This window comes from Polaribacter sp. Hel1_33_96 (assembly GCF_002846595.1).
Lineage (GTDB): Bacteria > Bacteroidota > Bacteroidia > Flavobacteriales > Flavobacteriaceae > Polaribacter.
On record NZ_PJMV01000001.1, the window covers coordinates 1,376,543 to 1,837,915 of the forward strand.

The window sequence follows — 461,373 nt, forward strand, 5'->3', positions numbered from 1 at the left end:
TCCAACAATATAAACATACATATATTCTAATCCTTTAGATTGATGAATCGTCATTAAGGACACACTTGGTTTGTCATCATCTTTTTTGGCATCAAAATCAGTAGCCAAAGCAACATCCTCTAAAAATGTGGTTAAAGAAGTGTCTTCTCCTTCTTCGATTTTATCAGTTATAAAATCTTTAATTCCATTTAATAATTCCTGTACATTCTCAACTTTACTAACAGCTTCTGGAGTTCCATCTTTTTCTAAATCTTTGATTAATTGCGTTTGTTTTACAACGATCTCAGCAATTTCAAAAGCATTTTTAGTTTGCGCTTCAATTTGCAATCGCAACATCATATTCATAAAATTCTGAAGTTTATTTTTAGTTCCAGAATTTATTTTTAAATCTATTTTATCAATATATTTAATAATGTCAAAAATAGATTTTTTATAATGATTTGCCGCTATCGTTAACTTATCTATGGTCGTTGCACCAATTCCACGAGCAGGATAATTAATAATTCTTTTTAACGCTTCTTCATCATTTGGATTGATTAGAATCCTTAAATAAGACAAAATATCTTTGATTTCCTTTCTCTGATAGAATGAAATTCCCCCATATATTTTATAATCAATTCCTTTTTTACGCAACGCATCTTCAATCGCTCTAGATTGAGAATTTGTTCTATACAAAACGCAAAAACTATCCGAACTTAATTGATGATTCATTTGGTTTTCCCAAATAGATTGTGCCACAAACCTACCTTCTTCTCCATCGGAAATTGTACGCATTACATTTATAGAGTCTCCATCATCATTACTCGTCCAAACTTCTTTATCTAACTTTGTTTTATTTCTTGCAATTACAGAATTTGCCGCATTCACTATATTTTTTGTGGATCTATAATTCTGTTCAAGCTTAAAGGTTTTTACATCAGGATAATCTTTTTGAAAATTTAAAATATTCTGAATATTTGCACCTCTAAAGCTATAGATACTTTGAGAATCATCACCAACAACACAAATATTTCCAAATTTATCAGCCAAAGCTCTAACAATAATATATTGGGAATGATTTGTATCTTGATACTCATCTACCATAATATATCTAAAACGATCTTGATATTTAGCTAAAGTCTCAGGAAAACGAGCCAACAATTCATTGGTTCTCAGCAATAAATCATCAAAATCCATAGCACCTGCTTTAAAACACCTGTCTACATAAGCTCGATAAATATCCCCTACTTTTGGTCGGCTTGCATGCAAATCTGCTTCTTGTAAATCAGCATTATTAAAATACGCCCTAACCGTTATAAGACTATTTTTAAAAGATGAAATTCGGCCTAAAATCTGTTTTGGTTTATACCGTTCTTTATCTAAATTCATTTCTTTAATAATTGATGAAATTAAACGAACTGAATCTTGTGTATCGTAAATAGTGAAATTTGATGGAAAGCCTAATTTATCTGCTTCTGATCGTAAAATTCTTGCAAAAACAGAATGGAAAGTTCCCATCCAAAGATTTTTAGCTTCACTAGACCCAACTACTCCAGCTATTCTTGCCTTCATTTCTTTTGCCGCTTTATTCGTAAATGTGAGCGATAAAATATTAAATGCGTCTACACCCTGCTGCATTAAATGCGCAATTCTGTATGTTAATACCCGTGTTTTACCAGAACCAGCACCTGCAATAATAATCATTGGTCCGTCTTTTTGCAAGACAGCTTGTTTTTGTGCTTCGTTTAAAGAATCTAAATAAGTATTCAATTGTTTGTTTTGAAAGTTTTTGAAAACGTGAATTTAGCCAAACTAATCGTTTTTTTAAAAGAAGATGGTTACTTTTTATTCACAAGTTATTAATTAAAAAGAAAGAACAATATCTGCTCATTTAATGTCAAAAAAAATTATAAATCTTAAGACATATCACCATTACTTTTTTAGTAGTAGAAAATAAAATTTATTTGAAATCTTTAAAGCAACCTATAAAAATTTTGATGAACATATAAAATATTGGCAGAGTTCATATCGCTAATCAACTCATTAAAATAAAGAAATAATTAGTAAAGCTCACAGAATCTGTTTTATTTATAGAAACATTGCGCTATTTTGATTTTAGACTATGTTTAGAAGCTCTATATTTGTGCTTGTATAAATATGCATGGTATTATGGAAGATAAAATATTAGAAAGTATTGGATATATTTTACCCGCCACAGTTACAGGTCTAGTAGCCTACTATATGTTTAAAGGGTTTATAAAACATCAAGATACTTCAAAAAAGTTAGCGCTTTTATCTGAAAGGAAAAAAGATACGCTACCCATAAGGTTGCAAGCTTACGAGCGCATGCTATTATTTTGTGAGCGAATTAATCCTATAAAAATGTTAGTTAGAATAAAACCGCTCTCTGAAAACAAACAAGATTATTTACAATTACTTATAGCGAATGTAGAACAAGAATTTGAACATAACTTGGTACAGCAAATCTACATTTCGGACGATTCTTGGACTGCAATTTTAGCGACTAAAAATGGGATTATAAATAAATTAAAAGAAGTTGCAGAAACATCAAACACTGCCCATGATTTAAGAGAAAATGTTATTATCTATTATGCTAAAAAATTACCGCCAACAGAGACTGCTATTTCTCTTATAAAAAATGAAGTACTGAGACTGTTATAATAAAAAATCTTCTTAATGAAAAGAAGATTTTTTATTCGGTAAAATATACTGAGAAACTTCGAAATCTAGAATTGCAATCTAACTCCTACTTTAAAGTTTCTACCTCTTGTAGAATACCCTAAAATATCATCATAATCTTCGTTTAATAAGTTGGTAACAGCACCAAATAAAGTTACTGTTTCATCTAGTAATTTATAATTTATAGCAAAATCTAATACTTGGTAACAAGATAAAGTAACATCGTCACCAGCTGTGCCAAAAGACCCATATCTATCAAAAATTGTTCTCTCACCAACGTTTCTATACGTTAAGTTCAAAAATGTATTTTTTAAAGTAGTAATATCCAAACCTACAACAATTTTACTTGCCGGAATGTAATCGTTAAAATCTTCAAATTCATCTTTTTTAATATGAGTATATGAAGCATTAATCCTTATATCATCTGTTGGAATTATTGACGTATTTATTTCAAAACCGTTAGCTTCAGAAGAACCATTTGCATATTTAAAAGTAGAACTACTATAAATTATTGCATCTTCCTCTTTTCTATTAAAATATACTGCGTCTAATTTTAACCAATCTTGGTAACTAGTATCAAAACCAAACTCAAAAGTTTTATTAGATTCTGGATTTAAATCCAGGTTTCCAGAAAAACCATCGTATAATTGATATAAACTCGGTGCAATAAACGCTGTACTAAATGACGTTAATAATTTAACAGAAATATTTTCATCTTTTAAAAGTGAATATGCAAGATTTCCATCATACACAAAATGATTTCCATATACATTATGAATGTTTAATCTACCACCAACATTTACACTTAAACCGTAATCAGATATATACACTAAACTTGCATAAGGATCTAAAGTATTAAAGTTAGCAATTCCTTTTTTAATTTCAGCAAAAGGGGTTACCGTATTATTACTATGTGTTTGATAATTCAAACCTGTAATCAATTGAATATTAGCTTTTTTAAACTCAAATTTATTTACTAGATCTAAATTTACACTTCTACCAACAAACTCATAACTGTCTAAAGTTCCTGCCCAAGAATTGTATTGTTTTAAGTCTCTCTCTAAAATATTTGTAGAGGCTAAAAAATAAGCTTGTCCGTTTCTATAATTCAATGTTGGTTTAATTCCAACTCTAAATTGTTCTTGATTTCCTGTGTTTAAATCACCATCTGCAAATGCTCCATCATCAAAATCGAACTCAAATTCATCATAATTTAAAAACGTTTCTACAGAAATTTTATCATTAATTTGATAACCTAACTTAACTAAAGCGTTTTTGCTATAAAATTTGTCGTTTTCAAACTCAGTATCCGTTTTACTTTTTGCAGAAGACATTCCATCTAAACCAGTTAAACTAAAAGAACCTAAAAAATTAAGTTTTCCTAATGTGCCATTTAGCGTAACATTCTGATTTTTATCAGAAAAACCACTTCCTGTTACATTTGAGGTATTATTTGTACCCATACTTGTTTCAAAAGAACCAGAAATTTTATCTTCAGAAGCTGTTTTTAAGATGATATTAATTACTGCAGTTGCAGCACCAGAACCATATAAGGTTGAGGAAGCTCCTTTTAAAATTTCAATAGTTTCAATTTGACTTACTGCCAATAAACGTAAATCAAATTCTTGGTTTATTGCCGATTGATCTGTTACGGGAACACCATCAATTAAAACTAAAACTTGTCTACTTCTTCCTCCTCTAATATTAATACTTCTTGGTTCTGCTGCATTGACATTTACACCTCTTACATCTATACCAGCAATATTATTTAATATTTCAATAACATTTTTACCTGCATTTTGTTGCAATTCTTTTTGAGTAATTTTGTGAATTACTTTACCAGTATTTTCCTTTTTTAAGTTGAATTTTGTTGCCGTTACAACAACCTCATCCAAAGTTTCTACATTTCCTTTTTTTGTTTCTTTTTGCTGCGCAGACAAGTTTGTGCTGACAAAACTAAATGCCATAACACCAACAATTAATAATTGTTTTTTCATTTTTAATTAATTTGATTTACAATAAATCAGGTAAATTTTGTGTACAAATATAGATTAGTACATAAACTTCTATCCCGAAAGTTTTTAACTCGTGAAAATGGCAGGTCTCCTGACTTGTTTTCATGTTATTCGACCTTCCCAACAATAATTGTCAGTGGTATAAGAATTAACAACATCCTCAATTGAGGCACTGAATCATATTCAGCATAAACTTACAGTTGCGGGAACAGTTCTAGATTTTAACTAGATTCCCTTTTAATTTGATATAAAATGAATTTTATATCAAAACCAAAATCGAGGCAAATATATATGCAATCTTATAAATAATCTAATAAAAACACTGGGAAATTTAATATCTTTAAGGTCTAATAATTTTGATAGTTATGAGAATTGAAAATGAATTAAAATTAGGTTTTAAAGACGTAATGATTCGCCCAAAAAGATCAACTTTAAAATCACGTTCACAAGTAACTTTAGAAAGAGAGTTTACTTTTCTACATAGTGATATAGTTTGGAAAGGAATACCAATAATGGCAGCAAATATGGATACTGTCGGTACTTTTGAAATGGCAAAAACATTAGGTAGACAAAATATTTTTACAGCAATTCATAAACATTATTCTCTTGACGAATGGAAAGATTTTGCATCTAGAGCTGATGAAATAATAATTAAAAATATTGCGATTAGTACGGGTACAGGAAAAGAGGATTCAGAAAAAGTGAAACAAATTTTAACTGAGTTTCCAAAAATAAATTTCATTTGTGTTGATGTTGCTAACGGCTATTCTGAAAATTTTGTAAATTTTGTAAAGAAAATGCGCGAAAATCACCCGAATAAAGTTATTATTGCTGGGAACGTGGTTACTGGTGAAATGGTTGAAGAATTATTATTAGCAGGAGCAGATATTATTAAAGTTGGAATTGGTCCTGGTTCTGTTTGTACAACAAGAATAAAAACGGGAGTTGGTTATCCACAATTATCTGCAATTATAGAATGTGCAGATGCTGCTCATGGAATGGGAGGTCAAATTATTTCTGATGGTGGTTGTAAAATTCCCGGCGATATTGCTAAAGCTTTTGGTGGCAGTGCAGATTTTGTAATGCTTGGAGGAATGCTTGCTGGTCACACACAAAGTGGTGGAAATTTAATTGAAAAAAATGGAGAAAAGTTTAAAATTTTTTATGGAATGAGTTCTGAAACAGCCATGAACAAACATGTTGGTGGTGTTGCAAATTATAGAGCTTCTGAAGGTAAAACTGTTGAAGTTCCTTTTAGAGGTGATGTGGAAGACACTATTACAGATATTTTAGGAGGAATTAGATCTACTTGCACCTATGTTGGCGCAAGAAGATTAAAAGAACTCACGAAAAGAACTACTTTTATTAGAGTACAAGAACAAGAAAATCAAGTGTATTCTAAATGAAAAATATAAATTTTATACCTGTTTTAATATACATTCTTATTTCAATTTCTTGTAAAAATGAAGTTATAAAAGTTGATATAAAACATCGGTTCGAAAATAATATTAAATACGCTAATGGATTTGATATTATTACAAAAAATGGAATCAAAAAATTGATTATTAAATCTCCATATCAAAATTCTAAAGATGTTTTTGAATATCAAATTAAGAATAAAACAGTACCCAAAAACATCAATAAAAATAATCTTATAATAGAAGTTCCCTTAACTAAAATTGTAGTGACTTCTACTACGCACATTCCAATGGTTGAATTATTGAATGAAGAAGCAACTGTTATCGGTTTTCCATATTCTAAATATGTCTCTTCAGAAAAAACAAGACAATTAATTGATTCCGGAAATATTACTGAAATAGGAAAAGAAAATTCTTTAAACACAGAAATTTTATTGGATTTAGAGCCAGAGATAGTAGTTGGGTATAGTGTTTCATCTGCGGACAAATCTTTAACAACCATTAAAAAAGCTGGTATTAACGTAATTTATAACGGAGATTGGCTCGAAGAAACACCCTTGGGTAGAGCAGAATGGATTAAATTTTTTGGAGTTTTATTCAATAAAGAAAAACAAGCCGATAGTATTTTTAAGATTATTGAAACTAATTATTTAGAAGCTAAAAAAATTGCATTAACAGCAATAAAAAAGCCAACTATTTTATCCGGAGCGATTATGAGTAAAGATATCTGGAATTTACCTGCTGGGAATAGTTTTGTAGCACAATTTTTAAAAGATGCAAACCTTGATTATCTATGGAAAAATTCTAAAGGAAAAGGAAGTTTATCTTTAAGTTTTGAGAGTGTTTTTGATAAAGGTGTAAATGCTGATTTTTGGATTGCTCCAGGCTATTTTTCAACTAAAGAACAACTTCTAAATAGTAATCAAATCTATACTAAGTTTAAAGCTTTCGAGAATGGAAACATCTATACTCCTTCTACAAAAAAAGGAACAACTGGAGGAGTTATTTATTATGAACTAGCGCCTACAAGACCAGATTTGGTTTTAAAAGATATTATAAAAATCACAAACACAGATTTGTTGCCGGATTACAAAATGACATTTTTTCAGAAAATGAAATAACTACTATTTTTTATTAAGTATTTTTCTTTAGATATTTTTTTATTTTTTAAAATAAAAAAACCCCAGATAAATCTAGGGTTATACTTAAAAATTTGGAAGATAAGTAGGGATCATCAGCCATTGTAAATTTAGTAAAAAACTACAGAAAATAATCTGCTAAAATGGGTGGTTTTAGGGTGGTTTTTAAACATATTAAGTAATAAACTTGATTTTATTATAAATTCAAAGCTTCTTTTCTACTTTTAATTTTTAACTTATCATAAATATTTTTTACGTGGAACTTTACAGTATTTACAGAAATATGCACAATATCGGCTATTTCTTTATTTGATTTCTCTGATAAAATTAAATTAAAAATTTGTCTTTCTCTTAAACTTAATTTTTTCATATTAACCTCTACCAAAAACTCTTTATTTTTAGAGTTTTTATTCTTTAAAAGTTTAGAGTAATTTATAATTTCAGTTGTCATTTGTATATTTTCTTTCCTTAACATTTTCATCCTATATAAAACCGCAAAAGAAAGAATTATCATTTCTAAGAATGCTCCAATTTTTATTGTTCTAGCCTCTACATTAATTACAGATACACCTAAAAATTTTAAAATATAAAAATCAATTCCACAAAATAATATAATTACATATGCAAATGCAAAAATTTTAGTGTATCTGTTTTTTTTAAATAATAAAACAGCAGGCAGCCAATTAGCTACGAGTATTATAAATACTAAAATATTTAAAAACAATAGATAGTAATAATTTATTTGATTTATGCATAAGAGTCCTAAAATAATTATCAAAATATAACTAAACCTTTTAAGTTTCGGATAATATTCATTTGAAAACAAGTAACTATTTGCAAATTTAGAAGAAAAATAAGCTATCGAAAAACCATTCAAAACCAATAAAAAATTATTGATTTTTTCACTAATATTATAAAAATTCAACATTCCATCCATAGTGAAAATAGCAAAACTAATACTTGTTAAAAATAAAGCATAATATAAGAAGGCGTCATCTTTAAAAACCTGATAGTAGAATAAATTGTATATAATTATTAGAAAAGTAAAACCATAATAAAAACCATTTAAAAGAAATTGATTACTTTCTTTTAAAAGCATTTCGCTTTCACTTTTTAGTTCTACCGGAATATAGGCGTGAAGTTTAGGTGTTACTCTTATATAAAAATCATTATCTCTTGAAAAACGATAACTTAAATACCTTTGATTTTGAAGTTTTTCATATTTAACAGCATTTTGAAAAGCCTTTGCACTATTAATTCTTTCGTATAAAATTCTAAAAATATATTTTGAATCTGTTTTTATTGCAGGAATTTTAAACCAATAACTATCATTTGAGTGCTTGTCTAAAATTTGATCTTCTAAAAGTATAAACTGAGCTTTTTCTATATTATTAATAGAAAAATTATGATTAGAATCTTTTAAAAAATAAATTTTTGTTTGTGAAAAAACAGATAATTGTAATAAAAATAATAATAGAAAAAAATTAAACTTCATGTTTCGTTTTTACCCAACAGTTCAATTTCAAATATAATCATAAAAAGCTTTCTGTTAAAATATTATCCAATATTCGGAATTCGAAAAAGCAATGACATTAATTACCTGACCAACAGTATTTATTGCATTATAAATAGGAATAATGAGATCTAAACTAATTAATTAGTAAACAATTTCTGTAAATTTTAAAACAATTCATTACAAATTATTTATCCTGTTTTTCTAATGTATTTTCGCGAATGTATAAATATAGCGGGAGCGTAAAGGCTATCGCAGTTATGAAAGTTAACGGAATTAAAATCCACCAATATTTTATTTTTAATTTAATCGATTCTGGAATCATAAAAACAAAAAAAGTGAGCACAACAACTGTTAAATCAGCACCAAAAGATTTCCCTGCGAAATTAGATTGTGCATCCTTAAAAAAATTGATTAAAGAAGGGCTTTCTGCAGTTTGAAAATATTGAATATTATAATACCAGGTATATGTAATACCCAAAATCGCTAATCCTAAAAATAAATGTTTACGTCTCATAATTAAATATTTTTAATAAAATGATTCTTATCCTTATTTGAAGTACATTAAAATAATTTTGTTTGATTTTCATCATCTCTCTTCTTTTCTTCTGCTTTCTTTTTTGCTATAGATTTTTGCAAAGCAATTTTTGCTTTTTCTGCAGCCGAAAGCTCCTCTGAAATTGGTTTTTCAGTCAGGGTTTTGGGAACCTCAATAGGTAACTTATCTTCAATAACGACCTCATTAATCACTTCTATTTCTTCAGGAATTTCTTTTTGTTTTTCTTCAAAAGGTAGTGATTCTAGTAAACTGACTTGTTTTATTTTCTCTGTAGTTAATTGATTTCCTTGCGCCTTTATTCCTTTGACAGCAATAAATTCTTCAAAATTAACTTCTTGATTTTCTAAACTGCGCTTAGAGTATTGAATTTCAGCAATTGGTCTATAATCTGTAGCCACGATTTCTAATTGTGATTTGGGATGTTCAGAAATAAAAACCTCCTCCTTTTCTGTTGTTTCCATCAAGAAACGTTTTACATAATAACGTTCTTTTTCTCCATCAAAATAAATAGCCGAAATCGGTTTATTAGATTTCCATTTTTCTAACACAATAATATCATCTTCAAAATGCATGGCTAAATTCGGTTTTACAGCTTTTGCTTTTCCACTTTGAGTAATAATTAGCAGCTTATCTTCAGCTCTGAAATCGCCCAGCAATTCGCCTCTTTCATCAACATTTAATCGTTGTACACTATCATCAAACCAAATTTTACGGGGTTTTAGAGTAGAAACGCCTTCCGATTTAAAATCAACAGATTTTATAGAGTATTTTGTAATTAAATTGCCTTTTACGGCTCTTCCTTTTACATGTAGATCTGCAAAATCTATATCCCATTTTAGTTTTTTTACGCTTCCTACAGACCGCAAATTTATAGTAACAACTTCCGCTTCTCCATTTAGATTTGCAGTAAAATAGTGCACAAGGGATCCTTTATTTCCGTTCGTTAAATCGTATTCTTTATCTCTTGTAACCGCCGTTACATTAAAACGTTTCATATACGATGGACCTCTAGCACCATCCCGATACATAAAATTATAAACTGTTCTTTTATCTTTCTTTTTGAAGACTGCAACATAAATAATGTCTTTACCTACAAAAGTCTTTGAATCAACTTTTGTAACTGTCATTTTACCATCTTTTCTAAAAACAATTATATCATCTATATCAGAACAATCTGTCACAAATTCATCTCTTTTTAGTGATGTACCAATAAAGCCCTCTATTCTATTTACATAAAGTTTTGCATTATTCATTGCTACTTTTGAAGCAACAATATCATCAAAAATTCTAATCTCTGTTTTGCGTTCTTTCCCTTTTCCGTATGTCTCTTTTAAACGTTTAAAATAGTTGACCGCATATTCTATTAAGTTTGCTAAATATTCTTTAACAACTCCAATCTTATCTTCTAAACCCTCTATAAATTGTTTAGCTTTGTCAATATCAAATTTTGATATTTTCTTAATTCGAATTTCAGTTAAACGGGCAATATCTTCTTCTGTAATTGCTCGTTTTAAATTTTTTATATAGGGTTGTAAACCTAAATCAATAGCTTTAATTACACCTTCCCATGTTTCTTCCTCTTCTATATCTCGATAGATTCTATTTTCTATAAAAATTCTTTCTAAAGATGAAAAATGCCATTGTTCTTCTAATTCATTTAGTTGAATTTCTAATTCCTTTTTTAACAAATTAACAGTTAAATCTGTTGAATGTTTTAACATTTCTGAAACTCCAACAAAGACTGGCTTGTTATTTTCAATGGTGCAGGCTAATGGTGAAATTGAAGTTTCACAGTTTGTGAACGCATACAAGGCATCAATACTTTTATCTGGCGAAACATTTGGAGGCAAATGAACCAAAATCTCTACTTTTGCAGCAGTATTATCTTCAATCTTTTTTATCTTGATTTTACCTTTATCATTCGCTTTTAAAATACTATCTATTAAAGACACGGTTGTTGTAGAAAACGGAATTTCATTAATCACCAAAGTTTTCTTATCCAACTGCGAAATTTTAGCACGAACACGCACTTTTCCTCCCCTTTTTCCATCATTATAATTCGTAAAATCTGCAATTCCGCCAGTTAAAAAATCAGGCAAAATTTTAAAACTTCTTCCTTTTAAATATTTGATAGAGGCATCTATCAGTTCAATAAAATTATGTGGTAATATTTTTGTTGATAAACCAACTGCAATTCCCTCTGCACCTTGTGCTAATAGCAAAGGAAACTTTACAGGTAAATCAATTGGCTCTTTCCTACGACCATCATAAGACATTTTCCAATCCGTAGTTTTCGGATTAAAAACAACGTCAAGAGCGAACTTCGATAAACGAGCCTCAATGTAACGAGAAGCCGCCGCGCGGTCTCCTGTTAAAATATTCCCCCAATTCCCTTGCATATCAATCAGTAATTCTTTCTGACCAATTTGCACCATTGCATCTGCAATAGAAGCGTCTCCATGAGGATGGTACTGCATTGTATGACCAACAATATTCGCTACCTTATTATAACGACCATCGTCTAAATCTTTCATAGAATGCATAATTCTACGCTGCACAGGCTTTAAACCGTCTTCTAAAGATGGTACCGCTCTCTCTAAAATCACATACGAAGCATAGTCTAAAAACCACTCCTTGTACATTCCTGTAACTTTGGTAATAGTTTCAACAGAATCGTTATCATTATCAAGAATTTCTTCTTGATTTTCCAGATTTGTTAATTCTTCTTCGTGTTCGTTTTCGTTTATTTCTTCACTCATATTCTAAACTTCCTCTTCAATAGTATCCAACTCAACTTTTAAGTTTTCGATGATAAACTTCTGTCTATCCGGAGTATTTTTACCCATATAGAATTGTAACATACTTTCTATAGACATTTCTTTGTCTAACATTACAGGATCTAAACGAATGTCATCACCAATAAAATGAACAAACTCATTTGGAGAAATCTCACCTAAACCTTTAAATCTTGTAATCTCTGGCTTTCCTCTTAATTTACTAATGGCTTCACGTTTTTCCTCATCAGAATAACAATAGAATGTTTGTTTTTTATTTCTGACTCTAAATAATGGAGTTTCTAAAATATATAAATGCCCTTCTTTGATTAATTCGGGGAAAAATTGTAGAAAAAAAGTGATCAATAACAACCGAATATGCATTCCATCTACATCCGCATCTGTAGCAATTACTATATTATTATAACGCAAATCTTCTAAACCATCTTCTATATTTAATGCCGCTTGCAATAAATTAAACTCCTCGTTTTCATATACAATCTTTTTGCTTAATCCATAGGAATTCAAAGGCTTTCCTTTTAAACTAAAAACCGCTTGCGTGTTTACATTTCTGGATTTTGTAATAGAACCAGAAGCTGAATCTCCCTCAGTGATAAATAATGTTGATTCTAGATAAGCTTCCTTTTTAGTATCTCCTAAATGGATTCTGCAATCTCTTAATTTTTTATTATGTAAACTCGCTTTTTTAGCTCTGTCTTTGGCTAATTTACGTATTCCTGAAAGTTCTTTTCTTTCTTTTTCAGCTTGAACAATCTTTCTTTGAAGCTTTTCTGAAACATCATTATTTCTATGAAGAAAATTATCAAGTTTTGTTTTTACAAAATCATTGATATAGGTTCTAACAGTTGGTAAATCTCCTCCCATTTCTGTTGAACCTAACTTTGTTTTTGTCTGACTTTCAAAAATAGGCTCCATTACTTTTATTGCTATCGCAGATATGATAGATTTGCGAATATCTGAAGCTTCAAAGTTCTTCCCAAAAAATTCCCGAATTGTTTTTACAATAGATTCCCTAAATGCTGCTTGATGTGTTCCTCCTTGAGTTGTATGTTGCCCATTTACAAACGAATGATATTCCTCTGAATATTGAGTCTTACTGTGCGTTATAGCAATTTCAATATCTTGACCTTTTAAATGAATTATAGGATACAACATATCATCTTTATTGTTGTTATCTTCTAATAAATCTTTTAATCCATTTTCTGAAAAGAATTTTTCTCCATTAAAAATAATCGTCAAACCAGGATTTAAATACACATAATTCTTAAGCATTTTTGCTACATACTCATTTCTGAATTTATATTTCTTAAAAATTTCTTCATCTGGCACAAATGAAACTTTTGTTCCTTTTCTTCGAGAAGTTTCTTCTAAAAAATCTTGGTTATTTAAATTTCCTTGACTGAATTCTGCTGAAGCTGATTTTCCATCACGTGAAGATTCAACTCTGAAAAAAGAGGAAAGTGCATTTACCGCTTTCGTACCAACCCCATTTAGACCTACAGATTTTTTAAATGCTTTTGAATCGTATTTCCCTCCAGTATTCATTTTAGAGACTACGTCTACTACTTTTCCTAAAGGAATTCCACGACCATAATCTCTAACCGTTACTTTTGTTCCCTGAATAGAAATTTCGATAGTTTTCCCAGCTCCCATTACATATTCATCAATAGAATTATCTAAAACTTCTTTTACGAGTATGTAAATTCCATCATCTGGAGAAGAACCGTCTCCTAATTTACCAATGTACATTCCTGGACGCATTCTAATATGCTCTTTCCAATCTAAAGACCTGATATTATCTTCTGTATATTTTGTTTCTTGACTCATGAAATGTCTTGCTGTTGTTAAGCTTGAAGCCTTGCTAAAATAGCATTAAACTAACAAAAATAAAACAGCGCTGATAATTAGTTATCAACAGGATTTCAACCAAATAAATCAATAAGTTCAAGGTAAAAATCACAAATAAAAACAATATGTTATATTTTTAAACAAATCATTTTTTATTACACAATTTAAGTACTTTTGGTATCAGAAATTAAATAAAAACACATTGGAAAGAACACAACTTTTAAACATAGCGAATAAATACGGTAGTCCCTTATATGTTTATGATACAGATAAAATTGAATCGCAATACAACAGATTAACTGATGCCTTTAGCAGTGTTAAAAACTTAAAATTAAATTATGCAGTAAAAGCATTAAGTAATATTAATATTTTAAAGTTTTTTAAAAATATTGGTGCGGGTTTAGACACTGTTTCTATTCAAGAAGTGCAGTTAGGTTTAACAACGGGAATTGATCCAAAGAAAATAATATTTACACCAAATGGGGTTTCTTTAAATGAGATTGAAGAAGTTGCTAAATTAGGTGTTCAAATTAATATTGATAATCTTTCTATTTTAGAATTATTCGGACAAAAACATCCTGAAATTCCGGTTTGTATACGCATCAACCCACATATTATGGCAGGTGGAAATTCCAAAATTTCTGTAGGACATATTGATTCAAAATTCGGAATCTCAATACATCAAGTACCTCACATTAAGCGTGTTGTAGAAAATACAGGTATGAATATCAACGGAATTCATATGCATACAGGTTCGGATATTTTAGATATCGATACTTTTTTGCGTGCTACAGAAATTTTGTTTGATGTTACAAAACAGTTTGATAACATAGATTTTATTGATTTCGGAAGTGGATTTAAAGTTCCTTATAAAGAAGGAGATATTTCTACAGATATTGAGCAATTAGGATTACAATTATCGGAAAGATTTAATGAATTTTGTGTGGAATATGGAAAAGAAATTACACTAATGTTTGAACCTGGAAAATTTTTAGTTTCTGACGCAGGTGTTTTTCTAGCAAAAGTAAATGTTGTAAAACAAACAACTTCTACCGTTTTTGCACATGTAGATTCTGGTTTTAATCATTTAGTTAGACCAATGATGTATGACTCTTATCATCATATTACAAATATATCTAATCCCAAAGGAAGAGATCGTTACTATTCTGTTGTCGGTTATATTTGTGAAACAGATACTTTTGGATCGAACAGAAGAATAGCAGAAATTTCTGAAGAAGATGTGTTATGTTTCCATAATGCTGGTGCTTATTGTTTCTCAATGGCCTCAAACTACAACTCCCGTTATTTACCTGCGGAAGTCATGTTATATAAAGGAAAAGACTATTTAATTAGAAAAAGACAAACCATTCAAGATATTTTAAACAATCAAGAAATTGTTGAATTTTCTAAAATTGAAAAGAACACGAGAACTGAAATTCCTGTTTAAAAATAAAAAAGTAAATTTAGCCACGAAATCACAAATATTAATTTTGTCTTTTCGTGGCTTTTTTATTTAAAATAGATATTATGAAATTACAACTTTCTACTTCAGAAAATATTTCTAAAATTATGCAAATCATAGATGATGCAAAAGAACTTTTAGCATCTTTAAAAATTGATCAATGGCAAAATGGTTACCCAAATGCAGCACAAGTTGAACAAGATATTTTGAATGGAGAAAGTTATATTGTTTTAAATGATGAAAATAAAGTAATAGCAACTTCTATGTTTACTATAAATCCTGAACCAACTTACAAGGTTATTGATGGGAAATGGATAATTAATGAATCTAAAGTTTATGGTGTAATTCATAGAATGGCAATTAAAAAAGAATTTAGAAAATTAGGATTAGCAACTTTTCTTTTTGATGAATTTCACCAACAATTAAAAGAAAAAAATATAGAAAGTTTAAAAATTGACACACATGAAGATAATCTTGGAATGCAATCTTTAATAAAAAAATTAGGCTATCAATATTGTGGTATTATCTATACCAATTATGATGCTAAAAGATTGGCTTATGAAAAAATTATAGATTGATAAAACAATTTAAAAAGTATATTAGCAACCTCATAAAATCATTTTTATGAGGTTATTTTTTTAGTCGATTTTATAAAAATAAAAATGCAACTACTCTCATACTTACAAAAACAAACGCAACTATCAGAAAAATCTTTAAAGAATACTATTTCATTATTAAATGAAGATGCTACAATTCCTTTTATATCTAGATATAGAAAGGAAATGACTGATAATTTAGATGAAGTTCAAATTGGTGAAATCGTAAAATTTAAAGAAATTTATGAAGCATTAGAAAAGCGAAAAAAAACCATCTTAAAAGCATTAGAAGATCAAAATGTTTTAACAATTGAATTAACTCAAAAAGTAAACAGTTCTAGACATTTAACTTCTTTAGAAGATTTATATTTACCTTTTAAAAAGAAACGTAAAACCAAAGCAGAAACTGCACGTTTACAAGGTTTAGAACCTTTGGCTAAAATGATAATGAGTCAGCGTGTAAATAATTTAGAAGTTACTGCTTCAAAATATACTTCCAACGAAGTTGAAACGATTGAAGATGCTTTAGAAGGCGCTCGCTTTATAATTGCAGAATGGATTAACGAACGTAAAGATATTAGAGACAATATTAGACATCAAATCCAGCGTTTTTCGATCATTTTATCTAAAGCAATTAAAGTAAAAATTGATATTGAAAAAGCACAAAAATTTAAAGATTATTTTGATTGGAGTGAATCTTTAAGTAGAATTCCATCCCACAGATTATTGGCTATTTTACGCGCAGAAAGTGAAGGTTTTATTCGTGTGAAAATTGAAATTGACAAAGAGAGAATACTTCAGAAAATGGAAAATCGAATAATTCGCTCTCAAAACGAGTGTTCAGATCAAATAAAATTAGCTATTCAAGATGCCTATAAACGTTTATTATTTCCATCTTTATCAAATGAAGCTTTGTCCGTTGCAAAAGAAAAATCAGATGATGCGGCAATTTCTGTTTTTGCAAAAAACTTAAAACAATTATTATTAGGCGCCCCTTTGGGAGAGAAAAGAGTTTTGGCAATTGATCCTGGATTTAAATCAGGTTGTAAAGTTGTTTGCTTAAGTAAACAAGGAGATTTATTACATAATGAAACTATTTTTCCTCACCCTCCTCAAAATCAAAAAATTGAAGCGATTAAAAAAATTAGTTCTTTAACGGATGCTTATAAAATTGAAGCGATTGCTATTGGAAACGGAACAGCTTCAAGAGAAACTGAACAAATTGTTAAAAAAATTCAGTTTAAAAATGAAGTTGAAATTTTTGTTGTAAGTGAGGCTGGAGCGTCTATTTATTCCGCTTCCAAAATTGCAAGAGATGAATTCCCTAATTACGATGTTACAGTGCGTGGTTCCGTTTCTATTGGTAGAAGATTAGCTGATCCTTTGGCTGAATTGGTAAAGATTGATGCAAAATCAATTGGAGTTGGCCAATATCAGCATGATGTAGATCAACCAAAACTAAAAAAATCTTTAGACGCTGTTGTTGTGAGTTGTGTAAATACAGTGGGTGTAAATATAAATACAGCTAGTGAATCTTTGTTGAGTTATGTTTCTGGAATTGGGCCAAAAATTGCAGAAAACATTGTAAATTATAGAAATAAAAATGGTTCTTTTACTTCTAGAACTGCTATAAAAAAAGTGCCTCGTTTAGGCGGAAAAGCGTTTGAACAAGCTGCTGGTTTTTTACGAATTAAGAATGCAAAGAATCCGTTAGATAATTCTGGTGTGCATCCAGAAAGTTATGCTTTAGTTGATAAAATGGCAAAAGACAACAAAAAGAAAGTTGCCGATTTTATTGGAAATAAGGAAGTTCTACAACAGATTAATTTGAAAAAATATATTTCTGAAACTGTTGGTTTACCTACATTAGAAGATATTATTAAAGAATTAGAAAAACCTGGAGTTGATCCAAGAGCAAAAGCGTTTTCTTTTGATCAAAATATTAAAACAATTTCAGATTTAAGAACAGGACAATTATTACCAGGAATTGTAAACAACATTACCAATTTTGGTTGTTTTGTAGACATCGGAATCAAAGAAAGTGGTTTAATTCACGTTTCTAATTTATCTGATACTTTTGTGAAAGATGTGAACGCAATTGTGGCTTTAAATCAGCAAATTTTAGTAAAAGTGTTAGAAGTTGATGTTGATCGGAAGAGAATTCAATTGGCTTTGGTGAAGTAGGTTTTTAATTAATAACTTTACTATAAAATCCTAAATATTTTCTTACTTTTCAACCATCAAAACTATTCAATGAAAGTCTGTATTGCTGAAAAACCAAGTGTTGCAAGAGAAATTGCCTCTATTCTAGGAGCCAACACAAAACGCGATGGTTTCTTCGAAGGAAATGGCTATGCAGTAACCTATACGTTTGGGCATTTATGTACACTTTTAGAACCTAAAGATTACAAACCACATTGGAAAAGTTGGGATTTAAACAATTTACCAATGCTCCCAGAACGTTTTGACACTAAAGTGACAAGCAATGATGGAATTAAAAAACAGTTCAATATTGTAAAATCTCTATTCGATAAAGCCGCTGTTGTTATCAATTGTGGGGATGCAGGAACAGAAGGAGAACTCATTCAAAGATGGGTCATTAATCAATGTAATTATAAAGGAAAAGTACAACGATTATGGATTTCTTCTCTTACTGAGGAAGCTATTAAAGAAGGATTTAAGAATTTAAAACCTTCAGAAAACTATGATAATCTCTATTATGCAGGATTTTCCAGAGCAATTGGAGATTGGTTATTAGGTTTAAACGCAACACGTTTATATACGGTAAAATATGGTGGATACAAACAAGTTTTGTCCGTTGGAAGAGTACAAACTCCTACCCTAGCAATGTTGGTAAATCGTTTTGTAGAGATTCAGAATTTTAAACCACAACCTTATTGGGAGTTACAAACTACATATAGAAATACACTTTTTAATTATGAAGATGGACGTTTTTTAAAACAAGAAGACGGACAAATTTTAGCTAATAAAGTTAAAGAATCTGATTTTGAAATTGTTTCTGTTAACAAAAAGAAAGGAAAAGAATATGCTCCTAAACTTTTTGACTTAACAGGTTTACAGGTTTATTGTAATAATAAATTTGGTTTTTCTGCGGATGAAACCTTAAAAATGGTGCAAAAGTTATACGAAATGAAAGTAGTTACGTATCCAAGAGTAGATACTACTTTTTTACCTAATGATGTATATCCAAAAGTACATGGAATTTTATCGAAACTGACTAATTATAGTTCATTAACACAACCACTTTTAGGTAAGAAAATAAAAAAAACCAAACGTATTTTTGATGATAAAAAAGTAACTGATCACCATGCAATTATACCTACAGGAATACAAACGAATTTGCAATATAATCAGCAGCAAGTGTATGATATTATTACCAAACGTTTTATTGCTGTTTTTTATCCAGATTCTGATGTATCTAATACTTCGGTGCTCGGAAAAGCTGCAGAAGTTCCATTTAAAACTACTGGAAAAGAAATTATTAATAAAGGTTGGAGAGTAGTTTTTGAAACTGAAGAGAGTAAAATTAAAAAAGAATTAAATGAGCAAATGACTTTGCCTTCTTTTGTAAAAGGTGAAAAAGGACCTCATGAACCTTCGTTTTTAGAAAAAGAAACAAAACCACCAAGAAACTTTACAGAAGCCAGTTTATTAAGAGCTATGGAAACTGCTGGAAAGCAAGTGGATGATGATGAAATGCGTGAGTTAATGAAAGAAAACGGTATTGGAAGACCCTCTACCAGAGCAAGTATTATTGAGACTTTATTCCGTAGAAAATATATTGAGCGTAAGAAAAAGTTAGTTTTACCAACTCAAACAGGAATCGATTTAATTAATATTATTGACAACGAATTATTAAAATCTGCGGAATTAACTGGACGCTGGGAGAAACGTTTAAAAGAAATTGAAAGAGGTGAATTTAACGCAGGAACATTCATCAATAATATGAAAAAAATGGTGGATGAATTAGTTTATGAAGTTCGTTCGAATACCATTAAAAAAAGAATTTCTTCCGCTAGTTCTGATACAGAACTCAGTCCCATAAAGAAAAAATCAGTAAAAAAAGGAACTACATCAAAAAAACAAATTGTAGGAAAAACCTGTCCAAAATGTAAAAAAGGAAATATAATAAAAGGTTCTTCTGCTTATGGATGTTCTGAATACAAGAATAGTTGTGATTTAAAGATTCCATTTGAAATTTTCGGAAAGAAAGTTTCTGAAAATCAACTCATAAGATTGATTGACAAAAAATGTACAACCAATTTAAAAGGTTTTAAAAGAAATTCAGAAGCTGTTGAAGGCTTAATTAGATTTGATGAGAATTTTAGATTGAAATTAGAACGAAAACATAATATTATTAAGGTTGAAACGAATAAATCTATTTATTCAAACACGCAGCAATCAGAAAAAATTTCATGTCCAAAATGTAATAACGGAAAAATTTTAAAAGGAAAATCTGCGTATGGTTGTTCAGATTATAAAAAGGGTTGCAATTTTGTTTTTACGTTTGAAAACATCAAAAGAATTGCCAATGGAAGAACATTGTCAAAAGAATTGGTATTAGATATAATTTCTAAATAAATTATTTTATCATTGTTTTCAGATATAACTGCTCTACTTTTTCTCTTGCCCAAGGAGTTGTTCTTAAAAACTTTAGACTCGATTTATAAGTAGGGTTATTTTTAAAAGCATTAATATTTAAAATATCTCCTAATTCTTTCCAACCATATTCTAGAAACAATTGTTCTAACATGGTTGCTAACTTTATTCCGTGTAAAGGATTATTGGGTTGTTCTTTGCTCATTTATTTTCTCGAATTCGCTATTTCTACTATTTCATCAGAACTAAATATAGATTGATGTGATTTGCTATCAGCAAGTTTCTGCATACAAGTTGCAATTTTTTCAGGAGAAATCATTTTATACTTTTTTAAACTCCCTAAAAACAAAGGATTTAATAAACTCATTATTCCTTTGCCAATTCTTTCTCCTACTCTTACTTCATCACGATTACCTCCAATTAAAGAAGGTCTTAAAATGAAAGTATTTTTGATGTTTTGTCCTAAAACATCACGTTCCATTTCGCCCTTTGTTCTATTATAAAAAACAGAACTTGATGCATTTGCTCCCATTGAGGAGATTACTACAAATGTTTTTATATCCTTTTTTTTTGCCATTTTTGCTGCGCTTAGAGGAATTCCATAATCAATAGTTTTGTATGATTCTTTATCTTTTGTTTTAGCAGCTGTTGTTCCGATACAACAAAATAACACATCTGCTGCAAAGTTTTCTTCAAACTTATTTAATTGAAATAAGTCTATAATATATTCCTCGATTTTATCTGACTGAATATCTATAGGGTTTCTAGAGAAAATTTTAATTTTTGTATACGTTTTATCTGCAATTAGGTTTTTTAAAAGTATACCTCCCGTTAGACCAGTTGCTCCTAAAATTATAGCTGTTTTACTCATTATTCATCTAAATTTGGTAATACAAATTCATCTAAAATAGATTTTTTTGCGATCATCTCTTCTATTTCTTTGGTTGTTCTCGGTGCTTCACTAGATAAATTTACTGGTCCATTTTTAGTTACTAAAATATCATCTTCAATTCTAATTCCTATTCCCCAATATTTTTTATCACAATTACTTCCATTCGGAATATAAATTCCAGGTTCCATAGTTACCACCATATTCTCTTCAAAATCTCCATAATTTCCTGGATCATGAACATCCAAACCGATATGATGTGAAGTTCCGTGCGGAAAATAAGGGTGCTTTTCATCCGCAGATTTTATGATTCCTAGTTTAAATAAACCGTTATTTATTATTTTTATTGCTGCTTGATTTGGAGCTTGCATACTTGTACCGATTGTGTATAAAGCAATACCTGCTTCTTGCGCTTCATAAACTAAGTCGTAAATCTGTTTTTGTGCTTTTGTAAATTTCCCATTAGCCGGAATTGTACGAGTAACGTCTGCTGTAAAACCTCTATACTCAGCACCTAAATCCATTAATACCAAGTCATTACCAACTTTGGTTCTGTTGTTTTCTATATAATGCAAAATACAACCATTATTACCTGCACCAACAATTGAAGGATACCCCTCATACTCTGCTCCGTATTTTTTATACACAAACTCATGAATTCCTTGTAACTCAGTTTCAGACATATGAGGCTTCATTGCTTTCATTACCTCTATTTGACCAATGGCAGAAATTCTTACTGCCTTGGTTAATAATATTAATTCTTCAGCTGTTTTTACTTCGCGCATTGTGGCTAAGTTTGATGATAAAAATTTTATATCAATATTTGTTTTTGACTCTAAAGCAAAAGTAATTTTTTGTTTAATTTCTTTTTTTAATGCATCTGTTTTAGCAATTTTATATTCTTTAATTAATTGGTCTTCTTTAATTTCAGCATAACGATCTTCCACTTGATTTATAAATTGAATTACATTCGCACTACTTTTTATTGGGGTTTCTGCAATATTATTATACACATATTCTTTTACTCCAGATAAATATATTTTTGGATCATAACCTGCTTTAATTTTAAACTCTTTTACCAAATCAAAAATATCTGCAGTATCGCTTAAATTTCTATAATCATCGTTAAATTTTTCAATAAAAACTTTATCAAACTTTTTAAAATCGATTGTTGTCTTCATAAAATCTTCAGCATTCATTGCCTTTTTAAAACCAAGTTCCATTTTGGCTCCTTCAATTCCTAACCTTTTTCCGTTCCATTGTTCTGCTCTTTTATCTCTTTTTTGAACGTATAAAATCTCATTATAAAAACTTCCATTTTCATCCATTTGATTTTCGGAAAAAAGTATTAAAACAGCATTTGGTTCTCTGTACCCTGTTAAATAATAAAAATTTGGATCTTGATGAAAAACATAATCCACATCATTAGCTCTATTTCTAATTGGATTTGCAAATAAAACTGTTACTGAGTTTAAAGGCATTTTAGAACGTAAAACTTCACGTCTATCTTTATGGAAATCTTTTGATAAAAAATCTTTTGGCAACTGCGAAAATCCGTTTAAAGAAAATGCTAAAACCAGGACAATTTGAAGTTTAAAAAAATTCATAAAAAACAATGTATAAGTTGCAGAATCAAATGTAACATTATTTATTTTTGATTTAAAAATATTAACAGAATATTAGTGATTGTTTATTGCGGATTTTTAAATAATTTAGCACGAAATTTAAGAATTCTTTAAACGACAACTAAATTTGGTCTTTTTTTAAATTTTTTCTTTAATTAAAATTTCTAAATATTATATAATGAAAAATATAGCATTACATACAATTCATAAAAGTCTAGGAGCAAAAATGGTCCCTTTTGCAGGTTATAATATGCCCGTGCAATATGAAGGAGTAACCGCAGAACATCATACAGTTAGAGATTCTGTGGGTGTTTTTGATGTCAGCCATATGGGTGAATTTTTAGTTAGCGGAAAAAATGCGCTAGCTTTACTGCAGAAAGTTACTTCTAATGATGTTTCTAAACTAGAAATTGGCGATGCTCAATACAGTTGTTTCCCAAATGAAGATAATGGAATTGTAGATGATTTAATTTGTTATAAAATTAAGGAGAATCAATATTTATTAGTTGTAAATGCCTCTAATATCCAAAAAGATTGGAATTGGATTTCTTCATATAATGATGAGTTTGGAGCAGAATTAAAAGATTTGTCTGAAGATTATTCTTTATTAGCAATTCAAGGACCAAAAGCAGTTGAAGCAATGCAATCTTTATCTTCTTTAGATTTAGCTGATATTCATTTTTATAAATTTAAAATAGGAGATTTTGCAGGAGTTGAGAACGTAATTATTTCTGCTACTGGTTATACTGGTTCAGGAGGATTTGAAATTTATTGTAAAAACAATGAAGCAACTCAAATTTGGAACAAAGTTTTTGAAGCTGGGGCAGAATTTGGAATTAAGCCAATTGGTTTGGCTGCAAGAGATACATTGCGCTTAGAAATGGGATATTGCTTGTATGGAAATGATATTGATGATACAACTTCGCCAATTGAAGCTGGTTTAGGTTGGATCACAAAATTTACCAAAGAATTTGTAAACCATGAGGCATTAGCAAAACAAAAAGAGTTAAAACCTGAAAAACGTTTGGTTGCTTTTGAGCTGGATGAAAGAGGTATACCAAGACATGGTTATGATATTGTTGACGGAAATGGAAATGTAATCGGAAACGTTACATCCGGAACTATGAGCCCATGTTTAGGAAAAGGTATTGGATTAGGATATGTGCCTAGAATATTATCCAAAGCTGGAACACAAATTCAGATACAAGTGCGTAAAAAAGCAATACCCGCAACTGTGGTGAAATTACCTTTCTATAAAGAATAAATTTTAAAAAATATTTTCTCAAGAATTCTTTTTCAAAAAAATCGGAAAATTACATATCGAGGAACTTAAAAGAAAGGTTATTAAATGTAAAAACCCCAATGAAATTCATTGGGGTTTTTTATTTATTTATTTTAAAAATCTAGACGTTAAAACGAAAATGCATTACATCCCCATCTTTAACAATGTATTCCTTACCTTCTACTCTCATTTTTCCAGCTTCTTTTACTTTTGATTCAGAACCGAAAGTAATGTAATCTTTGTAAGCAATAGTTTCTGCTCTAATAAAACCTTTTTCAAAATCTGTATGAATTACGCCTGCAGCCTGCGGCGCTGTGGAGCCAATAGGTATTGTCCAAGCTCTTACTTCTTTAACCCCTGCTGTAAAGTAAGTCTGTAAGTTTAATAATTTATACGCAGAACGAACTAACCTAGCAACACCAGCTTCTTCTAAACCAATATCTGCTAAAAACATTTGTCGTTCTTCGTAATCGTCTAACTCTGCAATATCTGCTTCTGTTCCCACTGCTAAAACAATTACTTCAGCATTTTCATCTTTTACAGCTTCTCTTACTCTTTCTACATATTCATTTCCTGAAACTGCTGAATCTTCATCCACATTACAAACATACAATACTGGTTTTGCAGTAATAAATTGTAAAGATTGAACGAACTCCATTTCTTTTTCCGAAAAATCTAATGCCCTCACTGAAATTCCTTTTAATAAAGTTTCTTCAATTTTTAGAAGTACTATTAATTCAGCTTGTGCCTCTTTGTTGCCGGTTTTTGCAGTTCTTTTAACTCGCTCTAAACGTTTTTCAACAGTTTCTAGATCTTTTAACTGTAACTCAATATCAATGGTTTCTTTATCTCTAACTGGGTCTATAGATTCATCTACATGAATAATATTGTCATTATCAAAACAACGAACTACATGTAAAATAGCATCCGTTTCTCTAATATTTGCCAAAAACTGATTTCCTAAACCTTCACCTTTACTCGCTCCTTTTACCAAACCAGCAATATCTACAATCTCTACAGTTGCAGGCATCACACGTTCTGGATTCACCAATTCTTCTAATTTTTCAATTCTTTTATCTGGTACATTTACAACTCCAAGATTTGGTTCAATAGTACAAAACGGAAAGTTAGCACTTTGCGCTTTTGCGTTTGATAAACAATTAAATAAGGTTGATTTCCCTACGTTTGGTAATCCTACAATTCCGGCTTTCATTTCTATAAATTTTGCGATTGCAAATATAGTAGAACTTTCATGAAAATTGAATTAAATCAATAAAGAAAGCGTATAACCATCAATTTTATTTATTTTTAGAAAATATTTTAGTATCAAAAGTTTTAAATGAACAAAATTACAGATCAATTTATTTGGAAAGCCCTAAAGGAAGGAGATCTTAGAGCATTTTCAACACTTTTTGAAATCTATTATCCGCAACTATACAGTTATGGTTTAAAAATATCTAAAAATATTTCCATAACAGAGGATTCTTTACAAGATTTTTTCTTGTATATCTACGACCATAGAGAAAATCTGAGTGATTTAGACAAAATTGCACCATATCTCTTTACTGCTTATAAACGTTTTTTAATTAATGTGATAAAAAAAGAGAAAAAAATAACCAAAACAGACTTTTCTCAAGAAGATGTATTAGATATTCAGTTTAATGCAGAAGAACTCATTACAAATAAAGAAACGGGTAATTTTAGAACAAAAAACATTCCTACTCTTTTAAATAAATTACCAAAAAGACAAAAAGAAGCCATTTATTTAAAATATTATAGTGGTTTAAAAGCTACAGAAATAGCTGAAATTATGGATATAAATTACCAAAGTGTGGTAAATATATTACATAAAGCTATTAAAAATTTAAAAGAAGAAGTTTCGATACTAAATTTATTCAAATAAAATTTATGGAAAATATAGAGTATATAAAAGTTAAAATACTCTTATTATATTAGATTGAAAGATTAAGAAGAATGATTAAGAAAAAGTATTCTACAATTTATGATTTTTTAGATGATATCTCATTTACAAATTGGGTGCATCAAAATAATGGCACTGATATTGGTTATTGGGATTTTTGGATTGAAAATAATCCCGACAAAAAAGAATTGGTAGAAAACGCTAAAGCCCTAGTTTTAGGTGTTTCCTTTGATCAAAAATTTGTCAGTAAAGAAAAAATAACTTTAGAATGGCAAAAGTTAGAATCTAAAATTCAAGCAAAAAAACTTGTTCATAAAAGAGGATTAAAATATTTAAAACCATTTAGCATAGCAGCTTCTATTGTTTTATTGATTTCTTTTGGAGTTTACTTTTTAAATTTTAATAATAAAATTATCCATAAAACAAATTATGGAGAGATCTTAAATTTAAAGCTACAAGATGGTAGCACTGTTACTCTAAACTCAAATTCCAGTCTGTCTTATTATAAAACTGATAGTAGAAAAGTTTGGTTAACAGGTGAGGCTTTTTTTCAAGTTGAAAAAAAAATAGCTTCAAATGCAAAATTTTGGGTGGTAACAAAAGATTTGTCTGTTGAGGTTTTTGGAACTTCTTTCAATGTAAGCACAAAAAAGAAAAAAACAGATGTTTTTTTAGAGGAAGGGAAAATTTGGTTAAAATTAAATAATGGAGTGAATAAAAAAATGATTCCAGGAAATTATATTTCTTATTCATCAGAAAGAAATGAAGTATTAGAAGATAAAAATATTTTTAATCCTGTTATAAAAACTTCTTGGAAAGATGGTTCGTTACTCTTTGAAAACCTATCTTTGGAAAAAGCGATGGAAAAAATAGAAGAAACTTATGGTTATTCTGCAGTTTTTAAAGATGATATCAGTAAAAACACTTTAATAACAGGTGCAGTTCCTATTACAAATATCGACATTTGTATAAAGGCTATTGAAAAGTCAGTTAATGTACTTATAATTAAAAAAGAAAATAATTTAATTATAAGCAAAAAATAGGTGTAATTTTAAATTATTGAATGGTTCAAAAATTAGTAATAAAACTTATATTAATTGTTTTTGTAACTTTTTATTTTCAAAACACAACTGCTCAAGAGTTTAAAAACAATACAATTCCTTTAACAACATTACTAGATAAAATGAGTAATGATTACAAAGTATTCTTTACTTATAGTGCTAATCTTCTTAAAAATAAATTTATTCAAGAAAAAGGATTTAAAGACCTAAGTTTAAAAGAATCTATTTTTTTATTACAAAAAATTACACCCTTTCTTTTTGATGATTTAGGAAATAGTTATTATGTAATTTATCCTAAAAAAGAAAACGATAAAAAGAAATTTCTCGCGAAAAATAAAAATATTTTGTCTAGAGATATTTTTATTGATAGTACTTTTAAGAGCAATAAGATAATTGTTCGAGGAATCGTTTTAAGTTCAGACAATACTCCACTTGGTGGAGCAACTTTGCAAGAAAAAGAATCTTTAGAGGGGACCACGACAAATAGAGATGGAACTTTTGAATTTGAAACTCAAAAAGAAAACAACATTACAATAAGTTTTTTAGGACATAATTCTAAAACTATTAGCCTAAAACCAAATATATTTCAGTCAATTACTTTATTATCTGGACAAGAATTAGAAGAAGTACAAATAGTCGGTTCTAGAAATAAGAATAGGGTGGCTAATGACACACCGGTTGCCATTGATTTTATAGATATACAAGAAACTTCAAGCAAAAGTATACAGGTAGAAGTAAATCAATTTTTACAATATGTAATACCTTCGTTTAATGCCACAAAACAATCTGGTGCTGACGGTGCAGACCATATAGATCCTGCAACTATACGAGGTTTGGGCCCAGACCAAACTTTAGTATTAATTAATGGTAAAAGAAGACACCAAGCATCTTTAATCAATTTATACGGAACTCGAGGAAGAGGGAATTCTGGAACCGATTTAAATGCAATTCCCATCTCTGCGATAAAAAGAATAGAATTATTACGCGATGGTGCATCAGCCCAATATGGCTCTGACGCCATTGCAGGCGTTCTAAATATTGTTTTAAAAGATTCGGATAACGAATTAAACGTCACTTCGACTTTAGGTTTTCATAACGCAAATAGTAATACTGTCTTCCCGAATAGTGCTGATGGATTTACCTATAAATTAGGTTTAAACTATGGAACAAAGATAAATAAGGGAGGTTTTATAAATTTTACTGTTGAAGCCTTGTCCGCGGATAATACAATAAGACCAGGAACTGCAGCAAGAGAAAAATTTGGACAAGCAGCAGTAAAAAATGTCAGTATTTTTTTAAACTCTGAAATTCCTATTTATGAGAACACCAAGCTGTACTTTAATGGAGGTTTTAATTATAAAAACACGGAAGCCTTTGCTTTTACTCGAAAATCTGATAGCGAAAGGAATGTTCTTAATATTTACCCAAATGGATTTAATCCACTGATTACTTCGAATATTTTAGATAATTCATTCTCCATTGGAATGCTTACAAATTTCAAAGAATGGAATGTTGATGTTAATAATACTTTTGGAAGAAATAACTTTCACTACTTCATTAAAAACACATTGAATGCTACGCTTGAAGATAATTCTCCAACAGAATTTGATGCTGGTGGTCATCAATTAATACAAAATACCACAAGTATTGATTTTTCAAAATACTTTACAGCGACCTCTTATGGGTTTAATATCGCTCTAGGACTGGAATATCGATTAGACAAATACAAAATATTTTCTGGTGAAGAAGCCTCATATGGTTCCTACGATATTAATGGAGATTTAGTCAACTCAAAAACTCCGGTTTCAGATTATAAAAATTATAATGGAGCAATAAGACCGGGTGGGTCTCAGGGATTTCCTGGATATTCCCCAGAAAATGAGGTAGATCGAAATAGATCAAATCTTAGTATTTATATTGATACAGAAATAGATTTTTCAGAGAAATTCATGATCGGTTCCGCTTTACGTTACGAATATTATAGTGATTTTGGAAGTACATTAAATTACAAACTTGCATCTAGGTATAAAATTAACAGAAAATTTAATCTAAGAAGTTCTTTTAGTACAGGTTTTAGAGCCCCGTCTTTAGCTCAAAGTTATTACAATTTAACATTCACAAATTTTATTGGAAATACTCCTTCAGAATCATTTTTAATAGCAAATAATAGCCCTATTGCTCGGAGATTTAATATTGACAAATTAAGAGAAGAAAAGGCTAGAAATTTTAGTTTCGGTTTTACTGCAAAATTAAGTTCAAATTTTAATGCAACCTTAGACGCCTACTCTGTTTTTATTAAAGATAGAATTATTTTAAGTGGTAATTTTAATGCATCAAATTTAGGCCTAGGATTAGATAATGTTCAATTTTTTGCTAATGGAGTAGATACGAAAACAACTGGTATTGATTTGGTTTTAAACTGGAACAAAAGTATTGGTAATAAAACTTTTTCTATTGATTTTTCTGGAAACATAAATTATATGAGTATTTCAGATATCAAAAATAAAATATTAGACCAAGAAACTTTTTTCGGAAAAAGAGATCAACAATTTTTATTAGCATCAGCACCAAAAAGCAAATTTAATCTTGGTTTAAACTATCAATATAAAAAAATTAAAACTTCGTTAAATTTTACCAGATTTAGTAAAATTACTTTAATTGATTGGCAACTTAGCCAAGATATATCTAATTTTAATAATTCTGAGTTAGAACGATTAGAAGCAGCAACAGACATTTATCGACCAAAAATAACAACAGATTTGCATTTAAGTTATCAAATAAATACTCTAATTAATCTACAATTTGGTGCCAATAATTTGTTCAATATTTACCCTACAATACAAAATAGTTATACTGACAGTGGAGGATTATGGGATGCTACACAAATGGGAACAAACGGTTCATTTTACTATACAAAGTTGAATTTAAAACTGTAAATCTTGCGCTAATAATTATTTTTATATTTTTCTTAAAAAAAATCATTTTTTTTAGAGTATATTTTTTCTTTTTCTTTCTTATACAAACAGAGAGCTTTTTATTTAAACAATATATCAGCTCAATAAACACATTTATTAACTAATAATTTATTTATGAAACAAAAGTATTTATTAAAATTTTGTACGATTGCTTTTATGTTTATGCTTCCTTTAGGATTAATGGCTCAAACTATAAAAGGTAAAGTAACAGATTCATCTGGCGAAGGTTTGCCATATATGAATGTTGTTGAAAAAGGAAACACTTCTAATGGAGTTATTTCTGACGATAATGGAGAGTTCTCTATTAATGTAAAGAGTTTACCTACAACTTTAGTAGTTTCTTCTATGGGTTTTGAGACTAAAAATGTTAAAGTAATTCAGCCTTCTTATTTAACAATTGTTGTTAATGAAGATAATGCTTTAGATGAGGTTGTTGTAACAGGTTCTAGAACACCAGCAAGATCTAATACTAAAAGTCCATTACCAATTGATGTTGTATCTGCTAAAGATTTAATTTCAACAGGACAGACTTCTTTTGACAAGGCTTTACAATACAAGATTCCATCATTTAATACAGTTCAAACACCAGTAAATGATGCGACTTCTTTATTAGATCCATATGAAATTAGAAATATGGGACCAAGTAGAACATTAATCTTAATTAATGGGAAACGTAAGAACTTAAGTGCTTTATTATACACTCAAACTTCACCAGGACGTGGAGAAACAGGTGCTGATATTTCAGGTATACCTACAGACGCAATTAAATCTATTGAGATTTTAAGAGATGGAGCTTCTGCTCAGTATGGTTCTGATGCCATTGCTGGAGTTATGAATATTATCTTAAAAGACAGCCCTAATGGTGGTTCTGCTAATTTAAGAACTGGTATGACTTCTGAAGGAGATGGTGAAATGTTTGGTGTTTCTGTTAACAATGGCTCTACTATTGGAAACGGCGATGGCTTTGTTAATTATACAGTAGACTTTTCTAAAACAAGCTTAGCTAACAGACCTGGTAAAGTAAATGCAAGAGGAGAAGCTGCTGACTTTGGAGCTAGTTTAGGATTTGTTGAAGAGTTTTTATCGAGAAAACCAGATGCTGGAAATATCAATGGATCTCCAGAAACTGCTGCTGCTAAATTTTTATTGAATGGTGCTTATAACTTAAGTGAAGAATCTAAAGTGTATTTCAATGCTGCTTTTATCAATAAAAAAGTAAATTCTTTTGCAAACTACAGAACTCCATATTGGAGAACAGTAGATAGCTTTCCTTATTTAGCTGATTTTTTCCCTGGCGATCACCCAACAAATGCTGGAGGGTATGATGGGTATGTTCCTACATTTGAAGGAGACTTGAATGATTACAATGCTACAGTAGGATTTAAATCTGTAATTAATGATTGGAATGTAGATGCAAGTTTTACTACTGGTGGAAATGCTCAAACATATAAAGTAAATCAATCTCACAACAGAAACTTTGTATACGTTCCAACATACAATGAAACAACTGGAGAATTTGATGCGACTTCTATTTACAGAGAAAATTCAAAACAGTCTTTTGATCCAGGTGGAACTCGTTTTTCTCATAACGTAGGAAATATTGATGTTTCTAAAATTTTATCAGATAATTTAAGTTTTGCATTTGGTTCAGAGTTTAGATACGAAACTTTTGAGGTTATAGAAGGTGAATTAGGTTCTTATGATGGTGGTGGTGCAGATTCATTTTCTGGAAATAGCCCAGAGAACTCAGGAGTTTTTACACGTTATAACTTTGGTGGATATGCTTCTTTAAATTGGAACCCTTCAGAAAATTTAACTTTAGATGGTACAATTAGAAGTGAAAACTATTCTGACTTTGGAAATACATTTGTTTGGAAATTAAGTTCTGCTTATACTATAAATGACAAGTATACCTTAAGAGGATCTTTATCAACAGGATTTAGAGCTCCAACGTTGCACCAAATTTACACACAAAAAGCACAGTATAGCTTTGTTCCGGGACAAGGAATTCAAGTTGGTGGTTTAGTAAATAATGTTTCTTCTCAAGCAGGTTTATTAGGTATTCCTAAATTAAAAGAAGAAACTTCTACTAACTTTACATTTGGTCTTGGAGGAAAAGTAAATAGAAATTTAAGCTTTACTGTAGATTATTATAGTATCAACGTTGAGGATAGAATTGTTTTAAGTACTGAAATCGGTGCTACTCCTGCAGGAAATACGCCTTTGGATCAAGTATTATCTGCTAATAACCTATCTGATGTAAGTTTCTTTGTAAACGCCTTAGATACTAAAACTTCAGGATTAGATGTAGTTTTAAGCTATGGTAACTTAGACGTTGGTGAAGGAAAATTAGGCTTTAACTTATCTGGAAACTATACAATTCAAAATGAGAGAGATGGGGATGTTAAAAATCCAACATTAGTTTCTAATGCTGGCCAATCTGTAGTTAATGCAACTCAAGAAGCTTTATTCTTTACCTCTAGACCAAAAACAAAGTGGATTTTAGGATCGACTTACGATATTGGTAAATGGGGATGGTCTTTAAACAATACTTACTTTGGAAAAACTACTTTCAAACAACAAGGTATGAGTACTGATTTAAGAACAGAATTTACTCCAAAAATTGTTACAGATTTAGGAATTAACTATAATGCAACTGATAAATTAACCATTGCTTTAAATGTTAATAACTTATTGAATGTATTACCTGAATGGTCGTTTAAAGCAGAAAATGCTGCAGGACAAGCTTTAATTGATAATACTACACTTAACGGTGCTGGTGTTACTCCAATACAAGAGCAATCTAACTTAATTACTTTTAACCAACGTTATTCTCAAATGACATATGATGGTTACCACTTTAGTCAATTAGGTACGATGTTTAATTTATCATTAAACTACCAATTCTAATACTTAAAACAATTTATACCAGTTTTATTATTTGAATGAATAAAACACCCAACTGTTATCAGTTGGGTGTTTTTTATTGAAATTAATTTATAATATATTCTTCAAATAAAAATATTCAAAAATAGCTTAAAAAAAAATCCTGAAAATATTCAGAATTTTTTTTTAAGCTATTTAGTCAAGAAATTACTTCTGATGCATGAATCGTTGCTTCTCCAGCAATTCTTCTTCAGTCTCCACATTTTCGTCATCTGGCACACAACAATCTACAGGACAAACTGCAGCACATTGAGGCTCTTCATGAAAACCTTTACATTCTGTGCACTTATCTGCCACGATGTAATAAATTTCATCTGAGATTGGTTCCTGATCTTCATCCGCATTCACAGAATTACCATTTGGCAAAACTGCATTTCCTTTTAAATCTGTTCCATCTGAATACTTCCAATCATCTGCTCCTTCATAAATTGCCGTGTTAGGACATTCTGGTTCACAAGCTCCACAATTTATACATTCATCTGTTATTATAATTGCCATAATTTTCTCTTCTGTTTTTGTACCTTTGCAATTGCAAAAATAAAGCCAAAATTACAGACAACCAAAATAAATGATTAGTATTCAAAACAGAATTACTGCACTTGTAAAACTAGGAGACTTTTTAGGTCAGTTTTCTATCGAAAAAATAGAAAAAAGAGATAATATTGAACATAATGAACTCTTCTTTGAAGGCTTTTTACACCAGATTAAAATAGCTCAAGAAAGCAATTCTTGGTTTACAAAAAATAACATTTTATTCGCTTTAAATAGTATAAGTAAGTCACTAACTTACAACAGCTTAGATTTATTTGTAAAAAGTGTTAATTTAAACATTATTTCATCTAAAAAAGTAGCGGTTATCATGGCTGGAAATATTCCGTTAGTGGGCTTTCATGATTTTTTATCAGTCTTAATTTCAGGTCATTCTGTCTTGGTAAAGCAATCATCTAATGACAAACATTTATTACCCTTTTTAGCAAAATATTTAGAGCATATTGAAGAGAACTTTAAAGGGAAAATTACTTTTACAGAAGAAAAGTTAACTGATTTTGATGCAGTAATCGCTACAGGAAGTGATAATACAGCTCGTTATTTTGAATTTTATTTTAAGAATAAACCAAATATTATCAGAAAAAGCAGAAATTCGGTGGCAATTATCACTGGTAAAGAAACGGAGCAAGATTTTATAAAATTATCTGATGATGTTTTTCAATATTTTGGTTTAGGCTGCAGAAGCGTTTCAAAATTATATGTACCAAAAGACTACAATTTCGATATGTTCTTTGCGGGAATGTATTCAAAGAAGGATATGATTCATAATGCGAAATATGCTAATAATTATGATTATAATAAAGCAGTATATCTGATGAGTCTTTATGATTTGCTAGAAAACGGTTTTCTCATGATTAAAGAAGATAAAAGCTACTCCTCTCCTATTGCAACCATTTTCTATGAATATTACGAGAATGAAATAGATTTAAAAATAAAATTACATCAAGACAGGGAAAAAATTCAATGTATTGTTGCTAAAGACTTTATTGAAAATGAAGTTGGTTTTGGACAAACACAATCTCCAAAGTTAACAGATTATGCAGATGGAGTGAATACTTTAGAATTTTTAACAAAAATATGACAACAGGGTTTTTAATTGTTGTTCAAACCAAATTAAAACAATAGCAAAATGAAAAAACATAATTTTAGCGCAGGCCCTTGTATTTTACCTGATGAAGTCCTTAAAAAAGCATCAGAGGCCATTCTGAATTTTAATGATGATAATTTATCATTAATAGAAATTTCTCACAGAAGTAAATCTTTTGTAGCTGTTATGGAAAAAGCACGTTCTTTAGCCTTAGAATTGTTAGGGCTAGAGAATAAAGGATACAAGGCTTTATTTCTCCATGGCGGTGCTAGTTTAGAGTTTTTAATGGTTGCTTACAATTTATTAAATAAAAAAGCTGCCTATTTAAACACAGGCACCTGGTCTGACAAGGCAATAAAAGAAGCAAAAGCTTTTGGCGAAATGTCAGAAGTTGGATCCTCTAAGGATAAAGGTTATAATTACATCCCAAAAGGATATTCAATTCCTCAAGATGCAGATTATTTTCATTGCACAAGTAATAATACTGTTGCAGGAACTCAAATTAAAGAATTTCCTGAAACCAATGTTAGTTTGGTTTGTGATATGAGTTCAGATATTTTTTCTCGTCAATTAGAGTTTGAGAAATTTGATTTAATCTATGCTGGTGCTCAAAAAAACATGGGTCCTGCTGGAACAACCTTGGTAATCATTAAGGAAGATATTTTAGGCAAAGTTGAAAGATACATTCCTTCTATGCTGAATTATCAAATACATATTGATAAAGACAGTATGTTTAATACGCCATCTGTTTTTTCTGTTTATGTCTCTATGCTTACTTTGGAGTGGTTAAAAGATTTAGGCGGAATTCCATTTATTGAAGAAGTAAACAATAAGAAAGCAGCATTATTATACGATGAAATTGATAGAAATCCATTTTTTAAGGGAATTGTAGCCAAAGAAGATAGAAGTACTATGAATGCTACTTTTATTTTAACGGATGATGGTTTAACTGAAACTTTTAATACAATGTGGAAAGATGCAGGAATTAGTGGAATAAATGGTCATAGAAGTGTCGGTGGTTATAGAGCTAGTATGTATAATGCTTTGCCCCTATATAGTGTGCAAGTATTAGTGGATGTAATGCAGGCTTTCGAAAAAACTCAAAAATAGAATATAAATTGTCATTCCGATTGAAATAAAGGAATCTTAATAATGAGATTTCCACGTTGTTTTAATCCAAGTAGTGACCTACAACATTATAAATGAAAATATTAGCAAATGATGGAATTTCTAAAAGCGGAATTGACGCTTTAGAAAAAGGAGGTTTTGAAGTAATTACTGTTAAAGTAGCTCAGAATCAGTTAGAAAATTATATTAATAAACATAATATTGACGCAATTTTAGTTCGCAGTGCTACACAGGTTAGACAAGAACTAATTGAAGCTTGTCCGAGTTTAAAATTAATTGGACGCGGAGGAGTTGGTCTCGATAATATTGATGTTGATTATGCCGAAGATAATGGCTTACATGTTATAAACACACCTTCAGCATCCTCTAGTTCTGTAGCAGAATTAGTTTTTTCACATCTTTTCGGAATGGTAAGGTTTCTTCATTCATCAAATAGAGAAATGCCTTTAGAAGGAGATTCTCGTTTTAAAGAATTAAAGAAAGCCTACTCTCAAGGCACAGAATTAAGAGGTAAAACAATTGGTATTATTGGTTTTGGCCGAATAGGACAAGAAGTTGCTAAAATTGCTATTGGGCTAGGTATGAATATTTTAGCCATAGATGAACAAATAAAAAGTGCAGCAATTACTTTGGAGTTTTTTAACGGACAAAAAACTACTTTTACAATCGATACTGTCCAAAAAGAAGTATTGTTAAAAGATTCAGATTTTATCACTTTACATGTTCCCTCCCAGGATGATTATATCATTTCAAAAAATGAATTTGAACAAATGAAAGATGGTGTAGGCATTATAAATACAGCAAGAGGAGGTCTTTTGCATGAAGTTGATTTAGTATCTGCCATCTCGAGTGGAAAAATACAATTTGCAGGTTTAGATGTCTTCGAAACAGAACCAACTCCTGCGGTTCAATTGTTAATGAATCCTGAAATTTCTTTAACACCCCATATTGGTGCTGCCACAAAAGAAGCACAAGACAGAATCGGTTTAGAGTTAGCAAAACAGATAATAGAACTTTTAGGTTCATGAATATAATAAAAGCAAATTTACTTCGAATACAAAAATCCGTTCCTAAAAATGTAACGCTAGTTGCGGTTTCTAAAACGAAACCGATATCTGACTTACAGGAAGCATATGATGCCGGTCAACGTATTTTTGGCGAGAATAAAATTCAGGAAATGGCTGAAAAATTTGATGCTTTACCGAAAGATATTCAATGGCATATGATTGGTCATTTGCAAAGTAATAAGGTAAAATACATGGCTCATTTCGTTGATTTAATTCATGGAGTTGATAAATTAAAAACCTTAAAAGAGATTAATAAACAAGCAAAAAAGCATAATAGAATTATCAATTGTTTATTGCAAGCTAAAATAGCTAAAGAAGATACTAAATTTGGTCTCTCTTTTGATGAGATTGAAGCTGTTATAGGTTCAGAAGAAATCTCTGACCTAGAAAACATAAAGATTGTTGGTTTTATGGGTATGGCAACATTTACAGATAATCAAGAGCAATTAAAAAAAGAGTTTTTATCCCTTAAATCATTTTTTGATACTCAAAAATTGAGAGCTCTAGCGAGTAACTGTGAACTAAAAATATTATCAATGGGGATGAGTGGGGACTATCCATTAGCCATTGAAAATGGTAGTACCATGATTAGAGTTGGTAGTTCTATATTTGGCAATCGTAATTATTATTAGTAATTTTATATTAAAGAAAAGAATTTGTACGCAATTTTAGATATAGAAACTACAGGAGGTAAATTTAATGAGGAGGGTATTACCGAAATTGCTATCTATAAATTTGATGGTCATGATATTGTAGATCAATTTATATCTTTAGTGAACCCTGAAAAACCCATACAAGAATTTGTTGTACAACTTACAGGTATTAACAATAAGATGCTCAAGAATGCACCCAAATTCTTTGAAGCTGCCAAACGAATTATAGAAATTACATCAGATTGTATTCTAGTTGCGCACAATACCACTTTTGATTATCGAATTCTAAGTACCGAATTTAATAGGTTAGGTTATGATTTTAATAGAAATACTTTATGTACAGTAGAATTAAGTCAGAAATTAATTTTAAATCAACCATCGTATAGCTTAGGAAAACTTACAAAATCATTGGGAATTCCTATGACTGATAGACATAGAGCTTCAGGTGATGCTTTGGCTACTGTTCAATTATTTAAATTACTTTTAGAAAAAGATGTTAATAAAGCAATTATACAAAATTCAATAAAATATTTTGATAGAAGACTTCAGAAACAAAAATTAAAAACTTTAATAGAGGAAACTCCTACTATTCAAGGGCTCTTTTATATTCATGATATCAATGGAAAAGTTATTTATTTAGGAAGAGGTAAAAACATTAAGGCGGAAGTAAACAAACTTTTTTTAAAAGTAACGACTCGAGCTGTTAAAATCCAAGAAAGGGTGGAAACTATTTCCTTTGACAAAACAGGTAATGATCTTTTTACAAATTTAAAATACGAAATAGAATTAGAAGTTTTATCTCCAAAATTTAATTTTAAAAAGAAACATAAGAAAATAAACAAAGATTTTAATAATGAAGATTTTATAATTGTTGAAAAGGGAAGAGAAGTTGAAGAACATGCCATAATTTTAGTAGAAAGAAATGAAGTTTTGGGATATGGCTATACAAACTTAAAGTTTCAAGAAAATAGATTAGATATATTAAAATCTATATTAACACCTATTGCAAACAAAATAAAGGCTAAAAATATTATAAAAAATTATATTAATAAAAATAAGGTACAGAAAATTATTAGGTTGTGAATGGTAATAATAATTTTAGTTTTTCCTTGTAATTTTTTTACACGTTTATAAAATTTCAAGAAGATTTTGGATGAAAATTAAAGTTTAAATACCATTGTGTAGTTTTTAACCAGAGTCAATTCAATATTAATCAAATTTTCTATATTTAATTTACCTCGTAAAGAATAAAATAATAAGCTCTAAGTTCAATAATAAAAAATCAAAGAAATTCTTATTACTAAAATCAAAAGCTTTCAGTTGAAGATCTCTTACTTCTTAAGAAAGGAAAATTTATAGTAATAAAAATATTTGTAGTATTGTAAGAATAAATAAAAATGAAAGTTGGAAAAATCTAGTAAAAATTTAAATTGGAAAGAAAAACTTCATGAAATCATTTATGAAGCAGATACTAAGGAAGGTAAACTTTTTGATGTTGTTTTACTTTTTGCTATTATCGCCAGTATAGTTCTGGTCATGTTGGAAAGTATAGAAAGTTTTGATGAAAAATATCATTATTTTTTAAACGTTTCTGAATGGATAATCACTATCCTTTTTTCAATTGAATATATTTTAAGAGTTGTTTCTATTAAAAAACCATTAAAATATATTTTTAGCTTTTACGGAATTATAGATTTACTCTCAACAATTCCCAAATACCTGTCATTTATTTTAGTAGGTTCTCATAGTCTAGTCGCTTTAAGAGCATTGCGTTTATTAAGGGTTTTTAGGATTTTAAAATTAGCAAGATACGTAGGAGCTTCTAATAAATTGCTGGTCGCTTTAAGAGCCAGTAGAGCCAAGATTGCTGTTTTTCTTTTTTTTGTAGTCATCGTTTGTATTATTTTAGGAACCATAATGTATATGGTAGAAGGAGAAGAAAATGGATTTACAAACATCCCAAAAAGTATATATTGGGCCATTGTAACATTAACTACAGTTGGTTTCGGAGATATTGCTCCTCAAACTCCTTTAGGCCAATTAATTGCGAGTGTTATTATGATTTTAGGATACTCTATTATTGCAATCCCAACAGGTATCGTAAGTTCAGAAATGACTAAAAATCACACTGAATTAGATTCTAATACGCAATCGTGTAAAAGTTGTGCCACAGAAAATCATAAAGATAAAGCAGCATATTGCTATCATTGTGGAAGTGAATTAAATGCATGAAACACATAGAAAGAAATACTTTAATTACTATTGTTGGTCCTACTGCAATTGGAAAAACTGCTTTGAGTATAAAACTCGCAAAGCACTTTAACGCTGATATAATTTCTTGTGACTCTAGACAATTCTACAAAGAAATGACCATTGGCACTGCTGTTCCTGAAACTGCTGAATTAGCAGCGGCACATCATCATTTTATTCAAAATAGAAGTATTTTTGAAGAGTATAATGTCGGTTCTTTCGAAAGAGATGCACTTCAAAAGTTAGATGATTTGTTTGAAGTAAATCCCGTTCAAATTATGGTCGGTGGTAGCGGATTATATGTAGATGCTGTTTTAAAAGGGTTGGATTATTTCCCAGAAGTTGATGTAAAAATTAGAGAAGAATTAACCACCCAATTGCAAGAAAAAGGAATTGAACACCTCCAAGAAAAATTAAAAGAATTAGACATAGAAACCTACAATAACATTGCTATCGATAATCCTCATAGAATTATGAGGGCTTTAGAAATTTGTATTGGTAGTAATACGCCCTATTCTTCTTTTAAAAACAAACCAAAATGTCCTAGAAACTTTAATTCAATTAAAATTGGCTTAAATGCAGAGAGAGAAATCATTTACAACAGAATAAACCTAAGAGTGGACAATATGATAGCAAATGGTTTGTTAGAAGAAGCAAAAAAATTACACTCAAATAAAAAATTAAACGCTTTACAAACTGTAGGTTACAGAGAATTATTTTCTTTTTTTGATGGTGATTTTACAAAAGATTTTGCAATCTCTGAAATCAAAAAGAATACAAGGCGTTTTGCAAAAAGACAACTCACATGGTTTCGAAAAGATCAAGAAATTTTATGGTTTGATTATCAAAAAAACAGCCACGAAATAATTAAGAACATTTCTGATAAAATTAACGCTATTTAGCACTTCTAAGTTTTTGTAATTCGGCTACTTTTATATCTTTGCTTAACTAAACCTATATCATGAAATCAAAAATCACAGTTCTTTTTATCGCTTTACTAAGCACCATTTCTATTGCACAAACAAAAGTTGGTACAATTGATAGCGATTATATTATGAGTTTAATGCCAGAAGCCAAAGTGGTTTTCGAAAGATCCCAAGCCTATGGAGCAAAATTAGATTCTTCCTTTTCTCTTAAAACACAGGATTTTCAGGCTAAAGTTCAGAATTTTAAAAATAAAGAAGAAGAAATGGGGGAATTAATGAAAAAAACAATAATTAAAGAAATTTCTGCCCTAGAAGAAGATATCAAAAAATATCAAAGCAATGGTAATAAATTAATGCAATTAAAAAAAAATGAGTTAATGCGTCCATTGTATAAAATATTAAATAATGCAATAAATACGGTTGCTAAAGAGAATGGTTATACACAGATATTAACAACTAAAGGAAATCAGTTTGCTTATATCGATGAAAAATTTAACGTAACAAAATTAGTAATTGCAGAATTAGGTATTCAAGAACAGGAAATCAAAAAGTAATTTATTTTAAATTCTAAATTTAAAACCTCACTTTTTGTGAGGTTTTTTACTTAAAGAACGTGACTCATTTTCGAATCGTTTTACAAGATACCAGGTTAACTTTTATAATTGAAACAAAAGAATGCAAACTACTAAACTTACCACAAAAAGTATTTTACCTCTAACCTGTTCTCGTTCCGGAAGCTGTTGTTTTGGTAAAGCTGTTATGTTAAATCCCTGGGAATTATACAGATTCAGTAAAGAGAAAGAAATTAGTCCAAAAGAATTTCGTGATTTGTACACTAACTTTGGCGGTATTCAATTACGTTTTGACGGAAAAACAGATAAAAAAGGACAACAGGCATGCAGTCAATATATAGATGGATTTGGATGCAGCGTTCATCAAGGTCGTCCATTAGCCTGCAGATTATATCCTTTAGGCCGTCAAATACAATTTGATAAGTCGCACTATATTTATGAAGGTAAAACTTTTCCTTGTTTAACTGATTGTTCAGAAGTTTTAAAATTACCAAAACTTAGTGTAGGTGAATATCTTAAAGACCAACAAGCAGATTCATTTGAAAAAGCACAAGACGAATATTTAATCATAATGCAAAACATTGCTGATATTGCTTTTGAATTATTATTAGATTCTGGTTTAGCCGCTTCTGGAGATACAAATACACTTGCAGCATGGAGAAAATTAGGTGACGAAGATTCTGAAATGTTAGCAAAAAGAATTGGGGAAGAATGGTTAAATATTTTGATGTTACCTCAAATTAAAGATGATATTAAAAACCCTGTAATTTTTGCTCATAAACACAATGAACTATTACTATCAAAAGTAGAAGAAAAATTTGGAGCTCTACAATCATATCAAGAACTTCATGAAGCCTCAGTGATAATAATGAGCGTGGCATTGCATTTATCTAGAGGTATAGGTGCTGATACAAAAGGAATTTCTGAACATTGGATAGAAATTGCAAAAAGCCATGGAGCAAAGGAATAGTTTTAATTATTGTAAAAAAAACACATAATCACCTATTATTAGTAACCTAAGTAAATAAGAATAATATATTTTGAGTTGACTTTACAAAAGCTAAGGAATAAAAATGTCTATAACTTAATAAGTTAATATTTATATTAAATAACAAATGTTCTCAAATAAATCAAAATAAATAATTATAAAACCCTGAATAAATAAATTAATGTCCATTTTTTTTCAATAGCTCAGGAAACTTCTTTTTAAATTTATTTAATCTTGGTACAGAAACAGCTTTTACATATCCTTGGTTGGGATTTCTTCTCTCAAAATCTTGATGGTATTCCTCTGCCTCATAAAACTTTGTATGTTGAATAACTTCTGTTGCAATTTTACCCTTATAGATGTCTTTGTTTAATTTAGAGATTGTGTTTTCAATAATGTTTTTTTCTTTATCATTTGAATAAAAAGCAATGGATCTATATTGTGATCCATAATCTGGATGTTGCCCATTTACAGTTGTTGGATCGTGAGAGCCAAAATAAACTGTAACCAAGGTTTCAAAACTTACTTTTGTGGGGTTGTAATATACAGCAACTGTTTCTGAATGTCCTGTGTTCCCAGTTCCTATTAATTTGTATGTAGGATTTAATGTATGTCCTCCAGCATAACCAGAAACTGCTTCCTCTACTCCTTTTACACTCTCAAAAATAGCTTCTACACACCAAAAACAACCACTAGCAAAATAAGCAACTTTGGTTTCTTTAGTTTGTATAAAAGTTGCTTTCCTAACTTCTTCCTTCTTGGAAAAACCCAAACAAGAAATTAGAAAAAAAATGGTCATAAAAGTAAAAACTGATTTAATAATTTTCATATGTTAATTTTATTTTAATATAATTGAAATTTTTGAAAAGACCATGAAATAGTCTTAAACGTAAATTTCGGAACTTTTAATTCGATAAAAAAATACTATTAACAATAAAGTCGTATTAAATTAAAACTTCATACAATTTGTTTACAACTTTAGCATTTTGTTAAGAAACCGGGTTGTACGAATCCTAATAGATAATTACTTTTGTTATTCAATAATAAAAAATATTAATGGAGCATTTTATAGTTTCTGCACGTAAATATCGTCCTAAAAATTTCGAGGATGTTGTTGGGCAACTAGCCATAACAAATACGTTAGAAAATGCTATAAAAAACAATCATTTAGCACAGGCTCTTTTATTTACAGGTCCAAGAGGTGTAGGTAAAACTTCTTGTGCAAGAATCTTAGCAAAAAAAATAAATCAACACAATGTTGAAATTTCTGGAGATGAAGATTTTGCTTTTAATATTTTTGAACTGGATGCCGCCTCTAACAATTCTGTAGATGATATTAGAAGTTTAACGGACCAAGTTAGAATTCCGCCTCAAACAGGAAAATATAAAGTATATATTATTGATGAAGTTCACATGCTTTCGCAAGCAGCTTTTAATGCTTTTTTAAAGACATTAGAAGAGCCTCCTGCACATGCTATTTTTATTTTAGCGACCACAGAAAAGCATAAAATAATTCCGACTATTTTATCACGTTGTCAAATTTTTGATTTCAAAAGAATTGGAGTTTTAGATGCTAAAAATTATCTAAAAATAATTTGTGGAAAAGAAAATATAACAGCGGATGATGATGCTCTGCACATTATTGCTCAAAAGGCAGATGGAGCCATGAGAGATGCTTTATCAATTTTTGATCGAGTGGTTAGCTTTTCTGGAAAAAACTTAACACGTGAAGCCGTTACAGAAAACCTGAATGTATTAGATTATGATACTTATTTTAATATGACAGGTTTGTTATTAGAAAACAAAATACCAGATGTATTAAATGCGTTTAATACTATTTTAGGAAAAGGATTTGAAGGACATCATTTTATAAACGGATTAGCAAGTCATTTTAGAGATTTGTTAGTTGCCAAAGACAAAGCAACATTGGCCTTGTTAGAGGTAGGTGACACAGCAAAAAAGAAGTATTTAGAGCAAGCTACCAAAGCGAGTATTCCTTTTTTAATGCAATCCATTAGCAAAGCAAATGATTGTGATTTAAACTACAGATCTAGTAAAAATCAGCGATTACTGGTAGAATTAACCTTAATGCAAATTGCCTCTATCACTTTTGATGGAGAAAAAAAAAAGTCAGCTAACTACATAATTCCTGCTACTTTTTTCCAAGCACTTTCGCCAGCTGCAAAAGAAATATCGAAACCAATTCAGAAAAAACCTGAAGCCGTTCAGTCTCAAAAATTAGAAGAACCAAAGCCAAAAGTTAAAACACCTGTTTTAAAGTCTGCAGAAAAACGTTCTTCTTCTCTTTCTTTAAAGAGTATCCATCAGAAAAAACAAGAAAAAAAATTAGTTGTTGAAGAAAATTTCGATAACCACCCAAAAACTATTTTTACAGAAAAATTATTACAACAATTCTGGAAAGAGTATGTGGATTTATTGAATAAAAAAGGAGAACGAAGTATGGCTTCGATTGTAGGTACTGATGTTCCTAGACTAAAACAACATTTCAAAATTTCTTTTACGGTTCCTAATAAATTAATGCAAGATCAATTTAAAAAAGGAAGACCAAAACTATTAAACTTTTTAAGGGAAAAACTAAATAATTATGGAATTAAAATTGATGCTATTTTAAACGAAACAGTAGAAAAAAAGTTTGCTTATACGCCTTTGGAGAAATTTAACAAATTGAAAGAGAAAAATCCACTTTTAGAAAAACTACGCCAATCTTTTGAATTAGATATGTAGCCTTAAATTCGATTTTAAAGACCCAATTCTTACAGAATATAATTTCGACTCAAATGATTACAAAAAGATTGCTAGATTAAAAGTAGAAGGTAATTACGAGAAATGCTCTTAATATATAAAAATTCATTGATAGTAGTAACAAGTTAACAAAAGCTCTAGTCAAATAGAAACTAATTGTTTTTGCTAAGTCACTAATTTTTTCCCTAAATAAGATAGCACTAATTCTTTTCTTTCTTCTGTTGTTTTCTCAAATTCTGGAACCAAATACAACCCTTTATCTTTTTCAATAAATAATGGAATTGATTTTTCCTCCAAAGCCAATAAATCTAATGTTTTATAATATTCTTTCTCTGAAATTATTTTAACTTCATTAATTATAGGATTCTCTCTATAAGCCTCACATAAATTAATAAAATCATCATTAGGCGTGAAAAAGTTTTTTCTTTCTTCAATAGTTGCATTTTTAGTTTCAACAGAAGAAGCTATTTTGTAGGAACCATGTTCTCCAAAAATCTTAGAAAAATTAGTTAGCGCTTGTTTATTAACAGCATCACTACCAGTAATTGCTATTAGGTAACCAACATCATTTAATTCTATATTATCGGTTAAATTATCTTGGTAAACATTAACATTAAAGGCTTCTAAACCATCATTTAGAGCCTCTTCAATAAAGTTTTTATTTGCATCAATCAATACTACTCTTTTCCCTTTATCTCTTAAAAAACGAGCAATTAATCTTGATGGACTTGAAGCACCAACAATAAGAATCGACTCAGAACTTTTTAGAAATACCCCTATCATTTTTGCAAATAATCTTGCTGTAGTAGCATTTAAAAGCACAGTTCCTAGCACAATCATAAAAACCAACGGTGTAATATATTCTGCACCTTCCACTCCTTCTTTCAATAACTTACTTCCAAATAAAGAAGCAATTCCTGCAGCTACAATTCCTCTCGGCCCTACCCAACTAATAAATAATTTTTCTTTAAATTCTAGATTTGATTTATAAGTACTTGCAAATACCGCCAGAGGTCTAATTACAAAAACAACGATTGCAAATAACAAGACTGTTTTCCATGTATACAATAACATTAAATCTTCGATATTAATATTTGCAGATAACAAGATAAATAACATAGAAATTAGCAAAACACTCAAAGATTCTTTAAAATAAAGTAATTCTTTTATATTCTTAAGTTTTCCATTTCCTAAAACCATGCCCATTACAACAACAGCTAAAAGACCTGATTCATGAGCAAATACTTCTGATTCTACAAATACTAGTAATACCGTTGATAAAGAAACAACATTTAATAAATAATGTGGAATTAATTTTTTGTTGATAACATAAGCTAATGCATGCGCAAATGTAAATCCAAAACTAGTACCAAATAATAAAATTTTTCCAAATTCCATTAATGCAGTTTTAGTAAATCCTCCTCCTCCTCCAACACTAATAAACTCAAAAACCAATACAGCAACTAATGCTCCTATTGGATCTATTAAAATTCCTTCCCATTTTAGAACTGTAGAAATATCCTTTTTTAGAGGAATATTTCTTAAAATTGGAGTAATCACGGTTGGCCCGGTAACAATGATTAATCCTGAAAATAAAAACGATAAATCCCAACCTAAACCAAAAATAAAATGTGCAACAATTCCTGCTCCAAAAAATGTAATTGCAGAACCTAAAGTGATAAGCTTTGTGATTACAGGGCCTACATTTATAATTTCATTCCTTTTAAGCGTAAGTCCACCTTCAAAAAGGATAATACTTATCGAGAGAGATACAAAATAATATAGATTATCTCCAGGGAATAATCCTTTTTCACCATTCCAAATGGGTTCTATCCATTTAGAACCATCTTCACTTAAATATGCTGCAGCGATTGGTCCTACTAATAAACCTATTAATATTAAAGGCAAAATTGCTGGGATTTTAAACTTCCAAGCAAACCATTGAGCCAATATTCCTAAAATTATAATTCCTGCTAACTCTAACATAAATCAATGTGTGCTTTTAATTGTAAATTTAACAATCTTTATTCATCATAAAAATTAAATTTATAGTTTTTTTCTTTCTTACAAAGTTCCTTATATTGTGCCAATAAACGATTTTTAAAGACTTCCTATTGCAAAAGATAGACAAAATACTTATTGGTGTTGCTTTTTCTCCAAACTTAAAACCAAACATTTTTGAAGCGGTAAGATTAGCTAATATGTTTGATGCTGAATTAGTAGGAGTGCATGTAGGCAAAAAAACTGACAAAAAAATTACTGATTTAAATGCTCTTTTAGAAGAAGCAGACTCTTTAAATAAAAATTTTAAAGTAATCTGGCAAGAAGGAAAACCAGTAGATGTAATTTTACAAACATCTTCTAACGAAAATATTGATTTACTAATTCTTGGAGCCCTTCAAAGAGAAAATTTATTTAAATATTATGTAGGTTCTATTGCTAGAAAGATTACGAGAAAAGCACCTTGCTCTGTTCTTTTACTAATAAAACCATCGGTTGAAAGAGTTTCCTGTAAACACATAGTAGTTAATGGTTTAAGCGACAATAGAACAGAAGAAACTATTAAAACTTCTTTTTTTATAACCAAAAAATTAAATTGTAAAAAAATTACCATCGTTGAGGAAATTAAACAAGAAGAGTTACACGTGAAAGTTAATGATGATATTTCTTTAAGAAGAGCCACTATTGCTAAGGAACGAATTAAAACAAGAGAAGATAGACGTGTAAAAAGTATTTTAAAGGATATAGATTGTTCTAATCTATCTGTAAAGACTCAAAGTATCTTTGGTAAAAGAGGTTATTCTATTGGTCATTATGCGAAACTTAAAAGAGCTGATTTATTAGTGATGAATGCTCCTTCTAAATTAAGTGTATTAGACAGAATTTTCCCTCATGATATTGAATATATTTTATCAGAATTACCCACAGATGTTTTAATTGTAAAATAAATGAAAAAACAAAGTATATTTAAAACATTTATATCTGAAATTCCACAGAATCTATTTGCTGGTTTTGTAGTTTCTTTAATTGCACTACCCTTGGGTTTAGGTTTGGCTTTGGCATCTGGTGCTCCTCCTATTTCTGGAATCATTGCTGCCATTGTTGGTGGAACAGTAGTTTCTTTAATTGGTGGTTCTAATGTGACAATTACAGGTCCAGGTAATGGTTTAGTAGTCGTAATATTAGCGGCTATAACAACACTTGGGAATGGAGATATGCACCAAGGCTTTTTATACACTTTGGCTGCCATTGTAATTTCTGGAATAATAATGATTATTTTAGGTTTTTTAAGAATGGGGTCTTTAGGTGATTTCTTTCCATCCTCAGCAATTCAAGGAATGTTGGCTGCCATCGGTATTGGTATATTCGCAAAACAGATACATGTAATGTTGGGCAATACTGCTACAAAGGGTAGTATTATTGAGTTACTTATTCAGCTTCCTGAGGGAATAATAAATCTTATCAATACTGAAAACTCTAGCATGTTTTATGCTGGTTTAGTAGGAATTGTGAGCTTACTTATTATGATTTTTTATGGAAAAATTAGAAATAGATATTTTCAATTAGTTCCTGCTCCTATGTGGATTGTAGTTTTATGTGTGGGTATGTACTATTATTTTGATGTTTTTTCAAACTCAGATTATCCGATTCATAAAAGCTTATTAATTAGTTTACCGAATGATATTTTATCAAATTTTGCTTTTCCAGATTTTAGTAAAGTTTACGAGCTTAGCTTTATAAATGCTGTAATTGGAATTACATTAATTGCTAGTATAGAAAGTTTACTCAGTATTAAAGCTGTTGATAAATTAGACCCTTTAAAAAGACGTTCTAATGTAAACAAAGATATTAGAGCTTTAGGATTGGCTACTGTGATTAGTGGTTTTTTAGGAGGTTTAAATGTTGTAACTGTAATTGCGAGAAGTTCTGTAAATGTAAATAACAACGGTTCTAACAGATCTGCTAACTTTTTTCATGCAGGCTTTTTGTTGGCTTTTATTTTATTATTTGCAACGGAATTACGCAAAATACCATTACCCGCTTTAGCTGCAATTTTGGTTTTTACAGGGTATAAACTAGCTTCCCCAGAAAACATTAGAAAGGTTTTTAAAGTTGGTAAAGAACAATTAATTATTTTTTTAGTAACGCTGTTCACAACAATTGCAACGAGTCTAATTACAGGTATTTTAGTAGGAATTTTGATTACTTTAATCATTCATATTATCATCAACAAAAAAGCAAGTTTATTCTTTAAAAACATTTTAAAACCAAATGTATTAATGTTTAAAGAAGATCAAAAATATTATGTAAGTGTGAAACATTTTTCTAGCTTCCTAAACTATACCAAACTAAAATCGAAATTAAATCAAATTCCAGAAACAGAAGAAGCAATTATCGATTTTTCTATGTGTGATTTTGTGGATGATTCCGTAATGGAAAACATGAACAATTTCGCAGAAACCTTTGCCCGAAAAGGAGGTCATTTTGAAGTAATTGGTTTAGATGACTCTAAACCTGCAAGTGATCATCCATTTGCTTTGCGCAAAATTATCCCTAAACAAATACAGAAAATAAATAAAGTTTTAACGAAAAGGCAAAAATCAATAGAAAAAATTAGTTTAGAAATGCATTGGAAATACGATGCTTTTTCTGAGCAAGAAATGAAAGAATTACCCACTTTTGGATATTTTAAAAATAGAAGGATAAACAAAGTTTCTAACGTACTTTCTAACGGGGACTGCACTATTTTCGATGTACAATTTTCCGAAGGTGAAATGATTGCCAAACAAGTAATTAAGTCTACAATGCTGCATATTCACACAAAAAAAGACATTCCTTTTTTTACTTTGGATAAGGAAGGTATTTTTGAATATATTATGGACTTTGCTGGTTATAAAGATATTGATATCGATGACCATCCAGATTTTAGCAAACGATTTTATTTATCTGGAAAAAATCAAGAAAAAATAAGAATCTTTTTTACTGATGAATTAATTTTGTTCTTTGAAAGTAATAAACAATATCATATTGAAGCTTCAGAAAACGGACTCTTAATTATCGGAAATGAACGTTTTTCTAGTGTAAAAGAAATGAAAGCTCTAGCCTATTTTGGAATTGGGCTGCAAAAAATAATTTAATTATAATGTTAGGATTACAATTTGAAACAGAAACTTCTTGGGCAGCAATAGCCAAAGATAACTTACAACAGATATTAACAGACCACGCTTTTTTAGAACAAAAAGCTGCTTCAAACGCGGTTTCTATTATTATTAATTATTCTGAAGAAACTGAATTAGTAAAAGAAATGAGCAACATTGCCATTGAAGAAATGCAACATTTTAAAATGGTACATTTATTAATGGTAAAACGTGGAATGGTTTTAGGGAGAGAACAAAAGAATGATTATGCCATTAGATTACAAAAATTTTTTACTAAAACAAAAGATCGAACGAATGCTCTAGTGCAGCGGTTACTAATTGCTGCTTTAATTGAAGCAAGGAGTTGTGAACGTTTTAAAGTATTTTCTGAAAACATGGAAGATCAAGAATTGGCTAAATTCTATAACAACCTAATGATTTCTGAAGCAAGCCACTACACTACTTTTTTACAATTTGCTCGTAAATATCAAGACAGAGAAATTGTTGACGCAAAATGGACTGCATTAGTTAACTTTGAAGCAGATATGATGAAAGAGCGAGGAAGATTAGCTAAAATTCACGGATAACAGCGTTAAACAAGTTAATTTAAAAATATGTTCTCTAAAGAAGAAGCTGCATTATTGCGTAAAGAATTCTGGACAAGTTTTGGAAAGTCTTTTCCAAGGAAATGGTTGTTATATAACACTAAAATTAAGGGCTTCTCTTTTAAATTTGTTGCTGATAGAAAGAAAGCAATGGTTAGCTTAGATATTGAACACCCAGAAGAAATTGCGAATGAATTGTTGTATGATCAAATGATTTCTTTAAAAGTGTTGTTAGAAGCTGAAATGCCTGAAGTTATTTTTGATAATTCTTATGAGCTAGAAAGTAGAAAAATAATTCATAGAATTTATGTTCCTTTTGATGGAAAATTTAGCATTCATAATAAAAATACTTGGAGAGATTGCTATGAGTTTTTTGTAGAAACAATGCCTAAATTTGAACTCTTTTTCTATGAATATGAAGATTTTATTAAACAAGCTACCTAAATAATTCTTGCGCTAAATCTTATTATTAAGTTACGTTAAGGTTTGACCCCAAATTCCTTTTTTTTGAAAAAACATGTATTCACAAGCTTAAATTGGTTATAAATAATTCAGGATTTAGTAATGCTCCAAAAATCAACCAAAAAGAACAACTTAAATTATATGAATTATTTTTCTATTGAATAAAAGTAATACTAAAAGGATAATATGGTGCTTCATTATTACTTGCTTTAATTGCATTAATAATCGGGAAAATAAAAGAAAATACAACAACTGCTATGATTCCTATAATTCCTAAACCGAATAATAATATTAGTGGAAAACACAATAAAATATAAATAAAAATAGAAATTCTAAAATTTATAATTGCTTTTCCATGCAAGTTCATTCCTATTATTTCGTCTTTTTTTGTGAACCATAAAACTAAAGGCACTATAAAGCCTCCAATTCCTGTTACAAAATCTAATAATTGACTTAAATGTGTTAGTACTAAAAGTTGTTTATTCTCTTTCATAATTCTTTTTATGCTTTATGGTTGTCTATATATTAGACGAAAATTTGCTTGTTATGTTACAATTTTTACTTTAAAAATCTAAATTAACCTCCGTATCTTTACAAAATGATTCAACAAGATACTATTATAGCTTTAGCAACTCCTGCTGGAGTTGGTGCAATTTCTGTAATTAGACTTTCTGGTGAAAAAGCTATTGATATTGTTGACGTCAATTTTAGAGCTATAAATAAATCTAAGCTTTTAAAAGATCAAAAATCACATACTATTCGTTTAGGTCATATTATAAATAAAGATACGATTTTAGATGAAGTTTTAGTGTCTGTTTTTAAAAACCCTCGTTCTTATACTGGAGAAAATGTAGTTGAAATTTCTTGTCATGGTTCTAGTTTTATTCAGCAAGAAATTATCCAGTTATTCCTTCAAAATGGTTGTAGAATGGCTGATAATGGTGAGTTTACAATGCGAGCTTTTTTAAATGGCAAGATGGATTTGTCTCAAGCTGAAGCTGTTGCAGATGTGATTTCATCTAATTCTGCTGCGAGTCATCAAATGGCAATTCAGCAAATGCGTGGAGGAATTACGAATGAACTAAAAGAGTTACGTACTCAATTATTGGATTTTGCAGCTTTAATAGAACTTGAATTAGATTTTGCTGGTGAAGATGTTGAATTTGCTGATAGAACTAAGTTTAAAGAACTAGTTTCAAAAATCACATTTGTTTTAAAACGTTTAATTGATTCTTTTTCTTTTGGAAATGCTATGAAAAATGGAATTCCTGTTGCCATTATAGGCGAGCCAAATGTGGGGAAATCTACACTTTTAAATGCACTTTTAAATGAAGAAAAAGCGATTGTTTCTGATATTGCCGGCACTACTAGAGATGCTATTGAAGATGAATTAATTATTGATGGTGTTGCTTTTCGTTTTATTGATACCGCAGGAATTAGAGAAACTGAAGATGTTATTGAAAGCATCGGGATTAAAAAAGCATATGAAAAAGCAGAAAATGCTCAGTTGATTATTTTCTTGATTGATTCGAATAAATTTGCTTATTCAAGTGAAGATTTTTTTTATGAAATTAAAACAATCAAAGATCGATTTCCAAACAAGAGATTACTTGTAATTGCGAATAAAGTTGATACTTTGTCATGTTACGACTCTTCAATATTACAATCAGAAATTGAAAACTTAATTCTTTTATCAGCAAAAAATAAAACAGGAATAGATGCTTTAAAACAAGAATTGACTTCTCTTGTTAATATTGGAGCTTTAAGTAATAATGAAACTATTGTAACCAATTCTCGTCATTTTGAAGCTCTAAATAATGCATTAATTGCTATTACCTCTGTACAACAAGGAATTGATTTAGAAATATCAACCGATTTATTTTCAATTGATATTAGAGAATGTTTGCGTCATTTGGGTAACATTACGGGAGAATATGATGTTGACAAAGATATTCTTGGACATATTTTTAGTAATTTTTGTATCGGTAAATAATTTGTATTCCTCTCAGCTTCTTTTGATGGGTCTTTTTTTTCTTTGATGATAAAATCGAGTTAAAGTATTTTTTTTTTTACTTTTATTTAAATAACGTTTGTCCATTTCAAAATACATTTAGCATTTTCCTTTGTGGATTTTATGAGGAGATATGAATTAAAAGCGAGTAAAATTTCACCCTATATTTAAAAGAAAAAATATATAAAAAAAATAAAATGAAAGTTCAAGATTTAGTTGGTACATATTCCATTATTGGAAGTAATCAAGATGATTTACAAAACGCATATAAAGGGGAACTCCATTTATCTTTAGATCATAACAATAGAATTCTTGCAAAATGGATTATCAACAAAACACAAGAACAATTTGGGTCTGGTTTTTTTTAAAAACAATATTCTAGTGATCAACTTTAATTATAAATGTGAAGAAAAAAAAATATATAAAGGTGTTGTAGTTTATAAATGTTTAAACAAAGATATTTTAGAAGGCTTTTGGTCTGAAGAGAAAGGAAATCCTAAATTTATTGGATCTGAAAATTGCTTTCGTATCAAAAAAAATAGACTTATAAATTAATTATGAATTGTCCCTGTAATCCAAATCGATTGTACAAAGATTGTTGCCAGAAAGCTCACAAAAACATAAAAAAAGTTATTTCTGCAGAACAATTAATGCGTTCTAGATATAGTGCTTTCGTCTTGGCGGATATAAAATATTTAAATAAAAGTCATCATAGCTCAACACGTCCTTCGAAAAAAGAATACAAAGAATTAGAATTATGGGCAAGGTCTGTGAGATGGGTTAAATTAGAAATACTAAATTCTAAAGAATACTTTGTTGAATTTAAAGCAACCTTTATAGAGAATGGAAGTTTTGATATTATTCATGAAAACTCTGTTTTTTGTAAAGAAAATAATTATTGGGTATATCTAAATGCTAAATAATTTTAATTTTCAATACTATAATTTCTCTTTTTAATGGAGTATTCCAAAAGCTATTATATTGCCTTAATCTCCATTATTTACTTATTAAAATAACTTAAAAAGCACTTAATAACAGTCAAAAATCAAACGTCAAAAAAATTCAATTGAAACAAACTTATTCATTTATTTTTTTTGTCACAACACATTTAAAATAAATCTATACTAAGATTTTAGTTTTTTTAGATAACTTTTCTTTTCGAATAATAATTAACATTTATCATATTTCAAAAAAAAAAGACACCTTAAATTTGCCTTAAATTTAATTGAAAATTAAAATAATTTTGAAGAAAAAGATCCTTGTACTATTATTCTTATTGAATAGCTATATTATAAACTCACAAGAACATTTTAGAAATGTGAGAATTAGTCCCGTTTTAAGTCACACATACATTCCTAAGGCAACCAATGATGGTGATAAAACCGTTATTGTGCCTTCAATTGGTCTAGATATAGAATATTGGTTTAATAAAAAATGGGGAATTGGTTTCCATAATGATTTAGAACTCGAAAGTTTTGAAATAGAAAAAGATCAACAATTCTTTATTGAAAAAGAGTTTCCTGTAGTTTTAACTTTTGATGCACTTTGGAAGTTCTTTAAAGAATGGATTTTAGTTTTTGGTACTGGTGTTGAAATTGAAAAAGCGGAGAATCTTTTTATAATTAGAGCTGGCTTAGAATATGAAGTAGAATTTGGAAATCATTGGGATGTTGCTCCCACTATTTTTTATGATTATCGTTCAAATAATTTTGGCACTTGGTCTATTGGTATTGGAATTGGTAAACGGTTTTAATAATACTTTAAAACAGAAGAGTATATTTCATCGAATTTCAATAGGTTAATAAATAAATCATGCTTCTCTTTATAAATAAATCTTTATAAAGTACTATAATGATAAATTCTAACTATTTTTCAATGCTATAAAAGCTAAATCAGGATTATAACGTTAGAACAACTAAAAAAAAAAGTGAAGAAATTTTTGACTAGTAAAAACTTATAAACTTTTAAATTTAAATAAATTGAAGTATTTATTATTTGGGTGTTTATATATTAATTGAACTTATACATTGAATTCATTAGCATTTGAATTTTTTAAGAGTTCGCTTATTGAAAAAACATCTTTCAAAACATTCCTTTGAGATCTGCTTGGCATGGGAGTTAATTCTTTCCTATTTGCTTTAATATTGGTAAAATATTCATTTAAGGATTCTAAATAATCTAGCATATTTGAATTTAAATATACAATAAAATCGTATTCAGATGATTCACTTCTTAAACTTCTTGCACCTGCCTTTATAGCTGACTTTAATCCCTTTTCATGCTTTATGTCAACTATTGAAATTTTATTTCTTAATTTAAATTTTATATCTTGTAGTAAATGAAGTGTATTGTCAGTACTACCATTGTTTACAAAACATACGTTGTAGGCATCTAAATCTAATAATTTTTCTATTTCGTTATTTTCAATTTCTTTTTCGTTATTTAAAAATATAATAATGACTCCTGAGTTCATTAAAAAGATGTTTTTTGAAATTATTTAAAAGGCTTTGCTTGTAAATCTCTTACAGCATATGACCTTAAAATTATCATTTTTTTCATGATAATCTCTAAGTAACGAAATTAGTAACTTATTGAATTAAAATTTTTATTTTTCGCTCTTTAAACGATATATGTAGACGAAATGCATGTTTTATTAAGACGAAAATTTAAAGTAAATCTAATCGCTTCATTAATTCTGGTCTCTTAGACCTACTAACCGGAATTACATCCTTTTTAATTAAAACACTATTATCTTCGATATCAATAATTTTTTTGATATTAATAACATAAGAACGATGAATTTTTAAAAATAACGAATCTGGAAGTTTTTCTTCTATTTTCTTTAATGTTGAGTGTACAATATAATTTTTATCTTCAGTTTTTATTTGAATATAATCTCCTCTGGCCTCAATTAAATAAATACTAGGTAAATCAATTTTTATTAACCGTCTATCAATATTAATATAGAAATCGTTTGAATTATCTTCTTTTGTGTTATTTTCTTTTATTGACTCAATTTTATTTTTTTGAGCTTTTTGAACTGCTTTTTTAAAGCGTGATAGTTCTAATGGTTTAAGGAGGTAATCTATAATAAAATCATATTCAAATGCTTCTATAGCAAAATTAGGATCTGAAGTTGTTAATATAATTTTTGGAGGATTTTTTAATGTTTTCATGAAATCTAAACCATTAAAATCTGGCATATGTAAATCTAAAAAAATTAAATCTATTTGATTTTCATTCAAAAATTTAATAGCCTGTATGGCATTCGAGAACTCATCAACAACCTTTAACTCTGAAATTTCTTCACTTAAAGTTCGAGTAATAACTCTTGCCATTTTTTCATCATCAATAATAATACACTCCATGTAAAATAATTATTTTTCCATAATTGATATAGTTGTTGGTATATTAAAAAAATAATGTAAACCTATAAAAACTGGGGGTTTTCAAATTTAATAGCCATAACAACTTTTAAAAGAACTAAAATACTATTTTTTTATAAGAATAACACTTAAAGAGTTTTTATTTTTTTAATGTAAAATAAAAAATGGTTCCTTTATCTATTTCAGATTCAAGCCAAACTTCACCTTTATAGATATCTACAATTTTTTTAACTATTGATAAGCCTATACCTGATGAATCTTTTGATTTTTCTAGTGATTGAAATATTTTGAAAATACGTTCAAAATGTCTTTTTTCAATACCAATGCCATTATCTTTAATTGAAAACTTGTAAAAAGAATGAAAATCTTCCACGTCAATATTTATAAATCCTTCTTTTTTGTTACTAAACTTAATTGCATTTCCAATTAAATTTTGAAATAATTGTTGAAACTTTGTTTTATCACCTTTTATAGATGGTAGCTTATTTAAAATATTAATAGAAATATTTTTAGGTATGTATAAAACATTAATTAAGTTTCTTATTAGTGGGTCTAATTTCACATATTCATCATTCGAAACATTTGCATCTAAACTAGCGTACTTTAAAACATCAGTAATTAGATTATCCATGGTTTCTAAAGTTAAATCTAAATCTTGAAAATTTTGTAAACTCTTCCCATCAAATACATTTATATTGTCTGTTTTTATCCATGATATTAAAGCTGTAATACTTCTTAATGGAGATTTTAAATCATGAGAAACTATGTGCGCGTACTCCTGTAATTCCTGATTACTTTTTTCTAATTTTCTTAAAAGTTCTACATTTTTTGTTTCAGCCTCTTTTCTTTCCCTTAAATTTAGGGCACTTTTAAATTGCAATGCAACTATAACGGCTGTACTTTCTAATGCAGTTACATGTTCTTTTTTAAAATAATTCTTTTCTTTATGTTCGGCATCAATAACACCAATAATATGACCATCACTTATTATAGGCACCGTAATTTCGGAAAATCTAAATTCATCATCTATTATATATCTCTCATCCTTACTGGTATCATTTATTATTTCATACTTCCCAGTATTTGCAACTTCACCAACAATACCTTTTCCTATTGGTATAATTATTTTATTTAATATCTCTTTATTTGGAGATAATTTATTTCCTGATGCAGCTATTTGTTCTAAAGTATTTGTGCAGTCATCAACTAAATAAATTACGCAATCATTCGTTCCTAAATAGCTAGCAATTTGATTAGAAATTAACCAAGCTATTTCAGTTATATTTTCTTTTCCTAAAATAGATTTTGCTATGTTGTTATTTAAGTCTAATATTATTTTCTTCTCTCTTTCTTCCGTTATATCTCTTATAATTCCTTGGGCTCCAATGGCATTATTAGAATTATCAAAAATAATACTTGCATTAATTTGAACCCATTTTATTTTTTTACTTTTTGTAATAATTCTTGCAGTATATTGATAAAAATAACCTTTTTTTATTAACTCTGCAAATGATTCCATTGCATAAGTATAGTCCTCTTCATAAATAAGATCTAAAACATTTATAGCTTCTTTTCTAAAATTATAACCAAAAAAACTTTCAGCAATATCATTTATTTTCAATACATTACCTTCCAAATCCATTGCAATGTAAGCATCATTTATATTCTCAAAAACACCTTGTAATTGAGAGTTTTTTTCTACTAAAAGGTCTTCTAGTTTTTTATTAACTTTTTTTAATTCTTCCGCAGTATTATATAGTTCTAAAGACTTACTCTCGAGAATTTCTTCAGCTAACGCCCTAGCTTTCTTTTGACGCTCTAATTCTCTTTGAAAGATTTCTTTTTTTATCAAACTTTAGTTGAGTATAAATTTGTTTGGAATCTAATAACGCAAGGTAACAATAATTTTGATTTTATAATTTATAATATTAGACATTAAAAATGGTGATCCTATCTAAAAAATATAGAATATACTTCATTATCATTCTTTGAAGTCCTTAAAACCATTTTTTTAATACTCTTGACATTATTTAAAAGTAAATTCCATAAATTTTTTCATATGAACAACTATTGATAATAAATAATTAAGACTCTTTAACTAAACGAATTTATTTCCATTTTAATGAAGGTAATTTTCTCATCATTTAATTCTACAGAACTGAAATATTTAGTTAAATAACTTTATTCTAAAATTATTCAAGTAAAAAGAGCATAGCTCATTTAAGAAATTTAAAATAAATTCACTAAAACTAAATTACGTCATTTTATGATTACGGTATTTTATAATTGATTAATAGTTATACTTCTATAGATAAAATTCAATTAAATATAGATGAATTAATATAATACAAAATCAGAAAATAAATTTATCTTAAAAACAACTTCGTGCACTGCTGCCAGCAGAAGATAAAATAGGTTCTAATGGAGAAATAAAAGGTATGCCTAAACCCAAACCTCTTAAAATAAATAAAGTGCCAATAAAAACAACAAAAATTGGAATTGCTTTTTGAATATTTTTTCTGAAGTTACCTTTGGTAAAGCGGCCTAAATAAACCACAGCTGTCATTAACGGAATGGTACCTAAACCAAATAAAAACATATATAAACTGCCTGACAGTGGATTAGAAGCTGCTATTGCTCCAAAAATAGCCATATATACCAAACCACAAGGTAAAAAACCATTTAAAAATCCAATGGTAAAAAAAGTGTCATTTCCTTTCTTTTTCAACTCTTTTCCTAAGCTATTTTTTATTCTGAAAATGATGGTACTTATATTTTTAGAAAAACTGAATTTTTTAAATATTCTAGGAAAAAGAATTATAAAAATCATTAAAACACCTGCAATAATCGATAATTGCTGCTGAAATCCAAAGAAATAAAAACCTTTGCCTAAAATACCAAAAAGCAAACCAATGAAGCTATAAGTTAATAACCTTCCAAAATGATAACTTAAAATTTGGAAAAAAGTTTTTAACGGTTTCTGTCTGTCTACCGGCAGCATAAAAGCTATTGGACCACACATTCCTATGCAATGAAAACTCCCCAACACACCAAATATGATTGCAGATAAAAACATTATAAGTTTAATTCTTTTTTAAATAAATAATCTTTTTTCTCATAAGTCCAAGACACAATAATGTTCCAACGACCATCTAATAAACGTTTCTCAGGCACGAGCAAATATGGTTTAGAGATTGAGATAGGTATTTCAAAATCTAATTGTTTATTAGATGGTCTGTATAGGAACACTTTTCCATTAATCATTTTATAATCTAAATCTTTCGGAAAATTTACGGTTAGTCCGAATTCAGAATGTTTTAGTTTTACATTCTCTATTAAATTTTTTGCATTTTTCTCAGCTTCAATTTGTTTTTGGTATTGTAATTCTTGCTGATAATAGTTATCAGTTACTAAATCATAACTGTATTTATTATTTGTACTCATAGTAATTACAAAATACATAATAAAACTTATAAACGCCGCAATAACAATAACGATACCTGTACCCCAATTTATTTTCATAATTCTATTCTTTTATCTGTAACTTCTTGGTCCTAGAAAATTTGTAAAGGTGGTTTCTATTAGTCTAGTTCCACTAAAAACTCCTATTTCTAATTTTATTTTATCCTTTTTTATAGCTGAAGTATTTAACTCTATAAATAAAGTTCCTTCTGCTAAACTTTGTTTTGGAATTATAAAGTTATGATTTGAAACTAGTTTTATTTTACCTGTATGAGACAAAATTTTATAATTCACATCTTGAATATCTTTTATTGTTTTATTGATAACTTTGTACGTATACACATTACTAATAATATTATTTTCTTTGAGTTCATATAATTGTCCTGGTAATCTTAAAATGTTAGCCTCTACTTCATTTCTTAAAAACAACATTCCTATTAAAATACCTAATAGTATGAATAATACGGCTGAATAGCTTTTCATTCTTGCTGAAAACTTAAATGTTTTCTTTTTAGCAATATTATCTTCACTTGCATATCTAATTAATCCTTTAGGCAAACCTATGTTTTCCATCATATGATCACATTCATCTATGCAAGCTGTACAATTTATACACTCTAATTGCGTACCATTTCTAATATCAATACCAGTCGGACAAACTACCACGCATTGTTTACAATCTATACAATCTCCTTTTCCTGCGACTGTTCTGTCTTCATTTTTTCTAAATTTAGCTCTTCCATTTTCTCCTTCTCCCCTTTTGTAATCATACACTACATTTATAGTTTTGTTGTCTAATAAAACTCCTTGCAATCGACCATAAGGACAGGCTATAATACATACTTGCTCTCTAAACCAAGCAAAAACAAAATAGAATACACAAGTAAAAATTATAAGAGATATAAGTGTTCTAATATTATCTAAGGGGTTTCCTTTAATAAAACCTATAACTGTATCACCTCCAATTAAATAAGCTAAAAAAACATTGGCAATAATGAAAGAAATGATAAAAAAAATAGACCATTTTAGAATTCGTTTTCTTATTTTTTCTGAATTCCAAGGTTGTTTACTGAGCCTTATTTGTTTTCCTCGATTACCATCAATCCAATATTCAATTTTTCTGAAAACCATTTCTAAAAAAATAGTTTGTGGACAAATCCACCCGCAAAAAATTCGACCAAAAACAACTGTAAAAAGAATTATAAAGACGACACCTACGATCATTGAAATTACCAATAAATAGAAATCTTGAGGCCAAAATTGAAATCCAAAAATATTAAACTTACGTTCTAAGACATTAAATAGTAAAAACTGATTTCCTTTAATTTTTAAAAATGGTGAAAAAAGAAAAAAAATCAAAAGAAAATAACTTACATAGCTTCTATATTTATAAAACCTGCCACTTGGTTTTTTTGGAAATACCCAAGATCGTTTCCCATCTGAATTAATGGTACCAATGCTATCTCTAAAACTTTCTTTTTTGGGTATTTCCATGGTATTCCTATAAAAACCTAACCAATTATTCTTTTTAACTTTCTTTGTTAAACTTTTTTCTTTTACACTTTATTATTCTTGAACCCATTTTTCCCCTTGAGCTATTTTTGCTTTTGCTGGAGTAGTTCCTTGCAATGAAATTACATAACTAGAAACTTTAGCTATGTCTGCTGCTTTTAAAGTTTTATTCCAGGCAATCATGCCTTTTCCATCTCTACCTCCATTAGAAATAGTCATAAAAACATTTTTAACACCACCACCAAGAAACCAAAATTCATCTGTTAAATTTGGACCTATAGATCCACCTCCATCTGACAAATGACAAGATGCACAGTTTAAATTAAAAACAGCTTTACCTCTTTTTAAATCTTTACTTTCTGTCAGTAGAGTTACGTTTTCAGCTGTAATTAAATCTGTAGCCGTAGATTTGTATTTATCTATTTCCGTTCTTGCCGCTGCCACTGCCTTTTCATATTCCATAATTTGATTATCTCCGTCTAAAACCTCAAACCTTATTAAATAAACAACTGCAAAAACAATAGTTGCATAAAACATATACACCCACCAAGGTGGAAGAGAATTGTCTAATTCTCTAATACCATCGTAATTATGGTCTAAAATAATTTCTTGCTCTTGTTCTATCGGTTTTACTTTTGTCCAAGATTTTATTAGCTTTTGAATCCAGGCATCTGCTGCTTCTGGAACAATACCCTCTTTTTCATTTTGAAATTGTCTTACCTTAGTTACTGCAATAATATTTACAATTTCTTTTAAAGCGACTACTAAAATTAATCCTATTAATGCCAACCATACAAGAGGGTTTTCATAAAGATCAAAGGGGTTCTCATACACCATAAAAGATTTCGCAAGTGCTATAAACGTAACTATTACAAAAATTACATATACTGTGGATTGAAAATATTTTTTCATTTTTATTTATTTTACTAATGATCTAACGGTAAATTACTTACGGTACTTATATACTCTTTTTCTGCTGTAAAAACCCACCAAAATAGGGCTACAAAAAAAGTGAAGAATATTATTAGTGATATCATTGGATAGATTTCTATACCAGTGATACTCTCCATATGATTTTTTACAAATTTTAACATATTTTCTAATTTTTATCGGTTTTTTGCTCGTCTTTAACTTTAATATCTGTTCCAAGTCTTTGAATGTAAGCTATGATAGCAACGATTTCTCTATTCTTCATTTCAACAAACTCTTCTCCATTTTCCTTTGCATACTTTTTATCATCTGCATAATTCTTAGCAAAATCTGGATCTTGATGTAAATTATCTTCAATTTCTTTTCCTTGTAAATCCATTGCAACTTGTGCATTTGCTATTTCTTCTTCTGAATAAGGAACTCCTAAAGCAACCATAGCTTTCATTTTACCTTCTGTATCAGATTTATCAAGGACATTCCTAATCATCCATTTGTAAGATGGCATAATTGACCCTGGAGATGTACTTTGTGGATCGTACATATGGTTTAAATGCCAACTATCAGAATATTTTGCACCAATTCTGTGTAAATCTGGTCCGGTACGTTTACTCCCCCATAAAAATGGATGGTCATACACGAACTCACCAGCTTTAGAATATTCACCATAACGCTCTACTTCACTTCTAAAAGGCCTTATCATCTGAGAGTGACAGCCAACGCAACCTTCCCTTATGTATAAATCTCTTCCTTCTAACTCTAAAGGAGTGTATGGTTTTACGCTACTAATTGTTGGTATATTAGACTTCACTAATAATGTTGGTATAATTTGAACAACACCTCCAATTAGGATTGCAACTGTTGCAAAAATTGTTAATTTAATAGGCTTTCTTTCTAACCAAGTATGCCAACCTTCACCTTTTGTTCTATATTTAGAAACCTTGGCTAAAGCCGCTGCTTCTGCTAGCTCATCTTCTACTCCACTGCCTGACTTTACAGTTTGTACAACATTGTATAACATTACAATTGCACCTATTATAAACATAGTTCCTCCTATTGCCCGCATCCAATACATCGGAATAATCTCATTAACTGTTTCTAAGAAGTTTCCATACGTAAGAGATCCATCAGGATTAAACTGTTTCCACATAGAAGCTTGCACGAAACCAGCAACATACATTGGTAAAGTGTATAATATAATTCCTAAAGTTCCTATCCAAAAATGGAAGTTTGCTAATGCCACTGAATATAATTTTGATTTAAACATTCTTGGTATTAGCCAATACAGCATTCCAAAAGTGAAGAATCCATTCCATGCTAGTGCGCCAACGTGAACGTGTGCAATAATCCAATCAGAAAAGTGTGCTATTGCATTTACATTTTTAAGCGATAACATTGGGCCTTCAAAAGTTGCCATACCATAACCTGTAATTGCAACCACCATAAATTTTAAAACAGGATCTGTTCTAACTTTGTCCCAAGCACCTCTTAAAGTCAATAAGCCGTTTATCATCCCCCCCCAAGAAGGAGCAATTAACATAACAGAAAATGCAACTCCTAAATTCTGAGCCCAATCTGGTAATGAGGTGTATAATAAATGGTGCGGTCCTGCCCAGATATATATAAAAATTAAAGACCAAAAGTGCACTATTGATAATCGATAAGAATAAACAGGTCTATTTGCAGCTTTTGGAACAAAATAGTACATCAAACCTAAAAATGGTGTTGTTAAAAAAAATGCAACTGCATTATGACCATACCACCATTGCACAAGAGCATCTTGAACGCCAGCATAAACAGAATAACTTTTTAAAAAACTTACTGGTAATGCTAAACTATTAAAAATATGAAGCACAGCTACAGTAACAAATGTTCCTAAATAAAACCAAATAGCAACATATAAATGACGTTGTCTTCGTTGTAAAATTGTCCAAATCATATTTACACCGAATGCAACCCAAACTAACGCTATTAAGATGTCTATTGGCCATTCTAACTCTGCATATTCTTTTGAGCTAGTGTACCCCAAAGGAAGAGTAATTGCGGCTGCAACAATTATTAATTGCCAACCCCAAAAATTAAAATTACTTAAAAAATTACTTGCCATCCTCGCTTTTAACAATCGCTGAAGTGAATAATAAACTCCTGCATAAATTGCATTTCCTACAAAAGCAAAAATTACAGCATTAGTATGTAAAGGTCTTAAACGTCCAAAACTTAGCCAGGATATGCCGTCTGTAAGATTTGGAAATAAAAACATAAAAGCTAATAGTAAACCTATACTAAACCCTACTATTCCCCATAGTAATGTCGCATAAATGAATTTTTTTACGATTTTATTATCGTAATAAAATTGTTGCATCTCCATAATTTAATGTATTAATATTTAGTTAATTTTCTTGTTTTTCTTTACGAGTTCATCATCAAATAGCATGCGAACAGATGGCGTATATGAGTCATCATATTGCCCTCTTTTTACTGAATAAATAAATGCTATAAAAAATATTAATGCCACTAAAATACTTAAGGTAAGTAGTAAATATATTACGCTCATATCTTGCCTGATAATTTAATATTTCAAAAATAGTTTTGATACAATTCTTAATATATGACTTTTATCATATTTGAGTTTTTAACAAAAAAAAAATTCAAGAAGATTAATAATATTGTTGTTTATTTTGGTAAAAAAAAGTTATTTTTTCAAAAAAGTTTCTATTAAATTGTTTTAAACACTTTAAATTGTCATTGAAAATAGTTTTGTTGCCGGTTCTTTTTCTTGCAACCTTTTATCAAAAGCCATGCAAATATTTCTTACAAAAGGTCTAGCATGTCCTGGAATTGAGAGAGAGTTTTCTTCAATTTTCACCAAACCATCTTTTTGCAGTTCTTGTAAAAGACCTAAGTGCATTTCAATATTTTTGATTTGAGTTGATTTTTCTTCCCAAGAAGTAGCAAAATGACACATTATATTTAAAATATGCCTTCTTATAATTTGATCTTCCTCAGATAATAGATGTCCTCTATAAACTGGAATTTCTCCTAAATTTACAATTTGTTGGTATTCTTTAACCGTTTTTACATTTTGTGCAAATCCATACCAAGAATCAGAAATTGCTGACATTCCTAAACCAATCATTAATTGAGTTTTGTTGGATGTGTACCCCATAAAATTTCTATGCAATGTTTTGTTGATTGTCGCCTGATATAAACTATCGGTCTTTAACGCAAAATGATCCATACCAATTTCTTCATACTGCAATTCAGAAAATAGTTGTTTTCCAATTTCATATAACTCTCTTTTTTCTTCATTTTTTGGTAAATCGTTTTCATTAAATCCTCTTTGACCTACACCTTTTACCCAAGGCACATGAGCATAACTATAAAAGGAAATTCTATCTGGCTTTAATTCTTTTGTTTTATCGATTGTATAAATAACGTTTTCTTTGGTTTGAAAGGGCAACCCAAAAATTAAATCGTGACTTACTGATGTGTAGCCAATTTCTCTAGCCCATTTTGTAACTCGTTCTACAACTTCAAAAGGTTGAATTCTATGAATTGCTTTCTGAACCTTTTCATTATAATCTTGTACGCCAAAACTGACTCTCGTAAACCCAACATCAAACAAAGTTTGCAACTGTTCTTTAGTTGTATTACTTGGATGTCCTTCAAAACTAAATTCCGATTCTGTATGTTTTATTGCATCTTTAAACACTCCATCAATTAAAACTTTTAAATTCTCTTTAGAAAAAAAAGTAGGTGTCCCTCCTCCTAAATGCAACTCTTTAACAATGGGTACTTCATCAACCAAATCAACATATAATTTCCATTCTTTTAAAACCGTTTTGATATATTCCTCCTCTACTTCATGACGTTTTGTAATATGTTTATGGCAAGCACAAAATGTACACAAACTCTCACAAAAAGGTAAATGAATATAAAGACTAATACCCTCTAATTTGTTGCTTTCATTAAAAGAATCTCTAAATGTTTTAATCCATTTTTTTTTTGTGAATGTTGCTTCGTCCCAAAAAGGAACTGTAGGATAACTAGTATACCTTGGACCTGGAATATTATATTTTTGAATTAGTGATTTTATCATTTTTATATTATTCCGTAAGTTCTAAGGCAATTTCAATCATTTCTTTAAAAGTATGTTCTCTTTCTTCTGAGGTAGTTCTTTCTTTCGTAACCAAACTATCAGAAATTGTTAAAATTGATAATGCATTAACATTATGTTTTGCTGCAACTGTATACAAACCAGATGTTTCCATTTCTACACATAAAACTCCGTAATCTGCCCATTTTTTATAGCTTTCAAAATCATCGGCATAAAACTCATCAGAACTTAAAACACCTCCAGCTTTAATAGGAATATTTTTTTCTTTCGCAACTTCAATCGCTTTTTGAAGTAATTTAAAACTTGCAGTTGGTGCAAAATCTGCTCCACTAAAACGAATGGTATTTAATCCTGAGTTCGTAGAAGTTGCCATAGCCAAAACGATATCTCTAATCTTAACTTCTTTTTGATATGAGCCGGCAGAACCTACTCTAATCAAATTTTTGACTCCATATTCATTAATAAGTTCATGGCAATAAATTAAGGTGGATGGAATCCCCATCCCTGTGCCTTGAATAGATATTTTTTTACCTTTATAAGTTCCTGTAAAACCTAACATTCCTCTTACATCATTGTATTGAAAGCTATCTTCCAGAAAAGTTTCTGCAATCCATTTCGCTCTCATAGGATCTCCTGGTAATAAAACTGTTTCAGCAATTTCTCCTTTTTTGGCTTCTATATGTACGCTCATAATTATTTGATTTTATTTCCTATTAAATTAGTTGAAATTGTTGTGAAGACAACAACACTTATGGAGCTTAAAGGCATTAAAATTGCCGCTACCACCGGTCTTAACTGACTTGTTACCGCAAAGTACAATCCAACAACATTGTAACAAAGTGATAATAAAAAGCAATATTTTATAATTGTCATTGCTTTTTTTGATGCCTTAAAAAAATCTTCAATTTTATCAAATTGTGAAGCATCTAAGATAGCATCACATGCTGGGGAAAAAACATTGATATTTTCTGATAAAGAAATACCTACATTACTTTGTGCAAGAGCTCCCGCATCATTTAAACCATCACCAATCATAGCTACATTTTTATTTTCTTTTTGAAATGCAGCAACTACCTCTAATTTATCATTTGGTTTCTGGTTAAACAACAATTTGGTTTCTTTTGGGAAGTTTTCTTGTAAAAAATCTTTTTCTCCTTCATTATCTCCAGATAGTACAGCTAAATCATATTCATTATTTAAGGATCTAAAAAGTGAATTCACTCCTTTTCTGTATGAATTTTTAAAAGTGAATTTACCGTTATAAATATTATTAAAACTGATATGCACTGAGGTGTCTAAAGACTTAATTTCATAATCATTATTGACAAATGAACTTGAACCTAATTTTAATTTATCTTCTTTATACTTAACTTCAATTCCTTGACCAACAACTTCTTTATAATTAGAGATTGCAATTGTTTCTACTTCAGCAAAAGTCTTATATAAAGCTCTGCTCAAAGGGTGATTAGAAGCTCTTAAAGCACTTTTTAAAATGCTTTTTTCTTGATGATCCAAAGTAGCTCCATTATAAGAAATTGTTTCTTCTTTACTAGTAGTTAGCGTTCCTGTTTTATCAAATATTATAGAATTTATACTTGCCAATTGTTCAATAACAGTTGCATTTTTTAAGTAGAATTTTTTCTTTCCAAAAATGCGTAAAAGATTTCCTAAAGTAAAAGGAGCTGCTAATGCAATTGCGCAAGGACAAGCAATAATTAAAACTGCTGTAAATACATTTAATGCTTTTGAAGCATCATAAAACAGCCAAAATAGAGTTGACAAAAAAGCAATACTTAAAACAAAAATTGTAAAGTTTTTACTGATTTTATCTGTTAATGTTTTAAAAGAAGAAGATTTGTCTAGATTAAAAACATCATTACTCCAGAGTTGTGTTAAATAACTTTGAGAAACTGATGCTAAAGCTTCTATTTCTGAAACTCCTGAAAGTTGTTTACCACCAGCAAATAATTTATCTCCAGATTTTTTAGAAACAGGCACAGCTTCACCTGTAACAAAACTGTAATCTATTTGTGCTTTTCCATTGATAAGAACACTATCAACAGGAATTAATTCTTGATTCCTAATCAATAATCTATCACCTTTTTCAACTTTATAGATTTGTATATTTTCCTCTTTTTGATTTGATATAATTTTGGTTACTGCAATTGGAAAATAGGATTTATAATCACGTTCAAAAGACAAGAAATTATAAGTTTTTTGTTGAAAATATTTTCCTAAAAGGAGAAAGAAAACTAAACCTGTTAAGCTATCAAAAAAGCCAGTTCCTAAATCAAAAATTATTTCAATCGAACTTCTAATAAACAATACAGAAACTCCTAGAGCAATTGGTACATCAATATTTAATATTTTAGAATTTAGACCTTTATAAGCCGAAATAAAATAATCATTTGCAGCATAAAAAACTACTGGCAGTGAAAAGAAAAACATTAACCATCTAAAAATATTTTTATATTTTTCTATCCAAAAACCATCCACTTGAAAATATTCTGGAAATGATAAAAACATAACATTTCCAAAAGCAAAACCTGCAATTCCTAATTTATAAATTAAACTTCTATCTACATCCTTTGTGCCTGTCTCATAATCTTCTAAACTAATATAGGGATCATAACCAATAGCAGTCAATAAAAGGACAATTTCTTTAAGAGATATTGTTTCTGAGTTAAAAGAAATCCTTACAGTTTTCTTCAGAAAATTTACTTGTGAAGAAGAAATTTTTGTATTTAATTTATGTAAATTTTCCAATACCCAAATACAAGAACTACAATGAATGTGAGGAATGTACAACGTTACTATTGCCTTATTTCCGTCAATAAAATCTAATAGTTTTTCCTGTATACTGTTATTTTCAAGAAAGTCATACTTCCCTTCAATTTCAGAAGGAATTGCTCCTGGAGTATCTTGAAAATCGTAATAGCATGTTAAATCATTTTCAAAAAAAATTTCATAAACTGTTTTACAACCATTACAACAGAAAAACTTATAATCTAACTGAATATCAGCATTCTTACAAGAATCTCCACAATGATAACAATGTGTAGTCTTCATATTTACTCTTTTGCCTAAACAAATTTCTGATAAGATTTGAGTTTAAAATATGATTTTTGTCAGTTTTTGAATATATTTGGAACAATAATAAAGACCTTCAGTCAATGAAAAACTGTGAACAATGCATAGTACGTAGACTTAATTCTCTAAAACACCTTTCTAAGGACGAGTTACTGAGGATGGCGGCTTGTAAAACATCTAAAATCATTAAAAAAGGCCAACCTATTTTTGAGGAAGGTGAGCATATTAATGGTGTTTTCTGCATTAAAAAAGGAATTTGTAAAGTCTCCAAAATGAGTGAAAACGGAAAGAATCAAATTGTAAGTTTGGTAAAACGTGGAGATTTAATAGGTGAAAGAAGTTTAGTTTCTGATGAAGTTTCTAATCTAAGTGCCTTTGCCTTAAATATTATGGAAGTGTGTTTTATACCTAAAGATGAAATAATAAAGGATTTAGAAAAAAACCCTGACTTTACTATGGATATTCTAAAAACTATGGCTAATTCTTTAAAAAAATCTGAAAATTCAGTTGTAAACATGGCACAAAAAAATGTGAAACAACGATTAGCTGAAACACTTTTAAACTTGCATTCAGAATTTAAGACAAACCAAGAGAATGCTATAAACATTCATCTTTCCAGAGAAGATATTGCAAATATTATTGGCACGGCAACTGAATCTGCAATTCGATTATTGTCAGATTTAAAAAAAAGAGAAATTATTGCATTTAAAGGAAAAGATATTATTATCGTTAATAAAATTAAACTGGAAAAAATAGCTCAAGGTTTTTCCGATTATTAATTTTAAATCTTCATTTTTTATAATTTTAAGTTTTAAACTTCTTAAAATTTATTACTCCCCATAAAGCGTTGTTTTTTAGATTTTTAATTATTTTATACAAAATTATATAAACTACTTAGAAATCTATTTTTTTATCATCAATTTTAATTTATTTCTTTTTTGTATTGCTCTTATCATTTATAATTTTTTAAAAGTTTTACTTACATTATCTTTGTAGAATACACACATAAATTATGAAGAAGCTAATTATTTTTTTATTGGTAATAATTTTATTTATTATTGGTTTTGGAAAATACAATCAATACAAAAGGTATCATTCCCCTGAAGTAAATTATAAAACTGACAAAAAGCTAGATCTAGAATATTATAACCAAGATCTAGTGCTAAATTATTATGAAGCTGTTGAAGAATTAGATAGCTATATTATGTTAGAATGGTCTGCAAAGGATATCGATGTAAGAGCTCCAGAAAATGATGATATCCAAACAAAAACGGCCGTTAAGAACTATTCAAAAAAATTAGCAAAAGTAAATTACTATGAAGCTAGGCTTGTAAACTCGTTTAAACATAAAGAAAAAGGTCTTTCGAATAAAGAAATAAAATTCTTGGAAGAAAATGGAATTGATATAGAAACGTATAGAAATAGAGAAAAATTTTCAAAAATTCAAAGTTTATTCGACCCAAACATAAATTTGTACAAAGGTGAAAAAAATGCAATAATTTTTGAAGTACAAAAAAGATTGGTAACACTTGGTTATAATATTACTATTGATGGTGTGTACAGAATAGAAACTTTAAAGGCTATTAAAACTTTTGAAGAAAAAAATAATCTTTTAGCGGATGGTTATATCGATGCTTTATCTTTAGAATTGCTGTTTAAATAGATTCAATAATTTATATCTTTATTAAATCCAATGTTTTTCTGCGTTGGATTTTTTTTGTTTCAGTCTCTAAAAACTTCTCTACAAAATAAATTTCTTTTGGAATCTCAAACTTTAAAAGTTCAGATTCATTAAAATTGAGGTTTTTTCGATTTCCTTCAATAATCAAAATTAATTTTTCGCCTAGGGTTTCATCAAGTTTTCCTGCAACAAAAAATCGATTACTAATAATTTTTGAAAGCGCCTTCTCTATTTTTTCGGGATGTAATTTAATTCCTCCTGAATTAATTACATTATCAAAACGACCTAACCACTCAAATTGTGTGTCTGAAACAATTTGTACTACATCATTTGTGAAAACAATTTCATCAGCAACTTTTAATGCTTTAATAACTAAACAATTTCTAGCATCTACATAAATTTGAACATCTGGTAATAATTCATAGAAATTAGGAATTACATTAATCCTATTTAACTTTTTTACTGCAATATGAGTTATGGTTTCTGTCATACCATAAGTAGCATAAATAACCGTTTCAACATTCTTTAATTTACGCTCTAATACTTTTGATACGACTCCTCCTCCTACAATCAATTTTTTTATCAAATTAATTTTAGACAAAGAATTTTCAAGTTGTAAAGGAACCATGGCAGAAAAATCATATTGCCTACTAACTTTTTCTAAAGGGTTAGAAGTTGATTCAATAACATCCAATTCCCAACCTAAAGTAATCGCTCTAATCAACATTAATTTACCAGCAATGTATTTTACTGACAAACACAATAAAGCTGTTGTATTCTCTTGTAAACCGAAATAGTTCCCTGTAGCTTTTGCAGAATTCAGAATATGCTCCTTTTTCAACAAAATTGATTTAGGAATTCCTGTAGAACCTGAAGTTTGAACGGTTATACTTTTATCAGCAGAGAACCAACTTTGTAAGAATTCGTGTATTTCATCTGACAAACCTATTGTATAATCGAAAATTTCATCCACAGAAGAAAAAGAGACTCCATTTAATTTAAAACTTTTATGAAATTTATTTTGCTCCAATTTCATCTAATCAGCTATAATTTCTTCAAAATTTACTGGTTTAACAATTTTACCAGTTAGTTTTTCTAACCAGTTTTTCCATCCATATTTTTTAGCAAACAACAATAATATTAAGGGATACAAAACAAAAACAGGTAAAAACATTTCCCAAGTTAAAGAGGGTTCTGAGGTATCTATAAAAAGCGCGTCAGTTTGAAAAACCGTCCAATCGGTAGTTATTAAAAAAGCTGCAAACATATTATTTGAGGCGTGCAGGCCTAGCGCTAATTCTGTGCCTTCATCCATTAAAGTTGTAATTCCATAGAAAAAACCAGTACCAATATAAAAAACCATCGTTATACTACCTAACTTTTGGACTTCTGGATTTGCACCATGTAATAAGCCAAAACAAACTGATGTGATGATTAGCGGAGCCCACTTGTTTTTTGCTAAAACTCCAATTCCTTGCATAAAATAACCCCTAAACAGCAACTCTTCAAGACTCGTTTGCAAAGGAATAAATATAATTGAAATTGCCACTAAAATGAAAAAGGGTTTTGCATTAAAATTATAAGTATAATTTTCTGGAGCTAATAAAACACCTATAATTGAAAGCAAAACGACTATAGTTCCCCAGCTTAAAAAACCAAACCAAAAACGCTTCCAATCAATATTTTTTCGACTGGTAACAATAGATGTTACAGTTCTTTTATGAATATATTTAATCGCAATAATTAAAAAAAACAGGCCTATAGCAAACATAATAAGCATTAAAAACAAAAATAAATTTTTGTTCATACCTAAAGTCATAAAATTATCTGCAGCAGCATTTAAAAACTCTGTGATATTTTCTGAATATACTGCAGCCGAAATTATTAAAGGAACTACTCCAATAATTTGCCATCCAACAAAAACTAAAATAATAGTTAAAACCCAATGATACCATTCATTCTTTCCTGTAAAACCTTGTTGTATATAATTCATTTTATTCTATAATTCAAAAATTTATTGAAAACTACGTTATATTAAAGTCCCAATTTATACTTGGGTTGTATTGTATCGTTCCATTTTTTACTTTTAATGGACTTATAAAATTATTGGTAAACAAACTACCTGTTCCTAAACCTTGAGGTAAAGTGCTTTGCAATGTATACGTAAATTGTGCAATTGCACTTAAGCCTATATTGCTTTCTAAAGCAGAAGTAATCCACCAATCACATTTATTTTGCTCTGCAAGTCTAATCCATTCTTTACTACCAGCAAAACCACCAATTAAACTTGGCTTTAAAATAATATATTGTGGTTTTATCGTCTCTAATAATATATTTTTCTCTTTCTTAAAAAATACACCAATTAACTCCTCATCTAGTGCAATTGGCAAAGGTGTTTTAGAACATAATTCTGCCATTTCTTGAACCTGACCTTGTTTAATTGGCTGTTCGATAGAGTGTATTTCTAACTCCGATAATCTATTTAATTTCTCTAACGCATTTTTTGAGTTAAAAGCACCATTAGCATCAACCCTTAATTCAATCTCATTGGATGAAAATTCCTTCCGGATAGATTTTAGGAGCTCCAGTTCCGCCTTAAAATCGATAGCACCAATTTTCATTTTAATACAAGAAAAACCAGTTTCTAATTTTTCCTTAATTTGATTTTTCATAAACTTCTTCTCTCCCATCCAAACTAAACCATTAATAGGAATTGATTTTTTTCCTTTGGTAAATTGGGATGGAAACAACTCAAATGAAGTTTCAGACTTCAGGGATAAAAAAGCTTGTTCTAATCCAAATTGAATTGATGGAAACGCCCATAGTTCTTTTAGTAAAAAATCTAAACCAAGATTAATATTTTGACAAGCCCAACTCAATTTTTCCTCATAATTCGAAAAATCATCTATGCTTAAACCCCTAAACAAACCTGTTTCTCCAATACCTTTTTTACCTTTTTTATCTAAAATGATAAACCAGGTTTCTTTAGTTCTTAAAACTCCACGTGAAGTACCACTTGGATTTTTAAAATTGAGAATATATTTTTTGTAATTAGCTTTTATCAAAATTAAAGATTGGTTTTTTCCGCGAATGTTTTAAAACTATTCAAATAAGTTTGATCTTGTTTTTTGAAGGTTCCTTTAAAATATGGAAACATGCACGCCATTAAATAAGATTCACTTCGACAACTAGAGTTTAGAGTAATATATGTGAACCCACCTTTTTTTGTAAAAATATAATCGTCCCTTTTCAACATATTTTCAGCATCAAAAAATAACGTTACTTTTTCATTTGGGACGTAAGCAATTATTTTTTGTGTCATGGTAATTTCTTGCCCTTGATTGTCTACCACCATTTTATAAAGACTTCCGGTTTTACCCACGTTCTCTTTAATAACAGTAAAAGATTTTATTTCCGGAATCCAATTTTTAATATTTTCTGAGTTATTAAATATTTGAAAAACTTCTTCAATAGATTTATTTACAGCAACTTGAGTTGTGTAAGTTGTTTCTTTTATGAACAGACCTGTCGCAAGAAAAACAACAATTACCGCTGTAATTATACCTAAAATTATTTTTATTGTTTTCATAATTATGGATTAAAAAATTTGGCCAATTCCAAAAAGAACAGCAAATAAAAATGTACTTAATGCTACTTTTTTAAGTTCACTATCTAATTTCGCAGGAACTTTATTCTGCGCCACTGTCTTAATATTTTTAATTAAAGGAACAAAAGAAACCAAAAAAATTAGTTGATACAACGATTTAAAATCTAAAAAGACATACAGTAAAGATGATGCTAAAGCTCCTATTATTAAAAAGTAATGATATTTTTTTGCCTTGTCACTTCCAAATTTAACAACTAACGTATTTTTGTTATTCTTTTTATCTTCTTCTCTATCTCTTAAGTTGTTTAAATTTAACACCGCAGTACTTAACATTCCTATTGAAATTCCAGGCAAAAATATGGCTATATTAATATGTTTTGTGAATAGAAAATAGCTTCCTACAACACTTAATAATCCAAAAAATAGAAACACAAAGACATCTCCAAAACCACTGTAACCATAAGCTGAATTACCAACTGTATACTTTATAGCTGCTGTAATTGATATAATTCCTAAGCCGAAAAACAAAATGGAATATCCGAAATTTTCTTTTCCTAAAGCTACATAAATAAGTAATAATGCAATTATTAAAGTAATAATTGTAGTCAGTATCATCGCAGTTTTCATTTGCATTGGTGTAATTGCTCCTGATGCCACCATTCTTGCTTCTCCAGTTCTATTTTTATCCGAACCTTTTATTCCATCTCCATAATCGTTGGCAAAATTTGATAATATTTGAAACCCCATTGTTGTTAAAATGGCCAACCAGAAAGTGCTAGATAATAAGACAGAAGGTGCATCATTTAATACTGAATGATTATAACGTAATTGATTGCCAAGAATACTTCCAACAATAATACCAGAAACAGATAAAGGCAAAGTTCTTAAACGTGCTGCTTTTATAAAACTTTTTACATCCATAAACTTTTGCTTGTTTCAACTTTAAATAAAGTATGATTATAAATTTGTATTGCATCGTTAAAATGAATACAAGGAATCTTAATTTTCCCTGAAGCAGTCTGTAGAATAAGATCTGCAACATTACTTCTTTCTTGAAAAATATTTTGTTTCATCTTAATATTCTGAACCTTAAAAATTTCTAAATAAGTTAAATGAGTTTCTAATAGACCACTTCCCACGAGGAGCATTGATTCCGAAATTTTATAATAACGCTTTTCCACTTTTTTAAGTATCAAAAATATAATTAGAGGTGCGATCACAACTACAGAATACAAAACTTCTAAAGAATCAACAACATAGACTAAAACTGTATATAAAGTGATTGTAAAAAATGAAAGTATAAAAAACAATCGTTTTTTATAATAGTTATCTGTTCGTTTCTTTTCAGAATTTTCAAGCTGAGCTGTGTTAAATAAGCTTGATTTAACAGTTTCTACTTGATTTCGTTTGCAACCCACAATTCTAATGAGTTTATTTTTTTTAACATTTATTTTACCACTAACAGCTTGTTTGAAAGTAATAAACGAAATGCCAAAAAGTCTTTTAATAGGATTTGTAGAAATGGTAATACTTTGTACTTTCTGTTTTTTTAAAACTATAGATTTCTTTGTTAATAAACCCTGATTAATTTCGAAAGCATCCTTTTTTAGATATGCAACTAAATTAAAATGAATAAGAAATACTCGAACAAAAGAACTTATTAATGCACTTATAGTTAAAATAATTATACAAATTATAATAATTAAAATACTGCTAGAAATAGCATTTGTATTTTTATCTATAAATCCGTCCAATAAATCTCTATTACCTAAACTATCAAAAATTTGCTGAATTTGTTGAAAAAAACCTAAAACAATCGCTAAAAATAAAAATAAACTTTGCAAGTGATTTTGAGTTAAACTCACTTTTAAAAGCGCTAAAAAACTGACATGAATTAAAGGTTTTGATTCTTTTGTATAATCTATCTCTTCATTTTTTTTAGAAACTTTTGTTATGATTTCTTTCAATGCAGTTGCCTTTTCCAGAGATACTGCTCTGATTGCAATCTCTGTCTTACTAGAACCTGCTGTTTCTAAACTTACTTCAAAAACATCAATAACTTGCTGAATAATATTCTGTTTAAAATTTACATTCTGTATTCTTTCTAAAGGAATAGATGTATTGGTTTTTTTTAGAATTCCTTGCTTCAATATAAAATGTTCTTCTGCAATTTTAAATTGAAAGTTTTTAAAAACCAAATAAGCTCTTATTAAAAGAAAAACTAAGATGAGTATTACACCAGCATACATATAATTTAATCTACCATCAGAAATTTCTGAAAAATCTTTTAAAATAAGAAATAAGAGAATCCAAGTTACCTTTATACATTTTATAATTGAATTAATGTAAATAACAAAAATTCCTTTAGGAGATTGTTTTGAAAAGCTAGAAAAATCAAAGGAATTATTCATCAATTTTTGTAATAATGAATTCTTTAAGCTGAATTGCAACCTCTTTTTTTAGTCCTTTAACAACTAAATCATCACTACTATCTCCAGCAGTGTAAACACTTAAAGATGCTAATCCAAAGAGGCGTGAAATAGGTTTTTCATCAATTTCTACATGTTGTATTCTTGAAAAAGGTACTGTTGTTATTTTCTTAATTAACAATCCTGATTTATAAGAAATATCTCTTTCTCTTAATGCATATTTTTTCATTGGAAAACCTAGCTTTAAATACAAAAAAATAAATCCGAAAATAATTATAAAAAATGTATACAAAAGAATTATGTATGCTTTCAACTCCTCCAAAAACAAAAATTGATGCAGTAAAACTAAACCTATAAAAAGTGATATAAAAAATAGAAAATAAACAACAAGGATTACCTTAAAATATTTTCTATCGATCTTTTTAAACTCAATTTTAGTAATGTCAGGTAATTCTAAAACTATATTGTTAAAAAAAACTGCCATTGTATTTACAATTTATTAGCTTCAGCTATTAACTCTGCAATATCTTTTACTAAAACTTCAGCTTCCTTTTCTTTAAATTTAATTCCGTCGGTCATCATTGTATTGCAGTATGGACAGCCGGTTACAATAATGTTTGGTTTGGTTTTTAGAGCATCTTCTGTTCTTAAAACATTAATTTCTTTGTCACCTTTCTCCGCGTCTTTAAACATTTGAGCACCTCCTGCACCGCAGCATAAAGCTGTCGCTTTATTCCGTTTCATTTCTGTAAGATTCACACCCAACCTTTTTATTAAATCTCTTGGAGACTCATATACCTCATTGGCTCTTCCTAAATAACAAGGATCATGAAAAGTCACTCTTTTTCCCTTGAGAGTATCGTCATCAATTTTTATACGACCTTCAGAAATTAAATTTTGTATAAACTGCGTATGATGAAAAACTTCATACTTACCTCCTAAACTTGGATATTCGTTTTTTAAGGTATTAAATGAGTGAGGATCGCAAGTAACAATTTTCTTAACTTCATACCCATTTAAAACTTCAATATTCATCATTGCTTGCATCTGAAACAAAAATTCGTTTCCTGCTCTTTTTGCCGCATCACCTGTGGATGATTCTTCAGTTCCTAAAACTGCAAAATCTACATTTGCTTGATGCAATATCTTTACGAATGCTCTCGATATTTTTTTTGCTCTATCATCATAACTTCCAGCTGCGCCAACCCAAAACAACACTTCTGGTTGTTTACCTTTCCCCATCATGTCTGCCATTGTTGGTACGTTCATAATTTTGATGTTTAAATTGTTTATATGTTGATGTTATACTTCTTTTGACTCTAATTTATCTTATTTTTAAATCAGTTACTGCATGATAAATACTACTTTAAAAGCTGCAATATAAACTACTACTCTTCATTCGCCCAATTCAATCTATCTTGCTGATTGTATGGCCATGGAGCACCATTATTTTCGATGTTGGTCATCATCATATTTAATTCTTGGGGTGCGGCACTTTCTTCCATCACTAAATACCTTCTCATATCCATGATTATGGATAATGGATCTATATTTACCGGACATTCTTCTACACAAGCATTGCAACTTGTACATGCCCATAATTCCTCTGGTGAAATATAATCGTTTAATAATTGCTTTCCATCATCAACATAAGTCCCTTTATTTGCATCGATATTTCTACCAACTTCTTCCAATCTATCCCGTGTATCCATCATGATTTTTCTTGGAGAAAGCTCTTTACCCGTTAAGTTTGCAGGACAAGCTGATGTGCACCTTCCACACTCTGTACACGTATATGCATTTAATAATTGAACCCAATTTAAATCAGCAACGTCACTTGCACCAAATTTTTCGGGCACAGTTTCTTCTGTTCCTTCTTCTGGCATTGCATAAGGATCTGCATCTGGATCCATCATTAATTTTACCTCATTGGTAACAGATTCTAAATTTGTGAATTGTCCTTTTGGATTTAAGTTTGCAAAAAATGTGTTTGGGAATGCTAACAAAATGTGCAAATGTTTTGAATAAAATAAGTAGTTTAAGAAAACTAGAATGCCTAAAATGTGAATCCACCAAGAAGTTCTTTCTATTGCATGCAATGTTTCCGGAGAAAACCCATCAAATAATGGGACAATAAATTGACTTATAACATTTCCCACTCCTGCCTCTTGAAATGGAGTGTCAGTAGTATTCATCACTAAAAAAAGTGTCATTAAAACCATTTCGAAATATAAAATTATATTTCCATCTATTTTAGGCCAACCTTTCATTTCTTTGCTCAAAAATCTTTTAATGTTTGCGAGATTTCTACGCAACCAAAAAATTACAACAGCTACAAAAACTAAAGCTGCTAATATCTCAAAAAAACTTATTAAAAACCCATAAAATCCATCACCTAAAATATCTTTAAAAATCCTATGCGTTCCAAATAAACCATCAATAATAATTTCTAAAACTTCAATATTAATGATGACAAAGCCAACATACACTATAATATGGAGAAATCCAGAAACTGGTCTTTTCACCATCTTAGATTGCCCAAGAGCAATCCTCATCATGTTTTTTAAACGTTCTGACTTATTATTTGTCCTATCTATATCTTTTCCTAGCTTTATATTTCTAAAAATTTTACGAATATTCATCACAAAAAAACTGATACCAGCAGTTAATGCGATTGCAAAGAGAATGTTTGGTAAATATGGCATAATGTTTTAAATATATTTTTTGAAACGAATCTTATTGATTGGTTTTGTTATTTTTATTATTCTCTTCGTTAAAAGATTTTGCTCTTTTACCAAATAAAGAAAAATGCACAAACCTCTTTGGATTCAGCTTTATTTCTCTTAGCAAATATTCCAATTCTTTAGAAACATTTGTTAGGTTGTTGTACATAGCATCATCATTAATCAGTTTACCCAAAGTACCTTTTCCTTCATCCATACCTTTTAATAAAGAATTTACAGATGTCAGTGAAATTTCTGCTTTCCTTATAATTTCTCCAATATTTGAGTTCGCTAAAGTATCTGTTACTTTTAATAAATTTTCAGTTATATTTTTTGTGTTAACCAAAGTTTCTTTAAAACTAACAGAAGATGAATCTATCATTGAATTTACAGAACTGAGTGTTTTTCTAATATCAACAATTGTAAACTCTAAACCCTTTACAGATCTTTTAATGCTTTCTGATGTTCTCTTATCTAAAACACTATTAATTCTTTTAAAAAGTGTGTCTGCACTTACAATTACATTTTCTAATTTTGCTTGAATAGGATCTAATTTTTCTCCAATAGAAGTAAATAAACTTGATTCTATTTCTCCCTTTAAAAAATCACCAGAAACTGCTGGTTCACCGGTAAAATTAGGAATAATAGCTAAATTAGAACCGGATAATGGATTAGGAGAATAAATTTTTACGACACTATTTTGAGAAAACTCAAAATCATTTTCTAACGAAAACCGAACAACTAAATGACCTCTTTTTTCTATCTTGTCGTTAAAATCTATATCTTCAACTTTACCTACTTTTAATCCATTTATAGTAACTAAACTAGCCTCTGTTAAACCACCAACATTCGTATATTCTACATTATAGAACCTCTTATTTGGTTTGAAAAAATCTTGTCCTTTAAGAAAATTAAATCCCCATATAAAACCAACAATAATAATAATTAGAACAATTCCTGTTTTTAATTCTTTAGACATTTAGAGAGATTTTACAACAAAATTACTAATAATTTTTGGTTGAGGCTACCAAAACTACTGCATTTTCTTTGCTTCTTTAACAGAGATTTTTTTCCCGCTTTTAAAAGCAACAATAAATGCGGATGAATACCCTTTTTCTTTGGCAATTTTTAAAGCTTTTAAAACTTCTTTATATTCAGAGGCATTACCGTAATAATATTTATAATATGAACCAACTTTAACTACTTGAACTTGTTTAAGATTTTTAAAATTATAAGGTTTTGTTGAAATTTTATTTTTTCCAGATGCGATTTGAATTTTATACTCAACATTATTTTTAAAATTTTCTTCATCCTTTAAAACTTCAACAACCGTATTTAATTTTAAATGATTTACATAATTTTTAATCGCATTCGTAATAGCTTTCCCCATTTTTTGCTGTCCTGCCTTAGAGTTAAGATATCTACCTTCGTTTTTATTTGTTAAAAAACCTAATTCTATCAAAACACTTGGCATGATAGTTTCTCGTAAAACTTGAAAATTATCTTGCTTCACTTTTCTATCTAACCTTTTTAAACTCTTAGTGAAATTTGTTTGAATTAAACTTGCAATTTCTAAACTTTTATCTAAATTTTCTTCTTGCAGCAATGATAAACCGATCACAGATTCTGCAGAATTTGGATCAAATCCTTTATATTTTTCTTTATAATTATCTTCTAAAAGTATTACAGCATTTTCTCTTTTCGCAATTTCTAAATTCTTTTTATTTCCTCTTAAACCCAGAACAAAAGTTCCTGCTCCATAGGCATTAGATGTATGAGAATCACAATGAATGGATACAAACAAATCTGCTTTTGCCGTATTCGCAATATCTCCTCTTTTCCATAAATCAATAAAAAGATCTTTACTTCTGGTATAAATTACATTAATAGCTTTATCATTTTTTAATTCATCACCAACAATTAAAGCTACTTTTAGAGCAATATTTTTTTCTTTGTAACCATTCCCTTCATTGCCTGGGTCTTTGCCACCATGACCTGCATCCAAAACAATTGTGTAACTTTTTTGAGCATAAACAAATGTTGATGAAAAAAAGAAAAATGATATAAAAAATATTAAAAAAAACAAGTTTTTCACTTTGGTATCAAATTTGTTCATTTGTAGAAAATTCATCAATAAAATTTAACTAATTTTGGCAACTTTAATTTGGTAGGCCAAATATTGAGCCATACTTTTACTTTATTACAAAAATAGTATTTATAGCATTGCAAACAAACCTATCATACATACTTTTATTTTGCAGTTTCTTTTTTATAAAGACAAGTTTTTCCCAGGATATAAAGTCTAAAGAAAAAACTATTATAGCATTACCAAAAAAAGACACTATATTTTTAAAGAAAAAGGATTCTTTATATAGTTCTAAAAAAGACAGCTTACTTCTTAGAAACAAGGATACAGTTTCTATTGATTCTATAAAACCTAAAGAGAGTGTTGAAGACATTATAACCCATGTTGCCAAAGACTATACCATACAAAACGCAAGAGATAAGACTGTTACTCTGTATAATGAAGCAAATATAAAATATACAGATATTGATTTAAAAGCAGGAATTATAATTATTGATTATAAGAAAAATACACTTTTTGCCAAAGGAATTAAAGATAGCACAGGCTATGCTCAAAGACCTATATTTAAGCAAGGAAATGAAGAATCTGAACAAGATTCAATGATTTATAACTTTAAAAGTAAACGTGCTATAATTTACGGTTTAAAAACCAAACAAGGCGAAATGTATACATACGGTAAAAAAACAAAACGTGTAAATGATTCAACCGTCTATATTAGAAAAATAAGATTTACAACTTCCGATAAAAAAAATCCTGATTATTATATATCAACAGACAAAGCAAAATTAGTGCCCGGAAAAAAAATTATTGTTGGTATTAGTAATTTAGTTTTAGCAGATGTTCCCACACCATTATTTTTACCTTTTGCTTATTTTCCAATGACAGAAACGAGTGTTTCTGGATTTTTAATTCCATCTTTTGATACCGGTAGTAGTAGTAGAGGAATTGGTTTTCAAAATGGAGGATATTATTTTGCCTTAAGTGATTATGCAGATTTAACTGTTTTAGGTGATGTATATTCCAATGGTAGCTGGGGTTCAAGAATATCATCAAATTATAAAAAACGCTACCATTTTAATGGTGCTTTTAGTTTTAATTTTGAAAACATTATTAAAGGTATTAGAGGTTTTGACAATTACAGTAAAGCAAATAATTTTAATATTAGATGGTCTCATAGTCAAGATTCAAAAGCAAGTCCGAACTCAAGGTTTACAGCTTCTGTTAATTTAGGTAGTAGTAGCTTCTTTAGAGAATCACTCAATCAATTTAATGTTGCACAAACACAAAATAACACCTTTAACTCATCCATAAATTACAGTAAAACTTTTGTTGACACTCCCTTTAACATGGCTGTAACGGCATCTCATCAGCAAAACACAAATACAGAAACTATTACAATGACCTTGCCTTCATTAACCTTAAATATGAATAGAGTTTATCCTTTTGCAGGTAAAGGTGGTGTTAAAAAGAATCCAATTCAAAAGTTAGGATTCAATTACAACATGCAAGGTCAGTATTTGATTAATACTACGGATGACGAGTTCTTTACAAGTAAAATGTTTGAAACTGCAAGATCTGGAATGCAACATAGAACAAGTACAAGTACAAATATAAAAGCTTTTAAATATTTTACATTATCACCAACTGCCAATTATGAAGAAACTTGGCAATTTGATTACATCAATAAAGAATATGATATTACTGATAATGTTATTGTAACGGATACTTTAAGAGGATTTAAAACCTACAGAGAGTATAATATGGGTGTAAGTTTATCAACAAATATTTACGGTACTTTTAACTTTAACAAAGGAAGATTAAAAGCCATAAGACATACTTTTAGACCAACTGTATCTTATTCTTATAGACCAGATTTTAAAGATAAATATATTAAAGAGGTGCAGCAAAGCGCCCTTGCTTCGGACCTAAAACAATATACTATTTTTGATCAAGGAATTTATGGTTCTCCGTCAGCTGGGTTAAGCAATTCTATAGGTATTTCTTTAAACAATGTTCTAGAAGCTAAAGTTGCACCTAAAGATCCTGATAGTGATGAAGAAGATGAAAAAATAATGCTTTTAAACAACTTAAATTTTAATTCTTCCTACAACATTGCTGCAGATAGTTTACGTTGGTCTAATGTAAGTTTTTCAGCTGGAACAAGATTACTTAATGACAAATTAGCATTAAATTTTAATGGGTCTTTAGATCCTTATCAAGTTAATGATGAAGGAAGAAGAATTGATAAATTTAATCCTAATATTTTTAGGCTAACCAATGCAAACCTAACTGCAAACTATTCTATTTCTAGTACCGATTTTGATAAAAACAAAGAAGACGGGAAAGATAACGATGATAGACAAAATGGAAATGGTGCTAATAATCCTCCAGATGTAATGGGTGCCAATATTGATCCTACAAATAGACGAGGAGTACAAAACACCCAGACTAAAAGTAAAACTTCAAAAACCGATTTATATAAAGCTAAAATACCATGGTCTGTAAATTTAGTATATTCTGCAAATTATAGGAATAATGGAGTTGAACCTGGAGAAATTGGAGTGCATACCTTGGGCTTTAGCGGAAATATTGAGTTATCTCCTAAATGGAAAGTTGGTTATTCTTCAGGCTATGATGTTAAATCCGGAGCTTTTTCCTTCTCAAGATTTAACTTTACAAGGGATTTGGATAGCTGGCAATTCAATTTTAATTGGGTTCCTTTTGGTAGAAACTCCTCTTACACATTCTTTATAGGTGTTAAATCTTCAACTTTAGCTGATTTAAAGTGGGACAAAAATAAACCACCAGATAGAAGGCTGTTTTAACTCTATAACTATTGACTATTAATAGAATGAAAAAATAATAACTCTGAAACTTTGAAATTACATGAAAAAAATAATAACAACGGCAAAGGCACCGGCCCCAATTGGACCTTATAATCAAGCAGTTTTAAGCGGAAATACTTTATACACTTCTGGACAAATTGCAATTAACCCTGAAAATGGAGAGTTGGTTTTAGATTCTATTAAAGTTGAAACAAAACAAGTGATGGAAAATATGAAAGAAGTTTTAGCGGCTGCAGAAATGACTTTTGAAAATGTTATAAAAACCTCTATCTTTATTTCAGATATGAATAATTTTTCAGAGATAAATGCTGTCTATGGAAGTTATTTTAATGAAGAAACAGCGCCTGCAAGAGAAACCGTAGAAGTAGCAAACTTACCTAAATTTGTAAATGTAGAAATTAGCGCTATAGCAATTAAGTAGGCTTATGAATTTAATACAAAAGTAAAAACCTGATAACTTTGATGCTATCAGGTTTTTTATTCATTCGAATTACTTTTTTTATTACAAAGAAGCAGAATATTCAATTAAATCAACGATTTTAGTTGAATAACCCATTTCATTATCGTACCAAGAAACAATTTTTACAAAGTTTTCGTTTAATGCAATTCCTGCATTAGCGTCAAAAATTGAAGTACGAGTATCTCCAACAAAATCTTGAGAAACTACTAACTCTTCAGTATACCCCAAAACACCCTTCATAGAACCACTTTCAGAAGCCGCTTTCATTGCTGCACAAATCTCTGCATAAGTAGCTGGTTTTTCTAATTTAACTGTTAAATCTACAACAGAAACATCCATAGTTGGAACTCTAAACGCCATACCTGTTAATTTCCCATTTAAAGCTGGAATTACTTTACCTACGGCTTTGGCAGCTCCAGTAGAAGAAGGAATAATGTTATGTATAGCAGAACGTCCACCTCTCCAATCTTTCATAGAAGGACCATCGACTGTTTTTTGAGTTGCCGTAGCAGCGTGAACAGTTGTCATCAAACCTTCAGAAATTCCCCAATTGTCATTCAGTACTTTAGCAATAGGAGATAAACAATTTGTGGTACAAGACGCATTAGAGAAAATTTGTTGATCGGCTGTTAATTCTGTATTATTTACACCCATTACAAACATTGGTGTGTGATCTTTAGAAGGAGCAGATAATACTACTTTCTTAGCACCAGCTTGTAAATGTTTCCCTGCAGTTTCTTCTGTTAAGAAAAACCCGGTAGATTCAATTACGTATTCAGCACCAATTTCATCCCATTTTAAATTTGCTGGATCTCTTTCTGCTGTAATTCTGATTTCATTTCCGTTTACAACTAATTTACCATCTTTTACTTCAACAGTTCCATCAAATTTACCGTGAACTGAATCGTATTTTAGCATGTAAGCTAAATAATCTACATCCAATAAATCATTTATCGCTACTACCTGAACATTATCTCTTAAAACAGAAGATCTAAATGCTAATCTTCCTATTCTTCCAAATCCGTTAATTCCTACTTTAATCATATTATTTATATTTATTTTTTCTAAACAGACATTATATCTGAAACTCTTATTAATTCTTTATTTATTTTTGATTGTCCTTTTATTGCTTTTTCTAAGGGCGTCACAGTAATTTTATCATTTATTAAACCAACCATTAAATTTGATTTACCTTCTAACAAACTTTCTACTGCTTTTACTCCCATTCTACTGGCAAGGACTCTATCAAAACAAGAAGGAGAACCCCCTCTTTGCATATGTCCTAAAACAGAAACCCTAACTTCGTATTCTGGCAAATTTTCTTCTACGTAATCTTTTAATTCAAAAACGTTTTTACCAATTCTATCTCCTTCAGCAACAATAACAATACTAGAAGACTTTCCAGATTCTTTACTTCTTCTTAAAGACTCTAACAAACGTTCTAAGCCTAAATCTTCTTCTGGAATTAAAATTTCTTCTGCTCCAGCTCCTACACCAACATTTAATGCAATGTGACCTACATCTCTGCCCATTACCTCTACAAAAAACAATCTATTGTGAGATGATGCTGTATCTCTAATTTTGTCAATTACATCTACAACTGTATTTAAAGTTGTGTCATAACCTAATGTATGAGAAGTTCCTGCAATGTCATTATCAATAGTTCCTGGAATTCCCATGACCGGGAAACCAAATTCTTGGTTAAATACTAATCCCCCAGTAAAACTTCCATCTCCACCAATAACAACTAAAGCATCTATATTCGCTTTTTTTAATTGCTTGTGTGCTTCTTCTCTACCTTCTTTGGTTCTAAAATCCTTTGATCTTGCAGATTTCAAAAAAGTTCCTCCTTTATTAATAATACCTTTTACACTACGCGCATTTAATTCTATAAAATCACCTTCAATCATTCCTTGGTATCCTCGATAAATACCTGCACATTCTATACCATAAAAAGCACATGTTCTTACAACAGACCTAATTGCTGCATTCATTCCAGGAGAGTCTCCTCCAGAAGTCATGACTCCTATTTTTCTAATTTTCTTCATAATTTAACTGTGTAAAATTAACTCTTTTTAGTGATTTAAAATAATAAAACTACGAAATCGTTTTAGCCTTAAACCCTCAATTTTAAAAGGGAAATAGAGTTATTAAATCGACAAGGTTTTCGTTTCTTTCAAATAAAAATTAAAAGGAAAATAAGTTAATTATTTTTGTTTAAATTAATTAACTTATTTGCTTTGAGGTTTAAGGAATCTTTTTTTAATTTTTTAATCTTTTTATTCTTTGATTTATTCCTCAAACCAATTTTAGTAAATAATCCAGATAAATTATTGAAATTTACTTGATAAGATAAACCAACACCTTGTGTGTAACCCTCCTCTTCTGCCGAGTATTGTATTTCATTCTGACGATTAAAAATGGTTCCTCTAAAATTACCTTCTTTATTTAGTAATACTTCAACTTTTACTTCACCTACAACACTAGACTGTGTTTGTGCTCCAACGGGCACTCCAACTTTACCATTAATAATTACCCTATCACTAACTTGAGTACTTACAGACACATCTACTTGATTGTCTATATTTAAACGATCAACATCATTTCCTCTTTCTCCTTGCTGATAATCCACCCCTAGTTGAAATTTACTATCTGGACTATTTAATAAACTAGAAAATGCTGCTGCAATTGCACTTGAGGCTGTGCTTGTTAAGGTGTTATTTACATCAAAATTGACTACATCAGGATTTCTAAATGTTCCAAAAGCTAATAACGAAATAAATTGAGTAGTTTTTTCATTTACATCATTATCATTTAAAATAAACTCTAATTCACTTGCAATTGTTGGATCTACATTTGTTAATTCGATATCTAATTCTTGTTTAGAACTAAATAAACCTCCAGTAATTTTAGTTACTAAATCTATTTCTTCCTTTCTATTTGAGCTAAAATTTTCTAATAAGATTGCAGGGTTTGCTTTGGCCTTATATATTGCTGTAACATCCAAATTAGCTTCATAAGGATCTCCGTTCCAAGAGACTGTTCCTCCTTTTTGAATTACAAAAGGCTTATTAATGATACCTCCATATTTAAAATCATATACACCACTATTTATAGTATAATCTCCAAACATATTAAACTTCCCTCTAGTATTAATTCTTATTTGTAAATTACCAAAGCCTCTTCCTGTTAACTGACTTCCATTAATCTCATCAATTACAACTTGTGCTTCCGCATCCTTTGTTACTTCTATATCAATATTTAAAGACAAGCCTTTTAAGGCTTCTTGAGCTATCTCTCTTTGCTTATCTTCAACTAATATTTTATTGGACTTAAAATAAATTAACTTGTAACTATTTACTGTCTCAATATCTTTTAAAGGCACTACAAACTTAGTTCCTGGATTAGTTTTCGCATTAATATCTATAGTTAATTGATCTGTTAAGCCAGAAATACTTGCAGTTCCATTCATAAAAGCTGTCCCAAAATAGCTAGCTTCTTCTTTGTCTTGTGTATCCAAAACCAATAAATTATTCGTATCAATTTCTAAATCTAAAAACCACTTTTCAAAATTTTGATGAGAAATACTACCCAATAATCTACCTTTAGTTTTATGCTTTATATCTTGTAATTTTATGTCTTCTAAAATAAAAGATTGCTGCATCAAAGAAATAATGGATTCACCTTCAAAATCATAATCTATATTTAAATAAGGAAATTTTAAACCTGCATTTTTAAGACGTAAAGTTCCTTCCATATCCGGGTTTCTTAAAAACCCTTTTAGATTAAAATTCCCTGAAACACTTCCTCTTATAGATGAAATTACATCTTTTCCTAAAGGACTAAAGGCTTCTAAAGCATATTCTTCTAAATAAACATCTAAATCTATTAGCGGTCTTGAATTAGAGAAATCTATAGCTCCAGTAGCTGCAATACTTTTTACTTTATCATTATTAATAAATAAATCTACATTGTACTCCTCAAAAGAATTATCTCCTTTAATATTGATTGCTAATTCTCCTTGTTTAAAATCATTTACCTCAAAATCCTTTATAACTAAAACTGCTTCAGGATTATAGACCTTATCTTTTTGAACAAAATCTATGTTCCCAGAAACTTTTCCTTTTAAAGACAAACTATCAATTTCTGGCAAAAAGCTTTGTAATTTTACTTTTGTAAAATCGGCTAATAACATCTTTTCTGAATTCCCTTTCAACTTTCCTGTAAATTCGACTTTTTGCTCTCCTGAAACTAATTTAAATTTGCTGAAATTAAATTCATTCTTTTTTAAATCAAAAATAATTTTATCCGGATTTTCTTTATTGGGATTAATTTCCCAAGCATTATTTTTAAAAACAAAAGTTGATTTTTGAAACCCAATTACGGATTTTGCTTCTGGATTGATTGTATAGAAAAAATCCAAGTTAAAGTTTTCATTTTTCGTTTTTCCTCCAGTAAATACAGATTTAAAAAATAAGGTATCATTTTGAGTTAAATTTAATAAGTTTAACTTAGATACATTATAATATTTAGTATTAAATTCTGATGCTGTTAAATGCGAATTATAGAGAGGATTTTGATTGTCTGTCCTTAATAAAACATCTTTCAATTCATTACCATATAAATCTATTCTAGGTGATAAAAATGTTAGTTTTAATTGATTTTTATTCGATTTAACTTTTCCTTTAATTTTAGTTTTATCATCGATATAAATTTCTGGAAAAAACACATTTACGATTTGATTGTAAACTGTAAAATTAAAATCTAAAAACTGATTTGGAGCAACCTCAAAACTTTGATAATTTGAATAAATACTACCCAAAGCATTTTGTGCAACTTTTGGTAATTCCGAAAAGGTAAACTTACCTGTTATGTATCCATTTGCAATATCTTTCGATTCAACATCAATTCTTTTTATACTATCTTTTAGAGAAGAGGAAACTTTAAATTCTTTAAAACTAAATTCTTTTTTTTGATTCGTATAAAAAACGTTTTTAAAAATAGCATTTCCAATAATGTCATCAAAAGTATTACCTTCTATATCCAACTCAATTTTACCTTTTAATTCAGCAATACTATCTCTAATAAAAAGATTTGTTTCTCTAAGATTTAAATATTCAATATCCGACCTAAAATCGAATTTATGAATTGCAGAGGACAAATCTGCTAACCCTTTAAAATTCATTTTAAAATTGTCATCTGCAATAATTAAGTCTCCATCAAATTTATTGTTTTGATACTGCCCATTAGCCGCAATATTCTTGTAAGTATAATTTTTAAATTGAAATTCAGAAACTTCACCAATAAACGAAGTCATGATATTATCTATCTTAAAACCACTCCCAATTACATCACCTTTTAAAGAAATAGTACCAAACAACGGATCATTAAAAAAGTATCCAAGATCAAAATTATTTAATTCTATTTCACCATTATATTTTGCATAATCTATATCTCCAACATTGGAAATTTGTAAATCAGCAATGGCAGCGCCAATTTCTGAACTTACATTTACAGTTGCCTGCATTTTATCTGGGGTAACTCTTACTTTTCCTTTTAAGGTAAATTTACCAAATTTATCAAATTCTGTTGGTAAATTTTGACCTAAAACGTTTGGTAAAATATTTTTCAACTCTTTATAAGTTGCTGTTAAATTGGTTAAATCCCCATCAAAAACAAAACCTCTTTCATTTGCTATCGAATTTACAAATGATAACTTTCCTTGAACTTTTATTCCACTTCTAGAAGAGATGTTAAGCTTTGTTAAGTCAAAATTATTTAGCTGACCAGTAACATTTCCTTGAAAATCTAAAATATCATTTCCACTTAGTTCTTTGTAAAATTTCTGAATGTCTTCTATTGCAATTTTACTTTTACCAAAACGAGCTTTAATCTTTACTTTATCATTAAAGTATTTTAAATCTTCTCTTTTGTAAATGAAATCAATATTTCCCTTAATATTTGTTTTTTTTGTTTGAAGTCTCGTATTTTTAAAATGCATTGCATTAGGGGAATAAGAGAAGTTTGTAGTTAAATTAGTAACTTCTAACCCGAATAAATCAGAAAAATATAAACCTCGAATATCTATTGCAACACTAGGTCCAACAATTGCTAAATTTTGTAAATTTCCTCCAATATTTTTAACAGCATAATTTATAGAATCTTTATTATTCGCATTAATTATTTTGAAATTTAATTCATTCACATACACATTTGATGCCCTTAAAATAAAAGGGTTACTTAAAGAGTCTTTCAGGGTACCATCGTCAAAAGAAGCAATAAATATTGACATATTATCGTCTTCTTCACCTTTGTAGGTTTTCATATGATAATTTGCACCATCTAGAGAAACACTCTCTAAGTTTACTTCATTTTCTATAATTTTTTTTGCATTTAAAAGTGAAGTCCTTAATCTTTTTACAAAAATCAAAGTGTCCTTATGATGATCTCTTATTTCAACGCCTTTTAATTGCACACTTCCCAAAAAAGATAAATCTATTTTTTCAATATTGAGATTTGTACCCAAATTTTTGTTGATTCTTTTGGTTACATAATTTCCTATTTTAGTTTGCACTGCAGGTATGGAAAGTAAAATACTAATCAACAGTAAGAAGAGTGCAATGTACCCTAGCCACGTTAGTATTTTTTTTCCTGCTTTTTTGATGATTTTTTATTTAAAATAGATGCAAAACATATTCTATGATAATCAAAAATGTTACCATTCATTACAAAGAACGTGCAAATTTAATAAATATTTAAATTTCTAATCTTAAAAAAATGGAACGTAGATAAAATTATACTTAATTTCGCGATCATCTATAGCTCTTTAATGGAAAAATCAGTTTATATTTTAGGAATAGAATCTTCTTGTGATGACACAAGCGCTTCGGTAATTTACAATGGAAAAGTATTAAGCAATGTTGTTGCAAATCAAGAAGTGCACTCTAAATATGGAGGAGTAGTTCCAGAATTAGCCTCTAGAGCCCATCAACAAAATATTGTCCCCGTTGTACAACAAGCTTTAGAACAAGCTAATATTAAGAAAGAAAAATTATCTGCGATTGCATTTACGAAAGGCCCAGGTTTAATGGGGTCTTTGCTGGTTGGTACATCCTTTGCAAAATCTTTAGCATTAGGTTTAAAAATTCCTCTCATAGACGTAAATCATATGCAAGCTCACATTTTAGCACATTTTATAAATGACGAGCAAAATAAAATTCCTGTTTTTCCTTTTATATGTTTAACCATTAGCGGAGGGCATACACAAATTGTAAAAGTTTCTGATCATTTTAAAATGGAAATTTTAGGAGAAACTATTGATGATGCCGTTGGTGAAGCTTTTGATAAATCAGCAAAAATTTTAGGACTACCCTATCCTGGAGGTCCTTTAATAGATAAATATGCGAAATTAGGAAACTCGAAAGCATATAAATTTACCAAGCCCAAAGTAGGCGATTTAGATTTTAGTTTTAGTGGTTTAAAAACAGGAATTCTCTATTTTATACAAAAACAACAAAGAATAAATCCGAAATTTATTGAAGAAAACTTGGGCGATATTTGTGCTTCTATCCAAGATACAATTGTAGAAATTTTGATGGATAAATTAAAAAATGCGGTAAAACATACAGGTATAAAACAGATTGCTATAGCTGGCGGTGTTTCGGCAAATTCAGAAATTAGAAGCAGACTAAAATTAGCCGAAAAACATTTTGGATGGACAACCTATATCCCTAAATTTGAATTCACAACAGACAATGCTGCAATGATTGCTATTACTGGATATTTAAAATATTTAAATCAAAATTATGCTGATGTTTCTGTAACTGCAAAAGCACGTTTAAAAGTTACAGAGTAATTTATGATAAATTTACAAAACAGACTATTATCTAACTTATATTACTTTCTTTTTTGGATCGTATATTTTATTTTTGCAAGATTATTTTTTCTAGTTTATTATTTTGAAAAATCACAAGATCTTGGTTTAACAACAACTATAAAAACCTTCTTTTATGGTTTACAATTAGACGCTTCATTTGCAGCTTATATCTCTTTTGTTCCTTTTTTACTAATATGCTCCTCAATAATTATTGAAGCCAAAATTATCTTCAAAATTATAAAGTGGTACACCATTCTCGTCCTATTATTCATTAATTTAATGTTATTAATTGATGCTGGATTATATCAGGCATGGGGCGTTCGTGTCGACACATCACTTTTACCCTATTTAAATACACCTCAATTAATGATTTCTTCAGCATCAACTTTTCAGTTGATTTCTGGCGGACTTTCTTGGATTTTGATATCCTATACTTTTATCAAATTATTTGAAAAAATACAAAATAAAAATAGTAAAAAAATCAACTTTGGAAGTTGGTTAGAAATTCCACTTTTTTTGCTAATCACAGCAGCTTTAATTATTCCCTTAAGAGGCGGGTTTCAAACCATCCCTGTAAATCAAAGTAATGTATATTTTTCTAATAAAATGTTTGCAAATCATGCTTCAGTAAATTTTATTTGGAACTTTTTTAACACACTTACGCACAAATCTGACGGCACAAATCTTTATAAATATTTTGATGATGACACTGCGATTAACATTATCAACAAAACAAAAAATCAGCTCTTAACAGCGAATACAGATTCAATTTTAAATACCTCTAGACCTAATGTCATTTTAATTCTTTGGGAAAGTTTACCTGCAAAAATTGTTGGCGCTTTAGGCGGGGAACCGGATGTAACTCCTAATTTAAATAAATTCTCTAAAGAAGGAATTTTATTTACTAATTTTTATGCAAATGGAGATAGAACCGATAAAGGAATTCCTGCTGTTTTAAGTGGTTACTATCCACCACCAGTAAGAAGAATTATGCGCATGCCTAATAAAACTAGAAGCTTGCCAATGTTACCGAAGAAGATGATAGATTTAGGGTATAAAACCTCTTTTTATTATGGAGGAGATTTAAATTTCGGCAATATGAATACATATTTAAGAAATGCAGGAATTACCGATTTTGTTGACGGAAATGAATTTGATAAAAAAGATTGGAACTCAAAATGGGGAGCGTATGACCATGTTTTCATGAAACGATTTGCAAAAGATTTATCAACCAAACAAGCAACACCTTTTTTTAAAATAGCTCTTACTTTAACGAGTCATGAACCTTATGAAATTAAAGGCGAGTACAAATTCGGGAAAGACTCGGAAGATAATAAATTTAGAAGTGCACATCATTATACCGATCAAGTAATTGGTGATTTCATAAAGTTTGCAAAAAAACAAGATTGGTATAAAAACACATTAATCGTTATTATGTCTGATCATGGACACAGTTCTCCAAAACATGTAGGTCCTTATTTTTCTCCTAAAAAATTTAGAATTCCGATGTTATGGCTAGGTGGTGCAATCAATAAACAGCATAAAGAGATACATACAATTGCCAGTCAAGTGGACTTTTCTTACACCCTATTAGACTTATTAAAAGAAGACAACAAAGATTTTATTTTCGGAAAAAACATCTTTAATACTTCCGATGCACAGTTTGCTCATTATACTTTTAATAAAGGCTTTGGCACACTCACAAAGAATAGTCTTTTTCTGTATGATTATGTGAGTAAAAAATCAATTTTAGAAACCGGTGAGAATTCAAAAAAACTAGATTCTCTGGGAAAAGCTATTACCCAAAACTCGTATGAGGATTTTTTACAAAGGAAATAATATTTATGTTTTTAGGTAACTCTTTATCAAACCACTTTGTTGCTTTGTACTGGGTACTTTAAAGTCGAAGTATTTCTGCAAAGGAATATCAAATCCTTTGTAATTTAAATAATTATTTAAGGCAGTATTTAATCCTTGGCTATATAAGTGGTGCTTTGCTCCTTTTAGATCTTCATGGTACAAATCATTCTCAGCAAAGCCCTCAAATTTTGGTCCTGTAATCTTAATCTGAAATTCTTCAGGGTTTTTACCCACAGGACTATGACTAGTGCAAGCAAACTGATGCCAAAAAGCGGATTGGATACAATTGTGTTGAAATAATTGTCTAACAACCTCTAAAGAATCAATTGTTTCTTGTTCTGTTTCTGTAGGAAAACCAAACATTAAATACGCATGTACCATAATATTTTCATCAGAAAAAGCTTTGGTTACTCTCGCTACTTGTGCTATATCTACCCCCTTTTTCATTTTAGCCAATAATCTATCTGAAGCAACTTCTAAACCACCGGTTACAGCAATACATCCTGATTTTGACAATAAAGAACAAAGCTCAGCTGTAAAAGTTTTTTCAAATCTAATGTTGATCCACCAGGTAATATACACCTCTCTTTCAATTAAGGTATTTGCTAAAGCTCTTAGCATTTTAGGTGGAGCAGCTTCATCAACAAAATGAAAACCAGTAATACCTGTTTCTGATATTATTTTTTCAATTTTATTAACCAAATCGGTCGCTGTAGTATTTTCGTAGTTACCAATATAGTCCAAAGTAACATCACAGAAAGAACATTGTTTCCAGTAGCATCCCCGAGAAATTGTTAATTTATTCCATTTTCCATCAGACCACATTCTGTGCATCGGATTCATAACATCTAAAAAAGATAAATATTTATTTGTTGGAAGTCCAGCATAACTCGGAGCTGGTAAATTTTTGTGATGGAATATAGTATTCGGTATTTTATTAGCGTACACAACTTTATTATTTCTTAGGATATAAGTTCTTTCAAGTAAATCTTCCGCTATTTTACCCGCTAAAAATTCGGTTATTTTTAATAAAGGTCCTTCTCCATCATCTAAAGAAATAAAATCAACAAAATTAAAAATTCGGGGGTCAGATAATCGTCTTAACTCGGTATTACAGTATCCACCTCCCATGGCTATTTTAAGTCCTGGGTATTGTTTTTTTATAAATTGAGCGCATCGTAAAGCCGAAAATAAATTCCCTGGAAAAGGAACTGTAAAACAAACTAAATCATAGGTGTATTGTTGTAATTTTTCATCTAACAAATACAACATTTCATCCTCTATTAAAGTAGTTTCGTATTGCAAATAGCTATCAATAGTATCAAAACTAGAGGCTGTTCTTGCTATTTGTTCGGCATAGCGTGTAAAGGAAAAAAATTCATCCACATTCGCATTAATAAAATCTCCTAATTCTTCAACAAACAAGGTCGCTATATGCTTGGCTTTATCTAAAATTCCTAATTTGCCAAACTCAGTGGTTAAATCGTTATCTAATTTAATACGCCTATGACCATGAGGCAAGTAATCTTTATGCACTATTTGATAAGCAGCGGTAACTTCTTGTGCTCGTAAATAATTCATTACAGAGTCTACTTTATTTATATACTGTTGCTTTTGCTGATACACCAAAGGAAAGTCTTTATTACCCAACATATCTGCTTGTTTAAAAATAGCATGTATAAACTCTTTGGTAAAGACTGCTGTAAAAAGCTCGATACTTAAATCCATTTGCGTTGCTTTTACCTGCTTAGACTCTAAAAACCCTTTGATATATGCAGTTGCTGGATAAGCCGTATTAAACTGTGTAAAAGGTGGAGTTATTAAAAGAGTATGGATAGACATATGTAATAAATAGACAGCAAATATACTCTTAAGACAGTAACTTTTTTGCTGAATTAATAAAACTCTTTAAATTTTCATTGCTTTTTATGTAACATATAGAAAGCTAGTTATCAAAGTGTCATTAGTGAAAATTAAAATAATTTAAGTTCTCCTAATCGTAAAAATGAAGAAATTATCTTGAAGAAGTTTATTTTTTTAACAAGTTTAATTTCTATCAACCTTTATAGAACAACCAATTGCTCTAGTTTCTGTCTTTTCAACTTTATCGCCAGTTAGTAAGGAATCCACAGCATTTTCAACATACTTTTCTGTTACTGCATCAGGGTTTCGAGAGCTGTTATCAATAGCGCCAATATATTCAACTTTCATATTCTTTTTGTTCACAATATAAACATGTGGTGTTTTTGATGCTCCAAATTTTGGATATACTTTTTGACCAGCATCAAACAAATATGGAAACGTAAATCCTTTTTCTGCTGCTCTAACTTTCATGTCATCAAAACTATCTCCTTTAGAAGCCTTCGGGTCATTAGGGTTTATGGCAATAATAGGATATCCTTTTGATTTATATTTTGCATCCAAAGCTATAATTCTATCTTCATTCGCTACTGAATAAGGACACATATTACACGTAAAAATGATAATAAATCCTTTTGCCTCTTTATAATCAGACAAAGAAACCATGGTATCATCAATATTTTTCAAAGTAAAATCTTCGATGATATCTCCTATTCTATAACCTTTTTCAGTTTTTAAAGTAAAGGAAACTGCTGAAAAAGTAACAACTGCTATCAATAATACTATTTTAATTGTTTTCATAATATGCTAATTAATAAAAGTTTGTAACTCTTTTTCTAATGTTTCATAATCAAAGGAATGCTCATAAAACTTACGTTTATTTTTATTGTAAATCAATGTTGCAGGGATAGCCCCACTCCAATTTTCATCAATCGCTTTAATCCAAACATCTTCATTAATATCATCTAATAAAACTACTTTGGAATTTAATTTACGCTTATTAATAAAAGGTATTAATTTCTTTTCAACTTGTTTCGGAAAATCTAAACTCACCAACAAAACTTCTACATTTTTATCATCATACTCTTTTTTTATTTTTTCGAAATAGGGTAACTCTTTTACACAAGGTGCACACCAAGTTGCCCAAAAATTAACAATATAAGTCTTACCATCATTCTTCTCTAATAATGGTTTTAACTCACTATAAGTATATGTTTTAACGGATGATACTTGAAGGTTTTTTTCTTTAGAAGTTTCTTTAACAACCTCTTTTTTGCAAGAAATAAATCCTAAAGAAATCAATAATATAACGAGTAATTTTTTAATCATTTTATAAAAATACCTATTTTAAATTTTAATAGAAGATAATTATTTGATTGTTAACAAAAAAACCTCAAAAAACGAGTTTATGAGGTTTTCGAATTATCTTTTACAGCTCGTTAATCAAAAATATCATTCAACACTTTTGCCAAACGAATTCCACCTTTTTGTAATTGCGTTCTTACGGTTCCAAAATGATTGTAAGAATATCTGTAGCGTAAATTCTCTCCTTTTTTCACTGAATTATAAACTTCATTTGTTACTTCATGTACTTCATTGACCCAATCAATAACGGTTCCTTTTTCTATAGATTCTTTTTGTCTTTTTGACAAATCATCTGCGTTATCAGCCAATTCAATATAACTCATCTCCCAATCATCGATCATGTTTGTGTCCCAAACTCTGTGTAAATTTGTTCCTCTTCCAAACCACTCCACTTGTATGTTATTTCCTCCTTTATCTTCTTTTCTTCCAATATGCATTGGTTGATGTAAATCTCCAATCAAATGAACTAACATTTTTAAATGAAACACTTTCTCTTCTTCAGAACTCATTTTATTTTTTAAAACCCCTATGCAGGCATCAATTCCTGTAACTAAATCTCCTTTTGAATTTTTCTCTGCTTCTTCATAATTCTGATTCAAATTCATATTTACGTAATGCCAAGAATAATACTTATTATACTTCTTGTCTGATTTTATCTCATCTGCATAGGTGGAAACAAATGCTAAACTTTGTCCTTTCAATAATTTATCTATACTTCTTTTAGCTTTTCTAGTAAGATGTTTTTCTGCTATTTTACCCGTTACTCTATGTCCATTTTTTCCCCAAAAAACTGCTTCATCAGAAGAATTTTTCATAAAAAAAAGAAAAGGAATTAATACTAATAACTTAATTTTCATTTGAATCGTTTGAATTTAATTTACAGCTAAAGTATAAAAATAATTACTGAATTATTTGTTAAATTAGAAAAAATAACCATACATTTGTGATATCAAATTAATATCAATATAAATTTATTCTTATGAAAGTGGAAAAAATAATTAAACCAGCAAATGGTTATTTAATGTTATTAGTCGTTCTATTATTGTTTTTTGGAGGCATAGTTTTAGTTATTATGCAAGAAAATTCAATGTATTTAATACCTACATTGTTTGGTTTTATAGGCTTTTTTGGATTTATTTTAGTAAATCCAAATACATCTAAGGTTATTTTACTTTTTGGTAAATATGTTGGAACGATAAAAGAAAATGGTTTGTATTGGGCAAATCCTTTTTTTACAAAAAAGAAAATATCCTTAAGAGCTAGTAATTTTGATAGTGAGCGTTTGAAAGTAAATGACAAACTTGGGAATCCTATAATGATTTCTACAATCCTAGTTTGGAGGGTTACTGATACCTATAAAGCTGCTTTTGATGTTGATAACTACGAAAACTTTGTACGTGTTCAAACAGATGCAGCAGTTAGAAAGTTAGCTAGCATGTATCCTTATGATAATTTTGCAGATGAAGGTTCTGATGAAGATATCACATTACGTTCTAGTGTAAATGAAGTTTCTGAAGCTTTAGAGAAAGAAATAGACGAACGTTTATCAATAGCAGGAATTGAAGTTTTAGAGGCTAGAATTGGTTATTTAGCCTATGCACAAGAAATTGCCAGCGCTATGTTAAAAAGACAACAAGCAACAGCAATTGTAGCTGCTAGACATAAAATTGTTCAAGGTGCTGTAGAAATGGTAGAAATGGCTTTAAATGAATTAAATCAAAAGAAGATTGTTGAATTAGACGATGAACGAAAAGCAGCAATGGTTAGTAATTTATTGGTTATTTTATGTGGTGATAAAGAGGCTTCTCCAGTAGTTAATACCGGAACTTTAAATCATTAATATCAAACAAAGTAAGTAACACGAATTTAAAATGAAAGAATATAAAGTTATACAACCTAAGTTAGGATTGAGAAATAGATTTGAAAAAATGGAGGACTTATTAAATCAACATGCAAGAGAAGGTTGGATTTTGAAGCATATGGGTGAACATTGGTCTAGTATTGTTTTAGAAAGAGATAAAAATAGATAATGAAAATTTTTAAAGAACAGCAACGTTTTACGCAAACTTGGTTAATAATACTTTTAGCCATGAGTATCATAGTCCCCATCGGAATTATGATACAAGAATATGCCAAAGAAAATAGTAAAATGACCACCAATGAATTTGTACTAACTTTAGTAGGAATATTAGTTTCTGTTTTGTGTATTTTCTTTTTTAAACTAACCACTAGAATTGATGAAAAAGGAATTCATTATCAATTTTTTCCATTTCATTTTTCTTTAAGAAGGATTAGTTGGTCAGAAATCAATTCTGTAAACGTTCGAAACTATGATCCCATAGGTGAATATGGAGGTTGGGGTCTAAAAGGTGGTTCTCTTTGGAATAAAGCTAAAGGAAAAGCCATCAATATTTCTGGTGATATTGGTATTCAATTAACACTAAAAAATGGTAAAAAATTATTGATAGGAACTCAGAAAGAATCTGAAGCAAAAAGAGTTCTAGACACATATAAAAATAAAATTATATGATACAAATTATCTGTTATTTAATGGATTCTATTTTTGGAATTGTAATCTCTTATCCTCAAGCAACTGTAAACATATAACATGGCAAAGAAAAAAGCTTTTGCATTACGCTTAAATGAAGATATGATGAAATCCATTGAAAAATGGGCTGCGGATGAATTTCGGTCTACAAATGGTCAAATTGAATGGATGCTCATGCAAGCATTAAAAGAAGCTAAAAGAGAACCTAAAAAAATTGAAGAATAATTTTTATATCTATTTATTTAAAGTTTTTCTAACCTTTCTTTTCTTTTGAAGAAAATATTAATTTAAACAAAAGCATACAATTAATATTGTTTAAATTGTATATCTCCATATTCTAAAACTATCATTTTTACACTTTATAATTTTTAAAAAAAGAGTAAAATAACATCCTCAGATAAAAAATTACATTTTGTTCTCTGCTTCATGCAAAATAATGTTGTTAGTTTTAGTCAATCCAATTTTTAAAATCCTTTACTCTCTCCCTACTCACAATAATTTCGCATTCAGTATACGAATGTAATATCAATTTTAAACGAGAATTGGAATATGCAATAATATCTTTTATTGCATTTATATGCACAATAAAAGTGCGATTGACTCTAAAAAAAAATTCTGGATCTAATTGTTCTTGCCAATGTTCTAGGGAACTATCCAATAGGTAATCTCTATTTACTTTTGTATGAATATAGGTTGATTTACTTTCACTGTAAAAACACTCTACTTCATCGATATGAATTATTTTTATATGTTGTCCAACTTTAATTGTCAATCTTTTTTTGAATTTACGATCAACCGGATTTATCAATAATTTACGAATGTCATCAATATTTACCTGAACATCTGTTTGTTTTGGTCGATTCTCTTTAAACTTATCTATGGCTACTTTTAACTCATCTTCATCTAAAGGTTTTAGTAAATAATCTATACTATTAAGTTTAAAAGCTTTTAAAGCATATTCATCATAAGCTGTTGTAAAAATAATGGCAGATTTCACTTCAATTTCTTCAAAAATCTCAAAAGACAAACCATCAGAAAGCTGAATGTCTAAAAATATTAAATCTGGATGTTCGTTGTTTTGCAACCAATTTAAAGACTCTTCTACAGAATGTAACATTTGCTGAACTTCTAAATCTAGTATTGCCAACATTCTATTTAGCCTTCTTGCTGCTGGCTTTTCATCTTCAATTATTAATACGTTCATTTTTAATAGCTTTTTATTATTTTGATACTCCTCTTCCCTCCTAGTTCGGTCTTAAATAGAGAACCTTTCTAACTTTTCAATTTTGTAACTAAATTTACTCTTTCATAAATTCTTTAATCTTTCTTTCTCCCCAATCTTTACCAAACAAGTTAAGATATCCAAAAGTTTTTAAACTATGAAATGCTAAGAATATTCCCCACACCAACCAAATAGGAATATGCGTAAAACCATCGCCATCAAATTGATTGCTTACTTTAAAATCTCCAACTATTTTAAAAGAGAAATTCCAAACAAACGCTAAAAACAAATTTACCAATATATACGTAACTACGTGTTTGTAGAATTTTTTAATTTCTTCTACTCTTAGTTTTGCTCTCAATAATTTTTTCTCACTTAAGTTTTCCATCGCTTTACATATTTTTATTACGTTGTTCTTCTTTGTCCATCAATTCTTTAATTTTCTTTTCTTCCCAATCACTTCCAAAACCTAAAGATTTAAAACCAAAAACGCCTAACCAGTGAAAAAACATTCCGATTCCCCAAAAAACCCATGTAGAATAAACTCCGAAGTTAGAAAGAGTATCTTCAAAACGATAGCCACTTTTCATTAATCCCCATATGATAATTCCACTAATAAAAATGTTTGTTAAAACATAAACAATTAAGTGAATATAAAATCCTTTTATAGCTTTCACTCTTTTTTTGGCTCTTATATAACTCGCTGCTTGTGTAAAATTATTGTCCATGATTTCTATTTTTTTTACTTTGTTCTTCCATGATTTCTTTAATCTTCTTTTCTTCCCAATCTTTTCCAAAACCTATTTTTCTAAATCCAAAAACAGCCATCCAGTGAAAGAAAATACCAACTCCCCAACCTAATAATGAAAACCAAAACCAATGAAAACCGGGCGAAAATAGTAAGTTTACTGCAATTATTATAGGCATTGTAACACAATATAAAGAGAAATGGATATAAAATCCTTTTATCTCTTTCACTCTCTTTTTTGCCTTAATATATGCTTGCTCTTGTGTAAAATCTTGCTCCATAATATTAATTATTCTCGTTCATAAATTCTTTAATTTTCTTTTCTTCCCAGTTTTTTCCGATTCCTAATAACCTAAGTCCAAAAACAGTTAACCAATGAATAAAAAGTCCAGAACCCCAACCAATAACAGAAAACCAAAACCAATGAAAATGAGGTTCAAATTTTAAATTCATAAAAATAATTACAGGGATAATTATACAGTAAACTGTTAAATGCGTATAAAATCCTTTAATGTCTTTTACTCTTTTCTGAGCTTTCAAATAACGCTGTTCTTGTGTAAAATCTAATTCCATAATTACCTTCTATGATCTTGTTCGTCCATGTATTTTTTAATCTTTTTTTCTTCCCAGTCTTTGCTCATAAACAGATTTAAACCAAAAGTATTTAATGCTTGAAAAGCGATTCCGATTCCCCAATACAACCAAATTTTATAATTATGATAATCAGAAAGAGCTTCTATAAAAGTATCTCCATCATTCATATCACCTGAAATAAAAATTGCCGTTAAAAAGATATTTACAACAATGTAACTCGCTAAATGTTTATAAAACTTACTAATTTTCTCTACTCTTTTACGAGCCAGAACATATTTCTGTTCTTTAGTGAATTCCTTTTCCATTATCTTGTTCTGTTTTGTTGATTCTCTTTATCCATCATTTCTTTAATCTTTTTGTCTTCCCAATTTTTTCCTAAGAAAATAGTGTAATTATTTACTTCTAAAAAGTGGAAAGTTAAGCCCATTCCCCATCCAAATATTGGAAACCAGAACCAGTGAAAACCTGGTGAAAAACGTAAATTGATAAAAATTAAAAAAGGAATTACTAAACAGTATGAAGCTAAATTCTGATAAAACTCTTTTAGTTTCTCTACTCTTTCTACTGCTTTTACATAGTTGCTATTTTCTAAATCTTCAGTGTACATACTATCGTTCATTTTATAAAGGAGCGGTAAACTCACCTTAAAAGTTTTGTTGTTATTTTCTATTTTCACTCCTTTTTGAGTGATTAATCCATATCTATCAGCAATATTTTGCAAACCAACTTTGGTGCTTTTTCCTATTGCTTCTTTAGGATTTACATTATTTTCTATAATTAAATAAGTGTCTTCTTCATAAATAGTAATCGTTAGTGGTTTAGAAGTAGAAACCACATTGTGTTTCACTGCATTCTCTAACAAAAGTTGTAATGATAAAGGCACAATTTTTAGCTCATTGTTACTTATAGAATCTGGAATATTAAATTGTACTGCATCTTCAAAACGCATTCCTAATAATTCCATATACGTTTTTGCAAACTTTAATTCTTCTTCAATTGGTACTAAATCTTTATTTCTTTGTTCTAAAACATATCGATATACTTTAGATAATTTTGTGGTAAATTTCTCTGCCTGATTTGGATTTTCACCAATTAAACTCGTTAACACATTTAAACTATTAAACAAAAAATGCGGATCTAATTGATTTTTTAAAGACTCGAATTTTGCTGTTTCAGTTTTTGCGACAATTTCTTGTTTTGTGCTTTCTTGACTAACAGATGCTTTCCAATTAATCATAAAACCACGTGCATGAAAAAAAGTAGCAACTCCTAAGGAAATAATAACAGTAAACATGTGTACATAAAGTAGAAAGCCAGTAAAAAAACTTTCCACCTTCAAGCCTTGTAAAACTATAAATTGTATATAATTAATTACTAATACTGCTATAATTGTATACACTACAGTTGAAACAACTCCCGCCCAAACTCTCTGATTTGTTTCTGCTATCCAACTCCACTTTTTATTAAGAAAATCGTTTATAAGAGCGTTTCCAAAACCGAGTCCAAAAGAATACAAGCAAGAAATCATAAAAATATAGGCGATTCCTTTTAAATTAAATTGCTGTTTAAAAACTACAAAAATCAGGGTAAAAATTAGTGCAATTTTTAAAGTAAGAAAAATACTTTTTTTTAGGTTTACGATAGAAAACGTTGTTATTTTTTTCATTTCTACTTTTATGCTTAAATTATTAAAATTTAATATCTAAAGATACATTTTTATCAACAACAACAAATTTTGCATCTTCAAATTTTGGAGGTCCAAAATTCATTACATTGTTAGATGATCCATAATCCTCTTTGGGCATTCCATTAGATTGAAAATCCATTTTATTATTATCATTTTTGTCGTGATAACAAATGATTGCATATTCTCCTGCTGAGATGTTTTCAAATACGGCAATACTTTTTCCGTCTAAAATTTTAGATTCTGACCCTTTAATTGGTTGCATTCTAAAATTAGTTTTGTTATATAGAGCAAATCCTACTTTTCCTGAATCCGAGGTTACATTTACAACTGTTGCTGTAATTGTGTGATTTTGTGCAGCTATTGTACTTGTAATTAATAATATTAGTGTTGTTAAAAAGGCTACGATAAGTTTCATAATTTTAAGTTTTAATTGTTTATTATGCTACAAATATGAAATAGATTTAAAGTTTATTAAATTAAAAAATACTGAGTTGTATTAATTTAAGGATGAACTGTATTATTCATTAAGAATAATATTAGATTTAATAAGATTTTACTTGAAATGTCAATTAAAGAATTGTCAAAAAGGGAATATTTAAGTATTATTTTAATGAATTTATAACTCAAAATCCAATTTTGTTTAAATTTCATAAAACTGATAAAAAAGCGATTCATTTTTAATGATTGCTTTCAAAAAACATATACATTAGCATCATGATTACTATTAGAAACAATAAATTATGTACTACAATAGCTCCCAGTTTGCGCCTGCGCAATCGTCGTCGCTAATATTTTTTATTAGCAATTAATCCTCTTATCACACTCTTATAGTTTTTAATTATTTATTTTTTTATCGTGAACCTTTCTTACAAAACATACTTACAAATTTTAGTTATTTTAAACGATAGCCAAATAAATTTTTGCCGCAGTTTCAAGTTTCGCCCTTTGGGGTAAAATTTATTTATGGAATTTAGGTGAGTCCAGTTCTACATTCAGAAAACAACAAACAACAAGTTTTATCAAATAAAAATACAATGCAATGGAAATTGTAATTGCTAATAAATCTCATATCGTTTACGCTGACATTATCTGTGATACTATTGCTGAAGCTGCAAAAGTTAGGGGAACGGGTATTGCAAAACGAAAACCAGCATACATTGCCACTAAGATGGAAAATGGTAATGCCGTAATTGCTTTAGATGATGGAAAATTTGCTGGATTCTGCTATATAGAAAAATGGGGACATGGGAAATTTGTTGCTAATTCAGGGTTAATTGTACATCCAAATTATAGAAATATAGGGTTAGCCAAACAAATTAAACAAGTTATTTTCAAGCACTCAAGAACTAAATTCCCAGAGGCAAAAGTATTTAGTATTACAACTGGGTTACCTGTTATGAAACTAAATAGCGATTTAGGTTATAAACCTGTTACTTTCTCTGAACTAACCGACGACCAAAGCTTTTGGGATGGTTGTCAGACTTGCAGAAACTTTGATGTTTTGACAAGAACAGATAGAAAAATGTGCTTGTGTACTGGTATGTTATTCGATCCAAAAAACAATAATAAAGAAGCCTCTGAAGAAGTGAAAGAAAGCGTTTTCAAAAAATTAAAAAATATTAAACAGAACTTGTTTCTAAAAAAAGATAAAAAATGAAAAAATTAGTAATTGCATATAGTGGCGGTTTAGACACCTCTTATTGTGCTGTAAGTTTATCAAAAAAATATGATGTTCATGCGGTAAGTGTTAATACTGGTGGATTTACAAAAGAAGAAATTAAACATATAGAAAATAACGCCTATAAAATGGGCGTTGCTACATATAAAAATATTGATGCAGTTGCTACTTTTTACAATAAAGTAGTAAAGTATTTAATTTTTGGAAATGTCTTAAAAAACAGTACCTATCCGCTCTCTGTAAGTGCAGAAAGAATTATACAAGCGATAGAAATTGTTGAGTACGCAAAAAGTATTGGAGCTGAATATATTGCACACGGAAGCACAGGTGCAGGAAATGATCAAGTACGTTTTGATATGATTTTTCAAACGTTGGCTCCAGGAATCAATATTATAACTCCAATTAGAGATAAAAAATTAACAAGACAAGAAGAAATAGATTATTTAAAATCCGAAGGAATTGATATGTCTTGGGAAAAATCAAAATACTCCGTTAATAAGGGCCTTTGGGGAACAAGTGTTGGAGGTGTAGAAACTTTAAATTCTGAAAAACCATTACCTAGTGAAGCGTATCCTTCTCAATTAGAAAAAGAAGTAGAACAAAAAGTTACACTAACTTTTAAAAAGGGCGAATTTATTGGTTTAAATGGAAAAGAAAATTTGCCAGAAATAAATATTGAAAAATTAAATGACATTGCTGCTTCATATGCCATTGGAAGAGATATTCATGTTGGTGATACCATAGTTGGTACGAAAGGAAGAGTTGGATTTGAAGCAGCAGCTGCTTTAATAACAATAAAGGCACATCACTTATTAGAGAAACATACCTTGACAAAATGGCAATTACAACATAAAGAATATTTAGCTAGTTTCTATGGAATGCATTTGCATGAAGGTCAATATTTAGATCCTGTAATGCGAGATACGGAAGCTTTTTTACAAAGTTCTCAAAAAATGGTTTCTGGTAATGTTGTGGTTTCTTTAAAACCGTATCATTTTTCTTTAGATGGAATTATTTCTGATCACGATTTAATGTCTAGTAAATTTAGCACGTATGGTGAAGAAAATAGAGCTTGGTCAGCAGACGATGCAAAAGGTTTTATTAAAATTTTAGGGAATCAGAATAAAATATATCAACAAGTAAATTCTTAAGGATGTTAGAAGTAGGAATTATAGGTGGTGCAGGTTATACCGCGGGGGAATTAATAAGATTGTTACTGAATCACCCTAAAACAAATATCAATTTTGTTTACAGCACTTCTAATGCTGGCAACAAATTGTATAAAGTGCATCAAGATTTAATTGGTTCGACTGAAATAAGTTTTACTAATAAAATTAATACAGAAATTGATGTATTATTTTTATGCTTGGGTCATGGCAATTCAACTACTTTTTTAGAAAACAACAGTTTTTTTGATCACATGAAAATTATTGATTTAAGTAATGATTTTAGACTATTCAAGGATAAAAATTTCGAAGAAAAAGAATTTGTCTATGGTTTACCAGAATTGCAAAGAGATGCTATAAAAGAAGCAAAATGTATTGCAAATCCTGGTTGTTTTGCAACTGCTTTACAATTGGCTATTCTACCACTGGCTGCAAAAGGATTACTGCAGAACGATATTCATATTAATGCCGTTACTGGTGCAACTGGAGCAGGAACTTCTTTGTCGACAACCACACATTTTACTTGGAGAGATAATAATTTTTCGCATTATAAAGCTTTTAATCATCAACATTTAGGAGAAATACAACAGACTGTAAATCAGTTACAGCCTAATTTTGATTCTGAAATAAACTTTATGCCAAATAGAGGAAACTTTTCAAGAGGAATTTTTGCCACCACTTACACAAAATTTAAAGGCAGTATAGCAGAAGCAAAAGAAATGTATCAAGTATTTTATAAAGATGCAGCATTTATATTTATTTCTGATACCGATATACATTTAAAACAAGTTGTAAACACAAATAAATGTTTAATCCATATAGCAAAACATGACAATAAATTACTAATAACAAGCGTAATAGACAATTTATTAAAAGGAGCCTCTGGCCAAGCAATTCAGAATATGAATTTAATGTACGGATTTGAAGAAACTTTAGGTTTAAATTTAAAAGCAAATTATTTTTAGTAGTAATTAGTTGCGTTAACGAGTGAAATGACATCCTTTTTGAGGAACGAAAAAAGATATAGTGTAAAGCGTGACCTGCAGGTAACGCCCAAAAAATAATAAAGTATGAAAGTAGCAATAATTGGAGCAGGAAGTTTAGGGCAATCGATTGCAAAAGGATTGTTGAAAAATAAAGTTGTAAGTTCTTTATATCTTACAAAAAGAAACACAGATTCTATAAAGGAATTTAATAGATACAAGGCAGTAACCTTAACTACTAATAATGAAGAAGCAGTTAAAAATTCTGATATTATAATATTTGCAGTACAACCAAGACATCTAAGAGATATTTTAGAAAATTTAAAATACAAACTCAGTAAAGAGCAAATACTAATTTCTGTGATTACCGGTTTTTCGTTAGGAAAAATTGAAAATGTAATTGGTGGAAAGCATTATATAATTCGTGCAATGCCAAATACAGCCGCATCTGTAGGACAATCTATGACATGCCTCTCTACAAATGCAAAAGGAAAGGAAAAAGTTGAATTAGCAAAGACTATTTTTAATAGCTTAGGACGTTCTATGGTAATTCCTGAAGATCAACTGCAAGCAGCAACAGTTATTTGTGCAAGCGGAATTGCTTTTTGGATGCGTTTAATTCGAGCGACAACCCAAGGGGCTATTCAATTAGGTTTCGAAGCGCACGAAGCACACGAATTAGCAATGCAAACTTGCTTTGGAGCTGCAACCCTATTAAAAGAATCTGGCAATCATCCCGAGGAAGAAATAGATAGGGTAACCACCCCTGGAGGATGCACCATTGAGGGATTAAATGAAATGGAACATCAAGGATTAAGCTCTTCTTTGATAAAAGGAATTAACGCTTCTTTTGAAAAAATAAACCAAATTAAAACAAATTAAAATGCCTTTATTTAATGTTTATCCTTTATATGATGTTACTCCAGTTTCAGCAAAAGGCATGTATGTATATGATGAAAATAATACTGCATATTTAGATTTGTATGGAGGTCATGCAGTAATTTCTATTGGGCATGGACATCCAAAATATGTAGAAGCAATTACAAATCAAGTTGCTAAATTAGGTTTTTATTCAAATGCAATTCAAAATCCATTACAAAAAGAATTAACTGACAAATTAGAAACTCTTTCTGGCTGTAAAGAGTACCAATTGTTTTTATGTAATTCAGGCGCAGAAGCGAATGAAAATGCCTTAAAACTAGCTTCTTTTAAAACAGGTAAATCCAGGGTAATCGCTTTTAAAAATGGTTTTCATGGTCGTACGTCTGCGGCTGTTGCTGCCACGGATAATACCAATATTATTGCGCCAATAAACGCACAACAAAAGGTTACAATATTAGAGCTAAATGATATTGAAAGAGTTCAAAGAGAACTCGAAAAGGGAGATGTTTGTGCTATAATTATAGAATTTATTCAGGGTGTTGGAGGATTAGATCAGGCCACTGCTAAATTTTTTGAAAAAGTCGATGTACTTTGTAAAGCGAACAATACCTTTTTTATTGCAGATGAAGTGCAGTCTGGATATGGCCGATCAGGAAAGTTTTTTGCATTTCAGCATTATAAGGTTACTCCAGATATTATTTCTATCGCAAAAGGAATGGGAAATGGTTTTCCTATTGGAGGAATTTTTATTCACCCCTCCATTGAAGCAAAGTTCGGAATGTTAGGCACTACTTTTGGCGGAAATCATTTAGCTTGTGTTGCAGGTTTATCGGTTTTAAACGTAATTGAAGAAGATAATTTAATGCACAATGTCAATGAAATATCTCAATACTTTATTAAAATTGCTAGAACAATTCCCCAGATAAAAAACATTAAAGGAAGAGGCTTAATGCTAGGTCTAGAATTCGATTATGAAGTAAGCGATTTAAGAAAAAAATTAATCTACGAGTATCAGATTTTTACAGGTGGAGCGGCAAATAAAAAACTATTAAGAATTTTACCCCCATTAAACGTGAAAAAAGAACATATAAATCAGTTTTTTAAAGCTTTGGTTAATGCTTTAGATTCCTAGAAAAAAATAAGAAAATAAATGAATACGTTATTATCCATAAAAACTAGAAATAATGTTTTACGCACAATGGCCTCACTTCTTGATCGAGAAAAAGAAGCTATTATTAGCCTAAACAAAAAAGATTTAAAAGCTTACAAGGGTGATGATATTTCTATGTTCGATCGATTAAAAGTTGATGAAGCAAAAGTTCATGAAATGATTGCAGCTTGTTTACACTTGGCAACTCAAGAAGATCCTGTTGGTTTAGAACGATTTAGCTTTAGACATGATAATGGAATGCAGGTTTATAATAAAACCGCTTCTTTTGGCACAATATTAATCATTTATGAATCTAGACCAGATGTAACGGTTGAAGCTGCTGGAATTGCATTTAAATCTGGAAATAAAATACTTTTAAAAGGAGGTAAAGAATCTTTACAATCGAACTTAAAAATTGTGGACTTATGGCATCAAGCTTTAAACCAGCACAATGCATCTAATAATTGGATTGCCTACTTACAATTTGATAGAACTGAAACGCAAGCTTTTTTAGAAAGACCATCCCAAAAAGTCGATTTAATTATTCCAAGAGGCGGTGAACGTTTGATTGCGTTTGTAAAAAAACACGCTACGTGTCCTATAATTATTAGCGGACGTGGTAATAACTTTGTTTTTGTTCATAAAGAAGCAGATACAGCTATTGCAATTGAGATTATTTTAAATGGAAAATCCAAAATTTCTGCTTGTAATGCGGTCGATAAAGTTTTAATTGACAAAAACCTTCCAAATAAAACAGCTTTTATTAATCGTTTATTATCAAAGTTAAAAGAGTTTAAAATTGATGTTTTAGGGGATACAATAATTTCAAAATTTGATAAAGTTGAAGAAATTTCATCAAATGATGTTTGGTACAAAGAATTTTTAGATTACAAAATTGTAATTGGAGAAATTCCATCGAATAAAGACGCGATTGCAATGATTAATAACTATTCTGGCGGCCACTCCTCAGCAATTATTACCAAGAATACAGCGGAAGCTAAATTATTTATGGCAAATGTTGATACAGCTGCCGTATATCATAATGCATCTACACGTTTTACAGATGGAGGTCAATTAGGATTGGGTGGAGAATTAGCTATAAGTACAGATAAATTACATCAACGTGGACCTATAGGGTTACAACATTTGGTAACAAACAAATGGTATGTTCACGGAAACGGACAAATAAGATAATATGCAAAAAAAGAAACGCATTTTACTAAAAATTGGTTCGAATACACTTACCAAAGAAACAGATAATATTTCAAGAGGAAAAATTGAAGATATTGCAAGTCAAATTGCAAAACTAAAGGAAACTTATGAATTTATAATTGTTAGTTCTGGTGCAATTGCCGTTGCAAAACAATTTGTAAAACTAGAAAGTAAGCAAAAAGATGTATTTGTAAAACAAGCATTAGCTTCAATTGGTCAGCCTCATTTAATTAGAATTTATCAAGAGATTTTTAGAGAATATGGTTTATTAAGTTCTCAATGCCTTCTCTCCTATTCTGATTTTGAAAAAGACGAAAGTAAAACCAATATTACCAATACTATAAAAGTGTTGGTAAATAACAATTATATTCCAATCATAAATGAGAATGATACAGTTGCCACAGATGAAATAAAATTTGGTGATAATGATAAATTAGCAGCGCTAACAGCATCATTATTAGAAGTTGATTTATTGATAATAGCAACTAATACTAATGGTATTTACACTAAAGAATCCATCCAAAATAAAGTTCCAAAAACCATTGAAGAAGTTATCAATTTTGATGATTTAAAGAATGAAATTGTGAACTCCAAATCTAGTCATGGAAGTGGAGGAATGCAATCTAAAATTGAAGCTGCTGAAGTTGCCAAAAAAGCTAATATAGAAACATGGATTGTCAATGGCCTAGAAGATAATTTTATCTGCAATGCGTTTGACAATAAAGTTCCTTTTACGAAAATTAAATAACAGACTATGAAGAATTACACCTCCATAAACGACATTGATAATATTGCTACTTGGATCAAAGAGGCGAAAGAAATTAAAGCAAATCCACTTGCAAATATTGAATTAGGAAAAAACAAAACATTAGGGTTACTGTTTTTTAATTCAAGTTTACGTACACGTTTAAGCACTCAAAAAGCAGCTTTAAATTTAGGCATGAACCCTATTGTTATGAATGTTTCTGACGATGCTTGGGGAATTGAATTTGGAGATGGAACGATTATGAATGGAAACACCGCAGAACATATTAAAGAAGCTGCTGCTGTTGTTTCTCAATATTGTGATATAATTGCTGTAAGAGCATTTCCAACATTAACAGACAAAGAAAAGGACGAATCTGAACACGTTCTAGAGTCCTTTGTTAAATTTGCTTCAACACCCATTGTAAGTATGGAAAGCGCCACTGGTCATCCTTTACAAGGTTTAACAGATGCAATAACCATTTCTGAAAACTCCACAAAAAAGAAACCAAAAGTAGTTTTAAGTTGGGCGCCCCATTTAAAATCTTTACCTCATGCGGTTGGAAATAGTTTTGTACAAGCTATGCAAAAAATGGATGTTGATTTTGTAATTACAAACCCAGAAGGATATAATTTAAGTCCAGAAATCACAAAAGACACCCCTATTTATAATAATCAAGTAGCAGCATTTAAAGATGCAGATTTTGTCTACACTAAAAACTGGAGTTCTTACGATAATTATGGCCAAAATTTAGGTGGTAATGAACAATGGATGATCACAGAAGAAAAACTAAAAAATGCAAAATTTATGCATTGTTTGCCTGTAAGAAGAAATGTTGTGGTAGCAGATGCTGTTTTAGATTCGAATAACTCTTTAGTTATTGAACAAGCCAATAATAGAACATATGCAGCGCAATTAGTATTGAAAAAAATATTAGAAGACTTGTAAAATAACTTTTAGTTATTAATTAAAATGGAAAAACTTTCAATTATAAAAATAGGCGGTAACATCATAGAAGATGAAATTTCTCTAAACAAATTTTTAAAATTATTTTCAAATTTAAAAGGAAATAAGATTTTGGTTCATGGAGGAGGAAAAAGAGCTACTCATATTGCATCAAAATTAGGTATTGAATCTAAAATGGTAAAAGGAAGACGCGTAACTGATCCTGAAACTTTGGAAGTTATTACTATGGTTTATGGTGGTTTAGTAAACAAAAATGTTGTAGCTAAATTACAAGCTTTAGGCACTGATGCCATTGGTTTAACGGGTGCAGACATCAACAGCATTCAATCTGATAAAAGACCTGTTAAAGATATTGACTTTGGCTTTGTTGGTGATGTGAAAAAAGTAGCATCCAAATCAATTAATAAATTATTGAAAGCTGATTTTACGCCTGTTTTTTGTGCCATAACGCATGATGGTAATGGACAATTATTAAACACAAATGCAGATACTATTGCTAGTAAAATTGCAGTTGGAATGAGTGAGATTTATGATACATCAATATACTATTGTTTTGAATTGAATGGTGTTTTAGAAGATTTTAATGATAAAGAATCAATAATTAAAAAGATCAATTCAGAAAACTATCAAAAATTATTAAAAGAAGGGATTATTTCTGATGGCATGATTCCTAAATTGGATAATTGTTTTGATGCACTAAATAGTGGTGTTCAAAAAGTACACATTGGAAACACGAGTATGTTAACTAAAGAAAATAACATTTTTACTACAATTACATTATAATATGAGTATTAAAAAATTAACAGAAAATGCAATTTCACTTTTAAAAAAATTGATTGAAACCCAATCTTTTTCTGAAGAAGAAGAAAATACTGCTCTATTAATTGAAGGATGGTTCAGTGAATATCAAATATCATTTAAAAGAACAAAAAATAATATTTGGGCGACAAATAAATATTTTGATGAAAGTAAACCAACATTATTATTAAACTCTCATCATGATACTGTTCGTCCAAATTCAAAATACACAAACGATCCTTTTGAGGCCTTTGTAAAAGATGGAAAATTATTTGGTTTAGGAAGTAATGATGCAGGTGGTTGTTTGGTTTCTTTAATGGCAACTTTTACAAAATTTTATGATGATGAAAATCTAAAATACAATTTGGTAATTGTAGCATCCGCTGAAGAAGAAAACAGTGGTCAAAATGGTTTAAACTCTATGTTACCAATTATTCCACATATAGATGTGGCTATTATTGGTGAGCCAACTTTAATGAATCTTGCAGTTGCAGAAAAAGGTTTAGTTGTTTTTGATGCAGTTATAGACGGTACTCCAAGTCATGCAGCTCATCCAAATGATAATAATTCAATTTATAATACCATTGAAGTTTTGCAATGGTTTAAAGATTTTAAGTTTGATAAATCTTCAGATGCTTTAGGTGATGTAAAAATGACAGTAACTCAAATAAATGCTGGTTCACAACATAATGTAGTTCCTGGTCACGTAGATTTAGTGATTGATGTTCGCGTAAATGATGCCTATTCTAATCAAGAAATTGATAATATTCTACAAGAACAATCTCCTTGCAGTAAAATAGCTCCAAGAAGTTTACGATTAAACTCCTCCTCTATTTCTTTAAATCATGATTTGGTGAAAGCAGGAATTGCAATGGGTAGAGAAACTTATGGATCACCAACGTTATCAGATCAATCTGCTTTAAGTTGCCAATCTTTAAAATTAGGACCTGGAGATAGCACTCGTTCTCATTCTGCCAATGAATTTATCTACTTAGCTGAAATTCAAGAAGGAATACAGATTTACGTAGAATTATTAAATAAAGTAATCGTTTAATTACAAAAAAAGAAATATGAAACTTTGGGATAAAGGATTTTCAATAGACAAACAAATAGAAAACTTTACAGTTGGCAATGATAGAGAAATTGACATTCATATTGCAAAATATGACGTACAAGCTTCTTTAGCACATGCAATAATGTTAGAATCTATTGGAATAATTACTGCAAATGAGTTATCAGATCTTAAAAGAGGTTTGCAAAAATTAGCTTCAGATATAGAAAACGGAACATTTGTAATTGAACCTTCTTTTGAAGATGTACATTCTAAAATTGAATGGGAATTGACCGATAAATTAGGTGAGGTTGGTAAGAAAATTCACACTGCTCGTTCAAGAAACGATCAAGTTTTAGTGTCGTTGCAACTATACTATAAAGAAAATTTAGCGATTATAAATGATAAAACAAAAACACTTTTTGATACACTTATAGGTTTAGCAGAAATACACAAAGAAAGTTTATTACCTGGTTATACCCATTTGCAAGTAGCAATGCCATCCTCCTTTGGATTGTGGTTTTCTGCGTATGCAGAATTACTAATTGATGACGTATATATGCTAAATGCAGTCTCTAAAATTGTAGATCAAAATCCTTTAGGCTCTGCTGCCGGTTATGGAAGTTCCTTCCCTATCGACAGAGAATTAACGACGAAAGAATTAGATTTTGCTACTTTAAAATACAATGTTGTTGCAGCTCAATTAAGTAGAGGAAAAAGTGAGCGTTCTATTGCTTCAGCTTTAGGCGGATTGTGTAATACAATGTCTCGATTTGCAATGGACGTTTGTTTATATATGAGTCAAAATTTTAATTTTATTTCTTTTCCTGATGCGTTAACTACTGGAAGTAGCATTATGCCACATAAGAAAAATCCTGATGTTTTTGAATTGATTCGCGGAAAATGCAATAAAATTCAGGCTTTACATACAGAAATGGTCATGATCACCAATAATTTACCATCAGGTTACCATAGAGATTTTCAATTATTAAAAGAAAATATTATCAGTGCTTTTGAAGATGTAAAAGATATTTTAGACATTTTAAATTATGCTATTCAACAAGTCATTGTAAAAGATATCGATTTGAATGATGAAAAATATCAATACTTATTTACAGTCGATAGCATCAATAATTTAGTGGTTGGAGGCATGTCTTTTCGAGAAGCATATCAAAAAATTGGAGGCCAAGTTCAAGAAGGGACGTATAAACCCGATTTAGGAAAACAACATTCACATGTTGGTAGTATTCATAATTTAAGTTTAGATAAGATTGCAGCAAAATATCCTAAAAACTAACAAAACACGAATTCCACTAATTTTCACTAATCTTTATCAGTTCGTAATTCCTTCAAAAGTAGGAATGACAAAAAAAAGTATTGACAAATAGAAATATCAGAAATCACAATCAATGTTTGCATCAAATCATATTGTATCTATTAATTGAAAAGATAAATGATGATGATAAAAATTGAACACTAAAATATTACAGTTCAATACATTAATGCAGCTGTAAACTTCTGTAAATTTGTTACTCCAGATTTTGAAATTAGAAATGAACAAAAATCTATAAATGATAAAAGATGGATGCACAATGGCAATAAAGAATTCTATTTTACTTTACAAGAATCTCCATTAGAAACTGAACCTAAAAAACTAAATCAAACCTATATAAATTATGGATTTAACCATATTGGTTTAGTTGCGAATACTATTGATAAAATTGAAAAATAATTAAAAGAAGCTGGTGATAAGAAAGGAATTGACACTTCAAAAGAACTTTTAAAAAAAGAATTTATTATTATGATAGTGCTGGTTTTGAATGGGAATTAGTAGAATATTTATCTACAGATACTAAACATAGGTTTCTATATGAATAGTGCATTTAAGAAAAAAATTAATGAAAATTGAAGATTCATTAACGGTTTAGACTATAAGTAGTTGTGCACTTTAGTAATTAAATTTACAAGAACACACCTATCAGAAAACCTTTAGAAAATTTCAGTAGTGGGCCATAATTAGCAATTACTTATAGCCATAGTTATCTTCAGTTTCCAAACTAACAAAGTTTAAGAATTCCAAATGCAGACGGTACATGAAAATCTGCATCTTGTGTTTTAGAATCTACCCAGCTAATCCATTTCAATAATGCGACCTTGCCCACCAATTTGGTACAATGACCTCTAAATAATCCTATTTGTATATTATTATTATTTATAAGACCTAATTCATTAAGAATAGACAAGCTTATTTTACCTTCCACTGTATAGTTTTCTTCATTAATTTTTGATTTAATCGATAAAGATTCAGGCCATTGCCAATCTCTGTCAAATTTTCGATATAAATTAGCTCTGTAATCAAGCACACGACCATGCGGATCCATTTCTAAACAGTAATAAGGGCTCATTTTTTGATCTCTACGAAAAAATATTTCTACGCGTTCAGAGTGCATTACTGCCAATTTGCTATTATCCTCTATATAAACCAAAGGTTTAGAACCGTAAGCAACAAAACGAAAATAGATATGATTTTCATCATAATATGCACTAAAACTAGTAACAGGGGATTTTTCGCTTTGCCAAGGATAAGAAAAGTCATCTAATTTTGTAACTTTCTCCCAACTAGTAAAATCGATCAACTTCTTAATTAAGAATTTTTTCATTTTTAGATTAAAGATAACTTACGCTCATATCAGTCTTTAACGAAGTTAGTGTTTTTGTATAAGAAAATAAAGTTAAAATTTATAGGGAAAATACCCATTTTATATATTTACTATATGTAACAATTAAGCTTTAAATATCCATTAATAAAAGTTAATTTGCACTTTCAAAATTTACTTTCACAAAAAATCCATATTCATAATGAAATCAGCAAATATCTTACAACAAGCCTTTACTTTGCCTTGTGGAGTTATTTTACCGAATAGAATGGTAAAATCTGCCATGAGTGAAAACAATGCGGATAAAGGTGGAAAACCTTCTGAACGAATTATAAAATTGTATAAAACTTGGGGAGAAGGTGGTACAGGAATTTTGATTTCTGGAAATGTAATGATGGATAGTAAAGCTTTAAATGAACCAAGAAATGTTGTTGTAGAAGATGAGAAATATATGGCTGAACTAAAAGAATGGGCTGATGTTTCACAAAAGCATGGAAGCCATCTTTGGATGCAAATTAATCACCCTGGAAGACAATCACCCAAATTTAACAAAGATGTAGTAAGTGCTTCTGATGTTCAACTGCCTATGAAATCAATGTTTCCAAAACCTCGCCCAATGACAGAAGAGGAAATTTGGAAAACAATAGATGGTTTTGGAGATTGTGCTTTAATTGCTAAAAAAGCAGGTTGGAAAGGTGTACAAATACATGGAGCTCATGGATATTTAGTAAGTCAGTTTCTTTCTGCACTGACCAATTTACGAACAGATCAATGGGGAGGTTCTTTAGAAAATAGAGCTCGTTTTGCTTTGGAGATATACAGAAATATGAGAAAGAAAGTTGGCGCTGGTTTTCCTATTGGAATTAAAATAAACTCTGCAGATTTTCAACGAGGCGCATTTACAGAAGAAGAATCTCTAGAAGTAATAGATATGCTTTCTGCTGAAGGTATTGACATGATTGAAGTTTCTGGCGGTACTTACGAAAAAGCTGCAATGATGGGTGCAGGTAAAAAAGTAAAAGAAAGCACAAAAAAGAGAGAAGCTTATTTTGCAGATTTTATTCAGAAAGCGAGAGCAAAAACAAAAGCGCCTTTATTATTAACTGGAGGTTTTAGAACCTTAGATGTAATGGCTAAAGCTATAGAGAATAACGAATTGGATTTTGTTGGTTTAGCGCGTCCTTTTGCTGTATTCCCTTACCTTTCTAAAGAATTTTTTGAAGGAACAAGAACAGAAGTACATATTCCACCTGTGAAGACAGGTTTAAAATTTATTGATAAAATGGGTTTCTTGGATATTTCTTATTTCTCTCATCAAATGAAAATGATGGGTAAAGGTAATTTGCCAAATCCTAAATTGAGTGTTTGGTCTGTTTTGTTTCATTTTATAAAAAAAACTGTATTTTAAATCCTTTTATCCAATCTGAAGAGAAGCCTAAAAAACTCTCTGAAAAAGTGCTTTGATAAAATTAATTGGAGGCATTTTTAATTCAATTTGTAAATCTTCCAATAAAGAAGTCTCTTCATCTAAAAACTTTAATATTTTTTTTGGATGATTTTTTTGAAACATTTTCGCAAAAATGGAAGCTCCTAAATGGTTTTTTTTAGAGAGAATATCTAACAACAATAGGTCGTAAAACCAAAATTTATCAATTTTATGAAATTCTGTTAATGGTTTATCCTGTTTTATATGCGTAATGAGTTTTGCCGTTTTTCTAGTGGTATTTTTAAAGGTAAAACCCGTACTTGCTTTAGACCAACCTCCTGCTGTACCAATATTGATGATGTTTTTAGAATTGTGTTTCCAAAATTTATAACACGTCATAGGTATGGAACCTTGCTCCTTTTCTACAATTTCATAATCTGTAATATTTCTCTCCTCTAAATATTTTTCAATTTCTAATTTGTAGTCTTCATAAGGCAGTATATCTTTTGAAAACAAGGTATATTCAAACAAAGCTTCATTTTTAGCATAAGGCAAAATATACATAAAACGGGTATTTTCTTTTTGAGCCACTGTAAAATCCATAAAAGTGGCAGCGCTATCATCAAAAAAATCTTTCTTCGTTTGTATAAAAAAACCAACAAAATGCTGCTGCAAAACAGGATATTTGGTTTGTTTCTTATACGCATCAGTAAACAAAATACTGTTTAAAATTGTCTTTGTTTTAAAAATTGTGCCAGCAGTAATTACTTCTGCTTCCTCATCTCCCTGATGAAGGCTTACAACATTTGCTGTTTGAAAAGTAATATTTGATTTCGTTTCTAAATGAGACCAGATTTTTGAATAAAAATCTTTACTACGAATCATTTTATATTGATAAGGAACAATATTTTCTTTCGTAGCATACAATTTACTTTTAAAAATAATATTTTTCCAAGATGCACTTACAATTCCATTCCACTCATCATTATCAGTTTCCCAATAACACCAAGTTCTATCGTTTGCAATTTTCTTTTCTCTATCTAAAATTAGGATTGATTTATCATCAAAAAAAGCATCTTTAGACATTCTGTACGCCATCATTAAGCCAGAAGCACCTCCACCAACAATTATGTAATCGTAATAATTCATTTGGGTTAAATGAGCTTAATATTTAAATAAAGAGTTAAGGATATAGTAAAGTATCCTTTAAATTTAATGTTTAAATTTTAGGTTTTTGAAAATATTTAAAGGGTACAAATAACATTCCAAAACATTGGCTATCTTCTTTTCTCATATTTTTGTGATGAATCTTGTGCGCCTTTCTTAATCCTCTCAAATAAAAGTTGTTGGTGTTTTTAAACCATTTAAAACGTTGATGAATTAATACATCATGTACCAAAAAGTAGGCCAATCCATAGCATAAAATACCTAATCCTATAAAAAATAAATAGGTATGTTCTGTATATGTACCATAATAGAAAAAAGCAATACTAGGGATGGCAAAAACAACAAAAAAAGCATCATTTTTCTCAAAACCTTGATATTTTGGTTTATGATGATCTTCATGCAAATACCATCCAAAACCATGCATTACAAATTTATGTGTACACCAAGTGATGCCTTCCATCAATAAAAAAACAACAAGAGTAATTAGTCCGAACATTATTTTATGATATTTAATTTATATTTCACATAACTTCTTGCCAATAAGTTTATTTTCATTGGATCTGAAATACGAATACGAGTATCCATGATTTTTTCTGAGGGCACTGCTTTTAATTTTTTTAACAATCTTCTGTAATATCTATACGCCATATACACTCCAAATTTTGCTTCAACAGGTAATTTTAGAATCCCATTTTTGTAAGCAAAATCAAAATCATCTTCAATTTCATCAATAATAATTTGTTTTGAAGCTGCATTTAGTTCTCCCAAATTTATATTTGGAAAGTAGGAACGATTTAAAACCTCATAATCATCTTTGAGATCACGCAAAAAATTCACTTTTTGAAATGCAGATCCTAAACGCATTGCCGCATCTTTTAATGCTTCATACATTTGGTCATTTCCGTTTACGAATACTTTTAAACACATTAATCCTACAACATCTGCAGAACCATAAATATATTCGTCATATTCCGCTTTTGTTTGATATTCAGTTTTAAATAAATCAGCTTTCATACTTTTTAAAAAAGCTTGCACCATTTCATCAGGAATCTTATACTTATTCACCGTTTGCTGAAATGAATTTAAAATTGGGTTTAAACTAATACCAAACTCTTTTGAAAGGTAATAATCTCTTTCAAAATGCTCCATTAATTTTTCTTTGTCGTAATCATGAAAAGTATCTACAATCTCATCAGCAAAACGGACAAAACCATAAATATTATAAATATCTGATCTAATAATTGGAGACAACATATTTACAGCTAAAGAAAAAGATGTACTATAACTTTTTGTAACTAGTTTACTACAATCATTAGAAACTCGATCAAATAAGTCTTTCATTTTATTATTGATTTTTACAGATTAATTCTGATGCTATCTTTCCTGAAATCAATGCAGGTGGAACACCTGGACCAGGAACTGTTAATTGGCCTGTAAAATACAAATTATTTACTTTACTACTCTTTATTTTTGGCCTTAAAAAAGCAGTTTGTAAAAGTGTATTTGCCATACCGTAAGCATTTCCTTTATAAGAATTGTATTCTTCTTTAAAATCATTTACACAAAAAGATCTGTTAAACAACACATGTTCTTTAACTTTTTGATTTGTTAATTTTTCAAATCTATCCATTATTTTATGAAAATATTCTTCTCTTAGCTCTGAGGTATCTTCAATTCCTGGTGCTAATGGAATTAAGAAAAATCCTGCTTCTTTGCCTTCAGGTGCAGATGTTTTATCTGTTATTGAAGTAAAATTTGCATAGAAAAGAGGATCTGACGGCCATTGCGGATTATCATATATTTCTTTTGCATGAGCATCAAAATCGGTATCAAAAAACAAGGTATGATGACTTACGTTTTCTATCTTTTTATTAAAACCAACATAGAATAAAAGTGATGAAGGTGCAAACGTTTTTTTGTCCCAATAATTTTCTGAATATTGTCTTAGATTTTTATCTAATAAAGTTTCTGTATGATGATAATCTGCACCACTTAAAACTAAAGTTGTCTCGATTTTCTCACCATTAACCAATAATCCAACAACATTTTTTGATGTATCTGTAATAATTTTTTCAACGTTAGAATTGGTTTTAAAATTTACGCCTAAACTTTGGGCTAAAGAAACCATACCTTCTATAACGGTATACATACCTCCTCTTGGATGCCATGTTCCTAGACCAAAATCTGCATAATTCATAAAATTGTAAAATGTAGGTGTATTACTGGGTTTTGCTCCTAAAAATAATACAGGAAATTCTAAAATCTTTATTAATTTGGGATTCTTTATATTTTTTCTAACATGTTTTCTTATCGTAGAAAAAAACTGTGTAACTCTAGCTATCGTTGTTGTATTTACCAACTCTAAAGGCGAAACCCCAGGTTTATAAACTAAATCTTTTATAGCGGTATCATAATTAGATTTTGCAGAATCTAAAAACGATTTTAAATGTTTTGCACTTCCTTTCTCTTCTTCTTCAAACATTTTATAAATATCTTCTAGATTTTCAGAAATCTTTAAAGAAGATTTTTCACCAAAGTAAACTTCATAACCCGGACTTAATTTATCCAACGTGTAATAATCCGAAGGTTTTTTACCGAAATCAGCGAAAAAACGCTCAAAAACGTCTGGCATCCAATACCAAGAAGGTCCGATATCGAACGTAAAACCATCCTTTTTAAACTGTCTTGCTCTGCCACCTAATGTATCATTTTTTTCTAAAACAGTAACACTATATCCTTGCTTTGCAAGATAACAAGAAGATGCTAAAGCCGAAAAACCTGAACCTATAATATGTATATTCTTATTCATTATTTATTTTGTTTAACAAATATATTTATTAATTGAACAATTAAGTGCAAAAGAATGCAATTTTATAGTACTTTTAACAAATCTGGAATAGAATCATATAATTGAATATTTGGATTCAATTTGAGATGCTTTACTTTATTCACTTTCCTCCCTGTTGCTATAAACTCATTTTTAGTAATACCCATAACTGCATTAATCTCATTAAAATAATCTACAATTTTATCATCATAGGGCTGAATAGTTAAAGAGGTTATAAAACATATTTCCCTTTCACTTTCCAAAAAATAATTTAAATTATTTAAAGGTAAACTTTGTCCTAAATATATGGTGTGAAATCCTCTAAGAACCAACTCATAGTTCAAGTATAAAAGTCCTAGTTCGTGAATTTCATTTTCAGGTAAAAACAATACATATGTTTTACTGGTATCATTAATATTATATTGTAATTTTTCCGTGTTAGATTGAATCTTTTGAGCAATTAGATTCGAAATGAAATGCTCGTGGGCAGGCAGTAAAGTTTCGGTCTGCCATAGTAACCCTATATTTTCTAAAAAAGGAATAAAAACATCTTTAAATACCTCTCTAAATGTTTTTTTATGCAGTAAAGTATTATAAGCGTTATTAAAAAGAACTTTATCAAATTGAAACATGGCTAACTTAAAAGTATTTATAGCCTCATCATTAATTGCAGTATTAAAAGCTAATTCTCTTGATTGAAGTGTGATCTCTTCATCGGAGAGTTCTGCTATTTTAGAAATCTTAAAATTATTATTGTTTAATAGAACAATATTTAAAAGTTTAGTTAAGTCCCCCGGAGTGTACAACCTAATATTTGTTTCTGTTCTTTTAGGCTTTAATAAATTATAACGTTTTTCCCATATTCTAATGGTATGTGCTTTAATTCCTGAAATATTCTCAAGGTCTTTAATTGTAAAATCTTGTTTAATATTGTTCAATTTTATACATTTTGCGTTGAACAAATTTAACAAAAATAATTAACTGTAAATATTTTTTTAGAAAATTGTAACATTTTATACTTTTACACTACTTATAACCAAACTAACTTATTATCGGGTGCAAAAAGATTTAGAAACTAAATTTTTATCAGACTTTGAAAGCAATCAAAATATAGCACATAAAATTTGTAGAATTTACACAACAAATCAAGATGCTCACAATGATTTATTTCAAGAAATAACGATACAACTATGGAAAAATTACTCAAAGTTTAGAGGAGACTCTAAATTTAGTACTTGGATGTATAGAGTTGCTTTAAATACTGCAATTTCCTTATATAGAAAATCAACCAGAACCATAAAAACACAGGACATTAGTGATTTTACCTACAAAATTAAAGCCACAGATTATGATAATACAGAAGAATTACAATTAAAAGCTTTGTATACAGCAATTCATAGATTAAATGATATTGATAAAGCTTTAATATTTTTATATCTAGAAGACAAACCTTACCGGGAGATTTCTGTAACATTAGGAATATCTTCTGTGAATGCAAGAGTAAAAATGAACAGAGCAAAAGAGAAATTAAAAAATATATTAAACCCATAATTATGGATTTATTAGAGAAATATAAAAAAACTTGGGATAATCAACCTGACGAGACTAAACAGTTTTCTGCCTTAGAAATTTATAAGTTAGCGCACTCCAAATCATCATCAATTGTAAAGTGGATTTTTATTATTGGTGTTTTAGAATTTGTGATTTTAAACTCACTATACTTTGTATTCGACATGGAGGAGGTTTATACTGAATACGAAAAAATGGGTTTAAAAAACTTTATTTTCTATTCGCAAATTGTAGCTTATGTGATATTGTTTTATTTTTTAGTAATGTTCTATTTAAATTACAAAAGAATTTCTACTACAGATTCAACAAAAACATTGATGAAAAAAATAATAAAAACTAGGAAAACAGTTCGTAATTATGTGTTGTTTAATTTAAGTTATATGGCATTAGTTATGATAGCTGTTACCATAGCATCCATAAATACTAATTTTAATGATTTAAACAACAAGCAAATTATTTTAATAATAATCGCTACTCTAATTGCTACATTATTAATTCTAGGGGTTTTATGGCTTTTCTATCAATTATTATATGGCATTTTATTAAAAAAATTAAATAGAAATTATAAGGAATTAGCTAAAGTAAATGACACCAATTAAGTTATTTTTCTAAAAAAACTCCTTTTATTTTAAAGTATTTGTGTTAAAATTTTTTCTCAGTAAATTCAGAATCTTTTGGAATACTAAAAGATTTAGAAATCATTTTATTTCTTATTTTTTTTCCAGTTCTACGGTTTTATTTTAAAAACTCTTTTAGCTCTTTTATTAAAATTTCATGCATTTCATTCGTGTAATCTAAATGGGTAACAATTCTAATTCTACCTTCACCCATTGGGGTTAAAAGAATATTTTTAGCTTTCATTTTCTGAATAAAATTATCTGCGCCTATTTTTTCGTCAACATAAAAAATAATGATATTGGTCTCTATCGTTTCTACTTTTGTTACATAAGCAACAGACTCTAGAACTTCTCCAATTTCTTTTGCTTTTTGATGATCTTCAGCTAATCTTTCTATGTGATTATCTAATGCATAAATACCTGCTGCTGCCAAAAAACCAACTTGTCTCATAGCTCCACCTAAAAGTTTTCTAATTCTTAAAGCTTTTGCTATATGCTCTTTAGAGCCTAGTAAAATTGAACCAACGGGAGCCGCCAAACCTTTTGATAAACATATAGAAATAGTATCAAATAAATGTCCATATTGTTGCGGAGTTTCGTTTTTTGCTACCAAAGCATTAAATAAACGTGCTCCATCTAAATGAAAAGCCAAATTATTGTCTGTAGAAATTTTTTGAAGCTTTTTTAGTTCAGAAAAATCCCAACAAGCTCCTCCACCTTTATTTGTTGTATTCTCAATACAAACTAATCTAGAATACGGAACATGAATATCTGATCTACCAGCAACCGCTTCTTGCAATTGCTCGGCGGTAAACATACCTCTATTTCCATCAATTAATTTGCAGGTTACCCCAGAATTAAATGCAGCTCCTCCACCTTCATAATTATAAACATGTGCATATTTATCACAAATTAATTTATCTCCAGGTTGCGTGTGTAATTTTATCGCTGTTTGGTTTGCCATCGTTCCTGAAGGAAAAAATAATGCATCTTCCATTCCAAACATAGCAACCGCTTTTTCTTGCAGAGCATTGACTGTTGGATCCATTTTAAAAACATCGTCACCAACTTTTGCATGCATCATCGCCCCCAACATTCCAATTGTAGGCCTAGTTACTGTATCTGATATTAGGTCTATTATCATATTTAGGTTTTTATGTCACGATTTTGGTAAACACTATATTTTATAAATTAATATTTATAATCATTTCCAATTGGCGATCCATCTGGAATTTTAGGGGCGTTTGATTTTTTAAATGATGTAGGATTTTTAACAAAATCTTCAATCATTTTTATCATTGCTAAATTATATATTTTCTGAATTCCTTCTAGTTTTTTATTTTGTAAAATTGATTTGATTTCAGATAACTTATACAATACAATTGCATTTACTTGTTTGTACTGATTTTTATATGCTGCTAGATAAAATAGTTGTTCTAATACCGCTGTATTTATGACACTTTGTAGTTCTTGATAATAAGAATCTTTATGTGTTTTTTTTATAGTTTTTGTTATCAACTCATCGAGCAACTCGACTAAACCTAGTTGTCTTTTATTTAAACTTTTATGCGCAATTAACCTCGATGCCCTTTGTGGGTTTAATAATAAATTTAATGTCATTTCACTAGCTGTTTCTACAGCTCCAAATGCATCAAACTCTACTCCTAAATCACTTTTAAAAGATTCTCTTGTTCTTCCAAACCCCATGGCCCTTGGCGGAAATAGTGCTAACTTTTCTTTCGGAATTGCAATTTCATCTACAGCAATCGTTTTTAAAACTGCTTGTAAAGCAATTCTTTCAGCTGTTCCTGAAACTCTTTTTACGATCGTTTGATTACCTCCTTTTACGGCGTAACTATATTCCAAACCGCCGATTAATTTGACCGCAGCTTCCGTTTGAAATCTATGAAAAAAATACAAGGGAACAAACACATCTTCTAAAGCAGAATAAGGCTGCTTAGTTTTAATATTATCTTTTGAAAAATTTTCGATAGCAGTTCTTCTAATTTTAAGAATATTATACAACTCATCATGAATATTTGAACCATTATCCCACAGATGCGCAGAACTACTTGCACTTCCTTGAGACCTTGCATCAGCATCGGACAAATATTTTAATCCACTTGCAAATGCATCTTCTAAAATTTTATGCAACTCATTCTCTTCATCTTTCTCAAATTCTTGATAAAAATAAGCGACAGTAACTTTATCCCAAACTCCAATTTTAGTATCGTAAGCATTAGAAAAATCAATTTTATTCTCTTTTAAACTAAATTTTGGATGCGGATAATCCATCACGGAAGCCCTTCCGTTTGTACTTGCAGCAAAATTGTGCGCAAAACCTAACGTATGTCCAATTTCGTGTGCAGATAATTGTCTAATTCTTGCAATTGCCATTTGCAAAGCAAAATCATCGTCTACAGCATCCTTTTTGTAAGGAGCTTGCAAAGCCTGAGCAATTAAAAAATCTTGACGAATACGTAAACTCCCTAAACTAACATGACCTTTTATAATCTCTCCTGTCCTTGGGTCAGAAATACTGCTGCCGTAACTCCAACCTCTTGTAGATCTGTGCACCCACTGCACCATATTATAACGAACATCTAAAGGATCTGCGCCTACCGGTAACATTTTCATTTGAAAAGCATCTTTGTAACCAATAGCCTCAAAAGCTTGATTCCACCAACTTCCACCTTCTAATAAAGCAGAACGCACTGGTTCTGGAGTTCCTCTATCTAAATAATAAATAATTGGTTCTTTAGCTTCAGAAATTTCTGCCTCTGGATTTTTCTTTTCTAATCGATGTCTATAAATAAATCTCTTTTTTATTGATTGATTAACTGGCGTTGCGTAATCTAAATATGACATTGGATAACCTCCTGAACGTGGATCGAACTTTCTTGGTTTGTAATTATTATCTGGTAATTCTACAAAAGAATGATGCTGATGAACGGTAACCAAAAATCCATTGGGAGACACGCTTCTAAGATTTGATCCCTTCGGAGCACCTTTAAACGTCAACATCAAATCAAACTCAACGTTTTTTGGAAATGCTTTTGTTCTATCCAAATGAAAAGCAGATTTACTTTCGTCTAAACTGTAAGTTCCTTCCTTATTTCTTGCTAAAGTGCTACTTACTCCATGAGCATCTCTCATAAAAAAATCAGTTGCATCCACTAAATAGATGCCTTTTTTTTCTTTTTTGATCACAAAACCATGCAAAACAGATTTTGCAAACGCTTCTCGTACTGATTTTTTTTCTTCTACATTATCTGTAATTGCCCTATAATCTTGATTCGGTTGAATCAACATTAATTTATTACCTGCTTTTTTAAAATGAACTACAACCCCTGCTCCTAACTGACCTCTATCTAAACCAATATCATTAGAACCAATTCCTTCTGAAAGCGAACGAACATAAAGAAAGTCAGTATCTAATTGGTCAATTTGAAGAAATATTTTATCAGAATTTTCATCATAATAAAATGTAAAATAGCCTTCATATTTTGTAATTCCTTTTTGCAATTTATTTGCTGTTTTCTCTGTAAAAAATTGAGAAAACCCATCAAAAGAGGCAGCTATAAAAAAAAGGATAAGTAGTAATTTTTTCATGTTTGATATATTTTGTATAAATCTATAAAATAAGGATCAGTTTTAAAACAAGAAATCTTAAAAATTAATTTATTTTTGTTTGACTTATGATTACACAAGACCAACTTAAAGATATTGCTTCAAGAATTGAAAAATTAAAATCTTATTTAGAGATTGATAAAAAGCTGATTGAAATTTCGAACGAAGAAGAAAAAACTGTAAATCCAGATTTTTGGAACAATCCAAAACAAGCAGAAATTATAATGAAAGAACTTCGTTTTAAGAAAAAATGGGTTGAAGATTACAAGAAAACAATCAGTTTAAATGAAGATGTAAATGTGTTATATGAATTTTACAAAGAAGGTGAAGTTGAAGAAGATGAAGTTATAGAACAGTTTGAAAAGACAAGTTCTTTTTTAGAAGATTTAGAGTTTAAGAATATGCTTTCTGAAGAAGGAGATTCTTTATCTGCAACTATACAAATTACAGCAGGTGCAGGAGGAACAGAAAGTTGTGATTGGGTAGAAATGTTATCTAGAATGTACACGATGTGGGCAGAAAAGCAAGGTTTTAAATTAAAAACATTGAATTATCAAGCGGGAGATGTTGTAGGAATAAAAACAATTACGATAGAAATTGAAGGCGATTATGCTTTTGGTTGGTTAAAAGGAGAAAATGGTGTTCATAGATTGGTACGAATTTCACCTTTCGATTCTAATGCAAAGCGACATACAACTTTTGGGTCTGTTTACGTTTTTCCTGTGGCAGATGATTCTATAGAAATAGATGTAAACCCAGCAGATATAGAAATTGTAACTGCAAGATCTAGTGGAGCTGGAGGGCAAAATGTAAACAAAGTTGAAACAAAAGTTCAACTAACACATAAACCTACTGGAATTCAAATTTCCTGTTCTAATTCTCGCTCTCAACATGATAATAGAGCAACTGCAATGAAAATGTTAAAATCTCAATTATACGAGATTGAATTGCAAAAACAACAAGCGGCTAGAGATGATATTGAGGCTAATAAAATGAAAAACGAATGGGGAAGCCAGATAAGAAATTATGTAATGCATCCTTACAAATTGGTGAAAGATGTAAGAACAGGTTACGAAACAGGGAATATAGATAATGTAATGAATGGAGATATAAATCCGTTTTTAAAGTCTTACTTAATGTTAAATGGGCAGAAAAAGAGTTCGTAATATTTAAAACTTAAATAAAAATGATAAAAATATACCACAATCCACGTTGTTCAAAATCTAGACAAGGTTTAGCGATTTTAGAAGATTCTAAAAAAGAGTTTGAAGTTATAAAATATTTAGATCATACTTTATCCGAAGAAGAATTAAACGAGTTAATAAAATTTTTAAACATCTCTCCTATTGATTTAGTTCGTAAAAATGAAAAAATATGGAAAGAGAATTACAAAGGAAAAGAACTCTCTGATAAAGAAATTATTATTGCAATGGTAGAAAACCCTAAATTGATTGAAAGACCAATTGTAATCAATAATAACAAAGCAGTTATTGGTAGACCACCAGAAAAAATAGCAGCTATTCTTTAAATTCTATTCATATAATTTCTTTAACTTTTTTTTAACTATTAACTCTCAAACTTAATTAGTTCTTTGTTGTTTTAAATGAATAATCACCAAAACAACTAATGAAAAAAATTACACTACTAGTATTCTGTTTATTCACTTCACTATTTCTAATCGCTCAAAAGCCGTCTAGCATTAACAGTATAACCTTAATAGGTAAAGTTATTGATGCAGATACTAAAGAACCGTTAGAATATGCTACCATCGTTTTAAAAGAGACTGAAACAAAAAAAGTTTCTGGTGGAATTACTAATGAAAAAGGAATTTTTAGTATCATAACTCCCAAAGGAAATTATGATATTAGTATTGAATATATTTCTTTTAAAAGTATAAAACTACCAAAGCAAACCTTAAACACAAATAAAGATTTTGGAATCATAAAACTTTCTGAAAACGCAAGTAGTTTGGGTGAAGTAATAATTATTGCAGAAAAATCTACAGTAGATATTCGTTTAGACAAACGTATTTATAATGTTGGAAAAGACATGACGTTAAAAGGAGGAACAGCATCTGATGTTCTAGATAATGTGCCCTCTGTAAGTGTAGATGTAGAAGGAAATGTAAGTTTAAGAGGAAATGAAAATGTGCGTATTTTAATTGACGGAAAACCATCTGCTCTTGTAGGCTTAAGTGGTACAGATGCATTAAGACAATTACCTGCAGATGCTATAGAAAGAGTTGAAGTAATAACCTCTCCGTCTGCAAGGTATGATGCAGAAGGAACCGCCGGGATTTTAAATATTATTCTTAGAAAAGGAAAAGCTTTAGGTTTTAATGGTTCTGTAAACACAACAGTTGGAACACCAGATCAGTTTCAATTAGCAACCAATTTAAACCAAAGAGGAAAGAAAACGAACTTATTTTCTAATTTCGGATATAGCTATAGAAAAGGTCCTGGAAATTTTTTTACAAATTTAAAAAATCTTACAAATGGTGCTGTTACAAGTTCTAGAATTGAAGATAGAGATTGGTCAAGAAATAGAAATAGTTTTAACGCAAATGTTGGCTTAGAATATTTTTTAACTAAAAAAAGCTCTTTAACTGGTAACATTTTTTACCGAAATACAAAAGGTGGGAATTTTTCTACAAATGATATTAAAGAATTTGACCAAAATAATGCATTAACAGATAATATTATAAGAATACAGGATGAAAATTCTGATGATGAAACGATACAATATTCGTTAAACTACTCAAACAATTTTAATAAAAAAGGTCATAAATTAACTTTAGATTTTCAGTATAGTGATAGTAAAGAGAATGAAGAAGCTGTCAATATCGAAACTGGTTTTACAAACGAAACAAACATTACAAACGAATCATCTAAAAACACTTTATTACAAGCAGATTATGTACTACCAATTGGCGAAAACACTCAGTTTGAAGCGGGATACCGTGGTGATTTTCAAGATTTAACTTCAGATTTTTTAGTAACTCCGGTAACAGATCCAAATTTTGACCCATCAAATAACTTAGAATTTGGTCAAAATATTCATGCGTTTTATTCACAATACGGAAATAAATTTAACAAATTTTCTTTTCTTTTAGGGTTGCGTTTAGAAACTACAGATGTAAAAGTAAGATTATTAAATACGAATGAAAATAACGATTTTAGTTATACAGAATTATTCCCCACATTAAATATTGGTTATGAAGTAACAGAAAAACAAAGCTTTACTTTAGGGTATAGTCGACGCTTAAGAAGACCAAGGTTTTGGTATTTAAATCCGTTTGAATCAAGAAATAGTCAGAACATTATTTTTAAAGGAAATCCTGCTTTAATACCAACCTTTACGAACTCTTATGATGTAGGCTATCTAAATAAAATTGGTAAATTAACAGTAAGTTCATCTATTTATTATCAATATTCAACAAACAATATTAGTAGAGTTACAAGGCAAGAAATTAGAGAAATTAATGGTAATAACGAATCTGTTTTAATTAGAGAACCAATCAATTTAGCTTCAGAAGATAGGTATGGATTTGAGTTTACTGCCAATTATAATGCAGCGAAAACAGTAAAATTTGATGGAAGTTTTAATGTATTCAATTCTAAAACAGAGGGAATTTATACCTATGACTTTTTAGACCCAACTACGAATATTACAAATACAATTTCAGAGGATTTAAGTAACAGTAACACAAGCTGGAGAGCACGTTTTAACGCAAGAGTAACTTTACCATATAAAATAGAATGGCAAACAAGGTTATCTTACAGAGGTCCAAGCGAAAGTGCACAAAGCGAAAGTGATGGAATTTTTTCAGCCAACTTGGCATTCAGTAAAGATGTGTTAAAAGAAAAAGGAACGTTGATTTTAAATGTAAGTGATCTTTTTAATTCTAGAAAAAGAAATTCTACCAACTACACGCCAAACAGAGAGAATCCAACCAATATTTCTGACCAAACTTTTCAATGGCGCGTTCGTCAAATATCTTTAAACTTTACTTACAGATTTAATCAACAAAAAAATCAAAAACAAAAAGATGGAAGACAAAATGGTGGTGGAGAAGAATTTGAAGGTTAACCTTTTGAATTACAAAAGGGTTTGAAATAATATCTTTTTATTACTTCTATTACAAAACTACTTTTTTTGTTTTAGACAATAACTTTATCATAATTAAAAAATTACTGCATTAACTCCCTTTTAAGCTGGTTAAATAGAATATAAGAGGTTTTTATTTCAATACTTAAATATCAATAAAACTCATAAAAAAACTCGTTCAATTTCTTGAACGAGTTTTTTTTATCATATATTTTAAAGCTTACTTGCCTTCAGCAGCCTTTTTAGCTTCTTTCTTTAATTTCATATTTTCCCAGATAGTTCCGCCAATCCAATAAGGAACAACAAATGTTAATAAGAATATTAACAACCAAAAACCAGCTGTAAAAACAAACATAAATAAAACTAATCCTGAAAATTGTGAAAAATCTAACATTGAAATATTTTGAAAAATTATTGAAGCAAAAATAAGACTTATTTTCAAAAAACACCAATCAAAAAAATATTTTTTTTAGTTATCTAAAAATGATAATTATCAACTTTATGTAATCATACTTTTTTGTAATTTTGTTGTATCCAAAATTTATATCATAATTATGAAATATAGAATCGAAAAAGATACCATGGGAAACGTAAAAGTTCCTGCAGATAAATACTGGGGGGCACAAACAGAGCGTTCGCGCAATAATTTTAAAATTGGGGCTTCAGCCTCTATGCCTCTGGAAATTGTATATGGTTTTGCGTATCTTAAAAAAGCTGCTGCTTATACAAACGAAGAGCTCGGTGTTTTAACCACCGAAAAGAGAGATCTAATAGCAAAAGTTTGTGATGAAATTTTAGCAGGAAAACTAGATAACCAATTTCCTTTAGTAATTTGGCAAACGGGTTCAGGTACACAATCTAACATGAATGTGAACGAAGTGATTGCCAACAGAGCGCATGAAATTGCAGGAAAAGTTATTGGTGAAGGAGAAAAGACGATTCAACCAAATGATGACGTTAATAAATCGCAATCTTCTAATGATACATTTCCAACAGGAATGCATATTGCAGCATATAAGAAAATTGTAGAAACTACAATTCCAGGTATTGAGCAATTAAGAGATACCTTAAAAGCAAAATCAGAAGCGTTTAAGGATGTTGTAAAAATTGGACGCACACATTTAATGGATGCTACTCCCCTAACTTTAGGTCAAGAGTTTTCTGGCTATGTAGCTCAATTAAACTTCGGTTTAAAAGCTTTAAAAAACACCCTAGAACATTTAGCTCAATTAGCTTTGGGAGGTACGGCAGTTGGTACAGGATTAAACACACCTGCAGGTTATGATGTTTTAGTTGCAAAATATATTGCCCAATTTACAGAAATGCCTTTTATCACTGCAGAAAATAAATTTGAGGCTTTGGCTGCGCATGATGCTTTAGTGGAAACCCACGGAGCCTTAAAACAAGTTGCCGTTTCTTTAAATAAAATTGCAAATGATATTAGAATGATGGCTTCAGGTCCTAGATCAGGAATTGGAGAATTAATAATTCCTGCAAACGAACCAGGCTCATCAATTATGCCAGGTAAAGTAAATCCTACGCAAGCAGAAGCAATGACTATGGTTTGTGCGCAAGTAATGGGTAATGATGTTGCTGTTACTGTTGGTGGCACTCAGGGGCATTATGAACTAAATGTTTTTAAACCTATGATGGCTGCAAATGTTCTACAATCTGCACAATTAATTGGTGATGCCTGTATTTCTTTTAATATACATTGTGCTTCAGGTATAGAACCAAATCATGCAAGAATTACTGAATTAGTAAATAACTCTTTAATGTTAGTTACTGCTTTAAATACTAAAATAGGCTATTACAAAGCTGCAGAAATTGCAAATACTGCGCATCTAAACGGAACTTCTTTAAAAGTAGAAGCTGTACGTTTAGGATATGTTACTCCAGAACAATATGATGATTGGGTAAAACCAGAAGAAATGACTGGTGGTTTAAAATAAAAATATTAATTTTAAAATCTCTTAAAAGCTGCATACTAAATGCAGCTTTTTTTATCTCAAAAAAATAATCATAATAATAGAAAAGGCAGATGAATAAACACGAAGAATTTATGAGTGGAGCTGTAAAAGCAGCATTAAAAGGAATGAATAATAACGAAGGTGGACCTTTTGGTTGTGTTGTTGTCAAAGACGGATTAGTTATTGGTCGAGGAAATAATAAAGTTACTTCTACCAACGATCCTACAGCACATGCAGAAGTTACAGCAATTAGAGATGCTTGTAAAAATATTGGCTCTTTTCAATTAGACGGGTGTATTGTGTATACTTCTTGCGAACCGTGCCCAATGTGTTTAGGAGCCATTTATTGGGCTAGACCAGATAAAGTGTATTATGGAAGCAATCAGCAAGATGCCGCAAACATTGGTTTTGATGATGAATTCATCTATAAAGAAATTCCTTTACCCTATGAAAAAAGAAGTATTCCTTTTGAACAAATTGGAAGAGAAATTGCACTAGAACCCTTTAAGAAGTGGGCAGAAAAACAAGATAAAACTGAATATTAAATTCATACTAAAACCGAAGCTAAAACTTCGGTTTTTCTCTTAAAAACACCTTTCTTTTATAATATTCAAATGATGAATTTGATGACCTGAAAATAAATATCCTAAAGCTCTTACAGACATTTTATTATTTGAAAAACTCCTACTCTTAACAAAGCTTCATCAGAAAAGCTTTTAAATAATTGAATTGAAGACTTTCTTAACACCTCCATTTCATCCAATAAATCATAATAACTGCTATCATTAGCATTGTCGTTCTCAACAAAAAGATCTTATTCAAAACCTGGCAAAGAAGTTTTATCTTTTCTAGCAAAGCACAAAGCTACATAAGAAAAAACCCGTTCCGTATCAATAATGTGCTGAATCAATTCTTTCATCTTCCATTTACCTTCAGCATAAGAAAAATAAAATGGCAAATAATTTTCACGCCTAGGCATGAAAATTATTTGTTATTGAGTTTTCACGCCTAGGCGTGAAAATTATTTGCTATTAAATTTCTACATTTGCAATCGTCACAATAAAAATTCTGTTTGCTATGAATAATTTTCTGAATACATAATTAAATTCTTTTAGACAAGCTACTAAATTTTATGTAATTGATTTCTCGTTTTTAGAAACCAGTTGTGTGTATTGTTCAAAATAAGTAGCATACTCGTTTTTAGGAATCGATATAATAGATTTATTTATGTTTATTGAAGCGAATTTAATAATCAAATAGTCTCTTTTATTTCAATAAAAATTTATAATTATAGCATTACGAAAAAGTTATTTTTTAGCAACAACGTGATGAATTAATTAATTAAAAATTAATGTTTAATTCGCATTTTTATCAAAATATATAATTTAAAACCTCAAATAAATATGAAAAAGATTTTTTTATTAACCTTAACATGTATTCTTTGTTTTAGTGCTTGTAACAAGGATGACACCCCTTCAAATAGAGATTTGTATGCAAACAATCCAGATGCATTTATAACCATTTGGAAAACTGATAATCCAGGAGATTCAGAAGACAATCAAATTGAAATACCTGGCTCAGGAACAAAATACAAAATATTTTGGGAAGAATTAGGGAACCCTAGTAATAGTGGTTTAGTAACAGCAACTAATTCTCGTATTATAACATTTCCAAAAGCTGGAACCTACAAAGTTAGTATCAGTGGCGGAGCACCTGCTTTTCATCGGATTAAATTTAGTAGTTCAAATTCTAAAAAAATAATTTCAATAAAACAATGGGGTACTATAGAATGGTCTTCTTTTGAAGATGCATTTGTGGGATGTGGAAACCTTAATGCGAGTGCTACAGACTCCCCAGACCTAAAAAATGTAGAGAATATGAAGAGTATGTTTTATGGTTGTCAAAATTTTAATGGAAATACATCTGATTGGGATGTTAGCAATGTAACGAAAATGGGTATGGTTTTTTTTGCTTGCAACAATTTTAACCAAGATATTTCTAGTTGGGATGTTAGTAACGTGACGAACATGCATGCTATGTTTACCGGTGCATTTGTATTTAATCAAGATATTTCTAGTTGGGATGTAAGTAATGTCACTACTATGAGTTCGACTTTTAGTGCTGCACATAATTTTAATCAAAATATATCTATCTGGGACACCAGTAGTCTAATAAATGTGAGTGACATGTTTCATGGAGCAATAAGTTTTAATCAAGATATTTCTAATTGGGATTTAAGTAATGTAACTGATATGAATTATATGTTTACAAATGCAAAAAAATTCAACCAAGATATTTCTAGTTGGGATGTAAATAATGTAGAATTGATGTCTTATGTTTTTTGGGGTGCATCAAATTTTAACCAAGATATTTCTGGTTGGGATGTTAGCAACGTCACTCAAATGGCTTGGACATTTTTAAATGCAACAAATTTTAGTCAAGATATTTCTGATTGGGATGTTAGCAATGTACAAAGATGTAATTCTTTCGCAGATGGCTCTAATCTAGATGATAGCCAATTACCTAATTTTCCAGCAAACTGCAATTAAACACTAAAAATCAAAAATAATGAAAAAGATGGTTTAAACCCTATATACTTACCAATCCTGTCTGCAGGCTGTAATTAAGTTACTCAATAATTATTAAGTGATATTAAACCGAAGCTAAAACTTCGGTTTTTTTATTATAAATATCTTTCTTTTATAATATTCAAATGATGCATTTGATGCCCTGAAAATAAATATCCTAAAGCTCTTACAGACATTTTATTATTCGAAGCAACACCTACTCTTAACAAAGCTTCATCAGAAAAGCTTTTAAATAATTGGATTGAAGATTTTCTTAACACCTCCATTTCATTTAATAAATCATAATAGTTTCTATCGTTTGCATTGTCATTCTCAACAAAAACATCTTGATCAAATCCAGGCAAAGAAGTATTATCATTTCTAGCAAAACATAAAGCTCTATAAGAAAAAACCCGTTCTGTATCAATAATGTGCTGAATCAATTCTTTGATCGTCCATTTGCCTTCAGCATAAGAAAAATTGTGCTTTTCTACTGGTAAATTTCTTAATACATCATCAAATACTTTTTGAGAAGCTACTAAATTTTCTATAATTGATTTCTCATCTTTAGAAACCAGTTGCATGTATTGTTCAAAATAAGGAGCATATTCGTTTTTAGGAATCATTAATAAAGTTTTAAGTTAGCAAAAAATAACTTATTTTTTTATATTTACAAAAAAAACATGAAAAAAATTTTATTATTTACCTTGACAAGCATTCTTTGTTTTAATGCTTGTAACAATGATGACACCACTTCAATTAGAGAATTGTATGGAAACAGTCCAAATGCGTTTGTAACCATCTGGAAAACTGATGAACCTGAAGGATATACAGAAGACAATCAAATAGAAATACCAGGCTCAGGAACAAATTATAAAATATTTTGGGAAGAAGTAGGTAATCCAAATAATAATGGTTTAGAAACAGCAACTAATTCTCATACTATAACATTTCCAAAAGCTGGAATCTACAAAGTTAGCATAAGTGGTGGAACCCCTGCTTTTCATCAAATTAAATTTAGTAGTCCATATTTAGATAATGATAAAATAATTTCAATAGAACAATGGGGTAATATAGAATGGTCATCATTTAATCATGCGTTTAATTATTGTAAGGCACTTGAAATAAATGCGAAAGACAACCCTAACCTAAAGAAGGTAAAAGACATGAGTTCCATGTTTAAAGCTTGTTGGATGCTAGAATATGGCGTTTCTGATTGGGACTTAAGTAATGTAACTGATATGAATGAAATGTTTTTAGGGGCTAGATACTTTAATGACGATATTTCTAGTTGGGATGTTAGCAGTGTGACAAATATGGCTTTCATGTTTTATGGAAACCACACTTTTAATCAAGATATTTCTAATTGGGATGTAAGCAATGTAACTAATATGACTGGTGTTTTTGCTGAATGCAGAAACTTTAACCAAGATATTTCTAGTTGGGATGTTAGTAAAGCGACTAGTATGCATGGTATGTTTTATCAATCTAACTTTAACAATGATATTTCTAATTGGGATGTCAGTAATGTAACTAATATGACTGGTGTTTTTGCTCAATGCAGAAACTTTAACCAAGATATTTCTAGTTGGGATGTTAATAAAGTGATTAGTATGCATGGTATGTTTGTAGGTGCAGAAAGCTTTAATCAAAATATTTCTGGTTGGGATGTAAGCAATGTAACTGATATGAGTTATATGTTTAGTGCAGCAGAAAGTTTTAACCAAAATATTTCTGATTGGGATGTTAGCAATGTTACTGAATGTTTTTACTTTTCTGAAAACTCTGGATTAGAATTAAATTATATTCCAAGCCTACAAGGAGGCTGTAATTAATTGACAAAAAAATATTTAGACTTTAAAACCGTTGCGAATTGCATCGGTTTTTTTATTTATTTACACATAGATAATGTATTATCTTTACTTTTCTATGAAAACACTTTTTGTAAATATAAAAGAACTCATTCAGGTTAGGGATACTGGTGTAAAAAAAGTATCCGGTAAAGCTATGAATAGTTTGCCTACTATTAAAAATGCTTTTTTATTAATTGAAAACGATAGAATCATAGATTTTGGTAAGATGGAACAATTACCAAACCGATCAGTTGCCAATATGATAGATTGTAAGGGTAAAATGATACTTCCAACTTGGTGCGATTCTCATACCCATATCGTATTTGCTGGCAATAGAGAGCAAGAATTTGTAGATAGAATTAACGGGTTGTCTTATGAGGAAATTGCCAATAATGGTGGAGGAATTTTAAACTCTGCCAAAAAATTACAAAGAACTTCAGAAGAAGATTTGTACAATCAATCTGCAAAAAGGTTAGAAGATGTAATTGCTTTAGGCACTGGGTCTTTAGAAATAAAATCAGGATACGGATTAACAGTTGAAGCTGAATTAAAAATGTTACGAGTTATCAGAAAACTCAAAGAAAATTATGCCATTCCTATCAAAGCAACTTTTTTAGGGGCTCATGCAGTTCCAACAGAATTTAAGAATAACAAAGAAGGCTACATCAATTTAATTATTGAAGAGATGATGCCTAAAATAGTTGAAGAAAATTTAGCTGATTTTATAGATGTTTTTTGCGAGGTTGGCTATTTTTCTGTGGATGAGACAAACAAAATTTTATCTGCTGGAAAAAAACATGGCTTAATTCCGAAAGTGCATGTAAATCAGTTTAATGTTATTGGCGGAATTCAAGTTTCAACAAAACACAATGCGCTTTCTGTGGACCATTTAGAAGTTTTAAATGATGACGATATTGCAAGTTTAAAAGCTTCTGAAACCATGCCTGTAGCACTTCCCTCCTGTTCTTTTTTCTTAGGCATTCCATATACTCCAGCAAGGAAAATAATAGATAGTGGTTTAGCATTAGCTATTGCAACTGACTATAACCCTGGATCTACACCTTCTGGAAACATGAATTTTGTGGTTGCTACCGCTTGTATAAAGATGAAAATGACACCTGAAGAAGCCATAAATGCAGCTACTATAAATGGAGCTTTTGCTATGAACTTAGAGAACACTGTAGGTTCTATTACAAAAGGAAAATTAGCTAATTTTATCATTACAAAAGAAATTCCTTCTTATGGTTTTTTACCTTACAGTTTTGGTTCTAATTTAATTAATGAAGTCTATATTAACGGAAATCTTAAATAATGTTTTTCAGAAAGATCTCCTACTTCAAATTTCTTTTAGAATCTACAAATCAACATGGAGTGCATTCTCCTTTTGTTTTTGATTTTGTTACAAAAGGATTGTATCATAAAAAGATAATAAATAATATTCCTGAAAAATATCCAGCATTAAAATCACTTACAAAAAAAGAAGAAAGGATTCTTTCAAAAATTATACACTATTTTAATATTAGCACCATCCATTTTGACCTTGTAAGTTTAAATAAAAACTTAAATAATAAATACAAATTACTATATATAAAACTCTCAAAAGAGTTAATATTAGATGAATTAAAAAAGTTAAACTCAAAACATTTTGTGGTTGTTCATGGAATTTATAAGGATAAAAAAACAAAATTAAAGTGGTTAGAAATCATCAAAAAAACAGAAGATATTGTAACTATTGATTTATTTTATTTCGGAATCATTTTTTTCAGAAAAGAACAAGCTAAAGAACATTTTAATATTAGAGTTTAACACTTTCTAAAAGATAAACTTTGTAACTTTGGTCTTTATATCGAGCAATTAAATAAAATGAAAATATATACAAAAACTGGAGATAAAGGAACTACTGCTTTATTCGGTGGAACAAGAGTTAAAAAATATAATTTACGTATTGAAAGTTATGGTACTGTAGACGAATTAAATTCTTACATTGGCTTGATAAAAGACCAAGAAATCAATAGTTATATTAAAGAATCTTTATTAAAAGTTCAAAATGATTTATTCACTTTAGGCGCTATGTTGGCAACTCCTCCTGAAAAAGAAACTTTAAAATCAGGAAAAGAACGATTGAATATTCCTAAAATTGATAGTGATTCTATCTTGTTTTTAGAAAATGAAATTGATAAAATGGATGCATTGCTTCCACAAATGACTCATTTTATCCTTCCTGGAGGCCATCAATCAGTGTCATTTTGTCACATTGCCAGATGTGTTTGCAGAAGAGCAGAACGGTTATCTGTAGAATTAAATGACCAAGAAAATATACAAAATGACATTATAAAATACTTAAACCGACTTTCTGACTTTCTTTTTGTGTTGGCACGAATGTTGTCTAAAGAGTTACTAGTAGAGGAAATCAAGTGGATTCCTGAAAAAAATAGTTAAGTTCTTTTTTTATCGATTTTGAAGTGAACTTTACTTTTATTTAAATTATAAATAACTGATTTATAGGTATTCATAAAAAAAAGCAACAACTTCAAAGTATATTTCTTAAAAAAGACTTGCATAACTGCGTAAAAAAATTATTTTTGCACAAAATTAAATATTAAGAAATGTATTGGACATTAGAATTAGCATCGTATTTAGCAGATGCACCTTGGCCAGCAACCAAAGATGAGTTAATAGATTATGCTATTAGAACTGGAGCTCCTTTAGAAGTAGTAGAAAATCTACAAGATATAGAGGATGAAGGTGATTCATATGACTCAATTATTGAAATTTGGCCAGATTATCCTACAGAAGATGATTATCTTTGGAACGAGGATGAATACTAAATAAAATAATCTAATATAAAAAGTCTCTAAAGAGACTTTTTTTTTGTTTTCTTTTAGCCAAGAAAACAGGTTTTTTTAAGATCGTTAAAGTCTTGATTTACAACTAAACAATATAGCTAAAAATGTAGCTAATAAAAATATATAAAGAATGAGTATTTTAAATTCGGTAATCAAACTTTTTGTAGGAGATAAACAACAAAAAGATTTAAAAATTTTACAACCAGTTGTTGAAGACGTAAAAAAGTTTGAAGCAGAAATTGCTCAATTATCTCATGATGGTTTAAGAGCCAAAACACAAGAGTTTAAAAATAAAATTAAGGAGGCTACAAAAGAGTTTGATGATAAAATTGAAACGCTAGAAGAAGAAGCAAAAAATGCAAATATTGATAGACAAGAAGATATTTATACAGAAATTGATTCTTTAAAAGATGAAGCTTACAAAATTTCTGAAGAAACTTTATTACAACTTATGCCAGAAGCTTTTGCAGTCATCAAAGAAACTGCAAAACGTTTTGTAGAAAATGAAGAAGTAGAGGTTACTGCTACTGCCTTTGATAGAGAATTATCTGGCGAAAGAGATCATATTACTTTAGAAGACGATAAAGCTTTTTGGGCAAACTCATGGGATGCTGCTGGTAAACCTGTTACTTGGGATATGGTTCATTATGATGTTCAATTAATTGGTGGCTCTGTTTTACATCAAGGTAAAATTGCAGAAATGATGACTGGTGAGGGAAAAACATTAGTTTCAACTTTACCTGTTTATTTAAATGCTTTAACCGGAAATGGAGTTCACGTAGTTACCGTAAACGATTATTTAGCAAAACGGGATAAAGCTTGGATGGGACCAATTTTTGAGTTTCACGGACTTTCTACAGACTGTGTAGATTATTACCAACCCAACTCTAACGAAAGAAGACAAGCGTATAATGCAGATATTACTTACGGAACAAATAACGAATTTGGATTTGATTATTTACGTGATAATATGGCCAGTTCTAAAGATGATTTAGTGCAAAGAGCCCCAAATTATGCCATTATTGATGAAGTAGATTCTGTTTTAATTGATGATGCTAGAACTCCGTTAATTATTTCGGGCCCAGTACCACAAGGAGATAGACATGAATTTAATGATCTAAAACCACTAGTGGCCGATTTAGTTTCTTTACAAAAACAACATCTAGTTAGTGTTTTAGCAGAAGCTAAAAAATTAATTGCCGATGGTAACACCAAAGATGGTGGGTTCTCATTGTTAAGAGTTTACAGAGGTTTGCCAAAAAATAAAGCCTTAATTAAATTTTTATCACAAGAAGGGATTAAGCAAATTTTACAGAAAACAGAAAATTATTACATGGCAGACAACAATAAGTTGATGCCAGAAATTGATGAAGATTTATGGTTTGTTGTTGAAGAAAAAAATAATCAAATTGATTTAACGGATAAAGGAATAGCGCACTTATCAAAAAAGACTCAAAATGACAACTTCTTTGTATTACCAGATATTGGTGTAAAGATTGGTGAAATTGATACTGCAGAGACTACTTCTGAAGAAAAGGTTTCTCAAAAAGAAGAATTATATAAAGATTTTAGTATCAAAAGTGAACGTATTCATACAATGAATCAACTCTTAAAAGCATACACTGTTTTTGAGAAAGATGTTGAATATGTTGTGATGGAAAATAAAGTAATGATTGTTGATGAACAAACTGGGCGTATCATGGATGGTCGTCGTTATTCAGATGGATTACATCAAGCAATTGAAGCTAAAGAAAATGTAAAAATTGAGGATGCTACTCAAACTTTTGCAACGGTAACATTACAGAATTACTTTAGAATGTACAGAAAACTGTCTGGAATGACAGGAACAGCAATTACGGAAGCTGGTGAATTATGGGAAATCTACAAATTAGATGTAGTGGAAATACCTACAAACAAACCGATTCAAAGGGATGATAAAGAAGATCTAGTTTATAAAACTGCTCGTGAAAAATACAATGCAGTTATTGAAGATATTGTAAAATTAGTTGAGCAAAAACGACCAGTTTTGGTAGGAACAACTTCTGTTGAAATATCAGAACTATTGGGAAGAATGTTACAGATGCGTAAAATTCCTCATAATATTTTAAATGCAAAATTACACAAGCGTGAAGCTGATGTTGTTGCAGAAGCTGGTAAACCTGGTATTGTGACTATTGCTACAAATATGGCTGGACGTGGAACAGATATTAAACTTTCTGAAGAGGTAAAAGTATCTGGTGGTTTAGCTATTATCGGTACAGAAAGACATGATTCTAGACGTGTGGATAGACAGTTAAGAGGACGTGCAGGTAGACAAGGTGATGTTGGGTCAACACAATTTTATGTTGCTTTAGATGACAATTTAATGCGTTTATTTGGTTCTGATAGAATTGCCAAAATGATGGATAGAATGGGTTTAAAAGAAGGTGAAGTAATTCAGCATTCCATGATTACTAAATCTATTGAAAGAGCACAAAAGAAAGTAGAGGAAAATAACTTCGGAATCAGAAAACGTTTATTAGAATATGACGATATTATGAACGCTCAACGTGAGTTTGTTTATAAGAGAAGACGTAATGCGTTGGATGGAAAACGTTTACAAGTGGATATTGCAAATATGATTTATGATACTTGTGAATCGATTATTAATAGTAATAAAGCGGTTAAAGATTTTCAGAATTTCGAGTTTGAATTGATTAAGTTTTCTTCAATGACTTCGCCTTTTTCTGAAGAGGACTTCGAGAAACTTTCTGAGAAGGAATTGGCTGATCAATTATATGAAATAGTTTCTAAACATTACAAAAGTAAAATTGAAAGAAATGCTATTTTGGCTTTTCCTGTTATTAAAGGTGTGTTTGAGAATGAAGGAGATAGGTATGAAAGAATTGTAGTTCCTTTCACAGATGGAATTAAATCTTTACAAGTTGTTACGAACTTAAAAGAAGCCTATGAAAGTGAAGGAAAAAGCTTAATTACAGATTTCGAAAAAAATATTACGTTAGCAATTATTGATGAAAATTGGAAAGATCATTTACGTAAAATGGATGAGTTAAAACATTCAGTACAGAATGCATCTTATGAGCAAAAAGATCCTTTATTAATCTACAAGTTTGAGGCATTTGAATTGTTCAAGAAAACAGTAGATGAAATTAATAAAGAAGTATTGTCTTTCTTATTCAAAGGAGAATTACCTTCTCAAGATACCAACCAAATTTCTGAGGCACGTCAGCAAAAAAGAGAACGTTTAAATACGAGTAAAGCAGATGTTCAAAACTCTACTGAGCAAGCTATTCAAAATTCTCGTCAACAATCTGAACCTGTCGAAACTGTTGTTCGTGAACAACCAAAGATTGGTAGAAACGAACGTGTTACTATAAAAAATGTAATGAGCGGTGAAGAAAAAGAAGTGAAATATAAACAAGCTATCCCTTTATTAGAAAAAGGAGAATTTGTTTTAGTTAATAAATAATTAGTGCTAAAAGTTCTCGAAATAAGTTTCTTTAAAAAAGAAATTGTCTCGAACTAACAATAAGTAATAAATCCGTTTAGAAGTTTTCTAAACGGATTTTGTATTTTAGAAAACAAGGATGGATAAACCTATTTTAAATCCTTTTGGGAAAATACTTCCAATTTTTCTTGGTACCTGGTTTGGTACTGCTTTTTTACTCATTTTATCAAGTGCTCATCTTTTTATGAAAACACTATTTCAGAAGAAATATGTAATGACCAAAAATATGATTATTGGGACTCCAACCACCTTTTTAATTCAAGTAAAGAATTATTTTAAAAATAAAAAAAACTAACACCAATAAAAAAACCGTTTAAAAATTAATTATAAACGGTTCTTTACATTTTACTTCTAGGATTATTCTTTGATAAATTTTGTTGTAAAACTTCCTTCAATAGATGAAATTTTTATCAAATACAATCCGCTGGATAATTCTTCAATATTCAATTTTTCTGCATTTCTATTGAACTCTAGTACCTTTTTTCCGACTACCGAATAAATTTCAACTTTAATTATTGTCTTAATTGGTGAAACAATACGCAGCACATTTTTAACCGGATTAGGATATAAATGAACAGCTTGTGTCCACTTATTATTTTCAACATTTAAAGCACAATTATTTCCAACCGTATATGATAAATATTTAGTTACCGCTAGACCCCCGGCAAAAGCAAATTTACAAGCATAGCTAATAGTTTGTCCGTTCGTTAAACCAGTAATTGTTTTGGAAAACTTTTTTCCAGAAACGGCATTCATGGTAGTTTCCGAAAATGGTGACTCTTCCCATAAATAAGCACCAACATCAGATTTATCTGTATCTAATAACTCAAATGTAATTGTAACATCTGTGCCATTGGTTTCAAATTCATAATTATAGCCTATTGAAAAAGACCCCTGAGTTGCATCACTATCAGTTCCAATACATTGAGAATTAGAACTCCCCAGGGTTGTTGCTTGCAAGTTTAATGGATTATTTAAAGCGATGTTCCCAGACAAATCTTTTGCCGAAATAGCGAAAGAATACAATGTTTCTGGCGTCAAACTATTTACAATATAAGCTTTTTGAACCCCTGAATCTCCGCTTATTGATTCTGAGGAACTGCCGTAAGAAATATCATAAATTACCTTACCTGAACCGTCTGAAGCCTTTAATAATAATTCAACACTATTAGCAGTTATGTTTCCAAGAGAAGCTGTAAAATTTTCTGGAGCCGTTACATCAGAGGCACTGCCTGAACAATTATCTCCTACTACATAATTAAAATATTTTGTAGCGGCTAAACCTCCTGCATAAGCAAATTTACAAGCATAACTTAATGTTTCTCCTGTTGTAAAACCACTAATGGTCTTAGAAAAAGTTAAATCACCAACCTCTGCTAATTGAGTTTCAGAGAAAGGAGATTGCTTCCATAAATACGCAATAACCCCCGCTTTGTTATTATCTAACAATTTAAATGTAATTGTTACGCTGGAACCCACAGTCTCAAAAGTCACCTCATACCCTTGTGAAAAACTTCCCTGCTGCGCTTCAGTAGAAGTTTCAGAGCATAATTTTTCTTCAGAAACGGTAATATTTACTGCTGCAGATGTTGTTTTAGCAGCCATATTATCAGTGGCTACCGCAGTAATTTCATGATTTCCAATAGCGGCGATAGGCCAAACTAAACTAAAAGGAGCAGTTGTATCTTCTCCTATTTTTTGAGAGCCATCAAAAAACTCTACTATTATAATACTGCCATCTAAATCGGTAGCAATTGTTGTTATATTGATATCCTCCCCTTCTTTAAAAGAAGATTCATTGCTTGGTGAAGTTATCGAAATTGAAGGGCTTAGATTCCCTTCTGCAGAAACAAGAATTAAAACCTCATCAAAATCGTTGTAAGTACCATTACTAACAGTTAATTTTAACTTATACACGCCATTTTCTAAATTAGAAATATTTGGTGATGCAATTGTGGTATTATCAAAATTTATAATTGAGGGGCCGTAAATCTGTTCCCATTGATAGATGATAGTTTCACCTTCTGGGTCATAACTTGAGGAACCATCTAAAACTCCCGTTGAATTTGGCAATATTACAGAAACATTTGTGCCTGCATCAGCAACTGGAGGTACGAATGGTAATGATTCTTTATAGCTAAAAGTCATTTTACCTAAATTAAATTCTCCACTTTCAATAAATAAGCGTAGCACATGCTCACCTTTTGTTAATGCAATATTAGAAGCACTATTTGTTGTCCAATTTTCCCAGTCGTTAGAATTTGGAACTGAAATACTTGGACTTACTTTCTTTCCTTCTATTTCAAAATAGAATGGGCCTCCTCCATTAGAATTACCAGAGGCAGCTCTATAACTTAGGTCATAAAGACCTGCTGTTTCAACATTAACCGTGTACTCCATCCATTCACCAGCACCAGTCCAACCGACTGTTGCGCCTTCTCCATTTACGGAAATAGCATCCACATTTTCTCCAGTTCTAAAATCTCCATTATTTCCAATAGAGTTATCTATATATGATATGTTTTGTCCTATTCCTCCTTCAAATTTATCGTAAAAACCAGCTTCAATAGTACCTGGAATTGAAATAGCACTTCCTGAATAAGGAATCTGCTCACCCACTTGAACGTTTATAATATTTGAGACATTAAACTGATTATCAACATAAATTTTAGCATAAAAACCGTGAACACCCAATGTTAAATCTGCAGCTTTTATAGCAAAAGGAGCAGCTGTATCCTCTCCAATTAAATTTTTACCGTCATAAAAGGCTACTTTAGTAATACCATTTCCAGAGGTGGTTACAGATAAATTTACACTACCGTTAGGAAAAGCTTGGTCGAAGTCTGAGGACAAAACTCCACTTGCATCAACATCTCTACTTGTTCTCATTTGATTTGCGGGAACCGTCAATTGAAAACCATCAGAAAATGAAACAGTAATTTCGGAATCTGAATAATTGTGTGCCACATATGTATTTTCTCCGTTTTGATTAAAAACCAAAGCAATAGGATAATTTGCCGTAATTGAGGCATCTACTACACCCATAGCATTAACACCGTGCAACCAATGATACGTTTGAGCATCAGAAATACCAAACTTTAAATTTCTTTCTGGATATGCATTATATAAATCAACTGCGGCTTGAGGATTTGTGAATGATAAATATTTCCAATAGGTATCATGCCATAAATTATCATTATTCTCTTTACTCAAAACACCTGTATTTGATGCGATTTCTGTCCAAAGCTTTTTAGAATATTCTTGATTGTGTCCTAAATAAAAAGAACCTCCATGAATGGGATACATTTCTATACCATAAGCTGCAGCTATATCTGCCGTCCAAAATGTTCCATTATCATAAGAATTTCCCCAAACTCTTGAAACCAAACTGTATTGCTGATTTGCTTGAAAATTCCGCTCATAAACATCAAACCAATATTCCTCAACAGCCGTTTGTTCTGTTGTATAAATATAAATTCCCAAATCTCTAATACTATTATCTTCTGTGATGGTTCCCCAATGGATTAATGAAGAGGCAAACTGCATACTTTCTGAAGTAGATTCTTGATCATTTCCTTGTGGAAAAGTTGCAAATCCATTTGCCCAACTATGACCTGCATAAGGACTAAAATTTCTTAAAAATGGAAATTGAATATCATTTCTATCGATTGAAGCTGCATCCCTAATTAAAACATTAATCATATCTCCCCATTTTGCAGACCATCCGGGTTCAAATTGTTCCATAAAAGCGGCAGCATGAATAAAATATCCCCAGTGAAAATGATGATCATTAATATTGTTATCTTGACCATGACCTGCAGGATAGCCTAACATTGCAGACCAAGTACTATTATAATAAAATAAAAAAGCTACTTCTCCTGACTCATAAGTTAACCAATCTTCCAAACGTTCTTTAACGGTTGCAATCATTTTATCTCTTGCCGCAATATCGCCTGTTTGATCTGCAATTCTTGCAGTTTGAATTAATCGATTCATCACCTGTCCTTCATTATAAGAATCTGTCCAAGTTGCTAAACCATCATTCTCTATTTGGGAAATTTTAGCATCTAAATCAGATGGACTAAATCCATCACTATAATTTGCTAAATAAGGAATTGTAGGTAAAATACCTTTATAGGTATTTTCTACAGTAAAAGTATTACTATCTAGCATGTTTAACGTTCCTCGAACAGAACTATATACATATGTATTAGGTGTTGGTGAATTAGAACTTAAATTATACCATTGATGAGGCAATAACCCTAGCAGCATATTAGAATTCGTGCCTTCTTTTATATCTGTATCTACGGAGAATGTTGTTGTTACTTTTGCATTATTTTCATCATAACTCCAGGAGGTTGAACTATTTGAAGGAAATACATATGCATATTTCTTTAAGTCTTGAGCTACAGCAGTTACATTACTTGTATTTTGCGGTAACATTGCCATAGACCAATAATCTTTACCATTTAAGATCGAAGTATAAATTTTTCCGGATTGTGACCAAGTGCTTCCAAAAGGCGCATAAAAAACAAAATCTGCACCACTTGTTGCATTTTCTATAATTAAAATTTCATTTGAAATACTAGCTGATCCTGAATTCACTTTAATTTCTACGATATCATCCGCATCTTTTTCAAAATATATAAAAGGCATTCCAATTCCTGAAGTAGCTTTTAACTCATGGTTTGAATCCTTCCAATTCATAGAGACAGTCCAATCTGAATAATCTGAAACGGTCGCTTTACTGGTATTTAAACCTGTAATACCTACCTCTATTGGAGCTGAATCTCCGATAACACCAAATGGGATGTATGTAACAATTAAACCCGTATTAATAGTTTTCATAGTCATGGGATAATTAAATAAATTATCTGCATGATTTTCTTTAACCAATTTAGACCACCAATCGTTGGTAGGAACTGGTTTACCAATAGCATTTCCGCTTAATTGAGGTGATCCTGATGGAAAACCATTTCTACCCGCGGTATCTGCCCCTGGATGTGAATTGGTATAGCTAGCACTACCCACCTGAGTTGTTTGCGCTAAAAAGGAAAAAGCACAAAATAATATTAAGAAAATAAAGACTGTTTTTCTAGCTATTTTATTCATAAATGTCATGTTATTATTTTTAATTTTCTTGAAATAGAATTAGTATTATACGTTTAATTTAGGAATCTACTCTTTAATAAGTTTAATGAGCTTAACACCAAATAATGTTTTTATTTGAGCAAAATAAAGTCCACCTTTTAAATTAGATCCATCTATAACAGCTTTAATTTTATTAGGTATTGATGAAAACACATTTTTACCTTGCAAGTCAAATACTTTAATAGATGTAATATTCCCAATATCAGTTTTTATTGTCCAACTATTCTGAGAAGGATTAGGAAAAGCTTTAAAGTCTAAAATTTCAACATCATCTGTTCCAAGTGATGTTGCTTTCCAGAAATATATATTGTCTACATAAATATCATTTGAAAAACCATTACCTCCAATAAATTTTAAATGAACGGCTTTTGTAATATCGGCTGTTATACCTGCAACAGGGATATCTATGCTTTGCCATTCACCATCTCCATTTTGTATTTTATGAGGAATTTCTGTACCAGAACTTAGGACAGCTATACTCGGAATTACTTCATTTACAGTCCATATATCTAAATGTAAAAATTCCATAGAAGTTAAATCTTGAACAGAATTAAATTCTATACCTTGATAACTAAAATTTGTGTATGCTAGTGCTGCATTTCCAGAGCCTGTAGGTTGAAAATCTGCTTTTGCGGAATTAAAACCACTTTGTTGCCAATCTGGATTATAATTTGCACCAGATATATTGTTGTAAGCATCACTAAAAACAGAAATTACATCCAAAGCATTTCGAACTGGTGGGGTTGGAGCATTTATATTTGGTGCTCCAATATAAAAAGATACTTTATACGTTTTTGTAGCAGAACCATCTTGCGATGTTACTATAACAGTTGCATCACCAGGAATTGAAGAAGCTTGTGAAATTACTTTTGAAGCGGAAGCATCTGCTGTTGCTGCCGACGTAATTTGAGGTACTTGCGTTGTTCCTCCGGGTAAAGCCATCAAATAAGATTCTGAATTTGGTTTAAATCCTGAAACTGAACTACCATTTACGTTTAATTCCCTTAAAGTTGCATCTTTTCCAGCTACTGTTGGGCTTTTATAAAAATATATATTATCTACATAAATAGCACTGGGTGAACCATCACCTCCATTAAACATTAAATGAACAGCTCTTGTAATATCACCTGTAATACCCGCAACTGGGATATCTATACTTTGCCATTCACCATCTCCATTTGCAATTGTATGAAGAATTTCTGTTCCGGAGCTTAAAACTGCAACAGTTGGTTGTACCTCTTTAACAGTCCATATATCTATGTGTAAAAACTCCATACCTGTTAAATCTTGAACCGAATTCAATTCTATTCCTTGATAATTAAAATTTGTGTAAGACAAAACAGCATTTCCTGAACCAGTAGGTTGAAAATTAGTATTTGCAGAAATAAAACCTGTTTGTTGCCAATCTGGATTGTAATTTGCACCAGTTATATTATTGTAAGCATCACTAAAGATTGAAATTACATCTAAAGAATTACGAGCAGGTGGAGTTGGTGCATTAATATGTGGTGCTCCAATAAAAAAGGAAACTTTATAAGTTTTAGTAGTTGAACCATCTTGCGATGTTACTAAAATTGAAGCATCACCAGGAATAGAAGGTGCTTGTGTAATTACCCTAGAGGCTGCTGTATCTGCAGTTGTTGCTAAAGTAACTTGAGGTATTTGAATTGTACCTCCAGGTAATGCCATTAAATATGCTTCGGAGTTTGGTGAAAATCCGGTAACTGTAGTTCCATTTACTTTTAACGCACTAAGAGTAGCATCCTTTCCTGTAGAAGTAGGTCTTTTGTAAAAATATATGTTATCAACATAAATTTCAGTTGTAAAACCATTACCTCCAGTAAATTTTAATTGAATTGCTCTGGTAATATTTCCAGTAATACCAGCTATTGGAATATCTATACTTTGCCATTTCCCATCTCCATTTGGAATTGAATGAGGAATTTCTGCTCCTGAACTAATAACGGTTATGCTTGGGGCTACGCCATTTACAGTCCAAATATCTAGATGTAAAAACTCCATAGAAGTTAAATCTTGAACTGAATTAAATTCTATTCCTTGATAATTAAAGTTAGTGTATGCAAGCACTGCATTTCCAGAACCTGAAGGTTGAAAATTAGAATTTGCTGTATTAAAACCATTTTGTTGCCAATATGGATTGTAATTTGCACCGGTTATATTTTCATAAGAATCACTAAAAATTGAAATGACATCTAAAGTTTCACGATCTGGTGGAGTTGGTGCATTTGTGTTTGGTGCTCCAATATGGAAAGATACATTATACGTTTTAGTAGTTGAACCATCTTCTGATGTTACTATAACATTAGCTTCATCAGGAATAGAAGATGCCTGTGCAACTACTATTGAAGCTGAGGCATCTGTTGTTGTTGCCATAGTAATTTGGGGCACCTGAGTTGTTCCTCCTGGCAAAGCCATCAAATAAGATTCAGTATTAGGAGAAAAATCTGCAACTGAAGTTCCATTTACTTCTAAAGCACTTAAAGTAGCATCTTTTCCTTCTTCCGTTGCATTTTTATAAAAATATATATTATCAATATATATATCCGTGGTAACTCCATTACCACCCGTAAATTTTAATTGAATTGCTTTTGAAATATCGCCTGTTATACCAGTAACAGGTACTTCAAGACTTTGCCACTCACCATCTTTATTTGAAAGTGTATGAGGAATCTCTGCTCCTGAACTTATAACTGTTATGCTAGGAATTAGTCCACCTACAGTCCAAATATCTACATGTAAATATTCCATAGAAGTTAAATCTTGAACTGAATTAAATTCTATTCCTTGATAATTAAAGTTTGTATAAGCCAAAACTGAATTTCCAGAACCTGTAGGTTGAAAATCAGAATTTGCTATGTTAAAACCATTTTGTTGCCAATAAGGATTATAATTTACGCCAGTTATATTATCATAGGAATCACTAAAGATAGAAATAACATCTAAAGTTTCACGATCTGGAGGTGCAGATGCATTTGATGTTGGTGATTGTGAAAATAATGAAAAACTTAAAATTAGTACATAAGTGAATAATAAGTATTTGAAGAATCTACACATAATATTAGTTTATATTAGGTTGTAAAAGTAATTTTTATATCTAAAAAATCATAAGATTTCAACTATACAAAAACACAACAAATTCTTTTAAAAGAAAAAAACTGTATATAAAATATATACAGTTTTAATAATTTATAACTTTTTAGAAAAAATCAATCAAAATTAGTATTCATTTTTAGATAATCTAAAAATTCTCTTTTCCTGTTTTTTTCTTTAAACTTACCTCCAAATTCTGCCGTTACAGTAGAACTTTCTATGTCCTTAATTCCTCTTGAATTTACGCACAAATGTTTTGCATCTATAATACAAGCAACATCTTGAGTTCCCAAAGCTTCTTGCATCGCTTGAACGACTTGCATTGTTAAACGTTCTTGAACCTGCGGTCTTTTTGAAAAATACTCTACAATTCTATTCATCTTAGAAAGACCAATTACTTTTCCATCAGAAATGTAAGCGACATGAGCTCTACCGATAATTGGTAATAAATGATGCTCACAAGTAGAATAAACCACTATATTCTTCTCTACCAACATTTCCCCATAATTATAATTATTATCAAATGTTGATGGCTTTGGCATATTTTTAGGGTTTAATCCCATAAAAATTTCATTTACAAAAGCTTTTGCTACTCTTTTAGGAGTTCCTTGTAAACTGTCATCCGTTAAATCCATTCCTAAAGTGTTTAAAATATCTTTTACACTTTCTTGAATTCTTTCTATTTTTTCTTCGTCAGAAATATTAAAAGCGTCTGCTCTCAATGGAGTTTTGGCTGATGTACCTATATGGTTCTCTCCTATTTCTTCAATTCTTTCTTCATTCATTTTGCTGTTCAATTCAAACATTTCAATCTTAATTAGGATGCAAATTTAAGCGTTTACAACGTATTATTTCAGTTTAATAATAAATTATAACTATCAAACTATAATTTTTTATGCTTTCAACATATTTATCATTTCGGATAAAGAGCAATTTATTTGCTTTGCTGAATTCATATTTTTTAAAGTAAAAACATCATTTTCTACTTTAGAAACTACGAATTCAATTTCTCTATTAGTTATGTACTTCCATTGTCGTTTTTGCTGTTTATTACTTTCACCTAAATCAGGATAAAACTCAGATTTTATAGCATGTTCTCTCAAGCTTTTAATTGCTTTCATTTTAACAGCATCTGTAGCCGAATCAAAATTTAGAAAAATAACTTTCGGTTTTGGTAAAGCAACCTCCTTAAACAAGCTTAATTCTTCTAAAACCAAATAAATTCTATCCAATCCAAAAGAAATTCCTACTCCAGAAACATCTTTTAAACCAAAGATACCTGTTAAATCATCATATCTTCCACCACCCCCAATAGAACCCATTTTTACCGTTTCTGGAGCAGCGACCTCAAAAATTGCTCCGGTGTAATAGTTTAAACCTCTTGCCAATGTTACATCTATTGCTAATGTTGAAGACTCTAAACCTAATTCATCAATAGCGTTAATTACAAAACGTAACTCTTCTACTCCACTACTTCCTTCCACTGATGTTTGTAACATATTTTCTAAAGAAGCTAACTTGTCTACATTAGAACCAGAAAAATCAAACAATGGTGTTAATTTTCCGATGGCTTCTTCTGTTATTCCTTTTGCTAACAATTCTTTAACGACTCCTTCTCTACCGATTTTATCTAACTTATCTAAAGCGACGGTAAAATCGATTAATTTATCTTGCGCGCCAATAACTTCTGCAATACCAGAAAGTATTTTTCTATTATTCATTTTGATGGTTGTCCCTTCCAAACCTAATTTGGTGAAAACGGTATCGTATAATTGAATAAATTCGACTTCTTGCCATAAAGATTTACTGCCAACAACATCTGCATCACATTGAAAAAACTCTCTAAAACGTCCTTTTTGTGGTCTATCTGCTCTCCAAACGGGTTGCACTTGATACCGTTTAAAAGGAAATGTAATTTCATTTTGGTGTTGCACAACATACCTTGCAAAAGGAACTGTTAAGTCGTAACGCAATGCTTTTTCAGAAATTTGAGAAGTTAATTTTAAGCTATTTTTTTCTTCTAACAACTTCTTATCTGCCTTTGCTAAAAAATCCCCAGAATTTAAAATTTTAAAAATAAGTCTATCACCTTCCTCACCATATTTACCCATTAAAGTTGATGAATTTTCAAAACTAGGAGTTTCAATCGGTTGAAATCCGAATACTTCAAAAGCGGTTTTAATCGTATTCATGATATACGATCTATTGGCTACCTCTGTCGGCGAAAAATCTCTAGTTCCTTTTGGGATGCTTGGTTTCATTTTTAGTATTTTCTTTTATTACTTTTTTATATTCCCACCTTTGGTAAGCTTCAACAAAAACTCATTTTATTGATAACTCTATTAAAGAGAAATAAGACTCTTCATCATTTATATTAGGCAATGGCAAACTACACAACGAGCTAATTTTACATTAAAGTAAAATTCCAAAATTCGCTGCGCGGACAAATATCGTGAAAAAGTTATAAATTTTTAAGTGTTGTATCCTTTTTATTTCTGCGCCTTAAACTATATAAAGAAGCATTTAATTCGAACCCTAACAAAAGTATAATGGCATTTAACCAAACAAATAACATCAATATTAAAAGTGTACCAATAGATCCGTATAATTGATTGTATTGGGCGAATTTAACTACGTAAATTCCAAATAAATAAAAAGTGCACAATGATAGTAATGTTGTAAGTATTGCTCCCGCAGAAAAAAACTTAATTTCTTTCCCTTGCTTTGTTCCATATCTAAAAAGTAGTGAAACAATCGTAAAAATCATGATTAAAAACAAAATACCTCTACCATAATAAAACAAGTTCAAATCGTCTGTATGTAACCATCCTGTTTCATCTATTTTAGTCAATGCTACTTGATACAAAATGACTAGAGTAATTGTAATTATTAAAAAAAGTGATGTCAATAAAGAAACCCCTAAAGAGATAAAATAGGTTCTAAAAACATTTCGTATTTCTTTTACATGATAAGAATATTCAAATCCACCAAAGATTGCATTGACACCATTTGTCATTAAAAATATAGACACTATAAAACCAAAAGATAACAAGCCTCCATATTGATTATTAATTATATCGCCGATTACAAAATTAACAGCTTCGAAAGTTTGAGGTGGTAAAATATCTTTAATAAAAGAAAATAATCCATCTTGAAAGCCTTCAATTGGTATGTATGGAATTAAGGTTAGTATGAACAACATAAAAGGAAAAATGGCCATAAAAAAACTAAATGCAATACCTCCTGCTCTTGTGGTTAAAGCACCTTCAACAATTCCAATAATATACATCTCTAGAACATCATACAAAGACATCCCTTCTAAACCTGGTACTTTTATTTTCTTCCCAAATTTTACAAAGACTTTTACAATGGGTACTTTTTCTAATTTGTCTTCTATTTCTTTTGTCATTAATTTCTTTTCAAAAATTAGAAATCCTTAATATTTATTTTATTCAAATTTAGAAATAACTCTTTAAAAATTAACTCTTTTGTGTTTAATGCAATAGAATCTTTCAAAAAAAGATAATCTCCACCAAAAGTTATACTTGATAAAAGACCATATTTAGTATTAAAAAACAAAGTTCTAGTATGGCCTTTAATTTCTTTATTTTGATATAGTTGAAATGCTAACCTTTTAGCCTTGTATACTTTTTCTGTTGCTAAAAATGTATCAAAATCTGATATCAAAAAATTTCCCTCTAAATTATATTTTAAATCTAAATTCAGGAGAGAATCTATTTGATTTCTGTATTCAAAAATAATAAACCCTTCTTTTTCAGCACTATTTAAAGTGAATTTTGCAACGCTGTCCGTCTGCAATGAATGGCTGTAAATAGGAATATTCTTTTCCATTTTATCACAGGAAATAAATGAAAAAATTAATAATAACGAAAAGAAAACTACCTTTTTCATTCAATAATAATTTTATAATCCGATAGCAATCCATAAAGATTTTCTCTGCTAAACTTTGCCTGTTTTAAATGATTCTTCTCTGGATTAATATTAAAATTAAACGCTGTTTTAAAATCTGAGTTTTCTAAATTCGTATCCTCAAAAATAGCGCCTTTTAAATCTGTATTGTCAAATAAACAACTCGTTGCAATGGTTTCTGTAAAATCTACCTCTTGCAAATTACAATTAGTGAATGTTGTTTTTGGTATTTTTAATTGATAAAAAGATGAAAAATTTAACTGACAATCTTTGAATGACATTTGCAATAAAAACAAATTTACTTCATTAAATTTTAGACCAATCATCTTACAATTGATAAAATTCACATCCTTAAAAGCAGTATCCTTAACGATGGTATTACTAAAATTACAATCTATAAATTCACATTCTACAAACTGAATATTAGAAGCGTGAATTCCCTCAAAATTACAATTTAGAAATGTACAATTATCATATTCTCCTTTCTTGATTTTGGTTTTAGTAAAATCAATTTTTGAATATTCTTCGCTATCAAAATAATTATCAGTCATATCATTTTATGCATTTACAACTCTAAAAAGCTTTTAGACTTAAATCTAAATTATAGACCGAATGCGTTAATGAGCCGGATGAAATAAAGTCGACACCACAATCAGCATACCTTCTAATTGTGTTCTCGTTAATTCCGCCAGAAGATTCTGTTAAACAAGTATTACCAATTAAAGCAACCGCTCTTCTAGTATCTGCATAATTAAAGTTATCAATTAAAATTCTATAAACACCTTCATTTGAAAGAATCTCTTTAATTTCTTGTAAACTTCTTGCTTCCACAATTATCTTAATATCTAGTTGTTTAGCTGCTAAATATTTCTTTGTTTTTGTAATTGCAGCTGTAATTCCACCAGCAAAATCAATGTGATTATCTTTAATCATTATCATATCATACAATGCAAATCTGTGATTCTCTCCTCCTCCAATTTTTACAGCCCATTTTTCTAAAGCTCTAATACCTGGGGTAGTTTTTCTTGTATCTAGCACTTTTGTCTTTGTTCCTTTTAATAAATCCGCAAAAGAAGCAGTTTTTGTAGCAATGGCGCTCATTCTTTGCATCGCATTTAACACCAATCTTTCTGCCATTAAAATTGATTGAGATTTTCCAGAAACATGAAAAACAATATCTCCATATTTTACTTTTTCTCCATCATTTATAAAAGTTTCTATATGTAAGTCTGCATCAACATAATTAAAAACTTGTTTCGCAAATTCAACACCTGCAATAATTCCTTCGTCTTTTACCAACAATTTTGCTTTTCCTATAGCATCAGCAGGAATGCATGAAAGAGATGTGTGATCTCCATCTCCAATATCTTCTCTAATTGCATTTGCAATAATGATTTTTAACTCTTTTTCAAATTGTTCTTTTGATATCATTTCGTAAACTTTATTCTAGTGTAAAAATAGTAATTCATAATTCATAATTCGTAATTTTACGATATGAAAATTAAATTACTCGCCATTGGTAAAACTGATAATAAAAATTTAATTCAGTTAATTGATGAATATCAAAACCGACTAAAACATTATATAAAGTTTGAGTTAGAGATCATTCCAGATATTAAAAATGTGAAGAACTTAAGTGAGCATCAACAAAAAGAAAAAGAGGGGGAATTGATTTTAGCTAAACTACAAAACACAGATTGCTTAGTTTTACTAGATGATAAAGGAAAACACTATACCTCTGTTGAGTTTTCTAAATATTTACAAAAGAAAATGAATGCTGGTATCAAACAATTAGTTTTGGTAATTGGCGGACCATATGGATTCTCTGAAGCCGTTTATAAAAAGTCAACTGGAAAAATATCATTATCCAAAATGACTTTTTCTCACCAAATGATTCGTCTTTTTATTGTTGAACAATTGTACAGAGGATTTTCAATTTTACGTAATGAACCTTATCATCATGAATAAAAGAGCTGATTTAAATATTATGCCATTCTGATTAGAAAAATGATTATTTTCGCTAAATGAAATTAGTTTTTGCTACCAATAATCCGAATAAAGTTGCCGAAGTTCAAAAAATGCTTTCTAATACAATCGAATTGCTTTCTTTAAAAGACATTAATTGTTTTGATGAAATTGAAGAAACTGAATCTACTTTAGAGGGAAATGCAAAATTAAAAGCAGCTTATATCACTCAGAAATTCGGATACAATTGTTTTGCTGATGACACAGGTTTAGAGGTAGAAAGTTTAAATGGTAAACCTGGAGTTTATTCAGCCAGATTTGCAGGAAAACCTAGCAATTCTGAAAATAATATGGAAAAATTATTATCAGTTTTAAAAGACCTAGAAAACAGAAAAGCACAATTTAGAACATCAATTTGCTTAAATTTAGACGGAAAAAAGTTCCTTTTTGAAGGGGTTTGTAAAGGAGAAATTTTAAAAGAAAAACAAGGGAAAAAAGGTTTTGGCTACGATCCAATCTTTAAACCTGAAGGTTTTAATAGATCTTTTGCAGAAATGACATCACAAGAAAAAAATAAGATTTCTCATAGAGGAATTGCAATGCAAAAGTTAGTGTCTTTTTTGGATAAAAATTATTCATAAGTTTATCTTTTTAAACTCATCATAAACATAATAAAGGTTTCAAACATTCTTAACCTGATAATCATAAATGAAACAAATAAGCTATACAAAACACTTTATTTTCCTCTCACTTTTGCTGATAATTTTGTTTTTTGTGAATATTAGTTTGGGTTCTGTTTCAATTCCTTTTAGCGAAATCTTTACTACTTTAATTGGTGGAACGCCACCCAAAGAAAGTTGGGAAACTATCATTCTAAATTTTAGGTTACCGAAGGCAATTACAGCAATTTTAGTTGGTTCTGGTTTGTCTATTTGTGGTTTGTTAATGCAAACGCTCTTTAGAAACCCTTTGGCAGGACCATTTGTTTTAGGTATTTCTTCTGGTGCAAGTTTAGGAGTTGCCATTTTAATTTTAGGTTCATCTGTTTTTGGAGGCTTTTTATTATCCTCTTCAATTTCCAATTGGTCTTTACCAATTGCGGCAAGTTTAGGTGCGTTTTTAGTATTATCAGCTGTAATTATTGCTGCAAATAAAGTTAGAAATACCATGTCAATTTTAATTATTGGATTAATGTTTGGTAGTTTAACATCAGCTGTTATTAGTGTTTTAGCCTATTTTTCTGAAGCTAATCAAATTCAGCAATATTTATTTTGGAGTTTTGGTAGTTTAGGCAACTTAACTTGGAATGAGTTACTTGTTTTTAGTCTCATTTATTTTGTAGGAATTATAGGAGCAATCACTGTTATTAAGCCTTTAAATAGTTTTTTACTAGGTGAAAATTATGCAATGAGTTTAGGTATTAATATAAAAAAAAGCAGAAATATTATTTTACTCATAACCAGTTTATTAACAGGAGTTATTACTGCTTTTTCAGGCCCTATTGCATTTGTTGGTTTAGCCGTACCACACATCGCAAGAATGTTGTTTTCAAGCTCAAACCATAAAATATTAATTCCATCAACAGCTATTATTGGAGCAATCGTTTTATTAATTTGCGATTCAATTGCACAATTACCAACAAGCGAATTTACGCTTCCTATAAATGCAATTACGTCCTTATTTGGCGCTCCTATTGTTATTTGGTTATTAATCAGAAAAAAGACAATATTTGTTTAAAGAAATATTTAATTTAAAAAATGATTGAATATTATAATAGTTAATTCGTGAAAACCCAATCTAAAAATAAAATACTTACAACTGAAAACCTATCCATTGGTTATCGAACTAAGAAAGCACATCATATTGTAGCTTCTGATATTGATTTATCCATTGAAAAAGGAAAATTAGTTACAGTTTTAGGTAAAAATGGAATTGGAAAATCTACTTTATTAAGAACCATTGCCAAAGTTCAAAAACCTTTAAACGGTAATGTTTTTATCAATAATAAGAACTTAGAAACATATGCGCATCAAGAACTAGCAACCGCTTTGAGCATGGTTTTAACTGAAAGGCTTCCCGAAAGTCAATTAACCGTGTTTGAACTCGTTGCTCTTGGCAGGCAGCCTTATACAAATTGGATTGATAAATTATCCGATATTGATTTAGAAAAAGTAAATTGGGCTCTTGATGAAACAGAAATTCATCATTTAAAACACAAACGTTTTTACGAATTAAGTGATGGTCAACTGCAAAGAGTTTTAATTGCAAGAGCTTTGGCACAAGACACTGAAATTATTATTTTGGATGAACCAACGGCGCATTTAGATTTACATCATACCATTAAAATTTTTTCTTTGTTAAAAAAATTGACAGAAAAAACTTCAAAGACCATTATTATGTCTTCTCATGAAGTAAATTTATCAATAAAATTTGCAGATGAAATCATTTTATTCACAGACGCTAAAATTTACACAGGAACTCCAAACGAATTAATAAATAACAATTCTTTCGACAACTTATTTCCTAGTGAAATTATTAATTTTAACAGGAATTTAAAGCAGTTTATCATAAACAAAAAGTAATTTTGAGTAACCTTCAACTTTTTAGTACTTTTGGTATAACATTAAATTAATTTAAATAATTTTTTAATCGATGAAAAAAATATTTTTTATAGCTAGTATATTCGTATTTATAGCTTGTGGTTCTGGTAAAGATGCTTCAAATAGCGAAGCTTCAAATGTAGATCAAGCTTTAAAATATGCTGCTTCAATTACTGCAAAAGATTTAGGAACGCATTTGTTTATTTATGCTTCAGATGAATTTGAAGGAAGAAATACAGGTGAACTTGGCCAAAAGAAAGCAGTAGAATATTTAAAAAACTTTTATGTAAAACAAGGAATTGCTCCCGCCATAGGTAGTGATGATTATTTTCAGGGAGTACCTGCAGATTTTTTAAACAAACGTATAATAAAAACACCTTTAAAAGATTCTGAGAACGTTGTTGCTTTTATTAAAGGTAGAGAAAAACCAGATGAAATTGTGGTTATCTCTGCGCATTTAGATCATGAAGGAATAAAAAATGGAGAAATTTATAATGGTGCAGATGATGATGGTTCAGGAACTGTTGCTATTTTAGAAATTGCTGAAGCTTTTCAAATGGCCGCTAAAGCAGGAAAAGGTCCAAAACGTTCAGTTTTATTTTTACATGTTACAGGTGAAGAAAAAGGATTGTTAGGTTCTAAATATTATACTGAAAACCCTTTGTACCCTTTAGCAAATACTGTTTGTGATTTAAATATTGATATGGTTGGAAGAATTGATGATAGACATAAAGAAGACCCAAATTATGTGTATTTAATAGGTTCTGATAAGTTAAGTACAGAATTACATACTTTATCTGAAGAAATAAATAAAAAATACACCAACATTAATATAGATTATAAATATAATGATGAAAATGATCCTAATCGGTTTTACTACAGATCAGATCATTATAACTTTGCAAAACACAACATTCCAATTATTTTCTATTTTAACGGCACACATGCTGATTATCACAGACCAAGTGATACTCCGGACAAAATTAACTACGAATTGTTAGAAAACAGAACCCGCTTGGTTTTTCATACAGCTTGGGAAGTTGCTAACAGAGAAACAAGGATTACTGCAGATAAAGTAGAAGTTAAAAAAGAAGAAACTAGTAAATAAAAAATATCTAAAATAGATATCTATTAACTAAGCAATTTAATTGCTTAGTTAATAGAATGAAAAATACAACATTATTAAAGCCGGATGACTTAATTATACTCTTTCATCTCATCGTCGTAAAACTCGCCTGCTTTATCCATTAAACCAGCTAATTCTGTTGCGATATCTTCTTCACTTTCCCCAGTTAAGTCTTCAAACCACTCAACTGAATCGTCTTTTAAATTAATTATAAAACGTGGAAATTCTGTATGCAACACAAAAATATCTTCTGGGAATTTGCTGTTATCAGCTAATAAAAATTTAGGTAAATCCATTTTGTTTATTTTTTATTTGACATTCTAATTGAAGAATGACAAAAGAATCTCATTTTAAAAATATGAGCTCTTAATTGTTTCTCAAACTTATTTTAAGTTTGACGTTTATTCTAATATTAATTTTTCTTTCTCTTTTATCAATTTTAAAGTTAACTTATTAAATCTGATAAATAATAAAATTGATGCTGTTGTTAAGCCTGCTAACAAACCTAACCAAATGCCAAAACTACCATACATTTCCTCTTTCCCTAAGAAATATGAAACAGGAAAACCTACCACCCAATAAGAAATAAAAGTAAGAATAGTGGGGATTTTAACATCTTGTAAACCGCGTAAAGCTCCTAAAACCAATACTTGAATGCTATCCGAAATTTGAAAGAATGCAGCAGCAAGGAGTAATTTTGAAGCAATAGAAACTACTTCCATATTATCCACATAATTAGTTTTGTCATTCAAATCAACATAAATCGTTGGCATAATTTTATGGAAAACAAAAAATAGAATGGCGAAAACAACTGCTAAAATAATTCCTAACAAAAATATTGAAAATGCTATTCTTCGTAATTCTTTATAATTTTGTAATCCTTTTTGGTTACCTACCCTTATCATAGAAGCTACGCTTAACCCCATAGCTACCATGAATGTCATGGAAGATAAATTTAATGCAATTTGATTTGCTGCTTGCGGATTTTTACCCAAAAGACCACTCAACCAAATTGCAGCTGTAAAAATAGCAACTTCAAAAAACATTTGCATCGCACTTAAAGAACCTAAATTGATGATTCTTTTTATCATTAAAATATCTAAAATAAAGAATTTTATATTTTTTACAATTTGTGCTGAACGCTTTTTGTATCGTAATAATAGCCATAAATAGATAACCATTATAATTCTTGAAGCTAACGTACCATAAGCTGCCCCAACAATACCCATTTCAGGAAATCCAAATTTTCCAAAGATGAGAATATAATTGAAAACAATATTCACAATATTAGCAAGTAATGTTGCATACATTGGATATTTAGTCATAGACATACCATCACTAAATTGTTTTATTGCTTGAAAAATAACTAAAGGAATTAAGGAAAAAGCGACCAAATCTAAATACGGAATTGCCAATTCCACAACTTCTTTTGGTTGTTTCATTAGGTACATTATTGGTTTCGAAAAATAGACTCCTAAAAACAAAGCAATTCCTAATACTGTGCATAAAAATAACCCATGTTTGTATGCAGACCTTGCTTGTTGTAAATTATCTGAAGAATCTGCTTCTGCTATTAAAGGTGTAATGGCTGTAGAAAACCCAATACCTATTGACATGGCGATAAACATAAAACTGTTTCCTAAAGAAACTGCTGCCAATTCTGCAGTTCCGATTTGACCAACCATAATATTATCAACAAAAGATACAAAAGTATGACCTAACATACCTAACATAACAGGGGCTGCAAGTTTCCAATTATATTTAAATTCTGATGTATATTGCGTAATGTTCACTAATTAAATTTAGTTTTTTAAATTGCGAAGATACATATTACAGGATGAAGCATAACTTTAGAACTTATCAATTTTTCTTACCTTTTTATCATAAAATTAATTACTTTTGATTTACAAAAAAACAAAAAATGGCAAATATTACATTAAAAGGAAATTCGATAAATACATTAGGTAATTTACCAAAAACTGGAAATAAAGCTCCCAATTTCAAACTAACAACTTTAGATTTATCAGAAAAAAGTTTGTCAGATTTTAAAGGAAAGAAAATTATTTTAAATATTTTTCCAAGTATAGATACCGGAACTTGTGCGACGTCCGTCAGAGAATTTAATAAAAAATCAGCAGAATTAGAAAATACAGTTGTATTGTGTATTTCAAGAGATTTACCGTTTGCACAGGCTCGTTTTTGTGGGGCTGAAGGGATAGAAAATGTGTTAATGCTCTCTGATTTTGCTACTGGTAAATTTGGTAAAGATTATCAATTAGAAATTATAAATGGTCCACTAACCCACTTGCACTCTAGAGCAATTGTTATCATTGATGAAAATGGAAATGTAGTTTATACCGAACAAGTTTCTGAAATTGTAGATGAACCTAATTACGATGCTGCCTTAAAAGCTCTCTAAGATGAAAAATCCTAAAGATGGTTTTTTAATAGGAAGAATGCGAAGTTTAAAGTTTGCTTTCAGAGGGATGTGGATTTTAATTTCTACTGAAGACAGTATTAAAGCCCAATTATTTTTTGCTTTAATCGCCACTATTTTAGGATTTTATTTTAATATTAATGCTACAGAATGGGCTATTCAATTTATTATAATTGGTTTGGTTTTGGTCGCTGAAGCTGCAAATACAGCGATAGAAGAAGTTGCCGATTTTATTCACCCAGAGTATCATGAAAAAATAGGTTTGATCAAAGATATCGCAGCGGGTATACCAAGTTTTGCCGCTTTTACATCTTTGATTGTTGCAGGTATCATCTACGTGCCAAAAATTTTATTATTATTTTAAACATCAATATATTTACTAAATTAAGTACTTTGCAATTTAATGGCCAAAAAAAGAATAAGCATCAAACAAGCATCTTTACAAAAAGAAGAAAAAATTAGTGTTTTTTCCTTCTTAAAAACGAAACAAGCAAAATCGCTTTTCTCAATATTTTTAATGTTATTTGCTGTTTTTTTATGCATTGCTTTTATTTCGTTTTTCTTTAACTGGCAGGAAGATCAAAGCACGCTTAATCATTTAACGGATAGAACTGTAAAAAGTAAAAACCTTTTAGGCAAAATTGGCGCTAATTTAAGTCACTTTTTTATATACGACGGTTTTGGTTTGGCTTCCTTTATCATTTGTTTCCAGGTTTTTTTAACGGGGTTTTACCTGCTGATTCAAAAGAAATTTTCAAAAATTATTATCAGCTGGAATTGGGGTCTGATTTCCATGTTATGGGTTTCTTTAATTTTTGGTTTTTTAAATAAAAAGCATGCTCTTTTAGCCGGTGTTGTAGGCTTTGAAATAAATAGCTATCTACAAACTTTTATTGGAAAAATAGGATTAACCATTGTTTTAATTTTTTCGCTTTTTGCCTATTTAATTATTCGATACAAAGTTTCTTTAGATACTTTCATTGAAAAAATAAAACAAGAAAGGTTAGAAAGAAAAGCAGCAAACATTGAAGCTAAAAAAACAGATAGTGTATTAGAAGTAACAGAGCTTAATGAAATGCTACCTGAAACCAGTACTCCTAATAAAAAAGAAAAATCAGAATTTGAATTATCAGTAGAAAATTTAAAACCTACCATTTCTAAACATTCTGATGTTTCATCAAATAAACAGGAAATCAGTTTAAAAATAGAAAAAGAACCTAAACCTAAATTAAAAGTTGAAGAAGTTATTGAAGATTTAGAAATTGATGTTGATGAAGTTGAAGAGGAAGAACATTCTACCGAAAATTTATCTAATAAAATATTAAAAGATTTTGGTGAGTTTGATCCTACTTTAGAGTTATCAAAATTTAAGTTCCCAACTTTCAATTTATTAAAACAATACAATGAAACTATTTCTATAGATCCAGAAGAATTAGAGGCTAACAAAAATAGAATTGTAGAAACATTGAAAAACTACAAAATTGGTATTGCAGAAATAAAAGCTACAGTGGGCCCTACAATTACGTTGTATGAAATTGTACCAGAAGCTGGAATCAGAATTTCTAAAATTAAGAATCTAGAAGACGATATTGCTTTATCTTTATCTGCTCTCGGAATTAGAATTATTGCGCCTATTCCAGGAAAAGGCACCATTGGTATTGAGGTGCCTAATAAAAAATCAACAATAGTTTCGATGCATTCCGTTATTTCCTCAAAGAAATTCCAAGAATCATCGATGGAGTTACCAATAGCCTTGGGTAAAACTATTTCTAATGAAACTTTTGTGGTTGATTTGGCAAAAATGCCTCACCTCTTAATGGCAGGTGCAACTGGTCAAGGAAAATCTGTTGGTTTAAATGCGGTTTTAACATCTTTACTATATAAGAAACACCCCGCAGAAGTAAAGTTTATTCTAGTAGACCCCAAAAAAGTAGAATTAACATTATTCAATAAAATTGAACGACATTATTTAGCAAAATTGCCAGATGTAGAAGAAGCAATTATCACAGATACAACCAAAGTTGTGCATACATTAAATTCTTTATGTATTGAAATGGATACCAGGTATGACTTACTAAAGGCAGCTATGGTTAGAAATATAAAAGAATACAATATTAAGTTTAAAAAGCGTAAATTAAACCCTAATGATGGACATCGATTTTTACCTTATATTGTTTTAGTTATTGATGAATTTGCAGATTTAATTATGACCGCTGGTAAAGAAGTGGAAACTCCAATTGCACGTTTAGCGCAGCTAGCTAGGGCCATTGGAATTCACTTAATTGTAGCTACACAAAGACCTTCTGTAAACGTAATTACTGGTATTATTAAAGCAAATTTTCCAGCAAGAATTGCATTTAGAGTAACTTCTAAAATAGATTCTAGAACGATCTTAGATGCTGGAGGAGCAGATCAATTAATTGGACGTGGGGATTTATTATATACTGCAGGAAATGAAATTAATAGGATACAATGTGCCTTTGTTGACACACCTGAAGTAGAAAAAATAACAGATTATATTGGTTCTCAGAAAGCATATCCTGAAGCTTATTTATTACCCGAATATATAGATGATGAAAGTGGCACAAGTATTGATATTGATATTGAAGACAGAGATAAACTTTTTAAAGAAGCAGCAGAAATTATAGTAATCGCGCAACAAGGTTCTGCTTCTTTATTGCAAAGAAAATTAAAGTTAGGGTATAACAGAGCCGGAAGATTGATAGATCAATTAGAAGCAGCCGGTATTGTTGGTGGTTTTGAAGGAAGCAAAGCAAGACAAGTTTTAGTAACCGATTTTTTGGCATTAGAACAATTATTAGAAAACGAAAAGAATCAATAGAAATGAAAAAAACAATACTTTTATTTTTAAGCATAAGTATTACATCCATCGTCTTCTCTCAGAATTCAGAAGAAGCAAAATCTTTATTAGATGAAGTTTCTACAAAAATGGGAGCTTACGAAAACATGTATTTAGGTTTTAGTCAAACTTTAAGTAATGAAGATGCCGGAATTAACGAAGATGATGAACCTCCCATAAGAGGAGTCATTAATTTACAAAAAGAAAAATATAGCTTAAATTACTTGGGTAATAAATTCATTTATGATGGCAACAAATTATATGTAATCAATAATGATGAAAAAGAAATTTCAATTACTGAAGGTGATTTAGATGGTGATGATGGTTTTATTTATCCATCAAAATTATTAACTTTTTACAAAGATGGTTACAATTTTGATATGGGAAAACTACAAAATATCAATGGGAGAAAAATACAGTTTGTCACCTTAAATCCTATCGATAGTAATTCAGATATTGTTAAAGTTGAATTAGGTATTGATACCAAAACAAAACATATTTATAAGTTAGTGCAAACTGGCTCTAATAGCTCTAAAACAACATTCACTATTACCACATTTAAGAGTAATCAAGTATTGTCTGAAAACTTTTTTAAATTTGATAAACAAAAATACTTAAGTCAAAATTATACCATTGATTAATTCTTTCAATTAACAGAAAATTAGTAGCATCTTAATATTTAAGATGCTATTTTTGCTTTTTATGAAAATTTTAGATAAATACCTCTTAAAAAGTTTTTTTAAACCTTTTGTAGCCACTTTTGTAATTGTACTATTTGTGCTAGTTATGCAGGCTTTATGGCAGGCATTTGAAAACATTGCCGGTAAAGGTATTAGCCTCATTTTTATACTAAAATTTCTTTACTACACAACTTTAATGATAATTCCACAAGCGTTGCCAATAGGTGTGTTATTATCATCTATTATGGCATTAGGGAATTTAGGTGAAAACTACGAATTTGCTGCTGCTAAATCTGCAGGTATTTCCTTGCAACGTTTGGTTAGACCTATTGGTATTTTAGCCATTCTTTTAAGCGGAATTAACTTTTTATTTTTAAACAATGTATATCCTTATGCGGTTTTTAAACAAATAAACTTAAAACAAAACATTAAAAAAAAGCAACCCGCAATGGCATTAGTGCCTGGAAGTTTTAATGCAGATTTACCTGGTTATCAAATTAAATTTGAGGAAAAATACGGGGAACAAGAAAACCTTTTAAAGAAAGTTTTAATTTATGATTTAAAAAGTAATAGAGGAAATCAAAAAGTAATTACTGCAGACAGAGGTAAAATTGTTACTGAAGAAGGTAGTAGATATATGACGTTTATTTTATATGATGGTAATTACTATGAGGAACATGTAAAAAATGCAAGAACAACTGCAAAACGAAAAAAAATGGCAGCTTCTAATGCTACTTTTAAGGAATATGAATTTAATATTGATATTGGTAATAGTTTCGATGAAGGAAAACTAGATTCCCTGAGCAACAAAGGATATCCTATGATGTATAGTTTAAAGGAGATAAAGGATACTATTCCAAAGTTAAAAGAAACCTATTATGAAAGTCTAGATTTAAGAGCAAAAAATATTTTTATAAGCACAAAGGCAAAAAAATTATATTCATATTCCGATTCATTAAAAAAGAAGAATTTAGATAGTATCACACTTCAAAACTTCCAATTGAAAGAAAAAATTACAATTTTAAATTCTGCAATAGCAAAAACGAGCAGAGTTTTTAATACTTTAAAAAACAATACTGCATCCATAAAATGGAGAAGAAAGATACTTAATTTTTATGATACAGAGTATTACAATAGACTTGCTTTTTCTTTATCTTGTGTAATCTTATTTTTTATTGGTGCTCCATTGGGTTCCATCATTAGAAAAGGAGGTTTTGGAATGCCTATGATATTAGCAATTGCGGTTTATGTTATTTACTTTTTTGCAAATACATTTGGTAAAAACTTAGCTGAAGAAAGTACTATTTCAGCATTTTTAGGCTCATGGATTTCTGCCATTATTATGATACCTGTTGCAATATTATTAACCAGGAGAGCCACCAAAGACAAAGGAATATTTAATATAGATTCATTCTTACAACCTATTACCAATTTTTTTAAAAATTTAGCACCAAAAAAAGGTAAAAAAATATGACAACACAAACTTCACAGAAAAGCACCCAATTAAATACAATCGAAGCTGCTATTAACGATATTAGAAATGGTAAAATTATCATTGTCGTTGACGATGAAAATAGAGAAAATGAAGGTGACTTTTTAGCTGCTGCTGAAAAAGTAACTCCAGAAATGGTGAACTTTATGGCAACGCATGGTCGTGGATTAATTTGTGCACCATTAACTGAAAAACGTTGTAAAGAGTTAGACTTAGGAATGATGGTGAATAACAATACAGATCCAATGGAAACTGGTTTTACTGTTTCTGTCGATTTACGTGGAAAAGGAGTTACAACTGGTATTTCTGCTTCAGACAGAGCACTCACCATTAATGCTTTAATTGATGCTGAAATAAAACCTTTTGATTTGGCAAGGCCTGGTCATATTTTTCCCTTAAGAGCAAAAGAAGGTGGTGTTTTACGTAGAACCGGACACACAGAAGCTGCAATCGATTTTGCACGTTTAGCAGGCTTAAAACCTGCGGGTGTTATTGTAGAAATCATGAATGAAGATGGGTCCATGGCGCGTTTACCGGAACTTCTACTAGTTGCAAAAAAGTTTGATATTAAAATTGTTTCTATTGAAGATTTAGTTGCTTACAGAATGGAACATGATTCCTTAATCGAAAAGAAAGATGATTTTGAGCTAGAAACTCGTTTTGGAAATTTTAGATTAAGAGCGTATCAACAAACTACAAATAATCAAGTACATATTGCATTAACAAAAGGTTCTTGGACAAATGAAGAAGGCGTTTTAACAAGAATTAATTCTACATTAGTGAATAATGATATTTTGGGAACCTTAACGAATAATGCTGATAAGAAGTTAGATCAAATGTTTCAAGTGATCAATGAAGAGGGAAAAGGGGCTATATTATTTATCAACCAACAAAATCAATACAAAAACTTATTAAACAGACTATCTGTTTTAAAAGAAAATCAGAAAAAAGGAGAATTAAAAGCACCAGCAATAGCAATGGATCAAAGAGATTTTGGAATTGGTGCTCAAATTTTACATGATTTAAACATTAGCAAATTAAAATTAGTAACCAACACACAACAAACGAAAAGAGTGGGTATGATTGGGTACGGATTGGAAATTATAGATTATGTAACGTACTAAAATTTAGAGTGAGAAATTAGAAGAATTATTTTCCTGCTTCCCACTTCAAACTACCTTTCTCTAACTCTATTGCTTCCAAATTTTGTTGAAACAACCTTGCTGTATGCTTTCCTTTTAAAGAGATATTATCACCGAAAACTTCAAGCCAACTTCCTTCACGTAAACCCAAAACAGCAACTTCATTAAACACATGAAACTCTTTTATTCTTGTTTCTCTAGTTTCTCCCATATGTTTAGAGCCTTGTATAGGATCTAAAAAATGTGCATTAATGTTAAAAGGAATAATTCCTAAAGTGGTAAAACTTGGCGGATATACAATTGGCATATCATTCGTGTTTTTCATATTAACGCCACAAATATTGCTTCCAGCACTCGTGCCTAAATACGGAGTGCCAGTCTCTAAAGCTTGTTTTAAGGCGGAAATTATATCATTCTTATATAATTTATTCACAAGCTCGAAGGTATTTCCTCCTCCTGTAAAAATAGCTTCCGCTTTTTGTATGGCTTCTTTTGGGTTTTCAAATTGATGAATTCCTGTAACACCAATATTTATTTTTGCAAATGCTTTTTCTGCAATTTTAGTGTATTCATTATAAGAAATACCACCTGGTCTCGCATAAGGAATAAAAAGTATCGTTTTTACATCCACAAAAAAAGTAGTTAATGTAGGTAATAAATATTCTAAATAGCCACTTCCATGAATCGTTGACGTACTTGCAATGATTAATTTTTTCATATCTCAAAAAATAATAGAAACTAAATGTTATTTTTTCTAAATTAGCAAAGAAAAGCTATTAATATCTTACTTCAGAAAAAAAATCTTATGAAAACCAAAATTTCAATATTAACACTAATGATTTCAGTTTTTTATTCATGTATAATCAATAATGACTCTGATTTTAAAATTACAAAATCAGACTTAGCAGGTACATGGGCATTGGCTAATTTTGAAATGGAGAGCGCTACAGTGGTTGTAACAAACCCTGCTCCCACTCAAACGATAATTGCAGATGTTCGTGGAAGTAATTATAATGCTTTTATTAATTTTTCTGAAAATCCAGATATTGCTAATGTTACTGGAGATTTTACGCTTGAAATAAGTTATAATCAAACTAACGTTGACATCTATACTTTAGACGCTTTTATATTTAACGATATTTTTGGTTTTTCTTCAAGCGCATGGAACTATAGTGACAATGTATTGAGCTTAATGCATAGTGGACTTAGTTTAAATCTTGATATTATTGATTTCACTGAAGATTTTATGAAAATAGAATTAGATGTAAATGAGACCGTAACCATTAACGGTATCACTTCGAATGTTTTTGGTAAGTCTATTGTAACCTTAGAAAAGCAATAGTTTACTTTTCTTTATAATTAGGGATATTTATGAGGTATTTCTTATTAAGCCAAAAACAAAATATTTACTCTAATAAGTTCATAGCATAGAAAAGGTTTTTAACAGAAGTTTACAATTCTATTAAAATAGTTTTAAGAAGGTCTACTCTTTTCTTTGTTGACCTGAAAAATAAACCAGTACTATTCTTTCTACTTTTTACCTTTTTATCTTTTTATCTTTTTATCTTATTGTCAAGAAAAAAGAATACTAATTAGGGAGAAAGTTTTTTTAACGAAACGGTCACGTCTGATGTGCATATAATTAACAAAAAAACACAGAAAGGAACCATTTCGAATGATAAAGGTTGGTTTGACATTTCGGCTATTATGGGTGATAGTTTGCAGTTTTCCCGCATCAAGATAAAAAGTAAGCAATTTATAATAACAAAAGAAAATTTCACTGAAAGAAATATTAAAATAGCACTTGAAGAAAACACATATTCTTTAGACAGTTTTACTCTAAAAAATCCCAAAAGTATTTTTTATATCGACCCACAAATACTGAAATCACTCACTGTAAATGCAAAACCTAAGATTAATAATTCTGTCATAAACTTCAAATCTGGTGCCGCAATAAGTATTGATAATTTAATTAGTTCTTTAAACGTAAAAAAGAACTAATTAAAATTACACAAGAAAATATTGTTCTTTCTAAAATTAGAAAATACTTTACAGATGATTTTTTTATTACAGATTTACAAATTAAAAAAGAGTATATAAAACCATTTTTAAATTATTGTATTCAAAAAAATATCATTTATCATTTTATAAGAAAAAAGAACATCATACTCACAAAATTTTTAATAGACGAGAGCAGGGTATTTCCAAAAAAAACAAATGCTTACAGTGCCTCATTATTTAGCAAATAGGGACTTTTTTTTAACAGAACTTTAAAATTATTTTCATCAAATTTAAAGAGAAAATACTTAATTTGTAAAAGTTAAAAAAAAAGCCATGATAAAAAAAATTCTTGTATTATTCGTCTTTTTTATCAGTTTGCTCAGCACTTTTTCTCAAGAAAAAAATAAAATCATTACTGGAAAAATATTAGATTCTTTAGGTATTGTTAAAAATGCAAACGTCATCAACCTAAAAACAAATCAAGGAACTTTTTCTAACGACAATGGAATTTTTCGAATTTTCGTTTCTGAAGGTGACACTTTGAGCCTTTCTTCCATTCAACATATTTCAAAAAAAGTAATCATTACTAAAAATATTATTGAAAACAGAAAAATGAATATACGCATAAAATACAACATATATTCTTTAGATGAATTTGAACTAAAAAGGCATAACTTAATAGGTAGATTGAGTGTTGACACAAAAACTGTGCCCACAAATAAAAGAGATTCTCTTTTAAAAAATGTTATGAATTTTTCTAAAATTAACATGCAAGTTGTTGAAGCCGATGATTATATCGATAGTAGAGTTCGACCACATATAAATGAAACAGATCCAACAGCAAAATTTGCAGGTGTTGGTGGCGGCATAATTATGCCTTTTAAAAGTTCAGCGCGTTTATGGGCTTTGCGCAGAAATTTAGCTCAAAAAAAAGCTTTTCCGTATAAAATTTTATCCACGCTTGGAGAGAAATTTTTCTTTGATGAATTAGAAATTCCTATTGATAAATACTTTCATTTTCTGGAATATTGCAATCCGTTAGGTATAGAAGATTTTCATAAAGATGGAAATCTTTTGGAGGTGATAAAAATTTTACGAACAGAAAAGGTGTCTTACCTTAAAATGATAAAAAAACAGTAATTTGGTCTCATATTTTATTTTAATAATTTCATGAAATTTAAGAAAACATTTTTACTGCTATTTATCATTCCCTTTTTATCTTTTACTGCACACAAGTATTATTTAAGTTTAACACAAATAAATTACAAAAGTGAGTCGAAATCTATTCAAATTGTAATCAATGTTTTTATGGATGATATTGAAACCGCATTAAATAGCGATTACAAAATTAATTTACAATTGACCACAAAAAATGAATTAAAGAATAATGATATTTATTTTAAGAGGTATTTAAAAGAAAAAATACATTTTAAAGTTGATAATATTCCTAAAGAATTCAAGTATATAGGTAAAGAATATGATGGAGATTTAGTTTATTTCTATCTAGAAATAGAAAACATCAATCAATTAAAAACTATAGATCTTACTAATAATATACTCACAAAACATTTTCCAGAACAACAAAATTTAACAAAGTGTAAACTTGGAGATAAACACAAAAGTATATTACTGACCAAAAAAGAAAATGTAGCTAAATTTAAATATGAATAGTCACTCCACTCAAAACAACAGATTTATGAAAAAAATTGGAATTTTCCTTTTTTCCCTTGTTCTAATAACAAACTCTTTTGCTCAAGCAAAACAGGGCCACACTAATCAAAATAAATTTAAACAATTAAAACAAGAACTACCAACGCCAAATGCAGAAAGGACGGCCTCTGGAGCTCCAGGTAAAGCATACACGCAACAGAAAGTTGATTATGTTATGGACATCATTTTAGATGATGATAAAACCAAAATAACAGGTTCAGAAATTATTACGTATCATAATAATTCAGCTGATGATTTGTCCTATCTATGGGTTCAGTTAGACCAGAATATGAGAGCTGCAGATTCCAAAACTCCAGATATTTCTCCAAGCTCTATTTCTAAAAAAATGAGTATACGCCGTTTTAAAAGAAATTTTCCTGAAGAACGTTTTGATGGTGGTTTTAATATTATGAGCGTTACAAATAAAGATGGTAGTAAATTATCTTACACCCTAAACCAAACGATGATGCGCATCAATCTTGTAAAGCCTTTGGCTTCGGGAGAAACGTTTAAATTCAATATAAAATGGTGGTATAACATCAACAATCATAGAACACAAGGTGGTAGATCTGGTTATGAGCATTTTACAGAAAATGGCAATAATAATTATGTAATTGCACAATTTTATCCAAGACTGTGCGTGTATGATAATGTAGAAGGTTGGCAGAACGATCAATTTTGGGGAAGAAGTGAATTCGCTTTGGAGTTTGGAGATTTTACAGTAAATATAACCGTTCCAGAAGATCACATGTTAGGAGCCACTGGAGTTTTACAAAATGAAAAAGAAGTTTTATCAAGAAAAGAACTAAAACGATTAGCGAAAGCGAGACAAACTTTCGATAGTCCTATAATAATTAGAACACAAGAAGAAGCAGAAAAGATTGAAAAAGCTCGTTCTAAAAAAACGAAAACTTGGAAATTTATTGCTAAAAACGTACGTGATTATGCCTTTGCAACTTCCAGAAAATTTATCTGGGATGCGATGGCTGTAGACATTAATGGCAAAACTGTAATGGCATATTCTTTATATTCTAAAGAAGCAAATCCTTTGTATGGAGATCATTCTACAAAAGCAGTTGCGCAAACTTTAAAAACATATTCTAAATACACTTTTGATTACCCGTATCACAAAGCAATTTCTGTCGATGGCCAAATGGGCATGGAATACCCACAAATTTGTTTTAACCCAGGTAGACCAGATTTGCCAAATGGTGGTTATTCCGATAGAATGAAGTATAGAATGATTAAAGTTACCATTCACGAAGTGGGGCATAACTACTTCCCTATGATTGTAAATTCTGACGAAAGACAATGGACTTGGATGGATGAAGGTTTAAATTCTTATATGGAAATGTTAGCCGAATTAGCTTACGATCCTAATTTCCCAATTACAAGAGGCTATCCTAAAAATATTATTAAATATATGGGTGGAGATCAGTCTAAAATTGCGCCAATTATGTCTAAAGGAGATAATGTATATAGTTTTGGAAGTAATGCTTATGGCAAGCCCGCAACTGCTTTATGGATTTTACGTGAAACTATTATGGGTAAAGAATTATTTGACCATGCTTTTAGAACCTATTCTCAAAGATGGATGTTTAAACATCCTTCTCCAGCAGATTTCTTTAGAACGATGGAAGATGCCTCTGGTGTAGATTTAGATTGGTTTTGGAGAGGATGGTTTTACACGACAGATGTTACGGATATAGGCATAAAAGGTGTGAAGAAATATCAAACAAATTCTACAGATAGTTCTGTGGAATTTATTGAAGATACATCGGAAGGTTTAGGCTTTACAAAAAAAGTTGAAAATTCAAAATATCATTATGAAATTACTTACAATAAGCCGGGTGGATTAGTGATGCCAATTATTATAGAATTTACTTATAAAGATGGCACAAAAGAAAGAAAAACATATCCTGCGCAAATTTGGCGATATAATGATAAAGAAGTTACTAAAGTATTTTCATCATCAAAAGAAGTTGAAAGTATGAAGATTGATCCAGATTTAGAGACTGCCGATGTTGATATTTCAAATAATAGTTTCCCAAAAGAGAAATCAAATAAATTTGAAAAATTTAAAAAGAATATAAAAGGATAAAATTTATTGAAAATTAGCTAAAAAGGCAATCTAAATTCAGATTGTCTTTTTTTTATGATAAAAATATGTTAAAACCTAAACATTCTTTAACGTATGTAAAGAGTTATCGTTAATTTCGAGGTCATTTTTAAATCAAATAAAAATAAATCAAAATGAAAAAAATCTTCCCATTAGTATTCTCTTTATTCTTTGTGGTGTTTACAAATTTTGCTCAAGAAAAAAAAGAAGCAAAGAAAACACAACAAGGCCACATTGATCAAAACAAATTCAGACAAATGAAAGATGTTTTGGCAACCCCTAATGACCAGCACACAGCTTCTGGTGCTCCTGGCCATCAATATTCTCAACAAAAAGTTGATTATTTAATGAATATTCGCTTAGAAGAAAGTACGAACATAATTTATGGTGATGAAAAGATTACCTATCAAAATAACTCTAAAGACCATTTAGAGTATTTATGGGTACAATTAGATCAAAATATGAGAGCAGATGATTCTAAAACTCCTTTAGCTACTTCTGGTAGTGCTGCTGCATTTATAACACCTAACAACTTTCAAAGCACCTACATGAAAGAAGGTAAAGGTTTTGGTTTTAACATTGAAAAAGTAGAAACCAATGACGCTCCATTATCTCATTTTATCAACAGAACAATGATGCGTATTAATTTACCTAAAGCATTAGCTCCTGGTGAATCTTTCAAATTTAGAATTAAATGGAACTATAAAATAAATGACATTAATAAGGATGGTGGACGTTCTGGTTTAGAAACTTTTCCTGATGGAAATAACAACTATACGATTGCTCAGTTCTTTCCAAGGTTAGCCGTTTATGACAATGTAGAAGGATGGCAAAACATGCAATTCTGGGGAAGAAGTGAATTTGCTTTAGAATTTGGAGATTATGAAGTAAATTTAACAGTGCCTGCTGATCATATTGTAGATGCAACCGGTGTTTTACAAAATGAAAAAAATGTTTTATCTAAAACACAACGCAAACGTTGGGAAAAAGCAAGAAAGAGTTTTGATAACCCAGTATTCATTGTAACCCAAGAAGAAGCGGAAAAAGCTGAAAAAGTGCGCGCTAGTGGCACAAAAACTTGGAAATTTAAAGCTCAAAGAGTAAGAGATTTTGCTTTTGCATCTTCAAGAAAATATATTTGGGATGCAATGGCGACCAACGTAAATGGTAAAACTGTAATGGCCGTTTCTCTATATCCAAAAGAAGGAAATCCTTTATGGGAAGAGCATTCTACAAGAGCGGTTGCACATACCCTTGTTGAATACTCTAAATTAACTTTTGATTATCCTTACCCAAAAGCTATTTCTGTTCACTCAGAAAGACAAGGAATGGAATATCCAATGATTTGTTTCAACTTTGGTCGTCCAAATGCTGATGGAACGTATTCTGATAGAACTAAAAAAGGAATGATTGGTGTAATTATACATGAAGTTGGACATAACTTTTTCCCAATGATTGTAAATTCTGATGAAAGACAATGGACATGGATGGATGAAGGTTTAAACTCTTTTGTAGAGATTTTAGCAGAATTAACATACGATTCAGAATTATTTGCTACCAATCCTGCAAAAAAGATTACAAGATATATGGGTGGAGATCAAAGTAATATTTCTCCTATCATGTCTCAAGGAGATTATGTAAAACAATTTGGTCCGAATGCATACTCAAAACCAGCCGCTGGTTTATACATGTTACGTAAAACTATTATGGGTCCTGAATTATTTGACCATGCATTTAGAACGTATTCTAAAAGATGGATGTTTAAACACCCTACTCCTGCTGATTTCTTTAGATCTATGGAAGATGCCTCAGGAATGGACTTAGATTGGTTTTGGAGAGGATGGTTTTACACAACAGATGTAACAGATATTGCAATTAAAGCAGTAAAAAGTTTATATTTAACAGACAAACCAAGTGAAAGAGTAACTAAATTAAAAGAACAATACAAGCAGTATTTTGAAGGTTTAGGAGACTTAGTATATATTACAGATAAAAAAGAAGATGCCAATGCATCAGCAATGGATAGCTATGCAAATGGTAAGGAAGTTCCATCTTTTATTTATTCTGTAGAATTTGAGAAGCCAGGAGGTTTAGTAATGCCAATTATTGTAGAGTTGACTTATGAAGATGGTTCTACTGAAAGACAAACTTTCCCCGCTCAAATTTGGATGAAAGATGACACAACTGTAAAAAGAGTATTTGCTTCAACAAGAGAAATTAAGAGTATTACGGTTGATCCAGATTTTGAAACTGCAGATGTAGATACTTCTAACAATAGCTGGCCAAAGAAACAAGCTGACAAGTTTGACCAATTTAAAAATAAAGTAAAAGGATAAACTACTTTTAGTAAAATAGTAAAACAAAGAAACCTCATAAATTTATGAGGTTTCTTTGTTTTATGATAAGAAGCTTTTTATAATTTATAAATCTAAAAAAACATCATTGACTTCATATATATCTGTCTACTTATTTAACTAAGAAGTCCAGAATTTTCTCTTTTTATTTAATGCAACCTCTTCTTTTTTAAGGTCTTCTAATTCTTGTACAGATAATACTTTAAGAAATGATGGGTGTTGTTCAATAGCAAACTCAATCTTTGTTACAATATCCGAAATATCTTCATTCTCGTAATCAATTTCTAAAGGTTCTTTTATGACCATAGATTGTAAAACATTTTTTCTCTTAATACGTAATCCTTTTTTATCAAAAGAGCGTCTAAAACCGTCAATAACAATTGGCACCACCACTGGTTTGTATGTTTTAATGATATGTGCAGTTCCTCGTCTAATCGGTTTAAAAGGCGTCGTTGTTCCTTGCGGAAACGTAACAACCCAACCATCATCTATGGCTTTACCTATATTTGAAATATCTGAAGTTTTTACTTGTCTTTTAACATTTTCGCCTGCACTTCTCCAAGTTCTATCAATAGAGACAGCACCCGCATAGGCAAATATTTTAGGCAACAAGCCAGCTTTCATTGTCTCGCCAGCAGCAACAAAATAAAAATTTAATTTTGGATTCCATATATAACCAATATTCTTAATAGAGTCTTCTCTACCTTTTAAAGAAGCATTAAAAACATGAAACATAGCAGCAACATCTGCAAAATAAGTTTGATGATTAGAAATGAATAGCACTTTTTTATCTGGTAAATCTCTTAATATTTGTGAACCTTCAATTTGAAGGTTATTAAAATTACGATACCTGCTGTGAGAAATAACCCCGAAAAAGCGAATAATCCACTTCTTTATAAATAAATAATGTCCAAACGGATTCCTTTTAAATAGAGGCATTTTTACTACTTTTTTTATAGTTATACAAACAAAATTACAAAACAATTTAAGAACATGCTATTTTAAGAGTTCTTTAATTTCCGAGAGCATCATTGCGGTTGCCCCCCAAACTATGTGATCATTTAATTTGAAGCACGGTACCTCTATATTATTCATATAAGAAGTATTCATATTCACGGCGGTTATACTTGCTTCATTCAATAAATCACTTAATAAAACTTCAATTTCTTTTTCAACTTCATGGTTTAAAATAAAATCTGGTTTTTTAAAAATAGTACCTAAAAAAGGAGTTGCTAAAAAATTACTTGGAGGTATATATACATCCGTTAATTCTCTTATAATTTCTACAGATGAAGGTTGCACGCCCACTTCCTCTAAGGTTTCTCTTAATGCCGTTTTTTGTAAACTGGAGTCAGATTTTTCTATTTTTCCCCCAGGAAAACTTATTTGGGCGGAATGTGTGCCTTTATAACTTGCTCTTTTTGTTAATAGAAAGCAGGTTTCATTTTTTTTATTCGGATAAAACAATGCTAAAACAGCTGCTTTTTTTGGCTTACTAGCCACTATTTTCTCTTGATTATATTTAACGCGAAGTTTAGGCGCCATTTTAAACTGAGCCTCTAATCCTCCGAGTTTTTCTGTTTTTAGAACCCCTATTTTTTGGGTAAAGTCTTTAAAATTCATTTTGAATACCTACTTTTAACAAACTTATAATTTTATATAGCAAAATAACATTTTTTGGCAAGAATTTTGACGTATGTTCTACAAATAAAAGTATGAATAAAAAATATAAAAAATTAGGATTAAGTATCTTGTTGGATCTAATTGGTTTTTTAACAATTATACCTTTAGATTTAGTTTGGGCGCCAATTTCTGGTTATTTAATGACTAAAATGTATAAAGGTAAAAAAGGTAAAATTGCTGGTATTATTAGTTTTTTAGAAGAGATAATTCCCATAACAAATATTATTCCAACGTTTACAATTATGTGGTTGTATACCTATCTTTTCAGCAAAGATAATTCTCAAGAAGAAGAGGATATTATTATTAAAACCTAGTTATTTTCTTTAAACAAAAAACCAAGTCCTAATCTACTTAAAAACTTTTTTTCGAAAGTCCAGAAGAATTTAAACTGCCCAAATAACCAACCAACTATTGGCAATGTCAGTTGATAAATAGGAAATATTAATAGTATTCTTAATGGCCAATAAATCCATACTGAAATTATTTCTGGAGATAAACCTAAAAACTCAGTAATTGGCTTTGCTACCCAAGCAGCAAAAGAACCGTTTATTGCAAAAACAATAAAAATTGCGATTATGGACCAATTGGAATCTATACCCCAACGTTCTTTTAATTTATCCATTTAATTCTTTAGCTTTATTTGTTTTCTTTAACATTAACCAAACTCCTATGAATACTAAAGGAATACTCAAAACCTGACCTGTATTCAAAGAATTGAAAACCCAATCTTCCCTTCCAACTACTTGCGCTTCTTTTAAGAATTCTATAAAGAACCTTAAAGACCATAAAACAGTCATAAATAATCCAAATAAGAAACCTTCCTGTTGTTTTTTATCCGTTTTCCAATACAAATGCCACATTACAAAAAACAAGATTAAATAACTAAAAGCTTCATATAATTGCGTTGGGTGTCTTGCTGTTGTTTCACCCGCAGCTTTAAATATAACACCAAAGTTAGAACCCGTTTCTTTTCCATAAATCTCTGAGTTAAAGAAATTCCCGGATCTAATAAAAAAACCGGCCAAAGCGACCATAATTGCTAACCTATCCAAAATAAATAACCACGATTTCTGTAAATGTTTTTTTGCATAAAAATACATGGTAAAAATAATACCGATTGCTGCTCCATGACTTGCAAACCCGGTAAAACCTGTAAACTTCCAATCTTTAATGATGCCAAAAAGAGCACTCTCTCCTAATTGCTTTTTAAAAGGTAAAATAATTTCTAGTAAATGATTTTGATAATAATCCCAACTATAAAAAAACACATCTCCTAAACGCATACCAATGAGCATCGAAATAAAGGTGTACATGAATAACGTATCCAATTTTTCAATAGGAATTTCATCTTTGATATATATCTTTTTCATGAGATGTAAACCCAATAAAAATGCTGTTACAAACATCAAACTATACCAACGTACCACAAAAAAACCTAAATCAATGCCTAAGGATGGATCCCACTCTATTGCTAAAAAACTCATATTTTATTTATATTCTATTTTTAATTGAAAATGTACTGAGGCAATCTTTGATTAAAAATCAAATTACTTTAATCTTCTTACTAGTACCGATATTAATTATTTATTCTTTTTTTTTTGGAACAGGATCATAACCACTTCCACCCCAAGGATGACAACTAAATATTCTTTTTATTGCCAACCAACCACCAGAAAATAAACCATGTTTTTGCAAAGCCTCAATAGTGTAATGTGAACACGTCGGACTGTATCTGCAAGCTGCTGGTGTTAATGGTGAAATTGCGCTTTGATAAAACCGCACCAATAAAATAAATGGATATGAAAGTATTTTCTTCAACTTAATTGATTGAAAAAGTTGTGCCTTCTTTACCGTCTTTTAACTGAATTCCCAATTCAATTAATTCATCTCTAATTTGATCTGATAGTGTCCAATCTTTATTTTCTCGTGCTTCTTTTCTTAACTTAATTAATAATTCTACTACACCATTTATTTTTTTTGAATTGTCTTCAGAATTTTCATTCATCAATCCTAAAACATCAAAAACAAACCCATTAATAGTTGTTTTTAATACTAAAATATCCTCAGAGGTTATGCTTGCTTTTTGTTCTTTTATTTGATTGATCACCTTTACAGCTTCAAATAAATGCGCAATTAAAACAGGTGTATTAAAATCATCATTCATTGCTGAATAACATTCTTTTTTCCACTTTTGAACATCAAACGTTGATGTTTTTCCAGCTTCAATTTTATCCAAGAGACGAACCGCTTCCATTAATTTTGAATGTCCTTTTTCGGAGGCTTCTAATGCTTCACCAGAAAAATCTAAAATGCTTCTATAATTGGCTTGCATATTAAAAAAACGAACGACACTCGCTGAAAATGGTTTCGGAAGAATCTCATTTTCTCCTGACAAAATCTCGTTTGGTAAAATAAAATTACCCGTAGATTTCGCCATTTTCTGACTATTTAACAACAACATATTAGTATGCATCCAATAATTTACTGGAGTCTTTCCGCTACACGTTTGTGATTGCGCAATTTCACATTCGTGATGTGGAAATTTTAAATCCATTCCACCTCCATGAATATCAAATTGTTCACCTAAATATTTTGTACTCATTACAGAACATTCTAAATGCCAACCCGGAAAACCATCACTCCATGGAGATGGCCAGCGCATAATGTGTCTCTCATCTGCTTTTTTCCAAAGTGCAAAATCTTGCGGATTTTTCTTATCTGATTGTCCATCAAGTGAACGAGTATTATGAATTAAATCTTCAACCTTTCTTCCTGAAAGAATACCATAATGACTGCTTTCATTATACTTTAAAACGTCAAAATATACCGAACCATTTATTTCATAAGCAAAACCTTTCTCCAAGATTTCTTTAATCATTTCTATCTGCTCAACAATATGACCTGTAGCGGTTGGTTCTATGCTTGGTGGTAAAAAATTGTAGTTTTTTAAGACATCATGAAAGTCTACTGTGTAACGTTGCACGACTTCCATCGGTTCAATTTTTTCGATACGTGCTTTTTTAGAAATTCTATCTTCACCTTCATCAGCATCGTTTTCTAAATGACCCGCATCTGTAATATTACGCACATAACGCACTTTATAGTCTAAATGCAATAAATATCTATAGACAACATCAAAGAACATAAAGGTTCTTACATTCCCCAAATGAGCATTGCTATACACCGTTGGCCCACAAACATACATACCTACATATCCGTCTGTTATGGTTTTAAAATTCTCCTTTTTTTTCGTTAAAGAGTTGTATACTTTAAGTTGATTTTCTTTGTAGCGTTCCATTAAAAAAGTGCCTATTTACAGCGGATAAATATAGGAACTTTAAAAAGAATAGCGAAATGGAATTTGTTAGAAGTTTGGTAAATTTAAAAGTAGTTATTTATCCAACATATTTTTTTCTTTTACTGTTTATCGTACTTTATTTTCCTTGAATTACAACTTTCTGTATAGTCCGCATTTACTTGACTGATAACGAACATTGGATTTCTCTATCAATAAGACATTTTATTTATTTTGTATAAATCACTTTTTGCTATTTATAATGCCTAATTCAGAAGTAAAAACATTAGTGCTCCTAGTTTAATTATGCACCTATACTCTATTTGCAGCCAACATATTATTTTAGAATAGAGCGCCCCTATTTAAAAAATTATGAAACCGACTCTTTTGCAGACTTTATATTCTTTAAAAATGTTTTTATGCTGATAAAATTTTTAAGACCTAAAATCTTTCCTATTATTCTATAAATAGTTTATTTTTACTGTGAATTTTTTATTTTACAATGGTTAAAAAAACGTCTGCATTACATGAAAAAGAAGGTATTTCTAAACCAGAAACAACCAATAAATCTGCTGCAGAAAAAATTAAAACCAGTAGAGCAAAACAAAATTCTGTGGATGAATTTGTTGCTAAAATCTTAACAGGAGATATCACTTTTTTAAGCAGAGCCATTACGCTAGTAGAGAGTACCAATGCCAAGCATCAACAAAAAGCAAATGAAATTTTAGAACGCTGCTTGCCCTCTGCAAATAATTCCATAAGAATTGGTATTACAGGTGTTCCAGGTGTTGGAAAAAGCACATTTATTGAAGCTTTTGGAAAACATTTAACAAAGCAAGGCAAAAAAGTCGCTGTACTCGCTGTAGACCCAAGTAGCTCTGTAAACAAAGGTTCTATTTTAGGAGATAAAACAAGAATGGAAGAATTGGTTACTGATAAAAATGCTTTTATTAGACCTTCTCCTTCTGGCACATCGTTGGGCGGAGTTGCGCAAAAAACACGCGAAAGCATCATTCTATGTGAAGCCGCCGGTTTTGATACTATTATAATTGAAACTGTTGGCGTTGGGCAATCTGAAACCGTTGTACACTCCATGGTCGACTTTTTTTTATTATTAAAATTGGCGGGAGCTGGCGATGAATTGCAAGGAATTAAACGCGGAATTATAGAAATGGCAGATGCTATTGTGATTAACAAAGCTGATGGAGATAATGAAAAGAACGCTAAAATTGCCAAAGTTGAATTTAATAGAGCTTTGCACTTATACCCCATAAAAGAAAGCAACTGGCAGCCGAAAGTAATCACTGCAAGTGCATTACTGCATATAGGTATTTCAAAAATTGATAAAATGATTGTTGATTATATCTCTTTAACAAAAGAGAACGGCTATTTTACACTGAAAAGAAATAACCAAAATAAATATTGGTTATTAGCCACTATAGAACAACAACTAAAAGACAATTTCTATCAAAAAAAGAAGATTAAAAAAGCACTAGAAAAAGAAATTAACAATTTAGAAAACGGAAAAACAACCCCGTTTAACGCTGCAAAAAGATTGTTGAATATATAAGCTGCTAACATTACATAAATAAGTTAAAAAAAAAATCGTTTGATAATTTATTTCAAAAAGCAATAAACCACAAAAGGATTATAAACAAATAAAGCTATCACAAGATATTTTAAAAAAGTATACTGGTACTTATTATTTAGAGGGTCGTAGTGTGCTTAATATAATAATAGAAAATAAGCGTATTTATATTAAGAGCACCAGAAAAACTGAAATAGTTCCCTATAAAAAAAATAAATTTTTCATAAAGGAAACTCCCTTGTCATTAAATTTTTATGAAGAAAAAGGTAAAATAATAAGCTTTGCTAAAATTGAAAATAGAATAATACAAAATTTTATAAAAATTGAATAATATCGTTAGTAAATAACGAAAAGCTACAACCAAGAACTGAACTAAAAAATAACCTTTTTTTCTTAAACTTTGGCAATAGATACTCTAAGTAGTAATTGTATTCTCAATTAGTTGCTGATTCACGGAATGAAATTATACACAAGACCTTTTCCTATAAAAAACAAAATAGAAGTACTTAAAAGTTTCCAGTCATACGAAAGAGTAAATTCATAAACAATATTTGATTTAAGTTATCCTATTTTTTTGTCTTACTATAATAACTTATATTTAAAATTCTGAAAATAGTTAGATGAATTATATAAAACCACTATACCCCTATATTATCGGTTGTATTATTTTGATGTTTACAACATCTTTCGCTGAAATATCAGTAATCAGCGGCAGTATTCAATTAGTTCTTTTTGGAACAATTGTACTCTATCCCATTTGGAAAACGGAAACTTTATCTTATGTAGATATAGGCTGGCCTTGGGGCTTAGTATGTATTGGATTAGTGACCTTATTTTTGGGTGAAGGTTACTCGTGGCGGGTTTGGGGTATTGGTGCTTTATATATTCTCATGGGACTTCGTATGGGTATTGGAGCTATTCAGTTTTGGTTAAAAGGATATATTCAGAAAGAATTACCGAGATACAGATATCAGCGAATAAGATGGGAAAGAAAAGGAAAAACAAATATTCAAGCAGCTATGCAAATAGATGCTTTAGTTCAAGGTTTGGCAAACGTTTCCTATTTAGCCTTACCTGCCTTTATTATTGCTTCTAACCCTAATCCAAATATATCCGTTTTTGAGGTAGTCGGTTTATTATTGTGGGTAGCTTCATTTATCCTTGAATCCATCGCAGATAAACAAAAGTTAGGATTTCTTAGACGAATGAAAACTGAAAAGCTACAGAATAAAGTTTGTGAAATAGGCTTATGGAAATACACCAGACACCCTAACTACTTTGCGGAGTGGACGATTTGGAATTCCTTAATAATTATTTCCATACCGTCTTGGTTAGCATTGCAATCTTCAGAATCATTAATAATTTGGGTTCTACTGGGACTTGCTTTGCTATTCGTCTCTATAATGATGTATAATACCTTGGTATACCTTACAGGAGCTATACCTTCTGAGTATTATTCTTTACAAAAAAGACCTAATTACAAGTCTTATACAAAAAGAGTAAATATGTTTTTTCCTGGATTTCGCAATAGAAAATAAAGAGAATAAAATATGGAAAATAAAAAAGTTCTCGTCAAAAAACAGAAATGCAATCAACCAATGGAAAAGAAAAGAATTTTGTTAATTTTATGATTTGAGAGATTCAAAACTATAAAATGACGGCCTGTAGCAAAGTAAATCGTCTATTGCTTCTTTTAAGTCTACTGAGAAAATCTTACGTTTTTTTTGGTTTGTTCTTTTCATTAAATTAGAATTTTAAACCTGAGACCAGCCATTTACAAATACAATGGTGAAAATATAAGACCGATAAAAAAATTGAATATGATGAAAAACATAAGATTGATCCTTATTTTGCTGATTTCATTTTCTTTATTGCTAATACCATTAATAGCAATGCAATTTACCGACGAAGTTAACTGGACAATAATGGATTTTATAATCGCAGGGAGCCTTTTATTGACAGCGGGATTAATATCTGAATTTGTAATGAGAAAAATAACGAACATTAATTTCAAAATGGGACTCATAGCTGCTATTTTGATTATCTTAATACTAATTTGGATTGAGCTAGCTGTTGGCATATTTGAAACTCCTTTTGCTGGCGATTAAATAAAAAACATAAATACCTAATTACAATTGCTTTAAAAGCACTTATGTAAAGTTTTATTTTAAATATCATGAAACTTCTTTTCAACTTCAAATCTTAAAGTGTTTCAATAAAATAGACCTTAAGGGAATTGGGAAATTGAACATTAATTTAAAATAGTGTCGCCAAATTAGATAATAGAGTACATAATATTTAGATTGAACTAGACAGAAACAATACGCTAGCTAACACTTCATGAAATTTATAATTAAACTAGTAAAATGAAGCATTCAACAAACAACTTAACAGTCTTACCAACCTTATAAATAAAAGTTGTAAAACATTATTACTCTTTCGGATTAAAGGCTAGATAATTTTTATTAAGTTTGAAAGGGCTTTTGTTTAAATCAAAACTGACTTCACCTAAAATTAAGACCATGAAAAAAATTACGCTTCCTTTTCTAATATTCTTGATAGCTTCGGCAACCTTCGCACAATCTATAGATTCTATTTTTAAATCTGTCAAATACAGAAATATTGGTCCTTTTAGAGGTGGTAGATCTGTAGCTGGATCTGGTGTAATTGGAAATCCCATGATATATTATATGGGGAATACAGGCGGAGGGCTTTGGAAAACTGAGGATGGTGGTCAGCTCTGGAAAAATATTTCAGATGGCTATTTTAAAACTAGTTCAGTTGGGGCAATAGCAGTTTCTGAAAGTAATCCAAACATAATTTATGTGGGAATGGGTGAGCATGCTCCCAGAGCCGTAATGACTTCTTATGGAGATGGTGTTTATAAATCTACTGATGCCGGTAAAACATGGAAAAATGTGGGACTAAAAGCTACTCAGCATATATCAAGAATAGTAATACACCCAAAAAACCCAAATATCCTTTTCGTAGCAGCACAAGGAGCATTATATGGCCCTAATGAAGATCGTGGTATTTTTAAATCAGTAGATGGCGGCGTCAACTGGAGTAAAGTACTTTATGTAAATAATTTAACAGGTTGTGCAGAATTATCAATGGACTATAACAATCCTTTAGTAATGTATGCTGCAATGTGGGAACATCAGCGCTTGCCTTGGAAAGTGATAAGTGGAGGTGTCGGAAGTGGTCTCTACAAAACTACGGACGGAGGAAAAACTTGGAATAAAATTCACAAAGGCTTGCCAAAAGAGAAAGGTAAAATGGCCATCGCCGTGAGCCGCTCAAATTCTGAAAAAGTGTATGCTTTAGTTGAGAGTGACTCTGACAAAGAGTTGGGTGGATTATTCGTTTCTAACAATGCAGGAGCTAAATGGTCTAAAGTTTCTTCAGATCATAGTCTAATTCAAAGGGCATGGTACTATATAGAGTTGTTTATTGACCCTAATGATGATGAAAAAATATATGTACTCAATGCCAGTGCTCAAAGGTCAATCGATGGCGGAAAAACTTGGAAAACAATAACTGGGACACATGGAGATCACCATGATCTTTGGATTAATCCAAACAACAGTAAAAATATGATAATTGCGAATGACGGTGGCGCGGCTGTATCGTATAATTATGCAAAATCATGGTCACCCCAAAACAGAATGGCAACAGCACAGTTTTATAGAGTCAATACAGACAACTTGTTTCCTTACAATCTTTATGGCGGCCAACAAGATAATTCTTCCGTAAAAATTAGCAGCCTTGCACTAGGCAGCGGTGGTATAGATGAGCATAATTGGTCTCCATCCGCCGGAGGAGAAAGTGCTTTTTTAGCTTTTGACCCTGATAATCCGAGGTACGTGTTAGGAGGCAGTTATTTGGGAACCATTGAAATCTTAGATACCAAAGCTAAAGCCAGTACTCAGATTATGGCTGCTCCCATACAGTATTTGGGCAGAGATGGGAAAGATATGAAATATAGATATAATTGGAATGCACCAATCGTCCGTTCACAGCATGAAACAGACACATACTACCATGGTGCACAACTATTATTAAAGACGAGAGATAAGGGTCTAAATTGGGAAGAAATTTCTCCTGATTTATCCAACAATGAAAAGAAAAAACAAGGAAAAGGTGGCGGACCTTATACAAACGAAGCCGTAGGAGCCGAAAATTATGGCACATTAGCGTATGTTGTTGAGTCACCTCATGAAAAAGGAGTTATTTGGGCTGCAACTGATGATGGTGTTTTACAATTAACTAAAGATGGCGGAACAACTTGGAAGATTGTGACACCAAAAAGTCTTCCCGAGACTTTAATTAATTCGATTGAAGTCTCTCCTCACGATAAGGCAACAGCTTATATTGCGACAACACGATTCAAATTTAACGACTATACCCCTTCTATTTATAAAACTACAAACTATGGTAAATCATGGACCAATATCAGTTCTGGTATTCCAACAGGAGCCTATACAAGGGTTGTTCGAGAAGACACTAAGCGAAAAGACTTACTTTTTGCTGGTACAGAATTAGGTATGTACATATCTTGGAATGGTGGAAAACAATGGAAATCATTTCAATTAAATTTACCCATTACACCAATCACAGATTTAAAAGTTAGCCATGACGACTTAAGCATTGCAACCATGGGTCGATCTTTTTGGATATTAGATGATTTAGGATTAATACGCCAGTTTAAAGGAACTAATAAAGCTTTCGCGCTACTTCAGCCAGAGAATGCTGTTGTCGGAAACTGGAGAAGTCAATTAAATAGTAATTCAGATAGTTTCCGAGGTACAGATGATTCCCAAGGTGTTAATCCTGCTAATGGAATTGTATTTTACTATTATTTACCTAATGCCACAAAAGAGCAAGAATTAACTTTAGTGATTACAGATAAAGATGAGAACTTGGTCAGAACTATTAGCTCGAAACCAAATCCTAATTATATAAAATATCCAGGAGGCCCTTCACCTGAGCCTTTACTATCAAATAAAGTTGGACTTAATCGTTTTGTTTGGGATATGAGATATAATAATTTACCTGGAGCGCCCACTGCTTATATTGAAGGATCTTTTAGAGGTCATAAAGCGATGCCGAATGCATATACAGCTGCCATAAAACAAGACAATCAATCATCTAAAGTATCATTTAATATTTTACCAAACCCATTATATAATAGTACTAAAGAAGCATATCAAGAAACTCATGATTTCCAAATGAAAACTGGGGCAAATCTCACAGATATGCACATCAGAGTTCATAAATTAAAAAAAATGCAGCATAAAATCGCTATAATTTTGAAAGATTTACCCAGAGAAAAGAAATATAGCATGGTAATATCTAAAGGTGAAAAAATACTCAAGAAGCTTATATCTTGGGATGAAGACATGGTTCAACGTAAATCGAAAGCTTATGATGATGTAGAAAATTTTCCAAATAAATTCACAGCAGAATACATCTTCCTCATCAACCAAAATGACAGTGATTTGCCAATAGTCAATCAAGGATCAAAGGACAGACGCGTGGAGCTCGACCAACAATGGAAAATCCTTAAGAGCACTTCAGAAGAACTTATAAATACTATTATTCCTGCTTATAATAGTCTATTGTGGGATCATGGCATTGGAGCTCTTAACATAGAGTAAAAGTTGATAAAAATATGAAACAACTTATTACCTAGTATTAAAAATAATATCAAATTAATAGATTATAAACCTTAGTTATATAAAGACTGATACAATAATTACCCAAAATTAATCTCATGAAAACACTCAAACTGCTCCTTATTTGTCTTCTTCTTTTTCCATTAACCCTGCAATCTCAAAAAAGAAAAAAGAAAGTAACAGAACCTGCTATAGCAATTACAGACTCCTTATTTCATGGCTTAAAATGGCGAAATATTGGACCTTTTAGAGGAGGTAGAAGCGTTACCTCTTCGGGAGTCATAGGAAAACCTCATACCTATTACATGGGTGCTACTGGTGGTGGAGTTTTTAAAACTACTGATGATGGGATTACATGGAAAAATATCTCAGATGGTTTCTTTAAAACGGGCTCTGTTGGCGCTATAGCTGTTTCAGAAAGTGATCCTAATATTGTTGTTGTTGGAATGGGAGAACATGCGGCAAGAGGTGTTATGACTTCAATGGGAGATGGCGTATATAAATCTATGGATGCCGGAAAAACTTGGAAGCATTTGGGCTTAGATAAAACACGTCATATTTCTGATGTTGTAATTCACCCAACCAATTCTGATATCATTTATATTACTGCTCAAGGAGCGCAGTATGCGCCTTCAAAAGAACGAGGTATCTACAAAACTACAAATGGGGGAAAAACATGGAAAAATATCTTATCTGTAAATAACAATACTGGTGCTTCTTCTATGTCTATGGACATGACCAATCCTCGTATTTTATATGCTGCTATGTGGCAGCATCAAAGATACCCGTGGATTATGGAATCTGGTGGTGTAAATTCTGGATTGTTTAAATCTATCGATGGAGGAGATACATGGAATAAAATGAAAAAAGGATTGCCAAAAGCTTTTGGTAAATCTGGAATTTCTGTTTCTAGAGCAAACCCTGAACGTGTGTTCTCAGTGATAGAAGCAAAAGGTGAAAAAGGAGGTGTATATCGCTCTGATGACGCAGGAAAAACATGGAAACAAATAAATAGTAATCGTGTAAATATTGCACGTTCTTGGTATTATATGGAAATTTTTGCCGATCCTCAAAATGAAAATATTGTATATGTTTTAAACGCTCCTGTAATGAAATCTATAGATGGAGGTCAAAGTTTTTCTAATATTCCTGTACCGCATGGTGATAATCATCATTTGTGGATTAATCCAACAGACAACAATAACCTTATCAATTCAAATGACGGAGGTGCCAATATCTCTTTTAATGGAGGTAAAAGTTGGAGTACGCAACAAAATCAACCAACCTCTCAATTTTATCGCGTAATTACAGACAATTTAGTGCCCTATAATGTCTATGGTGGACAGCAAGATAATTCTGCTATTGGTATTGCTAGCAGAACCAATAATTCCGGAATAGATTGGAAAGATTGGTATTCTGTAGCTGGTGGAGAAAGTGCGTTTATTGCTTTCGACCCTGATGCTCCTGAGTTAGTTTACGGAGGAACTTATCAAGGAAATATTAGCACTTGGTCAAGAAAATCAAGAGAACAAAAATCAATTAAAGAATATCCAGAATTAGGCTTAAGTATTGCTCCTAAAGATTCAAAATATAGATATAATTGGAATGCTCCTATTATCACCTCCCCTCATAATAGAGCTACAGTGTATCATGCTGGAAATGTGGTTTTTAAAACAATAGATCAGGGAATTAATTGGTCAGTAATAAGTCCAGATTTAACTAAAAATGAAATTACCAAACATGGCCCAGGTGGTGGCCCGTATACAAATGAAGCCGCTGGTGGCGAAAATTATAATACACTTACTGCCTTGGTAGAATCAACTCATGAAAAGGGAGTGCTCTATGCCGGTAGTGATGATGGCCTTTTACATATCACAAAAAATGGTGGTGAAAGCTGGGAGAATATTACACCAGAAGGGATTAAAGACGGTATCATAAATAGTATTGATGTTTCCCAACATGATCCAGCTACTGCCTATGTTGTAATTATGAGATACAAATCTATGGACTTAAACTCTCATATTTTTAAAACAACCGATTATGGTCAAACTTGGACAAAAATTGTGAATGGTTTAGACGATCCTAATGGATTTGCAAGGGTGGTAAGGGCAGATAAAAAACAGCCCGGCTTGTTGTATGCAGGAACAGAAACAGGTTTGTATGTGTCTAATGATGATGGGGATCATTGGCAACGACTAAAACTAAACTTACCAGTAGTTGCTATCAACGATTTAATTATACAAGACAACGACTTAGTGGCCGCAACATCTGGAAGAGGCTTTTGGATTTTAGATGATTTAGGAGCGTTGCAAAATAAAAGTAGCCTCAACAAACCTATTGAAATTGTAAAACCCAAAGATACCTATAGAATTTTTGGCGGCACTTCTAAAGCTGTTGGTCAAGGACAAAACCCAAGAAGTGGTGTTACGTTTGATTATTATCTAGAAAAAAATATAGATTCTTTGCTCCTAACATTAGAGGTTTTACAGAACTCTGAGGTAATAAGAACGTATACTAATAAGAAAGATTCTAATTTTAAATCATGGCCTGGCGGCCCTTCTAAACCTCAAATTTTACCTTCTAAAAAAGGATACAATCGTTTTACTTGGGATTTTAGAAGAGACCCGCTCCCTTCTATACATCAGGTTTTTATTTTTGGTGGCTTAGCTGGCTCAAATGTTGCTCCAGGAAATTATACTTTAAGAATGACATTAGGAAGCGATGTTTCTGAAACCGTGGCAACAATTCTTCCAAATCCTAGAGTTGATTCTTCTCCTGAAGATTTTATAGAGCAACAAAAAATATTAGTTACAATAGAAGCTACCGTCAAACAAATGCATGAGTCTGTAAACCAAATGCGCTCTGCTAAAACACAGCTTACCAACTATGCCAAGCTTTTAAAAGGCAAAAAGAATGCAGATTCATTGATAGAAACAGGAGAGGCTTTGACTAAGCGCATCAATAGCTGGGAAGAAAATCTAATACAAGCAAAGCAAAAAACGTTTCAAGATGTTATTAATTTTAATAACAAACTTAATGCGCAACTTATTCAACTTAAAAGTTATCTAGATCAATCTAACCCCAAAGTTACCACAGGAGCTAAAGAAAGGTTTAAAGATTTAATGCAAGACTGGCAAGTATACAAAACTGAACGAGATGCCATTATAACAACTGAAATGAGTGCTTATAATGTACTTTATAAGTCTTTAGACATCCCAGCGCTTATAATGAGAAATGTAGAATAAAGGCTATATTTAAATGTTTAAACATTTTTATAAATTATGGCTCATGGAAAAAATTAAATATCTAAATATAAAATGTTTCGCAGCAGTTATTAAAACTAGCATTAAAAATTATGGGGATGTTTCAAAAAATCTTGTTTTTTAAATGTTTATGTGAAATCTTTGCCTTAAAAAAATCTCAATTTGAATAAAATGGTATAACTATAAAATTTGAAACTTAAAAAAGAATATTCACTCTTAAACTAATTCAATAATAGTTATTGATTTGAATAATTCTCTAAAAAGCTTACTGATCTTTTTGTCCAAAAATTTATTACATTCCAACTTATTAAGATTAAGTTTTTTTTTAGATTTCTTTAAAAACGATCTAAATTATTTAACATTTATATCAATCCGCTTATAACCATTATTCTTTTTTAAAAAAAATATCAAAATTTAAAGCACTTTGATTACTTTAAACTAACGTAAGTTTTGCTTTTAGTAATTTTACTATTAAATTCTAGTAAGCTCTCTTTCAAACCCCATTCCTACAGTGTTTTTAATCCTAAACATTTAAATATAACTATTTATATTCCAGTAGTATAATACAAAAACTAGTGTCGATGAAATCAGTTAATCCATTCAAACTAGCCAATGAACGACACAAAAAGGTTGAACAGTTCAAATAAAATATTTTTTTGAAGATTCATGCATATTTTTAATGATAATTATTATTAATACATTCTTATTTTAAAATCTATAAAAATGAAAATCAAATTTATCAAACTACTTTTTCTATTTGCATTATTTCAGAGTTGCATCTCAGAATTCCAAAAAGACATTGAAGAAATAGCGGAAGAAATCTCAGAAGAAATTTCAGAAAATGTCTCAGGTGGCATTGCTAATTTAGTAGTTCCGGATGGACATGATTTAAGGCCAATTTCATTACAAACTGCTAACATATCTTTATCTGAAAATTCTCGTGCAGATTTGGTGAAAATAAAAATATTTAAACTTGAGAATGAAGAACAAAAATTATTGTATGATGGTTCTATTGGTAGAGAAAAGTCTATTAGTAGTATTATTAAAGTGCCAAATCATACAAGTTTATTGTCTGTTAAGGCTGATTTAGCAATAGGAGTTAGAGAATGGATTTTAAACCCTAGTGAATTACAAAATTTTAAAATAGAGGATGAAATAACAGATAATTCAGACGAAAGTAAAAGCTCAACTTCTGCAAAAACAAGTAGTTCATCTTCATCCAACACTCCTCCTAGCTGGAATTGCAGCGATTACAGTGAGTTTAATGGTAATGACGATGGGAATTTTAAAATAACAAATAATTCAACGCAAGCAATCACTGTTAATAAGAATACAAGCATCTATATATGTAGTGGAGGCTCTTGGACACCAAGTTCGTTATCTGATTGGAATGGTAAACTTACTATATATGTTGCTAGTGGGGGAAGTTTATCTCTTACTGGTAGTTCAAGAATATATTCAACTATATATAACGAAGGTACTTTTAATGGAGTAAATACAGTCTTCGATGAAAATAGTGAATTTAACAACTGGGGTGCTACAAATATTGTAGGAACTCTTGGTGTCTTTACTCAAGAAATAAATATTTATGGAGGTACTTGCGATGTTTCAGGCGATTTAAACATGCAGGGACATTTTGATATTGATGGTGGAACTTTAAATGTAAATGGAAATGTTACCGTTTTAGACAAATTACACAATAAAGAAGGGTCTACACTTACAGTTGGAGGAAATTTTACTGTTAATGCTGGTGAATTTAAAAATGAATGTAAAACTACTATTTCCGGTAACTTTGTAAACAATAAAAAAGTAGAATTTAAAAAGGCTTCTTACACAGCGATCACTGGAAGTTTTACAAGTAATATATATGGCGACGAAGTAAAAATTAAAGAAGGCTCAATATTTATATGTGCAAGTATAACAGCTGTTGGAAACATATTAGGAGATAAGGCTTATTCTGTAATAGAAACTGGTTCTATAAATTTTACGGGGTGGGAAAAAAAGTTTAAAGGAGAATTAGATATTTGTTCAAATAGCTATAACAGCAGTATTGGTGATAGCGATGTTATTAGTACTTGCGACACTTTTATTTCATCTAGTGCTTGTTCACTTGGGTATAATAATGTAGTTGATAATGATAACGATGGATCTATAGCAGGTGTAGATGTTGATGATAACAACCCTAATGTAGCTTCTTATAATTTTCCTCAAGGAGAAAATAGTTTTTATACAACGATATACGAAGATTTATACCCATGTATGGGAGATTATGATTTAAATGACCTAGTGCATAATTACAGTTATCAAGAAGGTATTAATAATGGTTCTAGTAATAATGGACAAAATACATTTATAACTGAAATTAAGTTCGACTATAAATTTCCAGCAATAGGAGCCGCTTTCAATAACAGCTTTGTTTTACGAGTGATAGATCAAGATAATAATGCCACTTTAAGTTTAGATAGTTCTGACAAATATTCTAGCAGTGAAATAGAGAGACTGCATGATAGTGAGAATAATACCACTTTATTTGTTTTTAATAATATAAAAAGTATATATACCAGCAACTCAGGTGGCCTAATTAATACGGTTAGAATAGATTACTCAGATATTCCGGTAATCTCAGGAACAGTAACGAATATAGATGGAGCTTACGACGAGTTTATGCGTAAAAATGGAGAACCAGGTCAAGAAGTTCATCCTTTATTTAACTCTTTGCATAGCAATTATTCTGCTTTAAACTCACCTTCAAAGTTTAATGATGATAGTAATTTTTTAAGATGTGATGATAGATCTTCAGATATTAATAACCTTTTTGTAAATTCTAATGGATTTCCTTGGGTGTTAAACGATCTACCTATCGATATGCCTTGGCCAAAAGAAGGTATTTCAATTTTAGAAGCATTCCCAAATTTTGATGATTTTGTAACTTCAGATCCTAGTTTAGATTGGTATTCAGATATCAATGGGAATAGGGTTTCATCCAAAATTATTGAATAACTAATTAAAATAATTCAGTTCACAAAACACTCAATATTATGTAATTACATAGCATTGAGTGTTTTTTTTAATTAAATGATGGAATTAAAAATAATTTCGAAAGATTTAATTAGTCAATTTCTTTAAAAAAAAATCTACTAAAAACAAACCTTTAAAAATAATGAGACCATTAAAATAAATTTAGATAAACTTAGTTTTACAAAAATTCAGACGGATATTGTAAATTACCTTTTGTAATAATTAGAAAATTTTATTCCTAGTTTTACAACCCGATCAAGACAAATGACTAAATATTAATGCATTGAATTCAGAATATACTTTCGAATATTGAAATAAACATTTTATTAGAAACATTATTAATTTAGTTACCGTTAAAACAAAGTTGTAAGATATAATTTAGCTGTATATTTGTGTAACTTTAAATTGGTATATTCCACAATACAGTTTTTATGATATTAAATGTCCAAATTACCAAAAGAGCATAAATTTATTGATCTTTCTGATTATGGAAGACCAATCGCTAAAGTTATCGCAAACTCCTTAAGGAATACATCTTTCACTCCTATTCATGTAACTATTAGCTTTATTATATCTGGTTTAATTGCTATTTATTGTATTATTCAAGGTCATTATTGGCTAGCTGCCTTTTTTCTCATCTTTAAGTCTATTTTAGATGCCGCAGATGGTGAATTAGCTCGCATAAAAAAAACACCCTCATATACAGGTCGTTATTTAGACTCTGTTGCAGATATTATCTTAAATGCTTTATTTTTTATTGCTATTTGGTATATTACTAGCAGTTCCATCTGGATATGCCTTGCGGCCTTCATCGGTTTGCAGTTGCAAGGAACCCTTTACAATTACTACTATGTTATTTTAAGAAATAAGTTTGACGGTGATACTACTAGTCGTGTATTCGAGAACGAAACACCAATAGCTTTAGAAGGCGAAAAGCAGAAGCACGTAGATATTCTTTTTCGTTTATATAAACTATTTTATGGTGTTTTTGATAAAACTATTTATACTTTAGATCGTACTGCAGATAAAGGTGAAATATTCCCAAATTGGCTAATGACGGCTATTTCAACATTTGGTTTAGGGTTTCAATTATTGATTATCGCGACTATGCTCGTGGCAGGATTAAAAGTATTTATTCTACCTTTCTTCTTAATTTATACAATTATGATTTTTGTTTTTATTGGTATCAGAAAGTTTTTCTTTTAGACAAAAACAATAGCTTTGGTGTGTTCTTCAAGAATGTAAGGCAATACTTCAAAAGTTTTTATTTTTTTTTTCCAAAACTTCTGCATTTAAATGAAAAAACAGTTCATGCAACTGTATCCAAAACAATAACTACTTGTAAAGCTACTTTCTTTTAAAAACTAAACTCATTGGATAATTTTACATTTCTAACTAATATTACTCCAAATTTTAGACGTCTTAGAGAGTTCTAAGTAAGCTTTTTTAATGTTTATATTTTCTGGGTTTGATAAATTAGAATCTTCTTGCAAAACATTAATTGCCGTATTTCTTGCTGCTACTAAAATTTTTGTATCCTTTACCACATCTGCAATTTTCAGATTTAAAACGCCACTTTGTTGTGTTCCCATTAAGTTTCCTGGGCCACGTAATTTTAAATCTACTTCTGCTATTTTAAATCCATCTGTCGTATCCACCATTGTTTTTAAACGAGTTTTTCCTTCTGCAGATAATTTAAAGCTCGATAATAAAATACAATAGCTTTGGTCTGCTCCTCGCCCAACTCTTCCTCTTAATTGATGCAATTGCGAAAGCCCAAATCGTTCTGAACTCTCAATAACCATTACACTTGCATTCGGCACGTTTACGCCAACCTCAATGACTGTTGTTGCCACCATAATTTGAGTTTCTCCTTTCACAAAGCGCTGCATTTCGAACTCTTTATCAGCGGGTTTCATTTTTCCGTGAACAATACTTATTTGATATTTAGGAGTCGGAAATTCGCGAGAAATACTTTCATAACCATCCATTAAATCTTTATAATCCATCGTTTCAGATTCCTGAATTAAAGGATACACAACATACACTTGTCTTCCTTTTTCAATTTCATCTCTCATAAATTTAAAAACCGACAAACGATTGCTATCAAACCTGTGCACCGTTTTTACTTCTTTTCTACCCGGAGGTAATTCATCTATCACTGAAATATCTAAATCGCCATACACAGACATTGCCAAAGTTCTGGGAATTGGGGTAGCTGTCATGACTAAAATATGAGGAACAGTGGTGTTCTTTTTCCATAACTTTGATCTTTGAGCAACTCCGAATCTGTGCTGCTCATCGATAATTGCAATTCCAAGATTTTTAAATTTCACTTTGTCTTCTAACAAAGCATGCGTTCCTATCAAAATATGAAGCGTGCCATCTTCTAAATTTTTATGAATTTCTCTTCGCTTTTTTATTTTTACAGAACCAGTTAACAGATCTACTTTTAGATTCATGTCTTTTAACATCTCAGAAATTGCATGAAAATGCTGTGTTGCTAAAATTTCTGTTGGTGCCATAATGGTTGCTTGAAAACCATTATCAATTGCTAAAAGCATTGATAATAAAGCCACGATTGTTTTCCCAGAGCCAACATCACCTTGTAAAAGGCGATTCATGTGTGCACCAGAGGCAACATCTTTTCTAATTTCTTTTAACACTCTTTTCTGAGCATTCGTTAAGTCGAACGGCAAATGATTACCGTAAAATGAATTAAAAGACTCTCCCACATTTTCAAAAACAAATCCTTTAATCTTTGTTTTATTGATGAGTTTCTTTCTTAATAATTGCAACTGAATAAAAAATAATTCTTCAAATTTTAATCTGTTTTGTGCCTTGGCTAAATTTTCTTGGCTTTTAGGGAAATGTGCATTTAACAAAGCATCACGTTTCGAAATCATTTTAAAATCATCAATAATTTCATTTGATAAAGTTTCTTCTATTTTATCATAAAACTGTTGCAGTAAATTCTGAATATATGTTCTAACTAATTTATTAGAAACACCAGAATTTGTCAATTTTTCTGTTGATGGATATACGGGTTGCATTTTAGTTTGCAACTTTTTTTTGTATTCTGTCACCAATTCTATTTCAGGATGCGGCATACTAAAACTGCCATTATAATGATTCAACTTGCCATAAACCACATATGGCTCATTTATTTTAAGTGAATCTTTAATCCATTTCTGTCCCCTAAACCAAACCAACTCAATAGTTCCGGTGGCATCTTGAAAAGAGGCTACAAGACGACTTCCTCTTTTTTGAGCCACAGATTTTACATGCGTTATTTTTCCAACAATTTGAACTTCAGAAGAATTTGGTTGCAACTCATTTATCTCATAAAAAGCAGTTTTATCAATATACCTAAAAGGAAAAAAGTTTAGTAAATCATTACATGTTTTTATACCCAACTCCGTATACAAAAGCGTTGCTCTTTGTACACTAATTCCTTTTATATATGTAATTGGATAGTTTAAATTCAATTTAAAAAGATATGAATAACGAAAATACAAAATACCTTTTATTTGACGTATCTTTGCCCACTATTATAATTTAAAAATGAGATTACACAGAAATTTAACTTTTGCAGTTATAGACAGCATTAGAGATATATTTAACGAAGGCGTTTATGCAGATAAAGCTGTTGAAAAAGCACTAAAACGAGATAAACGTTGGGGTGCAAGAGATCGTAAGTTTGTTGCAGAAACAATTTACGATATTGTACGATGGAATAGATTGTATGCAGAAATTGCCGAAGTAAAGGCACCTTATGATAGAGATAATATCTGGAGACTGTTTTCTGTATGGTGTATCTTAAGAGGCATCGCATTACCGGATTGGAATCAAGTTGGTGATGTGCCCACGAGAAGAATCAAAGGTCGTTTTGCAGAGTTGTCTAAAACAAGGAAATATAGAGAATCTATTCCTGATTGGATGGATGAATTGTGTGTCTCTGAACTAGGAGAAGATCTTTGGACGAAAGAAATTGCTGCTTTAAATCAGCAAGCTAAAGTGATTTTAAGAACAAATACACTAAATGTTTCTCGAGAAATTCTTCAAAAAAAGTTACATGCAGAAAACGTAATTACCGAATTTGTTCCGCAGCATCCAGACGCATTAATATTACCAGAAAGAGCCAATGTGTTTAAAACAGAGGCTTTTCATAATGGCTTTTTTGAAGTACAAGATGCTTCTTCACAATTAGTTGCTGCTTATTTAGATGTAAAGCCGGGCATGAAAGTAATAGATACGTGTGCAGGTGCAGGAGGTAAAACATTGCATTTATCCGCTTTGATGGAAAATAAAGGGCAAATTATTGCCATGGATATTTACGAGAGTAAACTCCGTAAACTTAAAGTGAGAGCGAAAAGAAACAAAGCACATAATATTGATATGCGTGTTATCGATTCTACAAAGCCGATTAAAAAGTTACATGGCAAGGCAGACAGAGTTTTAATTGATGCTCCTTGCTCTGGTTTAGGCGTTATTCGTAGAAATCCAGATTCTAAATGGAAATTACAACCTGAATTTATAGACAATATTAAAAAAATACAACAAGAAATATTACAGAGTTATTCTAAGATGGTAAAACCAGGTGGAAAATTGGTGTACGCAACTTGTTCTATTTTACCATCAGAAAATCAAAATCAAGTTAAAACTTTCTTAACATCGGAAGCCGGAAAAGAGTTTACTTTTGTGTCAGATAAAAAAGTATTGGCGCATATTTCTGGATTCGATGGTTTTTATATGGCCCTTTTAGAACGAAAATAAAACTTTATCTTTATTGCTGATTTAAAGTTTCAATTGCAGAAAAAGAGAGTATCTATTTTTTAATTTAATTTTAATATACATGATGAAAAAACTACTTATCTTAATTTTTATTGCTTCATACTCGGTCTCTTTCTCTCAAGAGACATATTATAATGATGTAGATTTAACATTATACGGAACGCAACTTAAAGATGCATTAGCTGCTAAAATAATAGCAACGCATACAAGAGTCTTAGAATATACAAGTAGTGGTCCAGATGTTTGGGATGCAACTAAGGTAACCGATGATTATGTGGCTCTTTCGGGGGATGTAATTTTATTTTATGGTTGGGAAAATGGTTCTGATCAAGACATTTCAAATGATATTTCTAGAGATAACAGATTACAAGATATTGGAGACGGAGATACATATGTTTGGAATAGAGAGCATGTTTTTCCTAAATCTTTAGCCAATCCAAAATTAGATACCGATATACCTGGTCCGTCTACAGATGCTCATCACTTGAGAGCTGCAGACAGAACTAGAAATTCAGCTAGAAATAACAGAAAATACGGAAGAGGTACTGGTACTTCTAATTATTCAACTTTAGATTTTCATGAAGGTTTAGACGGCCCAAATACTGCTGCTTGGTATCCGGGAGATGATTGGAAAGGTGATGCAGCAAGAATGATTATGTATATGTACATGCGTTATGGTTCTGTATGCTTACCTACTGCAGTTGGTGTTGGGAGCAAAGAATTTACCCAGGACGAGATGATTGATTTATTCTTGCAATGGAATGTAGAAGATCCTGTTTCGGATGTTGAAAAAACTAGAAACAGCTATCATGAAAACACTTCAAATTATGCAGCACAAGGAAATAGAAACCCTTTTATAGACAACCCGTATTTAGCGACCAGAATTTGGGGAGGAAATTCGGCAGAAGATACTTGGGGAATTTATAAAAATAGCGATACACAAGCACCTACTATTCCAGCTAATGTTACATTGAATAACATCAGTTTAAACTCTATAAATGTTTCTTGGTCGGCTTCTACAGATAATATTGGAGTAACTGGCTATAATGTATATGTAGATGGTGTTTTAGAAGCTCAAACTACCAGTACAAATATCACCATTGGTGATTTAAATACAAATACGACCTATAGCTTTACTATTGTTGCCAAAGATTTAATCAATAATATGTCTAATGCAAGTGTGGCTAAAAACGGTACAACCTTGCAAGATTCAGAAGCACCAACAATACCTGGGGATGTGGTTGTAAGCAATAGTACAGATTCTTCATTTAAAGTTTCTTGGTCAGCATCAACAGACAACAGTGCTGTAAGTGGTTATGAAATCTTTGTCGATGGAAATTTGAATGCAACAACAACAGCGCTCTCTTATACTGTATTTGGCCTTTCTACCTCTACCACATATAGCGTAGAAATACTAGCTAAAGACATCGATAATAATAAATCTTCCAAAAGTGCTGCGGTAAACGCGACAACTACTGCAGGCAATTCTACTGGTGTTACCGAGTTGTTTATTTCTGAATATGTAGAACCGAGTTCAGGAAATAACAAAGCGATTGAAATTGTAAACCTTACAGGTTCTACTATAAATTTATCAGAGTATTCTATTCAAAAACAGTCTAATGGAGGCTCTTGGGTTGATGATTATAATTTAGGAGACGTAAATATTATACCTGGTGAAGTATTTGTTATTACTCATATTGATGTGTCTGACCCTACTCTAGTTGCGGAATCTGATTTAGCAGGCCCTCCAAATGTTGATACTTCTCCCTATGGGTTTGGATCTCCTTTAAATTTTAATGGTAATGACCCAATCGGTTTTTTCAAAAACGGAGTCTTAATTGATATCATTGGTGAAGAAGATAATTCTAGCGATCATATCAAAGATAAAACGTATAGAAGAAAAGCATCGATTACTGAACCAAATACGAGATTTGATACTGCTGAATGGGATATTTTAGGCGCAAACAGTTTTGATGGTATTGGGAGTCATTCCTCTGCTTTAAGCACAAAAAATAGTGCTTTTGAATCTTTTAAAATGTTTCCAAATCCAACAAATGGAGATCAAGTATATTTTCGAATAACAGAAGCTACAACAATTAACATATATAATATTTTAGGAAAATTAGTATTCACTTTAGAAAGTACAAAAAATAAAAATGTTATTAACCTTTCTAAATTATCAAAAGGAATTTATTTAGTAAAAATAGATTCGGATAAAAAATCTGAAATTAAAAAATTAGTAAAAAATTAAACTATGAAAAAAATACTACTTTTAATATCATTATTTTTAAGTTCACTTAGTAATGCTCAAGAAGTTTATTATAATGATGTAGATTTATCTGCGGAAGGATTAAGTCTAAAAGATAAATTAGCAACAAAAACAATAAATGAACATACAAATTTATTAAGCTATACGCCTGGTGTTTGGGAAGCTTTAAAAGTTACGGATTTAAATCCTACAAATAATTCTGAAGTTTTATTAGTTTATGGATACGCTGCATCTGGCACAGCCGCTAGGTCAAGAAATATAAACTCGAATGGTGGCAATACAGGAGATTGGAATAGAGAACACACCTATCCAAAATCTTTAGGAAATCCAAATTTAGGGAGTACTGGTCCTGGAGCAGATGCTCATCATTTGCGACCAAGTGATGTAGGTTATAATGGCAATCGTGGTAATTTAAAATTTGTAGATGGTTCTGGTAACTCAGGTAGTGTCTCAGGTGGTTGGTTCCCCGGGGATGAATGGAAAGGAGATATTGCTAGGATGATGATGTATATGTACATACGTTATGGCAATCAATGTTTGCCCTCTGTGGTTGGTGTTGGAAGCTCTAATGCTACTCCAGATGCTATGATTGATCTTTTCTTAAAATGGAACGCAGAAGATCCTGTTTCAGATTTTGAAAGACAAAGAAATACTTATCATGATTCTAATCAAACCTATGCACAAGGAAACAGAAATCCATTTATAGACAATGCCTATTTGGCAACCAGAATTTGGGGAGGTGACGCCGCTATAGATTCTTGGGGAATTTATACATCTACAGATAATGAAGCACCTACTGTACCTGCAAATGTTTCTATAAATAATATTAACTTTAATTCTTTTGATATTTCTTGGACAGCGTCTACAGATAATATAGCTGTTACTAGTTATGATGTTTATGTAGATGGAAATTTAAGTGGAAATACTGCGAACACTAATTTTTCTTTATCAAACTTAAACTCTAGTACAACTTATAGTATTACCGTTTTAGCAAAAGATTTAGTCGGTAATAAATCTGCCCAATCTGCGGCTGCAAACGGCACAACTTTAACAGATGCTTCTGCACCAACTGTTCCAACAAACGTTATTATATCAAATGAAACTGGTACAAGTTTTAAGGTAAGCTGGTCTGCATCAACAGATAATGTTAGTGTTTCAAGTTATGATGTTTATATAGATGGTTCTCTTCATGGTTCTGCTGCAAATACAAACTATAATGTTTCAAGTTTAACAGCTTCTACATCTTATAGTGTTCGTGTTTTAGCAAAAGATCAAGCAAATAATTTATCCGCTCAATCTACAGCAGTTACAGCTACAACTACTGATGGTAGTAATAATGCAGTTGATTTATTTTTCTCAGAATACGTTGAAGGTAATAGCTTTAATAAAGCTATTGAAATTGCAAACATAACTGGTAATACAGCAGATTTAACTCCATATTCAGTTGCAAGACAATCAGGAGGTAATTGGGAAACAGCATTAAATTTAACAGGTTCAATTGCACCTAATGATGTGTATGTAATTATTAACAGTGATGCAAACATTCAAAAATTAATAGATGAAGCTGATTTAGGAATTGCCAATACAACACCTATGACTTTTAATGGTGATGACAGAGTTGGGTTATTTAAAGATGGTGTTTTAGTAGATATTATTGGCGATTTAGATGGTACAGATAACTTTGCTGCAAATATAACTTTAAGAAGAAGCAATGACATTACAGGGCCAAACATTGTTTATAGCGAACAAGGTGAATGGATAGCTTTTGATCAAAACACTGTTGATGATATTGGTTCTCATAATGGATCTACTGCCAGCGTAGCTGATAATTTATTATCGGACATTAAAATCTATCCAAATCCTGCAAACGGAAATACAATTTACATTAAAACAACAAATAATACAGACGTTAATATCTACAATGTATTAGGTAAAATGGTAAAATCTATAGAAATAACAGCACAAAAAAACAACATAGATATCTCAAACTTATCGAAAGGCATATACATAGTAAAAATGACGGTCGATAACATATCATTGACTAAAAAATTGATTAAAAATTAAATCTTAATTTTTAATCAAACTAAAAAAGACGCGTAAATTTTAGGCGTCTTTTTTAGTTTTAAATTATATGTATAGATGAAAGTGTTACTTTTTAATGAGCCTTTTCACAAAACTTTTATGAGTAATTATATCTGTAATTTTTAACATATAAATACCTTTATTTAAAGCACTGAAATCAAGTTCTGAAGTATCTTTTATATTTTTTGTGTACACTTTTTTACCTTGAACATCATAAACAGTACTTACATAAGAACCTTTAGCAATTTCAATAAACAACCTGTTTTCAACAGGATTTGGATAGATATTTACTTTCTGACCAAACACTTCTTCATTTGTAGATAAAACGCTACCTGTTAATACTATACTCCCATTTTCATCAAAAGGATTAGACCATTTTTCATTTGTATAAACATCAGTACCCGTTAATGTTTTTAAGAAAGCTACTACAGCTTCTTTTTCATCATTCGTTAAATTCAACATTTGTGGAGTTCCTCGAGGTCTTAACCTATTATCAAGATTTGTATTTGCAGTATTATTAGGTATTGCATCATAATGATTAATTACGTCTAATAATGTTTTTATACTTCCGTCATGCATTAAAGGACCGTTTAAATTTCCATCAGGATTTACCAAATCTCTTAAAGTTGGCGCTCGTAAATTAGTTAAATCTATTTCTGTTGTGCTTCCTGCAACACCAATAATCCCATTATTTCCTGAATTAGGATCTATATCAAACTCATTGCCTCTATGACACCCTGCACAACCTGCTCCATTCATGTTTGGTGGATCTCTAAACAATCGTTTTCCTAAATTTTCTTGAGCCGTGAAATTAGGGAAATCATTATTTGGATTATTTACTTGAACTAAACCCACATCAAACTTAGAATCAAAAGACTGAATACTCCTTATAAATTGCGCTAAAGCTAATTGCATTTTACGCTCTGTAATTGTTTCATCACCAAAAGCAAATTTGAATAATTCTTGATAATAATCAACGGCCGATAGTTTTGTAATCAAATCATTAAAATCAGGATCTCCTTCAGTGCCGCTAAAACCCATTTCTACATGATCTTGAATTGGTTTTGTAGTCTGATCTTCTAAACTGGCAGCTCTTTCATCCCAAAAAAACTTATTCTCATCAGAAAATCTCGAATTAATTAATCTCATGGAGTGTCTTCCTGTTAAACTACCGTTTAAACCAACACTCTGAGTGGCATCATCACCAAACGCTTTTTCTTGTTTATGGCAACTTGCGCATGCAATCGTATTATTTGCAGATAATTTTTTATCATAAAACAACACTCTCCCTAAAGTTGCAATTTTATCATCTATTTGATTTCCATCAGCAGTATTGTCTTTATTAATATAATTAGGTTTAGATTGATTAGCATAATTGAATAAATTATCTAAATCAATTGTTGCACTAATAAAAAGGAGTGTGATACCTAAAAGTGCAACGAAATTCGGTAGTTTTTTATTCATTTTTATAGTTTTGACTGATTCATTGTATTTTTTTATGCTTAAAATTAAGAAAACTTGTACTATAAAATATCAATTTAAGGTTTTTTGTTAATAAAGAAGTAAATAACTCTAAAACTTCAGTTACATATTATGATTAAATACTACTGAAAAAAAGTAAATTTGCGTTTTACAACAACAAGAAAACACCACACGATAATGATTCATTTCTTTGGAAATAAAAACAGTAAAGTATTCGCTGTTCAAACAACAAAAGAATTAACGAAAGTTACAATTGCTAAACTGACATGGTTATTTGCTAATCAACCAAAAATAGAGGAAGTATCAATTGATGCTTTTTTTGTGGGGCCAAGAGCGGCTATGATTACTCCTTGGAGCACAAATGCAGTTGAAATTACTCAAAATATGGGTATCAAAGATATTATCCGAATTGAAGAATTTGTTACCTCTACTGAAAATTTTACTGATTTTGATCCAATGATCTCCGAGAAATTCGATGGTTTACATCAAGAATCATTTACAATCGATATTCAGCCAGAAGCTATTTTGGCTATTGATGACATCGCTGCATATAATAATCAGGAAGGTTTGTCTTTAAGTGATGAAGAAGTTGGTTACCTTGAGAGTGTTGCTAAAAAAATAGGAAGGAAATTAACAGACTCTGAAGTATTTGGATTTAGCCAGGTAAATTCAGAACACTGTCGACATAAAATATTTAACGGAACTTTTGTGATAGATGGAGAAGAGCAACCCACTTCCCTATTTAAAATGATTAAAGAAACGTCTAAACAATTTCCAAACGATATTGTTTCTGCATATAAAGATAATGTCGCTTTTATCAAAGGCCCTAAAGTTGTACAGTTTGCACCTAAATCAGCCGAAAAGCCTGATTTTTATCAAACAGAAGACTTTAACTCTGTAATTTCTATAAAAGCAGAAACACATAATTTCCCAACCACTGTTGAGCCTTTTAACGGAGCTGCAACTGGTTCTGGCGGAGAAATTAGAGATAGACTTGCAGGAGGAAAAGGTTCTTTACCTTTAGCAGGAACAGCAGTTTACATGACTTCTTACTCTCGTTTAGAAGCCTCTATAGATGCCGTTAAGAATACAAGATATTGGGAAAATAAATTTGAAGCAAGAGATTGGTTATACCAAACTCCAATGGATATTTTAATAAAAGCCTCTAATGGTGCTTCAGATTTTGGAAACAAATTTGGACAACCATTAATTACGGGTTCTGTATTAACTTTTGAGCACGAAGAAAACTCCTCGTCAAGTGAATCTAAACCTAGAAAACTAGGGTATGATAAAGTTATTATGCAAGCTGGTGGAATTGGTTATGGAAAAGCAGAACAAGCCTTAAAAGACACGCCAAAAGAAGGTGATAAAATTGTAATTCTTGGTGGTGAAAACTACAGAATTGGAATGGGTGGCGCTGCAGTTTCATCCGCAGATACAGGTGCTTTAGATTCAGGAATTGAATTAAATGCTGTACAACGTTCTAATCCAGAAATGCAAAAACGTGCTGCAAATGCAATTCGTGGAATGGTAGAAAGTGAAGAGAATTTTATTGTTTCTATTCATGATCATGGTGCTGGTGGCCATTTAAATTGTTTATCAGAATTAGTAGAAGATACTGGTGGTAAAATCGATTTAGATAAACTACCTATTGGAGATCCTACTTTATCAGCAAAAGAAATTATTGGTAACGAATCTCAAGAAAGGATGGGATTAGTTATTGCTGAAAAACATATAGATACCTTACAAAAAATCGCAGAGCGCGAGCGTTCGCCAATATACACTGTTGGTGAAGTTACAGGTGATGATCGTTTTACTTTTGAATCTAAATCTACAGGAAAAAAACCTATGGATTTAGCTCTAGAAGATATGTTTGGTAGTTCTCCTAAAACGATATTAACAGATAACACTGTTGTAAGAAAATATAAAAATCCACGTTATAAAACGAAAAATTTACAAATCTATTTAAAACAAGTTTTACAATTAGAAGCTGTCGCTTGTAAAGATTGGTTAACTAATAAAGTGGATAGATGTGTTGGTGGTAAAGTAGCCAAACAACAATGTGTGGGTCCATTACAAATTCCGTTGAACAATGTTGGTGTTATGGCACTGGATTATAATGGAAAAGAAGGAGTTGCAACAGCTATTGGCCATTCTCCTATTTCAGGATTAATTGATCCTGCAGCAGGAAGTAGAAATGCAATTACTGAATCTTTAACCAATATTATTTGGGCACCTTTAAAAGATAATTTAGATTCAATTTCTTTATCTGCTAACTGGATGTGGCCTTGTAAAAATGAAGGTGAAGATGCTCGTTTATACAAAGCAGTAAAAGCTGTTTCAGAATTTTCTATTGATTTAGGAATTAATGTTCCTACCGGAAAAGATTCTTTATCAATGAAACAAAAATATGCTCATGATGAAGTAATTGCTCCAGGAACCGTTATTATTTCTGCTGCAGGAAACTGTAATGAAATCAGTAAAGTTGTGGAACCTATTTTAAAAATTGATGGAGGAAATATCTATTATATCAATATCTCTCAAGATGAATTTAAATTAGGAGGAAGTTCTTTCCACCAAGTTTTAAATACGATTGGAAATGAAGCTCCTGACGTAAAAAACACTGCGTTTGTAAAAAACACTTTTAATACAATTCAAGAATTAATTAAAGCTGATAAAATTACAGCAGGACATGATGTTGCTTCTGGTGGGTTCATTACAACTTTATTAGAAATGTGTTTTGCTGATGTAAATTTAGGAGCAAATTTCAATATTACTTCTTTAAATGAAGAAGATACTATTAAAGTTTTATTTGCTGAAAATTCAGGAATTGTTTTTCAAGCTGATGACTCTGTAGAAAGAATTTTATCAGAAAATAACATTGAATTTTTCAATATTGGTACTTCAAACAACTCTGGGAAAGTAAACATTATAAATAATGAAGATAATTTCTCTTTTGATGTTGCTGAAATGAGAGATGTGTGGTATAAAACTTCTTTCCTATTAGATCAAAAGCAAACTGCTAACAACTTAGCACAAGATCGTTTTGATAATTATAAAAAACAACCTTTGCAATATGTTTTTCCAAAGAACTTTAAAGGAAAATTACCAAAAATAAATTCAAAAACCACAAGACCAAAAGCTGCAATCATAAGAGAAAAAGGTTCAAATTCTGAACGAGAAATGGCAAACGCCATGTATTTAGCTGGTTTTGATGTAAAAGATGTACACATGACAGATTTAATTTCTGGTCGTGAAACGTTAGAAGACATCCAGTTTATTGGCGCCGTTGGTGGTTTTTCTAATTCAGATGTTTTAGGTTCTGCTAAAGGTTGGGCTGGAGCATTTTTGTACAATCCTAAAGCAAAAAAAGCATTAAAAAACTTCTTTAAAAGAGAAGATACATTGTCTATAGGTATTTGTAACGGAGCACAATTATGGATGGAATTAGACCTAATTAATCCAAAACATAAAGTGCATGGAAAACTAATTCATAATGATTCTCAGAAACACGAGAGTTCATTTACTTCTGTAAAAATTCAAGAAAATGATTCTGTGATGCTTTCTTCTTTAGCAGGCACCGAATTAGGCGTTTGGATTTCTCATGGAGAAGGAAAATTTAACTTACCGGAAGCTGAAGAGAATTACAATATTGTGGCAAAATACGGTTATGATGGCTATCCTAATAATCCCAATGGATCCGATTTTAACACGGCAATGCTATGCGATCAAACAGGTCGTCATTTGGTTACCATGCCACATATAGAACGTTCCACTTTCCAATGGAATTGGGCAAACTACCCAATGGGAAGAAAAGATGAAGTTTCTCCGTGGTTAGAGGCCTTTGTGAATGCTAAAGTATGGATAGAAAATAAAAAGTAGATCAACTTATTTTCATAAAAATAAGATTAAAAAATTATGATAGGTATAAATATGTTCAAAAAATGACAAAGCATTTTGTAAAACCTGCACTACTAAGCATATTGCCTAAATTTTAATTATTTACGATTTTTTACTAGTATTTATTTAATTTCATAGCTACATTTGAAAAGCTATGGATAATAAATTTTTTGAATCTAATGAAGTTCCTCATTTAATTGAGAAATACTTCTACCTTTCTTTTGAAAAGGAAGACATTCCTTTTAAATCTGTTATTTTACCTATTGGATTAACGCATTTATTATACATTCCAGATGGTAACCAAAAAATTGTTTTTAAGGGTAATGAAACACTTCTAACTGACCTTATGGTTACTGGTCAGTACTTTAGGTCATATGATTTTTCATCCGTTTCTATTACAGAGTCCATCGGAGCTAATTTTCACCCAACAGCACTTCATAAATTATTGAATATTGATGTATCTAAATTAAAGAGTAGGCACTTGCCTTTAGCACAAATTAATGAATCTTTTTATAATAAACTTTTGCCAATTTTCAAAAAATCTAAAGGACCTGAAGAATTGATTCAAAATTTAAATTCTTTTTTTTTAAACTCATTTCTTCATATTGATAAAAATACTAAACAAATTGATGATGCTATTAACCTAATTAGAGAAAAAGAGGGCCTATTGAATGTATTAGACATAATAAATGAAATTTCAACTTCACAAAAAACATTGGAAGTACAATTTAAAAAAATAGTAGGGTTAACTCCTGGCAGGTATATAAGATTATTTCGTTTTCAACAACTAATGAGAAAATACTATTCCGGAGATATTGAGCTAAAAGATCTAATTTATAAATATAACTATTACGACTCTTCGCATTTTGCAAAAGATTTTAAATTGTTCATGAAGCAAAATTTAAAATCATTTTTAAAAAAAGATTACTTATTATTAAAATCATACCTAAACCAGTAAATTTTTACGTTTTTTTACAATTCTTTTTGTTATTGCCGTATTATCTTTGTGAAACAATCTATCAATAGATTATTAATTTATTTTAGGGGATTAATTGATAAATTTATTGCTATGAAATTTAAAAAGACCAAATTTAACTATTTGGTCTTTTTACTTTTACAACACTAAAAAAATTATTTATGATTGATGAAAAGTCTTCGCAAAAAAACCCAGAAGTATTAAACTTCTGGGTTTTATCATCGTATTAAATTATATAAATATTATTTAATTGAATTAATAGCTGCTTGTGCAGAAACTAATCTCGCAATTGGTACTCTATATGGTGAGCAACTCACATAATCCATTCCTGAATTATAACAAAACTCGATAGAGCTGGGTTCTCCTCCGTGTTCTCCACAAATCCCTACTTTTAAATTAGATTTTACGCTTCTACCTCTTTCTGTTCCAATTATAACTAATTGCCCTACTCCTTCTTGATCCAATACCTCAAAAGGGTCAACTTTTAAAATCCCTTTTTCAATATAAGTAGGTAGAAATTTACCTGCGTCATCACGTGAATAACCAAATGTCATTTGTGTTAAATCATTGGTTCCAAAAGAGAAAAAATCTGCTTTTTCCGCAATTTTATCTGCCATTAATGCGGCTCTTGGAATTTCTATCATTGTTCCAACTAAATACTCCAATTTATTATCTCTTTCTTTAAAAATTTTATTTGCTGTACTTCTAATAATCTCTTCTTGAAACTCAAATTCCTTAACAGTTCCAACTAAAGGAACCATAATTTCTGGTTTAGAATGAATACCCCTTTCTTTTAGATTTAAAGCAGCTTCAATAATAGCTCTCGTTTGCATTTCTGTAATTTCTGGATAGGTATTTCCTAATCTACAACCCCTATGCCCAAGCATTGGATTAAATTCTTCCAATTCTGAAACTTTATTTTTTATTGATTGTAATGAAATATGCATTTCATCTGCTAATTCTTTTTGAGTAGCCAATTGATGAGGCACAAACTCATGTAACGGCGGGTCTAATAAACGAATTGTTACCGGTAAACCTTCCATAGCTTCAAAAATACCTTCAAAATCTGCTCGTTGCATTGGTAATAAATCTTTTAATGCCTTTTTTCTACCTTTAACAGTTTCCGCTAAAATCATTTCGCGCATTGCTTTTATTCTATCCACTTCAAAAAACATATGCTCAGTTCTTGTTAAACCAATACCTTGTGCTCCAAAACTACGCGCTATCTTCGCATCTTTCGGACTGTCTGCATTAGTTCTTACTTTCATTATTGCGTACTTATTCGAAAGTTCCATCACTTCTGCAAATTCACCACTTAATTCAGGTTCAATCGTGGCAACCTTACCTTCTATAATATTACCCGTAGAACCATTCAATGAAATCCAATCTCCCTCATGATATTCATGACCTCCAACTTTAAGTGTTCTAGTCTTATAATTTATTTTTAAAGCTCCCGCACCAGAAATACAACATTTCCCCATACCTCGGGCTACAACAGCCGCGTGAGATGTCATACCGCCTCGTGCCGTTAAAATACCTTTGGCAATATTCATTCCTTCTAAATCTTCGGGTGAAGTTTCAATTCTTACTAGAATACTATTTTTATATTTGTTAGCTTCATCAGCAAAAAACACAATTTTACCAGTCGCTGCTCCAGGAGAAGCGGGTAAACCTTGGGCAATAACATTTGCTTTTTTTAGGGCCTTCGGATCAAAAATAGGATGTAAAAGTTCATCTAGTTTAATAGCTTGTATTGAAGTTAAGGCGTCTTTTTCATCTATCATCCCTTCCTTCAATAAATCCATTGCTATTTTAACCATAGCAGCTCCGGTACGTTTTCCATTTCTAGTTTGCAATATCCAAAGTTTTCCATCTTGCATAGTAAACTCCATATCTTGCATATCACGATAGTGTTTTTCTAGTATGTCTTGATAAGAATTAAGTTCATTATAAATTGAAGGCATTAATTCTTCTAAAGAAGGATAATTTTGCACTCTATCTTCTTCCTCAATTTTTGCTAATTCCGCCCAACGTTCTGAACCTAATTTTGTGATTTGTTGAGGAGTTCTAACACCAGCAACAACATCTTCTCCTTGTGCATTTATTAAATACTCACCATTAAACACATTTTCTCCTGTACCAGCATCACGCGTAAAACAAACTCCTGTACCAGAATTGTCTCCCATATTTCCATAAACCATTGCTTGCACATTTACGGCTGTACCCCAATCTGCAGGATATCCATGCATATTTCTATAATATACGGCTCTATTACCATTCCAACTATTAAATACTGCTATGATTGCTCCCCAAAGTTGATCCCACGGATTTGTTGGGAAATCGTGACCAGTTCTTTTTTTAACCGCCTCTTTAAAATCAAATACCAAATCCTTTAAATCGTTAATTGTAAATTCAGTATCGAGTTCGATACCTCTTTTTTCTTTTAAATTTTCCATAATCTCCTCAAAAGGATCAATATCATCCTTTGAAGCAGGTTTCATTCCTAAAACCACACCACCATACATTTGAATAAAACGACGATAAGAATCCCAGGCAAATTTTTCATTATTTGTTTTCTTTGCTAAGCCTAAAACAACATCATCATTCATTCCAAGATTCAGGACAGTATCCATCATTCCTGGCATAGAAACTCTTGCTCCAGAGCGCACAGAAACTAAAAGAGGATTCTCTTTATTACCAAATTTTGTTCCCATTAGAGTTTCGATATTTTCGATAGAAGTTTCCATTTCCTCTCGAATCATCTCAACAACGGTTTCCTTTCCTAATAAATTATATTCTGTACAAACTTCAGTAGTGATGGTAAACCCTGGAGGGACAGGAATACCTATGGCACTCATCTCTGCTAAATTAGCTCCTTTACCACCTAATAAGTTTTTCATTGCACTGCTACCGTCAGCTTGTTTGTCGCCAAATTTATACACACGGGGTTTTACCTTTTGAAATACTTCCATAATATTATTTTTAATTAATTTTAAACTATGCTTCACCAAAAGCATGTCTAAAGGTAAATTTTAAACAAACAATTAAAGGTGATTAAAATCATGTTATAAGCATTTTACAAAATAATTAAAGAATATTGTTTAACAATAAATATCTTGCAAACATTTTTAATTTAAGCTGAAAATAAAATACAAAAAATCGATATAAATTTACTTTTTAGTAAAAAATAAGGAAGATTGTGTCACAACTTAAAAAATGAAATGTCATTCATATGTAAACCAATTAAAAACTTTTAAAATGAAAAGTAAAATTATCCTAATAGCATTCAGTTTATTTTTGATATCTACAATGGGCTTTGCTCAAAAAAATATTGAAGCTTCAGACATAATGCAAGAGATAAAAGCAGGTAACATAATTTCTTATCAAAATGTAACTATTGTGGGTGTGCTAGATCTTACATTTATGGATGAAGCTATTGAGAAACTTCCTAAAAAGAAAAAAACCAGCTGGTGGAATTATAGCGATTCAAATAATACAATTAAAAAGTTAATTGAAGTTAAAGTCTCTTTTACAAACTGTACTTTTAAAAATGATGTTTTGGCTTATATTCCTGATGAAGATTCTGGTTATATATTCACTGCTAACTTTGAAGATGAAGTTATATTTAAAAACTGTACTTTCGAAAGAAAAGCAATGTTTAAATACTCCCGTTTTAAACGAAATTCTGATTTTTCTGGTTCTTCTTTTATGAATGACAGCACATTTAAATACGCTCAATTTGATGAAAATATTAGTTTTAAGGATACAAACTTTAATAAAACTGCTACTTTTAAATATGCCAAATTCAACACGAATGTAAGCTTCTCTAATGCTGTATTTAAAGACTCTGCAACATTTAAGTATACTAATTTTTTTAATGGAGTTTCTTTTAAAAATACAAATTTTGAAGAAGACTTAAATATTAAATACATGAAAGTATCAGGAGAATTTAACATTACAAATATGAAAGTAGCTTATGAGATTGACTCTAAATACACTAAAATTAACGGAAAAAGTTTTAATAAATACCTATTAAATAGTAATAAACTATAGGTTTAAAAAGGTTAACTTTCCGTTGCTTTTTTTTTTGTTCCAACATTTTACTAACTTGTCAGAAATTAAGTTGTAAATATGTCTCATAAAATTTCTCGAATTTTTGATTTTGGTTACCATCAATTAGAAAATTTCCCACAAAAAAAATGTTTTAACTACAAAAAAGGAAATAGTTGGAAAAGTATTTCCACACAACAATTTATAACTGATGCAAATAAAGTAAGTAGTTCTTTATTGAAATTAGGTGTGCAACCAAATGATAAAATTGCAGTAATTACCTCAAATAACAATCCAAATTGGCATATTTTAGACATTGGTATTTTACAAATTGGTGCACAAAATGTGCCTTTATATGCAACTTTATCGGAAAAAGATTACGGTTATATTTTAAATCATTCCGATGCTAAATATTGTTTTGTTTCTGATGATGACTTGTATCAAAAAGTTAAATCTGTGGCGAATAAAACCCAATTGAAAAATATTTTTTCTCTTCAGGATTTACAAACATCGTATAGTTGGAATTCTTTTCTGGAAATTGGAGAAAAAGAAAATTACCAAGATAAAATTGAAGATTTAAAACAAAATGTAAAACCAGAAGATTTAGCAACAATTATTTACACCTCTGGTACGACTGGAACCCCGAAAGGAGTTATGCTGTCTCATAAAAATATTGTTTTTACCGTTTTTAAAACGGCAAAAGGAATAGATTTAACTCAAGGAAATAATAGAATTATTAGTTACCTACCTATTTGTCATATTTTTGAAAGAAGTGCTTCTTATTACAACCTATTCATGGGTTTTGAAATCTATTTTGCTGAAAGTATAGAAAAAATTGGAGACACTATAAGAGAAGTTAAACCTCATTATTTGGCCGTGGTCCCAAGATTATTAGAAAAAATTTTCGATAAAATAGTGGATAAAGGGAGTAAATTGTCTGGCATTAAAAAACAACTCTTCTTTTGGGCAGTATCTTTGGGAGAGCAATATGAACCTTATAATCAAAAAAGTGCTTTTTATCACTTTAAATTAAACATTGCAAGAAAATTAATATTTTCTAAATGGCAAGAAGCTTTAGGGGGTAATTTACAGTTTATGATTTCAGGAAGCGCTCCTCTTCAACATCGATTAATCAGAGTTTTTACAGCTGCCGGAATTAATATTTTTGAAGGTTATGGAATGACTGAATCTTCTCCAGGAGGAACTTTAAATGACCTACGAAATAATAGTTTAAAAATTGGCACTGTTGGTAAACCTTTAGACGGTATAGAAGTTAAAATTGCTGATGATGGAGAGATTTTAATGAAAGGGGATAATGTGATGTTGGGCTATTACAAAAATGAAGAAATGACCAATAAAACCATTATAGGCGGATATTTACATACAGGAGATATTGGTGAAATTGATAAGCAAGGATTTTTAACAATCACAGATAGAAAAAAAGAAATCTTTAAAACTTCAGGAGGAAAATATATTGCCCCTGCTGCCTTAGAAAGCGAACTAAAACAATCTCGTTTTATAGAACAAGTGATGGTCATTGGTGAAGGAGAAAAAATGCCAGCAGCATTAATTCAGCCTAATTTTAGTTTCATCGAAGAATGGGCAGAACGTCATGAATATAAAATTACAGATGTTACTACCGATGAACAAATTATTTCTAGAATTCAAAAAGAAATCGATTTTCATAATCAAAAATTTGGAAAATGGGAGCAAATTAAAAAGTTTGAAATTACTCCGGATGAATGGTCTATAGAAGCTGGACATTTAACACCAACAATGAAAATGAAAAGAAAAGTAATTAAAGAAAAATACAAAAATTTGCATCAAAAAATATATAATTCATAGAACTTAAAGTCTATTCATAAGTATTTGTAAAATCAATGTAAAAGTACTACTTTGCAATACTACAAAAACAGAACTTATGCCTACAGAAATTACTAGATTATTTGATTTTCCTTATTATCAATTAGAAACTTACAATCTTAAAAAAGCATTTTCCACAAAACACAATGAAAAATGGGAATCTATTTCTACACAAGATTATGTAAACCAATCTAATCAATTAAGTAGAGGGTTACTAAAGTTAGGCATACAACCAAACGATAAAATTGCAGTTATCTCGAGTACCAACAGAACTGAATGGAACATTTGTGATATTGGAATTTTACAAACTGGTGCACAAAATGTGCCCATTTACCCAACCATCTCTAAAGAAGATTATGAGTATGTTTTAAACCATTCTGAAGCAATTTATTGTTTTGTTTCAGATGTAACTATTCTGGAAAAACTAAATCAAATTAAAAGTAAAACAAAGTTGAAAGGTGTTTTTACTTTTGATGATGTAAAAGATGAGAAAAGCTGGAATGAAATTCTAGAATTAGGCGAAGACACTAGTAACCAGAATGAAGTTGAAAATAGAAAAGATGCTGTAAAACCAGAAGATTTAGCAACTTTAATATACACCTCTGGAACCACAGGAAGACCAAAGGGTGTAATGCTCTCTCATAATAACATTGTTCAAAATGTTTTATATTCTCAAAAAAGAGTTCCTTTAGATTATGGTAATACTAGATCCCTAAGTTTTTTACCTGTTTGTCATATTTTTGAGCGCATGATTTTGTATTTATATCAGTATTGTGGTGTAGAAATTTACTTTGCGGAATCAATAGAAAAACTTACCGAAAATGCCCAAGAGGTTAAACCAGAGGTAATGACTGCCGTTCCAAGATTATATGAAAAAATCTTCGATAAAATTATTTTAAAAGGTGAAGATTTAACAGGTTTAAAAAAGAGATTATTTTTCTGGGCAGTAAATCTTGGTTTAAAATATGAGCCTTATGGTGCAAATGGTTGGTGGTATGAAAAACAATTGGGTATAGCTCGTAAACTTATATTTTCTAAATGGCAAGCTGTTTTAGGAGGCGAATTAAAATTAATGGTTTCTGGAAGTGCTGCTTTACAACAAAGATTAACACGTGTTTTTGCTGCTGCGGGAATGCCAATTATGGAAGGTTATGGCTTAACAGAAACATCCCCAGTAATATCCGTAAATGACCAAAATAATGGTGGCTTTAGAGTAGGAACTGTCGGGAGAATTATCAAAGATATTGATGTTAAAATTGCCAAAACTGGTGAAATTTTAGTAAAAGGTCATAATGTAATGCAAGGGTATTACAAAGATGATGCAAAAACGGCTGAAGTTATCAAAGATGGGTATTTTCATACAGGTGATAAAGGAGAGTTTGACGTCGATGGATTTTTAAAAATTACTGGAAGAACTAAAGAAATGTTTAAAACTTCTGGAGGAAAATACGTTATACCTCCTTTACTAGAGGGTGAGTTAAAACAATCTTTATTTATAGAACAAGTGATGGTTGTGGGTGAAAATGAAAAAATGCCAGCAGCGATTATTCAACCAAATTTTGAATATTTAAGAGAATGGATCCAGCATAAACAAATTGAAATTGGTTCTACAAATATCGAAATAATAGCTTCAGAGATTGTAATAGAAAGGATTCAAGAAGAAGTAGACAAATGCAACAAAAACTTTGGGAAATGGGAACAAATAAAACGTTTTGAATTAACACCAGAGGAATGGTCTATTGATGGAGGACATTTAACACCAACCATGAAAATGAAACGTTCAATTATAAAAAATATTTATCAAGATTTATATGATAAAATTTATATATAATTTAAAACATAACTTATAATTTAACTCCCATTTATGGGAGTTTTTTTTTATAGATTTCTTATCAGAACTCTCTTAATGTAAAATTTTAAATAGTAATTCTTTTAAAATATCTTTATGAGATTGATGAGCCCCAACTCCTTTACTTTTAATATCTGCTTCTCTTAAAAAAGCAATAACTTGTGCAACTTTGCGCATTGGATAATTTCTAGAAGCTAAAAAATACTCATCTACGAAATAAGGATTTACACCCAATGTTTTTGCAACAGAACTTTTAGATTTATCTTGTAATCCATGAAACAATAAAAGTTGTGTAAAAAAACTATTTAACAAAGAAATTGTCATTACCAGTGGGTTATTCTTAGGGTTTTCAGCAAAATAATTAATAATTCTATTCGATTTAACAATATTCTTCTCTCCTACTGCTTTTCGCAATTCAAAATTATTAAAGTCTTTAGAAATACCAATATTATCTTCTATATGCTTATCATCAATAATAGTTTCTTTCGGTAAAATTAACATTAACTTGTCTAACTCATTAGAAATTTTACTTAAATCAGTTCCTAAAAACTCCACTAACATTTGTGCCGCTTTTAATTCAATTTGATATTTTTTTCCACTTAAAACTCTTCGAATCCAATCTGAAACTTGATTCTCGTATAACTTTTTACTTTCATAAATTAATCCTGATTTTGCAATTGCTTTGTGCAATTTTTTACGTTTATCAAGTTTTTTATATTTATAATTTAAAACTAAAACAGTTGTTGGTTGCGGGTTTTCTGCATACGAAACTAATTTTTCAATACTTCTGCTTAAATCCTGTGCTTCTTTAACAATTAAAACCTGTCTTTCCGCCATCATTGGGTAGCGTTTAGCGAAAGAAACAATATCTTCTATACTAGAATCTCTACCATACATAACCTGCTGATTAAAGCCTTTTTCTGCCTCATCTAAAATATTTTCTTCAATAAAATCAGAAATTTTATCAATGTAATAAGGTTCTTCACCCATTAAAAAATAGATAGGTTTTATATTTCCCTTCTTTATCTCTGAAACAATGTTTCTAATTTCGTTCATTTTCTTACTTTTGATTGATGCAAAAACTCAATCTACCAACTTATAATTTCAAACTCAAAAGTAGCGAAAATAAGATGCTTATTTTTGATAAATTAAGGAAAAAATATATAGTTTTAACTCCAGAAGAATGGGTTCGTCAACATTTTGTTTATTTTTTAATTGAAGAAAAGAAATATCCAGTTACCTTAATTGCTCTTGAAAAACAATTAACCATCAATAATTTAAAAAAGAGAAGTGATATTTTAATTTTTAATACAGATGGAAAACCTGAAATTATTGTTGAATGTAAAGCTCCTTCCATAAAAATAACTCAAAATACTTTTGATCAAATTGCTCGTTATAATTTAAAATTAAGAGCCAATTATTTGATTGTTACCAACGGTTTAGAACATTTTTACTGTAAAATGGATTTTAAAAATGAAACCTATATTTTCTTAAAAGATATTCCACATTATAAATAGTAAATCATCCTTTTTATTAAGACAACTTTAGCCGTAAACTAATTTATAAAATGTAAATTTGAGGCCTTGAGAATAGCAATTGTCATATTAAATTGGAATGGCCAAAAACTGTTAGAGCAGTTCTTGCCATCGGTGGTAAACTTTAGTTCGCAAGAAGCTGATATTTATTTAGCAGACAATGCCTCCACAGATTCTTCAATTAATTATGTTAGAGCGTTTTTTCCATCAATTAAAATTGTTGAAAATGCTATAAATGGTGGCTATGCAAAAGGTTATAATGATGCTTTAAAATCTATTGATGCAGATATTTATTGTCTTTTAAATTCAGATATAGAAGTTACAAAAAATTGGTTGAAACCAATTATTGAGGTTTTTAAAGTTGATGAAAAAGCAGCTATTATTCAACCAAAAATATTAGACTTTAAAGATAAAACTAAGTTTGAATATGCGGGGGCTGGTGGTGGTTTTATAGATTTATATGGCTATCCTTATTGCAGAGGACGAGTTTTTAATCATTTAGAAACAGATAAAGGTCAATTTAACGATGTAAAAGATATATTCTGGGCTTCTGGTGCTTGTTTATTTATACGCTCTCAAGTGTATCACACATTGAAAGGTTTTGATGAAGATTATTTTGCACATCAAGAAGAAATTGATTTATGTTGGAGAACTCAAAATATAGGCCACAAAATAAAATATGTTGGAAAATCTACTGTTTACCATGTTGGAGGTGCAACTTTACAAGGAGCTAATCCGCATAAAACATTCTTAAATTTTAGAAATAGTTTGTTAAATGTGGTGAAGAATGTACCCAAAAAATGGTTTTTATTTGTAATTTTTTCACGTTTACTTTTAGATGGCATTGCCGGAATAAAGTTTATAGTTGAATTAAGACCAATACACACTTGGGCCATTATTAAGGCACATTTTAGCTTTTATAAAAATTTTAATAGTTTTCTAATAAAGCGTAAAGAATTATTAAAAAAAGAAGATTATAATCTACATACAAGTATCGTTTGGCAATATTTTGTTTTAGGTAGAAGCAAATTTAAAGATCTGAAGTAATTGTTTTTTTTGTGAAAAATTTTTGTAAATCTATACTTCTAATGAATTCAATTAAGAATGAAATAATTTTTGACTTAATTATAGTTTTTATACTAATTCTTGGAATTATAAGATATCTAAACTTCCTTTCCCTTCCCTAATTACCTCCGGATAACCATCTGTTAAATCAATAATGGTAGATGCATAATTGTCTCCAAAGCCACCATCAATCACAACGTCCACTAAATGATTCCATTTTTCAAAAATTAATTCTGGATCTGTGGTATATTCTAAAACATCATCATCATCTCTAATAGAAGTCGAGACGATAGGATTGCCTAAGCTTTGTACTAAAGCTCTTGCGATGTTGTTATCAGGAATTCGAATTCCCACAGTTTTTCTTTTTTTAAATGCTTTTGGAAGGTTGTTACTTCCCGGCAATATAAAGGTATAGGGCCCTGGTAAAGCACGCTTTAAAAGTTTAAATGTTGGCGAATCTATTTGTTTTATATAATCAGACAAATGACTTAAGTCATTACAAACAAAAGAGAAATTAGCTTTTTCTAATTTAACCCGTTTAATAAGTGCTATTTTTTCTAAGGCCTTTGAGTTCGTAATATCACACCCTAATCCATAAACAGTATCTGTTGGATAAATAATTAATCCACCATTTTTTAAAATTTTAACAACCCTATCTATTTGATTCTGATTTGGGTTGTCATTATATAGTTTTATGAACTCTGCCATATCTTAAAAATACAAAAAAAACTCAACTTTAAAATACATTAAGTTGAGTTTTTTTACAGAAATTTTTGAATTACTAGGACTTATCTACCAATCTAAATCCTTCTCCGTGAATGTTTAAAATTTCAACATGCTCATCAACTTTTAAGTACTTTCTAAGCTTTGCGATATAAACATCCATACTTCTAGAAGTAAAGTAGTTATCATCTCTCCAAATTTTAGTTAATGCTAGTTCTCTTGGCATTAAATCATTTTTATGAATCGCTAACATCCGCAACAATTTACTTTCCTTTGGTGATAACTTTATTGGTTCTGCATCTTTACCAATAGACAAGTGACGTAATTTAGAATTGAAGAAAAATGAACCAATATTAAATTCAAATTCTTCTGATTCTTTAGATTTATCACTATCTTTTCTCTGTAAAATTGCTTTTATTTTATGTAATAAAACTTCAGAGTCAAAAGGTTTATTTAAATAATCATCAGCACCTACAGAATATCCTTTTAAGACATCTTCTTTTAATGTTTTAGCGGTTAAAAAAATAATTGGTACTTCTTTATTGGTTCCTCTAATATCTTGTGCTAAAGAAAAACCATCTTTCCTAGGCATCATTACATCTAAAATACATAAATCATAATCACTGTTTTTAAACATAATTAAACCTTCTATGCCATCTTTTGCGTGTGTAACATTATAATCGTTTAACGCCAAATAATCTTTTAAAACGGTTCCAAAATTTGGATCGTCTTCTACTAATAAAATCTTTTTACTTCCCATTTTGTATACTTTTTAAATTAAAGGTAATTTTACCGTGAATATGCTTCCTGCTCCCTTTTCACTCTCAACAAAAACTGTTCCATGATGTTTTTCTACAATTTCTTTTACGTACGCTAATCCTAAACCATGACCTTTTACATCATGTATATTTCCTTTTTGTTCTCTATAAAATTTATCGAAAACTAATTTGAGTGCTCCTTTACTCATACCGATTCCATTATCTTTAATTTTAAAGATAAAAAACTTGTTCGTACTTTCTGTATACACTTCAATTCTAGGGTTTTCTTTTGAATATTTAATAGCATTTTCTAACATGTTTACAATTACATTGGTTAAATGAAATTCATTACCTGAAATCTCTGAAATGATCGCTTCAAAATGGGTATCTATAGTTCCATTTCTATCATTAACTAACAAACTAACATGACTAATCGCATCCTCTATCGTGTCGTGGATATCAATCATTTCTTTACTGATATCTAATTGATTTTTTTCTAATCTAGAAATACGCAATACATTTTCTACTTGTGTATGCATCCTTTTATTTTCATCACGAATCATTTCTATATACCGTAAAACTTTTTCTTGATTATTCAAAATTTTAGGATTCCTAATAGAATCAATAGCTAAATTAATTGTAGCAATAGGCGTTTTAAATTCATGCGTCATATTATTTATAAAATCAGTTTTAATTTCTGATATTTTTTTCTGCTGAATTAGTTGGTATAATGAACTTGAAAAGGCAATAATAATTATCAAAATGAAAAATAACGACAACAATAAAATATTTGAAATGCCCCCTAGAATATGCTCATTCTTCTCCGGAAATGTTACATACAAGAAATATTCTGGTTCATTGGATGAGTTATAAAATAATGGATAAGGATAACTATCTTTTTTATTTATAGTGTAATATCCCGATTTTAACTTTGTTGCTAAACCATCTTTACTATAAACACCATATTTAAACTCCAAACTGATATCTCTTTTCTTTAATTCATCTTTTATCGTCTCATTTAACTCTCTATTGTTTAATCTCTTATGAATTGGATTAATTCTGTTATAATCTTTAAACCATTCTGCAAACTGACTTTCTTCAATATTGGTTAATCTTTTGGTAAAGGAGTATCTTTTTTCATCTACATTAGAAAATAAATTATCTGGACCTTTAATTAATCTGGATTGAAAAAAATCTTTTTTACCAGTTACTCTTTTAAAAATAAGAGAATCACTACCTAAAAAATCAGCTGGGATTTCAAAATTTTCCTCTAGAATTGTAGAGCCAAAAGAAATTTTTTGATTATTCGTAGTATCAATTTCTTGAAAAAATAAACTTTTTATTTGAGCATCATTTGCTAAAACTGCATTTTTAATAATCCCCTCAAACTTTTTATTGAAAAGATCCCTTTCTTTTTCATTAATTCTTTCCGAAACACTTCCCAATGATTTTTGAACATCATTCTTAAATTGTTCTTTCTTACTTTCTACTGCATTATTAATCCAATAGAGTTGAACAGCAATAATTCCTATCAAGGAAATGCTCATTAATAAAACAATAAGAACAAACATTTTTTTGCCCATAATATCAAAGTTAAGCTATTCAGAATTTTAAATTCACGTTTTTTACGTTGATTAGCAAATTTACTTCAATTTTAAGACCTTTTTAACAAAATCACTGAAGATATTTAAAAAGAACTACGTTTTTCTGTTAAAATATTATGAATTTTATTTACTTGAGTTTTAGTTTCATCAAGATTTTCGTTACAAATTATGTAGTTCGATTGTACTATTTTCTTTGAATCATTCCATTGATTCTTCATTCTACTTTCAACTGCTTCTTTTGTGGAAGAATCTCGTAAAATAACACGCTCAATTTTAGTATTTACATTGGCATAAACCGTAATGATATAATCGCAAAGTAGATTGCTTCCGTTTTCGAATAGAATGGCATTTTCGTAAATAATATATGTTTTATCAATATTTTTTTTTATAAAGTCTTGAAAGTGTTTTTTAACTTCTGGGTGAACAATTGCGTTTAAAATTGATAATTTTTCTTTATCATTAAATACAATTTCAGAAATATAATTTCTATTCAATTTTTGATTTACAAAAGAGGATTCTCCAAATTGTTTGATTAGTTTTTTTTTTATAATTTCTGAGGAGCTCATTAGTTTTTTCGCCTCAATATCAGCAATGTAAATTGCTACATCATTAAATTTTGAAAAGAGTTTTGCCACAGTGGTTTTCCCACTTCCTATACCACCTGTTAAACCAACTACCATGAGCTATTTTTGAATTAAGAAGTCTATTTTTTTCGGAATAATTTTAACACTTTTAATAAAAACTGGTTCTAAAATAACTTTAGGAATCAAATACCCTAAGTTATTCTTTTCAGAAATTAAGTAATCACATTCTACCTTAAAAGATGCTTCAGATATTTTTGAAAAATTTGATAACGCAACCACAAAAATAACTTCTACTTTTTCAGAAAGTGTTGTTAAATTAATATTTTTCGGAAGATTTTTAGTTGTAAAGGGTATTTGTAATTTACCCTCTGTAAACTTATCTACATTTCCCGAAATTGTAATTTTTTGTGCACTATACTTAAAATTATTATTTAATTTTAAAACTGATACTTCTTCTAAAAAATTAGATTTCACATCATTTAACTTTAACTCACTTAATTCTAAGTAGTCAATTTTTTTTACCTGAGCTTCTGGCCCAGAAATAACGATTGAATCTGGTGAAATTTTTATTTCATTTAAAAGATCATAACCTACATGATAATTAATCTCTAAATTTGGTTTTATAGCTACTCTTTTTGAAGTTAAGATTCCTAGATTTAAATAGATAGTATCTTGTAAAATCTCTTTCAATTCAACTCCAAAAAGTAATTGTTTTTGAATTTTAGTCACTTGACTCTTAGTTAAAAAATAAAATTTAGAAGGTCCTTTTCTTTTTAATTTAGAGGCTTCTAATTGTATCTTTTTATTTTTAAATTTAGATCTAAGTATTTTAAAGCCAGATGCTTTTACAGTAATATCTATATTATTAATTGGTGTTTCTTGCAGTAGTTTATTTTGAGGAATATTTTTATAATTTACTGCATAAGTAATAACTGTAGTGTACTCTTTAGAAAAAGTAATTAGAAACCAAATTAAAAAAGAAGCCACTAAAAAACTAATAAAGGTTTTTGGTATTTTTTTGAAATTTTTCACCTAATAATTCTGAATTTATCTGCAATCTAATGAAAAGTAATAAACAAAAAAAATGAGCTTTCACTAATTAAAGAAAAGCTCACTTAGTAAAATTTTAAATACTTTATTTTTTAACCGCTGGTGCTACATATTTTTGACTTAATTCCATTGAAATTGCAGAACGTTCAAATTTTATTTTCCCGGCTCCTGTTTCTATAGTAACCGTGTTATCCCCAGCATTTAATTCTACAATTTTTCCATGAATACCACTAGAAGTAACAATTTTTGTCCCTTTTTTTATTTCTGCCTGAAAAGATTTCTCTTTTTTCTGACGATTCATTTGTGGCCGTATCATAAAAAAATATAAAACGCCAATCATTGCTATAAAAGGTAACATAGAAGATAAACTTCCGGCATCGAATTGCAATACTATTATTGAAATCATACTTGTCTTTTTCCTTTTGGTGTAACCATTCCTTTAATTGTCAAAATCTCTCTTCCAGCTTCAGTGTTTGTGGTTAAAGTTACCGTTTTTTGTTGTCTATTTGGTTTCCCACTTGTATTGAACCTTACTTTTACATCACCCGTTTCTCCTGGCTTAATAGGTTCTTTGGGCCATAAAGGAACTGTACAACCACAAGATGCTTTTGCGTTTGTAATGACTAAATCTGTTTTACCAGAATTGGTTACTTTAAATACGGTTTCTACAAAGTCTCCTTCATTTACAGTACCAAAATCGTAAACCTCCTTATCAAAAGAAATAGAAGCTGTACCTTTTTTAATTTCTGTATCTCTAAAATTGGCTTTAGTCAAATTTTCTTTTTTAATTTTCCCTGTTGCTTTTGAATTACCATCGGCACAAGAGACAAATACGTTCGCAGAAATAATAAATGCAAACAAAATCGTTAATTTTTTCATGATGTTTAAATTTTGGGTAAAAATACTAAATTAATTCACTAAAACAATAATTTACAATAAGCCTCTGCCTATTTTAACAATTCTTTTATTATTAATAAATTCTTTAGACACTTTATCTAAAACTCCATTAATAAAATAACTACTTTTTTCTGTAGAGTAATCTTTAGAAATTTCTATATACTCATTAATAGTGACCCTTGTTGGTATTGATGGAAAATTAATAAACTCGGAAATTGCCATTTTAATCAAAATCATGTCTATATCCGCAATCCTATCAGTTTCCCAATTTGGAGTTTTCTCTGCAATATCTTGTTCGTAAGTTTTCTGTTTTAAAACCGTTTTCTTAAATAATGCTGAAACAAAATCTTCATCATTTTTATCTTTATACAAACTTCCCACTACAAAGATTGCAATTTCTTTATGCTTACTTAAAGATTTCACAACCCAAGTATTAACAAAAGGAATATCATCAACCCAAGAAATCATCTCACCTTCATAATACTCTGCTAATTTTTGATTAGGAGCAACAATTTCTTTAAAGAAATCAATAACAAAAGCTTTGTCTACCTTAAAAGAATCTTCAACTGTATCTAAATATTTTTTATATAAATCACTTTTTTGTAATTCTTCAAAAATAATTTTCACATACTCGTCATTTAATTCCCAGTTTTTAAGATTATTCATCTCAATGTAACTTTCAACACTTATGCTTTCTGCAATTGCATTAATAACTTTATTATCTATAAATTTAGTATTGGGTTTTAAATCTTCTTTTGTAGCAAGAATTTTATTTTTGGCTAGCGCCATTTTTTTTGCAGCTAATTTTTGAACTTCAGCCAAAAGTTGAAGGTTTAAAACGTACAAATCAAACATTTTTAAAATACTATGTTTTAAAAATTTTTCTTCTCTAATGATATCGTCATTATGAGATTGCTGCATAGCATATACAGATTGCATTACTTTAACTCGAATATGTCTTCTGTTAATCATGGTAAAGAACTTAGATAAATTGGGTTTTTTTTCCACTGCAAAAGTAGTCTTAATTTAGTTTTTCATCACGCATTTTTTAATTCTTTTTTTTAGAAAATTTATCTTTATGAAACTCGTATATTCGTGCTTTATTTCTTAATTCAAATTTTCTTTGAGAGCACTACAATATTTAAACAAATATTTTTCTAAATACAAATGGCGCATTTTAATAGGATTGCTAATTACAATCTTATCTAAACTTTTGTCTTTAAAAATACCGCAAATAATTAGAGACTCTTTAAATGTAGTAGAAGATTATCATAATAATGTTGTTACCGATATTGCTGTTGTTAAAGATCAACTACTAATAAATGTGCTCATTATTATTGGAATTGCATTATTAGGTGGAGTTTTAACTTTTATAATGAGGCAAACCATCATTGTTACTTCTAGATTGATTGAGTTCGATTTAAAGAACGAAATCTATCAACAATATCAAAAATTATCACTGAACTTTTATAAAAAAAATAGAACTGGTGATTTAATGAACAGAATTAGTGAAGATGTTTCTAAAGTTAGAATGTATGTAGGTCCTGCGGTGATGTATAGCATGAATATGATTGTACTCTTTGCTGTTGGTTTTTCACAAATGGTTCAGGTTGATTTGAAACTAACCTTGTATACGCTAATTCCTTTTCCTGTTTTATCAATATCCATTTTTATTTTAAGTAAAATTATTCATAAAAGAAGTACTGTGGTTCAAGAGTATTTATCAAAATTAACCACTTTTAATCAAGAGTTTTTCTCTGGAATAAATGTTGTGAAATCATACGGAATTGAAGCTTCTATTATTAAAGATTTTGATGTAATTTCCGACGCTAGCAAAGACAAAAACATTCATTTACACAAGGCTAATGCACTCTTTTTCCCTTTAATGCTTTTATTAATCGGAATTAGTAATTTGTTGGTTATTTATATTGGAGGAAATCAATATATCAATGGTGAAATCCAGATAGGTGTAGTGGTTGAATTTATGCTGTATGTAAACATATTAACCTGGCCAGTTGCAGTAGTTGGTTGGGTAACGTCTATGGTTCAACAAGCAGAAGCATCACAAGCAAGAATAAATGAATTTTTAAAACAAGTTCCTGAAATTCAAAATAACAACTCTGCATCTACAGAAATTAAGGGTAAAGTAACTTTTAAAAATGTTACTTTTAAGTATGATGATACAAATATTACAGCTTTAAAAAACATTAATTTTACTGTAAATTCGGGTGACACTTTAGCTATTTTAGGCAAAACAGGTTCGGGAAAATCAACTATTATTGAGCTAATTTCTAGACTGTATGATACCACAGAAGGCCTTATTCTATTGGATAACAAACCTATTAAAGAGGCTAACTTAAATGATGTTAGAAGCCAGATTGGCTTTGTGCCTCAAGACCCCTTTTTATTTTCTGATACAATTGGTAATAATATTAAATTTGGAAAGGAAGATGCCACTGATGCAGAAATTATTGCAGCTGCAAAAAATGCTGTTGTTCATGATAATATTATTGAATTTACGAATGGTTATAACACTATTCTTGGTGAACGTGGAGTAACATTATCTGGAGGTCAAAAACAACGAGTTTCTATTGCTCGAGCTATTATTAAAAATCCTAAAATTTTAATTTTTGATGATTGTTTATCAGCAGTAGACACAGAAACTGAAGAAAAAATACTATCAAACTTAGAAAATATTTCTAAAAATAAAACTACATTTATAATCAGCCACAGAGTTTCATCTGCAAAAAATGCGGATAAAATTATTATTTTAGATGCCGGAGAAATTACACAACAAGGAACTCACAATCAATTAATAACACAGGAAGGATATTACAAAGAGTTGTATGAACAGCAACTTTTAGAAAAAGAATTTTAATCTTTAACATGGCTACGTAAAATATTTTGTTAGATTTGTTAAGTATTACAACTAATTTATAACTACTATTAAAAAGAATTATGGCAGAGAGAGTTGAACAAGAAGAAATTTTTTCACAAGTATTAAGAGCTGGAAGAAGAACCTATTTTTTTGACGTTAGAGCAACAAAAGCAGATGATTATTACTTGACAGTAACGGAAAGCAAAAAATTTACACATGATGATGGTACTTTCCATTATCAAAAACATAAAATTTATTTATATAAAGAAGATTTTACAGATTTTCATGAAATGTTAAGTAAAGCTACCAATTACATTATTAACGAAAAAGGAAATGAAGTAATTAGCGAGCGTCATCAAAAAGATTATAAGAAAGAAGAAACCTCTACAGAAGAAACAACTTCAACAGATAGTTTTACGGATGTTTCTTTTGATGATATTTAAAGGTCTTAGAACATTATATTTGAATTATTAGTAAAAATATATTCATTCAAATAAACTATTTCAATTCAAATTCAATTTACATTGAAAAAATCGTGAGCTAAGGTGTTTACGGTTTTTTCTATAAAACACGTTTCATTACTTTACTCTTTGACACGGTTTCTTCCCATTCATTTTTTGGAATACTATCTTTTGTAATACCTCCACCAACAAAAAGTGAAACATTATCATCAAGAATATTCATACATCTTAAATTCACAAACAAAGAAGAATTTTCAGTTTCAATTTTATTCTTTTGTAAATTTAATTCACCCAAAAAACCAGTATAAAAACTTCTACTGTACAACTCATTTGCTAAAATGAACTTTTTAGCATTTCCCCTTGGTAAACCGCAAACTGCAGGCGTTGGATGCAAAGCTCTAATCAACGTTTTCAATGTTGAGTTCTCATTTAGTTCTCCTGTAACTTTAGTTCTTAAATGTAATAGGCTACCGGCTTTTATCGTTTCTTTTTTATCAATTTTTAAGTTTGATGAAATTCCTGTTAATTGACTTTCAATAAAATCGGTAACCAATTGTTGCTCTTCTAATTCTTTACTTTTCCAAACGATATTTTTAGTATTTTCATAAACTTGAGTCCCTGCCAAAGACATGGTTTTAAAAGTGTTATTCTCAATATTTAATAGCGTTTCTGGAGTTGCACCAAGCCACAAACCTATTTTAGGATGAAACCAAACGTATACAAATGCATTCTGATACGTTTGCAGTAATTTTTGATAGGTTTTAATAAGATTGAAATCACTTATTTCTAAGTCTTCTTTTCTAGAAATAACTACTTTTTTTAAATCATTATTACTGATTACTTCAATCGTTTTATCAACTAATTTTATATGTTGTTCTTGAGAGCTATCATTATTACAAAAATCCTTCTCTTTAAATTTAATTGCATCAAAAGAGAGATCTTCCGAAATAAATTCGGAGTTATTTATTGGAAATAAAATTGCTTTTTGTTGATTATCAAAAGGCGCAAATACAAATCCTTTTTCAGAAAAATCATCTACAAAAAACAAGGAGTCATTATCCATAAAAAAACCAGAGATAACCGCTTCATTAGGTTTTCTATAAGCTACAAAAGGGGTTTTCTTATGATAGGAATTCGTTATTTTTTCAAAAATATTCAAGCTACTTTTTATCTAAAACAATGTTAGTTAATTTACAAATAGAAATTAGATTGTCATCCTCATCAACAATTTTAATTTCCCATAAATGTGTAGTTCTCCCTTTATGTATTGGTCTTGCAACACCAAAAACAACTCCCTCCTTTTTACTTTTTAAGTGATTAATACTTAGCTCAATTCCTTTAACAATTTTTGTTTTTGTTTCAACAAAAAGAGCAGAAGCACAACTACCTACTGTTTCAGCTAAAGCAGCCGTTGCACCTCCATGCAAAATTCCATAAGGTTGATGAACATTAGAATTTACAGGCATTTTTGCTGTAACATAATCATTACCAACATCTACAAACTCAATTTCTAAAGTTTGCATCAACGTATTTTTGTTGAGATTGTTTAAAGTTTCTAAAGTTTTTATTTTATCCATCAACATGAAATTTAAATAGTAAAAATACATATAATTTATTGTACTTTTACGCCAATATTTTGATCAATTTTTATGTATAAAATTCGCGTTATATTAGATACCAAAGAAGATGTAATTAGAACTCTTTTAGTTGATGACGGTATTAATCTAAAAGATTTACATACCATCATTACAAAAGCTTTTGGTTTTAAAGGTCAAGAAATGGCTTCTTTTTACAAAACTGATAATGAATGGAGTCAAGGAGAAGAAATTCCTTTATTTAACATGGCAGAAGCAGGTGAAGAAATTTCAATGCAAACCTGCATTTTAGAGGAAACTTTACCTGAAGTAAATAGTAAACTAATTTATGTTTATGATTTTTTAAATATGTGGACTTTTTATGTAGATATTATAGAGATTTCATTAGACAAAAGAGAAGATTTGCCCCAAACCATTTTATCCATAGGCGAAATCCCTGAAGATGCACCAGAAAAAGAATTTGTTGCAGAAAAATTAAATAATGAATTTGGTGATGAAGAAGATATTGATGATGAATTTGGTCATTTTGATGATTTCGATTATAATGAATATTAATAAAATTGTTGAAACAGAAATTACTTAATTGTTTAACGCTCTTTTACTCAACTTTTTTTTCTTTCAATTTAACAATTAAAGCTGAGCACAATTCAACTTTTTTATGTAACAAAATTGTAGCTTAGTCGTCTTACTTCTTATAACTGACTAAAACAATTTCATTGGAAACTATATTATCACTTAAAAACCTCGATAAAAAATTTGGACAAGTTCATGCTGTAAACAATCTTTCTTTTGATATACAAAAAGGAAATGTTTATGGAATTCTAGGTCCAAATGGAAGTGGAAAATCTACCACCTTAGGTATTATTTTAAATGTTGTAAACAGAACTTCTGGCGAATTTTCTTGGTTTGACGGAAAATTATCTACCCATGAAGCATTAAAAAAAGTTGGAGCCATTATTGAGCGCCCAAACTTTTATCCGTACATGACAGCTGCTCAAAATCTGAGATTAATTTGTAAAATTAAAGGAATATCAGCAGATAAAATTGATGAAAAATTAAAAGTTGTAAACCTTTTTGAGAGAAGAGATAGCAAGTTTAGAACATTCTCTTTAGGAATGAAACAACGTTTGGCAATTGCTTCTGCATTGTTAAATGACCCAGAAATTTTAATTTTAGATGAGCCTACAAATGGTTTGGATCCGCAAGGGATTCATGAAATTCGTCAAATTATAACAGAAATTGCAAGCAGCGGAACAACTATTTTATTAGCATCGCACCTTTTAGATGAAGTTGAAAAAGTGTGTTCTCATGTTGTTGTGATTAGAAATGGTATAAAACTTTATAGTGGCAGCGTTGATGAAATGACTGCTTCTAATGGTTTATTTGAGCTAAAGGTTGATGAAAATGAATATGAGCTCATAAAATTATTAGAAAATCATAATGCTATTGGGAAAGTTACTAAAGAGCATGAAACCATAATTGCCACTTTAAAAAGTGACATTTCATCTACAGAAATTAATAAATACTTGTTCGATAAAGGATTTGTGCTGTCTCATTTGGTAAAACGTAAACCAAGTTTAGAGCAACAATTTTTAGATTTAACCAACAACAACTAATCAACTAAAAGATAAAGTCATGTTTAGACTACTTACGATAGAATTTTATAAACTAAAACATAATACTGCCAGTAAAGTATTATCCATTATCTATTTTACATTACTGACCTCTATTGCATTAATTGCGGCAATAAAGTTTGATCTTGGCCCAATAAAGTTTCATTTAGCAGAAATGGGTATTTTTAATTTTCCATATATCTGGCACTTTAACACCTATGTAGCTGCTATTTTAAAATTCTTTTTATTACTAGTCATTGTTTCTATGATGGCAAATGAGTATAGTTTTAAAACTTTAAAACAGAATTTAATAGATGGTTTAAGTAAAAAAGAATTTATTTTATCCAAATTCTATGCTGTAATTGCTTTTGCTTTAATATCCACTATTTTTGTATTTGTAGTTTCACTAATCTTAGGATTATCTTATTCTGATTATAATGAACTATCAATTATTACATCAGGTTTAGAATATCTATTGGCCTTTTTTATTAAACTTGTTGGTTTTTTCTCTTTTGGATTATTTCTAGGAATACTTGTAAAGAGATCTGCTTTTGCTGTTGGTGCAATGTTAGTTTGGTTAATTGGAGAAAATATGCTAAAAGGATATTTATACTGGCAATTTAAAGGAACTGAACAAACTGGAGATAAGGTTGATTCTATTATGCAATTTCTACCTCTTGAAGCAATGTCTAATTTAATAAAAGAACCTTTTTCTAACTTAAATGCTGTTAGATCTGCAGCAAATACAATGGGTGAAACTTTTACAAAAAGTTATGCTGTAGAGTTTTCTAACATAGCAATAGTTGCTGTTTGGACTTTTATATTTATTTACTTGTCTTATGCATTGTTAAAAAAGAGGGATTTATAATACTTTTTAAATATATTTGACTCTAAGTAATGAAACAACGTCAAATGAAGAATTTTTTACCGCTATTCCTAATTTTTTTTACATTAAATACATTTTCTCAAAAAGAAGCTAACTTTTGGTATTTTGGAGAAAATGCAGGTCTAGATTTTAGTACAAATCCTCCAACAGCCCTTACTGATGGGAAAATTAATACGCTTGAAGGCTGCTCTACATTTTCTGATAAAGAAGGTAATTTATTATTTTATTCTGATGGAATAACAGTCTACGATAAAAACCACGAGGTAATGAAATATACCGACGGTTCTTTAGCCAATGATTTAAAGGGAGACCCTTCTAGTACACAGTCTGGTATGATCATCCCAAAACCAGAATCAACATCAATTTATTATTTATTTACAGTAGACGACGGTCCAAGTAATGTAGGAAATATTACCGAAGATGGAAAAGGTTTAAATGTCTATACCATAGATCTATCTAATGGTATAGGAGAAATAACAGAAGGACCTACAGATTTATCTGACGGAAAATTTAATGATTGGGAAGAAAAAGTTGCTGCCGTAAAAGGACAGGATTGCAGCACTTATTGGGTAGTATCCGTTGTTAATAATCAATTTTATTCTTACTTCATTGATGCAAGTGGATTACAAACAACCCCAGTAATATCTTCCGTTACTACCTCATCCCAAAGAAGGGGTTATTTAAAGTTATCACCAGATGGCACTAAATTAGCCATCGCCAATCAATCTGACGATGGGCAAAACTCTGCTATTTTATATGATTTCAATAACCAAACCGGAGAAGTAACTAATAATGAAACTTTTGTCATTAATGGAATCAATGATGGTGAAGCCTATGGCATAGAATTTTCTATAGATTCTAAAAAACTATATATTTCTACAGTATCTAGTTTTAGAGGAACTTTATTTAGACCAGCTGTAACATACAAACTTTTTCAATTTGATTTAACTGAAACAAACATTCCTAATTCTAAAGCAATAATTCATCAACAAATTGGCGGTAGTGCTGAATATCCAGAGGGTGGCTTTAGAGGGGCATTACAACTCGGCCCTGATGGAAAAATTTATGCCACCATCCCTGAAGCTTACTTCAATGGTTTTGCTCCTTTTCTCGATGTCATAGAAAACCCTACAGCCAATGCTGCTGATATTATATTTAAAAAAAATGCAATAGACCTAAAAGGTAAATTTTCTACCCAAGGTCTACCTCCATTTATATCTTCTTTATTATTACCCATTGAAATAAAAGATGAGGATACAAATAATGTCATAAATAATCAAGATTTACAATTTTGTGAAGGGCAGAATAAAACCATAGTTCCAGCTGCTGTTACAGGACAAAATATAAAATATACTTGGACTTTTGATAATGGAACTAGTACTATAGAAATCCCTTCTTCTGGACCAGATTACAAATTAATACTGTCTAATATTACTGAAAATGATAAAGGAGTTTATGCCTTAAAAATAACTTTAGAAGACGATTGTGGAAACAATACTGAATACAATGGGACTTTTACCGTAGATGTTTTTGAAGCAGCAACTGCAACAAAACCAAATGATATTATTTTTTGTGACACAGATAGAGATGGGTTTAATTCTTTTGATTTACAAGATGATAGTGCCGGTGAATTAAAAGATAAAATCTTAACAGGATTAGACAGCTCTAAATTTGATGTTTTATATTTTTCAGACAGTGATGATGCAAATTCTGGAGATAATGCTTTACCAAATCCATACACAAACACAACGGCATTTAGTTCACAAATAATTTATGCCAGAGTGCAAAACAAAAATGCACCTAAAGCTTGTTTTGCTATTACAGAATTTACGTTAGCCATTACCGATTTACCTGTTGCTATTCAACCAGAACCTTATAGAATCTGTGATAACTTAGAAAGTGGTCTTGATACAGATGGAATCATAAATACATTTATTTTAAACACTAAAGATTCAGAAATTCTTGGAACTTTAGATGGAATTCAATATCCTGTTAGTTATCATTCAACTCAAAATGGTGCAGAAACAAATGATATTGCTACTATAATCGATAAAAATAATTTTTATTCTGTAACCGACTCTCAACAAATTTTTATTCGAGTTGAAAACAAAGATAATACAGCTTGTTACGATGCCAACAAAACTTTAGATTTAATTGTAGATCCTTTGCCGGTTTTAAAAAACAACCCTGAATTAGAGCAATGTATAAGTGCTAATGACAATAATCCAACAGTGAATTTAACCAACGCTGAAATAAATATTTCTGAAACGACAAATGCTACTTTTGAATATTTTGAAGATGCTACTGCAACTTCTCAAATTACAAATACAACTTCATACCCCGTTCAAGTAAATACTTTACAATCTGTTTTTGTCAGAGTTACGTCACAATTTGGTTGTCCTAGAAATCTCGTAGAGTTAAAAATAAATGTGGGGAAAACTCCAGATAATCCTTACAATGAAATTCAACCTTCTGTCTGCGACGATTTTTTAGATGCTGATGGAAATGATTCTGCTGCTAATTCTGATACAGACAAAATAACGAACTTTTATTTGGATAGAAATGCCATTATTACTGGAATTGATCCTCCCATAAACACAGAAGTTTTTTTCTATGAAAATGCTGATGATAGAAATAACACTTTAAATGAAATCGATATCACTAATTACAGAAATGATATCACTAAAATTGACATCACTACTATTGCTAGCGGTATTCAGTTTCCTATTTATTATAAAATATTAAGTACCATAAACAATAATTGTGAAGGTTTAGGCGAATTTTATTTACAAATAAATACAACTCCAATTGCAAGTAATAGCACTCTTTCCCCAATCTTAGAATGTGACACTGGTGAAATTGATGGAAATTACACAAATGGAAGCAACCGAAATATTGATTTAAATCAAAAAATTGACGAACTTTTTCTTGGAACTGGTCAAAATAAAAATGACTTTGAGGTAACTTTTTATAAAACTGCACTTGCTGCTTTTTCTGGAGATACAAATAGTATTGATTACATAGATACTCCTGCCCAATTTACAAATGATGTTTCTACTGGGTTCTCTGAGAGTGATATTGTGACTCAAACAATTTTTATAAACATGCAAAATATAGTATCAGGCTGTGCAAATCCTCATACTAGTTTTGACATCATTATCAATCCTTTACCAATAATCACTAATCCAATTCCTGTTTTAGCCGTCTGTGATCTTGGAATAAAAGATGGTGATGTTAGAAATGGTCTAGCCCAAAATATTAATATCTCAATCAGAGATATCGATATTTTAGGAACTAAAAATCCTAATGATTTTACAATCACCTATCATAAAAACCAGACTGATTTAGAAGATTTATCGTCAACAGGAATAGACAAAAATAGCTATGATTCTGACCCTACAAGAGTAACAATTAATGCAACTTCAAAAATTAGTGAGGAAAGTTTATTAATCAGAATTGTAAACAATAATACTGGCTGTATTTTTGATCAATCAACACTTACTGTCGTTGTAAACCCAGAGCCAATCAGTGAAATTATTTCTAACCTTTCTGAATGTGATAATAATGAGGATGGTGACGATGCAAATGGAATTATTCAAACTATTGATTTAGATGGGAAAATTACAGAAATATTAGGAACTTCTCAAGATCCGGATGATTTTATCGTTACTTTCCATGCCAACCCTGCAGACGCTTCAACTGGCAATAGCGCTATAGATTCTCCTTACACGAACTTAAATGCAACAGAAACGATTTTTGTACGTATCCAAAATAAAGCAACCTTGTGCATAAATGATGATGCATCTTTTGATGTTATTATTAATCCTTTACCAGATTTCACCGTAACAACTCCACAAATTTTATGCTTAAATAATTTACCTTTAAATATTGCAGTAGAAAATGCAATGAATGTCTATTCATATGTTTGGAAAAATATAGATGGAGATACCATAAGCACAGCTGATAATGTTAATGTTACAGTTGGCGGAACTTATACAGTAACAGCAACCTCGACCAATGGAACATTGTGCACAAGAGAGGAAAGTATTACAATAAGCGAATCTAGTATCGCAACCTTAGAAATGAATTTTGTTACTATTGTTGATGAATCTAATAATATTGGTAGTCAAAATAATTTATCAATCTCTATTGACACCATCAATAACAATTTAGGTCCGGGAGATTATCAGTTTGCAATTCTAAATACTGATGACAATATGAGAACTCCTTTTGCTGGATATCAAGAGGAACCGATTTTCCAAAACTTAGAAGGGGGTATTTATGAAATTATTGTCAATGACAAAAACGGTTGTTCTCCAGACACAAAGTTATTAGTTTCCGTAATTCAATTTCCTAAATTCTTTACACCAAACTCTGATGGAGAGAATGATTATTGGGTGGTTAAAGGGGCTAACAAAACTTTTTATCCTAATAGTAGTATTAATATTTTTAATAGGTATGGAAAACTAGTAGCACAATTACAAATTGATGACCAAGGTTGGGACGGCACATATAATGGAAAAACACTTTCTTCTGATGATTATTGGTTTAGCGTTACCTTAATCCCTGCAGATAAAACAAAACCAACGATCAACAAAAAAGGGAATTTTTCATTGATTAGAAAATAAATATTGCTTTTTAAATCTTAAATAAATACGGATACTTTTTTACAAAGTATCCGTATTTTTACAGTATGGAATTTAAATTGATATCAGAATTTTCTCCAACAGGAGATCAACCCCAAGCGATTAAAGAACTTGCACAAAATATACTTGGAGGTGAAAAATTTCAAACCTTATTAGGAGTAACTGGTTCAGGTAAAACTTTTACCGTGGCTAATGTTGTAAAGGAAGTCAAAAAACCAACGTTAGTTTTAGCTCATAATAAAACATTAGCAGCTCAATTATATTCGGAGTTTAAACAATTTTTTCCTGAAAATGCTGTAGAATATTTTGTTTCTTATTACGACTATTATCAGCCAGAGGCATACATTCCTGTAACAGGAACCTATATTGAAAAAGATTTATCTATTAATGAGGATATAGAGCGTTTGCGTTTAAGCACCACCTCTTCCCTACTTTCTGGTAGACGAGATGTTTTAGTTGTGGCGTCAGTTTCTTGTTTATACGGAATTGGAAATCCTACAGAATTTAAGAAAAACGTAATTCCTGTTGAAGTTGGTCAGCAAATAGCACGTACAAAGTTTTTACACCAACTTGTTCAAAGTTTATATTCTAGAACAGAAGTAGACATTAAAAGTGGAACTTTTAAAGTTAAAGGTGATGTGGTAACTATATACCCTTCTTATGGTGATAATGGATATAGGATACACTTTTTTGGAGATGAAATTGAAGAAATAGAATCTTTTGATTTAGAGAGCAACGCAATAATTGAAAGCTTTCAAGAACTCACTATTTATCCTGCAAACCTGTTTGTAACTTCTCCTGATGTTTTACAAAATGCCATTCATCAAATCCAAGAAGATATGATGAAACAAGTTGATTATTTTAAAGAAATAGGCAAACATTTAGAAGCAAAACGTCTAAAAGAACGCACAGAATTTGATCTTGAAATGATTCGTGAACTTGGATATTGTTCAGGAATTGAAAACTACTCACGTTATTTAGATGGTCGTGAACCTGGAACAAGACCTTTCTGTTTGTTAGACTATTTTCCTGATGATTACTTAATGGTAATTGATGAAAGCCATGTAACTATTCCACAAACTCATGCCATGTATGGAGGCGATAGAAGTAGAAAAGAAAACTTGGTAGAATATGGATTTAGATTACCTGCAGCTATGGACAATCGTCCTTTGAAATTTGATGAATTTGAAGCAATACAAAATCAAACCATTTTTGTAAGCGCAACTCCTGCAGATTACGAACTGCAGAAAACAGAGGGCGTATTTGTAGAACAAATAATTAGACCAACGGGTTTATTAGATCCAATTATAGAAATTCGCCCAAGTTTGAATCAGATTGATGATTTAATTGAAGAAATTCAGATTCGTGTTGAGAAAGACGAACGGACTTTAGTTACAACCTTAACTAAAAGAATGGCAGAAGAACTAACAAAATATCTTGCTAGAGTTGATATTCGATGTAGATACATTCATTCTGATGTAGATACTTTAGAGCGTGTGGAAATCATGCAAGATTTACGTAAAGGTTTATTTGATGTTTTAATTGGCGTAAATCTTTTAAGAGAAGGTTTAGACTTACCAGAAGTATCTTTGGTTGCTATTTTAGATGCTGATAAAGAAGGTTTTCTAAGAAGTCATAGATCTATAACACAAACAGTGGGTAGAGCAGCGAGAAACATCAATGGTTTAGCAATTTTATATGCTGATAAAATGACCAATAGCATGCAAAAAACTATCGATGAAACAGACAGGAGAAGAGAAAAGCAAATAGCATATAATTCTAAACACAACATCACTCCTACTCAGATTAACAAAAAAATTGATGACACCTTATCTAAATCTGCAGTTTCTAGTTATCATTATGATAATGCAAAACAAGTTGCTGCTGAACAAGATTTACAGTACTTACCAAAAGAAGAAATAGAGAAACGTATTAGACAGAAACGCAAGCATATGGAAGCTGCAGCGAAAGAATTAGACTTTATTGTGGCTGCAAAATTGCGTGATGAAATTGCTGTTTTGAGAGAGCAATTATAACTATTTTTTTTATTTCTAAAAGATCAAAAATATTGCTTCATTAGATCTATTGAACTTATTTCAGTAACGACTGATAAAAGTCATTGAAATACTGCTATATAAGAGATAACTTTCTCCTGTGCCCAAAAAAGGAATTCGAAATTATTCAAAGTACCTATAAATTAAACATGTATAAACTCAATATTGAAGTAGAGAAAAATCAGCATGCACAAGAATATAGCAGTATTGAGCAAGTTTTAAGAAAAAAAAGAGGAATTTATAATGTTTCTATTTCAGCTTTAGGAGTGATACAATTGGAATGGAATGCTCAACAAACAAGTCAATCTGACATTATTAAATCAGTTAAAAAACTAGGTTTAAATATTGTCAGTGTCAAAACTGATAATGAGCAACCGAACAAAAAAGATAGTGCAAACACTTATCTCCATATTCTAGGAGAAAATACGGAACTTTATTTCTCAATTATAAGCGGAATCTGCTGGGTTCTAGGGGCTATTTTTTCTTTTACCTCTATCTCTAATAATATGGCTACCACCCTTTTTATTATTGGAGCTGTCTTCGGAGGTTTTTTTACCTTTATTACTGCGGGTAAAGGTTTACTTAGAAGAAAGTTTCAAATAGATTTTCTAATGGTTTTCGCGGCAATAGGGGCTTCCGTTTTAGGTAAGTGGGGTGAAAGTGCTTTATTACTTTTTTTATTTAGTTTGGGCCATGCCTTGGAGCATTATGCCATGAAACGAGCGAGAAAATCTATTGCAGCACTTTCTGATTTAGTTCCTAATGTCGCTTTAGTCAAATACAATGGTAGATTGATTGAAGTGCCTGTCGAGCATCTGAATATAGGCGATGTTATTGTTGTCAAACCTAATTCTAAAATCGGAGCGGACGGTGTTGTTGCAGAAGGATCAAGCCCCGTCAATCAGGCATCTATAACAGGTGAAAGTATGCCAGTCGATAAATACTCTTGTCTCAATTGGAAAAATGAAGAAGATATAAAAAAAATACTACCAGAACACAGAGTTTTTGCAGGTACAATGAATGGCAGCGGAGTACTAGAAATTAAAGTCTTGAAGCAAGCAAAGGATAGCACCCTTTCTCGATTAATTACTTTAGTAAAAGAAGCCGAAACACAAAAGTCACCAACACAACACCTCACCGATAAGTTTGAAAAATACTATGTTCCTTCCGTTTTAGTTTTAGTAATATTTTTATTATTCACTTTCCTAGTTATTGATGAAACCTTTCAACAGAGTTTTTACAGAGCCATGTCTGTATTAATTGCTGCTTCCCCTTGCGCATTAGCCATTTCGACTCCAAGTGCTGTATTGGCAGGAATTGCAAAAGCTGCCCATCATGGGGTATTAATTAAAGGTGGTAGACCTCTAGAAGAGTTAGGAAGATTAAGTGCAATTGCTTTTGACAAAACTGGAACGCTAACAGAAGGCAGGCCTACCCTAACACATGCGATTCCATTTGGAACTATTAGTAAAACACATTTATTAAAAGTCGCCATTGCAGTGGAGACATTAAGTGACCATCCTTTGGCTACGGCTATCGTTGAGGGAGGAAAAAAAGAATTAGGAAATATCGATATTCCTGCGGCAGAAAATTTAAAAGCATTAATTGCAAGAGGCATTCAGGCAAATTGGAATGGCTGTTTGGTGCATATTGGGAATCGAAGACTTTTTGAAGAGTTAACTGGGAAAAAAATCCCTCAAGAGATGAACCTAAAAATGTCGGAACTCGAATCAGGTGGACATACCTCTATGATTATTCATCAAGATGACACCTACCTAGGTATTATTTCAGTAATGGATATTGCGCGTCCTGAAGCCATTACTACCCTATCCACTTTAAAAAAAATGGGAATTAAACGAATGATTATGCTCACAGGAGATAATCAAAAAGTAGCGGATGCAATCGCTAAAAATATAGGAATAACCGACCCAATGGGTGATCTACTCCCAGAAGATAAAGTGCAAGCAATAGAACAACTAAAAAAGCGAGAAGGTAGTGTCGCAATGGTGGGAGATGGAGTTAATGATGCTCCAGCCATGGCAAAAAGTACAGTAGGTATTGCTATGGGAGCTGCAGGTTCAGATGTTGCTTTAGAAACAGCAGATATTGCTTTGATGGCCGATAAGCTAGATAATCTTCCATTTGCTATTGGTCTTAGTAGAAAAGCAAAACTAATCATAAAGCAAAACTTAATTATCAGTTTAAGCATGGTCGCTCTTTTGGTTCCTTTGACGATCATGGGAACAATAGCAATCGGACCGGCCGTGGTTGGTCATGAGGGTTCTACCCTAATTGTTGTTATAAATGCTTTGCGGCTATTGAAATACGAAATATAAAAAAGAGTTTATTCAGAAATAATGCAAAACATCATATTTAGCTTATTCATAATAGAAGAAACTTACTACATAACTAGTACTTTTTTTCACCCCAAGGAGCACTAGGCGTTTCAATTTCTTTTGTTAAATCGAATTTTACAGAAAAGAACCTATCCGTTCCTATTCTTCTTAAATTATAAGTAAAACTTGTTTCATCTAGAGTAACCCACCAAACATTATTAGAAGCATAAGAAATTAAGCTAGATGTTTCCTGATCTGCTGGAAAAAATTGAATATCTGCTAAACCAGTATTTGGATTAGAACCACCATATTGTGTTATCTTATCTTCAGAACCATCTTTATGTCTATGATCGTGTTTTAAAGTAATTAAGTTATCCTCACTCATTGTAAAATCCCAGGTTCTAGATTTATCATCACCAACAAAAAAAGGAATTCTGATAGTTCTTTCTTGACAAGAACGAACATGCATCACTAATTTTTCTCCTGTAAAACCATCTCCTTCTTTCGCTCCTGCAAGTATTTTTCCTTCATATGCCTTGCCACAATGTTCTTGTAAAGTATTCCAAAATAATACTGAATTTGGCACTTCCTGCGCGATTAATTGTAATGGAAACAGCAATAAAAATAAAATTTTTTTCATGATTTATGCATTATTTGAGCTTTACAATATAAATCAAAAATATCAATACTAACCTTTTTACCTTCAATCAACTTAAAAATAAAAAGCCTCACAAAATTGTGAGGCTTTAAATATATTATTAAAAGAAACTTTTATGAAGCTTCTAAAACTTCTTGCACTTTGTCTGCAGCTTCTTGAAATTCTGTAGCCGAAATAATTTCCATTCCAGAATTGTCAATTAATTCTTTTGCTTCTTTAGCATTTGTACCTTGTAATCTGCAAATGATTGGCACATTAATTTTGTCTCCCATACTTTTGTATGCATCTACAACACCTTGTGCAACTCTATCACAACGAACAATTCCACCAAATATATTTACTAAAATTGCTTTTACAGCAGGGTCTTTTAAAATAATACCAAAAGCAGTTTCAACTCTTTGCGCATCAGCAGTACCACCAACATCTAAAAAGTTAGCAGGTTCACCACCAGATTCCTTAATTAAATCCATGGTTCCCATTGCCAAACCAGCTCCGTTTACCATACAACCAACATTTCCATCTAAATCTACATAGTTTAAACCAGCAGCTTTTGCTTCTACTTCAATTGGGTTTTCCTCACGTAAATCACGCATCGCTGCATAATCTTTATGACGGTATAACGCATTTTCATCCAAAGAAACTTTAGCATCAACAGCCATTATTTTAGAGTCTGAAGTTTTTAAAACAGGATTTATTTCAAACATAGCTGAGTCAGACTTAATATACGCTGTGTATAAAGCTGTCACAAATTTTGTCATTTCCTTAAAAGCCATTCCAGAAAGTCCTAAATTAAAAGCAACTTTACGTGCTTGAAATGGCATAATACCTAATAAAGGATCTATTTCTTCTGTAAAAATTAAATGTGGCGTTTCTTCTGCGACAGTTTCTATGTCCATTCCACCTTCTGTAGAATACATAATCATATTTTTACCAGTAGCTCTGTTTAAAAGTACAGACATATAATATTCATCTGGCTCTCCATCACCAGGGTAGTAAACATCTTCACAAATTAAAACTTGATTTACCAACTTTCCTTCAGCTGAAGTTTGAGGGGTAATCAACATCATTCCCAAAATATCGTCAGAAATACTTAGTACTTGGTCTAAGTTTTTAGCCAACTTTACTCCACCACCTTTTCCTCTACCACCAGCATGAACCTGAGCTTTTATAACATGCCAACCAGTTCCTGTGTCTTCTGTCAGTTTTTTTGCTGCAGCAACTGCTTCAGCAGGAGTGCTAGCAACAATTCCTCTTTGAATTCTAACTCCAAAACTATTTAATATTTCTTTTCCTTGATATTCGTGTAGGTTCATTTGTTTCTTGTTTAAACTGAGCACAAAAATACAAATTCAAAAAAGAAAGTTTACAAATTTTTTGATAAAATTATCTGATGTAAATAATATTCAGATTACTACATTTTTCTCGCAGTTATCCTCGTCTATTTTTTTAATTATTTTCTAATACGTCCGTTTTGAAAACTCAAATTTATTCCGAGATTTAATTAACAGTTAATAGCTGTAAAACTTTAAATCTTAATCCAAACGATTTCGAAATTCTATTAAGTAATAAACAACAAACCATTTATGGAAGTGGAGGCTGGAGAACGTTACAGCCCTCACAAAAATTTATCAGATTTAGATTTCTTTGAAAACCTTGGCAATTTGTTTGAACAACTGCAAAGACACACGGTTTTTATAAGATATGTTTATTTTATAGATTATAACAAACTAAAAGCTGTATTTTAACTCATAAGTGTCCACTATCTTCAATAAAAATGGATCTACTTCGCAAAGTATATCCGTTTTTTTATACATTCGTATTTCGATATAAAAATTATGATTTTAGGTAAAAACATCCATAAATACTTTGGAGATATTCAAGTTTTAAAAGGCCTTGATTTACATATTAAAAGAGGAGAAATAGTTGCTATTGTTGGTCCGTCTGGAGCAGGAAAAACAACTTTATTGCAAATATTGGGTACGTTAGACAAACCTTTAAAAGAAAAAGAGTATGAATTATCTATAAATAATATTTCACTTAAAAATCTTTCGGATAAAGAATTATCAGAATTCAGAAACAATCAAATTGGTTTTATTTTTCAATTTCATCAATTGTTACCAGAATTTACCGCTTTAGAAAATGTTTGTATTCCTGCCTATATTGGTAAAAAGAATAAAAAAGAAACGGAAATAAGAGCAAAAGAATTGCTAGAATTTTTAGGCCTTTCTCATAGAATTGATCATAAACCAAATGAACTTTCTGGAGGTGAGCAACAAAGAGTTGCCGTTGCAAGAGCACTCATTAACAATCCATCGGTTATATTAGCTGATGAACCTAGTGGAAATTTAGATAGTGAATCCGCCAAAAACTTGCATGAACTATTTTTTAAACTTCGTGATAAATTTGGACAAACCTTCATTTTAGTTACTCATAATGAAGAACTTGCAGAAATGACAGATAGAAAACTAACCATGATAGACGGTAAAATTGTTTAATTTTTGATGACACTAAAAGAACTCAAAGAATTTTTAGATGAAAAAGTTATTCTGTATAACAACCCAAAATTTATTGAGTCTGATCCGATACAAATTCCACATCAATTTTCCAAAAAAGAAGATATTGAAATTGCTGCTTTTTTAACAGCTACCATTTCGTGGGGAAACAGAAAGATGATTATTAAAAACGCCTTTAAAATGATGGAATTATTAGGCAACTCTCCTTATGATTTTGTTTTAAATCATCAAGAAAAAGATTTAGATAGACTCCATAACTTTGTTCACAGAACATTTAACTATATTGATTTTCAACAATTCATAAAATCACTGCAACATATTTACAAAAATCATGATGGATTGGAAAACGTACTTTTGATTAAAGATAAATCAACAAATTATCAAACAGCAATCAATCAGTTTAAAAGTGTATTTTTTGAAATTGACCATCAACAAAGAACACAGAAACATGTTTCTGATCCTTTAAAAAACTCTGCAGCAAAACGTATAAACATGTTTTTAAGATGGATGGTTAGAGAGGATAAGGCAGGTGTAGATTTTGGTATTTGGAAGACGCACAAACCAGCGAATTTATCTTGTCCTTTAGATGTCCATTCTGGCAATGTTGCAAGAAAATTAAAGCTGCTTTTAAGAAAACAAAATGATTGGAAAGCACTATCTGAACTTGACAAAAACTTACGAAAATTAGACAAGTATGATCCAGTAAAGTATGATTTTGCTTTATTTGGATTGGGGGTTTTTGAAAAGTTTTAATAAGAAATTAACAACTGTTTTAAATATTGCTTTATTTGTAATAAATTGGTCTATCTAAAATTTTTACAAAATGAAAATATATACCTATTTAATTCTTTTTTTTCTTAGCTTTTCTTTTAATGCTCAAGATAACAGAATTCCGTTAGATACAACAATTGTTACCTTAAATTCAGTTACAATTAAAGGAAAAAAAGTTCCCTACAAAGCTATAACAGGCATGCAACCTGTTTGGAACAGTAATGGAAAAATTGTTGCTTCTTTATATTATACTTATTATTCAAGAACTGACATTAAAGATAAATCTAGAAGGCCGATTATAATGTCTTTTAATGGAGGTCCAGGATCTGCATCCGTTTGGATGCATATTGCATATACTGGTCCTAAAATTTTAAAAATTGATGACGAAGGAAATCCAATACAGCCTTATGGGATAAAGGACAACCCATATTCTGTTTTAGACGAAGCAGATATTGTATTTATAAACCCTGTTAATACCGGTTATTCGCGACCTGTGATTGGAAAAGGAGAAAAAATAGATAAAAAATACTTCTTTGGTGTAAATGCTGATGCAAAATATTTAGCAGATTGGTTAACAACCTTCATGACACGAAATAATCGTTGGTTATCACCTAAATATATTATTGGAGAAAGCTATGGAGGAACTCGTGTTATGCAGCTAGCAAACGAATTACAGAGCAGACAATGGATGTATTTAAACGGAGTAATCATGGTTTCTCCTGCGGATTATAAAATCATTAGATCTGGTGCCTCAGAAGATATTTCTATGAATTTACCATACTTTACAGCAACTGCTTGGTATCATAAAATGCTACCTGAAGATCTACAGCAGAAAGATTTAGAAGAAATTTTACCAATGGCAGAACTTTTTTCTTATAATGAACTTCTTCCAGCAATATCAAAAGGAGGGAACATTTCTGACGCAGAAAGAAATCGTGTTGCTGAGAAAATGGCTCGATTTACAGGAATTAAAAAAGAGGTGCTTTTACAGCAGAATTTAGAAATGATACCGAGTTTCTTCTGGAAAGAACTTTTACGCGATAAGAATGGAAAAACTATTGGACGATTAGATAGCAGATATCTGGGAGTTGATAGACAAGAAATTGGAACAAGTCCTGATTATAGTCCAGAATTAACATCCTGGTTACATTCTTTTACACCTGCAATAAACCATTATACACAAAATATTTTAAAATTTAAAACAGATGTAAAATATAATATGTTCGGCCCTGTTCGTCCCTGGGATTTTGAAAATGAAAATGCTCGTGAAAACTTACGGAAAGCCATGGCTCAAAATCCATACTTACAAGTTTTAGTTCAATCTGGATATTATGACGGTGCAACTACATACTCTGTTGCAAAATATACCATGGGAAAAATTGATCCTAGTGGAAAAATGAAAAATAGAATGAGTTTTAAAGGATACAGAAGCGGACATATGATGTATTTGCGGAAAGAAGATTTAGAAAAATCGAACGAAGATTTACGTATTTTTATTAAAAAAAGTTCAAGAAATATTGGACCCGCTAAATATTAATTTATTTTTTGATGCAATTTAAAAATCCAGAAATTCTTTACTTTTTAGCACTACTAATTATCCCCATTTTAGTACATCTTTTTCAGTTGCAAAAGTTTGTAAAAACACCATTTACAAACGTTGCTTTTTTACAAAAATTAGTCCGAGAAACACGTAAAAGTTCTCGCTTAAAAAAATGGTTAATTTTATGTGTTAGAATGCTATTATTTACAGCGATACTTTTTGCATTTTCACAACCCTATTTTAGTAACAAACATGTAAATAAAAATCAACATACTTTTATTTATTTAGACAACTCGTTAAGCACTAATTCAATAGGAGATAAAGGTAATTTATTACAAATATCAGCTCAAGAAATTATCGAAAATGCTTCAAAAAAAGACACCTATTCTTTACAAACTAATGACCGTTTATACAAAGACATTACGTATTCAACATTAAAAAAAGAACTACTTAAAGTAAAAAATGTATCAACAAAATTAGATTTAATGAGTATTTTCTTAAAAATAAAGAGTATTCAAAAAAATAAAACTAACACTTTATATAAAAATATATTAATATCTGATTTTCAGACTAATTACAAAAAAAAGTTTACAAATGTAACGCCATCATTTTCGGCTATAAAATTACAAAGCGGTCAGAAAAACAATGTTTCTATAGACAGTGTCTTTATCGACAGTACCAACAAAAATAATTTCATTGTAAATGTGGTTGTTAAAAATCAAGGAGAAGCTAAAAAAAATATTCCAATTGCTATTTTTAATAGCGACATATTAATTAGCAAACAGTCCTACTCTATTAAAAAAAATGATACAAAAATCATCTCTTTTACAATTCAAAACCAATCTAATTTTTCGGGAAAAATTGAGACCACTTTTAACGATACTTTCACTTTTGACAACACCTTTTATTTCAATTTAAATTCCACTAACAAAATAAACATTTTAAGCATTGGTAACGAAGCTGATTTTTTAAGAAAAATTTACGCAAAAGACGAATTTAACTTCACTCAATCTTCATTACAGAATATTAATTATAACTCCATCCAAAAACAGCAATTAATCATTTTATATGAGTTAGAAAAAATTTCAGACATTTTATCAAAAAGCATTATAGATTATTGTAATAAAGGAGGCAATCTTGTCATTATTCCAAATATTAAATCAGAAATTAAATCTTATAATATTTTTTTAGCAAAAATTGCTGGATCAAAAATTAATTCTAAAGTTTCCGACACGTTAAAAATTACAAATATTAATTTCAATCATCCTTTATTTAAAAACGTATTTTCTAAAAAAGTTCTTAATTTTCAATATCCAACCACACAAAGCCATTACCCTATTTCATCAAAAAAAAGCAGTAAAATTGTTTCCTTCGAGAACAACTCATCCTTTATAAGTCAAATTAAAGACGCTAACAGCAGGATTTACTTGTTTTCAAGTGCACTGAACAAAAATAATAGTAACTTCCTTAATTCACCTTTAATCGTACCTGTTTTTTACAATTTTGGAAAATTAAGCTTTAAACATTCAAAATTATATTATTATTTAGGAGATAAAAATTATCTGGACATAGAAATATCATTAGAAAAGGATGAGGTTTTAAATATCTCAAATTCAAAATCATCATTTATTCCAGAACAACAAACATTTCAAAACAAAGTAAATATAACAACCAAAGAGCAACCTAATAATGCAGGCTTTTATTATATTCAAAGGAAAAAAGATACTTTACAAATTTTAGCTTACAATACACCAAAAGAAGAAAGTATACTCAATTTTATGAATTTAAATTCACTAAAAGAAAAAAACAGGAACATTCATATTTCTACTTCTATTGCTAATGTTTTTAAAGATTTAAATGAAAAAAATGAAGTTCATTGGCTTTGGAAATGGTTTTTAGCCTTGGCAATTGTATCTTTGCTGTTAGAAATTTTGATTTTAAAATTCTATAAACCATGATTACACTTATTAAAAATGCAACTATTATAGATGCTAACAGTCCTTACCATAATCAAAAAAAGGATATTTTAATCAGTGAAGGAAAGCTTGAAAAAATTGCAGATTCTATTCCAAAAAAAGACCATTATACGGTTTTAGCGTTAGAAAATTTACATATATCTTGTGGCTGGTTTGATACCAGTGTTTCTTTTGGAGAACCTGGTTTCGAAGAAAGAGAAACTATAAAAAATGGTTTGCAAGTTGCCGCCAAAAGTGGATTTACTTCAATTGCTTTAAATGCGAATACAAACCCTGTTATTGACTCTAAGTCTGATGTTGAATATTTAATTCATAAGGCTTTTAATACCGCTACAAACTTATATCCAATTGGTGCTTTAACAAAAGAAAGCAAAGGTATAGAAATAGCCGAATTATATGACATGCAACAATCTGGAGCTATCGCTTTTGGAGATTACAACAAACCCATTGAAAATGATAATCTCATGAAAATTGCACTGTTATATGTACAAAATTTTGATGGATTGGTGTTGAGTTTTCCAAAAAACAATGCGATTGCTGGAGACGGAATAGCGAATGAAGGTATTAATAGTACAAAATTAGGGCTAAAAGGAATTCCTGCTCTAGCAGAACATCTTCAAATTGCGAGAGATTTATTTTTATTGGAATATACAGGAGGAAAATTACATATTCCAACAATTTCAACGGCTAAATCTGTTGCCTTGATTAAGAAAGCAAAAAAGGAAGGCCTGCAAGTTACCTGTAGCGTTGCGGCTCATCATTTAGTGCTAACAGATAATGAATTACATGGCTTTGACAGCAACTTTAAAACAAACCCACCATTAAGAACCAAAGAAGATATTAAATCACTACAAAAAGGCATTAAATCTGGCGATATTGATATAATAACTTCAGATCATAACCCGATAGATATTGAGCATAAAAAAGTAGAATTTAGTGAAGCTAAAGATGGTCTAATTGGACTAGAATCTGCATTTGGAGCAGTAAATTCAGTTTTAGAATTAGAAGATTTTATAAGCTGCTTTACAACAAAACCTAAAAAGATATTCGGCATCAGAAATCATTCTATCCAAGAAGGAAATATAGCAGACATCTCAATTTTCAATCCTGAAGTAGAAACTATTTTTACTAAAGCAGATATTTTATCAAATTCAAAGAATAGTGCTTTTATCAATAAAAAGCTAAAAGGAAAAGTTTATGGAATCTTCTCAAATAATCAACTTATTATAAATTAAATAGGCATGGAAAATTATACAGTAAACGAAGGAAAAACAGCCGCAATTATAAGTTATTTTTGGGTTGTAGGACTAATTATTGCTTTTATTATGAATACCAGTAAAAAGAATTCTTTTACTAGCTTTCATATCAGACAAATGATTGGTTTAAGTATTGCCTCTGTTTTAAATGGGTGGGTAATTTATGAATTTTTAGGAGCAACTGCAGGATCCTTTGTTGGCTTTATTCTTTTTATTTTATGGGTAATTGGTCTAATTGGAGCCATTAAAGGTGAAGAAAAAATGGTGCCCGTAATTGGAGAACAATTTCAAAACTGGTTTAAAAACATTTAAACCTTTTACATAAAATTATTTATTATTTATGAGCTTACAATATATAGTCAGAGAGCCAAAAACTGAAATTCAAAATCCTCCTTTGTTAATTTTATTGCATGGTTATGGAAGCAACGAGCATGATTTATTTTCTTTTGCTGAAGAATTACCTGATGAATTATTAATTGTGAGTGTGCGAGCACCTTATAATTTAGGTGCGGGAAGTTATGCATGGTATGCCATTAATTTTGATGATGTAAATGGTAAATTTTCTGATTTAAAACAAGCCAAAACTTCTTTAGATAAAATTGCTGTTCTGATAGACGAAATAAAACAAAAATACAAAACAAATACGGATAAAACTTTCTTATTAGGTTTTAGTCAAGGAGCAATTTTAAGCTATTCCTTAAGTTTTTTCTATCCAAATAAAGTACAAAACATTATCGCTTTAAGTGGTTATGTAAATATGGAGTTATTGCCATCCTCTATTTCGAAAGAAATAAAAACTAATTATTATTGCTCTCACGGGACTGTAGATCAAGTTTTACCTGTTGATTGGGCAAGAAAAAGCAAACCTTTTTTAGACAATTTAGGCTTAAAAAACATCTATTCTGAATACCCTGTTGGTCATGGAGTTGCGCCACAAAACTTTTATAGCTTTAAATCTTGGATTGAAGAGCGTTTATAAAAAACAGGTATTCATTGATACTTTTACATTTAAAAACAAGAAATTAGCTTGAGACTCTGAATTTGACCAAACAAGCAATGAGATAAGCCTTTAAGAAGAATATTAACCTACTCTAAATTTACAGTTCATTAAGAACTAAAATAGAGTTATATATAATTTTATACAATGAAAATATTACTAACCATATTCGGAGTAATTTTACTCATATTTATCATCTTCCAACTCTTTGCTATTAATGGACAAAAAAATATTGAAACTTATTCTTATGACGTTACTAAAAAATATGATGCCTTCGAAATACGAAACTATGAAGCAAGCTTATTTACTTACGTAAAACTTTCAGGCAATAAATACAGAGACGAATCAAGTAAAGGGTTCTCCATTTTAGCAGGATATATTTTTGGTGGTAATGATAAGAACGAAAAAATAGCCATGACTTCTCCGGTAGCCATGTCTTTGGAAGACTCCATGACTATGATGTTTATGGTTCCTAAGAAATTTAAAAAAGAAACGCTTCCCAAACCTGACCAATCAGAGATAAAATTTCAGGAAGAGCCCAAAAAAACGGTCGCTGCCATTGCGTTTAGCGGTTGGGCTAATGATGAAAAAATAGAAAAGTATAAACAAAAATTAAAATCAGCCCTGGATGCCAAAGAAATACCTTATACAAACCGATTTTTCTTTTTAGGATACAATCCTCCTTATGAAATTTTTAACCGTAAAAATGAAATTATTGTAGAGCTAAAAAGAGAGGCTATCGATTAAATGATTAGGAATAAATATCAGCAATAGCTTCCAAGAAACCAGACTCGTTTTAAATAAATTTCTATAATGAAAGACTGATCTTTATATAACCGGTTCTATAAAAAATTAGTTACCCAAACTTGACTTTAAGATTTTTATTCAACATTTGGACAAATTGTTTACTGGTAAATGGTTTAGGAATCACATCTATGAATCCTATTTTTAAATAACCTTCTACTTCTTCTTCAGTATGGTTTGCTGTTAGTGCTAATATAGGTGTTTCTAAATTCGATTTTCTATATGCTTCTTTCTGTCTTATCAAACTTTCTCCAGAGAGATTTGGCATGTTAATATCTAAAAGAACCATATCAAAAGTTTCTTTTTGCATTAAATTAAGTGCTTCTAACCCATCTTTCACTATAGTAAAATTAGCTTTCTCTTTTGTTAAGATATGAGTTACAATCTCTCTATTTAAAAAATTATCATCAGCAACTAAAATTTTACTGTTTTTTAGATAATTATTTTCAAAAATCTGTTCGTCAGAATTCTCTTCAACAATAACCGATGCATCAATATGAAAAGGAATATCTATGTAAAAAGTTGTTCCTACATTAATTTTACTAGTTACCCTAATGGTTCCATTCATTGCAGAAACCAAACGTTTTACTATTGCTAATCCTAAACCTACTCCTTTATGAATTCGATTATCATCTAATTCATTTTGCTGATATTCTTCAAAAACCGTCGCTATTTGTTTTTCAGACATTCCTCTTCCTGTATCAGTTACTTTAAAGGAAATTATCACATCATTTTCGTCTAAAGAAGTTAGATCTACATTTAATGAAATAGAACCTTTTTGAGTGAATTTTATGGAGTTGTTAATTAAATTTGTTAGAATTTGATATATCCTAACATCATCTCCAATCACAAATTTTGGTAGCTTTGGAGAACATAAAAAAAACAATTTAACATCTATATCTCCATGACTATACTCGTAATCATTAATAAGTTGATCTACAACATGATTTAAATTAACGGCTGATTTACTTAATTGTAATTTACCAGCTTCAAATCTTGATAAATCCAAAATATCATCCACTATAACTTTTAAGTTTTTCCCAGAGATCGTTAAATACTTTAAATATTTTTTTACCGTTTTAGAGATGTTTTCTTTATTTACTAACTCTGTATAACCAAGAATTACGTTTAAAGGGTTTTTAATTTCATGACTCATCATGGCTAAAAAACGTGATTTTTCTTCATTTGCTTGATCGGAAATTTTCCTTAATCTTTCTAGCTCAATATTTTTTTCATTAAGTTGTCTTTTTAAGAAAAAAAGATCGTTTCTATTTTGATTAAGTTTTTCTACATATTTGTATACATTCGTTCTATCATGTATCAAAATAGAAACCTCACTACCTAAATTAAAAAGCTCTACATCCACATTATACTCTTCCCCATTAGAAACGATTACCATTCCTTCCATTACGCATGGCTCATCAATTACAAGTCCTTCTAATGTGCCCTCTAAAAAAGGGCAAGCTGTAAATATAGATTGATTTAATACAAACTCTGAATGTGCAAACTTTCCTGCAACTAAAGCACGAACAACTCCTTTAGAATCTACTGTCAGTTCGATAAAAAAAAAATCAATTTTTGAGGATATCAAATTATTTAATTTAGGGATTGTTCTGCAAGTTTTATAAATGCATCTTCTACGTTTTCATCATCTTTTGCACTTGTAATTAAATCTATAGAAATTGAAATTGTTTTTTTTATCTTTTCAATTTCCCCAGATGCTAACAAATCTTTTTTATTCCCAACAACTGTTATGTTTTTCAAGCCAGAAAGTTGTTTTATAGTTTCTACTTGATTCTTTATATTACTATAGGTTTCTAATCGCGATAAATCAAAGACATACATAGCCGCGCTTGAGCCTAAAAAATAGGCTTTTGGTATTTTATCATTATCATTTACCCCAGCAACATCCCAAATTAAAAACTTGATTTCTTGATTGTTAACTTTTACAATTTTGGTACTAACGCGAGCACCAATTGTACTAATATAATCCTCAGAAAATTCGTTGAGCACGTATCTTCTAATTAATGAAGTTTTTCCAACTCCAAAATTACCAACCAACAATACTTTTTTTGCAATCATTTATAGAAGACGTATCAAATCATAGTGATTCGATAAATGTTTTTTTGATTATTTTATTAAGTTTCTCTTCATTGGACAGATAACTTCTGTCTCGTAAAATAATTTCAGCAAAATTATTAATAGTATCCAATAACTCATCTTTAAACTCATTATTTATAACTCCTGATGTTGCAGTAGCTATATAGATTGATTTAAAGTTTTGAATGGATAATTGAAAGGTTTCAAATTTAATATCCTCTAAATCTTGTCCTTCTTTAGAAAAGGCATCTTCAACAAAAGATTTAATGGCTGTAAGCATGCCAGAAACCATATCTTTGTCAGCTATGTTTCCTCTAGAATAGTTTCCTACGAGCAGACCAGAATCTTTTTCAATAATAAAAACTTCTTCTATAATTGGTTCAAAAACCTGTTGCAAAACATCTTCTGCATCGGTTGTATTTCCCTTGAATAGGCGTTTTATAATTTGTTTAACCGAAAACTTATTATTAATTGTATCGTTTATATTTTCCGAAAGTTTTGCAATCTCTGCAATAATAAATTTCTTGACTAATTTACCCATAATCGGATACAACGCCTCTACAACTTCATCTTGAGATTCTTTAATTTGAACTTTAATAGTTTCTGTAATAGTTTCTCCAAAATATTCAGGAAAATTTTCTTTTAAATCTTCTATTTTTTCATCAATTACTGGATCTACTTTGACTCTAAACTTTTCACGTTCAACAAATTCTTCTTTTAAAACATTAAAGTCTTTTCTATCATCAGCTAGAAGAAGTTCCTTAAGCAACTCAAAACGATTGTCTATATTATCTATAGTCGTTTTTTTCATCTATTCTTGAAGCATCTGTGCGATTTTCCCTAGAGCTCGTCCTAATTTTCTTCTGTCCGCTTTTTCATCCTCTAAATCTGCGATTTTTTTGTCTAAATCATCATTCAAATCCTGAAATTTATGATCCACTAAGCTTTCAAAATCTGCTAATTTATTTTCAAGAATGGTTACTGATGCTGCTAAATTCTTATTAGCTTTATCCTCTAGTGCTTTTAACTTGTCGTAAACATCTGCAAACTCAGTATCATATTGTTGAATGTTTTCACCAAATATAAGATCTCTAACTGCTGCAATTCTATTATCAACTTTTTGCTGTTGTTCTTGCTTAACTTCTACCCCGTTGACTTGTTCAATATTTTTTTCCATAAATTTTAGAATTGAATCCTTAATTACTAATTTTTTTTTTTTGAAACGAAAGCTTCTAAGCCTTAGCTATCAAACAAATATACATTAAAAAATATCTTAGAAAAATCTATACACTAATTTTTAAGCCATCATAAGCTAAAAAAACATTTTTCGGTAAATTCTTGGAAACCTCAGCATGAAAACCTAACTTATGACTGATGTGCGTAAAATATGTCTTTTTCGGTTGAATTTCATTAATAAATTCGAAAGCTTCTTGTAAATTAAGATGCGTTGGATGTTCCTCGATTCTTAGAGCATTTATCACTAAAACATCTAAATTTTTTAATTTTTCCTTTTCCTGTTTTGTTATTGATTTCATATCTGTTAAGTATGCAAAATCTAAAAACCTATAGGCGGTTACAGGCAAAGCACCATGCATTACCTCAATTGGTGTTATCTTTAAATCGTCAACAAAAAAAGGCGCATTCGCAACTATATTAGAGGTTACACTTGGGGCTCCAGGGTATCTGTTTTCTTTGCTAAAAATATATTGGAAACGCAACTCTAGACTTTCCAATGTTCTTTCATCTAAATAAATAGGCATATCTCCTATTTTATAACAAAAAGGACGCAAATCATCCAATCCTGCCGTATGGTCTGCGTGTTCATGAGTAAAAAATACACCATGAATTAATTGTATTTTTTCACGTAACATTTGTTGCCTAAAATCTGGGCCACAATCAATTACATAAGAAAATTTATCCCAAGAAATTAAAATTGAAGAACGCAAACGAGTATCTTTTGGATCTTCTGACAAACAAACAGGATGATTACTGGCTATCATTGGAATTCCTTGTGATGTTCCAGTTCCTAAAAAAGTTATCTTTAAGAGTTTTTTATCATTTTCCATTAAAACAAAAGTAAGATAAAAATTGTTTGATAGTGCTCTTATTTATTACATTTGTTAAGACTAAAAACATCCATTTATGGCAATATCTTTAAGAGGTGATCAAGAAATTAGCAGTGTACCAACTATTAAAAGCAAAGCTTTAAGAATAAACTTAAACACAGATATCTACGGAACTTTTGCAGAAATTGGAGCAGGTCAAGAAACTGCTCGTAATTTCTTTAGATCTGGTGCTGCTTCAGGAACTATTGCGAAAGCCATGAGTGCATATGATAAAGATTTTTCTGATGCTATTTACGGTATGGAAGAAGACAAACGATATGTAACGCAACCCCGTTTGGAAAGAATGCTAGGTCATGAAATTGATTTAATGGAAGACCGTTTAAGTCGACAAAAACATCCTGATAAATTATTTTTTAGTTATGCAAATACAGTAACTACAATAGATTTTGCTAAAAAATTTAAAGGTCATGGTTGGGTTGGTATTCGTTTTCAATTAGACCCTTTGGAGGGCTATAATGAAATTATTTTACACTTGCGTTTTAAAGAAACTGATGCAAGATTGCAACAAGAAACATTAGGAGCCTTAGGTGTAAACCTAATTTTTGGTGCTTTTTATTTAAATGATAACCCTAAAGATTTAGTAAAGTCTTTTTATGATAATTTGAGTAATGATCAGTTAGAAATTGATATGATTAATTTCTCTGGACCACGATTTATGTATGTAGACAACCGTTTAATGAGTTTACAGTTACTTAAAAATGGCATGACTAATGCGGTAATGTTTGGGCCAGATGGAAACAACTTATTACCTGCTCAAGTGCTATATAAGAAAAATATTTTGGCTTTACGTGGTAGTTTTAGACCTGTTACAAAGGTTAACATGGATATGTATGAAAAATCTAAAAAACTATTTTTAGCAGAAAAAAAAGTTGATAAAAGCAAAACCCAAGTTATTTTTGAAATTACATTGAGTAACCTAACCTCGGAAGGTAAAATTAACGAGCGTGATTTTTTAGATAGAGCTGAATTATTATGCTCTTTGGGACAAAATGTTATGATAACTAGCTTTCAACAATATTTTAAATTAGTAGAATATTTTAGCGAATTTACTAAAGAAAGAATGGGTTTAACCATGGGAACTCAGAATCTTATCCAAATTTTTGATGAAAAATACTATAGAAATTTGAGTGGAGGAATCCTAGAAGCTTTTGGAAAATTGTTTAATAGAGATTTAAAAGTATATATGTATCCTTATCATGATACTGTTTCAGGAGATTACATAAACAGTGAAAGCTTAAAAGTTCATCCAAGAATGAAAGAATTATATAAATTCTTTAAAAACAATGGTAAACTTGTAAATATTGATGATTTTGATAAAACCATTTTAGATATTTTTTCACGAACTGTTTTAAAAATGATAATTAACGGAGAAAATGGTTGGGAAGAAATGTTACCTGAAGGAATTGCAGAAACCATAAAGCAGAAAAGGCTTTTTGGATATTCGAGATCTCGAATAAAAAAATAAGAATTAAACCTTTTTAAAATTTGAAGGTCTTATAGTTTCAAACGATCTAGTTGACAAAAGAATCTCTTTTAATAGCGGAATTAAAAAATGTTAAAACTAAAGAAAAAGCGTTCAGAGAATTAATTTACCTCTACAAAAAACGCCTTTATTGGCATATCCGTAAAATTGTGATTTCTCATGATGACGCTGATGATGTTTTACAAAATACTTTTATTAAGATTTTCAGAAATATTGATACTTTTAACCAACAAAGTAAATTGTATTCTTGGATATACAGAATTGCAACGAACGAATCTATTACTTTTATCAATAAAAGAGCAAAAGAACGTAAAGAAGATATTTCTGATTATCAACAAGAATTAGTCTCTACTTTAACGAATGATAACCTTTTTACTGGTGATGAAATTCAACTTATTCTACAAAAAGCGATAGCAACTTTGCCTGAAAAACAAAAGTTAGTTTTCAATATGAAATATTTTGATGAATTAAAATATACTGAAATATCAGAAATTTTAGAAACTTCTGTTGGAGCCTTAAAAGCCTCTTACTTCCATGCAGTAAAAAAAATTGAAAAATATATACAAACAAGAGCTAATTAAACCTTTTTTTAAATTAAAGGTCTAAATAACAATGAGTAAAAAAATTAAAAATAGCGTTGAATATATCCTTAAAAAAAACGGAAAGAAAACTGGATTCTCCGTTCCTTCAGACTATTTCAATGATTTAGAAGAAACTATTGCTATAAAATTATTAGAAAAAAACTTTTCAAAAGAACATAATTTTGAGGTACCCGCAACTTATTTCAATAATTTAGAAGATACCATTTTAGCCAGTGTTTCACCTGAAGAAAAAGAAACAAAAGTTATTTCTTTTAAAGAACGATTTTTAAGAATTAGTTCAATAGCAGCAGCAGCATCAATTATTTTATTTATTGGATTGAATTCTTTTGTTTTTAAAACGAACAAAGCACTTACTTTAGATTCTCTTTCTAATGATGATTTTGAATTTTGGCTTGATTCTAACGCTGTCACTACCAGCGAGGTTGCTTTAGTTTTAGAAGATGATATTTTAGACGAAAATGATTTTTACTTTTTAACAATTAAAGATGAAACTATTGAAGATTACTTAAATAATTCCATTGATTATAAAGATTTATTAAATGAAATTAATTAAACATTATTCAGATTAAAAACATAGCTTATGAAAAATATAATCATTTTTATATGTATTAGCCTTTTTTGTATTCTTTCTCTTTCTGCCCAAATTAGAAAAGGAAGTAGAGATAAAATTAAGATGCTTAAAATTTCATATTTAACAGACCGGTTAAAATTAACTCCTGATGAAGCTCAAAAATTTTGGCCCGTTTACAATATTCATGATAAAAAGAAGCATGAATTAAAAGTTAAACTTCGGTCAGAAATAAAAAAGGCTATCAAAGAAAATGAGAATATAAATGCCGTTTCTGAAAATGATGCAGAAAGACTAATTTCATTAAAATTGAGTACTGAAAAGAAAATCTATGAACTTCATGAAAATTTTATAACTAAAATAAAAAAGATTCTTTCCTATAAAAAAATAATTCAGCTAGAACTTGCTGAAATGGAGTTTGGAAGAAAATTACTGAATAGATATAGACATAAAAAAGGAAATTAAAAAAACTTAATAGAATAAAAAAGGGAGCTTATTAGCTCCCTTTTTTATTCTATTAAGTTCAAACAAACATATAGTTCTGGTTTGTTAGCAGTGTACTGTTTTATCCAAATTGTTAACTCTTCTACTTCGAAAGGCAATAACCTTTTTAAAGCCTTTTCTAACTCTATGCAGAACAATTCAGAATTAAAGCTCACTTTTTGCAATACTATTTTGGTATACTCAAACATTGCTCTAGCCATATTTTCAAGAAAAATTAAATTATCTAACAATAAGAACGTAAACTAATCAATTTTAGTATGCAATTTGAAGATAAATAAAAAAACCAACATCATTGACTGATGTTGGATATAAAATCTTGTTTAAAACTGTTAAGATTATAAACTATTAATCTTTTCAACTAAACCTTTTGCTTTTGCTTCTAAATCTGCATTTATAGATTTAAAATGAGCTTTTTTGTTTTCAATTTTTTTTGCATTCACCTCTGCAATTAAAGCATCGAAAGTTCCAATAGCTTCATCAATAATTTCATCACCTTTTTTCTGCTCGTTTTTTAAAGCTGCAACATCTATTGCATATTCTATAACATCACCTAAAACGTAATTAATATCTTTTTTTAAGTTTTTTATACTTGACATAATTTATTTATTTTAAAGTTGCAAAAGTAGTGTATTTATTACAAATAAGACAATACTTGTTTAATATTTGAAACTGTTTCATATTTAAATTTAGATTCGCTAAATTTAGACACCTCTTCGTGTGCCCAAGTTGTATGAAATGGAATATGAAATGCCGATGCACCTATTGCTACAAGCGGCAACACATCAGATTTCAAAGAATTCCCAATCATTAATAATTCTGATGCATGAATATCTAAATGTTGAATTAATTTTTGATAATCTTTCTCTTTTTTATCACTCATTACCTCTATATGATGAAAATATTTTAATAAATTTGATTTTTCTAGCTTTCGTTCTTGATCTAACAAATCTCCCTTTGTGGCAACTATTAGCTTGTATTTGCCTTGTAAAGAGTGTAACACCTCTTCTACTCCGTCTAATAATTCTATAGGCTTTGCCAACATTTCTTTCCCAATGGTTAAAATAGCTTCAATTGTTTTCTGTTTAACTTGATAATTGGAAAGTTCTAAGGCGCATTCTACCATCGATAAAATAAAACCTTTAATACCGTAACCATACTGCCCTAGATTCTTTATTTCTATTCTAAAGAGCTCCTGGTCAATTTTATTTTCGGTTTCATACTTTGACAATAACTTTGCAAACTGGTGTTCTGCATCTCTAAAATAAGTTTCATTTACCCATAAAGTATCATCTGCGTCAAAAGCTATTACCTTTATTTTGTTACTTATCTTCCTCATTTTTTTGATTTCAAAAATTCAATTGCCTTCTCTAAATCCTCTGGAGTATCTATACCGACAGCTTCAACATCCGTTTCCACCATTTTAATTTTTTTACCGATCTCCTGATACCTAATAGCCTCAATTTTTTCAGCTGCTTCCAAAGGAGTCATGGGGGTATTGTAAAAGTCGATTAACGCTTGCTTTCTAAAAGCATACACTCCTTTATGCTTATAATATTTTACTGGTTTGTCTTTATCCCTATAGTAAGGAATTACACTTCGAGAAAAATAAATAGCTAAATTATTTATATCTGTAATTACCTTAACATTATTAGGATTTTCTATATCTTCTTTATTGGTTATTTGGACTTTTAAAGATGCTAAATCTATTTCTTTTTTAGTGTCTTGTTTAAAAACAGCAATCAATTTTGATAAAGAAATTGCATCGATAAAAGGTTCGTCTCCTTGAACATTAATTACAATATCTGCTTCAATATTTTCTACAGCCTCTGCAATTCTATCAGAACCACATTCATGCACAATTTTACTCATAATTGCTTTTCCACCCGCATTCTCTATGGTTTCAAAAATAATATCAGAATCTGTTACTATAAAAACATCAGTAAATAAATTTGTATTTAACGCTGCTTCGTAAGTTCTTAAAATAACTGGCTTTCCACCTAAGTCTTTCATTAACTTTCCTGGAAAACGAGACGCACTATAACGTGCAGGAATCATTGCAATAATTTTCATAAATCTATTTGATATAAACTTCTAAAAGTTCTGATTTTTCTTCGGATAAAATTACAATATTTTTAACACAATTAGGAACTAAAATAGTTTCTCCCATTTCTAAATTCTCTATCTGATCTTCATACTTAAATTCAACACTGCCTGCTACACACATATAAATTACAAAGCTATCTTTTTCTTCGTGGTTGATAAAAACTTCTCCGTTTATTGGCAAAACATTAGTCGTAAAATAAGGGCACGAAACAATTTCAGAAGATATATTTTGTTCTTTGGAATAAACTGTTTTATAAGAATCTTGAGCAGAATAATCAATAGCATCTATGGCCTCTTCCGTATGCAAATCTCTAAAAGTCCCATCCGAGTTGGGTCTGTCCCAGTCATAAATTCTATACGTTATATCAGATGTCTGCTGAATTTCTGCAAGCAAAACTCCTGCACCAATAGCATGCACTCTTCCAGTTGGAATAAAATAAACATCACCATTTTCAACTTCATCAACATTTAAAATATGAAGTAACTTTTTATTTTCTAAATGTTCTAAATATTCTTTTGAAGTAACTTCTTTTTGAAAACCTACAATTAAATTAGCTTTTTCATCTGCTTGCATCACATACCACATTTCTGTTTTTCCAAAAGAGTTATGACGTTTTTTTGCCAAATCGTCGTGAGGATGTAATTGAATACTTAAAGCTTCTTTTGCATCTATAAACTTAATTAAAAGCGGGAATTTTTCTCCAAAATGATCATAAATTCTCCCTCCAACTAAGTCTGCTTTAAATTTAGAAATTAACTGTTTTAAATCTTGACCTTTTAGTTCACCATTCACAACTATTGAAGTATCTCCTTCCACATCAGATATTTCCCAACTCTCACCAATATCTGCTCTTGTTGACTGCTTATTTAATAAAGTTGCTAATTTTTCTCCTCCCCAAATTTTATCTTTTAATATGGGTTGAAATTTAATGAGTTGATTAACTTTCATGGTTATTTATTTTACCGACAAATTTAATGATTTACATTAAAAGTACTTCTAGTTAAATAGATAATTACCTATTTCATTCCACTTTTCTCAAAAAAAATCATTTTAGCTAAATTTATTTCAAAAGCTAGAAACAAGTTTATGATGAACGGAATTGATCTTTCTAGTCAATTTTCTTCTTTTTTTACAAACACAATTTTAGATAGTTTTTGCTATCATACCTAAACAGATTGACAAAGATTTATGAGTTATTACTATTAAAATAAAAATTAAAAGTTCTACTCTCGCCTAGACACTAAAAAAAAAATTAGCGAAATTCATTAGAACAACTAAAGGATTAAATTTTACTATAAAACTAAGCATTAAGACTTAAGATATTTTGATACTTTATCATATTTGTAAATAAATTAATAATTATTGAGTATATTTAAGCACTTTTTTTAACCTCCACAAAATTTATGAAAACTTTAAAGAAATTTATAATCTTAATCTGTTTGTTAAATATTTATTTCACATTCAGCACCGAAAGAGAATTATATGTAGACAATTTTAGTAATATTTTAGGAACCTATCATTTAGAAACTGAATTATTAGAATTTGCAAAAAATCATGAAATCAATACCTTAATTCTTTATGATTTACATAAAATTAATAAAAGATTTCCATTAGGCGATGAAACAAAAAATGGAGTTCTAGCTAGTTTTATTGTTAAAGCAAAAGTTGAATATGGAATTCAAAAAATAAGTGCCTCTGGTGAAAGTAGCGATTTTTTTATAAATGCTATTCACGCATACAATACTTCCAGAACAAAAACTAGTGAAAAATTTGATATTTACAATTTAGAATATGAATACTGGGATGAGGAGTCTTCTTCAAACAATGGTTATTATTGTAAAAATTATCTAAAAGATAGCTATGAAAAATGTAATCGTGAAAATTCTTTTAAATTCTATGTGGAATCTTTAATAACTATGAGAAGACTTGCCGATGAAATCGCCCACCCAGTGAAAGTAGAGGCTTATATTGGTAAATTCACAGAAAAAGAAGTGCAAAATGTTAGTGATCATGTAGATAGATTATTAATACATGCCTATGTTAAAACACCTCAAGAAAGTTTTCATTACGTAAAAAATAGACTAGACTTATTGGCAGGTATTGATTCTAAAATTAAAGTTTCTATTTTATATTCTTCGGAAATGAACTTTATGGGGAAATGGTTTAAAACACAATCATTTCAAACAGCTGAAGAAATTTTCTTTAAAGAATTAGAAAAAGAAGAAATAGAATTAGAGCAGAAATTAAACTTTAAGGGGTTTACTTACTATAACTATAGTTACTTTCAATATTCTTTAAAGCGATTTAAAAACCAGAGAAATAGACCTAAAATAAACTATTCACCGCAGTAGCTTATAAAGTTTTCAGGGTTTCACTCAAAGTTATTTTTAAATCTAAATTATTAGAGAGGTGTTTTCTTAATTTCTGATAGATAACTACACAAATATTTTCTGAAGTAGAATTCAAATCTCTAAATTCTTCGTCTCTAACCTTTAAATTTTTATGATAAAAACACTCCTCTATCTCAGACTTTATTAAATTTTTAAGAACTCTTTAATCATAAAACACTAGTAATAAACGACTTATTTATAAAAACATGATATATATCATGTTTTTATATAAAGTACTCTATTACCTTTGAGAGGATATATATCCCTACATATATATCCCCCCACATTATGAAACTTATTAAATATGTTCTAATAGCAATTTGTTTGCTAAACATTTCCTACACATTAAGCACTGAAAGAGAACTATATGTCAACAATTTTAATAATATTTTAGGATCTTATCATTTAGAAACTGAATTATTAGAATTTGTAAAAAATCACGAAATCAATACCTTAATTCTTTATGATTTACATAAAATAAATAAAAGATTTCCATTAGGAGATGAGACAAAAAATGGAGTTCTAGCTAGTTTTATTGTTAAAGCAAAAGTTGAGTATGGAATTCAAAAAATAAGTGCATCTGGTGAAAGTGGCGATTTTTTTACTAATGTTATTCACCCCTATAATATCTCAAGGAAAAATTCTAAAGAAAAAATTGATATTTATAATTTAGAATATGAATACTGGGACGAGGAGTCTTCTTCAAACAAAGGTTATTATTGTAAAAGTTATCTAAAAGATAGCTATCAAAAATGTAATCGTGAAAATTCTTTTAAATTCTATATTGAGTCTTTAAAAATAATGAGAAAACTCGCAAATGAAATCGATCACCCAATACAAATAGAGGCTTATATTGGGAAATTCACAGGAAAAGAAGTACAAAATATAAGTAATCATGTCGATAGGTTATTAATACATGCCTATGTGAGAAAACCTCAAGAAAGTTTTCATTATATAAAAAATAGACTAAACTTATTAGCAGGTATTGATTCTAAAATTAAAGTTTCTATTTTAAATTCTTCGGAAATGAAATTTTTGGGAAAATGGTTTAGTACACAATCATTCCAAACGGCTGAAGAAATTTTCTTTAAAGATTTACAAAAAGAAGGAATAAATTTAAAAGATAAATTAAATTTCCAAGGGTTTACTTACTATAACTATAGTTACTTTCAATATTCATTAGAACGATTCAAAAATCATAAAAATAAGCCTAAATTATTCTCCAGTATAACTAACAAAGTTTCTAGGCGTTTCATATAAAGTTATTTTTAAATCTAAATTATTAGGGAGGTGTTTTCTTAATTTCTGATAGGTAACTACGCAAATATTTTCTGCTGTAGGATTCAAATCTTGAAATTCTTCAACTTCAACATTTAAATTTTTATGATCAAAACACTCCTCTATCTCAGACTTTATTAAATTTTTAAGAATTCCTAAATCATACACATATCCTGTTTCTTTATCAATCTCTCCTGTTAAAGAAACTATGAGCTCATAATTATGACCATGAAAGTTAGGATTACTGCACTTGTTAAAAATTTCAAAGTTTTTAGCATCCGACCAATCTTTTCTATACAATCTGTGCGCTGCATTAAAATGTGCTTTTCTATGAACAGTTACTTTAGGCATATATTTTTTTGTTTTAAATTAAAAACTAGTATCTCCAAGGTTATAACTTGAAATCTTCGAAAAAGATTCTTTAAAAATTATTTTAAACCACTCAGTATAAATTGAAGGGTTTTTCTCCATGTCAGATTTCACATCCTCTAACAACATCCATTTGTAATCTTCTGCTTCATCCTTATTGATAATTGGTCTATTATCGAAATAACCAATTAACACATGATCTAATTCATGCTCTGTTAAACCGTTATCAAAAGGAGCTTTGTATATAAATGAAAAAACTTCACTTAAACTTGTTACAAAACCCATTTCTTCTTGTAATCTTCTTTTACCTGCTTCTAAATTGGTTTCACCATTTCGTTGATGTGAGCAACATGTATTTGTCCATAATAACGGTGAATGATATTTATGCGCAGCTCTTTGTTGCAGCATTAATTCTCCTTTCTTATTAAAAATAAATACTGAAAAAGCTCTATGCAAAACAGCTTTTTCATGCGCTTCCATTTTAGGCATTAAACCTAATTGATTGTCGTTTTTATCAACTAAAATCACTTGTTCCTCCATGATTACAAATATAATGCAATCAAATAGTTTTAAAACTTAAAAATGTAATAAAACCATCAGATTTATCTATTGTTTTATTTTGATGATTTATATTTGATTTTTATAATAATCAATATCAAAAGTGAAAAGTTTCTATAAAATAGTATTCTTCTTAATTATTATTCCCTTTTATCAATGCAATCAAGAGAAAAATAAAAAAGAAAAAACTCTTGAAGTTAAACAGATAAAAGACCTTAAAAAGAAACAAGAAAATATAATTACGAAACCTTGGGATAGTTTAAATAGATTCAATACTGAAGCTTTTTTATTAGAATATGGAAAGCAAAATCAAGAAACTAAAGTACTTATAAAAACAAAATTCGGAAATATAAAACTGTTATTATACAAAGATGTTCCAATACATAGAGCTAATTTCATTTTTCTTACAAAAATTAAATATTTTAACACTACGGTTATTTACAGGGTAGCAAAAAATTTTGTTATTCAGGGAGGAAATTCTGATAATATGTATACTCAAAAACAGCGAAGAAAATATGGGAATTATTTAATGCAAACCGAATTCAGAAATCATAGAAAACACAAATATGGGGCATTAGCCGCTGCTAGACAGTGGGAAAATAACCCAAATAAGCTATCAAGCCCTTTTGAATTTTATATAGTTCATAAAAGAAGTGGTGCTCATCATTTAGACAATGAGCATACTGTTTTTGGCGAAGTTATTTCTGGTTTTGATGTTATGGATAGAATCTCTAAAGTAAAAGTTGGTGTCGATGAATGGCCCATTGAAGATATAAATATGAGCATAGAAATTTTAAATTAATATATTCTAAAAGAACAAGTAATTAACTGATTATCAGAAAAAAAATCGATCTAAAATTGTATTTTAGTGAAATTCTATTTTAGTGAAATTTTAAACTTTTTAAAAAATATTACTTGAAGTATTTGACTAAATTAGATAAATTAATAGATCATTTTTTTTATGAATCTTATTCTCATTATCAAGTAATAAGCTAAAAAAATTATAGAATAAAACCTATATTTGCACTTCAAATTTTGTAAATGAGTTTTTTAAAGGAAATAGCACGTAGAAGAACATTTGGAATCATTTCACATCCAGATGCGGGTAAAACTACTTTAACAGAAAAATTGTTACTATTTGGTGGTGCAATTCAAGAAGCTGGCGCTGTAAAAAACAACAAAATTAAAAAAGGTGCAACTTCCGATTTTATGGAAATTGAACGTCAAAGAGGAATTTCTGTTGCAACTTCTGTCCTGGCATTTATTTATAAGGATAAAAAAATAAACATTTTAGATACTCCTGGTCACAAAGACTTTGCTGAAGACACCTTTAGAACCTTAACCGCTGTAGATAGTGTTATTGTTGTCATTGATGTGGCAAAAGGTGTTGAGCCACAAACAGAAAAATTAGTAGAAGTTTGTAGAATGCGTAGCATACCAATGTTGGTTTTTATAAATAAACTAGATAGAGAAGGAAAAGATGCTTTTGATTTATTAGACGAAGTGGAACAAAAACTTGGTTTACGCGTAACTCCAATGAGTTTTCCTATTGGAATGGGATATGATTTTAAAGGAATTTATAATATTTGGGAAAAGAAATTAAATCTTTTTTCTGGTGATAACAAAACTACTATTTCTGATGGTGTTCAATTTGATGATTTATCGAACCCAGAATTAGATCAAATAGTTGGTGAAACTGCAGCTGAAACTTTACGCGAAGAAATTGAATTAATCGATGAAGTGTATCCATCATTTAATCAACAAGAATATTTAGAAGGAAAATTACAACCCGTATTTTTTGGGTCAGCTTTAAATAACTTTGGGGTGAAAGAATTACTAGATGCATTTATTGAAATTGCACCTTCTCCGCAGCCTAAAAAAGCGGAAGAACGCTTAGTAGATTCTAAAGAAGAAAAAATGACTGGTTTTGTGTTTAAAATACATGCAAATATGGACCCTAAACACAGAGACAGATTAGCTTTTATAAAAATTGTGTCGGGCACCTTTAAAAGAAATGCTCCTTATTTACATGTTAGGAATGGTAAAAAAGTAAAATTTTCTAGTCCCAATGCATTTTTTGCTGAGAAAAAAGAAATTGTAGAAGAATCTTTTCCTGGCGATATTGTAGGTATACACGATACTGGAAACTTTAAAATTGGTGATACTCTAACAGAAGGTGAACAATTAAATTTTAAAGGAATTCCGAGTTTTTCTCCAGAACATTTTAGATATGTAAACAACGCAGATCCAATGAAATCGAAACAACTTTATAAAGGTTTAGATCAGTTAATGGACGAAGGTGTGGCTCAATTATTTACTTTAGAAATGAACGGACGAAAAGTAATTGGGACAGTTGGTGCTTTGCAATATGAAGTTATTCAATATCGATTAGAGCATGAATATGGTGCAAAATGTACCTATGAAAATTTAAATGTTCACAAAGCTTGTTGGGTAGAACCTGAAAATATAAAAAGTGAAGAATTTAAAGAATTTAAACGAGTAAAACAGCGTTATTTAGCAAAGGATAAACAAGGTCAATTGGTCTTTTTAGCTGATTCCGCTTTTACAATTCAAATGACGCAAAGTAAATATCCTTCAGTAAAACTTCATTTTACAAGTGAATTTAAAGGTTGAAAATTATGAAAAAAATATTACTATTCCTTTTTACAATATTAAGTTTACAGGCTTTTTCTCAAACTTATAATTTATCTGAACTTAAAGGAAAAGAATTACACAATAGCATTCGTTTAAATTATATTTTAGTTCATCAACCTGTGAGTAAAGTGAACTATCAATTAGCGCCTACTTTGGGTTTTGTTGGTTTAAACTATAATTTACCTCTAAATGATTGGCTCTATGCGGGTGCTGGATTTCATACAGCTATTATTGGTGATCAGGGAGGATTATTTACATTAGGAGTTAATTTAGGTGTAAATAAAAAAATTTATAAAAATTTATATTTTGATGGCAACCTCCATTTTGGAGGTGGTGGTGGTTTTAGAAGTTTGGTAAATGGAGGTGGAATGATCTATCCAAATATTGGATTGCAATATAAGAAAAATGGCTATTCATTTGGTGTTCAATATGGCTATGTAAATTTCTTTACAGGTATTCAAAAAAATGATAATGTTTCATTCTTTTTAGAAATCCCAACAACTCTTAGAACTTCAACGTATGCAAATGCGCAAAAAACGTTTATTATAAATGATATTTCGAAAGATGAATTTTGGAAAAAACCAGCGGTCAAAAGTGTGCAACAATTAACTTTTGATTATTTCTTTCCAATTGGAATGTCAAGAGCAGACACTACAACTAATCCATCCTACAAAAATTTAAATGAAATCTTATCAATTATAGGTTTTGAATATCAACGATATCTAACGTCAAATACCTTTGTCTATGCGCATATAGATACTATGTATAATGGATTAGTTTCAGGTTTTATGGATTTATTTTTTGGTGTTGGCAAAAACTTTATTGAAACAACTCATATCAACTTATTTGCAAAGATAGGAATTGGTGCAGCGGGAGGAAGAATATATCCTGAAGGTGGTTTAACTATGTATCCCAATGCTGGTTTTGATTTGCGCATTACAGATAAGTTAGGTATCAGTGCGCATGGAGGTTATCATAGAGCAATTGGAGGAACATTTGAGGCCTATACTGCAGGATTTAGTCTAAAATATTATGGATTGACAGGAGGGATTAAAGATCCTTTTACAGGGGCAATTGCATCTAAAATTAAAACACATGGAATTGGTATTGGCATTCAAAATCAAACCTATTTTAAGATTGCAAAAGATGACTACACCACCATAGACTTACAAATGATTTCATTAAAAGTTTATTATGATTTGAATAAACATTTTTATGCCGTGGGTGAAACATCTTTTGCTTATAAAGGGAAATCTGGAGGCTACGCGCATGGAATATTTGGTTTAGGAATAAGAAGTAATCTATTTCTAAAAAATAAAATCTCAATGTTTACAGAGTTCATGGGAGGTGTTGCCGGAGGTGCGGGTGTAGATACGGGCGAAGGCGTTTTAATAAGACCTACTGGTGGATTTAATTATCACATTAGCGATAGTTTAACATTTAATATCGCTATTGGACAAACTTCAACACCTTTTGGCAATGTCAATTCTACAAATTTAAATGTAGGATTTGACTATAAAATATCCATTTTAAACGCAAAAAAATAATTTACTCTGAACTTGTTTCAGAATGTTAAAAAAATAAAATCGATTAAATAAGAAAGAATGAACAACGGAATCTATGCAAAATTCACTACTCCAAAAGGTGAAATTTTAGTACAATTAGAACATGAAAAAGCGCCAGGAACAGTAGGTAACTTTGTTGCTTTGGCAGAGGGTAATTTAGAAAATGCTATCACGCAACAAGGAACTCCCTACTATGATGGATTAAAATTCCATAGAGTAATTCCTGATTTTATGATTCAAGGAGGATGCCCTCAAGGAACCGGAACAGGAAACCCTGGTTATAAATTTGATGATGAATTCCATCCAGATTTAAAACATGATGCTCCTGGAAAACTTGCAATGGCCAATTCTGGTCCTGGCACAAACGGAAGCCAATTTTATATTACACACGTTCCTACTCCTTGGTTAGACAATAAACATACCGTTTTTGGATCTGTAATCGAAGGACAAGATGTTGTTGATTCAGTAAAACAAGGCAATGAAATGTCTCTCGAAATTATTAGAGTTGGTGCAGAAGCAGAAAACTTCAATGCTGTTGAAGCATTTAGAACTTTTGAAGGTTCTAGAGAGAAAAGAGAAGCAGAAGAAAAAGCAAAACAAAAAGAATTATTAGATTCTGTTGCTAAAGGTTACGCAGAAACTGCAAGTGGTTTACGTTATCAAATTTTACAAAAAGGTGATGGAAAACAAGCAACCAAAGGAGCTGGAGTTTCTGTACATTATAAAGGTCAATTATTAGACGGTACCGTTTTCGATTCTTCTTACAAAAGAAAACAACCAATTGATTTTAATGTTGGTGTAGGACAAGTAATAGCTGGCTGGGATGAAGGAATTCAATTATTACAAGTTGGTGATAAAGCTCGCTTTGTAATCCCTTCTGACTTAGCATATGGATCTGCAGGTGCAGGTGGAGTAATTCCTCCAGACGCAACCTTAATTTTTGATGTAGAATTAATGAATGTAAAATAACTTTTTCACATTTACAAAGAACAGGGACCCTCGATATTTGAGGGTCCTTTTTTATTTTACAGAAATCTTTTATTTTTCTGTCAATTTATAGTGCCTTCTAGAATACTTTAATAAAAAACCTCACTAGATACTATAACTTCCGGCCTTCCAATAGGGTGTAATATTAAAAATGTTGCAAATTTAAAAATTTATGACTCTTATAAGTTTGCGCTAATCTCTTATGAATTATATAAACTTCTAATATGATTAAGGTTACGATACAGAAGGAATTCACTTTTTAAAAGTGAATAGAAAAGATAAAAAGTTTTATTAATAATTTGCAAAAAAAACATTGTAGAACTCAAAAATGATTTTATATTTGCAGCTCTTTACCACGCGAAAGTAGCTCAGTTGGTAGAGCGTCAGCCTTCCAAGCTGAATGTCGCCAGTTCGAACCTGGTCTTTCGCTCAAAAAGACTTTATTAGAAATAATAGAGTTTTTTTTTGCTCTAAATTCATTAATATTTGAAATAAAAGGGCTGATAAACAGTATCAAAAACTTACTAAATAAACCTACTATTTAGCTGATAGGAAAGACATTATCGGATATAATGTTTTTCTGTTTTACAAACTCTTTAACTTATCGCCAAATAGTAATAATAAAATAATTGGAATTGCTAAGAAAATAACAAAAACCGTATTTGTAAAGAACAGTTCTGGTTTCAGAATTAAAGTTAAAATAAAACCACCCATAGCACCTCCTAGATGAGCAGCATGTCCAATATTTCCTACCTGTTTTTTCATTCCATAAATGGAATATAACAAATAACCAACTCCAAAAATATATCCAGGAATAGGAATTGCAAAAAACAATAATAATTGCATATCCGGAAACACTAATATGGATGAATATACAATCCCTGAAACAGCACCAGAAGCACCAACGGCACTATAATAATGTTCATATTTATGGTATTGTAATGTATATAAATTTCCAGCAATTAAACTTCCAAAATAGATAATTAAAAAACTAGTTATCCCTGAATTAGTTGCTACAAAACCCCCAAAAACATAGAGTGCATACATGTTAAAACCAAGATGCATCCAATCTACATGCAAAAATCCAGAAGTTAACATTCTAATTTTTTCATTCCCCAAAACTCTTCCAACTTGAAATTTATATTTATTTAAGAATGAATTATCATCAAAACCTTTCATTGAAAATAAAACGTTGACGATAATGATTAATAAAACTATGGGGTTTGAACCTTGTAACATCCTACAAACATAATAAAATCTGTTTGTTTTAACTATTTCTAATTAAATATAAATACTGATATTTGCAATAAAAATTAACCTTATGCAATTTCTAGTTTTTGCACTTACTTACCCTTTTATTTGGCTATTCTCGAGATTGCCAATGCGCATATTATATATAAAATCTGATATTTTTTTCTTTTTGATTTATTACGTTTTTAGGTATCGGAAAAATGTAGTTTTAGAAAACTTAAGATTAGCTTTTCCTGAGAAATCAGAAGCAGAAAGAAAAAAAATATCTAAAAATTTCTTTAAACATTTTACTGATTTATTTATGGAAAGTGTAAAAGCTTTCTCAATATCAGAAAAAGAAATTTTAAAACGTTATACCTATAAAAATCCTGAATTGGTAAACGACTTTACAAAACAAGGAAAAAGTATTGCATTAGTTGCTGCTCATCAAGCAAATTGGGAATGGTCTATAAGTTTACCATTAGTTTTAGAAGGAAAAGTTAATGGTGCATACACAAAACTGGGTAATACTTACTTTGAAAAAGCAGTAAGAAGCTCTAGAGAAAAATTTGGTGTTTCAGGTTATAAAACAAGTGAAACCGTAAAAGGAATGCAACGGAATTTTGCAGAAAAAACGCAGGGGTTATATATTTTGTTGAGTGATCAATCTCCACAAGTTCATAAAACGTTTTATTGGAGCACATTTTTTGGTGTCAAGGTTCCTATCCATACGGGAGCTGAAATGCTTGCTAAAAAGTTTGATTTGGTCGTTATAAATTATGTAACTAGAAAAGTAAAAAGAGGTTATTATGAAACGGAATTTCAATTAATAACCGAGACTCCGAAAGAGTTTGATAATTACCAAATAACTGATAAATATTTGCGCTTAACGGAAAGAAACGTCATACAGCAACCTGAACTTTATTTATGGTCTCATAAGAGATTTAAACACAGAAACAGTTTTGATGAATGGCAAAAAATGAAAGCCTCTAAACAGAAAACCAAGAAGTAACTAACTCTTTTTCTATGGGCTTTGTAAATTTATGAACATAATCATTCTTCAAAGAATCATAGCTATAATCCTTCGCCCAATCTTTAATATTTAATGATAATTCTTGTAGAGATTTACAAATAAAAGTTAGTTCAGAATTTGTTATTGTTGGATGCAAAGACAAACGCACCCAACCTGGTTTTTGTGTATTGCAACCATGTGAAATTTCATCTTTTATTCTATTTGAAGTCACTTGATCTACATTTAATAAGAAATGTCCATACGTTCCTGCACAAGAACAACCACCTCTCGTCTGAATTCCAAAACGATCATTCAATAATTTTACGACTAAGTTAAAGTGATACTTTTCAAAATAGAATGAAAAAATACTTAATCGTTTTTTATGATTCGGAGCTAATATTTTCACCCCAGATAAACTTTCTAAAGTATGAAACATCGTTTCATTAATTTCATCTTCTCTTCTTCTAATATTTTCAACACCCATTTTATCTTTCAACTGAATTGAAAGTGCAATCTTAATTGTTTGCAAAAATGCTGGTGTTCCGCCATCCTCTCTTGTTTCTACATCGTCAAAATAGTCATGTTGCCCCAAGGATTTGTATAACTTACAGTGCCACCTCCTGGATTATCTGGCACTGTATTTTTATATAATTTCTTATTAAAAACTAATACCCCAGCACTTCCTGGGCCTCCTAAAAATTTATGAGGTGAAAAGAAAATAGCATCTAAATGCTCATCCTCCATTTCTGGATGCATATTAATACCTACATAAGGCGCACAGCAAGCAAAATCAACAAAACACAATCCGTTATATTGATGAATTAATTTAGCTACTTTATGGTAGGGAGTTTTTATACCCGTTACATTAGAACAGGAAGTAATTGAAGCAATTTTAATTTTTCTATGTTCATGTTTTTGGATGCATTTTTCAAAGCTATCTAGACACAGTAAACCTTCCTCATTACAAGGAACCACCTCTACATCTGCAATCGTTTCTAACCAAGAAGTTTGATTAGAATGATGCTCCATATGTGATATAAAAACAATAGGTTTTAAATCTTCTGGTACAGTTGTATAATCTTTTAAACTTTCAGAAACTTTTAAACCTAATATTCGTTGAAATTTATTCACAACACCAGTCATTCCAGAACCGGTTGTTATCAAAACATCATTAGAGTTCGCATTTACATGACGTTTTATAATATTTCTGGCTTCATGATAAGCGAGCGTCATGGCTGCACCAGAAGTTGAAGTTTCTGTATGCGTGTTGGCTACAAAAGGTCCAAATTCATTACATATTTTTTCCTCAATTGGTCTATACAATCTTCCACTCGCAGTCCAATCTGCATAGATAAGATTTTGCACTCCATATGGAGACATAAATGTTTGATTTACACCAATAATATTCTTACGATATTGATCGAAATATTGCTCTAAATTTTTCATTAAATTCTAAATTTTCCACCAACTAAAATATTGTTCTGTAAGAAGAAAAAATCTTGAGAAGCGCTATCTGCAGGATTGGTGCTAATTTTAACATTTGACATATTTATATATCCACCTTTTAAATCTGCTTGAATAAAAAAGTGTTTCAAAAAGGTTATATTTAATCCAAATCCTACAGACAATCCATATCCAGAAATATGATAATCATCATGTCTTTCCATATCTAATAATGTTGTATCTGTTTTTGGAAATAATAAACCAAAACCTAAACCCTCCGTTGCATTTATTTGAAAGCTGTCAGAATCTAAACCAAACCAACTACTTATATCATCAAAACGATATAACTGCATGTTAATATAATTTAAACCATCTGTATGTTCTAATCTCAAAAAATCTTCTGTTAATTGAATTTGTTGACCAGTATAAACTCCATCATATTTAACATTTCCAATATTTATGTTTCCATCTATATCCACAAATTGATCATTAGCAACAACATATTTCATATGATCTATACCTATTGAAATCGTATAATTCTCTTTAAAAAAATAACCTATTCTCGCGTTTGTTTGTGGTTTAGTGAGGTTTGATATTCCAAAATACTTTTTGAAAGTAAATGCTGATGGTGTATCGTGCGCTTTCACACTTTGTAACGTAAAATCATAATTATCGCCTTTAAATCGAATGTCTGACTTTGAAAAACTTGCCCAATTCCACCCCCAATAAACAAAGAAATTTCCTTTGTTAAGTACTTTCTTTTTTTTAAATGTTATATCATTTTGCTGTCCTAATAAAGAAGAAATACTTAAAAAAAGAACTGCTAAAGTTATAATATATGTTTTCAAAACTTAAAATTAATTTTTAAATAATTTCTTTAATTTCATTGATAAATCTAACCGCTAAAGCATCTGCCGATTCTTGAGATTTTGCCTCTGTATAAATTCTAATGATTGGCTCTGTATTCGATTTTCTTAAATGAATCCATTCGTCTGAAAAATCGATTTTTACCCCATCAATGGTATTAACATCCTCGTTTTTATAAGTTGAAGCCATTGTCTCTAAAATTTCATCAACATTAATTTCTGGTGTTAATTGAATTTTATTTTTACTCATAAAATAACTAGGATACGAATCTCTTAATTCTTTACAAGATATTTTTTCATGTGCTAAGTGTGATAAAAATAAAGCTACTCCCACTAAAGAATCACGTCCATAATGCGAAGCAGGATAAATGATCCCTCCATTTCCTTCGCCACCAATTACAGTATTGGTCTCCTTCATTTTAATAACAACATTTACTTCACCTACAGCACTTGCTGTATAAGTTCCTCCATGTTTTTGAGTAACATCTCTTAAAGCTCTGGAAGAGGATAAATTGGACACTGTATTTCCTCCACCTAAACGTCCTAAAACATAATCTGCACAAGCAACTAAGGTATATTCTTCACCAAACATCGAACCATCCTCAGAAACCAAAGCTAATCTATCTACATCTGGATCTACGACAATTCCGAAATCTGCTTTTTCTTTAACTACTAATTCCGAAATATCTGTTAAATGTTCTTTTAAAGGTTCTGGATTGTGAGGGAATTGTCCGTTTGGTGTACAATATAACTCAACACATTTTACACCTAATTTTTTTAGTAATGCAGGTATAAAAATTCCTCCTGATGAATTCACACCATCAACAACAACTTTAAATTTTGCTTTTTTAATAGCTTTTACATCAACTAAATCAAGTTTTAAAACTTCTTTAATATGCTTTTTTAGATATTTTTTATTTTTTTTATAACTTCCTAAGTCATCAACTTGTGCAAAAGTAAAGGCCTCACTTTCTGCCAATTCTAAAATTTTCTCACCTTCAGCACCATTTAAAAACTCACCTTTCTCATTCAATAATTTTAAGGCATTCCATTCTTTTGGATTGTGAGAAGCTGTTAAAATAATACCTCCATCTGCTTTTTCTAAAGGCACGGCAACCTCTACTGTTGGTGTTGTAGATAAGCCTAAATCAATCACGTTAATGCCCATCCCTACCAATGTATTTGCCACCAAACTAGAAACCATTTTACCAGAAATACGAGCATCTCTGCCAATTACTACAGTGATTTTTTCTTTGTTTGGATTTCTATTTTTTATAAAAGCTCCATAAGCTGAAGCAAATTTTACAGTATCTATAGGAGTTAAATTATCCGCAGTTTTACCACCAATTGTTCCTCTAATTCCTGATATTGATTTTATTAATGTCATTGTCTTTATTTTTCACAACAAATATAATTTTTTTCAATTGATTTTAATTAATTAATATCCTATTAGTGTTTTTCTAATACAAAATCCTTTTCGTTTTTAATGCGTTATGTTTTTTTAGTATCTTTAAAATTAAGATTGAACTAATGATACATTTATTCAGAAAAATTAGACAAGAACACATTACGAAGAATAGATTAAGAAAATATTTAATGTATGCTTTTGGAGAAATTATATTGGTAATGGTTGGTATTTTGCTGGCACTACAATTTAATAATTGGAACCAAGAGAAAGAAAATACGAAAAAAGAAAATTGGTACTTAATTAATATTGTTGAGGATATAGAATATCAAAAAAGTAGCATAAAATATATTAAAAATAATTGCCTTAAATCTATAGAAATTGGACAATCAATTATGAAGGCATATAAAACGAACAAAACTTTTTTAGAAGTAGATAGTTTAGACAAAAAGCTAAATTTTTTAATGAGGTCGTTTACGTTTCCAAATATAAACAACACGTATTCTGAGCTTGTTTCTTCTGGTAAATTTGACTTAATTCAGGAAAAAGAATTAAGCCTAAATATTATTGATTACTTCATTTATATTGAAGAAAATCATACTAATACAAAAACTGCTATTATAAATGTATTCTACCCAGAAATTTACCATGTTTATAATCAATTTTCTCAAGCAGTACCATATGACAAAAACATGAATACTACTAATCAATATATATTAGAAGAAGATTCAGATATCACAAAATACATCAATAATTTACTAGAGAAACCTGCATCTAAATTACTTCTTATGAATGCTATTAGAACACAAATTTCAATTTTAATGAATAATGTTGCAGTTATAGATGAAACATTAGAACTCTCAAAAGAGTTGATTCAATTAATTGATAACTATTTAGGATTAACCTCGGAAATGGTAAATCATTATGATTGATAAGAATGAGTAACTCACATTTCGTTTCTCATTGTAGAATAAGTGTTTTTTAATTATAAAACTTATTATTATTTCATCGGAGTACCATACAAATCGTAATCTCCAGCTTCATGAATTTTTACATCTATAAACTCCCCTATTTTTATATAATGCTCTTTAGCATCAACCAAAACATCATTATCTACATCTGGTGAATCAGATTCTGTTCTTCCGTAAAAATATTCGCCATCTTTTCTATCAAACAAACATTTAAAAGTCTTTCCTATTTTAGCTTGATTCAATTCCCAAGAAATTTGAGATTGAACTTCCATAATTTCATTTACTCTTTTAAACTTTACTTCAGCAGGCACATCATCTTCTAAAACATATGCTCCCGTATTTTCTTCATGCGAATATTCAAAAGCACCTAAACGTTCAAATCGCATTTCTTCCACCCAGTCTTTCAATTCTTGAAACATTTCTTCTGTTTCCCCAGGGTAACCAACAATTAAAGTAGTTCTGATTGCCATTTCTGGCACAGCTTCTCTAAATTTATGAATCAATGCAGTTGTTTTTTCGTGCGTTGTTCCACGTTTCATAGATTTTAGCAACTCTGTATTAATGTGCTGTAGAGGAATATCTAAATAATTACAAACTTTTGGCTCACGTTTCATCACGTCTAAAACATCCATAGGAAACCCTGTTGGAAAGGCATAATGCATGCGGATCCACTCAATTCCGTCTACTTTTGCTAAAGCTTCTAATAATTGGGCTAATGCTCTTTTTTTGTAAATATCTAAACCATAATATGTTAAATCTTGTGCGATTAACATTACCTCTTTAATTCCTTTTTCTGCTAGTTTTGTTGCTTCAGTAATAATATCTTCAATTGGCGTAGATACATGTTTTCCTCTCATTAAAGGAATTGCACAAAACGAACAAGGTCTATCGCAACCTTCTGCAATTTTTAAATATGCGTAATGTTTCGGGGTTGTTGTTAAACGTTCTCCAATTAATTCGTGTTTATAATCTGCTTCTAAAACTTTTAATAGATTTGGCAAATCATGTGTTCCGAAATACTGATCTACATTAGGTATTTGGTCTTCTAAATCTGGTTTATAACGTTCACTTAAACATCCAGAAACAAAAACTTTATCAATTTCTCCTGCTTCCTTTCTGTTTGCGTAGTGCAAAATAGTATCAATAGATTCCTCTTTTGCTTTCCCTATAAAACCACAAGTATTTATAACTACAATATTCCCATCATCTTCAGGATCTTCATGCACAACGTTTTTACCATTTGCTTTTAACTGACCCATTAACACTTCACTATCGTAAATATTTTTAGAGCAACCTAAGGTAACAACATTGATCTTATTTTTCTTGATGGTTTTTGTACGCATATTTTAGCTTTTTGCCTTTCACTAAATCGCTTTTGGCAGTATATTTTTATAAATTATTATTCGAATAATATAAATTATTAAAATGATCGCAAAAATAGTGCTTTTAAAATGATTGGTATTCTTTCTATTGATTGTTTTTAGTCAATTGTAAAAATTTCGACATTTATTTAAAAATGGCAAATACTTAAGATTAGTACTTTTAAGGGTTTTTTAGATCTCATAAAAATATTAGAAAAGATAACAAATACAACTTCTTAAAAAAAAAAAATAGCTTGTGTATAGAATAACCCATAAAATTTTATCGAAAGACGCTGAAAGACATGCTGTTTTGTTTTTTTTAGCACTGATAATAGGGTTTTGTTTTGAGATTTTTTTTGGTAAAGAAAAATATAATGAAGCTTTTCTAGGATTATAAAGAGAAAATAAAGAATACATTAACAATAAAGACTTTAACTTTTAGCGAAAATCGCTGGTTCCTATATTACTATTAGCAGTGCAGGACAGATTTTAATCCAATGAATAGATAAAAGTAATAAATTGCGACTGCAAAATAATTTACAAAATCCTTTTTATTGTAAATTTGTAAATCAACTTGGATGTTTGTCGCTTAAAAAACAGGAATGAAAATAAAAAAATTAAAAAAAACGATTTCAAGTATGTTCAGGTTTCTTTTTTTCTTGAGTATAATTGTTCTTTTAGTTAGTTGCGGAATCTTTAAAAAGAGGTATTCTGGCGATGTTTCAGATCATTTTAATGGCAAGAAGTTTGTAAACATCAATGGAGGGCAAGTAAATGGTGCAACAGAGTTGTTTAAATTTATGCGCACTAGAAATCCTACAAAATGGATTAAAGAATACGAAACGTATTCAAGAGACATCCCTATAGAGAATAATTATACAGATAGTATTAAATTAATTTTTATAAATCACAGTACCTTTCTTATTCAATTAGATACGCTAAACATTCTAACAGACCCCATTTGGTCTGAAAGATGCAGTCCGGTGCAATGGGCCGGTCCTAAAAGAAACAGACCGCCTGGCGTAACTTTTAATAGTTTACCAAACATAGATGTTGTGCTAATTAGCCATAATCATTATGATCATTTGGATAAAAACACCATTCTAGGCCTTCAAAAAGAACATACACCTCAGTTTATTGTGCCGCTTGGAGTCTCTCATTTTTTTAAACGATTGGGCATTCAGAATGTTATTGAAATTGATTGGGATGAAGAAATTAAATTTAAATCTCTAAAAATAAAAGGCACACCCGCCGTGCATTTTTCCAGCAGAGGCGCTTTTGATCAAAATAAAACACTCTGGTGTGGGTATTTAATTAAAGGATCTAAAAATATTTATTTTGCTGGGGATACGGGGTATGATGAAAATATTTTTAAGAAAATAGGAAATGAAAATCCGAGTTTAGACTTGTCTATTATTCCAATTGGCGCTTATAAACCCAATTGGTTTATGTCCCTAATTCATACAAATCCGAATGAGGCCGTAAAAATACATGTAGACTTAAAGACAAAACAATCTGTAGCCACACATTTTGGCACATTTGCTTTGGCTGATGAAGGACAAGGCGAAGCTGGGAAAGATCTAAAAATAGCATTGGGCACCTATAAAATTTCAAATGAGAAATTTTTAATTCCTGAGGAAGGAATTTTCTATGAGTTTTAAGCATTTTTGAAGAGCACTCAATTTAATCGATGGAATTTAAAAAGAAGCTAGAAATGCTCGTTTGTTATACTCTCATTCTCTCTATTGATAGTTTTTAGGCATCATTCTAACTTTTGTTAATCACTTGTAACTATAGTCAACTTCTAAAAAAAGCAATTAAAAGAAGGAATTAAAAGAAACGTAAAGTGGAAGTCTCTCTTGAATATTTATGAACTTTGAGATAGGTTCAATATTAGCATTTCCAAATTACAACAAATCCTGAATAATAATTATCGATTAGAATTTATAATGATTTGGTAGATAATTTCTAATCCAATAAATATTAAAAAAAGAGCAAAAGAAAAACGGGTATTAATAACCTCATGAAACTGAAACCTATATTCTAAAAAATCATATATATCTGAAGGTTTTGAAATTTTATTTTATGAATTTTTACGCTACCTATTTTAACGCCCAAATTTTATTTTTTTCTAGACTTAAAAAAATTAAATTAGCTATGTGATTGCAGAATTCAATAAAATAAGATCAAACAAGCAATAAAGTCTTTTAAAAACACAATAATCGAGCAACCTAGCGCTTATTTATAATTGCACATGAGTTAAAATATTATGAAAAAAACCTCAAGTAAAAACAAAACAGTTATCGCTAAATTCGAGCCTAAAGACGGAGAGTGTCTATTTTTCATTGGTCAAGATATGAAGGCCATTGGAGGTCTTGATAATTACGCACATGGCTATTGTGACTATTTTGAGGTTCCTGCAGGTATTACTTTATATACTAGTTTTGCTAAAGGAACAGAATCTTATGGATATACACAGAAAGGTAATGACGGTATTAAAACTATTGCCAATTGGGGTGCAGAAGATAGCTGTGCACAGAGTTATATTGATGATGACAATTTTAAGCACAGTATGATTGCTATTGGATTATCTCTGGTTGGTCATGAAAAAAAGGTAGCGATTGGAATACACGATCATTTAATAAAAGAACTTGGCGATTGGATTAAAGGAATAGAAAGACCTGTTTTTCTTAGAATTGGTTACGAATTTGATGGTTGGGATTGGAACGACTATAATAAAGATGCATATTTAGCTTCTTGGAAACGAATTCATTCTAAATTTGAAGAAATGAAAGTGAAAAATGTTGCTTTCGTTTGGCAATCTAAAGGAACAGAATCTGGACAGGAAATTCTTGAACAATGGTATCCAGGTGATCATTTAGTCGACTGGTGTGGCTATTCCTATTTTAATAACCCAGACGAAGAAATGCTGGCATTTGCCAGAAAACACAAAAAACCCGTATTTATAGCGGAGGCCTCCCCTATTCTATTTGATGGTCCGGAATTTTTAGATACTTTTCTAACAAATCCTAATCAAGCAAAACAGGCATGGGAAGAATGGTTTATACCTTTTCTTAAAACCTTAAACGACAATCTAGATATAATAAAAGCATTCTCCTACATTAACGTCAACTGGTCTATACAGCCAATGTGGCTAGATAACGATTTATTTAAACATGTAGACTCTCGAATTCAAGAAAGTGAGTTTATTACAAAAAAATGGTTGGAAGAAGTAACAAAACCAAGATATTTAAAACCAAACCCTAACCTGTGGTCTAATTTACAGAAAAACAATAAAATAGTTGAATAATTAAACTTAACGTTTAACAAAAATTCGACTCAAGAACATACCTAATTATTTGTTCCTGCTTTTTTTTAATTAAAAAAAGAATCAACAAACTCATATTTATTAAACACTTGTAAATCATCGATTTCTTCTCCTACTCCAATATATTTTACAGGAATTTGAAATTGATCTGAAATACCAATAACGACGCCACCTTTTGCCGTGCCATCTAATTTGGTCACTGCTAAAGAAGTTACCTCTGTGGCTAATGTAAACTGTTTTGCTTGCTCAAAAGCATTCTGACCAGTGGAGCCATCTAAAACTAATAAAACTTCATGTGGCGCATCTTCTACAACTTTCTGCATTACACGTTTAATTTTAGTCAATTCGTTCATTAAATTGACTTTATTATGCAGTCGTCCTGCTGTATCTATAATAACAACATCTGCATTTTGAGTAACTGCAGATTTTAAAGTATCAAAAGCAACAGAAGCTGGATCTGATCCCATTTCTTGGCGTACAATAGGTACATCTGTTCTGTCTGCCCAAACTTGTAATTGATCTATCGCTGCTGCTCTAAAAGTATCTGCTGCTCCTAAAACTACTTTTAAACCTTGTTTCTTAAACTGACTGGCTAATTTACCAATAGTGGTTGTTTTACCAACACCATTTACACCAACAACCATTATCACATAGGGTTTTTTGTGCTCTGGAATTGTAAATTCAGTTTCGTTTCCAATATTTGTTTTAGATAATAACCCAGCTATTTCTTCGCGCAAAATTGTATTGAGTTCATCTGTACCAACATATTTATCTTTCGCAACTCTTGCCTCTATTCTTTTAATAATTTTAAGAGTGGTATCTACACCAACATCAGATGCTACAAGAATCTCTTCTAAGTTATCTAAAACATCATCATCTACTTTAGATTTACCTGCAACTGCTTTTGTTAACTTACCAAAGAAATTTTCTTTAGACTTTTCTAATCCTTTGTCTAAGGTTTCTTTTTTTTCTTTTGAAAATATTTTTTTAAAAAAACTCATTTTTATTTTTATTCTATGCAATAGTATGCTAAAAAACATGCCATTTGTTTGGTTTGGTCAAATTGTCATTAAAGCTGCCAGCGTTCACAATAGAAACGATATACTTTTTTTGTGCTCAACTTATTCTAGCATCAAACGGTGAAATATGAAAACAAGTTCCGCTTAACAATGTTTAATAAAGAAACAAGCCTTCTAAGTAACAACCAAAAATACGGAATTATAAGGCACAAAAAAAACTACTTTCTAAATTAGAAAGTAGCTTTAAGTATTTTATGCAGTAAATATTACTTTTTTGCTAAAAAGTCATTTACTTTTTCTGGTTGCATGATTGATTCTACAAAAGTGTAAGCTCCTGATTTTGGAGATTTAATCATTTTTATAGCTTTACTTAATCTTTTTGAAGATGTTTGTAACGATGCTACGGTTTTTTTTGCCATTGTGTATATTTTTTAAATCTATGTGCTCTGTTCTGAGTTCTAGATATTTTAATTATTTAATTTCCTTGTGAACAGTCATTTTCTTTAAGATAGAATTGAATTTTTTAATTTCCATTCTGTCTGGAGTGTTCTTTTTATTCTTAGTTGTTATGTATCTAGAAGTACCTCTTTCTCCTGAAGCTTTATGCTCTGTACATTCTAAAATTACCTGAACTCTATTTCCTTTTTTTGCCATCTGTATAAAATTTTAAATCGCTTAAGCTTACTTAGTTAAAAATCCATTAGCTCTCGCTTCTTTTATAACTGCAGAAATACCTTTTCTGTTAATATTTTTTAAAGCTGATGCAGATACTTTTAAAGTAATCCATTTATCTTCTTCTGGAATGTAAAAACGCTTGGTCATTAGATTAGCGTCAAACTTTCTCTTAGTTCTATTTAAAGCGTGAGACACATTGTTCCCAACCATTGCTTTTTTTCCTGTTAATTCACAAACTCTAGACATCTTTTCGACAGTATTTATAGTGTTATCTCTAAACGAGGTGCAAATCTACAAATAAATCTAATTCTGAACAAAATAATTTTACAATTTTTAATGAATTTCTTTCTGTAAAATTTCAAGTGCTTTACTTACTGTTCTATTGATTACTTTTTCTCTTGGCTGACCAAAATTAAATTCTTGCACAATCTCTTTATCATCTGACACAAAAGCAATATAAACCAACCCTACACTTTTATCATTATGATCTGTTGTTGGACCCGCATTACCAGTCACGGCAATTGCGTAATTTGTTTGTAATTTTTCTTTGACGCCCCTTGCCATTTCTAAAGCTACCTCCCCACTAACAACTGTATGTTTTTTTATAGTCTCTGCAGAGACATCTAACAGCTTAATTTTTGTTTCTGCTGAATACGTTACAAAACTTCCTTTGTAATAGGCAGAAGACCCTGCAACGGATACTAAAGTTGCTGCTATTTTACCTCCCGTTAAACTTTCTGCTGTAGCAATTGTTTGGTTACTTTTCTTCAGCAACTCACCTACTTTTTTTTCTAAAGAACTATCATCGTCTAAACCTGTTATAATTTCAGGAATTAATTGATAAACCTCATTAACCTTTGCATTTAAGGCTGTTTCCAAAACTTCTTTATTTTCGCCTTTGGCGGATAATCTTAAACGTACTCTACCAAAAGAGGGTAAATATGCTAACTTGATATCAAATGGTAAATTATTTTCAAAATCTTCAATTCTTTCTGCAATCGTACTTTCTCCTTGACCATATGTCATAATTGTCTTATGGATAATAAAAGGTAGCTTGAACTTTTTCTGAATTCTTGGTAAAACTTGATGCTTAATCAAACCTTTCATCTCATAAGGCACACCCGGAAGTGATACAAAAACAGTTTTATTTTCATAAAACCACATACCCGGTGCCGTGCCTAAATTATTCATTAATAAAGTCGCTTTTGAAGGCAATTGCGCCTGATATTGCTGCACTTTCTTATAGGGTATGTTATACTTCTTAAACATTTTTTGAATGTGTACCACAACCTCTGGATATTCTTTAACTTTGCCATCATTAAAAAACTCTGCCATTGTTTTTTTAGTAATATCATCTTTTGTTGGACCTAAACCTCCAGTAATAATTACAATACCAACTCTTTCTTGCGCTTCTTTTAAAGCATTTAGAATATGTTGTTTGTCATCTTGAATAGAAGTTATTTGATATACTGAAACTCCGATTTTATTTAATTGTTGACCAATCCATTGTGAATTTGTATCTACAATTTGGCCAATTAAAATCTCATCCCCAATTGTTATAATTTCTGCGTTCATCTATTCTTCTATTTTATTAATGTCTTTTTCCGTACTTTTTCTCTAATTCAAATAAAATTTAATCCATAAATGAGCAAAACCCAATGATGAGAAACTTATCCATGCTGCTTCAAAGCAATGGGCACTCAACTAAATTACCATGTATTCACCTAAAAAAAGGTAAAAAAGATATCAATTAAATTAATAACAAAAACCCTTGAATTATTTAACTCTAATATTAAACGCCTCTTTTCCTGCTATCACTCCTTTTAAAGAATCGTTCTCAAACACTTTACCCACTCCTGATGGAGTTCCTGTAAAAATAATATCACCTTTTTTCAAGGTAAAATATTGAGAAACATAAGAAATTAATTCATCAGTTTTCCATAACATCGCACTAGTATTTCCATCTTGAACAATTTCATCATTCTTATACAATTGAAATTTTAAATTATCTAAATCAAATTGTTCTTTCGGATAAAATACACCAATAACGGCACTTCCATCAAATGCTTTTGCTTTTTCCCACGGCAAACCTTTTTCTTTACATTTTGCTTGTACATCTCTTGCCGTGAAATCAATGCCAAGTCCGATTTCATCATAATATTTATGTGCAAATTTTGCATCGATATGCTTTCCTACTTTATTAATTTTTATCAAAATCTCTACTTCATAATGAACATCATCAGAAAAAGGAGGTATAAAAAACGGATTATTTCTAGGTAAAATAGCAGAATCTGGCTTCAGAAAAACTACAGGATTCTCTGGTCTTTCATTTGCTAATTCTTCGATATGTTTTGCGTAATTGCGCCCAATACATATTATTTTCATAAAAAACCGTCTTTTAATTTCCCAAAAAGAGGGAAAACTCTTATTTTAAATTAAACTTTTAAAAAATCTAAATTGTAATCAAATTATAGTCATATACTTTTCTTTTAACAAAAAAAGATCCCATTTTAAAGTAATCTTCTCTCCGAAAAAATTAAGACAGCTATTTATTCTCCTGCTTCCGGAAAAACAACAGCCCTATTGCCAGAAACGATAATTTGATTATTTAAATGATTTTTTACTGCCCTCGCTAAAACTAATTTTTCTATATCTGCACCAATTCTTTTTAAGGTTGCTGGTGTACTTTCATGTGTTACAGGCTTCACATCTTGCTCAATAATTGGACCTTCATCTAAATCTTCAGTTGCATAATGTGCGGTTGCTCCAATTAATTTCACTCCTCTATCATATGCCTTTTTGTAAGGGTTTGCTCCTTGAAAAGCAGGTAAAAAAGAATGATGAATATTAATAATTCGCTCTGGATAATGATTGATGAAATTTGATGACAAAATCTGCATATACCTAGCCATAATTACCAAATCAATTTCATTAGAATCTAATAATTCAATAACTTGAGATTCTTGTTGTAATTTAGTTTCTTTTGTTATGGGTAGATAATGGAAAGGAACATTAAACATTTCTGCAATATTTCTTAATTTTTCATGATTACTGATAATCATTTTTACATTACAATTTAAACGTCCCTCTTTAAAACGCTCTAACAAATCGTATAAATTATGACTCGTATGAGAAACCATAATTGCGACATTTTGCTTTTTGTCACCATAATTTACAGACCAATTAAAACTTAAAGGTTCGGCTAGCTTTATGAAACTATTTTCTAATTCTTCTTGAGATATATCGGTTCCATCAGCATTTAACCGAACTCTCATAAAATATGTATCTTCAATAGAATTTACATACTGCTGACAACTTAAAATATTGAATCCTTTTTCATAAAAAAAATTGGTAATTTTTGCTACCAATCCTTTTTGATCTGGACATTTAATTAAAAAAGTAACTACTTGTGATTTCATTTTTTTTATTGATAGAATTAGAAATTTTAAAAAAAACAACTATTATTTTCTTTCCAAATTTATTTATTATTTATAAATTCACTTAGACTGACAAAACGAATACTAACAGCATAGAATTAAACCTATGGTATCCATTTTTTAGGAAAATTTGGCTTTCTTTTTTCAAGAAAAGCATCCCTTCCTTCTTTTGCTTCATCCGTCATATACGCTAAACGCGTTGCTTCACCAGCAAAAACTTGCTGACCAACCATTCCATCATCCGTTAAATTCATTGCAAACTTTAACATTTTTATAGAAGTCGGACTTTTATCTAAAATTTCTTGCGCCCATTCATAGGCTGTACTTTCTAATTTGTCATGAGTAATTACAGCATTGACCATTCCCATATCATAGGCCTCTTGCGCTGAATAATTTCTTCCTAAAAAGAAAATTTCTCTGGCTCTTTTCTGTCCTACCATTTTTGCCAAATAAGCAGAACCATATCCACCATCAAAAGAAGTTACATCTGCATCAGTTTGCTTAAAAATAGCATGCTCTTTACTTGCTAGGGTTAAATCACAAACTACATGCAAACTATGTCCACCACCAACTGCCCAACCAGGAACTACGGCGATTACAGCTTTTGGCATAAAACGTATTAAACGTTGTACCTCCAAAATATTTAAGCGGTGATATCCGTCATCACCAACATACCCTTGATGACCTCGTGCCTTTTGATCTCCACCAGAACAAAAAGAATATACGCCATCCTTTGAACTTGGTCCTTCAGCGGAAAGTAAAACAACGCCAATATTAATATCTTCGCCTGCGTCATAAAAAGCATCATACAATTCTTTTGTAGTTTTCGGTCGAAAAGCATTTCTAACATTTGGCCTATTAAAAGCTATTCTTGCAACTCCATTGCATTTCTTATAGGTAATATCTTCGTATTCATTGGCCGTTTGCCATTCAGGTTGTATCATATTTTTGTATTTTGTGCGTTCTTATCACAGAACAAAAGATAATTGCTTGCAAAAATAAACATTCTAACTTATGATTAAGAAATCACTTACATTAATATTTATTCTTTTTTGTTTTTGGGGATTTTCTCAGAAAACGATTCAAAAAAATTTAGAATCTGATATTTTAGAAGCAACAAGAAATATCAGAATTTTTATTCCGGAAGGATATGAAAAAGATAGTATTCAAAATTATCCTCTAGCCATTGTTTTCGATGAAGAAGATTTATTCGATATTTATGTAAGTAATTCAATTTTATTTGCAAAAAAAGACAAAGCACCTAAACAAATTGTGGTAGGCCTTTCTATGGAAGAAACAAGAGGAAAGGATATTTCTTTTGATATTAATTCTGGAAAATTAACTTTGAGTGCAAATAATTTTTACGAATTTGTTCGTGATGAAGTTTTATTTTATATGGAAAGTAATTTCAGAACATCACCGTTTATAAGTCTTGTTGGTCATGGATATTCTGCAAATTTAATTACGCACTTTTTACAAGAAAACACTGCTTTTATTAATTCTTTTATTTGTATCAACCCAAGCTTTTCTGATTTTATAGGTAGAGAATTCGCTTCTTATAATCTACTCAAATTTAGAAAAGAAGATAATACTTTTTATTTCTATAGCAGCAATTCCAATTCATTTCCTGCAACTAAACAGAAAAAAATAGATCAAGTTCAACAAGGTTTATCCGCTTTACAAATCAAAAATTTTAATGTTATAAATGATGTAATAAATACTTCTAATTCAGTTTCTGCATTAGGTGAAGCAATTCCACGAGCATTAACAAAAGTTTTCGAAGTCTATTCAGGAATATCAAAAGAAGAATATGAAAAAAACATTAAAGAATTAGCGCCCCTGGATGCAATTTCCTATCTAGAAAATAAATATTTAGAAATAGAGTTTTTATTTGGTAGTAATTTAGGTATAAGAGAAAGAGATATTTATGCCATTGAAAATATTATCATTGAAAAAGAAAATGGAGATCGTTTACTTGATTTTGGTATAATGATTTTAAAATTATTTCCTTCCTCTCCCTTAGGAAATTATTATCATGGTAAATATTATGAAACAGGAAAAATGTATAAGAAAGCTTTAAAGCATTACAAAATTGGTTATGGAAAAATGGATCCATCAGACCCGAATGCTGATACTTTTTATGAAAATATTTTAAGATTAGGAGGGTTATAAAAACCTACTAACTTTAGAAATTATTTTAAAAAAAACAGATAAAGTGGTTTTGAATACTTAATTAAATCAACTCTATCCTATCTTCTTTTATTACGATTAGCTTTTGTTTGTACAAATTTCCGACAGCTTTTTTAAAAGCTTTTTTACTCATTTTCATATGAAAACGAATAGAATCTGGAGAACTTTTGTCTGTAATTAAAATAAAACCATCTCTACTATCTTTCAGTTTTGCAAGTACTTTATCTACATCAGAATCGATAACATTTCTGAAACCTTGTGGCCTTAGAGAAACATCTATTTTACCATCTTCACGAATATTTTTAATGTAACCCGTAACTTCCATATTCTCTTCTAAATCTTGAAATACTTCACTTCTAAAAAGTAACCCATCAAATTCTTCATTGATTAAAACAGTATAACCTAAACCAGTTTCAGTCTCAATAATTAGGCTTACTTTTTCTCCTTCTTGCAAATTCATCTGTTGCGCTTCCGAATTATTTTCTCCTTCTTGTAAATTATCTTTTCCTTCTTGCAAATCCTCTTGTAAACCCATTACTGTATGTATTTAAAATATGCTGTTAAAATTAAATCATTTTCTTCACTTGGTGTGAAAATTTCTAATATTTTTGGTTTTTCTGATGCTTCATAAAAACCATTTAGCTGCTCATTTACTGTCTCCGTAGAAAAGGCTTTTTGATACTCAAATTCATGCATTTTGCACAAATACTCTGCAGTTAAACAATGCGGAGTTTCAAAATATTTAGAAGCATTAGTGGTTTTCGGTCCTGGAATAATTTTAAAAATCCCACCACCAGAATTGTTAATTAGTATGATCCTAAAACTCTTTGGAATGTTTTTATTCCAAAGGGCATTACTATCATAAAAAAAACTGAGATCTCCCGTAATAAAAATAGTCTGATTTTTCTCAGAAAACGCAGCCCCAATTGCTGTAGAAGTGCTCCCATCAATACCACTCGTTCCTCTATTACAAAAAACATTAATAGTGTCTTTGACACTAAATAATTGTGCGTATCTAATTATAGAACTATTACTTATTTGTAAATGACAATTGCTCGGAATACTTTCTAAAGCTTGCTCAAATACTTTAAAATCAGAATGTTTTGTTTTGGACAAATAGCTAATATGTTTTACTCTTTTCTCATTACGAATAGTCAACCATTTTGATTGATACGTACTTCCCTTTTTTAATATATACTTATGAAAATTAAAAAAGAAATCAAGTGGTTTTGTCTGAATAAATTCTGACAAGCAAAAGAACGTATTTATTGCTTTTTTCTCATCAATATTCCAATGATGTTTTGGCTGATAATCTCTTAAAAAATTTTTAATTTTTTTCGAAACTATCATTCCTCCAAAAGTTATTAAGATTTCTGGCTGTAATTCTTTAAACTGATTTTTATCTAATGAAAAGATAAGTTGATCAATGGAATTAATAGCTTTTTCGTTATGCAGATTAGAGGTAGTTTCTGTTAAAATTAAAACTGATTCATCTTCAGCGTAAAAATCCATCAACTGGTGTAATTCAGTATCAGGATAATGCACACCCACTAAAATCATTTTTTTTTCAGCTGCATTCCAAATTTTGGATAAACTCTCGTAATCAATATGAGAATTATCCAATGAACTCATTGAAATATGAGGAAAATGAAATTTTTGTAATACATCTACAGTTTCGTACAAGGGTTCATCAAAAGGAACATTTATATGAACGGGACCTTTTTGCGAAACTGATATTTGTAAAGCTTCACCAATTAATTGAGAATTTCGAGTTTTAAACTTAGGATTTTCAATTAAGTTGGCTGAAAATAAAATATGGTTTCCAAAAACATTTTCCTGACGGATTGTTTGGCCATCGCCAATATCAATTAAATGTTTTGGTCTATCTGCAGAAATTACTACTAACGGAATATTACTGTAAAATGCCTCTGCAATTGCAGGATAATAATTTAGCATAGCAGAACCCGAAGTACATAAAATTGCAACAGGTTTTTGAGTTTGTTGGGCAATTCCTAGAGCAAAAAAAGCAGCACATCGTTCATCTACAACACTTAAGGTTTCTATTTCTTTATGATTAGAAAAACCTATTGTAAGAGGCGCATTGCGTGAACCTGGAGAAATTACAACTGTCTCAATTTTAAATTGATAACAAGCGGAAATTACGATTTGTGCGAGTTCTTTTTTCGGATACATTTTTTAATCTTAAAAAATGTCATTCCGAACTTAAAACTCGAAATGACATTTTATACTAAAACCAACTGTGTTGATTAATTTCCTTTTTGATAATCTGCTAAAAACTTAGCCAACCCACTATCTGTTAAAGGGTGTCTTAACAACCCTTCGATTGCACTTAAAGGCCCTGTCATTACATCCGAACCTAATTTAGCGCAATCAATAATATGCATTGTATGACGCACAGAAGCTGCCAAAATTTGAGTTTCAAAGCCATAATTATCATAAATTAAACGAATCTCTGCAATTAAGTTTAAACCATCTGTAGAAATATCATCTAAACGCCCAATAAATGGAGAAACATAAGTTGCGCCTGCTTTCGCTGCCAATAAAGCTTGCCCAGCAGAAAAAACTAAAGTTACGTTCGTTTTAATTCCTTTAGAAGAAAAATATTTACATGCTTTTACACCATCTTTTATCATTGGTAATTTCACAACAATTTGCGGATTTAATGCAGCTAAAGCCTCTCCTTCTTTTACCATTCCATCAAAATCTGTAGAAATTACTTCCGCAGAAACATCACCCTCTACCAATTCACAAATTTCTTTGTAATGGTTAATAATGTTTGCTTCTCCAGTAATTCCTTCCTTGGCCATTAAAGACGGATTTGTGGTTACACCATCTAAAATCCCTAAAGCTTGTGCTTCTTTAATTTGCTCTAAATTTGCAGTATCTATGAAAAATTTCATCTCTTAAAATTTATAATTAATTTTGCACAAAGATAACAACTTTGGTTCTTATTTTTAGGCGTTAAACTGCAAGTTTTATAAAAGTTATCCATGAAAATACTTAAAAAACTATATTTCTATTTTTATTTTATATTTCTTTTACAAAAAGTTTAAAAATGTTTAACAATTTATTGCAAATAGCTGAGCAATAAAGCTTTATTTTTACAAAAAAGTATATTTGAGTTTTCTAAGACACATCTTAATTATTTTAATTTCAACCTTACTTTTCTCTTGCAGCTCAAAAGCAGGAATTGAGGATCAAGCAGAACCTGAAGTTAATAATTGCTTCAATACAAATATTGGAATTACTGAACAAGATAATATTGTAATTCAGCACGCAACAAATCCTGTTTTTTGGCAGGGCACATACAATGAAACTGTTGTAAAAATTAAATATACTCAGCCGGTTGGTAATGATGGTGAGACGGAAACATTTACTTTTATTTTTAATAAGTTAGATGGCTGTTTAAAAATAAAACGTGCTTTTAAATTTTATGATGGTAAACAAGTTGATGTTTCTGCAATTACTGAGATAAACGTTTCCGAATTTTACACAGGAGAATGGATACTTGATAAAAAATTTACAGGAAACATAATCTTCACAGATCCTCATGATAAAAAAGTATATAGCAGAAAGTTTTGGTTAGAGTTCACAGCACAAAATTTAGAAATAGAAAATACTAATTATATATTTTTTGATGACTGCTTTGGAGGTAAATTACCTATTGAAATAGATATGAATAATGACGGAATTGTAGATTTTAAAATAATATCTGAAAAAATTAGAGATATCGGAAACAAACCACAATTCAACCAATACACTATAAAATTAATTTCTACAAATAATTATGAAAACCAAATTTTATCTCCTAAAAAAAATCAAGAACCTTATACTGTAATTTTTGAGCCACCATTTACATCCGAAAATACAAATCAATACTTCAATGGTGTAAAAGTTGCACTAGATGTTTTTTACGAATTTGATGAACCATACCAAAACTTTAATTTCTTTCTTTATAATAATTTAACCTACAAAAAATATTTTGACAATAGCTTGGATAATTACTATGTTGTAAAAATGGGCCTTGACAACAAGGAATATTATGGTTGGATAAAATTTAAATTCAATTCACCTGGATGTAGTGTAGAAATATTAGACACTTATTTGCATCCAATTGAGGCAGTCCACATCTCTGTTCAAAACTAAGACCAGCGTTATAGTTTGTAGTGATTCATTAAAATTTTTTCATACATTCTATCTGGTAAAATTCGCTTTAAAACGATCGAAAATTTTTCCATAAAACCACCAACTTTATAATGTATTTTGGGGTTCTTAGTATTTATAATTTTATAAACAGTTTTAGCCATTTCTAGAGGATCCATACCTCCTTCAACATGAGAATCCATCAAATCTAAGTTAGCTTGATACTTTTGCTTGTATGCAGATTTTTCAAAAACAGGAGTATGATATCTTCCTGCGGCAATATTGGTGGCAAAATCTCCGGGAGCAACATTAATCACTTTTATTCCAAAGTTTTTAACTTCCATACTTGCAGCCTCAGTAACAATTTCTAAAGCTCCTTTTGTTGCAGAATAGAAACCTCTAAAAGGCAAACCCATATAACCTGCAATTGAAGTTACATTTAAAATCATTCCGTATTTCTGCTTTCTCATTTGTGGTAAAACAGCTTTCATTACATCAATAGCACCAAAAAGATTGGTGTTAAAAACTGCTCTAATTTCATTTGTAGGAGTGTCTTCAATTGGACCTGTAATTCCCATTCCTGCATTGTTGATTAAAACATCTAATCTTCCTTCTTTTTTAATAATATGAGCAACAGCCTTTTCAATCGTTTCAACTTTTAAAACATCTAAAGCAATGATTTCAAACGAAAAATTTTCTACGTTTTTAGGATTTCTACTTGTTCCAAAAACTTTGTAACCTCTATCCTGCAAAAAAGATGCAATCGAATTTCCTATTCCTGATGAAGCACCTGTAACTAATATAACTTTAGACATAAAATTAACTTCTACTTATAAATTACGAATTAACGAAAAATAAATTTAAAGGAAATAAAGGAAAGCGAATTTTTGAAATATGAATCTAATACGATTCTGATGTGAATTTAAGAAACAAAAAATGGCAAGCTACCTACATCACACTGCTACAACCTAATACCTTTGCTGCGTTCCCGCCCTGGAGGATTCAAAGGGAGCTAGTTGTGTAGGACTTGCCGTTGCAAATTTACAAGCTTTTTTTATTTAAACAATTAAAAAAATGCTAATTTTTTGGTAACATTTTTAAGGTATTGACTACTAATCTATTGTTTTGAGATTATATAATAATTTATAAAAAACAAAACTATCTCAATGAAAAGAATATCTTTGTAAGATAACTAAATTTAAAAAAAAATGGAAAATTCTACAAACAGTAAAAGTTTAATTATTAATTACGGTATTTACCTCGGTATTGCAACTGTGCTAATTAGTCTTATTACATATGCTTTAGGAACACATTTAGATCCACATTGGTCTATATCCTTAGTTTCAGGAATATTATTTATTGGTTTGATTGTATTTGGAATAAAAAAATACAAAGAAACGAATGAAGGTTTTTTAACTTGGGGACAAGGAGTTAAAATTGGTGTAGGAATTGCAATAGTAGCTGCGCTTATTGGTACCATTTATAATTATCTTTTTATGAATTTCATAGAGCCAGATTTTCTAAATCAGGTTATGGAAGTTTCAAATCAAAAATTACTAGATCAAGGACAAACTGAGGAACAAGTTGAAGCTATTAATAAAATGAGTGAAGCTTTTAATTCGCCTCTTTTAATAGCTGCAATGGGTATCATTGGGAGCGCTGTTGGTGGTTTTATTGTTGCTGCAATTGCTGCTGCAATCATGAAAAAATCTGAGGAAGAAACGTATTAAAACAATATTTTTAAATCGTATAAGTTTTAATTTATACCTTATAGTATTAAACTTAATACCAACATATGAATATTTCTTTAGTAATTCCGCTTCTAAACGAAGACGAATCTTTACAAGAATTACACGATTGGATTGCAAAGGTTATGCAATCCAATCGTTATTTGTATGAAATTATTTTTATTGATGATGGCAGTACAGATAACTCTTGGGAAGTTATTGAGCAATTATCAGAAAAAAATAAAGCAGTAAAAGGAATTCGTTTTCAAAAAAACTATGGAAAATCGCAAGCTTTAGATGCAGGTTTTGAACTAGCAAAAGGAAACGTTGTAATTACTATGGATGCTGATTTACAAGATAATCCTGAAGAAATTCCTGAATTATACAATTTAATTGTAGATGAAAATTTCGATTTAATTTCTGGTTGGAAAAAGAAACGATATGACAATGTTATTACCAAAAATATTCCTTCAAGATTATTTAATGCCGCAGCTAGAAAAACTTCAGGATTAAAATTACACGATTTTAATTGCGGATTAAAAGCTTACAAAAACGAAGTTATAAAAGCAATTAAAGTTAGTGGAGAAATGCATAGATATATTCCTGTTTTGGCTAAAAATGAAGGTTTTACAAAAATAGGTGAAAAAATTATTCAGCACCAGGCGAGAAAATACGGAGTAACAAAATTTGGTATGGATCGTTTTGTAAATGGTTTTTTAGACCTGATTACCATTTCATTTTTATCCAGATTTGGAAAAAGACCAATGCACTTTTTTGGTCTTTGGGGTACATTCATGTTTCTTTTTGGAACCACATCCGCATTTTATATTGGTATTTACAAGCTGTATAAAGTCTATAATGGTATTAAAACTATTTTAATTACTAACAATCCTTGGTTTTATATTGCACTAACTTCCATGATTTTAGGAACTTTATTATTTTTAGCCGGTTTTATTGGAGAACTCATAATAAAAACAAAAAGCACTGAAAAACACTATACTATTAAAGAAAAACTCAATTTCTAAATAGTATATTTGTGTTTCAATTAACCTACTTAATTTTAAACCTATGCAAGACATCTTAGACAAAGCAAAACAATGGCTAAACTCTACTTTTGATGCTGAAACCCAAACAGAAATTCAAGAATTAATCAACAATAACCCTGATGATTTAGCAGACAGGTTCTATAAAGATATGGAATTTGGAACTGGTGGAATGCGAGGAGTTATGGGTGCCGGAACCAATAGAATTAATAAGTATACTTTAGGGAGAGCAACCCAAGGTTTGTCTAATTACCTGATAGAAAATATAAAAAAAGAACAACTAAGTGTTGTTATCGCTTACGATTGCAGACATAATAGTAAGAAGTTTTCGAAAATTGTTGCCGATGTTTTATCTGCGAACAACATTAAAGTTTTTCTTTTTGAAGATTTGCGAGCAACTCCTGAATTATCTTTTGCAGTTCGTCATTTAAATTGTGATGCTGGTATCGTTTTAACAGCCTCTCACAACCCGCCAGAATATAATGGCTACAAAGTATATTGGGCAGATGGTGGGCAAATTGTGCCTCCTCATGATGGTGGAATTATTGGTAAAGTAAACTCATTAGATTTTTCTGAAATCAATTTTCAAGCCAACGAAAATTTAATTGAAGTTATTGGAAAAGAAGTTGATGCTGTTTTTATTGAAGAATCTGTAAAAAATGGATCTTTGTCTAATAAAATTGATAGAAAAAACTTAAAAATTGTTTTTACTTCTTTACATGGAACTTCCATTGTTTCCGTGCCAGATGCATTAGCAAAAGCTGGTTACTCAGACGTTCATATTGTTGAAGAGCAGAGAGTGCCAAACGGTGATTTCCCAACTGTAAAATCACCAAATCCAGAAGAACCTGAGGCTTTAAAAATGGCGACAGATTTAGCGAATAAAATTGGTGCTGATATTGTTATTGGAACAGACCCAGATTGTGATAGATTAGGTGTTGCTGTGCGAGATACTGATGGAAATATAAAATTAATGAATGGTAACCAGACAATGGTTGTTATGACGCAGTTCTTGTTAAAAAAATGGAAAGAAGAAGGGAAAATTAATGGTAAACAATTTATTGGATCTACGATCGTTTCTACTGAATTGGTAAATGATCTTGCCTCCAGTTATAATGTTGAAACCAAAGTTGGTTTAACAGGTTTTAAATGGATTGCAAAAATGGTTAAAGATTTTCCTAAATTAGATTTTATAGGGGGTGGAGAAGAGAGTTTTGGATATATGGTTGGTGGCTTCGTAAGAGACAAAGATGCCGTTACTGCCACTCTTTTAGCTTGTGAAATAGCTGCGTATGCAAAACAAAACGGAAGTTCTTTTTACGAAGAACTACTTAATATTTATGTACATCATAAATTTTATAAAGAACACTTAATAGCTATCACCAAAAAAGGAATGGATGGTGCTGCAGAAATTCAGCAAATGTTAAGTGATATGCGTAATAATCCATTAACGGAAATTGATGGAGAAAAAGTAGAATCTCTTTCTGATTACCAAGCATCCACGAGAAAAAACTTAATTACTGGTGACGTAACAAACATTAATTTACCAAAATCTAATGTGCTCATTTATCAAACAGAATCAGGAACAAGAATTGCAGCAAGACCAAGTGGGACGGAACCAAAAATAAAATTCTATTTTAGTGTAAATACTGAATTAGATCTAGCTAAAAATGCTGATGGAGTTGAAGCTGAATTAGATGCAAAGATTCAACGAATTATTAAAGAAATGAAACTGAATTAATGGCTTATTTCAAAGACATTTTAAAGTATGAAAAGAAATATAGAAAATATACTGTTCTAAATATTTTATTTAATATTCTTTATGCTGTTTTTAATGTTTTATCTGTTCTCGCTTTTATTCCTGTCTTAGGAATACTTTTTGGTACAGATAAAAAAATAACCAATAAACCAACCTATGAAGGAATTACAAAAATTGGTGACTTTTTAAAAGAAAGTTTTTATCATTTAATTTCTCAAAAAATTGAAAATACGGGTGAAATTGACACACTTATTTTCATCTGTTTCCTCGCCTTATCACTTTTTTTTCTAAAAAACTTATTTAGATATTTAGCTTCCTATGTAATTACTTTTTTAAGAACAGGAATTGTAAAAGATTTACGAGATAAATTATATAATAAAATTGTAGAACTACCTATCTCCTATTTTTCAGAAAAGAGAAAAGGGGATATCATTGCACGTATGACTTCAGATGTGCAGGAAGTAGAAAACTCTATATTAACATCCGTAGAAGTTATTGTCAGAGAGCCTTTAACTGTTATTATATCAATAACAATTATGCTTTTTATGAGTGTAAAACTAACACTTTTTGTTTTTGTTTTACTGCCTGTTTCTGGTTTTATAATTTCATCAATTAGTAAAAAACTAAAAGCAAACTCTGTAAAAGCTCAAAAAGAAACTGGTAATTTTTTATCCTTTATAGAAGAAACATTAACAGGATTAAGGATTATTAAAGGCTTTAATGCAGAGAGAGTCATTGAAAGTAAATTCAATAACTCTACACTAAGTTTTAGGAAATTAATGACCAGCGTTTTTCACCGTCAAACATTAGCTTCACCAATGAGTGAGTTTTTAGGTTCTGCAACTATTATTGCAATTCTTTGGTATGGTGGAACAGAAGTTTTGTCTAAAACAAGTCCCTTACAACCAGATGAATTTTTTGGCTACATCGTATTATTTTACACCGTTTTAAATCCTATTAAACTAATAACGACCACATTTTACAATATTCAAAAAGGAGAAGCTTCTGCAGAAAGAATAATGACTGTTTTAAATACTGAAAATGACATTAAAGATATACCCAATGCAATTGTAAAAGAGGATTTTATAGGTAAAATTGAGTTTAAAAACGTCTCATTCAAATATAAGAAACAATATGTTTTGAAAAATTTTTCCTTAACTATTAACAAAGGAGAGACTGTTGCTTTAGTTGGTCAATCTGGAAGTGGAAAATCTACTTTAGCAAATTTAATTACTCGTTTTTATGATGTTAACAAAGGAGATGTTTTTATTGATAACAGCAATATTAAAGATGTTACAAAAACATCTTTACGAGCTTTAATGGGAATTGTTTCTCAAGATTCTATTTTATTTAATGATACTATTGCGAATAATATTAAGTTAGGAACTCCGAATGCCTCTTACACAGCTATAATGGAAGCAGCTAAAATTGCAAATGCGGATGAATTTATTCAAAATTTACCAGAAAAATACAATACCAATATTGGTGATAGTGGAAACACACTTTCTGGAGGACAAAAACAACGTTTATCTATTGCAAGAGCGGTTTTAAAAAATCCACCGATTATGATTTTAGATGAAGCTACCTCTGCTTTAGACACAGAATCTGAACAATTAGTTCAAGTTGCTTTAGAAAAAATGATGCAAAATAGAACTTCCTTAGTCATTGCTCATAGGCTTTCTACAATTCAGAAAGCAGATAAAATTTTGGTCCTCAAAAAGGGTAAAATCGTTGAACAAGGTAAACACGAAGAATTGCTCGCTATACAAGGAGAGTACTTTAAATTGGTTTCAATGCAAAGCTTAGGCTAATTACAACCCTAACTGCTTTCCTTTTTCAATCATAAAACTATAGGAAGCCTCATGTTCATTTGGAATTTCACCATCTAAAATGGCTTCTTTTATCGCTTCTTTTATTTGACCAATTTCTCTGCAAGGTTTTAAATCAAAAGCCTTCATAATTTCTTCTCCAGTAACTGGTGGTTGAAAATTTCTAACTTTATCTCTCTCTTCTACTTCTTTAATTTTAATTCTTACTAGCTCAAAATTATGGTGATACCGTTTAAACTTCTTTGGATTTTTTGTTGTTATATCTGCTTCACAAAGTGTCATTAAAGAATTAATATCTTCACCTGCATCAAAAACTAAACGTCTTACAGCAGAATCTGTAACTTCTGAGGCTAATACAATTGGACGCGAACTTAGCAATACCATTTTCTGAACAAACTTCATCTTATTATTCAATGGCATTTTTAAACGTTTGAATAATTTATGAACCATTTTAGAGCCAACAAATTCATGCGCATGAAAGGTCCAACCCACTTTTTTACTAAACTTTTTAGTAGGTGCTTTGCCTATATCATGTAATAAAGCTGACCATCTTAACCAAACATCGTTTGTGTTTTCAGCAATATTATCTACAACTTCTAAGGTATGATAAAAATTATCTTTATGTTTTTGACCTTCAACCTCTTCCACTCCTTTCAAAGCAATTAATTCAGGAAGAATCTGTGATAATAAACCTGTTTTTTCTAACAATAGAAAACCAATTGATGGTTTTTTTGATAACATGATTTTATTCAATTCATCAACAATTCTCTCTCTTGTTATTATCTCAAGTCTAGTAGCATTTTCACCTATTGATGAAAGGGATTCGTCTTCAATTATAAAATTTAACTGTGTTGCAAAACGAATTGCGCGCATCATTCTTAAAGGATCATCAGAATAGGTTATATCAGGATTTAGAGGAGTTTTTATAATTTTATTTTCTAAATCTTCAATTCCATTAAAAGGATCTAATAACTCGCCAAAATTCTCATCATTCAAACTTAAAGCTAATGCATTGATTGTAAAATCGCGTCTATTTTGATCATCTTGCAAGGTTCCTTCGGTTACATCTGGATTTCTACTATCATCCGAATATGATTCCTTTCTTGCCCCAACAAATTCAATTTCAACATCTTTAAAACGCAACATTGCTGTTCCATACGTTTTAAAAACTTGCACTTTCGGTTTGTTGGGTAGTAATTGAGAAACCTTTAGAGCCAAATCAATTCCACTGCCTATTGCTACTATATCAATATCTTTTACCGATCCTCTTTTTAGGAAAAAATCGCGCACAAAACCACCAATTACATAACTCTCAATTTCTATTTGTTTTGATGCTATTGATATTACCCTAAATATTTCTGATGAAATTGCTTCTTTAAACAACTGTTTTTGCATGAATTATGGTCTTAAAACCTGAATATTTTACACCTATATTTGTAGCTAATTTTAGATGATTTGTATTCATTTTATTTTGGAGCAAATTTACTATATAATACACACCTTTCAAAATTGGTTGTACTATTTATTAAAAGGATTATCCCTTGGTAATATAATTATCTATTATTTCTCATGAGATACTTTTTAAATTATAAAGAATAGCTTTTTAGGATTCCTAATAATTTAAGAATAATAAATAAGAAATTGAAACTTCTCTTTTTGAATTGATCATTTTAATAAAATGCTGTTTTGTTTCTTTGAAAATCTAACTAAAACTCTAAAATCTATAATTTGAGAAGAAATTATGCTAGCCCTCCCTCTCATATTGACTTAAAGCTTCTGAGAATATCTTTGTTTTTAAAATTTGTTTATTCAAAGTAATTCTAAAAATATTACCTTTGTAACTCAATAAAATCCATGTTTCAAAAAATCCCAAATTATATAAAATACATCTTTACAAATGTTTTTTCTCTTTTTGTTTTTGTCGTTTTTTTTAGAGGTTTTTTCTATCTATTTTTTGCGGATCTAGAAAATATTCCTACTGAAGAAATACAAAAAGCTATTTCGTTAGGTATTCGTTTTGATTTAAAATTAGCTATTCTTACTTTTTTCCCTTTAGCTTTAATCGTTTTAATTTCCAACTATCGTTTTTTTAAAAATAGCGTTTACAAAAGAATAGCAGCTATTTATCTGGTATTAGCCTACTTAATTTTGACGCTATTTTACCTTTTCGATTTTGGGTATTATGAATATTTAGCAATTCGCTTAGATGCTTCTTCTCTTCGTTTTTTAAGTAATTTTAAAATATCTAGTCAGGTATTGCTTGAAAGTTATCCTGTATACAAAGGTGTTTTAGGATTAAGCATTTTATCTTTTATCATATATAAATATATCATGTTTGTATATGATTTATTTTCTAAAACATCTCAAGAAATAATTAAAAAACTAAAAGCAGTATTTTTTATTTTAACCATTCTGCTTTTTTCCTTTGGTATTTATAATAGCATAACGTATTATCCTTTGCGCTGGAGTGAAGCTTTTTTCTCTAAAAAAAATAGTGTAAATCAGTTCGCCTTAAACCCTGTTTTATATTTCTTTGATAGCTTTGCTTTTAGGAGTGAAGGTGCAGATATCGAGAAATTTAAGCTGTATTACCCAGTAATTGCAAAACATTTGAATCTACCTGTAGATACTATAAATTTTACTAAAAAAGTAATTTTTAAAGAGCCTTACAAAGAAAAACCTAATGTTGTTTTTGTAATGTTAGAATCTACTGGAACTGCAACTATGAGTTACTATGGCAATCCCTTAAATAGTTCACCAAAAATGGATTCTATCATTAAAGAAAGTCTAAGTTTTTCTAAGTTTTATGTTCATAAACCAGGAACAGCAGGTAGCGTTTTTGCAAGTATTACTGGCTTACCAGATATTGAAGATGTAAAAACAGCTTCAAGAAACCCTATGATTATAGACCAACGAATTATTTTTGATCAATACAAAGGTTATGAAAAGTTATATTTTTTGGGAGGCTCTGCTAATTGGGCAAATATTAGAGGCGTTTTTCAGTCAAATATTAAAGACTTAAAAATTTATGAAGAAGGAAGTTTTGAAGAGAACAACAGAGCTGATGTTTGGGGTATTGACGATTACTACTTATTTAAAGAGTCTGATAAAAAGTTAAAAAAATTGCACGAAAAAGGAAAACCTTTTGTTGCTTATATTCAAACAGCAACAAATCATATGCCTTTCACTATACCTGATAATAAAGAAAGTTTTAGACCTATTTTAGAAAATGAAATTAATGAAGAAACACTGCTTAAAGGGGGATTTAGATCTTTGGGACAGCTCAATGGAATTCGTTATTTAGACTTTAATGTTGCTCGCTTTTTAGAAAGGGCAAAAGAATCTGGTTATTATGAAAATTCTATTTTTGTCTTTTTTGGTGATCATAGAGGAGGAATGAAAAAGTTGAATTTTTTAAAAAATAATGAAGATGATTTAGGAATCCAAGTACATCATGTTCCGTTTTTTATTCATGCTCCAAAATATACAAAAGCTCAAGAAATAGACAAATACGCAAAATTAGTAGATATTTTTCCTACAGCTACAAGTTTAGCGAAAATAGATTACACAAATTACACTTTAGGAAGAGATTTATTAGATAGTACTAACATAAATACTGCTGCACTTGTTCATAGTCAAAGTAAAGGAGAAAAAGCTGTTGGTGTTATAAAAGATGGTTATTATTATGAAAAAACGAACGTTTCTAAGAAAGCTAGTCTTTACAGTTTAGAAGATGATACAATTAAAGATATAAAGACTGAAAAACCTAATCTTACAAAGCAAATGGATAGTCTTTTATCAGCCTATTATCATACTACTAAATATTTGTATTTTAATAATAAAAAGACAGAAAAGTAATATTTTAGATGTGTTATTTACGTAGATGAATTAATCGTATTTATTAGAAAGCCAATTTTTTATATAAATTAATTTTTCTTGGGGACATAAATCTAATCCTTGCATACAAAGGAAAAGTTTACTTTTATCTTTTTCAGCTTTTTTAAGTCTATTTTTAAGCCACCATAAAGGTTTATTATAATTTTGAAAATACACTAATTGATAATCTTCTTTCAAAATATAATTGTTCTTTTGTATTTCTAAATGATTTGCTAAGGACTGGTTTGTATACTGCTCGTGATGCCTAAACTTGTGCTTAATATTTACATCTAATAATTCAGGAAATTTTTTATAAAAATTATCATAAGTAGATTTTTTAAGAGGCGCAATAGTATGGTCTAATCTTACATATTTTTTAAAACCTAAAGTTTTAGCAATCGTTTGTTGCCCTTTTTTAAATCCCCATTTCTTTATTTTATCTTCTTTTCTAATAAGATTATAAAAACCACTTTGTACTTTTTTATACCAAATATCTTCATAAAAAGAAGTCCATTCTCCTCTAATTACAGGTTTTCCATCGATAAAAAAATCAGAAATTTTTGCTTCTCTTAACAAAAAGAAATCATCATTTGCATATAAAAAATGTTCTGATAATTCAGGTATTTTGTATAAGAGAGATTCTATGGGTAAACAATTAAAAGTTGGTAAATATTGATGATAACCTTCAAAAATAACATCGTGACTTATAACAAATACATTTGGATATTTTTTAGAAGCCTCTTCTTTATCTTTTAAAAAATCTGGTATTTGATCTGCTGTTACTATAAAAATATTACGAACAAATTTAGCATGCTTTATAATTGATTTTACTGCATACTCAATTTCATGTACTTGACTTAAAGCCCTAACTTCATTATTTTTAGATTTTTCTTTAGGAATATAATTTAATAGCTTGTCTCTATATTTTTCATCTTTACCATCTACCCAAGTAAAAACTACATCAATTATTATACTTTTTGTTTTCATTATAAAACTTTTTATTTAAAATTAGTTGACCTAAAACTTAGCCAAGTTCTATTAAGTATGGATTTTAAATAATACTCTATTAAATTTACTAATATTTTTGATTCTAGTTTTAATCTTGGTTTATAAAAAAATACAAATCCAAAAATACCCAAAATAAGTTTACTTATTAAAACAGTGGTTATGACAGAATATTGAATTAAAAAATACTGGAATCCTTTAAAATGATTATTAATATAAACATGTTTTGATATTAATACTTCTGTTTTTGTAATGGCAGCAGTTTTAATATTAATTCTAGAAGAACCACCATGATTATGTATAATTTCTACATTTTCTAATAATGCAATCTCTCCTCCTAAATCAGCAACTTTTTTAGACAAATCTACATCTTCAAAATACATCCAATAATCTTCATTCCATCCCTGTATTTTATCAAACCAATTTATAGAAATTAAAACAACTGCTCCAGAAACCCAATCTGGAAATAATATATTATTTTTTCTGATAATATTTTTACGAAGTTGTTTTCCATTTATTGCTCTAACAATACCAAATATTGTTTTAAACGAAGGAAAAAAACGAAAGCTTTTTTCATAAGAACCATCACTATTTTTTTGCAAACAAGAAACTAAACCAATATTAGAATTTTCTAATAAATAATTATGCATTTTTTCAATGGCTATTTTGTTTATAATCGTATCAGGATTTAAAAAAAGTAAAAATTCTCCTGATGCTTTTTTAGCGCCCAAATTACAAGCATTTGCAAAACCATTATTACCAGAATTTAGAGAAAAAGTAACACTTGGAAATTTTAATTGAAAAACACTAAAATAATTATCGTTTGAACAGTTGTCTACAACAATAGTTTCAATATTCAAATTATGAAAAGAAATGTCTGTAATTGATTTTAGGCATAACTCTAATGGCTTCCAACTTTTATAGTTTACAATAATTATAGAAATATTTTGCTTAAAATTATCGCTCATTAGTGGCATTTCTATTTAACAACCAAAGCTTTATGTATTTTGTTAAAACTCCGTATGCTTGCGTTTTTGCAAAAACAAAACCAGGAAATCCATCTAAAAACCCAAGCCTAACAATATAATGAATAAAAAACCGCGCAGGTGGTTTAATTAGAATATGAAATAGATTTACTGTTCGTCCTTCTTCAAAAAATTGCTGAGCTCTTAATTGGCCATAATGATTCATTTTGGAAATATAATGATCATAACTTTTGTAAGAATAATGATCTATCTTATTTTTAAAAAAACCTACTTTTCCATTTGCCACTATTCTTTCATGAACAACCCCAGAGTACTTACAATATTCTTTTAAAAATAAACGAATCACTTTATCTCTTTGACAACCTCCGTAATTAATTTTACTTCCACAAAAGAAAAAAGTCCTTCGCACATTGAAACCAACAAAATCTTTTGGGTTTTTAACGGCTTCCAAAATCTCATTCTCAACTTCTGGTGTAACTCTTTCATCCGTGTCTAAAATATAAATCCAAGGATATTTAGCCTGATCTATTGCAAAGTTTTTTTGAGAAGAAAAATCATCAAACTTACGTTTGATGATTTTCACATTATGCTTTTCTGCCAGCGCTACTGTATTATCCTTACTAAAAGAATCTATTACAATAATCTCATCAGCAAAGCTCACTGATTTTATAGCGTTAGAAATATGAATTTCTTCATTTAAAGTGGGGATAATAGCAGTAATCTTTGTCATAGCCTTTTCAAATCTTAAACAGCAACGTCATATTCGCGCAATGCTTCGTTTAAAGAAGTTTTTTTGTTGGTACTTTCTTTTCTTTTTCCAATAATTAATGCACATGGTACATTGTATTCTCCTGCTGCAAATTTCTTAGTATAACTTCCAGGAATTACAACCGATCTTGCTGGAACTCTTCCTTTCATTTCTAGAGGCTCAACTCCAGTAACATCTATAATTTTAGTACTCATTGTTAGCACAACATTTGCGCCTAAAACAGCTTCTTTCTCTACTCTCACTCCCTCAACAACAATACATCTAGACCCTATAAAAGCGCCGTCTTCAATAATTACTGGTGCAGCTTGTAATGGTTCTAAAACACCACCAATTCCTACGCCACCAGATAAATGAACATTTTTACCAATTTGTGCACAAGAACCAACTGTAGCCCAAGTATCCACCATCGTTCCTTTATCCACGTAAGCACCGATATTTACATAACTTGGCATTAAAATAGCTCCCGAAGCAATATATGCACCATGTCTGGCAACAGCATTTGGCACCACTCTAATTCCTCTTTCTGCAAAGTTTCTTTTTAAAGGAATTTTATCATGATATTCAAAAATACCAGCTTCTAAAGTTTCCATTTTTTGAATTGGAAAATATAAAACAACTGCTTTTTTAACCCATTCATTTACTTGCCATCCATCTTCAATGGGCTCTGCAACTCTTAATTCACCTTTATCTAATAAATCAACTACTTTTCGAATTGTACTAATAGTTTTTTCTTCTTTTAATAAATCACGATTTTCCCAAGCTGATTCTATAATTTTTCTAATTTCTTTCATTTTAAACTTTACTTTTTGCAAATATAAATTTATCTGTAAAATCTCAGGCGAATATACATTTTTTAAACATATATTTCTTCTTTGTTTAAAATCCAAGAACTAATTTCAACGAACTTCTTGATAATATTCTCTTTAATTATTACTATTAAAAGTATAAACTATATTTTTGCATAAATAGTATACAGATTGGGAAGAATTTTAGCCATCGATTTTGGAAAAAAAAGAACAGGAATTGCAGTTACAGACGAACTACAAATTATTGCTTCTGGTTTAACGACAGTAAATACTGAGGAATTAATTTTATTTTTAAAAGACTATACCTCTAAAGAAAAAGTAGAGCTTTTTTTAGTTGGAAAACCAAAACAAATGGATAACTCTGATAGTGAAAGTGAAGCCTTAATCCTTCCTTTTCTAAAAAAACTATCCAAAGTAATACCACAAATCTCAGTGCAAAGAGTGGATGAACGTTTTACTTCTAAAATGGCTTTTCAAACAATGATTGATGGTGGTTTGAATAAAAACCAGCGCAGAAACAAAGCTTTAGTTGATGAAATAAGCGCAACGATCATTCTTCAGTCATTTTTATATAATAAATAGTTTTATTCAAGTTACAAACTTTGTATTTTTGCAGTAATTAAAAAGACAAAAATGATTTTACCTATTGTTGCTTACGGAGATCCCGTTCTTAGAAAAACAGGCATCGAGATTGACATAGATTATCCAAATCTAAAGGAATTAATTATCAATATGAAAGAAACCATGTACAATGCTTCTGGTGTTGGTTTGGCGGCTCCACAAATTGGAAAATCAATTCGTTTATTTTTAATTGATGCTTCTCCTTTTGCTGAAGATGAAGATTTAGATGAAAAAGAAAGGGAAGTTTTAAAGACGTTTAATAGAGTTTTTATCAATCCTAGAATTCTAAAAGAAGAAGGTGAAGAATGGGTGTTTAATGAAGGTTGTTTAAGTATACCGGATGTCCGTCAAGATGTATATCGTCAGCCAAAAGTAACCTTAGAATATCAAGATGAAGATTTTAAAACACATACAGAAGTTTTAGAAGGATTGGCTGCTAGAGTTTTTCAGCATGAATTTGATCATATTGAAGGAGTATTATTTACGGACAAACTTTCAACACTTAAAAAAAGATTAATCAAAAAGAAATTAGAAAATATTTCTAAAGGAAAAATTAATGCTGATTATAGAATGCGCTTTCCTAATTTAAAAAAAGGTAAATAGTCTTTCAAAGACATAAAAAATATACATATGGAATTTAGTAAAATTATTTCGGTTACTGGTAAACCTGGTTTATTTCAAGTAATATCACAATCTAAAAATTCAATTATCGTTGAGTCTTTGACAGACAAAAAACGTTTGGCAATTAACTCAACTCAAAATGTAAGTTTGTTAGAAAACATTGCAATTTATACGTTTGAAGAAGATGTACCTTTATTAGAAATCTTTAAATCTATGTTTGAAAAAACTGAAGGTACAGAAGCAATTTCTCACAAAGAAAGTGGTAAAAAATTAGCGGCATTTTTTGCTGAAGTTTTGCCAAATTATGATGATGAAAGAGTATACACTTCTAACATAAAAAAAGTAATTCAGTGGTTTAACTTACTAGTAAATGCTGGTTTAGACTTTTCTGCAATTAAAGAAGTGATTGCTGAAGAAAAAGCTGAAGAAGCATAATCACTTTATCATTTTGAATACAAGAAAAGATCAATTAGCAGCTTTTAATCGTTTGTTAGATATAATGGACGAACTTCGTGAGAAGTGTCCTTGGGATAAAAAACAAACATTAGAAAGTTTACGTCATTTAACAATAGAAGAGACGTATGAATTGGCTGATGCTATTCTTGATAATGATTTGCAAGAAATTAAAAAAGAATTAGGAGATGTTCTTTTGCACATTGTTTTTTACGCAAAAATTGGAAGTGAAAAAAATGCTTTTGATATTGGGGATGTTGCTAACTCTATTTCTGATAAATTAATTCATAGACATCCTCACATTTATGGGGATGTAAAAGTGGAGAATGAGGAAGATGTAAAACGTAATTGGGAACAATTAAAGCTAAAGGAAGGTAAAAACTCTGTTTTAGAAGGCGTTCCTAAAGGTCTACCCGCCATTGTAAAAGCGAATAGAATACAAGATAAAGTTGCAGGTGTTGGGTTTGATTGGGAAAAACCAGAACAAGTTTGGGGAAAAGTACAAGAAGAACTCTCTGAACTAAATGAAGAAATAAAGAAGGAAAATAAAGAAGACATTGAAAAAGAATTTGGAGATGTCTTGTTTTCCATGATTAATTACGCTCGATTTATTGGCGTAAATCCTGAAAATGCTCTAGAAAAAACGAACAAAAAATTTATAAATCGTTTTCAATATTTAGAACAAGCTGCCAAGGATGATGGTACACAACTTTCGGACATGACCTTAACTGAGATGGATGTTTACTGGGAAAAATCTAAAGATTTTTTTAAATAAATTCTCCACACTTTTTTATTAAAATAAAAAAAGCCTCCAATTAGGAGGCTTTTAAATTTAGACTAATTTCTTAGCGTTTTTTACTTTTTGTTTTGTGAGCGCCAATTCTATGACCTCTTTCATGTCGGTTACATAATGAAAAGTTAAGCCCTTTAAATAGCTCTCTTTTATTTCTAAAATATCTTTTTCATTGTCCTTGCACAAAATAATTTCCTTAATATTTGCTCTTTTAGCAGCTAATATTTTTTCTTTAATTCCGCCAACAGGTAATACTTTTCCACGCAAGGTAATTTCACCAGTCATGGCTAATTTATTCTTAATTTTACGTTGTGTATAAGAGGAGACTAAAGACGTTAACATGGTGATACCTGCACTTGGCCCATCTTTTGGTGTTGCTCCCTCAGGAACGTGAATATGGACATTGTACTTTTCTAAAATTTCTGGTTTAATACCAAATTCTTCCGCATTGGATTTTATATATTGTAATGCAATTGTTGCCGATTCTTTCATTACAGTTCCTAAATTACCTGTAATAGAAAGTGTTCCTTTTCCTTTTGATAAAATAGATTCTATAAATAAAATATCACCTCCAACCTGCGTCCATGCTAAACCTGTAACTACTCCAGCAACATCATTATTTTCAAATTTATCTCTATTTCTTGGGGTTCCTAAAATATCTTCTATTTTTTCTGAAGATACAGCGATATCATATTCTTCCTCTAGTGCGATAGATTTAGCTGCAAAACGAACCACTTTTGCAATCTTCTTTTCTAAACCACGAACTCCTGACTCACGCGTGTAACCTTCAACAATTTGTTCAATTTGTTTTTTTCCTAACTTAATATCTTTAGTTGTTAAACCGTGTTCTTTTAATTGTTTTGGTAATAAATGTCTTTTGGCAATTTCTATTTTTTCCTCAATTGTATAACCAGAAACATTTATAATTTCCATTCTATCACGCAAAGCCCAAGGAATTTGACCTAAATTATTTGCTGTAGCAATAAAAAGTACTTTCGATAAATCATAACCAACTTCCAAATAATTGTCATAAAAAGCCTCATTTTGCTCAGGATCTAATACTTCTAGCATCGCTGAAGATGGATCACCTTGGTGACTTTGACCTAATTTATCTATTTCGTCTAACACAAAAACAGGGTTTGAAGTTCCTGATTTTTTTAAATTCTGAATTAAACGACCCGGCATTGCACCAATATAAGTTTTTCTATGTCCTCGAATTTCTGCTTCATCACGCAAACCACCTAAAGACATTCTAACATATTTGCGCCCTAAAGCTTCCGCAACAGATTTCCCCAAAGAAGTTTTACCAACTCCTGGAGGGCCATATAAACAGATAATAGGTGATTTCATATCACCTCTTAATTTTAAAACAGCTAAGTGTTCTATAATTCTTTCTTTTACTTTTTCTAAACCAAAGTGATCTCGATCTAAAACTTTGGTAGCATGCTTCAAATCGAATTTGTCTTCAGAATAAATGCCCCAAGGTAATTCTAATAATAATTCTAAATAGCTTCTTTGCACACCATATTCTGCAGCTTGCGGATTCATTCTTCGCAAACGAGCCAGTTCTTTATCAAAGGTCTCTCCTACTTCTTTAGTCCACTTTTTCTTTTTGGCCTGCTTGCGCATTTCTTCCAATTCTTCATCATTAGAAACGCCTCCTAATTCTTCTTGAATCGTTTTTAACTGCTGATTTAAATAATATTCACGTTGTTGTTGATCTAAATCTTCACGTGTTTTAGATTGAATGTCATTACGTAATTGTAATTTCTGTAGCTCTTTGTTTAAGTTTTTGAGTGTTAATAAAGCTCGTTCTTTTAGATTGTCTTTTTCTAAAATTACTTGTTTATGCATTACACTTAAATCCATGTTAGAAGCAATAAAATTGACTAAAAACGAATTTGATTGAATATTTTTAATCGCGAATGAAGCTTCTGAAGGTAACATTGGGTTTTCCTTAATAACCTCTAAAGCTTGTTCTTTAATAGAATCTATAATTGCATCGAACTCTTTTTTGTCTTCAATACTTCTATCATCTACAGCTTCTTTTACAGTTGCCTTTAAATAAGGTTCATCCTGAATAATTTGATCAATTTCAAAACGTTTTTTTCCCTGAATGATAACAGTTGTATTTCCATCAGGCATTTTTAACACACGTAAAATTTGTGCCACAACACCCGTTGTATGTATATCTTTTAAACCAGGGTCTTCTTCTTCTTCATTTTTTTGTGCTACTACTCCAATTATTTTATCACCTTTATTGGCATCTTTAATTAATTGAATGGATTTATCCCTTCCGGCCGTAATAGGAATTACAACTCCTGGAAATAGAACGGTATTTCTTAACGGAAGAATTGGCAACATTGCAGGAACGCTCTCTTTATTGATGATTTCTTCATCTTCTGGCGTCATTAGTGGGATTAATTCAGCATCTTCGTTCATGATGTTTTGAAACGACAAACTGTCTAACTTTATAATCTTTGTTTTGCTCATTTTCTGTATATCTGTCATTGTGACATTGATTTATTGAATCAATAAAAACCAATATCACTATTTTAATTATAATTAATTGATAACCAATTGTTTAAAATCAAACCCTTCATTATCTTATTTAAATAAGACAATTGTTGTGCCATTGGTAAATAGAATTTAATTACTTCATTTTTTTTTATCATTTTTGCAACTAAAACAAAAGATATGTCTAAGATAAAAATAAAGAATATATCATATAAAGGCTGGAAAGAAACAATAGAAATTTCAAATTCAACTATTAAAATTTTAGTAGTACCAGAAATTGGTAGAATTATGCACTATGGTTTCTTAGACGGAACAAATATGTTTTATGAAAATGAGCAACTTGAAGGTATTAAATTTAATGCTGGAAATTACTTTCAAGAAAACAATACGAACCAAGCTCCAAATCTTGGTGGCAATAGAGTTTTACCATGCTCTGAAGAATATTTTAATATTTTAACTGGCAGCAGACACGTACCAGATCCATTTATAAATGCGAGTTCTTATGAGGTTACTTTCTTAAAAAACGGCATTATTCTAAAGAGTCCTTTGAGTGAATTACTAGGGATACAATTAGAAAGAATTATTACAATGTCAGAAAATGGAACAAAAGTTAAAATTCAACAAAAATTGACAAAAAAAACTGTTGCTAAAAATAAAGTTATTGAAGAAATTCCACTAACTATTTGGAGCTTATCTAAAATTAAAACTCCGAATACTAGCTACTTACCCATCAATAAAAAAAGTATATTTGAAAACGGTTTTTTAATACCTAAGTGGCCAGATGCAAAGAATAATGCTCATATAAACGCAGCCCTAAATAGTGCTATTTTAAAATTAAAATCATCTGACAATTTACCTCAAAAAGTAGGAGCAGATTCTAAGAATTGGATTGCTGGGTATTTACACAAAACTTTATTTATAGAAAAATTTAATTTTGATGATAAAAACTCATATCCAGATGGAGGAACTTCTGTAACCATATTTGGAAATCATTTATTTAGCGAATTAGAATGTTTGAGTCCTGAAAAGAAATTAAAAATTGGAGAAACAATTTGTTATGACTTGCAATGGAGTTTGCTTAAAATAGAAGATAAAAATAATGTCAACTCCATACTGGAAAGTCTTTAAAATATTGAATTAATCACTTTCTCTTTAAAAAGACTATTTTTATTTTCACAAAACTGTCACAACGCATAAACAGTTTAGTCTTTCATATAGAAACGTTTTATTGGAAACTAGTCAACCACATATAACCAACCTTATAAAACGCTGCAAAAAATCGGATAAAAATGCGCAGTTAGATTTATATAAAGCTTACTATCAAGCAATGTATAATACTGCACACAGAATTTTAAAAGATAATTTTGAAGCTGAAGACATTATGCAAGAAGCTTTTTTAACGGCTTTTACAAAATTGCATACATTTAAAGGTGAAGTAACTTTCGGTGCCTGGTTAAAACGTATTGTGATTAATAAAAGTTTAACACAGTTAAAAAAAAACAATCGGTATCAAAAAGTAAAAATGGAAGTTATTACCAATGATAAAATTACAGATGAAGTAATCGATTATAAAGGCTTAAATCCTAAAAATGTTTTAAATACCTTACAAAGCTTAAAAGATAATTATAGATTAGTACTCACCCTTAATTTAATTGAAGGTTATGATTATGAAGAAATCGCACAAATTTTAAATTATACAAATGAGAACGTGAGAACTACTGTTTCCAGAGCAAAGAAAAAATTAAAGCAAATATTACTTACAGAAAGCATAAAAACACAAGCGTATGGAAGATAAATTACATGATTTTTTTTCTGAAAATGATTTTGATTTTCATGAGCCAAAATTAGGGCATGAAAAGCGCTTTGAAAAAAGATTAAACAAACCTGCACAAAATCATAAAAAACCTACTTGGAAATGGTTATCCATAGCAGCTTCGGTTGTTTTAGTTTTTGGCTTTTGGATGGGAAACAATTATCAAAAACAACAGTTAGATCTGGCAGATGTATCACCTAAAATGGAAGAAGTTCAAAACTATTTTGTTTCTACAATCCATCAAGAATTAAAAACTATTGAAAAAAACAGAAACCTAGAGACAGAAACAGTTATTGAAGAAGCTTTAGAACAATTAGAAGAACTTGAAGACGATTATAAAAGCTTTATGACAGAATTAAATAATAGCAGTAACTCTAAACTAATAATAAATGCGATGATAAAGAACTATCAAAAACGTTTAGAAATTTTAGAAAATGTACTGAACCGAATAGAGCAAATTAAAAATACTAAAACCTTAAACAATGAAATCTATCTATAAAACTGTACTTCTATTCTTGCTTATTCCGTTAATTGCGTCGGCCCATGTTGATGACAAAAAACATGAAAAAAGTAGAATAATTAAAAAAGAATTTACAGTAAGTACTGATGCTAAACTCAATATTAAGAATAGTTATGGAAATTTAAACATTACAACTTGGGATAAAAAGCGAGTAGAAATTGAAGTTACTATTATCGTAAAAGGAGATGACATAGATAGCGTTAAAGAAAAGCTTGAACGTATTGACGTGGAGTTTGAATCATCTCTTAATTTTGTGTCTGCAATTACAAAATTTGAAAAAGGAAAAAACAGGTGGTCTTTATGGAAAAAAAATAACAATTTAAATTTTCAAATCAACTACATAATAAAAATGCCTAAAACCAATGATGCCGATTTAGATAATGATTATGGTAGTATTTTTTTAAGTGATTTATCTGGAACAGCAAACATTAACTGCGATTATGGGAAAATTTCTATCGGTGAATTATCAGCAGAAAATAATAGTATTAATTTAGATTATTGCTCAGCATCTAATGTAGTTTTTATGAAAAGTGGTAATCTTGATCTAGATTACTCTAAAATTACTATTGAAAATTCAGGAACTTTAAAAGTAAATGCAGATTACTCTGCTTTAAAATTTGAAAAAATTGAGGATATTGATTTTAATGCTGATTACGGTTCAATTACCATTGATGAAGCATTGAATGTAAATGGAAAATCAGATTACGTTAGTATGCGTTTTGGAACTATTAGAAAGAATTTAAAAATTGACACTGATTATGGCGCTATTTTTGTAAAACGTTTGGTAAAAGATTTTGAAAGCGTAAATATTGATGGAGAATATGCAGGCATTAGAATTAATGTAGACCAAGATGCGGTGTTCAACTTTGAATTAAATTTACAATATGCTAGTTTTAAAAGAAATGATGACAACATAGAATTTTACAAAAAAATTTCTAAATCATCTAAAAAATATTATGAAGGGAAATTCGGAAAAGGAAATTCGGACTCTAGTATAAAAATTAACTCTCAATATGGTGGCGTTTCCATCAAAGAAAATTAACAAACCAAGACAACTTAAAAATATAAATTATGTTTAAAAAAACTACACTTACATTACTACTCCTAACAATTACTGTATCTATCAATGCACAAGATTGGTGGGGAAATAGTAAAAAAATTAAAGGAAATGGAAATATTGTTACTTTAAACAGAACTACTTCAGGTTATGATGGGCTTTCTGTTGGTGGTTCTTTTGACATAATTCTTGTAAAAGGAAAAGAAGGTAAAATAACTATTGAAGGTGAAGAAAACATTATCCCTCACATAATAACTGAAGTAAAAAATAATACTTTAAAAATAAAATATGAAAAAAATATAAATGTAAGAACTACCAAAAAGTTAACGATTACGGTTACTTATGAAAGTTTAGACAAAATTTCTTTGGGTGGTTCTGGAAACATCACAAATCAAGGCATCATAAAAAACCAGGATTTAGCAGTTTCTTTAGGCGGCTCTGGAAACATTACTTTACATGTTGATACTGATGAAATGAAATCATCAATTGGTGGTTCTGGAAACATCAAATTATTTGGAAAATCTAATGAATTTACATGTTCAATTGCGGGATCTGGAAGTATAGAGGCCTATGAACTAAATACTGATATTCTAAATGCAAATATTGCGGGTTCTGGAAGTATAAAAGCTACCGTTAAAACTAAAATTAAAGCAAAAGTAGTGGGTTCTGGAAATATTTATTACAAAGGAAACCCTAAAGATGTGGATAGTAAATCTGTGGGTTCTGGTGACGTAATTGAAAGAAATTAATAGAATTTCTTTCTTAAAAAAAACAAAATTAAAAAAATATCTGGTGATAAAAAAGACCCATTTAGCAAAGGTCATATTTGCCCAAAAGCCATAGGTTTAAAAGATATTCACGAAGACCCTAATAGATTAAAGAAACCCTTAAAAAAGGTAGGTAAAAATTGGATTGAAATTTCATGGGATCAAGCAATTAATGAGGTTTCAGAAAAATTACATCAAATTCAAGAACAGCATGGTAAAAATGCTATCGCAATCTACAGTGGGAATCCTTCAGTACATAATTTAGGAACTATTCTTGGTGCTCCTCTATTTTACAAAACTATAAAATCAAAAAATGTATTTTCTGCAACCTCTGCAGATCAACTAGCACATCATTTAGCAGCTGCAACTATGTTTGGGCATTCAAATTTATTACCAGTACCAGATTTACACAGAACGCATCATTGGCTAATTTTAGGCGGAAATCCAATGGTTTCTAATGGAAGTATGATGACTGCACCAAATGCAAGAAAATTAATAAAAGATATTAAGCGAAAAGGAAAAGTAGTAGTTATTGACCCTCGTTTTAGTGAAACCGCAAAAAAAGCCAGTGAACATCATTTTATAAAACCAGCATCAGATATTTGGCTATTATTAGCAATGATTAAAATAATTTTAGATGAGAAACTGATTACATTAAATCATCTAGAAAACTATGTTTCAACCAAAGAATTAAGCGTGTTAAAAGCTTTGTTACAAAATTTAGATTTAGATTATGTTGCAGCAAAAACAGGTATTAAAAATGAAACAATATCTTTAATTACTAAAGATTTTATCAACGCGAAATCTGCTTCGATATACGGAAGGTTAGGTTTAAGTACTGTAGAATATGGGTCTTTAAGTATTTGGGCAATAAATATATTAAACATTTTAAGTGGTAATTTTGATACACCTGGAGGCATAATGTTCCCGAAACCTGCAATTAGAGTTGTAAATACCAAAAAACCAGTTTTAAAATTTAATAGATGGCAATCTACCGTTAGAAAATTACCTGAATTTAACGGTGAATTGCCCGTGAGTACTTTAGCTGAAGAAATTTTCAATAAAAAAGAATCTAAAATTAATGCACTTATTACGGTTTGTGGTAATCCTGTTTTATCGACACCTAATGGAAAACAATTAGAAAAAGCTATCGATAGTTTAGATTTTATGGTTTCCGTGGATATCTATTTAAATGAAACCACAAAAAATGCTGACTATATTTTACCTCCAGCAACAGCATTAGAAGTTTCACATTATGATTATATTTTTAACAATTTAGCCATAAGGAATACTACAAAATATAGCGAACCCATTATAGCAAAATCTAAAGATGCTTTGTATGATTTTGATATTTTTAAAAGATTAACCATTTCACTACTAAAAAAGCACAAAAAGACAGACCAAACACTTCAGCAAATAGGAATGTTTAAAAATTTAACTTTAAACTATTTATTAGATAGTGGCCTAAAAAAAGGCTGTTATAATTTAGATTTAGAAAAACTTAAACAACATCCTAATGGCATAGATTTAGGTTCTTTAAAACCTAGAATAGAAGATGTTTTATTATTCGAAAATAAAAAAATTAGACTTTTATCCGATATCTATATTCACGAAATTAATAAATTATTAAAAAGTAAAAAAACCATATCAAATACTTTAAGCTTAATAGGAAGAAGAAACCTTAGAAGTAATAATAGCTGGATGCATAATAGTAAAAGTTTAATGAAGGGGTCTAATATTTGTAATCTCATAATTCATCCAAATGATGCCATGAAAAGAAACATTACTAGCGGAGATTTAGTAGAAATAACTTCTAGAGTTGGTTCTGTAAGAATTACGGCAGATGTAAATGATGAAATTTGCGAAAGTGTAATTAGCATTCCTCATGGTTGGGGACACCACAGGAAAGGCATTAAATTAGATATTGCAGCTGCAAACCCGGGTGTTAGTATTAATGATTTAACAGATGATCAATTCGTAGAAGAATTGACTGGAGTAGCTATTTTTAGCGGTATAGATGTTGAAGTTACTTTATGTAAATAAAATTTAAATACTTTTTAATAATTTCTATACTGTTTAGTTTCCTCAAAAACGTGCTTTAAAATTCGTTCCTCTATAGCATCAAAAACTAAATTTCTTCGTTTCATAACAACATCTGCAACTTCAAAAACTTTATTGGTTTTATACTCTGTAAACCCTGACGCGCCTCCCCAACTGAAAGATGGTACAAAATTTCTAGGAAATCCAGGGCCAAAAATATTGACAGAAACCCCTATTACAGTCCCTGTATTGAACATTGTATTAATGCCACATTTAGAATGATCACCCATCATTAATCCACAAAATTGTAATCCTGTTTTTGCAAAACGGCCGGTTTCATAATTCCATAATTTTACTTCTGCATAATTATTTTTAAGATTCGAATTGTTTGTATCTGCGCCTAAATTACACCATTCTCCCAGAACAGAATTCCCTAAAAAACCATCATGCCCCTTGCTAGAATATCCCATTAGAACTGAATTATTTACCTCACCTCCTACTTTACAATAAGGTCCTAAAGTGGTAGCTCCATAAATTTTTGTTCCTAATTTTAATACAGAATGTTCGCACATTGCTAAAGCTCCTCGTACAACACAACCTTCCATAATTTCTGCATCTTTACCGACGTAAATCGGTCCATCAGTTGCATTTAAAAAAGCAAATGTAAGCTTTGCTCCTTCTTCAATAAATATGTTTTCTTTATTTATGTATTGAACACCTGCCGGAATTGGCTCTGAAGTTCTTCCTTCTGTAATCAATTCAAAATCTTCTTGAATCGCTTTGTCATTTAATGAAAAAATATCCCAAGTATTTTTTATTTGAAGAATGTCTTCATCAAACTCAATTTGAGTATAGTCATCAAAATTTACTTCTTCTTGAGAATCAGATGTAAAAAAAGCAATGACATCTTCACCTTTAAAAATGGCCTCATTTTTTGATAAGTTTTTCACTTTTTCAACCAAACTTTTTGTTGGACAAAAGGAAGCATTTATTAAAACATTCTGTTCCAATTCCACCATTGGATATTTTTCCTCTAAATATTCTTCTGTTACTGTTGTGGTTGTTAGGCTTAAATATTTTTCCCATTTTTCTCTAATGGTTAAAATACCTACTCTTAAATCTGCAACTGGTTTTGTATATGTAAAAGGCAACAAAGATTTTCTAACATCACCATCAAATAATATATAATTCATAAAAAAACTTTTCACAAATATAAATCTTTGCGATTTTCAAAAGGTATTTTTTTTTAGAAAAATACAATCAAAAAAAAACAAAGATTTATTACATAGATTTAAAACAAAATTTAAAATCTATTTTAAAGTAATTAGATTAAATTTTCACGAAGCGTTTAGTCGTAGAATTTTCACCATTTAGAGATGTAATTCTAACTAAATAAACCCCTTTACTTAGCCCTGAAACCAATAAAGAAGTATCATTTTTTGAAATTTGCTTCGTTAACACTTCTTTTCCCAATAAATTGAAAACTTCAATATTTAGTTTTTCAATGTTTTGAATTTTAAAATCTATAGTAAGATTAGTGTCTGTTGGGTTTGGATACATATTGATAGTTCCCAACATATCAAAAGAATCAATACTTAAAGTTCCTTCAGCAACGACAGTAATCGTTCCAAACATAGTTCCTGGATGAGGAGAACATATATAGTCATTGGTTCCTATTGAAGTAAAAATGTGCGAAAAAGTTCCTCCATTTCCAAAAAATTGGCTCTCAAAACTCTCATTAGCCGTTGATTTACTTTTTACATTGTGATTTCCGCCAGAATACCAGTTCCAAGTTACAGTATCACCAATTTCTATTGTTCTGCTCGAATTAGCATTGCCAGTTGCTGATGGAGTTGAATTAAAACTCCAATCAATATTAACAGTATTGGTGTTCTGTGATGCTAAGCTTATAGACAGCATTAGTGAAAAAATAAAAGGTAATTTTTTAATCATAATTTGTTTTTTGTTTTGTTGTATTCGTACAACTGGTTAAATTTAATGAAATAATCTATAAAACTCCAGCAAATGAAAGAAAATCAATGCTGAACTAAAATAAAAAAGAGGTAAAAGCGAAATAATGACTTTTAAAAAGGAATATTCTAAGTTAAAAATTATTCCTTTCTAGTAAATTTTTAAACTCATCGAAAAAAAAGAATTGTATTTTTGAAGTATGTCTGAAACAAAAAAGCAATTTAAGCACATTAATGAATCTCAAGTTATAATTACACAGTTAATGTTACCATCACATTCTAATTTTAGCGGAAAAATACATGGAGGTCATATTTTAAATTTAATGGATCAAATTGCCTTTGCATGCGCTTCCAAACATTCTGGAAATTATTGTGTAACAGCTTCTGTAAATAAAGTTGATTTTTTACACCCAATTGAAGTGGGTGAATTAGTTACCCTAAAAGCATCTATCAATTATTCAGGAAGAACTTCAATGGTTGTAGGCTTAAGAGTAGAATCTGAAAATATTAGAACTGGTAAAAAAAAGCATTGTAATTCTTCTTATTTTACGATGGTTGCAAAAGATGATCATGGAAAAAGTACTTTAATCCCTGGTATTATTTTAACTACAAAAGACGAAATTAGACGGTTTGCAAGAAGTATAAAAAGGCAAGAAGAAAGTAGAAATAGAACTTCTCGTTTTAGTAGTTCAGTTTTTAAAGTTGAAACATATTTACATTTATTCAAAAATAGTAATTCAAAAATCACTCTTTTGGAAAAGGAATAGATTATAAAGACTTTTACTTTTCATAATTTAAAGAGAAAGATTTTAAATTATGAAAAAAAATCTCAATTATTCATTCTTCAAAATGAAATTTAAAAAATTAAAAGGTTCTTGAAATATTGAAACCAAAGTGAATATCTCCTCCGAAGAAATCTCCAGTGTTTTCGGCAATAAAACTTTTTTCGATCATGGTAATTGCGTTTGATAAAATTAACTGAAAAACATGTCCTCCAGTTTCAATATCTACACCAAAAGCCAAAGAATTTTTAGCATTTATAGATGTAGATTCATCAAATGCAAGGTAATATTCACTATTAAATGAAACTCGTTTGCTCAGTTTTATTCGACTTCCAAAACCCAATGCAAAAATGCTATGTGGATCTTCTTCCGCTCTAACCGTATTTCTATGAATAAACGTTGGTGATAATTGCATTGAAAAAGAGGAGTTGAACTTTCTTGCAATTAAAACTTGACCTACATATGATAGGTTTTCAGAAAAAGTTCTTTTTATGAGAGGAAATTGTTCATCTTGTGTTTTTGCTGCAATACTTCCAAAAAATGAGATAGCTACAGGAAAATAATTTGCTCCTTTTCTTTGTTTTACCAAACTATATTTAAAAAAAGAATCAAAAGTTTTTTCAAAACTACTTCTTCCTAAACCCATGGTTAAATTATCAGTTACCCCATATTCTAATGCAAAACGAATATTAGATTGATCTAACCCAAAAAGCTCATCGAATCCTAAATTAATGGCTCCAAATCTATGCGAAATTATAAATTCTAACTCTTTATCCTTCCTGTTTTGTATGGAATGTCCGTTTAAAATTCTTGTCCCTTTAAACGTTGCTGTCACAATATCTTCAGTGACATTTTCTGGAGTTTCCTCATTTAAAATATCTAACAAATCGTCTTGACTGTATGCTGATATACTTATCGAAATTAGAAAAATAGCGAATAATTTTTTCATAATGATTGGTCTACTTCTTGTAAGGTTTATGATTAAAGTCGAAACTCACTTTTATTTTTTTAGCAATATTTTTAGCAACTACTGCGGGAATTTGTATGTTAAAATCATCAACTTCAATAATAAAATTGCCATCTACTAAAATCAATGCATCTGTTTTTGTGAAATTAGCATCAATTGTAATTTCCTTAGTAACCCCATGAATGGTTAACATCCCTTTTACTTGCTGCTTACTTGCAGTTGCATTAATAGTATCAAAATTTAAAATAGTCCCTTTAAAAGTGGCTTTTGGATATGTATCCGACTCCACATAATTCTCATTAAAGTGTTCTTGCATTAACGCTTTTTCAAATAAGAATGATTTCATTAGTATTTGAATTGCCATTTTACCTTTTGAGGCATCAATAATACTTAATACTTGATTATTATCTGCTGTGATATCTTCCATTGGTGCTTTAGAATAAAAGTTAATAGCACCATTTTTTGTTAAATATCGGTCTTGACTGTTGGTTACTGCTACAAACAATGAACAGCACAAAATTGTATAAAGTAGTTTCATAATTTCTGGCTTTTATAATTAATTTGTAATTTCTGACTTTACTAAAATAACATCCATTAAATAGCCTGTACAAATCCCTTTAACAATAACGATTTCCCCAACTTTTAGTTTATCCATTTTTTTTGTTGATTTTGCTGATAAATGACATAAAATACTGCCAAAATCATCATTGGTTTTCAAGGTAATGATTCCTTTTTCCTTTTCAATTCTAGTCTCCGAAATCACGCCCTTAACGGCTACAATTTTGTCCAAATATTTAGTATTTGCCGTTGTTTCATCTGCAGCAAATTCAGATAAAATTTCATTTGCAGAAATACTAATATCTGCTAATGTTTCTGCAACATCAATATGTGGTTTATTATATATTTTATAACCAACAAACGCACCGAGAATTGCAAAAATTAGGATTACGATAATAATTTTTTCCCTATTCATCATTTTTAACTATTAATTATTTAAAGCTCCTGCATCTACCCAACAACTGATTGCTGCAATTTCCTCATTTGTTAATGAACCTCCAATTGGCATTTCTTTACTGACAACTTCAGATTTTATTATGTCTGCATTTGCACTCACACCATTATATGTCTCTAGGTTTGGTGATTGTCCTCCTCCTGAACTATGGCACGTAATACAATTATTATCTATAATTTTTTTGACATCCACTGAAAAAGTAATATCCGCGCAAAGGTCTGGAGCATCAGGGTCTAAAACCTCTTCTTCATCAACATTTGTTAAGCAAGAAGAAATGAGCACAACTAATATTGTTAATAAAAACGTTTTGTAAAATTTTAGGTTATTTTTCATTTTAGTTGTTTTAAATTCTTTACCAAAGTAACTAAAATAAAAAAAAATACAAACTATGAACCTTTATAAAAGGGGAATAAAATTATTTAAAAAGGAAAATAAAGCCTTGAAAAGTAATTTAACCCTACACTTAGTTGCACCAAAAAGAACTATATATTTAACCACTGCTTAAATTCTGCAGCTTTGTTTTTACTGATTATAATCTCTTCGGATGTTTTAGATTGTAGCAATATTTTAAGTTGGCTGTTGCCATATCTTATAATTTTATCAATAGCCCTAATACTAATAATAAATTGTCTGTTCGCTCTAAAAAACAAAGTAGGATTTAAGTAAGTATACATATCATCCAAACTCATATTTGTGGTTGATTTCTTATCATCAAAACAAACAACGTAGGTAATTGTGTTCTCTGTATAAATATAGGCGATATCTTTAATAGATATAGGCACTAATTCATTTCTTATATAGGTAAGAATTCTTTGTTTTTCATTTTCTGAAGATTCTTCTATTGTGTTTTGCTCAGGTATTACTGCAACTTTCTCTTTGTAAGAAACCAAATCTATATTTAATTTAGAAAGGTTTACTACTTCCGATGTTAATGAAGAATTTTTTAATTCTAATTGTTTCTCATAAGCACTACCAATAACTCTAACCGCGATAAAAGAAAATATAATTACTAGAATACCCATAATTAAAAAAATGAGATAAAAGTTGGATTTTAATACACTCATTTGCAGAGAAATGCTTTTAATATTGACATTTGCAGCAATAATTAAATCAGAGTTTTTAATTGGAGAAATGTGGATGATTTCTGAAGTTGACGTATTACTTTTACCCATCAACAAATCAAACAAATCATCAGAATTATTCTTTTCTTTTAATGAGGATAATAATGTTTCATTAGAATTCACTTGCTCACCCACTTTAGTTTTATCTGGGTGACAAACCTCTTCTCCGCTCCAATTAAACACACTAATAAACCAGGTATCTATATCAGAATTTTCTATAATTTCTTGAATATTAGTAACAACTTCCTCCCTTTTTAATCCCGATGACAACTGAAAATCAATCAATTTTGCAAACTCACCAGCTTCTCTTTTACTAGACTCTACTTGTACTTCAATTAATTGATTTGCGCTAACTTTAATAAAATATTGTGATGCAATTAAAGCCACAACTAAAAAGATGATTGCAATAGATAAAAAAGTTAAAAAGTAAAGTTTGTCTTTTTTCATAGTTATTAAGAAAGTTGAAATATACTATATATTCTTTTCTTTCTGTCATTAATTTTTCCTCTTGAAACCTATTTTTTTCCTTTTTACAAAGATTTTTACCTACAAAAAAGATAATTTTTCTTTTCTTTGGATAGTAAAAATGAAAAGTAAAAACAATTTTTTTTTTCTGATTCTCATTCTATTAATTATTATTAATACGTACGCGTACATCTTTCCTTTATTAAAATCTTCAGAAAAAAATCTAGATAATAAAGATACAGAATTCTCTATTTCGACAAAAGACCTAATAAAGGCATATATCGCAGATGAAGAAAGATCTGATAGCTTATACGCAGATAAAATTATAGAAGTTACTGGGCATATAAAAGAAATTATGTTTTTAAACAATAGAAATACAATTATATTAAATAGTAATACTGAAAATTTTGGAGTAATTTGCGATGTAAACCCAAACCAAAAAAGAAAAATAAAACAGCTAAAAAAGCATCAAAAAATACGTGTAAAAGGAATTTGTAAAGGTTTTTTAAAAGACGTAATTTTATTAAATTGCTCAATAGATTTAATACCAAATGAATAAATTAATTCCACTATTTTTATTGTTTTTTTACTTTGTAGATTTTGGACAAGAACAATATCAATTTATTGCTAGACAAGGTCAAATTTCTTTTTTTTCCTACACTTCTGTTGAAAACATTGAAGCTAAAAATAATCAGGTTTTAAGTATCTTAGACATTGAAAAACAAGAACTTGCCATAAGCATGTTGATGCGTGCTTTTGTTTTTAAAAAGGATTTAATGTATGAACATTTTAACGAAAGTTATATTGAATCAGACATGTACCCAAAAGCAAACTTTATTGGAAAAATTATTGATTTTGATAAAAAAAACCAAAAAAAACAAATAAAAATTATTCGTGGAAAAATTACTATACATGGAATTACAAAAGAAATAGACCTTAAAACCACCATCGAAAGCATAGATAACAATTATATTTTATCAGGAAATTTTGATATTTTAGTAAATGATTTTCAAATTAAAATTCCGCCAATTTTATCCAGTAATATTGCCAAAACCATTTCTATAAAATTTAGATTTCAATACCAGCCTTATGAAGAATAAAATAATATTTCAATTCCTTACAATAGTATTTGTTTTTTTAAATTCTTCTGTAAACGGACAAGGTTTATTAGACAAATTATACAAAGAATTTCCAGACAAGCCAATTTACGAAATTGCCACATTCAAAACGACAAGAATTGGTTTAGGACATTCAATAGAGACAAGAAAAAAGGGCACTTTAGAAATATCTATCTTCAATAGATATTGGAACATTCCTAATTTTGAAGGACAACGTTTTTTAGCTGATGTTGTTAGTACACGTTATGGTTTAGATTATGCTTTTTCTGATAGTTTCACTTTTGGTTTAGGGTATACCAATCATGATGAAGTTTTGGACGGATTTCTAAAATATAAGCTTTTAAGGCAAATTAAAAATTCTAATAAAGGGTTGATAAGCATCACTTTATTACAAGGCTTTTCTCATAGAAGCATAAAGAATATAGTTGATAATTTATATCAACCAATTACTAATTCTTCAGATAAATATGCATTTACAAGTCAACTTTTAATGGCAAGAAAGTTTAATTCTAAGTTTTCTTTACAAATTACACCTACTTTTATTCACAAACAAACTAGCTCTTTAACCGAAAGTCCAAATAATCAGTTTGCCGTTGGTTTTGGGGGAAGACATAAAATTGGTAGCCATGCTTCTATTGTCTCAGAATATTTTTATGTGGTAAATCCTTTAAAAACAATTGATACGTATAATGCTTTTATGGTTGGAGTTAATTGGGAATTAAGTCATTTATTATTGCAATTTCAAATTACAAATGCAAGAAATTTTGCAGAAGACGCTTTTATTGGTCAAACTAAAAACAATTTCAATGCAAAAGATGGTAATTTTCACTTCGGATTTAATGCAACTTTTGTTTTGCAAACTAGAAAGAAAAAAATATAATTATTTTACTACTACTAAAATTTAAAATTATTCACATTAATACCTATGTGAACAATTAATAATCACGAATTTTTAAATAGTTCTTGCTGAATTTATTTTTAAGAAAAGGTTCCTTCATATATTTGTTTAAAAATAATTAATAAAACAGTTCTTTATATATAAAATTTTTTAAGAAAAAAATTTTATATACTATATTTTCATATCAAAAAAAAAGCACCCAGAGGACGCTTTTTTTTTGATAAAAATATTGAGTTTTATTTACTCAAATACATTTTACGTCTAGAGTATAAGTTGTAAAATTCATCGTCTTTTAAACTATCGATAAATAAAATACTTTCACCTGTAGATTTCATTTCTGGTCCTAGTTTCTTATTCACATTCGGAAACTTGTTAAATGAGAAAACTGGTTGTTTAATTGCATATCCATCTAATTGTGGATTAAAATCGAAATCAGTCACTTTATTATGACCTAACATTACTTTAGTCGCATAATTTACATACGGTTCTTTATAGGCTTTTGCTATAAAAGGCACGGTTCTAGAAGCTCTAGGATTTGCTTCTATAATATAAACAACATCATGTTTGATAGCAAACTGAACATTGATCAATCCGACAGTCTTTAATTCTCTCGCAATTGTATATGTATGATCTTTAATTTGCTGCATTACAAACTCACCTAAATTAAAAGCTGGCAAGGTTGCATTAGAATCTCCTGAATGAATCCCACAAGGTTCTATATGTTCCATAATTCCGATAATGTAAACATTTCCATCAGCATCACAAATTGCATCTGCTTCAGCTTCAATAGCGCCATCTAGATAATGGTCTAACAATAATTTATTACCAGGCATTCTGCCTAATAAATCTACAACATGCTCAACTAATTCTTCTTTGTTGATTACAATTTTCATTCCTTGACCCCCTAAAACATATGAAGGCCTTACTAAAATCGGAAAATCCAACTCATCGGCTAAAACCAAAGCTTCATCCGCAGTTTCTGCAATTCCGAATTCTGGATACGGAATATTATTATTTTTTAACAATGTAGAAAAACTACCTCTATCTTCTGCTAAATCTAATGCTTCAAAAGAAGTACCTATAATTTTAATACCGTATTTAGTTAATTTTTCAGCTAACTTTAATGCAGTTTGCCCACCCAACTGAACAATAACTCCTTCTGGCTTTTCATGACGAATAATATCATAAATATGTTCCCAAAAAACAGGCTCAAAGTATAATTTATCAGCAGTATCAAAATCTGTAGAAACCGTTTCAGGATTGCAATTAATCATAATTGTTTCATAACCACATTCTGCAGCTGCTAAAACTCCATGAACACAACAGTAATCGAACTCAATTCCTTGTCCAATTCTATTTGGACCAGAACCTAAAACTATTATTTTCTTCTTGTCTGTTACAATACTTTCGTTTGCAATAATAATTTCGCCATCAACAGTTTCAATTTCATTTTCAAAAGTTGAGTAATAATAAGGGGTTTTTGCTTTAAATTCAGCAGCACATGTATCTACTAATTTAAAAACACGCTGTATCTTTAAAGCATCTCTTTTTGCGTAAACCTGACTTTCCAAACAACTCAACATATGAGCTATTTGCCTATCTCCATAACCTTTCTGTTTAGCCTCTAATAATAAATCTCTTTCTATAGTCTCAATTGTATGTGTAGAAATTTCTTTTTGCAATTGAAACAACTCTTCATACTGTTTTAAATACCACATATCAATTTTTGTGATATCATAAATCTTACTCAAAGGAATTCCAATAGCTATAGCGTCATAAATCGCAAAGACACGATCCCAACTTGCGTTTGTTAATTTATCTATAATTTGGTTATAATCTGTGTAGCCTTTTCCGTCTGCACCTAAACCATTTCTTTTTATTTCTAAAGATTGAGTTGCTTTATGTAATGCTTCTTGAAAAGAACGTCCAATTCCCATTACCTCACCAACAGATTTCATTTGTAATCCTAAAGTTCTGTCTGAACCTTCGAATTTATCAAAATTCCATCGCGGAATTTTTACAATTACATAATCTAAAGTTGGCTCGAATAAAGCGGATGTAGATTTTGTAATTCCGTTTTCTAGTTCATCTAAAGAATATCCAATAGCTAATTTTGTGGCAACTTTTGCAATCGGATAACCGGTAGCTTTACTCGCTAAGGCGGATGAACGCGAAACACGTGGATTAATTTCGATGGCAATAATATCTTCTTTTTCGTCAGGAGAAACTGCAAACTGAACATTACAACCTCCTTCAAAATCACCAATAGAGCGCATCATATGAATGGCCATATCACGCATTTTCTGAAAAGTTTTATCAGACAGTGTCATTGCTGGAGCGACTGTAATAGAATCTCCTGTATGAATTCCCATTGGATCCATATTTTCAATAGAACAAATAATTACTACATTATCATTTCTATCTCGTAATAACTCTAGCTCATATTCTTTCCATCCCATCATGGCTTTATCAATCATCACTTCATGAATAGGTGATGCTTCTAAACCTCGGCTTAATAGTTCATCAAAATCTTCCGGCTTATAAACAATAGATGCCCCTGCTCCTCCTAAGGTATATGAAGATCGAATTACTAATGGAAAACCAAATTCTTGTGCAATTTCTTTTCCTTTTAAGAATGACGTTGCTGTTGCTTGAGGCGCCATTGGCACATCAATTTTCAACATTAACTCTCTAAACTGTTCTCTATCCTCAGTAACATTAATAGCATCAATATCTACACCAATTAATTTTACGCCAAAATCTTCCCAAATTCCTTTATCATCAGCTTCAATACATAAATTTAATGCTGTTTGACCACCCATCGTTGGCAAAACTGCATCAATCTGTGGATGCTCTTTTAAAATTTGAATAATTGATTTTGTTGTTAACGGTAGCAGATAAATATGATCTGCCATAGAAGGGTCAGTCATAATTGTTGCAGGATTAGAGTTAATTAAAATAGTCTCTATTCCGTCTTCACGCAAAGATCGTAAAGATTGTGATCCCGAATAATCGAATTCGCAGGCCTGACCAATAACAATCGGTCCAGATCCAATAATGAGTATGGAATTAAGGTCTTTTCTTTTTGGCATTGTAAGTTGTTGTGTTGTTTAATTTTACAAAAATAGCTAGTGCTTGGGTATAAAAAAAGGTGTTACTTAAAAAAGTAACACCTTATATATTAACAATTGTTAATCATTTATTTTTTATGTCTAGTTTCTGAAGAAACAGAAACTTTTTTTCTTCCTTTTGCTCTTCTTCGAGCTAATACTTTTCTACCATTAGCAGAAGCCATTCTTTCCATGAAACCATGTTTGTTTCTTCTCTTTCTCTTTGATGGTTGATACGTTCTTTTTGGCATTATTATGTATTTTTAATTGTCTTCTATATTATTTTTTGCTTTACAAGCTTACCTCATTAAAAGCGTGGGCAAATATACAACTGTTTTTATTTTTGACAAACAGTATTTCAAAAAAAATTAAAATATTTTTTTCCAAAATATAATCTAGCATTTTTTTTAATGTTTTTATCCTTTTTTATTTGTGATAAATACAAGAGTTAGTACTTTTGCCCAAACCTAAATTAACCATGAGTACTACTAAATACGTTTTTGTCACAGGAGGCGTAACTTCATCACTTGGAAAAGGGATAATTGCAGCTTCTTTAGCTAAATTACTCCAAGAAAGAGGCTTTTCCGTAACCATTCAAAAATTAGATCCATATATTAACATCGATCCAGGCACATTAAACCCTTATGAACACGGGGAATGTTATGTAACTGACGATGGTGCTGAAACTGATTTAGATTTAGGTCATTATGAGCGTTTTTTAAATATTCCTACAAGCCAAGCAAACAATGTTACTACGGGTAAAATTTATCAATCTGTCATAAATAAGGAAAGAAAAGGTGAATTTTTAGGAAAAACAGTTCAGGTTATTCCACATATTACAGACGAAATAAAACATAGAATTCAAATTTTAGGTGAAACTGGAGATTACGATATTGTAATTACAGAAATTGGTGGAACTGTTGGTGATATTGAATCTTTACCTTATGTTGAGTCTGTAAGACAATTACTTTGGGAGAAAGGTAATGAGAATGCGATTGTCATTCATTTAACACTAGTACCTTACTTAGCTGCTGCTGGTGAGTTAAAAACAAAACCTACACAACACTCTGTTAAAATGTTAATGCAAAGTGGTGTAAGTCCAGATATTTTAGTCTGTAGAACAGAACATCAAATTTCTGATGATATCAAAAGAAAATTAGCATTATTTTGTAATGTGAAGCAAGAAGATGTGATACAATCAATAGATGCAGAGACCATTTACGATGTGCCAAATTTAATGTTAGATGAAGGCTTAGATACTGTCGTTTTGAAGAAATTGAACTTAACGTCAAAACAAGAACCTAAATTAATAACTTGGAATAATTTTCTACAGAAGCATAAAAATCCTACTTCTGAAGTTGAAATTGCATTGATTGGAAAATATATTGAGTTACAAGACTCTTACAAATCTATTACGGAAGCTTTTATACACGCTGGTTCATCTCATGAAACCAAAGTAAATGTTAGATGGATTCATTCTGAAAGTTTAACTCCAAGTAATTACGAGAAAAAACTGAAAGGCGTTAATGGAATTTTAGTGGCTCCTGGATTTGGAGATAGAGGAATTGATGGTAAAATTAAAGCCGTTCAGTATGCGAGAGAAAATAATATTCCTTTCTTCGGTATCTGTTTAGGAATGCAAATGGCGGTAATTGAGTTTGCTAAAAACGTTTTAGGACTAAGAGATGCTTTTTCTACAGAAATGAAAAGCGATTGTTTAAACCCTGTTATTAATTTAATGGAAAGCCAAGAAAGTGTTACTGAAAAAGGCGGAACGATGCGTTTAGGTGCTTGGGATTGTAAACTTGTTAAAGAGTCAAAAACATACAAAGCCTATCAATCCGAAATGATTAGCGAACGCCACAGACATCGTTATGAATTTAATAATGACTATTTAGCACAAATTGAACTTAAGGGAATGAAGGCTGCTGGTATAAATCCAAAAACTGGGTTGGTAGAAGTTATTGAGATTCCAAGTCATCCTTGGTTTGTAGGTGTGCAATATCATCCGGAATATAAAAGTACGGTTTTAAAACCTCATCCTTTATTTGTGAATTTTATAAAAGCTGCTCTTAAACAATCTAAAAAATAATTCCTTCAATAAAATTATGTTCAGTAAAAGAAGGAATGCTTCTTGAACTATTAACAAGTATTAAATTTAGAGCAGTAAAAACGATATTAAATCTGCTTTTTAACTACATTTGTCTCCTTTTTATACTTAGTATTTCTTGATAAAATGACAAATTGACACTTAACTAACCCATGGAACAAAAAAAATTCGATCTTAATTCTTTTATAGGAATGATTCTTCTTGGAGGAATTATGCTTTGGTATTTTTATACAAATGCCCCTGAAGTTGAACCAAAAAGTACAACTATAGAACAAGTAACAGATTCATCAAATAACAGTAGCACTAAAAATGCATTTACCGATATTACACCAGCCATCGTAAACGATTCTTTGCAACAACTAGCAGCCAAAAACAGATTAGGTGCTTTTGCTTTAAGCGCTATTAATGGTTCTGATGGAAATTCTGTAATAGAAAATGAATTGGTGAAATTGACCATTGATAATAGAGGTGGACAAATTATTGAGGCTTTAATTAAAAATTATAAAACACATGATTCGCTTCCGTTATATATGATAAAGGATAATAACGCATCTTTTAACATCAATTTTGGAACCACAGATAACAGAATTCTGAATACAAAAGATTTATTTTTTGCACCAAGTTTATCGAAAAATGGGGATAACTCTGTTTTGTCTATGAAACTAAAAGTTTCTGATAATCAGTTTTTAGAATACAGATATGAAGTAAAGCCTAAAACATATCTGGTTGATTTTTCTGTCCGATCTCAAGGTTTAAGTTCTATTATTAATTCTTCAAATTCGATTAATTTAGATTGGTCTTTAACTGGCTACAGACACGAAAAAAGTATTCGTACAGAAAATACGATGTATACAGAATACTACTACAAGTCAGAAAATGATGTTGATTACTTCAAGGCTGATATAGAGGACAATGTAAATGATTTGGCTTGGGTTGCTTACAAGCAACATTTCTTCACGAGTAATTTATTAACGGACACTCCGTTTAACAGTGCTACAATTAGTGCTACTGACTTAGTGAAAGACGAAAAAATTGATACCGTTTTCACTAAAAAATTCGAATTAAAAACACCTTTAGTTTTAACAGCTGGTGAGTTAAATTATAACATGAAATGGTTTTATGGACCAAGTGATTATAATCTATTAAGTGGAGAAGAGTTCGCAGGAACCAAGTTAGACGAAATAGCAGATTTAGGTTGGGGAATTTTTGGTTTCTTAAACAGAAACTTATTCTACCCTGTATTTAATTTCTTGCAAGGCTTTATGGGGAATTTTGGTTTAATTATTATATTGATGACCATTGTCGTTCGTATTTTTATGTCTCCTTTAGTTTATAAATCGTACTTGTCAAGCGCAAAAATGAAAGTCATAAGACCTGAATTAACTGCTTTAAATGCGAAATACCCAGGAAAAGAAAACGCCATGAAGCGTCAGCAAGAAACCATGGCCATTCAAAGGAAAGCGGGAGTTAGTATGTTGTCGGGTTGTATACCTGCAGTATTACAAATGCCTGTATTTTTTGCCTTATTTAAGTTCTTTCCAACAAACTTATCTTTGAGACAAGAAAGTTTTTTATGGGCTCCAGATTTATCTTCATACGATACAGTATTCCAGCTTCCTTTTTCAATTCCATTTTATGGAGATCACGTGAGTTTATTTCCAATTCTAGCTTCGATTGCCATCTTTTTCTATATGAAAATGAATCAGAGTCAGCAAGCAAACATGCAAGCACCAGCACAAGAAGGAATGCCAGATATGGGTAAAATGATGAAGTACATGATTTACTTCTCTCCTATTATGATGTTGTTTTTCTTTAACAACTATGCAAGTTCTTTAAGTTTGTATTACTTTATTTCTAACTTGTTAACAATTGCAATTATGTTAGTAATTAAGCACTACGTCATAGATGAAGATAAAATTCACGCGCAAATAGAGGAAAACAAAAAACGTCCTGAAAAAGCAAAAAGTAAATTTCGTCAAAAAATTGATTCTGCCATGAAACAAGCACAAGAGCAGCAAGCTGCGCAAAAAAAGAAGAAATAAAAAACACTAAGGGATACAATTAAAAACCGAAGCAATGTTGCTTCGGTTTTTTTTCATTTAACACAGGTCTTTTTACTTATCCATTTTCTATTAAAAAAGCTAGTTTCGCTAAACCTGATTAGAAGACATCAGAACGAAACTAACCTTTTCCATGAGCATTAAGCCCATTTTATAAAAAATTATAACAATTCTAAAAGTTCATAAATAAGTTTAACCATAGTTGCATAAATTGTTTGATATCATCTAGAAGTCTCTGAGATTAATTCAGGGTAATTAAAAGCAAGAATAGCTGCAAAGATTAAAACTGAAATCTTATCCCAAGATTAGCTGTAAATAATTCAAACTTAGGTCCAGCTTCTAAATTAACTCCTTTAACTGTAAATAGTAATGCCCTTTTGGGAGAGCCAAAACCAAGAGAAGCTTCCATATATCCTCCACCATCTGAAACTTCTGAGTCTAATCCAACCGCATAGCCAAAAGCACCTCCTAAAGATACTATATTAAAAAAGTACATACGTAAAGCTGCTGCTATCGGTATTAACTTTAAATCTTCCATGTTTTCACCATTAAATGCATGTAAATAACCTGCAGAAATTCCATACTGCACAGTTTTAGAATGAATTGGATTATTATTCATCTTAATAATTTCTCCTTCACTATTTTTACTTGGATTCCCTAGTCCTTTTGTAAATAAATAAGCTAAGTCTAAAGACATGGTATAATTGGATATTTCTTTAGCGGCGATATTTGCAGGTATTCCAATATTAAATTGAGTTTCTAATCCGTTTTGTGCAATAGATTTATTTACGAACAGTAGTATTGCAGAAATAGTTAAAAACTTTATTATGTTTTTCATAATCAAATTAAGCATAAAGGTTATTAATAAAAAATAGTTCTCTTACGATAGTTGAGATAAAATAATGTGAAATAGATATTAAAGTTAGTATCCAAAATTATAAGCAATCGATAACAAGTTCTATGATTTATTTATATCGCTACTTAATAATAAAGTCTATAAGTTTTAGGTTTTTAACGAAGTGCTCTTATTCTTAAATCGTCCGTAAAACAAAATATATCCATAACAAAGAATCGTTAAAATAAATGCAGTTTTAAAACCAAAACCATCTATCAAACTACCAAAAGCAAATGGAATAATTGCACCGCCAACAATTGCCATACACAACAAACCAGAAGCTTGTGCTTTTAAATCTCCTAAGCCTTCTAAAGACAATGTGAAAATGGTTGGAAACATAATGGAATTAAATAATCCAACAGCTAAAATAGACCACATAGAAACCAAACCTGTCGTATTAATTGAAATTAAAATCATAGCAATTGCTAGACTTGCAAAAATTGATAATACTTTTCCTGGAGCCATTATTCTTGTCAAATAGGCACCAACAAAACGACCAATCATTGCCCCTCCCCAATAGAAAATTACAAAAATACCTAATAGCGATTTAGGGTCAGAATCTGTGAATGTTTTATTAAAAGTACTTGCAATCGTATTCGCGATATACATCATGGTTTCATTTTGAGAAACGATCGTTGCTAAATTCATATCAGAGAAATAGTTCACCAAAAAACTACCAATAGCAACTTCTGCACCAACATAAACGAAGATTCCTAATGCACCTAACATCATCATTTTATTTTTTAATAAGGTAAAGTACCCTCCTTTTGGAGTATCTTGCATCACTTTAGGTAATTTTATAAAGGCAAAAACAGCAGCTAAAATCGATATGAAAGAAGCAATGAATATAAATGGAGTTTGCACAGTTGCTGCTTCATTCACATAATACTTCGTTTTACCAATTTCATTCAGAAGATTAATTTCTTCGGATGTTTTTACTGAATCACTTAATAAGAATAAAGCTCCAACTACGGGCGCAATTGTAGCACCTAAAGAATTGAAGGCTTGCGATAAATTTAATCTACTACTCGCGCCATCCTCACTGCCTAACAAAGCAACATAAGGGTTGGCAGCCACTTGTAAAATTGTAATTCCACCAGCAAGTGTAAAATAACCAATTAAAAAAACTGAAAAGGTCCTATATTCTGCTGCTGGATAAAATAATAAACAACCTAAAGCCATTGTTAACAGGCCTAAAACGATTCCTTTCTTGTAACCAATTTTTGACAGCATAAAACCTGCTGGTAAAGAGAAAACAAAAAATGCAACAAAAAAAGCAAACTGAACTAAAACTGTTTTTGCATAAGACATCTCAAAAACATCTTTTAATCTTGGCACTAAACTGTCGACTAATACAGTTATAAATCCCCAAAGGAAAAATAAAGTCGTTAAAAATACAAAAGCACTTTTGTATGATTTATTCGTTGATGTTGTCGTCATAATTTATACTTTTTTAAAATAATCTGATTTAATATTTACATTTTTCCCTGCTTTGAACAAATTATAACTGAACCATTCGTGAATAGAATATGCGCCAGTTTCTCCATTTTTATTCACTGCAATATAACCTACTTGAAAATTATTGAAATTACTATTTGGCTTTTTTACAATTCTGTCAATTGCTATTTCACATGCTTCTTGAGGCGTTTTTCCTTGCCTCATTAATTCTACAATTAAAAAACTACCTACAGTTTTTAAAACTTCTTCACCTAATCCAGTTGCAGATGCACCTCCAATTTCATTATCTACAAACAATCCACCTCCGATAATTGGAGAATCCCCAACTCTACCTGCCATTTTATAAGCCAATCCACTCGTTGTGCAAGCACCAGAAATATTTCCTTTCTTATCAATAGCCAACATCCCAATTGTATCATGATTTTCTTTATTAATAATAGGCTTATATTCTGATTTTTCTTTCCACTTTTCCCAGGCTTTTTTGGAGTTTTCAGTTAATAGATTTTCTCTTTCAAAACCTTTTTCATAAGCAAATTTTTCTGCTCCATCACCAATTAAAATTACATGTGGTGTATCTTCCATTACCTTTCTTGCCAAAGAAATAACATGCGTAATGTTTTTCACACCTAAAACTGCTCCATAATCGCCTTTATCATTCATAATACAAGCGTCTAATGTTACATCTCCATCTCTATCAGGTATACCTCCTTTACCAACAGTTTGGTTTTTTTCATTCGCTTCTTCAATCCTACAACCATACTCTACCGCATCTAAAGCAGAACCTCCATTCTCTAGAATTTTGGCTGCTGTTTCCACAGCCAAAGGAGTATTCCAGGTTGCAATAACAACTGGTCTTTGTGGTTTTAAAGTTGCTCCATACAATTCTTTTTTACCTGATTCTTCATCACAACTAATTATTGTTGATGAAACTGTCACCAAACCTAATCCGGTTGCTGACGCTTTTTTAATAAAATTTCTTCTTTTCATTTGAATTAATTTATTTGAATTTCATCCACAAATAACCAACTTTTACCATTATGTTGCGCTCCTAAATGCCATTCTGGAAGTTTGCCTATTTTTTTTGCAATTACTTTTATAAACCTTGCTTTACCTAATTTTGATATTTGAACGGTTTCAACTTTCACCTCATCCGTGTTTTCTGGAATTTTAAACTCCCATTTCCTATGTTTCTCAAAATTTAAACCATCAATAGAAGTATAAAATTCTACTTCTATTGGAAGAAAAATCCAACTTCTTTGATCTTTTAAAAATGATACTTTTATAGTCTGTATTAACGTTTCTTTCCCTAGATCTACAATTGCATTTAAATCTGTATCAAAATAGCCTTGCCAAGTTCCTGTTCTAAAATCTTCTGCACCAAAAATGCCATCAATTAAAGCATTTTTTCCACCTGCATTATACTGATTTGCATAATCAGTTTTCAAATCAATTTTAATGTTAGGGTTTATTTTGTGAAAATTAGTAGCAATGATAGCACTTTTTTTGTCATTTTTTTGAGCAAATATTTTTAAAGTTACTTTATCTGAAATTAAAAAAGGGATAGAATATTCCTTAAATTCATCACTTAAGGAATAAAATATTTTTGCTTTTTTATCTACTGACTTCAAAGTAACTGCTGTACTCCCTTTAAAAGCAATTTCTCCTTTTGCTATAAAAGGAGCTGCAACGATTAAATATTCATCAATTTTTGTTGAAGGAATAAACTGGTCTTCTGTGCCCCATTTCGTTGGCTTGTTTGTCATTTCGAGAACCAAATTTCCACCATTCATAATATCTTGATGGTTGATATAAGAATATTCATAAGTATCACCATTCAATGTTGCAGATTTGATGTATTTATTTTCTGAAGATTGATTTTTAGCTTCAACTGTAAATGATTTTCCGTTTTCTAGATTAATAGTCGCTTTTTCAAATAAAGGAGAACCAATTATATATTGATTAGAACCAGGAGTAACAGGATAAAAACCTAAAGAAGAAAAAATATACCATGCACTCATTTGTCCACAATCTTCGTTACCTGAAATTCCATCGGGAGTATTCGTATACAATTCTGTTAAAATCTGACGAACTTTTTCCTGAGTTTTGAAGGGTTTATTTGCAAAGTTATACAAATAAGCCATATGGTGACTCGGTTCGTTTCCGTGCGCATATTGTCCTATTAAACCTGTGATATCTACTTGTTCACGCCCTGAAGTTTTATTCTTTGCAACAAAGAGCTTATCCAACTGTTCTTCTAGCACATTTTTTCCTCCAAGCAAATTCATGAATCCAGAAATATCTTGTGGAACATAAAAACTATATTGCCATGAGTTGGCTTCTGTATAATTAAAATTTACTTCGTAAGGATCAAAAGGTGCAAACCATTTGTTTCTAAAACGGCCCCTCATAAATTTTGATGTTGGATCAAAAACATTTTTATAATATTGCCCGCGTGCTGAGTAGCTTTCAAAATCTACTTGTTTACCCATTGATTTTGCCATCTGACCAATGGTCCAATCGTCAAAAGCATATTCTAATGTTTTAGAAACTGATTCTGATTCTTTCTCTACAGGAATAAATCCGAATTCTTTATACGATTGTAATCCTAGTTTATCACGAGTTGCAGAGTGTTTCATTGCTTCCAAAGCCTTATCTGTATTATAATTACGAATTCCTTTAAGATATGCATCTGCAATTACTGGAACTGCATGATATCCAATCATACAACCAGTATAATTTGAAGCTAAGTCCCAAATCGGCATGATTCCTCCTTCATCATATTTTGCTAAAAAAGTATTTATAAAATCGTTTGTTTTTTCTTGTTCAATAATTGTATATAAAGGATGCGCAGCTCTGTAAGTATCCCATAGTGAGAAAACTGTATAATAGTCGAAATCCTTGGCTTCGTGGATTTTCATATCCATTCCTCTATATCTTCCATCAACATCTTGATACAGATTTGGAGCAATAGAAACGTGATACATTGAAGAATAAAAATTAGTCTTATAATCATCACTTTTATCTTCAATAACAATTTTTTCTAATTGTTTCTCCCAAAAATCTTGTGCAGTTTTTTTTACTTGCTCAAAGGTTCGATTTCCTATTTCACCTTTTAAATTCCTTTTTGCACCTTCAATATCAACTGCAGAAATTCCTATTTTAATAATTATCGGTTCGTTTTTTGGATTGAAAAAATTCAATGCTATCTTTTGTGCTCCAGTCATGCCTTGTTTTGCTGGTGATTGCAAAATGTCAGAAAAAGAATGAGATGTTTTTATTGTAAAAAACAAACGTTGATCTGTTGCCCATGCTTCAGAAAAACGATAACCAGAAAGTTCTGTATCTGAAACTCTATTGATTTTTGCATCTAAAACCTTATCTCTATGCAATAAATCTAAAATCACAAATTGATTCTCTGATGAAGGAAAGTTGTATTTATGAATTCCGCTTCTTTTAGAAACTGTTAACTCAACATCAATATTAGTATCATCTAAATGTACTTTATAGAAACCTGGTTCAGCAGTTTCTTTGTTGTGAGAAAATTTCGATTTATAGCCTTCTTCTCCGTCAGCACCATTGTTAAAAACTAGTTTATTTGTTGGCATCAATAAAATATCTCCATAATCAGAAACTCCAGTTCCACTCAAATGTGTGTGCGAGAACCCATAGATTTCATTGTCAGAATAATGATACCCAGAACATCCATCCCAACCGTCCAAGCGCGTATCCGGACTTAATTGCATCATTCCAAAGGGCATAGTTGCTCCAGGATATGTATGTCCGTGACCACCAGTGCCAATAAATGGGTTTACATAAGAGATTAAAGGAGCTGTTTTTACTGCCACATTGATTATTTCTTTGTTTTTACACGATAAAAAAACCATGGTAAAAAAAAATAATAGAAAGTATTTAAACTTCATTGGTCTGAGATTCTTATTTTTATGATCCGAAGATACTAAAAATGAAACATTCATATTATTTACTGTTTTTAATTATTCCTCTTTTTTTTAGCTGTACCCAAGAGGATAATCAAATAGTGGAAATTGGGATTATACCAAAACCACTATTCCAACAAATAAACAAAGGAGTTTTTATCTTAGATGAAGATATTCGTTTTATTTCAGATGATGAATTAAGCGAAGTTTCAAACTATTTTAAACTTTATATAGAGGAGAATTATCAATTATCTTTTGCTCCACATAAAGAGGCAAAAGAAATCGTTTTTAATATTGATGATGCTATTACTAATGAGGAAGGATATAAATTAAAAATTCAAGAAAATAATATTTTAATTGTATCAAAAAACTCTAAAGGAGCTTTCTATGCAGTGCAAAGTTTACTGCAATTACTGCCTATTAAATCTAATAATCTAGCTATTCCCATTCCTTGTTTAGAACTTCGAGACGAACCTCAATTTAAATATCGCGGAATGCACTTAGATGTTGGACGACATTTTTTTTCTATTGATTTTATCAAAAAGTATATTGATTTAATTGCTAGACTAAAGATGAATACTTTTCATTGGCATTTAACCGAAGACCAAGGATGGAGAATAGAAATAAAAAAATATCCAAAACTTCAAGAAATAGCTGCCTATAGAAATGAAACGTTAGTGGGGCATTATAATGACCAGCCTCATCAATTTGACGGAGAAAAGTATGGTGGGTTTTATACTCAAGAACAAATTAAAGAGGTGGTTGCTTATGCTCAAACAAGGCAGGTAACCATTATTCCTGAAATTGAAATGCCCGGTCATTCTCAAGCTGCTATTGCAGCCTACCCAGCATTAGGCTGCACTGGAGAACAGGTAGAAGTGGCCACCAAATGGGGTGTTTTTGATGAAGTATATTGCCCAAAAGAAAGTACTTTTAAGTTTCTAGAAGATGTGATAGACGAAGTTGTAGCATTATTTCCTGGAAAATATATTCATATTGGGGGGGATGAAGCTCCAAAAACAAATTGGAAAAAATGTGCTCATTGTCAAAAACTCATAAAAGAAAAAAAGTTAAAAAACGAGCATGGTTTACAAAGTTATTTTATTGCGAGAATGGAAAAATACATTAATTCCAAAGGAAAACAAATTATTGGTTGGGATGAAATTTTAGAAGGTGGTTTGGCACCTAATGCAACCGTAATGTCTTGGCGAGGAACTAGTGGAGCTATTCAGGCGGCCAAAGACGGCCATGATGTTATTTTAACACCTGGCTCTCACTGTTATTTTGATCATTACCAATCAGACAATGAAAACGAACCTTTAGCTATTGGTGGTTTTCTTCCCTTAGAAAAAGTATATCATTTTAATCCAATACCAGAAGAGTTAACTAAAGATGAATCTAGGTATGTACAAGGTGCACAAGGAAATGTTTGGACAGAATATATGCAAACTGAAAAACAGTTAGAATACATGGCATTTCCTAGAGTCGTTGCACTAAGTGAAGTGGTATGGTCTTCCCCTGAAAATAAAAATTATACAGATTTCATTAATAGACTAGCTCAGTATCAAAAAAGATTAGACCAACTAGATGTAAATTATGCTAATCATATTTATTCTGTAAAAGGTGACTTAAAAAATAAAGCTGGCCGTTTAAGTTATGAATTGAGCACTATTTCTTCAACTTATCCCATATACTACTCAATAGATGAATCAGCTCCTTCGAAATTATATTCAAATCCAATTCCTGTAGATTCATCTATGACTATTAAAGCAGTACTTCTTGATTCAAAAAACACTGCTTTAGGAGATATTTTTAATCAAAAAATTAATCTACACAAAGGTGTGGGTACCAAAATATCAATTGATAAAGAACCGCACCCAGCCTATAATACTGGTGGTAAAAAAGCCCTGATAAACGGTATTTCTGGAAACAATAAACGTTATGGAGATAAAGAATGGCTAGGTTTTTCTGGAGAAGATATTGAGATTACCATAGAATTTGACAGTCCAACAAACATCAATACCATCTCAACACGATTTTACAATGGTAACGGACAATGGATTTATGCACCCAAGGAGATAGGGTTTAGTTTTCAACTTGAAGACGGAAAAACAATAAATGATATTCGTAAAATAGAGGAAAAAGACAAATTATTAGTCAATTATTCTTTTGCAACAACATCTATTTCTGTTACAAGAATAGAAATCATTATAAAAAACTACGGCATCATTCCAGAAGGTCAACAAGGTGCGGGTCATAAAGCATGGTTGTTTATTGATGAACTCATAATCGAATAACTATGATTTTAGAAATCTGTGCCAACTCCTATCAATCTGCTATTAACGCTCAAAAAGCTGGAGCACACAGAATAGAATTGTGCAGTGAATTGCCTATTGGCGGCATTACACCTTCTCACGGTTTGCTTAAAAAAGTGATGCACAGTTTAAGTATACCTGTTCAGGTTTTAATACGTCCTAGAAGTGGAGACTTTAACTATTCTAATGCCGAATTTGAAATCATGAAAGAAAACATTCTTCAATGTAAAGACCGAGGTTGTGCTGGAATAGTTTCTGGTGTCCTGCATACAAATAATAACATAGACATTGAGCGAACAATAGAATTGATTGAACTTTCTAAGCCATTGACTTTTACATTTCACAGAGCCTTTGACTGTGTTACAAATCCAAAAGAATCTTTAAAACAATTAATTGATTTAAAAGTAGATAGAATTTTAACTTCTGGTTTACAACCTAATGCTGAAAAAGGAATTGAGTTATTAATAGAACTTCAACAATTAGCAAAAAACAAATTGATTATTCTTCCTGGAAGTGGAATTAGCATCGAAAATGTTAATTTATTTAAAGACAGTGGGTTTAAGGAAGTTCATACTTCTGCTTCTAAAGAAATATCGAATTCAAACGTGTTTTTTGATAACACAAAACAAACTGTTTCAGATGAAGAAACTATTCTAAAAATTTTATATGAGATTAAAAATGCGTAGGATATTTGTTGGCTTTTTAATGCTTACTGTTTTTGGATGCAGTACTCTAGAAAAAGATTTACCCGTAGAAATAGAATTAAATACAAATTGGCAATTTAAGGGAATTAATACTGTAGATTGGAAATCTGCTTCTGTTCCTGGAAATATATTTACAGATTTACTTTCTCATAAAGTTATTGAAGATCCATTTATAAAAACCAATGAAGAAAAGGTACAATGGGTTTCTAAAAAGGATTGGGAGTATAAAACCAATTTTTCATTGTCTGAAGAAATTTTAAACAAAAAAAAAATTGAACTCAATTTTGAAGGATTAGATACTTATGCAAAGATTTACATTAATGGAAATTATCAATTAAATACAACTAACGCATTTAAAAGATATTCGATATCATTAAAAGATATACCAATGTATAAATCAAATGAATTAAAAATAGTATTTGAGAATACAGGCAGTATTGAAAACCCCGCAAAACTAAATTCAAATTATAAATTACCTGAAGGAAAAAGAATTTATACCAGAAAAGCACAGTTTCAATATGGTTGGGATTGGGGACCAAAACTAAACACTTTAGGCATTTGGAAACCCATAACTTTAAAAGCTTGGGATGATTTAAAATTTGAAAATATTTACATCAGACAAAAAGAAATTGACAAGGATAAAGCACTTTTATCGGTTGAAGTCATTATGGAAAGCAAGGATGACAAGAACATACAACTATTCACAAAAATTAACAGGGAAATAATTTCGTCAAATATCTCTCTAAAAAAAGGAAAACATACCTATAAGGTTCCAATTGAAATCATAAACCCCAAATTATGGTGGACACACAATTTGGGAAATCCATATTTGTATAATTTCAATTTTCAATTGATTTCTGATGGCAAAATAAAAGATGAAAAATCTATTAAAAAAGGGATTAGAACTATAAAATTAATCGCTAAAAAAGATACTATAGGTGAATCTTTCTATTTTGAATTGAATGGAAAACCTGTCTTCATGAAGGGCGCAAATTATATTCCACAAAACAGTTTTCAGAATAAAGTTACGAATCAACATTATGAAAAATTGTTATCTGATGTAGTTGAATCTAACATGAATATGTTGCGAGTTTGGGGAGGTGGAATTTATGAAAATGATATTTTTTATGATATCTGTGATGAAAAAGGAATTTTAGTTTGGCAAGATTTCATGTTTGCCTGCGCGATGTATCCCGGAAGTATTGAGTTTTTAGCAAATGTTAAAGAAGAAGCGAAACAGCAAATTAAAAGATTACGAAATCATACTTCAATTGCTTTGTGGTGTGGAAATAACGAAAATGCTGAAGGTTGGAGACGTTGGGGATGGCAAGCCAAAAGAACCAAGAAAGAAAAAGAAGAAATATGGAATGATTACTTAGCCGTCTTTGATACTATTTTACCTAAATCTGTCGCGAAATTAAGCGAAACTAATTATTGGGAAACTTCACCAAAATATGGTAGAGGAAATCCGAAATATCAAATGGAAGGTGATGCACATGATTGGTGGGTTTGGCATGATGGCTATCCTTTTGAACATTTTGAAAAGAATGTACCAAGATTTATGAGTGAATTTGGGTTTCAATCGTTTCCAAGCTTTGAAACTATCAATTACATCAATCAAAATGATACAATAAACTTAAAAACGGATGCAATAAAATTGCATCAAAAACATGCAAAGGGTTTTCAATTAATCGAAGAGTACATGAACCGTAATTATAAGATCTCCAAAAATGAAGAAGATTACGTTTATGTAAGTCAGCTATTACAAGCTAAAGGAATTGTCATGGGAATTGAAGCGCACAGAAGAGCAAAACCAACTAATATGGGAAGTTTATATTGGCAGTTAAATGATTGTTGGCCTTCAATTTCATGGTCTAGTATCGATTATTTCGGACAATGGAAAGCTTTACAATATAAAGCAAAAAATGCTTTTAAAAATCTCTTAATCTCTTCAACTATTGAAAAAAATAAGGTAAAAACTTTTGTTATAAATGATACTTTTAATCCAATTCAAGGAAATTTAAAAGTAACCTTAATTGATTTTTATGGAAAAGAGATTTGGCAAGATTCTAAAGAAATTCAAGTTTTAGAAAATAGTAGCAAACCATATTTTAATTTTTCTTTAGAAAGTATTAAGAGCGAATCTTCCGTTTTAATTACTGAATTTAATAATCAACAATCAGTGTTTTTCTTTACGAAACCCAAAGATTTAAACTTACCAAAAGGCATTATTAAAAAAGTGGTTTCGAAAACAAAAAATGGTTTTTCAATTATATTAACAAGTAATGTCCTGCAAAAGGATGTGTTTTTATTCTCAAAAGGAAAAGGTCATTTTTCTGATAATTTCTTTGATTTAATTCCGAATCAGAATAAGGTTATAAAATTTATAACTAAAGAAAACTCTTTAAATGATTTACGAATAAAAACATTGAATTCTATTCATAACACTTTGCTTCCAATAGAAAAAAATCCCTAAACAAATAGTAAAGACTGCTGTATCCAACAGAATGATATACCTATATTTGAGTAATTTCGAATTGATTAATCAATTAAGAGTTAAATAGCTATAATATTTAGTACAAAAAAATTACTTTTTATTAAAAAACTGGGATTCTAAAAAACCCAAACCATAGCCTAGAAATTGTGTAAAAGAAGTTATTACACACAATATTGCAACCTTTAATCCATTTTTAAAAAAGGAATCAAATAGTAAAATTAAGAAATAACCCGAATAAGCTTTCACTAAAAAGTAATGCCCAAAAATTGCTAAAAAAACACTTGCATCTAATCCAATTAGAAATAAACTAGGAAACCAATAAGTTAGTTTTGCAGTTTCTGGATACATTTTATTTAGTTTTGGTCTTGCCGTTCCAAAACCAAAAGTTTGTTTAAAAAATTGCGTGATTGTGCTTCTTCTTTTATGATATACAAATGCTTTTTCTATGAGTTGTGTTTCAAAACCTAATTGCCAAAGTCGAAAAGTTAAATCTATATCTTCTCCATTTTTCATTTTAGAAAAACCTTGAGTTTTTTCAAAAGCTTTTTTAGACATGCCTAGGTTAAAACTTCTTGGTTGAAACTTTGTAATAGTAGATCTTTTTCCACGAATTCCACCCGTTGTTAAGAAAGAAGTCATAGAATAATTAATTGCCTTCTGCAATGAAGTAAAACTTTTGTGTGCGGCATCTGGACCGCCGTAAGCGTCTGTAAAATTTATTTTTAAGATTTTTTTTACTTCTGATAGATATTGTGGAGGAACAATAACATCTGAATCCAAAATAATGAAATAATTTCCTGAAGCTTGTTGCATTCCAAAATTACGACTCGCTCCTGCTCCAGTATTTTCTTTACAAAAATATTTTAAATCAAGTTGATTTTTATATTCCTCAACAATAATGTCACTTTTTTGAGCAGAACCATCTTCAATAATTAAAACTTCAAAATCATCAGAGAAATCTTGTTTGGTTAGACTTTCTAGTAACTCGTCTATTTCTTGTGGACGATTGAAAACTGGGATTATTATGGAGAAAGATAATATCAATTATTCAGGCAATTTAAATTCTGGATTATAAATGATTCTTATTACATTATTCCAAGGGTCTTTAATAGAAGCTACCATAATTTCTCCACCAACATTATTTGGTTTTTGCAAATTAGAGACTTTAAAGATCGTAGTTCTTAATCCTAACATGAAGAATAAATTTTAGCTAAATTAAACAAAAAATGCAAATCTAAATTGATTTGCATTTTATAATCATTATTTAAAAAATGTGCTTATTTTTTTATTCTCGATAAGCTAACAAATAAGCTTAGCTCAGATTGAAACCATTAGAACACCCAATGATATTCTTAACCTTCTATATTTTTCTTAAAGTAGATGTAGTAAAAAGCAGGATATAGTTTGAAAAAATAAAATTTAATTTTTATTCTTCCCCAACAAATTTATCCATAACTGGATCACTTACTCCCATATTAGAAAATCCTCCATCATGAAATAAATTCTGTAATGTTACTTTCTTGGTTAAATCTGAAAACATAGTAATCGTGTAATCTGCGCATTCTAAAGCTGTAGCATTTCCTAATGGACTCATTTTTTCAGCATATTCAATAAAGCCATCAAAACCTTTTACGCCACTTCCTGCTGTTGTGGGTGTTGGAGATTGTGAAATTGTATTTACACGCACCTTATGATCTCTACCGAAGAAATATCCAAAACTACGCGCAATACTTTCTAAATAGGCTTTATTATCTGCCATATCATTATAATCTGGAAACACTCTTTGTGCAGCCATATATGTTAAGGCAACAATTGAACCCCACTCACTCATGGCGTTTTTGTTATATAAAACATTCATTACTTTATGAAAAGAAACTGCAGAAATATCCCAGCCTTTTGTGGTAAAATCGTATTTAGGATTGGTGTAATGTTTTCCTTTACGAACATTTACAGACATACCAATTGAGTGTAAAACGAAGTCAATTTTACCACCTAAAATTTCCATCGATTTTTCAACCAAATTTGTTAAATCTTCCATAGAAGTTGCATCTGCCCCGACAACTTGAGAACCTGTTTTTTCTGCTAAAGCATTTAACTCTCCCATTCTTAAGGCTATTGGTGCGTTTGTTAATACAAATGTAGCACCTTCTTCATGCGCTCTTTCTGCTACCTTCCAAGCAATGGATTGCTCGTTTAAAGCTCCAAAAATAATACCTCTTTTTCCTTTTAATAAATTATATGACATACTTATAAATTGTTAATATTTAGTATTTAGTTGATTGTTATTTCGCTGCAAATATAATCTTAATTTAATAACTCTTTCGCGTGTGTAATTGCAGTTTCAGAAATCTCTTTTCCACTTAACATCTCCGCTATTTCTACAATTCTTTCTTCAGCACTTAATTGTCTTAAATTGGTAGTAGTAACATTGTTAATTTCTTCTTTATAAACCTTGTAATGATTGTCTCCTTTCGCTGCAACTTGTGGTAAATGTGTAATAGAAATAACTTGCATGTGCTTGCTCATTTGAAGCATAATTGCAGCAATTTTGTTAGAAATCTCACCAGAAACGCCTGTATCAATTTCATCAAAAATAATGGTGGGTAATTGTGTGTTTTCTGAGAGCACTCTCTTTACAGCCAGCATAATTCTTGACAATTCTCCACCAGAAGCCACTTTTTTAAGTTCCCCGAAATTACTCCCTTTGTTCGCCGAAAAAAAGAATTCTAATTCATCTTTTCCGTTTGAAAAATAATGAGAGGTTGATTTTATATTGATAGAAAAACGAGCATTTTTCATTCCTAAATCTGATAATAAACTCTCTAATTCCTTTTTTAAATTCGGAATTACTTTTTTTCTAGCATTAGAGATCTTTAGTCCAATTACATCCAATTTTTCGGAAACATTATTAATTTCTTTTTTCTTTTGATTGATGTCTTCATCTGCACTCTCCACTTGACTTACTTTCTCTAATAAATCCTCTAAAATAATTACTAATTCCTCGTTAGAATTTACGTAATGTTTCTTTTGTAAATTATAAATCAACTGCAATCTGTCATTGATTTCTTCTGCTTCATTTGGATTAAATTCAACGTTTTCATTAGCAGTTTCTAATTCAGAAATAATATCATCAATCTCTATTTTTACACTGGTAATTCTTTCTGATAAGTCCTGATATTCTCTAGAAAAAGGTGCAATTTTAGAGACTCTATTTTCTAAGGTATTTAGTAAATTTTGTATTCCAACTTCCTCATTTACAGAAAGATTCAAAGCTTCGGATAGATTGAGTTTAATATCTTCTATATTATTTAATTTTTCTAGCTTCTCTTCTAAGTTCTTCTGTTCATCAACTCGCAAGTTAGCATCCTTTAACTCCTTTAATAAGTGAAGATTATAATCGTATTGTAAATTGATTGTTCTTTGATTACTCTCAAGCTCCTCTAACTCCTTTTTATGTTGATGTAATTGCTGCACTCCTATTTTATAAGAAGCAACTTTTTTTGCATTTTTGGACAAACCATCTAAAACCATGAATTGAAAACTAGCATCTGACAATTGCATAGTTTGATGCTGAGAATGCACATCCATCAACTTTGAACGTAATTGATTTAAAACGGATAAAGTAACTGGGGTATCATTTACAAAAGCGCGGGATTTTCCTGAGGGTAAAATCTCTCTTCTTAAAATAGTGGTATCCTCGTAATCTAAATCTACCTTTTCAAAAAAATCTTTTAAATCATAATTAGCAATCGCAACTTTTGCTTCTACTATACATTTTTTAGAAGTGTCTTTTAAATAAGATAAATCTGCTCTATTTCCTAAAACCAAACCTAAAGCCCCCAAAAGTATAGATTTACCTGCACCAGTTTCTCCAGTAATAATAGAAAGACCATTAGAAAAATCGATAGATAATTGATTGATTAATGCGTAGTTATGTATAGATATAGAGGTTAACAAATTCGCTGAATTTAGACTTTAAAATTAGTGAATTAAATTCAAAAAAAATAAAGAAAAATGCTATTCAATCTTTCTCCACTTAGAATTATTATTTGGAGAAATTTTTCTAAGCGCAGCTGTTAAACGTGACGCATTACTTGTTTTAGGGCCATCAGAATAAATGCTTACAACTTCATCTGCTTTTGCATCAAAAAAGACTCTAATTAAGTAATTCCCAACAGTTTTATTAAAAATATTTTGAATTTTCAAAACACTATCTTCCAAAGCTTGCTTTCCAAACTCTTTATTACTTGCAAAATTATCCAACCCTTTTATATGATAATCATACAAAGTATTTCTGAATACTTTTAATTTTGACGACAACAAATTGTCTATCAATAAAAAACGATTTTGTTTACCTACCACATTCTGCCAAGAAGATAAACCACTTTGTTGAGCCTGTAACATTACATTTTGTGCTTCTTTTAATTCGGTTTCTCCACCGAATTTAGAAAACGTATCTGCATCAACACCTAAAATTGTATATACATAAAAAACTATCGTAGAAATTAAGTTGCTATCAAAAGAGTTTTTGTTATAAATTAAAGGATCAAACTCATTATATTTAAAAGAGAAATCGTTGTCTTTTAAATTTAAAACAGGACTCGTATAAGTAGAACCAAAAACGGGTCTTGTAGATTGAACTTGCAACGTGGCTGTAAATGTATTATTCTCTCTAGCAGTTATAATAATAGTCATAGCACAATCAACTCTCTCCTCAGATTTTACAGTTCTATTCGTCCATTCTGTTTGATTGATAAACTCCGTTAAAGAATTTTGTAACGTTGTAAAAACTTGTCTATTAGAACCTCCTATTTGTTCGTAATTTACATTGACCAAACAATTTAACTCTTGCGAATTGATATGAACACTCATCAAAAATAAGGCAAAAAGAAAAATAAGTTTACGCATGTTATATTTTTTGGTGTTTAGACATTTAGAATCAAAATACAAAACTTTCAAATAGGTTAATTGACTTATTTGTAATGATCTTCACTACCGATTCTTAAAATAATTTCATTAATTATATCTTTAGCAACAGCAGCTTTCGATTTTAATTCGAATGGTTTTACATTCAAATTTTTATCAATAATAGTGATTTTATTTGTGTTCGTAGCAAAACCAGCACCTTTATCTTGTAAAGAGTTTAAAACAATTGCATCTAAATTCTTACGCTGAATCTTGCCTTTTGCATATTCAATTTCGTTATTGGTCTCTAATGCAAAACCTACTAAAAACTGATGCTTCTTAATTTCACCTAATGACGCTAAAATATCTTTTGTAGCTGTTAACTCTAAATTTAACGTAGAATCTACCTTTTTTATTTTCTGATTTACAATATTTTTTGGTTTATAGTCCGCAACGGCTGCAGATAATATAGCAACGTCAACATCATTAAAATATTGATGCGCCGCTTTGTACATATCATCAGCAGAAACGACATCAATCCTTGTTATAAAAGAATGTTCTATTTCTTGATTACTTGGACCAGAAATTAAAATAACTTTTGCTCCTAAATTGGCAGCTGCATGTGCGATTGCAAACCCCATCTTCCCTGAAGAATGGTTCCCGATAAAACGTACAGGATCGATTGCTTCAAAAGTTGGACCAGCAGTTATCAATACTTTTTTTCCACGAAGTGGAAGCGCAGAAAGTAAATCATTTTCAATAAAAGCTAGAATATCTTCTGGCTCAGCCATTCTTCCTTCACCTACTAAACCGCTTGCTAACTCACCAGAAGTAACCGGAATTATAGTATTACCAAATCCTTGTAATTTATTTAAACTCTCTTTTGTAGAAGGGTGTAAATACATATCTAAATCCATTGCTGGCGCGAAATATACTGGGCATTTTGCAGATAGATATGTTGCTAACAATAAATTGTCGCAAGTTCCATTTGCCATTTTAGAAAGTGTATTTGCCGTTGCAGGAGCAATTAAAAAATAATCTGCCCAAAGACCTAAGTCTACATGATTATTCCATAGTTCATTTTCATCTTTTTTATCAAAAAAAGCTGAATGAACAGGGTTTTTAGAAAGTGTAGAAAGTGTAAGAGGTGTTATAAAATCTTTAGACGCAGGTGTCATTATTACTTTAACATCTGCGCCCAATTTTATAAACAAACGGACTAAACTAGCCGTTTTGTAAGCGGCAATTCCAGCTGTAATGCCTAAAAGAATCTTTTTACCACTTAAAACAGACATTATTCGCTGTCTGGAGTCCTGAAGTATACTTTATCATGTAACCATTCTTCAACAGCCATTGCAGTTGGTTTTGGTAAACGTTCATAAAATTTAGAAACCTCTATCTGTTCTTTGTTTTCAAAAACTTCTTCTAAACTATCATTATAAGTTGCAAACTCATCCAATTTATCTACTAATTCCTTCTTTACATCAGAATTGATTTGCGTTGCTCTTTTAGCAATAATAGAGATAGCTTTGTAAATATTTTCTGTAGGAGCTTCAATCTCATTTCTGTTATAAGTAATTGTACTTGTAGCTGCTTCTGTATCTTTATAATCCATAATTTATAATTTCTCTTTTGAATTCTCTTCTTCCTTTTCTTTTGCCAATTTTTCTATTTTAGCAAAAATACTATTTACTCTTTTTTGCTCTGTTAATAAAGTTGCAAACATTTCATTAGATTCTTCCATGAATTTTGATTCTGGATAGTTTCTTTTCAACTTTTCGTAAGCTTCAATAGCATCTTTAATACGATCTATTTTTCTTCTATCTGTGCTTTTCAAAACAAAATCATGCGCCGCTTTTAATCTATAATACAAAGCTTCTTCTTTAAACTCTGAACCTAAGTAATCTGATAATAGGTTATCAAAAGCTCGTATCGCAGCTTTATAATTTCTCATATCATAATCTGCGGTAGTGTAATAAGTTTTTGCAATTTCGAAATACTTACGCTGTAATTTGTAGCGTATTTCTTTATAATGTTGATTTGCCTCATCAATTTTTGATGAATTTGGATACGTGTTAATAAAACTTTGGAAAGCTTCTAATGCCTTATTAGTATCTGTGGGATCTTTACTAAAAACTGGTGATGCTAATTTATAACTATATGCAGACATAAATGCAGCCTCCTCTTTTTTGGAACTTTTAGGATAATTTTTTGTAAAACGATCAAAATAATAACCCGCATTACTATAGTTTTTTTCGTTGAAATCAGATTGTGAAATCATAAACTGAAGACGTTCCATCTGAGGTTTCCCTCGATAGGCAGGTTTCACTTTTTCAAAAAGACGCAACGCTTTACTGTACTTTTTGCTTTCGTACATTTTTACGGCCATTTTGTATTGGTCTTCAATACTTCCTTTGTTTAAAACTTTCTGATATTCTCCACAAGAAAATAACAAAAGACTAAACACCAATAAACACGCTAAATTTTTAATTTTTTGCATCGGGCAAAACTACTAATTAATTATGGATAAATAAAACGATTTTTTACACTGAAAATTATACGCTGCAATTACCAATAAAAAAGATTAATCTACATATAAAATGATACTAAAAGTTTGTTAACATTAATTTACCTGTTGGTTAACCAGAAGCTTTATATCATTATCAAATAAATATAATCCTCCTTTATCATCACCAATCAAATGTATTTTATCAAGAATATTTTTTGCCATAGCCTCTTCTTCTATTTGTTCAGTAACGTACCATTGCATAAAACTATGTGTTGCGTAATCCTTTTCAAGCAAACAAACTTCTATCAAATCGTTTATTGAAGCAGATACTTTTACTTCATGTTTGTACAAATCTTGAAACATTTCTTTAATGGTACCAAACTGAGTTGGTGGAGAGTCTAATGGAGGAACTATTGCATGTCCTCCTCTTTCGTTAATGAACTTTACAATTTTTAACATATGAGCTCGCTCTTCATCAGAATGTGAATACATGAATTTAGCAACCCCTTCAAGACCTAATACTTCTGACCAAGAAGCCATTGCCAAGTATATTTGAGATGATTGAGCCTCAACAATAATTTGTTTATTTAATACTTCTTCTATTAAAGGTTTTAACATAATAAGTGGCTTTAAAATCATTTAAGTGTAATCAAATATACAATTTTCATCAATTTAAAACAAATACTATAACGGTAATTCCCTTCAATTTAAAATAGGAAGCTTACTATTTTTTATGTAGTTTGCTATTTTAGTCTGTAATTCTGAACTGGCTTTTACTAATGGTAAACGGACATTATTTAAACAAATATTTAATTCTTGTAGTACCGTTTTAATTCCTGCAGGATTATTTTCTTCAAAGATAAAATCCACAATATCCATCATTTTAAAATGAATTTCATATCCTTCTTTATTGTTTCCTTGTAAACCATGGTTAATCATCGTCGAAAACTCTTTTGGAAAAGCTTGTCCAATTACAGAAATAACTCCTGAGCCACCAGCTAAAGCCACTCCTAAGGCCAAATCATCATCTCCAGAAATAATTAAAAAATCTGATGGTTTTTCTTTCAATAAAGTATTGTATTGCTGCTGGTTGTTTCCTGCCTCTTTTACAGCTACAATATTAGCAAAATCGTTCGCTAATCGCAGTGTAGTTAATGGCTCCATATTTTTTGCTGTTCTACCAGGAACATTGTATAAAATTATAGGTAAATCTGTTGCACTTGCGAGTGCTTTGTAATGCTGATAAAAACCTTCTTGCGTTGGCTTACTGTAATATGGAGCAACAGAAAGAATACCATCTATTCCCGAGAAATCTCTTGTTTGTAATTCTTTTACAACCTGTAAAGTATTATTACCACCAACACCCAGGACTAAAGGCAAACGGTTGTTATTTGTTTTTATAACAACGTCTATAATCTGATCCTTTTCTTCATCAGAAATTGTAGCACTTTCAGCAGTTGTGCCATTAATCACTAAATAATCTATTCCGTTTTCAATATTGAAATTTACTAAATTAATAAGCGCCTCAATATCTAAAGTCAAATCGTCTTTAAATGGGGTAACTAAAGCAACACCTGTGCCAATAAATCTTTGCATTATTTTTATTTTTTACAAGGGTAAATTTACGCTATTCAAGTTGATATTAAAATGAAATAATAAATTCTTAACAGGAAAACACAACTTTACGTCTGAAGTTTAATTTTTTATTTTTTTCAATATTCTCAAGTATTTCTTTAGCTCTAAAAGAAACTTATCTGTTTTTATAGGAACTTCTGCAATTTCAATATCATATAATTTCTGATTTACTTTAGAAATGCCTACTTTAAAAGTAGCTTTAGATTGTAAAACTGCATTCTCTAAATAGAGGTTTTTCTTATTAAAATAACCTATTAACAAATCAAAAGGTTCATCTATAAAACTCTTGAGATTTGGTTGATTGATATTTCCATTCCAACTAAAATCTTTTTCAGAAAAGTGCTCATAGGAAACTTCATGATGTTTTTTATGTGACCTAAAACTATAGATTTTAGCATTTGTAAGATTCAGTAATTTTTCTACCTCTTCTTTAACATTTACCCAATTAGAAATTTCATCCGTCGTTAAAATTCCAACAGTCTTTATTTCTTTTTGTGAAACAACTCTGTTACTCTCTTTTTCTATGAGAATCTTCTGAAACTGATTATTTAAAAAATATCTTTTATATCTAGTGAAATTGAGCAAAATGTAACTTTTAAGTTAGCTAAAATACTATTATTTATTTATTTGTAACTCTAACAAAATAAATTGATTTAATTGCTTACCAAAACTTTGAAAATTATCATCAGCAACCAAAACTAAAGATTGATTTCCATTTGGCAATTTTGGACCTAGAGTAAGACCTTCTATATTATCTATAATTCCAGATGTTAAATTCTCCTTTACATCTTCAAAATTAAAAATTAATCTTTTTTTAAGAGGTCTAAATTTTGTTGTTTTTAATGCATCAATTTCTAAAATATTTGTTGTTTTTTCATCAACACTAGCTTCAAATATTCTAATAATATTCCCATAACTTCCATAACCATTCTGATACGTTCTTTCAATAACAAAAAAGTGATTTTTTTTGTACTCTAAAATTGCGGTTACACCATTTAAATTGATGTCTCCTTTTGATGGTTTTGTAATATGCTCTAACTGATAAGCATATTGTTTTGTGGCTTTTTTAGACTTTTTATCAAAAAACGTAATTCTGATTGGTGATGCTGTTTTTGTAAAAGTTGGCTCTGCACCATCATCTTTTAGAGGCGCCTCAAAAGCCGTCCAAAATCCTTTATGATCAATACTCTTTGAAGAGCCTTCAAAAGCAGCATTATGTTTTATCACTTTTAAATCTGATAGGTTCTTTGGTAATGGAAAACTTTCTAAAAAAGCTCCATTTTCATCAATTTTAAAAACTGAAGGAAGTTTATTTTTCCGAATAGCGCCCTCACTTACTAAATTAATTTCATTTGTTTGTTCATCAAAAAAAATAGATTCTAGATCTAAAGCATTTTCACTGTAAAATTTAGTTGCGGTATCATTTAAAAAAATGATATTTTTAAAGCCTATTGATTTTATTTCATAATTAGAAATAGTAATATCTCCTGATAGAACTCTGGGGTTCCTAGCGTCGTCAACCACAAAATAATATTGATTATTTGCATAGTCTAACCCTGATAAGCCGCCAATAAGAGTGTTTTTAAATCTGATAGAATCTGACAAAACATATTCATCCAAAAAATATAATTCGACTTGTTTCTGGTTTCCACAAGAGAGAAATAAAACTGCAGCTATTAATACTAAAAGTCCATTTTTCATTTCATTTATTATTTTAATAAGCTTGTTATAATTCTACTTTTAATAATTAAATTATTTCTTTAATCCTGTTCTGAAGTTATAGCAATTATGGCCTTACAAATTAGATATTGCGCAACTATATAAGTCAGCATTATAGTTATTGAATAGAATTGTTTTGGCTCATAAAATTTATGAAGAGCAATTAAACTATCAGAAATGATAAAAATAATAGTTCCTAGAAAAAGCCATAAGCTTGCCGTATTCTTTTCTTGTGTATAATTCAAAAAAGAAACTGCTCCAAAAGAAGAAATTACAATTCCGTAAATAATGACAGGAACTTTCATTTCTCCAAGATTATCCATTATCACAAATAAAAAAGAAAACAAAAAAACTACAAAAGGCAAACAAGCCACCAAAATCTTTTGGAAGTTAACCTTCTTGATAAATGAAACTGTTATTTTGATGTAAAATATATGAGCCAATAAAAAAGAAGCTAATCCATATATAAAAAACTGATTTTTAAAAAGCAACAAAACATCTCCCCAAAAAGAAAAAAACAAGGCTGAAACATACCAAAAATTTGGTTTTTCGACAGCTACTAAATAAATAATTACTAAAGTTGTAATCAAAAAAGGCTTGCTTAAAAAAGCTATTTTCTGACTAAATAGCAGCCCTAATATATGTAATACAACCACTGTTAAAAAAGCAACGGAGGCAATTGTTGTCTTCCTTTGTTTCGTCATCCATCTAGAATTTTCTTCGATTATCATCAGATTGTGTATCAATCAATTTATTGTAAGGATCTACGCCAACTTCCATTGGTTTTTCTTCAACAATAATTGTTAACTTATTATTGATTGCTGTAATTTTATGTTTCTTCAAATAAAGTACTTTTTCTTTCATTTTTCCTTGAACTTCTTCTTCTGTAAAAATACCAACATCTATATAATCTGCTAAAGGAACAGATAAAATTGGCTTTTTCATTTTATCTGTTTTATAAGATAAAGTGTCCCCTACTTTTTCTCCATAATAACGTTTTCCTTTTTCATTATTTCTATATTTAGCAACTTCAAACTCTATATCAACTTGATAAGTTCCGTTTTCCAATTCAGTTACTTTAGAATCTGTTATTCTGTTTTTATACAAAGTAATGGTTTCGAACATATCTTTAATTACATATTGTAAAGAGTCTGGAGTAGCCTCCTTTAAATGGTTTACGAATTCAATAGAAGTTGTATAAGGAGGTTCTTGAAATTTCACTTTATTAATAAATTTCTTAATTGCTCCATTCATTTTTTCTTCTCCAATATAATCGCTCAAAGCATATAAAACCATAGACCCTTTTTGATAATGTATATAGCCTTGACCATCATTATACATTAACGGTTTTTCACGTTTACGTTCTAAAGTTCTTTGTAATAAGTATCCATCTAGAGCTTCCTTTAAAAAAGTTCTCATTTTTGCTTTTCCATGTTCATGCTCTAACACTTTTAAAGACACATATTCAGACATACTTTCAGACAACATTGTAGCCCCTAAAACATCTGCTCCTATTACTTGATGCGCCCACCATTGATGTGCAACTTCGTGAGCAGTAACTGCAAAAGGATAATCAACTCCATCATCATCTTCATCATCTACATCTGCAATAAAGCCAATTCCTTCAGAGAAAGGCATTGTATTTGCAAAAGCTTGTGCAAACGTTCCTCCTGTTCTTGGAAACTCAATAATTCTTGCTTGTCTAAATTGATAAGGACTAAAATTTTCTGAATTATAATTTAAGGATGCCTTCATACCTTTCATCATTCTATCTAAATTGAAAGTATGTGGTTTGTGGTAGTAAATTTCTAAACTAATTCCTTTAAACATTTCTTTTTTCACTTCATATCTACCAGAATTAAAGGCATAGAAGTTTAGGATTTTACTATCCATCTTGTAATGAAAATATTTTCTATCATTTTCTATCCACTCTTTTTGCAGATATCCTGGAGCAATTGCAATTTGATCTATTGAAGTTGAAACTGTTGCTTCAAAATTAATCCAATCTGAATCTTTGGAAATATAAGTATCACCTAAAGCTGCTGAATCTGACGGATGAGGACGTAAATCATTTTTAGATAAATCATACTTTTTACGCGTTTTATCGTCTCTTAATTCTCCTTGTGCTGAATAGCCTAGAGTAGGAAATAAAGAAGAATTATTGATAAAGGTACCATTTTCTCTAACTGGAGATCTTCCTCTATAAGATGTATTTTTATTACTTTTTACAGTTACTGCCAATTCTAAAGTATCTCCAGGCATTATTTTGTTTTCAAAGTAATAAATATCAAAGTTATGTATAGTATCCTTTGAAACTAATTTATTTGGCTTACTAAATTCAAATGTACTTTTTAATGAATTATGATTTAAGAAAACACTATCTATCGCATTCGCCATTTTATTTACCATTTGGATTTTTGCAGACGCCTTAAATAATCTTTCTTTTGGAAAAATATCCATAGTTGTATTAACGGCAATGACTCTTGGTTGTTCGTAATTTTCAAATCTTTTATATTTCTTCTCCCACTCTACTCTTCTTAATTCTGCTTCTTTCGAAGAAGTTCTTTTTCCTTTAGAACCGGTTTCTTGATAAATAGAAAATCCTAAACTGAAAAAAGCAACTAAAAAAACCACTAAACTAACAGCATAACCACCTTTAAACCTTGACTTTGCTAACGATAATCTTTCTGCAAAGGAAGCGGGTATTCCTCGAACCCAAAATAAGGCAGACATTACTAAAAGCAATAAACCACAAAGAATCCAATAGGCTTTATATACTAGAAATGGCGTTAAAATTCCGTAACCGTTCATATCGGAATAGCTAAATCCAGGCCCCTGATTATATTTAAAAATAGATTGCTCTACACCTGCCAATGACAAAAATGGCATACCAATAGAAATTACCAATAAAATAAACAATCCTAAATATGGATTACCAATTAAAGTCTGAATAAAAATTGATAGGAAAGCCCAGACTACATACCCTAAAATACTTAGTAGAAATAATTCTTGTAAATAATGCCCAAACTCAAAATTATAATATCCATTATACAATTGGAATAAAACACCTGCAATCAAAATTACTGCCAAAAGAACAATTTGCATTTTTACTAAAGCAATTACTTTAGAAAATAATAAAGTCCAATTTGGAATTGCGGTGGCATCTACTAAATGATTTACTCTTGCGATCTTAGCTCTATTTACAAGCATACCAGCGTATAAAAAAGTACAAATATTTATAGAAACCGAAAAAACGCCTGCAATGTTCAACATTTTCCAAGTAACTGGTAAAGTTGCAGTCCCAAAAATATTTCCTATTTCAGACAAGCCAACTAACATTAAAACTAAACCAACTAGAACAATGGATATAAATGGCCAACTTTTTACAATGTATTTAAAATCGATATTAGATAACTTCCACATCGTTTTAAAATTTTGAAAAAATGAATGATCATAAACAACTTTAGGCAAAACAATTCTTGTAATTCCACTAAAATTTGTCTTGGTCATTCTCTCACCTTTTGATTTTTTAAATGAAAAAGAGATGGCATTTTGACTAAATGTAAAAAATCGATAAACCAATCCAAAGATTAAAGTAGCAACTGCTAACCACAGTAAACGATTGTATATAATCATTTCTTTAATAGGCAGTTGTAATTCATTCTGTTCTGAAGGCGTCCAATATTTTGTGTAATAATTTACAGCTCCAGAACCGAAAGGATCTAAAATAGCTAATAAACCTCTTTGTTCTGGCTCAGAAAGTATACTTTCTACCACACCTTGAATGAATAACAAAACAATAATAGTTATAAAACCTGCAGCAATATTTCTAGAAAAAGTTACCACAGCAAAAACAATGGCGCCAAACAATAAAATATTTGGTAAAATAAATATTAAATAGGCATTTAAATAGGTTATGATTTGAAATGAACCAACAATTTCAGGGTTTGTTCCAGGAAATCTAAATCCAATTATCATTCCTAAAGAAATTGATAAAACAATTAAAGAAACCACAACGATACCGCTAAAAAACTTTGCAAATAGGTAATTAGATTTTGTAAAAGGATAGGAATACAAAATGGCATGCATTTCACTTTTATAATCTCTATATATAGAAACTCCTATAATAGATGGGAAAAGGAAAAAGATAAAAACCGTTAACGCATTTAATAAACCATTAACACCGATTGGAGAGTTTACAATTCTTGATGAACCAGTAGTTGCAGTTATTGAATCGAATAAACCAGCAGTAGCTGCTGATAAAAAGAAAGACAAGCACAAAAAGATGGATAAATATATGTAAAAAGCAGGTCTATTAAACCAATATTTTAATTCTTGTTTGAAAATAGTTGAAAACATAATTATGTAGTTAGAGAATTTAATTTTTAAAATTATTATTTTTTCAAAACGTTAAACTAACTCTGGTTCATCTTGCTTTAATGCAATAAAATAAACATCATCTAATTGTGGTTTTACCGCTATAAATTCTTCTGAAGGTTTTTCTGCAGCATGCACTCTAATATTTAATGTATTGTCTTGGTTGTAGTTCGAAGATAAAATATCAAACTTTTCTTCATTCTCTTCTAAATCCTCTCTATTGATAATTTTTGTCCAAATGGTTCCATCAATTTCCTTCGTAGCTTCTTGCGGAGTTGTATGATTTAGAATTTTTCCTCCGTTTAAAATTGCCATTTCATTGCACAATTCTTTTACATCTTCAACAATATGAGTAGAGAAAATAACGGTGCAATTTGTGCCAACTTCGCGTAAAACATTTAAAAAACGATGTCTTTCAGCCGGGTCTAAACCTGCTGTTGGTTCATCTACAATAATTAATTTTGGATTATTTAAAAGTAACTGAGCGATTCCAAAACGTTGTTTCATTCCGCCAGAATACCCGGCAACATGTTTACGTCTTACATCATATAAATTTGTAATTTCTAAAACCTTTTTTACAATTGCCTTTCTTTCACTTTTGTTTGCAATTCCTTTTAAAGTTGCAAAATAATCTAACAAATCTTCCGCAGACATTTTAGGATAAACACCAAAAGACTGTGGTAAATATCCCAACACTTTACGCAAAGACATATTATCTTCCAATACATTGATATTTCCAAAAGTAATTGAACCAGAATCTGGACTTTGCAACGTTGCAATTGTTCTCATTAATGATGATTTTCCAGCACCATTTGGCCCTAACAAACCAAACATTCCTGTTCCTATTTCAATACTTAAATTATCAATAGCTTTTACACCATTCTTATACGTCTTCGTTAAATTTTCTATTACTAGCTTCATTTTTTTTGTTTTATTATAGTTGCTCTCTAAATTTTATGCCTTTAAACCTTATGTATCTATTTGTCCTACTTTATGTCCAAAAGTAATATTTATATTATCATAATCTTATAAATCGAATACATTTTTGATAATTACATTTCTAATATTATTTTTATAAGCATTCAGTAAACCACCTGATACTGCTTTAAATAATTTAAAAATCTATCTATGAATTCTGAAAACTAATACCCCATTTCAAATTTAAAGTGAAAAGGAGGACAAGTCATAAAATAACTAAAATTGATTTTAATTTTAAATATTTTTAGTTTTTCCATAAGTTTCATTGATAAGTATAAAAGTTCTAAAATTTGTTACACTTTTTATGATAATTTTTTGAGAATAGTAGAAAAAACGTTTTACTTTTACACATGATTTAACATGACAATTAGTATGTCATATAACAATAATGCGCGTCTATTTAACAATATTTTAATAAAATTATAAAAATGGCAAAAGAAACAATTTTAAATAAAAGCTCACTTACATTTTTAGAAAAATATCTAAACAATGCGGCTCCTACAGGCTATGAATGGGAAAGTCAAAAAATTTGGATGGAGTATCTTAAGCCCTATGTGGATACTTTCATTACAGATACGTACGGCTCTGCAGTTGGTGTAATAAATCCTGATGCAAAATACAAAGTTGTAATCGAAGGTCATGCAGATGAGATCTCTTGGTATGTAAATTATATTTCTGATAATGGTTTAATTTATGTGATTAGAAATGGAGGTTCAGATCATCAAATTGCACCAAGTAAAATTGTAAACATTCACACTAAAAACGGCATTGTAAAAGGTGTTTTTGGTTGGCCTGCAATTCATACAAGAGATAAAGGAAAAGAAGAGGCCCCAAAACCTGACAATATTTTTATAGATACAGGTTGCACATCAAAAAAAGAGGTTGAAGATTTGGGCATACATGTAGGATGTGTTATTACTTATCCAGATGAATTTCATATTTTAAATGGAGATAAATTTGTTTGTAGAGCTTTAGACAACAGAATGGGTGGCTTTATGATTGCCGAAGTTGCTCGTCTATTAAAAGAAAACAAAAAAGAATTACCTTTCGGATTGTACATTACCAATTCTGTGCAGGAAGAAATTGGTCTACGCGGTGCAGAAATGATTACACAAACTATTCAACCAAATGTAGCAATTGTAACAGATGTAACGCATGACACGACTACACCTATGATCGACAAGAATAAAGAAGGTCTTTTAGAAATGGGCAAAGGTCCAGTTATTGCTTATGCGCCGGCTGTGCAACAGAAATTACGTGATTTAATTACAGAAACCGCTGTAGCGAATAAGATTCCTTTTCAACGTTCAGCTCTTTCAAGAGCAACAGGAACGGATACAGATGCTTTTGCTTACAGTAATGGTGGTGTTGCCTCTGCATTAATTTCTTTACCCTTAAGATACATGCATACCACAGTAGAAATGGTGCATAGGAATGATGTAGAAAATGTAATTAAAATGATTTATGAAACCTTATTAAACATCAAAAACGGAGAAACTTTTTCTTATTTTGAATAATAAAATCTTATCATTTCGATAAAAATCAATTGGTCTTTTTTTTTTATCGAAATGATGTTTTCTTTTGCAATGGATGAATTAATTGATATTTTAACACCTAACGGAAAATCAACAGGAAAAACAGCATTAAAATCTGAAGCCCATAAAAACGGCTGGTTTCATGCAACAGCTCATATTTGGTTTTTTACCTCGGATAGAAAAATATTACTTCAAAAAAGAGCGCTTACAAAGAAGGTGTTTCCCGGAATTTGGGATATTTCCGTTGCTGGACACATTGGAGCTGGTGAAGATATTGTAGAAGGTGCCAAAAGAGAAGTTTTTGAAGAAATTGGGATAGAAATAGGAGAAAAAGACCTTATCAAAATAGGTACTAGAATTCATCAAGTTTCCCATGAAAATGGAATCCAAGATAATGAGCATCATCATGTATTTATAACCGAATTAAAGGTTAATATTTCGACTTTAACGATGCAAAAAGAAGAAGTTGATGGTTTAGAATTGTGGGATTTGAACGTATTAAATCAAACAAAAAGTCTAGAAAACGTTTTGCTGCCAAAGTTTCATGATTATTATCGTTCTGTGTATGATAAAATTAACACACATTTGGAATCAACTTAATTTTCCCACCTTATACTGCGACTGAAAACTCCGAACTATTTTATTGGTTTCTCAAAAAAAGAGGCTCCTATTTTACCTTCACTTAGAAGTGGCAGCGTGAATTTTGTTGCTGGCTTTTCAGGTTCAGTCGGCAAGCCGCTTTCATCCATTTTATACCATGTAATTTCTTTTGGAAAAACCAATCCGCTTACAACTTCCCATTTATTATATCTAATCATATGGAATAAATTATTTGGCTTTTTAGAGCTAAAAGTAACTGTATATGCTAGCCATTCCATTTGATAGGTTTCAGAGCTGTAATACACTATATAATTATCATCAGGAGAAGTTCCTATATTCTCTTTGTATGAAATTTTATATCCAGGATACTTTACTCCTTTAAAAACTAAATCATCCACTTTTTCATAAATAATTCCATCATCTGCCAACACAAAAGGCATTGCATAAAAATAAAAATATAAATTGTAGTAGAAGGCTGGATTTCCTTTGAATATACCTTTTTTGTCTTCACTTAACCAAACTTCTTTTCCATCAAAACCTAAAGAATATTTTGGTGTATTAATTACTGTTTTTCTTGAACGTAAATCTGCAGTATGAATTTCCTCTCCCTTATTAAAAGATAATATTTGTGCTTTCCTCCAAATATTAATACCTCCGTGTTTCTGGAAGACTTTTCCTAATTCCATTGGAAAAACCTCACTTTTAACTTCAAGAGTAACATCAACTTTATTGTCTCTTTTAGATTCATTTTTACAAGAAAAGGTAATAATTACAATTAATAATAAAAGTGCTTTTTTCATATGCTTAGGTGTATTGATTCCAAATAGTTCTAAAATTGTTTTTTTCTAAATATTTATAAAAATAGTACATCTAAATATTTAAATTTTAGCCTGGTACGTATATAAATCGAAATATCTTCCTTTCGCTTTTATCAAATCATCATGCGTACCTCTCTCTGCAATACTTCCGGCTTCAATGACTAAAATCTGATCTGCTTGTTTAATAGTACTTAATCTGTGCGCAATTACAATAGTACTTCTATCTTTTACTAATTCCGATAAACTTTTCTGAATTAAAGATTCACTTTCGGTATCTAAACTAGAGGTTGCTTCATCCAAAATTATAATTTTCGGATCTGCTAAAATTGCTCTTGCAATGGCTAATCTTTGACGTTGACCACCAGAGAGTTTAACACCTCTTTCTCCGATTAAGGTATCTAATCCATTCTCAAAACGATCTGTGAATTCATTCACATAAGCTGCTTTTACTGCATTTTGTAGTTCTTTTTCAGTTGCATTAGGTCTAGGAAATAAAATATTTTCTTTGATAGTGCCCTCAAATAAAAATTCGTCTTGTAAAACAACGCCTAAATGTTTACGATAACTAGATAATTTTACTTTGGACATGTCTTGATTATCAATTGTAATTTTACCTGATTTCGGGTTTAAAAACGTAGCTGACAAACCAGCGATCGTAGATTTACCAGAACCTGAACTACCAACTAAAGCCGTTACAGATCCTGAAGGGACTTTAAAATTGATATTGTTCAGTACTTCTTTTCCTGCTTCATAAGAAAAAGATACATCATCAAAAATAATTTCTCCTTTGACATCCTCTAAAATAATTGTTCTTCCCGCATCGTCTTCTTCTGCATTCATATTCATTAGTTCTTCTGTTCGATCTAAACCTGCAAGCGCCTCTGTTAACTGACTTCCAATATTACTCATTTGAACTATGGGCGCAATCATAAAACCAAGTAATAATGTAAAGGATAGAAAATCTCCTACTGTTAATTCACCCGTCATAATTTTGTAACCACCAATGCCCATAATTCCTGTAGAAGCTAGTCCTAATAAAAAAGTAGAAGAACTAGTCATTAAAGCAGTTGCCGTTAAGCTTTTCTTTACATTTTTAAATAATTTATCTACCCCTTTTTCAAAAACCATATTTTCTTGTTCTTCTGCATTAAAAGCTTTAATAACTCTAACTCCAGAAAGGGTTTCTGTTAACCTCCCTTTGACATCTGCATTAATTACACCTCTGTTTCTAAAAATAGGCCGTATATATTTAAATGCTTTTAAAGCTACAACTCCAAAAACAGCAACAGGAACTAACACAAAAAATGTCATTGAAGGACTGATACGAATCAACAAAATCATTGAAATTACGGCTGTAATAGTCCCACCAACTAATTGAACCAAACCTGTTCCTATTAAATTTCGGACACCTTCTACATCGCTCATAATTCTAGAGACTAATGCACCAGATTTTGTGTTATCAAAAAAACTGATTGGTAAAGACAATACTTTTTTTTGAACTTGAGCTCTTAATTCTGATATTAAAAACTGTGCTTGTACACTTAAAATTCTGGTTAATAAAAAAGAAGTGATTGATTGCACTAAAATTGCCAGTCCAACAATAAATAACAATTGATATAATTGGTCATAATCTTTATTTGGAATCACCTCATCCAATAGCGCCTTACTTTTCCATGGCAATACCAAACTAGACAATCGACTTAAAACTATTAATATTAATCCTATAAAAACCAACTTTCGTTTTGGCCAAATGATCGTTTTAAAAGTTTTTAGAATGGAAATTTTGGGTTTATTTTTATCTTGTTTTATATCGTTAAGATGCTGCATTAATAATATTATTTTTAGAGTATGATTGATTCCTTATTGTCAATTTATATGCCATATTAGATAACATGACATAATAACAAAAAGATGGATATACGAACACCTTTGTTTAATTAACTTTTAAAATAGTTAGCTCAGCATTTTTATTTAAAATGATAAAATGCCAAACACCATTAATGCTAATTTTTTCTATTGCTTTTGCCTCCATATTATTAAAATAACTAGAATCATTGTAAAAAGTAAAACCTCCTTTTTGGTCCCCCAATAAAACATATCCTTTTGAGGCATCATATCTTATGGTTTCTACTTCTGATTCATACACATTACCGATGCCAAAAACATCTAGATATCCATCATTATTTATATCTATAATTGAAGCACCTAAAGTAGGTGAAAATTGCGCTTCATTTGGCAGTTTTTTAATTTCAAACATACCTCCTCTATTATTTTTTAAAATGAACGAAGAAAAGTCTTGCGCTATAAAATGATGTGCATTTTCTAATTTTTCAGAGCCATAAATCTCAAACATGTTAGCTGCTGCAAATTCCTTAAATGTTTTAATTTTCTGATTTAAAAAAGGCGTTTGCTCCGTAGAACATTCTTTACCACGAACGGGAAGTAAATCTCCCGTTTTTGAAACTTTGCTTAAAGCAATATCAAAACTAGTATTCTCGTCAAAATAGCCTGCATAAATATGCAATGGTTTTTGCTTATTTGGATGAAATTTATTATTAATTCCCCAATTTCCAATAATATAATCTGTATCACCGTCAGCATCAATATCAGTAGGTGTTATCGATTGATACCATCCACTAATATTGCTGACACCCTCTATATGTTTTTTATAAAATTGATTGTTCTTATTCTCAAAAAAAGTAATGGACATCCACTCCCCTAAAACAATTAAATCTTCATCTCCATCGAGATCAAAGTCTGAAAAAACAGCATCGTTTATCATCCTTAAATCAGAAATACTGTCAAATTTATCCTCAATATTATTGCTATATTTTCCTTTTTCATTTTCTAGAAAATAGGCGTTTTCCGATAAAGGATATTGGCCATGCTTCGCATTATTTCCAATAAAAATATCAATATCACCATCTTTATCAAAATCTGAAAATGCAATCGCTTTAGAGTTTGAAGTTATCTTTGGAAGTTTTGTTTTTGTGAATTTTCCCTTTCCATTATTAAGATATAATCTATCTTGTAAAAGTGGACTATTTTCTTTAACATCATATCCTCCAGAAGTTACATATAAATCTAAATCATTATCATTATCTACATCTAAAAATTTCGCATTTGTATCTTCAAAATCTTTATCTAACTCAAATAATTTTTGATTTGTTTCTATAAATTTTCCATCTTTACTTTGACAATATATAGCTCCTTTTTCACCTTTAGCATTTCCAGCAAAGAAATCATCTAAACCATCATTATTGATATCTCCAACTGCAAGCGCTGAACTTTTTTCAGATTGTTTTTGCGGTAATAATAACTGTAATTTAAAATCGTCATAAATATTTTCTTTTTGCTTATAATTGATACCAATATCAGTTGGAATTATTCGTTTAAATAATCTTGAGTTCATCGCATCCTTTTTAACAAAATTCGTAGCACCCTCAATGTTAAAAATTACAGTTTGATTAACTTCTACATTTTTTAATTTTTCAGTAGTATTATTTCCCCAATCAATAAATACACTATCTACTTTAGTTTTATTCCCTAATCCAAAATGCAGCTGAGCACTTACTGAAGATTGAAAACCTCTACTCAAAAATTGTTTTTTAGTTTGTTGCAATTTTTCTGAAAAAACAGTGATTTCTGCTCCAATACCAAAAGGATTAGTTGTTGGTCCTTTAAGCTTAAAAATGATATAGTTATTTTTTGTGTTGTTTTTATAAATAGATGCTTTTTCTCCTTGATTATTTATAATTAAATCTAAATCACCATCATTATCTAAATCTGCATATGCTGCTCCATTAGAATTTATTTTAGCATCTAAACCCCAACTTTTAGTGGTATTTTTAAACGTTAGGTCTTGATTATTTTTAAAGATATAATTACTTAATTTCTCTGAAGTAATTATTTTTTTAGCAGCATCTAGAGAAACTCTTTTACGGTTTCTAACATTGGTTTTCATTTGATTTCTAAAATCTTGATTTGTTAAATCATTTTGAATTCCATTAGTCACAAATACATCCTTAAAACCATCATTATCAAAATCCGCTATTAATGGCGCCCAACTCCAATCCGTTTTCGAAATTCCGGCAAGCTGTCCTATTTCACTATACGTATTGTCACCATTATTTAATTGTAACACGTTAGACATATATTGATAATGATAACCTTTTTTTACTAAATTATGAAAATTAGAAATACTCATCGTTGCCATATTTTCTTTGCTTCTAATATGGTCTTCCGCCATCATATCTAAAACAATTAAATCTGGTTTTAAATCATTGTTAATATCAGCAAAATCAGATCCCATGCTGTTGGTAGAAATGTGGTTAAAATATTTTAATGCCTCGTCTTTAAAAGTTCCATTACCTTGATTTATATATAAATAATCAGGGTCAAAAAAATCATTCGCAACATAAACGTCTAACAAATCATCATTATTAAAATCCCCAATGGAAGCACTTAAACCCCATCCTTTATTTAAAATCCCTGCTTTTTTTGTGATATTTTTAAAAGTAGCACCATCATTTCTAAATAATTGATCTGAATTAAAGGGCTCTTTAGCTTCTTTAATTGAAAAATCTTTACGATGATTTACAAGATACATATCCAGATCATCGTCATTATCAAAATCAAAAAAATAGGCTTGAGTAGAAAACCCGAAATGATCCAGGCCATAAGCTTTGGCTTGTTCCTTGAAAGTGTTGTTTTTTTGATTGATAAATAGCTTATTTCTTCTTTTTGAGTGGCTGTTTATAGATCCTGATTTACAAACATAAAAATCTAACCAACCATCATTGTTAATATCTATTGCAGTTACACCTGTAGTCCATCCTGTTTGGTCTGCAATTTTTGCTTTTTGAGTAATATCTTTAAACTCCAAATCTCCCTGATTTAGATATAACTTATTTAATCCTTGATTAGAAGTAAAAAATAAATCTTCCAAGCCGTCATTATTAATATCTGCTACTGCCACTCCAGCACCGTTATAGATATAAGTGTAATTCAAAAAATTAAAGTTTGCATTTTCCTTCACTATATTTTTAAAATTAATATTTGTATCGGAAGAACTTAAAAGACTAAAACGGGTACTCGCATCTTTCATCTCTTTTGAACAAGAAAAAAAGAGGCCTAAAAAAAGTAGTATTAAGCAATAATTATTTTTCATTCTTAACTTTATGATCTGCCTTTTCAAAACTAACTTTTTATTTAAAACTATTTTACTTTTAACAATCATATCTACTTAATCTCAAAAATTCAGAACCACTCAATACTGCGCTTCTTTTTATTGAAAAATTAAAAAAACTAAAGTCTATTATCGATAATACTTTGCACAACTTCAGGGTTTAATAAAGTAGATACATCCCCCAAATTATCCATTTCATTACACGCGATTTTACGTAAAATACGTCTCATAATTTTTCCTGAACGTGTCTTTGGCAATCCTTCTGAAAACTGAATTTTATCCAATTTCGCAATCGGTCCGATGTGTTCTGTAATGATTTGATTAATTTCCTTTCGAAGATTATCCTGATTTCTGCCTTCTCCTGTATCTTTAAGAATTACATAGCCATATAATGCACTTCCTTTAATATCGTGCGGAAAACCTACAATAGCAGATTCGGCAACTGCAGGGTGCTCGTTAATTGCATCTTCAATAGGTGCTGTTCCTAGATTATGTCCAGAAACAATAATTACATCATCTACTCTACCAGTAATTCTGTAATAACCCACCTCATCTCTTAAAGCCCCATCACCAGTAAAATACATGTTATCAAAAGCAGAAAAATAAGTTTCTTTATATCGTTTATGATTTCCCCAAATGGTTCTGGCAATACTTGGCCAGGGAAATTTAATACACAACCTTCCTTCCACCTGATTTCCTTTTAATTCTTTTCCATTTTCATCCATTATTGCTGGCTGAATCCCAATAAAAGGCAACGTTGCATATGTCGGTTTTGTTGGCGTTACATAGGGAATAGGTGTGATCATCATACCTCCGGTTTCTGTTTGCCACCAGGTATCAATAATCGGACTTTTCTTTTTTCCTACATTATCATTATACCAATGCCATGCTTCCTCATTTATGGGTTCTCCTACAGACCCTAAAACTTTTAAAGTTGATAAGTCATATTTATTTACCAATTCTGTTCCTTGTTTTGCCAATGCTCTAATTGCTGTGGGCGCAGTGTAAAATTGGTTTACTTTATGCTTCTCTACAATTTCCCAAAAGCGTCCAAAATCTGGATAACTTGGCACTCCCTCAAACATAACAGTGGTTGCTCCGTTTGCCAAAGGGCCATAAACAATGTAAGAATGACCAGTAATCCATCCAATATCTGCAGTGCACCAATAGACATCATTTTCTTTGTATTGAAATGCATTTTTAAAAGTATATGCTGTATACACCATGTATCCAGCAGTTGTGTGCACCATTCCTTTTGGAGTTCCTGTAGAACCTGAAGTATACAAAATAAATAATGGATCTTCTGCATCCATAATTTCTGCTTCACATATATCTGATGCTATATCTAATAAAGGTTGTAACCATTTGTCACGTCCTTCTTTCATATTAATATCAGAATTTATTCTTTTTGCTACCAAAACAGTTTCAACTCCCGAACAACTTTTTAGAGCTTCATCTACAATTCCTTTTAAATCAATTGTTTTTGCCCCCCTGTAAGAACCATCTGAAGTAATTACCATTTTACAGTCAGAATCATTAATTCTAGTGGATAATGCCACTGATGAAAACCCTGCAAAGACAACAGAATGTATAGCTCCAATTCTAGCACAAGCTAATGTTGCTATTGCTAATTCTGGAATCATAGGAACATAAATACAAATTCTGTCTCCTTTTTTTACTCCGTTTTCTTTTAAAACATTTGCAAATTGATTTACTCTTTGATGCAGTTGTCTATAAGTAATGTGTTCCGCTGCTTCATTAACATCATTTGGCTCAAATAAAATAGCTGTTTTACCTCCTCTTGTTGATAAATGCCTATCAATACAATTTTCTGTGATGTTTAGTTGAGCGCCTTGAAACCATTTAATTTCTGGTTTAGAAAAATCCCAATCTAAAATTTTGTCCCATTTTTTTCGCCATAAAAAGTGTTCTTCTGCTAATTCTTCCCAAAACTTTTCTGGTTCACGAATTGATTTTCTATAAACTTGATAATATTCCTCTAGATGCTTAATGTGATAATTACTCATTTTTTATACTTTATTTAAAGCTCTAATGTCTTAAAACTAAATCTTCATCTATTATTTATTCTACTGATAACGTTATTTTACCAATAAAAAGCAAAACTTTAAATCTTTTTTAATGATGTTGTGCTTCATTTACCCCACTTGGTATCCTTATGTTTTCGACAATTTCCCTAACCTTACTTGGTGGTTCTGGTGTAAACCTAGAAACAATAAGAGAAATAATAAAATTAGTAATCATGGCCACTGTACCAAATCCTTCTGGTGAAATTCCAAACCACCAATCTTCTTTACCTCCACCACCAAACCAATCGAATTTGAATTTCATCATATAAAAAAGCATTAATAAAATACCTACTAACATTCCTGAAATTGCACCTTCTTTATTCATTCTTTTACTAAAAATACCTAAAACGATTGCTGGAAAAAAGGATGCTGCTGCCAAACCAAAAGCCAAAGCTACTGTTGCTACAACAAAATCTGGTGGATTTATACCAAAATAACCAGCCACACATACTGCAACAACTGCTGATAACCTTGCTGCTACTAATTCTCCTTTTTCAGAAATGTCTGGATTTATCATTTTCTTAATTAAATCGTGAGAAACTGATGATGAAATAACTAATAACAACCCAGCTGCAGTAGATAAAGCAGCTGCTAAACCTCCTGCTGCAACTAAAGCAATTACCCAATTTGGTAATTGTGCAATTTCTGGGTTTGCTAAAACCATAATATCTTTATCAACTATTAGTTCATTCTTTTTAGTATCTGCTAAATACTGAACTAACCCATCGTTATTCTTATCATCAAACTTTATGAGTCCTGTTTTTTCCCAATTACCAAACCAATCAGGTAAGGTTGCATATTCTTTATTACTTACAGTTTCAATTAAATTTGTTCTTGAAAAAACAGCTATTGCTGGCGCTGTTGTGTATAAAATGGCTATAAACAATAATGCCCAACCTGCAGATTTTCTTGCATCTGCAACTCTTTTTACTGTAAAAAAACGAACAATTACGTGTGGCAACCCTGCAGTACCAACCATTAGTGCACCTGTAATAAAAAAAACATCTAACGTTGATTTACTTCCTGATGTATATTCTGCAAAACCTAATTCTTTGTGTAAACCATCTAACTTATCTAAAAGGTAAACACCACCTTCATCCATTCCTCCAAAACCTAATTGAGGTATTGGGTTACCTGTCATTTGAATTGAAATAAAAATTGCAGGCACCATAAAAGCAAAAATCAACACACAATATTGTGCAACTTGTGTATATGTAATTCCTTTCATTCCTCCTAAAACAGCATAAAACAGAACAATTATCATCCCAATAATTACACCTGTATTGATATCAACTTCTAAAAAACGAGAGAATACTAAACCTACTCCACGCATTTGACCAGCTACATAAGTAAATGAAACTAAAAGCGCACAAAATACAGCTACACTTCTTGCTACGTTAGAATAATACCGATCTCCAATAAAATCTGGGACTGTAAATTTTCCAAATTTTCTTAAATATGGTGCTAATAATAGCGCTAGTAAAACATAACCTCCTGTCCAACCCATTAGATATACAGAACCGTCATAACCGTTAAACGAAATAAGACCTGCCATTGAAATGAAAGATGCTGCGGACATCCAATCTGCTGCAGTCGCTAATCCATTTGCTAAAGGAGAAACACCACCTCCAGCCACATAAAATTCTTTTGTTGATCCTGCTCTGGTCCAAATTGCAATTCCTATGTATAATGCAAATGTAATTCCTACTAAAATCCATGTCCAAACTTGAATGCTCATTATATTTTTTATTATAAATTAATTATTATACCCAAATTTTTTATCCAACTTATTCATCAATTTTATATAAACAAAAATGAGTATTACAAAAACATAAATAGCGCCTTGTTGTGCAAACCAAAAACCAAGTTTAAAACCACCTAATCGAATCATATTTAGCTCATCGAATAAGAGAATACCAAAAACAAAAGAGACCAAAAACCAAATACTAAGCAGTATTGATACATATTTTAAATTTTTTTTCCAGTACTTTTTTTTATTTTCTGAAATATTATTATTCATCATTGGTTTTTATTTTCAGCAATTTAAATAAAATTGTATACATTTATCTATCTAATTCTGCCTTTTTTATATCACAATTAAACAAAAGGTTTTTTAGTAGCAAACTTAAACATAAACAACTTTTTTTGATTTTTGAAACCTTTGTGCAATTCTGGCATATCATTATGTTATTCTTTGCTGTCGCCATATTGTATTCATCAGTCGGCTTTGGAGGCGGATCTAGCTACTTAGCTATTTTGGCTTTAAGCGGAATCGTTTATACTCAAATTAGAGCAACAGCATTATTATGCAACATCATTGTTGTTTTAGGGAATGTACTCTTGTTCCATCACGAAAAAAAAATGAATTGGAAAAAAATAATTCCTCTAGTCTTTTTGAGTATTCCTTTTGCTTATATAAGCGGAAAAATAATGATAAGTGAAGAATTCTTTTTCATTTTATTAGGACTTACTCTTTTATTTGCTGCAATTACTATGTGGATCTCTAAACAAATTATTTCTTCGGATAAAAAAAATATAAATCCAAAACCCATAAAAAATGCTAGTTTTGGCGGTGTTATTGGATTCATTTCTGGAATGGTAGGCATTGGAGGTGGTATATTTTTAGCTCCTCTTTTACATCTCACAAATTGGGATACTCCTAAAAAAATAGCAGCAACGGCAAGTGTTTTTATCTTGGTAAACTCTATTGCTGGTTTGTTAGGCCAGTATTCTAATCCAAATTTTGAAATCGACTGGAATCTAACTTCAATATTATTAATAACTGTATTTATTGGAGGACAAATTGGTAGTAGAATGAGTAATAAATTTTTTACTCCTATTCAATTAAAAAAGGCCACAGCTATTTTAATTGCTTTTGTTAGTATTAGAATACTTTGGAAATATTTCTTGTAAGAAGTATGGTATCATTTAATTTCTTTAAATATATTTGAAAATCCTAAAAAATTGAATTAATTAATCCTAAAAAAAAATCATGTTAGAAGTTATTTTTACTTTAATAATGTTGATCTTATTACAAGCAGTTCTTGGCTTTGACAACTTACTTTATATTTCTTTAGAGTCAAAAAAAGCACCAACAGCGAATCAAAAAAAAGTGAGAAAAACAGGAATCTTAATAGCAATTGTATTAAGAATTGTTCTCTTATTTGTGTTGGTTTCTATCATTGATTTTTTTCAAGAACCTTTTTCTTTTTTATCAGGAGGAATAAAAGATGTTGTGAAATTTGCTTTTAATGGTCATAGCATCATCGTCTTAATCGGTGGTGGATTTATTATTTACACAGCTATTAAAGAAATTTGGCATATGATTAGCGCAATAGATTTAGATCACGAAGTTGGAGGCGACTTAAACCGAAAAAAATCTTCGAACGCAGTTATTACAAGTATTGTTTTAATGAATTTGGTTTTTTCTTTTGATTCAATTTTAGCAGCAATTGGTCTTACGAGCGAAATAGAAAGTGCTACCACTGCTTTTATTGTAATGGCAATTGCAATTGTAATTAGTGGATTGTTAATGTTACTCTTGGCGGATAGAATATCAACTTTCTTAGCAAAAAATAGAATGTATGAAGTTCTAGGGCTATTTATCCTTTTTATTGTTGGAATTATGCTTGTTACAGAAGGCGGCCATTTAGCACATATTAAACTTTTTGGTAACGAAATTGTACCAATGAGTAAAACAACTTTCTATTTTGTACTTGCAATTTTAGTCATTGTTGATGTTGTTCAAGGAAAGTATCAAAAAAAGTTGTTAGCTGAAAAGAGTAAATAAGAGTTTTGTGATTACTACTTTCAGTAATAACCGATAAGTTTTATATTTCTGAAAGGCTATCTTGAAGTCTTTGTATTATAATTTGTATCACTCTTTTATTAAATTCTGTTAAATTCTGAGTGTAAGAAAGATACTCTTCCACTGAAAAATGACCAATAATAATACCTAAAATTAAATTCTTAAAATTTATATCTTTTTCAAAAATAGATTTGATTTTCAATTTTTTCTTTTCTTCTGATAACGAAGAAATATCTATTTTTCTTTTCTGAAGATACTGTTTAAAAAATGCAATTATTAAATGATGTTGCATTTTAATTACGGGTCGGATAATTGAATTTTGAAAAGCCTCTACTTTAGTTGTTTGAGCATTTATTAAATCTGGTAATTTCGGTCTTTCTTTATTCATTATTTAACAAATCATTTAATTCTAATTGATAATCATATTGTAAGTCTTCATGCAATTTTTCTATAGCTTTTTTGATTAATCTTACTTGTGAATCAAAAACATTTTGCAAACGCTGACTTCTTTCTATTGAAGGTTTAAAGTCCCTTAATTTTTTACAGAAATACAATAATAATTCAGTTTCTGTTTCTTTCTTTTTAGAATATCTGATAAACTTTTTTGTGAGGGATAAAATTTTACGAGCACTTTTTCTGATGTAAAAAAAACTATTTGTATTTATCTCAGAAAACTGAACATCCATTTGATCCTTTATAGATTGTATGTATGCATCTTCATCATGAGACTCGAACAATAAATAGGTAAGTAATTCTTTGTTTTCCTTTTTAAACCTCGATAAGTGCAAACATAACTCTTTTAACTCACTAGCTGATTTGTGAGTTAATTCGTCTTTAAGTTGTTTTATGGTTACCGCCTTCATTAAGCAAGAAAATCAGTAATATTTTTTTCAATTCTAGCTAATACATCTTCGGTACTTGCTTTCACAAATTTTTCTCCTGTAATTTGTTCATACAGCTCTATATATCTGTTAGAGATTTCTGAAATCTTAGCCTCTGACATTGCTGGAATTTGCTGATTTTCTTTTCCTTGAAAACCATTTTCGATCAACCATTGACGCACAAATTCTTTAGATAATTGCTTTTGATTTTCACCTTTGTGCTGTCTTTCCTCATATCCGTCAGCATAAAAATAACGTGAAGAATCTGGAGTATGAATTTCATCAATCAAAACAATTTTACCTTCTTTAGTTTTACCAAATTCGTATTTTGTGTCTACTAAAATCAGTCCTCTTTTTGCCGCAATTTCTGTTCCTCTTTGAAACAACTTTCTTGTGTAATCTTCTAAAACGAGATAATCTTCTTCAGAAACAATTTTATTAGCTAAAATATCTTCCCTAGAAATATCCTCGTCATGCTCGCCATTCTCGGCTTTGGTTGATGGAGTAATAATTGGATTAGGAAATTTATCATTTTCTTTCAATCCATCTGGCATTTCTACGCCACATAAAACTCTTTTACCTACTTTATACTCACGAGCTGCATGACCCGATAAATATCCACGAATTACCATTTCAACTTTAAAAGGTTCACATAAATGACCTACAGCAACATTTTCATCAGGATTTGCTAGCAACCAGTTAGGAACAATATCAACAGTATCATTCATCATTTTAGTCGCTATCTGATTTAAAATTTGACCTTTAAATGGAATTTGACGCGGTAACACAACATCAAAAGCTGAAAGTCGGTCAGAGGCAATCATTACTAAAAGTTTATCATTAATATTATAAACTTCTCTTACTTTTCCCTTATACACAGATTTTTGATTGGGAAAATTGAAATTAGTTTTGTTGATTGTATTCATTTTTTGTTGTGTTGTTGTTCTGGCAAAAATAGTCTTTTTTATAGATTATTATTTCTTCTTTTCTAAGACTTTTATTTGTTTTAAATTCTCTGCTATTGGACTTGCTGTTATCACTTTTTAACTCTTAAATATGCATAAAATTTAAACATCCATTTTGTAAAATACATATGCATCAACCAAAACACGAAAACTAGAAATATAGAAATTTTCCAATTATTAGTTAACAAGCTTATAGGTGAAATTAACGCATCTAAAATAGTTGTATAATTTAAATAGGATACTCCAAAAATCCCATAGAAAATGGCATGACTCACAATCCCTAAAATAATGAGGTACAAACAACCAATATAGAAATAATCTTGCAAGCCTAATTCACTTTCTTTTATCTTAATCATTCTGTTTCTATACTTTTATATGCTGAAATAATTCTCTTAACTAATCTGTGTCTTACAACATCTTTATCATCAAGGTACACTTGTGCAATTCCGGTAATATCCTTTAATGCTAATAAAGACTCTTTTAATCCAGAAATTTGTTTTCTTGGCAAATCTATCTGCCCTGGATCTCCAGTAATGATGAACTTTGCACTTTTACCCATTCTTGTTAAAAACATTTTCATTTGATTGTGGGTCGTATTTTGAGCTTCGTCTAAAATTACAAATGCATTGTCTAAGGTTCTTCCCCTCATAAATGCCAAAGGTGCAATTTGAATGATTCCTTTTTCTAAATGCGACTCTAATTTTTCATACGGAATCATATCTCTTAATGCATCATATAACGGTTGCATGTAAGGATCTAATTTTTCTTTTAAATCTCCCGGAAGAAAACCTAAATTCTCACCAGATTCAACCGCAGGTCTTGTTAAAATAATTCTTCTTACTTCTTTTTCTTTTAAGGCCTTTACGGCTAAAGCAACTGCTGTATATGTTTTACCTGTTCCGGCAGGCCCCACAGCGAACAACATATCATTTTTAGCCATTAAAGTGACCATTTTACGCTGGTTTTCAGTTTGTGGTTTAATCAACTTTCCACTAACACCATGCACTAAAACATCCTTTGCCTTTATTGCTGCAGTTGTTTTCTCTTCATTTCCAGTTGATGTTAAAATACGTTCAATACTATTCTCATCCAGCTTGTTATATCTATTAAAATACTTTATTAAACGCTCAAAACGAATTTCGAATTCATCTAAAACATCTGGATCTCCATAAATTTTTAATTTAGAGCCTCGGGCAACTATTTTAATTTTTGGGAAGTATTTTTTTAATTGTTCTATAGTGCTGTTTTGCGCTCCAAAAAATTCTTTAGGACTAATTTCTGTAAGTTCTATATTGCGTTCGTTCAAATGATTATTTTTTATTAATTGATTACATTTATATTTCAACTAAAAATAGCTAATAAATTTTCTAAAATGATTAGATTTGCTTAAATTAATGAATAACTTTTACACAATTAATTAACAGCAAAAAATTAATGTCTTTTATTACATTAACTACAGATTTCGGAACGAAAGACCACTTTGTTGGGGCTGTAAAAGGTGCTATATATTCTGAGCTTGCTGATGCTAAAATTGTAGATATTACACACCACATATCGCCTTTCAACATTACAGAGACGGCCTATATTTTAAAAAATTCTTACAAAAGTTTTCCTGAAGGTACAATACACATTGTAGGTGTAGATTCTGAGTTGAGTATAGATAATAAACATATTGCTATTGAATTAGACAACCATTTCTTTGTCTGTCCAGATAATGGAATTATATCAATGATTGCCTCAGAAATTCAACCTACAAAAATTGTAGAAATCAATATTCACGATAGAATTGAAAGCAGTTTTCCTGTTTTAGATGTTTTTGTGAAAGTTGCTTGTTTTATTGCACGTGGAGGAAATTTAACTGTGATTGGTAAGGAAACATTTGAATTTAAAAAATTAATTGAAATTCAACCGAAAGTAAATCAAAAACAAACACAAATTATTGCAGGTGTTTTATACATTGATAATTATGGAAATGTAATTACAAACATCAGTAAAAAAATGTTTAATGATATTGGGAAAGGGCGTAATTATAAAGTAAATGCTTCTCGTTATTCTTTTACAAAGATCTTTAATAAATACAATGAAATCACTGGAATTAACTCCAAAGATTCTAGACAATTTGATGGAAATAAATTAGCAATTTTTAATTCTGCTGGCTTTCTAGAAATTGCTGTTTACAGAAGTAATTTAAACACAGTTGGTGGCGCCTCAACTTTATTAGGGTTAAGTTATAGAGATCCAATAATCATTGATTTTTTTACAGAAACTAAACCAGAATACACGTCTTTATTATAGCCCTATGTTTGTTAGAATTGTTAAAATGAGTTTTCACTCAAAACATATTAAAAAATTTGAAGAAATATTTGAATCAAAGAAAGAATTCATAAAAAATTCTGAAGGATGTAAATTGTTGGAATTATACCAAGATAAAACAAACCCAGAAATATTTTTCACCTATTCTCACTGGGAAAAAGAACAAAATTTAGAAGATTATAGAAATTCTGATCTTTTTAAAAATGTATGGGCAACAACCAAAACATTTTTTAATGATAAGCCAGAAGCTTGGAGTTTAGATAACAAATAAGTTTAAAATATCATATGAACTTTAATTTTACGTTATTTCCGGTTTTAGAAACAGAAAGACTAACTTTAAGAAAAATGAATTTAGAGAATGCGACAGCTATCTTTGGATTAAGAACTAATAAAGAAATTAATGAATTTATTGATAGAGAAAAACTTAATAATCTCTCTGAATCAAGAGCTTTTATTAATCTTATTCCTAATCTAGCTTTAAATAATAAAGGTATTTTAAAACAATAAACGCATAAACATTTATACATTGAAAACCATTTTAAAAAAAGAATTCAATTCGTTTTTTGCATCTCCAATTGCGTATTTAGTTATTGGTGCTTTCTTGTTGATTAATGGCTTGTTCTTATTTGTTTTTAATGACGATTTTAATATCTTAAATGCTGGTTTTGCTGATGTAACTCCTTTTTTTTATTTAGCTCCTTGGCTTTTTCTTTTTTTAATCCCAGCAATAACCATGAAAAGTTTTGCTGATGAATTTAACACAGGGACCATTGAACTTTTAAAGACAAAACCACTATCTAATTGGCAAATTGTTTTAGGAAAATTTACAGCATCCATACTTTTGTTAATCATCGCCGTTATTCCAACTTTTATCTATATTTATTCCGTTTACAAATTGGGAAATCCCATTGGAAATATTGATTTTGGCAGTACAATTGGTGCTTATATTGGTTTACTATTTTTAGCATCGACTTACACAGCAATTGGCTTGTTTACATCCACCTTATCAAAAAATCAGATTGTAGCGTTTATTCTTGGTGTTTTTATCACATTTTTTCTTTTTAATGGTTTTGACGCGGTGGCTGATTCATTCGAAAATAATAGTCTAACCATTCAAAAACTAGGAATTAAAGAACACTATAAAAGTATTTCTAGAGGTGTGATTGACACAAGAGACATCCTCTATTTTGTTAGTGTTACTCTTTTCTTTTTATTCATAACTAAAACTAAATTAGATGATGAATAAAAATGTTAAAAATAGCGTATTTCTAATGCTTTGTTTGATTGTTTTGAACTTCATTAATCAATCATTCTATAAACGTTTCGACTTAACCCAAGACAAACGTTACACCTTATCCGAAACCACAAACTCAGTTCTTTCTAAAATTAACAAAAGACTCTATATTACTGTATATCTAGAGGGTGACTTTCCTTCAGAATTTAAAAGATTACAAGTAGAAACGCGTCAATATTTAGAGGAGCTATCTGCCGAAAACACAAACATAAAAATCAATTTTGAAGCTCCAGATGAACAACGCGAAGAATTAATTAAACGCGGTATGCTGCCAAGTAAATTAACTGTAGAAGAAGCTGGAAAGTTATCTGAAGCAATTATTTTCCCATGGGCAGAAATTTCTTTTGAAAAAAAATCAACGCTCGTCTCTTTATTACCGAATACAATTATTGCCTCACAAGATGAGCAATTGCAAAAAGCTATTGAAAATTTAGAATATAGTTTTTCGAATGCGATGCACTCCATCACGCAAAAAAAGCAGAAAAGAGTGGCCGTTATTACCGGCAATGGCGAATTACAGGACATGTATCAATATAATTTATTAAGTGAAGTTGTAAAAAAATACAGATTAGCAAAGTTTACATTGGATTCTGTAGCCACAAATCCACAACAAACTCTAAAAGATTTAACATCTTTTAATTTAGCAATTATTGCGAAACCTACTCAAAAATTTACTGCACAAGAAAAATTTACTTTAGATCAGTTTATCGCAAATGGTGGAAAAACATTGTGGATGTTAGACAATGTGCAGGCAGATCAAGATAGTCTATTTGCAAATGGTAAAATGTTAGCATATCCGAGAGATTTAAATCTAACAGATCTACTATTTTCATATGGAGTAAGAATAAATACATCTTTAATTAAAGATCTATATGCCGCCAAAATTTCCTTAGCAACAGGTAAAATTGGCAATCAAACACAATTTCAAAATTTAGATTGGTTTTATCATCCTTTAGTTAGAGGGAACCCAGACCATGCAATTACAAAAAACATTGTTCCTGTTAGATTACGATTTGCAAATCAGATAGATACTCTAAAAAATAACATTAAAAAAACACCTTTATTGGTGAGTTCTTTATTAACTAAAAAAATAGGTACTCCTAATTTTATTGAATTACAATCTATTGCTGATAAAGTTGTAGAAACTGATTATAATGACGGGAATCAACTATTTGCTGTCTTGCTGGAAGGTGATTTTAATTCAGCCTATAAGAATCGTATAAAACCTTTTGAGACTCCTCTTTATAAAAAAAATGCAATCCAAAATAAAATGGTGGTAATTTCTGATGGTGATGTTGGAAAAAATCAAATTTTAAAAGATGATGAATCAAAAATTCAACCTTTTGATCTAAACAGAGATAAATGGACCAATCAAGAATTTGGAAATAAAGATTTTCTTATTAATACCATTGATTATTTATTAGATGATATTGGTTTACTCGAACTCAGAAACAAAACATTAAAAATCAAAATTTTAGACAAACAAAAAGCTTTTAAAGAGCGAACTTTATGGCAATTTTTAAATGTAATTCTTCCACTAATTGTTTTGTTTGTATTCGGATTCGTTTTTAATTATTTAAGAAGAAAAAAATACACTAAATAATTACGTATTATTCTTATTAAATGAAGTGATAATACTAAATGTTTAATAAATCGTCATGAACAAATTTGTAGCCTAGAACTTTTTGAACTTTCTTAGAGCTTATAATTTTCCATTCATAGACTTCATTTTCTTCAAATTCAGGAATCTCAAAATCGGCACTCAATTTTGCCATTATATAAAACTCTCTTCTGGTTGGATGATGATTAGAGCAGGCATTAAAGATTTCATTCCAACAATTTTGAGCAATGATTTCATGAATAATTTCGATACAATCTTCTTTATGAATCATATTCACAAATCCCTTTGGCTGTGGAATTTTACGTCCGTTCTTAAACCAATTTGATGGATGTCTTTCATCACCAAATAAACCTGCAAAACGGATGATAGTAGTTTCAAAAAAAGTATTCTCTCTAAATAGATTTTCAATTACTGTTAGAGGTGTTTTTAAAACTTCATCTTCTTCAGTCATTACTTTATTTAACCTGGCATAAACTGAAGTAGAACTTATAAAAATTACTTTTTGAATACTAGAATTTTCAATTTGAGCAATTAGATTTTCAAACCCATCTATATCTTTAGAGGTAATCGCAATAATCAAAATATCTGACTGTAAAAAGTCGTCAAATTCTTCAAAAGAACTAATATCTATAATAAAAGGTTCAATATTATTGACTTCCAAAAGTTCTAACTTCTCTTCCCTTGTCGTAGATCCTTTTAAAGAATATCCTTCATCTAACAAGGAGATTGCTAATGATTTACCTAACCAACCACAACCTAAAATACTAACATTTCTCATCGCAACAGTTTTCATCTTTCACTAATTTACAAGAAACTACTGCTAACAAAGCTCCTAGAATTGGAGCTACAATATACATCCACAGATGCTCTAAATGACCCGAAACAATTGCTGGAGCTATAGAACGTGCAGGATTCATTGAAGCGTTTGTAATTGGACCTGCAAACATGGCTTCTAACAAAACCACTGCCCCAATCGCGATACCAGCAACTACACCAATTTCTTTACTTCCGGTGGAAACATTTATGATTACAACCATTAAGAAAAAGGTTAATAATAATTCTAGCACAAAAGCACGCCAAACATCTACAGTTGGAATGGTGGCTCCTAAAATTTCACTCGCAGGAAACAGAAACCATAGAATTAAACTGGCTGCAAAAGCACCCAAAACTTGAGCACTTATATATTGGGGAACTTCTTTCCAAGAGAACTTTTTTGCATAAGCAAAAGCGATTGTCACAGCAGGATTAAAATGGGCTCCAGAAGTTTCTCCAAAAGCATAAATCATCGCCATAACTATTAATCCCCAAGTAATTGCAATTCCTACATGTGTAACATTACCTCCCGTAACTTCATTGACTGTCATTGCTCCCGTTCCACAGAAAATCATAGAGAAGGTTCCAATAAATTCTGATATATATTTCTTCATTATTTTAAATAAAGCACAAAGATACAAACCCTTATTTTAAGGTTTTGTTAACAATTGTCATTTTTTGAATTTGTAACTTTATGAAAAATTTAAACTAATCATGAATAAACCAATTTTTAAAATTTTAAGTATCTTTATTTTCGCACTAGTGCTTTCTCTTACTAGTTGTAAAGAAAATGAACAAGCAGTTGTAAAAACAGTTACCGAACCTGTTGTTGAATTAAAAATAACAACACCTGCTCCTAGTCCTCTAGGTAAGGTATCTCAAAGGGTAGGATTGACAGATATTGACATAGAATATTCCAGACCTGGAGTAAAAGGAAGAACTATTTTTGGTGATCTAGTTAGCTTCGGAAAAACATGGAGAACTGGTGCAAATGCAAACACAAAAGTAACTTTTAGTTCTGATGTAACCATAGATGGACAAACATTAAAAGCGGGCTCTTACGGATTGTATTCTGTACCAAACAAAGATACTTGGGAAGTAATGTTTTATGCTGATTCGGATAAAAGCGGTGTTCCAAGAGATTGGGACGATAATAAAATAGCCGCAAAAACTACCGCAAAAGTTGAGTCTATGCCGATGAATATTGAATCATTCACTATTTCTTTTGATGACGTAACAAGTACATCTGTCGTAATTGGACTTATTTGGGAAAAAACATATGTTGGAATTAAACTTGAAGTTCCTACTGATCAACTGGTTTCTGAAACTATTGATGCTGTGATGGCTGCATCTCCTAAATCTGGAGATTATTATAATGCTGCAATCTATTATAGCCAGCAAGATAAAGATATTAAAAAAGCTAATGAATGGATGGAAAAAGCCATGTCTATGATTGAGAAACCTGGCTTTTGGCAACTAAGGCAACAGTCTTTAATTTATGCAAAAATGGGTGATAAAGATAAAGCAATTGCAACTGCTAAAAAATCTTTAGAAGGTGCTAAGGCGTCCAAAAATGATGCATATATAAAAATGAATACTGAATCTCTTAAAGAGTGGGGAGCAATGTAAAATTGTTTTCTTTATTCTTAAATATTTAAAATCTCAAGTTGACACTTGAGATTTTTTTAGTTTATAACATCGTGGCTTTTCATTATTTTTGACTAAAAAATAAAGTTCGTTAACGACACTAGAAAAACAAACCATTTCAGAAGATTAGATCCTTATATATTCTCCCTTTTATTCTAATACTCCAAACCAATAATTTCTCTAACCTGATCTAAAGTAGCTATCAAGTCTTTAGAAAACTCAAAAGTCATGATATTACTTTCTTTTTTTTCTTCTCTTATTAGTTGGCTAAAATGTTCCGCTTCAAAACTATAACCAATAGTTTTATATTTAAAATCAAGAATTTCTTCTTTGTCATTTTTATAAATAGTTACAGAAGGTGTTTCATGAAAACGAGTGTTTAATTTTAGAATGGCATCTTCAAAGGTAAAAACAGCTTCAGTGGGTGTTTCTTCTAATAATGTACTTTTTAAATGTGCTTTCGCACTACCATAATCAAATACTACTGAGCAACTTGAATCTACCCCGTTTTTAAAAAAAGTAGCTGCCGATTCTATCTTTTTTGGTTTTCCCAAAGTAGATAATGCTGCAAAAATTGGATAAATTCCGATATCTAACAAACTACCTCCGCCGACCTCTTTTTTAAACAATCTACTTTCTGTATTGTAAGGAGTGTAGAAGCCAAAATCTGCTTCTAAATTCTTTAAGTTTCCGAACTTTTTATTTTTAACGATGTCTAAAACATACCTAAAATGAGGCAAAAAGAAAGTCCACAGAGCCTCCATTAACAGTACATTATTGTGTTTGGCAATAGCAATCATTTCCTCTACTTCTCGCAAATTCATAGCAAATGGTTTTTCGCATAAAACTGCCTTTTTGTTTTGCAAACAAAGTATCGTATGTTCTTTATGAAAACTGTGTGGAGTGGCAATATAAACAGCATCAATTGTTTGATCTTTTGCCAAATCTATATAAGAATTAAATGCTTTTTTTACTTGATATTTTTCTGCAAATTCCTCTGCATTTTGCTGACTTCTTGAAGCTACTGCAACTAACGTTACATTTTCTGTAGACGCTAAATCTGTGGCGAATTTATGTGCAATTTTGCCTAAGCCAATAATTCCCCATTTAATATTGTTATTTTTCATTCAATATTGTTTTATCAATACTGAAAAAACCTAGAAAGAAAAATAAAACGATTAAAGAAAGTACGTGAATTATATTCAAAGACACATCATTTAAAATATCATATGTAATTTTAAAAATTACTAGAGATGTAACTATTAAAGTAATTTTACTTTGTCTGTTAATCGATTTAAAAACAAATGCCAATGAAAAAAATAAGACTAAAATGCAACCTATAAAATTTAACCATAAATAACTAACGACAGGTTCTAAATCCTGTGACTCTAATTTATAAATTCCAAAATAATAAATTGAACAAATTAGGATTTGAGTTATTACAGCAGATTTAAAAACTGAATTTCCGTTTACTTTTTTAAAGAAAAATGCCAATAAAAAAATACCTAAAACATTTCCATAAAAAATAGAACCAATAATATTTACCAATTGAATTAAGTTATCAAATAAATTTGCCACACAAGCAACAGAAATGGCAATAATACCCCAAGCTAATGTGAACCATTTAGATGCTTTTACAAAATGCTCATCGCTCTTTTCTTCTTTTATATTTCGCTTATATAGATCCATGGTCGTAGTGCTGGCCAAAGCATTTAGTTCTGATGCAGTGGAAGACATTGCTGCTGACAAAATTACCGCCAATAAAAGCCCAATTAACCCCCTTGGCAGATTGTTTAATATAAAGTGAATAAAAACGTAATCTTTATCATTTGACTCTATTTTATCCAGTGTATTTTCTTTATCAATTTTATCAATAATTACTTTTGATTTTGCTTTTAAGGCTAAATCTCTCGTATTTAAATCTTGAATTTGTTCTTTTTCTTCAATTTGAAAACCATCAGCAAAAAGTGCTTTTTTATTATTTTCAATATTGATATGCTCCTGCCTTAATTGTTGGTACTCTTCAACATAAATAGATTTTTCAATTGCTTCATTAGCACCAGGGTTAAAGTTTAATGGTGAAGGGTTAAACTGATAAAACACAAAAACCATAACTCCAATTAACAAAATAAAGAATTGCATTGGCACTTTTAACAATCCATTGAAAATTAAACCTAATTGACTTTCTCTAACAGATTTACCTGACAAATAACGTTGAACTTGACTTTGATCTGTTCCAAAATAGGAAAGCATTAAAAAGGTCCCTCCTAAAACACCTGTCCAAACTGTATATCTATTACTTAAATCAAAAGAAAAATCTAACACTTCCATTTTATTGCTCGCTCCAGCAATTTCTAATGCATTTTTGAAGGTAATATTTGCAGGAAGTTGACTCATAATCATGAAAAACGCAATTAACATTCCTGTAAAAATGATAATCATTTGCTGTTTTTGCGTCACATTTACGGCTTTAGTCCCGCCAGAAACAGTATATATAATTACTAGAAATCCAATGATAATATTTAAAGTCAATAAATCCCAACCTAAAACTGCACTTAAAATAATTGCAGGCGCAAAAATGGTTATTCCTGCCGCCAGGCCGCGCTGAATTAAGAATAAAATTGCGGCTAAACTTCTTGTTTTTAAATCGAACCTACCTTCTAAAAATTCATATGCTGTATATACTTTTAACTTGTGATAAATAGGAATAAAAACAACGCATATAATAATCATAGCAATCGGCAAACCAAAGTAAAATTGAACAAACCCCATGCCACTGTGAAATGCTTGTCCTGGAGTTGATAAAAACGTAATTGCACTCGCTTGAGTTGCCATTACAGACAAACCGATAGTCCACCACTTAGAGTCATTCCCTCCTTTTATATAGTCTTGTACATTCGCATTTTTTCTTGTAATATAGGTTCCATAAGCAACAATAAAAACGAGTGTAACCGACAAAATAATCCAATCTATATAATGCAACTTGTTTGAAATTCCCATAGCTTATGATGTGAAATAATTTGAAATGAAATAGAAAATGATTACGTAAATTAAATTCGCAATTAGAACGAATGAATATTCTTTTTTCCAGGTGTATTTTTCTTGATTCATAATTAAGAATATATATTAACTGAATTGTTTGCTTATAAATTACTATTTATTTTTTAACACCCCTACTAAAGCTAGAGTCTATAATTACTTCTAATAGATTATTACTACTTATTATCTTTCATAATAGTCCAAAAAATAAGAATATAAAGTCGCTCATTAAAACTATTTCTTTTTCCCAACAGACAACATATTTGCAAATAATTTATATGCACCAGAAACGCCTGCTGGCAATTCTCTAAAGAAACTTAAACCTGTATAAATATAATTTCCCTCACCATATTTTGCAATTAATAAACTTCCGTTTTTTGGCAACTCTCCTTTATCGTACATAGATAAAATAGCTGTAAAATTTTCATCCCAAGCATTAGGAAAGTACAAACCACGTTCTTGCACCCAACCTTTAAAATCTTCCGCTGTAATTTTATTTGGAAAGTTCAACAATTCATGCGTTTCATCTAAAATAGTTACTTCAGAAAATTCATCTGTAACTCTATCTCTGGAAAGTTTCAATGGATACGGAGGGTCTACGTTCACTCTTCTATTGGTGTTATATTGCACGATCATATTACCCCCTTTTTTCACATAATCTAATAGGAATTTTTGCTTAAATTTTAATTCTTTCACAATGTTATAAGCTCTAATCCCTAAAACAATTGCATCATATTTTTTTAAATTTTCTACATTAATTTCTGATGGTTTTATCTCAACAACGGTATATCCAATTTGACGCAAACTTTCTGGAACAGCATCACCTGCACCTTTAATATAACCTATTTCATTACCTACTTTTTCAATATTTAAACGAACTACTTTCGCTTCAGAGTTTAATAGCACAGATTGTTTAGGAATATGATTGTAATTTATTTCTATTAATTCTTTTGAATACTCTTTTCCATCTGCAATGGCAACTACTTTTAATTTTCCAACAGATTCATTACTTGGCGGTGTGACCAAAAAATCAACTGTCTCTTGATCATATTTCTGAGCAATATTAAATACAATTTCTTTAGGTAATATTTGCCAATTTTCTGGAACTTGAAGGCTTACTTTGCCAGAAGTAAAATTCGCTCCCGCTTTTACCACAACACTTATTTTTTTTACAGTTTCATCGGAAAAAATAAGTACTTTGTCTTTTAGTTTTGTGGTAACTAAAGGCATCATTTCAAAAGGCTCATAAATTTCACCTTTATCACGTTCAGCATATCTTCTCACTACATTTTTAGTGATGGTAATCGGAATTCCTTCTATAACCAAATTAAAATCCATTTTTGCTGGCCTTAGTGTTTCTGGACTACCAATTAATATTTGATTATTAACCGTATAAGTTCCTAAAGAAGAAGATTCTCGTAACCAATAAGGATCAGAGTATTGATTTGTATTTAAAGTAATCGTCTCTTTAAAATTTATTTTTTTATTATTAGATAAGTTAATCTCTTTTACAATTGACTTTTCATCAATTTTAGATGTGATTGAGGATAAAATGATAAAAGCTTCACTCCTATTTAATACTTCAAAATTGACGTCTATTTTTGAATTTGGTGTTCCGCTAGAAGCGTTTGCTGAAGCTTCTAAATAAAGCCCTGCAGATGCTTCAATAATTTCTTTGATTTGTTTTTCTTTAATTTTTCTCCAATGGGAATCCTCTAAAAGTTGAATTTTTTGAAAAGCTTCCAATAATTTTGGAATGTGTTTAGACGGATTTACAAAATCAAATTTTTCTTCAACCTCATATAATATAGCTCCAATCTCTCCACCGCCTTTAATGCGATTCCAAGTGGTATTAATTCCTGAAAAAATATCTTTTTTATCCTTTAAAGCATCTCCTTTTAAAAATTTTAAAAATTCAGATTGTTCTCCTCTTGTGGTAATCCTGCCAAAACCTTGGCACAAATGCTGGCTACTTGCCATAGAAGCTAACTCATTATTAGACAAACCTTTTAAAGGATAATATACACCAATGTCAAATTTTGTAAAATCTTTAGAAGCGATTTTAAACGCTTCTTTATCCTTATAAAACCAAGAAGATGTATTGAAAAACAAACGTTTTGGCTTCCATAAACTACTATGTTTTAATTGTGTTGAGTATTGAGTACTATCATTGGCCAAATCAAAAGCTTCTACACTTAACATCGCAGAACTTGTATGATGACCGTGAGTCGTTCCAGGAGTTTCATGATTAAAACGATTGATAATTACGTCTGGTTTAAACGTTCTAATTGCCCAAACAACGTCACTCAAAACCTTTTCTTTATCCCAAATCTTTAGTGTTTCATCTGGATGTTTAGAATACCCAAAATCATTAGCTCTTGTAAAAAACTGCTCTCCACCGTCGATTCTTCTTGCTGCCAGCAATTCTTGTGTTCTAATGACACCTAACAATTCTCTAATTTCTGGACCAATTAAATTTTGTCCTCCATCTCCTCTAGTTAAAGACAAATAACCTGTTCTCGCTTTTACACTATTTGCTAAATAAGTAATTAATCGTGTATTTTCATCATCTGGGTGTGCAGCAATATATAACGCAGTTCCTAAAAAATTGAGTTTTTGAATTTTCTCAAAAATCTTATTTGATGTTAATTTTTGGGGACTTTGAGCAAATAGTGAAACAGAAATTAATGAAAAACCTAGTATCGAAAGTAAAAATTTCTTCATATTTTAAAATTAGTCGTGTAAACAAATGTAGTTTTTTATACATAAAAATGAATGAATTAACATAAATATAACATTTCTAAAATCATCAACAAAATGCTCATAACCTGTTAATAAAATAATTTTTAAAGTCACTTTTTTAGAATATATTTGTAGAACACATTAAGAAAAAATATTACATGAAATTTATTGTATCCAGTTCTCAATTATTAAAACAATTACAAGTTTTAGGAGGCGTTATAAATAGCAACAACACATTACCAATTTTAGATAACTTTTTGTTTGAGTTATCTGAAAATCAATTAAAAGTTTCTGCATCAGATTTGGAAACAACAATGAGTTCTGTAGTCGATGTAGAAAGCGATAGTTCTGCTTCTATTGCGGTTTCTGCACGTTTGTTATTAGATACTTTAAAGACCTTTCCAGACCAACCTTTAACATTTAAAACAGAAGGTGATAACACGATTGAAATTAGTTCTGATCAAGGGAAGTATGATATGGCTTATTTTAGCGGAGATGAATTCCCTAAAGCAGTTTCATTACCTTCACCAAGTAAAACAGTGGTTCCTGCAAATATTTTAGGTACGGCAATTTCTAAAACAATATTTGCTGCAGGAAATGATGATTTACGCCCGGTAATGAGTGGTGTTTTCTTTCAATTTAGTTCACAAAGCTTAACCTTCGTTGCTACGGATGCTCATAAATTAGTGAAATACACAAGAACGGATGTTACTGCAGATCAGACAGCAGAATTTATTATGCCAAAGAAACCTTTAAATTTATTAAAAGGAATTTTAGGTGGTTCTGATAGCGAGGTTACAATTGAATATAATGACGCAAATGCAAAATTCACTTTTGATAACGTGGTTTTAGTTTGTCGTTTAATTGATGGGAAATATCCTAATTACGAAGCTGTAATTCCTAAAGAAAATCCAAATAAATTAACAGTTGATAGAGCTTCTTTTTTAAACTCTGTAAGACGTGTTTCTATATTCTCTAGTAAGACTACACACCAAATTCGATTAAAAATGGCAGGAACTGAATTAAATATTTCTGCGGAAGATTTAGATTTTTCTAACAAAGCGGATGAGCGTTTGAGCTGCGACTACCAAGGAGATGACATGCAAATTGGTTTTAACTCACGTTTTTTAAGTGAAATGCTAAACAACTTAAGTTCTAATGATGTTTTAATTGAAATGTCATTGCCAAACAGAGCAGGAATCTTGACACCTATTGATGGCACAGATGAAGGGGAAAAAGTTACTATGTTGGTAATGCCTGTAATGTTAAATAATTAAAATAAAAAACATATTTAATACTCTAAACCACAACTTTTTAGTTGTGGTTTTTTAGTTACTTTTAACAATAATTAAACTTTTAGCCAGTGACTTTCGAGGAAACAAATAAAAACAGAAGAAGTATTAGAGATTTTAAAAACACACCCGTTTCTGATGAAATTATCAATCAAGTTCTAAAAGAAGCTTTAGAGGCTCCCTCAAGCTCCAACACACAACCTTTTAAAGTTGTTGTTGCAAAAGGTGATATACTAAAAAAAATAGGAGAAGATCTTACTTTTAAGTACAATACTGGCCAAAAATTAAGAAAACTAAACATATTCAGCAAAATTTACACTGCCCATAAATATAAACTGAATGTGAATAAAGTGTACAAGACCATACAAGGTAAATATCCAGAAATTTTTCAAGAAAGAAGAGTAAAAACTGGTTTTGGTTTGTATAAAGTACTTGGTATAAAAAGAGAGGATAAAAAAGCAAGAGCTGCTAGTTTGGCGCGTAACTTTACTTTTTTTGATGCTCCTGTTGGTATTTGGATTTTTGTAGACCCAAAAATGGGGTATACTTCATTAGTTGATGCAGGTTTATTTATGCAAAACTTAATGTTATCCGCCACGAGTAAAGGTTTAGGGACTTGCGCACAAGGAGCTTTAAATTTATGGAGAGAACCAGTAGATAAACATTTCAATGTGCCAAAAGGATATGAATTAGTTTGTGGCCTTTCTTTTGGCTACCCAAGTGATCATATTGTAAATTCTTATCGTCCAGAAAAAATTGGTTTAGAAGAACTTTTGGTCTCTAAAAGGAAATAAAGAGTTTATATTTTTTTTACTCTCTTATTGTTTTTTGTTTACTTTTAACGAATGAATTTTCTAGCGCATCTCTACTTATCGGAAAACAATACCAATATTATGATTGGAAATTTTATTGCAGATCATATTAAAGGTAATAATTACGATGGATTTTCGGAAAAAATTCAGCAAGGTGTTTTTTTGCACAGAGAAATAGATACATTTACCGATGCTCACGAAGTTGTTAGAAAAAGTAAAAGACGTTTACACGAGCGCTACAGGCATTACGATGGTGTAATTATAGATATTTTTTATGATTATTTTTTAGCAAAAAACTGGTCAAATTATTCGGTAATCCCATTAGATATTTACACAGACTCCATTAATAAATTTTTCTATGAAATTTCACCTGAATTGCCTTTAAAAACTCAGAATTTCATTAAATACATGATTCAGTATAACATCCTTTTCAATTATCAATTTAAAGATGGTATAGAACGTGTTTTAAACGGAATGAATACCAGAACAAAAGGAAAATCTCAAATGAATTTAGCCATCGAAGATTTAACTATTTTACATCAAGAATTTGAAGATGACTTTACCATTTTCTTTAAAGATTTACAAAATTTTACGGTACAAAAACTTCAAGAAATTAATTAGAATTATGAGAAATATCAGTATACTTATAACACTATCTTTATTATTTATAAACTGCGAAACAGCAATTAATAAAGAAGAAACAACAGGATTGGTAACTCAAAAAGCAATGGTTGTTACCGCCAGGGAAGAAGCTTCTAAAATTGGTGCGGATATCTTAAAAAAAGGAGGAAACGCTTTTGATGCAATGGTTGGTACAGAATTAGCTTTAGCGGTTGCATATCCTTTTGCAGGAAATCTTGGTGGTGGTGGTTTTATGGTCTATAGAAAAAATGACGGAGAAATTGGGGCTTTAGATTATAGAGAAAAAGCACCTTTAGCTGCAACCAAAAACATGTATTTGGATGCAAAAGAAAATGTAATTAAAGGAAAAAGCACACTTGGAGCAATGGCTGTAGGTGTTCCTGGAACAATTGCAGGAGTTTTTGCAACACATAAAAAATTTGGAACACTTTCTATTGAAGAAATACTAAAACCCGTAATTGAATTAGCAAAACGCGGTGTAATCGTTACCAAAAAGCAAGAAAAAAGAATTAAATACTTTCAACCATTATTTTTAAAAGCGAATAAAGATTCTATTATTTTTAGTGAAAAATGGCAAGAAAATGACACAATAAAATATCCTGCTTTAGCAGAAACTTTAACTAGAATACAACAGAACGGAAAAGAGGAGTTTTATAATGGTGAAACTGCAAAACGTTTGGTGAAATTTATTCAAGAAAACGGAGGAATTATAACCTTAGAAGATTTATCTAAATATGAAGCCAAATGGAGAACTCCCGTTACTTTTAAGTATGACGATTTAAAAGTAATTTCTATGTCTCCTCCTTCTAGTGGAGGTATTTGTTTAGCTCAAATTATGACAGCGATTGAGCCTTTTAACTTGGATGAATTTGGGCATAATAGTGCAAAGTCAATTCAAGTAATTACAGAAGCAGAAAGACGCGCTTATGCAGACAGAAGTTACTTTTTAGGTGATCCTGATTTTGTAACAATTCCGCAACAAAAATTAATTTCTAAAGAATACTCTGAAAAAAGAATGGCTAATTTTTCTTTTGAAAAAGCTACTAAATCTTCTGAAGTTTCTCATGGTACTATCGAAATTATTGAAAGTGATGAAACCACACATTACTCTATTGTAGATCAATTTGGAAATGCGGTTTCCGTAACAACAACTTTAAATGGCGCTTATGGTTCCAAATTATATTCGTCTGAATTAGGTTTCTTCTTTAATAATGAAATGGACGATTTTTCCAGCAAACCTGGTGTGCCAAATATGTTTGGTTTAATTGGTGCAAAAGCCAATGAAATTGTTCCAGAAAAAAGAATGTTAAGTTCTATGACACCAACAATCGTAGAAAAAAACGGAAAACTTTTTATGGTTGTAGGAACTCCTGGAGGATCAACAATTATCACATCTGTTTTACAGACTATTCTAAACGTGCATGAATATAAAATGGGAATGCAGCAGGCTGTAAATGCTGCAAGATTTCATCATCAATGGTTACCAGATGTTATTAAAATGGAACCTAATAGTTTTAATAAAGAAGTAATTGCTGAGTTAAAAAACCTTAATTATTTAATTGACGAAACTTCTTCTAGAATTATTGGTAAAGTTTCTGCTATTTTAATATTGCCAGAAGGAAAATTAGAGGGTGGAGCAGATAAACGCGGAGATGACACGGCTGTTGGTTTTTAGGTTTTATAAATAGAAACTATGATTAAAAACATTTTAAACTTACTCTTAATTCTAATATTTTTCAGTTGTAGTTCTGATGAAAATTTTAGTGTAAAAAAAATTGAGGAAACAAAACCAAATTCTCCAGAATTAAAATATGATTTTCCTTTATTAGTAGGTAAACCTTTACATATAAATAAAAAAGTAAATTCTGAAATTTTTAAAGATTTTCTTGATATAGACATCAATAAAGAGCACAAAAGTATTTTTGAAAACGTTTGGGGAACAAAAGAAAATTCTATTCCTATACTTTCTGATTTAACGTACAGTATAAACACACTTAATAAAAAAATGTATTCCGTTACTCTAAATGCAGATGGCTGTGGTGCATATTGCGAATTTTTCTCAACTACTTATAATTATGATTTATCAAATGGTCATCGGATTTATTTAGATTCCATTTTTAGTAAAAAAGGTAAAAAAGAATTACTCCTTTTAATTTCAAGCGAAAAAAGAAAAGAAATAGAAAGCTATATATTAAAAATCAACAACGAAGTTGTTTCAAAGCAGGATAAAAATAGATTAAACCAAACAATAGAACTTTATAAAAATTGTTTGAACAGTTTGCCTTTTAATTCCTTAGAATTTATCGACTTTAAAATTATAGACAAAACAATAGTTTTAACTTCAGAAAGATGTTCCAATCACGCAGAAAGAGCACTTGATGAGTTAGGAGATTATCAATTTATAATTAAACAAAGTCAAATAAACTCACTTTTAAATAAATATGGTAAAAACATTTTAAATTAAACTAATGATACAACCATTCCATTTAGCAATTCCAGTGCAAGATTTAGAAAAGTGTAGAACGTTTTACAGAGATATTTTAAACTGTGAAGAAGGTAGAAGTTCTGAACATTGGGTAGATTTTAATTTCTTTGGACATCAATTAGTTATTCATCAGAAAGATGGATTTAACCCAGAGAGAATTTCCAATCCAGTTGATGGACACGATGTTCCTGTACCGCATTTTGGAGTCGTTTTAACTTGGGAAGACTGGCATTCTTTAGCGGATCAATTAAAAGCTAAAAATACAAAATTTGAAATAGCACCTTGCATTCGTTTTGAGGGAAAGGTAGGAGAACAAGCAACAATGTTTTTTACTGATCCCGAAAAAAATGCATTAGAGTTTAAAGCTTTTAGAGATATGAGCCAGTTATTTGCAAAATAATGCAATTAGCGGAAACTCATATTGTAGAAAAGTTAGAAAAATCAATTCGTTTTCAAGAATACGGAGTTGGAATTTTTAATACAATTCCGACTAAATCTGGCATAAAAAAAGCAATCAAAAAAGAACTTATTTTTATTGATGGACTTTTAGCAACAACCTCTAAATTTATTTCTGGTGGAGAAAAAATTGAGCTTTTTGAATCAGAAAACTCATCCACTTTTGAAAGATTAAAATTAGATTTAGAAGTTTTATTTGAAGATAGTTATTTAGCCATTATTTACAAACCTGCTGGTATTTTGGTTAGTGGAAATAGATTTGTAACCATAGCAAATGGATTAACTCAAAACTTAAAAAAAAGTAATCAACTCGATGCTGTAAGACCGCAACCAATTCACAGATTAGATTATCCAACAAGTGGGCTTTTATTAATTGGAAAAACAAGTTCATCCATAAATGCACTAAGTGCATTATTTAAAAATAACGAAATTCAAAAAACATATTTTGCAATTACGATTGGGAAAATGGAAGAAAATGGTGAAATGAATTTTCATATTGATGAAAAAATAGCATTAACGCAATTTGATGTTTTGCGAACGGTAGTTTCTAAACGCTTCACTTTTTTAAATTTGGTGAAACTTAGCCCAAAGACTGGCAGAAAACATCAGCTTAGAAAACATTTATCTTCCATTGGAAATCCGATTTTAGGAGACAAAGAATATTTTAAGGAAGGACTTGTTTTAAACGGAAGAGGTTTGTATTTACATGCATCTGCACTAGATTTTATACATCCTTTTACAAAAGATACAATTTCTATCACCAAAGAAAATCCTAAAAAATTTACAACTATTTTTCCAGATTTTTAAAAACTTAAATTCGAGAATAATTTAAAAAACGGAGGTCATAAAAACACATATTAGATTATTATGAGTAGAACAAATAGTTTCTTCATTTAAAAAATGATATTTTAGCTTTAGATTTTTTAATGTAAAAAAATGAAGAAGCTTTTTAAATTTATTGGAATTCTTTTACTGCTATTAGTTATAGCACTCGGAATTTATTATTTCGTAAACCACGAACCTTTACCTAAAGGAGAAAAAGGAAAAGAAGCAGATGCTTTAGCCATTAGAATGTTGAATGCATTAAACAATGATGCCTTTTTACAATCGGAAACTTTAGAATGGAGTTTTAGAGGAAAACACTTTTATAAATGGCACAAACAAGAAAACATTGTTGAAGTTTCTTGGGATAAAAATAAGGTCATTTTACACACCAGTAAGCCTTCCGAATCTAAAATTTTTATTGATAATGAAAAAGTAGAAAATCAAGAATTATTAAAAAAAGCAAGTGATTTTTTTAATAATGATTCTTTTTGGTTGGTTGCACCCTATAAAATTTTTGATGCTGGTACGGAAAGACGTATTGTAAAGTATAATGATAAAGATGCTCTTTTAATCACCTATACCTCAGGGGGATTAACTCCAGGAGATTCTTACCTCTGGATTTTAAACGAAAACTATTTTCCAACATCATTTAAAATGTGGACTTCCATAATTCCTATGGGTGGTGTTTCTGCAACATGGTCTGAATGGAAAAATACTTCAGCAGGCATAAAACTACCCACAAAACACGAACTTTCTTTATTTGGAATGAAGTTAAATCTGGGAGATGTAAAAGCTTATAATACGAAAGCAGATCAACTTGCTTCTAAAATTCTAAAAGCTATCCATCACGAAGCATATAGAAAAACACGATATCTAGAATGGAGTTTTGGAGGTAGAAGACATTTTAAATGGGATAAAGAAAAAAATATAGCAGAAGTTACTTGGGATACTATTCGCGTAAATTTACATACAAGAAATAGAGAAAATAGTGCTGTTTATTTCCATAATAAAAAACAAGAAATTGCGGACTCCTCGCTTGTAAAAAAAGCTTGGGATATTTTTAATAACGATTCTTTTTGGCTAGTTGCACCGCATAAACTATTCGAAAACGGAATTATTAGGAGTATTCAAAAAGTAGATACCCAAGAGGCTCTTTTAGTAAAATATACAACTGGAGGAACAACCCCTGGAGATTCTTATCTTTGGGTTTTAGATACTAATTATGTTCCTAACAGTTTTAAAATGTTTGTGCCAAGTATGAAATTGAATGGAATCTCAGCGACTTGGGAAGATTGGAAGCTTACAGAAAGTGGCACTTTATTGCCTACAAATCATGCATTTTCTAGTGGAAACAAATTAAGTATGGGAGACGTAAAAGCCTATAAATAATGAATTCAAGAACCATCGCAAACGGAATTTTAAGAGCCATAGGAATTGTTTTAGGAATTTTACTATTTGTTTACTTTCTGTACATAATTCAATCTGTAATCGTTTACATAATTATTGCAGGAATTTTATCTTTAATTGCAAGACCCATTATTCTTTTTTTAAGAAGAAAACTAAAATTCCCAAATACCATCGCTGTCATATTTACAATGGCTTTAATGTTAGGCCTTTTAACAGGTTTAATTGTTATGTTTATACCTTTAGTTGCAGAACAAGGAAAAAGTTTATCCTTGCTAGAAGTCGATAAACTACAGCAAAATGTTCAACAAATATTTAGTCAAACTACAGCTTATTTTTCGTCAAAAGGAATTGATGTTCTAAGTGAATTAAAGGAAGTCGATTTTATGTCTCAATTTAAAGAAATTCCTAATTTATTAAATTCTGTATTAGGTGCTGTTGGATCTTTAAGTGTTGGTTTATTCTCCGTTTTATTTATCTCTTTCTTTTTTATGAAAGATAGCCAATTACTAAAAAAAGGTATAATGACAATTATCCCCAATCAAACAGAAGGAAGGTTTTCAAAGTCTCTAGAAACCATTAATGATTTACTTTCAAGATATTTTATTGGATTACTATTTCAAATTACAATTTTATTTGTGTTGTACACAATTATATTATTGTCTTTTGATATTCAGAATGGCGTAGTTATTGCCTTTTTGTGTGCGTTATTAAACCTAATTCCCTACGTCGGTCCAATGATTGGTGCTGTTATTATGTTTGTTTTATCAATGACAAGTAATATTGGATTAGATTTTCAAACCCAAATATTATCGACCTCATTATGGATTATGTTTTGGTATTTAATTGCTCAATTCATTGATAATTTTGTGAGTCAACCACTTATTTTTTCAAAAACAACAAAATCCCATCCTTTAGAAATATTTTTAATTATTATTATCGGTGGATTACTTTTTGGAGTCGTTGGAATGATTACTGCTATTCCCTTATACACGGCCTTAAAAGTGATTTTAAAAGAGTTTTTGTCAGATAATAAAATTGTAAAATCTATCACAAAAGATATTTAGAAAATCTTTGAATACTGCCATATTACATCCGAAAGTTCAGCAATTTATTGCTAACAATTTAAAATCTAACATCACTAAACTGATTTTAAAAGGGAGCCCTTTTGATTTGATTTCTATACAAGAATTGGCAAATCAGATTATTGCAAAACAAAAATCTGAACAAAAGTTACCAACTTGGTTTTCTGCTAAAAATATTTACTATCCGCCAAAACTCAGCATTGAACAAACATCATCAGAAATTACTGCAGATTACAAATCAAAATTTATTTCTGGAAATGCCATCATTGATATTACTGGTGGTTTTGGAGTTGATTGTTGCTATTTTTCTAAGCAATTTAAAAAGGTAATTCACTGTGAAATTAACGAAGACCTATCAACAATTGTAAAACACAATTATCAACAATTAAACATAAAAAACATTCAGACAGTTTGTGATGATGGCATAACTTTTTTAAAAAATACAGACACAACTTTTGATTGCATTTATATTGACCCTTCAAGAAGAAATGAGGTGAAGGGAAAAGTTTTTTTACTAAAAGATTGTCTACCGAATGTACCAGAAAATATTGATTTTTTATTCACAAAAACAGCACAAATTCTATTAAAAAACTCTCCAATATTAGATATTTCGAGTGTTATCTCAGAATTAAATTTTGTAAAAGAGGTGCATATAATTGCTCTGCAAAACGAAGTGAAAGAAGTACTTTTTTTATTAGAAAAAAACTACAAAGAAGAGATTCAAATAAAGACAATCAACATTCGAAAAGAAGACTTTCAAAGATTTGATTTTAAATTAAAAGAAACCGTAACTTCAAATTATTCGGCACCACTCTCCTATTTATATGTACCGAATGCAGCCATTTTAAAATCTGGCGCATTTCATCAAGTATCAAAACAATTAAATGTATTTAAAGTACATCAACATTCACATCTATACACATCAAACGAAATAATTGATTTCCCTGGAAGAGTTTTTAAAGTTGAAAATGTTATTCCATATCATAAAAAGAAAATCAAAAATTTTCTATCCGAAGACAAAGCGAATATTACGATAAGAAACTTCCCGAAAACTGTTAATCAAATTAGGAAAGAAACAAAAATTAAAGATGGTGGTAATTCTTATTTATTTTTCACCACGCTTAAAAACAATCAATTAGTGGTTATTTGTTGTAAAAAAACTGGATAGCGTGCAGAACAAAAAAACATAATTATTTTACGCTTAAGACCTCAAAAAAGAAGTCCCAAATAGACATTCAGCAATTTTGTTTTTTTAACAACTATTTTTTTCATTAAGTTTGTATAGAAAGCGTAACTTTTCATTCATGCAAACGATTACATATCAGGCAATAAAAATTAATCAAAACACACAGATGTCTACTCAAGATGTTTTGGTTTTAGAAGCTCCATTGCAAATAAATATTAATAATGAACCATACACGGTTGTCATGAGGACACCTGATAATGATAAAGAATTAATAAGAGGTTTGCTATTTGCGGAAGATATTTATAAGAGTGAAAAAACTTTAACTTTTCAAATTGACAAAGAAAATAGTGGCATTACTTCTATTATAAACGTTACGATTTCAAAAGATTTATTAGGAAAAGGTTACCTCAATAAAAGAACTTTATTATCAGTTTCTTCCTGCGGAATTTGTGGTAAAAAAGAACTCAAAGACATAAAAGTTGAAGGAGAAAAATTCGCTCAAATTAATTCATTTTCAAGTGAGATGTTACATGAAATGTTTATAACAATGAATCGTTTTCAAAATACTTTTAAAAATTCTGGAGGTAGTCATGCTGCTTCCATTTTTAATAAAAAACAAGAATTCTTAACGATTAAAGAGGATATTGGAAGACATAATGCCGTTGATAAAGTCATTGGAGATTTATTGATTAAAGACTATTTAAAACATGCACATTACCTTTTTGTAAGTGGACGCGTTTCTTACGAAATTGTTTCAAAAGCATTCATCGCAAAAATACCAATAATTGTTGCGGTTTCTGCTTGTTCTTCCTTAGCCGTTGACTTTGCCAAAGAGTTTGGAATCTGTTTAATCGGGTTTACTAGGGAGCAAAAAATGACTATTTACTCAAACCCATCCTTTGTTAAAACATCAATCGGTCATCATGTCTAAAAACCCTAAAGAACAACCACCAGAAAAATTAACGGGAATTCAATTAACAAAAGTTCCTGAAACATCTGTGGGTATTAAAGCAATTTTATCTGCATTAACGCACGTAAAGATTGAGGTTGGCATCGTAAAAGGCATTAGTTTATTAAAAAATTTAAATCAAAAAAATGGATTTGACTGCCCCGGTTGTGCATGGCCAGATCCTGATGAGAAAAGAGCTTTTTTAGCTGAATATTGCGAAAATGGTGCAAAAGCAGTCGCTGAAGAAGCAACTAAAAATAAAGTTACTCCGTTATTCTTTGCTACAAATTCGATACAAGAATTATCTGAATTATCAGATTATGAAATCGGAAAAAGCGGACGAATTACACATCCAATGTATCTCCCAGAAGGAAAAAATAATTATGAAGAAATTTCTTGGAGTAAAGCCTTTCATTTAATTGCTGAAGAATTAAATACGTTAAACTCTCCTGATGAAGCTATTTTTTATACCTCTGGAAGAACAAGTAATGAAGCCGCATTTTTGTATCAACTTTTTGTACGGCAATTCGGAACTAATAATTTACCAGATTGCTCTAATATGTGTCATGAATCGAGTGGAGCTGCGCTTTCTGAAACTTTAGGAATTGGAAAAGGATCTGTTACGCTAGATGACTTTAATCATGCAGATTTGGTAATTGTAATTGGGCAAAACCCTGGAACAAACCATCCAAGAATGTTAACTGCTTTAAGCGAAACGAAAAAAAGAGGCGGAAAAATCATGACTATTAATCCACTTCCAGAAGTGGGTTTAATGAATTATAAAGATCCACAAAACCCTCTAAAATGGTTTGGAAAGGGGCAAGATTTAACAGATTTATTTCTACAAGTAAAAATAAATGGTGATGTTGCTTTATTAAAAATCATCTTAAAATTGATGAAAGAAAAAGAAGATGCTGAACCAAATTCTGTATTTAATCATCAATTTATCCAAGAAAAAACAGTTGGCATTGATGATTTACTAAAAGATTTAGACACCTATTCGATTGATTATTTAATACCACAAACTGGGCTATCCATAGAAAAAATAAAAGAAGCTGCATCGCTCATTATCAATAATGATAAAGTGATTATTTGTTGGGCTATGGGTTTAACACAGCATAAAAATGCCGTTGATAATATTCGTGAAGTTGTAAATATTCTACTTTTAAAAGGAAGTATCGGAAAGAAAGGTGCAGGAACTTGTCCTGTTCGTGGACATTCAAATGTTCAAGGAGACAGAACTATGGGGATTTGGGAAAGACCGAAAGCTTCTTTTTTAGACAGTTTAGAAAAAGAATTTAAGTTTAAAGCTCCCAGAAAATATGGTTTTGATGTTGTTGAAGCAATTGAAGCGATGTCTCAAAAAAAGGCAAAAGTATTTTTTGGAATGGGAGGAAATTTTATTTCTGCAACTCCAGATACCACATTTACCGCAGATGCTTTGCGCAACTGTAACTTAACAGTTCAAGTATCTACAAAATTAAATCGAAGTCATTTAATCACGGGTAAAAAAGCACTGATTTTACCTTGTTTAGGACGTTCAGAAAAAGATTATCAAACTTCTGGAGCACAATTTGTTTCTGTAGAAAATTCAATGGGTGTTGTGCATCAATCTAAAGGACACCTAAAACCCTGTTCTAAAGAATTAATGAGTGAAACTGCCATTGTAGCAAATTTGGCTAATGTTACTTTAAAGAATTCAACCACAAATTGGATAGATTTAACTAATAACTACGATTTAATTCGTGATAAGATTGAAGCTACAATTCCTGGTTTTAAAAACTTTAATAAACGCGTAAGAATTAAAGGTGGATTCTATTTACCAAACAATGCAAGAGATAATAACTTTAAAACTACAACTACAGGAAAAGCAAACTTTAGCATTAACAAACCCTCTGAAATCAAATTAGAAAACAATCAATTTATGATGATGACAATACGAACTCATGATCAATACAACACCACAATTTATGGATTAAATGACAGATACAGAGGGGTTTTAAATGAAAGAAGAGTTGTTTTTATGAATGTTGATGATATGAAAATTTTGGGTTTACAAAAACTAGATTTGGTTGATTTAACTAGTCATTTTAACAATGAAGTAAGAGAAGCAAAAGGTTTTCTGGCAATTCCATATAGTATACCAAAACACTGTACAGCAACCTATTTTCCTGAGGCAAATGTGTTAGTTCCTTTAAAAAGTAAAGCAGATATTAGTAATACTCCTGCTTCAAAAACAGTAATCATTACTATCAAAAAAAGATAATTTTAAACTATGAAAAAGATTTTATTTGTATTTGCACTTGTGTTATCTGGTCAATTACTTGATGCACAAAATGAAATAGTGCCTAAAAAAAAGAGTCAAAAAGCATTTGCAAAACTAGATTTTCTCTCTCTTGATTTGCCTAAAGATGACCCAAATATGGGTTTTACAGGAATTCATTACAATCTAATGTTAAATGATTGGTCTTACGCAGGCTTAGGTATTTACGGAGCCATTTCTGGTAACAAAGGAGGCTTTTTTACGTTGGGTGTTAATGCCGGAATTAAAAAATATGTATCAGATGTTTTTTATATGGACGCAGGATTTCATTTTGGTGGTGGAGGTGGCGCTGGCGCCCCTGATGGTGGAGGAGCATTTATACTACCTCACTTTAATTTAGGTTACAATTTCAAGCATTTTTCTATCAATTCTGGGTGGAGTTATGTTGACTTTTTTGATGGTGGAAATATAAAAGGACATCAATTAAATTTAGGACTTGAAATTCCTCTAGGATATTCATTTTCTAATTATGAGGCTTCAGAAAATGAATTCAATTTTGAAATGTTAGAACGATCTAGTTGGAACGTAAACTCAAAAAGAACTTCTTTAATGCTTCATTTAAATAATTTAAAAATTGAGGGTGATGATACAAATATTAATGTTCAAAAATTTAATAGAGCAACCATTCGACTTGCTGGTTTTGAATTGGCTACATACTTTTCTAAAAACTGGTTTAGTTTCTTAAAAGTGGATGGTGCCTTTGATGGAATAAAAGCAGGCTATATGGACGTATTTTTAGGTGGTGGATATCACTTTTCATTTAATAAAAACCGAACAAATATACTAGCAAAATTCGGCGTAGGTGCCGGCGGGGGCGGCGGTGTAGATACGAAAGGTGGTTTTTTAATGTATCCTGACATTTCTTTAGAACAAAAACTTTTCAAGAATACTTTTCTATCTATAAATAAAGGTTTCGTAATGTCTCCAGATTCACATTTTTACACGTCATCTTTTGGAGTTGGGTTAAAATATTATATTGATAGAAATGGAATTATATCTGAAGAAAAATCTTTCTCTAAAGGAAAATTTAAAGGTATAGAAGTGATTACCAAACAAGACCTTTATTTTAATGCGAAAAGAGATGGGAACCCAACAGAAAACTTACACCAAATTTCTTTACAAATAAATTTAAACTTGAATAAGAACATCTATGTTACGGGTCAAACTTCTTTTGCAAACTTTGGAAATGCAGGAGCTTATGCAGAAGGAATTGTTGGTTTAGGCACTAGAACAAATCCTCTATTAAAAGATAAAGTTATCTTTTTTGGGCAAATTTTAGGAGGAGCAGCCGGAGGCGGAGACATTAGTACTGGTGAAGGTTTCATTGTAAAACCAAGTGCTGGTCTCAGCTACAAACTTAATAATACACTCAGTTTTAGAACTGCTGCAGGTTTTGTAAAAGCAAAAGGCGGAAATTTAAGCAACCCCTTTGTCAATTTTGGGATAAAATATCATTTATCATTTTTAAAAATGAATTGATAAAAAACCCCTATTTTTAAAAAATAAAATTTTGATAAACATGAAAGGTAAAATTCTCTTTACATTTATTTCTTTTCTTTTTATTCATATTTTGACGACAAATTCGCAAGACATCAATATTATTCCGAAACCTCAAGAGTTTTCTTTTGGCAAAAATACTTTTGTTATTGATGAAAACACGCTCATTATCAGCCTAAAAGAAAGTGAAAAATCAGCGAAAATATTACAAAAATACTTTAAAGAAAATTTTAATTTACAACTAAAAGCTGCTGAATTTCACAGTTTTAAAAAAAAATCGATTTATTTTAAAACGAATAATAACTTAGCCGATGAAGCTTATGAATTGTCGGTTTCTGAAGATGGAATTACGATTTGTGCTTTAGATGATAAAGGTTGGTTTTATGCGGTTCAAAGTTTAATGCAATATTGTTCTTCCAGTTCTTATTTTTCTAAATATGAAAAATTAATAAATCTAAAAGAAGTTACAATTAAAGATGCCCCGAGATTTAAATGGAGAGCTTTTATGTTGGATGAAGCACGGTATTTTAAAGGAATGCAACAAGTAAAAATACTGCTAGATGAAATGGCTTTTTTAAAGATGAATGTTTTTCATTGGCATTTAGTCGATGATCAAGGTTGGAGAATAGAAATAAAAAAATATCCAAAACTTACTGAAGTTGGTTCTAAAAGAAAAAGTACACAGGTTGGCGCTTTAATGTGGGAAAGTCCCATACAATCGGCAGAACCACATGAAGGTTTTTATACCCAAGAACAGATTAAAGAGCTCATACAATATGCAAAAGAAAGACATATTACGATAGTTCCAGAAATAGAAATGCCAGGCCATTCCTCAGCTGCCATTGCTTCTTATTCTTGGTTAGGAACTTCCCAGAAAGAGATAGAAGTTCCTATTAAATTTGGAGTGGGTAAAGATGTGTATGATGTAACAAATCCAAGAGTATCAAAATTTTTAACGGATGTTTTAGATGAAGTGATGGGTCTTTTTCCATCCAAAGTGATTCATATAGGCGGAGATGAAGTAAAATACAATCATTGGAAATCTTCACTTTCTGTAAGAAAATACATGAAAGAAAAAGAATTGAAAACGCCTGCTGATTTGCAAGTTTATTTTACGAATAACATTTCTAAATACTTACAAAAGAAAGGTCGAAGGATGATGGGATGGAATGAAATTATGGGACACAATTTGCATTATTACCAAAATAAAGAAGATACCAAAACGACTCAAACGTTAGCAAAAGAGAGTATTGTTCATTTTTGGAAAGGCGATATTGATCTAATTACAACTGCTGCAAGTAATGGATATGAAATTGTAAACTCGCTCCACTCCTACACCTACTTAGATTATAAATATATAGACTTACCGCTGTCTAAAGCCTACTCTTTTAATCCGATTCCCAAAAAACTAGACACAAAATACCATGACAAAATTATTGGTTTAGGTGCCCAAATGTGGGGAGAATGGATTCCGACAAATGGTGAGATGCATTTTAGAGTTTTTCCAAGAATAGCTGCATATGCAGAAATTGGCTGGACAAAAAACGAAAATAAAAATTTTAAAACTTTTAAAACAGCTCTAAAGAATCTTCAAAACAGATGGGAGAAAAAAGGAATTTATTTTGCTGATGATAAATTTGTAGAAAAAAACAAATAACTTTTGAGAGAAATTATATCTATAGCGCCAGGAAGAACTTGTTTGTTTGGAGACCATCAAGACTATTTAGGTTTACCAATTATTGCTTGTGCAATTAATAGACATATTACGTTAAAAGCTCGAGAAAACAATTCAAATAATTTCATTATTAATTTGCCCGATATCAACCAAACAAGAATCATTCCTATAAGTGAGAAGGCACTAAATTTAGAGAAAGAAGACTTTTTTATGTCGGCCCTTAAAGTTCTGCAGCGCTATCATTGCATTCCTAATACTGGTTATGAAATTGAGATTACAGGCAGTATTCCGATCAATGCAGGTGTTTCTAGTTCTTCTGCTTTAGTAGTTACTTGGGTTCAATTTTTACTAAAAGCCTTCGGCCCCAATGAATTATTGACTCCAGAATCGGTAGGCCAATTAACTTTTGAATCAGAAGTTTTAGAATTTCATAATCCTGGAGGAAAAATGGATCAATTTAGTATTGGCATTGGAAATATCATTTATTTAGAAACTGGCAATGATTTTTCTTATGAAGTTTTACAAGCTCCTTTATCAGGATTAATTTTGGCAGAATCTGGCGTTCCAAAGGAAACTATAGGGTTGCTAAAAAGAGTGAAAGAAAACGCTTGGAAAGCGATCACTGAGGTACAAAAAAGGATTCCAGAATTTAAAATTGAAGAATCCAAAGTTGAAGATTTAGAAATGTATCTTTCATTTTTAACAGATGATTTAAAACCTTATTTAGAGGCTGCTATTGGTAATTTTAACATTACAAAAAAAGCACTTTTAGAGTTCAAAAAAGAAGTTTTAGACCTGCAAGAAATTGGTGATTTAATGAATCAACATCATCATTATTTAAAAAATCTTTTAAAAATTACAGTTCCTAAAATTGATACGATGATTGATGCTGCTTTAAATGCAGGTGCCTTGGGAGCTAAAATTGTAGGTTCTGGAGGTGGAGGTAGTATTGCAGTGATATCTCCCAAAAATAAAGAAGCACAAATTATAAAAGCAATTTTAAATGCCGGCGCTAAAGATGCCTATTGCGTTGCGGTTGCTAAAGGTGCTAATGTCTCAGAAATAAATTTATTGAAATAAAATATGCATGATAACTTAATTATTCTGGCTGGCGGAATGTCTTCTAGAATGAAAAAACCTGCAACTTCAGACAAATTGAGTAAAGAAGAGGAAGAGGAAGCAAATATTAAAAGTAAAAGTTTAATTCGTGTCGGTCATGAAGGCAGGCCTTTAATGGATTACCTGTTATACAATGCAAAAAAAGCAGGTTATAAAAACATCTACCTTGTTATCAATGAAAAAAATAGTTTATTCAAAGAATTTTATGGAGTACGTAGTACCCAAAATAATTTTAAGAATTTAACCATTTCTTATGCCATACAATACATTCCAGAAAACAGGACGAAACCTTTGGGTACTGCAGACGCTGTTTTTCAGGCAGTTGAACAGTTTCCTGAATTAAAAACTCAACAATTTACAGTGTGTAATAGTGATAATTTATATTCAGAAAAAGCATTCAAAAAGTTAAGTGAAACGAGCAATTTAAATGCATTTATAAGCTACGACAGAGATGCATTAGAATTCTCATTAGAAAAAATTTTAAGTTTTGCCATTGTTAATCTGGATACTGAAAATTATCTTAAAAATATTATTGAAAAACCATCCGTAGAAACTGCCAATACGAGCAAAGATGACTTTGGTAAAATAAGAGTGAGTATGAATATTTTTAAATTGGATGGAAACATGATATATCCTTATTTAAAGAACTGCCCAACGCACTCAACAAGAAAAGAAAAAGAATTACCAACAGCTATTTTAAATATGGCAAAAGAAAATGCTAAAGCGGTGCAAGGGATTCCTATTTCTGAACATGTGCCAGATTTAACTTCAAAAGAGGATATTGTCATTTTAAAAGAATATCTAAAAAAGCATTTTCCAAATAAGTTAAACTGGTAAATTTTAAATATATATATTGCAATACTACTAAACAAGAACGAAATAGCTTTTCATGATAACATTAAGTACTTTAGATTATGTGTTAATTTTTACTTTTTTTGCAATTACATTATCAATAGGAGTCTATGTATCCAAAAAATCAGGAAAAAACTCAACTGAGTTTTTCCTTTCAGGAAGAACTATGCCTTGGTGGTTGTTAGGTATTTCTATGGTTGCCACAACTTTCTCCACAGACACGCCAAATTTTGTAACAGATATTGTAAGAAAAGATGGTGTTTCTGCAAACTGGATGTGGTGGGCTTTTTTAATTACAGGTTTACTAACTGTTTTTGTCTATGCAAAATTATGGAGAAAATCAAATGTGAATACAGATATTGAATTTTATGAATTGCGTTATGGCGGAAAACCAGCAAAATTTTTAAGAGTCTTTAGAGCCCTATACTTGGGCTTATTATTCAATGTTTTTGCCATGGCGGGTGTTACGTTAGCAGCTATAAAAATCGGTAGTATCATGCTAGGTTTACAACCTTGGGAAACCATTTTATACGCAGGTTCTGTTACTGTTATTTTTAGCGCTTTAGGTGGTTTTAAAGGTGTTATTTATACAGATTTTATATTATTTTTTGTTGCGATGGCAGGTGCTATTGGTGCTGCGATTTACTTAGTAAACCTGCCAGAAATTGGAGGAATACAAGCTTTAATTACGCATGAAAATGTTGTGAACAAATTATCAATTTTACCAGATTTTAATAATACCGAAGCCATTATCACCCTTTTGATTATTCCTTTAGCGGTGCAATGGTGGAGCTCTTGGTATCCAGGTGCAGAGCCTGGTGGCGGAGGATATATCGCCCAAAGAATGTTAGCGGCAAAGGATGAAAACCATGCAATTGGGGCTACTTTTTTCTTCAATATTATGCATTATGCTTTGCGTCCTTGGCCATGGATTTTAGTGGCTTTGGCTTCCTTAATTATTTTTCCGGATGTAGCCAGCATCCAAGAAGCTTTCCCGAATATCCCTCAAGATAAATTAGGTCATGATTTAGCGTACTCTGCAATGTTAACAAAGTTACCTAGTGGCCTTTTAGGATTGGTATTAGCCTCCTTAATTGCAGCATATATGTCTACAATTTCTACACATTTAAACTGGGGTTCATCCTATATGGTAAATGATTTTTATAAGCAACAAATTAAAAAAAATGCTTCAGAAAAAGAATTGGTTTTAGTGGGTAGAATTTCAACCATAGCTTTAATGATTTTTAGCGCACTATTTGCTTTGTATCTTCAAAATGCAAAACAACTTTTTGACATCATTATCATGTTCGGAGCAGGAACAGGACTTATCTTTATTTTAAGATGGTTTTGGTGGCGTATTAATGCTTGGAGTGAAATTTCTGCAATGATTGTTTCTGGAATTGTTTCATTATTATTTTCTTCAGAAGCCATTAGTACTGCTCTTTTTGGCAATGAAGGTATGATGCCAAATTGGGCAAAATTTCCAATGGTTGTATTCATAACAACCGTAGTTTGGCTGCTTGTTACTTTTATAACGAAACCCGAAAAAGTAAAAGTTTTACAATCTTTTTATGAGAAAACCCAACCTGGTGGACCGGGATGGTCAAAAATTATTCAGGAAGCATTAAAAGAAAATATTATACTGAAAGAAAAAGAAAATCCATGGAGTGTTCCTTCTGGCATATTAGCAATGCTTTTAGGATGTGTATTAATTTATAGTTGTCTTTTTACAACCGGATACTGGATTTACGGAGCATATAAAATTGCTATGGTCACATCTATTTTAGCTGCTGTTTCAGGTCTATTATTGGTGAAGGTTTGGAAAAAAATAAGAGTAGATATTTTATAATAACAACTGGTATTTAATTTCTACAAAATTAATAATTGAAATTACCATTAATACCACCGGCCATGCAAAAAAAATAAAAGGCTTTTCATTATTACCTCTTTCATTTATTTCATGCCCTCTAAAGGTAGGAAAATGTTTTTTAGCTTAACATAATTGTTTTTGACCTGAAATAAAGATATTTTTAAAAATAACTTGTGATATTTATAAAGAATAGTTCATTTAAGTGAATAACTATATTGAATCATTTCTTTTATGAACTTTTAAATCTTATGGTTATGTTCAAAAGCACAATACAACAAATTATTCTTTTTATTATAACCTCAATTGTAACATATCAATCGGGAAAGTACTTAATTGCAATAGATGAACTTGAATCTTTCAAAGATTTATTGATTTTAACGATTTTCTTTATTTCGATGATATTTTTCATCAATCATCTCACAAGATTAATGAGAAAACTAATAGGATTTTTTAGTCTCTAGCTGCGTGTTTATCATTTATACACCACCACAAAAAACAGCTATTTGCTCTCTGAAAAAAGGACTATGCACATATACAATTTCGGCAACAGTGTGTTCCAAAAAAAATAAAGTCTTTAAATTACTGTTCGTTTCTTTTTAGATTTATTTTTTTTTCCGGACTTCTAAAATTCTAAATCTTTTGAATTTGCACTTATCTCAATATTGCCTTTGTTTCTCAGTGAAGTTTTAACATGGTCTTGTAAATAATTGATAGAGGATTTAAAAAAAATATTGAGGTAAAAAGCCTAATCTTAATCCTGAATAACATCAGGAGAAAAGAACATCCAAAAAATTAATACCTTTTCTTTTTCGAAGAAAAACTGCCAGTGTTTCTTTTACTTTTTGCTGACGACTTTCTAAATGAGGCACTTTTTTTGTTGAAATCGGTTTTTGCAGGTGCTTTATTTCTTTTCGGTTTTGCTTGTTTTGGTTTCTCCTTAACCAAAGATGCTTCTTCCGTTTTTGAAGAGCTAGAAATCATTTTATTGATTTCTTTCATCTCCTCCTCCGTTAATTCTCGCCAATCTCCAGCTTGCAAATAGCCGAGATCAACATTCATAATTCTGGTTCGCTTTAGCTTGGTCACTTCATAGTCTAAATATTCGCACATTCTACGAATTTGTCGATTTAAACCTTGTGTTAAAATAATTTTAAAGATTTTATCACTTACTTTTTCTACAAAACATTTTTTAGTAACTGTTCCTAAAATCGGAATTCCATTTCCCATGCTTGCCAAAAAATCATCTGTAATCGATTTATTTACAGTAACAAAATATTCTTTCTCATGATTGTTTCCAGCCCTCAAAATTTTGTTGACAATATCCCCGTCGTTTGTTAAAAAAATTAAACCTTCCGAAGGTTTGTCTAAACGACCAATTGGAAATAATCTTTCTGGGTAATTTAAATGCTTTACAATGTTATTGGGTTCTCTTTCGTCTGTCGTGGAGACGATACCAATAGGTTTATTTAAAGCAATATATAGGGTGCTGTTTTTGGGCACTACCAATCGCCCATCTAATTTTACAACATCGTTTTTAGCGACTCTATTTCCTAATTGAGTTGGTTTTCCATTGATTGTAACCCTACCCTCATTTATAAATTTTTCAGCTTCTCTACGAGAGCAAACACCTGAAGAACTTATATATTTATTTAAGTTTATGGATTGTTGGTTTGTGTTTTCCAATGAAAAATATTTTCTGTAAAAGTAAGTATAAGATTATAATTCTATAGTTCTAAAAGTTAAATTAATTCTGGGTGAGTTTACTTTTTTTGTTGGCGGTAATCTATGAAGCCAATTTGTTTGAGTTCCTTTTTTCATCACCAATAAACTTCCATTTTCTAAAATTACATCTATACGCTGCTTATTCGCTTTATGTTTAAAAGAAAATTTACGCTCAGCGCCCAAAGACAAAGAAGCTATTGCGCCATTTTTCTTTAACATTTTTTCTCCATCAGCGTGATAGGCCATACCCTCTTCCCCAGAATGGTATAAATTTAACAAACAAGAATTATAGGTTTCGCCACTTTCTTTTTCCACTATTGCTTTCAACTCGAGCAGTTCTTTTGTAAAAATAGTAGCCATTTTTGTCACTTTAGAATACGTATAAGAGAATTCTGATGTGCCATACCAAGCGACTTTTCGTTTGGTAATGATTTTTTTGCCAAATAGCATTGCTTCATCATTCTTAAATTGAATGGTTTTCAGTAATTGATTATAGTAAAAAGTACATTTTTCCTTATCTAAAATTATTCCATGATAATTTGTAATACCGTCGAACGGTAAAATATTTGTAATGATTTCTGAGTTAAATAAATCCATCTGTAAAAATAAAAAAACAATATTAGTAATAACAACATCTACCTAGGTATTCTAGATTTTATCATCTTCTTAAAGAAAGACCCATTTATTTGTTGACACATGCGTTAGGCTTGGTTGCCCAAAATTGATATTGTGAAGTAGAGGTTTATAACTAAGGAATAATAGTATTACCCAAAGTATTTTAATAAACCAAAACTTCTACAAATTTAAATGATTAAAAATTTCGAAATCGAACTGCAGTAGCCAATATTATTTTACAATCACTAAATTCCTAAAAAACGAATAACTAAGAACGTAGAAATAAACCTGAAATCAACATAAAAAATCTTTACTTTTACTCTTTAAAAAATAGATCATGAAAAAACTACTTTTATGTTTTCTTTTATCATTTTTTTTCTTAAAAAATAGTAAGGCCCAAGAATTATCTAATGGAAAAACAGAGCATTCTTTCTTTGAGTGGAATTTTGGAGTTGCCTTTATTTCTGATGTGAATTTCCCTATGCCAGGTACCTCGGTGCTTTGGGGTAAAACATTTATAAATGAAAATAATATTATTTTTGAATATGAAGCAGGTTTTGCACTTCCAACATTGGTAACGGGTAAAATAGGAATTGGTAAAAAGTTTAATAATACGAAAGTGATTGTTGGGATAAGACCTTTCCCATTCAATCTTTACCTGCAATCGAGTTTTCCTGCCGGAAAAAAAGGATATTGGATTGCAGCACTTGAATTGAATCCACTTAAGTACGAAACCATTTTGTCATTTGAGTCAAAAGGGATCTTGAGTTTTGGTTATAGATGGAATCTACCTTCTAAAAATTAGAAAGCGTTTTGGCTGCAACGTACTTAAAAAATCACTAAATTAGTTTCGAAAAAAGGTAGTCGTATTTTAATGTGTTTGTTTTTATTCGAAAATCCTTCACAAAAAAAACCACAAAGTTCCTTCAGCAAAGACTGTGTGTAACAGATTAAAAACTAAAATAGTATTCCTATGGAGAAAGCACTCAAAACAATGATTGAAAATATGCCCGAAAAAACGGGAAAATCATTAAAGGAATGGAAAATAATCTTAAAAGAAAAAGCTTTTAAAAAACATTCAGAAGGCGTCAATTACTTAAAAACAACGCATGAAGTTACACACGGATTCGCAAATACGATTGTAACACTCTCCAAAGAAGAAGATAATGCTACCCAAGACCTTCTTAAAAATCAGTACTTGGGGAAAGAAAATTTATTACCGATATACATGGCACTGATCACCTATATCGAATCACTAGGGAATGATGTAACGATAACACCCAAAAAAGGAAGTGTAAGTGTCCTTAGGAAGCGACAATTTATTTTGATCAAACCAGCAACTAAAACAAGAATTGATTTAGGTCTAAAGTTAAAAGAGAAACCTACTACAGAAAGGCTCGAAAACTCTGGTCCTTTTGGAACAATGTGCACACATCGCGTAAGAATATCAGAATTGATGGACATCAACGAAGAATTAAAAAAATGGATAAAAGAAGCCTACGAAAAATCCATATAAACGAGCTAACATAAAATTTAAAATAAATAAATAGCACTGTATATCCTCGAAAAACCTTTCGATTTTTCCTCGGACTCATTTTCTTTTAGTAATTTAGATTTAGCGCACTCTAAAAACGAATCATGTTAGGCGTCATTTGAAAAAAAATAATATGCAGGTAATTCTAGGAGCGAACGGAATCATAGGAGAAGAATTGGCAAAAGAATTAATAGCGAATTATACGAATGACATAAAGTTAGTTGGTCGAAATCCTAAAAAAGTGCATGCCGAAGACATCTTATCCACAGGCGATTTACTCAAATACGAAGATGTCCATAAGGCATTAGAAAACGCTGAAATTGCATACATAACCGCTGGACTTCCTTATAGATCGGAAGTTTGGCTGCAAGATTGGCCTAAAATTATGCAAAATGTCATAGCAGGTTGTATTGCCCATAATTGTAAACTAGTGTACTTTGATAATACCTATGCATACCCTCAAGATAGCATACTTCAAACAGAAAGCACCCATTTAAAATCGAAAGGAAAGAAAGGGAAAGCTAAAAGAATGACTGCTGAAATCTTATTGAAAGCCATTAAAGAAAAAAAACTACATGCTGTCATTTGCAGAGCTCCTGAGTTTTACGGCCCAGGAAAAACGAAAGGGATTACAAATACGCTTATTTTCGAAAAGCTAAAAGCACATAAAAAACCAAAAATATTCCTAAAAGATACGGTCGTAAGAACTTTAATTTATACACCTGATGCTAGTAGGGCAATGGCATTGATTGGAAATACTCCAGATACGTATGGTCAAACTTGGCATCTTCCTTGCGATGATAATCGACTCACATACAAAGGAATATTAGCGGAAATCTCCATCCAATTAGACCGCACCATACCATATAAAGTATTAAATTCATTAGTATTAAAACTAGCTTCATTTTTTAATAAAGACATCAAAGAAACAGAAGAATTACTACCTCGTTATGCTATTGACAATATATTTGATTCCTCTAAGTTTAAGAATCGATTTCCAGATTTTAAAGTAACTTCCTATCAACAAGGAATTCGAAATATTATTGATGATTACGCTCTAAAATAAAAATGAACCCCAAAAATGAGTACAAGAAATTAGCCATGAAAAAGCAAAAAAAAATACTGAAAGAAACCGCAAATCTAGCCCATAATCTGAATGTAAGTACCAAAGAGAAAATAAGACAAATTATAGAAGGAAATGATCGAAAACTCAGTCCTATCTTCGATATAACAATTCAGGTTTTAATTGTTTTTTCCATAATAATATTCTCTATGGGAACTTTGCCGAACTTAACGCCCCTATGGCAGAATATTATAAATTATGTGGATATTTTATTCTATTCCATATTTGCAATCGAATATTTTTTGAGAATATATGTTTCAGACAAAAGACTAAAATATATTTTTAGTTTTTTTGGCATCGTAGACCTTTTAGCCATTCTTCCATTTTTATTTGCAAGACAATTCGATTTGAGAGCAATTAGGGCACTTCGAGTATTTCGTCTTACGCGTGTTTTAAAAATTTCAAGATATGATGAATCCCTAAAAACGTTTGCAATTGCAATTAAAATTATTAAACCTGAAATAACATTATTTTATATTATCACCAGTATCTTTCTTTTCTTGTCGGCTACAGGAATTTACTATTTTGAGCATGCAGTTCAGCCCATTGAATTTGCATCCGTTTTTCATAGCTTATGGTGGGCAATTATAACCATAACAACAGTTGGTTATGGCGATGTATATCCCATAACAATTGGTGGCAGAATATTTACTTTTGCAATATTACTTTTAAGTTTGGCAATTATTACAGTACCTACCGGATTAATTGCAAGCGCTTTATCAAAGGCAAGAAATATGGAAATTGAACAAAAAGAAAAGGAATCAAAAAATAAAGTAGACTAAGTTCACTTTTATGAAAATAAAAAAATAAATTTTATATCCTTATTTTTGAAGTCATAGACAAATCCAATAATCAAAAAAAATACTTAAACCTACAATTATGTACATCCATATAGCGTTATTGGCTTCATTCGTATTAATTTATAATTTATTTGCTGAAAAAATTGAAAAAACAGCTATTAATGGCCCTTTATTATATTTGATTTTTGGTATTGCAATTGGCCCCTTGTTTTTGAATGTTTTTGATATTCAGATAGAATATGAAAGTTATATGACACTTGCTGAATTAGCACTTGCTCTTGTCTTATTTACAGATGCCTCTAATGCAAACATCAGTGTTTTAAAAAAGAACATTAAAATTCCTTCGAAATTATTATTGATAGGGCTGCCCATAACCATCTTATTTGGCTATTTGGCAGGTGTTGCAATTTTTGATGGTTTTGGGTGGATTGAATTGGTAATTTTAGCCACTGCACTCGCCCCAACAGACGCAGCTTTAGGGAAATCTGTAGCAACCAATCCTAAAGTTCCTTCAAAAATTAGAGAATCTTTAAATGTAGAAAGTGGATTGAACGATGGAATTTGTGTACCTGTATTGCTATTGTTTATGGCACTATTTTCTTCATCAACTAGAGGAAGTATTGATTTTGAGTTTAGTTTAAGTTTATTTTTAAAGCAAATTGGTTATGGTGTTCTTATTGGTGGTCTAATTACTTTTGTAGGAGCAAAATTAATTACCTATAGCACCTCAAAAAACTGGATAAATGGACCTAGAAAAGCCGTTATAATTTTAGGGCTATCGTTTACTTGTTTCGCCTTAGCCCAATGGGCTGGTGGAAGCGGTTTTATCGCTTGTTTTTCGGGAGGCTTACTCTATGGCGCCATGCATATGAATAAAAATGAAGAATTGGTGGAAGCTGCAGAAGGTTTAGGCGATACTTTAGGTATGATAACTTGGATTATTTTTGGTTCAGCATTTGTTAGTGAATATATCTATGATTTTTCCATAGAAGTTGTTTTCTATGCTATTTTAAGTTTGACTTTTGTAAGAATGGTGCCCGTATTTTTGGTGTTATTTAAATCTGGTTTTAGTCCTTCTGAAAAATTATTTTCAGGATGGTTTGGACCAAGAGGATTGGCAAGTATTGTATTTGCAGTTATGATATTAGATTTAGAATTGCCGCATGAAGGAACCATCATTTTAACGATGATGTGCACTGTTTTTCTGAGTGTTGTTTTACATGGAATTACAGCAAAACCATTTATTTCATTATTGACAAAAAAAAGAAAATAAGATTATAATCTTTAAAAATTAAACAGAGTTGTAGCTCTTAAAATATTATATTTCTATTCTTACTAATTTTTAAAGTATTCATTTTTTATGATTCAATAAGTTCAAACAACTGATTCAATGGATAGATTTTGTTTTCTACAACAAAAAAATTCTATAAAATCATTATAAAAAAATCAAAATTCAGAACTCTATATTGGAAGATAAAAAATAGTGAAAATTTGCGTTTACTAATTAAAATAGGATGTCCTAATTAGACACCCTATCTATAATTCTAATAAGCTCTTACTTTTTAAAATTAACAAATTTACCTGATACAATCATGCGCATTGCATTCGTTACATCGCAAAGTAGATGTTATCTATGAGCACTGTTACTTCCACAAAAGCATCGTTAGCATCCTGAGGATTCCATATAGAAAATGGCACTGTTAATCCACTTATTTCCAAGCCAACAAAATCTGCTAATGGAATAGTATATTCTACAAAACCATTCGTAAGTTCAATCCCAGAATAATCTTTTAAAAATACAAGAGCATTTGTTGCACCTGCTTCCAATTTTATTTCAGCATTTACGAAAGTATCTGGTTTATTCAACGAAAATTTAATTTGATTGAAAGCACTGATATCAGTGGGAGTATCCAAGAGAAGATAAGCACCACCCCAATCACCAACGGAAAAATCGTATACTAAACTTTTATCGCCATTAATTGCGGTTGCAGAAGATGATATATCTGGTGCTCCAGGTCCATAAGCAATCACCGATAAACCTCCAAGACTGGTAAATGTATCTTGAATCGCATTATCGGCTATACCAACTTCAATTATTTGCCCTACAGTTTCCTCTGCAATATCTAATACAGGTGCCTCTGGTGATTCAAAGCCATCCTTAGAATACACTCTAATATAATCGGTATACATTGTTTGAGGAAATAGGGTTGTCTCATCAGTCTCACCTGGCCAGTTCCCTCCTACAGCAACATTTAAAATTAAATAAGCACTTCTAAGAAATTCTTTCATATCGTTTTCTATCAAAAACATATAACGTTTTTGACCATCTAAACTAAATGTTACTGACTCAGGTGTCCAGTCTAGTGTAAAAATATGGTATGCATCACTAAAATCGCCATCTGGCAAAACAGTAGAACCCTGCTTTTCTGCATGCTTATTTTCAGCACTTGTATAATGAAGCGTTGAATAAAATTTTGAAGGTTCATTACCTACTACTTCAGCAATATCTATTTCGCCACATCCTGGCCAGCTAATCTGGTCTTTATTATCTCCTAGCATCCAAATGGCAGGAAGTAAACCTTGACCTTTCGGCATTTTGGCTCTTACTTCGACACGCCCAAAACGTGCACTAAAAAGATTTTGTGTAGTAAGTTTTGCTGAAGTGTAGCCACCAGTAGTATCCTCCAATGCTGTAATAGCCAGAGCCGATACTTCCCCATCCTTAACGATACTTACATTTTCAGACCGCTGTGTATAAATTTGTTTTTCATTATTCCCCCAACCGACTGGCAAACCATAATCTGTTCCGTCACCAAGTTCATACGTCCAATTATTCGTATTTATTTCCGTAGCATTAAACTCATCACTCCATTCCAAGGTCCAACCTTCATATACTGTTGTAACCTCTTCTGATTCATTTGAAGCAGTATCATTGTCACATGATATCGTTATTGCGAAAAGCAGAAGCATTAATAAACCGATTGTTATTTTTTTCATAAGTTGAAATTTTAAAGTGAAATTCATAGAACTAGTATTGATATTTATGAGGTAACATCTCTATTGTGTCGAGAACGTTTTTTTTTACAAAACTAAAGGTTTGGATAGCACGAGTCGTCCAAAGATAGGATTCAGGACTATTTTTTCATTGAAAAAAAATATTTGTGACCTTTATTTTGGTTACCATGCAATCATTGTTTGTGCTGAAATGATTTTCGATAGGCTGTTGGAGTTCGTCCCGTTTGTTTTTTAAAAACATCATTAAATGCAGATTTCGAATTAAAACCGATGGTATAGCAAATTTCAAGTATTGTTTTCTGCTGTTGTTGTGGATCTTTTAGTTGTTCTATTGCAGCATTAATTCTACAAGAATTAATATAATCACAGAAATTTTGATCAAAATTCTCATTAATAACCTGTGAAAGATGTTTTGACTGAACATTGAGCTCTTGGGCTAGTTTTTTAATCGTTAGGTTGGGTGTTAAATAGTATTTATTTTCTATTACCTTATGTTGCAGCTTTTCGATAATCTTTTTTTTATCTGCTAAGGATAACTTAGAGTTCTTATATTTATTATTTTCAGTCGCATCATTGGTGTCTTTATTGTCCTCTAAAGAAATATCTATTATTTCCTGAGGAAGTTTAACGCCAATAAACAAAAAGGCGTTAATTAAAAATAACATTACCGTTTCAATCCCAAAGTTAATCGCCGTAGCCGCAGCATCAAAATTTAATTGTATTCTAATAACATTACTAATAAATCCCAGAATTAATATGATGATAAATGAGATAAGAACTAATCTCAATAATTTTAACCTCTGAAAATAGTCTTGAGTTAAATAGTCTTTCATGCTCACCTCATAACTTTTATAACTGTGTAAAGCCAATGAATAAAAAAGAATTGCCTGACAATAAAAATTAAAGGTTAGGAACGTATGAAATTCCAACCAATAGGCACCCCATAAAGATTCAGGTAAATACAGAAAAATGAGCCCTATGAAAAAAGGAATAGCTAAAAGAATCTTTTTTGGTTTGAATGCAATATCTTGTTGGGTGGCTTTAACAACAAAGAAATAAAATACTGGACTTAAAGAATATTCAAATAAAACCTTTAATAATCTAAAAAAATGGCTATCCGGAATGATCTGATAGTGCCAGCGAGAAACAGTCAAAATAAAAACAACAGACTGAATAAATAAAAATGCAGACATCCAATAATGAAATTGCTTTTTGCTTTTTGAAGTAATCACAACAAGTCCAAAAAATAAGAGCTGAAAAGCTGTAATCGTATAAAATATTTTTAGCATTTCTTCCCCTATAAAAATTCAGATTATTATGTATTGTAGCCTACTAATATAAAATAAAAGTTGTTAAAAAATTGGGCTTGAATTAATTTTGAGATTATTATTTTTTCTATTTAATCATATACAACTAGTACTCAGAACATTTGAGACAAAAAAATGTTCTACAGCAATTTCTATACGGTATGATGACCTATTTTCAGAAATAAAATTGGCACACGCAAATAAAAGTTAGTAAATAGTTTTTTTTTTAAAATCGTTTATCTTGGCTTGCGAGCGCTAAAACAATCATTTCGTTTAAAATTTATAGTAAGTTTGGGCATAATTAAACAACGCTCTTTCTGGATATTTAACCCAAGTAGACCGATAGAATTATTTATCAATTCACATTATAAAAATCACCATTAGAAATCGTTCTAACACTTAAAAAAAATATAAAATGAAACAAATATTTACATTATTGATAGTTACTATATGCATGCTCTCCTGCAGTGATGAGGAAATTGATGGAGATAAATACGCATATTCCTATACGAACAAAAGTGATTTAATAATTAGCACCTCTGAAGACAGTTATATGAAATTTGGAACGGTAGCATCCGGAGAAAATTTAGTCTTTGAATATCGCTTTAATGCTGAAGATGACGCACAAATTGCTGATGACGAGTATGGAGAAACCATACGATTTGAAATTGATGAAGATTTAAATGAATTTTCATATTCTAATACCGAACTCGCCACCATGAAACTCGTATTTTCAAGAGATTGCTTCTGTTATTTCCCTATGGATGTGTCAAAAAATGTAGATCCCACGGGAAGCATTAGTGGACAGAAAATTTCAGATAAGCAATGGAACATCAAAATCGATGTAACATTTTACGGAGAGGATACTCGAACAATCGAAGAGCGATTTACCTTAAAACAATAGTAGCTATAACTTCATAAAAAATTAAAGTCCAAGTTTATATTCTTAAAAGTAATTAGAATTACTTTTCCAAGAGCATCGCTGGTGTGGCAACAGTTCTAAACCCGACATGATCAGAGCCTGAATCGATACTTACGCCCATTTTAGCAGAAATCCTAAAACTTGCACAGTAGGATACATGACATAAAAAAGATCCGCCTTTTATAACATGCTCTACTTGATACGGATTGCTGGGACTGTAAGATGTTTTTGCTCCTGTTGGATTTCTTATTTCTTCAGATAAATCTAACTCTTGGTAATGGTTCACATTAAATAAATCACTCGTAATTTCCCAAACATTACCCAACATATCGTGTAAACCAATACTATTTGGCGGATATGATTTTACAGCAGCAATCAACTCAAAACCGTCTGTGCTTTCATTCTTCACCGGAAAAGTGCCTTGCCAAGTGTTAGCATTTGTAGTTAATATTGCTGGATCATTGCCCCATGTAAAAATGGTTGATGCATTATTTCCTTGTGCTGCAGATTCCCATTCTGCTTCCGTTGGCAGCCTCCTTTTTGCCCATTTGCAATATGCCAACGCATCTTCATAAGCAATGTGTATAACCGGAAAAGCATCCTTACCTTCAATGGTAGATGCTGGCCCTTCTGGATGTTGCCAGTTTGCACCAATTTTCCAGGTCCACCACTGTTGGTAATTATTCATGTTTACCACCGCATTTACATTTTTGTTAAAGATTAAACTACCAGGTTGTAAAATAGAATCATGTGGTTTAGGCGTGCCTTGCGGTAATTGTTTTTTTAATTCTTCCCAGTCTATAGCTCGTTCAGCAATGGTTACATATGCTGTAGCTGCAACAAAAGTTTTAAATTGTGCATTTGTTACTTCGGTACTATCTATAAAAAATCCATCCACAGTAACTTTATGCCCAGGCTTTTCTCTTGGCATCGCAAAGGCATCTAAGGCCTTTGCACCTTGTAAAAATGTTTTTCCGACTACCCAAACCATGCCTTTCGGAGTTTCGGTTTGCTGGGTACTTGTGGATTTTGATTCCTTTTTACAGGCTATAAAAAACACAAAAAGAAGTAGTATAGGTTGTAGAAACGCGCGCATCATGGGTGTACATATTTTAAAAGCTAAAGATACTTTATTTTTATGAGCACAACTCGTGACATGTATCGTTTATCCTCAAAAAAATAGCGCTATAAATGTAAAATAAGCGCAGCATCCCCTGTAAAAATGAAATCACGTAATTATAATGCGTACTAAACGATTGCACTTTGCGTGTGCACTAAAATTATAACTTATTGCCATAAAACCCAATACATGACCCAGATCATTTGTTATCATGTTCATACCATTTATCTTTAATTTAAAGCATCATATACCTAATACAAAAAGTTATAAATCGTGTCACCTCCTTTTATCCAAAAATAAATATCGATAAAATAGCACACTTTTCTTGATAAGACCAGTTCAATATAATTATAAACCAAAAAGAAGAAAGAAATGAAAGCATTAGTTTATTACGGCGATCATAATATCGCTCTAGAAGAAAGACCAAAACCAACAATCATCAAACCAACAGATGTTATTATAAAAGTTTTAAAAACAACTATTTGTGGTACTGATTTAGGAATCTACAAAGGCAAAAACCCCGAAATAGAAAGTGGCCGAATTTTAGGTCATGAAGGTGTAGGTATTATCGAAGAAATTGGAGGAAGTGTTTCTCAGTTTAAAAAGGGAGACAAGGTGCTAATTTCGTGCATTACCTCTTGTGGTTCTTGTGAATATTGTAAGAAACAAATGTATGCACATTGTAAAGACGGAGGCTGGATTTTAGGCTATATGATAGATGGCGTTCAAGCAGAGTATGTAAGAATTCCTCATGCCGATAACAGCTTGCATAGCATTCCTGAAAACATTGATGATGAAATAGCGGTTTTATTAAGTGATATACTGCCTACTGGTCATGAAATAGGTGTGCAATATGGAAATGTAAAACCCGGCGATGAAATTGCAATCGTTGGTGCAGGTCCGGTTGGAATGTCTGCACTTTTAACAGCGCAGTTCTACTCGCCTTCTAAAATAATTATGATTGATTTAGATGACAACAGACTACAATTAGCCAAAGAATTAGGTGCTACTCATACCATTAATTCTGGAACTACAAACGTGGCAAAAGCCATTACAGAAATAGTGGGTACTGAAGGGGTTGATGTGGCTATAGAGGCTGTTGGACTTCCCGCAACTTGGAATATTTGTCAGAAAATTGTAAAACCAGGGGCACACATTGCCAATATAGGTGTACATGGCAAAAAGGTAGATTTTAATATTGAAAAATTATGGATTAAAAATCTGACCATCACTACCGGACTTGTAAACACCAATACAACGCCCATGCTATTAAAAGCTGCGGCTACGAATCATTTAGATTTAAAGAAAATGATTACACATCATTTCCCTCTTTCAGAATTGGAACATGCGTATCAAGTATTTTTAAATGGTGCTAAAGAAAAAGCTATGAAAATTATTATTGATACTGAATAAAGATTGCTTACCAAGGCTTTCCGTAATTGAAAGTTCACACCCTGCTAAAAATAACTATGGGATTTTTAGCAGGGTGTGAACTTCTATAACTAAACAAAAAAAGACACAATCACTATTGCTAATAACAAAAAGTTGCACATATTGAAACAAGCCGTGGTTGCTCCAAAATAAATCCAATTGATCCCGAATCATTTGATTAAACGCTTCCTTAATTTCAATACTTCTGCATTCGAATTCTATTTGAACCAGTGGCAATCCATTGACCAGTAAAATAGCATTATATCTGTTTTTAAAACTTCCTTCTAACGTGACTTAGTTGGTCACTTAAAATAAGTTATTGTTCTAATTTTCGGAATCGAAAAAACGCACATAAGTTATTTCCTAGTTTTCTTTGTTAAAACTAAAACGGTCTCTTAACGTTTTTGCTTTTTCAAAAACATTGCCTTTGGATAAATGGTTGAGAATCCCATCAAACTATTTATCAATATAGCTAGCTTTATAAAAGTTTTCTAGTTGTATTTTTAAATTAGAAACGAAAGCATTACCATCCATTACTTTAACAGATTTGTAGCCCAAACCAACCAATTGTTGGATTAAGTGATACTCTTATCTAACCAAAAAACGTGCGCAATAGTTTTTCATAGTTTATAGAAACATTTGCTATAAAAGCCTTTTTTTTTGAAGTTTGGGTTATTTTAAATTTTCTATTTTGGTGGAGCTAATCGATAACTAGGTAGCGATTTTTTTTGTTTGTCTTTTACTGGAATATCAATTCTCATAACTTTAAAATGATTACATAATAAATGAAATATATGATTTTCGTCTTACCCATTCGATAGGCTTGTTGATTCTTTAGTCAGGTTTTGTAGAGTGCAATAAAAAAAGAAACCTCCCCTCCAAGTGCTTATTTAAAAAGCTTTCAGTAGATACCTTTATTACATATTTATACTCAAATTTTGAAGCTATGTTTTCCATTTATTTGTCCAGTTATTAATATCGATATCACTTATTAAAAAAACCTTCAGCCATTCAGGATTATCATGTATGATGGACTTAGCTATAGTATCATCCATAATTTGTGGAATAATCAGGCTGTTGCGAACTGCATCAATTAAGCCTGCTTGCTCTAATATTTTAAAGGTTACTTGGCGTAATTTTTTAATCGTTTGCTCTGTAAACTCATCCATCTCAGGATGTAAATCATTCGTTCGTCTATAAAAACTTATGAAATCGCTCTCACTTATTTGATGATCGAACACCAAGTATTTCTCTCTTAAAACAGCTACAGCAAAATCTCGGATAAAACCATAAGTCTTGCATGCTGATAAATAAGCGATTTGCTTTTGTGTTGTTAAATCGCCATTTGCTAAAAGTTTTAATTGCTGTATTGTTAACTTTGAAATTCGCTTTTCAAACTCTAGCAATAACCTTTTACCGGCTGAAGATTTACCGATGCCTAATTCATTTACAAAATCGACAGGTCTATTTTCGAGGTACGCTTTCGCTACAAGTATCATCTCATTTAATCGAAGGAAAGACACAGTAAAAGAAAAATCATATTTATTCATACTTATGCTGGCTTCGTTCATGTATTATTCCAAAAATATTAATAGTTATATTATATTCATTCAAGCATTTCTTTTCATTCCGCACATTTTTTCTATAAAAAAAATGTAGAAATCAACAAATCAGATTTAAATAAATAACGCTAAGCAAGATCTATGCTTATAGTTATATTTATTGTGCTTGATTGCTTTTTTAGCTCCGAAAAACTGTGCACAAACCTTATGTTAAGTTGAGTATTAGACATACTTAGACAAGACAATTCTGCCAAGCAATATCATAGTAATAAATATTTTAACCACTTTTGTGAGGAGATCTTTTTCTTTTCATAGTTATTAATTTTTTTAGTTTGTCTTTCAAAAGTAAAAACTATACTGCATTTATTTTATGATATTGGTCATCTTCCAATTTCTATACATCTTTCGTTTTCAAATATTTTCTGTTGAGTTCGGTACTTGTAATACTTACTTTTTAAGGTATGCACCAAAGATCGTTTTTAATGAAGTAATCGCTTGTGGTAAACCGCAGTTAAAATGGCGGGTTTCCGCAAGCAGCTTACTAAGAGTACTTAATTGTAAAATGTGTATCGGCTGGTTTACTTTTCTACTATTTGTTAATCGGTTTTTTAGGAAGCTTCTTTTTTTTAAGAAAATGACTCACTATAAAAAGAACCCCCACAATAACAAATGGCATTGTGATAGTCATTATAACAACAAGGCTCATTAAAATGGAGTCGTTCATTTTATAGTTGTGTAGAAAAACAATTGGACTGAAGCCAAGACCAATAAGAATAAAGAGTATACCGCCAATATATTCCCATTTCCATGCAATGATAAGAAAGACAATTAAAAGAAATGATGGAATGAGATGGATGACAAAGGCACTAAATTGTTGCCAGATGGTTAGTTTGGGTGAAAAAGCATCTGCTGCGAATACACTCACAAAAAGAATAGCGAGTATGCAAATAATCCGCGGTAACCAATGAAATAGCTGGATCGATTTTTTCATTTTATTTTAGTCTTAGATGTATCTTGCTCCTCGCTTTTAAGATTTATTTTTAAGCCCCATACTGATATCGCATGAATAATGCAAAAAGGTAAAACGAATAACACCATTGGAAGTCCGGCAGTAATAGGATCTTTGGCTAATAGTGTATTTAACAATCCTACTCCCATAACAACGGGATATGACCAAAATATCCAAGCAGCACTTTTCTCAAAGTGCTTTACGAAGATCAAAACAAGTGCGGGTGCGAGCAGCGGAATTTGAATTCCAATCGCTATGAATACCTCGGGGTATAACGATTTAGAAAAGTCATCCCCCCTGCTGATGCCAAACGCAACATACAGATTATACGCAAAAAAACTGAGGGCCATCAAACCTCCTACAATCCCTGCTTTTTGACTTTGTTTCATAGTTTATAAAAATTTCCAGCGTTGTTGCCATATAACTTATGTTTCAAAAGTAATAAAGCCTATGCACCAATGCTATGACCCACGTCATAGAGGCCTTTTTTAGTGGCTGCAGTTGTCAAAAAAAATAAGCTTAAATAGTCGCTTATAGGTACTATATAACTCCTTTAAAAAAAACCAATCCAGATGACTTACATCATATTTTAGAACTGCAAGAACCCCTATTTTTATCACAAAATAAATGATAACAATTTCAAATTTTTACACCTCGTAAAACGATAGTCTAAAGAGCTAATATCCTACACATAGTTCTTTTGCTCTTTACATAAGGAAATACGTGTAATTGCGAGCTCGATGAAAATTTGTATCAAAAAAAAAACATTGAAATACAGCACTCTATTGTATGCGCTTCTAATTTTACACATTATGTTCGGATTAAATTCATGTGCCACTATTCCTAAAAATGCCACTGCGGTTACCTCGTTTGAAAAAGAGAAATACCTTGGTAAATGGTACGAAATAGCTCGGTTTGATTTTAAGTTTGAAAGAAATTTAGACAACACTACTGCCGTCTATTCTCTAAATAAAAATGGCACTATTAAAGTGGTGAACCAAGGATATAATACCATTAAAAAGGAATGGAAACAAGCAATTGGTAAAGCGAAATTTGTAAAGGATGAGCGCATCGCAATGCTCAAAGTTTCCTTTTTTGGTCCTTTCTATGGCGGTTATAACGTTTTAGCAATTGATGCGGAATATACCTATGCACTTATTGCCGGTGCGAGTCTAAAGTATCTCTGGATCTTATCTCGTGAACCTAATATACCTGATGATATAAAAACTAGCTACCTCACTATTGCAGAAAATATTGGTTTCGACACCTCTAAGTTATTGTGGATTCATCATGATATCTGATTGTATATAAAATCATCTTTTTGACTATAATTATATTTTAACACATATTATTCCCCCTTGAAAAGTGGACAGGTTAAGGCTATTTTGGCTATCATAACCGCGCATTATCATTCATAGTTGGGATATTTAGGAAAAACAACTTATGGCATACCTTCCACTATTTGACAAATGAAGGTACATTTTTTATATTCGGTCTTTTTATATAATTGTATATGCTTTAAAAATAACACACAATTAAAAAAATGCTAAATTAAAATTATAATTACTATTGTTTTATCCCATCGACTACTTTTTGATTTTGACATTCTAGAGGTATGCTCATTTTACGAAAATCATCTCCTTTAATTGAGGTTTATCCTAAAATATTATTTCTTCATCAAGCTATCTTTAACACATAACTCTTTTAAAATATTTTTATAACAGAGTTTCTTTTTGAGTAAATTCGTCTTGAAAAGTAAAGCCTTGCGAAAATCCGTAAAGTTTTATTTAGAATTATATGCATAGAACTATATAAGACAGCAGTATCAAATAATAATGAACTTATGATTAAAAAAGTAACATTTACATGAGGATTTGAAGAATATTTTATGATGTCATTGGTATCCAAAAATTCATAGCCTAAGGTGCGGAATTGCAGGATTAGGATTGTAAATTCTGCTAAACTTTATCTTCTTTATAAAAAATTACAAACTACATTAGCCGAATAAATTCCCAAATCTAATCTTTGAAAACTTTTCTTTATGTGATGCTATATCAATTTTTTAAAATAAATTTATATTTAAAATATTACATATTAAGTAAATATTAATTTTAAATTAATGAATACGTTTTCTTTTGTATTAATATTACAAAAAAAGAATAAAGAATATAAATTATGAAAATAAACACTTATTTAAATATTGCTACAATTTACTTCCTAATTTTTGTATCAAACTCTATTCAGGCGCAATATGAGCCATCTATCCTTTTCTATAACAATTCAAATCAGTTAGTTTACGTATCTGATGAAGATGGAAATCACATTCCTGATTATAGTTATGTAGGTTATAAAAATGGTGAAGAAGCATTACCAACTATAGCAGTTGTTAAAGAAATAAGTCCTGTCGCTGGAGATAACACAGCACATATCCAAGCTGCCATTGACGAAGTAGAAGCATTAGTACTAAACACAAATGGACATAGAGGAGCCTTGTTATTATTACCAGGAGAATATCCTGTTAGTGGTGAACTCATCATAAATAGAAGCGGCGTTGTACTACGTGGTTCTGGAGATGGTGAAAATGCAACAACAAATACAATTATTAGAGGCGTAGGGAACGTTCCAGACGAAAGAACACTAATTAGAATTGGCACGAATAACAAAAGTGGTTTTGGAGGGCAAGTTGCAGGAACTAGGCAAGATATTATGAGCCCTTATATTCCAGCTGGAAGCAGAACTATTGAAGTTGCAGATGCATCAGTTTATAATGTTGGTGATAATATTATCATAAAACATCCTAGTACAGCAGCGTGGTTAGCAGCAGTTGATAATGGCGGTGTTGCTTCGGACGCCCCGTGGGAGCCGAATACAATAAATTTAGTTTTCAATAGACATATTACGAGTATTGATGGTAACAAAATTCAGGTAGCAACGCCTATTTACGATACATTAGATCGGTCATTGTCTCAATCCTACGTGTACACATATAATGGTAATAGTCAATTAAAAGAATGTGGTGTTGAAAACTTACGAATATTTGTAGAATCATCAGGAGTAACAGGCAGAGATCATGTCAAAATAGGTATTCATATGATTGGGGTAGATAATTCTTGGGTCCAAGGCGTCACCATTTTAAGAGTGAGCGACCAAGGTGTTAAATTTGATGAAGCCACACGTTGTTCTGTAATTGATACCAATGTCCTAGATATGCATGGGCCAATTTCTGGAGGATGGAGATACAATTTCGAAGTAACTGACTTCTGTAACAATATTCTTTTTGAAAATTGCACGGCATCTAACGGTAGGCATACATTTGTTGCTAATGGAGCGAGTGATGTTAATGGAATTGTGTTTACCAATTGTTCATCTTCTGGAGATTACACCAGATCCGAGTCCCATAGACGTTGGAGTCAAGGAGTACTTTGGGATAATATTTCTTGGACAAACACCAATGCAACTGGTATTTTAGGGTTACACAATAGAGGGAGCTATGGAACAGGGCATGGTTGGACTTTAACGAACGGCGTGGCTTGGAATATTAGTGCACCTTCTAATCAAATAGCAATTCAAAAACCACCTATTGGTCAAAACTATGCTATTGGTTGTGATGCCACTGTTAATGGAGAGGCCCCTTTTAGGCATCCAGTAGGTTATATTGAGGGAACTGGAGAGAATTTAAGAATACAATCTTTATATACCGCTCAATTTGAAGATAGAACTTCACATGGTGTATTGCCAGATACACCAGGAAAGTTATTTCCAAATGATTATATGTTTACAGATACAGAAAAGTATTTAGAACTTACATGGCATGATGTATCTATTGAAGAAGATAGCTATATTTTAGAACGCTCATCAGATGGTGTTATCTTTCAGACAATTGCAACACTTCCTGCAAATACAGAAACTTATACAGATACAGATTTACAACAAGAAAACTATTTTTACAGGTTAAAATCCACAAACACAATAGGGACTTCTCCAGCGTCTAATACAATACAAACCAATGATTACCAAATAACTACACAAAATATAGTTTATGTTTCTGCAACAGGTGCTGGTAGTATGGATGGCACAAGTGAATCAAATGCATTAGACAACTTTGGCGTTGCCATGTCTAATATAACCTCTGAAGGTGATAAACTTATAATTATAGGAACCATTGCACCAGATGGCGCTAATCTAACCTCTAAGAATTTTGCATTTACTATAGAAGGTTTGGATGCTAACTCAGTTATAGATGGAAATGGTGGTACAGACAGACTCTTTACAATAAATGGAGCAACGTCGGCAGATGTTACTTTTAAAAATCTTACGTTTTCAGGTCATAACACATCGCTTGCAGGTGGTAGTGTGTTTTTTAATAACAATGCTGGGGCTACAGCCACTTTTAATAATTGCATTATAACGGGTAATTCTGTATCTAATGGAGCTGGTGGTGGTGCCATATTTTTTGCCAATGGAAATTTGAATATAATAGACAGCTCATTTGAAAGTAATACTTCGATAGAAGAAGCAGGTGCTATTTTTGGGCAATCAGGAACAATTACAATAACAAATTCACTTTTTAAAAGTAATTCAGCAGCTACAAAAGGGGGGGCTTTGTATGCTAATTCAGCAAATTTCACCATAACAGGTTCTACTTTTTATGATAATGAAACAACTGGTGATGCTGGTGCCGTTGGTGGTGCTGCTTTATATATTGCAGGGGCTAGTAGTACAAATAGTATAACAAATTGTACATTTTTTCAAAATACAACCGGTACTACTAACCAAGATTATGGAACAATAAGAACAGATAACGGTAATACTACTGTTTCAAATAGCTTATTTTATAATAATAAATTGAATAATGATCAAAATGCTCCATCAGATTGGGGTGCAGGTCCTAATGGAACACAAACTTTTGAGACTTCTATAGCACAATGGATTAGTACTAATGTAGATAATCAAGATGAAGGTACTGGTTCTATAACAGGAATCAAAGGAGGTACAGGTACTCCAGCAGACCTTACATCTTCTAATCTAACATTTAATCCAACTACTGGTAAAGTAGAATATGATGCTGTAAGTTTTACGGAACATAGCCCTATTGATTTTGGATCTGATGGTAATGACGTTGGTGCTTGGGATTCTGGCTTAACGTTATCTTTAGATAAAGAAGATTTTTTAGCAACTAAACTTTCTGTTTATTATAATAAATCGTCAAAAATTTTAGAATTACAACATACAATAACAGAACCAGTATCCATTGAAATATATAATATTTTAGGAGTTAAAATTTTAACCTTAAAAGATGTAGCTAAAAATCAAAGAGTAAATGCGAATTCATTACAAACTGGTATTTATATATTAGTAGGTAAAACACCTACTAAATTTTTCTCTAAAAAATTCTTGATTAATTAAGAAATATAATTTTACAAGAAACACTTAAAAATAAAAAACAGGTTTTTTTTAAAACCTTGTTTTTTATTTTGCATTCAATCTTTCATTTCACAAAATAATAAACCAAACATTGTTTTTATAATTACGGATGATCAAAGTACCACCTGAATTTGACATTACCTTTAAAGTGAATTTAAATAAAAGAAATGATTTTAAAAATGGAGGAAAAGTAATACACGAAAATGATTTCTTCCTTTCTTTGTTAGAAATGAAACCAACGGCGGTCATCCTAATTCCTATCTTTTTAGTAGAAACAAAATTAATTGTTAGCAAGTTAGAAAAACTACAAATACCATCTCTTTTTTTAAACATTGCTATTGATGGCTTTAACAACGTTTTGAATAAACGCCTTATTTAGTTGCGTTTATTTTGAGTTTTGCTTTGTTTTTTTTAAGACTTTATCTGGGAAATCAGTAATTAATCCATCTAATCCAAGATCAATTAATCGTTGCATTTCATCTTCCTTATTTACTGTCCATTTCCACACTTCAATAGCGTTTTCGTGCGCAAAGTTTAGATACTCTTTTGTAACAGTAGTTTCAGGTCCAACTCCAATAGCATTCAATTCAATAATTTTAGCATACTCTAGGGTCATTTTATCTGCTTTATTTATGAGCCAAAGGATTGGAATATTCTTATCCAGTTGTCTTATTTTGGCTAATACGGGGTACTTAAAAGAAAATATGATTACATCCTCTTTTACTCCAAGGTCATTTACAATTTTAAGAACCTCTTTCTCTGTTCCATAAACCTTTATTTCAATGCAGACCTTAATCTTTCCTTTTGCCAACGCAAGGGCTTCTCTTAAAGTTGGAATCTTTTCATTTTCATATTTATCACCAAATTTAGCACTGTAACCTACTTTAACAGCAGTTAAATCACTATAATTCATTTCGGCAATTTCTCCTTTAAAACCATTGGAGCTCGTCTTATCTATAGATGAATTGTGAATAACAACAATAGAATCATTCTTGGTTCTATGAACATCCAACTCGAAATAATCCGCTTTACATTCAATCGCCTTTTGAAAAGCAATAAGCGTGTTCTCGGGAGCTATTCCTGAAAATCCGCGATGCGCAATTATTTTTGTTTGAGCATTCGTTAGCATGCTACTTAAAACGAATACTACTATAAAGATACATCTAGTTGCTAAAATCATATGTTGTTATTTAATTAATTTAATCTAGTATTTAAAGCATTCTTTAATTCCTCAACTAATTTTGGGTATTTTACAGCTACATTTTTTGTTTCCTTTTCTGCAGTAGTATGATCATACAATTCTACAAATCCGTCCTGATGAAGTATCATCCTATGCGTTGAAGTTCTTATTGTTGAAGCCCCTTTTTTATATGCGAAAGCCGTGTGACCAGGTATTTCTGGATCTACTAATATTCCTTTCAGTGATACCCCTTGGGCATACTTAGGAATTTCAATTCCTGTTAAATCACATAATGTCGGAAAAATATCCAAGGTTTCCACGATCGCATCTGTGTTAGCGCCTTTGTGTTTCATACGAGGATAGTGAATTATTAAAGGTGAATGTAACGATTCCTCGAACAAACTATGTTTCCCCCAAATTGCGTGTTCTCCCAAATGCCAACCATGGTCACCCCAAATGACAACGATGGTATTTTCATCCGCTCCTGTACGTTTTAATTCTGCGAGAATTTTCCCCACTTGAGCATCCGCATAACTAACACAAGCTGCATAATGACGACGCACTTCATCCGCAAAAACGGTATCTGTATTCGCGTTTTTACCCCAACGATTATATTGCTTAAATTCACCAGAACCATGCCATGTGCTCCTCCCTTCTGGTTTTCCAGGGTGTTCTATTGAAGGAAGTTGAACACCTTCATATTGATCAAAATAAGATTTTGGCGCACCAAAAGGCAGGTGTGGTTTGATAATTCCTACGGCAAGAAAAAATGGATTTTTATTAATTGTAGTGAGTTCTTTTAATTGTTTCAATGCCTCCTCTGTAATTGCCCCATCTGGATATATATTATCAGTTCCCTTTACTGTTTGAAAAACGTTCATATCACTTGATTTTAAGCGAATCTCTCCGTTAGCCAATCCGTGCATAATGCCCCGTGGATGCTCCCATTCCGCAACCGGCATAAGATGTCTATCCCATGCATTTGGCATCTCTATTTTTGTGCTATCATTCCAATCCTTACCACCTCTCCCTCCAGGATGATGAGATACTTTCCCAACTGAAACCGTTGTATAACCATGTGTTTTAAACCACTCCGGCATACTTTGATTTATTATTTTTGTGCCCTCTTTTATTTTATTTGCCCGAAGAAAAAGCGCATTATTTCCTGCTGTTCCATACTGCCCTGTTAATAAAGTATATCGAGATGGTCCACAACTAGGAGCATTTGCAAAATGTTTCTGAAATTTAAAGCCTTCTGTTGCCAATTGATCAATGTTTGGCGAGCTAATATAGTCAGCTCCAAAACTCTTCAATTCCGGGCGAAGGTCATCTACACAAATGAGTAGAATATTAGGTTTTTGAGTGACTTGTGTTTTTTGACAATTTGCTATCATGTGAAAAGATAACACAGCATAAAAAAATATTATCTTTTTTCTAACTCTCATTATTATACATTTTTTATTTACTAATTATTGATTTATTTAATGCCACACAATAAAGTATTTATTGGTCAAGATTCTTATATCGCGAGTAATATTGCAGAAAAACTCATGAATTTAGGTAGCTCAAAAATTTCCTGTCTTTTTAAGTATCGAAACACAATACTTTTAAAAACAATACTATTTACAATAGAATCATTGATCTTTACTAAATTATTGAATACTCTTTTTTAAGATTTACTATCCCAATACGTCTTGATACTATTTTGTATTTTTTTAGAATCTTTATCTGTATCGCCTAAAAGCTCTCTCTGTTTGAGAAGTTCTTTTTTTAATTTTGTTATAACCTTTTGATATGTTGAATCTTTATAGGCGTTATGGAGTTCATTAGGATCTTTTTGTAAATCGTAAAAATCCCAAAATTTCGTATTTTCATCTGCTTGTTTATGATTATTTTTAAACCCTTTTCCATAGTAAAAAGCTAATTTATAACGCTTTCCACGAATTCCAAAATGACCTGGTCTGTCTTTCTGATGTTGCCAATATCGGTAATACCCGTATTGTCTCCAATCTTTAGAAGTGTTGCCTTTTAAATTTTCTCTAAAACTTTTACCTTGCATATTTTCTGGATATTTTATCCCCGCATAATCTGCAAATAATGCAGAGAAATCTACATTTTCTATAATATCTTTATTGCGTTTTCCTGCGGGAATTTCTTTGGGGTAACGAATTACAAATGGCATATGAATGGATTCTTCATAAATCAATCTTTTATCAAACCAACCATGCTCTCCTAAAAAATATCCTTGATCTGCTGTATAAATAACGATCGTGTTTTCGTCTAAACCAGACGCTTCTAAATAATCTAAAAGCTTACCTATATTATCATCAATTGCCGCACCGCATCGCATAAAATCTTTTACAAATTTTTGATATACTTTACTTCTTGCTTCTTTTTTGCTTAATCCATCAATAGAAAAAGGCAATTCTGGGTATTGCATATAATCTGACCTTTTATCAGGATTATTTGTTGAAAAAACATATCGATTTCCTAGACTATCTATAGACTGACCAATTAGTGAACGTCCTGTAGTATTGGGTCCGTTATCATACAAAGAGGTCGGTTCTGGAATTGTTTCATTAATATATAGATTAGAGAAACGCTCTGGATAATCATAGGGTTCATGTGTCGCTTTAAAATGACAAAAAGAGATAAATGGTTTTGATTTATCTCTATTTTCAATCCAATTTATTGTTTTATCTGCAATGATATCAGCACTAAAACCTTCGTATATTTTTCCTCCTTTATTATAGTCTTTCCAATTTTCTTTGGTTTTCATAATCGGATTATTATACAAGCCTTGACCTGGCAAGACACAATAATAATCAAAACCACTTGGTTCTTGTTTTAGATGCCATTTACCAATTATAGCGGTTTGATAACCTCCTTTACCCATTTCTTTAGCAATATTATTATACGTAGGACTTAACCCTTTTCCTAATGTTGTAATACCATTTCTATGGCTATACTGTCCTGTCAGTATGGTAGCTCTACTTGGCGTGCAAATTGAATTTGAAACCAAACAATTTTCTAAAACAACTCCTTCGTTCGCTAACCTTTCTATGTTTCTATTTTGTACATAGTCTTTTAAAACCCCACCGTAGATTCCCCAAGCTTGCTTCGTATGGTCATCAGACATGATAAAAAGAATATTAGGTTGTTTCGTTTCTTGTACGGGTTTTGGTTTAGCACTAGAACATCCAATTAAAATAAGCGATAGTAATACTGTATAAGATAGATTTTTCATTTTACTTTAGTTTTTATTTTTTTTTAACCAATTCCTATAGTGTTGTTCTAATTCGATAACTTTATTTGGGTGTTTTTTAGCCAAATTTATAGTTTCACCAATATCATCATCAAGGTTTACCAAGAATCTTTTTTCCTTTAATTTATATGTTTTCTTGCTAGTATCTCTTGGGTTCCCTAACAATTTCCAATTTCCCTTGCGTGCCACCCACATATCTTGATATTGCCAACAATAGCCCTCTGTATGCCGAGTTTTTTCTTTTTCATTATTGATGATGTCAACTAGACTTTTACCATCCAAATCTTGTGAATCAAGTTTAATTCCACATAATTCTGCCAGAGTTGGCATCCAATCTGAATTTACTCCAAACTGATTTCTAATGGCGCCTTTTTGAATTTTATTTGGCCAAGTGATGGCTGCTGGAACTCGAATGCCCCCTTCAAACAAACTCGATTTTGCACCTCTATAAGGCCCAGCGTTTCCTCCGCCAAAATGCGCACGTTGTTCTGTTGAATGACCATTGTCAGATTGAAATACAATAATAGTATTGTCTTTGATCCCTAATTCATCGAGTTTTTTAAGTAGTGCACCAATTCTTTCGTCTAAAGTTGAAATAAATGCAGCATATAAATTTCGGGGATATGAAACTCCTTTATCATTATAATAGTCTAGCCATTTTGCATCGCCTTGATATGGATAATGCGGCATATTCACAGCAAAATACATAAAGAAAGGATTCTTTTTATTTTCTTCAATAAAATTAGAAGCTTCGTTGACCATTAAGTCAGGAAAAAATTGTCCATCATAATAGACTTCTTTTCCGTTTCTGAATAAATCGTGCCTGTTAGGTCCACTCCAATAAAAGAAATGCGAGTAATTATCTATACAGCCCACCATATGACCAAAAGAATGGTCGAACCCTTGAGCATTTGGAGTCATTTCTGGAGCATCGCCTAAATGCCATTTTCCAATATGAGCTGTAGCATAACCTGCATCTTTAAACATTTCTGCCATAGTGTATTCTGTACCAGGAAGTCCTTTTTTTACTTTTGAATTTGGCACAGCATTTCCTGATAAACCTGCTCTTTGAGGAGTTTTACCCGTTAATAAAGCAGCTCTTGAAGGCGAACAAACAGGCGAGGCGTAAAATTGAGTAAAACTGATTCCGTTTTCTATAATGTAATTCATATTCGGAGTTACCAAATCTTTTGCTCCATAAGAATTTACATCAATAGAGCCTTGATCATCTGTTAAAATAAAAATAACGTTTGGCTTCTGGTTTTTCTTTGTTTTTTCGGGATTACCAACCTGTGACTTCGATGAAAAGCATCCTAAAAAAAATATACTAATCATTAAAAAAAATATTTTTTTAGCTTTCATTCATAATCAATTTAATACTGTGATATAATTCTATTTTGTTCTACTCAAAGAAAATAGCAAATTTTCCATTTTATAAATGCAAGATTGATATTATTATTCTAATGTTTCTGAAATTAAATTGATTATTAATTTTGCAGCAACAGGATCGTACAAACCTTTATTAGTCATCATTTCCGAAAATACTGCTTTTCCTTTATTTGTAATAGAGATTATCGGAAACCCTTTCATAGTTAACATTTCTTTTCTTCTATCCTGGCCTCTGGCATATCTGTGTTGACATCCAGATGCTATGCATACTATATTTGACTTACTCTCATTAATTTGATATAGACCGGAGTAAACTAATGGTTTTTCTGCTTTGGGATTTGAAAAATAACGTAAGTCAAAATATTCTAAATCTTTAAAAACTTTTGATTCTGTTATATCTATATGAGCTGTTTCCATCTTTTTGTTAAGGTATTTAGTAATATGCTTTGGAAAAATAGCAATAGCTTTTTCACCAGTTTTTAATAATAGTACTTTTGCTCCTTTATTTACATTGTCTAAAATTAATTTAGCTTTTTTAGTATCAAAATTTTTAACATCAGATAAACCAGAGACAATATAAATATCTGCTTTTTTGCTGAAGGCCTCATTTAGGGTATTTACTTTTATATATTTATAATTCAACATATCTAAAACAGGTATTGTATTATTATCAAAATCTACGACAATAATTTTTTTAGAATTATGTAAAGGTTTTACCCAAGATTTTTTTGCTATGAAAAGATTATATTCATTTTTAGCAACAACTTTTCTATTTTGTTTTAAATACAGTTTTAGTTTACCATCTAATCTATTTCCTGAAAAATTTTCAGGCAAAATTATATTTGGAGTTAACCATTTGCGTGAATAGTGAGCAATTTTAGGAATAGAATATTCTCCAGAAGAAACAATTCTATTGTCTTCGTAAGTGATCTCCCATTCTAAAATAGATGCCTCTAAATCTTCTCCATTTAATTTATCATTAACGATACAAAAACGTGTAGGTAATTTATCTCCAGTAAAATAATGTCTACCCCATAATTCAGCACTGACTAATATTGGGTTTAAGGAGTTTTTCATCCTGTAATACGTTGGATATGGTTTCACTTTTTCTGCATCATACACATTCTGAAACCATGTGATGCTTGAGAAATTATGCATACCAGCTAATTTATCATGCGTTCTTCTAACAGCTTCTACTAATTCTGAAGTTAAAAAAGCATTATTTTCTAAACTGTAGGAAGGGTTTCCAAAAGGATACGCTTGATTTCCTATATGGGTTTGTGTATTTTGATGTTGCCATAAATAAGAACGTGTATGGTGTCCAGTTTCCGTATTTGGATATCCCGAAGACCATTCTTGCGAAATTAAAGGGCGTCCATTCGTTTTTCTGTTTAGAAGTTGTTTTTTGTCAAATACATCAAATACTGAGGTATTATACCATCCTTGATAATTATGACCATCATCAATATCTCCATCATCGTATTTTTGAAAAAAGTTCTTGTTAGGGTTATTCTTAACTGCTTTTCTAGTATACCCTGAATCAAAACATATTGGACGAGTTGGGTCTGCAATGCGCATTTGCTTTACCACATCAGAAACAATTTGCATTTTCTGTTCCATTTTAGATAATTTATCTTTTTTGTGAGTAAAATTCATTTCATTATTAATTGTCCAGTATAGTAAAGATGGGTGATTTCGATATTTTTTCATTAATCTAATCCATTCATTAGACCAAATATTCAATAATTCTTTTTTAGGTATGGATCCTTCTCCAATTCCTATCATAAGCCAAGGCCAAGTACCTTCATAACTTACTCCTACTCCTTTTTCGTCTGCTGCTTTTAGCCAAACTTCGCTATATGGTATTGTATGACTTCTAGTTACTGCAATATTTCCATCATGATACATTTGAAGAGTTTTGTTTGCCAAATCTGCATCATTAATACCTAAAGCATGGGGCGTATGATTCGCACCTCGCAGCCAATATTGTTTTCCATTCAAATAGAAATAATCTCCTTTGGTTTCAAATGTTCTAAATCCAGATTGGATTGTTTCTGAATCTAATAATTTATTAGTTTTGGATTCTTTTAAATTAAAATTAAAACTATATAAATTAGGGGTTTCAGGAGACCATAATTTGGGATTTAGATTATTAATTTCAAAAGTGACTGTTTTATACTCACCCTCTTTTAGTATGATTTTTTTTATTGATTCCCTTTCAATTAAAATATCATCTGTCCCCTTTTCTTTTATAGACGTATTTAAATTAAATATCTTTTTTAATTTACTTGTATTTCTTAGTTGTATTTCAAAACGTGCTCCAGTCAAATTTGGTTTAATATAAGTATCTACAATCTTTACAGGATTTGTAATTATTAACTTCACTGGTTGCCAAATACCTACGGGTTCATCACGGAAAAAACCGTGAGGTATATCTTTTAGCATTTGGTTTGTTACCTCTACAGTAACGGCTATTGTAGCAATTTCATTAGCATTTTTAATATCTTTAGTATAATCCTTCATTACATTAACGGCAATTAAATTACTACCTGGTTTAAGGAATTTAGTAATATCTAATTTAATTTCGCCAAACATGCCTTTGTTGTTTCCCGCAAGTTTGCCATTAACATAAACCTCTGCCATTTTTGAAACAGCATCAAAATTTATTTCTATATTTTTATCATTCAATGAATCTGGCAAATCAACCCATTGCCTATACCATCCAATATTTGTTTTTTTATAATCGAAAGTGTAGTTTTCACAACGGTCAGTTTCTTTTTGAAAATAAGTATCAGAAGCCCCTTTTTGGTGTTCTTCATCCATAAAAGTTTCACCATGTAACCATATACGAGAAGGGTTCCAAAAATTTGGCACTTCCAAAATATGCCAATCGTCATCAGATGAATTAGCGTCAATTGCTTGTTCTCTATTTATTAACTCATGATCTGGTTTAAACAACCAATTGCCATCTAAAGAAATTGTTGTTCGTATTGGGTTTATATGAGAAATTTTTACTTTTTTATATTGTTTTCTTTCTTTTATACGCTTTTCAACTTTCTGCTTAGGGGTTAAATAGTAAGAGTATTCTTTAGACTTAATAGGATCCATGTAAGTATCTGAAAGCCTTGTAACTTCCAAATTTCTAAATTCATTCTTTATCCAAGCGCCACCAAGCACTACTTTGCCTTTAGTTAACATATCTCCTTTATCATCAATTACGTCAATTCTTGGAATGTTTTCATTATTTATAAAAACTCTAAAACGATTTTTACATACTTCTATTTTAAAAGCATACCACACCCCTAAAGTTGGGTTAAAATCTAAGTTTCTAATTCCCAAAAATCGATCATCCCCCATAAGCCCCATGCGAGCTATTTCAATATCATTTTGAAACCCTCCTTTAAAACCAACTAAATAACGGTTGTTTCTTCCTTGTTCTCTAAAACCAAACCATATTTGTACTTGTTCTTCAGTTTTTGGGGTTCTTGCCTCAAAACTAATCGTATAATTTTCCCATTCTGCGCTCCCAATAGAAGCATAGGAGTCACGTGTTGCAAGAACGCCATCTTGCACTTTACATAGACCTTTACCTACTTTAGTAAATTGTGGTTTTGAAATACTAAAAGAGTCTTTAGAGAGTAAACTATCTTGGGCATTTAAAGGGTTCAAAAAAAGAGTCGATAAAAAACTAAAAAGAACTAAAGCGGATCTAGAATTAGATGATAAAACAAATGGACTAAAATGAAACATATCACTTTTTATTAATTATTACTTGAATTTAAATTTTACTTTATTTAAAAAGTATTTATTGATACCTATTTGTATTTTTTTAGACTCAAAGAAAAAGGAGCGTTTTGCTTTTTACTTCCCCAACTTTTATTTGGAGTATTAGATACCTCAAATTCTAAAAAACCTCCTTTTTGAATGTCGCTACATTTAATAAAACTGTTTTGGTAATCAGAATTATTTAAACTTGCAGACTGAATATAAAAGTTATTTTTTGAATTGTTTTTTGCTTCAATTATAAAGGTATTTCCGTTTCTTAAATGTAATGTTGCTTTTTTAAACAAGGGACTTCCTATAATAAATTCATCGGTAGCTGGCGTCACAGAGTAGAACCCTAAAGCACTAAAAACATACCAAGCTGAGGTTTGTCCATTATCTTCATCACCACAATAACCATCTGGAGTTGGTGTGTATAATTTGGTTAAAACTTTTCTGATTTTATCTTGGGCTTTGAATGGAACACCTGCATAATTATAGAGGTAAATCATATGTTGTATGGGTTGATTTCCGTGTGCATAATTGCCCATGTTTGCAACCTCCATTTCTCTAATTTCGTGAATTACCTTTCCGTAATAGGATGCATCATATTTTGGTGGCATTGTAAAAACACCATCTAATTGTTTGATGAAATTTTCTTTTCCGCCCATTAAATTAATCAATCCATCTATATCTTGAAAAACAGACCAGGTGTAATGTAAACTATTTCCTTCTGTAAAAGCACCACCCCATTTTAAAGGATCAAAAGGACTTTGAAAAGTACTATCTTCATTTTTACCACGCATTAAATTTGTTAATGGATCAAATACATTTTTATAACGATGCGATTGCTCATAATACTTTTTTGCAATAGCATTTTTTCCCATTTTTTCTGCCATTTGCCCAATCGTAAAATCGGCATAAGCATATTCTAATGTTTTGGCAGCATTTTCTCTAATATTTACATCAAAAGGTACATAGCCTAAAGTGTTGTAATAATGTAACCCTTCTCTGCCTACAGACCTTACTGGTCTTCCTTCTTCTACAGTTGCATTTTTAAGAATGGCTTCAAATAAAATTTCTGCAGTTTTTTCATTTTTAATGTTTCCTTTTAAATAAGCGTCTGCAATAATAGGTGCAGAATTAGAACCAATCATAACAGCTCTATGTCCAGGACTTGCCCATTCTGGTAACCACCCAGATTCTTTATAGGTGTTTGCCAAACCTTCCATAATTTTATTATTCTGCTCTGGATACATCATATTAAAAAATGGAAAAACAGCCCTAAAGGTGTCCCAAAAACCATTGTCTGTAAACATATAACCAGATAAAACTTTTCCATTGTATGGACTGTAATGCATCATTTTATTGTCTGCATCAAACTCATAAAATGTTCTTGGAAATAGTAAGACTCTGTATAAACAAGAATAAAAAGTTTTGATGTTATTAATATTATCATCTTCAATTTTAATTCTACTCAACTCCTCTTCCCAAGCATTTTTTGCATTCTCTTTTGTTTCATCAAAAGAATCTTTTCCAATTTCTCTATCTAAATTTATTTTTGCTTGCTCTAGACTTATAAAAGACGATGCTACTTTTACGTTTACAACTTCTCCTTTTTTGGTTTTAAAACCAATGATTGCACCAACGTGTTTTCCTTCGCTATTTAAGTTGTTTTTTTGAAGTATCCAATTGTCTTTCCAAGTGTGGGTCATTTCAAAATCTTTATCAAATTCTGCTACAAAATAATTATGAAAATTCTCTGGCACACCGCCTCTATTGTTTCTGCAATAGCCAATAATTTTACGCTCTTTCGGTAAAATTTTAACCATAGAACCTTTGAAAAAAGCATCTAACATAATGTATGAAGAATCTGCCTCTGGAAAGGTAAATTTAAAATGTGCCGCTCTAGAAGTTGGAGCAACTTCTGCAGTAACATCATATTCTGCTAAATAAACACTATAATGATAAGGTGTAACAGTTTCTGCCTTGTGCGAAAACCAAGAAGCTCTTTCATCTTCTTGATACTTTAATTCACCTGTAACTGCCATAAAAGAAAATGCAGCATAATCATTTAACCAAGGACTTGGCTGATGTGTTTGTTTGATTCCTCTAATTTTATCATCATCATAATTATAAGCCCAACCATTTCCCATTTCTGCAGTCATTGGTGTCCAAAAATTCATTCCCCAAGGGGTGGCAATTGCAGGATAGGTATTTCCATTAGACATACTTTTTTTAGAATCTGTACCCATTAAAGGATTTACATAATCTACTAAAAAAGTCTTGTCTTTTGAGTTTGTTGTTTGTCCTTGAGTATTACAGGATGTGAAAAAAATGGCAGCAAGTGTACATACAACAAGTAATGATTTGAAATTATTTTTTGTTTTAGTCATAATCTAATTTTTAAAACTTAACAAGAACAGTTGTGGGTTTTGATATTTTTGCGGTGACTATATTGTCTTTATAAATCCAACTGGTAACACCTGCAACCACTTTTGGCTTTTTAGTACTATAAAAATCTACTTCTGCATTTTGAAATACATTTTCTATAGTGGCTTTTATTGATCTGTTTTTTGATTGATAAGGCACTAATTTGATGTTTTCTGCATAGCGAACTCTATGTAAATAAGGGCCTATATTTTTTTGAAGTGGAGAGATAATAATCTCTAATTTATCCGAAATATGGTTTCTTATTTTGCCTATTTTAATATGATTATCTAAATACGTTACTGTGGCATTTCTGACTTGCCATTTCATATTTGAATGACATACTAAATAGGTAACTCTTTTGTTTCCTGATGTTGAAATTTGATTGACACTTCTTGTTTCTAAAGGTTTCTCTAAATCAATCTTTTTAATATCCCCTTTTGCCAAAACACCAAAGGTTTGGTAGCTTTTTGTATCAATAATTACACCAGCATCTACTGTATTTAAAGAAGTATGTTCTTGTTCTAATTTTAGATAGATAATATCTACATCTGTATTCATCCCAGTAAAAGAAGCTTCTACAGCGATGTTTACTAAATTATCGCTTTCTGGATTGCTATAAATCGTATCAAATTCTGGCAAGTTTGGCACATCTAATAAACAATCGAATTGTTGTCTTCCATCACCTAAAATGATTTGATCTGACTGTACAATTCTTAATTTTCGTCCATTTAGATCATAAATATGCAAACGAAACCATAAACGCTGTGTGCCTTTGATTCCTTTTACATCTAAGTCGATACTCGCTTTGTACTTTTGACCCAATGGACATCTATAATACGAATATTTATCATAATTATCTGATGGCATTGTTAAGGTAGTCCACCAGTTATCATTTGCTTTTAAACGAATTCCTGGATTTGCATATTCAAAACCAGCATTTCCGTGATTCACTTTTGCAGCAAACAAAATTTTATCTAATCCATGATACGCTTTTCGTTCTGTGTATTTTGTCATTGCGTGATCATCGTTAATAACCGCATTTTCACAACCTGTTAAAAATAATTCTGATTTGGTATTTTCACCAACGTGATGATGATATGCAGGAATACGTTCGCCATTTACTGCTCCACCAACTCCATAACTGTAAGCGAAATCTGCTTTGTTATCAAACGTAGTTTTTACATCAAGTGTTTGACTTAAAGACACATCAAAAGAATCTAAAAACATATCTTTTTCTGCGGAATAACATTTTACAGTAAGCATCTCTTTTGTGATTTCAAAATAAACACCTCCTATACCATATTTACCTCTACTAGGATCAAAACCACCAATTCTTCCATTAGAAACGAATAACATATCATCTCTATTTATGACTTCAAAATTATGATTATGTCCGTGCATCCAAGCAATAATATTTTTATTTTTCTTAAAAATATCGACCATTTTATCACTATCCATTACACCTCTATACCCATTTTCATTTCCTCTTGTTGTGCCAATAATATTATTGTGAGATAACATTACAATGGTTTTGTCTTTGTTTATTGCCAAATCTAAATCCAACCAATCCCAAGCTTCTTCTGTAATATAGGTAGCTCTAATCAGTTGTGGGAAAGAGATAAAATGAATGCCTTGCATATCAAAACTATAATAGGGTCTGCAGGTATTACTCCCCATAATATTTGAACGCATTTCTGGATCATCATCTTCATTTGAGCGTAATTCGTGATTCCCAATTACGTAATAAAAAGGAAGTTGGCCACAACCACCTTGTATAATATCTACCCAATCTTTTCGGGCTTTGTGTGGGTTTGCATTGTTATGATGATCGTTATGATGAGCATCCCCAGTATCTAAAAAAATATCTAAATCTGCAAATTTATTCAAAATATTTTTTACAGCTTCTGCTTGCTCTTTAATGGTAGGTTGCATTTTATGTGCCCAACCAAAATGCGAATCGGAAACTATAAATCCTTTAAAAATTTCTTTTTTAGTATTGTAACTATTTGCGGTTGCGAATATTCTTGGAGATATAAATGCAGCAGCAGATAGCACCGCAGTTCTTTTAATAAAATTTCGTCTTTGCATCTTCTATTCTTAATAACACAATAATAATACCTGCTTATTAATAAAGCACTAATAAAACATTAACCTTTATTACTTAATAAAGTAATTTAAGTACTACAATATAAAGTATCTATGGTTACGTGTAAAAAATGAAACATAACTCTTGATTTTAAATTAATGAATCATATCAAAGAACGTATAGTATTTATCTTCGGATATTTTTTTTGCTAAAAAGCAGAGTTCTACCAAATGATAATCTCCCCACATACTAGATTCGTTTTGTGGAACTTTACTTCCTTTAGGTACATTATCCCATCCATTTGGCCAATGATAAACAGAATGTTTTAGGATACCTTGATGTGTTGGTTCTGTTGCCAAATAATCATCAGACAATAAAGTTTGTAAGACTCCTAAACCTGCTTGCATATACTTTTTTGAAGCTTTTGCTTCTGTTTCTTTTAAAAGATGAGAAAGTCTTAAAAGTCCTTGAGCCCCAATTGCTGCTGCAGAACTATCTATCGGTTCATAAGAGTTATTAATCTCTGCTTCTCTTTCGCTATAGTTTCCTAGTTTGTTGATGTTTGGCGCGCCAGTATCCCAATAAGGAATTCCGTTTGATGAAGTATATTTTATATAAAAATCGCAAGTTGCTTTTGCGGCTTTTAAAAGTGTTGCTTTTACATCTTCAAGACCTTCAAAAGAAAGTTTCTCGCTTTCTAAAAATTCTAAAAATTCAGAAAAACCTACCATTGCCCAAGCCAAACCTCTAGTCCAAGTTGTAAAACCAGAAAAACCTTGTTGTGAATTTGGACAACGATACTTACCATCATTTGTATTAAAAATAGATTCGTGTGCAACACGCCCCCATTCATCATAAATATCTCTACCTTCTCCATAAAAAACAGCATATTTTGCCGTTGTTAAGGCGTGTTCAATTGCACGTTGTAAAAGATCTATTTTTGTATCGTTTTCATCTAGCGAACGATGTTTTAATTTATGACCCGCAAGAACTATTCTTGCAGTACGAATGGTATCTATAAACAAGGAATGTGGTCCATTAAAAGAATAGATAAAACCACCCTCTTTTGTGTTTGTCCATCTTTTAGCCTGCACAGAAGCGGACATCCTTAATGCCAATTTATAGTACTCTTTTTCTTCTTTGCTGGCATCAAACAAATTTTGATTTGCCATACGTAGCAGGTTTCCATAGGTACTTAAATTATTAAAACCATGATCGTGTACACCAAAATGACTTAAATGATGTGCCATATTATTAAAAGTGTTTTCTTTTCCGATTTTTAATAACTCTTTATTTGAAGTTGCTTCTGCAATTAATAATGTAATTCCATACTGAAAACCTTGCGTCCATTCTGTCCAACCTCTTGTTGTATATTTTCCATGTACCGTAAAAACAGGAGAACCTTGGTTTGTATCATATTCTTTGTGTAACAGCAACGCTTTTTCAGTCGCTAGCTTCCAAAAAGTATCTAAAGGTTTTTTTAAATCTTGAATATTTATATCACTTAGTATCATAAATTCTGTTATTCTTTGGTTTTTATTAGGAAGAAATTTTTACCGCTAATACATCAAAATTTATATCAGATCCATAAGTAGTTCTAGTAGCATCCATTAATGCAGATTTTGCCATCGCATACACTTGAGGTTTTATTTCTAGCAAATTATTTGTGAAAATATGCAGTTCTTCTTTTGTAGAAATTTTTGTAATTAATCCTATTTGTAGTGCTGAATTTGCATCAATTTTTTCTGAAAGAAGAATTATTTTTTTTGCATTTGCTTCTCCAACCAAACGTCTAATTCTCGTCATTCCTCCCCAACCAGGAAGCCATCCATTAGAAACTTCTGGAGTACTTAAAATGGCATTTTTAGATGCCAATCTAAAATCGCAAGCCAAAGCCAATTCTAACCCTCCACCCATTGCATAGCCATTAATATAAGCTATTGTTGGTTTGCTAATCGTTTCAATATTGTTATTAATACCATTCCCAAATTCTATCCAACGTGTAATTTCAACGTCCTTTAAAGCTTTGAATTCTTTAATATTTGCACCCGACGAAAATGCTTTTTCGCCAGCACCTGTAATTACGATTACTTTAACGTCTTCACTTTTTTTCGCAAAATTAATAGCATCATTCAATCCTTCTAACATTTCAAACCCCATACAATTCATTTTTGCTGGATAGTTTAACGTAATTGTAAAAACGCCATTGTGTAAGGATGATAAAATTAAATCTGTCATACTACTGCTTTTTCTTATCATAATTCTAGTTTGCCATGTTTGAAGATGTTGGAATCAAAATAAAGCAGTGGATTATTCATGACGGGCTCAAAATCCATCATCTCTAAAATGTCTTTTTGCAAATCTACTCCTGCTGCAATTTCTTTAAGAAGCAATCCTTCTTTAGTTAATTGAAAAACGGCTCTTTCGGTTACATACAACACTTCTTGATTATTTTCTAAAGCATATTCACTAGAAAAAGTAATTTGTTCTACTTTATTTATAAATTTAGTAAACTTACCAGAATTGCTTATTTCTAATCCCTCCGGTGTAATTTCTTGTTGCGATTTTACAGCAAATGACCCACAGAAAACAACCTTTTTAGCGTTCTGTGAAATATCAATAAAACCTCCACAACCTGTTAAAATGTTTCCAAATCTGCTAGAATTCACATTACCAAATTGATCTATTTGAGCAAATCCTAAATAAGCAATATCCAAACCGCCACCCTGAAAAAAATCAAACTGATAACCATCATCTAAAATAGCTGTTGGATTATACATCGCGCCAAAATTTAATCCTGTTGTTGGTATACCACCTGTAGAACCTTGCTCTATCATAAAGATTAATTTATCTGCAATACCTTCTTCTTGGGCTACAATTGGAACGCCATCAGACATACCGTAACCCAAATTAACAAACATATTTTCTTTTAATTCTAGAGAAGCTCTTCGCATAATAATGCGCTTTAAACCTGTTAAATTTAAATCATCAGAGGTATATTGTTCTTTTCTATCCACTAAAGCTTTATCAAAAGTAGAAATAAAAGTCATTCCTTGCGTTTTGTCTTGAACCACATAATCGATAAATACACCAGGCACTTTTATAGTACCTGGAATACAATTATTAGTGTTGATGTTCTTCACTTGCACAATTACAATTCCGCCATTTACTTTTGCTGCTTGCGCAATTGATAGCATTGAAAAAGAACCTACCTCCTCTTCCATAGTTAAATTACCTTCACTGTCAATAGAAGTGCCTCTAATAATGGCAACATCTACATTTACTGAAGGATAAAAAAGATAATCTGAACCTTTTATCATTAAGTGAGAAACAAAATTTTCTGTTGTAATCGCATTAATTTTACCGCCTTCTTCATTAGGATCTACAAATGTTTTTAAGCCAACTTTTGTAATAACACCTGGTTTTTTTGAAGCAGAAGCTCTCATTAAGTGACTTAATACTCCTTGAGGTAAATTATAGCCTTTTATCTTATTTTCTTTTGCTAAAGCAGACATTTTTGGTGCATTTCCCCAAAAACCGCCAATATTTGTATCTATTAAACCTTCAAAAGCAATATGGTTTAATCCTCTTGTATCATTATCGCCAATACCACAGGGATGAATGGTTTTTAAGTTTTTAGGTGAATTTGTCTCTACAAAACGTTTTCCTAAATGTTCCATCACTTTATCAGGAACTGCGTGACCAGCACCTGCACCACCAAAAACCACCGTATCATTATCTTTAATATAAGATACTGCCTCTTCTGCACTTACAATTTGAAACTTTTTATTTCTCATGTACTTCCCTTTTTAAACCCAGCTTCCGTTAGAAACTTCTGTTTTAATCATTACTGATTTAGTTTCCATAAATTCATCAATAGCACCTGGACCTAACTCTCTACCAATTCCACTTTGTTTAAAACCTCCAAAAGGAATTTCGGGATTACCAGACATCCAATTATTAACCCAAACTGTACCTGCATCAATCTCTCTAGTCATAATCATTGCAGTATCTAGATCTTTTGTCCAGACACCAGCAGACAACCCAAACGGTGTACTATTTGCAATTTCTATGGCTTCTTTTCTTGTTTTAAAAGTTAGGATAGAAAGTACTGGTCCAAAAATTTCTTCGCAAGCAATTTCCATTTCCGGTTTTACATCCGTAAATATTGTTGGTTCAAAATAATTGCCATTATTTATGGTTATTTGATTTCCTCCCAACAATAGTTTTGCTCCTTGAGCAGTTCCTGAATCTACATACTTTTTAATTTTATCTAGTTGCATTTTGTTGATGATTGCCCCAAATTTCACACTTGGATCTAAGGGATCGCCCAGTTTTACTTTTTTAGAATGCGCTACTACTTTTTCTTGAAATTCTTCAACAACATCTTCATGAATAATAATTCTACTTCCACTATTACAACATTCTCCCATATTAAAATAAACACCAAATACAACAGCATCTATAAGCGCGTCTATATTTGCGTCAGGAAAAATAATTTGAGGATTTTTTCCACCCAATTCTAGTGCTACTTTTTTAAGATTCCCAGATGCAGCTCTCATAATATGTTTTCCAACATCTGTACTTCCTGTAAAAGTGATCATATCTACGTTATTGCTTTCAGAAAGCGTCATTCCAACAGGATCACCATAACCAGCAAGAATATTTACAACACCATCTGGCAAACCTGCTTCTTTTAAAATACCTCCCAATAACAATGTTGTTCCAGGAGTCATTTCTGATGGTTTTATAACAGCGGTGCAACCTGCAGCCAGAGCAATTGGTAGTTTTTGAGAAATAATTAGCAAAGGAAAATTCCAAGGTGTTATCATAGCAACTAAACCAATTGGTACTTTTTGCAACATCACTGTCATATCTTTTCCAAGATTTGTATTTACATCTCCAGCTATATGTCTTGCTAAAGTTGCGGCATAATCCCAAATACCTGCTGCCCATTCCATTTCATCTAATGACTGACTAATCGGTTTTCCTGATTCTAAAGTTTCTATTAAAGCTAATTCGTGGGCTCTTTCTCTTATAATCGAAGCTGCTTTTCTGATTATTTTTTCACGATCTGAACCTGCCATATCTGACCAATAATTGCTTTTAAAAGCTTTTTTGGCAACAGAAATAGCTTGTTCTGTGTCTTGTTTATTACTTAATTGATAAGTTCCTATTAAATTTCCGTGAGCAGGACTTTTTCTCTCAAAAATTTCATTGCTTAATGAATTTATATATTCACCATTTATGAAGTTTTGGTATTCAAATGGTTTATTTGGTAATTTGTATTTGCTCATTTTTTTTAAATATTTATCAAATGTAATTAAAATATATTACACGTGTAATATATTTTGTAGCTTAGCCAAAAATCATATTAAATTGTTCCGTGAAAATAAATCAAAAATATATAGCAGATTTACTTAATATTTCTAGAGTTACTGTAACCAAAGCTCTACAAAATCATCCTGATATTGCTCTAAGCACAAGAGAAAAAGTAAAGAAAGTTGCAGACGAATTAGGCTATATACCCAATATTGTAGGTAGAAGTTTATCCACAAAAAAAACAAATACTATTGGTGTAATTGTGCCAAAAATAAATCATTCTTTCTTTTCTACAATAATAGAAGAATTATACAGTAATGCTAAAAAAGTTGGTTACAACATAATATTAATGGTATCATTTGAAAATGAAGAGGCTGAATTGGATAATGTAAAATCTTTACTTTCTATGAATGTTGATGGAATTATCATTGATTCTGTAGCTACTTCTCAAAAACATAAAGTACATAATCTATTAAATAAGCATAACAAATCTTTTATATATTTAGATCGCAAACCTGTTTCTTTAAAAAATGCTATTGGTGTATTTTTTGATGATGAGAATTTATCATATCAGCTTACAAAAGAGATTATTAATAAAGGGTATACAAAGTTGATGTTTATCAGCGGAAATGAAGAAATCAGTATTAGTAAGCATCGGTTAAATGGTTTTAATAAAGCAGTAAAAGAAGCTCATATTTCGGTTCCTGAAGAATGGTGTCTAAATACAAAATTAGATAAAACTAATGCAGAAAAAGATTTTAGTACTTTTCTTGAAAACTACAACAATTTACCAGAGGTAGTTATTTGCGCTAATGATTCTATTGCGATAGGAGTTTACAATGCTTGTGAAAAATTTGACTTGAAAATTCCAGATGATATTGCTGTTAGTGGTTTTGGACATGTAAAAATTTCAAGCCTCTTAAACC

The 461,373-nt window shown here is 30.4% G+C and carries 393 protein-coding genes, 1 tRNA gene, 1 other RNA gene, 2 pseudogenes and 1 riboswitch (2 of these 398 only partly in view); of the genes and pseudogenes, 199 read left to right on the forward strand and 198 right to left on the reverse strand.

The window, feature by feature from the left end; all coding sequences use genetic code 11:
- On the reverse strand, window positions 1-1,749 hold the 5' portion of the coding sequence (locus ATE90_RS06155; protein WP_101451045.1) for an ATP-dependent helicase. It extends 573 nt beyond the left edge of the window; the window shows 1,749 of its 2,322 coding nt (coding positions 1-1,749); it begins with the start codon at window positions 1,747-1,749; the stop codon falls past the left edge of the window.
- A 399-nt stretch (window positions 1,750-2,148) separates the two neighbouring features.
- On the opposite strand from ATE90_RS06155, the gene ATE90_RS06160 reads away from it, so the two are divergent.
- Complete coding sequence (locus tag ATE90_RS06160; RefSeq protein WP_036788182.1) at window positions 2,149-2,661, forward strand: DUF7935 family protein; 513 nt, start codon at window positions 2,149-2,151, stop codon at window positions 2,659-2,661.
- A 65-nt stretch (window positions 2,662-2,726) separates the two neighbouring features.
- Here the strand turns inward: ATE90_RS06160 and ATE90_RS06165 are convergent, their stop codons facing one another.
- Window positions 2,727-4,676: a TonB-dependent receptor plug domain-containing protein gene (locus ATE90_RS06165; protein WP_101451046.1), complete on the reverse strand. Its 1,950-nt coding sequence runs from the start codon at window positions 4,674-4,676 to the stop codon at window positions 2,727-2,729.
- 82 nt (window positions 4,677-4,758) lie between these two features.
- Window positions 4,759-4,984, reverse strand: a riboswitch (cobalamin riboswitch).
- A gap of 75 nt (window positions 4,985-5,059) precedes the next feature.
- Here ATE90_RS06165 and ATE90_RS06170 point away from each other — a divergent pair.
- Complete coding sequence (locus ATE90_RS06170; RefSeq protein ID WP_036786257.1) at window positions 5,060-6,100, forward strand: GMP reductase; 1,041 nt, start codon at window positions 5,060-5,062, stop codon at window positions 6,098-6,100.
- Window positions 6,097-7,233, forward strand: a complete 1,137-nt coding sequence (locus ATE90_RS06175) for an ABC transporter substrate-binding protein (protein WP_101451048.1) — start codon at window positions 6,097-6,099, stop codon at window positions 7,231-7,233. Before ATE90_RS06170 ends, ATE90_RS06175 begins: the two co-directional genes overlap by 4 nt.
- 214 nt (window positions 7,234-7,447) lie before the next feature.
- On the opposite strand, the gene ATE90_RS06180 is transcribed toward ATE90_RS06175, so the two are convergent.
- The 4 genes from ATE90_RS06180 to ATE90_RS06195 all read right to left on the reverse strand — a co-directional run bounded on the left by ATE90_RS06180 (window position 7,448) and on the right by ATE90_RS06195 (window position 13,945).
- Window positions 7,448-8,746 carry a 7TM diverse intracellular signaling domain-containing protein gene (locus tag ATE90_RS06180; protein WP_101451050.1) on the reverse strand — a complete coding sequence of 433 codons (1,299 nt, stop codon included), beginning with the start codon at window positions 8,744-8,746 and terminating at the stop codon, window positions 7,448-7,450.
- 205 nt (window positions 8,747-8,951) lie between these two features.
- A complete protein-coding gene (locus ATE90_RS06185) occupies window positions 8,952-9,281 on the reverse strand; it encodes a DUF2834 domain-containing protein (RefSeq protein WP_101451052.1) in 330 nt (109 codons plus the stop codon).
- A 47-nt stretch (window positions 9,282-9,328) separates the two neighbouring features.
- Window positions 9,329-12,082 carry a DNA gyrase/topoisomerase IV subunit A gene (locus ATE90_RS06190; RefSeq protein ID WP_101451054.1) on the reverse strand — a complete coding sequence of 918 codons (2,754 nt, stop codon included), beginning with the start codon at window positions 12,080-12,082 and terminating at the stop codon, window positions 9,329-9,331.
- A 3-nt stretch (window positions 12,083-12,085) separates the two neighbouring features.
- Window positions 12,086-13,945: a DNA topoisomerase IV subunit B gene (locus ATE90_RS06195; protein WP_101451056.1), complete on the reverse strand. Its 1,860-nt coding sequence runs from the start codon at window positions 13,943-13,945 to the stop codon at window positions 12,086-12,088.
- Window positions 13,946-14,168: 223 nt separating this feature from the next.
- Between ATE90_RS06195 and lysA the strand changes: the two genes are divergently transcribed.
- The 4 genes from lysA to ATE90_RS06215 all read left to right on the forward strand — a co-directional run bounded on the left by lysA (window position 14,169) and on the right by ATE90_RS06215 (window position 20,626).
- Window positions 14,169-15,413: a diaminopimelate decarboxylase gene (gene lysA, locus ATE90_RS06200; protein ID WP_101451058.1), complete on the forward strand. Its 1,245-nt coding sequence runs from the start codon at window positions 14,169-14,171 to the stop codon at window positions 15,411-15,413.
- An 80-nt stretch (window positions 15,414-15,493) separates the two neighbouring features.
- Complete coding sequence (locus ATE90_RS06205; protein WP_101451060.1) at window positions 15,494-16,006, forward strand: GNAT family N-acetyltransferase; 513 nt, start codon at window positions 15,494-15,496, stop codon at window positions 16,004-16,006.
- An 84-nt stretch (window positions 16,007-16,090) separates the two neighbouring features.
- On the forward strand, window positions 16,091-18,208 hold the full coding sequence (locus tag ATE90_RS06210; protein ID WP_101451062.1) for a Tex family protein: 2,118 nt from the start codon (window positions 16,091-16,093) through the stop codon (window positions 18,206-18,208).
- 69 nt (window positions 18,209-18,277) lie between these two features.
- Window positions 18,278-20,626, forward strand: a complete 2,349-nt coding sequence (locus tag ATE90_RS06215) for a type IA DNA topoisomerase (RefSeq protein WP_101451064.1) — start codon at window positions 18,278-18,280, stop codon at window positions 20,624-20,626.
- A 1-nt stretch (window position 20,627) separates the two neighbouring features.
- On the opposite strand, the gene ATE90_RS06220 is transcribed toward ATE90_RS06215, so the two are convergent.
- The 3 genes from ATE90_RS06220 to ATE90_RS06230 are packed head-to-tail and all read right to left on the reverse strand — an operon-like array spanning window position 20,628 to window position 23,140.
- A complete protein-coding gene (locus ATE90_RS06220; protein WP_036786248.1) occupies window positions 20,628-20,849 on the reverse strand; it encodes a VF530 family DNA-binding protein in 222 nt (73 codons plus the stop codon).
- Window positions 20,850-21,515 carry an NAD(P)H-binding protein gene (locus ATE90_RS06225; RefSeq protein WP_036786247.1) on the reverse strand — a complete coding sequence of 222 codons (666 nt, stop codon included), beginning with the start codon at window positions 21,513-21,515 and terminating at the stop codon, window positions 20,850-20,852.
- Window positions 21,515-23,140, reverse strand: coding sequence for an aminopeptidase P N-terminal domain-containing protein (locus ATE90_RS06230; protein WP_101451066.1), 1,626 nt, complete (start codon window positions 23,138-23,140; stop codon window positions 21,515-21,517). The genes ATE90_RS06225 and ATE90_RS06230 overlap by 1 nt, the downstream gene beginning before the upstream one ends.
- 196 nt (window positions 23,141-23,336) lie before the next feature.
- Here ATE90_RS06230 and gcvT point away from each other — a divergent pair, with 196 nt between their 5' ends.
- Window positions 23,337-24,422 carry a glycine cleavage system aminomethyltransferase GcvT gene (gene gcvT, locus ATE90_RS06235; protein WP_101451068.1) on the forward strand — a complete coding sequence of 362 codons (1,086 nt, stop codon included), beginning with the start codon at window positions 23,337-23,339 and terminating at the stop codon, window positions 24,420-24,422.
- 139 nt (window positions 24,423-24,561) lie between these two features.
- On the opposite strand, the gene ychF is transcribed toward gcvT, so the two are convergent.
- A complete protein-coding gene (ychF, locus tag ATE90_RS06240) occupies window positions 24,562-25,653 on the reverse strand; it encodes a redox-regulated ATPase YchF (protein ID WP_101451070.1) in 1,092 nt (363 codons plus the stop codon).
- Between the two features lie 126 nt (window positions 25,654-25,779).
- On the opposite strand from ychF, the gene ATE90_RS06245 reads away from it, so the two are divergent.
- The 4 genes from ATE90_RS06245 (at window position 25,780) to ATE90_RS06260 (ending at window position 33,307) form a co-directional block, all read left to right on the forward strand.
- On the forward strand, window positions 25,780-26,343 hold the full coding sequence (locus ATE90_RS06245) for an RNA polymerase sigma factor (protein WP_101451072.1): 564 nt from the start codon (window positions 25,780-25,782) through the stop codon (window positions 26,341-26,343).
- 71 nt (window positions 26,344-26,414) lie between these two features.
- Window positions 26,415-27,404 carry a FecR family protein gene (locus tag ATE90_RS06250; RefSeq protein WP_101451074.1) on the forward strand — a complete coding sequence of 330 codons (990 nt, stop codon included), beginning with the start codon at window positions 26,415-26,417 and terminating at the stop codon, window positions 27,402-27,404.
- A gap of 20 nt (window positions 27,405-27,424) precedes the next feature.
- The gene (locus tag ATE90_RS06255) at window positions 27,425-30,358 is read left to right on the forward strand and encodes a TonB-dependent receptor (protein ID WP_101451076.1); all 2,934 of its coding nucleotides are present in this window, start codon (window positions 27,425-27,427) and stop codon (window positions 30,356-30,358) included.
- A 153-nt stretch (window positions 30,359-30,511) separates the two neighbouring features.
- Entirely contained in the window at window positions 30,512-33,307 is a 2,796-nt protein-coding gene (locus ATE90_RS06260) for a TonB-dependent receptor (RefSeq protein ID WP_101451078.1), read from the forward strand.
- A gap of 183 nt (window positions 33,308-33,490) precedes the next feature.
- On the opposite strand, the gene ATE90_RS06265 is transcribed toward ATE90_RS06260, so the two are convergent.
- Window positions 33,491-33,841, reverse strand: coding sequence for a 4Fe-4S dicluster domain-containing protein (locus ATE90_RS06265; RefSeq protein WP_036786232.1), 351 nt, complete (start codon window positions 33,839-33,841; stop codon window positions 33,491-33,493).
- A gap of 70 nt (window positions 33,842-33,911) precedes the next feature.
- Between ATE90_RS06265 and ATE90_RS06270 the strand changes: the two genes are divergently transcribed.
- From ATE90_RS06270 to ATE90_RS06310, 9 genes are all read left to right on the forward strand, one after another.
- Window positions 33,912-34,973: an acyl-CoA reductase gene (locus tag ATE90_RS06270; RefSeq protein ID WP_036786230.1), complete on the forward strand. Its 1,062-nt coding sequence runs from the start codon at window positions 33,912-33,914 to the stop codon at window positions 34,971-34,973.
- 48 nt (window positions 34,974-35,021) lie between these two features.
- The gene (serC, locus tag ATE90_RS06275) at window positions 35,022-36,089 is read left to right on the forward strand and encodes a 3-phosphoserine/phosphohydroxythreonine transaminase (protein ID WP_036786227.1); all 1,068 of its coding nucleotides are present in this window, start codon (window positions 35,022-35,024) and stop codon (window positions 36,087-36,089) included.
- 92 nt (window positions 36,090-36,181) lie between these two features.
- Entirely contained in the window at window positions 36,182-37,135 is a 954-nt protein-coding gene (locus ATE90_RS06280) for a D-2-hydroxyacid dehydrogenase (protein ID WP_036786225.1), read from the forward strand.
- A complete protein-coding gene (locus tag ATE90_RS06285) occupies window positions 37,132-37,806 on the forward strand; it encodes a YggS family pyridoxal phosphate-dependent enzyme (RefSeq protein WP_036786223.1) in 675 nt (224 codons plus the stop codon). The genes ATE90_RS06280 and ATE90_RS06285 overlap by 4 nt, the downstream gene beginning before the upstream one ends.
- A gap of 24 nt (window positions 37,807-37,830) precedes the next feature.
- Window positions 37,831-38,910 (forward strand): exonuclease domain-containing protein, encoded by a 1,080-nt coding sequence (locus tag ATE90_RS06290; protein ID WP_036786220.1) that lies wholly within the window; start codon window positions 37,831-37,833, stop codon window positions 38,908-38,910.
- A 321-nt stretch (window positions 38,911-39,231) separates the two neighbouring features.
- The gene (locus ATE90_RS06295) at window positions 39,232-40,059 is read left to right on the forward strand and encodes an ion transporter (RefSeq protein WP_036786218.1); all 828 of its coding nucleotides are present in this window, start codon (window positions 39,232-39,234) and stop codon (window positions 40,057-40,059) included.
- Entirely contained in the window at window positions 40,056-40,979 is a 924-nt protein-coding gene (gene miaA / locus ATE90_RS06300) for a tRNA (adenosine(37)-N6)-dimethylallyltransferase MiaA (protein ID WP_036786216.1), read from the forward strand. Before ATE90_RS06295 ends, miaA begins: the two co-directional genes overlap by 4 nt.
- Window positions 40,980-41,038: 59 nt before the next feature.
- Window positions 41,039-41,557, forward strand: coding sequence for an OmpH family outer membrane protein (locus ATE90_RS06305; RefSeq protein ID WP_101451080.1), 519 nt, complete (start codon window positions 41,039-41,041; stop codon window positions 41,555-41,557).
- Between the two features lie 121 nt (window positions 41,558-41,678).
- Complete coding sequence (locus ATE90_RS06310) at window positions 41,679-42,545, forward strand: YkgJ family cysteine cluster protein (protein WP_036786213.1); 867 nt, start codon at window positions 41,679-41,681, stop codon at window positions 42,543-42,545.
- A gap of 196 nt (window positions 42,546-42,741) precedes the next feature.
- Here the strand turns inward: ATE90_RS06310 and msrA are convergent, their stop codons facing one another.
- Window positions 42,742-43,392, reverse strand: a complete 651-nt coding sequence (gene msrA, locus ATE90_RS06315) for a peptide-methionine (S)-S-oxide reductase MsrA (RefSeq protein ID WP_036786211.1) — start codon at window positions 43,390-43,392, stop codon at window positions 42,742-42,744.
- Window positions 43,393-43,619: 227 nt separating this feature from the next.
- Between msrA and dnaX the strand changes: the two genes are divergently transcribed.
- Entirely contained in the window at window positions 43,620-45,308 is a 1,689-nt protein-coding gene (dnaX, locus tag ATE90_RS06320) for a DNA polymerase III subunit gamma/tau (RefSeq protein WP_101451082.1), read from the forward strand.
- Window positions 45,309-45,491: 183 nt separating this feature from the next.
- Here the strand turns inward: dnaX and ATE90_RS06325 are convergent, their stop codons facing one another.
- Entirely contained in the window at window positions 45,492-47,312 is a 1,821-nt protein-coding gene (locus tag ATE90_RS06325; protein ID WP_036786207.1) for a cation:proton antiporter, read from the reverse strand.
- 128 nt (window positions 47,313-47,440) lie between these two features.
- On the opposite strand from ATE90_RS06325, the gene ATE90_RS06330 reads away from it, so the two are divergent.
- The 4 genes from ATE90_RS06330 to ATE90_RS06345 are packed head-to-tail and all read left to right on the forward strand — an operon-like array spanning window position 47,441 to window position 51,513.
- Window positions 47,441-48,274 carry a universal stress protein gene (locus ATE90_RS06330; protein ID WP_036786205.1) on the forward strand — a complete coding sequence of 278 codons (834 nt, stop codon included), beginning with the start codon at window positions 47,441-47,443 and terminating at the stop codon, window positions 48,272-48,274.
- A complete protein-coding gene (locus ATE90_RS06335) occupies window positions 48,275-50,464 on the forward strand; it encodes a SulP family inorganic anion transporter (RefSeq protein ID WP_036786204.1) in 2,190 nt (729 codons plus the stop codon).
- A gap of 5 nt (window positions 50,465-50,469) precedes the next feature.
- The gene (locus tag ATE90_RS06340; RefSeq protein ID WP_036786201.1) at window positions 50,470-51,051 is read left to right on the forward strand and encodes a tRNA-(ms[2]io[6]A)-hydroxylase; all 582 of its coding nucleotides are present in this window, start codon (window positions 50,470-50,472) and stop codon (window positions 51,049-51,051) included.
- A 27-nt stretch (window positions 51,052-51,078) separates the two neighbouring features.
- The gene (locus tag ATE90_RS06345) at window positions 51,079-51,513 is read left to right on the forward strand and encodes a DUF4268 domain-containing protein (protein ID WP_036786197.1); all 435 of its coding nucleotides are present in this window, start codon (window positions 51,079-51,081) and stop codon (window positions 51,511-51,513) included.
- 172 nt (window positions 51,514-51,685) lie between these two features.
- On the opposite strand, the gene ATE90_RS06350 is transcribed toward ATE90_RS06345, so the two are convergent.
- Entirely contained in the window at window positions 51,686-52,024 is a 339-nt protein-coding gene (locus ATE90_RS06350; RefSeq protein WP_036786194.1) for a DUF4870 domain-containing protein, read from the reverse strand.
- Between the two features lie 105 nt (window positions 52,025-52,129).
- Between ATE90_RS06350 and mnmE the strand changes: the two genes are divergently transcribed.
- From mnmE to ATE90_RS06370, 4 genes are all read left to right on the forward strand, one after another.
- Window positions 52,130-53,524, forward strand: a complete 1,395-nt coding sequence (gene mnmE, locus ATE90_RS06355; RefSeq protein ID WP_036786191.1) for a tRNA uridine-5-carboxymethylaminomethyl(34) synthesis GTPase MnmE — start codon at window positions 52,130-52,132, stop codon at window positions 53,522-53,524.
- Between the two features lie 215 nt (window positions 53,525-53,739).
- The gene (locus tag ATE90_RS13835) at window positions 53,740-53,910 is read left to right on the forward strand and encodes a hypothetical protein (protein WP_368073604.1); all 171 of its coding nucleotides are present in this window, start codon (window positions 53,740-53,742) and stop codon (window positions 53,908-53,910) included.
- A 189-nt stretch (window positions 53,911-54,099) separates the two neighbouring features.
- Entirely contained in the window at window positions 54,100-54,465 is a 366-nt protein-coding gene (locus ATE90_RS06365) for a YchJ family protein (protein ID WP_036786185.1), read from the forward strand.
- Between the two features lie 320 nt (window positions 54,466-54,785).
- Complete coding sequence (locus ATE90_RS06370) at window positions 54,786-55,295, forward strand: hypothetical protein (RefSeq protein WP_143741107.1); 510 nt, start codon at window positions 54,786-54,788, stop codon at window positions 55,293-55,295.
- Between the two features lie 267 nt (window positions 55,296-55,562).
- On the opposite strand, the gene ATE90_RS06375 is transcribed toward ATE90_RS06370, so the two are convergent.
- The 13 genes from ATE90_RS06375 to ATE90_RS06435 form a co-directional block, all read right to left on the reverse strand.
- Entirely contained in the window at window positions 55,563-56,015 is a 453-nt protein-coding gene (locus tag ATE90_RS06375; RefSeq protein WP_036786180.1) for a glycosyltransferase, read from the reverse strand.
- A 193-nt stretch (window positions 56,016-56,208) separates the two neighbouring features.
- Window positions 56,209-56,910 carry a LytR/AlgR family response regulator transcription factor gene (locus ATE90_RS06380; RefSeq protein ID WP_036786170.1) on the reverse strand — a complete coding sequence of 234 codons (702 nt, stop codon included), beginning with the start codon at window positions 56,908-56,910 and terminating at the stop codon, window positions 56,209-56,211.
- Window positions 56,911-57,067: 157 nt separating this feature from the next.
- Entirely contained in the window at window positions 57,068-58,780 is a 1,713-nt protein-coding gene (locus tag ATE90_RS06385) for a GAF domain-containing sensor histidine kinase (protein WP_036786167.1), read from the reverse strand.
- Window positions 58,781-59,299: 519 nt separating this feature from the next.
- Entirely contained in the window at window positions 59,300-60,004 is a 705-nt protein-coding gene (locus ATE90_RS06390; RefSeq protein WP_036786164.1) for a sulfite exporter TauE/SafE family protein, read from the reverse strand.
- Window positions 60,004-60,450 (reverse strand): FixH family protein, encoded by a 447-nt coding sequence (locus ATE90_RS06395; RefSeq protein WP_036786157.1) that lies wholly within the window; start codon window positions 60,448-60,450, stop codon window positions 60,004-60,006. The genes ATE90_RS06390 and ATE90_RS06395 overlap by 1 nt, the downstream gene beginning before the upstream one ends.
- Before the next feature lie 12 nt (window positions 60,451-60,462).
- Window positions 60,463-61,884 carry a cytochrome c oxidase accessory protein CcoG gene (ccoG, locus tag ATE90_RS06400; protein WP_036786153.1) on the reverse strand — a complete coding sequence of 474 codons (1,422 nt, stop codon included), beginning with the start codon at window positions 61,882-61,884 and terminating at the stop codon, window positions 60,463-60,465.
- A gap of 72 nt (window positions 61,885-61,956) precedes the next feature.
- Window positions 61,957-62,814, reverse strand: coding sequence for a cbb3-type cytochrome c oxidase N-terminal domain-containing protein (locus ATE90_RS06405; protein WP_036786145.1), 858 nt, complete (start codon window positions 62,812-62,814; stop codon window positions 61,957-61,959).
- A gap of 14 nt (window positions 62,815-62,828) precedes the next feature.
- Entirely contained in the window at window positions 62,829-62,996 is a 168-nt protein-coding gene (locus tag ATE90_RS13655; RefSeq protein ID WP_036786142.1) for a cytochrome c oxidase subunit IV, read from the reverse strand.
- Between the two features lie 5 nt (window positions 62,997-63,001).
- Window positions 63,002-65,197: a cytochrome-c oxidase, cbb3-type subunit I gene (ccoN, locus tag ATE90_RS06415; RefSeq protein WP_036786139.1), complete on the reverse strand. Its 2,196-nt coding sequence runs from the start codon at window positions 65,195-65,197 to the stop codon at window positions 63,002-63,004.
- Window positions 65,198-65,215: 18 nt separating this feature from the next.
- Window positions 65,216-65,383, reverse strand: a complete 168-nt coding sequence (ccoS, locus tag ATE90_RS06420; RefSeq protein WP_081958162.1) for a cbb3-type cytochrome oxidase assembly protein CcoS — start codon at window positions 65,381-65,383, stop codon at window positions 65,216-65,218.
- A gap of 180 nt (window positions 65,384-65,563) precedes the next feature.
- Window positions 65,564-66,928, reverse strand: a complete 1,365-nt coding sequence (hemN, locus tag ATE90_RS06425) for an oxygen-independent coproporphyrinogen III oxidase (RefSeq protein WP_180335181.1) — start codon at window positions 66,926-66,928, stop codon at window positions 65,564-65,566.
- A gap of 7 nt (window positions 66,929-66,935) precedes the next feature.
- Complete coding sequence (gene deoD / locus ATE90_RS06430) at window positions 66,936-67,637, reverse strand: purine-nucleoside phosphorylase (RefSeq protein WP_091953912.1); 702 nt, start codon at window positions 67,635-67,637, stop codon at window positions 66,936-66,938.
- Between the two features lie 2 nt (window positions 67,638-67,639).
- Window positions 67,640-70,015 (reverse strand): heavy metal translocating P-type ATPase, encoded by a 2,376-nt coding sequence (locus tag ATE90_RS06435; RefSeq protein WP_036786136.1) that lies wholly within the window; start codon window positions 70,013-70,015, stop codon window positions 67,640-67,642.
- Between the two features lie 104 nt (window positions 70,016-70,119).
- Between ATE90_RS06435 and ATE90_RS06440 the strand changes: the two genes are divergently transcribed.
- Window positions 70,120-70,815: a Crp/Fnr family transcriptional regulator gene (locus ATE90_RS06440; protein ID WP_036786134.1), complete on the forward strand. Its 696-nt coding sequence runs from the start codon at window positions 70,120-70,122 to the stop codon at window positions 70,813-70,815.
- 233 nt (window positions 70,816-71,048) lie between these two features.
- A complete protein-coding gene (locus ATE90_RS06445; RefSeq protein WP_036786131.1) occupies window positions 71,049-71,699 on the forward strand; it encodes a peptidoglycan-binding domain-containing protein in 651 nt (216 codons plus the stop codon).
- Between the two features lie 10 nt (window positions 71,700-71,709).
- Here ATE90_RS06445 and ATE90_RS06450 read toward each other — a convergent pair whose 3' ends face one another.
- The 11 genes from ATE90_RS06450 to ATE90_RS06500 form a co-directional block, all read right to left on the reverse strand.
- Window positions 71,710-72,753, reverse strand: coding sequence for an AMP-binding protein (locus ATE90_RS06450; protein ID WP_036786128.1), 1,044 nt, complete (start codon window positions 72,751-72,753; stop codon window positions 71,710-71,712).
- Window positions 72,754-73,710 carry a CPBP family intramembrane glutamic endopeptidase gene (locus tag ATE90_RS06455; protein WP_036786124.1) on the reverse strand — a complete coding sequence of 319 codons (957 nt, stop codon included), beginning with the start codon at window positions 73,708-73,710 and terminating at the stop codon, window positions 72,754-72,756.
- A 31-nt stretch (window positions 73,711-73,741) separates the two neighbouring features.
- Window positions 73,742-74,782 (reverse strand): o-succinylbenzoate synthase, encoded by a 1,041-nt coding sequence (locus tag ATE90_RS06460; RefSeq protein ID WP_036786121.1) that lies wholly within the window; start codon window positions 74,780-74,782, stop codon window positions 73,742-73,744.
- 2 nt (window positions 74,783-74,784) lie between these two features.
- Complete coding sequence (locus tag ATE90_RS06465) at window positions 74,785-75,306, reverse strand: SRPBCC family protein (RefSeq protein WP_036786120.1); 522 nt, start codon at window positions 75,304-75,306, stop codon at window positions 74,785-74,787.
- A 9-nt stretch (window positions 75,307-75,315) separates the two neighbouring features.
- The gene (menA, locus tag ATE90_RS06470) at window positions 75,316-76,245 is read right to left on the reverse strand and encodes a 1,4-dihydroxy-2-naphthoate octaprenyltransferase (RefSeq protein WP_036786107.1); all 930 of its coding nucleotides are present in this window, start codon (window positions 76,243-76,245) and stop codon (window positions 75,316-75,318) included.
- The gene (locus ATE90_RS06475) at window positions 76,236-77,735 is read right to left on the reverse strand and encodes a PH domain-containing protein (RefSeq protein ID WP_036786104.1); all 1,500 of its coding nucleotides are present in this window, start codon (window positions 77,733-77,735) and stop codon (window positions 76,236-76,238) included. The genes menA and ATE90_RS06475 overlap by 10 nt, the downstream gene beginning before the upstream one ends.
- The gene (locus ATE90_RS06480) at window positions 77,728-78,237 is read right to left on the reverse strand and encodes a PH domain-containing protein (RefSeq protein ID WP_101451084.1); all 510 of its coding nucleotides are present in this window, start codon (window positions 78,235-78,237) and stop codon (window positions 77,728-77,730) included. Before ATE90_RS06480 ends, ATE90_RS06475 begins: the two co-directional genes overlap by 8 nt.
- A gap of 5 nt (window positions 78,238-78,242) precedes the next feature.
- Window positions 78,243-79,022 carry a (Fe-S)-binding protein gene (locus ATE90_RS06485; protein ID WP_036786098.1) on the reverse strand — a complete coding sequence of 260 codons (780 nt, stop codon included), beginning with the start codon at window positions 79,020-79,022 and terminating at the stop codon, window positions 78,243-78,245.
- Window positions 79,023-79,141: 119 nt separating this feature from the next.
- Window positions 79,142-80,458, reverse strand: a complete 1,317-nt coding sequence (locus ATE90_RS06490; RefSeq protein WP_036786095.1) for a (Fe-S)-binding protein — start codon at window positions 80,456-80,458, stop codon at window positions 79,142-79,144.
- Between the two features lie 31 nt (window positions 80,459-80,489).
- Window positions 80,490-81,455, reverse strand: a complete 966-nt coding sequence (locus ATE90_RS06495) for an MlaD family protein (RefSeq protein WP_036786092.1) — start codon at window positions 81,453-81,455, stop codon at window positions 80,490-80,492.
- A gap of 54 nt (window positions 81,456-81,509) precedes the next feature.
- A complete protein-coding gene (locus ATE90_RS06500; protein ID WP_101451086.1) occupies window positions 81,510-82,607 on the reverse strand; it encodes an N-acetylmuramoyl-L-alanine amidase in 1,098 nt (365 codons plus the stop codon).
- A 92-nt stretch (window positions 82,608-82,699) separates the two neighbouring features.
- Between ATE90_RS06500 and ATE90_RS06505 the strand changes: the two genes are divergently transcribed.
- Both ATE90_RS06505 and ATE90_RS06510 read left to right on the forward strand, forming a co-directional pair.
- The gene (locus ATE90_RS06505) at window positions 82,700-85,387 is read left to right on the forward strand and encodes a putative LPS assembly protein LptD (RefSeq protein WP_180335182.1); all 2,688 of its coding nucleotides are present in this window, start codon (window positions 82,700-82,702) and stop codon (window positions 85,385-85,387) included.
- 61 nt (window positions 85,388-85,448) lie between these two features.
- A complete protein-coding gene (locus ATE90_RS06510) occupies window positions 85,449-85,829 on the forward strand; it encodes a Rid family detoxifying hydrolase (protein WP_036786087.1) in 381 nt (126 codons plus the stop codon).
- A gap of 81 nt (window positions 85,830-85,910) precedes the next feature.
- Here ATE90_RS06510 and gap read toward each other — a convergent pair whose 3' ends face one another.
- From gap to ATE90_RS06525, 3 genes are all read right to left on the reverse strand, one after another.
- A complete protein-coding gene (gap, locus tag ATE90_RS06515; protein WP_036786085.1) occupies window positions 85,911-86,912 on the reverse strand; it encodes a type I glyceraldehyde-3-phosphate dehydrogenase in 1,002 nt (333 codons plus the stop codon).
- Window positions 86,913-86,932: 20 nt separating this feature from the next.
- Window positions 86,933-87,919: a 6-phosphofructokinase gene (gene pfkA, locus ATE90_RS06520; RefSeq protein ID WP_036786082.1), complete on the reverse strand. Its 987-nt coding sequence runs from the start codon at window positions 87,917-87,919 to the stop codon at window positions 86,933-86,935.
- Window positions 87,920-88,071: 152 nt separating this feature from the next.
- Window positions 88,072-92,472, reverse strand: a complete 4,401-nt coding sequence (locus ATE90_RS06525; protein WP_101451088.1) for a translocation/assembly module TamB domain-containing protein — start codon at window positions 92,470-92,472, stop codon at window positions 88,072-88,074.
- A gap of 225 nt (window positions 92,473-92,697) precedes the next feature.
- On the opposite strand from ATE90_RS06525, the gene tsaD reads away from it, so the two are divergent.
- Both tsaD and ATE90_RS06535 read left to right on the forward strand, forming a co-directional pair.
- On the forward strand, window positions 92,698-93,723 hold the full coding sequence (gene tsaD, locus ATE90_RS06530; RefSeq protein WP_036786075.1) for a tRNA (adenosine(37)-N6)-threonylcarbamoyltransferase complex transferase subunit TsaD: 1,026 nt from the start codon (window positions 92,698-92,700) through the stop codon (window positions 93,721-93,723).
- 3 nt (window positions 93,724-93,726) lie between these two features.
- Window positions 93,727-95,583 (forward strand): LTA synthase family protein, encoded by a 1,857-nt coding sequence (locus ATE90_RS06535; RefSeq protein ID WP_101451090.1) that lies wholly within the window; start codon window positions 93,727-93,729, stop codon window positions 95,581-95,583.
- Between the two features lie 3 nt (window positions 95,584-95,586).
- Here the strand turns inward: ATE90_RS06535 and ATE90_RS06540 are convergent, their stop codons facing one another.
- The 4 genes from ATE90_RS06540 to ATE90_RS06555 form a co-directional block, all read right to left on the reverse strand.
- Window positions 95,587-97,446: a B12-binding domain-containing radical SAM protein gene (locus ATE90_RS06540; RefSeq protein ID WP_101451092.1), complete on the reverse strand. Its 1,860-nt coding sequence runs from the start codon at window positions 97,444-97,446 to the stop codon at window positions 95,587-95,589.
- A gap of 204 nt (window positions 97,447-97,650) precedes the next feature.
- Window positions 97,651-98,265, reverse strand: a complete 615-nt coding sequence (locus ATE90_RS06545) for a thioredoxin family protein (protein WP_091953887.1) — start codon at window positions 98,263-98,265, stop codon at window positions 97,651-97,653.
- 6 nt (window positions 98,266-98,271) lie between these two features.
- Window positions 98,272-98,793 carry a redoxin domain-containing protein gene (locus ATE90_RS06550; RefSeq protein ID WP_366132455.1) on the reverse strand — a complete coding sequence of 174 codons (522 nt, stop codon included), beginning with the start codon at window positions 98,791-98,793 and terminating at the stop codon, window positions 98,272-98,274.
- Window positions 98,794-98,903: 110 nt separating this feature from the next.
- Window positions 98,904-99,686, reverse strand: a complete 783-nt coding sequence (locus tag ATE90_RS06555) for a S1/P1 nuclease (protein WP_036786068.1) — start codon at window positions 99,684-99,686, stop codon at window positions 98,904-98,906.
- A gap of 122 nt (window positions 99,687-99,808) precedes the next feature.
- Here ATE90_RS06555 and ATE90_RS06560 point away from each other — a divergent pair, with 122 nt between their 5' ends.
- The 4 genes from ATE90_RS06560 (at window position 99,809) to ATE90_RS06570 (ending at window position 101,602) form a co-directional block, all read left to right on the forward strand.
- Window positions 99,809-100,669, forward strand: coding sequence for an SPFH domain-containing protein (locus ATE90_RS06560; protein WP_036786066.1), 861 nt, complete (start codon window positions 99,809-99,811; stop codon window positions 100,667-100,669).
- A 31-nt stretch (window positions 100,670-100,700) separates the two neighbouring features.
- A complete protein-coding gene (locus ATE90_RS13475; protein WP_143741108.1) occupies window positions 100,701-100,859 on the forward strand; it encodes a DUF4177 domain-containing protein in 159 nt (52 codons plus the stop codon).
- Entirely contained in the window at window positions 100,859-101,359 is a 501-nt protein-coding gene (locus tag ATE90_RS13540; RefSeq protein WP_180335183.1) for a hypothetical protein, read from the forward strand. Before ATE90_RS13475 ends, ATE90_RS13540 begins: the two co-directional genes overlap by 1 nt.
- A gap of 78 nt (window positions 101,360-101,437) precedes the next feature.
- On the forward strand, window positions 101,438-101,602 hold the full coding sequence (locus ATE90_RS06570; RefSeq protein WP_081958159.1) for an Arc family DNA-binding protein: 165 nt from the start codon (window positions 101,438-101,440) through the stop codon (window positions 101,600-101,602).
- Window positions 101,603-101,825: 223 nt separating this feature from the next.
- Here ATE90_RS06570 and ATE90_RS06575 read toward each other — a convergent pair whose 3' ends face one another.
- The 8 genes from ATE90_RS06575 to ATE90_RS06610 form a co-directional block, all read right to left on the reverse strand.
- Window positions 101,826-102,581 carry a LytR/AlgR family response regulator transcription factor gene (locus tag ATE90_RS06575; protein ID WP_036786064.1) on the reverse strand — a complete coding sequence of 252 codons (756 nt, stop codon included), beginning with the start codon at window positions 102,579-102,581 and terminating at the stop codon, window positions 101,826-101,828.
- A gap of 94 nt (window positions 102,582-102,675) precedes the next feature.
- A complete protein-coding gene (locus tag ATE90_RS06580; RefSeq protein ID WP_036786061.1) occupies window positions 102,676-102,987 on the reverse strand; it encodes a 2TM domain-containing protein in 312 nt (103 codons plus the stop codon).
- A 4-nt stretch (window positions 102,988-102,991) separates the two neighbouring features.
- The gene (locus ATE90_RS06585) at window positions 102,992-103,327 is read right to left on the reverse strand and encodes a 2TM domain-containing protein (RefSeq protein WP_036786059.1); all 336 of its coding nucleotides are present in this window, start codon (window positions 103,325-103,327) and stop codon (window positions 102,992-102,994) included.
- Window positions 103,317-103,628 (reverse strand): 2TM domain-containing protein, encoded by a 312-nt coding sequence (locus ATE90_RS06590; protein ID WP_036786057.1) that lies wholly within the window; start codon window positions 103,626-103,628, stop codon window positions 103,317-103,319. Before ATE90_RS06590 ends, ATE90_RS06585 begins: the two co-directional genes overlap by 11 nt.
- Window positions 103,629-103,632: 4 nt before the next feature.
- Entirely contained in the window at window positions 103,633-103,920 is a 288-nt protein-coding gene (locus ATE90_RS06595) for a 2TM domain-containing protein (protein WP_036786054.1), read from the reverse strand.
- Window positions 103,921-103,922: 2 nt separating this feature from the next.
- Window positions 103,923-104,246, reverse strand: coding sequence for a 2TM domain-containing protein (locus tag ATE90_RS06600; protein ID WP_036786048.1), 324 nt, complete (start codon window positions 104,244-104,246; stop codon window positions 103,923-103,925).
- On the reverse strand, window positions 104,246-105,607 hold the full coding sequence (locus tag ATE90_RS06605; protein ID WP_052107543.1) for a 2TM domain-containing protein: 1,362 nt from the start codon (window positions 105,605-105,607) through the stop codon (window positions 104,246-104,248). Before ATE90_RS06605 ends, ATE90_RS06600 begins: the two co-directional genes overlap by 1 nt.
- Window positions 105,608-105,629: 22 nt before the next feature.
- Entirely contained in the window at window positions 105,630-106,043 is a 414-nt protein-coding gene (locus ATE90_RS06610) for a DUF2141 domain-containing protein (RefSeq protein WP_036786044.1), read from the reverse strand.
- Window positions 106,044-106,667: 624 nt separating this feature from the next.
- Here ATE90_RS06610 and ATE90_RS06615 point away from each other — a divergent pair.
- The 12 genes from ATE90_RS06615 to ATE90_RS13545 all read left to right on the forward strand — a co-directional run bounded on the left by ATE90_RS06615 (window position 106,668) and on the right by ATE90_RS13545 (window position 117,991).
- Window positions 106,668-107,285, forward strand: a complete 618-nt coding sequence (locus tag ATE90_RS06615; RefSeq protein WP_036786039.1) for a GNAT family N-acetyltransferase — start codon at window positions 106,668-106,670, stop codon at window positions 107,283-107,285.
- The gene (locus ATE90_RS06620; protein WP_036786037.1) at window positions 107,282-108,457 is read left to right on the forward strand and encodes an argininosuccinate synthase; all 1,176 of its coding nucleotides are present in this window, start codon (window positions 107,282-107,284) and stop codon (window positions 108,455-108,457) included. The genes ATE90_RS06615 and ATE90_RS06620 overlap by 4 nt, the downstream gene beginning before the upstream one ends.
- A 2-nt stretch (window positions 108,458-108,459) precedes the next feature.
- Window positions 108,460-109,437, forward strand: a complete 978-nt coding sequence (argC, locus tag ATE90_RS06625) for an N-acetyl-gamma-glutamyl-phosphate reductase (RefSeq protein ID WP_036786029.1) — start codon at window positions 108,460-108,462, stop codon at window positions 109,435-109,437.
- Window positions 109,438-109,542: 105 nt separating this feature from the next.
- Window positions 109,543-110,337, forward strand: coding sequence for a pyrroline-5-carboxylate reductase (gene proC, locus ATE90_RS06630; RefSeq protein WP_036786026.1), 795 nt, complete (start codon window positions 109,543-109,545; stop codon window positions 110,335-110,337).
- 1 nt (window position 110,338) lies between these two features.
- Entirely contained in the window at window positions 110,339-111,469 is a 1,131-nt protein-coding gene (locus tag ATE90_RS06635; RefSeq protein ID WP_036786023.1) for an aspartate aminotransferase family protein, read from the forward strand.
- An 18-nt stretch (window positions 111,470-111,487) separates the two neighbouring features.
- Entirely contained in the window at window positions 111,488-112,681 is a 1,194-nt protein-coding gene (locus tag ATE90_RS06640; protein WP_036786020.1) for a glutamate-5-semialdehyde dehydrogenase, read from the forward strand.
- Window position 112,682: 1 nt separating this feature from the next.
- The gene (gene proB / locus ATE90_RS06645; protein ID WP_036786017.1) at window positions 112,683-113,447 is read left to right on the forward strand and encodes a glutamate 5-kinase; all 765 of its coding nucleotides are present in this window, start codon (window positions 112,683-112,685) and stop codon (window positions 113,445-113,447) included.
- A gap of 6 nt (window positions 113,448-113,453) precedes the next feature.
- Window positions 113,454-114,392 carry an acetylornithine carbamoyltransferase gene (locus tag ATE90_RS06650; protein WP_036786013.1) on the forward strand — a complete coding sequence of 313 codons (939 nt, stop codon included), beginning with the start codon at window positions 113,454-113,456 and terminating at the stop codon, window positions 114,390-114,392.
- A 24-nt stretch (window positions 114,393-114,416) separates the two neighbouring features.
- Window positions 114,417-115,193, forward strand: a complete 777-nt coding sequence (gene argB / locus ATE90_RS06655) for an acetylglutamate kinase (RefSeq protein WP_101451094.1) — start codon at window positions 114,417-114,419, stop codon at window positions 115,191-115,193.
- A gap of 1 nt (window position 115,194) precedes the next feature.
- The gene (locus ATE90_RS06660; protein ID WP_101451096.1) at window positions 115,195-116,262 is read left to right on the forward strand and encodes a M20 family metallo-hydrolase; all 1,068 of its coding nucleotides are present in this window, start codon (window positions 115,195-115,197) and stop codon (window positions 116,260-116,262) included.
- A gap of 16 nt (window positions 116,263-116,278) precedes the next feature.
- Complete coding sequence (gene argH / locus ATE90_RS06665; RefSeq protein ID WP_036786004.1) at window positions 116,279-117,556, forward strand: argininosuccinate lyase; 1,278 nt, start codon at window positions 116,279-116,281, stop codon at window positions 117,554-117,556.
- A 288-nt stretch (window positions 117,557-117,844) separates the two neighbouring features.
- The gene (locus ATE90_RS13545; RefSeq protein WP_180335184.1) at window positions 117,845-117,991 is read left to right on the forward strand and encodes a hypothetical protein; all 147 of its coding nucleotides are present in this window, start codon (window positions 117,845-117,847) and stop codon (window positions 117,989-117,991) included.
- A 325-nt stretch (window positions 117,992-118,316) separates the two neighbouring features.
- Here ATE90_RS13545 and ATE90_RS06670 read toward each other — a convergent pair whose 3' ends face one another.
- On the reverse strand, window positions 118,317-118,919 hold the full coding sequence (locus tag ATE90_RS06670; RefSeq protein ID WP_036786001.1) for a sugar-binding protein: 603 nt from the start codon (window positions 118,917-118,919) through the stop codon (window positions 118,317-118,319).
- A 199-nt stretch (window positions 118,920-119,118) separates the two neighbouring features.
- Here ATE90_RS06670 and ATE90_RS06675 point away from each other — a divergent pair, with 199 nt between their 5' ends.
- Window positions 119,119-120,324 (forward strand): NADH:flavin oxidoreductase/NADH oxidase family protein, encoded by a 1,206-nt coding sequence (locus ATE90_RS06675; RefSeq protein WP_036785998.1) that lies wholly within the window; start codon window positions 119,119-119,121, stop codon window positions 120,322-120,324.
- A gap of 27 nt (window positions 120,325-120,351) precedes the next feature.
- Here ATE90_RS06675 and ATE90_RS06680 read toward each other — a convergent pair whose 3' ends face one another.
- The 5 genes from ATE90_RS06680 to ATE90_RS06700 form a co-directional block, all read right to left on the reverse strand.
- Complete coding sequence (locus tag ATE90_RS06680) at window positions 120,352-121,491, reverse strand: lycopene cyclase family protein (protein WP_036785995.1); 1,140 nt, start codon at window positions 121,489-121,491, stop codon at window positions 120,352-120,354.
- A gap of 70 nt (window positions 121,492-121,561) precedes the next feature.
- Window positions 121,562-122,005, reverse strand: coding sequence for a sterol desaturase family protein (locus ATE90_RS06685; protein ID WP_180335185.1), 444 nt, complete (start codon window positions 122,003-122,005; stop codon window positions 121,562-121,564).
- Window positions 122,005-122,850 carry a phytoene/squalene synthase family protein gene (locus tag ATE90_RS06690; RefSeq protein WP_036785992.1) on the reverse strand — a complete coding sequence of 282 codons (846 nt, stop codon included), beginning with the start codon at window positions 122,848-122,850 and terminating at the stop codon, window positions 122,005-122,007. Before ATE90_RS06690 ends, ATE90_RS06685 begins: the two co-directional genes overlap by 1 nt.
- A gap of 4 nt (window positions 122,851-122,854) precedes the next feature.
- Complete coding sequence (locus ATE90_RS06695) at window positions 122,855-124,318, reverse strand: phytoene desaturase family protein (RefSeq protein ID WP_101451098.1); 1,464 nt, start codon at window positions 124,316-124,318, stop codon at window positions 122,855-122,857.
- Between the two features lie 62 nt (window positions 124,319-124,380).
- Entirely contained in the window at window positions 124,381-125,274 is an 894-nt protein-coding gene (locus tag ATE90_RS06700) for a MerR family transcriptional regulator (RefSeq protein ID WP_091953845.1), read from the reverse strand.
- Between the two features lie 118 nt (window positions 125,275-125,392).
- Here ATE90_RS06700 and ATE90_RS06705 point away from each other — a divergent pair, with 118 nt between their 5' ends.
- Together ATE90_RS06705 and ATE90_RS06710 are read left to right on the forward strand one after the other, a co-directional pair.
- The gene (locus ATE90_RS06705) at window positions 125,393-125,887 is read left to right on the forward strand and encodes an RNA polymerase sigma factor (protein ID WP_036785983.1); all 495 of its coding nucleotides are present in this window, start codon (window positions 125,393-125,395) and stop codon (window positions 125,885-125,887) included.
- Between the two features lie 2 nt (window positions 125,888-125,889).
- Window positions 125,890-126,504 (forward strand): hypothetical protein, encoded by a 615-nt coding sequence (locus ATE90_RS06710; RefSeq protein ID WP_036785979.1) that lies wholly within the window; start codon window positions 125,890-125,892, stop codon window positions 126,502-126,504.
- Window positions 126,505-126,640: 136 nt separating this feature from the next.
- On the opposite strand, the gene ATE90_RS06715 is transcribed toward ATE90_RS06710, so the two are convergent.
- Together ATE90_RS06715 and ATE90_RS06720 are read right to left on the reverse strand one after the other, a co-directional pair.
- On the reverse strand, window positions 126,641-127,666 hold the full coding sequence (locus tag ATE90_RS06715; RefSeq protein ID WP_036785976.1) for a threonine aldolase family protein: 1,026 nt from the start codon (window positions 127,664-127,666) through the stop codon (window positions 126,641-126,643).
- Window positions 127,667-127,713: 47 nt separating this feature from the next.
- Window positions 127,714-130,134: a zinc-dependent metalloprotease gene (locus ATE90_RS06720; protein ID WP_036785974.1), complete on the reverse strand. Its 2,421-nt coding sequence runs from the start codon at window positions 130,132-130,134 to the stop codon at window positions 127,714-127,716.
- An 86-nt stretch (window positions 130,135-130,220) separates the two neighbouring features.
- On the opposite strand from ATE90_RS06720, the gene prfB reads away from it, so the two are divergent.
- From prfB to ATE90_RS06735, 3 genes are all read left to right on the forward strand, one after another.
- On the forward strand, window positions 130,221-131,318 hold the full coding sequence (gene prfB / locus ATE90_RS06725) for a peptide chain release factor 2 (protein WP_036785971.1): 1,098 nt from the start codon (window positions 130,221-130,223) through the stop codon (window positions 131,316-131,318).
- 20 nt (window positions 131,319-131,338) lie between these two features.
- Complete coding sequence (gene arsC, locus ATE90_RS06730) at window positions 131,339-131,680, forward strand: arsenate reductase (glutaredoxin) (protein ID WP_036785968.1); 342 nt, start codon at window positions 131,339-131,341, stop codon at window positions 131,678-131,680.
- 98 nt (window positions 131,681-131,778) lie between these two features.
- Window positions 131,779-134,241, forward strand: a complete 2,463-nt coding sequence (locus ATE90_RS06735) for an outer membrane beta-barrel family protein (protein ID WP_101451100.1) — start codon at window positions 131,779-131,781, stop codon at window positions 134,239-134,241.
- Window positions 134,242-134,479: 238 nt separating this feature from the next.
- Here ATE90_RS06735 and ATE90_RS13550 read toward each other — a convergent pair whose 3' ends face one another.
- Window positions 134,480-134,653 (reverse strand): hypothetical protein, encoded by a 174-nt coding sequence (locus tag ATE90_RS13550; protein ID WP_036785962.1) that lies wholly within the window; start codon window positions 134,651-134,653, stop codon window positions 134,480-134,482.
- Window positions 134,654-134,813: 160 nt separating this feature from the next.
- On the opposite strand from ATE90_RS13550, the gene fumC reads away from it, so the two are divergent.
- Window positions 134,814-136,211 (forward strand): class II fumarate hydratase, encoded by a 1,398-nt coding sequence (gene fumC / locus ATE90_RS06740; RefSeq protein ID WP_036785959.1) that lies wholly within the window; start codon window positions 134,814-134,816, stop codon window positions 136,209-136,211.
- Between the two features lie 89 nt (window positions 136,212-136,300).
- On the forward strand, window positions 136,301-136,774 hold the full coding sequence (locus tag ATE90_RS06745) for a nucleoside deaminase (RefSeq protein WP_036785947.1): 474 nt from the start codon (window positions 136,301-136,303) through the stop codon (window positions 136,772-136,774).
- 269 nt (window positions 136,775-137,043) lie between these two features.
- On the opposite strand, the gene ATE90_RS13660 is transcribed toward ATE90_RS06745, so the two are convergent.
- Window positions 137,044-137,208 carry a hypothetical protein gene (locus tag ATE90_RS13660; protein ID WP_235317730.1) on the reverse strand — a complete coding sequence of 55 codons (165 nt, stop codon included), beginning with the start codon at window positions 137,206-137,208 and terminating at the stop codon, window positions 137,044-137,046.
- Window positions 137,209-137,632: 424 nt separating this feature from the next.
- Between ATE90_RS13660 and ATE90_RS06760 the strand changes: the two genes are divergently transcribed.
- Complete coding sequence (locus ATE90_RS06760; RefSeq protein ID WP_101451102.1) at window positions 137,633-138,778, forward strand: BspA family leucine-rich repeat surface protein; 1,146 nt, start codon at window positions 137,633-137,635, stop codon at window positions 138,776-138,778.
- Window positions 138,779-138,912: 134 nt separating this feature from the next.
- Here ATE90_RS06760 and ATE90_RS06765 read toward each other — a convergent pair whose 3' ends face one another.
- On the reverse strand, window positions 138,913-139,422 hold the full coding sequence (locus tag ATE90_RS06765; protein WP_101451104.1) for a DinB family protein: 510 nt from the start codon (window positions 139,420-139,422) through the stop codon (window positions 138,913-138,915).
- A gap of 57 nt (window positions 139,423-139,479) precedes the next feature.
- On the opposite strand from ATE90_RS06765, the gene ATE90_RS06770 reads away from it, so the two are divergent.
- The 7 genes from ATE90_RS06770 to ATE90_RS06800 all read left to right on the forward strand — a co-directional run bounded on the left by ATE90_RS06770 (window position 139,480) and on the right by ATE90_RS06800 (window position 147,298).
- Window positions 139,480-140,631, forward strand: coding sequence for a BspA family leucine-rich repeat surface protein (locus tag ATE90_RS06770; protein WP_101451106.1), 1,152 nt, complete (start codon window positions 139,480-139,482; stop codon window positions 140,629-140,631).
- A 94-nt stretch (window positions 140,632-140,725) separates the two neighbouring features.
- Entirely contained in the window at window positions 140,726-141,961 is a 1,236-nt protein-coding gene (hutI, locus tag ATE90_RS06775) for an imidazolonepropionase (protein WP_101451108.1), read from the forward strand.
- Window positions 141,961-142,455, forward strand: coding sequence for a hypothetical protein (locus ATE90_RS06780; protein ID WP_036785938.1), 495 nt, complete (start codon window positions 141,961-141,963; stop codon window positions 142,453-142,455). The genes hutI and ATE90_RS06780 overlap by 1 nt, the downstream gene beginning before the upstream one ends.
- 57 nt (window positions 142,456-142,512) lie before the next feature.
- The gene (locus ATE90_RS06785; RefSeq protein ID WP_036785935.1) at window positions 142,513-143,088 is read left to right on the forward strand and encodes a cob(I)yrinic acid a,c-diamide adenosyltransferase; all 576 of its coding nucleotides are present in this window, start codon (window positions 142,513-142,515) and stop codon (window positions 143,086-143,088) included.
- A gap of 167 nt (window positions 143,089-143,255) precedes the next feature.
- A complete protein-coding gene (locus ATE90_RS06790) occupies window positions 143,256-143,477 on the forward strand; it encodes a DUF2795 domain-containing protein (RefSeq protein ID WP_036785931.1) in 222 nt (73 codons plus the stop codon).
- Window positions 143,478-143,625: 148 nt separating this feature from the next.
- Complete coding sequence (gene secA, locus ATE90_RS06795) at window positions 143,626-146,964, forward strand: preprotein translocase subunit SecA (RefSeq protein WP_101451110.1); 3,339 nt, start codon at window positions 143,626-143,628, stop codon at window positions 146,962-146,964.
- Between the two features lie 118 nt (window positions 146,965-147,082).
- Window positions 147,083-147,298, forward strand: coding sequence for a hypothetical protein (locus ATE90_RS06800; protein WP_101451112.1), 216 nt, complete (start codon window positions 147,083-147,085; stop codon window positions 147,296-147,298).
- 62 nt (window positions 147,299-147,360) lie between these two features.
- Here the strand turns inward: ATE90_RS06800 and ATE90_RS06805 are convergent, their stop codons facing one another.
- The 8 genes from ATE90_RS06805 to nadC all read right to left on the reverse strand — a co-directional run bounded on the left by ATE90_RS06805 (window position 147,361) and on the right by nadC (window position 160,626).
- Window positions 147,361-152,115 (reverse strand): glycosyl hydrolase, encoded by a 4,755-nt coding sequence (locus ATE90_RS06805; protein WP_036785920.1) that lies wholly within the window; start codon window positions 152,113-152,115, stop codon window positions 147,361-147,363.
- Window positions 152,116-152,181: 66 nt separating this feature from the next.
- Window positions 152,182-155,229 carry a T9SS type A sorting domain-containing protein gene (locus ATE90_RS06810; RefSeq protein ID WP_101451114.1) on the reverse strand — a complete coding sequence of 1,016 codons (3,048 nt, stop codon included), beginning with the start codon at window positions 155,227-155,229 and terminating at the stop codon, window positions 152,182-152,184.
- A 152-nt stretch (window positions 155,230-155,381) separates the two neighbouring features.
- Complete coding sequence (folE, locus tag ATE90_RS06815) at window positions 155,382-156,071, reverse strand: GTP cyclohydrolase I FolE (protein WP_036785915.1); 690 nt, start codon at window positions 156,069-156,071, stop codon at window positions 155,382-155,384.
- Between the two features lie 87 nt (window positions 156,072-156,158).
- On the reverse strand, window positions 156,159-157,526 hold the full coding sequence (gene hisS, locus ATE90_RS06820; protein ID WP_036785911.1) for a histidine--tRNA ligase: 1,368 nt from the start codon (window positions 157,524-157,526) through the stop codon (window positions 156,159-156,161).
- A gap of 200 nt (window positions 157,527-157,726) precedes the next feature.
- Window positions 157,727-158,674, reverse strand: a complete 948-nt coding sequence (locus ATE90_RS06825; protein WP_036785908.1) for a YihY/virulence factor BrkB family protein — start codon at window positions 158,672-158,674, stop codon at window positions 157,727-157,729.
- Window positions 158,675-158,691: 17 nt separating this feature from the next.
- On the reverse strand, window positions 158,692-159,177 hold the full coding sequence (locus ATE90_RS06830; RefSeq protein WP_036785905.1) for a hypothetical protein: 486 nt from the start codon (window positions 159,175-159,177) through the stop codon (window positions 158,692-158,694).
- Window positions 159,174-159,746 (reverse strand): pentapeptide repeat-containing protein, encoded by a 573-nt coding sequence (locus tag ATE90_RS06835; protein ID WP_036785901.1) that lies wholly within the window; start codon window positions 159,744-159,746, stop codon window positions 159,174-159,176. Before ATE90_RS06835 ends, ATE90_RS06830 begins: the two co-directional genes overlap by 4 nt.
- 22 nt (window positions 159,747-159,768) lie before the next feature.
- Window positions 159,769-160,626, reverse strand: coding sequence for a carboxylating nicotinate-nucleotide diphosphorylase (gene nadC, locus ATE90_RS06840; protein ID WP_101451116.1), 858 nt, complete (start codon window positions 160,624-160,626; stop codon window positions 159,769-159,771).
- Window positions 160,627-160,689: 63 nt separating this feature from the next.
- On the opposite strand from nadC, the gene rlmH reads away from it, so the two are divergent.
- The 5 genes from rlmH (at window position 160,690) to ATE90_RS06865 (ending at window position 164,868) form a co-directional block, all read left to right on the forward strand.
- Window positions 160,690-161,163 (forward strand): 23S rRNA (pseudouridine(1915)-N(3))-methyltransferase RlmH, encoded by a 474-nt coding sequence (rlmH, locus tag ATE90_RS06845; RefSeq protein WP_036785895.1) that lies wholly within the window; start codon window positions 160,690-160,692, stop codon window positions 161,161-161,163.
- Between the two features lie 56 nt (window positions 161,164-161,219).
- A complete protein-coding gene (locus tag ATE90_RS06850) occupies window positions 161,220-161,801 on the forward strand; it encodes a non-canonical purine NTP diphosphatase (RefSeq protein WP_036785891.1) in 582 nt (193 codons plus the stop codon).
- Between the two features lie 67 nt (window positions 161,802-161,868).
- Window positions 161,869-162,897, forward strand: a complete 1,029-nt coding sequence (locus ATE90_RS06855; protein WP_036785888.1) for a FecCD family ABC transporter permease — start codon at window positions 161,869-161,871, stop codon at window positions 162,895-162,897.
- 47 nt (window positions 162,898-162,944) lie between these two features.
- Entirely contained in the window at window positions 162,945-163,742 is a 798-nt protein-coding gene (locus ATE90_RS06860) for an ABC transporter ATP-binding protein (protein WP_036785884.1), read from the forward strand.
- Between the two features lie 70 nt (window positions 163,743-163,812).
- Window positions 163,813-164,868, forward strand: coding sequence for a M28 family metallopeptidase (locus ATE90_RS06865; protein ID WP_036785880.1), 1,056 nt, complete (start codon window positions 163,813-163,815; stop codon window positions 164,866-164,868).
- Window positions 164,869-164,957: 89 nt separating this feature from the next.
- Here the strand turns inward: ATE90_RS06865 and ATE90_RS06870 are convergent, their stop codons facing one another.
- A complete protein-coding gene (locus ATE90_RS06870; protein WP_036785879.1) occupies window positions 164,958-165,182 on the reverse strand; it encodes a hypothetical protein in 225 nt (74 codons plus the stop codon).
- A 105-nt stretch (window positions 165,183-165,287) separates the two neighbouring features.
- On the reverse strand, window positions 165,288-166,619 hold the full coding sequence (locus ATE90_RS06875) for an MATE family efflux transporter (RefSeq protein WP_081958209.1): 1,332 nt from the start codon (window positions 166,617-166,619) through the stop codon (window positions 165,288-165,290).
- A 188-nt stretch (window positions 166,620-166,807) separates the two neighbouring features.
- Between ATE90_RS06875 and tpx the strand changes: the two genes are divergently transcribed.
- The 6 genes from tpx to ribB all read left to right on the forward strand — a co-directional run bounded on the left by tpx (window position 166,808) and on the right by ribB (window position 173,479).
- Entirely contained in the window at window positions 166,808-167,305 is a 498-nt protein-coding gene (gene tpx / locus ATE90_RS06880; RefSeq protein ID WP_036785873.1) for a thiol peroxidase, read from the forward strand.
- 1 nt (window position 167,306) lies between these two features.
- Window positions 167,307-167,687, forward strand: coding sequence for a diacylglycerol kinase family protein (locus tag ATE90_RS06885; protein ID WP_036785871.1), 381 nt, complete (start codon window positions 167,307-167,309; stop codon window positions 167,685-167,687).
- Between the two features lie 39 nt (window positions 167,688-167,726).
- Window positions 167,727-170,165 carry a DNA translocase FtsK gene (locus ATE90_RS06890; protein WP_036785868.1) on the forward strand — a complete coding sequence of 813 codons (2,439 nt, stop codon included), beginning with the start codon at window positions 167,727-167,729 and terminating at the stop codon, window positions 170,163-170,165.
- 2 nt (window positions 170,166-170,167) lie between these two features.
- Complete coding sequence (locus ATE90_RS06895) at window positions 170,168-170,824, forward strand: LolA family protein (protein WP_036785865.1); 657 nt, start codon at window positions 170,168-170,170, stop codon at window positions 170,822-170,824.
- A 61-nt stretch (window positions 170,825-170,885) separates the two neighbouring features.
- Complete coding sequence (locus ATE90_RS06900) at window positions 170,886-172,337, forward strand: LptF/LptG family permease (RefSeq protein ID WP_036785862.1); 1,452 nt, start codon at window positions 170,886-170,888, stop codon at window positions 172,335-172,337.
- Entirely contained in the window at window positions 172,334-173,479 is a 1,146-nt protein-coding gene (gene ribB / locus ATE90_RS06905) for a 3,4-dihydroxy-2-butanone-4-phosphate synthase (protein WP_036785859.1), read from the forward strand. The genes ATE90_RS06900 and ribB overlap by 4 nt, the downstream gene beginning before the upstream one ends.
- A 25-nt stretch (window positions 173,480-173,504) precedes the next feature.
- Here the strand turns inward: ribB and pepE are convergent, their stop codons facing one another.
- On the reverse strand, window positions 173,505-174,215 hold the full coding sequence (gene pepE, locus ATE90_RS06910) for a dipeptidase PepE (RefSeq protein WP_036785857.1): 711 nt from the start codon (window positions 174,213-174,215) through the stop codon (window positions 173,505-173,507).
- An 87-nt stretch (window positions 174,216-174,302) separates the two neighbouring features.
- On the opposite strand from pepE, the gene ATE90_RS06915 reads away from it, so the two are divergent.
- From ATE90_RS06915 to ATE90_RS06940, 6 genes are all read left to right on the forward strand, one after another.
- A complete protein-coding gene (locus tag ATE90_RS06915; RefSeq protein WP_036785854.1) occupies window positions 174,303-174,839 on the forward strand; it encodes a hypothetical protein in 537 nt (178 codons plus the stop codon).
- 290 nt (window positions 174,840-175,129) lie between these two features.
- Complete coding sequence (locus ATE90_RS06920) at window positions 175,130-175,498, forward strand: hypothetical protein (protein ID WP_036785851.1); 369 nt, start codon at window positions 175,130-175,132, stop codon at window positions 175,496-175,498.
- A gap of 333 nt (window positions 175,499-175,831) precedes the next feature.
- Window positions 175,832-176,638: a hypothetical protein gene (locus ATE90_RS06925; RefSeq protein ID WP_036785848.1), complete on the forward strand. Its 807-nt coding sequence runs from the start codon at window positions 175,832-175,834 to the stop codon at window positions 176,636-176,638.
- Between the two features lie 30 nt (window positions 176,639-176,668).
- Window positions 176,669-177,169 carry a DUF6702 family protein gene (locus tag ATE90_RS06930; RefSeq protein WP_036785845.1) on the forward strand — a complete coding sequence of 167 codons (501 nt, stop codon included), beginning with the start codon at window positions 176,669-176,671 and terminating at the stop codon, window positions 177,167-177,169.
- Window positions 177,170-177,194: 25 nt separating this feature from the next.
- Window positions 177,195-179,309, forward strand: a complete 2,115-nt coding sequence (locus tag ATE90_RS06935; protein ID WP_101451120.1) for a M1 family metallopeptidase — start codon at window positions 177,195-177,197, stop codon at window positions 179,307-179,309.
- A 152-nt stretch (window positions 179,310-179,461) separates the two neighbouring features.
- On the forward strand, window positions 179,462-181,663 hold the full coding sequence (locus ATE90_RS06940; protein ID WP_036785842.1) for a M1 family metallopeptidase: 2,202 nt from the start codon (window positions 179,462-179,464) through the stop codon (window positions 181,661-181,663).
- Window positions 181,664-181,801: 138 nt separating this feature from the next.
- On the opposite strand, the gene ATE90_RS06945 is transcribed toward ATE90_RS06940, so the two are convergent.
- A complete protein-coding gene (locus tag ATE90_RS06945; RefSeq protein WP_036785839.1) occupies window positions 181,802-182,620 on the reverse strand; it encodes a lysophospholipid acyltransferase family protein in 819 nt (272 codons plus the stop codon).
- 57 nt (window positions 182,621-182,677) lie between these two features.
- A complete protein-coding gene (locus ATE90_RS06950; RefSeq protein WP_036785836.1) occupies window positions 182,678-183,304 on the reverse strand; it encodes an NUDIX hydrolase in 627 nt (208 codons plus the stop codon).
- A gap of 92 nt (window positions 183,305-183,396) precedes the next feature.
- On the opposite strand from ATE90_RS06950, the gene ATE90_RS06955 reads away from it, so the two are divergent.
- The gene (locus tag ATE90_RS06955; protein WP_036785832.1) at window positions 183,397-183,678 is read left to right on the forward strand and encodes a hypothetical protein; all 282 of its coding nucleotides are present in this window, start codon (window positions 183,397-183,399) and stop codon (window positions 183,676-183,678) included.
- Here ATE90_RS06955 and ATE90_RS06960 read toward each other — a convergent pair.
- The 4 genes from ATE90_RS06960 to cysS form a co-directional block, all read right to left on the reverse strand.
- The gene (locus tag ATE90_RS06960; protein ID WP_036785829.1) at window positions 183,675-183,986 is read right to left on the reverse strand and encodes a DUF6787 family protein; all 312 of its coding nucleotides are present in this window, start codon (window positions 183,984-183,986) and stop codon (window positions 183,675-183,677) included. The genes ATE90_RS06955 and ATE90_RS06960 overlap by 4 nt on opposite strands.
- Entirely contained in the window at window positions 183,979-184,848 is an 870-nt protein-coding gene (gene lgt / locus ATE90_RS06965; protein WP_036785826.1) for a prolipoprotein diacylglyceryl transferase, read from the reverse strand. Before lgt ends, ATE90_RS06960 begins: the two co-directional genes overlap by 8 nt.
- Before the next feature lie 100 nt (window positions 184,849-184,948).
- Window positions 184,949-185,182 carry a membrane protein insertion efficiency factor YidD gene (gene yidD / locus ATE90_RS06970; RefSeq protein WP_036785823.1) on the reverse strand — a complete coding sequence of 78 codons (234 nt, stop codon included), beginning with the start codon at window positions 185,180-185,182 and terminating at the stop codon, window positions 184,949-184,951.
- A gap of 1 nt (window position 185,183) precedes the next feature.
- A complete protein-coding gene (cysS, locus tag ATE90_RS06975) occupies window positions 185,184-186,662 on the reverse strand; it encodes a cysteine--tRNA ligase (RefSeq protein ID WP_101451122.1) in 1,479 nt (492 codons plus the stop codon).
- A gap of 499 nt (window positions 186,663-187,161) precedes the next feature.
- On the opposite strand from cysS, the gene meaB reads away from it, so the two are divergent.
- From meaB to ATE90_RS07010, 7 genes are all read left to right on the forward strand, one after another.
- The gene (gene meaB / locus ATE90_RS06980) at window positions 187,162-188,229 is read left to right on the forward strand and encodes a methylmalonyl Co-A mutase-associated GTPase MeaB (RefSeq protein WP_036785817.1); all 1,068 of its coding nucleotides are present in this window, start codon (window positions 187,162-187,164) and stop codon (window positions 188,227-188,229) included.
- 689 nt (window positions 188,230-188,918) lie between these two features.
- Window positions 188,919-189,785, forward strand: coding sequence for a DUF1295 domain-containing protein (locus tag ATE90_RS06985; RefSeq protein ID WP_200879723.1), 867 nt, complete (start codon window positions 188,919-188,921; stop codon window positions 189,783-189,785).
- A gap of 285 nt (window positions 189,786-190,070) precedes the next feature.
- The gene (locus tag ATE90_RS06990) at window positions 190,071-190,355 is read left to right on the forward strand and encodes a hypothetical protein (RefSeq protein WP_036788158.1); all 285 of its coding nucleotides are present in this window, start codon (window positions 190,071-190,073) and stop codon (window positions 190,353-190,355) included.
- Between the two features lie 414 nt (window positions 190,356-190,769).
- Entirely contained in the window at window positions 190,770-193,907 is a 3,138-nt protein-coding gene (locus ATE90_RS06995; protein ID WP_101451124.1) for a glycosyl hydrolase, read from the forward strand.
- A 116-nt stretch (window positions 193,908-194,023) separates the two neighbouring features.
- Window positions 194,024-197,170: a WD40/YVTN/BNR-like repeat-containing protein gene (locus tag ATE90_RS07000; protein WP_036785807.1), complete on the forward strand. Its 3,147-nt coding sequence runs from the start codon at window positions 194,024-194,026 to the stop codon at window positions 197,168-197,170.
- 741 nt (window positions 197,171-197,911) lie between these two features.
- Complete coding sequence (locus ATE90_RS07005; protein ID WP_036785804.1) at window positions 197,912-200,188, forward strand: LruC domain-containing protein; 2,277 nt, start codon at window positions 197,912-197,914, stop codon at window positions 200,186-200,188.
- Between the two features lie 459 nt (window positions 200,189-200,647).
- Entirely contained in the window at window positions 200,648-201,412 is a 765-nt protein-coding gene (locus ATE90_RS07010) for a CDP-alcohol phosphatidyltransferase family protein (RefSeq protein ID WP_036785802.1), read from the forward strand.
- A 185-nt stretch (window positions 201,413-201,597) separates the two neighbouring features.
- Here the strand turns inward: ATE90_RS07010 and recG are convergent, their stop codons facing one another.
- Window positions 201,598-203,694 (reverse strand): ATP-dependent DNA helicase RecG, encoded by a 2,097-nt coding sequence (recG, locus tag ATE90_RS07015; RefSeq protein WP_036785799.1) that lies wholly within the window; start codon window positions 203,692-203,694, stop codon window positions 201,598-201,600.
- A 76-nt stretch (window positions 203,695-203,770) separates the two neighbouring features.
- Here recG and ATE90_RS07020 point away from each other — a divergent pair, with 76 nt between their 5' ends.
- The 3 genes from ATE90_RS07020 (at window position 203,771) to ATE90_RS07030 (ending at window position 209,333) form a co-directional block, all read left to right on the forward strand.
- Window positions 203,771-204,982 (forward strand): RsmB/NOP family class I SAM-dependent RNA methyltransferase, encoded by a 1,212-nt coding sequence (locus tag ATE90_RS07020; RefSeq protein WP_036785796.1) that lies wholly within the window; start codon window positions 203,771-203,773, stop codon window positions 204,980-204,982.
- 82 nt (window positions 204,983-205,064) lie between these two features.
- Window positions 205,065-207,251: an endonuclease gene (locus ATE90_RS07025; RefSeq protein ID WP_052107540.1), complete on the forward strand. Its 2,187-nt coding sequence runs from the start codon at window positions 205,065-205,067 to the stop codon at window positions 207,249-207,251.
- A 3-nt stretch (window positions 207,252-207,254) separates the two neighbouring features.
- The gene (locus ATE90_RS07030; RefSeq protein ID WP_101451126.1) at window positions 207,255-209,333 is read left to right on the forward strand and encodes an endonuclease; all 2,079 of its coding nucleotides are present in this window, start codon (window positions 207,255-207,257) and stop codon (window positions 209,331-209,333) included.
- 84 nt (window positions 209,334-209,417) lie between these two features.
- Here ATE90_RS07030 and ATE90_RS07035 read toward each other — a convergent pair whose 3' ends face one another.
- On the reverse strand, window positions 209,418-210,815 hold the full coding sequence (locus tag ATE90_RS07035) for a cytochrome c peroxidase (RefSeq protein WP_052107538.1): 1,398 nt from the start codon (window positions 210,813-210,815) through the stop codon (window positions 209,418-209,420).
- 195 nt (window positions 210,816-211,010) lie between these two features.
- Here ATE90_RS07035 and purL point away from each other — a divergent pair, with 195 nt between their 5' ends.
- Window positions 211,011-214,715 carry a phosphoribosylformylglycinamidine synthase gene (purL, locus tag ATE90_RS07040; RefSeq protein ID WP_036785793.1) on the forward strand — a complete coding sequence of 1,235 codons (3,705 nt, stop codon included), beginning with the start codon at window positions 211,011-211,013 and terminating at the stop codon, window positions 214,713-214,715.
- A gap of 172 nt (window positions 214,716-214,887) precedes the next feature.
- Window positions 214,888-215,691, forward strand: a complete 804-nt coding sequence (locus ATE90_RS07045; protein ID WP_036785791.1) for a helix-turn-helix domain-containing protein — start codon at window positions 214,888-214,890, stop codon at window positions 215,689-215,691.
- A 260-nt stretch (window positions 215,692-215,951) separates the two neighbouring features.
- On the opposite strand, the gene ppdK is transcribed toward ATE90_RS07045, so the two are convergent.
- Complete coding sequence (ppdK, locus tag ATE90_RS07050) at window positions 215,952-218,681, reverse strand: pyruvate, phosphate dikinase (RefSeq protein ID WP_101451519.1); 2,730 nt, start codon at window positions 218,679-218,681, stop codon at window positions 215,952-215,954.
- Between the two features lie 286 nt (window positions 218,682-218,967).
- Between ppdK and ATE90_RS07055 the strand changes: the two genes are divergently transcribed.
- The 3 genes from ATE90_RS07055 to ATE90_RS07065 all read left to right on the forward strand — a co-directional run bounded on the left by ATE90_RS07055 (window position 218,968) and on the right by ATE90_RS07065 (window position 223,453).
- Window positions 218,968-219,762 carry a pentapeptide repeat-containing protein gene (locus ATE90_RS07055; protein ID WP_036788146.1) on the forward strand — a complete coding sequence of 265 codons (795 nt, stop codon included), beginning with the start codon at window positions 218,968-218,970 and terminating at the stop codon, window positions 219,760-219,762.
- Window positions 219,763-219,840: 78 nt separating this feature from the next.
- On the forward strand, window positions 219,841-221,604 hold the full coding sequence (locus tag ATE90_RS07060; protein ID WP_036785788.1) for an AMP-dependent synthetase/ligase: 1,764 nt from the start codon (window positions 219,841-219,843) through the stop codon (window positions 221,602-221,604).
- Window positions 221,605-221,680: 76 nt separating this feature from the next.
- On the forward strand, window positions 221,681-223,453 hold the full coding sequence (locus tag ATE90_RS07065) for an AMP-dependent synthetase/ligase (protein ID WP_036785785.1): 1,773 nt from the start codon (window positions 221,681-221,683) through the stop codon (window positions 223,451-223,453).
- Between the two features lie 72 nt (window positions 223,454-223,525).
- Here ATE90_RS07065 and holA read toward each other — a convergent pair whose 3' ends face one another.
- Window positions 223,526-224,527 (reverse strand): DNA polymerase III subunit delta, encoded by a 1,002-nt coding sequence (gene holA / locus ATE90_RS07070; protein WP_101451128.1) that lies wholly within the window; start codon window positions 224,525-224,527, stop codon window positions 223,526-223,528.
- Between the two features lie 17 nt (window positions 224,528-224,544).
- Here holA and ATE90_RS07075 point away from each other — a divergent pair, with 17 nt between their 5' ends.
- Window positions 224,545-224,988 carry a type I restriction enzyme HsdR N-terminal domain-containing protein gene (locus ATE90_RS07075; RefSeq protein WP_036785779.1) on the forward strand — a complete coding sequence of 148 codons (444 nt, stop codon included), beginning with the start codon at window positions 224,545-224,547 and terminating at the stop codon, window positions 224,986-224,988.
- Window positions 224,989-225,054: 66 nt separating this feature from the next.
- The gene (locus tag ATE90_RS07080) at window positions 225,055-226,053 is read left to right on the forward strand and encodes a glycosyltransferase family 2 protein (RefSeq protein WP_101451130.1); all 999 of its coding nucleotides are present in this window, start codon (window positions 225,055-225,057) and stop codon (window positions 226,051-226,053) included.
- 105 nt (window positions 226,054-226,158) lie between these two features.
- On the opposite strand, the gene ATE90_RS07085 is transcribed toward ATE90_RS07080, so the two are convergent.
- The 8 genes from ATE90_RS07085 to nusB form a co-directional block, all read right to left on the reverse strand.
- Window positions 226,159-226,779: an L-threonylcarbamoyladenylate synthase gene (locus ATE90_RS07085; protein ID WP_036785774.1), complete on the reverse strand. Its 621-nt coding sequence runs from the start codon at window positions 226,777-226,779 to the stop codon at window positions 226,159-226,161.
- Window positions 226,780-226,852: 73 nt separating this feature from the next.
- The gene (locus ATE90_RS07090) at window positions 226,853-227,554 is read right to left on the reverse strand and encodes a response regulator transcription factor (RefSeq protein ID WP_036785771.1); all 702 of its coding nucleotides are present in this window, start codon (window positions 227,552-227,554) and stop codon (window positions 226,853-226,855) included.
- Window positions 227,555-227,566: 12 nt separating this feature from the next.
- Complete coding sequence (locus ATE90_RS07095) at window positions 227,567-229,135, reverse strand: sensor histidine kinase (protein ID WP_036785768.1); 1,569 nt, start codon at window positions 229,133-229,135, stop codon at window positions 227,567-227,569.
- Between the two features lie 104 nt (window positions 229,136-229,239).
- On the reverse strand, window positions 229,240-229,836 hold the full coding sequence (coaE, locus tag ATE90_RS07100) for a dephospho-CoA kinase (protein WP_036785765.1): 597 nt from the start codon (window positions 229,834-229,836) through the stop codon (window positions 229,240-229,242).
- A gap of 3 nt (window positions 229,837-229,839) precedes the next feature.
- The gene (locus ATE90_RS07105) at window positions 229,840-230,772 is read right to left on the reverse strand and encodes a CdaR family protein (RefSeq protein ID WP_036785762.1); all 933 of its coding nucleotides are present in this window, start codon (window positions 230,770-230,772) and stop codon (window positions 229,840-229,842) included.
- A 103-nt stretch (window positions 230,773-230,875) separates the two neighbouring features.
- On the reverse strand, window positions 230,876-231,196 hold the full coding sequence (gene yajC, locus ATE90_RS07110) for a preprotein translocase subunit YajC (RefSeq protein WP_036785760.1): 321 nt from the start codon (window positions 231,194-231,196) through the stop codon (window positions 230,876-230,878).
- The gene (locus tag ATE90_RS07115; RefSeq protein ID WP_036785756.1) at window positions 231,193-231,669 is read right to left on the reverse strand and encodes a DUF1573 domain-containing protein; all 477 of its coding nucleotides are present in this window, start codon (window positions 231,667-231,669) and stop codon (window positions 231,193-231,195) included. Before ATE90_RS07115 ends, yajC begins: the two co-directional genes overlap by 4 nt.
- 51 nt (window positions 231,670-231,720) lie before the next feature.
- Window positions 231,721-232,659, reverse strand: coding sequence for a transcription antitermination factor NusB (nusB, locus tag ATE90_RS07120; protein WP_091953735.1), 939 nt, complete (start codon window positions 232,657-232,659; stop codon window positions 231,721-231,723).
- Between the two features lie 151 nt (window positions 232,660-232,810).
- Between nusB and ATE90_RS07125 the strand changes: the two genes are divergently transcribed.
- A complete protein-coding gene (locus ATE90_RS07125; protein WP_101451132.1) occupies window positions 232,811-234,565 on the forward strand; it encodes an ABC transporter ATP-binding protein in 1,755 nt (584 codons plus the stop codon).
- Between the two features lie 80 nt (window positions 234,566-234,645).
- Window positions 234,646-235,008 (forward strand): PUR family DNA/RNA-binding protein, encoded by a 363-nt coding sequence (locus ATE90_RS07130; RefSeq protein ID WP_036785745.1) that lies wholly within the window; start codon window positions 234,646-234,648, stop codon window positions 235,006-235,008.
- Window positions 235,009-235,126: 118 nt separating this feature from the next.
- Here the strand turns inward: ATE90_RS07130 and ATE90_RS07135 are convergent, their stop codons facing one another.
- Both ATE90_RS07135 and ATE90_RS07140 read right to left on the reverse strand, forming a co-directional pair.
- A complete protein-coding gene (locus tag ATE90_RS07135; RefSeq protein WP_254712299.1) occupies window positions 235,127-236,185 on the reverse strand; it encodes a chorismate-binding protein in 1,059 nt (352 codons plus the stop codon).
- Window position 236,186: 1 nt separating this feature from the next.
- Complete coding sequence (locus tag ATE90_RS07140; RefSeq protein WP_101451134.1) at window positions 236,187-236,603, reverse strand: PaaI family thioesterase; 417 nt, start codon at window positions 236,601-236,603, stop codon at window positions 236,187-236,189.
- A 72-nt stretch (window positions 236,604-236,675) separates the two neighbouring features.
- Here ATE90_RS07140 and ATE90_RS07145 point away from each other — a divergent pair, with 72 nt between their 5' ends.
- From ATE90_RS07145 to ATE90_RS07170, 6 genes are all read left to right on the forward strand, one after another.
- A complete protein-coding gene (locus tag ATE90_RS07145; RefSeq protein WP_036785739.1) occupies window positions 236,676-237,176 on the forward strand; it encodes an IS1096 element passenger TnpR family protein in 501 nt (166 codons plus the stop codon).
- A gap of 161 nt (window positions 237,177-237,337) precedes the next feature.
- Window positions 237,338-238,237, forward strand: a complete 900-nt coding sequence (locus tag ATE90_RS07150; RefSeq protein ID WP_101451136.1) for an ABC transporter ATP-binding protein — start codon at window positions 237,338-237,340, stop codon at window positions 238,235-238,237.
- 19 nt (window positions 238,238-238,256) lie between these two features.
- A complete protein-coding gene (locus ATE90_RS07155; RefSeq protein ID WP_101451138.1) occupies window positions 238,257-239,102 on the forward strand; it encodes an ABC transporter permease in 846 nt (281 codons plus the stop codon).
- A gap of 44 nt (window positions 239,103-239,146) precedes the next feature.
- The gene (locus ATE90_RS07160) at window positions 239,147-243,748 is read left to right on the forward strand and encodes a T9SS type B sorting domain-containing protein (RefSeq protein WP_180335186.1); all 4,602 of its coding nucleotides are present in this window, start codon (window positions 239,147-239,149) and stop codon (window positions 243,746-243,748) included.
- A gap of 65 nt (window positions 243,749-243,813) precedes the next feature.
- Window positions 243,814-245,802 (forward strand): excinuclease ABC subunit UvrB, encoded by a 1,989-nt coding sequence (gene uvrB / locus ATE90_RS07165; RefSeq protein WP_036785727.1) that lies wholly within the window; start codon window positions 243,814-243,816, stop codon window positions 245,800-245,802.
- Window positions 245,803-245,969: 167 nt separating this feature from the next.
- On the forward strand, window positions 245,970-248,156 hold the full coding sequence (locus ATE90_RS07170) for a heavy metal translocating P-type ATPase (protein WP_101451140.1): 2,187 nt from the start codon (window positions 245,970-245,972) through the stop codon (window positions 248,154-248,156).
- 73 nt (window positions 248,157-248,229) lie between these two features.
- On the opposite strand, the gene ATE90_RS07175 is transcribed toward ATE90_RS07170, so the two are convergent.
- Both ATE90_RS07175 and sucC read right to left on the reverse strand, forming a co-directional pair.
- On the reverse strand, window positions 248,230-248,796 hold the full coding sequence (locus ATE90_RS07175; protein ID WP_101451141.1) for a hypothetical protein: 567 nt from the start codon (window positions 248,794-248,796) through the stop codon (window positions 248,230-248,232).
- A gap of 131 nt (window positions 248,797-248,927) precedes the next feature.
- A complete protein-coding gene (sucC, locus tag ATE90_RS07180) occupies window positions 248,928-250,127 on the reverse strand; it encodes an ADP-forming succinate--CoA ligase subunit beta (RefSeq protein WP_036785717.1) in 1,200 nt (399 codons plus the stop codon).
- Window positions 250,128-250,397: 270 nt separating this feature from the next.
- Between sucC and ATE90_RS13665 the strand changes: the two genes are divergently transcribed.
- The 9 genes from ATE90_RS13665 to ATE90_RS07220 all read left to right on the forward strand — a co-directional run bounded on the left by ATE90_RS13665 (window position 250,398) and on the right by ATE90_RS07220 (window position 258,614).
- A complete protein-coding gene (locus tag ATE90_RS13665; protein WP_235317727.1) occupies window positions 250,398-250,559 on the forward strand; it encodes a DUF5916 domain-containing protein in 162 nt (53 codons plus the stop codon).
- Between the two features lie 90 nt (window positions 250,560-250,649).
- Window positions 250,650-251,309 (forward strand): ABC transporter ATP-binding protein, encoded by a 660-nt coding sequence (locus ATE90_RS07185; RefSeq protein WP_036785714.1) that lies wholly within the window; start codon window positions 250,650-250,652, stop codon window positions 251,307-251,309.
- A gap of 6 nt (window positions 251,310-251,315) precedes the next feature.
- Window positions 251,316-252,080, forward strand: coding sequence for a TIGR02757 family protein (locus ATE90_RS07190; protein WP_036785711.1), 765 nt, complete (start codon window positions 251,316-251,318; stop codon window positions 252,078-252,080).
- A 70-nt stretch (window positions 252,081-252,150) separates the two neighbouring features.
- The gene (locus tag ATE90_RS07195) at window positions 252,151-253,635 is read left to right on the forward strand and encodes a S10 family peptidase (protein WP_036785707.1); all 1,485 of its coding nucleotides are present in this window, start codon (window positions 252,151-252,153) and stop codon (window positions 253,633-253,635) included.
- An 11-nt stretch (window positions 253,636-253,646) separates the two neighbouring features.
- On the forward strand, window positions 253,647-255,596 hold the full coding sequence (locus ATE90_RS07200; protein ID WP_036785704.1) for a BatA domain-containing protein: 1,950 nt from the start codon (window positions 253,647-253,649) through the stop codon (window positions 255,594-255,596).
- Window positions 255,593-256,849 (forward strand): dihydroorotase, encoded by a 1,257-nt coding sequence (locus ATE90_RS07205; protein ID WP_036785701.1) that lies wholly within the window; start codon window positions 255,593-255,595, stop codon window positions 256,847-256,849. Before ATE90_RS07200 ends, ATE90_RS07205 begins: the two co-directional genes overlap by 4 nt.
- Window positions 256,850-256,855: 6 nt before the next feature.
- Entirely contained in the window at window positions 256,856-257,182 is a 327-nt protein-coding gene (locus ATE90_RS07210) for a DUF4870 domain-containing protein (RefSeq protein WP_036785698.1), read from the forward strand.
- A 28-nt stretch (window positions 257,183-257,210) separates the two neighbouring features.
- Window positions 257,211-257,849 (forward strand): alpha/beta hydrolase, encoded by a 639-nt coding sequence (locus tag ATE90_RS07215; protein WP_036785695.1) that lies wholly within the window; start codon window positions 257,211-257,213, stop codon window positions 257,847-257,849.
- Between the two features lie 165 nt (window positions 257,850-258,014).
- A complete protein-coding gene (locus ATE90_RS07220; RefSeq protein ID WP_036785692.1) occupies window positions 258,015-258,614 on the forward strand; it encodes an SOUL family heme-binding protein in 600 nt (199 codons plus the stop codon).
- A gap of 109 nt (window positions 258,615-258,723) precedes the next feature.
- On the opposite strand, the gene ATE90_RS07225 is transcribed toward ATE90_RS07220, so the two are convergent.
- From ATE90_RS07225 to ATE90_RS07245, 5 genes are all read right to left on the reverse strand, one after another.
- Complete coding sequence (locus ATE90_RS07225; RefSeq protein WP_036785689.1) at window positions 258,724-260,262, reverse strand: hybrid sensor histidine kinase/response regulator; 1,539 nt, start codon at window positions 260,260-260,262, stop codon at window positions 258,724-258,726.
- A gap of 5 nt (window positions 260,263-260,267) precedes the next feature.
- A complete protein-coding gene (locus ATE90_RS07230) occupies window positions 260,268-260,753 on the reverse strand; it encodes a Rab family GTPase (RefSeq protein ID WP_036785686.1) in 486 nt (161 codons plus the stop codon).
- 19 nt (window positions 260,754-260,772) lie between these two features.
- Window positions 260,773-261,582: a hypothetical protein gene (locus tag ATE90_RS07235; protein ID WP_036785683.1), complete on the reverse strand. Its 810-nt coding sequence runs from the start codon at window positions 261,580-261,582 to the stop codon at window positions 260,773-260,775.
- Window positions 261,583-261,948 carry a hypothetical protein gene (locus ATE90_RS07240; protein WP_036785680.1) on the reverse strand — a complete coding sequence of 122 codons (366 nt, stop codon included), beginning with the start codon at window positions 261,946-261,948 and terminating at the stop codon, window positions 261,583-261,585.
- Window positions 261,949-262,054: 106 nt separating this feature from the next.
- Window positions 262,055-262,837, reverse strand: coding sequence for an MBL fold metallo-hydrolase (locus ATE90_RS07245; RefSeq protein ID WP_036785677.1), 783 nt, complete (start codon window positions 262,835-262,837; stop codon window positions 262,055-262,057).
- A 76-nt stretch (window positions 262,838-262,913) separates the two neighbouring features.
- On the opposite strand from ATE90_RS07245, the gene ATE90_RS07250 reads away from it, so the two are divergent.
- The 4 genes from ATE90_RS07250 to ATE90_RS07265 are packed head-to-tail and all read left to right on the forward strand — an operon-like array spanning window position 262,914 to window position 266,015.
- Window positions 262,914-264,362, forward strand: coding sequence for a hypothetical protein (locus ATE90_RS07250; protein WP_036785673.1), 1,449 nt, complete (start codon window positions 262,914-262,916; stop codon window positions 264,360-264,362).
- A 50-nt stretch (window positions 264,363-264,412) separates the two neighbouring features.
- A complete protein-coding gene (locus tag ATE90_RS07255; RefSeq protein ID WP_036785669.1) occupies window positions 264,413-264,961 on the forward strand; it encodes an RNA polymerase sigma factor in 549 nt (182 codons plus the stop codon).
- A 31-nt stretch (window positions 264,962-264,992) separates the two neighbouring features.
- Window positions 264,993-265,535, forward strand: coding sequence for a hypothetical protein (locus ATE90_RS07260; protein WP_036785666.1), 543 nt, complete (start codon window positions 264,993-264,995; stop codon window positions 265,533-265,535).
- Window positions 265,536-265,562: 27 nt separating this feature from the next.
- On the forward strand, window positions 265,563-266,015 hold the full coding sequence (locus tag ATE90_RS07265) for a sensor of ECF-type sigma factor (protein ID WP_101451142.1): 453 nt from the start codon (window positions 265,563-265,565) through the stop codon (window positions 266,013-266,015).
- Between the two features lie 44 nt (window positions 266,016-266,059).
- Here ATE90_RS07265 and ATE90_RS13670 read toward each other — a convergent pair whose 3' ends face one another.
- The 5 genes from ATE90_RS13670 to ATE90_RS07290 form a co-directional block, all read right to left on the reverse strand.
- Window positions 266,060-266,254 (reverse strand): hypothetical protein, encoded by a 195-nt coding sequence (locus ATE90_RS13670; protein WP_036788142.1) that lies wholly within the window; start codon window positions 266,252-266,254, stop codon window positions 266,060-266,062.
- Window positions 266,255-266,389: 135 nt separating this feature from the next.
- Window positions 266,390-266,650 (reverse strand): hypothetical protein, encoded by a 261-nt coding sequence (locus ATE90_RS07275; protein ID WP_036785660.1) that lies wholly within the window; start codon window positions 266,648-266,650, stop codon window positions 266,390-266,392.
- A gap of 38 nt (window positions 266,651-266,688) precedes the next feature.
- A complete protein-coding gene (locus ATE90_RS07280) occupies window positions 266,689-267,390 on the reverse strand; it encodes an HAD family hydrolase (RefSeq protein ID WP_036785657.1) in 702 nt (233 codons plus the stop codon).
- Window positions 267,387-268,124: a 3-deoxy-manno-octulosonate cytidylyltransferase gene (gene kdsB, locus ATE90_RS07285; protein WP_036785654.1), complete on the reverse strand. Its 738-nt coding sequence runs from the start codon at window positions 268,122-268,124 to the stop codon at window positions 267,387-267,389. Before kdsB ends, ATE90_RS07280 begins: the two co-directional genes overlap by 4 nt.
- A 4-nt stretch (window positions 268,125-268,128) precedes the next feature.
- Window positions 268,129-269,106, reverse strand: coding sequence for a type I phosphomannose isomerase catalytic subunit (locus ATE90_RS07290; protein WP_101451143.1), 978 nt, complete (start codon window positions 269,104-269,106; stop codon window positions 268,129-268,131).
- 455 nt (window positions 269,107-269,561) lie between these two features.
- Between ATE90_RS07290 and ATE90_RS07295 the strand changes: the two genes are divergently transcribed.
- Window positions 269,562-270,509 (forward strand): hypothetical protein, encoded by a 948-nt coding sequence (locus ATE90_RS07295; protein ID WP_036785647.1) that lies wholly within the window; start codon window positions 269,562-269,564, stop codon window positions 270,507-270,509.
- 1 nt (window position 270,510) lies between these two features.
- Here ATE90_RS07295 and ATE90_RS07300 read toward each other — a convergent pair whose 3' ends face one another.
- Window positions 270,511-270,693 (reverse strand): 6-pyruvoyl trahydropterin synthase family protein, encoded by a 183-nt coding sequence (locus ATE90_RS07300; RefSeq protein ID WP_366517377.1) that lies wholly within the window; start codon window positions 270,691-270,693, stop codon window positions 270,511-270,513.
- Between the two features lie 143 nt (window positions 270,694-270,836).
- Here ATE90_RS07300 and ATE90_RS07305 point away from each other — a divergent pair, with 143 nt between their 5' ends.
- Complete coding sequence (locus tag ATE90_RS07305) at window positions 270,837-271,808, forward strand: hypothetical protein (RefSeq protein WP_101451144.1); 972 nt, start codon at window positions 270,837-270,839, stop codon at window positions 271,806-271,808.
- Here ATE90_RS07305 and ATE90_RS07310 read toward each other — a convergent pair.
- Both ATE90_RS07310 and idi read right to left on the reverse strand, forming a co-directional pair.
- On the reverse strand, window positions 271,764-272,177 hold the full coding sequence (locus ATE90_RS07310; RefSeq protein WP_036785641.1) for a 6-pyruvoyl trahydropterin synthase family protein: 414 nt from the start codon (window positions 272,175-272,177) through the stop codon (window positions 271,764-271,766). The two genes, ATE90_RS07305 and ATE90_RS07310, sit on opposite strands and share 45 nt — an antisense overlap.
- Window positions 272,178-272,195: 18 nt before the next feature.
- Complete coding sequence (gene idi / locus ATE90_RS07315) at window positions 272,196-272,735, reverse strand: isopentenyl-diphosphate Delta-isomerase (RefSeq protein WP_036785638.1); 540 nt, start codon at window positions 272,733-272,735, stop codon at window positions 272,196-272,198.
- Window positions 272,736-272,856: 121 nt separating this feature from the next.
- On the opposite strand from idi, the gene ATE90_RS07320 reads away from it, so the two are divergent.
- From ATE90_RS07320 to ATE90_RS07340, 5 genes are all read left to right on the forward strand, one after another.
- Window positions 272,857-273,555: a peptidylprolyl isomerase gene (locus tag ATE90_RS07320; RefSeq protein ID WP_036785635.1), complete on the forward strand. Its 699-nt coding sequence runs from the start codon at window positions 272,857-272,859 to the stop codon at window positions 273,553-273,555.
- A 239-nt stretch (window positions 273,556-273,794) separates the two neighbouring features.
- Entirely contained in the window at window positions 273,795-275,387 is a 1,593-nt protein-coding gene (locus tag ATE90_RS07325; protein ID WP_036785632.1) for a peptide chain release factor 3, read from the forward strand.
- Between the two features lie 5 nt (window positions 275,388-275,392).
- Complete coding sequence (locus ATE90_RS07330; protein ID WP_101451146.1) at window positions 275,393-276,955, forward strand: hypothetical protein; 1,563 nt, start codon at window positions 275,393-275,395, stop codon at window positions 276,953-276,955.
- 57 nt (window positions 276,956-277,012) lie between these two features.
- Complete coding sequence (locus ATE90_RS07335) at window positions 277,013-277,942, forward strand: peptidylprolyl isomerase (protein WP_101451147.1); 930 nt, start codon at window positions 277,013-277,015, stop codon at window positions 277,940-277,942.
- 375 nt (window positions 277,943-278,317) lie between these two features.
- Window positions 278,318-278,390: transfer RNA gene (locus tag ATE90_RS07340), tRNA-Gly, on the forward strand.
- A gap of 155 nt (window positions 278,391-278,545) precedes the next feature.
- Here ATE90_RS07340 and ATE90_RS07345 read toward each other — a convergent pair.
- Window positions 278,546-279,199 carry a rhomboid family intramembrane serine protease gene (locus ATE90_RS07345; protein WP_091953672.1) on the reverse strand — a complete coding sequence of 218 codons (654 nt, stop codon included), beginning with the start codon at window positions 279,197-279,199 and terminating at the stop codon, window positions 278,546-278,548.
- 82 nt (window positions 279,200-279,281) lie between these two features.
- Here ATE90_RS07345 and ATE90_RS07350 point away from each other — a divergent pair, with 82 nt between their 5' ends.
- Complete coding sequence (locus ATE90_RS07350; RefSeq protein WP_101451148.1) at window positions 279,282-280,202, forward strand: lysophospholipid acyltransferase family protein; 921 nt, start codon at window positions 279,282-279,284, stop codon at window positions 280,200-280,202.
- Here ATE90_RS07350 and ATE90_RS07355 read toward each other — a convergent pair.
- The 3 genes and pseudogenes from ATE90_RS07355 to glmM all read right to left on the reverse strand — a co-directional run bounded on the left by ATE90_RS07355 (window position 280,180) and on the right by glmM (window position 283,898).
- A pseudogene (locus ATE90_RS07355) lies at window positions 280,180-281,648 on the reverse strand (aminotransferase class V-fold PLP-dependent enzyme). The gene ATE90_RS07350 and the pseudogene ATE90_RS07355 overlap by 23 nt on opposite strands.
- Window positions 281,648-282,493: a hypothetical protein gene (locus ATE90_RS07360; protein WP_254712300.1), complete on the reverse strand. Its 846-nt coding sequence runs from the start codon at window positions 282,491-282,493 to the stop codon at window positions 281,648-281,650. Before ATE90_RS07360 ends, ATE90_RS07355 begins: the two are co-directional and overlap by 1 nt.
- A 16-nt stretch (window positions 282,494-282,509) precedes the next feature.
- Entirely contained in the window at window positions 282,510-283,898 is a 1,389-nt protein-coding gene (gene glmM, locus ATE90_RS07365) for a phosphoglucosamine mutase (protein ID WP_101451149.1), read from the reverse strand.
- A gap of 143 nt (window positions 283,899-284,041) precedes the next feature.
- Here glmM and ATE90_RS07370 point away from each other — a divergent pair, with 143 nt between their 5' ends.
- Window positions 284,042-284,848, forward strand: a complete 807-nt coding sequence (locus tag ATE90_RS07370) for a hypothetical protein (protein ID WP_101451150.1) — start codon at window positions 284,042-284,044, stop codon at window positions 284,846-284,848.
- Window positions 284,849-284,916: 68 nt separating this feature from the next.
- Here the strand turns inward: ATE90_RS07370 and rimO are convergent, their stop codons facing one another.
- On the reverse strand, window positions 284,917-286,230 hold the full coding sequence (rimO, locus tag ATE90_RS07375; protein ID WP_036785610.1) for a 30S ribosomal protein S12 methylthiotransferase RimO: 1,314 nt from the start codon (window positions 286,228-286,230) through the stop codon (window positions 284,917-284,919).
- Window positions 286,231-286,850: 620 nt separating this feature from the next.
- Here rimO and ATE90_RS07385 point away from each other — a divergent pair.
- Window positions 286,851-287,909, forward strand: coding sequence for an MBL fold metallo-hydrolase (locus ATE90_RS07385; protein WP_052107537.1), 1,059 nt, complete (start codon window positions 286,851-286,853; stop codon window positions 287,907-287,909).
- A gap of 608 nt (window positions 287,910-288,517) precedes the next feature.
- Window positions 288,518-289,558 (forward strand): glycosyl hydrolase, encoded by a 1,041-nt coding sequence (locus ATE90_RS07390; protein ID WP_052107536.1) that lies wholly within the window; start codon window positions 288,518-288,520, stop codon window positions 289,556-289,558.
- Window positions 289,559-289,623: 65 nt separating this feature from the next.
- On the opposite strand, the gene ftsY is transcribed toward ATE90_RS07390, so the two are convergent.
- The 8 genes from ftsY to ATE90_RS07430 form a co-directional block, all read right to left on the reverse strand.
- On the reverse strand, window positions 289,624-290,577 hold the full coding sequence (gene ftsY / locus ATE90_RS07395) for a signal recognition particle-docking protein FtsY (RefSeq protein ID WP_101451152.1): 954 nt from the start codon (window positions 290,575-290,577) through the stop codon (window positions 289,624-289,626).
- 284 nt (window positions 290,578-290,861) lie between these two features.
- Window positions 290,862-291,014, reverse strand: coding sequence for a DUF4295 domain-containing protein (locus tag ATE90_RS07400; protein WP_081958155.1), 153 nt, complete (start codon window positions 291,012-291,014; stop codon window positions 290,862-290,864).
- A gap of 52 nt (window positions 291,015-291,066) precedes the next feature.
- Window positions 291,067-291,249: a 50S ribosomal protein L33 gene (gene rpmG / locus ATE90_RS07405; protein ID WP_036785601.1), complete on the reverse strand. Its 183-nt coding sequence runs from the start codon at window positions 291,247-291,249 to the stop codon at window positions 291,067-291,069.
- 27 nt (window positions 291,250-291,276) lie between these two features.
- The gene (gene rpmB, locus ATE90_RS07410; protein WP_036785598.1) at window positions 291,277-291,516 is read right to left on the reverse strand and encodes a 50S ribosomal protein L28; all 240 of its coding nucleotides are present in this window, start codon (window positions 291,514-291,516) and stop codon (window positions 291,277-291,279) included.
- A gap of 87 nt (window positions 291,517-291,603) precedes the next feature.
- Entirely contained in the window at window positions 291,604-292,845 is a 1,242-nt protein-coding gene (locus ATE90_RS07415; RefSeq protein WP_036785595.1) for a competence/damage-inducible protein A, read from the reverse strand.
- 201 nt (window positions 292,846-293,046) lie between these two features.
- On the reverse strand, window positions 293,047-293,655 hold the full coding sequence (locus ATE90_RS07420) for a fumarylacetoacetate hydrolase family protein (protein ID WP_101451154.1): 609 nt from the start codon (window positions 293,653-293,655) through the stop codon (window positions 293,047-293,049).
- A gap of 164 nt (window positions 293,656-293,819) precedes the next feature.
- Window positions 293,820-294,689, reverse strand: a complete 870-nt coding sequence (gene purU, locus ATE90_RS07425) for a formyltetrahydrofolate deformylase (RefSeq protein WP_036785589.1) — start codon at window positions 294,687-294,689, stop codon at window positions 293,820-293,822.
- Window positions 294,690-294,811: 122 nt separating this feature from the next.
- The gene (locus ATE90_RS07430; protein ID WP_101451156.1) at window positions 294,812-295,651 is read right to left on the reverse strand and encodes a 1,4-dihydroxy-2-naphthoyl-CoA synthase; all 840 of its coding nucleotides are present in this window, start codon (window positions 295,649-295,651) and stop codon (window positions 294,812-294,814) included.
- Between the two features lie 70 nt (window positions 295,652-295,721).
- On the opposite strand from ATE90_RS07430, the gene ATE90_RS07435 reads away from it, so the two are divergent.
- Window positions 295,722-296,879, forward strand: a complete 1,158-nt coding sequence (locus ATE90_RS07435; RefSeq protein WP_036785583.1) for an alpha/beta hydrolase-fold protein — start codon at window positions 295,722-295,724, stop codon at window positions 296,877-296,879.
- Between the two features lie 61 nt (window positions 296,880-296,940).
- Here the strand turns inward: ATE90_RS07435 and ATE90_RS07440 are convergent, their stop codons facing one another.
- The 3 genes from ATE90_RS07440 to fsa form a co-directional block, all read right to left on the reverse strand.
- On the reverse strand, window positions 296,941-297,432 hold the full coding sequence (locus ATE90_RS07440) for a hypothetical protein (protein WP_036785580.1): 492 nt from the start codon (window positions 297,430-297,432) through the stop codon (window positions 296,941-296,943).
- Complete coding sequence (gene menD / locus ATE90_RS07445; protein WP_036785577.1) at window positions 297,432-299,090, reverse strand: 2-succinyl-5-enolpyruvyl-6-hydroxy-3-cyclohexene-1-carboxylic-acid synthase; 1,659 nt, start codon at window positions 299,088-299,090, stop codon at window positions 297,432-297,434. The genes ATE90_RS07440 and menD overlap by 1 nt, the downstream gene beginning before the upstream one ends.
- Before the next feature lie 74 nt (window positions 299,091-299,164).
- Complete coding sequence (fsa, locus tag ATE90_RS07450) at window positions 299,165-299,818, reverse strand: fructose-6-phosphate aldolase (RefSeq protein ID WP_036785574.1); 654 nt, start codon at window positions 299,816-299,818, stop codon at window positions 299,165-299,167.
- A 217-nt stretch (window positions 299,819-300,035) separates the two neighbouring features.
- Here fsa and ATE90_RS07455 point away from each other — a divergent pair, with 217 nt between their 5' ends.
- A complete protein-coding gene (locus tag ATE90_RS07455; RefSeq protein ID WP_036785571.1) occupies window positions 300,036-301,064 on the forward strand; it encodes a hypothetical protein in 1,029 nt (342 codons plus the stop codon).
- Window positions 301,065-301,072: 8 nt separating this feature from the next.
- Here the strand turns inward: ATE90_RS07455 and ATE90_RS07460 are convergent, their stop codons facing one another.
- The gene (locus ATE90_RS07460; protein WP_036785568.1) at window positions 301,073-301,876 is read right to left on the reverse strand and encodes an SDR family oxidoreductase; all 804 of its coding nucleotides are present in this window, start codon (window positions 301,874-301,876) and stop codon (window positions 301,073-301,075) included.
- A gap of 119 nt (window positions 301,877-301,995) precedes the next feature.
- An RNA gene (gene ffs / locus ATE90_RS07465) (signal recognition particle sRNA small type) lies at window positions 301,996-302,094 on the reverse strand.
- A gap of 175 nt (window positions 302,095-302,269) precedes the next feature.
- On the opposite strand from ffs, the gene ATE90_RS07470 reads away from it, so the two are divergent.
- From ATE90_RS07470 to ATE90_RS07485, 4 genes are all read left to right on the forward strand, one after another.
- Window positions 302,270-302,791 carry a DUF4199 domain-containing protein gene (locus ATE90_RS07470; protein WP_036785565.1) on the forward strand — a complete coding sequence of 174 codons (522 nt, stop codon included), beginning with the start codon at window positions 302,270-302,272 and terminating at the stop codon, window positions 302,789-302,791.
- A 65-nt stretch (window positions 302,792-302,856) separates the two neighbouring features.
- Window positions 302,857-303,813: a glycosyltransferase family 2 protein gene (locus ATE90_RS07475; RefSeq protein ID WP_036785562.1), complete on the forward strand. Its 957-nt coding sequence runs from the start codon at window positions 302,857-302,859 to the stop codon at window positions 303,811-303,813.
- A 43-nt stretch (window positions 303,814-303,856) separates the two neighbouring features.
- Window positions 303,857-305,572: a phospho-sugar mutase gene (locus tag ATE90_RS07480; RefSeq protein WP_036785559.1), complete on the forward strand. Its 1,716-nt coding sequence runs from the start codon at window positions 303,857-303,859 to the stop codon at window positions 305,570-305,572.
- A complete protein-coding gene (locus tag ATE90_RS07485) occupies window positions 305,572-307,401 on the forward strand; it encodes an ABC transporter ATP-binding protein (protein ID WP_036785556.1) in 1,830 nt (609 codons plus the stop codon). The genes ATE90_RS07480 and ATE90_RS07485 overlap by 1 nt, the downstream gene beginning before the upstream one ends.
- Here the strand turns inward: ATE90_RS07485 and ATE90_RS07490 are convergent, their stop codons facing one another.
- Complete coding sequence (locus ATE90_RS07490) at window positions 307,402-308,814, reverse strand: CCA tRNA nucleotidyltransferase (RefSeq protein ID WP_036785553.1); 1,413 nt, start codon at window positions 308,812-308,814, stop codon at window positions 307,402-307,404.
- A 459-nt stretch (window positions 308,815-309,273) separates the two neighbouring features.
- Here ATE90_RS07490 and ATE90_RS07495 point away from each other — a divergent pair, with 459 nt between their 5' ends.
- Window positions 309,274-311,277, forward strand: coding sequence for an LTA synthase family protein (locus ATE90_RS07495; protein ID WP_036785550.1), 2,004 nt, complete (start codon window positions 309,274-309,276; stop codon window positions 311,275-311,277).
- Window positions 311,278-311,307: 30 nt separating this feature from the next.
- Here ATE90_RS07495 and ATE90_RS07500 read toward each other — a convergent pair whose 3' ends face one another.
- From ATE90_RS07500 to ATE90_RS07515, 4 genes are read right to left on the reverse strand one after another with little or no spacing between them, the layout of a single operon-like run.
- Window positions 311,308-312,282: a hypothetical protein gene (locus ATE90_RS07500; RefSeq protein ID WP_036785547.1), complete on the reverse strand. Its 975-nt coding sequence runs from the start codon at window positions 312,280-312,282 to the stop codon at window positions 311,308-311,310.
- Between the two features lie 11 nt (window positions 312,283-312,293).
- On the reverse strand, window positions 312,294-313,268 hold the full coding sequence (locus tag ATE90_RS07505) for a glycosyltransferase family 2 protein (RefSeq protein ID WP_036785544.1): 975 nt from the start codon (window positions 313,266-313,268) through the stop codon (window positions 312,294-312,296).
- Window positions 313,258-314,016 (reverse strand): glycosyltransferase family 2 protein, encoded by a 759-nt coding sequence (locus tag ATE90_RS07510; RefSeq protein WP_036785541.1) that lies wholly within the window; start codon window positions 314,014-314,016, stop codon window positions 313,258-313,260. Before ATE90_RS07510 ends, ATE90_RS07505 begins: the two co-directional genes overlap by 11 nt.
- 14 nt (window positions 314,017-314,030) lie before the next feature.
- The gene (locus ATE90_RS07515) at window positions 314,031-314,846 is read right to left on the reverse strand and encodes a 2,3,4,5-tetrahydropyridine-2,6-dicarboxylate N-succinyltransferase (protein WP_036785540.1); all 816 of its coding nucleotides are present in this window, start codon (window positions 314,844-314,846) and stop codon (window positions 314,031-314,033) included.
- Between the two features lie 186 nt (window positions 314,847-315,032).
- Between ATE90_RS07515 and ruvX the strand changes: the two genes are divergently transcribed.
- From ruvX to mazG, 4 genes are read left to right on the forward strand one after another with little or no spacing between them, the layout of a single operon-like run.
- Entirely contained in the window at window positions 315,033-315,443 is a 411-nt protein-coding gene (gene ruvX / locus ATE90_RS07520; RefSeq protein ID WP_036785537.1) for a Holliday junction resolvase RuvX, read from the forward strand.
- 51 nt (window positions 315,444-315,494) lie between these two features.
- Window positions 315,495-316,085 (forward strand): peptide deformylase, encoded by a 591-nt coding sequence (gene def, locus ATE90_RS07525; RefSeq protein ID WP_036785534.1) that lies wholly within the window; start codon window positions 315,495-315,497, stop codon window positions 316,083-316,085.
- Window positions 316,086-316,112: 27 nt separating this feature from the next.
- Window positions 316,113-316,538 (forward strand): DUF5606 family protein, encoded by a 426-nt coding sequence (locus ATE90_RS07530; protein WP_036785530.1) that lies wholly within the window; start codon window positions 316,113-316,115, stop codon window positions 316,536-316,538.
- Between the two features lie 13 nt (window positions 316,539-316,551).
- Window positions 316,552-317,331 carry a nucleoside triphosphate pyrophosphohydrolase gene (gene mazG, locus ATE90_RS07535; RefSeq protein ID WP_036785527.1) on the forward strand — a complete coding sequence of 260 codons (780 nt, stop codon included), beginning with the start codon at window positions 316,552-316,554 and terminating at the stop codon, window positions 317,329-317,331.
- 57 nt (window positions 317,332-317,388) lie between these two features.
- On the opposite strand, the gene lon is transcribed toward mazG, so the two are convergent.
- Window positions 317,389-319,842 carry an endopeptidase La gene (gene lon / locus ATE90_RS07540; protein WP_254712301.1) on the reverse strand — a complete coding sequence of 818 codons (2,454 nt, stop codon included), beginning with the start codon at window positions 319,840-319,842 and terminating at the stop codon, window positions 317,389-317,391.
- Window positions 319,843-320,046: 204 nt separating this feature from the next.
- Here lon and ATE90_RS07545 point away from each other — a divergent pair, with 204 nt between their 5' ends.
- The 6 genes from ATE90_RS07545 (at window position 320,047) to ATE90_RS07570 (ending at window position 326,066) form a co-directional block, all read left to right on the forward strand.
- On the forward strand, window positions 320,047-320,994 hold the full coding sequence (locus ATE90_RS07545) for a hypothetical protein (protein WP_036785521.1): 948 nt from the start codon (window positions 320,047-320,049) through the stop codon (window positions 320,992-320,994).
- Between the two features lie 100 nt (window positions 320,995-321,094).
- The gene (locus tag ATE90_RS07550) at window positions 321,095-321,661 is read left to right on the forward strand and encodes an RNA polymerase sigma factor (protein ID WP_036785519.1); all 567 of its coding nucleotides are present in this window, start codon (window positions 321,095-321,097) and stop codon (window positions 321,659-321,661) included.
- Window positions 321,651-322,178 carry a hypothetical protein gene (locus ATE90_RS07555; RefSeq protein WP_036785517.1) on the forward strand — a complete coding sequence of 176 codons (528 nt, stop codon included), beginning with the start codon at window positions 321,651-321,653 and terminating at the stop codon, window positions 322,176-322,178. The genes ATE90_RS07550 and ATE90_RS07555 overlap by 11 nt, the downstream gene beginning before the upstream one ends.
- Entirely contained in the window at window positions 322,162-323,241 is a 1,080-nt protein-coding gene (locus ATE90_RS07560) for a hypothetical protein (RefSeq protein ID WP_101451158.1), read from the forward strand. Before ATE90_RS07555 ends, ATE90_RS07560 begins: the two co-directional genes overlap by 17 nt.
- Window positions 323,242-323,270: 29 nt before the next feature.
- Window positions 323,271-324,005 carry a head GIN domain-containing protein gene (locus ATE90_RS07565; protein ID WP_036785512.1) on the forward strand — a complete coding sequence of 245 codons (735 nt, stop codon included), beginning with the start codon at window positions 323,271-323,273 and terminating at the stop codon, window positions 324,003-324,005.
- A gap of 105 nt (window positions 324,006-324,110) precedes the next feature.
- The gene (locus tag ATE90_RS07570; RefSeq protein ID WP_302849304.1) at window positions 324,111-326,066 is read left to right on the forward strand and encodes a molybdopterin-dependent oxidoreductase; all 1,956 of its coding nucleotides are present in this window, start codon (window positions 324,111-324,113) and stop codon (window positions 326,064-326,066) included.
- Between the two features lie 14 nt (window positions 326,067-326,080).
- Here the strand turns inward: ATE90_RS07570 and ATE90_RS07575 are convergent, their stop codons facing one another.
- Together ATE90_RS07575 and ATE90_RS07580 are read right to left on the reverse strand one after the other, a co-directional pair.
- A complete protein-coding gene (locus tag ATE90_RS07575; protein WP_036785508.1) occupies window positions 326,081-327,256 on the reverse strand; it encodes a GlmU family protein in 1,176 nt (391 codons plus the stop codon).
- Window positions 327,257-327,392: 136 nt separating this feature from the next.
- Window positions 327,393-328,016, reverse strand: coding sequence for a T9SS type A sorting domain-containing protein (locus ATE90_RS07580; RefSeq protein ID WP_101451162.1), 624 nt, complete (start codon window positions 328,014-328,016; stop codon window positions 327,393-327,395).
- 217 nt (window positions 328,017-328,233) lie between these two features.
- Between ATE90_RS07580 and ATE90_RS07585 the strand changes: the two genes are divergently transcribed.
- Window positions 328,234-328,800, forward strand: a complete 567-nt coding sequence (locus tag ATE90_RS07585; RefSeq protein ID WP_036785505.1) for an acyl-CoA thioesterase — start codon at window positions 328,234-328,236, stop codon at window positions 328,798-328,800.
- Window positions 328,801-328,897: 97 nt separating this feature from the next.
- On the opposite strand, the gene ATE90_RS07590 is transcribed toward ATE90_RS07585, so the two are convergent.
- The 5 genes from ATE90_RS07590 to ATE90_RS07610 form a co-directional block, all read right to left on the reverse strand.
- The gene (locus tag ATE90_RS07590) at window positions 328,898-329,764 is read right to left on the reverse strand and encodes a DUF5777 family beta-barrel protein (RefSeq protein ID WP_036785502.1); all 867 of its coding nucleotides are present in this window, start codon (window positions 329,762-329,764) and stop codon (window positions 328,898-328,900) included.
- 10 nt (window positions 329,765-329,774) lie between these two features.
- A complete protein-coding gene (locus tag ATE90_RS07595) occupies window positions 329,775-330,320 on the reverse strand; it encodes a YceI family protein (RefSeq protein ID WP_036785500.1) in 546 nt (181 codons plus the stop codon).
- A gap of 18 nt (window positions 330,321-330,338) precedes the next feature.
- Window positions 330,339-330,758 (reverse strand): OB-fold protein, encoded by a 420-nt coding sequence (locus tag ATE90_RS07600; protein WP_036785496.1) that lies wholly within the window; start codon window positions 330,756-330,758, stop codon window positions 330,339-330,341.
- 9 nt (window positions 330,759-330,767) lie between these two features.
- The gene (locus ATE90_RS07605; protein ID WP_036785493.1) at window positions 330,768-331,127 is read right to left on the reverse strand and encodes a c-type cytochrome; all 360 of its coding nucleotides are present in this window, start codon (window positions 331,125-331,127) and stop codon (window positions 330,768-330,770) included.
- Between the two features lie 149 nt (window positions 331,128-331,276).
- Window positions 331,277-332,362: a LytR/AlgR family response regulator transcription factor gene (locus ATE90_RS07610; RefSeq protein ID WP_036785491.1), complete on the reverse strand. Its 1,086-nt coding sequence runs from the start codon at window positions 332,360-332,362 to the stop codon at window positions 331,277-331,279.
- 139 nt (window positions 332,363-332,501) lie between these two features.
- Here ATE90_RS07610 and ATE90_RS07615 point away from each other — a divergent pair, with 139 nt between their 5' ends.
- Genes ATE90_RS07615 through ATE90_RS07625 form a run of 3 tightly spaced genes read left to right on the forward strand, consistent with a single transcriptional unit; the run spans window position 332,502 to window position 334,378 of the window.
- Complete coding sequence (locus tag ATE90_RS07615) at window positions 332,502-332,939, forward strand: OB-fold protein (RefSeq protein ID WP_143741109.1); 438 nt, start codon at window positions 332,502-332,504, stop codon at window positions 332,937-332,939.
- Window positions 332,932-333,480 (forward strand): YceI family protein, encoded by a 549-nt coding sequence (locus ATE90_RS07620; RefSeq protein WP_101451166.1) that lies wholly within the window; start codon window positions 332,932-332,934, stop codon window positions 333,478-333,480. Before ATE90_RS07615 ends, ATE90_RS07620 begins: the two co-directional genes overlap by 8 nt.
- Window positions 333,470-334,378 (forward strand): DUF5777 family beta-barrel protein, encoded by a 909-nt coding sequence (locus ATE90_RS07625; RefSeq protein ID WP_036785487.1) that lies wholly within the window; start codon window positions 333,470-333,472, stop codon window positions 334,376-334,378. The genes ATE90_RS07620 and ATE90_RS07625 overlap by 11 nt, the downstream gene beginning before the upstream one ends.
- 254 nt (window positions 334,379-334,632) lie before the next feature.
- Here the strand turns inward: ATE90_RS07625 and carB are convergent, their stop codons facing one another.
- Together carB and rpmH are read right to left on the reverse strand one after the other, a co-directional pair.
- On the reverse strand, window positions 334,633-337,488 hold the full coding sequence (gene carB / locus ATE90_RS07630) for a carbamoyl-phosphate synthase large subunit (RefSeq protein WP_036785485.1): 2,856 nt from the start codon (window positions 337,486-337,488) through the stop codon (window positions 334,633-334,635).
- A 107-nt stretch (window positions 337,489-337,595) separates the two neighbouring features.
- Complete coding sequence (rpmH, locus tag ATE90_RS07635; protein WP_036785483.1) at window positions 337,596-337,757, reverse strand: 50S ribosomal protein L34; 162 nt, start codon at window positions 337,755-337,757, stop codon at window positions 337,596-337,598.
- A gap of 227 nt (window positions 337,758-337,984) precedes the next feature.
- Between rpmH and ATE90_RS07640 the strand changes: the two genes are divergently transcribed.
- The gene (locus ATE90_RS07640; RefSeq protein WP_036785481.1) at window positions 337,985-339,598 is read left to right on the forward strand and encodes a CTP synthase; all 1,614 of its coding nucleotides are present in this window, start codon (window positions 337,985-337,987) and stop codon (window positions 339,596-339,598) included.
- 170 nt (window positions 339,599-339,768) lie between these two features.
- The gene (gene yidC / locus ATE90_RS07645; RefSeq protein ID WP_036785479.1) at window positions 339,769-341,658 is read left to right on the forward strand and encodes a membrane protein insertase YidC; all 1,890 of its coding nucleotides are present in this window, start codon (window positions 339,769-339,771) and stop codon (window positions 341,656-341,658) included.
- Window positions 341,659-341,956: 298 nt separating this feature from the next.
- On the opposite strand, the gene ATE90_RS07650 is transcribed toward yidC, so the two are convergent.
- From ATE90_RS07650 to ATE90_RS07665, 4 genes are all read right to left on the reverse strand, one after another.
- Complete coding sequence (locus tag ATE90_RS07650; RefSeq protein WP_036785477.1) at window positions 341,957-342,514, reverse strand: hypothetical protein; 558 nt, start codon at window positions 342,512-342,514, stop codon at window positions 341,957-341,959.
- Between the two features lie 165 nt (window positions 342,515-342,679).
- Entirely contained in the window at window positions 342,680-344,011 is a 1,332-nt protein-coding gene (locus ATE90_RS07655; protein WP_036785475.1) for a sugar MFS transporter, read from the reverse strand.
- 3 nt (window positions 344,012-344,014) lie between these two features.
- Window positions 344,015-345,016: an isoaspartyl peptidase/L-asparaginase family protein gene (locus ATE90_RS07660; RefSeq protein WP_036785473.1), complete on the reverse strand. Its 1,002-nt coding sequence runs from the start codon at window positions 345,014-345,016 to the stop codon at window positions 344,015-344,017.
- A gap of 5 nt (window positions 345,017-345,021) precedes the next feature.
- Complete coding sequence (locus ATE90_RS07665; RefSeq protein WP_254712302.1) at window positions 345,022-347,913, reverse strand: GH92 family glycosyl hydrolase; 2,892 nt, start codon at window positions 347,911-347,913, stop codon at window positions 345,022-345,024.
- A 77-nt stretch (window positions 347,914-347,990) separates the two neighbouring features.
- On the opposite strand from ATE90_RS07665, the gene ATE90_RS07670 reads away from it, so the two are divergent.
- From ATE90_RS07670 to ATE90_RS07680, 3 genes are read left to right on the forward strand one after another with little or no spacing between them, the layout of a single operon-like run.
- A complete protein-coding gene (locus ATE90_RS07670; protein ID WP_101451170.1) occupies window positions 347,991-350,261 on the forward strand; it encodes a beta-N-acetylhexosaminidase in 2,271 nt (756 codons plus the stop codon).
- Window positions 350,262-350,263: 2 nt separating this feature from the next.
- A complete protein-coding gene (locus ATE90_RS07675; protein WP_101451172.1) occupies window positions 350,264-350,965 on the forward strand; it encodes a copper homeostasis protein CutC in 702 nt (233 codons plus the stop codon).
- Window positions 350,958-353,459, forward strand: coding sequence for a beta-mannosidase (locus tag ATE90_RS07680; protein WP_101451524.1), 2,502 nt, complete (start codon window positions 350,958-350,960; stop codon window positions 353,457-353,459). The genes ATE90_RS07675 and ATE90_RS07680 overlap by 8 nt, the downstream gene beginning before the upstream one ends.
- A gap of 111 nt (window positions 353,460-353,570) precedes the next feature.
- On the opposite strand, the gene ATE90_RS07685 is transcribed toward ATE90_RS07680, so the two are convergent.
- The 15 genes from ATE90_RS07685 to ATE90_RS07750 form a co-directional block, all read right to left on the reverse strand.
- Window positions 353,571-354,524 carry a glycosyltransferase gene (locus tag ATE90_RS07685; RefSeq protein ID WP_101451174.1) on the reverse strand — a complete coding sequence of 318 codons (954 nt, stop codon included), beginning with the start codon at window positions 354,522-354,524 and terminating at the stop codon, window positions 353,571-353,573.
- Window positions 354,525-354,674 (reverse strand): hypothetical protein, encoded by a 150-nt coding sequence (locus ATE90_RS13555; protein ID WP_180335187.1) that lies wholly within the window; start codon window positions 354,672-354,674, stop codon window positions 354,525-354,527. It abuts the gene before it with no gap.
- A 232-nt stretch (window positions 354,675-354,906) separates the two neighbouring features.
- Window positions 354,907-355,725, reverse strand: a complete 819-nt coding sequence (locus tag ATE90_RS07690; protein ID WP_036785458.1) for an enoyl-ACP reductase FabI — start codon at window positions 355,723-355,725, stop codon at window positions 354,907-354,909.
- Window positions 355,726-355,784: 59 nt separating this feature from the next.
- Window positions 355,785-357,437 carry a DNA repair protein RecN gene (recN, locus tag ATE90_RS07695; RefSeq protein ID WP_036785449.1) on the reverse strand — a complete coding sequence of 551 codons (1,653 nt, stop codon included), beginning with the start codon at window positions 357,435-357,437 and terminating at the stop codon, window positions 355,785-355,787.
- Window positions 357,438-357,497: 60 nt separating this feature from the next.
- Window positions 357,498-358,388, reverse strand: a complete 891-nt coding sequence (locus ATE90_RS07700; RefSeq protein ID WP_036785446.1) for a DUF4835 family protein — start codon at window positions 358,386-358,388, stop codon at window positions 357,498-357,500.
- Window positions 358,389-358,453: 65 nt separating this feature from the next.
- On the reverse strand, window positions 358,454-359,680 hold the full coding sequence (coaBC, locus tag ATE90_RS07705; protein ID WP_036785445.1) for a bifunctional phosphopantothenoylcysteine decarboxylase/phosphopantothenate--cysteine ligase CoaBC: 1,227 nt from the start codon (window positions 359,678-359,680) through the stop codon (window positions 358,454-358,456).
- Window positions 359,680-360,000, reverse strand: coding sequence for a DNA-directed RNA polymerase subunit omega (locus ATE90_RS07710; protein ID WP_036785444.1), 321 nt, complete (start codon window positions 359,998-360,000; stop codon window positions 359,680-359,682). The genes coaBC and ATE90_RS07710 overlap by 1 nt, the downstream gene beginning before the upstream one ends.
- Before the next feature lie 3 nt (window positions 360,001-360,003).
- Window positions 360,004-360,885 carry an outer membrane protein assembly factor BamD gene (locus ATE90_RS07715; RefSeq protein WP_036785442.1) on the reverse strand — a complete coding sequence of 294 codons (882 nt, stop codon included), beginning with the start codon at window positions 360,883-360,885 and terminating at the stop codon, window positions 360,004-360,006.
- 123 nt (window positions 360,886-361,008) lie between these two features.
- The gene (locus ATE90_RS07720; protein WP_036788133.1) at window positions 361,009-361,512 is read right to left on the reverse strand and encodes a ferritin; all 504 of its coding nucleotides are present in this window, start codon (window positions 361,510-361,512) and stop codon (window positions 361,009-361,011) included.
- Between the two features lie 84 nt (window positions 361,513-361,596).
- Window positions 361,597-362,490 carry a 4-hydroxy-tetrahydrodipicolinate synthase gene (dapA, locus tag ATE90_RS07725; protein WP_036785439.1) on the reverse strand — a complete coding sequence of 298 codons (894 nt, stop codon included), beginning with the start codon at window positions 362,488-362,490 and terminating at the stop codon, window positions 361,597-361,599.
- Between the two features lie 99 nt (window positions 362,491-362,589).
- Complete coding sequence (locus tag ATE90_RS07730) at window positions 362,590-363,114, reverse strand: DUF6913 domain-containing protein (RefSeq protein ID WP_036785436.1); 525 nt, start codon at window positions 363,112-363,114, stop codon at window positions 362,590-362,592.
- 30 nt (window positions 363,115-363,144) lie between these two features.
- Window positions 363,145-364,230: an esterase-like activity of phytase family protein gene (locus ATE90_RS07735; protein WP_036785433.1), complete on the reverse strand. Its 1,086-nt coding sequence runs from the start codon at window positions 364,228-364,230 to the stop codon at window positions 363,145-363,147.
- A gap of 59 nt (window positions 364,231-364,289) precedes the next feature.
- The gene (locus ATE90_RS07740) at window positions 364,290-364,979 is read right to left on the reverse strand and encodes a lysoplasmalogenase (protein WP_036785432.1); all 690 of its coding nucleotides are present in this window, start codon (window positions 364,977-364,979) and stop codon (window positions 364,290-364,292) included.
- Window positions 364,957-368,607 carry a M1 family aminopeptidase gene (locus ATE90_RS07745; protein ID WP_101451176.1) on the reverse strand — a complete coding sequence of 1,217 codons (3,651 nt, stop codon included), beginning with the start codon at window positions 368,605-368,607 and terminating at the stop codon, window positions 364,957-364,959. Before ATE90_RS07745 ends, ATE90_RS07740 begins: the two co-directional genes overlap by 23 nt.
- A gap of 51 nt (window positions 368,608-368,658) precedes the next feature.
- Window positions 368,659-369,546: an ATP-binding cassette domain-containing protein gene (locus ATE90_RS07750; protein ID WP_036785411.1), complete on the reverse strand. Its 888-nt coding sequence runs from the start codon at window positions 369,544-369,546 to the stop codon at window positions 368,659-368,661.
- A gap of 485 nt (window positions 369,547-370,031) precedes the next feature.
- On the opposite strand from ATE90_RS07750, the gene ATE90_RS07755 reads away from it, so the two are divergent.
- Both ATE90_RS07755 and ATE90_RS07760 read left to right on the forward strand, forming a co-directional pair.
- Window positions 370,032-371,120: a M42 family metallopeptidase gene (locus ATE90_RS07755; protein WP_036785409.1), complete on the forward strand. Its 1,089-nt coding sequence runs from the start codon at window positions 370,032-370,034 to the stop codon at window positions 371,118-371,120.
- A 54-nt stretch (window positions 371,121-371,174) separates the two neighbouring features.
- A complete protein-coding gene (locus tag ATE90_RS07760) occupies window positions 371,175-371,738 on the forward strand; it encodes an NUDIX hydrolase (protein WP_254712303.1) in 564 nt (187 codons plus the stop codon).
- A gap of 35 nt (window positions 371,739-371,773) precedes the next feature.
- Here ATE90_RS07760 and ATE90_RS07765 read toward each other — a convergent pair whose 3' ends face one another.
- From ATE90_RS07765 to ATE90_RS07790, 6 genes are all read right to left on the reverse strand, one after another.
- On the reverse strand, window positions 371,774-372,538 hold the full coding sequence (locus ATE90_RS07765; RefSeq protein WP_036785406.1) for a DUF6503 family protein: 765 nt from the start codon (window positions 372,536-372,538) through the stop codon (window positions 371,774-371,776).
- A 78-nt stretch (window positions 372,539-372,616) separates the two neighbouring features.
- A complete protein-coding gene (locus ATE90_RS07770) occupies window positions 372,617-374,383 on the reverse strand; it encodes an ABC transporter ATP-binding protein (protein ID WP_101451178.1) in 1,767 nt (588 codons plus the stop codon).
- A gap of 106 nt (window positions 374,384-374,489) precedes the next feature.
- Window positions 374,490-377,663, reverse strand: coding sequence for a VCBS repeat-containing protein (locus ATE90_RS07775; protein WP_254712304.1), 3,174 nt, complete (start codon window positions 377,661-377,663; stop codon window positions 374,490-374,492).
- A 200-nt stretch (window positions 377,664-377,863) separates the two neighbouring features.
- Window positions 377,864-379,771, reverse strand: coding sequence for an acetate--CoA ligase (gene acs, locus ATE90_RS07780; protein WP_101451180.1), 1,908 nt, complete (start codon window positions 379,769-379,771; stop codon window positions 377,864-377,866).
- 109 nt (window positions 379,772-379,880) lie between these two features.
- Window positions 379,881-381,569 (reverse strand): sodium:solute symporter family protein, encoded by a 1,689-nt coding sequence (locus ATE90_RS07785; RefSeq protein ID WP_036785398.1) that lies wholly within the window; start codon window positions 381,567-381,569, stop codon window positions 379,881-379,883.
- Window positions 381,570-381,587: 18 nt separating this feature from the next.
- On the reverse strand, window positions 381,588-381,854 hold the full coding sequence (locus ATE90_RS07790) for a DUF4212 domain-containing protein (RefSeq protein ID WP_231960092.1): 267 nt from the start codon (window positions 381,852-381,854) through the stop codon (window positions 381,588-381,590).
- A 122-nt stretch (window positions 381,855-381,976) separates the two neighbouring features.
- Between ATE90_RS07790 and ATE90_RS07795 the strand changes: the two genes are divergently transcribed.
- Window positions 381,977-382,744: a sulfite exporter TauE/SafE family protein gene (locus tag ATE90_RS07795; protein ID WP_254712305.1), complete on the forward strand. Its 768-nt coding sequence runs from the start codon at window positions 381,977-381,979 to the stop codon at window positions 382,742-382,744.
- Between the two features lie 79 nt (window positions 382,745-382,823).
- The gene (locus ATE90_RS07800) at window positions 382,824-383,621 is read left to right on the forward strand and encodes a TerC family protein (protein WP_036785396.1); all 798 of its coding nucleotides are present in this window, start codon (window positions 382,824-382,826) and stop codon (window positions 383,619-383,621) included.
- Between the two features lie 40 nt (window positions 383,622-383,661).
- On the opposite strand, the gene ATE90_RS07805 is transcribed toward ATE90_RS07800, so the two are convergent.
- The 5 genes from ATE90_RS07805 to ATE90_RS07825 all read right to left on the reverse strand — a co-directional run bounded on the left by ATE90_RS07805 (window position 383,662) and on the right by ATE90_RS07825 (window position 386,791).
- On the reverse strand, window positions 383,662-384,027 hold the full coding sequence (locus ATE90_RS07805; protein ID WP_036785393.1) for a hypothetical protein: 366 nt from the start codon (window positions 384,025-384,027) through the stop codon (window positions 383,662-383,664).
- The gene (locus ATE90_RS07810) at window positions 384,020-384,502 is read right to left on the reverse strand and encodes a hypothetical protein (RefSeq protein WP_036785390.1); all 483 of its coding nucleotides are present in this window, start codon (window positions 384,500-384,502) and stop codon (window positions 384,020-384,022) included. Before ATE90_RS07810 ends, ATE90_RS07805 begins: the two co-directional genes overlap by 8 nt.
- Window positions 384,502-385,446, reverse strand: a complete 945-nt coding sequence (locus ATE90_RS07815; RefSeq protein WP_101451184.1) for a phosphoribosylaminoimidazolesuccinocarboxamide synthase — start codon at window positions 385,444-385,446, stop codon at window positions 384,502-384,504. The genes ATE90_RS07810 and ATE90_RS07815 overlap by 1 nt, the downstream gene beginning before the upstream one ends.
- 110 nt (window positions 385,447-385,556) lie before the next feature.
- Window positions 385,557-385,841, reverse strand: a complete 285-nt coding sequence (locus ATE90_RS07820) for a hypothetical protein (protein WP_101451186.1) — start codon at window positions 385,839-385,841, stop codon at window positions 385,557-385,559.
- Entirely contained in the window at window positions 385,838-386,791 is a 954-nt protein-coding gene (locus tag ATE90_RS07825; RefSeq protein ID WP_036788128.1) for a PhoH family protein, read from the reverse strand. The genes ATE90_RS07820 and ATE90_RS07825 overlap by 4 nt, the downstream gene beginning before the upstream one ends.
- 128 nt (window positions 386,792-386,919) lie before the next feature.
- Here ATE90_RS07825 and ATE90_RS07830 point away from each other — a divergent pair, with 128 nt between their 5' ends.
- Genes ATE90_RS07830 through gldG form a run of 5 tightly spaced genes read left to right on the forward strand, consistent with a single transcriptional unit; the run spans window position 386,920 to window position 390,695 of the window.
- Complete coding sequence (locus tag ATE90_RS07830; RefSeq protein WP_036785383.1) at window positions 386,920-387,780, forward strand: SAM hydrolase/SAM-dependent halogenase family protein; 861 nt, start codon at window positions 386,920-386,922, stop codon at window positions 387,778-387,780.
- A gap of 4 nt (window positions 387,781-387,784) precedes the next feature.
- Complete coding sequence (locus ATE90_RS07835) at window positions 387,785-388,069, forward strand: putative quinol monooxygenase (RefSeq protein ID WP_036785380.1); 285 nt, start codon at window positions 387,785-387,787, stop codon at window positions 388,067-388,069.
- Between the two features lie 14 nt (window positions 388,070-388,083).
- Entirely contained in the window at window positions 388,084-388,305 is a 222-nt protein-coding gene (locus ATE90_RS07840; RefSeq protein WP_052107532.1) for a GNAT family N-acetyltransferase, read from the forward strand.
- Between the two features lie 19 nt (window positions 388,306-388,324).
- Window positions 388,325-389,044, forward strand: coding sequence for a gliding motility-associated ABC transporter permease subunit GldF (gene gldF, locus ATE90_RS07845; RefSeq protein WP_036785378.1), 720 nt, complete (start codon window positions 388,325-388,327; stop codon window positions 389,042-389,044).
- Window positions 389,034-390,695, forward strand: coding sequence for a gliding motility-associated ABC transporter substrate-binding protein GldG (gldG, locus tag ATE90_RS07850; RefSeq protein ID WP_235317722.1), 1,662 nt, complete (start codon window positions 389,034-389,036; stop codon window positions 390,693-390,695). The genes gldF and gldG overlap by 11 nt, the downstream gene beginning before the upstream one ends.
- Before the next feature lie 34 nt (window positions 390,696-390,729).
- Here gldG and ATE90_RS07855 read toward each other — a convergent pair whose 3' ends face one another.
- Both ATE90_RS07855 and ATE90_RS07860 read right to left on the reverse strand, forming a co-directional pair.
- On the reverse strand, window positions 390,730-391,506 hold the full coding sequence (locus ATE90_RS07855; protein ID WP_235317721.1) for an NAD(P)H-binding protein: 777 nt from the start codon (window positions 391,504-391,506) through the stop codon (window positions 390,730-390,732).
- Complete coding sequence (locus ATE90_RS07860) at window positions 391,478-392,140, reverse strand: MIP/aquaporin family protein (RefSeq protein WP_036785374.1); 663 nt, start codon at window positions 392,138-392,140, stop codon at window positions 391,478-391,480. The genes ATE90_RS07855 and ATE90_RS07860 overlap by 29 nt, the downstream gene beginning before the upstream one ends.
- A 100-nt stretch (window positions 392,141-392,240) precedes the next feature.
- On the opposite strand from ATE90_RS07860, the gene ATE90_RS07865 reads away from it, so the two are divergent.
- The gene (locus ATE90_RS07865; RefSeq protein ID WP_036785371.1) at window positions 392,241-393,155 is read left to right on the forward strand and encodes a DUF2911 domain-containing protein; all 915 of its coding nucleotides are present in this window, start codon (window positions 392,241-392,243) and stop codon (window positions 393,153-393,155) included.
- A gap of 173 nt (window positions 393,156-393,328) precedes the next feature.
- Here ATE90_RS07865 and ATE90_RS07870 read toward each other — a convergent pair whose 3' ends face one another.
- The 3 genes from ATE90_RS07870 to ATE90_RS07880 all read right to left on the reverse strand — a co-directional run bounded on the left by ATE90_RS07870 (window position 393,329) and on the right by ATE90_RS07880 (window position 398,936).
- Window positions 393,329-394,300 (reverse strand): Gfo/Idh/MocA family protein, encoded by a 972-nt coding sequence (locus ATE90_RS07870; protein WP_036785370.1) that lies wholly within the window; start codon window positions 394,298-394,300, stop codon window positions 393,329-393,331.
- Entirely contained in the window at window positions 394,290-396,173 is a 1,884-nt protein-coding gene (locus tag ATE90_RS07875) for a sodium:solute symporter (RefSeq protein ID WP_101451188.1), read from the reverse strand. The genes ATE90_RS07870 and ATE90_RS07875 overlap by 11 nt, the downstream gene beginning before the upstream one ends.
- A gap of 273 nt (window positions 396,174-396,446) precedes the next feature.
- Complete coding sequence (locus tag ATE90_RS07880) at window positions 396,447-398,936, reverse strand: PIG-L family deacetylase (protein ID WP_101451190.1); 2,490 nt, start codon at window positions 398,934-398,936, stop codon at window positions 396,447-396,449.
- Between the two features lie 176 nt (window positions 398,937-399,112).
- On the opposite strand from ATE90_RS07880, the gene dnaN reads away from it, so the two are divergent.
- From dnaN to ATE90_RS07965, 17 genes are all read left to right on the forward strand, one after another.
- A complete protein-coding gene (dnaN, locus tag ATE90_RS07885; RefSeq protein WP_036785362.1) occupies window positions 399,113-400,231 on the forward strand; it encodes a DNA polymerase III subunit beta in 1,119 nt (372 codons plus the stop codon).
- An 86-nt stretch (window positions 400,232-400,317) separates the two neighbouring features.
- Entirely contained in the window at window positions 400,318-401,040 is a 723-nt protein-coding gene (locus ATE90_RS07890) for a nitroreductase (protein ID WP_091953552.1), read from the forward strand.
- A 51-nt stretch (window positions 401,041-401,091) separates the two neighbouring features.
- Window positions 401,092-401,679, forward strand: a complete 588-nt coding sequence (locus tag ATE90_RS07895) for an acyl carrier protein phosphodiesterase (RefSeq protein WP_254712306.1) — start codon at window positions 401,092-401,094, stop codon at window positions 401,677-401,679.
- A 4-nt stretch (window positions 401,680-401,683) separates the two neighbouring features.
- On the forward strand, window positions 401,684-403,375 hold the full coding sequence (gene ggt / locus ATE90_RS07900) for a gamma-glutamyltransferase (protein ID WP_036788124.1): 1,692 nt from the start codon (window positions 401,684-401,686) through the stop codon (window positions 403,373-403,375).
- An 18-nt stretch (window positions 403,376-403,393) separates the two neighbouring features.
- A complete protein-coding gene (locus ATE90_RS07905; RefSeq protein ID WP_036785355.1) occupies window positions 403,394-404,164 on the forward strand; it encodes a hypothetical protein in 771 nt (256 codons plus the stop codon).
- 4 nt (window positions 404,165-404,168) lie between these two features.
- Entirely contained in the window at window positions 404,169-404,585 is a 417-nt protein-coding gene (locus ATE90_RS07910; RefSeq protein ID WP_036785353.1) for a VOC family protein, read from the forward strand.
- Entirely contained in the window at window positions 404,585-405,448 is an 864-nt protein-coding gene (locus ATE90_RS07915; protein ID WP_036785350.1) for an RluA family pseudouridine synthase, read from the forward strand. Before ATE90_RS07910 ends, ATE90_RS07915 begins: the two co-directional genes overlap by 1 nt.
- Window positions 405,449-405,577: 129 nt before the next feature.
- Complete coding sequence (locus ATE90_RS07920; protein ID WP_101451192.1) at window positions 405,578-406,855, forward strand: hypothetical protein; 1,278 nt, start codon at window positions 405,578-405,580, stop codon at window positions 406,853-406,855.
- Complete coding sequence (locus ATE90_RS07925) at window positions 406,855-407,937, forward strand: AI-2E family transporter (RefSeq protein ID WP_036785345.1); 1,083 nt, start codon at window positions 406,855-406,857, stop codon at window positions 407,935-407,937. The genes ATE90_RS07920 and ATE90_RS07925 overlap by 1 nt, the downstream gene beginning before the upstream one ends.
- A 7-nt stretch (window positions 407,938-407,944) precedes the next feature.
- The gene (locus tag ATE90_RS07930; RefSeq protein ID WP_036785343.1) at window positions 407,945-409,123 is read left to right on the forward strand and encodes a class I SAM-dependent methyltransferase; all 1,179 of its coding nucleotides are present in this window, start codon (window positions 407,945-407,947) and stop codon (window positions 409,121-409,123) included.
- Between the two features lie 136 nt (window positions 409,124-409,259).
- Window positions 409,260-410,072, forward strand: a complete 813-nt coding sequence (gene fdhD, locus ATE90_RS07935; RefSeq protein WP_036785340.1) for a formate dehydrogenase accessory sulfurtransferase FdhD — start codon at window positions 409,260-409,262, stop codon at window positions 410,070-410,072.
- Window positions 410,065-412,356 carry an FdhF/YdeP family oxidoreductase gene (locus tag ATE90_RS07940; RefSeq protein WP_036785339.1) on the forward strand — a complete coding sequence of 764 codons (2,292 nt, stop codon included), beginning with the start codon at window positions 410,065-410,067 and terminating at the stop codon, window positions 412,354-412,356. Before fdhD ends, ATE90_RS07940 begins: the two co-directional genes overlap by 8 nt.
- Window positions 412,357-412,365: 9 nt before the next feature.
- Window positions 412,366-413,892 carry a hypothetical protein gene (locus ATE90_RS07945; RefSeq protein ID WP_101451194.1) on the forward strand — a complete coding sequence of 509 codons (1,527 nt, stop codon included), beginning with the start codon at window positions 412,366-412,368 and terminating at the stop codon, window positions 413,890-413,892.
- A gap of 40 nt (window positions 413,893-413,932) precedes the next feature.
- On the forward strand, window positions 413,933-415,567 hold the full coding sequence (locus tag ATE90_RS07950; RefSeq protein WP_091953537.1) for a beta-N-acetylhexosaminidase: 1,635 nt from the start codon (window positions 413,933-413,935) through the stop codon (window positions 415,565-415,567).
- 3 nt (window positions 415,568-415,570) lie between these two features.
- Window positions 415,571-416,665 carry a mevalonate kinase family protein gene (locus tag ATE90_RS07955; RefSeq protein WP_036785333.1) on the forward strand — a complete coding sequence of 365 codons (1,095 nt, stop codon included), beginning with the start codon at window positions 415,571-415,573 and terminating at the stop codon, window positions 416,663-416,665.
- A gap of 3 nt (window positions 416,666-416,668) precedes the next feature.
- A complete protein-coding gene (locus ATE90_RS07960) occupies window positions 416,669-417,541 on the forward strand; it encodes a sugar phosphate nucleotidyltransferase (RefSeq protein WP_101451196.1) in 873 nt (290 codons plus the stop codon).
- Window positions 417,542-417,593: 52 nt separating this feature from the next.
- Complete coding sequence (locus ATE90_RS07965) at window positions 417,594-419,405, forward strand: sodium:solute symporter family protein (RefSeq protein ID WP_036785328.1); 1,812 nt, start codon at window positions 417,594-417,596, stop codon at window positions 419,403-419,405.
- An 813-nt stretch (window positions 419,406-420,218) separates the two neighbouring features.
- Here ATE90_RS07965 and rluF read toward each other — a convergent pair.
- Together rluF and ATE90_RS07975 are read right to left on the reverse strand one after the other, a co-directional pair.
- A complete protein-coding gene (rluF, locus tag ATE90_RS07970) occupies window positions 420,219-421,109 on the reverse strand; it encodes a 23S rRNA pseudouridine(2604) synthase RluF (protein WP_101451198.1) in 891 nt (296 codons plus the stop codon).
- Window positions 421,110-421,142: 33 nt separating this feature from the next.
- Entirely contained in the window at window positions 421,143-421,745 is a 603-nt protein-coding gene (locus tag ATE90_RS07975) for an alpha-ketoglutarate-dependent dioxygenase AlkB family protein (RefSeq protein ID WP_036785323.1), read from the reverse strand.
- 355 nt (window positions 421,746-422,100) lie between these two features.
- Here ATE90_RS07975 and ATE90_RS07980 point away from each other — a divergent pair, with 355 nt between their 5' ends.
- The 5 genes from ATE90_RS07980 (at window position 422,101) to ATE90_RS08000 (ending at window position 426,493) form a co-directional block, all read left to right on the forward strand.
- Complete coding sequence (locus ATE90_RS07980; protein ID WP_036785320.1) at window positions 422,101-422,568, forward strand: hypothetical protein; 468 nt, start codon at window positions 422,101-422,103, stop codon at window positions 422,566-422,568.
- A 168-nt stretch (window positions 422,569-422,736) separates the two neighbouring features.
- Complete coding sequence (locus tag ATE90_RS07985) at window positions 422,737-423,279, forward strand: DUF5655 domain-containing protein (protein ID WP_036785317.1); 543 nt, start codon at window positions 422,737-422,739, stop codon at window positions 423,277-423,279.
- Between the two features lie 151 nt (window positions 423,280-423,430).
- Window positions 423,431-424,363 carry an NAD-dependent epimerase/dehydratase family protein gene (locus ATE90_RS07990; protein ID WP_101451200.1) on the forward strand — a complete coding sequence of 311 codons (933 nt, stop codon included), beginning with the start codon at window positions 423,431-423,433 and terminating at the stop codon, window positions 424,361-424,363.
- Window positions 424,364-424,365: 2 nt separating this feature from the next.
- Window positions 424,366-425,202, forward strand: a complete 837-nt coding sequence (locus ATE90_RS07995) for an ion transporter (protein WP_254712307.1) — start codon at window positions 424,366-424,368, stop codon at window positions 425,200-425,202.
- Window positions 425,203-425,299: 97 nt separating this feature from the next.
- A complete protein-coding gene (locus ATE90_RS08000) occupies window positions 425,300-426,493 on the forward strand; it encodes a cation:proton antiporter (protein ID WP_036785312.1) in 1,194 nt (397 codons plus the stop codon).
- A 335-nt stretch (window positions 426,494-426,828) separates the two neighbouring features.
- Here the strand turns inward: ATE90_RS08000 and ATE90_RS08005 are convergent, their stop codons facing one another.
- A complete protein-coding gene (locus tag ATE90_RS08005) occupies window positions 426,829-428,190 on the reverse strand; it encodes a glycoside hydrolase family 16 protein (RefSeq protein ID WP_162178843.1) in 1,362 nt (453 codons plus the stop codon).
- Window positions 428,191-428,408: 218 nt separating this feature from the next.
- A complete protein-coding gene (locus ATE90_RS08010; RefSeq protein WP_036785310.1) occupies window positions 428,409-429,524 on the reverse strand; it encodes a helix-turn-helix domain-containing protein in 1,116 nt (371 codons plus the stop codon).
- Between the two features lie 472 nt (window positions 429,525-429,996).
- Between ATE90_RS08010 and ATE90_RS08015 the strand changes: the two genes are divergently transcribed.
- Complete coding sequence (locus ATE90_RS08015; RefSeq protein ID WP_036785308.1) at window positions 429,997-430,446, forward strand: hypothetical protein; 450 nt, start codon at window positions 429,997-429,999, stop codon at window positions 430,444-430,446.
- A 58-nt stretch (window positions 430,447-430,504) separates the two neighbouring features.
- On the opposite strand, the gene ATE90_RS08020 is transcribed toward ATE90_RS08015, so the two are convergent.
- On the reverse strand, window positions 430,505-431,563 hold the full coding sequence (locus ATE90_RS08020) for a formylglycine-generating enzyme family protein (protein ID WP_036785307.1): 1,059 nt from the start codon (window positions 431,561-431,563) through the stop codon (window positions 430,505-430,507).
- Between the two features lie 393 nt (window positions 431,564-431,956).
- On the opposite strand from ATE90_RS08020, the gene ATE90_RS08025 reads away from it, so the two are divergent.
- Window positions 431,957-432,997, forward strand: coding sequence for a zinc-dependent alcohol dehydrogenase family protein (locus tag ATE90_RS08025; protein WP_036785305.1), 1,041 nt, complete (start codon window positions 431,957-431,959; stop codon window positions 432,995-432,997).
- A 54-nt stretch (window positions 432,998-433,051) separates the two neighbouring features.
- On the opposite strand, the pseudogene ATE90_RS13675 reads toward ATE90_RS08025, so the two are convergent.
- From ATE90_RS13675 to ATE90_RS08045, 4 genes and pseudogenes are all read right to left on the reverse strand, one after another.
- Window positions 433,052-433,294: pseudogene (locus tag ATE90_RS13675) on the reverse strand (type I restriction endonuclease); the annotation flags it as partial.
- Between the two features lie 665 nt (window positions 433,295-433,959).
- On the reverse strand, window positions 433,960-434,586 hold the full coding sequence (locus tag ATE90_RS08035; RefSeq protein WP_101451202.1) for a BrxA family protein: 627 nt from the start codon (window positions 434,584-434,586) through the stop codon (window positions 433,960-433,962).
- A gap of 580 nt (window positions 434,587-435,166) precedes the next feature.
- Window positions 435,167-435,568, reverse strand: a complete 402-nt coding sequence (locus tag ATE90_RS08040; protein ID WP_143741110.1) for a DUF7670 domain-containing protein — start codon at window positions 435,566-435,568, stop codon at window positions 435,167-435,169.
- The gene (locus ATE90_RS08045; RefSeq protein ID WP_036785303.1) at window positions 435,565-435,975 is read right to left on the reverse strand and encodes a hypothetical protein; all 411 of its coding nucleotides are present in this window, start codon (window positions 435,973-435,975) and stop codon (window positions 435,565-435,567) included. The genes ATE90_RS08040 and ATE90_RS08045 overlap by 4 nt, the downstream gene beginning before the upstream one ends.
- Window positions 435,976-436,353: 378 nt before the next feature.
- Between ATE90_RS08045 and ATE90_RS08050 the strand changes: the two genes are divergently transcribed.
- The 3 genes from ATE90_RS08050 (at window position 436,354) to ATE90_RS08060 (ending at window position 441,389) form a co-directional block, all read left to right on the forward strand.
- Window positions 436,354-436,887: a lipocalin family protein gene (locus tag ATE90_RS08050; RefSeq protein ID WP_036788119.1), complete on the forward strand. Its 534-nt coding sequence runs from the start codon at window positions 436,354-436,356 to the stop codon at window positions 436,885-436,887.
- A gap of 874 nt (window positions 436,888-437,761) precedes the next feature.
- Window positions 437,762-440,992: a right-handed parallel beta-helix repeat-containing protein gene (locus ATE90_RS08055; protein ID WP_052107527.1), complete on the forward strand. Its 3,231-nt coding sequence runs from the start codon at window positions 437,762-437,764 to the stop codon at window positions 440,990-440,992.
- Between the two features lie 127 nt (window positions 440,993-441,119).
- Window positions 441,120-441,389 (forward strand): hypothetical protein, encoded by a 270-nt coding sequence (locus ATE90_RS08060; RefSeq protein WP_101451206.1) that lies wholly within the window; start codon window positions 441,120-441,122, stop codon window positions 441,387-441,389.
- A gap of 6 nt (window positions 441,390-441,395) precedes the next feature.
- Here ATE90_RS08060 and ATE90_RS08065 read toward each other — a convergent pair whose 3' ends face one another.
- From ATE90_RS08065 to ATE90_RS08120, 11 genes are all read right to left on the reverse strand, one after another.
- Entirely contained in the window at window positions 441,396-442,190 is a 795-nt protein-coding gene (locus ATE90_RS08065; RefSeq protein ID WP_101451208.1) for a glycerophosphodiester phosphodiesterase, read from the reverse strand.
- Between the two features lie 14 nt (window positions 442,191-442,204).
- Window positions 442,205-443,584, reverse strand: coding sequence for a sulfatase (locus tag ATE90_RS08070; RefSeq protein WP_254712310.1), 1,380 nt, complete (start codon window positions 443,582-443,584; stop codon window positions 442,205-442,207).
- Between the two features lie 275 nt (window positions 443,585-443,859).
- Window positions 443,860-445,437, reverse strand: a complete 1,578-nt coding sequence (locus ATE90_RS08080) for a sulfatase family protein (RefSeq protein ID WP_036785292.1) — start codon at window positions 445,435-445,437, stop codon at window positions 443,860-443,862.
- Between the two features lie 6 nt (window positions 445,438-445,443).
- Complete coding sequence (locus ATE90_RS08085; protein WP_101451528.1) at window positions 445,444-446,790, reverse strand: sulfatase-like hydrolase/transferase; 1,347 nt, start codon at window positions 446,788-446,790, stop codon at window positions 445,444-445,446.
- 120 nt (window positions 446,791-446,910) lie between these two features.
- Complete coding sequence (locus ATE90_RS08090; RefSeq protein WP_101451212.1) at window positions 446,911-450,594, reverse strand: glycoside hydrolase family 2 protein; 3,684 nt, start codon at window positions 450,592-450,594, stop codon at window positions 446,911-446,913.
- A gap of 65 nt (window positions 450,595-450,659) precedes the next feature.
- Window positions 450,660-453,002, reverse strand: coding sequence for a GH92 family glycosyl hydrolase (locus tag ATE90_RS08095; RefSeq protein ID WP_101451214.1), 2,343 nt, complete (start codon window positions 453,000-453,002; stop codon window positions 450,660-450,662).
- A gap of 10 nt (window positions 453,003-453,012) precedes the next feature.
- Window positions 453,013-455,127, reverse strand: a complete 2,115-nt coding sequence (locus tag ATE90_RS08100) for a metallophosphoesterase family protein (protein ID WP_101451216.1) — start codon at window positions 455,125-455,127, stop codon at window positions 453,013-453,015.
- Window positions 455,128-455,280: 153 nt separating this feature from the next.
- Window positions 455,281-456,639 (reverse strand): glycoside hydrolase family 88 protein, encoded by a 1,359-nt coding sequence (locus tag ATE90_RS08105; protein WP_036785282.1) that lies wholly within the window; start codon window positions 456,637-456,639, stop codon window positions 455,281-455,283.
- A gap of 25 nt (window positions 456,640-456,664) precedes the next feature.
- Window positions 456,665-457,363, reverse strand: coding sequence for an enoyl-CoA hydratase/isomerase family protein (locus ATE90_RS08110; RefSeq protein WP_162178842.1), 699 nt, complete (start codon window positions 457,361-457,363; stop codon window positions 456,665-456,667).
- Window positions 457,364-457,380: 17 nt separating this feature from the next.
- Window positions 457,381-458,922, reverse strand: coding sequence for an acyl CoA:acetate/3-ketoacid CoA transferase (locus tag ATE90_RS08115; protein WP_036785280.1), 1,542 nt, complete (start codon window positions 458,920-458,922; stop codon window positions 457,381-457,383).
- A gap of 12 nt (window positions 458,923-458,934) precedes the next feature.
- On the reverse strand, window positions 458,935-460,422 hold the full coding sequence (locus tag ATE90_RS08120; protein ID WP_101451219.1) for an aldehyde dehydrogenase family protein: 1,488 nt from the start codon (window positions 460,420-460,422) through the stop codon (window positions 458,935-458,937).
- Between the two features lie 89 nt (window positions 460,423-460,511).
- On the opposite strand from ATE90_RS08120, the gene ATE90_RS08125 reads away from it, so the two are divergent.
- Window positions 460,512-461,373, forward strand: partial view of a LacI family DNA-binding transcriptional regulator gene (locus tag ATE90_RS08125; RefSeq protein WP_036785275.1) — the 5' portion only. 149 nt of this gene lie beyond the right edge of the window; only the first 862 of its 1,011 coding nucleotides appear in the window; its start codon is at window positions 460,512-460,514; the stop codon falls past the right edge of the window.

Excerpts from the sequence above, each read along its gene's own strand:
- ATE90_RS06160 (WP_036788182.1), top strand. The coding sequence starts at position 2,149 with ATGGAAGATAAAATATTAGAAAGTATTGGATATATTTTACCCGCCACA.
- ATE90_RS06165 (WP_101451046.1), bottom strand. The coding sequence starts at position 4,676 with ATGAAAAAACAATTATTAATTGTTGGTGTTATGGCATTTAGTTTTGTC.
- ATE90_RS06170 (WP_036786257.1), top strand. The coding sequence starts at position 5,060 with ATGAGAATTGAAAATGAATTAAAATTAGGTTTTAAAGACGTAATGATT.
- ATE90_RS06175 (WP_101451048.1), top strand. The coding sequence starts at position 6,097 with ATGAAAAATATAAATTTTATACCTGTTTTAATATACATTCTTATTTCA.
- ATE90_RS06180 (WP_101451050.1), bottom strand. The coding sequence starts at position 8,746 with ATGAAGTTTAATTTTTTTCTATTATTATTTTTATTACAATTATCTGTT.
- ATE90_RS06185 (WP_101451052.1), bottom strand. The coding sequence starts at position 9,281 with ATGAGACGTAAACATTTATTTTTAGGATTAGCGATTTTGGGTATTACA.
- ATE90_RS06190 (WP_101451054.1), bottom strand. The coding sequence starts at position 12,082 with ATGAGTGAAGAAATAAACGAAAACGAACACGAAGAAGAATTAACAAAT.
- ATE90_RS06195 (WP_101451056.1), bottom strand. The coding sequence starts at position 13,945 with ATGAGTCAAGAAACAAAATATACAGAAGATAATATCAGGTCTTTAGAT.
- ATE90_RS06205 (WP_101451060.1), top strand. The coding sequence starts at position 15,494 with ATGAAATTACAACTTTCTACTTCAGAAAATATTTCTAAAATTATGCAA.
- ATE90_RS06210 (WP_101451062.1), top strand. The coding sequence starts at position 16,091 with ATGCAACTACTCTCATACTTACAAAAACAAACGCAACTATCAGAAAAA.
- ATE90_RS06215 (WP_101451064.1), top strand. The coding sequence starts at position 18,278 with ATGAAAGTCTGTATTGCTGAAAAACCAAGTGTTGCAAGAGAAATTGCC.
- ATE90_RS06220 (WP_036786248.1), bottom strand. The coding sequence starts at position 20,849 with ATGAGCAAAGAACAACCCAATAATCCTTTACACGGAATAAAGTTAGCA.
- ATE90_RS06225 (WP_036786247.1), bottom strand. The coding sequence starts at position 21,515 with ATGAGTAAAACAGCTATAATTTTAGGAGCAACTGGTCTAACGGGAGGT.
- ATE90_RS06230 (WP_101451066.1), bottom strand. The coding sequence starts at position 23,140 with ATGAATTTTTTTAAACTTCAAATTGTCCTGGTTTTAGCATTTTCTTTA.
- gcvT (WP_101451068.1), top strand. The coding sequence starts at position 23,337 with ATGAAAAATATAGCATTACATACAATTCATAAAAGTCTAGGAGCAAAA.
- ychF (WP_101451070.1), bottom strand. The coding sequence starts at position 25,653 with ATGAAAGCCGGAATTGTAGGATTACCAAACGTAGGGAAATCAACCTTA.
- ATE90_RS06245 (WP_101451072.1), top strand. The coding sequence starts at position 25,780 with ATGAACAAAATTACAGATCAATTTATTTGGAAAGCCCTAAAGGAAGGA.
- ATE90_RS06250 (WP_101451074.1), top strand. The coding sequence starts at position 26,415 with ATGATTAAGAAAAAGTATTCTACAATTTATGATTTTTTAGATGATATC.
- ATE90_RS06255 (WP_101451076.1), top strand. The coding sequence starts at position 27,425 with ATGGTTCAAAAATTAGTAATAAAACTTATATTAATTGTTTTTGTAACT.
- ATE90_RS06260 (WP_101451078.1), top strand. The coding sequence starts at position 30,512 with ATGAAACAAAAGTATTTATTAAAATTTTGTACGATTGCTTTTATGTTT.
- ATE90_RS06265 (WP_036786232.1), bottom strand. The coding sequence starts at position 33,841 with ATGGCAATTATAATAACAGATGAATGTATAAATTGTGGAGCTTGTGAA.
- ATE90_RS06270 (WP_036786230.1), top strand. The coding sequence starts at position 33,912 with ATGATTAGTATTCAAAACAGAATTACTGCACTTGTAAAACTAGGAGAC.
- serC (WP_036786227.1), top strand. The coding sequence starts at position 35,022 with ATGAAAAAACATAATTTTAGCGCAGGCCCTTGTATTTTACCTGATGAA.
- ATE90_RS06280 (WP_036786225.1), top strand. The coding sequence starts at position 36,182 with ATGAAAATATTAGCAAATGATGGAATTTCTAAAAGCGGAATTGACGCT.
- ATE90_RS06285 (WP_036786223.1), top strand. The coding sequence starts at position 37,132 with ATGAATATAATAAAAGCAAATTTACTTCGAATACAAAAATCCGTTCCT.
- miaA (WP_036786216.1), top strand. The coding sequence starts at position 40,056 with ATGAAACACATAGAAAGAAATACTTTAATTACTATTGTTGGTCCTACT.
- ATE90_RS06305 (WP_101451080.1), top strand. The coding sequence starts at position 41,039 with ATGAAATCAAAAATCACAGTTCTTTTTATCGCTTTACTAAGCACCATT.
- ATE90_RS06310 (WP_036786213.1), top strand. The coding sequence starts at position 41,679 with ATGCAAACTACTAAACTTACCACAAAAAGTATTTTACCTCTAACCTGT.
- msrA (WP_036786211.1), bottom strand. The coding sequence starts at position 43,392 with ATGAAAATTATTAAATCAGTTTTTACTTTTATGACCATTTTTTTTCTA.
- dnaX (WP_101451082.1), top strand. The coding sequence starts at position 43,620 with ATGGAGCATTTTATAGTTTCTGCACGTAAATATCGTCCTAAAAATTTC.
- ATE90_RS06325 (WP_036786207.1), bottom strand. The coding sequence starts at position 47,312 with ATGTTAGAGTTAGCAGGAATTATAATTTTAGGAATATTGGCTCAATGG.
- ATE90_RS06335 (WP_036786204.1), top strand. The coding sequence starts at position 48,275 with ATGAAAAAACAAAGTATATTTAAAACATTTATATCTGAAATTCCACAG.
- ATE90_RS06340 (WP_036786201.1), top strand. The coding sequence starts at position 50,470 with ATGTTAGGATTACAATTTGAAACAGAAACTTCTTGGGCAGCAATAGCC.
- ATE90_RS06345 (WP_036786197.1), top strand. The coding sequence starts at position 51,079 with ATGTTCTCTAAAGAAGAAGCTGCATTATTGCGTAAAGAATTCTGGACA.
- ATE90_RS06350 (WP_036786194.1), bottom strand. The coding sequence starts at position 52,024 with ATGAAAGAGAATAAACAACTTTTAGTACTAACACATTTAAGTCAATTA.
- mnmE (WP_036786191.1), top strand. The coding sequence starts at position 52,130 with ATGATTCAACAAGATACTATTATAGCTTTAGCAACTCCTGCTGGAGTT.
- ATE90_RS13835 (WP_368073604.1), top strand. The coding sequence starts at position 53,740 with ATGAAAGTTCAAGATTTAGTTGGTACATATTCCATTATTGGAAGTAAT.
- ATE90_RS06365 (WP_036786185.1), top strand. The coding sequence starts at position 54,100 with ATGAATTGTCCCTGTAATCCAAATCGATTGTACAAAGATTGTTGCCAG.
- ATE90_RS06375 (WP_036786180.1), bottom strand. The coding sequence starts at position 56,015 with ATGAACTCAGGAGTCATTATTATATTTTTAAATAACGAAAAAGAAATT.
- ATE90_RS06380 (WP_036786170.1), bottom strand. The coding sequence starts at position 56,910 with ATGGAGTGTATTATTATTGATGATGAAAAAATGGCAAGAGTTATTACT.
- ATE90_RS06390 (WP_036786164.1), bottom strand. The coding sequence starts at position 60,004 with ATGTTTTTATCTGCAATCATATTTGGTGTGTTGGGGAGTTTTCATTGC.
- ATE90_RS06395 (WP_036786157.1), bottom strand. The coding sequence starts at position 60,450 with ATGAAAATAAATTGGGGTACAGGTATCGTTATTGTTATTGCGGCGTTT.
- ccoG (WP_036786153.1), bottom strand. The coding sequence starts at position 61,884 with ATGGAAATACCCAAAAAAGAAAGTTTTAGAGATAGCATTGGTACCATT.
- ATE90_RS06405 (WP_036786145.1), bottom strand. The coding sequence starts at position 62,814 with ATGAAAAAATATTTTCAATCCACAGTATATGTAATTTTTGTAATAGTT.
- ATE90_RS13655 (WP_036786142.1), bottom strand. The coding sequence starts at position 62,996 with ATGTTAAAATTTGTAAAAAATCATATGGAGAGTATCACTGGTATAGAA.
- ccoN (WP_036786139.1), bottom strand. The coding sequence starts at position 65,197 with ATGGAGATGCAACAATTTTATTACGATAATAAAATCGTAAAAAAATTC.
- ccoS (WP_081958162.1), bottom strand. The coding sequence starts at position 65,383 with ATGAGCGTAATATATTTACTACTTACCTTAAGTATTTTAGTGGCATTA.
- hemN (WP_180335181.1), bottom strand. The coding sequence starts at position 66,928 with ATGATAAAATCACTAATTCAAAAATATAATATTCCAGGTCCAAGGTAT.
- deoD (WP_091953912.1), bottom strand. The coding sequence starts at position 67,637 with ATGAGCGTACATATAGAAGCCAAAAAAGGAGAAATTGCTGAAACAGTT.
- ATE90_RS06435 (WP_036786136.1), bottom strand. The coding sequence starts at position 70,015 with ATGAAGACTACACATTGTTATCATTGTGGAGATTCTTGTAAGAATGCT.
- ATE90_RS06440 (WP_036786134.1), top strand. The coding sequence starts at position 70,120 with ATGAAAAACTGTGAACAATGCATAGTACGTAGACTTAATTCTCTAAAA.
- ATE90_RS06445 (WP_036786131.1), top strand. The coding sequence starts at position 71,049 with ATGAAGAAGCTAATTATTTTTTTATTGGTAATAATTTTATTTATTATT.
- ATE90_RS06450 (WP_036786128.1), bottom strand. The coding sequence starts at position 72,753 with ATGAAATTGGAGCAAAATAAATTTCATAAAAGTTTTAAATTAAATGGA.
- ATE90_RS06455 (WP_036786124.1), bottom strand. The coding sequence starts at position 73,710 with ATGAATTATATACAACAAGGTTTTACAGGAAAGAATGAATGGTATCAT.
- ATE90_RS06465 (WP_036786120.1), bottom strand. The coding sequence starts at position 75,306 with ATGAAAACAATAAAAATAATTTTAGGTATAATTACAGCGGTAATTGTT.
- menA (WP_036786107.1), bottom strand. The coding sequence starts at position 76,245 with ATGGATGTAAAAAGTTTTATAAAAGCAGCACGTTTAAGAACTTTGCCT.
- ATE90_RS06475 (WP_036786104.1), bottom strand. The coding sequence starts at position 77,735 with ATGAATAATTCCTTTGATTTTTCTAGCTTTTCAAAACAATCTCCTAAA.
- ATE90_RS06480 (WP_101451084.1), bottom strand. The coding sequence starts at position 78,237 with ATGGCAGTTTTTTTTAACAATATAGTTTTAGAATTACCTGACATTACT.
- ATE90_RS06485 (WP_036786098.1), bottom strand. The coding sequence starts at position 79,022 with ATGAACGTACCAACAATGGCAGACATGATGGGGAAAGGTAAACAACCA.
- ATE90_RS06490 (WP_036786095.1), bottom strand. The coding sequence starts at position 80,458 with ATGCCATATTTACCAAACATTCTCTTTGCAATCGCATTAACTGCTGGT.
- ATE90_RS06495 (WP_036786092.1), bottom strand. The coding sequence starts at position 81,455 with ATGTCTAAAGAATTAAAAACAGGAATTGTTCTAATTATTATTATTGTT.
- ATE90_RS06500 (WP_101451086.1), bottom strand. The coding sequence starts at position 82,607 with ATGAATTTTCTACAAATGAACAAATTTGATACCAAAGTGAAAAACTTG.
- ATE90_RS06510 (WP_036786087.1), top strand. The coding sequence starts at position 85,449 with ATGAAAAAAATAATAACAACGGCAAAGGCACCGGCCCCAATTGGACCT.
- gap (WP_036786085.1), bottom strand. The coding sequence starts at position 86,912 with ATGATTAAAGTAGGAATTAACGGATTTGGAAGAATAGGAAGATTAGCA.
- tsaD (WP_036786075.1), top strand. The coding sequence starts at position 92,698 with ATGGAAAAATCAGTTTATATTTTAGGAATAGAATCTTCTTGTGATGAC.
- ATE90_RS06535 (WP_101451090.1), top strand. The coding sequence starts at position 93,727 with ATGATAAATTTACAAAACAGACTATTATCTAACTTATATTACTTTCTT.
- ATE90_RS06540 (WP_101451092.1), bottom strand. The coding sequence starts at position 97,446 with ATGTCTATCCATACTCTTTTAATAACTCCACCTTTTACACAGTTTAAT.
- ATE90_RS06545 (WP_091953887.1), bottom strand. The coding sequence starts at position 98,265 with ATGAAAACAATTAAAATAGTATTATTGATAGCAGTTGTTACTTTTTCA.
- ATE90_RS06550 (WP_366132455.1), bottom strand. The coding sequence starts at position 98,793 with ATGATTAAAAAATTACTCGTTATATTATTGATTTCTTTAGGATTTATT.
- ATE90_RS06555 (WP_036786068.1), bottom strand. The coding sequence starts at position 99,686 with ATGAAAATTAAGTTATTAGTATTAATTCCTTTTCTTTTTTTTATGAAA.
- ATE90_RS06560 (WP_036786066.1), top strand. The coding sequence starts at position 99,809 with ATGAAAGTGGAAAAAATAATTAAACCAGCAAATGGTTATTTAATGTTA.
- ATE90_RS13475 (WP_143741108.1), top strand. The coding sequence starts at position 100,701 with ATGAAAGAATATAAAGTTATACAACCTAAGTTAGGATTGAGAAATAGA.
- ATE90_RS13540 (WP_180335183.1), top strand. The coding sequence starts at position 100,859 with ATGAAAATTTTTAAAGAACAGCAACGTTTTACGCAAACTTGGTTAATA.
- ATE90_RS06570 (WP_081958159.1), top strand. The coding sequence starts at position 101,438 with ATGGCAAAGAAAAAAGCTTTTGCATTACGCTTAAATGAAGATATGATG.
- ATE90_RS06575 (WP_036786064.1), bottom strand. The coding sequence starts at position 102,581 with ATGAACGTATTAATAATTGAAGATGAAAAGCCAGCAGCAAGAAGGCTA.
- ATE90_RS06580 (WP_036786061.1), bottom strand. The coding sequence starts at position 102,987 with ATGGAAAACTTAAGTGAGAAAAAATTATTGAGAGCAAAACTAAGAGTA.
- ATE90_RS06585 (WP_036786059.1), bottom strand. The coding sequence starts at position 103,327 with ATGGACAATAATTTTACACAAGCAGCGAGTTATATAAGAGCCAAAAAA.
- ATE90_RS06590 (WP_036786057.1), bottom strand. The coding sequence starts at position 103,628 with ATGGAGCAAGATTTTACACAAGAGCAAGCATATATTAAGGCAAAAAAG.
- ATE90_RS06595 (WP_036786054.1), bottom strand. The coding sequence starts at position 103,920 with ATGGAATTAGATTTTACACAAGAACAGCGTTATTTGAAAGCTCAGAAA.
- ATE90_RS06600 (WP_036786048.1), bottom strand. The coding sequence starts at position 104,246 with ATGGAAAAGGAATTCACTAAAGAACAGAAATATGTTCTGGCTCGTAAA.
- ATE90_RS06605 (WP_052107543.1), bottom strand. The coding sequence starts at position 105,607 with ATGAAAAAAATAACAACGTTTTCTATCGTAAACCTAAAAAAAAGTATT.
- ATE90_RS06610 (WP_036786044.1), bottom strand. The coding sequence starts at position 106,043 with ATGAAACTTATCGTAGCCTTTTTAACAACACTAATATTATTAATTACA.
- ATE90_RS06615 (WP_036786039.1), top strand. The coding sequence starts at position 106,668 with ATGGAAATTGTAATTGCTAATAAATCTCATATCGTTTACGCTGACATT.
- ATE90_RS06620 (WP_036786037.1), top strand. The coding sequence starts at position 107,282 with ATGAAAAAATTAGTAATTGCATATAGTGGCGGTTTAGACACCTCTTAT.
- argC (WP_036786029.1), top strand. The coding sequence starts at position 108,460 with ATGTTAGAAGTAGGAATTATAGGTGGTGCAGGTTATACCGCGGGGGAA.
- proC (WP_036786026.1), top strand. The coding sequence starts at position 109,543 with ATGAAAGTAGCAATAATTGGAGCAGGAAGTTTAGGGCAATCGATTGCA.
- ATE90_RS06635 (WP_036786023.1), top strand. The coding sequence starts at position 110,339 with ATGCCTTTATTTAATGTTTATCCTTTATATGATGTTACTCCAGTTTCA.
- ATE90_RS06640 (WP_036786020.1), top strand. The coding sequence starts at position 111,488 with ATGAATACGTTATTATCCATAAAAACTAGAAATAATGTTTTACGCACA.
- proB (WP_036786017.1), top strand. The coding sequence starts at position 112,683 with ATGCAAAAAAAGAAACGCATTTTACTAAAAATTGGTTCGAATACACTT.
- ATE90_RS06650 (WP_036786013.1), top strand. The coding sequence starts at position 113,454 with ATGAAGAATTACACCTCCATAAACGACATTGATAATATTGCTACTTGG.
- argB (WP_101451094.1), top strand. The coding sequence starts at position 114,417 with ATGGAAAAACTTTCAATTATAAAAATAGGCGGTAACATCATAGAAGAT.
- ATE90_RS06660 (WP_101451096.1), top strand. The coding sequence starts at position 115,195 with ATGAGTATTAAAAAATTAACAGAAAATGCAATTTCACTTTTAAAAAAA.
- argH (WP_036786004.1), top strand. The coding sequence starts at position 116,279 with ATGAAACTTTGGGATAAAGGATTTTCAATAGACAAACAAATAGAAAAC.
- ATE90_RS13545 (WP_180335184.1), top strand. The coding sequence starts at position 117,845 with ATGCACAATGGCAATAAAGAATTCTATTTTACTTTACAAGAATCTCCA.
- ATE90_RS06670 (WP_036786001.1), bottom strand. The coding sequence starts at position 118,919 with ATGAAAAAATTCTTAATTAAGAAGTTGATCGATTTTACTAGTTGGGAG.
- ATE90_RS06675 (WP_036785998.1), top strand. The coding sequence starts at position 119,119 with ATGAAATCAGCAAATATCTTACAACAAGCCTTTACTTTGCCTTGTGGA.
- ATE90_RS06680 (WP_036785995.1), bottom strand. The coding sequence starts at position 121,491 with ATGAATTATTACGATTACATAATTGTTGGTGGAGGTGCTTCTGGCTTA.
- ATE90_RS06685 (WP_180335185.1), bottom strand. The coding sequence starts at position 122,005 with ATGTTCGGACTAATTACTCTTGTTGTTTTTTTATTGATGGAAGGCATC.
- ATE90_RS06690 (WP_036785992.1), bottom strand. The coding sequence starts at position 122,850 with ATGAAAGACTTATTTGATCGAGTTTCTAATGATTGTAGTAAACTAGTT.
- ATE90_RS06695 (WP_101451098.1), bottom strand. The coding sequence starts at position 124,318 with ATGAATAAGAATATACATATTATAGGTTCAGGTTTTTCGGCTTTAGCA.
- ATE90_RS06710 (WP_036785979.1), top strand. The coding sequence starts at position 125,890 with ATGGATTTATTAGAGAAATATAAAAAAACTTGGGATAATCAACCTGAC.
- ATE90_RS06715 (WP_036785976.1), bottom strand. The coding sequence starts at position 127,666 with ATGATAATAGACCTAATATCAGATACAGTAACTAGGCCTACAATTGGA.
- ATE90_RS06720 (WP_036785974.1), bottom strand. The coding sequence starts at position 130,134 with ATGAAAAAATTACTACTTATCCTTTTTTTTATAGCTGCCTCTTTTGAT.
- prfB (WP_036785971.1), top strand. The coding sequence starts at position 130,221 with ATGATTACACAAGACCAACTTAAAGATATTGCTTCAAGAATTGAAAAA.
- arsC (WP_036785968.1), top strand. The coding sequence starts at position 131,339 with ATGATAAAAATATACCACAATCCACGTTGTTCAAAATCTAGACAAGGT.
- ATE90_RS06735 (WP_101451100.1), top strand. The coding sequence starts at position 131,779 with ATGAAAAAAATTACACTACTAGTATTCTGTTTATTCACTTCACTATTT.
- ATE90_RS13550 (WP_036785962.1), bottom strand. The coding sequence starts at position 134,653 with ATGTTAGATTTTTCACAATTTTCAGGATTAGTTTTATTTATGTTTGTT.
- fumC (WP_036785959.1), top strand. The coding sequence starts at position 134,814 with ATGAAATATAGAATCGAAAAAGATACCATGGGAAACGTAAAAGTTCCT.
- ATE90_RS06745 (WP_036785947.1), top strand. The coding sequence starts at position 136,301 with ATGAATAAACACGAAGAATTTATGAGTGGAGCTGTAAAAGCAGCATTA.
- ATE90_RS13660 (WP_235317730.1), bottom strand. The coding sequence starts at position 137,208 with ATGCCTAGGCGTGAAAATTATTTGCCATTTTATTTTTCTTATGCTGAA.
- ATE90_RS06760 (WP_101451102.1), top strand. The coding sequence starts at position 137,633 with ATGAAAAAGATTTTTTTATTAACCTTAACATGTATTCTTTGTTTTAGT.
- ATE90_RS06765 (WP_101451104.1), bottom strand. The coding sequence starts at position 139,422 with ATGATTCCTAAAAACGAATATGCTCCTTATTTTGAACAATACATGCAA.
- ATE90_RS06770 (WP_101451106.1), top strand. The coding sequence starts at position 139,480 with ATGAAAAAAATTTTATTATTTACCTTGACAAGCATTCTTTGTTTTAAT.
- hutI (WP_101451108.1), top strand. The coding sequence starts at position 140,726 with ATGAAAACACTTTTTGTAAATATAAAAGAACTCATTCAGGTTAGGGAT.
- ATE90_RS06780 (WP_036785938.1), top strand. The coding sequence starts at position 141,961 with ATGTTTTTCAGAAAGATCTCCTACTTCAAATTTCTTTTAGAATCTACA.
- ATE90_RS06785 (WP_036785935.1), top strand. The coding sequence starts at position 142,513 with ATGAAAATATATACAAAAACTGGAGATAAAGGAACTACTGCTTTATTC.
- ATE90_RS06790 (WP_036785931.1), top strand. The coding sequence starts at position 143,256 with ATGTATTGGACATTAGAATTAGCATCGTATTTAGCAGATGCACCTTGG.
- secA (WP_101451110.1), top strand. The coding sequence starts at position 143,626 with ATGAGTATTTTAAATTCGGTAATCAAACTTTTTGTAGGAGATAAACAA.
- ATE90_RS06800 (WP_101451112.1), top strand. The coding sequence starts at position 147,083 with ATGGATAAACCTATTTTAAATCCTTTTGGGAAAATACTTCCAATTTTT.
- ATE90_RS06805 (WP_036785920.1), bottom strand. The coding sequence starts at position 152,115 with ATGAATAAAATAGCTAGAAAAACAGTCTTTATTTTCTTAATATTATTT.
- ATE90_RS06810 (WP_101451114.1), bottom strand. The coding sequence starts at position 155,229 with ATGTGTAGATTCTTCAAATACTTATTATTCACTTATGTACTAATTTTA.
- folE (WP_036785915.1), bottom strand. The coding sequence starts at position 156,071 with ATGTTTGAATTGAACAGCAAAATGAATGAAGAAAGAATTGAAGAAATA.
- hisS (WP_036785911.1), bottom strand. The coding sequence starts at position 157,526 with ATGAAACCAAGCATCCCAAAAGGAACTAGAGATTTTTCGCCGACAGAG.
- ATE90_RS06825 (WP_036785908.1), bottom strand. The coding sequence starts at position 158,674 with ATGACAAAAGAAATAGAAGACAAATTAGAAAAAGTACCCATTGTAAAA.
- ATE90_RS06830 (WP_036785905.1), bottom strand. The coding sequence starts at position 159,177 with ATGAAAAAGGTAGTTTTCTTTTCGTTATTATTAATTTTTTCATTTATT.
- ATE90_RS06835 (WP_036785901.1), bottom strand. The coding sequence starts at position 159,746 with ATGACTGATAATTATTTTGATAGCGAAGAATATTCAAAAATTGATTTT.
- nadC (WP_101451116.1), bottom strand. The coding sequence starts at position 160,626 with ATGATATCAAAAGAACAATTTGAAAAAGAGTTAAAAATCATTATTGCA.
- rlmH (WP_036785895.1), top strand. The coding sequence starts at position 160,690 with ATGAAAATTAAATTACTCGCCATTGGTAAAACTGATAATAAAAATTTA.
- ATE90_RS06850 (WP_036785891.1), top strand. The coding sequence starts at position 161,220 with ATGAAATTAGTTTTTGCTACCAATAATCCGAATAAAGTTGCCGAAGTT.
- ATE90_RS06855 (WP_036785888.1), top strand. The coding sequence starts at position 161,869 with ATGAAACAAATAAGCTATACAAAACACTTTATTTTCCTCTCACTTTTG.
- ATE90_RS06865 (WP_036785880.1), top strand. The coding sequence starts at position 163,813 with ATGAAAAAAATATTTTTTATAGCTAGTATATTCGTATTTATAGCTTGT.
- ATE90_RS06870 (WP_036785879.1), bottom strand. The coding sequence starts at position 165,182 with ATGGATTTACCTAAATTTTTATTAGCTGATAACAGCAAATTCCCAGAA.
- ATE90_RS06875 (WP_081958209.1), bottom strand. The coding sequence starts at position 166,619 with ATGTTAGGTATGTTAGGTCATACTTTTGTATCTTTTGTTGATAATATT.
- tpx (WP_036785873.1), top strand. The coding sequence starts at position 166,808 with ATGGCAAATATTACATTAAAAGGAAATTCGATAAATACATTAGGTAAT.
- ATE90_RS06885 (WP_036785871.1), top strand. The coding sequence starts at position 167,307 with ATGAAAAATCCTAAAGATGGTTTTTTAATAGGAAGAATGCGAAGTTTA.
- ATE90_RS06890 (WP_036785868.1), top strand. The coding sequence starts at position 167,727 with ATGGCCAAAAAAAGAATAAGCATCAAACAAGCATCTTTACAAAAAGAA.
- ATE90_RS06895 (WP_036785865.1), top strand. The coding sequence starts at position 170,168 with ATGAAAAAAACAATACTTTTATTTTTAAGCATAAGTATTACATCCATC.
- ATE90_RS06900 (WP_036785862.1), top strand. The coding sequence starts at position 170,886 with ATGAAAATTTTAGATAAATACCTCTTAAAAAGTTTTTTTAAACCTTTT.
- ribB (WP_036785859.1), top strand. The coding sequence starts at position 172,334 with ATGACAACACAAACTTCACAGAAAAGCACCCAATTAAATACAATCGAA.
- pepE (WP_036785857.1), bottom strand. The coding sequence starts at position 174,215 with ATGAAAAAATTAATCATTGCAAGTACGTCAACGATTCATGGAAGTGGC.
- ATE90_RS06915 (WP_036785854.1), top strand. The coding sequence starts at position 174,303 with ATGAAAACCAAAATTTCAATATTAACACTAATGATTTCAGTTTTTTAT.
- ATE90_RS06925 (WP_036785848.1), top strand. The coding sequence starts at position 175,832 with ATGATAAAAAAAATTCTTGTATTATTCGTCTTTTTTATCAGTTTGCTC.
- ATE90_RS06930 (WP_036785845.1), top strand. The coding sequence starts at position 176,669 with ATGAAATTTAAGAAAACATTTTTACTGCTATTTATCATTCCCTTTTTA.
- ATE90_RS06935 (WP_101451120.1), top strand. The coding sequence starts at position 177,195 with ATGAAAAAAATTGGAATTTTCCTTTTTTCCCTTGTTCTAATAACAAAC.
- ATE90_RS06940 (WP_036785842.1), top strand. The coding sequence starts at position 179,462 with ATGAAAAAAATCTTCCCATTAGTATTCTCTTTATTCTTTGTGGTGTTT.
- ATE90_RS06945 (WP_036785839.1), bottom strand. The coding sequence starts at position 182,620 with ATGCCTCTATTTAAAAGGAATCCGTTTGGACATTATTTATTTATAAAG.
- ATE90_RS06950 (WP_036785836.1), bottom strand. The coding sequence starts at position 183,304 with ATGAATTTTAAAGACTTTACCCAAAAAATAGGGGTTCTAAAAACAGAA.
- ATE90_RS06955 (WP_036785832.1), top strand. The coding sequence starts at position 183,397 with ATGAATAAAAAATATAAAAAATTAGGATTAAGTATCTTGTTGGATCTA.
- ATE90_RS06960 (WP_036785829.1), bottom strand. The coding sequence starts at position 183,986 with ATGGATAAATTAAAAGAACGTTGGGGTATAGATTCCAATTGGTCCATA.
- lgt (WP_036785826.1), bottom strand. The coding sequence starts at position 184,848 with ATGAGTTTTTTAGCAATAGAGTGGGATCCATCCTTAGGCATTGATTTA.
- cysS (WP_101451122.1), bottom strand. The coding sequence starts at position 186,662 with ATGGAACGCTACAAAGAAAATCAACTTAAAGTATACAACTCTTTAACG.
- meaB (WP_036785817.1), top strand. The coding sequence starts at position 187,162 with ATGGTTAAAAAAACGTCTGCATTACATGAAAAAGAAGGTATTTCTAAA.
- ATE90_RS06985 (WP_200879723.1), top strand. The coding sequence starts at position 188,919 with ATGTTTACAACATCTTTCGCTGAAATATCAGTAATCAGCGGCAGTATT.
- ATE90_RS06990 (WP_036788158.1), top strand. The coding sequence starts at position 190,071 with ATGAAAAACATAAGATTGATCCTTATTTTGCTGATTTCATTTTCTTTA.
- ATE90_RS06995 (WP_101451124.1), top strand. The coding sequence starts at position 190,770 with ATGAAAAAAATTACGCTTCCTTTTCTAATATTCTTGATAGCTTCGGCA.
- ATE90_RS07000 (WP_036785807.1), top strand. The coding sequence starts at position 194,024 with ATGAAAACACTCAAACTGCTCCTTATTTGTCTTCTTCTTTTTCCATTA.
- ATE90_RS07005 (WP_036785804.1), top strand. The coding sequence starts at position 197,912 with ATGAAAATCAAATTTATCAAACTACTTTTTCTATTTGCATTATTTCAG.
- ATE90_RS07010 (WP_036785802.1), top strand. The coding sequence starts at position 200,648 with ATGTCCAAATTACCAAAAGAGCATAAATTTATTGATCTTTCTGATTAT.
- ATE90_RS07020 (WP_036785796.1), top strand. The coding sequence starts at position 203,771 with ATGAGATTACACAGAAATTTAACTTTTGCAGTTATAGACAGCATTAGA.
- ATE90_RS07025 (WP_052107540.1), top strand. The coding sequence starts at position 205,065 with ATGAAAAAACTACTTATCTTAATTTTTATTGCTTCATACTCGGTCTCT.
- ATE90_RS07030 (WP_101451126.1), top strand. The coding sequence starts at position 207,255 with ATGAAAAAAATACTACTTTTAATATCATTATTTTTAAGTTCACTTAGT.
- ATE90_RS07035 (WP_052107538.1), bottom strand. The coding sequence starts at position 210,815 with ATGAATAAAAAACTACCGAATTTCGTTGCACTTTTAGGTATCACACTC.
- purL (WP_036785793.1), top strand. The coding sequence starts at position 211,011 with ATGATTCATTTCTTTGGAAATAAAAACAGTAAAGTATTCGCTGTTCAA.
- ATE90_RS07045 (WP_036785791.1), top strand. The coding sequence starts at position 214,888 with ATGGATAATAAATTTTTTGAATCTAATGAAGTTCCTCATTTAATTGAG.
- ppdK (WP_101451519.1), bottom strand. The coding sequence starts at position 218,681 with ATGGAAGTATTTCAAAAGGTAAAACCCCGTGTGTATAAATTTGGCGAC.
- ATE90_RS07055 (WP_036788146.1), top strand. The coding sequence starts at position 218,968 with ATGAAAAGTAAAATTATCCTAATAGCATTCAGTTTATTTTTGATATCT.
- ATE90_RS07060 (WP_036785788.1), top strand. The coding sequence starts at position 219,841 with ATGTCTCATAAAATTTCTCGAATTTTTGATTTTGGTTACCATCAATTA.
- ATE90_RS07065 (WP_036785785.1), top strand. The coding sequence starts at position 221,681 with ATGCCTACAGAAATTACTAGATTATTTGATTTTCCTTATTATCAATTA.
- holA (WP_101451128.1), bottom strand. The coding sequence starts at position 224,527 with ATGAACGAAATTAGAAACATTGTTTCAGAGATAAAGAAGGGAAATATA.
- ATE90_RS07075 (WP_036785779.1), top strand. The coding sequence starts at position 224,545 with ATGCAAAAACTCAATCTACCAACTTATAATTTCAAACTCAAAAGTAGC.
- ATE90_RS07085 (WP_036785774.1), bottom strand. The coding sequence starts at position 226,779 with ATGGCAGAGTTCATAAAACTATATAATGACAACCCAAATCAGAATCAA.
- ATE90_RS07090 (WP_036785771.1), bottom strand. The coding sequence starts at position 227,554 with ATGGGAAGTAAAAAGATTTTATTAGTAGAAGACGATCCAAATTTTGGA.
- ATE90_RS07095 (WP_036785768.1), bottom strand. The coding sequence starts at position 229,135 with ATGGGCAAAAAAATGTTTGTTCTTATTGTTTTATTAATGAGCATTTCC.
- coaE (WP_036785765.1), bottom strand. The coding sequence starts at position 229,836 with ATGGTAGTTGGTTTAACAGGTGGTATAGGAAGTGGGAAAACCACTGTG.
- yajC (WP_036785760.1), bottom strand. The coding sequence starts at position 231,196 with ATGATTTCAATAATAGTATTGCAATTCGATGCCGGAAGTTTATCTTCT.
- ATE90_RS07115 (WP_036785756.1), bottom strand. The coding sequence starts at position 231,669 with ATGAAAAAATTAACGATTTTGTTTGCATTTATTATTTCTGCGAACGTA.
- nusB (WP_091953735.1), bottom strand. The coding sequence starts at position 232,659 with ATGATTAACAGAAGACATATTCGAGTTAAAGTAATGCAATCTGTATAT.
- ATE90_RS07130 (WP_036785745.1), top strand. The coding sequence starts at position 234,646 with ATGGCAGAGAGAGTTGAACAAGAAGAAATTTTTTCACAAGTATTAAGA.
- ATE90_RS07140 (WP_101451134.1), bottom strand. The coding sequence starts at position 236,603 with ATGGATAAAATAAAAACTTTAGAAACTTTAAACAATCTCAACAAAAAT.
- ATE90_RS07145 (WP_036785739.1), top strand. The coding sequence starts at position 236,676 with ATGTATAAAATTCGCGTTATATTAGATACCAAAGAAGATGTAATTAGA.
- ATE90_RS07155 (WP_101451138.1), top strand. The coding sequence starts at position 238,257 with ATGTTTAGACTACTTACGATAGAATTTTATAAACTAAAACATAATACT.
- ATE90_RS07160 (WP_180335186.1), top strand. The coding sequence starts at position 239,147 with ATGAAGAATTTTTTACCGCTATTCCTAATTTTTTTTACATTAAATACA.
- uvrB (WP_036785727.1), top strand. The coding sequence starts at position 243,814 with ATGGAATTTAAATTGATATCAGAATTTTCTCCAACAGGAGATCAACCC.
- ATE90_RS07170 (WP_101451140.1), top strand. The coding sequence starts at position 245,970 with ATGTATAAACTCAATATTGAAGTAGAGAAAAATCAGCATGCACAAGAA.
- ATE90_RS07175 (WP_101451141.1), bottom strand. The coding sequence starts at position 248,796 with ATGAAAAAAATTTTATTTTTATTGCTGTTTCCATTACAATTAATCGCG.
- sucC (WP_036785717.1), bottom strand. The coding sequence starts at position 250,127 with ATGAACCTACACGAATATCAAGGAAAAGAAATATTAAATAGTTTTGGA.
- ATE90_RS13665 (WP_235317727.1), top strand. The coding sequence starts at position 250,398 with ATGGAAGTGGAGGCTGGAGAACGTTACAGCCCTCACAAAAATTTATCA.
- ATE90_RS07185 (WP_036785714.1), top strand. The coding sequence starts at position 250,650 with ATGATTTTAGGTAAAAACATCCATAAATACTTTGGAGATATTCAAGTT.
- ATE90_RS07190 (WP_036785711.1), top strand. The coding sequence starts at position 251,316 with ATGACACTAAAAGAACTCAAAGAATTTTTAGATGAAAAAGTTATTCTG.
- ATE90_RS07195 (WP_036785707.1), top strand. The coding sequence starts at position 252,151 with ATGAAAATATATACCTATTTAATTCTTTTTTTTCTTAGCTTTTCTTTT.
- ATE90_RS07200 (WP_036785704.1), top strand. The coding sequence starts at position 253,647 with ATGCAATTTAAAAATCCAGAAATTCTTTACTTTTTAGCACTACTAATT.
- ATE90_RS07205 (WP_036785701.1), top strand. The coding sequence starts at position 255,593 with ATGATTACACTTATTAAAAATGCAACTATTATAGATGCTAACAGTCCT.
- ATE90_RS07210 (WP_036785698.1), top strand. The coding sequence starts at position 256,856 with ATGGAAAATTATACAGTAAACGAAGGAAAAACAGCCGCAATTATAAGT.
- ATE90_RS07215 (WP_036785695.1), top strand. The coding sequence starts at position 257,211 with ATGAGCTTACAATATATAGTCAGAGAGCCAAAAACTGAAATTCAAAAT.
- ATE90_RS07220 (WP_036785692.1), top strand. The coding sequence starts at position 258,015 with ATGAAAATATTACTAACCATATTCGGAGTAATTTTACTCATATTTATC.
- ATE90_RS07230 (WP_036785686.1), bottom strand. The coding sequence starts at position 260,753 with ATGATTGCAAAAAAAGTATTGTTGGTTGGTAATTTTGGAGTTGGAAAA.
- ATE90_RS07235 (WP_036785683.1), bottom strand. The coding sequence starts at position 261,582 with ATGAAAAAAACGACTATAGATAATATAGACAATCGTTTTGAGTTGCTT.
- ATE90_RS07240 (WP_036785680.1), bottom strand. The coding sequence starts at position 261,948 with ATGGAAAAAAATATTGAACAAGTCAACGGGGTAGAAGTTAAGCAAGAA.
- ATE90_RS07245 (WP_036785677.1), bottom strand. The coding sequence starts at position 262,837 with ATGGAAAATGATAAAAAACTCTTAAAGATAACTTTTTTAGGAACTGGA.
- ATE90_RS07250 (WP_036785673.1), top strand. The coding sequence starts at position 262,914 with ATGGCAATATCTTTAAGAGGTGATCAAGAAATTAGCAGTGTACCAACT.
- ATE90_RS07260 (WP_036785666.1), top strand. The coding sequence starts at position 264,993 with ATGAGTAAAAAAATTAAAAATAGCGTTGAATATATCCTTAAAAAAAAC.
- ATE90_RS07265 (WP_101451142.1), top strand. The coding sequence starts at position 265,563 with ATGAAAAATATAATCATTTTTATATGTATTAGCCTTTTTTGTATTCTT.
- ATE90_RS13670 (WP_036788142.1), bottom strand. The coding sequence starts at position 266,254 with ATGGCTAGAGCAATGTTTGAGTATACCAAAATAGTATTGCAAAAAGTG.
- ATE90_RS07275 (WP_036785660.1), bottom strand. The coding sequence starts at position 266,650 with ATGTCAAGTATAAAAAACTTAAAAAAAGATATTAATTACGTTTTAGGT.
- ATE90_RS07280 (WP_036785657.1), bottom strand. The coding sequence starts at position 267,390 with ATGAGGAAGATAAGTAACAAAATAAAGGTAATAGCTTTTGACGCAGAT.
- kdsB (WP_036785654.1), bottom strand. The coding sequence starts at position 268,124 with ATGAAAATTATTGCAATGATTCCTGCACGTTATAGTGCGTCTCGTTTT.
- ATE90_RS07290 (WP_101451143.1), bottom strand. The coding sequence starts at position 269,106 with ATGAAAGTTAATCAACTCATTAAATTTCAACCCATATTAAAAGATAAA.
- ATE90_RS07295 (WP_036785647.1), top strand. The coding sequence starts at position 269,562 with ATGAAAACTTTAAAGAAATTTATAATCTTAATCTGTTTGTTAAATATT.
- ATE90_RS07305 (WP_101451144.1), top strand. The coding sequence starts at position 270,837 with ATGAAACTTATTAAATATGTTCTAATAGCAATTTGTTTGCTAAACATT.
- ATE90_RS07310 (WP_036785641.1), bottom strand. The coding sequence starts at position 272,177 with ATGCCTAAAGTAACTGTTCATAGAAAAGCACATTTTAATGCAGCGCAC.
- idi (WP_036785638.1), bottom strand. The coding sequence starts at position 272,735 with ATGGAGGAACAAGTGATTTTAGTTGATAAAAACGACAATCAATTAGGT.
- ATE90_RS07325 (WP_036785632.1), top strand. The coding sequence starts at position 273,795 with ATGAGTTTTTTAAAGGAAATAGCACGTAGAAGAACATTTGGAATCATT.
- ATE90_RS07330 (WP_101451146.1), top strand. The coding sequence starts at position 275,393 with ATGAAAAAAATATTACTATTCCTTTTTACAATATTAAGTTTACAGGCT.
- ATE90_RS07335 (WP_101451147.1), top strand. The coding sequence starts at position 277,013 with ATGAACAACGGAATCTATGCAAAATTCACTACTCCAAAAGGTGAAATT.
- ATE90_RS07345 (WP_091953672.1), bottom strand. The coding sequence starts at position 279,199 with ATGTTACAAGGTTCAAACCCCATAGTTTTATTAATCATTATCGTCAAC.
- ATE90_RS07350 (WP_101451148.1), top strand. The coding sequence starts at position 279,282 with ATGCAATTTCTAGTTTTTGCACTTACTTACCCTTTTATTTGGCTATTC.
- glmM (WP_101451149.1), bottom strand. The coding sequence starts at position 283,898 with ATGACATTAATAAAATCAATATCAGGAATTAGAGGAACAATTGGTGGT.
- ATE90_RS07370 (WP_101451150.1), top strand. The coding sequence starts at position 284,042 with ATGATACATTTATTCAGAAAAATTAGACAAGAACACATTACGAAGAAT.
- rimO (WP_036785610.1), bottom strand. The coding sequence starts at position 286,230 with ATGCGTACAAAAACCATCAAGAAAAATAAGATCAATGTTGTTACCTTA.
- ATE90_RS07385 (WP_052107537.1), top strand. The coding sequence starts at position 286,851 with ATGAAAATAAAAAAATTAAAAAAAACGATTTCAAGTATGTTCAGGTTT.
- ATE90_RS07390 (WP_052107536.1), top strand. The coding sequence starts at position 288,518 with ATGAAAAAAACCTCAAGTAAAAACAAAACAGTTATCGCTAAATTCGAG.
- ftsY (WP_101451152.1), bottom strand. The coding sequence starts at position 290,577 with ATGAGTTTTTTTAAAAAAATATTTTCAAAAGAAAAAAAAGAAACCTTA.
- ATE90_RS07400 (WP_081958155.1), bottom strand. The coding sequence starts at position 291,014 with ATGGCAAAAAAAACCGTAGCATCGTTACAAACATCTTCAAAAAGATTA.
- rpmG (WP_036785601.1), bottom strand. The coding sequence starts at position 291,249 with ATGGCAAAAAAAGGAAATAGAGTTCAGGTAATTTTAGAATGTACAGAG.
- rpmB (WP_036785598.1), bottom strand. The coding sequence starts at position 291,516 with ATGTCTAGAGTTTGTGAATTAACAGGAAAAAAAGCAATGGTTGGGAAC.
- ATE90_RS07415 (WP_036785595.1), bottom strand. The coding sequence starts at position 292,845 with ATGAACGCAGAAATTATAACAATTGGGGATGAGATTTTAATTGGCCAA.
- ATE90_RS07420 (WP_101451154.1), bottom strand. The coding sequence starts at position 293,655 with ATGAAAATAATATGTATTGGGCGCAATTACGCAAAACATATCGAAGAA.
- purU (WP_036785589.1), bottom strand. The coding sequence starts at position 294,689 with ATGAAATCACAAGTAGTTACTTTTTTAATTAAATGTCCAGATCAAAAA.
- ATE90_RS07430 (WP_101451156.1), bottom strand. The coding sequence starts at position 295,651 with ATGATACAACCTGAATGGCAAACGGCCAATGAATACGAAGATATTACC.
- ATE90_RS07435 (WP_036785583.1), top strand. The coding sequence starts at position 295,722 with ATGATTAAGAAATCACTTACATTAATATTTATTCTTTTTTGTTTTTGG.
- ATE90_RS07440 (WP_036785580.1), bottom strand. The coding sequence starts at position 297,432 with ATGGGTTTACAAGAGGATTTGCAAGAAGGAAAAGATAATTTACAAGAA.
- menD (WP_036785577.1), bottom strand. The coding sequence starts at position 299,090 with ATGTATCCGAAAAAAGAACTCGCACAAATCGTAATTTCCGCTTGTTAT.
- fsa (WP_036785574.1), bottom strand. The coding sequence starts at position 299,818 with ATGAAATTTTTCATAGATACTGCAAATTTAGAGCAAATTAAAGAAGCA.
- ATE90_RS07460 (WP_036785568.1), bottom strand. The coding sequence starts at position 301,876 with ATGTCTAAAGTTATATTAGTTACAGGTGCTTCATCAGGAATAGGAAAT.
- ATE90_RS07470 (WP_036785565.1), top strand. The coding sequence starts at position 302,270 with ATGGAAAATTCTACAAACAGTAAAAGTTTAATTATTAATTACGGTATT.
- ATE90_RS07475 (WP_036785562.1), top strand. The coding sequence starts at position 302,857 with ATGAATATTTCTTTAGTAATTCCGCTTCTAAACGAAGACGAATCTTTA.
- ATE90_RS07480 (WP_036785559.1), top strand. The coding sequence starts at position 303,857 with ATGCAAGACATCTTAGACAAAGCAAAACAATGGCTAAACTCTACTTTT.
- ATE90_RS07485 (WP_036785556.1), top strand. The coding sequence starts at position 305,572 with ATGGCTTATTTCAAAGACATTTTAAAGTATGAAAAGAAATATAGAAAA.
- ATE90_RS07490 (WP_036785553.1), bottom strand. The coding sequence starts at position 308,814 with ATGCAAAAACAGTTGTTTAAAGAAGCAATTTCATCAGAAATATTTAGG.
- ATE90_RS07495 (WP_036785550.1), top strand. The coding sequence starts at position 309,274 with ATGTTTCAAAAAATCCCAAATTATATAAAATACATCTTTACAAATGTT.
- ATE90_RS07500 (WP_036785547.1), bottom strand. The coding sequence starts at position 312,282 with ATGAAAACAAAAAGTATAATAATTGATGTAGTTTTTACTTGGGTAGAT.
- ATE90_RS07505 (WP_036785544.1), bottom strand. The coding sequence starts at position 313,268 with ATGAGCGATAATTTTAAGCAAAATATTTCTATAATTATTGTAAACTAT.
- ATE90_RS07510 (WP_036785541.1), bottom strand. The coding sequence starts at position 314,016 with ATGACAAAGATTACTGCTATTATCCCCACTTTAAATGAAGAAATTCAT.
- ATE90_RS07515 (WP_036785540.1), bottom strand. The coding sequence starts at position 314,846 with ATGAAAGAAATTAGAAAAATTATAGAATCAGCTTGGGAAAATCGTGAT.
- def (WP_036785534.1), top strand. The coding sequence starts at position 315,495 with ATGATTTTACCTATTGTTGCTTACGGAGATCCCGTTCTTAGAAAAACA.
- ATE90_RS07530 (WP_036785530.1), top strand. The coding sequence starts at position 316,113 with ATGGAATTTAGTAAAATTATTTCGGTTACTGGTAAACCTGGTTTATTT.
- lon (WP_254712301.1), bottom strand. The coding sequence starts at position 319,842 with ATGAGCAAAACAAAGATTATAAAGTTAGACAGTTTGTCGTTTCAAAAC.
- ATE90_RS07545 (WP_036785521.1), top strand. The coding sequence starts at position 320,047 with ATGTCTAAGATAAAAATAAAGAATATATCATATAAAGGCTGGAAAGAA.
- ATE90_RS07555 (WP_036785517.1), top strand. The coding sequence starts at position 321,651 with ATGGAAGATAAATTACATGATTTTTTTTCTGAAAATGATTTTGATTTT.
- ATE90_RS07560 (WP_101451158.1), top strand. The coding sequence starts at position 322,162 with ATGAAATCTATCTATAAAACTGTACTTCTATTCTTGCTTATTCCGTTA.
- ATE90_RS07565 (WP_036785512.1), top strand. The coding sequence starts at position 323,271 with ATGTTTAAAAAAACTACACTTACATTACTACTCCTAACAATTACTGTA.
- ATE90_RS07575 (WP_036785508.1), bottom strand. The coding sequence starts at position 327,256 with ATGAATTATATATTATTTGATGGTGATGTTAGAAAATCTTTGTTGCCT.
- ATE90_RS07580 (WP_101451162.1), bottom strand. The coding sequence starts at position 328,016 with ATGATTAAAAAATTACCTTTTATTTTTTCACTAATGCTGTCTATAAGC.
- ATE90_RS07585 (WP_036785505.1), top strand. The coding sequence starts at position 328,234 with ATGTCTGAAACAAAAAAGCAATTTAAGCACATTAATGAATCTCAAGTT.
- ATE90_RS07590 (WP_036785502.1), bottom strand. The coding sequence starts at position 329,764 with ATGAAAAAATTATTCGCTATTTTTCTAATTTCGATAAGTATATCAGCA.
- ATE90_RS07595 (WP_036785500.1), bottom strand. The coding sequence starts at position 330,320 with ATGAAACTACTTTATACAATTTTGTGCTGTTCATTGTTTGTAGCAGTA.
- ATE90_RS07600 (WP_036785496.1), bottom strand. The coding sequence starts at position 330,758 with ATGATGAATAGGGAAAAAATTATTATCGTAATCCTAATTTTTGCAATT.
- ATE90_RS07605 (WP_036785493.1), bottom strand. The coding sequence starts at position 331,127 with ATGAAAAATAACCTAAAATTTTACAAAACGTTTTTATTAACAATATTA.
- ATE90_RS07610 (WP_036785491.1), bottom strand. The coding sequence starts at position 332,362 with ATGAAAAAAGACAAACTTTACTTTTTAACTTTTTTATCTATTGCAATC.
- ATE90_RS07615 (WP_143741109.1), top strand. The coding sequence starts at position 332,502 with ATGAAAAGTAAAAACAATTTTTTTTTTCTGATTCTCATTCTATTAATT.
- ATE90_RS07620 (WP_101451166.1), top strand. The coding sequence starts at position 332,932 with ATGAATAAATTAATTCCACTATTTTTATTGTTTTTTTACTTTGTAGAT.
- ATE90_RS07625 (WP_036785487.1), top strand. The coding sequence starts at position 333,470 with ATGAAGAATAAAATAATATTTCAATTCCTTACAATAGTATTTGTTTTT.
- carB (WP_036785485.1), bottom strand. The coding sequence starts at position 337,488 with ATGCCAAAAAGAAAAGACCTTAATTCCATACTCATTATTGGATCTGGA.
- rpmH (WP_036785483.1), bottom strand. The coding sequence starts at position 337,757 with ATGCCAAAAAGAACGTATCAACCATCAAAGAGAAAGAGAAGAAACAAA.
- ATE90_RS07640 (WP_036785481.1), top strand. The coding sequence starts at position 337,985 with ATGAGTACTACTAAATACGTTTTTGTCACAGGAGGCGTAACTTCATCA.
- yidC (WP_036785479.1), top strand. The coding sequence starts at position 339,769 with ATGGAACAAAAAAAATTCGATCTTAATTCTTTTATAGGAATGATTCTT.
- ATE90_RS07650 (WP_036785477.1), bottom strand. The coding sequence starts at position 342,514 with ATGAAAAACATAATAAAGTTTTTAACTATTTCTGCAATACTACTGTTC.
- ATE90_RS07655 (WP_036785475.1), bottom strand. The coding sequence starts at position 344,011 with ATGACGACAACATCAACGAATAAATCATACAAAAGTGCTTTTGTATTT.
- ATE90_RS07660 (WP_036785473.1), bottom strand. The coding sequence starts at position 345,016 with ATGAAAAGAAGAAATTTTATTAAAAAAGCGTCAGCAACCGGATTAGGT.
- ATE90_RS07665 (WP_254712302.1), bottom strand. The coding sequence starts at position 347,913 with ATGGTTTTTTTATCGTGTAAAAACAAAGAAATAATCAATGTGGCAGTA.
- ATE90_RS07670 (WP_101451170.1), top strand. The coding sequence starts at position 347,991 with ATGAAACATTCATATTATTTACTGTTTTTAATTATTCCTCTTTTTTTT.
- ATE90_RS07675 (WP_101451172.1), top strand. The coding sequence starts at position 350,264 with ATGATTTTAGAAATCTGTGCCAACTCCTATCAATCTGCTATTAACGCT.
- ATE90_RS07680 (WP_101451524.1), top strand. The coding sequence starts at position 350,958 with ATGCGTAGGATATTTGTTGGCTTTTTAATGCTTACTGTTTTTGGATGC.
- ATE90_RS13555 (WP_180335187.1), bottom strand. The coding sequence starts at position 354,674 with ATGTTAGGATTAAGAACTACGATCTTTAAAGTCTCTAATTTGCAAAAA.
- ATE90_RS07690 (WP_036785458.1), bottom strand. The coding sequence starts at position 355,725 with ATGTCATATAATTTATTAAAAGGAAAAAGAGGTATTATTTTTGGAGCT.
- ATE90_RS07700 (WP_036785446.1), bottom strand. The coding sequence starts at position 358,388 with ATGCGTAAACTTATTTTTCTTTTTGCCTTATTTTTGATGAGTGTTCAT.
- coaBC (WP_036785445.1), bottom strand. The coding sequence starts at position 359,680 with ATGTCTGTTTTAAGTGGTAAAAAGATTCTTTTAGGCATTACAGCTGGA.
- ATE90_RS07710 (WP_036785444.1), bottom strand. The coding sequence starts at position 360,000 with ATGGATTATAAAGATACAGAAGCAGCTACAAGTACAATTACTTATAAC.
- ATE90_RS07715 (WP_036785442.1), bottom strand. The coding sequence starts at position 360,885 with ATGCAAAAAATTAAAAATTTAGCGTGTTTATTGGTGTTTAGTCTTTTG.
- ATE90_RS07720 (WP_036788133.1), bottom strand. The coding sequence starts at position 361,512 with ATGTTAAAACCTTTAATAGAAGAAGTATTAAATAAACAAATTATTGTT.
- dapA (WP_036785439.1), bottom strand. The coding sequence starts at position 362,490 with ATGCAAAGATTTATTGGCACAGGTGTTGCTTTAGTTACCCCATTTAAA.
- ATE90_RS07735 (WP_036785433.1), bottom strand. The coding sequence starts at position 364,230 with ATGAAAAATGGACTTTTAGTATTAATAGCTGCAGTTTTATTTCTCTCT.
- ATE90_RS07740 (WP_036785432.1), bottom strand. The coding sequence starts at position 364,979 with ATGATAATCGAAGAAAATTCTAGATGGATGACGAAACAAAGGAAGACA.
- ATE90_RS07745 (WP_101451176.1), bottom strand. The coding sequence starts at position 368,607 with ATGTTTTCAACTATTTTCAAACAAGAATTAAAATATTGGTTTAATAGA.
- ATE90_RS07750 (WP_036785411.1), bottom strand. The coding sequence starts at position 369,546 with ATGAAGCTAGTAATAGAAAATTTAACGAAGACGTATAAGAATGGTGTA.
- ATE90_RS07755 (WP_036785409.1), top strand. The coding sequence starts at position 370,032 with ATGGCAAAAGAAACAATTTTAAATAAAAGCTCACTTACATTTTTAGAA.
- ATE90_RS07760 (WP_254712303.1), top strand. The coding sequence starts at position 371,175 with ATGTTTTCTTTTGCAATGGATGAATTAATTGATATTTTAACACCTAAC.
- ATE90_RS07765 (WP_036785406.1), bottom strand. The coding sequence starts at position 372,538 with ATGAAAAAAGCACTTTTATTATTAATTGTAATTATTACCTTTTCTTGT.
- ATE90_RS07770 (WP_101451178.1), bottom strand. The coding sequence starts at position 374,383 with ATGCAGCATCTTAACGATATAAAACAAGATAAAAATAAACCCAAAATT.
- ATE90_RS07775 (WP_254712304.1), bottom strand. The coding sequence starts at position 377,663 with ATGAAAGATGCGAGTACCCGTTTTAGTCTTTTAAGTTCTTCCGATACA.
- acs (WP_101451180.1), bottom strand. The coding sequence starts at position 379,771 with ATGAGTAATTATCACATTAAGCATCTAGAGGAATATTATCAAGTTTAT.
- ATE90_RS07785 (WP_036785398.1), bottom strand. The coding sequence starts at position 381,569 with ATGAGCATTCAAGTTTGGACATGGATTTTAGTAGGAATTACATTTGCA.
- ATE90_RS07790 (WP_231960092.1), bottom strand. The coding sequence starts at position 381,854 with ATGATGAATAATAATATTTCAGAAAATAAAAAAAAGTACTGGAAAAAA.
- ATE90_RS07800 (WP_036785396.1), top strand. The coding sequence starts at position 382,824 with ATGTTAGAAGTTATTTTTACTTTAATAATGTTGATCTTATTACAAGCA.
- ATE90_RS07805 (WP_036785393.1), bottom strand. The coding sequence starts at position 384,027 with ATGAATAAAGAAAGACCGAAATTACCAGATTTAATAAATGCTCAAACA.
- ATE90_RS07810 (WP_036785390.1), bottom strand. The coding sequence starts at position 384,502 with ATGAAGGCGGTAACCATAAAACAACTTAAAGACGAATTAACTCACAAA.
- ATE90_RS07815 (WP_101451184.1), bottom strand. The coding sequence starts at position 385,446 with ATGAATACAATCAACAAAACTAATTTCAATTTTCCCAATCAAAAATCT.
- ATE90_RS07820 (WP_101451186.1), bottom strand. The coding sequence starts at position 385,841 with ATGATTAAGATAAAAGAAAGTGAATTAGGCTTGCAAGATTATTTCTAT.
- ATE90_RS07830 (WP_036785383.1), top strand. The coding sequence starts at position 386,920 with ATGTCTTTTATTACATTAACTACAGATTTCGGAACGAAAGACCACTTT.
- ATE90_RS07835 (WP_036785380.1), top strand. The coding sequence starts at position 387,785 with ATGTTTGTTAGAATTGTTAAAATGAGTTTTCACTCAAAACATATTAAA.
- ATE90_RS07840 (WP_052107532.1), top strand. The coding sequence starts at position 388,084 with ATGAACTTTAATTTTACGTTATTTCCGGTTTTAGAAACAGAAAGACTA.
- gldG (WP_235317722.1), top strand. The coding sequence starts at position 389,034 with ATGATGAATAAAAATGTTAAAAATAGCGTATTTCTAATGCTTTGTTTG.
- ATE90_RS07855 (WP_235317721.1), bottom strand. The coding sequence starts at position 391,506 with ATGAAAACTGTTGCGATGAGAAATGTTAGTATTTTAGGTTGTGGTTGG.
- ATE90_RS07860 (WP_036785374.1), bottom strand. The coding sequence starts at position 392,140 with ATGAAGAAATATATATCAGAATTTATTGGAACCTTCTCTATGATTTTC.
- ATE90_RS07865 (WP_036785371.1), top strand. The coding sequence starts at position 392,241 with ATGAATAAACCAATTTTTAAAATTTTAAGTATCTTTATTTTCGCACTA.
- ATE90_RS07870 (WP_036785370.1), bottom strand. The coding sequence starts at position 394,300 with ATGAAAAATAACAATATTAAATGGGGAATTATTGGCTTAGGCAAAATT.
- ATE90_RS07875 (WP_101451188.1), bottom strand. The coding sequence starts at position 396,173 with ATGGGAATTTCAAACAAGTTGCATTATATAGATTGGATTATTTTGTCG.
- ATE90_RS07880 (WP_101451190.1), bottom strand. The coding sequence starts at position 398,936 with ATGAAGAAATTTTTACTTTCGATACTAGGTTTTTCATTAATTTCTGTT.
- dnaN (WP_036785362.1), top strand. The coding sequence starts at position 399,113 with ATGAAATTTATTGTATCCAGTTCTCAATTATTAAAACAATTACAAGTT.
- ATE90_RS07895 (WP_254712306.1), top strand. The coding sequence starts at position 401,092 with ATGAATTTTCTAGCGCATCTCTACTTATCGGAAAACAATACCAATATT.
- ggt (WP_036788124.1), top strand. The coding sequence starts at position 401,684 with ATGAGAAATATCAGTATACTTATAACACTATCTTTATTATTTATAAAC.
- ATE90_RS07905 (WP_036785355.1), top strand. The coding sequence starts at position 403,394 with ATGATTAAAAACATTTTAAACTTACTCTTAATTCTAATATTTTTCAGT.
- ATE90_RS07910 (WP_036785353.1), top strand. The coding sequence starts at position 404,169 with ATGATACAACCATTCCATTTAGCAATTCCAGTGCAAGATTTAGAAAAG.
- ATE90_RS07915 (WP_036785350.1), top strand. The coding sequence starts at position 404,585 with ATGCAATTAGCGGAAACTCATATTGTAGAAAAGTTAGAAAAATCAATT.
- ATE90_RS07920 (WP_101451192.1), top strand. The coding sequence starts at position 405,578 with ATGAAGAAGCTTTTTAAATTTATTGGAATTCTTTTACTGCTATTAGTT.
- ATE90_RS07925 (WP_036785345.1), top strand. The coding sequence starts at position 406,855 with ATGAATTCAAGAACCATCGCAAACGGAATTTTAAGAGCCATAGGAATT.
- fdhD (WP_036785340.1), top strand. The coding sequence starts at position 409,260 with ATGCAAACGATTACATATCAGGCAATAAAAATTAATCAAAACACACAG.
- ATE90_RS07940 (WP_036785339.1), top strand. The coding sequence starts at position 410,065 with ATGTCTAAAAACCCTAAAGAACAACCACCAGAAAAATTAACGGGAATT.
- ATE90_RS07945 (WP_101451194.1), top strand. The coding sequence starts at position 412,366 with ATGAAAAAGATTTTATTTGTATTTGCACTTGTGTTATCTGGTCAATTA.
- ATE90_RS07950 (WP_091953537.1), top strand. The coding sequence starts at position 413,933 with ATGAAAGGTAAAATTCTCTTTACATTTATTTCTTTTCTTTTTATTCAT.
- ATE90_RS07960 (WP_101451196.1), top strand. The coding sequence starts at position 416,669 with ATGCATGATAACTTAATTATTCTGGCTGGCGGAATGTCTTCTAGAATG.
- ATE90_RS07965 (WP_036785328.1), top strand. The coding sequence starts at position 417,594 with ATGATAACATTAAGTACTTTAGATTATGTGTTAATTTTTACTTTTTTT.
- ATE90_RS07975 (WP_036785323.1), bottom strand. The coding sequence starts at position 421,745 with ATGGATTTATTTAACTCAGAAATCATTACAAATATTTTACCGTTCGAC.
- ATE90_RS07980 (WP_036785320.1), top strand. The coding sequence starts at position 422,101 with ATGAAAAAACTACTTTTATGTTTTCTTTTATCATTTTTTTTCTTAAAA.
- ATE90_RS07985 (WP_036785317.1), top strand. The coding sequence starts at position 422,737 with ATGGAGAAAGCACTCAAAACAATGATTGAAAATATGCCCGAAAAAACG.
- ATE90_RS07990 (WP_101451200.1), top strand. The coding sequence starts at position 423,431 with ATGCAGGTAATTCTAGGAGCGAACGGAATCATAGGAGAAGAATTGGCA.
- ATE90_RS07995 (WP_254712307.1), top strand. The coding sequence starts at position 424,366 with ATGAACCCCAAAAATGAGTACAAGAAATTAGCCATGAAAAAGCAAAAA.
- ATE90_RS08000 (WP_036785312.1), top strand. The coding sequence starts at position 425,300 with ATGTACATCCATATAGCGTTATTGGCTTCATTCGTATTAATTTATAAT.
- ATE90_RS08005 (WP_162178843.1), bottom strand. The coding sequence starts at position 428,190 with ATGCTTCTGCTTTTCGCAATAACGATATCATGTGACAATGATACTGCT.
- ATE90_RS08010 (WP_036785310.1), bottom strand. The coding sequence starts at position 429,524 with ATGCTAAAAATATTTTATACGATTACAGCTTTTCAGCTCTTATTTTTT.
- ATE90_RS08015 (WP_036785308.1), top strand. The coding sequence starts at position 429,997 with ATGCTCTCCTGCAGTGATGAGGAAATTGATGGAGATAAATACGCATAT.
- ATE90_RS08020 (WP_036785307.1), bottom strand. The coding sequence starts at position 431,563 with ATGATGCGCGCGTTTCTACAACCTATACTACTTCTTTTTGTGTTTTTT.
- ATE90_RS08025 (WP_036785305.1), top strand. The coding sequence starts at position 431,957 with ATGAAAGCATTAGTTTATTACGGCGATCATAATATCGCTCTAGAAGAA.
- ATE90_RS08035 (WP_101451202.1), bottom strand. The coding sequence starts at position 434,586 with ATGAACGAAGCCAGCATAAGTATGAATAAATATGATTTTTCTTTTACT.
- ATE90_RS08040 (WP_143741110.1), bottom strand. The coding sequence starts at position 435,568 with ATGAAAAAATCGATCCAGCTATTTCATTGGTTACCGCGGATTATTTGC.
- ATE90_RS08045 (WP_036785303.1), bottom strand. The coding sequence starts at position 435,975 with ATGAAACAAAGTCAAAAAGCAGGGATTGTAGGAGGTTTGATGGCCCTC.
- ATE90_RS08055 (WP_052107527.1), top strand. The coding sequence starts at position 437,762 with ATGAAAATAAACACTTATTTAAATATTGCTACAATTTACTTCCTAATT.
- ATE90_RS08060 (WP_101451206.1), top strand. The coding sequence starts at position 441,120 with ATGATCAAAGTACCACCTGAATTTGACATTACCTTTAAAGTGAATTTA.
- ATE90_RS08065 (WP_101451208.1), bottom strand. The coding sequence starts at position 442,190 with ATGATTTTAGCAACTAGATGTATCTTTATAGTAGTATTCGTTTTAAGT.
- ATE90_RS08070 (WP_254712310.1), bottom strand. The coding sequence starts at position 443,584 with ATGATAGCAAATTGTCAAAAAACACAAGTCACTCAAAAACCTAATATT.
- ATE90_RS08080 (WP_036785292.1), bottom strand. The coding sequence starts at position 445,437 with ATGAAAAATCTATCTTATACAGTATTACTATCGCTTATTTTAATTGGA.
- ATE90_RS08085 (WP_101451528.1), bottom strand. The coding sequence starts at position 446,790 with ATGATTAGTATATTTTTTTTAGGATGCTTTTCATCGAAGTCACAGGTT.
- ATE90_RS08090 (WP_101451212.1), bottom strand. The coding sequence starts at position 450,594 with ATGTTTCATTTTAGTCCATTTGTTTTATCATCTAATTCTAGATCCGCT.
- ATE90_RS08095 (WP_101451214.1), bottom strand. The coding sequence starts at position 453,002 with ATGACTAAAACAAAAAATAATTTCAAATCATTACTTGTTGTATGTACA.
- ATE90_RS08100 (WP_101451216.1), bottom strand. The coding sequence starts at position 455,127 with ATGCAAAGACGAAATTTTATTAAAAGAACTGCGGTGCTATCTGCTGCT.
- ATE90_RS08105 (WP_036785282.1), bottom strand. The coding sequence starts at position 456,639 with ATGATACTAAGTGATATAAATATTCAAGATTTAAAAAAACCTTTAGAT.
- ATE90_RS08110 (WP_162178842.1), bottom strand. The coding sequence starts at position 457,363 with ATGACAGATTTAATTTTATCATCCTTACACAATGGCGTTTTTACAATT.
- ATE90_RS08115 (WP_036785280.1), bottom strand. The coding sequence starts at position 458,922 with ATGAGAAATAAAAAGTTTCAAATTGTAAGTGCAGAAGAGGCAGTATCT.
- ATE90_RS08120 (WP_101451219.1), bottom strand. The coding sequence starts at position 460,422 with ATGAGCAAATACAAATTACCAAATAAACCATTTGAATACCAAAACTTC.